Source organism: Staphylococcus sp. Mo2-1, from assembly GCF_046721385.1.
Taxonomy (GTDB): domain Bacteria; phylum Bacillota; class Bacilli; order Staphylococcales; family Staphylococcaceae; genus Staphylococcus; species Staphylococcus equorum_A.
The window spans coordinates 1-461,373 of sequence record NZ_JBEUUK010000001.1 but is presented as its reverse complement, the minus strand read 5'-3'; the positions used below and the strand labels follow the sequence as shown (position 1 = coordinate 461,373).

The 461,373-nt window shown below is 33.2% G+C and carries 341 protein-coding genes, 2 tRNA genes, 6 rRNA genes, 1 other RNA gene, 113 pseudogenes, 1 riboswitch and 1 other annotated feature (1 of these 465 only partly in view); of the genes and pseudogenes, 125 read left to right on the top strand and 338 right to left on the bottom strand.

Annotated elements, in window-relative coordinates; genetic code table 11:
- The 6 genes and pseudogenes from addA to ABLV95_RS02290 all read right to left on the bottom strand — a co-directional run.
- Window positions 1-2,251, bottom strand: a pseudogene (gene addA / locus ABLV95_RS02315) (helicase-exonuclease AddAB subunit AddA); it reaches 1,406 nt to the left of the window's first position.
- Window positions 2,248-5,716, bottom strand: a pseudogene (gene addB, locus ABLV95_RS02310) (helicase-exonuclease AddAB subunit AddB). The pseudogenes addA and addB overlap by 4 nt, the downstream one beginning before the upstream one ends.
- 296 nt (window positions 5,717-6,012) lie before the next feature.
- Window positions 6,013-6,588, bottom strand: a complete 576-nt coding sequence (lepB, locus tag ABLV95_RS02305) for a signal peptidase I (RefSeq protein ID WP_069818014.1) — start codon at window positions 6,586-6,588, stop codon at window positions 6,013-6,015.
- 18 nt (window positions 6,589-6,606) lie between these two features.
- A complete protein-coding gene (lepB, locus tag ABLV95_RS02300; protein ID WP_427705118.1) occupies window positions 6,607-7,125 on the bottom strand; it encodes a signal peptidase I in 519 nt (172 codons plus the stop codon).
- Window positions 7,126-7,129: 4 nt separating this feature from the next.
- Window positions 7,130-7,705 carry a TVP38/TMEM64 family protein gene (locus tag ABLV95_RS02295; protein ID WP_460876272.1) on the bottom strand — a complete coding sequence of 192 codons (576 nt, stop codon included), beginning with the start codon at window positions 7,703-7,705 and terminating at the stop codon, window positions 7,130-7,132.
- Window positions 7,706-7,978: 273 nt separating this feature from the next.
- The gene (locus ABLV95_RS02290) at window positions 7,979-9,310 is read right to left on the bottom strand and encodes a glucose-6-phosphate isomerase (RefSeq protein ID WP_069833045.1); all 1,332 of its coding nucleotides are present in this window, start codon (window positions 9,308-9,310) and stop codon (window positions 7,979-7,981) included.
- 342 nt (window positions 9,311-9,652) lie between these two features.
- On the opposite strand from ABLV95_RS02290, the gene ABLV95_RS02285 reads away from it, so the two are divergent.
- From ABLV95_RS02285 to ABLV95_RS02270, 4 genes and pseudogenes are all read left to right on the top strand, one after another.
- Entirely contained in the window at window positions 9,653-10,858 is a 1,206-nt protein-coding gene (locus ABLV95_RS02285; RefSeq protein ID WP_460876270.1) for an argininosuccinate synthase, read from the top strand.
- Window positions 10,848-12,221: an argininosuccinate lyase gene (gene argH, locus ABLV95_RS02280; protein ID WP_460872491.1), complete on the top strand. Its 1,374-nt coding sequence runs from the start codon at window positions 10,848-10,850 to the stop codon at window positions 12,219-12,221. Before ABLV95_RS02285 ends, argH begins: the two co-directional genes overlap by 11 nt.
- Window positions 12,222-12,556: 335 nt before the next feature.
- Window positions 12,557-13,548 (top strand): annotated as a pseudogene (locus tag ABLV95_RS02275) (glycerophosphodiester phosphodiesterase).
- A 131-nt stretch (window positions 13,549-13,679) separates the two neighbouring features.
- Window positions 13,680-14,060 carry a YbaN family protein gene (locus ABLV95_RS02270; RefSeq protein WP_460872490.1) on the top strand — a complete coding sequence of 127 codons (381 nt, stop codon included), beginning with the start codon at window positions 13,680-13,682 and terminating at the stop codon, window positions 14,058-14,060.
- A 510-nt stretch (window positions 14,061-14,570) separates the two neighbouring features.
- Here the strand turns inward: ABLV95_RS02270 and ABLV95_RS02265 are convergent.
- From ABLV95_RS02265 to ABLV95_RS02235, 7 genes and pseudogenes are all read right to left on the bottom strand, one after another.
- Window positions 14,571-15,113, bottom strand: a complete 543-nt coding sequence (locus ABLV95_RS02265) for a GNAT family N-acetyltransferase (protein WP_427705125.1) — start codon at window positions 15,111-15,113, stop codon at window positions 14,571-14,573.
- A 106-nt stretch (window positions 15,114-15,219) separates the two neighbouring features.
- Window positions 15,220-16,422, bottom strand: coding sequence for an MFS transporter (locus ABLV95_RS02260; protein ID WP_460872489.1), 1,203 nt, complete (start codon window positions 16,420-16,422; stop codon window positions 15,220-15,222).
- A gap of 602 nt (window positions 16,423-17,024) precedes the next feature.
- Window positions 17,025-18,270: pseudogene (locus tag ABLV95_RS02255) on the bottom strand (Glu/Leu/Phe/Val family dehydrogenase).
- Window positions 18,271-18,380: 110 nt separating this feature from the next.
- Complete coding sequence (locus ABLV95_RS02250) at window positions 18,381-19,571, bottom strand: ornithine--oxo-acid transaminase (protein WP_069833038.1); 1,191 nt, start codon at window positions 19,569-19,571, stop codon at window positions 18,381-18,383.
- A 577-nt stretch (window positions 19,572-20,148) separates the two neighbouring features.
- Window positions 20,149-21,283 (bottom strand): annotated as a pseudogene (locus tag ABLV95_RS02245) (NADH-dependent flavin oxidoreductase).
- A gap of 168 nt (window positions 21,284-21,451) precedes the next feature.
- Window positions 21,452-21,854 (bottom strand): annotated as a pseudogene (gene ygs, locus ABLV95_RS02240) (S1 domain-containing post-transcriptional regulator Ygs).
- 395 nt (window positions 21,855-22,249) lie between these two features.
- Window positions 22,250-22,852 (bottom strand): peptidylprolyl isomerase, encoded by a 603-nt coding sequence (locus ABLV95_RS02235; RefSeq protein WP_069833036.1) that lies wholly within the window; start codon window positions 22,850-22,852, stop codon window positions 22,250-22,252.
- 67 nt (window positions 22,853-22,919) lie between these two features.
- Between ABLV95_RS02235 and kapB the strand changes: the two genes are divergently transcribed.
- The 9 genes and pseudogenes from kapB (at window position 22,920) to ABLV95_RS02190 (ending at window position 30,542) form a co-directional block, all read left to right on the top strand.
- Complete coding sequence (gene kapB, locus ABLV95_RS02230; protein WP_069833035.1) at window positions 22,920-23,300, top strand: sporulation phosphorelay system protein KapB; 381 nt, start codon at window positions 22,920-22,922, stop codon at window positions 23,298-23,300.
- 126 nt (window positions 23,301-23,426) lie between these two features.
- Window positions 23,427-25,846: pseudogene (locus ABLV95_RS02225) on the top strand (Na+/H+ antiporter subunit A).
- Window positions 25,827-26,255: a Na(+)/H(+) antiporter subunit B gene (locus tag ABLV95_RS02220; RefSeq protein ID WP_141714378.1), complete on the top strand. Its 429-nt coding sequence runs from the start codon at window positions 25,827-25,829 to the stop codon at window positions 26,253-26,255. The pseudogene ABLV95_RS02225 and the gene ABLV95_RS02220 overlap by 20 nt, the downstream one beginning before the upstream one ends.
- The gene (gene mnhC1 / locus ABLV95_RS02215; RefSeq protein WP_057512733.1) at window positions 26,255-26,602 is read left to right on the top strand and encodes a Na+/H+ antiporter Mnh1 subunit C; all 348 of its coding nucleotides are present in this window, start codon (window positions 26,255-26,257) and stop codon (window positions 26,600-26,602) included. The genes ABLV95_RS02220 and mnhC1 overlap by 1 nt, the downstream gene beginning before the upstream one ends.
- Window positions 26,589-28,087, top strand: a pseudogene (locus ABLV95_RS02210) (Na+/H+ antiporter subunit D). Before mnhC1 ends, ABLV95_RS02210 begins: the two are co-directional and overlap by 14 nt.
- Before the next feature lies 1 nt (window position 28,088).
- On the top strand, window positions 28,089-28,568 hold the full coding sequence (locus ABLV95_RS02205; protein ID WP_069817996.1) for a Na+/H+ antiporter subunit E: 480 nt from the start codon (window positions 28,089-28,091) through the stop codon (window positions 28,566-28,568).
- On the top strand, window positions 28,568-28,861 hold the full coding sequence (locus ABLV95_RS02200) for a Na(+)/H(+) antiporter subunit F1 (RefSeq protein ID WP_427707066.1): 294 nt from the start codon (window positions 28,568-28,570) through the stop codon (window positions 28,859-28,861). The genes ABLV95_RS02205 and ABLV95_RS02200 overlap by 1 nt, the downstream gene beginning before the upstream one ends.
- Window positions 28,839-29,196, top strand: a pseudogene (locus ABLV95_RS02195) (Na+/H+ antiporter subunit G1). The gene ABLV95_RS02200 and the pseudogene ABLV95_RS02195 overlap by 23 nt, the downstream one beginning before the upstream one ends.
- A gap of 182 nt (window positions 29,197-29,378) precedes the next feature.
- A complete protein-coding gene (locus ABLV95_RS02190) occupies window positions 29,379-30,542 on the top strand; it encodes an NAD(P)-binding domain-containing protein (protein WP_460876267.1) in 1,164 nt (387 codons plus the stop codon).
- A 35-nt stretch (window positions 30,543-30,577) separates the two neighbouring features.
- Here the strand turns inward: ABLV95_RS02190 and ABLV95_RS02185 are convergent.
- The 6 genes and pseudogenes from ABLV95_RS02185 to ABLV95_RS02160 all read right to left on the bottom strand — a co-directional run bounded on the left by ABLV95_RS02185 (window position 30,578) and on the right by ABLV95_RS02160 (window position 36,270).
- A pseudogene (locus ABLV95_RS02185) lies at window positions 30,578-30,956 on the bottom strand (hotdog fold thioesterase).
- Window positions 30,949-32,305 (bottom strand): annotated as a pseudogene (locus ABLV95_RS02180) (Na+/H+ antiporter family protein). Before ABLV95_RS02180 ends, ABLV95_RS02185 begins: the two co-directional pseudogenes overlap by 8 nt.
- Window positions 32,306-32,547: 242 nt before the next feature.
- The gene (locus tag ABLV95_RS02175; protein ID WP_460876265.1) at window positions 32,548-34,026 is read right to left on the bottom strand and encodes a M17 family metallopeptidase; all 1,479 of its coding nucleotides are present in this window, start codon (window positions 34,024-34,026) and stop codon (window positions 32,548-32,550) included.
- Window positions 34,027-34,215: 189 nt separating this feature from the next.
- A complete protein-coding gene (locus tag ABLV95_RS02170; RefSeq protein WP_460876263.1) occupies window positions 34,216-35,424 on the bottom strand; it encodes an NAD(P)/FAD-dependent oxidoreductase in 1,209 nt (402 codons plus the stop codon).
- Window positions 35,425-35,660: 236 nt separating this feature from the next.
- Window positions 35,661-36,021: pseudogene (locus ABLV95_RS02165) on the bottom strand (HesB/IscA family protein).
- A gap of 12 nt (window positions 36,022-36,033) precedes the next feature.
- Window positions 36,034-36,270, bottom strand: a complete 237-nt coding sequence (locus ABLV95_RS02160) for a YuzB family protein (RefSeq protein WP_002512218.1) — start codon at window positions 36,268-36,270, stop codon at window positions 36,034-36,036.
- A 454-nt stretch (window positions 36,271-36,724) separates the two neighbouring features.
- Here ABLV95_RS02160 and ABLV95_RS02155 point away from each other — a divergent pair.
- Window positions 36,725-37,790, top strand: a pseudogene (locus tag ABLV95_RS02155) (NAD(P)/FAD-dependent oxidoreductase).
- Window positions 37,791-37,929: 139 nt separating this feature from the next.
- Here ABLV95_RS02155 and ABLV95_RS02150 read toward each other — a convergent pair.
- Window positions 37,930-38,242: pseudogene (locus tag ABLV95_RS02150) on the bottom strand (YuzD family protein).
- Between the two features lie 106 nt (window positions 38,243-38,348).
- On the opposite strand from ABLV95_RS02150, the gene ABLV95_RS02145 reads away from it, so the two are divergent.
- The gene (locus tag ABLV95_RS02145; RefSeq protein ID WP_002483816.1) at window positions 38,349-38,591 is read left to right on the top strand and encodes a NifU family protein; all 243 of its coding nucleotides are present in this window, start codon (window positions 38,349-38,351) and stop codon (window positions 38,589-38,591) included.
- A gap of 435 nt (window positions 38,592-39,026) precedes the next feature.
- On the opposite strand, the gene dltD is transcribed toward ABLV95_RS02145, so the two are convergent.
- From dltD to ABLV95_RS02105, 8 genes and pseudogenes are all read right to left on the bottom strand, one after another.
- Window positions 39,027-40,172, bottom strand: coding sequence for a D-alanyl-lipoteichoic acid biosynthesis protein DltD (gene dltD, locus ABLV95_RS02140; RefSeq protein ID WP_460876261.1), 1,146 nt, complete (start codon window positions 40,170-40,172; stop codon window positions 39,027-39,029).
- A complete protein-coding gene (dltC, locus tag ABLV95_RS02135) occupies window positions 40,169-40,405 on the bottom strand; it encodes a D-alanine--poly(phosphoribitol) ligase subunit 2 (RefSeq protein ID WP_057512747.1) in 237 nt (78 codons plus the stop codon). The genes dltD and dltC overlap by 4 nt, the downstream gene beginning before the upstream one ends.
- 18 nt (window positions 40,406-40,423) lie before the next feature.
- Window positions 40,424-41,638, bottom strand: a complete 1,215-nt coding sequence (gene dltB / locus ABLV95_RS02130) for a D-alanyl-lipoteichoic acid biosynthesis protein DltB (RefSeq protein WP_069833028.1) — start codon at window positions 41,636-41,638, stop codon at window positions 40,424-40,426.
- Window positions 41,638-43,099: pseudogene (dltA, locus tag ABLV95_RS02125) on the bottom strand (D-alanine--poly(phosphoribitol) ligase subunit DltA). Before dltA ends, dltB begins: the two are co-directional and overlap by 1 nt.
- Before the next feature lie 14 nt (window positions 43,100-43,113).
- Window positions 43,114-43,260 (bottom strand): teichoic acid D-Ala incorporation-associated protein DltX, encoded by a 147-nt coding sequence (locus tag ABLV95_RS02120; protein WP_069833026.1) that lies wholly within the window; start codon window positions 43,258-43,260, stop codon window positions 43,114-43,116.
- Between the two features lie 409 nt (window positions 43,261-43,669).
- The gene (locus tag ABLV95_RS02115) at window positions 43,670-44,629 is read right to left on the bottom strand and encodes a 2-hydroxyacid dehydrogenase (protein WP_069833025.1); all 960 of its coding nucleotides are present in this window, start codon (window positions 44,627-44,629) and stop codon (window positions 43,670-43,672) included.
- A gap of 10 nt (window positions 44,630-44,639) precedes the next feature.
- On the bottom strand, window positions 44,640-45,419 hold the full coding sequence (locus ABLV95_RS02110) for a TIGR01457 family HAD-type hydrolase (protein WP_069833024.1): 780 nt from the start codon (window positions 45,417-45,419) through the stop codon (window positions 44,640-44,642).
- Between the two features lie 6 nt (window positions 45,420-45,425).
- Complete coding sequence (locus ABLV95_RS02105) at window positions 45,426-45,857, bottom strand: DUF86 domain-containing protein (protein ID WP_069833023.1); 432 nt, start codon at window positions 45,855-45,857, stop codon at window positions 45,426-45,428.
- Between the two features lie 148 nt (window positions 45,858-46,005).
- Here ABLV95_RS02105 and ABLV95_RS02100 point away from each other — a divergent pair, with 148 nt between their 5' ends.
- Window positions 46,006-46,272 (top strand): DUF3055 domain-containing protein, encoded by a 267-nt coding sequence (locus ABLV95_RS02100; protein ID WP_002508165.1) that lies wholly within the window; start codon window positions 46,006-46,008, stop codon window positions 46,270-46,272.
- Between the two features lie 354 nt (window positions 46,273-46,626).
- Here the strand turns inward: ABLV95_RS02100 and ABLV95_RS02095 are convergent, their stop codons facing one another.
- From ABLV95_RS02095 to sufC, 12 genes and pseudogenes are all read right to left on the bottom strand, one after another.
- Window positions 46,627-47,010, bottom strand: coding sequence for a YutD family protein (locus ABLV95_RS02095; RefSeq protein ID WP_069833022.1), 384 nt, complete (start codon window positions 47,008-47,010; stop codon window positions 46,627-46,629).
- A 166-nt stretch (window positions 47,011-47,176) separates the two neighbouring features.
- The gene (gene lipA / locus ABLV95_RS02090) at window positions 47,177-48,106 is read right to left on the bottom strand and encodes a lipoyl synthase (protein ID WP_069833021.1); all 930 of its coding nucleotides are present in this window, start codon (window positions 48,104-48,106) and stop codon (window positions 47,177-47,179) included.
- Between the two features lie 81 nt (window positions 48,107-48,187).
- Window positions 48,188-49,507 (bottom strand): bifunctional metallophosphatase/5'-nucleotidase, encoded by a 1,320-nt coding sequence (locus ABLV95_RS02085; protein WP_460876257.1) that lies wholly within the window; start codon window positions 49,505-49,507, stop codon window positions 48,188-48,190.
- Between the two features lie 22 nt (window positions 49,508-49,529).
- A complete protein-coding gene (locus ABLV95_RS02080; protein ID WP_069833019.1) occupies window positions 49,530-50,354 on the bottom strand; it encodes a sulfite exporter TauE/SafE family protein in 825 nt (274 codons plus the stop codon).
- 10 nt (window positions 50,355-50,364) lie between these two features.
- On the bottom strand, window positions 50,365-51,213 hold the full coding sequence (locus ABLV95_RS02075) for a DUF72 domain-containing protein (RefSeq protein WP_460876255.1): 849 nt from the start codon (window positions 51,211-51,213) through the stop codon (window positions 50,365-50,367).
- Window positions 51,214-51,427: 214 nt separating this feature from the next.
- Window positions 51,428-52,495 (bottom strand): NAD(P)H-dependent flavin oxidoreductase, encoded by a 1,068-nt coding sequence (locus ABLV95_RS02070; protein ID WP_460872484.1) that lies wholly within the window; start codon window positions 52,493-52,495, stop codon window positions 51,428-51,430.
- A gap of 64 nt (window positions 52,496-52,559) precedes the next feature.
- The gene (locus tag ABLV95_RS02065; protein ID WP_460876253.1) at window positions 52,560-53,579 is read right to left on the bottom strand and encodes a hemolysin family protein; all 1,020 of its coding nucleotides are present in this window, start codon (window positions 53,577-53,579) and stop codon (window positions 52,560-52,562) included.
- A gap of 1,169 nt (window positions 53,580-54,748) precedes the next feature.
- Window positions 54,749-56,146, bottom strand: coding sequence for a Fe-S cluster assembly protein SufB (gene sufB, locus ABLV95_RS02060; RefSeq protein ID WP_460876251.1), 1,398 nt, complete (start codon window positions 56,144-56,146; stop codon window positions 54,749-54,751).
- A 176-nt stretch (window positions 56,147-56,322) separates the two neighbouring features.
- Window positions 56,323-56,772 (bottom strand): Fe-S cluster assembly sulfur transfer protein SufU, encoded by a 450-nt coding sequence (sufU, locus tag ABLV95_RS02055; protein WP_460872482.1) that lies wholly within the window; start codon window positions 56,770-56,772, stop codon window positions 56,323-56,325.
- Window positions 56,762-58,002 (bottom strand): annotated as a pseudogene (locus ABLV95_RS02050) (cysteine desulfurase). The gene sufU and the pseudogene ABLV95_RS02050 overlap by 11 nt, the downstream one beginning before the upstream one ends.
- 156 nt (window positions 58,003-58,158) lie before the next feature.
- Window positions 58,159-59,467 (bottom strand): annotated as a pseudogene (sufD, locus tag ABLV95_RS02045) (Fe-S cluster assembly protein SufD).
- Window positions 59,468-59,572: 105 nt separating this feature from the next.
- Complete coding sequence (gene sufC, locus ABLV95_RS02040) at window positions 59,573-60,331, bottom strand: Fe-S cluster assembly ATPase SufC (RefSeq protein WP_069817969.1); 759 nt, start codon at window positions 60,329-60,331, stop codon at window positions 59,573-59,575.
- 363 nt (window positions 60,332-60,694) lie between these two features.
- Between sufC and ABLV95_RS02035 the strand changes: the two genes are divergently transcribed.
- Together ABLV95_RS02035 and ABLV95_RS02030 are read left to right on the top strand one after the other, a co-directional pair.
- Window positions 60,695-61,540 carry a polyprenyl-phosphate transporter PopT gene (locus ABLV95_RS02035; protein WP_069817968.1) on the top strand — a complete coding sequence of 282 codons (846 nt, stop codon included), beginning with the start codon at window positions 60,695-60,697 and terminating at the stop codon, window positions 61,538-61,540.
- Between the two features lie 212 nt (window positions 61,541-61,752).
- A pseudogene (locus tag ABLV95_RS02030) lies at window positions 61,753-62,782 on the top strand (hemolysin family protein).
- 1,444 nt (window positions 62,783-64,226) lie between these two features.
- On the opposite strand, the pseudogene ABLV95_RS02025 reads toward ABLV95_RS02030, so the two are convergent.
- The 7 genes and pseudogenes from ABLV95_RS02025 to ABLV95_RS01995 form a co-directional block, all read right to left on the bottom strand.
- A pseudogene (locus tag ABLV95_RS02025) lies at window positions 64,227-65,044 on the bottom strand (MetQ/NlpA family ABC transporter substrate-binding protein).
- 24 nt (window positions 65,045-65,068) lie between these two features.
- Window positions 65,069-65,765: pseudogene (locus ABLV95_RS02020) on the bottom strand (methionine ABC transporter permease).
- Window positions 65,758-66,783, bottom strand: coding sequence for a methionine ABC transporter ATP-binding protein (locus tag ABLV95_RS02015; protein ID WP_460872480.1), 1,026 nt, complete (start codon window positions 66,781-66,783; stop codon window positions 65,758-65,760). The pseudogene ABLV95_RS02020 and the gene ABLV95_RS02015 overlap by 8 nt, the downstream one beginning before the upstream one ends.
- A gap of 85 nt (window positions 66,784-66,868) precedes the next feature.
- Window positions 66,869-66,976: riboswitch (SAM riboswitch) on the bottom strand.
- A gap of 55 nt (window positions 66,977-67,031) precedes the next feature.
- Entirely contained in the window at window positions 67,032-67,331 is a 300-nt protein-coding gene (locus ABLV95_RS02010) for a thioredoxin family protein (protein ID WP_021339857.1), read from the bottom strand.
- A complete protein-coding gene (locus ABLV95_RS02005; RefSeq protein WP_056935399.1) occupies window positions 67,328-67,720 on the bottom strand; it encodes a toprim domain-containing protein in 393 nt (130 codons plus the stop codon). The genes ABLV95_RS02010 and ABLV95_RS02005 overlap by 4 nt, the downstream gene beginning before the upstream one ends.
- A gap of 304 nt (window positions 67,721-68,024) precedes the next feature.
- Entirely contained in the window at window positions 68,025-68,405 is a 381-nt protein-coding gene (gene gcvH, locus ABLV95_RS02000; RefSeq protein WP_069833005.1) for a glycine cleavage system protein GcvH, read from the bottom strand.
- A 169-nt stretch (window positions 68,406-68,574) separates the two neighbouring features.
- Window positions 68,575-68,928: an arsenate reductase family protein gene (locus ABLV95_RS01995; RefSeq protein ID WP_069817961.1), complete on the bottom strand. Its 354-nt coding sequence runs from the start codon at window positions 68,926-68,928 to the stop codon at window positions 68,575-68,577.
- A gap of 143 nt (window positions 68,929-69,071) precedes the next feature.
- Here ABLV95_RS01995 and ABLV95_RS01990 point away from each other — a divergent pair, with 143 nt between their 5' ends.
- On the top strand, window positions 69,072-69,392 hold the full coding sequence (locus ABLV95_RS01990; RefSeq protein WP_460872479.1) for a thioredoxin family protein: 321 nt from the start codon (window positions 69,072-69,074) through the stop codon (window positions 69,390-69,392).
- 146 nt (window positions 69,393-69,538) lie between these two features.
- On the opposite strand, the pseudogene ABLV95_RS01985 reads toward ABLV95_RS01990, so the two are convergent.
- Both ABLV95_RS01985 and aroD read right to left on the bottom strand, forming a co-directional pair.
- A pseudogene (locus tag ABLV95_RS01985) lies at window positions 69,539-70,079 on the bottom strand (nitroreductase).
- A 66-nt stretch (window positions 70,080-70,145) separates the two neighbouring features.
- Entirely contained in the window at window positions 70,146-70,865 is a 720-nt protein-coding gene (gene aroD, locus ABLV95_RS01980; RefSeq protein ID WP_427705162.1) for a type I 3-dehydroquinate dehydratase, read from the bottom strand.
- Window positions 70,866-71,043: 178 nt separating this feature from the next.
- Here aroD and ABLV95_RS01975 point away from each other — a divergent pair.
- From ABLV95_RS01975 to ABLV95_RS01950, 6 genes and pseudogenes are all read left to right on the top strand, one after another.
- Window positions 71,044-71,470, top strand: a pseudogene (locus ABLV95_RS01975) (organic hydroperoxide resistance protein).
- 490 nt (window positions 71,471-71,960) lie between these two features.
- Entirely contained in the window at window positions 71,961-72,497 is a 537-nt protein-coding gene (locus ABLV95_RS01970) for a GNAT family N-acetyltransferase (protein WP_460872478.1), read from the top strand.
- A 221-nt stretch (window positions 72,498-72,718) separates the two neighbouring features.
- A complete protein-coding gene (locus ABLV95_RS01965) occupies window positions 72,719-72,985 on the top strand; it encodes a hypothetical protein (protein ID WP_069817957.1) in 267 nt (88 codons plus the stop codon).
- A gap of 186 nt (window positions 72,986-73,171) precedes the next feature.
- Window positions 73,172-74,469: pseudogene (locus tag ABLV95_RS01960) on the top strand (CitMHS family transporter).
- 446 nt (window positions 74,470-74,915) lie between these two features.
- Window positions 74,916-75,086: pseudogene (locus tag ABLV95_RS01955) on the top strand (IS5/IS1182 family transposase); the annotation flags it as partial.
- A 560-nt stretch (window positions 75,087-75,646) separates the two neighbouring features.
- The gene (locus tag ABLV95_RS01950; protein WP_427705165.1) at window positions 75,647-75,883 is read left to right on the top strand and encodes a hypothetical protein; all 237 of its coding nucleotides are present in this window, start codon (window positions 75,647-75,649) and stop codon (window positions 75,881-75,883) included.
- A 14-nt stretch (window positions 75,884-75,897) separates the two neighbouring features.
- On the opposite strand, the gene ABLV95_RS01945 is transcribed toward ABLV95_RS01950, so the two are convergent.
- The 4 genes from ABLV95_RS01945 to ABLV95_RS01930 all read right to left on the bottom strand — a co-directional run bounded on the left by ABLV95_RS01945 (window position 75,898) and on the right by ABLV95_RS01930 (window position 77,320).
- Window positions 75,898-76,113 (bottom strand): sterile alpha motif-like domain-containing protein, encoded by a 216-nt coding sequence (locus ABLV95_RS01945; RefSeq protein ID WP_069817955.1) that lies wholly within the window; start codon window positions 76,111-76,113, stop codon window positions 75,898-75,900.
- 427 nt (window positions 76,114-76,540) lie between these two features.
- Window positions 76,541-76,747: a TM2 domain-containing protein gene (locus ABLV95_RS01940; protein WP_460872477.1), complete on the bottom strand. Its 207-nt coding sequence runs from the start codon at window positions 76,745-76,747 to the stop codon at window positions 76,541-76,543.
- A 68-nt stretch (window positions 76,748-76,815) separates the two neighbouring features.
- Window positions 76,816-77,082 carry a hypothetical protein gene (locus tag ABLV95_RS01935; protein WP_460872476.1) on the bottom strand — a complete coding sequence of 89 codons (267 nt, stop codon included), beginning with the start codon at window positions 77,080-77,082 and terminating at the stop codon, window positions 76,816-76,818.
- 85 nt (window positions 77,083-77,167) lie between these two features.
- Window positions 77,168-77,320: a hypothetical protein gene (locus tag ABLV95_RS01930; protein WP_460872475.1), complete on the bottom strand. Its 153-nt coding sequence runs from the start codon at window positions 77,318-77,320 to the stop codon at window positions 77,168-77,170.
- A 285-nt stretch (window positions 77,321-77,605) separates the two neighbouring features.
- Here ABLV95_RS01930 and tsaT point away from each other — a divergent pair, with 285 nt between their 5' ends.
- The 6 genes from tsaT to vraX (ABLV95_RS01900) all read left to right on the top strand — a co-directional run bounded on the left by tsaT (window position 77,606) and on the right by vraX (ABLV95_RS01900) (window position 81,080).
- Window positions 77,606-77,788: a type II toxin-antitoxin system toxin TsaT gene (gene tsaT / locus ABLV95_RS01925; RefSeq protein WP_460876247.1), complete on the top strand. Its 183-nt coding sequence runs from the start codon at window positions 77,606-77,608 to the stop codon at window positions 77,786-77,788.
- A gap of 533 nt (window positions 77,789-78,321) precedes the next feature.
- Window positions 78,322-78,570, top strand: coding sequence for a hypothetical protein (locus ABLV95_RS01920; RefSeq protein ID WP_057512786.1), 249 nt, complete (start codon window positions 78,322-78,324; stop codon window positions 78,568-78,570).
- A gap of 144 nt (window positions 78,571-78,714) precedes the next feature.
- Entirely contained in the window at window positions 78,715-78,849 is a 135-nt protein-coding gene (locus ABLV95_RS01915) for a hypothetical protein (protein WP_256092404.1), read from the top strand.
- 581 nt (window positions 78,850-79,430) lie between these two features.
- Window positions 79,431-80,393, top strand: a complete 963-nt coding sequence (locus ABLV95_RS01910) for an arsenic resistance protein (RefSeq protein WP_069832999.1) — start codon at window positions 79,431-79,433, stop codon at window positions 80,391-80,393.
- 162 nt (window positions 80,394-80,555) lie between these two features.
- Window positions 80,556-80,690 (top strand): hypothetical protein, encoded by a 135-nt coding sequence (locus ABLV95_RS01905; RefSeq protein WP_256092403.1) that lies wholly within the window; start codon window positions 80,556-80,558, stop codon window positions 80,688-80,690.
- Window positions 80,691-80,903: 213 nt separating this feature from the next.
- The gene (gene vraX, locus ABLV95_RS01900; protein WP_176721528.1) at window positions 80,904-81,080 is read left to right on the top strand and encodes a C1q-binding complement inhibitor VraX; all 177 of its coding nucleotides are present in this window, start codon (window positions 80,904-80,906) and stop codon (window positions 81,078-81,080) included.
- A gap of 94 nt (window positions 81,081-81,174) precedes the next feature.
- On the opposite strand, the gene ABLV95_RS01895 is transcribed toward vraX (ABLV95_RS01900), so the two are convergent.
- The gene (locus ABLV95_RS01895) at window positions 81,175-81,405 is read right to left on the bottom strand and encodes a hypothetical protein (RefSeq protein ID WP_021339902.1); all 231 of its coding nucleotides are present in this window, start codon (window positions 81,403-81,405) and stop codon (window positions 81,175-81,177) included.
- Between the two features lie 666 nt (window positions 81,406-82,071).
- On the opposite strand from ABLV95_RS01895, the gene vraX (ABLV95_RS01890) reads away from it, so the two are divergent.
- Window positions 82,072-82,239, top strand: coding sequence for a C1q-binding complement inhibitor VraX (vraX, locus tag ABLV95_RS01890; protein WP_002508212.1), 168 nt, complete (start codon window positions 82,072-82,074; stop codon window positions 82,237-82,239).
- A gap of 281 nt (window positions 82,240-82,520) precedes the next feature.
- Here the strand turns inward: vraX (ABLV95_RS01890) and ABLV95_RS01885 are convergent, their stop codons facing one another.
- Window positions 82,521-82,958, bottom strand: a complete 438-nt coding sequence (locus ABLV95_RS01885) for a GNAT family N-acetyltransferase (protein WP_285322806.1) — start codon at window positions 82,956-82,958, stop codon at window positions 82,521-82,523.
- 89 nt (window positions 82,959-83,047) lie between these two features.
- A complete protein-coding gene (locus ABLV95_RS01880) occupies window positions 83,048-83,434 on the bottom strand; it encodes a VOC family protein (protein ID WP_427705167.1) in 387 nt (128 codons plus the stop codon).
- Between the two features lie 194 nt (window positions 83,435-83,628).
- Here ABLV95_RS01880 and ABLV95_RS01875 point away from each other — a divergent pair, with 194 nt between their 5' ends.
- Complete coding sequence (locus ABLV95_RS01875) at window positions 83,629-83,829, top strand: helix-turn-helix domain-containing protein (RefSeq protein ID WP_069833371.1); 201 nt, start codon at window positions 83,629-83,631, stop codon at window positions 83,827-83,829.
- A gap of 97 nt (window positions 83,830-83,926) precedes the next feature.
- Here the strand turns inward: ABLV95_RS01875 and ABLV95_RS01870 are convergent, their stop codons facing one another.
- The 5 genes from ABLV95_RS01870 to ABLV95_RS01850 form a co-directional block, all read right to left on the bottom strand.
- Entirely contained in the window at window positions 83,927-84,109 is a 183-nt protein-coding gene (locus ABLV95_RS01870; RefSeq protein WP_427705169.1) for a hypothetical protein, read from the bottom strand.
- 129 nt (window positions 84,110-84,238) lie between these two features.
- A complete protein-coding gene (locus ABLV95_RS01865) occupies window positions 84,239-85,048 on the bottom strand; it encodes an alpha/beta hydrolase (RefSeq protein WP_427705172.1) in 810 nt (269 codons plus the stop codon).
- A 267-nt stretch (window positions 85,049-85,315) separates the two neighbouring features.
- Window positions 85,316-85,810 carry a TspO/MBR family protein gene (locus ABLV95_RS01860; RefSeq protein WP_460872471.1) on the bottom strand — a complete coding sequence of 165 codons (495 nt, stop codon included), beginning with the start codon at window positions 85,808-85,810 and terminating at the stop codon, window positions 85,316-85,318.
- Window positions 85,811-85,821: 11 nt separating this feature from the next.
- On the bottom strand, window positions 85,822-86,199 hold the full coding sequence (locus ABLV95_RS01855; RefSeq protein ID WP_427705177.1) for a DUF1722 domain-containing protein: 378 nt from the start codon (window positions 86,197-86,199) through the stop codon (window positions 85,822-85,824).
- A complete protein-coding gene (locus ABLV95_RS01850; protein WP_427705180.1) occupies window positions 86,183-86,683 on the bottom strand; it encodes a pyrimidine dimer DNA glycosylase/endonuclease V in 501 nt (166 codons plus the stop codon). The genes ABLV95_RS01855 and ABLV95_RS01850 overlap by 17 nt, the downstream gene beginning before the upstream one ends.
- Before the next feature lie 279 nt (window positions 86,684-86,962).
- Between ABLV95_RS01850 and ABLV95_RS01845 the strand changes: the two genes are divergently transcribed.
- Window positions 86,963-87,235: a hypothetical protein gene (locus ABLV95_RS01845; protein WP_057512797.1), complete on the top strand. Its 273-nt coding sequence runs from the start codon at window positions 86,963-86,965 to the stop codon at window positions 87,233-87,235.
- A gap of 289 nt (window positions 87,236-87,524) precedes the next feature.
- Here ABLV95_RS01845 and ABLV95_RS01840 read toward each other — a convergent pair whose 3' ends face one another.
- Together ABLV95_RS01840 and ABLV95_RS01835 are read right to left on the bottom strand one after the other, a co-directional pair.
- The gene (locus ABLV95_RS01840; protein ID WP_460876244.1) at window positions 87,525-88,283 is read right to left on the bottom strand and encodes a GolD/DthD family dehydrogenase; all 759 of its coding nucleotides are present in this window, start codon (window positions 88,281-88,283) and stop codon (window positions 87,525-87,527) included.
- A 173-nt stretch (window positions 88,284-88,456) separates the two neighbouring features.
- Window positions 88,457-88,672, bottom strand: a complete 216-nt coding sequence (locus ABLV95_RS01835; RefSeq protein ID WP_460876242.1) for a cold-shock protein — start codon at window positions 88,670-88,672, stop codon at window positions 88,457-88,459.
- A 917-nt stretch (window positions 88,673-89,589) separates the two neighbouring features.
- Between ABLV95_RS01835 and ABLV95_RS01830 the strand changes: the two genes are divergently transcribed.
- Window positions 89,590-90,063 (top strand): DUF1648 domain-containing protein, encoded by a 474-nt coding sequence (locus tag ABLV95_RS01830; protein WP_427705182.1) that lies wholly within the window; start codon window positions 89,590-89,592, stop codon window positions 90,061-90,063.
- A 69-nt stretch (window positions 90,064-90,132) separates the two neighbouring features.
- On the opposite strand, the gene ABLV95_RS01825 is transcribed toward ABLV95_RS01830, so the two are convergent.
- From ABLV95_RS01825 to ABLV95_RS01800, 6 genes are all read right to left on the bottom strand, one after another.
- On the bottom strand, window positions 90,133-90,537 hold the full coding sequence (locus ABLV95_RS01825) for a hypothetical protein (protein ID WP_460872468.1): 405 nt from the start codon (window positions 90,535-90,537) through the stop codon (window positions 90,133-90,135).
- Window positions 90,538-90,669: 132 nt separating this feature from the next.
- Window positions 90,670-91,554: a PhzF family phenazine biosynthesis protein gene (locus ABLV95_RS01820; RefSeq protein WP_460876240.1), complete on the bottom strand. Its 885-nt coding sequence runs from the start codon at window positions 91,552-91,554 to the stop codon at window positions 90,670-90,672.
- A gap of 191 nt (window positions 91,555-91,745) precedes the next feature.
- Window positions 91,746-91,937: a hypothetical protein gene (locus ABLV95_RS01815; RefSeq protein WP_031266130.1), complete on the bottom strand. Its 192-nt coding sequence runs from the start codon at window positions 91,935-91,937 to the stop codon at window positions 91,746-91,748.
- A gap of 564 nt (window positions 91,938-92,501) precedes the next feature.
- Entirely contained in the window at window positions 92,502-92,717 is a 216-nt protein-coding gene (locus ABLV95_RS01810) for a hypothetical protein (protein WP_069833360.1), read from the bottom strand.
- A gap of 170 nt (window positions 92,718-92,887) precedes the next feature.
- Entirely contained in the window at window positions 92,888-93,298 is a 411-nt protein-coding gene (locus tag ABLV95_RS01805) for a CHAP domain-containing protein (protein WP_460876237.1), read from the bottom strand.
- Between the two features lie 524 nt (window positions 93,299-93,822).
- Window positions 93,823-94,341 (bottom strand): DNA topology modulation protein, encoded by a 519-nt coding sequence (locus tag ABLV95_RS01800; RefSeq protein ID WP_427705189.1) that lies wholly within the window; start codon window positions 94,339-94,341, stop codon window positions 93,823-93,825.
- Between the two features lie 290 nt (window positions 94,342-94,631).
- On the opposite strand from ABLV95_RS01800, the gene ABLV95_RS01795 reads away from it, so the two are divergent.
- The 3 genes from ABLV95_RS01795 to ABLV95_RS01785 all read left to right on the top strand — a co-directional run bounded on the left by ABLV95_RS01795 (window position 94,632) and on the right by ABLV95_RS01785 (window position 96,693).
- On the top strand, window positions 94,632-95,237 hold the full coding sequence (locus tag ABLV95_RS01795; protein WP_460876235.1) for a hypothetical protein: 606 nt from the start codon (window positions 94,632-94,634) through the stop codon (window positions 95,235-95,237).
- An 80-nt stretch (window positions 95,238-95,317) separates the two neighbouring features.
- On the top strand, window positions 95,318-95,872 hold the full coding sequence (locus ABLV95_RS01790) for an Ltp family lipoprotein (protein WP_427705194.1): 555 nt from the start codon (window positions 95,318-95,320) through the stop codon (window positions 95,870-95,872).
- A gap of 509 nt (window positions 95,873-96,381) precedes the next feature.
- A complete protein-coding gene (locus ABLV95_RS01785; protein WP_460872465.1) occupies window positions 96,382-96,693 on the top strand; it encodes a hypothetical protein in 312 nt (103 codons plus the stop codon).
- 165 nt (window positions 96,694-96,858) lie between these two features.
- Here the strand turns inward: ABLV95_RS01785 and ABLV95_RS01780 are convergent, their stop codons facing one another.
- The 3 genes from ABLV95_RS01780 to ABLV95_RS01770 form a co-directional block, all read right to left on the bottom strand.
- Window positions 96,859-97,584 carry a CPBP family intramembrane glutamic endopeptidase gene (locus ABLV95_RS01780; protein WP_427705197.1) on the bottom strand — a complete coding sequence of 242 codons (726 nt, stop codon included), beginning with the start codon at window positions 97,582-97,584 and terminating at the stop codon, window positions 96,859-96,861.
- 40 nt (window positions 97,585-97,624) lie between these two features.
- On the bottom strand, window positions 97,625-98,650 hold the full coding sequence (locus ABLV95_RS01775; RefSeq protein ID WP_460876233.1) for a DUF418 domain-containing protein: 1,026 nt from the start codon (window positions 98,648-98,650) through the stop codon (window positions 97,625-97,627).
- A 304-nt stretch (window positions 98,651-98,954) separates the two neighbouring features.
- Window positions 98,955-99,176, bottom strand: a complete 222-nt coding sequence (locus ABLV95_RS01770) for a hypothetical protein (RefSeq protein WP_021339885.1) — start codon at window positions 99,174-99,176, stop codon at window positions 98,955-98,957.
- Between the two features lie 283 nt (window positions 99,177-99,459).
- On the opposite strand from ABLV95_RS01770, the gene ABLV95_RS01765 reads away from it, so the two are divergent.
- Window positions 99,460-100,023, top strand: a complete 564-nt coding sequence (locus tag ABLV95_RS01765) for a hypothetical protein (RefSeq protein WP_460872463.1) — start codon at window positions 99,460-99,462, stop codon at window positions 100,021-100,023.
- 23 nt (window positions 100,024-100,046) lie between these two features.
- Window positions 100,047-100,454, top strand: a complete 408-nt coding sequence (locus tag ABLV95_RS01760; protein ID WP_427705204.1) for a hypothetical protein — start codon at window positions 100,047-100,049, stop codon at window positions 100,452-100,454.
- Between the two features lie 246 nt (window positions 100,455-100,700).
- On the opposite strand, the gene ABLV95_RS01755 is transcribed toward ABLV95_RS01760, so the two are convergent.
- The 4 genes from ABLV95_RS01755 to ABLV95_RS01740 form a co-directional block, all read right to left on the bottom strand.
- Window positions 100,701-100,919: a hypothetical protein gene (locus ABLV95_RS01755; RefSeq protein WP_427705207.1), complete on the bottom strand. Its 219-nt coding sequence runs from the start codon at window positions 100,917-100,919 to the stop codon at window positions 100,701-100,703.
- 452 nt (window positions 100,920-101,371) lie between these two features.
- Complete coding sequence (locus ABLV95_RS01750; protein ID WP_427705209.1) at window positions 101,372-102,196, bottom strand: hypothetical protein; 825 nt, start codon at window positions 102,194-102,196, stop codon at window positions 101,372-101,374.
- A 147-nt stretch (window positions 102,197-102,343) separates the two neighbouring features.
- Window positions 102,344-102,763, bottom strand: a complete 420-nt coding sequence (fosB, locus tag ABLV95_RS01745; protein WP_427705212.1) for a FosB/FosD family fosfomycin resistance bacillithiol transferase — start codon at window positions 102,761-102,763, stop codon at window positions 102,344-102,346.
- Window positions 102,764-102,788: 25 nt separating this feature from the next.
- On the bottom strand, window positions 102,789-103,190 hold the full coding sequence (locus tag ABLV95_RS01740) for a GNAT family N-acetyltransferase (protein WP_460872459.1): 402 nt from the start codon (window positions 103,188-103,190) through the stop codon (window positions 102,789-102,791).
- A 171-nt stretch (window positions 103,191-103,361) separates the two neighbouring features.
- On the opposite strand from ABLV95_RS01740, the gene ABLV95_RS01735 reads away from it, so the two are divergent.
- Together ABLV95_RS01735 and ABLV95_RS01730 are read left to right on the top strand one after the other, a co-directional pair.
- On the top strand, window positions 103,362-104,021 hold the full coding sequence (locus ABLV95_RS01735) for an HAD family hydrolase (RefSeq protein ID WP_460872458.1): 660 nt from the start codon (window positions 103,362-103,364) through the stop codon (window positions 104,019-104,021).
- A gap of 69 nt (window positions 104,022-104,090) precedes the next feature.
- Window positions 104,091-104,528 carry a GNAT family N-acetyltransferase gene (locus ABLV95_RS01730; RefSeq protein ID WP_427705220.1) on the top strand — a complete coding sequence of 146 codons (438 nt, stop codon included), beginning with the start codon at window positions 104,091-104,093 and terminating at the stop codon, window positions 104,526-104,528.
- Window positions 104,529-104,649: 121 nt separating this feature from the next.
- Here ABLV95_RS01730 and ssrA read toward each other — a convergent pair.
- The 12 genes and pseudogenes from ssrA to ABLV95_RS01670 all read right to left on the bottom strand — a co-directional run bounded on the left by ssrA (window position 104,650) and on the right by ABLV95_RS01670 (window position 117,319).
- Window positions 104,650-105,011: a transfer-messenger RNA gene (gene ssrA / locus ABLV95_RS01725) on the bottom strand.
- Between the two features lie 106 nt (window positions 105,012-105,117).
- Window positions 105,118-105,582 carry an SsrA-binding protein SmpB gene (smpB, locus tag ABLV95_RS01720; RefSeq protein WP_460876229.1) on the bottom strand — a complete coding sequence of 155 codons (465 nt, stop codon included), beginning with the start codon at window positions 105,580-105,582 and terminating at the stop codon, window positions 105,118-105,120.
- Window positions 105,583-105,604: 22 nt separating this feature from the next.
- Window positions 105,605-107,983 (bottom strand): ribonuclease R, encoded by a 2,379-nt coding sequence (gene rnr, locus ABLV95_RS01715; RefSeq protein WP_460876227.1) that lies wholly within the window; start codon window positions 107,981-107,983, stop codon window positions 105,605-105,607.
- Window positions 107,984-108,022: 39 nt separating this feature from the next.
- The gene (locus ABLV95_RS01710) at window positions 108,023-108,763 is read right to left on the bottom strand and encodes an alpha/beta hydrolase (RefSeq protein ID WP_460876225.1); all 741 of its coding nucleotides are present in this window, start codon (window positions 108,761-108,763) and stop codon (window positions 108,023-108,025) included.
- Window positions 108,764-108,882: 119 nt separating this feature from the next.
- The gene (gene secG / locus ABLV95_RS01705) at window positions 108,883-109,116 is read right to left on the bottom strand and encodes a preprotein translocase subunit SecG (RefSeq protein WP_002508249.1); all 234 of its coding nucleotides are present in this window, start codon (window positions 109,114-109,116) and stop codon (window positions 108,883-108,885) included.
- A 68-nt stretch (window positions 109,117-109,184) separates the two neighbouring features.
- Window positions 109,185-109,646, bottom strand: a complete 462-nt coding sequence (locus tag ABLV95_RS01700; protein ID WP_427705222.1) for a hypothetical protein — start codon at window positions 109,644-109,646, stop codon at window positions 109,185-109,187.
- Window positions 109,647-110,061: 415 nt separating this feature from the next.
- A complete protein-coding gene (eno, locus tag ABLV95_RS01695; protein WP_021339867.1) occupies window positions 110,062-111,366 on the bottom strand; it encodes a surface-displayed alpha-enolase in 1,305 nt (434 codons plus the stop codon).
- A gap of 192 nt (window positions 111,367-111,558) precedes the next feature.
- Window positions 111,559-113,077, bottom strand: a pseudogene (gene gpmI / locus ABLV95_RS01690) (2,3-bisphosphoglycerate-independent phosphoglycerate mutase).
- A gap of 1 nt (window position 113,078) precedes the next feature.
- Window positions 113,079-113,840: a triose-phosphate isomerase gene (tpiA, locus tag ABLV95_RS01685; RefSeq protein WP_460876222.1), complete on the bottom strand. Its 762-nt coding sequence runs from the start codon at window positions 113,838-113,840 to the stop codon at window positions 113,079-113,081.
- A 76-nt stretch (window positions 113,841-113,916) separates the two neighbouring features.
- Window positions 113,917-115,108 (bottom strand): annotated as a pseudogene (locus ABLV95_RS01680) (phosphoglycerate kinase).
- A gap of 131 nt (window positions 115,109-115,239) precedes the next feature.
- Window positions 115,240-116,249: pseudogene (gene gap / locus ABLV95_RS01675) on the bottom strand (type I glyceraldehyde-3-phosphate dehydrogenase).
- 53 nt (window positions 116,250-116,302) lie between these two features.
- A complete protein-coding gene (locus ABLV95_RS01670) occupies window positions 116,303-117,319 on the bottom strand; it encodes a sugar-binding transcriptional regulator (protein WP_460876220.1) in 1,017 nt (338 codons plus the stop codon).
- A gap of 379 nt (window positions 117,320-117,698) precedes the next feature.
- On the opposite strand from ABLV95_RS01670, the gene ABLV95_RS01665 reads away from it, so the two are divergent.
- Entirely contained in the window at window positions 117,699-117,932 is a 234-nt protein-coding gene (locus ABLV95_RS01665; protein WP_285324297.1) for a hypothetical protein, read from the top strand.
- A 352-nt stretch (window positions 117,933-118,284) separates the two neighbouring features.
- On the opposite strand, the gene ABLV95_RS01660 is transcribed toward ABLV95_RS01665, so the two are convergent.
- Window positions 118,285-118,905: a DUF4887 domain-containing protein gene (locus ABLV95_RS01660; RefSeq protein ID WP_427705233.1), complete on the bottom strand. Its 621-nt coding sequence runs from the start codon at window positions 118,903-118,905 to the stop codon at window positions 118,285-118,287.
- A 289-nt stretch (window positions 118,906-119,194) separates the two neighbouring features.
- Here ABLV95_RS01660 and ABLV95_RS01655 point away from each other — a divergent pair, with 289 nt between their 5' ends.
- Both ABLV95_RS01655 and ABLV95_RS01650 read left to right on the top strand, forming a co-directional pair.
- A complete protein-coding gene (locus ABLV95_RS01655; RefSeq protein WP_069817916.1) occupies window positions 119,195-119,383 on the top strand; it encodes a hypothetical protein in 189 nt (62 codons plus the stop codon).
- A 378-nt stretch (window positions 119,384-119,761) separates the two neighbouring features.
- Window positions 119,762-120,658, top strand: a complete 897-nt coding sequence (locus ABLV95_RS01650) for a TIGR01777 family oxidoreductase (RefSeq protein WP_069833343.1) — start codon at window positions 119,762-119,764, stop codon at window positions 120,656-120,658.
- A gap of 70 nt (window positions 120,659-120,728) precedes the next feature.
- On the opposite strand, the gene clpP is transcribed toward ABLV95_RS01650, so the two are convergent.
- Window positions 120,729-121,313: an ATP-dependent Clp endopeptidase proteolytic subunit ClpP gene (gene clpP, locus ABLV95_RS01645; RefSeq protein ID WP_069817914.1), complete on the bottom strand. Its 585-nt coding sequence runs from the start codon at window positions 121,311-121,313 to the stop codon at window positions 120,729-120,731.
- Window positions 121,314-121,465: 152 nt separating this feature from the next.
- Between clpP and ABLV95_RS01640 the strand changes: the two genes are divergently transcribed.
- Window positions 121,466-121,537, top strand: a tRNA-Arg gene (locus ABLV95_RS01640).
- Between the two features lie 216 nt (window positions 121,538-121,753).
- Here the strand turns inward: ABLV95_RS01640 and ABLV95_RS01635 are convergent.
- The 20 genes and pseudogenes from ABLV95_RS01635 to fakB1 all read right to left on the bottom strand — a co-directional run bounded on the left by ABLV95_RS01635 (window position 121,754) and on the right by fakB1 (window position 146,510).
- Window positions 121,754-122,599 carry a YitT family protein gene (locus ABLV95_RS01635; RefSeq protein ID WP_460876216.1) on the bottom strand — a complete coding sequence of 282 codons (846 nt, stop codon included), beginning with the start codon at window positions 122,597-122,599 and terminating at the stop codon, window positions 121,754-121,756.
- Between the two features lie 259 nt (window positions 122,600-122,858).
- Window positions 122,859-123,807 (bottom strand): annotated as a pseudogene (gene whiA / locus ABLV95_RS01630) (DNA-binding protein WhiA).
- Between the two features lie 44 nt (window positions 123,808-123,851).
- Complete coding sequence (locus ABLV95_RS01625) at window positions 123,852-124,850, bottom strand: gluconeogenesis factor YvcK family protein (RefSeq protein WP_460876214.1); 999 nt, start codon at window positions 124,848-124,850, stop codon at window positions 123,852-123,854.
- Complete coding sequence (gene rapZ, locus ABLV95_RS01620) at window positions 124,837-125,763, bottom strand: RNase adapter RapZ (RefSeq protein ID WP_460876211.1); 927 nt, start codon at window positions 125,761-125,763, stop codon at window positions 124,837-124,839. Before rapZ ends, ABLV95_RS01625 begins: the two co-directional genes overlap by 14 nt.
- Before the next feature lie 339 nt (window positions 125,764-126,102).
- A pseudogene (gene trxB, locus ABLV95_RS01615) lies at window positions 126,103-127,048 on the bottom strand (thioredoxin-disulfide reductase).
- Window positions 127,049-127,113: 65 nt separating this feature from the next.
- On the bottom strand, window positions 127,114-128,550 hold the full coding sequence (locus tag ABLV95_RS01610; RefSeq protein ID WP_069817908.1) for a tetratricopeptide repeat protein: 1,437 nt from the start codon (window positions 128,548-128,550) through the stop codon (window positions 127,114-127,116).
- A gap of 24 nt (window positions 128,551-128,574) precedes the next feature.
- A pseudogene (locus ABLV95_RS01605) lies at window positions 128,575-129,050 on the bottom strand (acyltransferase).
- Between the two features lie 9 nt (window positions 129,051-129,059).
- On the bottom strand, window positions 129,060-129,896 hold the full coding sequence (lgt, locus tag ABLV95_RS01600) for a prolipoprotein diacylglyceryl transferase (protein ID WP_069833338.1): 837 nt from the start codon (window positions 129,894-129,896) through the stop codon (window positions 129,060-129,062).
- 3 nt (window positions 129,897-129,899) lie between these two features.
- A pseudogene (gene hprK, locus ABLV95_RS01595) lies at window positions 129,900-130,836 on the bottom strand (HPr(Ser) kinase/phosphatase).
- Window positions 130,837-131,182: 346 nt separating this feature from the next.
- Entirely contained in the window at window positions 131,183-134,017 is a 2,835-nt protein-coding gene (gene uvrA / locus ABLV95_RS01590; protein WP_069817905.1) for an excinuclease ABC subunit UvrA, read from the bottom strand.
- A gap of 5 nt (window positions 134,018-134,022) precedes the next feature.
- Window positions 134,023-136,006, bottom strand: a pseudogene (uvrB, locus tag ABLV95_RS01585) (excinuclease ABC subunit UvrB).
- 326 nt (window positions 136,007-136,332) lie between these two features.
- Window positions 136,333-136,564: pseudogene (locus tag ABLV95_RS01580) on the bottom strand (CsbA family protein).
- 5 nt (window positions 136,565-136,569) lie between these two features.
- Entirely contained in the window at window positions 136,570-137,211 is a 642-nt protein-coding gene (locus ABLV95_RS01575; RefSeq protein WP_460876208.1) for a YfbR-like 5'-deoxynucleotidase, read from the bottom strand.
- Between the two features lie 396 nt (window positions 137,212-137,607).
- The gene (locus ABLV95_RS01570) at window positions 137,608-138,507 is read right to left on the bottom strand and encodes a CHAP domain-containing protein (protein ID WP_460876206.1); all 900 of its coding nucleotides are present in this window, start codon (window positions 138,505-138,507) and stop codon (window positions 137,608-137,610) included.
- A gap of 313 nt (window positions 138,508-138,820) precedes the next feature.
- Window positions 138,821-139,938, bottom strand: a pseudogene (gene prfB / locus ABLV95_RS01565) (peptide chain release factor 2).
- A 218-nt stretch (window positions 139,939-140,156) separates the two neighbouring features.
- A complete protein-coding gene (gene secA / locus ABLV95_RS01560) occupies window positions 140,157-142,688 on the bottom strand; it encodes a preprotein translocase subunit SecA (protein ID WP_427705247.1) in 2,532 nt (843 codons plus the stop codon).
- A 297-nt stretch (window positions 142,689-142,985) separates the two neighbouring features.
- On the bottom strand, window positions 142,986-143,552 hold the full coding sequence (hpf, locus tag ABLV95_RS01555; protein ID WP_069817900.1) for a ribosome hibernation-promoting factor, HPF/YfiA family: 567 nt from the start codon (window positions 143,550-143,552) through the stop codon (window positions 142,986-142,988).
- A gap of 66 nt (window positions 143,553-143,618) precedes the next feature.
- Window positions 143,619-144,290, bottom strand: a complete 672-nt coding sequence (locus ABLV95_RS01550; protein WP_069833333.1) for a ComF family protein — start codon at window positions 144,288-144,290, stop codon at window positions 143,619-143,621.
- Window positions 144,283-145,626, bottom strand: coding sequence for a DEAD/DEAH box helicase family protein (locus ABLV95_RS01545; RefSeq protein ID WP_427705250.1), 1,344 nt, complete (start codon window positions 145,624-145,626; stop codon window positions 144,283-144,285). Before ABLV95_RS01545 ends, ABLV95_RS01550 begins: the two co-directional genes overlap by 8 nt.
- Window positions 145,627-145,646: 20 nt before the next feature.
- Window positions 145,647-146,510: a fatty acid kinase binding subunit FakB1 gene (fakB1, locus tag ABLV95_RS01540; RefSeq protein WP_427705252.1), complete on the bottom strand. Its 864-nt coding sequence runs from the start codon at window positions 146,508-146,510 to the stop codon at window positions 145,647-145,649.
- A gap of 171 nt (window positions 146,511-146,681) precedes the next feature.
- Here fakB1 and ABLV95_RS01535 point away from each other — a divergent pair.
- Window positions 146,682-147,325 (top strand): annotated as a pseudogene (locus tag ABLV95_RS01535) (YigZ family protein).
- 67 nt (window positions 147,326-147,392) lie between these two features.
- Here the strand turns inward: ABLV95_RS01535 and ABLV95_RS01530 are convergent.
- Window positions 147,393-148,458: pseudogene (locus ABLV95_RS01530) on the bottom strand (glycosyltransferase family 4 protein).
- A 409-nt stretch (window positions 148,459-148,867) separates the two neighbouring features.
- Between ABLV95_RS01530 and gdpS the strand changes: the two are divergent.
- From gdpS to pepT, 4 genes and pseudogenes are all read left to right on the top strand, one after another.
- On the top strand, window positions 148,868-149,938 hold the full coding sequence (gene gdpS, locus ABLV95_RS01525) for a GGDEF domain-containing protein GdpS (protein WP_460876202.1): 1,071 nt from the start codon (window positions 148,868-148,870) through the stop codon (window positions 149,936-149,938).
- Window positions 149,939-150,337: 399 nt separating this feature from the next.
- Window positions 150,338-151,100: pseudogene (locus ABLV95_RS01520) on the top strand (threonine/serine exporter family protein).
- A 15-nt stretch (window positions 151,101-151,115) separates the two neighbouring features.
- Window positions 151,116-151,616, top strand: coding sequence for a threonine/serine exporter family protein (locus tag ABLV95_RS01515; RefSeq protein ID WP_002508286.1), 501 nt, complete (start codon window positions 151,116-151,118; stop codon window positions 151,614-151,616).
- Window positions 151,617-151,627: 11 nt separating this feature from the next.
- Window positions 151,628-152,861, top strand: a pseudogene (gene pepT, locus ABLV95_RS01510) (peptidase T).
- A gap of 165 nt (window positions 152,862-153,026) precedes the next feature.
- On the opposite strand, the pseudogene ABLV95_RS01505 reads toward pepT, so the two are convergent.
- The 3 genes and pseudogenes from ABLV95_RS01505 to ABLV95_RS01495 all read right to left on the bottom strand — a co-directional run bounded on the left by ABLV95_RS01505 (window position 153,027) and on the right by ABLV95_RS01495 (window position 155,877).
- Window positions 153,027-154,148: pseudogene (locus ABLV95_RS01505) on the bottom strand (glycerate kinase).
- Between the two features lie 362 nt (window positions 154,149-154,510).
- The gene (gene ytxJ / locus ABLV95_RS01500) at window positions 154,511-154,831 is read right to left on the bottom strand and encodes a bacillithiol system redox-active protein YtxJ (RefSeq protein ID WP_069817890.1); all 321 of its coding nucleotides are present in this window, start codon (window positions 154,829-154,831) and stop codon (window positions 154,511-154,513) included.
- Window positions 154,832-154,983: 152 nt separating this feature from the next.
- Window positions 154,984-155,877 carry an EMYY motif lipoprotein gene (locus ABLV95_RS01495; RefSeq protein WP_460872415.1) on the bottom strand — a complete coding sequence of 298 codons (894 nt, stop codon included), beginning with the start codon at window positions 155,875-155,877 and terminating at the stop codon, window positions 154,984-154,986.
- A 127-nt stretch (window positions 155,878-156,004) separates the two neighbouring features.
- On the opposite strand from ABLV95_RS01495, the gene ABLV95_RS01490 reads away from it, so the two are divergent.
- The 3 genes and pseudogenes from ABLV95_RS01490 to ABLV95_RS01480 all read left to right on the top strand — a co-directional run bounded on the left by ABLV95_RS01490 (window position 156,005) and on the right by ABLV95_RS01480 (window position 157,939).
- Window positions 156,005-156,541 (top strand): GrpB family protein, encoded by a 537-nt coding sequence (locus tag ABLV95_RS01490; protein ID WP_427705255.1) that lies wholly within the window; start codon window positions 156,005-156,007, stop codon window positions 156,539-156,541.
- Between the two features lie 147 nt (window positions 156,542-156,688).
- Window positions 156,689-157,613, top strand: a pseudogene (murB, locus tag ABLV95_RS01485) (UDP-N-acetylmuramate dehydrogenase).
- Window positions 157,614-157,624: 11 nt separating this feature from the next.
- Window positions 157,625-157,939, top strand: a complete 315-nt coding sequence (locus tag ABLV95_RS01480) for a CHY zinc finger protein (protein ID WP_069817886.1) — start codon at window positions 157,625-157,627, stop codon at window positions 157,937-157,939.
- A gap of 184 nt (window positions 157,940-158,123) precedes the next feature.
- On the opposite strand, the gene ABLV95_RS01475 is transcribed toward ABLV95_RS01480, so the two are convergent.
- From ABLV95_RS01475 to nrdI, 8 genes and pseudogenes are all read right to left on the bottom strand, one after another.
- Window positions 158,124-158,447, bottom strand: coding sequence for a PH domain-containing protein (locus tag ABLV95_RS01475; protein WP_427705257.1), 324 nt, complete (start codon window positions 158,445-158,447; stop codon window positions 158,124-158,126).
- Window positions 158,448-158,671: 224 nt separating this feature from the next.
- The gene (locus tag ABLV95_RS01470; protein WP_460876200.1) at window positions 158,672-159,718 is read right to left on the bottom strand and encodes a ferrated catecholamine ABC transporter substrate-binding lipoprotein SstD; all 1,047 of its coding nucleotides are present in this window, start codon (window positions 159,716-159,718) and stop codon (window positions 158,672-158,674) included.
- A gap of 105 nt (window positions 159,719-159,823) precedes the next feature.
- A pseudogene (locus ABLV95_RS01465) lies at window positions 159,824-160,623 on the bottom strand (ABC transporter ATP-binding protein).
- Window positions 160,620-161,579, bottom strand: coding sequence for an iron chelate uptake ABC transporter family permease subunit (locus tag ABLV95_RS01460; protein WP_460876198.1), 960 nt, complete (start codon window positions 161,577-161,579; stop codon window positions 160,620-160,622). Before ABLV95_RS01460 ends, ABLV95_RS01465 begins: the two are co-directional and overlap by 4 nt.
- Window positions 161,569-162,537, bottom strand: a complete 969-nt coding sequence (locus ABLV95_RS01455) for an ABC transporter permease (RefSeq protein ID WP_427705267.1) — start codon at window positions 162,535-162,537, stop codon at window positions 161,569-161,571. The genes ABLV95_RS01460 and ABLV95_RS01455 overlap by 11 nt, the downstream gene beginning before the upstream one ends.
- Window positions 162,538-162,867: 330 nt before the next feature.
- Complete coding sequence (gene nrdF, locus ABLV95_RS01450; protein WP_069817880.1) at window positions 162,868-163,836, bottom strand: class 1b ribonucleoside-diphosphate reductase subunit beta; 969 nt, start codon at window positions 163,834-163,836, stop codon at window positions 162,868-162,870.
- Between the two features lie 116 nt (window positions 163,837-163,952).
- Window positions 163,953-166,059: pseudogene (nrdE, locus tag ABLV95_RS01445) on the bottom strand (class 1b ribonucleoside-diphosphate reductase subunit alpha).
- Window positions 166,022-166,420: a class Ib ribonucleoside-diphosphate reductase assembly flavoprotein NrdI gene (gene nrdI / locus ABLV95_RS01440; RefSeq protein WP_069817878.1), complete on the bottom strand. Its 399-nt coding sequence runs from the start codon at window positions 166,418-166,420 to the stop codon at window positions 166,022-166,024. The pseudogene nrdE and the gene nrdI overlap by 38 nt, the downstream one beginning before the upstream one ends.
- A 710-nt stretch (window positions 166,421-167,130) precedes the next feature.
- Here nrdI and ABLV95_RS01435 point away from each other — a divergent pair.
- The 5 genes and pseudogenes from ABLV95_RS01435 (at window position 167,131) to ABLV95_RS01415 (ending at window position 173,237) form a co-directional block, all read left to right on the top strand.
- The gene (locus ABLV95_RS01435; RefSeq protein WP_069833320.1) at window positions 167,131-168,018 is read left to right on the top strand and encodes a DMT family transporter; all 888 of its coding nucleotides are present in this window, start codon (window positions 167,131-167,133) and stop codon (window positions 168,016-168,018) included.
- A 14-nt stretch (window positions 168,019-168,032) separates the two neighbouring features.
- Window positions 168,033-168,533, top strand: coding sequence for a preQ(1) synthase (gene queF / locus ABLV95_RS01430; RefSeq protein ID WP_002508304.1), 501 nt, complete (start codon window positions 168,033-168,035; stop codon window positions 168,531-168,533).
- Between the two features lie 289 nt (window positions 168,534-168,822).
- Window positions 168,823-170,339: pseudogene (locus ABLV95_RS01425) on the top strand (peptide MFS transporter).
- Window positions 170,340-170,708: 369 nt separating this feature from the next.
- Window positions 170,709-172,107: pseudogene (locus ABLV95_RS01420) on the top strand (peptide MFS transporter); the annotation flags it as partial.
- A gap of 182 nt (window positions 172,108-172,289) precedes the next feature.
- The gene (locus ABLV95_RS01415) at window positions 172,290-173,237 is read left to right on the top strand and encodes a diacylglycerol/lipid kinase family protein (RefSeq protein ID WP_081325331.1); all 948 of its coding nucleotides are present in this window, start codon (window positions 172,290-172,292) and stop codon (window positions 173,235-173,237) included.
- A 213-nt stretch (window positions 173,238-173,450) separates the two neighbouring features.
- On the opposite strand, the gene ABLV95_RS01410 is transcribed toward ABLV95_RS01415, so the two are convergent.
- The 6 genes and pseudogenes from ABLV95_RS01410 to ABLV95_RS01385 all read right to left on the bottom strand — a co-directional run bounded on the left by ABLV95_RS01410 (window position 173,451) and on the right by ABLV95_RS01385 (window position 181,963).
- Window positions 173,451-173,999, bottom strand: coding sequence for a 5' nucleotidase, NT5C type (locus ABLV95_RS01410; protein WP_069833315.1), 549 nt, complete (start codon window positions 173,997-173,999; stop codon window positions 173,451-173,453).
- A 269-nt stretch (window positions 174,000-174,268) separates the two neighbouring features.
- Window positions 174,269-175,324 (bottom strand): histidinol-phosphate transaminase, encoded by a 1,056-nt coding sequence (gene hisC / locus ABLV95_RS01405; RefSeq protein ID WP_069833314.1) that lies wholly within the window; start codon window positions 175,322-175,324, stop codon window positions 174,269-174,271.
- A 194-nt stretch (window positions 175,325-175,518) separates the two neighbouring features.
- The gene (locus ABLV95_RS01400) at window positions 175,519-177,033 is read right to left on the bottom strand and encodes an ABC transporter permease/substrate-binding protein (RefSeq protein ID WP_460876194.1); all 1,515 of its coding nucleotides are present in this window, start codon (window positions 177,031-177,033) and stop codon (window positions 175,519-175,521) included.
- Window positions 177,030-177,996: pseudogene (locus ABLV95_RS01395) on the bottom strand (ABC transporter ATP-binding protein). The gene ABLV95_RS01400 and the pseudogene ABLV95_RS01395 overlap by 4 nt, the downstream one beginning before the upstream one ends.
- A gap of 290 nt (window positions 177,997-178,286) precedes the next feature.
- Entirely contained in the window at window positions 178,287-180,065 is a 1,779-nt protein-coding gene (gene recQ / locus ABLV95_RS01390) for a DNA helicase RecQ (protein WP_069833311.1), read from the bottom strand.
- Window positions 180,066-180,078: 13 nt separating this feature from the next.
- Window positions 180,079-181,963: pseudogene (locus tag ABLV95_RS01385) on the bottom strand (ABC-F family ATP-binding cassette domain-containing protein).
- A gap of 128 nt (window positions 181,964-182,091) precedes the next feature.
- Here ABLV95_RS01385 and ABLV95_RS01380 point away from each other — a divergent pair.
- A pseudogene (locus tag ABLV95_RS01380) lies at window positions 182,092-182,911 on the top strand (ZIP family metal transporter).
- A gap of 192 nt (window positions 182,912-183,103) precedes the next feature.
- Here the strand turns inward: ABLV95_RS01380 and ltaS are convergent.
- The 7 genes from ltaS to ABLV95_RS01345 all read right to left on the bottom strand — a co-directional run bounded on the left by ltaS (window position 183,104) and on the right by ABLV95_RS01345 (window position 190,317).
- Window positions 183,104-185,047 (bottom strand): polyglycerol-phosphate lipoteichoic acid synthase LtaS, encoded by a 1,944-nt coding sequence (ltaS, locus tag ABLV95_RS01375; protein WP_069833308.1) that lies wholly within the window; start codon window positions 185,045-185,047, stop codon window positions 183,104-183,106.
- A 781-nt stretch (window positions 185,048-185,828) separates the two neighbouring features.
- Window positions 185,829-186,833 carry a 5-oxoprolinase subunit C family protein gene (locus ABLV95_RS01370; RefSeq protein ID WP_069815316.1) on the bottom strand — a complete coding sequence of 335 codons (1,005 nt, stop codon included), beginning with the start codon at window positions 186,831-186,833 and terminating at the stop codon, window positions 185,829-185,831.
- The gene (gene pxpB / locus ABLV95_RS01365) at window positions 186,821-187,528 is read right to left on the bottom strand and encodes a 5-oxoprolinase subunit PxpB (protein ID WP_069815315.1); all 708 of its coding nucleotides are present in this window, start codon (window positions 187,526-187,528) and stop codon (window positions 186,821-186,823) included. Before pxpB ends, ABLV95_RS01370 begins: the two co-directional genes overlap by 13 nt.
- Before the next feature lie 22 nt (window positions 187,529-187,550).
- Window positions 187,551-187,754 (bottom strand): hypothetical protein, encoded by a 204-nt coding sequence (locus ABLV95_RS01360; RefSeq protein WP_069815314.1) that lies wholly within the window; start codon window positions 187,752-187,754, stop codon window positions 187,551-187,553.
- A 235-nt stretch (window positions 187,755-187,989) separates the two neighbouring features.
- Complete coding sequence (locus ABLV95_RS01355) at window positions 187,990-188,598, bottom strand: aminotransferase class IV (protein WP_460876192.1); 609 nt, start codon at window positions 188,596-188,598, stop codon at window positions 187,990-187,992.
- A complete protein-coding gene (locus tag ABLV95_RS01350) occupies window positions 188,598-189,740 on the bottom strand; it encodes a chorismate-binding protein (RefSeq protein WP_069833306.1) in 1,143 nt (380 codons plus the stop codon). The genes ABLV95_RS01355 and ABLV95_RS01350 overlap by 1 nt, the downstream gene beginning before the upstream one ends.
- Window positions 189,724-190,317, bottom strand: a complete 594-nt coding sequence (locus ABLV95_RS01345; protein ID WP_069833305.1) for an anthranilate synthase component II — start codon at window positions 190,315-190,317, stop codon at window positions 189,724-189,726. Before ABLV95_RS01345 ends, ABLV95_RS01350 begins: the two co-directional genes overlap by 17 nt.
- 253 nt (window positions 190,318-190,570) lie before the next feature.
- Here ABLV95_RS01345 and queC point away from each other — a divergent pair, with 253 nt between their 5' ends.
- The 5 genes from queC (at window position 190,571) to ABLV95_RS01320 (ending at window position 193,526) form a co-directional block, all read left to right on the top strand.
- A complete protein-coding gene (gene queC / locus ABLV95_RS01340) occupies window positions 190,571-191,242 on the top strand; it encodes a 7-cyano-7-deazaguanine synthase QueC (RefSeq protein WP_069833304.1) in 672 nt (223 codons plus the stop codon).
- 1 nt (window position 191,243) lies between these two features.
- A complete protein-coding gene (queD, locus tag ABLV95_RS01335) occupies window positions 191,244-191,669 on the top strand; it encodes a 6-carboxytetrahydropterin synthase QueD (protein WP_069815303.1) in 426 nt (141 codons plus the stop codon).
- A complete protein-coding gene (gene queE / locus ABLV95_RS01330; RefSeq protein ID WP_069833303.1) occupies window positions 191,662-192,378 on the top strand; it encodes a 7-carboxy-7-deazaguanine synthase QueE in 717 nt (238 codons plus the stop codon). Before queD ends, queE begins: the two co-directional genes overlap by 8 nt.
- A 238-nt stretch (window positions 192,379-192,616) precedes the next feature.
- Window positions 192,617-193,210 carry a hypothetical protein gene (locus tag ABLV95_RS01325; protein ID WP_460876188.1) on the top strand — a complete coding sequence of 198 codons (594 nt, stop codon included), beginning with the start codon at window positions 192,617-192,619 and terminating at the stop codon, window positions 193,208-193,210.
- Window positions 193,211-193,274: 64 nt separating this feature from the next.
- A complete protein-coding gene (locus ABLV95_RS01320; RefSeq protein ID WP_069833301.1) occupies window positions 193,275-193,526 on the top strand; it encodes a GlsB/YeaQ/YmgE family stress response membrane protein in 252 nt (83 codons plus the stop codon).
- A 298-nt stretch (window positions 193,527-193,824) separates the two neighbouring features.
- Here the strand turns inward: ABLV95_RS01320 and ABLV95_RS01315 are convergent.
- The 11 genes and pseudogenes from ABLV95_RS01315 to norA form a co-directional block, all read right to left on the bottom strand.
- Window positions 193,825-194,890 (bottom strand): annotated as a pseudogene (locus ABLV95_RS01315) (glycosyltransferase family 2 protein).
- A gap of 596 nt (window positions 194,891-195,486) precedes the next feature.
- Window positions 195,487-196,327 (bottom strand): annotated as a pseudogene (locus ABLV95_RS01310) (aldo/keto reductase).
- Between the two features lie 233 nt (window positions 196,328-196,560).
- Window positions 196,561-197,910, bottom strand: a complete 1,350-nt coding sequence (locus tag ABLV95_RS01305; protein WP_285323633.1) for a hemolysin family protein — start codon at window positions 197,908-197,910, stop codon at window positions 196,561-196,563.
- Between the two features lie 303 nt (window positions 197,911-198,213).
- Window positions 198,214-199,371: an N-acetylglucosamine-6-phosphate deacetylase gene (gene nagA, locus ABLV95_RS01300; RefSeq protein ID WP_460876186.1), complete on the bottom strand. Its 1,158-nt coding sequence runs from the start codon at window positions 199,369-199,371 to the stop codon at window positions 198,214-198,216.
- 218 nt (window positions 199,372-199,589) lie between these two features.
- A pseudogene (locus ABLV95_RS01295) lies at window positions 199,590-201,516 on the bottom strand (fructose-specific PTS transporter subunit EIIC).
- Window positions 201,503-202,441, bottom strand: coding sequence for a 1-phosphofructokinase (gene pfkB, locus ABLV95_RS01290; protein ID WP_427705280.1), 939 nt, complete (start codon window positions 202,439-202,441; stop codon window positions 201,503-201,505). The pseudogene ABLV95_RS01295 and the gene pfkB overlap by 14 nt, the downstream one beginning before the upstream one ends.
- Window positions 202,438-203,196: a DeoR/GlpR family DNA-binding transcription regulator gene (locus ABLV95_RS01285; RefSeq protein ID WP_460876184.1), complete on the bottom strand. Its 759-nt coding sequence runs from the start codon at window positions 203,194-203,196 to the stop codon at window positions 202,438-202,440. Before ABLV95_RS01285 ends, pfkB begins: the two co-directional genes overlap by 4 nt.
- Before the next feature lie 226 nt (window positions 203,197-203,422).
- A complete protein-coding gene (ybaK, locus tag ABLV95_RS01280) occupies window positions 203,423-203,911 on the bottom strand; it encodes a Cys-tRNA(Pro) deacylase (RefSeq protein WP_069832677.1) in 489 nt (162 codons plus the stop codon).
- A gap of 82 nt (window positions 203,912-203,993) precedes the next feature.
- Window positions 203,994-204,876: pseudogene (galU, locus tag ABLV95_RS01275) on the bottom strand (UTP--glucose-1-phosphate uridylyltransferase GalU).
- 163 nt (window positions 204,877-205,039) lie between these two features.
- Window positions 205,040-205,781: pseudogene (locus tag ABLV95_RS01270) on the bottom strand (hypothetical protein).
- 244 nt (window positions 205,782-206,025) lie between these two features.
- Entirely contained in the window at window positions 206,026-207,186 is a 1,161-nt protein-coding gene (gene norA / locus ABLV95_RS01265; RefSeq protein ID WP_460876181.1) for a multidrug efflux MFS transporter NorA, read from the bottom strand.
- Between the two features lie 195 nt (window positions 207,187-207,381).
- Between norA and ABLV95_RS01260 the strand changes: the two genes are divergently transcribed.
- The 3 genes from ABLV95_RS01260 to ABLV95_RS01250 all read left to right on the top strand — a co-directional run bounded on the left by ABLV95_RS01260 (window position 207,382) and on the right by ABLV95_RS01250 (window position 209,107).
- Window positions 207,382-207,801, top strand: coding sequence for a PPC domain-containing DNA-binding protein (locus ABLV95_RS01260; protein ID WP_069832673.1), 420 nt, complete (start codon window positions 207,382-207,384; stop codon window positions 207,799-207,801).
- A 416-nt stretch (window positions 207,802-208,217) separates the two neighbouring features.
- Entirely contained in the window at window positions 208,218-208,835 is a 618-nt protein-coding gene (locus ABLV95_RS01255) for a DUF1361 domain-containing protein (RefSeq protein ID WP_069815278.1), read from the top strand.
- Window positions 208,832-209,107 carry a hypothetical protein gene (locus ABLV95_RS01250; protein WP_081325302.1) on the top strand — a complete coding sequence of 92 codons (276 nt, stop codon included), beginning with the start codon at window positions 208,832-208,834 and terminating at the stop codon, window positions 209,105-209,107. Before ABLV95_RS01255 ends, ABLV95_RS01250 begins: the two co-directional genes overlap by 4 nt.
- A gap of 338 nt (window positions 209,108-209,445) precedes the next feature.
- Here the strand turns inward: ABLV95_RS01250 and mdh are convergent.
- The 5 genes and pseudogenes from mdh to ABLV95_RS01225 form a co-directional block, all read right to left on the bottom strand.
- Window positions 209,446-210,382 (bottom strand): annotated as a pseudogene (gene mdh, locus ABLV95_RS01245) (malate dehydrogenase).
- A 116-nt stretch (window positions 210,383-210,498) separates the two neighbouring features.
- On the bottom strand, window positions 210,499-211,110 hold the full coding sequence (locus ABLV95_RS01240) for a DedA family protein (protein ID WP_069832670.1): 612 nt from the start codon (window positions 211,108-211,110) through the stop codon (window positions 210,499-210,501).
- A gap of 69 nt (window positions 211,111-211,179) precedes the next feature.
- Complete coding sequence (locus ABLV95_RS01235) at window positions 211,180-211,470, bottom strand: hypothetical protein (RefSeq protein WP_460872402.1); 291 nt, start codon at window positions 211,468-211,470, stop codon at window positions 211,180-211,182.
- A 25-nt stretch (window positions 211,471-211,495) separates the two neighbouring features.
- Window positions 211,496-212,405: pseudogene (locus tag ABLV95_RS01230) on the bottom strand (aldo/keto reductase family oxidoreductase).
- A 31-nt stretch (window positions 212,406-212,436) separates the two neighbouring features.
- Window positions 212,437-213,363 carry a CobW family GTP-binding protein gene (locus tag ABLV95_RS01225; RefSeq protein ID WP_285323620.1) on the bottom strand — a complete coding sequence of 309 codons (927 nt, stop codon included), beginning with the start codon at window positions 213,361-213,363 and terminating at the stop codon, window positions 212,437-212,439.
- Window positions 213,364-213,588: 225 nt separating this feature from the next.
- Between ABLV95_RS01225 and ABLV95_RS01220 the strand changes: the two genes are divergently transcribed.
- Window positions 213,589-214,032 (top strand): global transcriptional regulator MgrA, encoded by a 444-nt coding sequence (locus tag ABLV95_RS01220; RefSeq protein ID WP_069815266.1) that lies wholly within the window; start codon window positions 213,589-213,591, stop codon window positions 214,030-214,032.
- Between the two features lie 145 nt (window positions 214,033-214,177).
- Here the strand turns inward: ABLV95_RS01220 and cydC are convergent.
- A pseudogene (gene cydC, locus ABLV95_RS01215) lies at window positions 214,178-215,856 on the bottom strand (thiol reductant ABC exporter subunit CydC).
- Entirely contained in the window at window positions 215,853-217,484 is a 1,632-nt protein-coding gene (locus ABLV95_RS01210) for an ABC transporter ATP-binding protein/permease (protein ID WP_460872401.1), read from the bottom strand. The pseudogene cydC and the gene ABLV95_RS01210 overlap by 4 nt, the downstream one beginning before the upstream one ends.
- Before the next feature lie 265 nt (window positions 217,485-217,749).
- On the opposite strand from ABLV95_RS01210, the pseudogene ABLV95_RS01205 reads away from it, so the two are divergent.
- The 4 genes and pseudogenes from ABLV95_RS01205 (at window position 217,750) to ABLV95_RS01190 (ending at window position 220,696) form a co-directional block, all read left to right on the top strand.
- Window positions 217,750-218,626: pseudogene (locus ABLV95_RS01205) on the top strand (undecaprenyl-diphosphate phosphatase).
- 329 nt (window positions 218,627-218,955) lie between these two features.
- Window positions 218,956-219,657 (top strand): hypothetical protein, encoded by a 702-nt coding sequence (locus ABLV95_RS01200; protein ID WP_021339403.1) that lies wholly within the window; start codon window positions 218,956-218,958, stop codon window positions 219,655-219,657.
- A gap of 5 nt (window positions 219,658-219,662) precedes the next feature.
- Complete coding sequence (locus ABLV95_RS01195) at window positions 219,663-220,127, top strand: YaiI/YqxD family protein (RefSeq protein ID WP_069815257.1); 465 nt, start codon at window positions 219,663-219,665, stop codon at window positions 220,125-220,127.
- 2 nt (window positions 220,128-220,129) lie between these two features.
- Window positions 220,130-220,696: an LOG family protein gene (locus tag ABLV95_RS01190; protein ID WP_002508350.1), complete on the top strand. Its 567-nt coding sequence runs from the start codon at window positions 220,130-220,132 to the stop codon at window positions 220,694-220,696.
- Between the two features lie 142 nt (window positions 220,697-220,838).
- Here ABLV95_RS01190 and ABLV95_RS01185 read toward each other — a convergent pair whose 3' ends face one another.
- Entirely contained in the window at window positions 220,839-221,456 is a 618-nt protein-coding gene (locus ABLV95_RS01185; RefSeq protein ID WP_427705294.1) for a LysE/ArgO family amino acid transporter, read from the bottom strand.
- A 182-nt stretch (window positions 221,457-221,638) separates the two neighbouring features.
- Between ABLV95_RS01185 and ABLV95_RS01180 the strand changes: the two genes are divergently transcribed.
- Window positions 221,639-223,069, top strand: a complete 1,431-nt coding sequence (locus ABLV95_RS01180) for an aminotransferase-like domain-containing protein (protein ID WP_427707565.1) — start codon at window positions 221,639-221,641, stop codon at window positions 223,067-223,069.
- 168 nt (window positions 223,070-223,237) lie between these two features.
- Here ABLV95_RS01180 and ABLV95_RS01175 read toward each other — a convergent pair whose 3' ends face one another.
- From ABLV95_RS01175 to ABLV95_RS01160, 4 genes are all read right to left on the bottom strand, one after another.
- Window positions 223,238-223,804 (bottom strand): GNAT family N-acetyltransferase, encoded by a 567-nt coding sequence (locus ABLV95_RS01175; RefSeq protein WP_427705296.1) that lies wholly within the window; start codon window positions 223,802-223,804, stop codon window positions 223,238-223,240.
- Window positions 223,805-223,902: 98 nt separating this feature from the next.
- On the bottom strand, window positions 223,903-224,199 hold the full coding sequence (locus tag ABLV95_RS01170; RefSeq protein WP_069832662.1) for a hypothetical protein: 297 nt from the start codon (window positions 224,197-224,199) through the stop codon (window positions 223,903-223,905).
- 387 nt (window positions 224,200-224,586) lie between these two features.
- Complete coding sequence (locus ABLV95_RS01165; protein WP_460876178.1) at window positions 224,587-224,793, bottom strand: SA0632 family lipoprotein; 207 nt, start codon at window positions 224,791-224,793, stop codon at window positions 224,587-224,589.
- Between the two features lie 42 nt (window positions 224,794-224,835).
- The gene (locus ABLV95_RS01160; protein WP_427705299.1) at window positions 224,836-225,306 is read right to left on the bottom strand and encodes a GNAT family N-acetyltransferase; all 471 of its coding nucleotides are present in this window, start codon (window positions 225,304-225,306) and stop codon (window positions 224,836-224,838) included.
- Window positions 225,307-225,401: 95 nt separating this feature from the next.
- Here ABLV95_RS01160 and ABLV95_RS01155 point away from each other — a divergent pair, with 95 nt between their 5' ends.
- Window positions 225,402-226,085, top strand: coding sequence for a DUF1129 family protein (locus ABLV95_RS01155; RefSeq protein ID WP_069832660.1), 684 nt, complete (start codon window positions 225,402-225,404; stop codon window positions 226,083-226,085).
- Window positions 226,086-226,322: 237 nt separating this feature from the next.
- On the opposite strand, the gene ABLV95_RS01150 is transcribed toward ABLV95_RS01155, so the two are convergent.
- From ABLV95_RS01150 to ABLV95_RS01130, 5 genes and pseudogenes are all read right to left on the bottom strand, one after another.
- Complete coding sequence (locus tag ABLV95_RS01150) at window positions 226,323-227,483, bottom strand: MFS transporter (RefSeq protein ID WP_069832659.1); 1,161 nt, start codon at window positions 227,481-227,483, stop codon at window positions 226,323-226,325.
- A 265-nt stretch (window positions 227,484-227,748) separates the two neighbouring features.
- On the bottom strand, window positions 227,749-228,237 hold the full coding sequence (locus tag ABLV95_RS01145; RefSeq protein WP_069815247.1) for a DUF456 domain-containing protein: 489 nt from the start codon (window positions 228,235-228,237) through the stop codon (window positions 227,749-227,751).
- Between the two features lie 6 nt (window positions 228,238-228,243).
- Window positions 228,244-229,451, bottom strand: a pseudogene (locus tag ABLV95_RS01140) (sugar efflux transporter).
- A 95-nt stretch (window positions 229,452-229,546) separates the two neighbouring features.
- The gene (locus ABLV95_RS01135) at window positions 229,547-230,401 is read right to left on the bottom strand and encodes a LysR family transcriptional regulator (RefSeq protein WP_069815242.1); all 855 of its coding nucleotides are present in this window, start codon (window positions 230,399-230,401) and stop codon (window positions 229,547-229,549) included.
- Window positions 230,402-230,616: 215 nt separating this feature from the next.
- The gene (locus ABLV95_RS01130) at window positions 230,617-231,345 is read right to left on the bottom strand and encodes a ribonuclease FAU-1 family protein (protein ID WP_427705304.1); all 729 of its coding nucleotides are present in this window, start codon (window positions 231,343-231,345) and stop codon (window positions 230,617-230,619) included.
- A gap of 212 nt (window positions 231,346-231,557) precedes the next feature.
- Here ABLV95_RS01130 and ABLV95_RS01125 point away from each other — a divergent pair.
- Window positions 231,558-232,672 (top strand): annotated as a pseudogene (locus ABLV95_RS01125) (5-methyltetrahydropteroyltriglutamate--homocysteine S-methyltransferase).
- A gap of 112 nt (window positions 232,673-232,784) precedes the next feature.
- Here the strand turns inward: ABLV95_RS01125 and ABLV95_RS01120 are convergent.
- The 4 genes and pseudogenes from ABLV95_RS01120 to ABLV95_RS01105 all read right to left on the bottom strand — a co-directional run bounded on the left by ABLV95_RS01120 (window position 232,785) and on the right by ABLV95_RS01105 (window position 235,586).
- A pseudogene (locus tag ABLV95_RS01120) lies at window positions 232,785-233,286 on the bottom strand (cupin domain-containing protein).
- A 1-nt stretch (window position 233,287) separates the two neighbouring features.
- Window positions 233,288-234,004 (bottom strand): YebC/PmpR family DNA-binding transcriptional regulator, encoded by a 717-nt coding sequence (locus ABLV95_RS01115; RefSeq protein ID WP_069815234.1) that lies wholly within the window; start codon window positions 234,002-234,004, stop codon window positions 233,288-233,290.
- 230 nt (window positions 234,005-234,234) lie between these two features.
- Window positions 234,235-234,592 (bottom strand): annotated as a pseudogene (locus ABLV95_RS01110) (transcriptional regulator, SarA/Rot family).
- A gap of 334 nt (window positions 234,593-234,926) precedes the next feature.
- A complete protein-coding gene (locus ABLV95_RS01105; protein ID WP_069815232.1) occupies window positions 234,927-235,586 on the bottom strand; it encodes a Bax inhibitor-1/YccA family protein in 660 nt (219 codons plus the stop codon).
- Window positions 235,587-236,014: 428 nt separating this feature from the next.
- Between ABLV95_RS01105 and ABLV95_RS01100 the strand changes: the two genes are divergently transcribed.
- A complete protein-coding gene (locus ABLV95_RS01100; protein ID WP_069815230.1) occupies window positions 236,015-236,827 on the top strand; it encodes a LysM peptidoglycan-binding domain-containing protein in 813 nt (270 codons plus the stop codon).
- A gap of 326 nt (window positions 236,828-237,153) precedes the next feature.
- Here the strand turns inward: ABLV95_RS01100 and ABLV95_RS01095 are convergent, their stop codons facing one another.
- The 5 genes and pseudogenes from ABLV95_RS01095 to ABLV95_RS01075 all read right to left on the bottom strand — a co-directional run bounded on the left by ABLV95_RS01095 (window position 237,154) and on the right by ABLV95_RS01075 (window position 241,792).
- A complete protein-coding gene (locus ABLV95_RS01095; protein WP_460876174.1) occupies window positions 237,154-238,161 on the bottom strand; it encodes an anion permease in 1,008 nt (335 codons plus the stop codon).
- A 13-nt stretch (window positions 238,162-238,174) separates the two neighbouring features.
- Window positions 238,175-238,792, bottom strand: coding sequence for a DUF47 domain-containing protein (locus tag ABLV95_RS01090; RefSeq protein ID WP_002508370.1), 618 nt, complete (start codon window positions 238,790-238,792; stop codon window positions 238,175-238,177).
- Window positions 238,793-239,161: 369 nt separating this feature from the next.
- Complete coding sequence (locus ABLV95_RS01085) at window positions 239,162-240,190, bottom strand: sensor histidine kinase (protein ID WP_460876172.1); 1,029 nt, start codon at window positions 240,188-240,190, stop codon at window positions 239,162-239,164.
- A pseudogene (locus ABLV95_RS01080) lies at window positions 240,183-240,858 on the bottom strand (response regulator transcription factor). Before ABLV95_RS01080 ends, ABLV95_RS01085 begins: the two are co-directional and overlap by 8 nt.
- A gap of 16 nt (window positions 240,859-240,874) precedes the next feature.
- Complete coding sequence (locus ABLV95_RS01075) at window positions 240,875-241,792, bottom strand: 3-beta hydroxysteroid dehydrogenase (protein WP_460876170.1); 918 nt, start codon at window positions 241,790-241,792, stop codon at window positions 240,875-240,877.
- A gap of 121 nt (window positions 241,793-241,913) precedes the next feature.
- Here ABLV95_RS01075 and ABLV95_RS01070 point away from each other — a divergent pair.
- Window positions 241,914-242,421, top strand: a pseudogene (locus ABLV95_RS01070) (N-acetyltransferase family protein).
- Window positions 242,422-242,647: 226 nt separating this feature from the next.
- On the opposite strand, the gene ABLV95_RS01065 reads toward ABLV95_RS01070, so the two are convergent.
- The 12 genes and pseudogenes from ABLV95_RS01065 to ABLV95_RS01010 all read right to left on the bottom strand — a co-directional run bounded on the left by ABLV95_RS01065 (window position 242,648) and on the right by ABLV95_RS01010 (window position 256,304).
- Window positions 242,648-243,679, bottom strand: coding sequence for an alpha/beta hydrolase (locus tag ABLV95_RS01065; RefSeq protein WP_460876168.1), 1,032 nt, complete (start codon window positions 243,677-243,679; stop codon window positions 242,648-242,650).
- A gap of 272 nt (window positions 243,680-243,951) precedes the next feature.
- Window positions 243,952-245,020, bottom strand: a pseudogene (locus tag ABLV95_RS01060) (hypothetical protein).
- Between the two features lie 469 nt (window positions 245,021-245,489).
- Complete coding sequence (locus ABLV95_RS01055; RefSeq protein ID WP_002508377.1) at window positions 245,490-245,990, bottom strand: hypothetical protein; 501 nt, start codon at window positions 245,988-245,990, stop codon at window positions 245,490-245,492.
- Window positions 245,991-246,163: 173 nt separating this feature from the next.
- Window positions 246,164-246,527 (bottom strand): annotated as a pseudogene (dhaM, locus tag ABLV95_RS01050) (dihydroxyacetone kinase phosphoryl donor subunit DhaM).
- A 2-nt stretch (window positions 246,528-246,529) separates the two neighbouring features.
- On the bottom strand, window positions 246,530-247,105 hold the full coding sequence (dhaL, locus tag ABLV95_RS01045) for a dihydroxyacetone kinase subunit DhaL (RefSeq protein ID WP_069832650.1): 576 nt from the start codon (window positions 247,103-247,105) through the stop codon (window positions 246,530-246,532).
- A gap of 33 nt (window positions 247,106-247,138) precedes the next feature.
- Window positions 247,139-248,106 (bottom strand): annotated as a pseudogene (gene dhaK, locus ABLV95_RS01040) (dihydroxyacetone kinase subunit DhaK).
- Between the two features lie 164 nt (window positions 248,107-248,270).
- Window positions 248,271-249,288, bottom strand: a pseudogene (locus ABLV95_RS01035) (FecCD family ABC transporter permease).
- A pseudogene (locus ABLV95_RS01030) lies at window positions 249,285-250,288 on the bottom strand (FecCD family ABC transporter permease). The pseudogenes ABLV95_RS01035 and ABLV95_RS01030 overlap by 4 nt, the downstream one beginning before the upstream one ends.
- A gap of 9 nt (window positions 250,289-250,297) precedes the next feature.
- Window positions 250,298-251,102, bottom strand: a pseudogene (locus ABLV95_RS01025) (ABC transporter ATP-binding protein).
- A 459-nt stretch (window positions 251,103-251,561) separates the two neighbouring features.
- Window positions 251,562-252,398: a YitT family protein gene (locus tag ABLV95_RS01020; RefSeq protein ID WP_021339384.1), complete on the bottom strand. Its 837-nt coding sequence runs from the start codon at window positions 252,396-252,398 to the stop codon at window positions 251,562-251,564.
- 568 nt (window positions 252,399-252,966) lie between these two features.
- Complete coding sequence (locus ABLV95_RS01015) at window positions 252,967-254,196, bottom strand: NupC/NupG family nucleoside CNT transporter (RefSeq protein ID WP_021339383.1); 1,230 nt, start codon at window positions 254,194-254,196, stop codon at window positions 252,967-252,969.
- Between the two features lie 389 nt (window positions 254,197-254,585).
- A complete protein-coding gene (locus ABLV95_RS01010) occupies window positions 254,586-256,304 on the bottom strand; it encodes an ABC transporter ATP-binding protein (RefSeq protein ID WP_021339382.1) in 1,719 nt (572 codons plus the stop codon).
- Between the two features lie 240 nt (window positions 256,305-256,544).
- Between ABLV95_RS01010 and pbp4 the strand changes: the two are divergent.
- Window positions 256,545-257,838 (top strand): annotated as a pseudogene (pbp4, locus tag ABLV95_RS01005) (penicillin-binding protein PBP4).
- A gap of 230 nt (window positions 257,839-258,068) precedes the next feature.
- Here pbp4 and tagD read toward each other — a convergent pair.
- From tagD to ABLV95_RS00985, 4 genes and pseudogenes are all read right to left on the bottom strand, one after another.
- A complete protein-coding gene (tagD, locus tag ABLV95_RS01000) occupies window positions 258,069-258,467 on the bottom strand; it encodes a glycerol-3-phosphate cytidylyltransferase (RefSeq protein WP_021339380.1) in 399 nt (132 codons plus the stop codon).
- A gap of 92 nt (window positions 258,468-258,559) precedes the next feature.
- Window positions 258,560-259,618, bottom strand: a complete 1,059-nt coding sequence (locus tag ABLV95_RS00995; protein ID WP_460872393.1) for a glycosyltransferase family 2 protein — start codon at window positions 259,616-259,618, stop codon at window positions 258,560-258,562.
- A pseudogene (tarB, locus tag ABLV95_RS00990) lies at window positions 259,615-260,706 on the bottom strand (teichoic acid glycerol-phosphate primase TarB). The gene ABLV95_RS00995 and the pseudogene tarB overlap by 4 nt, the downstream one beginning before the upstream one ends.
- 152 nt (window positions 260,707-260,858) lie before the next feature.
- The gene (locus ABLV95_RS00985) at window positions 260,859-261,659 is read right to left on the bottom strand and encodes an ABC transporter permease (RefSeq protein WP_069832640.1); all 801 of its coding nucleotides are present in this window, start codon (window positions 261,657-261,659) and stop codon (window positions 260,859-260,861) included.
- A 395-nt stretch (window positions 261,660-262,054) separates the two neighbouring features.
- Here ABLV95_RS00985 and tagH point away from each other — a divergent pair, with 395 nt between their 5' ends.
- The gene (gene tagH, locus ABLV95_RS00980; protein ID WP_069832639.1) at window positions 262,055-262,849 is read left to right on the top strand and encodes a teichoic acids export ABC transporter ATP-binding subunit TagH; all 795 of its coding nucleotides are present in this window, start codon (window positions 262,055-262,057) and stop codon (window positions 262,847-262,849) included.
- A gap of 78 nt (window positions 262,850-262,927) precedes the next feature.
- On the opposite strand, the gene tarA is transcribed toward tagH, so the two are convergent.
- Window positions 262,928-263,674 carry an N-acetylglucosaminyldiphosphoundecaprenol N-acetyl-beta-D-mannosaminyltransferase TarA gene (tarA, locus tag ABLV95_RS00975; protein WP_427705321.1) on the bottom strand — a complete coding sequence of 249 codons (747 nt, stop codon included), beginning with the start codon at window positions 263,672-263,674 and terminating at the stop codon, window positions 262,928-262,930.
- 242 nt (window positions 263,675-263,916) lie between these two features.
- On the opposite strand from tarA, the gene ABLV95_RS00970 reads away from it, so the two are divergent.
- Complete coding sequence (locus tag ABLV95_RS00970) at window positions 263,917-264,666, top strand: M50 family metallopeptidase (RefSeq protein ID WP_277575867.1); 750 nt, start codon at window positions 263,917-263,919, stop codon at window positions 264,664-264,666.
- A gap of 147 nt (window positions 264,667-264,813) precedes the next feature.
- Here the strand turns inward: ABLV95_RS00970 and ABLV95_RS00965 are convergent, their stop codons facing one another.
- On the bottom strand, window positions 264,814-265,458 hold the full coding sequence (locus tag ABLV95_RS00965) for a metal-dependent transcriptional regulator (RefSeq protein WP_460872392.1): 645 nt from the start codon (window positions 265,456-265,458) through the stop codon (window positions 264,814-264,816).
- A gap of 120 nt (window positions 265,459-265,578) precedes the next feature.
- Here ABLV95_RS00965 and ABLV95_RS00960 point away from each other — a divergent pair, with 120 nt between their 5' ends.
- The 3 genes and pseudogenes from ABLV95_RS00960 (at window position 265,579) to mntC (ending at window position 268,101) form a co-directional block, all read left to right on the top strand.
- Window positions 265,579-266,301 carry a metal ABC transporter ATP-binding protein gene (locus ABLV95_RS00960; RefSeq protein ID WP_069832636.1) on the top strand — a complete coding sequence of 241 codons (723 nt, stop codon included), beginning with the start codon at window positions 265,579-265,581 and terminating at the stop codon, window positions 266,299-266,301.
- 23 nt (window positions 266,302-266,324) lie between these two features.
- Window positions 266,325-267,163 (top strand): annotated as a pseudogene (locus ABLV95_RS00955) (metal ABC transporter permease).
- Window positions 267,160-268,101 carry a manganese ABC transporter substrate-binding lipoprotein MntC gene (mntC, locus tag ABLV95_RS00950; RefSeq protein WP_427705324.1) on the top strand — a complete coding sequence of 314 codons (942 nt, stop codon included), beginning with the start codon at window positions 267,160-267,162 and terminating at the stop codon, window positions 268,099-268,101. The pseudogene ABLV95_RS00955 and the gene mntC overlap by 4 nt, the downstream one beginning before the upstream one ends.
- Before the next feature lie 447 nt (window positions 268,102-268,548).
- On the opposite strand, the gene ABLV95_RS00945 is transcribed toward mntC, so the two are convergent.
- The 10 genes and pseudogenes from ABLV95_RS00945 to ABLV95_RS00900 all read right to left on the bottom strand — a co-directional run bounded on the left by ABLV95_RS00945 (window position 268,549) and on the right by ABLV95_RS00900 (window position 277,814).
- On the bottom strand, window positions 268,549-268,617 hold the full coding sequence (locus ABLV95_RS00945) for a hypothetical protein (RefSeq protein ID WP_460872865.1): 69 nt from the start codon (window positions 268,615-268,617) through the stop codon (window positions 268,549-268,551).
- A 222-nt stretch (window positions 268,618-268,839) separates the two neighbouring features.
- Complete coding sequence (locus ABLV95_RS00940) at window positions 268,840-270,891, bottom strand: cation:proton antiporter (protein WP_460872391.1); 2,052 nt, start codon at window positions 270,889-270,891, stop codon at window positions 268,840-268,842.
- 495 nt (window positions 270,892-271,386) lie between these two features.
- Window positions 271,387-271,834: pseudogene (locus ABLV95_RS00935) on the bottom strand (Na+/H+ antiporter subunit G).
- Window positions 271,809-272,110: pseudogene (gene mnhF2 / locus ABLV95_RS00930) on the bottom strand (Na+/H+ antiporter Mnh2 subunit F). Before mnhF2 ends, ABLV95_RS00935 begins: the two co-directional pseudogenes overlap by 26 nt.
- On the bottom strand, window positions 272,107-272,589 hold the full coding sequence (gene mnhE2 / locus ABLV95_RS00925) for a Na+/H+ antiporter Mnh2 subunit E (protein WP_069815169.1): 483 nt from the start codon (window positions 272,587-272,589) through the stop codon (window positions 272,107-272,109). Before mnhE2 ends, mnhF2 begins: the two are co-directional and overlap by 4 nt.
- Window positions 272,589-274,091: pseudogene (mnhD2, locus tag ABLV95_RS00920) on the bottom strand (Na+/H+ antiporter Mnh2 subunit D). The gene mnhE2 and the pseudogene mnhD2 overlap by 1 nt, the downstream one beginning before the upstream one ends.
- A complete protein-coding gene (gene mnhC2, locus ABLV95_RS00915; RefSeq protein WP_002508404.1) occupies window positions 274,084-274,434 on the bottom strand; it encodes a Na+/H+ antiporter Mnh2 subunit C in 351 nt (116 codons plus the stop codon). Before mnhC2 ends, mnhD2 begins: the two are co-directional and overlap by 8 nt.
- Entirely contained in the window at window positions 274,431-274,856 is a 426-nt protein-coding gene (gene mnhB2 / locus ABLV95_RS00910; protein ID WP_002508405.1) for a Na+/H+ antiporter Mnh2 subunit B, read from the bottom strand. Before mnhB2 ends, mnhC2 begins: the two co-directional genes overlap by 4 nt.
- Window positions 274,843-277,239 carry a DUF4040 family protein gene (locus ABLV95_RS00905; protein WP_460876165.1) on the bottom strand — a complete coding sequence of 799 codons (2,397 nt, stop codon included), beginning with the start codon at window positions 277,237-277,239 and terminating at the stop codon, window positions 274,843-274,845. Before ABLV95_RS00905 ends, mnhB2 begins: the two co-directional genes overlap by 14 nt.
- 23 nt (window positions 277,240-277,262) lie before the next feature.
- On the bottom strand, window positions 277,263-277,814 hold the full coding sequence (locus ABLV95_RS00900) for a tyrosine-type recombinase/integrase (RefSeq protein WP_427705332.1): 552 nt from the start codon (window positions 277,812-277,814) through the stop codon (window positions 277,263-277,265).
- Window positions 277,815-277,962: 148 nt separating this feature from the next.
- On the opposite strand from ABLV95_RS00900, the gene ABLV95_RS00895 reads away from it, so the two are divergent.
- Window positions 277,963-278,169 carry a sigS mRNA-stabilizing protein SroA gene (locus tag ABLV95_RS00895; RefSeq protein WP_069815161.1) on the top strand — a complete coding sequence of 69 codons (207 nt, stop codon included), beginning with the start codon at window positions 277,963-277,965 and terminating at the stop codon, window positions 278,167-278,169.
- Between the two features lie 16 nt (window positions 278,170-278,185).
- A complete protein-coding gene (locus tag ABLV95_RS00890; RefSeq protein WP_069815340.1) occupies window positions 278,186-278,404 on the top strand; it encodes a DUF2922 domain-containing protein in 219 nt (72 codons plus the stop codon).
- A 140-nt stretch (window positions 278,405-278,544) separates the two neighbouring features.
- On the opposite strand, the gene ABLV95_RS00885 is transcribed toward ABLV95_RS00890, so the two are convergent.
- Window positions 278,545-278,778, bottom strand: a complete 234-nt coding sequence (locus ABLV95_RS00885; protein WP_069815159.1) for a hypothetical protein — start codon at window positions 278,776-278,778, stop codon at window positions 278,545-278,547.
- A 231-nt stretch (window positions 278,779-279,009) separates the two neighbouring features.
- Between ABLV95_RS00885 and ABLV95_RS00880 the strand changes: the two genes are divergently transcribed.
- The 3 genes from ABLV95_RS00880 (at window position 279,010) to sarA (ending at window position 281,732) form a co-directional block, all read left to right on the top strand.
- On the top strand, window positions 279,010-279,939 hold the full coding sequence (locus ABLV95_RS00880; RefSeq protein ID WP_460876162.1) for a DMT family transporter: 930 nt from the start codon (window positions 279,010-279,012) through the stop codon (window positions 279,937-279,939).
- Between the two features lie 118 nt (window positions 279,940-280,057).
- A complete protein-coding gene (locus ABLV95_RS00875; RefSeq protein ID WP_427707556.1) occupies window positions 280,058-280,996 on the top strand; it encodes an efflux RND transporter periplasmic adaptor subunit in 939 nt (312 codons plus the stop codon).
- A 361-nt stretch (window positions 280,997-281,357) separates the two neighbouring features.
- Complete coding sequence (gene sarA / locus ABLV95_RS00870; protein ID WP_057512962.1) at window positions 281,358-281,732, top strand: global transcriptional regulator SarA; 375 nt, start codon at window positions 281,358-281,360, stop codon at window positions 281,730-281,732.
- A gap of 280 nt (window positions 281,733-282,012) precedes the next feature.
- On the opposite strand, the pseudogene ABLV95_RS00865 reads toward sarA, so the two are convergent.
- The 21 genes and pseudogenes from ABLV95_RS00865 to ABLV95_RS00765 all read right to left on the bottom strand — a co-directional run bounded on the left by ABLV95_RS00865 (window position 282,013) and on the right by ABLV95_RS00765 (window position 301,579).
- Window positions 282,013-282,826, bottom strand: a pseudogene (locus ABLV95_RS00865) (alpha/beta fold hydrolase).
- Between the two features lie 207 nt (window positions 282,827-283,033).
- Window positions 283,034-283,745: pseudogene (locus ABLV95_RS00860) on the bottom strand (hypothetical protein).
- Window positions 283,746-283,895: 150 nt separating this feature from the next.
- On the bottom strand, window positions 283,896-284,402 hold the full coding sequence (locus ABLV95_RS00855) for an SA0570 family protein (protein WP_460872386.1): 507 nt from the start codon (window positions 284,400-284,402) through the stop codon (window positions 283,896-283,898).
- A 132-nt stretch (window positions 284,403-284,534) separates the two neighbouring features.
- Window positions 284,535-285,332, bottom strand: coding sequence for an alpha/beta fold hydrolase (locus tag ABLV95_RS00850; protein ID WP_427705339.1), 798 nt, complete (start codon window positions 285,330-285,332; stop codon window positions 284,535-284,537).
- 3 nt (window positions 285,333-285,335) lie between these two features.
- Window positions 285,336-286,034 (bottom strand): HAD family hydrolase, encoded by a 699-nt coding sequence (locus ABLV95_RS00845; protein ID WP_069832626.1) that lies wholly within the window; start codon window positions 286,032-286,034, stop codon window positions 285,336-285,338.
- A gap of 74 nt (window positions 286,035-286,108) precedes the next feature.
- Window positions 286,109-287,059, bottom strand: a complete 951-nt coding sequence (locus ABLV95_RS00840; protein WP_427705342.1) for a FecCD family ABC transporter permease — start codon at window positions 287,057-287,059, stop codon at window positions 286,109-286,111.
- Between the two features lie 141 nt (window positions 287,060-287,200).
- Entirely contained in the window at window positions 287,201-288,085 is an 885-nt protein-coding gene (locus ABLV95_RS00835; protein ID WP_069832624.1) for an ABC transporter substrate-binding protein, read from the bottom strand.
- A gap of 204 nt (window positions 288,086-288,289) precedes the next feature.
- Window positions 288,290-289,060 (bottom strand): MerR family transcriptional regulator, encoded by a 771-nt coding sequence (locus ABLV95_RS00830; RefSeq protein ID WP_460876159.1) that lies wholly within the window; start codon window positions 289,058-289,060, stop codon window positions 288,290-288,292.
- A gap of 48 nt (window positions 289,061-289,108) precedes the next feature.
- Window positions 289,109-289,756: an endonuclease III domain-containing protein gene (locus ABLV95_RS00825; RefSeq protein WP_427705347.1), complete on the bottom strand. Its 648-nt coding sequence runs from the start codon at window positions 289,754-289,756 to the stop codon at window positions 289,109-289,111.
- Window positions 289,757-289,921: 165 nt separating this feature from the next.
- Window positions 289,922-291,590: pseudogene (argS, locus tag ABLV95_RS00820) on the bottom strand (arginine--tRNA ligase).
- Entirely contained in the window at window positions 291,590-292,003 is a 414-nt protein-coding gene (locus ABLV95_RS00815; RefSeq protein WP_069832620.1) for a YwiB family protein, read from the bottom strand. Before ABLV95_RS00815 ends, argS begins: the two are co-directional and overlap by 1 nt.
- Window positions 292,004-292,292: 289 nt before the next feature.
- A complete protein-coding gene (locus ABLV95_RS00810) occupies window positions 292,293-292,805 on the bottom strand; it encodes a YwhD family protein (RefSeq protein ID WP_460872381.1) in 513 nt (170 codons plus the stop codon).
- A gap of 158 nt (window positions 292,806-292,963) precedes the next feature.
- A complete protein-coding gene (locus ABLV95_RS00805; protein WP_176721520.1) occupies window positions 292,964-294,280 on the bottom strand; it encodes an HD domain-containing protein in 1,317 nt (438 codons plus the stop codon).
- A gap of 17 nt (window positions 294,281-294,297) precedes the next feature.
- Window positions 294,298-294,777, bottom strand: coding sequence for a GNAT family N-acetyltransferase (locus ABLV95_RS00800; RefSeq protein ID WP_069815129.1), 480 nt, complete (start codon window positions 294,775-294,777; stop codon window positions 294,298-294,300).
- Window positions 294,778-294,912: 135 nt separating this feature from the next.
- On the bottom strand, window positions 294,913-295,455 hold the full coding sequence (locus tag ABLV95_RS00795) for a flavodoxin family protein (RefSeq protein WP_069815127.1): 543 nt from the start codon (window positions 295,453-295,455) through the stop codon (window positions 294,913-294,915).
- Between the two features lie 262 nt (window positions 295,456-295,717).
- Window positions 295,718-296,653: an aldo/keto reductase gene (locus tag ABLV95_RS00790; protein WP_427705349.1), complete on the bottom strand. Its 936-nt coding sequence runs from the start codon at window positions 296,651-296,653 to the stop codon at window positions 295,718-295,720.
- A 453-nt stretch (window positions 296,654-297,106) separates the two neighbouring features.
- On the bottom strand, window positions 297,107-297,448 hold the full coding sequence (locus ABLV95_RS00785) for a YuzB family protein (protein ID WP_002508430.1): 342 nt from the start codon (window positions 297,446-297,448) through the stop codon (window positions 297,107-297,109).
- Window positions 297,449-297,694: 246 nt separating this feature from the next.
- A complete protein-coding gene (locus ABLV95_RS00780; RefSeq protein ID WP_427705351.1) occupies window positions 297,695-298,663 on the bottom strand; it encodes a sugar phosphate isomerase/epimerase family protein in 969 nt (322 codons plus the stop codon).
- A 43-nt stretch (window positions 298,664-298,706) separates the two neighbouring features.
- The gene (locus tag ABLV95_RS00775; protein ID WP_460876155.1) at window positions 298,707-299,741 is read right to left on the bottom strand and encodes a Gfo/Idh/MocA family protein; all 1,035 of its coding nucleotides are present in this window, start codon (window positions 299,739-299,741) and stop codon (window positions 298,707-298,709) included.
- Between the two features lie 19 nt (window positions 299,742-299,760).
- A pseudogene (locus ABLV95_RS00770) lies at window positions 299,761-300,478 on the bottom strand (ThuA domain-containing protein).
- An 18-nt stretch (window positions 300,479-300,496) separates the two neighbouring features.
- On the bottom strand, window positions 300,497-301,579 hold the full coding sequence (locus ABLV95_RS00765; RefSeq protein ID WP_427705357.1) for a Gfo/Idh/MocA family protein: 1,083 nt from the start codon (window positions 301,577-301,579) through the stop codon (window positions 300,497-300,499).
- A gap of 229 nt (window positions 301,580-301,808) precedes the next feature.
- Between ABLV95_RS00765 and ABLV95_RS00760 the strand changes: the two genes are divergently transcribed.
- Complete coding sequence (locus ABLV95_RS00760; RefSeq protein WP_427705360.1) at window positions 301,809-302,558, top strand: MurR/RpiR family transcriptional regulator; 750 nt, start codon at window positions 301,809-301,811, stop codon at window positions 302,556-302,558.
- Between the two features lie 67 nt (window positions 302,559-302,625).
- On the opposite strand, the gene ABLV95_RS00755 is transcribed toward ABLV95_RS00760, so the two are convergent.
- From ABLV95_RS00755 to pta, 6 genes and pseudogenes are all read right to left on the bottom strand, one after another.
- Complete coding sequence (locus tag ABLV95_RS00755) at window positions 302,626-304,230, bottom strand: alpha-glucoside-specific PTS transporter subunit IIBC (RefSeq protein WP_460876153.1); 1,605 nt, start codon at window positions 304,228-304,230, stop codon at window positions 302,626-302,628.
- 314 nt (window positions 304,231-304,544) lie between these two features.
- Window positions 304,545-305,622: pseudogene (locus ABLV95_RS00750) on the bottom strand (phosphomevalonate kinase).
- Between the two features lie 12 nt (window positions 305,623-305,634).
- Window positions 305,635-306,618 carry a diphosphomevalonate decarboxylase gene (mvaD, locus tag ABLV95_RS00745; protein WP_069815338.1) on the bottom strand — a complete coding sequence of 328 codons (984 nt, stop codon included), beginning with the start codon at window positions 306,616-306,618 and terminating at the stop codon, window positions 305,635-305,637.
- 5 nt (window positions 306,619-306,623) lie between these two features.
- Window positions 306,624-307,548 (bottom strand): annotated as a pseudogene (gene mvk / locus ABLV95_RS00740) (mevalonate kinase).
- Window positions 307,549-308,145: 597 nt separating this feature from the next.
- Window positions 308,146-308,982 (bottom strand): lipoate--protein ligase family protein, encoded by an 837-nt coding sequence (locus ABLV95_RS00735; protein ID WP_427705364.1) that lies wholly within the window; start codon window positions 308,980-308,982, stop codon window positions 308,146-308,148.
- Window positions 308,982-309,969, bottom strand: a pseudogene (gene pta, locus ABLV95_RS00730) (phosphate acetyltransferase). The gene ABLV95_RS00735 and the pseudogene pta overlap by 1 nt, the downstream one beginning before the upstream one ends.
- 171 nt (window positions 309,970-310,140) lie before the next feature.
- Between pta and hemQ the strand changes: the two are divergent.
- The 3 genes from hemQ (at window position 310,141) to ABLV95_RS00715 (ending at window position 312,664) form a co-directional block, all read left to right on the top strand.
- On the top strand, window positions 310,141-310,890 hold the full coding sequence (gene hemQ, locus ABLV95_RS00725) for a hydrogen peroxide-dependent heme synthase (RefSeq protein ID WP_002508442.1): 750 nt from the start codon (window positions 310,141-310,143) through the stop codon (window positions 310,888-310,890).
- A 515-nt stretch (window positions 310,891-311,405) separates the two neighbouring features.
- Window positions 311,406-312,173: a threonine/serine exporter family protein gene (locus tag ABLV95_RS00720; protein WP_427707072.1), complete on the top strand. Its 768-nt coding sequence runs from the start codon at window positions 311,406-311,408 to the stop codon at window positions 312,171-312,173.
- Window positions 312,174-312,184: 11 nt separating this feature from the next.
- Window positions 312,185-312,664: a threonine/serine exporter family protein gene (locus ABLV95_RS00715; protein ID WP_460872378.1), complete on the top strand. Its 480-nt coding sequence runs from the start codon at window positions 312,185-312,187 to the stop codon at window positions 312,662-312,664.
- A gap of 209 nt (window positions 312,665-312,873) precedes the next feature.
- Here ABLV95_RS00715 and ABLV95_RS00710 read toward each other — a convergent pair.
- The 4 genes and pseudogenes from ABLV95_RS00710 to ABLV95_RS00695 form a co-directional block, all read right to left on the bottom strand.
- Window positions 312,874-314,363 (bottom strand): annotated as a pseudogene (locus ABLV95_RS00710) (APC family permease).
- Window positions 314,364-314,426: 63 nt separating this feature from the next.
- Window positions 314,427-314,789 carry a DUF423 domain-containing protein gene (locus tag ABLV95_RS00705; RefSeq protein ID WP_427707074.1) on the bottom strand — a complete coding sequence of 121 codons (363 nt, stop codon included), beginning with the start codon at window positions 314,787-314,789 and terminating at the stop codon, window positions 314,427-314,429.
- Between the two features lie 24 nt (window positions 314,790-314,813).
- The gene (locus ABLV95_RS00700; RefSeq protein WP_460876149.1) at window positions 314,814-315,203 is read right to left on the bottom strand and encodes a DUF5327 family protein; all 390 of its coding nucleotides are present in this window, start codon (window positions 315,201-315,203) and stop codon (window positions 314,814-314,816) included.
- Between the two features lie 2 nt (window positions 315,204-315,205).
- Window positions 315,206-315,862, bottom strand: a complete 657-nt coding sequence (locus ABLV95_RS00695) for a uracil-DNA glycosylase (protein WP_069832606.1) — start codon at window positions 315,860-315,862, stop codon at window positions 315,206-315,208.
- A gap of 581 nt (window positions 315,863-316,443) precedes the next feature.
- Here ABLV95_RS00695 and thiD point away from each other — a divergent pair.
- Window positions 316,444-317,275, top strand: a pseudogene (gene thiD / locus ABLV95_RS00690) (bifunctional hydroxymethylpyrimidine kinase/phosphomethylpyrimidine kinase).
- 124 nt (window positions 317,276-317,399) lie between these two features.
- Here the strand turns inward: thiD and ABLV95_RS00685 are convergent.
- Window positions 317,400-318,137, bottom strand: a complete 738-nt coding sequence (locus tag ABLV95_RS00685; RefSeq protein WP_460872376.1) for an SDR family NAD(P)-dependent oxidoreductase — start codon at window positions 318,135-318,137, stop codon at window positions 317,400-317,402.
- 114 nt (window positions 318,138-318,251) lie between these two features.
- Here ABLV95_RS00685 and ABLV95_RS00680 point away from each other — a divergent pair, with 114 nt between their 5' ends.
- Window positions 318,252-319,148, top strand: coding sequence for a LysR family transcriptional regulator (locus ABLV95_RS00680; protein ID WP_460872375.1), 897 nt, complete (start codon window positions 318,252-318,254; stop codon window positions 319,146-319,148).
- 130 nt (window positions 319,149-319,278) lie between these two features.
- Window positions 319,279-319,449 (top strand): C1q-binding complement inhibitor VraX, encoded by a 171-nt coding sequence (gene vraX, locus ABLV95_RS00675; RefSeq protein ID WP_002508451.1) that lies wholly within the window; start codon window positions 319,279-319,281, stop codon window positions 319,447-319,449.
- A 262-nt stretch (window positions 319,450-319,711) separates the two neighbouring features.
- On the opposite strand, the gene ABLV95_RS00670 is transcribed toward vraX (ABLV95_RS00675), so the two are convergent.
- The 7 genes and pseudogenes from ABLV95_RS00670 to ABLV95_RS00640 all read right to left on the bottom strand — a co-directional run bounded on the left by ABLV95_RS00670 (window position 319,712) and on the right by ABLV95_RS00640 (window position 326,610).
- Window positions 319,712-320,152, bottom strand: coding sequence for an ASCH domain-containing protein (locus ABLV95_RS00670; protein ID WP_460876147.1), 441 nt, complete (start codon window positions 320,150-320,152; stop codon window positions 319,712-319,714).
- 143 nt (window positions 320,153-320,295) lie between these two features.
- The gene (locus tag ABLV95_RS00665; RefSeq protein WP_460876145.1) at window positions 320,296-321,708 is read right to left on the bottom strand and encodes an MFS transporter; all 1,413 of its coding nucleotides are present in this window, start codon (window positions 321,706-321,708) and stop codon (window positions 320,296-320,298) included.
- A 172-nt stretch (window positions 321,709-321,880) separates the two neighbouring features.
- A complete protein-coding gene (locus tag ABLV95_RS00660) occupies window positions 321,881-322,144 on the bottom strand; it encodes a hypothetical protein (protein ID WP_427705377.1) in 264 nt (87 codons plus the stop codon).
- 1 nt (window position 322,145) lies between these two features.
- Window positions 322,146-322,508 carry a hypothetical protein gene (locus ABLV95_RS00655; RefSeq protein WP_427705379.1) on the bottom strand — a complete coding sequence of 121 codons (363 nt, stop codon included), beginning with the start codon at window positions 322,506-322,508 and terminating at the stop codon, window positions 322,146-322,148.
- A pseudogene (locus ABLV95_RS00650) lies at window positions 322,480-323,622 on the bottom strand (thiolase family protein). The gene ABLV95_RS00655 and the pseudogene ABLV95_RS00650 overlap by 29 nt, the downstream one beginning before the upstream one ends.
- Window positions 323,622-324,983, bottom strand: coding sequence for an AMP-binding protein (locus ABLV95_RS00645; RefSeq protein WP_427705381.1), 1,362 nt, complete (start codon window positions 324,981-324,983; stop codon window positions 323,622-323,624). Before ABLV95_RS00645 ends, ABLV95_RS00650 begins: the two are co-directional and overlap by 1 nt.
- 279 nt (window positions 324,984-325,262) lie before the next feature.
- A pseudogene (locus ABLV95_RS00640) lies at window positions 325,263-326,610 on the bottom strand (alanine/glycine:cation symporter family protein).
- Between the two features lie 440 nt (window positions 326,611-327,050).
- On the opposite strand from ABLV95_RS00640, the gene ABLV95_RS00635 reads away from it, so the two are divergent.
- Window positions 327,051-327,179, top strand: a complete 129-nt coding sequence (locus ABLV95_RS00635; protein ID WP_256092374.1) for a hypothetical protein — start codon at window positions 327,051-327,053, stop codon at window positions 327,177-327,179.
- Window positions 327,180-327,263: 84 nt separating this feature from the next.
- Here ABLV95_RS00635 and hxlB read toward each other — a convergent pair whose 3' ends face one another.
- Entirely contained in the window at window positions 327,264-327,812 is a 549-nt protein-coding gene (gene hxlB, locus ABLV95_RS00630; protein WP_002508460.1) for a 6-phospho-3-hexuloisomerase, read from the bottom strand.
- Window position 327,813: 1 nt separating this feature from the next.
- Entirely contained in the window at window positions 327,814-328,446 is a 633-nt protein-coding gene (gene hxlA / locus ABLV95_RS00625; RefSeq protein WP_460876142.1) for a 3-hexulose-6-phosphate synthase, read from the bottom strand.
- Between the two features lie 559 nt (window positions 328,447-329,005).
- Between hxlA and ABLV95_RS00620 the strand changes: the two are divergent.
- The 5 genes and pseudogenes from ABLV95_RS00620 (at window position 329,006) to ABLV95_RS00600 (ending at window position 332,433) form a co-directional block, all read left to right on the top strand.
- A pseudogene (locus ABLV95_RS00620) lies at window positions 329,006-329,366 on the top strand (YojF family protein).
- 12 nt (window positions 329,367-329,378) lie between these two features.
- Window positions 329,379-330,044: a bacillithiol biosynthesis deacetylase BshB2 gene (bshB2, locus tag ABLV95_RS00615; protein ID WP_069816988.1), complete on the top strand. Its 666-nt coding sequence runs from the start codon at window positions 329,379-329,381 to the stop codon at window positions 330,042-330,044.
- A 14-nt stretch (window positions 330,045-330,058) separates the two neighbouring features.
- Complete coding sequence (gene folE2, locus ABLV95_RS00610; RefSeq protein ID WP_427705386.1) at window positions 330,059-330,937, top strand: GTP cyclohydrolase FolE2; 879 nt, start codon at window positions 330,059-330,061, stop codon at window positions 330,935-330,937.
- Window positions 330,938-331,544: 607 nt separating this feature from the next.
- Window positions 331,545-332,084: a hypothetical protein gene (locus ABLV95_RS00605; RefSeq protein ID WP_460872371.1), complete on the top strand. Its 540-nt coding sequence runs from the start codon at window positions 331,545-331,547 to the stop codon at window positions 332,082-332,084.
- Between the two features lie 4 nt (window positions 332,085-332,088).
- Window positions 332,089-332,433, top strand: a complete 345-nt coding sequence (locus ABLV95_RS00600; protein WP_460872370.1) for a transcriptional regulator, SarA/Rot family — start codon at window positions 332,089-332,091, stop codon at window positions 332,431-332,433.
- 73 nt (window positions 332,434-332,506) lie between these two features.
- Here ABLV95_RS00600 and ABLV95_RS00595 read toward each other — a convergent pair whose 3' ends face one another.
- The 3 genes from ABLV95_RS00595 to tadA all read right to left on the bottom strand — a co-directional run bounded on the left by ABLV95_RS00595 (window position 332,507) and on the right by tadA (window position 334,556).
- The gene (locus ABLV95_RS00595) at window positions 332,507-333,073 is read right to left on the bottom strand and encodes an NADPH-dependent FMN reductase (RefSeq protein ID WP_069816979.1); all 567 of its coding nucleotides are present in this window, start codon (window positions 333,071-333,073) and stop codon (window positions 332,507-332,509) included.
- Window positions 333,074-333,091: 18 nt separating this feature from the next.
- A complete protein-coding gene (locus tag ABLV95_RS00590) occupies window positions 333,092-333,964 on the bottom strand; it encodes a Cof-type HAD-IIB family hydrolase (RefSeq protein ID WP_069832594.1) in 873 nt (290 codons plus the stop codon).
- A gap of 100 nt (window positions 333,965-334,064) precedes the next feature.
- Complete coding sequence (tadA, locus tag ABLV95_RS00585) at window positions 334,065-334,556, bottom strand: tRNA adenosine(34) deaminase TadA (RefSeq protein WP_460876139.1); 492 nt, start codon at window positions 334,554-334,556, stop codon at window positions 334,065-334,067.
- Window positions 334,557-334,618: 62 nt separating this feature from the next.
- Here tadA and ABLV95_RS00580 point away from each other — a divergent pair, with 62 nt between their 5' ends.
- Together ABLV95_RS00580 and ABLV95_RS00575 are read left to right on the top strand one after the other, a co-directional pair.
- Window positions 334,619-335,236, top strand: coding sequence for a deoxynucleoside kinase (locus ABLV95_RS00580; protein WP_069816973.1), 618 nt, complete (start codon window positions 334,619-334,621; stop codon window positions 335,234-335,236).
- Window positions 335,229-335,891, top strand: coding sequence for a deoxynucleoside kinase (locus ABLV95_RS00575; RefSeq protein ID WP_021339560.1), 663 nt, complete (start codon window positions 335,229-335,231; stop codon window positions 335,889-335,891). Before ABLV95_RS00580 ends, ABLV95_RS00575 begins: the two co-directional genes overlap by 8 nt.
- Before the next feature lie 265 nt (window positions 335,892-336,156).
- On the opposite strand, the pseudogene ABLV95_RS00570 reads toward ABLV95_RS00575, so the two are convergent.
- Together ABLV95_RS00570 and ABLV95_RS00565 are read right to left on the bottom strand one after the other, a co-directional pair.
- Window positions 336,157-336,547, bottom strand: a pseudogene (locus ABLV95_RS00570) (hypothetical protein).
- A 74-nt stretch (window positions 336,548-336,621) separates the two neighbouring features.
- Window positions 336,622-337,321, bottom strand: a pseudogene (locus tag ABLV95_RS00565) (HAD family hydrolase).
- A 220-nt stretch (window positions 337,322-337,541) separates the two neighbouring features.
- Here ABLV95_RS00565 and ABLV95_RS00560 point away from each other — a divergent pair.
- Window positions 337,542-337,757 carry a hypothetical protein gene (locus tag ABLV95_RS00560; protein WP_427705397.1) on the top strand — a complete coding sequence of 72 codons (216 nt, stop codon included), beginning with the start codon at window positions 337,542-337,544 and terminating at the stop codon, window positions 337,755-337,757.
- Between the two features lie 156 nt (window positions 337,758-337,913).
- Here ABLV95_RS00560 and ABLV95_RS00555 read toward each other — a convergent pair whose 3' ends face one another.
- Window positions 337,914-338,612 carry an AAA family ATPase gene (locus ABLV95_RS00555; protein WP_427707077.1) on the bottom strand — a complete coding sequence of 233 codons (699 nt, stop codon included), beginning with the start codon at window positions 338,610-338,612 and terminating at the stop codon, window positions 337,914-337,916.
- Window positions 338,613-339,743: 1,131 nt separating this feature from the next.
- On the opposite strand from ABLV95_RS00555, the pseudogene ABLV95_RS00550 reads away from it, so the two are divergent.
- Window positions 339,744-339,884 (top strand): annotated as a pseudogene (locus ABLV95_RS00550) (IS110 family transposase); the annotation flags it as partial.
- Window positions 339,885-340,095: 211 nt separating this feature from the next.
- On the opposite strand, the gene ABLV95_RS00545 reads toward ABLV95_RS00550, so the two are convergent.
- Window positions 340,096-340,863: an SDR family NAD(P)-dependent oxidoreductase gene (locus tag ABLV95_RS00545; RefSeq protein ID WP_427705399.1), complete on the bottom strand. Its 768-nt coding sequence runs from the start codon at window positions 340,861-340,863 to the stop codon at window positions 340,096-340,098.
- Between the two features lie 169 nt (window positions 340,864-341,032).
- Here ABLV95_RS00545 and ABLV95_RS00540 point away from each other — a divergent pair, with 169 nt between their 5' ends.
- On the top strand, window positions 341,033-341,404 hold the full coding sequence (locus ABLV95_RS00540) for a MerR family transcriptional regulator (protein WP_427705401.1): 372 nt from the start codon (window positions 341,033-341,035) through the stop codon (window positions 341,402-341,404).
- 222 nt (window positions 341,405-341,626) lie between these two features.
- Here the strand turns inward: ABLV95_RS00540 and ABLV95_RS00535 are convergent, their stop codons facing one another.
- Together ABLV95_RS00535 and ABLV95_RS00530 are read right to left on the bottom strand one after the other, a co-directional pair.
- Window positions 341,627-342,364 (bottom strand): NADPH-dependent F420 reductase, encoded by a 738-nt coding sequence (locus ABLV95_RS00535; protein ID WP_427705404.1) that lies wholly within the window; start codon window positions 342,362-342,364, stop codon window positions 341,627-341,629.
- Window positions 342,365-342,501: 137 nt separating this feature from the next.
- Window positions 342,502-343,353: a nitronate monooxygenase gene (locus tag ABLV95_RS00530; RefSeq protein ID WP_460876136.1), complete on the bottom strand. Its 852-nt coding sequence runs from the start codon at window positions 343,351-343,353 to the stop codon at window positions 342,502-342,504.
- A 125-nt stretch (window positions 343,354-343,478) separates the two neighbouring features.
- Between ABLV95_RS00530 and ABLV95_RS00525 the strand changes: the two genes are divergently transcribed.
- On the top strand, window positions 343,479-343,832 hold the full coding sequence (locus ABLV95_RS00525; RefSeq protein ID WP_069816957.1) for a winged helix-turn-helix transcriptional regulator: 354 nt from the start codon (window positions 343,479-343,481) through the stop codon (window positions 343,830-343,832).
- A 240-nt stretch (window positions 343,833-344,072) separates the two neighbouring features.
- On the top strand, window positions 344,073-344,387 hold the full coding sequence (locus ABLV95_RS00520) for an antibiotic biosynthesis monooxygenase family protein (RefSeq protein WP_427705406.1): 315 nt from the start codon (window positions 344,073-344,075) through the stop codon (window positions 344,385-344,387).
- 172 nt (window positions 344,388-344,559) lie between these two features.
- Here the strand turns inward: ABLV95_RS00520 and ABLV95_RS00515 are convergent.
- Window positions 344,560-345,322 (bottom strand): annotated as a pseudogene (locus ABLV95_RS00515) (MBL fold metallo-hydrolase).
- 115 nt (window positions 345,323-345,437) lie between these two features.
- Between ABLV95_RS00515 and ABLV95_RS00510 the strand changes: the two are divergent.
- Entirely contained in the window at window positions 345,438-345,845 is a 408-nt protein-coding gene (locus tag ABLV95_RS00510) for an Lrp/AsnC family transcriptional regulator (protein WP_285323515.1), read from the top strand.
- Between the two features lie 249 nt (window positions 345,846-346,094).
- Here ABLV95_RS00510 and ABLV95_RS00505 read toward each other — a convergent pair whose 3' ends face one another.
- Window positions 346,095-347,204, bottom strand: coding sequence for a DHA2 family efflux MFS transporter permease subunit (locus ABLV95_RS00505; RefSeq protein WP_460876727.1), 1,110 nt, complete (start codon window positions 347,202-347,204; stop codon window positions 346,095-346,097).
- A 25-nt stretch (window positions 347,205-347,229) separates the two neighbouring features.
- Complete coding sequence (locus ABLV95_RS00500) at window positions 347,230-347,532, bottom strand: MFS transporter (protein WP_460876133.1); 303 nt, start codon at window positions 347,530-347,532, stop codon at window positions 347,230-347,232.
- A 191-nt stretch (window positions 347,533-347,723) separates the two neighbouring features.
- On the opposite strand from ABLV95_RS00500, the gene ABLV95_RS00495 reads away from it, so the two are divergent.
- The 3 genes from ABLV95_RS00495 to ABLV95_RS00485 all read left to right on the top strand — a co-directional run bounded on the left by ABLV95_RS00495 (window position 347,724) and on the right by ABLV95_RS00485 (window position 351,229).
- Complete coding sequence (locus tag ABLV95_RS00495) at window positions 347,724-348,263, top strand: TetR/AcrR family transcriptional regulator (protein ID WP_285323514.1); 540 nt, start codon at window positions 347,724-347,726, stop codon at window positions 348,261-348,263.
- Between the two features lie 370 nt (window positions 348,264-348,633).
- Complete coding sequence (locus tag ABLV95_RS00490) at window positions 348,634-350,286, top strand: PEP-utilizing enzyme (protein WP_427705412.1); 1,653 nt, start codon at window positions 348,634-348,636, stop codon at window positions 350,284-350,286.
- Between the two features lie 64 nt (window positions 350,287-350,350).
- A complete protein-coding gene (locus ABLV95_RS00485; protein WP_427705414.1) occupies window positions 350,351-351,229 on the top strand; it encodes a PEP/pyruvate-binding domain-containing protein in 879 nt (292 codons plus the stop codon).
- A gap of 206 nt (window positions 351,230-351,435) precedes the next feature.
- Here the strand turns inward: ABLV95_RS00485 and ABLV95_RS00480 are convergent, their stop codons facing one another.
- The 7 genes and pseudogenes from ABLV95_RS00480 to ABLV95_RS00450 form a co-directional block, all read right to left on the bottom strand.
- A complete protein-coding gene (locus ABLV95_RS00480) occupies window positions 351,436-352,002 on the bottom strand; it encodes an SGNH/GDSL hydrolase family protein (RefSeq protein WP_460876130.1) in 567 nt (188 codons plus the stop codon).
- Window positions 351,986-352,177 (bottom strand): hypothetical protein, encoded by a 192-nt coding sequence (locus ABLV95_RS00475; protein WP_460876128.1) that lies wholly within the window; start codon window positions 352,175-352,177, stop codon window positions 351,986-351,988. The genes ABLV95_RS00480 and ABLV95_RS00475 overlap by 17 nt, the downstream gene beginning before the upstream one ends.
- A gap of 165 nt (window positions 352,178-352,342) precedes the next feature.
- Complete coding sequence (locus ABLV95_RS00470) at window positions 352,343-353,323, bottom strand: ketoacyl-ACP synthase III (protein WP_460876126.1); 981 nt, start codon at window positions 353,321-353,323, stop codon at window positions 352,343-352,345.
- Between the two features lie 256 nt (window positions 353,324-353,579).
- Complete coding sequence (locus tag ABLV95_RS00465) at window positions 353,580-354,563, bottom strand: aldo/keto reductase (RefSeq protein WP_427705419.1); 984 nt, start codon at window positions 354,561-354,563, stop codon at window positions 353,580-353,582.
- Window positions 354,564-354,722: 159 nt separating this feature from the next.
- Window positions 354,723-355,485 (bottom strand): annotated as a pseudogene (locus tag ABLV95_RS00460) (SDR family oxidoreductase).
- A 249-nt stretch (window positions 355,486-355,734) separates the two neighbouring features.
- Window positions 355,735-356,811, bottom strand: coding sequence for a branched-chain amino acid aminotransferase (locus ABLV95_RS00455; RefSeq protein WP_460876124.1), 1,077 nt, complete (start codon window positions 356,809-356,811; stop codon window positions 355,735-355,737).
- Window positions 356,812-357,203: 392 nt separating this feature from the next.
- Window positions 357,204-358,160 carry an NAD-dependent epimerase/dehydratase family protein gene (locus ABLV95_RS00450; RefSeq protein WP_460876122.1) on the bottom strand — a complete coding sequence of 319 codons (957 nt, stop codon included), beginning with the start codon at window positions 358,158-358,160 and terminating at the stop codon, window positions 357,204-357,206.
- A 524-nt stretch (window positions 358,161-358,684) separates the two neighbouring features.
- Between ABLV95_RS00450 and ABLV95_RS00445 the strand changes: the two genes are divergently transcribed.
- The gene (locus ABLV95_RS00445; protein ID WP_046465040.1) at window positions 358,685-358,921 is read left to right on the top strand and encodes a hypothetical protein; all 237 of its coding nucleotides are present in this window, start codon (window positions 358,685-358,687) and stop codon (window positions 358,919-358,921) included.
- Between the two features lie 103 nt (window positions 358,922-359,024).
- Here the strand turns inward: ABLV95_RS00445 and ABLV95_RS00440 are convergent, their stop codons facing one another.
- Entirely contained in the window at window positions 359,025-359,510 is a 486-nt protein-coding gene (locus tag ABLV95_RS00440) for an SRPBCC domain-containing protein (RefSeq protein ID WP_069832574.1), read from the bottom strand.
- Window positions 359,511-359,929: 419 nt separating this feature from the next.
- Here ABLV95_RS00440 and ABLV95_RS00435 point away from each other — a divergent pair.
- Window positions 359,930-360,938 (top strand): annotated as a pseudogene (locus ABLV95_RS00435) (fatty acid desaturase).
- A gap of 87 nt (window positions 360,939-361,025) precedes the next feature.
- Here the strand turns inward: ABLV95_RS00435 and mmuM are convergent.
- Together mmuM and ABLV95_RS00425 are read right to left on the bottom strand one after the other, a co-directional pair.
- Window positions 361,026-361,928 carry a homocysteine S-methyltransferase gene (mmuM, locus tag ABLV95_RS00430; RefSeq protein ID WP_460876119.1) on the bottom strand — a complete coding sequence of 301 codons (903 nt, stop codon included), beginning with the start codon at window positions 361,926-361,928 and terminating at the stop codon, window positions 361,026-361,028.
- Window positions 361,929-363,267 (bottom strand): annotated as a pseudogene (locus ABLV95_RS00425) (amino acid permease).
- 284 nt (window positions 363,268-363,551) lie between these two features.
- Between ABLV95_RS00425 and ABLV95_RS00420 the strand changes: the two are divergent.
- From ABLV95_RS00420 to ABLV95_RS00410, 3 genes and pseudogenes are all read left to right on the top strand, one after another.
- A complete protein-coding gene (locus tag ABLV95_RS00420) occupies window positions 363,552-364,796 on the top strand; it encodes a Glu/Leu/Phe/Val family dehydrogenase (RefSeq protein ID WP_460876117.1) in 1,245 nt (414 codons plus the stop codon).
- A gap of 278 nt (window positions 364,797-365,074) precedes the next feature.
- On the top strand, window positions 365,075-366,019 hold the full coding sequence (locus tag ABLV95_RS00415; RefSeq protein ID WP_427705435.1) for an agmatinase family protein: 945 nt from the start codon (window positions 365,075-365,077) through the stop codon (window positions 366,017-366,019).
- A gap of 16 nt (window positions 366,020-366,035) precedes the next feature.
- Window positions 366,036-367,260: pseudogene (locus ABLV95_RS00410) on the top strand (Nramp family divalent metal transporter).
- A gap of 80 nt (window positions 367,261-367,340) precedes the next feature.
- Here the strand turns inward: ABLV95_RS00410 and ABLV95_RS00405 are convergent.
- The 11 genes and pseudogenes from ABLV95_RS00405 to eda form a co-directional block, all read right to left on the bottom strand.
- Window positions 367,341-368,970, bottom strand: a pseudogene (locus ABLV95_RS00405) (ribulokinase).
- A gap of 156 nt (window positions 368,971-369,126) precedes the next feature.
- The gene (locus ABLV95_RS00400; protein WP_081325295.1) at window positions 369,127-370,848 is read right to left on the bottom strand and encodes an ABC transporter ATP-binding protein; all 1,722 of its coding nucleotides are present in this window, start codon (window positions 370,846-370,848) and stop codon (window positions 369,127-369,129) included.
- Between the two features lie 242 nt (window positions 370,849-371,090).
- Window positions 371,091-371,912 carry an SDR family oxidoreductase gene (locus tag ABLV95_RS00395; protein WP_069817766.1) on the bottom strand — a complete coding sequence of 274 codons (822 nt, stop codon included), beginning with the start codon at window positions 371,910-371,912 and terminating at the stop codon, window positions 371,091-371,093.
- A complete protein-coding gene (gene uxuA / locus ABLV95_RS00390; protein ID WP_427705441.1) occupies window positions 371,912-372,943 on the bottom strand; it encodes a mannonate dehydratase in 1,032 nt (343 codons plus the stop codon). The genes ABLV95_RS00395 and uxuA overlap by 1 nt, the downstream gene beginning before the upstream one ends.
- A gap of 2 nt (window positions 372,944-372,945) precedes the next feature.
- The gene (locus ABLV95_RS00385; RefSeq protein ID WP_460876114.1) at window positions 372,946-373,236 is read right to left on the bottom strand and encodes a glucuronate isomerase; all 291 of its coding nucleotides are present in this window, start codon (window positions 373,234-373,236) and stop codon (window positions 372,946-372,948) included.
- The gene (uxaC, locus tag ABLV95_RS00380; RefSeq protein WP_460876112.1) at window positions 373,217-374,353 is read right to left on the bottom strand and encodes a glucuronate isomerase; all 1,137 of its coding nucleotides are present in this window, start codon (window positions 374,351-374,353) and stop codon (window positions 373,217-373,219) included. Before uxaC ends, ABLV95_RS00385 begins: the two co-directional genes overlap by 20 nt.
- Window positions 374,354-374,368: 15 nt before the next feature.
- A pseudogene (locus tag ABLV95_RS00375) lies at window positions 374,369-375,665 on the bottom strand (TRAP transporter large permease).
- On the bottom strand, window positions 375,662-376,171 hold the full coding sequence (locus ABLV95_RS00370) for a TRAP transporter small permease (protein WP_427705443.1): 510 nt from the start codon (window positions 376,169-376,171) through the stop codon (window positions 375,662-375,664). Before ABLV95_RS00370 ends, ABLV95_RS00375 begins: the two are co-directional and overlap by 4 nt.
- On the bottom strand, window positions 376,146-377,183 hold the full coding sequence (locus ABLV95_RS00365) for a TRAP transporter substrate-binding protein (RefSeq protein ID WP_460876109.1): 1,038 nt from the start codon (window positions 377,181-377,183) through the stop codon (window positions 376,146-376,148). Before ABLV95_RS00365 ends, ABLV95_RS00370 begins: the two co-directional genes overlap by 26 nt.
- 29 nt (window positions 377,184-377,212) lie before the next feature.
- A complete protein-coding gene (locus ABLV95_RS00360) occupies window positions 377,213-378,184 on the bottom strand; it encodes a sugar kinase (RefSeq protein ID WP_427705445.1) in 972 nt (323 codons plus the stop codon).
- Window positions 378,135-378,804 (bottom strand): annotated as a pseudogene (gene eda, locus ABLV95_RS00355) (bifunctional 4-hydroxy-2-oxoglutarate aldolase/2-dehydro-3-deoxy-phosphogluconate aldolase). Before eda ends, ABLV95_RS00360 begins: the two are co-directional and overlap by 50 nt.
- Before the next feature lie 147 nt (window positions 378,805-378,951).
- On the opposite strand from eda, the pseudogene ABLV95_RS00350 reads away from it, so the two are divergent.
- Window positions 378,952-379,897 (top strand): annotated as a pseudogene (locus ABLV95_RS00350) (LacI family DNA-binding transcriptional regulator).
- An 833-nt stretch (window positions 379,898-380,730) separates the two neighbouring features.
- Here ABLV95_RS00350 and cidR read toward each other — a convergent pair.
- The 4 genes and pseudogenes from cidR to isaB all read right to left on the bottom strand — a co-directional run bounded on the left by cidR (window position 380,731) and on the right by isaB (window position 383,287).
- Window positions 380,731-381,607: pseudogene (gene cidR, locus ABLV95_RS00345) on the bottom strand (cidABC operon transcriptional activator CidR).
- Between the two features lie 62 nt (window positions 381,608-381,669).
- Window positions 381,670-382,008 (bottom strand): serine hydrolase, encoded by a 339-nt coding sequence (locus tag ABLV95_RS00340; protein ID WP_460876106.1) that lies wholly within the window; start codon window positions 382,006-382,008, stop codon window positions 381,670-381,672.
- Complete coding sequence (locus ABLV95_RS00335) at window positions 381,932-382,495, bottom strand: serine hydrolase (protein ID WP_460876104.1); 564 nt, start codon at window positions 382,493-382,495, stop codon at window positions 381,932-381,934. The genes ABLV95_RS00340 and ABLV95_RS00335 overlap by 77 nt, the downstream gene beginning before the upstream one ends.
- A gap of 195 nt (window positions 382,496-382,690) precedes the next feature.
- Window positions 382,691-383,287, bottom strand: a complete 597-nt coding sequence (gene isaB, locus ABLV95_RS00330) for an immunodominant staphylococcal antigen IsaB family protein (RefSeq protein ID WP_460876102.1) — start codon at window positions 383,285-383,287, stop codon at window positions 382,691-382,693.
- A 223-nt stretch (window positions 383,288-383,510) separates the two neighbouring features.
- Between isaB and ABLV95_RS00325 the strand changes: the two genes are divergently transcribed.
- Complete coding sequence (locus ABLV95_RS00325) at window positions 383,511-383,816, top strand: monooxygenase (protein WP_107510448.1); 306 nt, start codon at window positions 383,511-383,513, stop codon at window positions 383,814-383,816.
- A gap of 108 nt (window positions 383,817-383,924) precedes the next feature.
- Here the strand turns inward: ABLV95_RS00325 and ABLV95_RS00320 are convergent.
- The 11 genes and pseudogenes from ABLV95_RS00320 to ABLV95_RS00270 all read right to left on the bottom strand — a co-directional run bounded on the left by ABLV95_RS00320 (window position 383,925) and on the right by ABLV95_RS00270 (window position 398,165).
- A pseudogene (locus tag ABLV95_RS00320) lies at window positions 383,925-384,765 on the bottom strand (sialate O-acetylesterase).
- Between the two features lie 83 nt (window positions 384,766-384,848).
- Window positions 384,849-386,114, bottom strand: a complete 1,266-nt coding sequence (gtfB, locus tag ABLV95_RS00315) for an accessory Sec system glycosylation chaperone GtfB (protein WP_460876100.1) — start codon at window positions 386,112-386,114, stop codon at window positions 384,849-384,851.
- A 53-nt stretch (window positions 386,115-386,167) separates the two neighbouring features.
- Window positions 386,168-387,673 carry an accessory Sec system glycosyltransferase GtfA gene (gene gtfA / locus ABLV95_RS00310; protein ID WP_427705453.1) on the bottom strand — a complete coding sequence of 502 codons (1,506 nt, stop codon included), beginning with the start codon at window positions 387,671-387,673 and terminating at the stop codon, window positions 386,168-386,170.
- 30 nt (window positions 387,674-387,703) lie between these two features.
- Window positions 387,704-387,892: a hypothetical protein gene (locus tag ABLV95_RS00305; RefSeq protein ID WP_069821032.1), complete on the bottom strand. Its 189-nt coding sequence runs from the start codon at window positions 387,890-387,892 to the stop codon at window positions 387,704-387,706.
- 358 nt (window positions 387,893-388,250) lie between these two features.
- Window positions 388,251-388,784, bottom strand: coding sequence for a TetR/AcrR family transcriptional regulator (locus tag ABLV95_RS00300; protein ID WP_460876097.1), 534 nt, complete (start codon window positions 388,782-388,784; stop codon window positions 388,251-388,253).
- A 428-nt stretch (window positions 388,785-389,212) separates the two neighbouring features.
- Window positions 389,213-391,768, bottom strand: coding sequence for a fibrinogen-binding adhesin SdrG C-terminal domain-containing protein (locus ABLV95_RS00295; protein ID WP_460876094.1), 2,556 nt, complete (start codon window positions 391,766-391,768; stop codon window positions 389,213-389,215).
- A 61-nt stretch (window positions 391,769-391,829) separates the two neighbouring features.
- A complete protein-coding gene (locus ABLV95_RS00290; RefSeq protein ID WP_460876092.1) occupies window positions 391,830-392,129 on the bottom strand; it encodes a hypothetical protein in 300 nt (99 codons plus the stop codon).
- A gap of 169 nt (window positions 392,130-392,298) precedes the next feature.
- Complete coding sequence (locus ABLV95_RS00285) at window positions 392,299-392,919, bottom strand: YSIRK-type signal peptide-containing protein (protein WP_460876090.1); 621 nt, start codon at window positions 392,917-392,919, stop codon at window positions 392,299-392,301.
- Window positions 392,920-393,562: 643 nt separating this feature from the next.
- Window positions 393,563-394,430: pseudogene (galU, locus tag ABLV95_RS00280) on the bottom strand (UTP--glucose-1-phosphate uridylyltransferase GalU).
- Between the two features lie 30 nt (window positions 394,431-394,460).
- On the bottom strand, window positions 394,461-395,699 hold the full coding sequence (locus ABLV95_RS00275) for a DUF6270 domain-containing protein (protein WP_069821232.1): 1,239 nt from the start codon (window positions 395,697-395,699) through the stop codon (window positions 394,461-394,463).
- A gap of 18 nt (window positions 395,700-395,717) precedes the next feature.
- Entirely contained in the window at window positions 395,718-398,165 is a 2,448-nt protein-coding gene (locus ABLV95_RS00270) for a CDP-glycerol glycerophosphotransferase family protein (RefSeq protein WP_460876087.1), read from the bottom strand.
- Window positions 398,166-398,345: 180 nt separating this feature from the next.
- Here ABLV95_RS00270 and ABLV95_RS00265 point away from each other — a divergent pair, with 180 nt between their 5' ends.
- Window positions 398,346-401,240: a CDP-glycerol glycerophosphotransferase family protein gene (locus tag ABLV95_RS00265; protein ID WP_427705458.1), complete on the top strand. Its 2,895-nt coding sequence runs from the start codon at window positions 398,346-398,348 to the stop codon at window positions 401,238-401,240.
- Between the two features lie 149 nt (window positions 401,241-401,389).
- Here ABLV95_RS00265 and ABLV95_RS00260 read toward each other — a convergent pair whose 3' ends face one another.
- The 10 genes and pseudogenes from ABLV95_RS00260 to ABLV95_RS00215 form a co-directional block, all read right to left on the bottom strand.
- A complete protein-coding gene (locus ABLV95_RS00260; RefSeq protein ID WP_460876084.1) occupies window positions 401,390-401,785 on the bottom strand; it encodes an XcbB/CpsF family capsular polysaccharide biosynthesis protein in 396 nt (131 codons plus the stop codon).
- A gap of 200 nt (window positions 401,786-401,985) precedes the next feature.
- On the bottom strand, window positions 401,986-402,396 hold the full coding sequence (locus tag ABLV95_RS00255) for a hypothetical protein (protein ID WP_460876082.1): 411 nt from the start codon (window positions 402,394-402,396) through the stop codon (window positions 401,986-401,988).
- Window positions 402,397-402,478: 82 nt separating this feature from the next.
- Window positions 402,479-403,441, bottom strand: coding sequence for an ornithine cyclodeaminase family protein (locus ABLV95_RS00250; protein WP_069821066.1), 963 nt, complete (start codon window positions 403,439-403,441; stop codon window positions 402,479-402,481).
- A gap of 9 nt (window positions 403,442-403,450) precedes the next feature.
- Complete coding sequence (locus ABLV95_RS00245; RefSeq protein ID WP_460876079.1) at window positions 403,451-403,870, bottom strand: hypothetical protein; 420 nt, start codon at window positions 403,868-403,870, stop codon at window positions 403,451-403,453.
- A 108-nt stretch (window positions 403,871-403,978) separates the two neighbouring features.
- Window positions 403,979-404,755, bottom strand: a complete 777-nt coding sequence (locus ABLV95_RS00240) for a 3-hydroxybutyrate dehydrogenase (RefSeq protein WP_069821068.1) — start codon at window positions 404,753-404,755, stop codon at window positions 403,979-403,981.
- Between the two features lie 9 nt (window positions 404,756-404,764).
- Window positions 404,765-405,413: pseudogene (locus ABLV95_RS00235) on the bottom strand (3-oxoacid CoA-transferase subunit B).
- On the bottom strand, window positions 405,406-406,110 hold the full coding sequence (locus ABLV95_RS00230; protein WP_460876077.1) for a CoA transferase subunit A: 705 nt from the start codon (window positions 406,108-406,110) through the stop codon (window positions 405,406-405,408). The pseudogene ABLV95_RS00235 and the gene ABLV95_RS00230 overlap by 8 nt, the downstream one beginning before the upstream one ends.
- A gap of 188 nt (window positions 406,111-406,298) precedes the next feature.
- Entirely contained in the window at window positions 406,299-406,805 is a 507-nt protein-coding gene (locus ABLV95_RS00225; protein ID WP_056935259.1) for a GNAT family N-acetyltransferase, read from the bottom strand.
- A 25-nt stretch (window positions 406,806-406,830) separates the two neighbouring features.
- Window positions 406,831-407,403: a GNAT family N-acetyltransferase gene (locus tag ABLV95_RS00220; RefSeq protein WP_064783197.1), complete on the bottom strand. Its 573-nt coding sequence runs from the start codon at window positions 407,401-407,403 to the stop codon at window positions 406,831-406,833.
- Between the two features lie 71 nt (window positions 407,404-407,474).
- Entirely contained in the window at window positions 407,475-410,369 is a 2,895-nt protein-coding gene (locus ABLV95_RS00215; RefSeq protein ID WP_460876074.1) for a glycosyltransferase, read from the bottom strand.
- Between the two features lie 422 nt (window positions 410,370-410,791).
- Between ABLV95_RS00215 and ABLV95_RS00210 the strand changes: the two genes are divergently transcribed.
- Window positions 410,792-411,235 (top strand): hypothetical protein, encoded by a 444-nt coding sequence (locus ABLV95_RS00210; protein ID WP_427705464.1) that lies wholly within the window; start codon window positions 410,792-410,794, stop codon window positions 411,233-411,235.
- Between the two features lie 219 nt (window positions 411,236-411,454).
- Here the strand turns inward: ABLV95_RS00210 and ABLV95_RS00205 are convergent, their stop codons facing one another.
- Window positions 411,455-412,645 (bottom strand): glycine C-acetyltransferase, encoded by a 1,191-nt coding sequence (locus ABLV95_RS00205; protein WP_460876071.1) that lies wholly within the window; start codon window positions 412,643-412,645, stop codon window positions 411,455-411,457.
- A gap of 191 nt (window positions 412,646-412,836) precedes the next feature.
- On the opposite strand from ABLV95_RS00205, the gene ABLV95_RS00200 reads away from it, so the two are divergent.
- The gene (locus ABLV95_RS00200; RefSeq protein WP_460876069.1) at window positions 412,837-414,018 is read left to right on the top strand and encodes a M20 family metallopeptidase; all 1,182 of its coding nucleotides are present in this window, start codon (window positions 412,837-412,839) and stop codon (window positions 414,016-414,018) included.
- A gap of 593 nt (window positions 414,019-414,611) precedes the next feature.
- On the opposite strand, the pseudogene tuf reads toward ABLV95_RS00200, so the two are convergent.
- The 28 genes and pseudogenes from tuf to ABLV95_RS00060 all read right to left on the bottom strand — a co-directional run bounded on the left by tuf (window position 414,612) and on the right by ABLV95_RS00060 (window position 446,082).
- Window positions 414,612-415,800 (bottom strand): annotated as a pseudogene (tuf, locus tag ABLV95_RS00195) (elongation factor Tu).
- Between the two features lie 222 nt (window positions 415,801-416,022).
- Window positions 416,023-418,115: pseudogene (fusA, locus tag ABLV95_RS00190) on the bottom strand (elongation factor G).
- A gap of 119 nt (window positions 418,116-418,234) precedes the next feature.
- Window positions 418,235-418,705 carry a 30S ribosomal protein S7 gene (rpsG, locus tag ABLV95_RS00185; protein ID WP_002508565.1) on the bottom strand — a complete coding sequence of 157 codons (471 nt, stop codon included), beginning with the start codon at window positions 418,703-418,705 and terminating at the stop codon, window positions 418,235-418,237.
- Window positions 418,706-418,775: 70 nt separating this feature from the next.
- A pseudogene (gene rpsL / locus ABLV95_RS00180) lies at window positions 418,776-419,190 on the bottom strand (30S ribosomal protein S12).
- A gap of 95 nt (window positions 419,191-419,285) precedes the next feature.
- Window positions 419,286-419,540, bottom strand: a complete 255-nt coding sequence (locus tag ABLV95_RS00175) for a ribosomal L7Ae/L30e/S12e/Gadd45 family protein (protein ID WP_002508567.1) — start codon at window positions 419,538-419,540, stop codon at window positions 419,286-419,288.
- 159 nt (window positions 419,541-419,699) lie between these two features.
- Window positions 419,700-423,297, bottom strand: a pseudogene (gene rpoC / locus ABLV95_RS00170) (DNA-directed RNA polymerase subunit beta').
- Window positions 423,298-423,465: 168 nt separating this feature from the next.
- Window positions 423,466-427,021: pseudogene (rpoB, locus tag ABLV95_RS00165) on the bottom strand (DNA-directed RNA polymerase subunit beta).
- Between the two features lie 199 nt (window positions 427,022-427,220).
- Window positions 427,221-427,830 (bottom strand): annotated as a pseudogene (locus ABLV95_RS00160) (class I SAM-dependent methyltransferase).
- 259 nt (window positions 427,831-428,089) lie between these two features.
- Window positions 428,090-428,460: pseudogene (rplL, locus tag ABLV95_RS00155) on the bottom strand (50S ribosomal protein L7/L12).
- A gap of 40 nt (window positions 428,461-428,500) precedes the next feature.
- On the bottom strand, window positions 428,501-429,010 hold the full coding sequence (gene rplJ / locus ABLV95_RS00150; protein ID WP_460876066.1) for a 50S ribosomal protein L10: 510 nt from the start codon (window positions 429,008-429,010) through the stop codon (window positions 428,501-428,503).
- 62 nt (window positions 429,011-429,072) lie between these two features.
- Window positions 429,073-429,220: a sequence feature (ribosomal protein L10 leader region), on the bottom strand.
- Window positions 429,221-429,305: 85 nt separating this feature from the next.
- Window positions 429,306-430,001: a 50S ribosomal protein L1 gene (gene rplA, locus ABLV95_RS00145; protein WP_460876064.1), complete on the bottom strand. Its 696-nt coding sequence runs from the start codon at window positions 429,999-430,001 to the stop codon at window positions 429,306-429,308.
- 230 nt (window positions 430,002-430,231) lie between these two features.
- Complete coding sequence (gene rplK, locus ABLV95_RS00140; RefSeq protein ID WP_002508574.1) at window positions 430,232-430,654, bottom strand: 50S ribosomal protein L11; 423 nt, start codon at window positions 430,652-430,654, stop codon at window positions 430,232-430,234.
- Between the two features lie 335 nt (window positions 430,655-430,989).
- A complete protein-coding gene (gene nusG / locus ABLV95_RS00135; RefSeq protein ID WP_002508575.1) occupies window positions 430,990-431,538 on the bottom strand; it encodes a transcription termination/antitermination protein NusG in 549 nt (182 codons plus the stop codon).
- Between the two features lie 14 nt (window positions 431,539-431,552).
- A complete protein-coding gene (gene secE, locus ABLV95_RS00130) occupies window positions 431,553-431,732 on the bottom strand; it encodes a preprotein translocase subunit SecE (protein ID WP_069833287.1) in 180 nt (59 codons plus the stop codon).
- A 130-nt stretch (window positions 431,733-431,862) separates the two neighbouring features.
- A complete protein-coding gene (rpmG, locus tag ABLV95_RS00125; RefSeq protein WP_002508576.1) occupies window positions 431,863-432,006 on the bottom strand; it encodes a 50S ribosomal protein L33 in 144 nt (47 codons plus the stop codon).
- Window positions 432,007-432,143: 137 nt separating this feature from the next.
- On the bottom strand, window positions 432,144-432,713 hold the full coding sequence (locus ABLV95_RS00120; protein WP_460876060.1) for a sigma-70 family RNA polymerase sigma factor: 570 nt from the start codon (window positions 432,711-432,713) through the stop codon (window positions 432,144-432,146).
- A gap of 72 nt (window positions 432,714-432,785) precedes the next feature.
- Window positions 432,786-433,310, bottom strand: coding sequence for an NYN domain-containing protein (locus ABLV95_RS00115; protein WP_069833289.1), 525 nt, complete (start codon window positions 433,308-433,310; stop codon window positions 432,786-432,788).
- Window positions 433,307-434,057 (bottom strand): annotated as a pseudogene (gene rlmB / locus ABLV95_RS00110) (23S rRNA (guanosine(2251)-2'-O)-methyltransferase RlmB). The gene ABLV95_RS00115 and the pseudogene rlmB overlap by 4 nt, the downstream one beginning before the upstream one ends.
- Window positions 434,058-434,064: 7 nt before the next feature.
- A complete protein-coding gene (locus ABLV95_RS00105; RefSeq protein ID WP_069817716.1) occupies window positions 434,065-434,451 on the bottom strand; it encodes a Mini-ribonuclease 3 in 387 nt (128 codons plus the stop codon).
- A gap of 1 nt (window position 434,452) precedes the next feature.
- Window positions 434,453-435,853 (bottom strand): cysteine--tRNA ligase, encoded by a 1,401-nt coding sequence (cysS, locus tag ABLV95_RS00100; RefSeq protein ID WP_460876057.1) that lies wholly within the window; start codon window positions 435,851-435,853, stop codon window positions 434,453-434,455.
- Window positions 435,837-436,478 carry a serine O-acetyltransferase gene (gene cysE / locus ABLV95_RS00095; RefSeq protein ID WP_069833298.1) on the bottom strand — a complete coding sequence of 214 codons (642 nt, stop codon included), beginning with the start codon at window positions 436,476-436,478 and terminating at the stop codon, window positions 435,837-435,839. The genes cysS and cysE overlap by 17 nt, the downstream gene beginning before the upstream one ends.
- Window positions 436,479-436,820: 342 nt before the next feature.
- On the bottom strand, window positions 436,821-438,281 hold the full coding sequence (gltX, locus tag ABLV95_RS00090; protein WP_460876055.1) for a glutamate--tRNA ligase: 1,461 nt from the start codon (window positions 438,279-438,281) through the stop codon (window positions 436,821-436,823).
- 437 nt (window positions 438,282-438,718) lie between these two features.
- A pseudogene (locus ABLV95_RS00085) lies at window positions 438,719-439,778 on the bottom strand (PIN/TRAM domain-containing protein).
- Between the two features lie 72 nt (window positions 439,779-439,850).
- Entirely contained in the window at window positions 439,851-441,227 is a 1,377-nt protein-coding gene (radA, locus tag ABLV95_RS00080) for a DNA repair protein RadA (protein WP_460876053.1), read from the bottom strand.
- Window positions 441,228-441,574: 347 nt separating this feature from the next.
- Window positions 441,575-444,038 (bottom strand): annotated as a pseudogene (locus tag ABLV95_RS00075) (ATP-dependent Clp protease ATP-binding subunit).
- Window positions 444,039-444,049: 11 nt separating this feature from the next.
- Entirely contained in the window at window positions 444,050-445,060 is a 1,011-nt protein-coding gene (locus ABLV95_RS00070) for a protein arginine kinase (protein WP_460876724.1), read from the bottom strand.
- Window positions 445,053-445,604 carry a UvrB/UvrC motif-containing protein gene (locus ABLV95_RS00065; protein WP_427705474.1) on the bottom strand — a complete coding sequence of 184 codons (552 nt, stop codon included), beginning with the start codon at window positions 445,602-445,604 and terminating at the stop codon, window positions 445,053-445,055. The genes ABLV95_RS00070 and ABLV95_RS00065 overlap by 8 nt, the downstream gene beginning before the upstream one ends.
- A gap of 16 nt (window positions 445,605-445,620) precedes the next feature.
- Window positions 445,621-446,082, bottom strand: coding sequence for a CtsR family transcriptional regulator (locus ABLV95_RS00060; protein ID WP_002508589.1), 462 nt, complete (start codon window positions 446,080-446,082; stop codon window positions 445,621-445,623).
- A 155-nt stretch (window positions 446,083-446,237) separates the two neighbouring features.
- On the opposite strand from ABLV95_RS00060, the gene ABLV95_RS00055 reads away from it, so the two are divergent.
- Window positions 446,238-447,452, top strand: a complete 1,215-nt coding sequence (locus ABLV95_RS00055; RefSeq protein ID WP_460876050.1) for a NupC/NupG family nucleoside CNT transporter — start codon at window positions 446,238-446,240, stop codon at window positions 447,450-447,452.
- A 51-nt stretch (window positions 447,453-447,503) separates the two neighbouring features.
- Here the strand turns inward: ABLV95_RS00055 and pdxT are convergent.
- Both pdxT and pdxS read right to left on the bottom strand, forming a co-directional pair.
- Window positions 447,504-448,080: pseudogene (gene pdxT / locus ABLV95_RS00050) on the bottom strand (pyridoxal 5'-phosphate synthase glutaminase subunit PdxT).
- 1 nt (window position 448,081) lies between these two features.
- A complete protein-coding gene (gene pdxS, locus ABLV95_RS00045) occupies window positions 448,082-448,969 on the bottom strand; it encodes a pyridoxal 5'-phosphate synthase lyase subunit PdxS (RefSeq protein ID WP_069833295.1) in 888 nt (295 codons plus the stop codon).
- Between the two features lie 100 nt (window positions 448,970-449,069).
- Here pdxS and ABLV95_RS00040 point away from each other — a divergent pair, with 100 nt between their 5' ends.
- Window positions 449,070-450,443, top strand: coding sequence for a PLP-dependent aminotransferase family protein (locus tag ABLV95_RS00040; protein WP_460876048.1), 1,374 nt, complete (start codon window positions 449,070-449,072; stop codon window positions 450,441-450,443).
- Between the two features lie 538 nt (window positions 450,444-450,981).
- Here ABLV95_RS00040 and rrf (ABLV95_RS00035) read toward each other — a convergent pair.
- The 7 genes from rrf (ABLV95_RS00035) to ABLV95_RS00005 all read right to left on the bottom strand — a co-directional run bounded on the left by rrf (ABLV95_RS00035) (window position 450,982) and on the right by ABLV95_RS00005 (window position 461,243).
- Window positions 450,982-451,096: ribosomal RNA gene (gene rrf, locus ABLV95_RS00035) — 5S ribosomal RNA — on the bottom strand.
- 81 nt (window positions 451,097-451,177) lie between these two features.
- A 23S ribosomal RNA gene (locus tag ABLV95_RS00030) occupies window positions 451,178-454,101 on the bottom strand.
- 195 nt (window positions 454,102-454,296) lie between these two features.
- A tRNA-Ile gene (locus ABLV95_RS00025) sits at window positions 454,297-454,373 on the bottom strand.
- A 103-nt stretch (window positions 454,374-454,476) separates the two neighbouring features.
- Window positions 454,477-456,030: ribosomal RNA gene (locus ABLV95_RS00020) — 16S ribosomal RNA — on the bottom strand.
- A gap of 250 nt (window positions 456,031-456,280) precedes the next feature.
- Window positions 456,281-456,395: ribosomal RNA gene (rrf, locus tag ABLV95_RS00015) — 5S ribosomal RNA — on the bottom strand.
- Window positions 456,396-456,476: 81 nt separating this feature from the next.
- Window positions 456,477-459,401 (bottom strand): 23S ribosomal RNA (locus tag ABLV95_RS00010).
- A 289-nt stretch (window positions 459,402-459,690) separates the two neighbouring features.
- Window positions 459,691-461,243: ribosomal RNA gene (locus ABLV95_RS00005) — 16S ribosomal RNA — on the bottom strand.
- The 16S, 23S and 5S rRNA genes sit together here with 1 tRNA gene alongside, the layout of an rRNA operon.
- Between the last annotated feature and the right edge of the window lie 130 nt (window positions 461,244-461,373).

Sequence of the window (461,373 nt, the reverse complement as noted above, 5' to 3'; positions counted from 1 at the left end):
AACGTATAAATTGATATAAACCACGGAAACTGGAATTCTCAAATTCTACTGCTTTATTAAATAACCCATATAAATTGGCGCGACGCCCTTTGCCTCCAACAATTCCACTAAAATATTGAATCACATAATGATCATTATAAAACTTATCAATCAGCTGATAAACTGGATGACTTTGGCTATAATGTTGATACATCTCTATATCTTTTAGAAACGCATTTAATTTTTTTACCAATTTTTTATTTGCAACATCATTTGCCATATAATTTTTAATTGATTGATAAAAATAATCATCATTAGGACTAAATACGCGAATATTTGATAATTCATCTTCAGTGAATTGATAAATCACAGAACGCATTAATCCTACTAAATAGATATCTTGTAATGGATTATCAACTGTTCTTAAAAATGATAATATCAACCGTATTTCTACTTGTTCAAAATACCCTTCCTTACTATTCACATGGAACGGTATATTGTGGTCTTTAAACGCCTGTTGAATCTTACGCGCCTGGCCATATGAACGTTCAAGTATCACGATGTCTTTATAGCTTGGTTTACGATATTGCTCTAATTTCATATCATATATTTCATGTTTAGCCATTATTTTTTCAACTTGCTGAACGATATACTCAGCTTCTTGTTCTGCACCGTTTAAATCAGACTCAGCATCTTCTACCAACATATTCATCTGAACATCATGAGGCTTATCATCGTAAGGGGCGCCATAATACAATTGTGCCGCATCGTCATATACAATTTCCCCTACTGCTTGATCCATCATATGTTTGAATAAATAATTAGTCGTTGTCAGTACTTCTTCTCTTGAACGGAAGTTTTGTGATAAATCAATTCTCATACCATTTTCTAAGCCATCTAATGAAAAACGATTATATTTTCCTATAAATAAACTTGGATCTGCCTGTCTAAATTTATAGATAGACTGTTTCACGTCACCGACCATGAATAAGTTGCCATCTGATTCATTACCTCGTTTAATACACGATAATATTTTCTCTTGAACTCTGTTCGTATCTTGATATTCGTCAACAAGAATTTCTTCAAATTGTTGGCGGTACATGTCCGCAATTTCTGAAGGCGTACCGTCATTATTCATTAATACACGCAACGCAAAATGTTCATAATCAGAAAAATCCAAGAGATTTCTACTTCTTTTTTCGAATTAAATTGCTTTATTACATCTGCTGTCACTTGTGTTAGATATGATACTCTCGGTGCTAAGCGTTGCATATCATGTTTCAATTCTTCAGCTTCACGTGAAAAATAATCTTCCTGAACTTTTGAGACCAATGCTTTATATTGATCATAGTGTTTTTTACCATCATCATATGCATCAAGCATCATCTCATTCGCTTCTTTAATCTTCTTGTTCTTAGCTGGAAAACGCGCTTCAAATTGGTGTTCAGCAATGACTTGCGTATTCAATTGACCGCCTTCCATCGCTTGATTTAAAAATTGTCGTTCCTTCTCTAATACAGCTACTTGTTTATCTACTTCTTCTAGCATCATGAATAAATCATAACTTTTATTCAACGCTTCTAATGCTGAATTCATAAAAATCATTGCTAAATCATTCAGTAATTGTAGTAAATCATCTTGTTGCTCCGCATCATAATAAGGGGTAGCTAAATTTTGCAACCAAGTTATGGGATTTGGATTCGCCACGCTAAAATAAAACATTTGTTTAATCGTATTTCGTAGTTGATCATCATTTCGATCAGATGATAACTGTTCTGTTAAATCTACGAAACTTGGATCTAACACATCATAATGACTTTCCAATACTTCATCAATCGTCTGTTCAAGCAGTAAAATATTTTCCGCTTCACTGCTTGTTCTAAAGTTAGGATCAATATCCAAAACATCGTAATGATGTTGTATTAATTTCAAACAAAAACTATGGAGTGTAGAAATTTGTGCTTGATGAATTTTGATACGCTGATTTTTCAAATGTGCATTATCAGGTGATGCTATGGATGCTTCTTGAATACGTTGATCTACACGATGTTTCATTTCACGTGCACTTGCGTTTGTAAAAGTCACTACAAGTAAGCGATCAACATCTATTTCATCTTTGATAATTCGCTGAATAATACGCTCAACTAAAACAGCTGTTTTTCCTGATCCTGCGAGCCGCGACTACAAGTACATCTTGTCCTTTGGCATAAATACTTTTCCATTGGTTATCAGTCCATCTTGTATCAGCTGGCTTTGCTGAGATTTGACTCATAATTCATCTTCCTCGCTTTCTAACTCGACATTTTGCACTGCTTCTAACGGATTAATCGACTCATCTACAGTACGATAACGTTTGCTATCAATCGCACCATCTACATGACATACAGATTTATAATTACAAAATTCACAAGGCAACGTTTGATTATATTTCATCGGTGCAACTTCTGTATGGCCATCCATAATACTGGATGCAGTTTCAATAAAGTTCTTTTTATTATGCTTTATTAATTTATAAATTGTTTCTTCATCAGCAACTTTACTGTTACTTTTAATTCCTCCGTCTTTTTTCAATCCAAGTGGTACAATATCAGAATTATAACTTGGTTCTAATCTTGTATCAAAAGCGTCTAATACAGAGTCATCACTATTTAATAACCCACTTAATTTAAATGAATTTATAAACTCTGTATCTCGTTTATCTTCGTTTAATTGGTTCCACGCCAATTTAATACGCGGTTCATGTACATGAAAATATAAAAGCCCTCCTGGTTTAGTCATCTCTGTTAAACCTAGACGTGATTTATTTTGTAACACGATATCCATATACGTCATCATCTGCATTTGCATACCATAATAAACTTTAGTTAAATCCAGTGTTCCACCATATTTTGAAGACTTATAATCAATAATATTCACAAAACTTTGGTTACCATGCTGATATGTATCAATACGGTCAATTTGTCCACGAATGTTGATTGGAACACCTTGTGTTGTCTTCAATGGCTCAGCTAACAATTCACTATTATCACGTGGCTTTCTTCTAAACCCTGCTTCAAAACGTTGTGGCGTGAATTTTGTATGACTGCCTTGATATTTGAGCGCAGTCAATGTTGTCTCAACTATAGCACCGATACGTTGTGATAAATAACGGTAGTAAGCCGTTGAATTCAACAAGTTAAATTGAACTTCAGGTAGTATTTCAGATAAAGCCTCTACTGTTAATTTATGAATTTGCTTCGTGTTTAAGTTTTTAAAATCACCATTCACTTTTTCTGAAATGAATTTCAACACTTGATGGAAAATATCGCCTAATTCAAAATTTTCAAGTTTGTATTTTGTACGTTCGTTAAGTCGTAAGCCATGTGATGCGAAATGTTTAAATGGACAGGCCTGATACCCTTCAAATCTGGATACACTTGCATTAATCGTCTTACCATATAAATCTGTAGACAATGATTCACTTAATTGTACTGTTTCATTATCATACGTTAATGCCGACAATAAATAACTCAAACCATCGTTTAAGTTATCATCGTCTCTCATCACTTGATATGTGTCTAACCATGTGTCAGCGACAATTTCATCATCTAACCATGCTTTTAATGATTCAAATAATGCAATTTTAGTTTGATGTGGATGTTCCATTAATGACAATGGGTTAGCTTGGTGTTGATGATGAATATTTTCAATGTCTAAATTTGTGTATAACTGTTGAATTTGATTTAAAAATGGGCTCGGTTCTTTTTCATCTCCACTTGTGCTCATCAAAGAATAAGAAAATGTTACAGCTGCACGGCTTCTTGTCATAGCAATGTAGCACACAAATGCTTCATCCATTTGTAATATATCTGCCGTTGGACTCAATTCTATCGTTGACTGTTCTTGGAAGTATTTCTTTTCATCGTCTGTAATCAAACTCGATGATGAAACGGTTTGTGGCATGACCCCATCATTTACACCGACAAGGTATACATGCACTTTGTTATCAACTTTAGCTAAATCCATTGTCCCTATGCTCACTTGATCAATCGTTTGTGGTATCATCACAAATTCTAATTGCTCTAATCCAATATCAAACAATTCTAAAAAACGTGTCTGAGTCATAGTCTGTTCGCCAAAAACAGTAACTAAATCGTCCAATGTTTGAATAAAACCATTCCATATCTGGTCAATTTCTTCTGCTTTTTTATGTTCACCCTCAACATCTAATGTGTCTCGCTCTGTCATCAATTGACTTGGTAAATCAAATGCTTCTATCGCTTCATAAAAAGCTGTCGCAAATTCAATTGCAGTTGTAGCAGTATTCATTTTTTCTTCAAACATCATCACTTTATCAATAACATCTGTTTTCATTTGAATTACACGTTCAAACGTTTCACGTTCTTCATCAGTTAATGGTTGGCGTTTTAAGCCCATTTTCCTAAATTGTTCAACATGGAAGTATTTTTCATCAATCCAACGTTTGCCATAGATACCCCGTTCAAGTACAAAGTTTTCTAAAATATCAATAAGATAATGACTATCTTTAAACTTTTTAGATAGTATATTTGTCTTAAATAGACGCATGAGTGGATCAAAATTCCAATTCGTTTGTATAACTTCAATGAGTGAGCGTATCATTTCCATAATAGGGTGATGCGTCATAGATTCTTTAATGTCTATATTGTATGGAATATCGTATTGCGGCAAAATCGATTCCATTAAATATGCATAAGATTCATCTCTATATAAAATTGCGATATCTTGAAAACGTCGACCTTGTTCGCGGTTTTCTCTCAATATACGACGCGCTACTTCATTAATTTCTTCACGCATTACAGAGGCCTCTAGAATTTCAATATTACCTTGTACCTGGATTGGCTCGAATTGCAATGCATTAAAGTTATGCTCTAAATGTGTTAAATCATTATTGTTAAAACGCTTTGTTTCGTTAAAATGTTTAGTATTCACCTTAATATTTAAGTCATTAGCGATGTCTTCAATATGCGTTAAAGATTCAGATGGTTTTCTAAATAAACTAAACGTATCTTTGTCTCCATCTGTAGTTAACACCACGGTAACCTTTTTCGCATAACTTACTAAGCTTCGAATAATTTGATATTCTAACGTCGAAAAGTTATGAAAACCATCGATATATATTTCAGCTCGCTTCAACCACTCAGATTGATCCATCATCGTTATAAAGCGTTGAAGAGAATCCTCAGTTGATACATATTCACCATTTATTCTATCTTCTAAATGTTTATAAATGAGCGCAATGTCCTGCAATTTATGTTTCGTGCGTGTTTGTAAGTGATTTGCAGCTATATATTCCTCTAATTGTTCTGGAGAAACTGCATATTTTTTAAAATCTTGTATTTGTTCATAAAGTTTTTCACTAAAACCATAGTATTTAACTTGAGAGCGATAAAGTTTCAACTCTGTTTGATGTTGTTGGATGATATCATAAATCATCATCTCTGTACCTGCTTTTGATAACTGTTGTTCCATCAAGCCACCGACTTCTTGAAACACGCGGTAACTCAAACGTTCAAAGTGTAGCACTTCTGTTCTAAGACTACCACTTAGTTCAGGATCGTTTACAAATGCTTGTTCGAGTTGAAAAGTATTTTGCGTAGGAGCAATTAATACAATGGGATCACCTAGTGGATCTTGTTTCATTTTACTTTTAATTTCTTCAATGATTTCATGTGACTTCCCTGTTCCTCGCTCTTCCAATATAAGCATTTAATTCCATGGCAAACTTCCACTCCTTTGATTCACATTTTAACATAGAAAAGCTTGTACATTGTGAATCTTTCACCTGATTTCTCCAACTCTGTTAAGTATGTGAACCAGTTGTTTATAAAAACAAAATGAACCTTCATATGTATTTTCAAATTCCCTAATCATCTCTGATTTAAATTACCACTACACCGATGAATGAAACTTATTTAATGTCATAGATTTTTATATAAAAAAAGTGCTAATCCATTAAATTAACAGATTAGCACTTTTTTATTATATTAGGTATCTATGCCTTAAATTCGGTTATTATTTATTTTGATCTGTATCAGGATCAAAACCAAATTTCATTTCATTAAGTGGCCAGAAACTAAATGATACTTTACCAACGACTTGATCTTCATCTATTAAACCAAATGAACGGCTATCTTTACTTACTTCACGATTATCACCGAGCACAAGTAGCTTGTCTTCAGGAATTTTATTTTTTCCATCTACTTGGTTTAAATCTTTTGTTTCAAAGCTACCTGTAATATATTCATATTGTTTATTTTTTTTGTTTGAATCTAAATATGGTTCTTCTACTTCTTTACCATTTACAAACAATTTATCTTTTTTATATTCAACGTTATCGCCTGAAGTACCGATAACGCGTTTAACATAGTCGCTTTCTTTATTTGCATGAAAGACAATGACGTTACCATTTTTTATATCGCCAAATTTATAACCAAACAAATTGACCATGACACGTTCGCCGTCTTTTAGCGTAGGATCCATGGAATCACCTTTAACAGTATATGGTTTTGCCACAAAATTTACAATTAGTAATACTAACGCTACTGCAACGACAATCGACACAATCCATTCCAATATCTCTTTTTTCAATTTTTACACCTCGTCTATTTAATTAAAGTTCACTGTGAATTTTTCAAATGGAAAATATCTCAAACTCACATTTCCAATAATATCTTCTTTCTGTATAAATCCAGTCGTTCTAGAATCTTGTTTATTTTCACGATTATCATTGAGTACAAAATAAGCATTCGGGGGAATGATATCTCCTTCAGATTGCTTAATATTTCTAAGTGATAAATCATTTATACTACTGCTCGCATAAGGCTCATCAACTGTCCTGTCATCTCTATATAACGTCCCGTTCTTATACGCAATAGATTGCCCAGGTTTGCCGATAATTCTACTAAATTGAATTTCATCGCCTTCACGATACATTATAATATCATTATTATCTAATAAGTTAAATGTAGTTTTAATCTTATTTACAATAATTCGATCATCTTGTTTAAGGTTTGGTGCCATCTTATCATCCTTTATGACAGCACCTGTAATTACAAACGCTTGTATCAATAGTACAATAATAATCGCAAATATTATGGAAATCAAATGTTTTAATATAAATCGCACGCTGTCACTCCTCTGAAGAATGCATAAAATGTTTCTCTATTTTTCGTCCTACAAACCATACTATTAAAATGACGATGATGATAGTTATCAATCTTATAGGACTTGTGAATAAGGTTGTAATATCATTCCCCAACCAACCTACAAGCCCAATCATAACGAATTTTGAAGCTATAAGAACGGTCAAATAGGCATGTGCTTTAATATGCGATAAACTTGCGACAATATTGACTAGTGCACTTGGTGTAAATGGAAAACACATTAAAATAAAAATTGGAAGGACACCTTTTCTATCAATGAAATGTATCAATCTCTGAACAGATGTACGTTGTTGTATTTTCTTCATATAACGTGTATGCGTAAGCCTTCTAAAAAATAGGAACACAATATAACTACCACCTACTGTGCCTATCCAAGCCAATAAAGTTCCGATGATAAAACCGTAAGCATTCACGTTAACAATGACAAATACAATGATTGGCAAAATAGGAATAAAGGCTTCAATAAATGGCAGTAAAAAACCTACAATATATCCTAAGTTTCCGAATAAATCAAACCAATATTGTACTTGTTCTTCTGTCATCTAACCCATCTCCATCATTTCTATTGATTATAATTATAAGTGTAACATCCTGTTTTTAAAACTATAAAGTACTAGATTTAATATAAATCAGTCTCAAGAACGAAAAAAGCATCATGTCAGAGACTTATAGTATTGATGACCATGATATGCTTGAAAAATTATAGCTAATTATTATACATTTTAGCGTTATAAATATAGAAAAGACCCATTCCAAATTTATCTTTGGAATGGGTCTTTCATTAAAGCATCGTTTTAATGCAATAATTTATTGTATTATAAACGTTTTTCTAATTCTGCTTTTTTATCTTCAAATCCAGGTTTACCTAATAAAGCAAACATATTTTGTTTGTATGCTTCAACGCCTGGTTGATTGAATGGATTCACGCCTAATTGGTAACCACTCATTGTACAAGCCAATTCGAAGAAGTATACGATATAACCAAATGTTTCTTCATCTAAACGAGGAATATCAACAACAATATTTGGAACGCCACCATCTGTATGCGCTAATAGTGTACCTTCAAAAGCTTTTGTATTCACTTCATCTATTGTTTTACCCGCTAAGTAATTTAATCCATCTAAATTATCATTATCTTCTTCTATAGTAATGTTTTGTTTTGGATTATTTACTTTTACTACTGTTTCAAATAAGAAACGACGTCCTTCTTGAACATATTGGCCAAGAGAATGTAAATCCGTTGTATAGTTTGCACTTGAAGGGTAAATACCTTTGAAGTCTTTACCTTCAGATTCGCCAAATAATTGTTTCCACCATTCATTGAAATATTGCATTGAAGGGTCGTAGTTGATTAACATTTCAGTGTCATAACCTTTTGCATATAAAACGTTACGGATTGTTGCATATTGATAAGCAATATTGTCTTCTATGTTTTCTGATGACAATTCTTTACGTGCTTTAGCCGCACCTTCCATCATTGCTTTAATATCAATTCCAGCAACCGCAATTGGTAATAAGCCCACTGCAGTTAATACTGAATAACGGCCACCAATATCATCAGGCACAACAAATGTTTCATAGCCTTCGTTTGTAGCTAATTCTTTTAATGCACCTTTTTCTTTATCTGTAGTTGCAAAAATACGTTTTTTCGCTTCATCTTTGCCATATTTATTTTCAAGTAATTGTTTAAACAATCTAAATGCAACTGCTGGTTCAGTTGTTGTACCAGATTTTGAAATTACATTGACTGAGAAATCTTTTCCATCTAAATAATCAATTAACTCTTGTGTATATGTTGAAGATAAATGATTACCTACAAAGACGATTTCTGGATACTCATCACTATTTCTAAATGAAGAAGTTAACATTTCAATAGCCGCACGTGCACCTAAATATGAACCGCCGATGCCAATTACTACAAATACATCTGTATTCTCTTTAACACGTTTAGAAGCTTCTAAAATACGTGAAAACTCTTCTTTATCATAATCAACAGGAAGGTCTATCCAACCTAAGAAATCACTACCAGCGCCTGTTCCTTCATGAATTGTTTTATGAATTGATTTAACGATATCTTTTTGTTGTTGTAGTTCGTGTTCTCCAAAAAATTCTAAAGTTTTACCATAATCTAATTGAATATGAGTCATTTGATATTGCCTCCAGTGTTTTTAGTTTCAATATAATATTACTAAGTTTATTTTGACTATTCAAACAACTAGCCTATAATCAGTCATAAATTATGACAATTTTGCTAATTATCTTTAGCGCTCCAATTTTTTTATTCATTATTATATACATATAGATAAAACCCTTTAATTAATGTTTTTCCAATATTCATAACATAAATGCTTCCTTTTATGAATAAGATCTTCTGAATGTTTTTGCATATTTATGTATAAAAGTGGTTTTATTTTCATTGGACATCTGCTATACTATTCAATATCAAATAAAAAAACAAATTTTAAAAATATCAATTAGAGGTGGAAATTATGAAAGAGAAAATAGTATTAGCATATTCAGGCGGTTTAGATACAAGTGTTGCAGTAAAATGGTTATTAGATAAAGGTTACGACGTTGTAGCTTGTTGTTTAGACGTAGGTGAAGGTAAGGATTTAGACATCGTTCATCAAAAAGCATTAGATATGGGTGCAAGTGAATGTCACATTATTGATGCTACTGAAGAATTCAGTCAAGATTTCGTATCATATGCAATTAAAGGTAATTTAATGTATGAAGGTACTTATCCATTAGTATCTGCATTATCAAGACCACTAATTTCAAAAAAATTAGTAGAAATTGCTAGCAAAACAAATGCAGTTGGTATTGCACATGGTTGTACTGGTAAAGGGAATGACCAAGTTCGTTTTGAAGTAGCAATTAAAGCTTTAGATCCAGAACTAAAAGTATTTGCTCCAGTTAGAGAATGGGCTTGGAGTCGTGAAGAAGAAATAGATTATGCAATTAAACATAATATTCCGGTACCAATTCAACATGATTCTCCTTATTCAATTGACCAAAACCTATGGGGTAGAAGTAACGAATGTGGTATCCTCGAGGATCCATACGCTACACCACCAGAAGATGCATATGACTTAACTAACGCATTAGAAAACACACCTGATGATTCAGATGAAATTGTACTTTCATTTGAGCAAGGTATCCCTACTGCTTTAGACGGTCAATCATATAAATTAAGTGAACTCATTTTATATTTAAATAAATTAGTCGGTAAACATGGTATTGGTAGAATTGACCATGTAGAAAATAGACTTGTAGGTATTAAATCAAGAGAAGTCTATGAAACACCTGCAGCAGAAGTAATTGTAAAAGCGCACAAAGCACTTGAAACAATTACCCTTACAAAAGATGTAGCACATTTCAAACCTGTAATCGAAAAACAATTCTCAGAACAAATTTATAATGGTTTATGGTTCTCTCCATTAACAGATAGCTTAAAAGTATTCGTCGATAGTACGCAACAATATGTTACAGGTGATGTACGTATTAAATTATACAAAGGTAATGCAATCGTTAATGGCAGAAAATCACCACATACACTATATAATGAAAAATTAGCTACTTATACAAAAGAAGACGCGTTTAATCAAGAATCAGCAGTTGGCTTCATCGATATCTTTGGCCTACCTACTAAAGTAAATTCTATGTTACATGGTGGATATAACGATGAGCAGTAAAGCTTGGGGTGGTAGATTTAGTGAACAACCAGAAGCATGGGTCGATGAATTCAATGCTTCTATCCACTTTGACAAAGCATTAATTGAATACGATGTCCAAGGTAGTATTGCCCACGCAACGATGTTAGCCAAACAAGGTATTATTTCTGATTCAGACTGCGAACAAATTATAGATGGTTTAAACGCTATTTTAGCTGATTATGAACAAGGTAATTTAAACTTAGATGTCTCTTTAGAAGATATTCACTTAAATATCGAGCATGAATTAATTAAACGTATCGGTGATGCGGGCGGTAGATTACACACTGGCCGTAGTAGAAATGATCAAGTTGCTACTGATATGCATTTATATACAAAAGAAGAAGTTAACTACTTAATTGAATCCATCACTGCTTTCCAACAAACAATTGTAAAAGTTGCCGAAGCACATGTCGATACCATCATGCCAGGTTATACGCATTTGCAAAGAGCACAACCAATATCGTTTGCACATCATATATTGACGTATTATTGGATGTTAGAAAGAGATAAATCACGTTTCCAAGATAGCTTGAAGCGTATCGATATCTCCCCTCTTGGTGCAGTTGCATTAAGTGGCACGACTTATCCTATTGATCGTCATGAAACGCAAGCTTTATTAAACTTTAGCGCACTTTATGAAAATAGTATGGATGCTGTAAGTGATAGAGATTACATTGTTGAAACGTTACACAACATTTCATTAACTATGGTTCACCTTTCTCGTTTTGCTGAAGAAATCATTTTTTGGTCATCAGCAGAAGCAAATTTCATAACTTTATCTGACGCATTTTCAACTGGTTCTTCCATCATGCCGCAGAAGAAAAATCCTGATATGGCAGAATTAATTAGAGGTAAAGTTGGACGTACGACAGGTAATCTTATGAGCATGCTTATGACACTTAAAGGTTTACCGTTAGCATACAATAAAGATATGCAAGAAGATAAAGAAGGACTCTTTGATGCTGTGCATACACTTAAAGGTTCCCTACGTATCTTCGAAGGCATGATCGATACAATGACGGTGAATGTGGATCACTTACAAGAAACTGTCTACAATGATTTCTCAAATGCAACAGAACTTGCAGATTACTTAGTCAACAAAGGTGTGCCTTTTAGAAATGCACATGAAATCGTTGGTAAAATTGTGCTTTGGTCTATACAACATAACGTTTATTTATTAGACGTTCCGTTAGAAGAATATCAAAACGCACATGCCAGTATCGAAGCGGATATTTATGATTACTTAAAACCTGAAAACTGTGTAAGTCGTAGAATCAGTTATGGTTCAACGGGACAAGAAGCAGTAAAACAACAAATCAATATAATAAAGCAACAACATTAACAAAAAGAACTGGAAATCGTGCTTAAATAAGCGGTTTTCCAGTTCTTTTTTATTACATATTTTTAAGTCGTTATAAACACCGGTGTAGTGCTCTATGACGCAATGACAGTATTACTAGTTAATAACATTCTAATAAGGAGAAACGCTTCTGAGAAACAACTTGTATAAGCTCTACAAGGTACAGTAACATGCTTCTATTTGTAATTTTTTATTATAAATTGTAATTATACGTTAAACATTATTTAGTTTGAATAAATATGTTGTAAATCCTATTCTTATTTCTGATTTTATTTTGTACTATGAGATTACAGTTCAGATTAAGGAGTGACAACATTATGAAACACGTCAGTAAATTTATCATTTCAAGTATTGCGGTAACATCATTATTGAGTCTTGGTGCATCTCCAGACATTCAAGCCAGTGGTAAAGGCAGCCAGATGGAAAATCAGAATGCTTCTCATTCACAACAAAGCCCTCAATCAAACGGTATAAATAATAAGCAGAACGAATTACATAATTTAACAGGTGAAAAATTCACAACAATCGCTCACAGAGGCGCAAGTGGTTATGCACCAGAGCATACACTAGCGAGCTTATGATAAGAGCCATAATGCTATAGGCGCATCATATATAGAAATTGATTTACAAATGACTAAAGATGGTCACCTCGTCGCAATGCACGATGAAACTGTTGATAGAACTACAAATGGTACAGGTAGAGTCGATCAATATACACTTGAAGAACTGAAAAAATTAGATGCGAGGCAGTAAATTTAATGCGACAAATCCTCAATATGCAAATTCAAATTATGAAGGTGTCCAAGTGCCGACATTAGATGAGATTTTCCAACGCTATGGTTCAGATGCCAATTATTATATTGAAACTAAATCGCCCGATGTTTACCCTGGCATGGAGGAAAAACTTCTAGACACATTAAATAAACACAATTTACTTAATAGTGAATCCCTTGAAAATGGACATGTTATGCTTCAATCCTTTTCACAAGAAAGCTTATTAAAGCTACAAAACCTAAACCCTAATATCCCTCTTGTACGTTTATTAGATAAGGGTGAATTACCTAGTATGACACAACAAGACTTTAATGCGATCAAACAGTATGCAGTTGGTGTAGGTCCCGAACATACAGATTTAACAAAACAAAATGTGCATAACCTCAAAAAAGCAGGTCTTTTAGTGCATCCGTTTACTGTTAATGAAAAAGCAGATATGCAACGACTAAATGATTATGGCGTACATGGCGTCTTTACAAATTATCCTGATTTATATAAGCAAGTAATTAATGAAAATGAAGCACAAGTAAAATAAAACTTTTTATTAACAATAACAAATGCCTATATTAACAACCATAATAAAAACCATCCTGTAAAATGTTATGTTATTTACTATAGTGATGAATTAGTTTATTATTGATAATAGCTATCAATAGGAGTGTTTTTTTGAAATATTTTTTAATTATTATTGGTGTGTTATTTACAGTCATTGGTTTTGTCGGCGTTTTATTACCATTATTACCAACTACACCATTTTTATTAGTTGCAGTACTTTGTTTTTCTAAAAGCTCTGATAAATTTGAAAAATGGTTAGTACAAACAAAAGTTTATGTGAATTATGTTGAAAGTTTTAAAGAAAACAAAGGCTATACTTTGAAGGATAAGTTCAAACTTTTGTTGAGCCTTTATATAGTTATCGGCTTTTCAATTTTCATGATAGACCACCCTTATATAAGATTGGGTTTGTTAATAATGGTAACGTTGCAGACGATAGTTTTATTTACTTTTGTGAAAACATTACCAGCAAATTTTTATGACAAAGAATAATTTGCTTGGTAAAAATATCAGTGTTGAAGAAAATATCATTATATAATAACCATCCCATTACTGGATATATGGTTTAACTATTGAATTTATTAAAATCATTTACTTAAAAAGTTAGTTTTTAAATTAACTTTTTAGTGTGTGCCGACGAAGCCTGTGACTTTGTTGGCATTTTTTTGTGTACGCTTTTCCTGTGTAGGACATCCTCAACCTGTGGTATTCGGCTAGTGCTTTATTAACGAGTAAGGAACCTGTACAATAAACTGCCCTTTCTCAAAAGAAAATAAATTAATATATGTACTGTATCAACAAATAGAGATACCCTGAATTTTCAAAAAGAATTAAGTAATAATTTTCATAGATATAGAGTGTTTCGAGGATATAATATCTATAAAAAAACAAATCAAAAGCTTTTCTAGCAATTGATTTGTCTGTTTTTTAAAACATTAGTTTAAAATCTAAGTTTTTTATTTGTGAGCTTCGGTAACTATAATCTTCTGAAAAATTTAGTTTTTAATTGTTATATTCAGATTTAAGCAAGCTAAATACATAACTATCAACGAATTTTCCATTCAATTTTTCATCTTCTCTTAAAATGCCTTCTTGTTTAAACCCTAATTTCCGAGGAATTTTTTGACTTTTAATATTTTTAGTCGCTGTTTGTATTTCAATTCTGTTCAAATTTATTTCATTGAAACAGTAATCAATTAAAAATTTTGTGCATTTTGTCATTATTCCTAAATTTTCGTAATTTTGATCAATATAATAGCCTATAGATGTTTTTTCATTCAACCAATTTATATAATGTAATCCGATGACACCAATCAATTGTTCGTTGTACCAAATGCCACAGTGAAACCCATCATTTTCTATAAACTGATTTAACCCAGATTTTATAAATTGCTTAGTATCTTCACTCGTTTTCGTGAATTTTACAAAGGGAAGCCATTCATTTAGATAGTCTCTTGAATTATCAACTATATTAAAAAGTGCTTGAGTATCTCTTTCTTCTAAAATTTTAAGGCTTAAATTGTCATTAATCTTTGTTTTAAACATAGAATCCCTCCTTTTAAAATCATATAAGTGTGTTTATGTTTTGATATTTTATTTAGGTGTAAAACAAATAATAAATGTATTTTCCTTTTCATTTATTATAGATTACTCAAATATCCTTTCTATTTATAATCAGAATAATCGAAGATATAAATAGTAGTGTTGCGACTAAGATAAATGTGAATCTCACACCAAATAAGTCGGTCAAATTACCTAAAATCAGAGAGGAAACCCCGAAAATTGCAGTTATTAAAGCGTCTTTTGCTGAGTAAATATTAGGTAAAAGTCTATGAACCACACTCTTCTGTATCAAGGTCTCTTGAGCAACATCCTTAATTTGATTTACCAAACCAAATAATAAGGATAATACTAATGCCATCCACGGAGTTGACGTTAAACCAAACATTAGAGTTGTTAAACTAGCTAAGAAAGCTCCAACTAAAATAACTTTACTGGAAAGTCGATCTACTAAATGTGACCATTTCAAACTTAAAAATCCACCTATCATTAATCCAGAGAAGAAAGTCGCGTTTATATACCCCCACCATTGTTCTCCAGTTTGCAGAGCTTGATCTACATACACGTACATAATTGCGACTACCCATACCACATTTGCAATAGATTCAAAAAATTCTACAATACTAATAGTACGTAAAGTGGGTGTTTGCCAAATAGTTACCCATCCTTTTTTTAATACTTCCCAATTTGATAGTTTTATTGATTGTTCATCGCTCACTATATTTTTATCAATACTAGGAATTAAAAACATCATAAAAGTTGATGTTACAAACAAGAAAAATGTAAACCAAAGAACGTTTACTCCCCCTATAATAGCAACAAGCATTCCTCCAACTGCCCATCCTCCTAAACGAATTGTTTGATCAAGAATAGCAAGAAAACTATTAGCTTTCACCAGAGCATTTTGTTCGACTAATATTGGAATAAAAGCATTTCTCGCTGGATTTGCCCATCCGTCTAAAAAGGAAATGGTAATTACAAAGAAAAAAATTAAAAAAGATGTGTTAAAAGAAGAAAAAACTTCTATATAACCTATAAGTATAATTGTAGCTATTGTTTTACCCAATTGGGAATAAGCTAAAAGTACCTTCAACCTGACTCGTTCAATAATTAAAGGAGCGACGATGCCACTTACAAACCTTGATGCCGTTATAAAAAAAGGTACAAAAGCCATATAAGTTACAGAGCCTGTTAATTCGTATATTATTGCTATTAAACCCACCATATAAAAAACGTCTCCGCTATTTGCGAGAGATTGACCAATCCATAAAAAACGAAACGATGATTTATTCATCAGATATTACTCCTTGAATTAATTTATTATTTAATTTTTGTTTTAAATTAAAGATAATCTTACATCGGCTCGTCATCCTTTTCTTTATATGGTTTATAAGGTGGAGTTTATTATTTAGCGATTAATATTCTTTTTTACAATAGCATAACTAAAAAAGTTAGACAAGTCTGATAATTCAGAAAATAAATACCATAGCGCTATAAATTAAATCAATATTAATAACAACTATAAGCTTAATATATATTCCATGTGTAACATACAAAAAACTTCAAGGTTTTCACTTTTTAAATGTCTACTTTGAAGAGAATATAAAGTACAATAAGTGATTATTCATTAACCGAAAGATGAGTAAAGTTTCTACTAGTACTCACAGCCTTAGAAAATGGGCAATCGAATATCAAGAAATAGATTATTAAATCATATATACTAACCAAAAAATGTCGACAAACTCATAAGACTCTGTCGACATTTCAAAAGGAAGTTTCTCTTAAAAAATAACTTGTAATAAATAGAAAGTACCCACTATTAAAAATTAATAGTGGGTACTTTTTATTGTATCTAAATCAATAACTATTCAAACCATTTATACTCTATTCTACGTTTTATGCCCAACCACGGTAACGTGCTGCCTCTGCAGTACGTTTAATACCAACGATAAACGCAGCTAAACGCATATCAATTTTTCTATTTTGTGATAATTCATAAATTGTATCAAAAGCAGTTATAAGTTTTTCACGTAATTTAGTGTTTACTTCTTCTTCTGTCCAATAATAACCTTGATTATTTTGTACCCATTCGAAGTATGAAACAGTTACGCCACCAACACTTGCTAATACATCAGGAACAAGTAGAATGCCACGTTCAGTTAAGATACGTGTTGTCTGCTGGTGTAGTTGGACCATTAGCAGCCTCAACCACGATATCAGCTTTAATATCTGCCGCATTATCTTCAGTAATTTGATTTGTAATTGCTGCCGGAATCAGCACATCACAATCAAGTTCGAACAATTCTTTATTTGAAATTGTTTCTTCAAATAAATTAGTTACTGTTCCAAAACTATCTCTTCTGTCTAATAGATAGTCAATATCTAAACCTTCTGGATCATGTAATGCACCATAAGCGTCTGAGATACCAACAATTTTCGCACCCATGTCGTACAAGAATTTCGCTAAGAAACTACCTGCGTTACCGAAACCTTGAATTACCATACGTGCACCTTTTAAATCTAGTCCTCTTCTTTGTGCAGCTTGTTCAATAGCAATTACTACACCTAAAGCTGTTGAACGATCACGGCCTTGTGAACCGCCTAAAACAATTGGTTTACCAGTAATGAAACCTGGTGAATTGAATTTGTCTAATGAACTATATTCATCCATCATCCATGCCATAATTTGAGAGTTTGTAAATACGTCTGGTGCTGGAATATCTTTAGTTGGTCCAACGAATTGAGAAATTGAGCGCACATACCCACGAGATAGACGTTCTACTTCATGAATGCTCATTTGTCTTGGATCACAAATGATTCCACCTTTACCTCCGCCGTACGGTAAATCCACTATGCCACATTTCAATGTCATCCACATTGATAGGGCCTTAACTTCTTCTTCATCAACATCTGGATGGAAACGAACTCCACCTTTTGTTGGTCCAACAGCATCATTATGCTGTGCACGATAACCAGTAAATGTTTTAACAGTACCATCATCCATACGGACAGGAATTCGAACTTCAAGGAATCTTAAAGGTTCCTTTACTAAATCATACATACCATCGTCAAATCCCAGTTTATGCAATGCTTCTTTAATAATTTGTTGCGTAGAAGTAACTAAATTATTATTCTCAGTCATGATTCATTTCGCCTCTTTTTCGTAACTAATGATTTCGCTTTCATGATAATTGTAACATAACATTTTGCTTTTTAAAGAGTTTTCAAAACTTATATTTTTTTACTATAAATTTACTCGAAAACGCTTCTCACTTTGTCTAATGCAAAGTCTAATTCTTCTTTTGAAATAATAAGTGGTGGTGCAAAACGGATCACAGTGTCATGTGTTTCTTTACATAATAAACCTTTTTCTTTTAATGATTCACAATAAGGTCTCGCATCTTCATTTAATTCAATTCCGATAAATAAACCACGACCACGAACCTCTTTAATTGCAGGATGATCTATTTTTTGTAGTTCAGATTTGAAATAATTCCCTAATTCTAATGAGCGACCAGGTAAATCTTCATCGATAATAACATCTAATGCAGCATTTGAAACTGCACAAGCTAATGGATTACCACCAAATGTAGAACCGTGAGATCCAGGTGTAAACACGCCTAATACTTCTTCATCTGCTAATACAACTGAAATTGGTAATACGCCGCCGCCTAATGCTTTACCTAAAATGTATACGTCTGGTTTAACGTCATCCCAGTCTGTTGCAAATAATTTACCTGAGCGACCTAAACCAGCTTGAATTTCATCGGCAATAAACAAGACATTGTGTTCATCACATAATTCTCTGATTGCTTTTAAGTAACCTTCTGGTGGAACATTGATTCCAGCTTCCCCTTGGATTGGTTCAATTAAAATTGCAGCAGTATTTTCATTGATAGCGCCTTTAACAGCTTCAATATCTCCAAAATCAACTTTATTAAATCCTTCTAATAATGGACCATATCCACGTTGATATTCAGGTTCTGATGATAATGATACTGGTGCCATAGTACGACCATGGAAGTTACCATTGAATGCAATTACTTCTGCTTTATCTGGTTCAATATTTTTAACATCGTAAGCCCAACGACGTGCAGCTTTTAATGCAGTTTCAACCGCTTCAGCTCCTGTGTTCATTGGCAATGCTTTTTCTTTACCTGAAAGTTTACAAATTTTTTCATACCATTCGCCTAGATTATCACTATGGAATGCACGAGACACTAAAGTAACTTTATCTGCCTGGTCTTTCAATGCTTGAATAATCTTTGGATGTCTGTGACCTTGGTTTACAGCTGAATACGCAGATAGCATATCCATATATTTGTTACCTTCTGGATCTTTAACCCAAACACCTTCTGCTTCCGATATGACGATTGGAAGTGGCACATAGTTTTGTGCTCCGTAATGATTTGTTACTTCTATGATTTCTTTTGATCTTGACATGATATCTCCCCTTTGAAATATTTTAAGAGTCTTTTTAAACTCTAAAACGATACTTGTTCATAGCATAACGTATTTAGAGTTCAACTGAAACCATTTTCTAAAACTGCTCCCTTGATGCTACTTATAAGCCGATACATCAACATAAATCAAGCTTTAACATATCTATAAACAACTCAATTTCTATGTAAGCCCTTACATATATAATGACATAATTCACTACGTTTATACAAGATAATTTTGTCTGATTTAAAAAATAAAATATCCTTTATTATTTTTACATAAAATTGTATATTCAATCATCAATTCATGCATTATAGCAAAGGATGAATTAATAATTATACACTGTTATTTACTCGTAATTATATATAATTACGAGTGAATAATACCTAGCACAATATCTACTAATCTAACAATTCCATAATAATTATTATTAATCTATAACTTTTTTAGATTTTTTTCGTTTTATTTCATCTAATAACTGCTATTCTTTTGTTTTTATTTGTAAATAAAAAAAGTAGTATAACTATCACAATATTTTAAAATAATTGTGATAATACACTACTTGTTAAACTATACGCTATTTATTATCTGTTCTTGGAAGTGGATAGAATCCTTTATTAAACTGTTCCCATAATTTTGGTGGCAGATGATGCTTATCTTTTCTATTTGGATCAAAGTGAGAAATAATTTGATCTTCTTCGCCATTTTTAATTTTACTAACAAAATTGTGATCTAATAAGATTTCTCTGCCTAAAGCTACAAGTTCTACATTTGTTGATTCAATCGCTTCAATTGCTTGTTCCGCTGTAAAGATTGAACCAATACCAACAAGTGGCATACGACCATTAATCCATTGTAGTAATAATTTGATACGTTCTTGACCTTTATATTGTCCTTCACGTGTTTTCGAATGAATATCCATCAATGAAACGTGTAAATAGTCTAATGGTTTTTCACTTAAATGGTTTACTAACGTTTCTGTAATTTCCATGCTTATTCCTGGTGACTCTGCTTCTTCAGGGGAAAATCTATATCCAACGATAAAATCTTTATTCCCGTGACGTTTAACTGTTTCTGTCACTTCATCAACAACTGCATTCGCGAATTTATAAGGATCTTCGCCCCATTCATCATTACGACGGTTGTAATAAGGTGAGACAAATTGATGGATTAAATAGTGGTTAGCGCCGTGAATTTCTACGCCATCGAAGCCAGCTTCAATCACTCTTCGTGTCGCTTCACCAAACGCTTTAATTGCTTCTTCTATTTCTTCAACAGTAATTTCGCGTGCATGGTGTTCTTCCTGTTCTCCAAAACTTTTTAATGAAATGGGACTAGGTGCAACAACATCTCCATTAGGCGTTAAATTAGGTAATGCTTGGGCACCACCATGATGAATTTGAACAATAGCTTTTGACCCATTTTTCTTCATTGCCTCAGCTAAACGTTTCAACCCTTCTAAGTTTGAATCATGTGCTACAGAAGGTTGTCCAGGAAATGCTTTTCCTAAATCTGTTACATTACTAGCGAGCAGAAATAGCTAATCCCACATCTTTTGAACGTTGTTCCATATATACTACTTCCTCATTTGAAATCGAGCCATCATCATTTGAAGATACATGTGTTAGCGGTGCTAAAACGAATCTATTATCTAATACAACTTTATTAGGTAATGTAAGCTTTTCGAATAACGGTTGAAATTTTTTATTCATTACAATTAATCCTCCTAAGTAAAATACCTTATCACTTTTTCCACACTATTTAAGTGCTTGTTTATTCTAACTATCTTAACTATAAAGATAAATGAATATGCTCACGCATGTAATTTTTGATTATCTCCTCTTCACAATAAAAAAATACTGACATTTCTTATCGAAATGTCAGTATCTTGTTAAAGATGTTTTTTCATCTTTAATCGCGTTTTTGGACTGTTTAATCCAAACCGGCAAGCGTTCTTTAATTGTTTGAAACCCATATTTTTCGGTTTCTTTAATTTCATCTAACACTGATTGCTTTTCCTTCTTACGTTCATAATTTTTAAAATAGTCATTATCTTTTAAAGAAAGATTCAGTTTACCTTCATCATCAATTGAAATCACTTTCGCTCTTACAATTTGTCCTTCTGATAAAAACTTTTTCAAATTATGGACGTAATCATCCATAATTTCGGATATGTGGATTAATCCCTCAAGCATTGTCCGGGGTTTCTACAAAAGCGCCATACGGTTGAATACCAGTCACACGAACTTTGATATGTTGACCTACTGTATAGTGATTATTCAACGTGATAACCCCTTATTTCGTTTTACTTAACACTATTATAATAGCATAAATTATAACTTGGTACTAACATTTAATAGAAAAATTTCACATTTTATAGATTTCATACAATAATTTAACAAAATAAAAATGTTAATCTTATATACATAGCAAGTTTCAACTCTCATTTCGCACTTGAAATTACTAGACTAGAACAATTTTTATACATAAGTATGGGTCTAGCTATTTTCACTACATTTAATTACATTGTTAATTTTTAAGCTAGTCTCAATAAAAAAAACAGGCTCAACTGCACACTCAACATAAATTCACTAAATTGGGTGTTCGATTGAACCTGTCTTACATATATTATATTTTACGTGCTACTTATAATTGCAATACTACCATTTTATATTCGCTTAATTTTGTTTTTCTTCGATATCAATTGAATCAATTTTAATATCATGTACTGGTTTATCTTGAGGACCTACTTTTGTATTTGCAATATCTTCTAATGTTGCTTTACCATCAATTAATTGACCGAAAACTGTATGTTTTTGATCTAACCAAGGTGTACCACCATTTTCACCATATGCTTTGACAATCGGTTCTGGCCAACCACCATCAGCTAATTGACTAAGCATTGATTCAGGTACTTCTGTCATTTGTACAATGAAGAATTGAGATCCATTTGTATTTGGACCAGAGTTTGCCATTGATAAAGCACCATATAAATTAAATGCTTCAAGTGAGAACTCATCTTCGAATGCACCACCATAAATACTTTCGCCACCCATACCAGTTGCTGTTGGATCGCCGCCTTGTACCATGAAGTCGTTAATTACACGGTGGAAAGTCACACCATTGTAATAACCATTTTTAGCATGTGTTACAAAGTTTTCTACTGTTTTTGGTGCCACGTCAGGTAACAATTTAAATGTCATATCGCCTTTATTCGTGTGTAATACCATTTTAATTTCGTTACCGTTTATTTCTGAATTTAACTGAGGATAGTTCGTCATTTTTATTCTCCATTTCATGTTAAGATGATATATGTATTCTAACACAAATGAAGGGATGTATTGAACTATGTTATATCGTTTTGCACATAAAACTGGAAGCTACGGTGTCATAATAAAGGAAGAAGATGAAAATCAAGTCTTAGTTCAAGTGGAACAAGTAATCAAACACCCAAAACAAGGTGATTTACATAGCCCAAGAGAAACTGAAAATGTATTTTTTCATGAGCGTAAAGCGTTAAGTCATTTTGAAAAACGCTATACAACTAAATCGCATCTTAAACCATTTACTGATGATGAATTGCCTTATGAGCAATCATTACAACAAGCAATCACTAAATTGGAGATTAAATTAAAAGATCAAGATACATTACATGCAAAGAAATCACTCGACAATTTACAGCAACTTAAGAAGGATTACGCAATTCAATATAAACAAAATTTTGAATAAAAATACTGCGTTTCTTCTTATTTAAATAAACATTTAATTCATGTGTTTCATGGGTTAGCCATGTTTTTCAGAATAGTCTAATTCATGTATAATAACCTTATACTATTTTTAAAGGAGGATAAAATAATGAGTTTGTTACATATAGCGGTTCTTCTACCGTTAATATTTGCACTCATTATTCCATTTGTATATCGGTTTCATAAACGAATACATTTAGGATGGTTTGTGTTACCTATCCCCGTCGTCTTATTTATATATTTCCTCTCATATATTTCAACAACCATGTCAGGAAATACCGTAATGCAGAGAGCAAACTGGATGCCTCATTTTGGTATGAATTTCGATTTATACGCGGATGGTCTAGGATTACTATTCAGTTTGTTAATCACTGGCATTGGTAGTTTAATTGTACTATATTCTATAAGTTATTTAAGTCGACAAGAGCAGTTAGGAAATTTTTATTGTTATCTGTTGCTCTTTATGGGTGCAATGTTAGGTGTTGTTTTATCTGATAATATTATTATGTTATATCTATTTTGGGAGTTAACTTCATTTTCTAGTTTTCTACTCATTTCATTTTGGCGTGACAAACAAGCATCTATTTACGGTGCTCAAAAATCAATGCTTGTCACTGTATTTGGTGGCTTATCACTTTTGGGTGGTCTTATTTTACTATCACTCGCAGGTGGCTCTACAAGTATTCAAGAACTTATTGGGAATGCATCTGAAATCCAAACAAGTCCGTATTTCATTTTATCAATGATATTTGTATTAATTGGAGCGATGACAAAATCTGCTCAAGTTCCATTTTACGTTTGGTTACCAGATGCAATGGAAGCGCCAACGCCGGTCAGTGCCTACTTACACTCAGCTACGATGGTTAAAGCGGGTCTTTACTTAGTAGCACGTATGACACCCATCTTTGCACTCTCACAGGGTTGGATTTGGACAGTAACTGCTGTCGGTTTAATCACTCTGTTTTGGGCGTCATTAAATGCTACAAAACAACAGGATTTAAAAGGTATATTAGCGTTTTCTACCGTTTCACAACTTGGTATGATTATGTCTATGTTAGGTATAGGTGCAGTAAGTTATCATTTTGAAGGTGCTGAAAGTCAACTTTATGTTGCTTGCGTTCACCGCTGCTGTGTTCCATCTCATTAATCACGCTACATTTAAAGGTGCGTTATTTATGATTGCTCGGTGCCATTGACCATAGTACAGGTACTCGTGATGTAAAAAAATTAGGTGGATTGCTAACAATAATGCCTATTTCTTTTACAATTACCATAATCACCTCACTCAGTATGGCAGGTGTGCCACCGTTTAACGGTTTCCTTTCTAAAGAGAAGTTCTTGGAAAGTATGATTGAGGTCACAAACGTTAACCTATTTAGTTTAAATACGCTTGGCTTATTAATTCCAATCGTAGCAATTATTGGTAGTATATTTACATTTGTATATTCTATAAGATTTATAGGCCAAATCTTCTTAGGTAGCCATAAATCAGATGCTTTACCGAAAAAAGCACATGAAGCTTCTATACTAATGTTGGTTTCACCAGCTATTTTAGCAATATTAGTTATTGTATTTGGGTTCTTCCCTTCTATATTAACGGGATCAATTATTGAGCCTGCTGTTAATTCAATCAGTCAAAGCACTGGAACGCATGCAGAATTCCATATGTTCCATGGTTTTACACCAGCATTTTTCTCTACCATTGGTATATATATTGTTGGTATATTACTGATTTTATCGTTTGGCTATTGGATTCGCTTATTACGCGCACATCCTACAAAACTTACAATCAATTACTGGTATGATAAGTTCGGTAACGATTCGCCAGGTTACTCAAGTAAGTTCACAAATGCTTATGTGACTGGTTTTACGCGTAACAACTTAGTAATTATATTTATTTCTTTAATTTTAATTACTTTAGCTACATTATTAGTAACACCATTTAGTATTAACTTTAAAGACGTGAGTGAAGTACGTCCATTTGAATTAATCATTGTAGTACTTATAATTACATCAGCTTCTATGATTATATTTGCACGTTCAAGACTGTTCAGTATCATTATGGCAAGTGCTGTAGGTTATTCTGTCGCTATCTTCTTCATATTCTTTGGCGCACCAGATTTAGCCCTTACACAATTTGTAGTTGAATCAATTTCTACAGCGTTATTCTTATTGTGTTTCTATCACTTACCAAACTTAAACAGACATAAAGAGACGCGTTCATTCAAACTTGTAAATGTTTTAGTTTCAGTTGGTGCAGGTGTGGTTGTTACTGTGCTTGGACTAATTACTTATGGTAATAGACACTTTGGTTCTATCGCTGAATTCTATAAAGAACATGTATATGATTTAGCACATGGCACTAATATGGTAAACGTCATACTTGTCGATTTCCGTGGTACCGATACTTTATTCGAAGCCTCTGTCCTCGGTATTGCGGGTTTGGGAGTTTATACAATGATTAAACTCCGTACAAATAATAAATCAAATGATGAAGGAGGTAAAAACGTTGAAAAGACAGAAGAATAATATCATCTTTCAATATTCAGCAGTTCTTATCTTCTTCCTCATCGTAATGTTTGGACTTTCATTATTTTTAGCAGGACATTACACGCCAGGTGGTGGCTTCGTAGGTGGCCTATTACTATCTAGTGCCCTAGTCATCATAGCTGTAGCTTTTGATATTAAAACTATGAGGAAAATCTTTCCTTGGGATTTCAAATTATTAATAGGTGTTGGTTTGCTATTTTGTATAGCAACACCTATGGCGAGTTGGTTTTATACTAAAAACTTCTTCACGCACACACCGTTTGAAATACCTTTAGGAATTTTACAACCGATGGAAATGCATACGGCAACGTTCTTTGACTTAGGCGTAATGTTTGCGGTTATCGGTACAGTAATGACTATAATTTTATCGATTGGAGAGAATGAGTAATGGAAATAGTGATGATTTTTGTTTGTGGTATTCTCACAGCAATGAGCGTCTATCTCATTCTTTCTAAGAGTTTGATACGCATCATTATTGGGACTACTTTGCAAACACATACAGCCAATTTATTTTTAATTACAATGGGTGGATTAAAAAAAGGAGAAGTACCGATTTATGAAAAAGGTATATCTTCCTATGTTGATCCAATTCCACAAGCGTTAATTTTAACAGCAATTGTAATTTCATTTTCTGTAACAGCGTTCTTCTTAGTACTAGCCTTTAGAAGTTATAAAGAATTAGGAACTGACAACGTAGAAAGTATGAAAGGAGTGCTAGATGATGATCGAGAGTAATCTCATTATTTCACTACTCGTCATACCAATGTTGACTATTATTGCACTTGTATTCATTGGTAAGCGCCCTATTATTAAACGATACGTTGCACTAAGTGGGACAGCTGTCACATTAATTTTTGCATTTATTAACTTAAACAACGTATTAAAGCATGGGATTATAACTTTAGAACTTGGTTCATGGGAAGCACCATATAGTATCGTATTAGTGCTCGATATATTTAGTATCCTTCTCGTGATTTCAAGTTTAATCGTAACAATGCTGATTATTTTATATTCTTATCAATCAGTGGGCATAGAACGTGAAACGTATTATTACTACTTCGCAGTAATGTTCATGCTAACAGGTGTCATAGGTTCATTTATCACGGGTGATATTTTCAACTTATTCGTATTCTTCGAAGTATTCTTACTGGCATCTTATATTCTATTAGTTATCGGTGGTACAAAAGTACAATTAAGTGAAACGATAAAATATGTACTTATAAATGTTACATCATCCGCATTCTTTGTTATTGCGGTAGCAATGCTCTACTCTGTAGTTGGTACGTTAAATTTAGCCGATATTGGTGAAAAATTAGGACAACTACCTGCTGCAGATACTGGGATTGTAAATATCATATTCATCATGTTTATCTTTGTATTTGCAACGAAAGCCGGCGTTTTTCCAATGTATATTTGGTTACCAGGTGCTTATTACGCCCCACCAATTGCAATCATTGCCTTTTTCGGTGCATTACTAACAAAAGTTGGTGTCTATGCAATTGCTAGAACATCAAGTCTTTTTATTCATGATACATCAAGCTTTCCGTTCTATATTATTCTTTTCTTAGCACTACTAACCATTATCTTTGGTTGTGTAGGTGCAGTCAGTTATTTTGATACTAAGAAAATTATTATCTACAATATAATGATTGCTGTCGGCGTTATTTTAGTCGGTGTAGCTATGATGAACCAAACTGGCATGATGGGCGCAATTTATTACACGTTACATGATATGTTAATTAAAGCAAGCACTATTTTTCTTAATTGGTGTTATGTACAAAATTACTAAAACCCATGATTTACGCAAATATAGTGGTCTCATTAAAGACTATCCAGTTTTAGGTTGGTCATTCTTTATTGCGGCACTTAGCTTAGTCGGCATACCGCCACTCAGTGGTTTTTATGGTAAATTTTATATTGTACAGGCTACCTTCGAAAAAGGTTTCTATTTGAGTGGTATTGTCATACTACTTTCAAGTCTTGTTGTACTTTATTCAGTCATTCGCATATTCTTACAAGGATTCTTTGGCGAATCAAAAGGATATAAAGTAAATCCTAAATTACAATATAAAGGGATACTGGCGATTGCTATGATCTCAGTTGCAATTTCAGTAGTTTTCGGATTATCTGCTGACTTTCTACATCCAATTATAAAAGATGCTTGCAGAGGCATTCTATAATCCTAGTGTTTATATTGATGGCGTATTGGGGGGAAAATAATATGGCAGTCCAAATATTAGTAAATTTACTTTTATCTGTTTTTTGGTTGTTTGTAACAGGGAGTTATACTTTTAATAACTTTATACTAGGCTACTTATTTGCCCTATTATTAGTATACCTAATGCGTGGTATTTTACCTGGAAGATTTTACATTATTACAGTTTATAAAATAGTTAAACTCTTCTTCGTTTTCATCATAGAATTAATAAAAGCCAACGTCGATGTGATACGCATTATTGTTAAGCCAAAGATAGACAATGAACCAGCATTTTTCACTTATAATACAGATTTGAAAACAGACTGGGAAATTGCGTTATTATCTAACTTAATTACCTTAACACCTGGTACAGTCGTGTTAGGCATAAGTGATGATCGTACTGAAATTTATATACATTGCATTGATTTTAGTACTAAAGAGGAAGAAGTGGAAGGTATTAAATCTTCCCTTGAAAAAGTCGTTAGAGAGGTAGGCGAAAAATGATGAACTATAATATAATTTTAATTATCGCATTAGTCATCGTAGCGTTGTCTATGCTAGGTATGCTTGTACGTGTAATCATAGGCCCTTCTCTAGCTGACCGTGTTGTTGCACTTGATGCAATTGGTATTCAACTTATGGCCATCGTCGCATTATTTAGTGTGTTCTTAGGTACTAAATATATGATGGTCGTTATTCTAATGATTGGTATTTTAGCTTTCTTAGGTACAGCAGTATTCGCGAAATATATGGATAAAGGTAAGGTGATTGAATATGATAACGACAATCGTCATTAGTATCGCACTTATTTTAATTATCCTTGGTTCACTTATTAGTGCACTTGCGACGATTGGCCTTTTACGTTTAGACGATGTCTATTCAAGAGCACATGCTCATTGGTAAAGCGACAACATTAGGAGCGATGTTATTAATTAGTGGCGTATTCTTGTTCTTTATTGGACGTGAGGGTTACGCAAGTATGCAATTACTTATCGGTATATTATTTATCTTAATCACCGGTCCACTATCAAGTCACCTTATTATTAAAGCTGCATATAATTTAGATACACCCGCTTCAAAACGAACAAAACGTAACGATTTAAAAGATGAGTTAAAAGATACAAAAATCTAATATAAATTGCTTTTCCTACATTATGAAACACTCAGCTATCATTAAATAGCTGAGTGTTTTTTATTCTTTATAGACGGAGACTAAGATATTTTGACCAGTATGTTTATTTCTATTTGTCATAAGTTAAATTTAATGATATATTAAATCGTAATCATTTCGTTTTAAAAGGAGTTTGAATGCTTATGACAACTTGGACAATTATCGGCGGTGGTTTACATGCGACTACAATAGCTATCAAATTAAGATCGAAGGGGTTAAAAAGTGACCATTTAAAAATCATAGACCCTCATCATAATCTCTGTGAACAATTCAATAATTATACTAAACGTATAGACATGCCCTATTTACGTTCTCCATGCGTACATCATGTCCATCCTAATCCATTTCATTTGAAACAATATGCTAAGAAAATGCACTATACAAACCCAGCCTATGGGCCATACAAACGACCAAATCGTGACATGTTTATGGATCATACACATGATCTTATTCATTATTTTGAATTAAACCAAAGTCATATACAAAGTTATGTCAATAAAATTGAAAAGGACGACAAGCAATGGTTAATACAATTAAGCAATAGTGAATGGATACATACAGATAATTTAATTATTGCTTTTGGCTGTAATCATGATACATACACGCCTGAACTATTTGCACAACACCCCGATATATCCCATGTGTTCGATGACGATGGATCTTATGATCCAGAAACCTCACATGTCGTTGGTAGTGGTATATCAGCTGCACATTTATGTTTAAGACTATTAAAAGAAAATAATACTAAAATTCACTTGTGGACGAATAAACCCATAGATGTACATGATTTTGATGCAGACCCAGGATGGCTCGGTCCTAAAAATATGACGTCTTTTAATGCGATTCAATCTTCTGAACAAAGATTTGATATTATTAAACGCGAGCGACATAGAGGGTCTATGCCTAAAGAACTCGAATTAAGGCTTAAAAAGTACATCAAACAAAACAGATTGAGTATACATGTCAATGAACTTACAAATATTCAACAGCATCACATTTGCACTGAAAATGATTGCTTACACTATGACCGCATTTTATTAGCTACAGGATTTAAAGAATCAATCATGCAACAGCCTATTATTAAGCAACTCACAGATCACTTCCAAGCACCTATAACATCGTGTGGCTTGCCATTTATCTCATCAATCTTAGAATGGTTACCTAACCTGTTTGTCACAGGCGGTTTAGCTGATTTAATGCTTGGTCCATTTGCGCGTAATATTATGGGTGGACGAGAAGTCGCACTTCGAATTGCAGAAGCTTATGATGAAATTGAAAGTAAAAGTAAAACAAAAAGAGCGATATAAAGTTATTTAACTTTATATCGCTCTTTTTATTTTTATTAACGTTTCAAAGGCTTTATAGCAATTGTTCCGCGCATAACACAAATTAATCTATCTGTATCGTCTTTAATATCTATATTCCATACCTGTGTTGTCTTACCTTCATGTATGATAGATGCCGTTGCGTAAATTGTGCCCTCTGTGGTAGAACCAATATGATTTGCATTCATTTCTAATCCTAGTGGTACATATTGATCCGTATCGATTAAATATGCTCGCACCCATAGAACAAGCTGTCTCTCCTAATGCTAAACTTGCGCCACCATGTAAATAGCCAAATGGTTGTTTAACTTGATCAGTTACTGGCATTGACATAATTAATAAACCCTGTGCTTCTTTTTCTATTTTCATGTTTAACGCTTCTAACATATTAGTCATTGCTTGTCACTCCATTTTCACTTAATAGCTTTATAGTACCATAGCAGACAATTGTACCGAAAATAATTAATGGTATATTGTAAAACATAAAGTTAGGAATACACGTATCTCTAATATGATCATGCTGACCATCAACATCTAAACCTGCAGTTGGGCCTAATGTTGAATCACTTGCTGGCGAACCAGAATCACCTAATGCACTTGCTGTACCAATTAAAGCTATAAGCGCCATCGTGCTTAATCCTAATGATTCACCTAAAGGAACAAATAATGTAGCTATAATAGGTATCGTAGCAAATGAGGAGCCAATGCCTAACGTGACAACTAATCCAATCAAATACATTACGATAATACTTATAAGTTTGTTATCTCCTATCACACCACTAATACCGTTCACTAATTTAGCAATATCTCCTGTTTCATTCATTACACCCGCAAAACCATTTGCAGATAAAATAACGACACCGATAAAGGACATAATTTGTATACCATCTACAAATTTTTTGTCTAATTCAGTCCATTTATATGCTCTAGAAATAAAGAATACTAGGACACCTGCTAATGCACCAAAGATCATTGAATCTGTAAACAATTGTACAAGGAATGTTGCAATGATTGAAACTACTGTAACTATAAGTATATAAGGTTTAATTTCAGTTTGAGTTGTATCTTTTACTTCATCACGCTGAATATATTTTCTTGGTTTTCTATAATAGTATATACCTGCAATCAAGCCGACAATATACCCTAGCGACGGGATGAGCATTGATTTCCATATCATACCCATTTCAATTGGGTGGCCTGCTTTTGAAAAACCACTTTGAATAATTTGATGGAAAATTTGACCAAAACCAAATGGCATAAGTACATAAGGAAAACATAAACCAAAGCCTATAATAATCGCTATTTGTCTTCTATCGATATTAAGTTCATTAAACAAACTAATGAGTGGTGGTATAACAATTGGAATAAATGCAATATGTACAGGAATTAAGTTCTGACTCATTATACTTATCGCTAATAATGCAACAATAATAATAATTTTCACTTTTATTCGTGACATTTTACTATTTTCAGCATGGATAGCATCTATAATTTTATTCACTAAATAATCGGTAATGCCACTATAAGAAATAAGTGCTCGCAAAACCACCTAACAAAGCATAACTAAGTGCTACTTCAGCACCATCTACTATATTTTTACCAAAGACGGACACAATTTCAGTGATATTCATTCCTGAAATTAAGCCACCTACGAGCGCACCAATAAATAAACTTATCACTACATTTAATCTACATAAACATAGGACAATCATCAGTACGACTGCTATAACTACTGCATTCATCACAAAGCATAACTCCTTTACCACGTTATCGAACTAAAGCATTACGAGATTTATAATATCAATATCTACTTCAATTGTCAATGACATTTACCCAAAGCGTTCTCATATTTTTCAACAAATTAATCATTCATCACCTGTCGTCAAATGATTGTTGAATGTTCTTTTCATATTATAAATAAAAAAATGGAAAACCCTATAAAATGATTTATGAGTTTTCCATTTTAATAATAACAAAAATATTTAAATTACTTTAATGTACGCAACCATTGAACAATGGTTGGTATTAAATAGCCTGTCGGTCCTTTTGGTCCTTTATGTGTGTTGCTATGAGTTGTTGCAGGGCTCGCAATGTCAAAATGTAAATGAGGTGTTTCACCTGCAAAATGATTAATAAATGTAGCAACAAACAAAGCTTTTCCATGACCATTCGTATGATTAACTAAATCTGCGACTTCACTTTTACGGATTAAACTTTGTTCTGTAGCAGTCATTGGTAATTCAAAAACATATTCGTCTACTAATTGTGCTTTAGCCAATATAGCCTCAAGTTGTTGTTCTGCATTATGTTTAAACACTGCGGCTTTATCTTCACCAAGTGCGGCTACAGCTGCGCCAGTTAAAGTTGCAAAATCAAGAATGACTTGCGGTTGAAATTGCTTTGCATAAAATACCGCATCTCCTAATACTAAGCGTCCTTCAGCATCCGTATTTAATACTTCAACAGATTCACCGCTTAACGCTGTATAAACATCGTCAGGTTTCATAGCTATTTCATTCACCATATTTTCAGCGGTCGCAATAACCCCTACAATATTTACTTTAAGTTCTAATTGACGTGCCGCTTCAATCATTGCAATCACATTCGCAGAACCACACATATCATACTTCATTGTTTGCATACCTATTTTAGGTTTAATAGAATAGCCACCAGAATCGTAAGTGATACCTTTACCTACAAGTGCGATAGGCTCAGCATCCGCATTGCCTCCATTATATGTAAGTGTAATAACTCTAGGGCCATGCTTTGAACCCTTACCAACTGCATGTATCAATCCAAATCCTTCACGTTGTACCGTATCGCTATCTTTAATATCGACAGCAACGTCTGTATCTTTAAAGTGGTTTTGAATGCATTCAGCATAATAACCTGGTGTTAATATATTAGGCGGTATATTACTATAATCGCGCGCTAAATTAATCGATGAACCAATAATTAATCCTTGCTTAACAAATGTGTGCACTGTTGAACTTTCTGTATGTATATCTAAGTCAAGTTGATAAGGCGGCATTTTATTCGTTTTATAACCATCAAATTGATACGTTGCTTGTTCACTTTGCTGCCCTAAAATTTCTGCAACCGTATCTATCGTGATTACCTGAGAGCCAAACGTATCAAATAAGAGCGAAGCCTGAGTAATTCTGTCTTTTTTTAAATATTGGAATAAGTTACCAAATACTTTTAAAAAATCACTATAGTTCGTTGTTTTTAAATTGCCTAAACCAACTGTGATGAGTTTTAATTTTTTACCATTTAATGAAAACAGTGTACTAGAAATTGTCCCAACATTTGTATTAATAATTTGATTACGTTTTAGTTCTTCTAATTTTTCAATTATATTTTCATCTTCTACAGTTAACTCGCTAATTTGATTCAAGTGTTCCGGCACACCAACTACTAAAGTTTTATTGTTAATATTAGTATTGCTTTGCATTGTTACTTCCATTGCGCATCCCTCTTTTTAAATTAAATTTTTAATGTGTCATTGTCTAACAATTATTTTATTAAAAATGATACTACAGTTTATATGGCTTAATGCTTTTTCATTTAATAAAAAGACCTATCTATTTACTAGACAGGTCTTTTTAAGTACAGAATCACATAGTGCATGCGCCTGTATTATTTAATTGATATATTAAAATTTACCTTTTTTAAATGCTAAGCCGACACCGCCAAGTTTGTATACTGCACGTGTATCGATAACTTTTTTCATGAATGCAGCTTTTTTACCTTGGATATCTTTACCGTAAACAACGCCTACACCATCATTAGAACCTAATGAACATACAGTACCACGATCAACATATTCAAATTCTTGAGTTGGTTGACCTTCTAAAATATTTTTAATATTTTTAGCAGTTTGTTCACCTTGTTGCATAGCAATTTGTGCAGTTGTTGGTAATGGACGTTCTTCACCAACTGGGATAAATGCAGAAACATCACCAATTGCAAAGACATCGTCATAACCTTCTATAGTTAAATCTTGTTTAGTAACGATGCGTCCACGTTTAACACCTTCAAATGATTCTTCCATTAATTTGCTACCACGAACACCAACAGCCCATACAACTGTATTAGCTTCCAATTGTTGCTCTTCATCGTTAACTTTTACTACGAAACCTTTTTCGTTAGTCGCAACGATTGGAGTACCAATTTTGAATTCTACGCCTCTATCTTCTAAGTAACTTACAGCATGGTTAACTAATTCATCAGAGAACATTGGTAACATTTTTGGAGCAGCTTCGACACAAGTTATTTTTACTTTGCCTTGTTCTACACCATATTTATTACATAATTCAGGGATGCGGTCAGTTAATTCACCTAAGAATTCCACACCAGTAAATCCTGCGCCACCAACAATAATAGCTAAATCCTTGTCATCTTTTTGTTTAGAAGATGCATAGTTAGCAAATTTGTCTTCGATATGACGAGATAATTTACGAGCAGTTAAAACGTTTTCAATTTGGAAAGCATGGTCTTTCATGCCTTTGATACCAAATGTTTCAGTTTCGAAACCTAATGATACAACTAAGATATCGTAATCAAAGATACCAGCGTCAGTTTCTACTTTTTTAGCATTGCGGTCGATTTTTGTAACTTCTGCTTTAACAAAGTTAACTTTGTCTTTGTTTACTACACTTTCAACTGGATATAGTAAATCTTCATAGCTAATCGTACCTGCTGAAGCTTCATGTAACCAAGTAGCTTCATAATGGTAATCATTTTTATTAATTAATGTAACTTCAGCTTCATCTGCTGAAATTTGCTTTTGTAATTTTGTAATAGTTTGTAAACCTGCATAACCCGCACCTAAAACTAATACTTTTTTACGATCTTGAGCCATTTCATTCACCTAAGCTTTCATAATTTTTTTGTTGCCATAGTCTTTTGCTATACCCTATATTTTAATTAGTAATTCACAAAAAAGACATTTTTTACCCAATACTAATTTTATAGTTTTTATAGCTTATTTTCAAGCGCTAATGCCCATATTGTTTATTATTTCACATAAACTTATAAAAGGCTATAGTTCACCTTGGATATTATGCGAACTATAGCCTTTAAATTTTAAAAATCAAATTAACAATCTTCTGGAGAACCAGCAACTTTGGCTGTTCTAAATGAACTACCACAACCGCAAGATGCAACTGCGTTTGGATTATCAATTTGGAAACCGCCACCCATAAGTGACTGTTTGAAATCAATTCTAGTACCATCTAATACAGGTTTGTCATATTTTTCTACAAGTATTTTCAAACCGTGGACTTCCAATACTTCATCGTTGTCACCTGGCTCTGCTTCAGCTGACATGCCATAAGTAAGGCCTGTACAACCGCCACCATTTATTTTAATTTTTAAATAACCATCTGCCATATCATTTTGTTGTAACATGTCTTTTACTTCATATGTCTGCTGCTTCAGTTATTTCAACTACTGCCATTATAATTACCTCCTAAAAAATCCATGTTTCTTCTATATGTGCGTAAATTTTTTGTAATAAGTCATCTGGCGATTCACCTTCAACGATATCACCATTCACTAGTGCGTACAACCCACTTGAACATAGTCCACAATTTTGTAGACATCCATATTCTAATACGTCTACTTCAGGGTCATTTTCAAGTTGATTATATACGTAGTCCCCGCCTTTCGCTAAATTCGAAATGCAGAACTCAATTATTGGATTCATAATACACCCTCTCATAAATTATCAGTTAAACAATTATAACAAATACTGGACATATTTGACTACATACTAGCTTATAATATCTACACTTTTAAACTGACTTATCGAACAGAATAAGCAGTTGATTATAGATATATAATAACTCTGTTAAACATATTTATTTATCAAATAGATCACGTCAAAACAAGCCGTTATTACTTAAGTTGATGAAATAATAAATTCTGTTTCAAATTAAATGTAATTACAAATAATAAAGTATCTACTTTATTTGTAGAAGTATTCAAAAAGGCTTATAATATATCTAAGTAAGCAGATTATAGAAAATTGGTATATCGATGAAAGACGAAATATGATTTAACCACATTATATTTAATAACTTACATTGACGAGTTTAATATAAAATACATCTCATTTTATCTTATTGCTCAATACAATTTTTACTAGAGGGGTATCACAAATGAAAAACTTAGTATTATTAGGTGGCGGTTATGGAAATATGCGTATTATGTCACATATTTTACCATCTGCACTTCCTGAAAATTATTCGGTCACATTAATTGACCGTATGCCTTACCACTGTTTAAAGCCAGAGTTTTATGAGTTGGCTGCTGGTACTAAATCTGATAAGGATGTTCGTATGAATTTTCCTGATTCTGATCGCATCAACAATGTTTTTGGCGAAATTAATGATATTGATTTAGAAGATCAAATTATTTCCGTTGGCAATACGAAAGTAGATTATGATGAATTAGTAATTGGTTTAGGCTGTGAAGATAAGTATCACAATGTTCCAGGTGCTGAAGAATACACACATAGTATTCAAACGCTATCTAAATCTCGTGAGACATTCCACCATTTAAGTGAATTACCAAATGGTGCCAAAGTAGGTATCGTTGGTGCTTGGATTAAGTGGTATCGAATTAGCAAGTGAATTACGTGAAAGTCGTGAAGATTTAAAAATCTACCTCTATGACAGAGGCGAACGTATTCTACGTCGTTTTCCTGAAAAGTTAAGTCAATATATTGAAAATTGGTTTAAGAAAAATGATGTAACTGTAGTACCAAACTCTGATATTAACCGAGTGGAACCAGGTCGTATCTATAATAATGATGTACCTGAAGAATTAGATTTAATCGTGTGGACAGCAGGTATTCAACCTGTTGAAGTAGTAAGAAACCTTCCAATAGACATTAGTAAAGGTGGCCGTGTTATTTTAAATCAATATCACCAAGTGCCTACCTATAAAAACGTCTATGTGGTAGGTGACTGTGCAGAATTACCACATGCACCAAGTGCACAGCTCGCTGAAGCACAAGGTGATCAAATTGCAGATGTTATGAAATTACAATGGCAAGGCAAAGCACTTCCAGAAAAAATGCCTGAAATTAAAGTTCAAGGTTTCCTTGGCTCACTTGGGGATAAAAAAGGTTTTGCTTATATAATGGACCGAACTGTTACCGGGCGCTTAGCTTCTATTTTAAAATCAGGCGTACTATGGTTATATAAATACCATAACGGTTAAATAGCCCTCTCTTCTCAATTTCACTATTAAGAAAAATAAATTTGGACAATAAAGCGCTTAAGACATTATAATTAAATGTCTCAAGCGCTTTATATTTTTTAAAAACGTAATATTAAATGAAAGACTAAACAGTAAATGATTAATGCGAATCCATAAATTTCGTGATATCTTTTAATTGAACATAACCATCTGATACATATGCTTCATTTATAGTAACTAATGGATAGAATAATTCATCTTCTTGAATGCGTTCAATGTACTGTTGATCATGATCTGTTAAGTTCTCAGTATCTTTTTCAATATCAATATATGTGAATTCAAACTGAATATCTGGATACTTCCTTTTTAACAATGGTTGTAACCAATCATAAGTATTGCGTGCTTGTTGGTGCATTAACACAACTTGCACAAACAATATCTGCACCATAAACGATTACACTAGCTTTATTCATTTTAACATTCCCCTTTTGTATCGATTGATAGATTTTTCCTTACATTTCTATTATAATAAAAAGATAAGTAGAATATGAAATAACTCACTTGAAAGGAGGCATTTCCATGCCAACTGAAAACGTAACAATGTTTGATCAAGTAGCAGAAGTAATTGAAAAACTGCGTCCCTTCTTACTACGTGATGGCGGTGACTGTTCACTCGTTGATGTAGAAGATGGTATTGTTAAACTACAATTACATGGCGCTTGTGGTACATGCCCTAGTTCAACAATCACTTTAAAAGCAGGTATTGAACGTGCTTTGCATGAAGAAGTACCAGGAGTAATCGAAGTAGAACAAGTATTCTAATTGATATATTCATATATAGATAACATCTAAAGATCAAGTTTCTTTCGAGCACTTTAATTAACTATTTCACTTTTGCAATGCGAATAGTTTCAAAGCATAGACAAGCTAAACGAATAACATCGTTTAGCTTTTTTGTTTTGCTAAAATTACAAGTGCTTTAATATAGATGTATGCTTTGTCATAATATCAATTTTCTGACTGATTATACAATATTACGGACTTTTTTCACCGTGACTCTCTAATAAATGCATCCTAAAAATAGTATAGGGAATACGAAATCAATTTCTGATTCGCATTCCCTATCTCATAATAACTATTTGTCTTTATAAATGGAGAAGTATTTTTTTAAAAACTTAATATAAATACATGCTCAGTTTAGACATCTAATCTACTGATTTATCAATTTGGTCGGAGACTTGTTAATAAAGCGCTAAATTATTCTTGTAAGTGTTGATTAATTCTTTCGCTTATATACACCCAGCCTTTCCGACCAATATGTACTGCATCACTTACAACATATGGTTCATAATCTTTATCTGACATATCATAAACTTCCCCGCCATGTTCTACAATTGTTTGATTGATTTTTTTATAGATACCTTGTCTTCTGTGTTTATCAATACCAATATAATCATACCACTTACCATTAGATGGTAAGATTATATATTCAACATCAGCACCGACTTCGTTGAGTGTATCTACTAACAATGCTAAATCATTAAACTCAGGCGAGTTAATATTGAACTCATAATCTCTATTTATTTTACGTTTATGGCTTTTTATTAAATCCCAATATTCATCTCTAATACCAAACTCATTTGATTTTGTTCGTGCTTCTCCATATTTTTCTGCTTGCTGTTGAATATCTTTCCATGACTGGCCTTCTTGAGTTACAGGTTTAACTTGCGATAATGGAGAGGAAGTTAACGGAAACATAGCTTTTATTAATTCAATTTTTTTAAATTGATTATCTTTGAAAGATGAAATATAAGCATCATTAACATTTTGGGGTTGTTGAGCTATTTTTTCCAAGTACGACTTATTTTCAGCATCTTTAAACTGTAACAACCTTTTAGCAAATCGTTGTTTAAGTTCAGGGCTTAAATTATTTTGTTTAAACAGTTGATTTAACTGCGCTTTAGAAATACGTGCTTTAAAATTTTCAGAGGTTAAACCATTATTAGTAAACCATTGTGGTGATACAATAAAGGCCATTTTTTTACCTTTAAGATTATCATATTGCGAACCAAGTTCTACTGCGTTAACTAAATCTGTTGAACCACCCGTTCCAATTAAAAATGGTTTGCCAGAAATATTTTTATCATTGTTTATTAATATAGTCGGGTTAAAAGGATCATCTTTTTCAAGTTCACTCGAACCGTAAATTGAATAATATGCATCAGATTCATACATTTTATCTTGAATTAACGTTCCTTTTAACACTTGATCTGATAATGATATACGTTGTGCTTCTAACGTTTTTGAATTGACCAATCCTGTAAACCAATTCACTGGTATAGCTAAGAAAATCCCAAACAATATAAGACTTACGATAATTGGTATAAATGGCTTTAATTTCATCTTAATTCTTCTAAAACCGCTACAATTTTATTTGGTGTTTCCCATTCGTCTCTATCAAAATCCATGATTGAAACCTCAATATCTAATTTGTTTTGTATTTCTAGTAAAAGCCCGACTGTTTGAAATGAGTCTATTATGCCTTCTTCAAATAACTCAACATCTGGATTCTCTTTAACAATACTATTTTCAGCTACTTCTTCTAATAAATCTAAAACTTGCTCTCTAAATTCCATGAAAATTCCTCCTATTTTTTAAAACAGTTTTCCTGAAAATATCAGAAAACCAAATGTCACAAAATGAAATGTGATAACGATACTTAACATTGTGGTAAATTGATTTTGCCATCGAGGTGGGTGGTTTTTCCGCCACTTTTCATAATAACCGTAGCCAATAAAGAGTGCCGCATGATACAAACCATATAAAATATAATGAAATTCAATACCATGCCACACACCCATGATTAAAAAGTTAAGTGAGAACGCAATATTCGACATCGTAAATTGGCTTTTCAATAATTTTTTCTTTGACATAAAGAATAAGGCCCTCATATATATACAATCTCTAAACCAAAACGATAAAGACATATGCCATCTATTCCAAAAATCCTTAATATTTTTAGCTTTAAAAGGTTGCTTAAAGTTTTGAGGCGTTTGTATGCCATACAAATAACTAAATGCAATTGCAAACAACGAATAGCCCGCAAAATCAAAAAACAAATATAAACTGTAGGCATACATATACAACCATTTTGCAGAAAATCTCGTAAAATCTAACATAAGTGGATTGATTGCATACATTTGGATTAAGTAAGCAATAATATATTTATACAAAAATCCTAGCATTATAAAATGAATTGCTTTAACTAATAGTTCACGATAACGCTCACTATTAGGTACCTTATTATCATCTTTTACAAATCGTTTATATCGATCAATAGGCCCTGATGAAATGGTTGGAAAGAATGAAATAAATTGTATGACTTTCCAACTTTTTATTTCTTTAATTGAGCCGTCACGTATTTCCATCAATAATTGAACACTTTTAAAAGTTACATATGAAATACCTAAAAATCCTATGAACTCTATTACTTTATTTTCGTGAAGTTTCAGCTGTGCAGTTCCAAACCAAGAACTTTGCATCACTTTCACAATAATTAACGGTAATATAGATAATGTGATTACCATAAAAAATTTGTTAAATGTATTATTTTTAGCTCTAGATTTCCAATAATACATAATAATTACGACTTGCCAAATCGTATAAAGCACAAAATTTATAACCTGAACACTTAAATAATCCAGTCCAAATAAATTGTGCTTTTCAGATGAGAAAATAAGTACAATCATTATCGCAGTACTCACACCATTATATATACGACTTCTTTTACCCATAAGACCAAGAATAATGACCGGTATTAATACTATAATTGCTATGAGAAAAAACATAAATGTGCCATATGGAATCATTACATTACATCCTCAGCAATCTTTTTACGATCTAATTTACCATTTACTGTTAGAGGCAATTTATCTTGGAATATAACTTTCCTTGGTATCATATATTCTGGTATATGCTGTTTTAATTCATATTTGATGCCATGAATTGCTTCTTGTTCATTTTCAACACGGTCCGCTTCATTTACTACGATTACCGCATTTAAATGTATGACTTTATTACCTTTGTATATTGGCACTACTATAGCTTCCTTGATACATGCTATTTGGCGTAATTGAAATTCTATTTCTTCTAATTCCATTCTGTAACCATTTAATTTAATTTGAAAATCTATGCGACCATTAATAAACCACTGGTCATCTCTTAATTCTGCCTTGTCACCAGTGTAGTATTGTTTTTTATTATTATTTATTTTAAAAACTTCATTAGAACGCGCCTCATCTTTGACGTATCCTTCGCTTACACACTTTCCAGAAATAACAAGCTCGCCTTTATCTGTAAGTGACAAAAATGTACCTGGTCTTGGCACTCCTACCGGTAAAGGATTATATTGCTTAATTACCGCTTCAGTAATCAATATGCTTGTAACAGCTACAGTTGCTTCTGTAGGACCATATGTGTTGTATATATAAGCAGATGGAAAACGCTGTAATAACATTTCGGCAGTTCTATGCGTCAAAATTTCACCACAAAAGAAAAATTCTTTTAAACTCGTGTATGTTGTCTCAGATAAATTAGGTAGCATTAAACACATCTCCATAAAGGATGGCGTTGAAACCCATATATTTATGTTTGAGTGCTCCAAGCATCTCATTTAATAGTTTAGGTTTATTAATCATCGTTTTATCTACTAAATTTAATGTGCCTGCGGTAGCGATACATGGATACACTGCCATTACTGATAAATCAAATGAAAATGGTGCTTGATTCAACCATTGTTGCTTATAACCTAATGCATTAAGGTCAACCATCCATTCAGTGAATTCATTTAAACTTTCGTAGCTTATTTGAACTCCTTTAGGCTCACCTGTTGAGCCAGATGTAAATATCGTATAAGCAATATCCTCACCTACCATTTTAGAATCAAATTGTTTCATGTTTAATGTACTTATTATCATACTGTGATCTATCACATCAATTTTCTTTATATTTATATCATTGTCAGTTGTATTGAATATAAATTGACCTTCTATTTTTTCAATAATGGACTGAATACGATCTTTAGGGATAGATGTATCGAGCGGTACATAACCACAACCTGCTTTAATACTTGCTATCATGCCGACAATCATAAATGGAGACATGTGGCCATATAAAATGAGCGGTCGCTTCGAATCTTTAATAATGTCAGCGAGTATATTTGAATATTGGTTTAATTCACGATACGTCAAACTTTCATTATTATGTTGAATTGCTTTATGATCAGGGTGATTTTGGGCATTTTCAATTAGTGAATGTATAATATCTTTCATGCTTCTCTCCTCTATTAAAATTCATTATAAATAAAGTTGTTATGAGTATCGCCAGTACCATATATGAGATACAACGCTATAAAAATAGCAAAATAAAGCAGCGTTATGAGCCAGGGTTTTAACTTATGAAATAATGAATCTTGTTCTATTTTTTTACTCATTGTTCACCTCTTCTGTTTCAATTCAGACTATACTATAATCAAATTATGTAATAAATAAAATTTTATTAACCTAAGCAATTTACATTGCGTTAACATTTTACTAATATATTATACATTTTTTACCACCGCTTGACAATTGAATAAACAAATTTATATATAACAAAAATGTTATATTGAATGACGCATAAAAAGAGAGGAATTAATTTTTATTAAATATTGATATAACAAAATGAGCCTCATTAAAAATTAATGTTCTGTTATTTTATGTATTTAAACTTACGAATGTTCATCGTTTATTAAAAATGAGTATTTATTACCTCATTTTTATAATCAATTCAAATTTGAGCAAAAAAACTGCTAACAAAGTCAATGACTTTGTTAGCAGTTCTGAAAAACATGTAATTTAATTTTATGAAATCGGTGTTTTAGCATTTTTATGACTTAACACTAAGCGTATATTATCGACGCAAAGTTGAATCATACGATTTCTCGTTACTACAGATGCACTACCAATATGCGGTAAGATGACTGCATTTTTCATTGATAACAATGGATGCGTCATTTCAATCGGTTCTTGACGTAAGACATCCAAGCCACATGCAGCAATTTCTCCATCTTGTAAAGCATTGACAAGTGCTTCCTCATCAACAACTGCACCTCGTCCAATGTTAATGAATATTGCATCATTTTTCATCTTTTTAAATGCATCAGTATCAAATTTATTTCTTGTATCTTCAGTAAGTGGTGCTGTACAAATAATAAAATCACTATGCTCAAGCAATGTATCAAACGGCACGTACAAAGCGCCTAACGCTTCTTCAGCGTCTTTATGTCGTGATCTATTGTGATACATAATATTTGCATTGAATCCTTTCAAGCGTCTCGCAAAGGCTTTACCGATATCACCCATGCCGTAGATACCCACCTTAGCATTATATAAATCTTTACCTGCCAAAAGATATGGTCCCCAACTTTGCCATTCACCCTTTTGTACGTATTGTTCCGCTTCAACAATGCGTCTTGCCACGGTCAACATCAAAGTGAAGCCCAGTTCTGCTGTTGTCTCAGTTAACACGCCAGGCGTATTCGTAACAACTATCCCTTTACTTTGTACAAGTTGCACATCTATATTATCAAAACCAACTGCCATATTTGCAATCACTTTCAAATGAGGCGCCGCTTCTATAACTTCTTCGTCAATTTTTTCACTTAAAGTTATAAGACAAGCAGTTGCATCCTTTAAAGAGTCCAAAAATTTATCTCTTGGCATTGGTGTATAAGATTCGTTCCAAACTTCTACATCCGCAAGTGTTTCTAATTGTTCTATAAATGACTTAGGTATTTTTCTACTAACGACTATTTTATTCATACAATCACCCCTACATTTTGAGTTCTTTGATCACTTCATTCAAATCTTTAAACGTATAAGTCGGCGGTATTTCTTTTAGTACGATTTGTTCCTTAGTTGTGACGCCAGTTTGTACATGTATCGTATCAATGCCCACATTAATTCCTGAAAGAATATCCGTATCATATAAATCTCCAACCATAGCTACTTCTGAGCGCTCTAAATCTAAAATTTCTAATGCTTTTTTCATAATAATAGGTTCAGGTTTACCGATAAATGTCGGTTGAACACCTGTAGATACTGTTACAACACTTGTAATAGCTCCGTTACCTGGTAAAAAGCCTCGTTCTTTAGGTATCGATACATCTTGATTCGTTGATATAAATTTTGCACCATTGCGTACGCCTAATGTTGCAGTGGTTAATTTTTCATAAGTCACTGCTTCATCTAATCCAATTACTACGTAATCAACAAACTCATCGTCTTTCAATATTAATCCATGACTAGTGAGTGCTTTTTCAAGGCCGCTACCACCTAACATATAAACAGTAGCACCTGGTGATGCTTCTGAAATGTATTCAGCAGTTGCAAGTGCTGAAGTAACTACTTCATCAGCCTTTGCATCTATACCCATTGTATGTAATTTAGAAGCTACTTCTTCTGGTTCTTTCGTAGAATTGTTCGTTACATATAAGTGTGGAATTTGTTGTTGGTTTAGATATTCTATAAATTGCGTTGCACCATCAATCGTTTCATTACCTTTATACATCGTGCCATCTAAATCAATAAGATAAGCTTTGTAATTTTTCATTAATACTTACTCTCCTTTTTTACCAAAAGCTGTAACTGGCACATCTTCACTTTTTAAAAAATGTATGACTTCTTCAATAAATTGTTGATAATAAGGCACTGCCTCATCAAAAAGTGGTATAAGACTGGCCGTATCAAGTTCATCATAATAGTGGACAAACTGCTTTCTTACATCGACCGTTTCATTGATGTGAACTTGTGTGTCTTTAGAAATCACTTTTTCTAATTCTAAAATATCGATAACATCTTTATAGTTACCTGGGTCTCTTAATATAAAGCCATCAATTACCATATTTCCAATATCTACAGCTGACTCTATAAACATTTGTGCAATACGTTCAAACGCATAGTGATTATCTTTATTTTGAGGATAATCTGTAATTAATTGTTGTAAATAATTTAACTTTGTATTCAATTTTTCTTTATTAACAAAATACATCATCGTCACCCCTATCACTCTAATCATACCATACCTTTGCAGTCGAATTCATTTATCGTTATACTGTGAATTAAGACTTTTTAACCATAGAAAATATATTAACTACTGCATTATATTATAAGTCACACGCTACGAGGAGTGTAATAAAATGATTGATATGTATCTATATGACGACGACGAATCAGCTCAAGTCCAATTTGTCGGTTTTGTAGGCGAACATAGTCGTTACGATTTGATGTTAGTCCAAACCAATCGCCATTTTGGTAAAACTATCGTATTAAATATGCAAACAAATAAATTTGGGATTATCGGCACAGATGATTTAGAAGAAGAAGGTTACATCTCGTACATACTTGGTGTTAATGAAGATGAAGGAAATGAAATCACCGAATATTTAAATGAAGTCATTCAATAGTTATTAACTGTTGGAAAAGTTCATCGTTCTTTTTATATCACTTTTTCATACGAAAGGCCTGATGAAACAATGCGAGCAAGAACTACAGTTCCAATCCGTATTCCTGAACATGAACAATCAACATATTTTAATATAGCGAAAGGGGAGTGGGACAGAAATCTAATTTTTCTAATAAAATTTCGTCGTCCCACCCCGGCACAGCTGACTAGAATTGAAAAAAGCTTGATATAAGCGCATTTTCAATTCAGTCAGCCACTGCCAATATAAAAAAAGGAGGCTAAGACATGTAATATGTCCCAGCCTCCTTTTTAAATTGGGAGTTTTAGGTTCTGCTCCCGTTTTATTAATCAATATTTATTTTTCTGTATCTTGAATACTTGGCTTAATCTTTACATCTTGCAATTTATTTTCTTCAAAATCAGGATCAGCCTCTTCAGTTTCATCTACATGTGCTTTAAGTTCCTGTTCCGGAATACGTCTCAAGATAAAATATGGGCAACCAAAATTACAGTATTCTAATAAATAATCCTGTATTGTCGAAAAACGTTTGCTCAACTCTGCCTTTTTGTTTTTATCAGTATAAAAACCTTTTAATCTTAATTGTTCGTAACCAAAGTCACCTACGATATAATCATACTTATCTAATATGTCAGAATAACGATTTGCGAATGTTTCCTCGTCAAAACATTCTCTATACTCTTCTATGATTTCAAAGTAGTGTTCATTCACTTTTATCATTTCATTCACCTAATCTAAGTATACTATCCATGCATTCAATGAACACCAAACTGCTATAGTCAGTCTCATGTGATGTATATATACTTTATATTTCTAATAAAGACTTAGTCCATAAAGTGAAGCTAAAATAAGCACACTTAACAAATGAACTAAGTCTTTTTCGCTATTAAATCTTTGTATCAGTACCCAATTTTTCTTCACCAATACGATGTCTTTCTTTTGCTGCTGCATTCACTTGCTCATCTGCATGATATGAACTTCTTACAAGCGGTCCAGCTTGGCAATGTTTGAAACCTTTATCCATCGCAATTTTTCTTAATTTACCAAATTCTAATGGTGTATAGTATTTTTCAACTTTTAAATGTTTACGTGAAGGTTGCAAATATTGACCTATTGTTAAGATATCTACATCATTTGCTCGTAAGTCATCCATTGTTTCATAGATTTCTTCATGTGTTTCACCTAAACCTACCATTAAACTTGATTTAGTCGGAATATCGGGTTGCAACTCTTTTGAGCGTCTTAAGAACTCTAACGTACGATCATACGTTGCTCTTGCACGAACTGTCGGCGTTAATCGGCGGACTGTCTCGATATTGTGATTTAAAATATCTGGTTTTGAAGCCATTAATGTTTCTAATGCTTCAAAATCTCCACCCATATCTGATGGCAAGATTTCTATTGAAGTAAACGGATTACGTTCACGTACCTTACGTACCGTCTCAGCATAAACATTTGAACCAGCGTCTCTTAAATCATCGCGTGCTACTGCTGTTATAACAACATGTTTTAAGTTCATTAATTCAACAGATTCAGCCACGCGTTCTGGCTCATCTAAATCTAACTCGTTAGGTAATCCTGTCTTAACTGCACAGAAACGACAAGCACGTGTACATACTGCACCTAAAATCATAAATGTAGCAGTACGACGTTCTCCCCAACATTCATGTATATTGGGACACTTTGCCTCTTCACAAACTGTATGCAAATTCTTTTCGCGCATCATTTTCTTCAGTCCAGTGTAGTTCTCATTAGTGTTTAGCTTTATTTTCAGCCAATCTGGTTTACGTAAAATTTCTTCGTTTTTAGTAGCCATATCCGCACAATCCTCCTGAGTTTGAAATCTGTAATCATTATAACGAAATTTTCAATAAATTTAAACGTATATTGTTAGTTTTTAAAATTCTAGTAATTTTTCCTTGAAGATATCTCTTAAAAATTCAGGCATTAAGTAATCTATAGCCTCATCTTTTAACATTGGGAAATAACGGCCGAATGTATACATATCAACCGTTCCTAGAATGTAAGTCGCTTCATCATCAATTTCTTCGCCGTTAATAAAGTAACGTGATTCAGACTCAATAAAACCTAAATTATATAATATATATCCACCAAATATATTACCTCTAAAGCCTAATCCTTGTGCATGCTCATGAATATACTCTTGTTTTTGGCTTTTTATTATAACGTTTTTCAATTCTTGACCACTTAATTTAACTCGTACTGCATTAATTGGATGAGGTAGCATCTGATGAATATCATATTCAGTGACTTGATCAGCAATGACACCTTTAACGATTAATCCAGCATTGATAATCGTACAGTCAGCATTCGTAAATTCAAATATACTTTCAGCAAGCATATACGATGTTTGTGTAATAACATTTGTTCTGCGTGGTAGCTCTATTTGTCGATCGATAATAGGATCACTTAAAAGCGCCTTACCTTCCGCTTCAAAATTTGTCTCAACTTCAGGCAAAGTTTCTACTGGATATATCGTAGCTTCTTTTTTAACGACTTGTTTGTTTTCAATTTCAAGGGTAACTTCACCTAAAAAATTACCGTATTTGCCTGCGACTGCCATTAATACACCATTATTCATTTCACCATTTTCAAAATAATGATGGGTATGACTACCTAAAATAAGGTCAATTTCAGGAATTTCTTGGCATAACTTTTCATCGAAGAAAACACCAACATGACTCATAATAATTAATAAATCATACTCGCCTTCATTTGCACTAATTTCATCTTTAATGGCTTCTAAAGGATTAGTTACTACCCAATCAAGTGCTCTATAAAAAGGCGTGAATGGTGCAGTAGCCGCAATAAATAAAATGCGTACACCATCTATCACTTTAATTAAAGATGGTGATAGATGATTCGGTAATTGTCCTTGTTCATCAAAAACATTTGCACAAGTCACTTCGAAGTTCGCATCATCATAAAGTGTATTTAAAGCTTCATGTGAAATTGTCATGCCTTCATTATTGCCAATCGTGGCAATATCACATTGTGCCTTATTTAACAATTCAACATTTTTTATACCCATCGTCGCCTCAGTAACTGGCGCAGATAAATCAACATGGTCGCCAATATCTAAATAGAGTGAGGGATGATTTAGTTTCGGTCTATCTTCGGCTAAATATTTTGAAATTCGTGCATATTCATGTAAATGACTATGTATATCATTTGTATGATAAATCGTTAGTTTCATCTATATTTCCCCTCCTCTTACTTTATAGGAATGATTTTATTATTAAGTATATACCCATAATTAACATAAATGTACGTAATAAAAAGACTACTGTATCTGATTTTATGGATTGATTCACTTTCACGCCTAGTTTAGCGCCAAAATAACTTGCAATAATTAGAACAATAGCATACGACCATGCTACATGGCCTTGTACAATGTGTCCTGCTGAACTCATTATACTTGTGAAAAATATCATCATCATACTTGTACCGACTGCCACATGGGGCGGGAACCTAAATACAATAAGCATTAATGGTGTCATTAATGCACCGCCACCAATGCCGAATAATCCAGTTAAAGTACCAATAAATAGCGTCGCAATAAATGCTACTAGCGGCGGTACACTATAATGATATTTTTTACCATTACCATCGACATAACTGCGCTCATATTTGGGTTTATCAAATATTTTAAATGGCTTAATCTTATTTCTTATAATAAGTAAGATGGCTACAATGATTAAGAATATACCGAAATATAAATTAAAGGATTCTAACGTTAAATAGCGACTTAGTAGTGCTCCAATTAAAGAACCAGGCAATAAGCCAAATAAAAATATTGATCCGTTCTTCACATCTACTTGCTTTGTTTTTAAATAACCTAACGTTGAAGTTAAACCCGTAACTATTAAAATAACGGAAGATGTTCCTATAGCGATTTGAGGCGTAATACCTTCTAATAGGTTATTCTCTACCCCAAGATATATTAATGTTGGCACGATAATGATACCGCCACCGATACCCACAATAGAGCCTAAAACTGCTGATAACCCTCCAATTAAAATCAATAATATAATTGTAAACATGTAATCTCTCCTAGAATAATTTTAATTGTTGCGGCGCTAACCCTTGATAATCTATGCCTAATATTTTTTGATAAGTTTTTGCATTTTGAGCAGCATGGCCACCAGAATTATTATTAAAAACAACATAAATGTTTTTAGCTTTGTGTTCTAATACTTTCACTTTATTTACTAAATCTTTTAATTCTTGTTCATTATAATCATATAGATACCTTACATCTCTCCACGCTTCATCGGTCATGTCTTTTTTAGTCCAGCCGTGAACATTTCTCCCATGATACCTAACAAATGCAGTTTCATGCGTAATGCGATTAACTAACGGAATCGAACCTTGACCTGCTTGCGGTTCATCACATACAGAATGAATTATTTGTTGTCGCGTTAAAAAAGCTAATGTTTCTTCTTTATACGCGTCATTAAACCATGATCGATTACGAAATTCTACACACATAGGAAATGCTTTGAGTTGCTCACGAATATAACGTATATATGTAATATTTTGAACTGTACAATCAAACCATGGTGGAAATTGCACTAATACCATAGCAAGTTTATTTTCGTCTTTTAATGGTTGTAACATCGCTTTAAATTGATCAAATAATGTTTGTCTGGTTTCTGCATAATCATGATAATCAGCATGTAAAGTTAATGCTTGATGTATCTTTACGACAAATTCAAAACGTTCAGGTGTTTCTCTTATCCATTTTCGTATATTTCTTTCAGGTTGAATTGCATAATAAGTAGCATCTAATTCTACTGTCGGGAAATGACTTGCATAGGTCACTAGTTTATCTGTCTTTCGTTGCAAGTCTTCATATAATGAATCATGATCGCCCCAACCTGTTAATCCAATATTTATCATAGTATCACCAATGTAATGATACCATATATGTTTTATTGGATTCACTTGATTAAATTTAATTTACTATAACTTTAAAAAGTAAGAGATTGCTATATAATACAGAGTTCACTTAGCCTATTTTACTCATTCCTATATTATAGAAAAACGATTGCTCATAATGTAAGGATACGAGCAATCGTATAGCGTGAGGCATCTATATTATTGATATAACAATTTAACTATTCAATAGTGCTTTTGATTCATTAATTATACGTTGAATTAACAACGTAGCGGAAACATTTTGAGCAAGTCGTGGACTTTGACCGCTCCATAAGTGTGTCCACTGTGCGTCGCCTTTTTGAGTCGCTTCTTTACGAATCGCACTCGTTAACTGGTTTTGAATTGGATAATCTGGTATATCATCGTCATATTCATCCATTTTATGGATAAAATCATTATCAATACCTCGAGCGAACTTTCCAGTGAATACATTAGTCACAACAGTATCTGTTTCTTTACTTTGTTGTATCATATTTTTATATAGTGATGATGCGCCACTTTCTTCAGTAGTTAAAAATGCAGTTCCCATTTGAACTGCTTCTGCACCTAAAACGATACTTGCAACAAGTCCACGACCATCCATAATACCGCCAGATGCAATAATTGGTATATCAATTGCATCAGCAATCTGAGGGACAAGTGACATCGTTCCAATTAATGGCGTCTGATTACTTCCAGTCACAGTAAACGAACCTCGATGACCCCCTGCTTCACTACCTTGTGCAATAATAGCATCTACCCCTGCACTTTCATTAGCAATCGCTTCATCTACAGAAGTTGCAGTACCCATAATGGTTATATCTCTTTCTTTTAATTTTGCAATCGTTGTTTGATCAGGTATACCGAAAGTAAAAGTAACCACCGGCACGCCTTTTTCAATAACAATATCAATCGCGTGATTAAATTGATGTGTTTCATCCATATTCAATACTGGCTCTTCAAGGTTAAACGCACGCCGATACGGTTTTAACCAAGCATTCATATGCTCTACCTTATCTGGAATATATAATTTCTGACTAGGTACAAACAAATTAACTGCATACGGTAAATCAGTCAGTTGTTGTACATAGGTAATTTCTTTTTCAAGTCTTTCAGGTGTGAAATAACCTGCACCGATACTTCCCAATCCTCCACTATTACTCACAGTTGCTACTAATTCAGGCGTTGTGTTACCTGCCATGCCTGCTTGCAAAATAGGAAATCTAATACCTAAAATCTCAGTAATTCTAGATGATAATTTCATTTAGCACGCCCCTTTTCAACACTTATGTTTAACTGCAAAATGAGTATGAAAGTATTGTAAAATGTTATTTCTTGTTGTATGCTTTCATTTGTTCTTCGATTTTTTCATTTTCTTCTTCATCCATTTCATCTTCGATTTCCATACCTAACATTTCTTCAATAAGATCTTCATAGGATACAATTCCATCTGTGCCACCGTATTCATCTAATACAATCGCCAAATGTTTACGCGATACAGTCATTTTTCTTAACACCCACTCAGCCCTATTATGCTCATTTACAAATAAAGCTTCAGAAGTATATTGTGACATATTGTTATCAGTCTCACGGCTCCATGCTAATAAATATTTCGAATGGAAAACACCTATAACATTATCTATATCTTCATCATACACAGGATAACGGGTATATGGGTTTGAAACAACTGTATCATATGCCTCTTTATAGGATACATCTGATGAAAATGCTGTGACATTTATTCGAGGTGTTGTATCAATATCTTTAATTTTTAATTTTTCAAAATCCATAACTCCTTGTATACGGTTACGTTCCATTTCATTAAAGGCACCTTCACTACCGGCAATCGAAACCATCTGTCTGATTTCCTCTTTTGAAAATCGTTGTTGGTCTTCGTTGCCTTTGGAAAGAAACTTATTTATTGCGTCAGTCATACCATTTAAAACTAACGTTATTGGTTTAAATATCATAATAAAGAATGAAATCGGTGTATAAACTAAACGTGAGATCCTATCAGGGTACGTTGCGGCAATCGATTTGGGGATGACTTCAGATATTACAATAATTGTTACTGTTGTCACTACTGTTGCAATACTAACACTTATGCCTAAATCTACAGCTAAAATCGTTATTAATGTAGGTAAAACAATATTTGCTATATTATTACCAATAAGAATGGTGGTAATAAATTGACTTGGTTTGGTTAATAATTTCGATATCTTTCCGGACTTTTTATCGCCCTGTTGTGCTTCCGTTTGCATCTTCATCTTATTCGCAGCTGTTAATGCGGTTTCGGCGCCTGAAAAGAAAAATGAAGCAAACAAAAGTATGATTATCGCTATAATCATATATGCATTACTCCTTTAGTAAAATTTATAATAAAAAAATTTATAAGTTGTACTTTAATTCCCTTCTTTCATAATTTATAAACGTTACAAAAGGATTAGTATTTTGAATCATCTAATTGTGAAGCATTAACTAAATTAAATTTTAAATAAGTTAATTAGCAAATATCATCCTTTAGTACTATTTCTTTTCATTTATATATTATGAATTTTATAGCTATGCTAGAATTAAACTAAGCGTGACACTTAGGTACGCTAAATTTGGGAAACTCTTCACAAACTCACTTTTATTAGTGAGTTTTTTAAGCTAACTCTACAAGGAATGTTTTATTTATGGGAAATTTAATGATGTATACGGCTTTTGCCTTTTTCTGTATATTATTCTTAATAATAATTTTCAGTATCCTATTTGATATTAGCAAACTCGGAAAATGGATTATTATTTGTACAGTAATGATACTGCTCTTATCAATTATCGTTTTGTACAGAACAGGTGCAGACCTGAGAAGAGAAAATATCAGTACACTCCAATACGGCACTATCTATACATAAAAACAAGTGCCCGACCAATTCATATGGTCGGGCACTTGTTTTCTTATCCTTCTTAAAATTCATCAAACCATCACTCTATGAACGGTGAAATATTTGAAATATACCTTAACTTTATTCTATTTTCCAAGAAAATATTTCACGAATAGTATGATCGATGTATACCTATGCTATAAACTTCCCTTGTATTTATTGAAATTTTGATAGCCCATAAAGTTGTTTCTTCATTAAAGGGGTGTTTTTTTATTAAGTACTATATGACATTAGTTTCTGCCTTTGCTACATTAGTCGCCTATTTCATACCTATATTATCTTTTAACAAAGTATTTAATGGCAACTTATATTTTTATAGCGGCTTTTTTATCATCATAATATTAATTATGATTAATATTATTTCAGCTATTAATGGTGATCGCGTTGTAAATAGCATACTGTGTTTATTAACATTGGTAGCACTACTTATTTTCATTTTTCCAATATGGAAAGTTTTAATTTTCTAAAATCATGCATAAAAAAGCACGAGATGATACGCATGCTTCGATAACATTTAAAGAATAAATGGTATTGAATTTGTATCTCTCGTGCTTTTATTTTATAAGAAATTGTTGAATCAGTAGCTATGATTAGCCAATTGATCCTTCCATTTCGAATTTGATTAAACGGTTCATTTCAACAGCATATTCCATTGGAAGTTCTTTTGTAAATGGTTCAATGAAGCCCATTACAATCATTTCAGTCGCTTCTTCTTCTGAAATACCACGACTCATTAAATAGAATAATTGTTCTTCTGAAACTTTAGATACTTTTGCTTCATGTTCTAACGAAATATTGTCATTAAATACTTCATTATATGGGATAGTATCTGAAGTAGATTCGTTATCTAAAATTAACGTATCACATTCAATGTTTGAACGTGCGCCTTTTGCTTTACGGCCAAAGTGCACGATACCACGATAAACAACTTTACCGCCATCTTTAGAAATAGATTTAGAAACAATTGTAGAAGATGTGTTTGGCGCTTTATGAATCATTTTCGCCCCAACATCTTGTACTTGTCCTTTACCGACAAATGCGATAGATAACGTACTACCTTTAGCACCTTCGCCTAAAAGTACACAGTTTGGATATTTCATAGTTAACTTAGAACCTAAGTTACCATCAACCCATTCCATATTACCATTCTCATATACTAAAGTACGTTTTGTAACTAAGTTATATACGTTGTTCGCCCAGTTTTGAATCGTTGTATAACGCACATGTGCGTCTTTGTGTACAATGATTTCAACAACAGCTGAGTGTAACGAGCTTGTTGAGTATACTGGTGCCGTACAACCTTCTACATAGTTCACAGATGCGCCTTCATCAGCAATGATTAAAGTACGCTCAAATTGACCCATGTTTTCAGAGTTAATACGGAAATAAGCTTGTAAAGGTGTATCTAGTTTAATGTTTTTTGGAACATAAATAAATGATCCACCTGACCAAACAGCTGAGTTTAACGCTGAGAATTTATTATCTGCAGCAGGTACTACTGTTGAGAAATACTGTCTGAATAAATCTTCGTTTTCTCTTAAAGCACTGTCTGTATCTTTAAAGATGATACCTTGGTCTTCAAGTTCTTTCTCCATGTTATGGTAAACAACTTCTGATTCATATTGTGCTGAAACACCAGCAAGATATTTTTGCTCAGCTTCAGGAATACCTAATTTATCAAACGTACGTTTAATTTCTTCAGGCACTTCATCCCATGAGCGTTCTGTATTTTCTGATGGTTTAACATAATAAGTGATATCATCAAAGTTTAATTCTGATAAATCCCCACCCCACTGTGGCATAGGCATTTTGTAGAATTGTTTCAATGATTTTAATCTATAATTAAGCATCCATTCAGGTTCACTTTTCATATTCGAAATTTCGCGGACAATATTTTCTGTCAAACCGCGTTCTGATCTAAAAATGGAAACATCTTCGTCGTGGAAACCATATTGATAATTCCCAACATCAGGTGCTTTTTTAGCCATTTAAATCACTCCTTTTATATATTAAAAACGACTTACGTGCAAGTTCATTTATTGTATTATTCTCTTTAACTGTCTGCTATAAGAATAATGATTTCATCTATATACATTCATGAAATTTCATGTTGTTCATACTAGTTTGAATGGGATTTTACACAATGTCAATGCTTCGACTCGAATTAGTCTTCTGCATTGCCTTCCTTTTCAACTGTACCCTTTTCTAAGGCTTTCCAAGCTAACGTGGCACATTTAATTCTTGCAGGAAATTGTGAAACACCTTGCGGCGCTTCAATATCCCCCATGTCTTCACTGATTTCATACTCTTCGCCAAGCATCATTTTCGAGAATTCTTGACTCATTTTCATGGCATCAGCTAAAGAATTGCCTTTAACCGCTTCGGTCATCATTGAGGCGCTAGACATTGAAATAGAACAGCCTTCTCCATCAAATTTAGCATCTTTGATAAAACCATCTTCTATATCAAACGTAAGATGAATACGATCCCCACACGTTGGATTGTTCATGTCTACTGTCATAGAGCCATTATCTAAAGTACCTTTATTTCTAGGGCTTTTGTAATGATCCATAATTACTGAACGATACAACTGATTTAAATTATTAAAATTCATATGAGAAAAACTCCTTCGTTTGTTTCAAGGCTTCAACTAATTGGTCAATATCTTCTGTCGTGTTATAAATATAAAAACTTGCACGGGCTGTAGAAGATTGTTTTAACCATTTCATTAGTGGTTGAGCACAGTGATGCCCCGCGCGAACAGCTACACCTTCAGTATCAACTGCAGTTGCAACGTCATGCGCATGAACATCAGTCATATTGAAAGTAATGATACCAAGCACGACGATCTTTTGCCGGACCATATATCTCGATACCTTCTATCTCTGACATTTTGTCATAAGCATACTGTGTTAATGTCGCTTCATGTTGATGAATTGCTTCGAATCCTAAATTTTGTAAATATTTTATAGCCTCTGCAAAGCCAATCGCTTGTGCAATAAGTGGTGTACCTGCTTCGAATTTTGTTGGCAAATCTGCCCATGATGCTTCATATTTATCAACAAAGTCTATCATATCTCCACCAAATTCAACTGGCTCCATGTTATTTAGCAATGTACGTTTACCATATAACACACCAATACCCGTTGGACCAAGCATTTTGTGACCACTAAAACTATAAAAATCAGCACCTAAGTCTTGCATATCTATATCCATATGAGGGGCAGCTTGCGCACCATCCACACTGATAATTGCACCATGTTCATGCGCAATTTCGGTAATAGCTTTGATATCATTTATAGTGCCCAATACGTTAGAAACATGAGCAATCGCAACTATTTTAGTTTTTTCATTAATAGTCGCTTTAACGTCCTCAATCGCTAATTCTCCATCTTCAGTTAAGGGAATAAATTTCAATTCTGCTTTTTTACGCTTCGCTAATTGCTGCCAAGGTACAATGTTGGCATGATGTTCCATTTCAGTAACAACAATTTCATCACCTTCAGAAACATTCGCATCGCCATAGCTATGTGCAACAATATTAATCGCCGCTGTCGTGCCACGTGTGAAGATAATTTCTTCAAAATATTTCGCATTTATAAAACGTCTTACCGTTTCACGTGCATTTTCATAGCCATCTGTTGCTAATGAACCGAGTGTATGAACACCACGATGTACATTAGAGTTATATCGTTTGTAGTAATCATCAATCGCATCAATCACTTGGATAGGCGTTTGACTTGTTGCTGTAGAGTCTAGATAAGCTAGTCTATTACCATGTACTTGCTTGCTCAAGAATTGGAAAATCTTTTACAATTTCACTAACATTTAATGATTCGGTCAATTTATCCACAGACCTTTCTTAATTAAAAATCTATAATCAGACCTTAGTAAAGTTAGGAAGACTCGTTTAATTCAAATTTAAAACGTACTTAATAAGAATCATTCGCTTTCCTAACACTTGAATTACTACTGTCCTTAACGTAATTAATTTCGTTAATTATTTATTAATTTTAAGTTCAATTACTTCACGTAATTTGCGTTTTACATCTTCAATCGGTAGTTCACGAACTACTGGATCTAAGAAACCGTGAATAACTAAACGTTCAGCTTCTCGACGTGAAATACCACGACTCATCAAGTAGTAAAGTTGTTCTGGATCTACACGGCCTACTGATGCTTGCATGTCCTGCTTCTACGTCATCTTCATCTATTAATAGAATTGGGTTCGCATCCCCACGTGCATTTTCAGAAAGCATAAGTACACGTGATTCTTGTTGCGCGTTTGATTTAGTACCGCCATGTTTAATGTAACCAATACCATTAAATATTGTTGAAGCACTTTCTAACATAACGCCATGTTTTAAAATATATCCATTTGTTTCTTTACCGTATTGTACGATTTTAGACGTTAAATTGATTTTTTGACTACCCGTACCAACGACAACAGATTTTAATTCACTTTCTGAGCGATCACCAATTAAATTAGTAGTATTATCGATAATTTGACTACCTTCATTCATTAGTCCTAATGCCCAGTTAATTGTTGCGTCTGTTTCTGTCATACCACGACGAATAATGTGACCAGTAAAGCCTTTGTCTAAATAATCTACTGAACCATAAGTGATTTTCGAGTTTGCACCAACACTTACTTCTGAAACGATGTTAAGTTGGTTACCTTCACCGCTTGCATTTGACAAGTAGTTTTCAACATACGTTACTTCTGCACTTTCTTCAGTAGTAATGATAACGTGATTATAGAAACTTGCATTAGCATCGTCATGTAAAACAACGTATTGAATTGGATGTTCAACCACTACGTTTTTAGGTACATATACAAACATACCACCATTAACAAGCGCTGTGTGTAATGCTGTTAATCTATGTTCATCAACAGTTACTGTGTCATTCATAAAATATTTTTTCACTAAATCAGGATGATTCTTCAACGCGTCTGATAATCCTTCAATGATTACGCCATCGTTTTTTGCAGAATCAGAAACCTTTGTAAAAGCAAGTGTATTATTATGTTGTATTACTAAGTTCTCAGTGTTTTCTACATCAATAATTTCTTTTACTTCTGCAGGTAGGTCTTCTATTGATTCATAAACATTACCTACTGTTTCATGTTGTTTAAATGAATCAAAATCCCATTTGTTAATTTTTGTTTTATCTGGTTTTGGCATTTCTAAAGTTTCAGTTAATTTCAACGCTTCTCTACGTAATTCAGTTAACCAAGAAGGTTCATTATGGGCTTGTGAATATTCAACAAGTTGAGCTTCAGAAATGTTCAAAGTTTCAGTCGTCATACTATTTTTTCCTCCCATTTGATGATTGTATGATTTAATTCATTGGTATAAATCAAAACCTTAAATCTTCATCTAAATTAATGTTTTCATATGATTTGAGACTTATTATTGAGCGTTGAACTCTTCTTTAACCCATTCATAGCCTTCTTCTTCTAAACGTTTTGCTAATTCCGGTCCACCTGAAGTAACTACTTTGCCCGCATACATAACATGTACATGGTCTGGAGTAATGTAGTTTAATAGACGTTGATAATGAGTGATAATTAATGCACCGAATTCTTCGCCACGCATTAAGTTGATACCTTTAGATACTACTTTTAGAGCATCGATATCTAAACCAGAGTCAATTTCATCTAAAATTGCGAATTTTGGTTCTAACATCATTAATTGAAGAATTTCATTACGTTTTTTCTCGCCGCCAGAGAATCCTTCATTTAAATAACGTTGTGCCATATCTTGATCGATATCTAAACGATCCATTTCTTTATCTAATTTTTTGATGAATTGCATCAAATTAATTTCATTACCTTCTCCACGTTTAACATTAATTGCTGAACGTAGAAAATCTGCAGTTGTTACACCAGTGATTTCTGATGGATATTGCATTGCTAAGAAAAGGCCTGCTTTTGCACGTTCGTCAACTTCTAGTTCTAATATGTTAACGCCGTCTAATAAAACTTCACCTTTCGTTACTTCGTAGCTAGGGTGTCCCATGATTGCTGATGATAATGTTGATTTACCAGTACCATTTGGTCCCATTACAACGTGTATTTCGTCTGTGTTAATTGTTAAGTTAACACCTTTAAGAATTTCTTTATCTTCAATAGACACATGTAGGTCCTTAATTTCTAATGTTGATGGCATACATATTCCCTCCGTATTATATGATATGTTTTTCTTATCTAGTTTATAATAATTTTAATCTACAGTCAAAAGACTGAGCCTTTGTTACATCTTCTAATTATAACGTAGTTATATTTGAATATAAACCTTTTCAGGAGCTAAATTAAAATCGTTATTAAAACACAATCATTTTCGATAGGGATTCTTAGGTTTTCGTAACTGATAATAATATCATCGTTGTTCTCAATGCCTATAATCTTTTTAAAAAAGAGTCAGTGTTCATTTATATGTGATAAACAATATTTTTTTACATTGATTTTAATATTCTCATGCTCACTTTTATGCTATTATCATTTATATATTTTCAATCCAAAGGAGACTATCATGTCAAAAATAAAATGGTCAAATATTAGTAAAGGGTTTGCTATGGGAACAACTGATTTAGTTCCAGGAGTGAGCGGAGGCACTATTGCCCTCTTACTTGGTATTTATGACGACTTTATTCGTTCTATCAGCGGTCTTTTTTCTAAACGCTTTTGGGAAAGTTTAAAATTTTTAATACCAATTGGTTTAGGAATGGTCCTAGCTATAGGCTTATTAAGCAAAGTTATCAATTACTTACTGAGTGAACACACAGTACCCACGATGTTCTTTTTTGTTGGTTTAATTGCGGGCATCATCCCATATTTATTAAATACTTCTCGCTTTAAACAAACTTTTAATATTAAACACTATTCACTTCTTGTGTTGGGCATCATTATAATTGTTGTCATTACTTTATTAAATAACGGCGACAAGCATGCGGGCGAAACACTAGAGCTTTCAACTGGTCTTTTCATTAAGTATTTTATTGCTGGTGCGTGTGCCTCTAGTGCTATGTTGCTTCCAGGTATATCAGGTTCATTTATGTTATTGGTGTTTGGAGTTTACGGTACAGTAATGTATGCACTCTCAGAATTTATTTCGCTAAACTTTAATGCCATTCCTGTATTAATTTCAGTTGGTTTAGGTGTTATTGCCGGTTTCTTATTTTCCAGTAAAATTATCCAACACTTACTGACTTACCATACTTACTTAACCTACGCATTAATTATTGGTTTCGTAGTAGGTTCACTATACGCGGTATTTCCTGGCCTCCCACATTCTATTTTAATATGGATTATTTCAATCATAACGTTGGTTTGTGGTTTTATTATTAGTTATAAATTAGGGCGCACTACAAAAGATTAAAATCAAATATATAAATTTTAAATGCCATCGATAATGCTCGATGGCATTTTTAAAGTCCGTTTTCCACAAATTTTCCGGCGGCACAAAAAATAAATTTAGTTTTTTTAAAATATGTAAATCTTGACAGTGGATAACTACACTCATTTTTTATATAATAAGCTTTCAATCTTTTTTAGATTGAATCAGAAAATATTGGAGGAATTAATTAATATTTGGGAACCCTTATTAGTTTAATCACGTTTATTATTTTATTAATACTTACTGCATTCTTTGTCGCTTCTGAGTTCGCAATAGTCAAAGTTCGAACATCGAGAATCCACTCGCTTGCAACAGGTAATAATAAAAATGCACTTTCAGCACAAAAGGTAGTAACACACTTAGATGAATACTTGGCTGCCTGTCAATTAGGTATAACAATTACCGCTCTAGGCATCGGTATGGTCGGCGAATCGACTTTTGAGTTTATGTTACACCCGCTTTTCAGTAGTTTAGGTTTATCAGATTCGATGATACATGTCTTCACTTTAATTGGCGCTTTCGTAATTGCAACCTATTTACACGTTGTAGTCGGCGAAATGGCACCTAAGACAGTTGCGATTCAAAAAGCCGAACAAATTACATTAATCATAGCTAAGCCAATGATCATGTTTTACAAATTATTTTATCCATTTATATATATACTTAATGGTTCAGCGCGATTAATTTTAAAGATGTTTGGTATGCAACCTCGCTAAAGAAAGTGAACTCTACCATTCCGAAGAAGAATTAAAATTATTGATTAAAGAAAGTCATGAAGGCGGAGAAATCTCTGAAAATGAATTAACGCATATCAATCGTGCATTTGCTTTTGATGAAATGACGATTAAAGATGGTTATATTGCTCTCGATAAAGTTTCAGTTATTGATATTAAAAGTGATGTAGATGAAACAAAAGCTTATATAAATAATGCGAATTACACAAGATTCCCTGTATTTAGAGATAAGCCAACTCAAATTGTTGGTTATCTACATGCTAAGGACTTTTTAAATGATGATTTAACGACCCTTGAAGATATTACAAATGATATTCTAAAAGTAAGTCTTAATACTAAATATCATCATGTACTAGAGCTGATGAAATCACATCAAATCCACATCGCACTTGTCGAAGATGAAAATCGTAATCCTATTGGTATGATTACCATGGAAAATATTTTAGAAAATATAGTTGGCGACATTAAAGATGAGCATGATTTAGTCTAAATATGTACTTTAATTAAAACAGTATTTCAAACGTAGACAAACCACCGACGAAGTTAAGCAACTTTGTCGGTGGTTTTTTGTAGTTCTTTAAGTACAATCTTATTATTTTATATCTCAGAAGCGTTCAGCTAAGACACGGTTACTGTCTTTCGTATTGAAGTATTCTGCAAGCACTATATTAGTCCCATCTGGTCAAGCGTCTTGTAAGAATCAAGATAAAAGACGAAAAAATAACCCGGAAGTATATGTCCCATTACTTTTAAATCATTTAATGATATAAAAGCATCCCATAACCTCCGAGCTATTAAATAAAATATCAACAGCGAAAGTGATATTTTAGTGATTCTATATATAATCAATACATAAACCTTCCATTATTATAGAAAGCTTACCATTAATTTGTTAGTTCTCCCATTGAAAATGAAACTGATTTTTTCTCAATCAATCTATTTCCATTCTTTTATTTTACTCACCTGAGATCACTATTTCAAATATATGAGATAAGTATGCATCGCATGTTTCAATTTTTTATTACAATTCGCTTTATAAATTCTTTACACAGCTATAGTTAGTTTCCACATTCTCTTGTGGTCGCTATATTATTTTTAAATCTGTCATTACTGTTTTCAAGTTAACCACAACAATATTTTATAGTTTTTTATTTATGCTTTATATTGTACGAACGTCAAAAGTACATACCCTTGCAATTATATATTTTGACAATCGAATATATAATTTATGATATCCTTAAGAAAAAAGGAGATTTATTATGGGTTTACTAGTCGCTATTGTATTAGGGATTATTTTCATACCTGTATACGCTTATTTTTGGGCTTTTATATTTCGTTGGGAAAATAATAGAAGAGTTAAGCGGAACAACTTTACCCCCATGACTGATAAACAGTATTATTTACTTTTAATCTTACATGGAATATTTGCTACATTTCTAGTTATCTTTGCAATATACATAAGTTACTTTAAATGATGTGTGCCCTATTTCATAATAATAATGTCCCCTACACTCATATTCTCATCTTTAATTTTTACTATCGAATTAATTAAAAAACAAGAAAGAGTCAAAGTGGAATGACAATTATTACCGAAATAGCAATTTTGTGTTAACGAATCACAAAGGCAATCCTATACAACTTAGACGCTTTTACATACTTTTAAGAACGACTGTTAAATATGTAAGGATTATAAAAGAAGTATCTTCACAAATATTAAGTCATAGCCATATCTTTAAAAAGTGTTATAGAACAATTATCTAAGAAAATGATGAACAAACTTGAACAAGTAAAACTTGGTTAATGCGTCCAAATTTGGGCGTATTTTTCATGCTTTATATTCGATAATTTGTACACACTACCCTTTTCAATTCTTACAACCATAAAAAAGAATCCTCAAACCGTTGTCGTTAAAGGATTCTTCATGAAATTTGATGTTATTTTGCTGGTACGACTGCACCATCGTATTCTTTGTTGATATAGTCTTTAATTTCTTTAGATTGGAGTACATCAACTAACGCTTTGATTTTCTCGTCATCTTTATGACCTTCTCTTACGCCAATTAAATTCGCATAAGGATTGTCTTTTGCTTTCTCTAGAACAATCGAATCATCTTTAGGGCTTAAATCTTGATCAATTGCAAAGTTTGAATTAATAATTACAGCATCAGCATCTTCGTTTTGATAAATTTTAGGTAGATACTCTGCAGATTGTTTATTATTAAATTTGATATCTTTTTTATTTTCTACAATATCATCAAACGTAGCGTCTTCTGTTTTAACGCCATCTTTTAATTTAATAAGTCCTTCATCTACGAAGAATTTTAAGAAACGTCCTTCTTCAGCTGGATTATTCGAAACGTATACTGTTGCGCCTTTTGGTAAATCTTTTAAACTTTTATGTTTTTTAGAGTATACTGCCATAGGCTCCAAGTGAACGTTTCCTGCTGATTCCACTTTATAGCCTTTGTCTTCCTTCTCTGTTTTTAAATATGGTGTATGTTGGAAGAAGTTCGCATCAATTTCACCTTTATCTAATAATTTATTCGGTGTTGTATAATCATTAATCGTTTTGATTTTTAATTTATAACCTTTATCTTCTAACAATGGTTCGGCTTTTTCTAATATTTCTGCGTGCGGTGCTTGGCGAAGCTCCGACTGTAATTGTCTTATCTTTTTCATCTCCGCCACCGCCACATGCTCGCTAATAAAAGTGCTAAAGCTGCTACAGAAACTAAACTTAATATTTTTTTCATATAATAAAGTCCCCTTTTAAAAATTTATCGTTTATCTATTTTATTTGTAGACCAGTCACCAATAAATTGAATGATAAATACAATAATTAGTATTAAAACTGTTGATACAAATATGACGTCATTTTGATTTCGTGTGAAGCCAGTTAAATACGCTAAGTTACCTAAACCACCTGCACCAATTACACCCGCAACTGCTGTTGATCCAACCAAAGCAATTGCAGTAACTGTAATACCAGATATTAAAGCCGGCATTGCTTCTGGTAAAAGGACTTTTTTTACTACTGTCCATGTATTTGCACCCATTGACCAAGCCGCTTCGATTACGCCTTTGTCGATTTCTTTAAATGCAATCTCTACTAATCTTGCATAGAACGGTGCGAGCACTAATGATCAATGCTGGTAAAGCCCCAGTTGGTCCACTGATTGTTCCTAATATTAAACTTGTGAATGGAATCAACAAGAGTATGAGAATAATGAATGGTATCGCTCTGAATAAGTTTACGATAAATGAAACTACACTATAAAAGACTCTTGCAACTGGTGATTTACTTTTAGCTGATAAGAAGAGTAAAACACCTAAAATCAGTCCTAAAACAAAAGCAAATGCTGTTGCTATTACAGTCATATAAATTGTTTCATATGTTGCTAACCAAACTTCGTCCCAACTGATATTTGGCATAGTAACCATCTCACGGAGTATGTCACCAAACGAATTACCCATGCTTTAACACCTCCACTGAAACGTGTTGCGCTTCTAAATCGTTTTTGAACTTTTCGAATTTTTCTGAATTTACTGTTGGTAAATGTACTACTAAAAAGCCGATTGAACCATCTTTCGTATGTTTAATATTAGCTTCCAATATATTTACATCAATATTATGCGTCTTAGTTATGTATGATACTAACGGCTCCGTAGTATTGCTTCCTGTAAAATTCAAGCGAACTACATAATCATTTTCCTTTAATGATATTAAATCTGTGATAGATTCATCAAAATCATCGTCTAAATCATCTTTCACAAAGCGTTTTGTTACTGCATGTTGTGGGTTTTCAAAGACAGTTGTAACCTCGCCTTGTTCAATTACACGGCCACTTTCCATAACAGCGACTTCATCGCGGATACGTCGAATGACATGCATTTCGTGTGTAATGATTACGATTGTTAAATTTCGTTCTTCTTTAATCTTTAATAATAATTCTAGAATTTCATCGGTCGTTTGAGGATCTAACGCACTTGTTGCTTCATCACAAAGCAATACAGTAGGTTCATTAGCTAATGCACGCGCAATACCGACACGTTGCTTTTGACCACCTGACAATTCCGATGGATATGCATTTTCTCTTCCTTTTAGTCCTACCAATTCCACTAATTCTAAAGCACGTTGCTTCGCTTCACGACGCGAAACACCAGCAATTTCTAGCGGGAATGTAATATTATTTAATACATTTCGTGACCACAGTAAATTAAAATGTTGAAAAATCATGCTCACTTTTTGACGTTTTTTTCTTAAATCTGATTTAGATAAATCACCAATCTTATCTCCATCAATAATTACGTCACCTGAAGTAGGTTGCTCGAGATTGTTCAAGAGTCTTACTAAAGTACTTTTCCCCGCTCCTGAAAAACCAACCACTCCAAAGATTGAGCCTGATTGAATGCTTAAATCAACATGATCTACAGCTAGTACGTCGTGTTTTTTTGTTTTGTACCTTTTGACTATTTGATTTAATTCAATCATCACACTTGCCTCCTTGTATTACACTATCAATTAAAAAATGCTTCCCCTTTTATGCAGTGAAGAAAAGAGAAAGCATTAATCGCTTCTCTCATCTCCCAAAGTTAATTATAACTTCATGTGAATTGGCACCATTTCTGATTCAGACGGTTGCCGGGCTTCAAAGGGCACATCCCTCCACCACTCTTGATAAGAGTATCATTTATTTAATTATTTTTAATCCTATCATCGCACTCATGTTTCGTCAATAACTATTTTAAATTTTCTAACAAATAAGGAACAGATTGAAATGCGTAAATTCTTTTCTGTTCTTTACCTTTAGACATCAGCATGAGCACAGGTACAGATTGTATTTCTTGCGCTTGGCTAAAATCAGGATGAAAATTCAAATCTATTTTCGTAATTGGTAGCTTCAAAATTTCATTTGCTATATCTAACATGCGTTCTGAAACTTTACAAGTTCCACACGTTGGTGTATAACCAAATATTAAATATTTTTCTTTTTCTTCATGTTCGTGCACATCTGCACGGTGTTCACTTGTTACATTCATGTTAATAAACTTACCCTTTCAGCTATATAATCTAATTTTGCTTTAGCTACTTTTTCTGCATCTTTTACAGAAAAACCATGTTTTCGCAGTACTCTGGATAAATATGGTTTAGGGCATCTAGCAACCTCACAATATTGTCTATCTATGCGTATATGTTTACTTTCACTGAGATATCGTTTGAACCATTTCCGTATCTTTTCACCTTCTTTATCTGAATCCACAAGAATATACACTTGTTTATCATATAAAGTTTCAACCATTTCATCGATTTTATCAATGCCCATAGTACCGTTCGTACATATGATATCAATTGGCTGATCAATAACTTGCTTTACCCGTTTCTTGTCTGACTTGCCTTCGACAATGATCACTTGGTTTAGTATCGTCATGACATCCACCCTCTAAATGTTGATAGTTGTTCAATCTACTTAGTTCTTCACAATACTTAGCGACTATAAACATAATTTACATATTCCTAATCTTATCTTATTATTGAAAATGATTTTTGTCATTTAAAGACATCTAATCAGATGATCTTTTTCTTATATAATATCTGTTCTTTAGTTCTACTAAGCTAGGCTCTACTATAGCTCACTTTATACATGTTTATTTTTGACAAAAAGCATATAAAATAAATATTCTTATTAAAAAAACCCCAAGATAATCAATATCATGGAGTTCGCACTTTATTTTTTATTCACCAATCATTTCTGAGTATTGCTCAGCAGATAATAATTCATCTAATTGACTTTGATCGCTTAATTCAACTTTTACCATCCATGCTTTATCGTATGGTGATTCATTTACGAATTCTGGGCTGTCTTCTAATTCTTCGTTAGACTCGACAACTTTCCCAGTAACAGGTGCGTAAAGTTCTGAAACTGTTTTTACCGATTCAACACTACCAAAAGTTTCACCTTCGTTAATGTCATCGTCGACTTCTGGTAATTCAACGAATACGATATCTCCTAATTCACCTTGAGCATATTCAGTTATACCAATTGTTACTGTATTGCCTTCAATTTTAACCCATTCATGTTCTTTAGAATATTTAAATTCACTCGGTACTGCCACAAGAATCCCCTCCTAAATGATTTTACATATTAATGATGCCATATGAAAAGCTTTCAAGCAACTATTTCTCGATAACATAATTCAATCAAATCTTTTTCATAGCAATAGATGAAGCGTTTACACAATCACTATTATAACCACTTATTTAATTATGAAATTAAAATTTATTTTATAACCAAGTTTCCTTATATTGGTCTTCTTTAAATCCAACTGTAACTTTATTTCCTGAAATAGCTAGTGGTCTTTTAACTAACATACCATTTGAAGCCAATAAATCTAACTTTTCATCATACGTTAAATCTTTCAACTTATCTTTCAATCCAAGCTCACGATATTTTGCGCCATGTGTGTTAAAGAGTTTGTTAACATCAATTTCTGTCGCTTCAATAATATCTTTAAACTCGTTTTTAGTAGGTGTATGTTGAACGATATCAATAGGTTCAAAACTAACACCATACTCCTGTAAGAACTTAGCGGCCTTCTTACAAGTTGTACAATTAGGATACTGGTAAAATTTTATCATTATGCTGTACCTCCTATGTCTAGTTAACACTAATATATCAAATTTCTACGTAAAACGCTCTTAATTTCAGGCTGATTTTTTTAATAATGGTTAATTGTCAGTTATAATAGGGCTAATAATATCTAAAACAAAGGAGTTATACTATGCAATCAATAAATACTACAGACAATTTTAAAGAAACAATACAAAGTGATAATCCTGTGATCGTTAAATTTGAAGCAGGTCGGTGTCCAGACTGTAAAGCTATGGATATGTGGATCGACCCAATTACTGAAAAATATAATGATTACCAATGGTTCACAGTAAACCGTGATGAATTAGAAGACGTAGCGTCTGACAATGATGTAATGGGTATTCCAAGCTTGTTAGTTTTCAAAAATGGAGAAAAATTAGCTCATTTACATTCAGCAAATGCAAAATCTCCAGAACAAGTTGAATCATTTTTAGCAGAAACATTCAAATAAATCATACAGTGTTGCAGATGATAATCTGAGACATACATTTCAAAGATAAATAAAGGCCGCATTGAATTCTAATTTCAATGCGGCCTTTATTTATCTCAACAGTCGTTTAAATGACTACTTACTTTACTGCAATTTTTATATGATAGTTAAAATTTATCAATTATATTATTAACGTGACGTTCTCTATGCGGTACTTCATCTTCTAAATCAGTTAGATACAAAAAGCCAACTAAGCTCTCATCATCTTTCACTCCAAATAACGCACGCATTTCAGGTTGAAATATATATGCTCGGCGTTTTCCAACAGGTACCAATACCAACTTCATGTAAAAGAAGCATTAAATTTTGAGTAAAAGCTCCAAATGCCATATAATTTTCTAAATTTTGTTTTTGTCTTGGATCTTCTTTTAAGACTAGCGCTAGCATGCCACCAAGATTTGTAGCTACATTATAATGATCTTCTTGTTTTTTCTTCAGATTAGGAAAAGCAATTTCTGTAAGTTGTTTACTCATATCTCCTAATCTATCTTTAGCAATATGAACAACTCTCCATGGCTCTCTCAAACCGTGATTAGGTGCATCAGTAGCTTGTCGAATAGCTTGATATAAAGCTGTATCATTTATCTTCATATCTCTTTTGAACACTTTAATACTACGACGTTGTGCTATTGCATCTTGCAGTTCCATATAATATCGCCCTTTCACTATTGATAATTATTTTCAATTATAAGATAGGTCACGATTATTTTCAAATTACTCATATAACTTTAATTGTTGTTTTAGCGCTTCAACATGAATTTGACCTGGCGCTTTAGGACTATCAAGACAGCCATACGTTACAGTGCCTCCAAATAACCCCTGTGCAGTTCTAGATATTAGACCTAATTTTGACATTGCAATGCCAATCACTTGTTGAGGAACTGAATCAGACGTTTCTGACATCGCACTTAATAAATTCAGCACATCTTGTTTACCAAGAGGCATTACTGCAACTTTTAAGTAATCTGGTCCAAGTTGGTGCATTTTAAAGTAAAGATGCTTTAAAGCTTCCAGTGCTGGTGTTTTTTTAAAGTCATGATAAGACAATACTACTTGGATTTGTTTGCTTTTAGATTGTGCAATTAAATCTATCAAAGGTTGTGCTGATTTCCCAGGTTCAAATTCAATATCAACTAAATCAACATGTGTTAAATTTATTATTTCAGCTAAGGCGTTCAAATATGCTTCATATGGTAACGTGCCCTCTCCACCTTGTGAAGAAGTACGATAAGTGACGAGTATCTTTTTCCCTAAATTTAAATTATAGATATTGTCTACTACTTTAGACACTTGGTTCACATCAAAATCCGCCCACTGATCTATTCTAAATTCAATGATTTCTATTGAATCTTGAAATTTGATTAAGTCTTCTATAGTAGATTGTGAAAGTTCTTTTTCTGGCGCTATCGTAACAGCTATATCAACTTCAGTCATTTTTAATACTTCCTTTATTTATTGTGATTAAAATAATTGTATAACAATTTTCAAAAATAAAACAATCAATATACATTAACTTATAAAATGACAGTATTAATCAAAGAGTGAATTTTATATGATTTAAAAATTATTCTACGGGTATACAGTAATAGTAAGTCATTAAGGAGGTAATAAAATGGCAGTAAATTATGAAACTAAAGCAACAAATACAGGTGGCCGTAACGGACACGTTCAAACAGATGATAAAGCAATTGATGTAGCGGTTATTCCACCAAGCACAAGCTGACGCTGAAAAAGGTACAAATCCTGAGCAATTATTCGCAGCAGGTTATGCTTCATGCTTTAACGGTGCATTCGATTTAATCTTAAAACAAAACAAAGTGAGAGATGCTGAACCAGAAGTAACTCTAACTGTGCGTTTAGAAGATGATCCAGATGCTGAAAGTCCTAAGCTAAGCGTTTCAATTGATGCTAAAGTTAAAAGCGTATTATCTCAAGAAGACGCTGAAAAATATTTACAAGACGCGCACGAATTTTGTCCATATTCAAAAGCTACACGTGGCAACATTGACGTTGATTTAAACGTAGAAGTTGTTGACTAGTATTTAATATATAAAATTTAACCCCTAGACTCTATCTCGAGTCTGGGGGTTATTTTGTGCTTTGATGTTTCTGCCCTCTTATTTCTTGATGTCTTTAGTATTCTCTGTCTGGGTATTTAATTGTCATCATCACTAAATTGAGTGAAAAAATAAACAACTAAAATTGCAAAAGAAACCAGGATAAGTGCTGTCAAAGAAACAATAATTATAATTAATGCCTCCAAAAGTCTTGCCTCCACTTTAGTATATACCACTATATTATATCATAATAGGTCAAATCAATTTCAATTCATTAAAATTCAAATTTAATTTACAGAGAAAATTTATAGTGATGAATTTATTAATCATAGGAATTTTAAGTTAATTATATTTTTGACATAAGTAAATGGAAAAGTTGCCCAATCATTTCTTTTACTATAGTATTATAAACAAAATGTCAGAATATTAATTATTTTATTATATACACTTTGTACAGTTTAGGAGGCATTCAATGACAGATATACGTTACTTAACAAGTGAAGATTCATCTATTTATCGTGCTTTTTTATTAAAGGGCATCCACAAAGAACTTGAAGTATTTGCATGGAAATTGCAAAATGAAAAATGCTTAATTGAATTAAATATAGAAAAATTACTTTCTTCACAAACATCTGATTATGCAGTGCTTGGTGCCTTTGAACAAGATGAATTAGTTGGTGCGACTACTTTAATTCACAGACAAAAATATAGCTTATCTCATAAAGCAATAATGGAAAACATGTGTGTCCAAGGTCATGACGATGATTCAAGAGATCACATTTCTAAATTATTAATGCGTCATATTTTCCAAATATGCCATGACAAAGAAATAGAAATCTTATTAACTTCACTCATTTCAAATAACATTAGTGGAAAAGTATTTTTCAGCAACCTCAATTTTGATACACTCTTTTTAGAAGAACATGCTAGAAAATATGAGAACTATTACGTCGATGAACATTGGTTAATATATTACTTTAAAGACAATGATTTAGAATTATTCAATTAAATTGTTGATACCTGTATATGAAATAATGTTATATTTATTTCATATTCACAATAGCTCGCTCTATGTAACAAAACCATCGAATTAAGGCAATTTTTCAAAAGTTTTCCTATAATGGCTTGCAATCAAAATCATTTAGAAATATTATTTTAATAAGTTATACTTACAATCAACATATGCACATTAATAGACTATCTTTCCAATTATAGAAAGGACTGAGCAAATTGAAATATGCTACTACATTACTATCTTTGTTCTTATCATTAATTACTTTAGCTACACCTTTACTAGCTGTTAACAAAGTGATCGAAGGTGATATGGCAATATTAGCAGGCGCTTTATTTATCTTAGGTGTTTTCTTATTTAACTTATACGCTTGTATACGTGGCGATCGTGTAGCTAATATCTTTGCTATGTTCGTATCCATCTTCGCATTCATTCTAATGAGTTATCCAATGTGGAAAACATATGTAATGGGCTTTATAGGTTAGCTTCCTTCTTATACATAACTTCATCTTTTTTCTATCAAGTGCATCTATTGATTAATTTAAATTGATCAATAGATGCACTTTTATTTTAAAATTAACTTTTCTAAAAAAGTTTATATAAGTTTCTATTTTTCATTTTACAAATCAAATGAAAGCGCTATAATTGGACAGATAGGGGGATTCAAAGATATGAATTTAGCTTTATTAGGTTTCATTATGATTATCGTTTTCTTGATATTAATCATGTCACGTAAAATGTCAGCATTAACAGCATTAATTGTTGTACCAACTGTTTTTGCTTTGATTGGCGGTTTCTACTCTGGTCTTGGCGAATATATGCTCAAAGGCATTGAAACAGTTGCACCAACAGGTATTATGCTCACGTTTGCCATTTTATATTTTGGAGTTATGATCGATGCTCGGGTTATTCGAACCTGTCATTAATCGAATTATTAAAGTAGTTAAAGGGGATCCAGTTAAAATTGCAATGGGTACTGTTGTCTTAGCTTCAATGGTCGCGTTAGATGGCGATGGCACTACTACATTTATTATAACTGTAACTGCAATGATGCCATTATATAAAAAAATTGGCATGAGCTTATATACACTTTCAACCTTAGCACTACTATCAATTGGCGTTATGAACATGTTACCTTGGGGTGGCCCGACAGCACGAGCAATTTCATCTTTACAGGTTACCACTGAGGAAGTTTTCATACCTATTATTCCTGCAATGATTGCAGGTATCGTTTTTGCTTTTGCCGTAGCATACATATTAGGTAAACGTGCAAAAAAATACATTACTTCTAATACAAATATTGATTTAGATGATGTAAGACCTACAGATACGAAAGAAGAGTCATTATTAAAAAGACCTAAAATGCTTATACCAAACGCAATTTTAACGATTTCATTAATTGTTTGCCTTGTTATTGGACTGATGCCGATTCCGGTTATGTTCATGCTTTGGTTCGGTGTTGCAATCGTACTCAATTATCCAAACCTAAGTATTCAAAATTCAGTAATTAAAAAACATGCTTGGTGATGTACTATCAGTAATCAGCCTTGTTTTTGCATCTGGTATCTTTACAGGTGTTATGGATGGGACACACATGGTTGATGAAATGGCAAATACATTAGTGCAAATTATTCCTGATGCTTTAGGAAATCACTTTGCTTTAATTACTGCCCTACTTAGCGGGCCATTCACTTACTTTATGGCTAATGATCCATTCTATTATGGCGTATTACCAATCCTTGCTGAATCAGCACAACAATTTGGTATATCTAAAGTAGATATGGCCAGAGCTTCAGTATTAGGACAACCGCTTCACGTATTAAGTCCATTGTATGCTGCCGGTTACTTACTGGTTGGTATGCTAGATATTGAATATGGACAAAACCAACGTATTGTTATCAAATGGGCAATAGGATCTAGTTTGTTTATGATTCTAGTCGCTTGTATTCTAGGTATTATACCTTGGTAGAATTATTTTTGGACGCGTATAACAACGTTTGAAATTAAAAGAGCTTGGGACATAAATATCCCATTCTCAAATTAAAAGCGAGCAATCTATTAGTTTCTAGTGGATTGCTGCTTTTCTATGTTAAAATCTTCCGATTTTGAAAGCGCATGCTTGCCTGGGGTATGGGAGTGGGACAGAAATCTAATTTTTCTAATAAGATTTCGTCGTCCCACCCCGGCAAAGATGACTAGAAGTGAAACAAGCTTAAGATTATGCGCGTTTTCACTTCAGTCATCTACTGCCAATATAGCAATAGAGTTGAGATATTATTTGTTTTACAGACTCATACTATTCCCCTAGGCGTCAGCTCTTTACAAAATCGGTACAATTATATAAATTTATACAAAATAATAAGACGCTTTCGTATAATAAAGTTAACCTAACATAACTTTAAAACGAAGTGTCTTATGTATAAAAATTACAATATGACTCAGCTAACACTACCAATGGAAACTGAAACTTTAATCCCTAACAATGATATCGCACATGCAGTTAATCAAATTATTAAAACAATTCCAGAAACAGAATTCTACGAATTCAATCACTTAAATGGTACATCCTCTTATCACCCTAAAATGTAGATAAACCAATTGCTATCAAAGCATTTGGTTTATTTTTATATTTTTTCGTTGATATAATCTTTGTAATTAATTCATTTACCTTCATTAGTATCTATATTGGCCTTTATATAAGTTCAATCAATGAATAATCTATCGTTTTGTTTTTGTTTAAAAATGGCAGTGATTTGGGCTGACTCCTGCGGGAAAGCACTAGTCGAAGACTACAGGCTGAGGCTGTGCCCGCGGAAAGCATGCACAAAAAGCTGCCCATAAAATCGTAAATTTTTTCAACGCTATGACTGAAAACACTCTTTTGAGTGCTTCCAGTTTTTTTATTTAGTAATATTTATATTTTTTGATTAACACACACTAAAAAGCGGGTATATAAAAAGAAAACGCATAACCCATTGCGTTACACGTCATCAAGCATTATTTATTTGAATTACTTGTTTATTAACTTTAAAATTATATGGCTACAAAATATGATTAAATTTCATTTATTTCACAATTATCGTTTCACCCATCTCATACATGGGTAAAACTTAATGTCGGATTTACAATATTAAGGAGTGTTATTTATGAATCAGCTCAAAGAGTGTAATTATATTAATCCTTCGAAAGTTTCACTTGATTGGGAATGCTTTGTCGTCAGTAAGACTGATATGGAATTAGATGGATTACCTAGAGAGCTTATTAATTCATGGATGGCTCAAAGTATACTTGAACCATACTCTATTAGAAATAATGAAATTAATTTTAAAACAAAAGATATTAAAGATGCCTTAAACAAACAAAACTGGTATTACGAAACATAGATTGCTAAATATATTTAGGCTATGCTTATATTATTAAGATATAAACTCAGCGCCCGTTTAGCAGAAGCTAACATTTCATGATCTATATAATTACTATAAAAATACGAGTTTAATTCATTATAGCCAGTTGCATCTTTAGGGAAGTTATTATCCCTTTTAATTTTGTGAGCGAGTTGTCCAAGTGGTGTATCGTCTTCTATAAAACTAATTACAAAATCATAAAATGTCATAAGCATTACCTCGATTTTATATATTTTTAATCGTTACATGATTTACCATATCTTACTTTTGTCTAATCATATCAAATATAAGATATTTGTCTACCACGATTCTTTTTATTATTTAAAAAATTAAAAAGAATTGTTGTTATAGCTATATTTAATTCGAAAATGTAAACTTTATAAAGTTTTTTTAATTTAAAGTAAACATTATAAACTGCCTACAAAACTGTGTATTTTGTAGGCGTTTTTTTAATTTAAACGATAAATAGCGACTTTTTATGATATGCCGTAACTTACAGTTAACACTGTTTTACGTCCAGTAAACTCATATATTTTCGAACGAAAAAATGGCTGTTAGATTTCCGTAGAATTCTAACAGCCATTTAAAAAGTCTAGGACATAAATACACGTCTCAGATTTATTATATTTATAATACCTATACTAAAACATTACCGTTCTGATCAGTCGGTTTCAATAACGTAAGGATAGCACCAATAATTGCTAATATTTGAGGAATACCTGTCCAACAAAATATTAAGTATAAAATCCCTACGCCTGTTTTTCTAGCGTAGAATTTATGAATACCAAAGCTACCTAGAAACACTGCTAATACAATGTAAATCACTTTATTTACTTCATTCATAGTTAAATCTCCTCGCTTATTTAATTTAATTTCATTATACATCAAACTACTTAATTAATTAAATAATATTAATTATGGTTATATAATAGTTCAAAATACGACCGCTCAATTGTCAAAATTTCACTATATTCATTTGGCATAATTTCATTACTTAACTCTATTAATTCAGTCAAAATATAGTCCATCAATTTAGCTTTTATTTTAGAATCATCAAAGTGTGCTTTCACTTGCTCAATCATTGTATTTTCTTCCATAAGTAATAATGCACGACCATATACTTTATCAACTTTGCCCCGTTGAAAAGTCGGCATTAAATAATCAATAACTTTATCCACATTGTCAAATTCATCAAAGGCTACTTGTATATGCGAACTAAGTTTACTCGCTATTTCTTTGATACGTTCATCTTCTTGTTTGTTATCAGTGCATTAGCTTATTTCGTATATAGTCTTTTTGTTTTATAATTTTGGCTTCAGTTTCATCATATTGTCGTTTATTATCAGAGAAATTCTTGGTCTTTAAACTATTAACTGCTTCTTTAGTTTCTTGTAAGTTCACATTCATGTTTTCCAATGTCTAACCACCCCTTTCAGAAAATCATTATTTAAATTGTATAGTATTATCTTTCCTAATTTTAACTTTTGAAACTTTTAATTAATCAAACGTTGTTCATCCATTTAATTGTGACTCAATATATTGTATATCAATATTTACACTATTGCTGTTAAGTATTTAGTGATAAACTGATAATGTTATAATAAAAAATTATATTTACTACATTTAAAATTACAAAAAGCAATTATATTATGTCTTAAATCATTGGCAATTTAACTTTTATATTAAAGGAGGTCTAGTGCTTTGAGTCTACATTTCATGATTATATTCTGGTTATCATTAGTTTTTCTAGTTTGTGGTATCGTGTTACTCATCACTTACAAAAACAAAAAGTCTCAGCAAGCTAAAGAATCATTACTTGGAGCAACATTTATGTTGATCCTTTTAGGTGTCGTCGGTATTTTATGCTCAATTATATTCAGTTAATCAAATTAAGTCCTAATCACAACGCGAATAATCCTTTAAAGATTATTTTATGTCGTGGTCAGGACTTTTTTAATTTCTCATAAAATTGTAAACCTAAATTACATGTACAATTACAAAACTAAATTTTTGAAATAAATCGGATGTAATCGTAATTAATCAGTAAGAAAATGATAAATTGTTAACATAGCAATTCCTAAAATAAAAAAGTATATAAAGCGTTTATACGCTCTCCTTTTCTCATGACGAACCTCTTCACTTGAATGGTTAACATTTTCGTGCAACCTCGTATTTATAAATAAAAATGGCATTGTTCCTAAAAATGCGAATACAAGACTTAATATTATTCCTATCAAAATATTCATAACATCACCTCTATTAAACAATTTCTTCAATATTCTTATTCCCTGTAATTAACATTTTAACTAAATGAGTCACATTTACTTTCAGTTGTGTTTAATACCATTTTCAGCAATATAGTTTATAATGTAAATTAAATAATAACTTTTGAAAAATAAAAATTAGGAGGGTTGATTTTGAAGTTAACATACTTACCTCAATGGGAGGTTATTAATCAAAGTCAGAAACAATTTGTAATACAGGAAGATGCCAATTCTATTTCACTAGTTAGTCCAATCAATGACTATGCAATGGGTATCTTAAGCCAAGTCCATTTTTCTATACAAAATGGTGAAGTGATTAGCACTACTGTAGAAAATAATAGTAAAAATCTAAAAATAGAAATTAATGAAACACAATCACAACTTAAAATCATCGACATTTAATTTTTAGGCCAAGCCCTTTCTACAATGTGTGTGAAATTTTATTTACAATATTGTAGAAAGGGTATTATATAAATAAGACAATTACGCATTAAAAATGTGTTGTGATATTTAAGTCGTTTTAATAAAGACGGGTGAGTGATAATTATGAAATTATTCAAAAATTTACTTTTACTAGTTACTGGGGCACTTATAGTACGAGCGTTATTATTAAGTGTAGACAACTCAACTGACGAAAAGGTCGAAAATAAAGTTAGCATACAAGATAAACAAAAATCTTAATATGTAAATTAACTGTACTCATAATCGCTATTGATTTAGCTTAGCGATTATGAGCTTTTTTATGTTAAAATTTAAACTTTTTACTTTAAAAACATAATAGTATTTTGGGAATAGGACAGAAATCTTTTTTTAGCAAGATTTCGTCGTATGAACCTGGCCCGGCAAAGCTGACTTTAAAATGAAATACAAGAGCTGAAGCGCTTTTTCAATTCAGTCAGCCACTACCAATTTAATAATTGAGGATGAGACATGTATTTTGTCTCATCCTCTGTTTGGAGATTAAAAATTAAAAAAACAACAAAACCCATAAGGCTTTGCTGACCATTTAAAAAACCCCTAATTAAAGGGGCTTTTGACTATAACGGGAGTTATGAATCTTCACATGTCAAAGGACACGTAGAAAACCCATCTCCGTTAAATTCTATCATGCCCTAAGACATGCCTTGGTTATTATATCAAAATAAAAGTTGCCAATACAAACAAAAACTTATTATATCGTCAAATGCGTATATTAAATTTCATAGCGCAAGACACATTAAGTTATAATTAATGTGTATTTATTTTCTAAAAGCGAGGTCATTATGCAACACTTTAAAAGTAAAATTGAACATTATCAAATTTATATATATTTTGTAGCACTTATACTGGGTATGTTAGCTGGTTTAACATCACAAATATTTTCTGTTTTTCTAGAGTCTGTGATCTCAATTTTTATTGGCATTTTAATGTTTAGCATGTTTTCACAAATTCCTTTTTTCAATATTCGCCAAAACCTTTTTAACATGAAATATATAATTGCCTTAATTTTATCTAACTTTATAATCATACCTATCTTTGTTTATGCCTTGATACAACTATTTGATGTTAGTTCTGCTCCAATATTAATTGGACTTTATCTTGTACTGTTAACACCGTGTATTGATTACGTTATCGTCTTCACTGCATTAGGCAAAGGAAATGCGCAGTATATGCTTATTTCTACACCTATATTATTTGTATTACAAATTATTCTACTGCCCCTTTATTTCACTATTTTTTTACATAATGAAATATTATCAATCATTGATATAGGACCATTTATTAATGCTTTTTTCACATTCATCATTATCCCATTAATACTGGCATTATTATTACAACTGCTCAGTAAAAAATCTAGCTCTATAAATCGCGTCTTAAATCTTACTGCATGGTTACCGGAACTCTTCATGTCACTTGTGCTTTTTTCAGTCGTAGGTTCACAAATAAACAAAATCACAAATGATTTAAATATTGTATTAAGTGTTGTACCCATTTATATCTGTTTTATGATTATTGCACCTATAATAGGCTTTTTTTGTGGAAAGTTATTTCGTTTAGATATTCCAAATATAAGAACATTAGCTTTCAGTTCTAGTACAAGAAACGCATTGGTGGTGTTACCCCTCGCTCTTTCCTTACCAGATCATTGGGTAACCATCACTACAACGGTCATTATTACTCAAACATTAACCGAACTCATCGGTGAACTTGTTTACATTAAAGTTCTTCCAAAGATTATAAAATAAACAGCTAAAATTGAAAATTTGTATCTCAAATCCCCTCATTTATATATTGAGCAATTCATTTTTTTGGTATAATTATTAATAATATTCTCAAATTAATCATATATATTCGTTTGTTCGGATTGTCTGTATGGTAAACTATCTAACAAAGAGGAGCTTGATGTTATGAAAAAAATTGCATTAGTCTTATTAGGTGTTGTTTCATTTGCACTATTAGTAAAATCTATATTAAGTACATCTACTGATTACGGAACAGATGAATATATTGTTGAAGAAGATAGAACAAACGATCAATTTTAATCATTGTTTAACACTGCAATTCTATCAAATCATTTTAGAAATAGATAAAGCTAGGCTGAGTTCATATACACATTGCTCAGTCTTTTTAAAATCCAATTATTTCCTATTTAATCGAAAATGCTTTAATATAACCATTAGGTAACATTTTACACTAGAAAGTTTTTGGTTTCCCCTTTCTTGCACTTTCGTATTTCTATTTGATGAGGTGATAAGATGCAAATTTTAAGAAAAGTATATGAAAATAAGGCACCTATTTATCATATAAAGACAAATTTAGGTCTATTAATTAAAGTCAAAACTGATGACACATCGAATAAAACGGAAATAACTCACTTATTAACTGCCGTTGCTAAAGATATGGATGAGAAATTAAAAAATAATATTGAATAATGGGTAAGCTATACACCACTCGTATTTATTCAAATAAAATACAGTCCAATAAATTGAATTTAATTCAACTTATTGGACTGTATCTTTATATATATTAATTCATAACAACTATAATAAAACCTACAAATAATATAAGCATAGATAATCTAGGTTTTTGCTTTCCTACTAATCCACTAAGTAAGACTAATGATAGCCCTACAATCAGTAATTGACCATTAAAAGTTGTAATACCCATGGCATCACCAACCATCATAATCACACCATAAACAATTATCAATGCTATAAATATGCTACAAACCAATGATAGTATATTGAGTAACTTCATCTTTTACATCCTTTTAATTTAAATGATACTATTAATATAACTTATCGCCATTATAAAAGAAATGGGAGTGGGACAGAAATCTAATTTTTCTAATAAAATTTCGTCGTCCCACCCCGGCACAGCTACTGTAAAATGGAATACAAGCGCTTCAGCGCTTGCATAAGAACTACTTGTCTTCATAAATGAAGTAGTAGTTCTTTAAAAGCTTGATATAAGCGCATTTTCAATTCAGTCAGCCACTGCCAATATAAAAAACTGAGGCTAAGACATGTGATATGTCCCAGCCTCGAAATCTCGAATCGAAAATATATTCCACACTAAAGTTTGGAGGACTTCTTGTGCTTAGTTATATTTACCCGCTTTTATATAATAAAAACCTAAATAACTAAATTTTGTAAATCGTTCTCAAATTATTTATTTAAACTTATAATTGATTTATCAATAAAGAATATAGCGATATATGTAAATATTAATAAATTTAAATAAAATTAATCATACTGTTGGAAATGAATCCAACAAAAAGTTATCCTATAGTTAAAGCATTAATAACTAGCAATTTATTTTATAAAAATAATTGCAAGTTATGATAACAACTCAATTCTTTATTTTTAACCATTATGTGTTACTAATTACATAGAATTGTTTCAGATAAAAAAGGGTGATGAAATGGAAGTACTACGTAAAGTTTATAAAGATGACGAGCCTATTTACCATGTCAAAACAGATAAAGGTTCTGTTATTAGAATTAAAGGTTCTGATGATTTAACGGACTCTGAAACTGAAGAATTATTAATGTTAGTTTCTCAAGATATTGATAAAATGAAAAAACAATAAATCAGGAGCTTAACAATATACATTTAATTTAGTGTGTATCGACTATAGACGTTCTCATAAACATTAAGGGGCTATCACATTTGTTTGAAAAGAACGGTTTTCTAAATGATTTTATTGTAAAGACGATGAGTTCAAATAGAACTAAATTACATCTGGGTAAAATCCTAGTTAAATTAAAAAAGTAGTTTCCATTTTGGAAGCTACTTTTTTTAAAATCTATCTAATCAGGTTTGTCTTAATTTAAAACGGTTCCAATGCACTTCGTTTATTAAACCTACTTATTATCTTGCTATCATTTCGAATGTAATATGAGGAATATTGTCTTCTAAATAAATATCAGAAACACCTTTAAAACCAAATGATTCATAAAATGATTTTAAATAGGCTTGTCCGGAAATGCTGATTAATGATCCATTATATTTTTCATTTATAATATCTATTGTTTTCTGCACAATATTACGTCCGTAGCCTCGCATTCTATAGTTTTGTGCCACTAGCACCCTTCCGAAGCTAATATGCGACTGGCGATCTACAATACGTGTGTATGCGGCAATGTGGTTTTCGTCCTTCAACATGATATGTAACGCTTCTTCATCGTCTTTATCTATTTCTTGGTATGCACATTTTTGCTCTACTACGAATACTTTTATTCTTTCTTCTAAAATATGTAATAGTTCAATATTTGATAGATCTTTTGTCCGTTTAACTACTAATTCCATAAAACACCTCCTATAATTCTTAGAAAATAAACTAAATTCATATTAACGATAATAGTTCAGTAGTTGGTTACAGTCTGTTCCTACGTATATTATTGTTCTATAAGCTGAATTAAGTTACCACAAGTATCATTTATAATCGCAAGTTTAGTGCCATCAACTTCCTTAGGCTCAGTATGAAATTCGACACCTAAATTAACTAAACGCTCATGTGATGCTTCCATATTTTCAACCCCAAACATAGTTACGGGTATACTAGCACTATATAAACCTTCTTGATAATTTTTAGCAATCTCACTCACATTAGGTTCTAACACTATTTCAACTGGATTATTAGAGTTATTTTCTTTTACGGTCAACCATTTAAATTCTCCACCCATTTCAATATCGTGTTTCAGTTCAAACCCTAATTTTTCTGTGTAAAATTGTTTTGCTTTATCTTGATTATCAACAAAAATACTCATAGCAATAATTTTCATATGAATCCACCTTATCTCTCTTTTTCGAATTTTATATTATTAATACATTTTAATGCTTCTCTTATTTAGCAAGCTAATTTGCATAATACCAGTATATGATAACGCCTTTATAAGTTCACTAATTTGAAAATAAGTAGTGTGTATACTACAATTATATACGGATTTTATTACAACTCGTTTGGGAGTGATTAATTGTGAAAGTACTAAATGAATTACGCGAAAAATATAATTTAAGTATCTCCAAATTAGTTATCAATTTAAATAATAACTATGACAAAGATTTTAGAATTTGCCAGATTTGGGATTGGGAAAATGGATACCGTAGTGTTTCAGAGAACGATGTTGCTATTCTCGCAGATTATTTTAATGTTTCTAAACAAACATTTAATGCATAATAATACTACGATATTAAACTAAGTACGCATTAAGGGACTGAAATTCATATAGTTGACTTAGTTATAATAAAGTGGAAAACGATAATCGTTTTCCACTTTATTTTTTAAATACAATCGTAATAAAATAATCTACGCCTTCTATACTATTCGTAACAGATGGTGTAACGCTCACAAGCTCCCAGTGTTGCTTATCATTAACTTCTTGTAGGAATTCGTTTACACGTTCATCGAAAGCTTCAAAACCCTCTTCATATTGCATGTGTAATGTTTTTATCATCATAAATAAATTTCCTCCATAATCATGACTTCTACCATCTATTGTAAAATGTTCAATAGTTCAAAACAAACATTTCATAATAGTTAATAAAGCATGAAACACTAATATCGATGTATACTTAAAATTCTAAAACTATTTTAGTTCATAATTTAGCCAATCTACAATTTCATTAAATATACTTTTGTTATAAGAAGATTCGTTAAATATTTCGTGTTGTAACCCGTCATAAATATGAATAGATTTATGCTCAGAGCCTATTTCATCATATAATTGAATTGAGTCCTTATAGCTAACTAAACCGTCTTCTTTACCATGTAAGATTAATATATTATCCTTGAACTGCTTTGCGTTATTTTTTAAATACTCAACACCATCAAGTATTGTATAAACGAGCCCCATGGATATTTTTTCAGCAATTAAATCATCTAATTTATACTTTTCAACAACTGTTTGGTCAGAACATAATCCATCACCTAATGCATTTTCTATATATTCATGTGGAGACATACTTCTATCTGGCTCACCAAATAATTTAATATTATAACGTGTTAACGCTCCCGAAGTGATTATCCCATCTACTGCATTTGGATATTGTGTGCCAAATAATGTCACTGTATATCCTCCCATACTATGGCCAACCAAATATAATTTGCCCTCAAAATTTGATTTCACGTAATTAATAACTGTTGATAGATCCTCCACTATTTCATTCATATTATTATAATACGTTTGAGGACCTTCCGAGCGTCCATGCCCACGTTGATCATATCGGATGACATTGAATCTATTTGAATTTAAATGCATTGTTAATTCATCATAGCGATCTAAATGTTCTCCTAAGCCATGTACTACAATAATATTTGCTTGTGCGTTTTCAACATCATTAATCTTAGTATAAATTCGGGTATTGTCTTGAGAATTTAAATATTTTATATAATTCATAAAATCCACCTTTTCATTTAAATTATTTCGCCTCAACAATTTTATTCTAACGGCTCTCTAAATCAAAATGACTATTTGGTTATTCACTTCCGTATGAGCATTAATATATTATATCTATACCCCTAATTTTCTAATATATTTTATATTAATAAAGATAAATATATTTAAATTTCAACCATGGTATCTCATCTTTCATGATATATAAAAGTATATGAATAAAAAATGCCAACAAAGTCAGAAACTTTGTTGACACTTTGAATTAAAATCTTATTTACAGAGACCATTTGAATACTCTGGGTTATCTTTATTTAGCAACCAATTGCCAGTATTTAAATAGGCGGCATAACTAGACCAAATAACATAAGGGAAAAGCAAGATACCTGAAATAGGTTTGTTTTTAAAAAATACAACAACGTTAGTCGTTACTGCTATTAATAAAATAAAACTCTCAATCAAGGCGATGCCCCTTACTTTCTTTTTAAAATACAGTAATGACCACAGAAAATTCAAACTAAGCTGAGTATAATGCGTAACAGTTGTCGCTTTGGTATTTGTTCCGTTACCTTTAACCAAATTATAAGCTACGCCCATACATAAATATAATATTGGCCAAACAATAGGAAACGCATATCGTGGTGGAGAATACGGTGGTTTTTCAAATTTACCATAATCTTTTGGCGCTTCTTTTGCAGTAATTTTACCTATAATATTGCCGCCCACAAAAGGTAATAATGTTCTCGTTAATATTTTTATCATTTCCATTATTATTTCTCCTATTTCAAATTTTTTATAATTGAAGATTGCTTTATATAATCAACGTTGTAAAAATCAGCCATACTTTTGAGAAATTCTAAAAGATAAGTTTCATCTATATTATGTTGTTGAAATTGATATTTCAAAGCTTTCTGGAATTCATTTTCTGATGAACTACGTATTTTTTTAAAATACCCCCACATATGATCATAAGCATTGATGATAGAACCTTCAGTTGGCTTTAGTGTTAAAGCATATGAAATCAAAGATGCTATATCTCCATATGTCGGATTTTCTTTCATTATTTCTCTAATATTATTGTAACTATTTTGATCGTGCCACAACACTTCATATTTATATCGACGCCATAACTGTTCAATTTTATAACGTTGTGCCATGTTTATCTGTCCCTTTTTTAATACCACATCTTGCCGGTATTTTATCTTCTTTCCATTTATTGAATAATAATATTTGATATAACTCAAATGCATCTTCTCCGTATACTTTACGATCACCAAAAACATAAAATGGAGGTAGCATTTCATGTGAAAAATATTTTTGATATTCTTCTTTATAAACAATTTCACTCAAACGCTCTATATCATTATTAAAATCAACAGAACGTTTTCCTCCACGGCGAATATGCTCTTCGTTCATACTTTCTAAAAGCTTAAAAGTATCTATAATGTATGGTTCTCCATTGTTATAAACATGAGCAACGATGGGATGATTAATATAATTGCTGTTTACATCAACAAGGTTTAACTTTGCTAAACATACTCTAATAATTTGATATAATTCTAATACTTGCTTTGATAGCCTTCTATTATCTAAAAAACGTGCACTTTTCTTATGGTCTGAGCTTATTCTGAAAATTTGCATATGCATCTTCCCTTACTTTTACAGATTATGAACTCTCTAACAAAGTCATTTTTTAAATCCCTACATACAGTATTCACTTTTAAATATTTATATGCAAACGAGAGCTATTTTCCCCAATTTAAATTACCTCTAAAATGAATTAAGCTTGAGTAAATAAAATGCTAAATTAAATGCTTTGTATATTTTTCTTAAATAATCGCTCTAAATTCGTCTAATATCAACCTTTGTCCAACTTTTAATTCACAGTTAATGATATGCTTATACAGGAGGCTGATATTAATGTCAAAATATATATTGTCGTATAATTTGAATTCTATTTCGTATGGTTATGAAAAATTACCTGCTAAATTAAATGCCTTAGGTAATGCTTTGTATATTTATAGAGGATTATGGCTTTTAAAAAGTGATCTAGATAGAAATGAAATATACGAAAGTATTAAAAATTCCTTTAATTCAAACGATGATTTTTTAATATTTAAATTCGAAGAAAGTCCATTAGGTATGTTGAGCGAACAAAAATACGATGAAATCTTACAAATACTTAATGACTAAACACATCCCAAATTACTGATGTGTTTTTTATTTACATAAATTTCATGTAATAATTATTGCTAGTAAATCATATTAATACGATTTTAAAGTGCATGCTTGCCTGGGATATGGCTCGAGCCTGTAGTCTTTCGCTCATATTATTCCCCTAGGCGTCAGCACTTTATAAAATCGCTACTATCCCAGTTATATACACAAAATAAGTAAATCCTATAAATATTAATTTATAGGATTTACTTATTATTATTCATTAATTATAAAATATCTTCATCTAAATATTTATTAACATCACTTATTTAATCGTATTACCACCATCTAATACAATGGTTTCTCCGGTCATAAAATTGGTCGCGTCACTTGCTAAAAATAAAGCGATTGTCGCTACTTCCTCAGGTTCACCAAATCTTCCTAAAGGGATACCGACTAAAGCGTCTTCTCTTGCCTTGCCTACCCATGCTTTATCAGACAATTCTGTTGCAACAATTGTTGGCGCAATAGCGTTAACGTTAATATTAAATTTTGCCCACTCAAATGCCAAGCTCTTAGTTAAATTAACAATTCCAGCTTTTGTTACTCCATAAGCAGTATGTTTATCTAATGCTATTAAAGCATTTTGGCTTGCCATATTAATAATTTTTCCACCTTCACCTTGTTCAATAAATACATTTCCAACTTTTTGAGCCATTTTGAATGAGGCAGTTAAATTTAAATCAATTTGTTTTTGCCAAATCTCGCTAGACATTGTTTCCGCTTTATCTAAAAGCGCAACACCTGCAGAATTTACCAATATATCAATACGGCCAAAAGTCTGCTTTGTTAAATCAATCGCATTATCTATATCTTGTTCATTTGTTATATCACATTGAATACCTAGAATGTGATCACCTTTCAATTCATTTACACTATCTTTTATATCTAATACTGCAACTTTAGCCCCTTTTTGTATGTAAAAATCGGAAATTGCTTTACCTATACCACTGTTACCCCCAGTAATAATAGCTACTTTATCTGTAATATTAAAATCTTTATCAAATCCTTTATAATTTTGCATAATATCCGCTCCTTTTACTATATATTAAGTATACTAGTTAAATTAAGCGCTTACAAAATAATCCTCTTATACTTTTCTAAATATTTATTATAATTTATTGTTATTAATTCTTTTAACTTTTAATTTTAAACGCAAAAAAACACCCACCCCGTAGGGTGAGTGTTAAAGATAATTTAATATTTTAAATTATGCTTTGTTAACGTTAGCGAAGCTTGTTTACCACGGTCGCCATCAACGATGTCGAATTCAACTGTTTCGCCTTCTTCTAATGATTTGTAACCTTCAGAATTGATAGCTGAGAAATGTACGAATACGTCGTCGTTATTTTCTACTTCGATGAAACCGAAACCTTTATCTGCATTGAACCATTTTACTGTACCTTTATTCATATGAAAACCTCCGTGTGCTTTAGCACATATATTTGTAACTTGTTATTAAAAAATCCAAAGGAGTAAAATTCAATGAATAAGACTACTTTTAAAATTTCCGAATTAAAAATTACTTGAGTACAAATATACTATGGATATAACGCTTTGTCAACATCTTCTATAAAAGTTTGTATTTCTACATTTTAATTAAACTATCAGGTTTTTGTAAATATAAAATTAAATTAGCTTTTATTACCTTTTTTACAACAAAATAACTTTATATGTAGTACAATTAGATATAATTAGTTATACATCGTTCAAAACAATTAAAAAGTCACAAAAAATTACGAACGCCTTCATTGTATAATAAATATAAATTCAATTTCCGAGGAGAAATTTATGCAAATTATTAATTATAATATCAATCTTGACCACGTCACTTACACTGTTGAAACTAAAAATGGTCATGTATTCACTCACAGTTTACCGAAAGATACTACTTCAAATAATATATATCGCTATTTAGAAATTTTATCAAGTAACGTAGATGGAGCTAACTCATAAATGGGCATATTAATCACTATTACTTTCATAATTAGTTTAATTCTATTGATCATTAGTTTATTTTCATTTTATGAATTTAATAATGAGCGCAAAGTCATCGACGAAAAAAACTTAGACAATAATCATGAGCTAGGTATTCAAAAGCAATCTAGAAAACTAGTATTTTTTGGTGCTATCTTATTTATTTTATCAGCCGTGTTTTTTGCACTTTCTATAATTTTATTATAAAATATAAATTAACAATAAACATTCCAAGCATTTATTTTAGAACATAAACACACCATTTGTTATAAAAGCATTTGGTTCTTTTTTATGAGCAATTTCTTTATAATGCGACGTTAATAGCGAATATTCCAATTTTGAAAGGACACATCATGATCAATAAAACCTTGAATTTCACTGGTTTAATTTTCATTATTTTACTTTTTTTATATACTTCTATTAATTACAATAGTTTGCCGGAGAGAGTACCTGTGCACTTTGATTTATATAGTAACCCAGATGCGTGGGGATACAAAAAAGAAATATTCATTCTTCCAATAATAATTTTAGCTTTATGGGTTTTCATGTATCTCTTATTTAAGTATTACGTAAAATTCGAAAATTTTAGATCCAGTTTTGAGAATAAAACAATATCCAAAGACGCTATAAATTTCAATAGAAGATTCATTACTATACTAAATTTCGAGTTATCCACGCTTCTATCTTTCATGGGTATTAAAGACGTATATAACGCTACTGGCGGAAATATTGATATAGGTATATTTCAATTTGTCATCATTTTAGTAGTCATTTTTTCTACAATTATTTTGTACCTCTACATGTGCTATAAACACAAATATTTCTAAAGTTTACTACTTATAGTAGAACACCACTTAAAAGAGTCATTCCTCGCCCTTTAAGTGGTGTTTATATTATTATATAAAATCTTTCTGAAATGCTATGAGGCATTGTTTTACAAAAATACAGTCTTTATCTTTAAAATAGATGGTCGCTTCATATTGGATAGGCAAATTATTTTTTAACGTTTTAACATTTTCTTTCATTAAATTTGTCTTGCCTCCATTAATCCTAATATCATCATTCAAACAATCTGGTGCTGTGAGGACACTTCGACCTATATCCCACGCACTAAGTAAATTATAGAATGATTCTGTATCTAAACTTTCTAGAAAATTTAGCCCTTCACTTTTCGTTTCAGGGTTTTTAATAAACAGTGCAATTATTTTATCTACGCTGTTTCTTCGTTTATCACCATTACTTGTTGCGGAAGCTTTCGAGAGTATTACTTTATAGGCGTTTATGACATTATTTAAATCCATAGCTATCAAACCTCTCTACATATCTCATTTAAATTAACTTTACTATATCCATATAGCAAATACAAAAGTATCCATTCACTATTTTTATAAAGTATAAATTTCTGCGCATACTTTTAAAAAAACGCTTAATCCCTAAAATGATATATCAATTTCTCCTACATAAACTGCATTGCCAGTTATTTCGATTTCGTTATTTTCTGCAACATTCACTATCATTTGGCCATCCTTCTTCATTTCTTGTCCTTGCTCTACAATAAGTTTCATAGAAGTATGATCCTCTTTTTTTATATACTTGGCAAAATACGCCCCCATGACACCTGAAGCAGTGCCAGTCACCGGATCTTCTATTGTTCCTGAAAAAGTTGAAGAAAAATGGCGGCCATGCATATCCGCTTCTTCATGATAACTTTCAAGGCAAAATGGATGTATAGATGCGTTTGGTATTTCATTTAAAATTGAAGAAAATACCTTATTATTTGGTTCCATTTTATTAAAAATATCAAGTGACTTTATAGGTATTAAAAGTGTCCATGCCCCAGTGCTACCGTACATTATGGGTAGCTCATCATCAAAATCCACTTCTTCAATGCCTATTGCCTTTGCTAAATCATATCGGGATCCTTCAAATTTTTCAAATTGTGGTAATGCTTGTTTCATTGTTATAAGTATTTCATTTTGCTCATTCGTTGTAATACGTATCGATAAGACCCCTACATTTGTTTCAATAGTTAGTTCTGTTTTATTTTCTAACCATCCGTTTGTCTTTAACGCATAAATTGTTGCCATTGTTGCGTGTCCACAAAGCTCCATCTCTTGTTTTGGTGAAAAATAGCGTATTCTAAAGTCTGCTTTATCAGATGCTATTGGAAAAGCTGTTTCATTAAAGCCTACTTTAAAAGCAACGTCTTGCATCTCCGTTTCTGTTAAGGTGTCTCCATTTATAACAACACCAACAGGATTACCTTTATTGGGCTTTTTACTAAAAGCATCATAGTGATACACTTTTATCGATTTCATCTATAATCCTCCACTTTTTCTATAACTTAATAGTTTTTATAAGCGTATCATGTATCCAAAAAACTGAAAATCAGAAAATGAAAAAACACTAGGTATTTATGGCTACCTAGCGTTTAACTTTATATCTATATTAATATTGCTTAAAGCAATGTATTTTAAATCATTTTTAGATATTAATAGCATTAACCACATTAAAAGAATGGAATTGTTTTACTCGCTTTCATAATATCTTTTGTAAAAAAGAATTGCCTACCTTCTCCAGTATATGCGGGGTTCAGTATCATGTTCGCTTTAGCGCTATATAACCATTCAGGATTAATGCCAGAATTTAGTATTTCTTGGAATTCTTGAAAATCTTTTTTCCAATTTAAATTTGGCTCCATATTTATCACCTCAAAGATATAATAGAACACTTGTTCTTGTTTGTAAACAAAAAAGAAGCCACTGTTACAACAGTTAACTTCTCCCTTATCACACTTAGATCCCAAGAACATAAATAGAGTATCAAGTTCAAACGTAGATACATGAAACCAAGTAAAATTTGTTTGATTCACTGGATTACGCTCTATTTATGTTCTTATCAATCTATTTAGTCTCCCTATTATGTCTTTTTTCATACAAGAAAGAAATGAAACTTCCAAAAAAACCTAATAGTGACATAATCACACTACCAAGCAGTTGATCTTTCCCTGTGCCTATAAGCATTAATAAGAAGATTAAAATCCCAATCAAGATGCTCATCCCAAGAGCCTTAACATATACCAACATTTAGAATACCTCACTAAATCCCCAAAATACCATACTAAACCATTCTATTATTTATATTTAGTATCGTAAACCACCTTTTTACACTTTTTAGATATAAAAATAAGGCTAACGCAACGTCGCGCCCGCCTTAAATTATAATCTGTTAACTTTTTATTAATTAAATAAGCATGAGTAATTGATTAAGTGCTATATGCATCGTCAATCCTTATAGAAGTAATCTTGTCTACATTTACATAACTATCACAATCTTTTAGATAAAAGTAATTATGCTTATGAATGCCTTTTTCAAATCTTTTAAGTGCTAATGCCTTATCAATTTTCCATATATTCTCTACATACTCACGGTAAACATTGCCATCGCTACATTCTATTATGAATACATATACTTCACTCATGTGTGGTCACCCTAATTAATATTTTATGATTCTCATACGTTAACTCTATTATCCACCTAATCAGTTATGGTTGCAACACAATGTGCAGCTATTTATTTATCAAGACCCTCTTTTCCACAATTTTGATTTACCATTCCAATAGTAAACAAACATATAAGTCATGAAGTAATTTATTGAGCATAATGAGGTCTTATAAACCACATTTCAGTTTCATAATCATGTACTACTCTGTGAGCTACTTCTGTTTTTTCAGCGCCACCGCCGTCCCAATTTTGATCTAATGATTCAAATTTATCACTAGCGCCATTATAATTACCTTCCGTAACGATTGCTGTGTGACCTGCACCACTGCCAAATTCATCATTGAATACAACGATATCTCCAGCTTGTGCTTGGAAGCCCTCATGATTTTTATATACCGTGGCTTCACCCTCAAAGTTATTTTTAGTTGGAATTTCTTTTGCATAGTCACCTTCTAATCCATGACCATACAAATAATCCCATTGCTCATTCACTAAATCAAAACATTGCCGACCATATTCATCATCATAATCCCATCCCTTACCTTCTAACGTGTTCATATGACTTATAGCTTCCTCTTGAGTTGCAGTCGTCGCAAGCAGAAGCAGTGTTCAAATGTGTAAGTCCTAATATGCTTAAAACACCTATAATAAAAAATGTAAAAATTTGTATGTAACGTTTAATTATAAATCGTCCCTTCTAAGTGTTATTTTACTGAATAAACTATACAAGCAATATTGTCATTAACTTGTAAGCTAAAGTGTAAAATAATTCAATCTTAGAATAATATATCATATGGTTTTTAATTGCCGATTACACTAATATTAATTCCATTTTAATTTTTTTGGTTAATCTGTAATATTCAAATTAATTTCATTATGAAGTTATCTCGATAGTCAAAAAAAGACCCCTTAATTTAGGCGTCTCAGAGTGTCCGACTTTGTCAGCGTTTTTTGTGTATGCTTTTAGCAATTACAAAAACTGCCTGTAGTCTGCGGCTAATACTTCATCAACTCGTTAGGTATCAGACTAAACCACTGCAATTTCTGTAATAATTTAAAAACAATCCATAGCAATTTTAGATTTAAATGCCGTTCTGTTCCACATTCATTCTAAATTGTTCAATTTCTTTAATACTGGTTAAAACAAATACGTTTTTATCGTTTTTATTTTCCTTAATTTTTTGTAATAAATATGGTTTTCTGTGCTTAGGAAAATTCCAAATATATTTTAAAAAAGTGAGATTGATTCTTTCTTTGCAATCTTTGCCCATATCAATTCTAGTCTTACCAATATTTTTAAACAATCTCTTAAAAACTCTATAAAAACAAATTTTTCTTGGCAAATCTAAAAGTATCACAGTATTTGCGGCATTTAATCTTTCATCTAAGATACCAGTATAACTTCCGTCAATAATCCATTTCTTTTTTTGCAATAATGTTTTTTGAATTACTTTTTGTTCATTAGAACTTGTCATAACCCAATTAGGTTTCCAAAATAATACGTCTAAATGATAAACAGGTATATCTAAAGCACGACCTAGTTGTCTTGATAACGTTGATTTTCCAGAACCCGAAGACCCGATAACCATTATTTTCTCCATATATTTACCACCTATCTATTTAAATGAGTTTCATTCACCATACAATAATTTAATTGCTTTCATTCCTACGCGTTACTCATATTCATTACAGTATGAGTCATGTGGTTTATTGATTAAATCATATGTAAAACGCTCAACTATTTAAATTTAACATTACCACTGATACATAAGTAGTGAAATACAAAAATGAAATTCAACAAATATTATCACTTAAAAAATATTTTAATTATCACAAACTCTTTTATATATAGTACAATCAAGTTAATTAATTATTTTTTGGGGGTCAATAAATGAAAAAAGTCTTATTTTTATTGTTATCAAGCTTTCTAATATTAGCCGCATGTGATAATGAACAGGAAAGTAAACTAGATGATAAAAAAGAAACAAAATCATCAGATAAAGAAAGTAAGAAAGATAAGCAGCCAAATGAAGTAAAGAAATCAGGTGATAAATCTAATGAAGTAGCAACACAAGATACAAGTACTGAGCAACCTACACAATCACAAGAGCAAGTAAAAAAGCAAGAACAGCAAAATACGCAGCAACCTGTGCAATCACAAGAAAAACTTAATACACAAGAACAGCAAAACAATAATTCCCCTGTTCTGTCACAAGAAACAAATAATAATAGAAATCAACCAAATGTACCAGTTGGTGATGCTATGTTTGGAGAATACAAAAATGATGGTACATATTGTACTGTTGGTGGGTGCTTAACTCCACAACAACAAAAAGAACAAGAAGAAGCAAATTATGAAGAAATGGAAAATCAAGGTTATTCTCGAGAAGAATATGACGCTATTCAAAGTAAAGGGGCACAGTTACAACAACAAAAGAATAATGGAGGAATATCTACTGAAGAATTTACAGACCAATATCTCGAGCTATACGATTAAATCTATTTCAAAATATCAAACTGAGTAATTGAATTTCCAACAATTTATAAAAAACAAAATTATAGAAGGAGCAATATATAATGCAAAAAAATAATAATGAACTAACTAACGATGAGTTGTTGGCAAGACAACAACAACAATTTGAAGAGTACAAAGAAAATCAGAAAAAAGGCAAGAAAAAGAAATGGTTCTGGGGATGTGGTGGTTGCTTAGTTTTGCTTATTTTAGTAGTACTTGGTGTCACTGCTTGTACAGCTAGTTTTTCTGGCTCTATAGATAATGGAACTAATAGCACAGAAGAATCTAATAACAATAAAGATAGCAATGCAACACGTCAACAAAAATCAGCTTTAAACAAAGCTAAAACATACTCTGATAGTATGAACATGTCTAAAGCTGGTATATATGATCAACTAACTTCAGAAGCAGGCGAACAATTCCCAGAAGAAGATGCTCAATATGCTATTGATAATTTAGAGGCTAACTATAAGGAAAACGCTTTACAGAAAGCCAAAGATTACGCTGACCAACAAAGTATGTCTAATGATGCAATCTTTGATCAACTTACATCTTCTTATGGTGAAAAATTCACTGAGGAAGAAGCACAATATGCTATTGATAATTTAGAAGAATAATATATTTTTATTTATACCAATATAAAAAAAGGGCTTCGCCATTGTGGTTAAGCCCTTTTGATATGAAGTTAAGAAATTATATATAAATAGCGTCATTAAACCTATTAATTCTCACTAACTGAATAAATTTTGAACACTTAAAACACATATTAATTTCGTTAACTAAATTTTTTTATTCAACCAATCTCTCAGAAACTATATTTCGCCTCAACTTAATAAAACACAGTTATACGTTAAATTAACAAAAGAATTAATCACTGAAAATAATAAATAGAAAGATTTATGTTATTAGAAAATTAACTAAAGAATTGTTTTCACTGGTATACTTAATGTTGATAGCACTATCAACTGACAAATAATATTCTAATAATCAATTAGTCCCAGATACTGAGTTATTCAATAACAATTCAGTTCATTATAAAATAAATGAATCATTCATCAGGTATTTAATTTACCCTATTATTGTTAGAATTATGTAGAACGTTGTTTCTTAAAAGAGGAGAATATTTATGAATTTAAACGAATTTCAAGCACATATAGAAGATAAATTACCAGCGTTAGATAGCTTTTACGACAGAGCTATCAACTTTCAACTAGAAAAGGATAAAAGACGTCCGCCGAAAAAACGTTGGTCAGAGGCAAAAATAGAAAGAGCAACAAATGCGATGTATAAAGATTTGATGAAAGGTATTTATGAAAAAATTAAATCTTTAGTTGAAGAAAGAGAGAAGAAACCGAATGATGTATGGATTGATTATTTAGAAAAATATGAGCTGTACGAACAAATAAACGAATCATTATACGAAATAGAATTTGATTAAAGAATCACAGTTCAACTTACTAGGGAGTGGGACAGAAATCTATTTTTTAACAAGATTTCGTCGTATGAACCAAGCCCCGGCTAAGCTGACTGTAAAATAATTGAGGCTGAGACATGTATTTTGTCTCAGCCTTTTTGCATAATGTTCATTCCCTATTAATTTTATTCAACTTCTTTTATTAAATTTAATGACTGTATATATAAATATTGGAATTAAAATAATAAATTCTAATGTTCCTATAACGAAAATGAGCACTTCAATGTTAGCACTAACTATTTCATTACTTAATATTAGAAAATCCCATAAACAGTGATATATAATAAGTGGTATAAAGCTCTTTAAATTTATTGAGAGACAAGCATACACTATTCCACCTAAAAATACCCCAATCATTTGGTTTATCACTTCACTTATTGATGCTCCGCCAAAAATATTAACTGCGTGAAATAAGGAAAACAATATCGCACTAACTAAAATAGCTGTTACTATTCCACCTTTTTGTAAAAATGTTTGCAACACTATACCTCTAAATACTACTTCTTCACTAACACCAACTAAAAGTGTTGTTACTAATATTAAAGAAACAATCGGTATTTTGCCGGTAAAATCTCCAATTATAAAAAATGCAACCAATGTAATGATGATCAAAATAATAAAAGGTAAAAACCAAAAAGAAAGCCGCATGTTAAATAATTTTTGTGTTGAGAAAAGCTTTTGATACATAAATATGGAAAGCACACTCATAATAATTTCAAAGTAAATCAATACTTTAACCATTTCAGAATTCTCATAATTATACCCAAAAATATAATGCATTGTTGACATAGCTAATGCCATAATTAACGTAATGATCAATACAAAAAGTAAAGCTTTCTTTCTTTTGTTTTTCATTTTATTCATCTCTCTCATTAGTGTGATTTTCAACTCCAGTCTATTTTTTTATCACGCTAAACCATTTCCAATAAGTTCCCATTCTCCATATATATTCCAATGGTCCATATTTAAAGTATTTCAGCCAAATACTTGTGAATAACAATTGTAAAATATAGATCACAATACAAATCCATAAAGTATCCATATAATCTACTTGATCACTATCCACACATAATATAACCAACCAAATTAATAAAGTTTGTCCTACATAATTTGTAAGCGCCATTCTTCCATATAATTGTAATGGGCTTAAGATTTTACCAAAGATTCGTACTTTTATAATTAATAATAATAGTGAGACATAAAATAATGCTATAAATGGACTATTAATAATTATTAAATGTTCATACATTTCTTTATTTTGAATATATTTATTAATCAATTCATTGTTCGAAGTATCTTCTAAAAATTTATATGTAGGAAATACATATGACTTGTTTAGCAAAATCCAACTTAATGCAGATATCACTCCAGAAATACTTGCTATTACAATTAACGCTTTAGTCTTAATGTTCTCAAAGATATTAAATTGACCTGTCGCAAGTCCTAATATGAAATATGGTATCGGTAATATTGTTTTACTACCTATATATATACAAATAACTAGCAATATTAAGCCAATGATTAAATTGATATATTTTTTGAAATAAAAACAAGGTATTAAGATTAAACCAATGATTGAATATAATAATAATGCTTCACCTGGTTGAAGCAATTGATGTAATAAACCAAAACACGCTAAGATTACTAATCTTCTTATAAATACGATATTACTATTTAATTGTTTTGCTTGAGCATTGCGAATAAATATATAAAATCCGACACCAAATAAAAATGAAAATATTGTAAAGAATTTACTTTCAACAAAAAAATCAATGAACTTTAAGTAACTAGCCTGATCATAGTTACTGGGTACTGGCAAAGCAAATATTGAAATTATATTAGTAAGAATTATTCCTAGTAAGGCAAAGCCTCTCATATAATCTAATTCTGAAATTCTATTGTATTTTACGCTATCGTTCATATTATCCTCCTAAATTAAATCATTATTTTTAAAGTTGACCTTCATGAAGCCAAAGATAATTTTAACAAAGGCGCGTATTAATACAACTTACATTATTGTCACACTTTATTTTATTAAATTTAAAAACACCTCACTTATGTAGCATCTAGCTTATTTTACTGACGTCACCGTACATTTAAAAACATATATTCTACAATATTAAATCAACACAAACTAAAAAAGGCTAAGCCACATTGGCTAAGCCTTTTAATATATCGTCCGCGGGTATTCATTAAATCATTTTCATACTTGTGTTAGATAACTACTAAAAAGTGACATTACCTTCAAATTTAAGTACAGTTTCTATTTTAACAACATGATTTAAATTAATTACTTTGTTTTTTGGTTTTGTCACAAACAATAAATTTTCGGATGATTTATCAACATCAATTTCCTTAGCTCGTTCTAATTTACCTGTTACCAATAATAAATCTATACTCACAACATTTTCTTCTTTCAATAAATCAGTCACTATATTTATATTCATTTTATAAATCTCCTTTTCAACATTATCTTCATTATACATCAAAATGTAATTTTTTACTTGATAATCAAACTTTATTATTAATTATACAATTTAATTGTTATATAATCGTATGACAATTAATGATTTTCACAGTAATTAAGGGTGCCAAATTGCAACAGAAATTAAAACTACCCCACTACACTTATAAAAATACTTAACTTAATCTTAACAATTTATTTTCACTATTAAATTTTAAGTGTAGTACAATTAAGTTATATAATTATTTTTTAAGGGGAATGTATAAATGAAGAAGATATTGTTTTTAATACTAACAAGCTTTTTAGTATTGGTCGCGTGTGGGAATGACGAAGAAAGTAAGTTAGATGACACAAAAGAAACCAAATCTGAAGATAAAGAAAGTAAAAAAGATGATAAAGAATCTGATGAAGAAAAAGATAAGTCAGATGAAAAACAAAAATCTGACGACAAATCATCTGAAGAAGTAGCAACACAAGATGAAAGTACTGAAGAAGCTCAATCGCAAGAACAAGTAAATACACAAGAGCAACAATCTACACAATCACAACAACAAACACAACAAGCACCTGTTCAGTCACAAGAACAAGCACAACAAACACCTGTGGCTGATGAACAATCGACTGCAAATACAGAAACGAATTCTAATGAATCATCGGAGAATCCATATTTAAATATGCCAAATCAAGAATGGAGAAATAATACAAGTAACGGCTTATCCTCTGGAGAAATGCAAACAAGAAATGAAATACTAAAAGGCAGTTATGAAGGCGAAGATGCTGACCAAATACTAGAAGCAATTAATCATTACGAACAGGAATATGGAAAATAAGCATTATATAGTAGAGATGTAGTATGAAAAAAATCTTGTTTTTATTATTAGCAAGTTTCTTAGTACTAGCTGAATGTGGTAATGAAGAAGAAAGTAAGAAAGATGATAAGGAAAAAGAATCAAACAAAGAAAAATCAGATGATGACTCTAATGAAGGAGTAGCGAAACCAGATAAAAATGCTAATCAACTCCAAGAACAAATTAATACGCAGGAACAGCAAAATACAAAACAATCTGTGCAATCGCAAGAACAACAAAGAAGAGAAATTGATTTAAACAGATTACCAGGTGGCGATTTCACTACTGAAGGCATGTCCAAAGATGCTCAAATTCAAATAGAAGAATTAACTAGACAAAAAGATTTTGAAAGATTACCACAAAAAGAGTACAACGATCAAGTATCTACAATTATGAATAGTGAAATGAATTGATTCAACTTATACTTAATACTCATAGACAAAAAAGGCTTAGCCACAATGGCTAAGCCTTTTGATATGGAGACGGCGGGAGTTCATTATACCGTTTATGTATACATTTAAAAATCGTTATAAGTATTGTCATATCAACGTTTACATTGTCTTACTAAGTTAGTGTAAAATGTTAAAATTGCAAAAACAACATAAATTTGTGCACTCTGAACATTTTCATTCCCGTATGCGTAAGTCTTTTATTTTCTATTAATTTTTAAAATGTAATTCACACGATTTACAATACAACTTATCTTTTGGTTCTTGGCCAAATTCTTTTTTTAAGTATGTAACTAATGTTATGATACCGATAAGAATTAAAAAAGCAGGTATTACACTCAAAGGTGCTTTTGTAATACTACCAGAAAAAAACCAACCTAGTATTGAAATGCCAGTAATAAAATACATGAATAGAAGTAAACATCCCATACAACTTGTTCCCCTAGAATTTATAACAACAGCTCCTGAATTACATCGCGGACATCTGCACCAACCCATTATTAAAAACCACCTTTTATATTTAATTTTATATCACATTTATTCTTTTTACAATATAATTTTTTCAACATTGCAAATTTCAAAATTGAAATCGTCTAGATTTGTAGACAACTGATACTTTAGTTCTCTATATAATTAGACGTCCAATCACCTGCCGTAACGTTTCGTTACATTAGCTTATGACCTCGTGTTTCACGCCCCTATTTTATGACTGAACGAATCATTCACCCTATATCACATCGCTCTTAAGAATTGCTCATAATTATCAAATATTCCACTCTGACATTCACTCTGTGTCAGCATCGAGAAATCAATTTACGTATAGTTTTTCGTTTGATGTTAGTTAGATAATATAGTTATACATTTATAAATTTGAATATTACTTAATTCTTATTTTTCATATTTTTAGCAATATCTATTAAATCTTTTTCTGTGAATCCTTCTTCTATATGTATACCTTCTACTTCAAAGGGATGTTCTGGATAATACCAATTAAATAACTCTGTACCTTTTATAAATGTAGGGCCTTCTACTTGCATAGCAGGGTAAAATTCATTTAATTTATTTAATAATACTGCTTCTAATCCATCTAAAGTTTTTCTTAAATCATCAGAAGATTTCAAGGCTTTATTAACATATTGAATGATTTTGTCATTATTATTTCTATGATTTTTTACATGTTTTAAAATTTGAATTTCTATAAAATCATTTAAAAAGTATAGCTCATTATATGATCCACCAATTAAAATAGTAGTATCTGTTTCTCCAAAATAAGAATATAGAACAGAAGTGTCTTTTTTTAATATATGAAGTCCTTCTTTTATTTCAAAATGCTTATTTATAAACTTAGCTAATTTAATATTTTCTATTTTACTATTCTTATTTTTCAAACTCTCTAAATCAAGCTTAATTTCATAAAGCATAGCAATAGATTTCATTAATGTTGAATAACTAAGCCTTGTAAATTTATCCACTAATTCTAACAACTCTTTTTTATCATTTAGCTCTTCTATATATTTTTGATTTTCAATTTCCATTTCTTTCTTACTTTTGTCGATATATATTTTATAATTAGTTTCAAAATTTTTAATTCGTTTATCTTCTTCTCTAGTTTTTCTTTTCCATACAAATAACCACATTATATTAATAATCGTTACTATACTACTAATAATTGCTATAACTGTGGCAATGAGTGTTATTAAATTCATAACTCAATCCTCCTAATCAATATATTTTTCTAAAGTTTATCAATTTGATAAATCTCTCAGTCTTGCTCTATGTTACATAGTAAAATGAATAAATGTATGGTTTTATTCATGCAAACCATCTTTTTTAAACTCTTATTTTAATTATAATTATATATAAAATTTCATATGCGGCTTTTCTTCTTTATAATAATCTAACCTATCTTGTAACGTACCTGTATGTAATTCTAACTTGTGGCCGTCTGGATCAGTAAAATATATTGATTGTTTATCTCTTACATCTCTATTACGTCCTTCTAATATATTAACATTGTTATCCTTTAACCATTGATACCATTCTTCAAATTCACTTTCATCAATTGTAAACGCCATATGTGTATATGAGTATTGAATTTCATTTCTAGGTATATCTTTTTCTTCATTCAAAGCTAACCACAGACCACCTAATGTGAAATACGCTGTTTTGCTACTCTCTACTAAAATTTCAGCTTTTAAAATGTCTTTATAGAAAACAATAGACTTACTAATATCTGCTACTGAATAAGTTACGTGGTTTATAGATTGAATCATTAAAAAATCCTTTCATATTATATAATCACTTCAATTTTTTCTCCATACGATAATTTGTAGTTTCGAAACCCATTTTATTATATAAAGATACAGCTCGTTTATTGTGTCCGAATACATGCAAAGCAATGCTTTCTACTCTTTTATTTTTGCAGTATTCTTCTATACATTCCATCGTTTTTGTACCTAAACCTTGCCCTCTATATGTATCTTTAATTTTAATATCATAAATAAAACATTTCTTTTTTTCTTTAACAGCAAATATATGGAGCCATAGGTATCCTATATCCACACTATTATTTATCACAGACAGTAAATATTGATTGCTTGTATTTAACCCCTCAGGCAGTAAATTTTCAAATTCTCTACGCGCTCTTTCAATTGACCCATCCTTCTCCCAATCACCACTTTTAACATGTTCTGCGAGCATATTCAATTATACTTTCCTCATAAAATACTTTGAAAGTTTGCTGATTCATGTTTTCTATGTAAAGACTCATATTTAATTCCCCCTTAATCTAATAAATACTTTGAATTATATGATATCATTGTTTCAATTGATCGAATATTCAAATAATAGAGGTTAGGGCGTATTAAATTTATGATAAAAGGAATTTTATTTGATTTAGATGGAACAATTTTAGATAGACCTTCTTCGTTAAATAAGTTTATGGATTATCAATATGACAAATTCATTAATTACCTAAACCATATTGATAAAAATACTTTCAAAAGTAAATTTATTGAGTTAGATCAAAATGGTTATGTTTGGAAGGATAAAGTTTATACACAATTAATAGATATCTTTAATATTAATCATATAACCGCTGACATTTTACTAGATGACTATATCAACAATTTCAGAAAACATTGTTTACCGTATCCAAATCTAAAAGAATTGTTAGATATACTCGTCTCAAAGAATTACAAAATAGGTATCATCACAAACGGAAAATATCCTTTCCAATACAATAATATTAAAGCATTAAAAATCGAACACTACATGGATGTCATTTTAATTTCTGAAAAGGAAAACATCAAAAAACCTGATCCTCTTATTTTTGAAAAAGCGACTAAAGAATTAGAAGTAGATTTATGTGAGTGTATTTTCATCGGTGATAGTTTTAAAAACGATTATGAAGCATCTAAGTTAGCAGGAATGCATAGTATATACAGATTAAATGGAGAAAATGATATTCATAATGTAACTGATAGTATTCAAAATTTGTATGAACTAACTGGTATTATTAAAAAATTCTAATAAGACCATATAAATTATTCGTTAATATTATATATTTATAATTAAAATACAATGAAAAGGTGGATACGTATGGAATTCAGAAAAATTCAAAGTGAAGATTATAATAATTGTGCTAAAAACTTGGTTTCAGCTTATAAGGGGCCCCCATGGTATAATGATTGGTCTGAAAAAGAAGCGTTACTTAGAATTGAAGCTACAATGAGCGGCTTTAATTCTAGAGGTTATGTCATTGAAGAAAATCATAAAATAATAGCCATGTGCATAGGTAGAATAGACTATTATTTTAGTGACATGAGCCAATTTTGCATAGACGAATTTCATGTCGTCCCTGAATTCCAAAACAATGGTATAGGTAAAAATTTAATGAATTCTGTCTCTAATTCACTCAAACTTAGTGGAATATATAAAATTTTTCTAATTACAGGTGGAGAACCAGCAGCAAAATTTTATACAAAAAATGGATTTATAAAAACAAACGAAGGAATCATGATGGAACTCGAATTATGATTAAAAAAACAGGTACAATTAGAATTAAAATAAACGATATCAATTACGTGCGGCAGTGAGATTTGAAATATGTATCAACTTAAATACAAAAAAGGCTTAGCCACAATGGCTAAGCCTTTTGATATGGAGACGGCGGGATTCGAACCCGCGTCCAGAGGTCCTGATACAGATCTTTCTACGTGTGTAGTCTATCATTGAGTTTCGCATAATGGTAAGTGATAGACGGCCATCATTATGCTAGTTTGATTAATCTCTTCTAGGCAGACTTCAAACGGCAGTGCCTAGCGTATCCTACTAAAGGTTGAATCGCGGTTAACAGCACATAGGAGATGCCGTTAGGCGATGCAGAGTGCTATTACGCAGCTACTGCGAAATTATTGTTTTCTTTGCCAGTTATTATAACTGTGTGTGTTAGTGACGGAGACAACCCTCCGACACGCTTAACCTGCTCATGGTACCCCTGTCGAATCCAAAAACGCCCCCTAAATAGTATAAAATGCACTTCCTGTCCACTTCACGCTTATCGCTCAGCTTTTTAGAAAGCACATATTATATTACCAAAGATCAGGGTCTTTGGCAATATATCCGCTTAATAACGGTCTTTCATCGCTCTATCCATGTCACGTTTTACTGCTTTATCTTTCAATGCTTGTCGCTTATCGTAATTTTTCTTACCACGTGCAACACCCGGCAATACTTTACAGTGTCCATGTTTTAAATAGAGTTTCAATGGCACAATCGAATAACCCACTTCTCTCGTACGCTCACCTAATTTTTCAATTTGACGTTTGTGCAATAAAAGTTTACGTGAACGGCGAGGATCATGGTTAAAGCGATTGCCTTCTTCATACGGGGCAATGTGCATATTATTAAGATACATTTCACCGCGATTAACTTGCGCATAACTATCCTTAAGATTGGCACTGCCACGACGAATTGACTTAATCTCAGTCCCTTGTAACACAATGCCCGCTTCAATCGTATCTTCAATGACGTAATCATGTCTGGCTTTACGATTTTCAGCTAGTGTTCCTGGTGATTTTTTCTTTGGCATTGAGTTTCACCTCTTTGTTGAGTTATTTTTTCTTCTTACGTGCTTTATTTTTCACATTTTTATCTTTATAAAATGGTTTGTGTTTTGTATTACCACTATTTGATTTATCGTTGTTACGTTGATTTTTACCTCGACGTTGTTTGTGTTTCGTTTTATCCTTGCTATCATCTTTAGATTTATCTGATGATTTACCACGAGGATTCGCTTGGATTGTCTTACCACGTGAAGGTCTTTGACTACGTTCATTTTTAGGTAATGGCATACCAACGATTTGGAAATCGATCATGCGCTCATCTACGTCTACGTTGATGACTTTAATTTGAACTGGGTCGCCTATACGGAATACTTTAGCCTGACGTTCACCAATCATTGCCATTTGACGTTCATCGAAATGGTAAAAATCGTCTGTCATATTCGAAACGTGTACCATGCCTTCAATCGTATTTGGTAATTCAACGAACATACCAAAATTAGCAACTGAACTTATAATACCTTCGAATTCTTCGCCAACATGTTGTACCATATATTCTGATTTTTTAAGTTCATCTGTATCACGCTCTGCTTCAATCGCTCTACGTTCTCTTTGAGATGTATGATCAGCAATTTCTGGTAACAGTGCTTCCCATTTTGACTTCTCTTTATTGTTCATAGATTGTTCTACAATATATTTACGTATTAATCTATGTACGATTAAATCAGGATATCTACGTATTGGTGACGTGAAATGTGTATAGTATTCAGCTGATAAGCCAAAGTGTCCTAAATTCACATCATCATAGCGTGCTTGTTGCATTGAACGTAACATCATTGTTGAGATAACCATTTGTTCTGGTTGGCCTTCAACTTCTTGTTGAATCTTTTGTAATGTTGAAGGATGGATTTCTTCTCCTGTACCTTGAATCATTAGTCCAAAATTCGTAATAAAATCAAAGAATTTACGTAAACGTTCTGATTTTGGTTGTTCGTGAACACGATATATGAATGGTACTTCTAAGTGATCGAAGTGTTCTGCTATCGTTTCATTTGTCGCAAGCATAAATGACTCGATTAAGCGTTCCCCTTCGCCACGTTTTCTCAATTCTACATCTGTTGGGATACCTTCTTCATTAACGATTACTTTTGCTTCACTAATATCGAAGTCGATTTCACCACGACGTCTTCTCATGTTAACTAAACGCTGTGATAGATCTTGTGCTAAGTCTAGCATTGGTGTGACTTCACTGAATTTTTCACGTGTGTCTGCATTTTGATCTGTAATAATTTCATTCACTTCATCATATGTCATACGATAATTTGAATGTATCACACTATCAAAAATCTCATGCTTAACGACTTCTCCACGTTCATTAAATTCCATGCGACAGCTCAATGTTAAGCGATCAACATCTGGGTTTAAAGAACAAATACCGTTACTTAAGCGGTGTGGAATCATAGGAATCACACGGTCAACTAAATAGACACTTGTAGCACGACTATATGCTTCTTCATCTAAGGCTGATCCTTCAGTGACATAATAACTAACGTCAGCGATACTGACTGTTAATTGTGTATGGCCGTTACTTAACTTTTTAATTCCAATTGCATCATCTAAATCTTTAGCATCTGCGCCATCAATCGTAATTGTAAGTTCATCACGTAAATCGTGACGACCTTCAGTTTGTGATGGTTCAATTTCATCCGGTACTGCTTCAGCTTCTGCTAAAACATTGTCTGGAAATTCAATTTCAATGCCATGTTGATAAATGATTGATAATATATCTACCCCTGGGTCGTTTTTATGGCCTAATATAGCCGAAACTTGTCCTTCGGGATTGTTTGTACCATCTGCGTACTTAGTGATCTGTACGAGTACTTTATGACCGTCTATAGCACCTAAGTTATGTCCTTTAGCGATAAAGATGTCTTGCATAATACGTTTATCATCTGGTAACACAAAACCAAAATGGCGTGCTTCGCTAAATGTACCAACCACTTGTGTGACTGAATGCGTTTCTATCGATTTCACTTCGCCCTCTAGCTTACCTTTGTGTTCACCCTTTGAATTTTGTACTTCTACTAGTACTGTATCACCGTCCATGGCTCTATTAATTTTTGTAGGTGGAATAAAGATATCATCCATTTCACCTTCTTCTGGACGTAAGAATGCAAAGCCTTTTTTATTCTGGCTTAGTTTACCCTTCACCAATTTTGATTGTTGGGATTTGTTAGATTCCTTGCGTTGATATCTATCTGTTTTTGTACGTTGAATTAAACCTGTTTGTTCTAATTCAACAAGCACCTTAATTAAGTCTCTAAATGAGTCGGCACTATTTAAACCTAATGCATCTTGAAAATCAGATACAGACATGGGTTCATAATCTGGTTGTTTAATAATTTCTTCAATGGATGGTTTTAAATTCATTATGCCCCTCCTTTCTCTTTTTAAATAATTCTATAATTTTTATTCAGACCAATCTAATGATTCTAAAAATTGGTATACATCTTCAAATACTAATTCTTTTTCTTTATCAATTGTAATGACATGTCCGGAATTCGCATACCATTTAATATCTTTTTCATCAGACTCGCTCTCATTGTATATAATGTTTGCAGAATCTGTATTGATCATTTGGTCTTGTTCTGCTTGAACGACCAATAATGGATCCATTACTTCGTCCACATGATCTCTTACATCTTGGATTTGTCCTTGAAGCTCTTTTAAAGTTTCAGTAGGTTGAAAAACGTCCATTTCTTTATTAATTGTGGTTTCGTCTTTACCTTGATACTTTTTAAAATTGCGGGCATATTCTAGTACACCATCAAACATAGACCCTTCCGTCTTAATGTACATAGGTGAACACATAGTTATAATACCCTTTACATCTCTGTTTAAGCTTAATTTTAATGCATAGCGACCACCAAGGGACAAACCAGCGACTACAATTTCATCGTATCCTTTTTCGACTAAAAAGTCATAACCGTCTAATGCTTCTTTAAACCATACAAAAGGACTGGATTTTAATATTTCTTCAGGGGGTGCGACATGTCCTTCATAATGAGGCGCATAAGATGTGTACCCTTTTTTCTGTAAGAATCGACCTAATTGTCTTACATCTGATGAATTCCCAGTGAAACCATGTAATAATAACACAGCTCGGTTGCCTTCTTCAAAAAAGAACGGCTCTGGAAGTTTGATTTGCATCGTGATTCAACCCTTTCGCTTATGCTTTGATTTCGAGTTAATTAATTTTTATAAATTTCTTTTTAGCATACAACATATCTATTATAAATAAAAAAGCCCGACTTTAACATTGTCGGACCTTATAAACCAAAATAACTTATGCCTAACATTAACAAGAAGAAAATGACAGACAATATAATTGTTAATCTATGCAAGAATAAATCGACACCGCGTTGCTTTTGTTTACCAAATAACTGTTCGGCGCCACCACTTATCGCACCTGATAGTCCATTACTTTTACCTTCTTGGAGTAATACAACAGTTACTAATGCAATACATACTAAAACTAAAATGATCATTACTACTGTATGCATGAAAATTGTCCTCCATTCATTATATACGAATCGCATTATACCACACGTTCGTCCTCTTTAGCAAACTACTATCTGTTGAACGTACTCTTACGTTTAATAGATACAGCTAACATATAAATCGCTAATACAAATGACATAATCAATACAACTGTTAATGGAATTAAATTAATTCCAGCTTTAACATCTAATATTGATCCATATACTGGACCGATATTAACTACATTATACAAGATTTGTGAGATGAATACAGCAAACATAAACCACCACAAGTAGGTATGTCTATTCCAGATGGCGATGATACCTGCTAAGTTAGCAAATATGTACATTACGCCTGTAAATTGAAAACTATTTTTAATTGTTCCAACAGCATTTTCCGATGGCTTTTGTTCACTGTTTAAAAGTAATTGTTTAATTACACTATCATCTAAAACAACAAATAAATGTACTGCATAAAGAATAGCGATGATTAATGAACTATAAGCAATCAGATGAGCCGTTTTTGTTTCTTTTGATTTAGGTTTTACATCCATATAAATTAAGGCTCCTTCTATGATTTACATCTTTAATTATATCAGTTTCATAGTGAAAGATGAACAATTTAAGCAAGTCTTACTATATAAATTATGTGACATAATTTATATAACCGTACAGTAAGGTAGTACTACAAATTCTGTGCGTCAGGATTACATATACCTTCATACCTCCAGTTAAGCGGATGTATTCATTAACTGCGCACCACTCAAGTGACCTCTTGGGATTACAATAGCAAAGCTATTGCATAAGAAGACCTAACCACTAAAGTGATCTCTTGAGGATTACAATAGCTAAAGCTATTGCATAAGTCCTACTAATCTCAATTTCATTGAGATAGTAGGACTTTAAAAAACACGCAAGCCATAAATGACTTGCGTGTTAGCGCGTGAACTCTTTAATTTTTAAGCGGTATTATTTAGATAAGTTATAGAAAGATTTAAGTCCGTCAAACTTAGCAGTTTCGTATAATTCATCTTCAATACGTAATAATTGGTTGTATTTAGCAATACGGTCTGTTCTTGATAATGAACCTGTTTTGATTTGACCAGCATTTGTTGCAACAGCGATATCAGAAATTGAAGTATCTTCTGTTTCACCTGAACGGTGAGAAATAACTGCTGTGTAACCAGCTTTTTGAGCCATTTCAATAGCTTCAAATGTTTCAGTTAAAGTACCGATTTGGTTAACTTTAATTAAGATTGAGTTACCGATACCTTTTTCGATACCTTCTTCTAATTTAACAGTGTTTGTAACGAATAAATCGTCACCTACTAATTGTACACGGTCACCGATACGTTCAGTTAATACTTTCCAACCGTCCCAGTCGTTTTCGTCCATACCGTCTTCAATAGAGATGATTGGATATTTGTTAACTAATTCTTCTAAGAAATCAACTTGTTCTTCAGCATTACGTTTTTTACCATTTTCGCCTTCGAATTTAGCGTAGTTATAAACGCCATCTTCAAAGAACTCAGAAGATGCACAGTCAAAGCCTAAGAATACATCTTTACCTGGTTCTAAACCAACTGCTTTAATCGCTTCTAAAATAGTCTCTACAGCGTCTTCAGTGCCTTCGAATTTAGGAGCGAATCCACCTTCGTCACCAACTGATGTTTCTAAACCACGGTTTTTAAGGATTGATTTTAAGTTGTGGAAAATTTCTGCACCCCAACGTAATGATTCTTTAAATGTTTCTGCTCCAACTGGTAATACCATGAACTCTTGGAATGCGATTGGTGCATCAGAGTGAGAACCACCATTAACAATGTTCATCATTGGAACTGGTAATTGTGTACCGTTGAATCCACCTAAATATTTGTAAAGTGGTTGGCCTAATAAATCAGCTGCTGCACGAGCTACTGCTAGTGATACACCAAGAATAGCGTTAGCACCTAATTTACCTTTGTTTTCAGTACCATCTAATTGGATCATCATTTTGTCGATAGATACTTGTTCTAATACTGAAAATTCACCTTCAACTAATTCTGGTGCAATAATTTCGTTTACATTTTCAACTGCTTTAATAACACCTTTACCTAAGTAACGGTCTTTATCACCATCACGTAATTCTACTGCTTCGTGTTCACCAGTAGAGGCACCTGATGGAACTAATGCGCGACCAAAAGCGCCACTCTCAGTTAATACTTCTACTTCAACTGTTGGGTTACCGCGTGAGTCTAAGACTTCGCGTGCGTAAACATCTGTAATAATTGGCATGTTTATAATCTCCTTTATAAATAAGTAGTTTAGAAATATTAAATTTCATCTTCATTATAGCTTTAAATACTATAAATACAAAGTAATTTAATTCTCTTGTGTTGTTTATAGATGCTATAAATTATCAGAATAAGAAACCCTTCTATCTAAATTTATAGCATCAATTTTCACTCTAAATTTTAATTCATTAAATTAATGATTGATTAATGATTCACCAGTCATATCTTCTGGCTGGTTTACATTGAGTAAATCTAATAATGTTGGTGCTAAGTCACCTAGACGACCTGTTTCACGTAATGTTACGCCTTCTTTAGTAACGATAACTGGAACTGGATTTGTCGTATGCGTAGTCATTGGTTTATCGTCATCTGTTAATACCATGTCTGAGTTACCATGGTCTGCAGTAACGATAGCGTGACCACGCATTTCTGTAATCTTATCAACCACTTCGCCTAGACATTCGTCTACAGCTTCTATTGCTTTAATTGTTGGCTCAAGCATACCACTGTGTCCAACCATGTCAGGGTTAGCAAAGTTTAATAAGATTAAATCTAAGTCGCCTTTATTTAATTCTTCAATCAATGCATCTTTAACTTCGTATGCACTCATTTCTGGTTTAAGATCGTAAGTTGCGACTTTTGGTGAGTCAATTAAACGACGACGTTCACCTTCAAATTCAGCATTACGACCACCACTCATGAAATAAGTGACATGCGGGAATTTTTCTGTTTCCGCAATACGCAATTGTTTCAAACCATTGTCTTGAACAACTTCACCGATAGTATTTGTTAAATCAACTTTTTCAAAAACGATTTCTGCTTTCACATTGTCGTTATATTTTGTAAACGTTGCATAAAATAAATCATCAATTTGTTCAACATCGAAACCTTCGAAAGCTTTGTCTGTAAAGATTTCAGAAAGTTGCCCTGCTCTGTCGGGACGGAAGTTATAAAAAATAACTGCGTCGCCATCATTCACACCGTCATTTTGATCTTTTACGATAAATGGTTCAACAAACTCGTCTGTTAAATCTTTCTCGTAGTTAGCTTCAACACCGGCTTTAGCTGATTCAAAAGTTTCACCTTTAAAATTACGGATTGCATTATAAGCTTTTTCTTCTCTATCCCAACGTTTATCACGATCCATTGCGTAATAACGGCCTGAAATAGATGCAAATTGGCCAATGCCAAGTTCATCGAATTTAGCTTGCGTTTCTTCGATATATTTTAGTGATGATTTTTGATCTACGTCACGTCCGTCTAAGAATGCGTGAACGTAGACTTTCTCAACACCTTGTTTTTTAGCTAATTCTAATAATGCGAACAAGTGTTTATAATGACTATGAACACCACCATCAGATAATAAGCCAAAGAGATGTAGCGCTGAATTATTGTCTTTAACGTGTTGAATTGCGTTGTTTAATACTTCATTATCAAAGAAATCACCGTCTTCGATAGATTTATTGATACGCGTTAAACTTTGATAAACTACACGTCCAAGCACCAATATTCATATGACCAACTTCTGAATTACCCATTTGACCTTCAGGAAGACCAACATCTAAACCACTTGCTTCGATTTGCGTTGTTGGATATTTACTGTAGTAACGGTCGAAATTAGGCTTATTAGCTAGTTTTACAGCATTACCATGTTCTGTTTCTCTGTTTGCAAAACCGTCTAAAATAATTAATGCAGTTGGTTGTTTCGCCATATTATTTTGCACCTTCTAACAATTGTACAAAATCATCCACTTTAAGTGATGCGCCGCCTACTAATGCGCCATCGATGTCTGATTGAGCCATGTATTCTTTAATGTTGTTAGGTTTAACACTACCACCATATTGAATACGAGTTGCATCTGCTACTGTTTGACTAGATAACTCAGCAACTGTTTCTCTTACAAATGCACACATTTCGTTAGCATCTTCAGAAGTTGATGATTTACCAGTACCGATAGCCCAGATTGGTTCATAAGCAATAACTACTTGTTGTAATTGATCTTCAGATAAACCTTCTACTGCTTTTTTCACTTGGTTGCCAACAACTTCGTTTGCTTTTCCACTTTCGCGTTCTTCATCAGTTTCGCCAACACAAATGATTGGTGTCATACCGTGGTTAAATACAGCATGTGCTTTTTTGTTAATGTCTTCGTCTGTTTCTTTGAAGATTTCACGACGTTCTGAATGTCCAATAACAACATATTTAACACCAAGGTCTGCTAATGCAACTGGAGAAGTTTCACCAGTAAATGCGCCATTATCTTCGAAGTAAGCATTTTGAGCACCGATTTGTAATCCTTGTGCTTTACCATCATTTACTAAAGTAACTAATGCGTCTAATTGAATTGCTGGCGCACAAATTACAGATTCTACTTCTTTAGTGTCTGGTAATGTTGGTAATGCATTAACGAAATCTTTAGCTTCTTGAACTGTTTTATTCATTTTCCAGTTACCTGCGATAATTGGTTTTCTCATTATATAACACTCCTATTAGTAATTTATGATTAATATTTAAAAGCTATAATCATGTCTTGTATGTTTAGTCGTGCAATTATTTGTTAGCAATTGCGATAACGCCTGGTAGCTCTTTACCTTCAAGATATTCTAATGAAGCGCCGCCACCAGTTGAAATGTGACTGAAGTCATCTGCATATCCTAATGAAATTGCTCGCTGCAGCTGAATCGCCACCACCGATAATTGTGTTAGCATCTTTTAGTTCAGCGATTGCTTCACAAATACCAATCGTACCTTTAGCAAAGTTACTTAATTCAAATACACCCATTGGTCCGTTCCATATAACTGTATGCGCACCTTGTAATTGTTCTTTGAATAATTCTACTGTTTTCGGTCCAATATCCATTGCTTCTTGATCAGCTGGGATATCATCAACAGATACTTCTGTGATTTCAGCGTCATTTGAGAATTCTTTAGCAATTTTGCAATCTACTGGTAAAACAATTTGATCGCTCGCACGGTCTAATAATTCTTTAGCAAAGTCGACTTTATCTTCTTCTAATAACGATAAACCAATTTCTTTACCTTGCGCTTTGAAGAATGTGTACGACATTCCGCCACCGATAAGTACTTTGTCAGCAATTTTCAATAAGTTCGTGATGACACCAATTTTGTCAGAAACTTTAGCGCCACCTAAAATTGCAACTACAGGTTTATCAGGGTTTTCAACTACGCCACCGATATATTTAATTTCTTTTTCCATTAAGAATCCTGCAACTGTTTCTAAATTAGATGCGATACCAACGTTAGACGCGTGCTCACGGTGAGCTGTACCGAAAGCATCATTTACGAATACATCGCCAAGTGATGCCCAGTATTTGCCTAAGTCAGAATCATTTTTAGATTCTTTTTTACCCTCAACGTCTTCAAAACGTGTATTTTCAACTAAAAGTACATCGCCTTCGTTAAGTGCTTTAACAGATTGTTCCAGCTTTTCGCCACGTGTTTCAGGTACAAACGCAACATCTTTACCTAATTTTTCTGTTAATGCTTCAGCAACTGGTTTTAAAGTTAATTCTGCTTTATCGCTTTCTTCTTTAACTTTACCTAGGTGAGAGAATAATACTACTTTTCCACCTTGTTCAATAATATGCTTGATTGTTGGTAAAGCTTGAACGATACGGTTATCATCAGTGATTTCGCCGTCTTTCATTGGTACGTTAAAATCTGCACGTACAAGTACAGTTTTACCTTTTAATTCTATGTCAGTTACAATTTTTTTAGCCATATAAGCTTCCTCCTCTGAATGGAACAATAAAGTAAAATAAGCGGAGAAGCGATGTGCTCCCCGCTTACTCCTAAGCTTATTGTTTAAATTTAACAACATCTAAGCTTGTTAAATTAATTTTTTAATCCGAATTATTTAGATTGGTCAGCTAAATATTCTAAAGTACGAACTAATTGTGAAGTGTAAGACATTTCGTTATCGTACCAAGCAGCTATTTTAACTAATTGGTGATCTCCAACTGTCATAACACGTGTTTGTGTTGCATCGAATAATGAACCGTAAGTCATACCGATTACGTCAGAAGAAACGATTTCGTCTTCAGTGTAACCAAATGATTCGTCTGAAGCATTTTTCATTGCTTGCGTTAACGTCTTCAACGCTTACGTCTTTTTCTAATACAACTGTAAGTTCAGTTAATGAACCAGTAGCAACTGGAACACGTTGAGCGCCACCGTCTAATTTACCATCGATTTCAGGGATTACTAAACCAATTGCTTTAGCGACACCTGTTGAGTTAGGGATGATGTTTTCAGCAGTCGCACGTGCACGACGTTTGTCGCCTTTTCTGTGTGGAGCATCTTGAGTACTTTGGTCACCAGTATATGCGTGAATAGTAGTCATGAAACCTTCAACTAAGCCGAAGTCATCATTTAAAACTTTAGCTACTGGAGCTAATGAGTTAGTAGTACATGAAGCACCTGAAACAACTGTTTCTGAACCATCTAATTCACTGTGGTTAGTGTTATAAACGATTGTTTTTAAGTCGCCTGTTGCTTGGTGCAGAGATTAATACTTTTTTAGCGCCAGCGTCAATGTGAGCTTCTGCTTTTTCTTTATCAGCGAAGAAACCAGTACATTCTAAAACAACATCGATGTCTAAGTCTTTCCAAGGTAATTTACTTGGTTCAGGTTCTGAGAATGATTTAACTTCTTGACCATTTACACGGAATCCGTCTTTTTCTACTTCAACTTCTCCTGTGAAGCGACCTTGTGTAGTGTCATATTTTAATAAATGAGCTAACATTTCGTCATCTGTTAAATCGTTAACTGCTACTACGTCAATACCTTCTACGTCTTGAATTCTTCTAAATGCTAAACGTCCAATTCTACCAAAACCATTAATTGCTACTTTAACTGCCATTATAATGGCCTCCTTTAAAATGATATTTAAAAAGTGTTTTTCACCTTTTATTACTATTGTTTTGCGATTACTCTTGCCGTGACTTCGTCTGTGATTAATACAGTGTTATTGGGTGCAATTGAAAGGTAAGCTTTAATAGCTTCTCCTTTTGATCTACCCCCAGCTACGGCAAAGATAAACTTCTTCGACTCAAGATCTTCTAACTGTAGTCCAATCGTTTTCACTTTATGGACAATGTCACCCTGATCATCGAAATAATATCCAAATGCTTCTCCCGAGGCATTGTGATGTTGAAGTTTCTCTATAACTTCACTAGGTGATTGACGTCTTCGCGCCATCTTCAGCGCATCACCAATGCCGTGGATTGTAATATTGGATTCTTTAATTTTCTCAAGTGAATGGATGACTGATGGTTCTAACATAAGCGTGTTATATGTTGTCTCACTTACATTATCTGGGACATACAATGTGGTATAATCACCGTTCGTTTGCTGCGCCATACTTGCGAGCAATCGTATTCGCTTGATATACAACATTTTCACCAAGCCCTCCACGCGCGGTACGAATAATACATTGTACGGTTGCTTGTGCATGGCTTCGCTAACATATGCCATTGTTGAACCACCAGTCACAGAAACTATTGCATGTTCGTAAAGAATATCTTCTACAAGTTGTCCCGCCTGACGTGACAACTCAACCTTAACTGTTTTATCAGCATCTGAATCGCCAGGTATGACGTAAACTTCTTTGATGTTGTACTGCTCTTTAATAACTTGCGCAAGATGATGATCATCTGAATAAATATTGAAATAGCTATTCAATTGACGAATTGTTGTTTCACCTTCTTCAGTTATTTCCATACCTGTCGGTTTAACTTTGATAAGTTCTTGTTTCTTCAATATATCTGTTTCAGAACGTAATACGCGTTCAGTCAAATCCATGTATTCACTTAAACTTCGTCTACCTACGGGTTGATGCTTGGAGATAGTAGTGAGTATTGAAAAACGACGATACATCTTTTCAACAATTTCTGGAACTAACTTTTGTTGAATTTTTATCAAGTCCTTCACTACTATCCACCTCCATTTCCATTTAAAGGGTCAAGTTCTAACCATAGATTGACTTTTTGCGTCCCTGGTGGGACAAAAAAATATAACCTCTTATAACAGCAATACTACTACTATATTTTTCAAATTGCAAGAGAAATACCTATCTATTAATTATTGACTATTGACCATTAAAATTTTAGTTACTTTTGTAACTGTCTACAATAATTTAATACCCGTTAAAAACATCAATTAATCATTCATACTTATTATTTTTTAATAGTACATATAATAATATAAACACATATTATTCACATTCTTGGGCTTTTACAAGCGTGAATGATTGAATGGTTGTCCTATTATCATTAAAATAGCTTTATAATACTATTTTGGAGGAAAAACTATGTCACAAAAAGATCAACCAGAGGTTATCGATCCGGATGACCAACGATATAAGAACCCAGATCATTTTAATAAGCATAGTCAAAAACCATACGCTGGTACACAACAACACCAGTCATATAACTATACGAAAAATGTCGGTTGTGGTTGTGGGCCATTCGGTTGTTTGAGTGGTTGCATCACTTTAATACTCTTGTCATCACTTCTTACTTTCTTATTAAACTTCTTATTTTAATTCAATCTGATTCATATTAGCTTTTACTTTATTTAAAATTATAAATGCCCTGCACTTCAAGTTAATTAAAATATAGTTTAAAAATAAAGTCTGTATTGGCCTTTATATGAGTTCGACTAATTACTAATGATAAATGATTGATTAATTTTAAAAAAATGACAGTAATTTGCTACGACTCCTACAGGAGATGCACCAACTAAAGTCTAAAGCTGTACTCATGTGGGACACGTGCATAAAAAATGCCAACAAAGTCGTAGTCTTTGTCGATAATATAAAAAGAAGCACTCGTTTGCACGAGTGCTTCTTTTTAATAAATTATGCACCTATATCTACTAAACAGTTATTAACAATATTAATCTTCTTCTGATGAATTTGAGTCATTGTTTTGTGATGATTTTTCTTGTGTGTCAGCTTGACTACTTCTTTCTTCTGTTGAAGGTTCAGGCGTTTGCTCTTCAGTTGAAGGTTCTGAAGTTCTTTCTTCTGTTGATGGCTCAGGTGTTTTTTCCTCTGTCGTACGCTCTTCGGTAGTACGTTCTTCAGTAGTACGTTCCTCTGTAGTTTGCTCTTCAGTAGAGCGTTCTTCAGTTGTTGCTTCTTTTGTTTTTTCAGGAGAGTCTTTTTCTTCTTCTGTTGTACGTTCAGCTGTTGCAGGTTGCTGAGTTTGCTGTTGAGTTTGTTGCGTCTCTTGTGTCTGTTGCGTAGTTGGAACTTGCTGAGTTTGTTGTTGAGTTTCTTGTGATTCTTCTGTCGATTTCTCTTTTTTCTTATCTTTTTCTTCTTTAGTCTTTTCTTTTTTCTTATCTTTTTCTTCTTGCTTTTGATCAGCTAAACGTTCATCGGCTTGTTTCGAATGATCTACAAAGGCAAAAATGGCAAAAACTAATCCACCTACTAATAACAAGACAATAATCGCGCTCACAATTTTTGCAAAAGTGCTCATTTTCTTGTTATTTTGATTATGCTTTGGCATAAGCTCCCCTCACTTCAATTTATATCATAACTTTTATATTTATTCTAAATGTACTTTCATTAACAAATGTATATTTTACACTATTTTTTATACTAATCAAACCGATTAACTATTTTTTAATATGGATGTTATCTTGATGTCATATCTATTGTAAAATACAAATATGTCTTAATATTTTATGTTTCAATTTAATATTAATCTAAACCAAACTATATTTACAATACTTTTATTTAATTTCAAATGATACTTTACATGTTTCACTATTATCATAACAGGATGTGAGCTAAATATGAATAAACATGATTTATTAAATGATTTAGAGCAGCAGGATCACCATAACAAAAAAGGCCTTCGCCAAATGATGGTTGAAAATGATAACTATGAACCAAAGCCCACTTCAAAAAAGCGTTATTTTTTCTTTAGTTTTATAATTTTCCTTCTATTAGTTATTTTCAGTCTAATTTTTCTTTTCATCTAATAGTAAAGCTGTAAAAATCTTATTGAGGATACATTTATATAAGCGCTATCTAAATAAAAAGATAGTTATAAATCTTTAATTACGTTAGCATATAAATATAGGCCTATACGATAATCGCATAGGCCACTACTAAAGGGAGTCAAAATTTTACCTTCGTTAGTATATTATGGGGTATACTCGAAATAATTAAGAGATGATTAATTAATATCGAAGGTACCCTTATTATAACGGCATCCTATATTATTTTAAATACTTCTTAAGATGACTAAATGACATATTCTTGAACAATTTTCGAAAGAATTATGTCAGAAAAGCAATTAGCTTGAGTCGTTTTTAATCATTACAGTCTAAAGCATTACTATTTTATGAGGTGATATAATGAAACACTATTTAATAACAGGCGGCACAGGTATGGTTGGTAGCCAACTCGTTGAAGCTATCAAGCAAAGTGATGCGCATATAACGATACTTACTAGACAAGACAAATCAACTTCACATCCCAAAATAACATACGTTAATTGGTCTAAAGCAAATTGGGAATCTCAAATTCCTGATATTGACATTGTTATTAACCTTGCGGGTGCAAGTTTAATGAAACGGTGGACAAAAGAACATAAACAAGCAATTATGTTGAGTCGCATACAGTCTACGCAAGCATTATTCGACTTGTTTAAAAATCGCAAACAAAAACCTTCAGTATTCTTCAATGCGAGTGCAGTTGGTTATTACAAACCAGATTACGATCGAACTTATACAGAATTATATCAATCACTCCCATTTGATTTCTTATCGGAAGTAGTTTACCAATGGGAACGTCGTGCACGTCAGTTTGAATCATTAGGCACACGTGTTGTAATTGGTAGATTTGGCATGATTCTTGCAGAAGATGGAGGCGCCTTACCTTTAATGAAACTACCATATGAATTTTACCTTGGTGGTAAACTCGGTTCAGGTAGACAATGGTATTCTTGGATTCATTTAGATGATTTAACAAGAGCAATTCTCTATACAATTAACCACGGAAATGCGCAAGGCGTTTTCAACTTTACAGCGCCTATTGTTGAACATCAAAATTTATTCGGCTATACACTGGCACGTGTCACACACCGCCCCCATTTCACTTGGGTGCCTGCATTAGCCTTAAGATTAGCTTTAGGTCAAATGTCTACAGTTGTATTAGACACACAAAAAGTAATTCCAAATAAATTACAGGCTATAGATTTTAAATTTAAATATCCAGATTTAAAAATAGCTTTAGAAGATTTAGTAAAATAATGAATAAAAAAAGACAAGCCACATAATGTGACTTGTCTTTTTTACTTAAGCTTTTATATTATTTTTAATATTATGCTTCAGGAACCATAACTTGGTCAACTAAACCGTATTCTTTAGCTTCTTCAGCTGATAAGAAATTATCACGATCTGTATCTTTTTCAATTTTTTCAATTGACTGACCAGTACGATCTGCTAAAATTTGGTTTAATTTTGAACGTGTTTTAAGAATATGATTCGCAGCAATTTCAATTTCTGTTGCTTGACCTTGCGCACCACCAAGTGGTTGGTGAATCATTACTTCAGCATTTGGTAAAGCAAAACGTTTACCTTTTGCTCCTGCTGCAAGTAGGAATGAACCCATTGAGGCAGCCATACCAATACAGATTGTTTGTACATCTGGTTTAATGTGTTGGATTGTATCATAAATTGCAAATCCAGCCGTCACACTTCCGCCCGGTGAATTGATATAAAGATAGATATCTTTTTCAGCATCTTGTGCTTGTAGGAATAATAATTGTGAAACTATAGAGTTTGCTACATTATCATCGATTTGTGAACCTAACATAATAATACGGTCTTTTAATAAACGTGAGTAAATGTCATATGCACGTTCCCCACGGTTTGTTGTTTCAATTACTGTAGGTATTAAATTCATTAATATTGCCTCCTCATTTCTAATTGATAAATTTATTTTAACTCAAAAGTCAAATATGGTCAAAAATTAAGCTCGAAATTTCACGAAACTTACATTATTCTTATTGACCGTTACTTCTAAGATTTGTACACTTGTATTACCGTGTTTTTTAACCCCTCGTAGTGTAATGGATAACACGTAAGATTCCGGTTCTTAAAATGGGGGTTCGATTCCCTTCGAGGGGACTTTCATAAGATTTTCTAAACATCACCCGATACCATAGGTTATTTATATATCTATGATGTCGGGGTTTTGTTTTTTATATTTAAAAACACTCAAACCATTAACCACTTTTATCATATACCCTTTTTCAATATATCTAGTAATCTATGTAGTTTATAATATGCTAAAAATCTATGCAAGACAATTGTTTCTCATTATTAAAACAAGACTTTATAGGTTTATTTTACATTTATAAAACTACTACCTAAAACATCTCTCACATCATGGATTACTAAAAAGGCATTTTCATCTTCTTCGTTAACAAGCTTTTTCACTCTTGTTACTTGAGATTGTGGCACTACCACGTATAGCATACGCGTCTCACTCTTAGCATAGCCACCTTTACCAGTTAATATCGTAGAACCTCTACCTGTAAAAGCATTAATTTTATCGCTAATTGTTTCGCTTTTACTTGATATAACAGTAACTGCTTTTTTAGGATTAAACCCTTCTATGATAAACGATGTCGCTCTTTCGGTTACGAATAGCATAATGATTGTAAATAACACATTTTGTAAAGGGAGTACCATTAAAAAAGATAGCACGACAAGCGCATCCAATACAAAGATGCCTTGTGATGTTTTAATTTCTGAATATTTATTAATTATCTTAGCTATGACTGAGGTGCCTCCGAGTGTACTACCCGTCGCAATAACTAAACCTCCGCCAATACCAATGATAGCCCCACCAAACACAGCGTTAATCACAAAATTATCCACACCTAGATTTATATTTTCAGTTAAATGTAAAAAAAGTGAGAGTGACGTATTTGCTATAACTGTATATACTGCAGTCGTTTTACTCAAAAATTTCCAACCAATTAATACAACAAGTGTATTGATAATTAATGAAGTCCACGCGTGCGACAATCCAAATGAATATAATAGTGCTAGGGATATACCAACAGTGCCCCCATCTCCTAAGTTAGATCCAAGTAAAAAACAATTGACACCTATTGCATTAATAAACGTGCCTATTATACAAAGGATAATATTTTTAGAATGCTTATTAAACAGTTTTGACATAAACTCACTCCTTCGACTCCAAGAACAATAGGTTTGAAGCATTGTTCTATTGCTATTACGCATCATAAATTGTATTAATTATATAAAAAAACACCTCTTTATAGAGGCGTTAATAGTCAAAATGAAATTATACAATTATTTTATAATAATTCTAGCACAACTATTTCACGTATGACTAGATTTATTTTTAATAATGCCCTAAAATTTCTCAAAGTCAGTATTGAAGGGTCCAAACTGAAATTTAAAACTGTAAAGCATATTATTTCAGTTCAATTGGTTCGCCGCTTCTCAACTTATCCGCCATTTCATTCAACTTTCTTAATCGATGATTCACACCAGATTTAGATATATTGCCAGAAGTCATCATTTCACCTAATTCTTTAAGTGACACTTCTTGATGTTCTACTCTTAGTCTTGCAATTTCACGTAATCTTTCAGGTAAATTATCTAGACCAATTTCTTGGTCAATTAAACGAATGCTTTCTACATGTTTCATAGAGGCACTTACTGTTTTGTTCAAATTAGCAGTTTCACAATTCACCAATCTGTTAACAGAGTTTCTCATATCACGTACAATACGGACATCTTCAAATTTCAATAGTGCTTGATATCCACCGATTAAACTTAAGAAATCAGAAATTTTTTCCGCTTCTTTTAAATAAGCAATACTACCTTTTTTTCGTTCGAGATGCTTGGCGTTCAAATCATATTTATTCATTAACTGCGTTATACCTTCAGAATGGTCTTCATATAATGAAAATATTTCTAAATGATAAGATGATGTTTCTGGATTGTTTACTGAGCCACCAGACAAGAAAAGCACCACGTAAATAACTTCTTCTCATTTCATCATCATGAATCAATGCTTCATCAATTTCGTGCGTAAAGACGCCACTTTTTAAAATACCTAATTCATCCAATATTTCTCTAGCACGTACTTTAATACGACAGATATAAATATTGTTCTTTTTTAATTTCATTTTCTTTCTCACAAGTAGTTCCACTTCAACATTAAAAACTTTTTTAATTAACGAATATATACGTCTTGCCGTAGTAGCATTTTCAGTTTGTACGTTAATAACAAATTGTTGGTTGGAAAGACTGAGTGCACCATTCATACGAATAAGCGCACTGAGCTCTGCTTTTGCATTCTCTTCATCTACTTCTATTCTAGTTAGTTCATTCTTCATCTCGGATGCAAAGCTCATAGATTAATCAGTCCCTTCTTTAACTAAATGATATCACTTAGTTATTATTCATCATTTTCTTTATCTCGCGTAAATTCAATCGTTTCAGTTTCTCGCATAGCTATTTCGTAAATCATTTTAGATAACACTTCAGTATTATGACGCACATAGTATTCTTCAGAAACTTCTACTAAATTAGGGTGTGTAAATACTTTAATATTTTGTTCTTCCATATGATTCATATTACATTTCACTGGTGATGCCCCATCTTCCCTATAACGCCTCAACACATCTTCAGTAAATGATTGGGTGCTACAAATAGAGTAACTGATAAAGTTCTGACCAACATGATCATGTATTGCGTTCACATGGTCGACTGCAGTATAACTATTTGTTTCACCTGGCTGTGTCATAACATTTGAAACATATAATTTAGGAACGTCTCCACCCGGCAGTGCATTAGAAATACCCTTCACGCATAGGTTAGAAATCACACTCGTATAAAGTGAGCCAGGGCCTAACACGATTAAATCTGCTTCTTCTATTGCTTCCACTGCTTCTTCCATTGGCTCAACATCTTCTGGTTCCAAAAATACACGTTTAATCTTTTTATTCTTTTTTGGAATATTAGATTCGCCATATACAATTTCTCCATCTTCCATTACTGCATTTAAACGTACGCTCGCATTAGTAGATGGAATAACACGACCTCTAATATTTAAAATTTCACTTAGTTCTTTCACTGCATGGCCGAAATCGTTATTGATGTTGGTTAATGCGGCGATGAGTAAGTTACCTAAAGAATGACCTTCGACTTGGTTTTCTTTAAAACGATATTGAAACAATTGCTCTATTGTTGATTCAGTTTCACTTAATGCCGAAATAACGTTTCGTATATCTCCTGGAGCAGGTATATCCATTTCGCTTCGTATTTTACCCGTACTACCACCATCATCAGCTACTGTGACAATCGTCGTAATATCAATCGGATAACCCTTTAAACCACGTGCTAAAACGGATAAACCCGTACCTCCACCTATAAGTACAAGTTTAATTCTTTTCATTTTTTTGTTTCACGCCACTTTCGACATGTGCATCCCTATGTTGCACATACACATTATAGTCAAAACTCTCTCTGAGTTCTGCTCCGATACGTTTGGCTAGTGCGACAGAACGATGTTGGCCACCAGTACACCCTATTGCAATAACAAGTTGAGATTTACCTTCTTTTTTATACCCTGGCACCATAAATTTCAATAAATCCATTAATTTTTCATAAAAAATATTTGTTTCTTTCCATTTCATTACATATTTATATACCGCTTCATCTTCACCAGTTAATGGTCTCAACTCATCAACGTAGTGCGGATTTGGTAAAAACCTTACATCAAATACAAGGTCCGCATCTATTTGTATACCATGTTTAAAACCGAAGCTAATGACATTAATATTAAATGTTTGGTAGTTACTTTGATTAAAATAATCCCCCACGCGTTTGCGTAATTCTTTCGGTGTCATTTGCGATGTATCAATCGTATAATTCGCTAAACTCTGAATTTCACTCAACAACTCACGTTCTTCTTCAATAGATTCAATTAATGAACGTTGACCTTTTTCATTTAAAGGATGTGCACGACGTGTTTCTTTATAACGAGAGATTAGTTTTTCATTCGAAGCTTCCAAGAACATTAAATCAACAATAACGTCTGAGTTACTCTTAATTTGATCCATCTCTTTAATTAAAGACTTAAAGAGTTCCTTACCTCTCAAATCAATAGCAATCGCTACTTTTTGTAAAGAAGGGTTCCCTTGCCCCATCAATTCTACAAACTTTGGTAACAGAATCGGTGGTAAATTATCTACACAGAAATATCCAATATCTTCTAAACTCTGGATGACCATAGATTTTCCGGCGCCTGACAAACCAGTTACAACCAACAATTCACTCTTTACTATTTCTTTTTCTTCTCGGCGCATCTCTTTACACCATCCATTGATTATTTTAATCGCAAAATTAGTTCTATGTTGTTAATAGTTTATTTATATTGGCATTTATACATTATATTTCATTTTTCTCAATATAAGTCTAACGAGTTAATATTATCACATTATATTTTACATGAAAAACGACTAAGGTAGTAGTTTTATCTATCGACACTATAAAGCTATAGCTGTTTCATTATGTAAAAAAGCTAGAATGTTATAACTTACTTATAGATCGTAAGTATGACATTCTAGCTATGACTGAATTTATCTATGATAATTTATAAAATCTTTTATAAATTATGACTTTACTTCATCAATGATTCAATTTATTTATGCTTCAATTGCATCGTTTAAATGTTCGATATATGCAATAGCACTTTGTGCTCGCAATACTTCCGTCGCCAGTTGCCGTTACAATTTGACGTAAACCTTTTTCACGTACGTCGCCTGCTGCATATATACCAGGTACACTTGTACTCATGTCTTCATTCGTTAAAATGTAGCCAACTTCATTAGTAATGCCTAAATCTTGGAAAGGTATTGTTAATGGTTTCATACCAATGTACACAAATACGCCATCACCATCTAGTGTTTGTTCTGTGCCATCTTTCGTTGATTCTAATGTTACTGAGCCTACTTTACCATCTTTATCATTAATTGTTTTCAAAGTGTGACTCCAAATAAAATCAATTTTATCGTTTTTAAATGCACGATCTTGTAAGATTTTTTGTGCACGTAATTCATCTCTACGGTGAACGATTGTTACGCTATCAGCAAATTTCGTAAGGAATGTTCCTTCTTCTACAGCTGAATCCCCGCCACCAATAACAAATAATTTTTTACCTTTAAAGAATGCACCATCACATACGGCACAATAACTTACACCACGGCCACCTAGTTCTTGTTCACCTGGTACACCAATTTTTTTGTATTCTGCACCTGTTGATATGATTACGGCACGAGCAGTAATTTCACTATTACCAAGGTTAATCACTTTATGCGTACCTTTATCTTCTATAGATTTGATATCGCCATATTGATATTTTGCACCAAATTTTTTCGCATGTTCAAACATTTTCGTTGATAAGTCTGGACCTGTTACCATTTCAAACCCTGGGAAGTTCTCAACTTCTTCTGTGTTTGCCATTTGTCCACCTGGCATACCACGTTCAATCATTACTGTGCTTAAATTAGCACGTGATGCATAAACTGCGGCAGTCATTCCTGCTGGTCCGGCACCTATAATTGCCACATCAAAATCCACTTGTTCAGCCATTTAAATTGCCTCCTGTTTAATAATTCATTATGCGCAGTATATATGATTTCTTGCATTTCTTAAACTTATATGCTCACTAAATAATCTATCGTTTTATTTAAACGGTAAGAAGATATATCAAACCATTCCATTACTTGTTGTTTTGTTATTTTACTATCAGCATTACGATAATACATATACACAAATGCCGCAATATATTCATTTACATTTGTTAAATCTACTTTTTCAGATATAATCGCTTCTGCTTGATCAATCCATACAATAAATAATTCTTCATTATTTTTCAATGATTTCACACCATACAACATCAATAAGCCTCTGTGAATGAAATCTAATTTGTTTAACTTTAAATCTTGAATAATATACGTAAGATATAGCTTTTCGTAATCTTCCATAGATTCTAAAACTGCCCAAATTTCTTGTGTCAAAAGCACTTCTCGCCCTTTTAACTGATTTAATAAGAAAATACCATATAGCCTGTGATGGCTATCGTCATGGAGTAACAATGGTAATACTTGTTCATCGAAATACATTTTACTCTCAGCAATAACCCAAGGTGCATAACCTACATCGACTTTAGTCATTTCTTGCAATTTCGACCAAAAATATTTACTTTCATCAATATTATTTAAATGGTAACTGTTATAACTTAACGCGTTATACATTTGGATGGAAAGGAATTTTCCTTTTCTATAAAGTGGTTGTAATATTTTTTGCGAAGCTTCATATTGTTTCAAGTAACATAAAACGATACCTAGTTTAAATGACTCATCATCATTCATCGGCATGACTTTACTTAAAATTTTTAAATAGCGTTGGTATTTTTCTTTATCATTCGTATTATAAAGTAATAAAGTATAATGACATAATGCATGTACATCCGTATTATCTTCACTAAGCAATCGCTCAAACATTTCTTTAGCAATGTCATATTCATTCATGTATAAATAACACATCGCAAGTAAATTACGCACTACGCGATGTTCTTGAATTTCATCATTTTGATTTAAGATAAATGTTCGTGCTTCAGGTAATCGTCCCTGAGAAAATAAGTATTGGAAAATAAGTTGTACTGCAAATAGCTGGCTTTCTGTCTCTATTTTTTCAGCTGAATTATAAGAAACTTCAAACATGTCTTCAAGTTCTTCTTTATAATCTTCATCTTTAGACATCGTGACATAATTTATACCAAATAAAAATGCTTTATTTGCTTCGTTTAATGTAATGTTTAATTGACTAAGCTGAAAATAACTTTCTTCTACTAACTCTTGTTGTGCAATATTTTCATAAAACAGATACTCCGCTTCACTACTCAGTCCTAAATTCACAAGACATTCCGCGTATTTTACTTTTACATCAAAATCTTGAGGTGACATTTCCAGCACTTTGCCATAATATTCTGCTGCCTTTTTATAATCTTGGTGCAGAAATTTTTGGTCTCCCAATTTTTTATAAAATTGACTATCTAATTTCATTGGTATTACTTTGCCGTTATGCGCCATCCATTATCACCTCCTAAATATTCATTAAGTTCTTATTTGCATGGGATTTCCATATGCTAATGCCGAATCCGGTATGTCTTTTGAAATAACAGTACCCGCTCCGACTTTAACATTTGCACCTATGCTTACACCTGGTAATATTGTAACATTCGCACCAATTAAAGTATTATCACCAATTTGGACATGTCCCGTTCGAAACTCATCAACTAGAAATTCATGAGTTAAAATTGTAGTATTATAGCCAATCACACAGTTTTTCCCTATAGAAATATACTCTGGGTATAATAAATCGGGAACCACTTTAAAAGCAAATGCTGTGTTTTCACCTATACTCATTTTCAATAAATTACAATACACCCAACGTTTCATTTTCACATGAGGCAAGTACCGCAAATTTCAATAATTATTGTTTGTTTAAATATTTTAAAGTATTTTATATAACGATACATATGCCAAAGTGGGTTATTGCCTTTAACTTTAACTTTTTTTAAATTACGCATGATATTTTATCACTTCACTTTTTGATTTGACCAAGTTAACGGACCAACATCTTTGTATCTTGGTGCGTTATATTTCACTCTTCTGATAATCATAATCACAATACCTACTATTATCAGTATAATAGACATTAACTGTGCTACTCGAATATCACTTGTTAACATCAAGCTATCTGTACGCATACCTTCTACGAAAAATCTGCCGATGGAATACCATATCAAATATAGACAGAAAGTATCGCCTATACGTAAATGTTTTCTAAGCAAGATCAGTATAACAAAGCCTAAAATGTCCCAAATAGATTCATATAAAAATGTTGGTTGATAGTATTTGCCGTTAATATACATATTATTAATAATAAAATCTGGAATATGTAAGTTTTCTAAGAATGTTCTTGAAACAGGACCACCATGCGCTTCATGATTCATAAAGTTGCCCCATCTTCCAATACCTTGACCTAAAATCATACTTGGTGCAATGACATCACCAATTTGAAAGGGATTAATATTTTTTTGTTTACAGATGATAATCCCTGTAACAAATCCACCTATTAAACCACCATGTATTGCAATACCACCATGCCATATCATCGGAATTTCAATTGGGTTTTGAATATAATATGGCCACTGGAAAATAACAAAATAAAGTCTCGCCACAATAAATCCAAATATTGCACTCCAAAAAATGATATCAACTAATGTATCTTTATCAAAGCCAATACGTTTCACACCTTCTTGAGCAATAAAATAACCCAAGAGTATCCCCACAGCGATAATAATGCCATACCAACGTACCGAAATAGGTCCAAGCTCAAGCGCAATTGGATTGATATAATTTAATGTCATCATTACCTATTTCTCCTCACTGTTGCTACCATTTCGTAATATTTCAGCATTTAAGCGATCATTAAACTCTTCTGCTGTATTGATGCCCATAATATTCAGACGGTAATTCATTGCCGCAACTTCAATAATAACCGCTACGTTACGTCCAGGTCGTACAGGAATTGTTTTTTTCGTAATTTCAGTATCTAAGATACGTAATTTTTCTTCATTTAAGCCGACTCGATCATATAATTTGTCTTTATGCCAGTTTTCTAAATGAATATTTAAACGCAATCTTTTTTCAGTTAAAATCGAACCAGCACCAAATAATGTCATTACATTAATGATACCTAAGCCCCTAATTTCTAATAAATGTTCTATTAACTTAGGTGCTCTCCCAATTAATTCGTCTTTACTGATTTCTCTAATTTCCACATTATCGTCTGCTACTAATCTATGACCACGTTTTATTAATTCTAATGCTGTTTCACTTTTACCAATTCCAGAATCACCAGTAATCAGTACACCTACACCATAAACATCGACAAGCACCCCATGTAGCGATGTTGTTCTAGCTAGTTCATGTTCTAAAAACGTAGTTAAACGACTCATTAATTGTGTAGTAGCAATCGTCGACGCAATTAATGGTGTGTCGAGTTCTTTTGTCTGCAGCGATAAGTTCCTCTGGAGGTTCTAAATCTCTCGTTACAATAATCGCCGGCGTGTCTGGACGACATAACTTTCTCATACGTCCTTTACGTTCTTCATCTGGTAATAAATTATAAAAAGATAATTCCGTAGTACCTAATAATTGAATACGGTCAGATGCATAGTGAGAAAAATAACCTGCCATTTCCAAACCTGGTCTTGAAATATCTGTATTTTTAATTTGTTTGTTTAAACCTGCTTCTCCAACAATGAGATCAAGTTCAAAGCGGTCTACTAAACTCTTTGTAGTTAACATAGTTCACCTCTATCAATATTTCTCTTACATTTGCAATATGATATTATCATATCAAAAAGAAATGATAATCCATATCAAAAAGTGTAGAAGATCGATAATTCAATACATATCTATAATATCTATCATTATATCAATTATAAACGATATCAGACACTAGTGACTGATTATATTTTCAATTTATTCATTTAATTTACTATAAATCATTTTTTGTATAGTTGTTGCTTTTAAATACAAAAATACCCCCTTCAAAGTTTGCACATTAAAGTACTTACTTTAAAGAGAGGCATTCATACTTTATGTAACCCACCTTTTTGGATAGCGTTACATTAGTAATTTTCATATATTTTTATTTTACTGTATCTCTTTCTAGCACAGGTTTTAAGTATTGTCCTGTGTAACTTTCTTTTACTTCTGCAATTTGTTCTGGCGTGCCGGTAGCTACAAGCGTACCGCCTCCGTCGCCACCTTCTGGACCTAAGTCAATAATATAATCTGCCATTTTAATAACATCTAAGTTATGCTCAATAATAACTACAGTATCACCATTTTCTACTAGTTTATTGAGTACTTTTAATAATCGCCCAATATCATCAACATGCAAACCAGTAGTAGGTTCATCTAGTATATAGATGGATCGACCCGTAGAACGTTTATGCAATTCAGAAGCCAGTTTAACACGTTGTGCTTCACCACCAGAAAGTGTCGTCGCTTGTTGACCCAATGTAACGTATCCTAGTCCAACATCAACTAATGTTTTCAATTTGCGATGAATTTTAGGTACTTTTTCAAAGAAATTAGTCGCTTCTTCAGCTGTCATTGCTAAAATATCTGCAATGTTTTTACCTTTATACGTGACCTCTAGCGTTTCTCTATTGTATCTAGAACCACCACAAATTTCACACGGCACATACACATCTGGTAAGAAATGCATTTCAATTTTTATAATACCGTCACCTCTACAAGCTTCACAACGACCACCTTTTACATTAAAGCTAAAGCGGCCTTTCGTATAACCTCTTACTTTAGATTCATTTGTTTGAGCGAAGATATCCCTAATATTATCGAATACGCCTGTATAAGTTGCTGGATTTGATCTCGGTGTTCTTCCAATAGGTGATTGATCAATATCGATTATACGTTCAAGTTGATCTATTCCTTGAATTTCGTCACAATCACCTGGTTTTACTTTTGATTTATTAATGTGTTTTGCTAATGATTTATACAGCACTTCATTAACTAACGTACTCTTACCTGAACCTGAGACACCTGTAACGACTGTCATTGTTGATAATGGAAAATCTACGTCAATATCTTTTAGGTTATTACTTCTTGCGCCTTTAACGCTTACTTTTCGGTCAGTTATTTCACGGCGTTCTTCAGGTACTTCTATCAGCTTTTTCCCACTTAAATATTGACCAGTGAGTGATTTTTTCTGATTCATTACTTGTTTAGGTGTTCCACTCGCGACAATTTCGCCACCATGTTCACCTGCACCTGGGCCTACATCAACCAAATAATCAGCCGCACGCATTGTATCTTCATCGTGTTCTACGACTATCAAAGTATTACCTAAGTCACGCATTTCTTTTAATGTGCTTATGAGTCGATCATTATCTCGTTGGTGAAGACCGATAGAAGGCTCATCTAACACGTAAAGTACACCTGACAGTCTAGAACCAATTTGTGTAGCAAGACGAATTCGTTGCGCTTCACCACCTGATAGCGATCCTGATGCACGATTAAGTGTTAAATATTCTAAACCGACGTTATATAAAAATTCTAAACGCGAGTTAATTTCTTTTAATATTTGATCTGCAATTTTTCTATCTTGTTCTGACAATTCGATATGTTCGTACATATGCAATGCATCTTTAATTGAATGTTCAACAACTTCTCCAATATTCTGACCAGAAACATATACAGATAGTGCTTCACGACTTAAACGTTTACCATTACAAGTTTCACAAGGTAGCTCTGTCATATATTTACTCATCATCTCTCTAACAAGTTCGGATGGTGAATCATGATAACGACGATTAATATTATTAAGCACACCTTCAAATTCCATTGTTCGTTTACGTGTTTGACCATTACGTTGCTTGAATGTGAACTCAATTTCTTTACCTTTAGAACCGTTTAAAATGATATCTTGTTGTCTATCTGTCAATTTTTTAAATGGTTTATCCATATTAATTTTATATACTTCACAAACACGATTTAATAATGTTGGATAAAAATCTGAACTTGAAGATTCCCAAGCTATGATCGCACCTTCATTTAAAGTTTTGTTAGTATCAGGAACCACTAAGTCTACATCTACCTTTAATTTTAATCCTAAACCATCACATGTTGGACATGCGCCAAATGGGCTGTTAAAACTGAACATACGTGGCTCTAACTCACCAATTGAAAAACCACATATCGGACAAGCATGGTTTTCTGAGAATTTTAATTCTTCTCCATCAATGATATCAACGATTAACGTACCTTCGGCAAGTCTAATCGCAGTTTCTATAGAATCAGCAAGACGTCCTTCAATACCTGCTTTAACTACCAAGCGATCTATTACCACTTCGATGGTATGGTTTTTATTTTTATCTAAATTTGGCACTTCGTTTACATCCATAATTTCGCCATCAACACGAACACGTACATAACCTTTTTTACTAATGTCGTCTATGAGTTTTTCTTGTGCACCTTTTCTGTGAGAAACCACAGGAGCCAATAATTGGATTTTAGAACGCTCTTCAAGTTGCATCACTTGGTCTACCATTTGTTGTACAGTTTGCGATTCTATTTCAATACCGTGATTAGGACAGAATGGTTTACCTATACGTGCGTAGAGTAACCGTATATAGTCGTATATTTCAGTTACCGTCGCTACAGTTGATCTTGGGTTCTTACTTGTCGTCTTTTGGTCAATTGATATCGCGGGTGATAAACCTTCAATTGTATCAACATCCGGTTTGTCCATTTGACCTAAAAATTGTCTTGCATAAGCACTTAATGACTCAACATATCTACGCTGTCCCTCAGCGTAAATTGTATCGAAGGCAAGTGAAGATTTTCCAGATCCAGAAAGTCCCGTCATTACGATGAGTTTATCTTTCGGTATTTCAATATCTACATCTTTTAAATTATGGGCGCGAGCCCCTTTTACTACAATGGATGGTTGTTTCATATGTGTCACCCTTCTGCTTTTAATTCAAACAACATGTCTCTAAGCTCTGTTGCTTTTTCGAAATCTAAATCTTTGGTTGCTTGTTTCATTTCTTTTTCTATATTTGCGATTGTTTTTTCGCGTTCTTTTTTCGTCATTTTCTTAGGTACTTCAGTTTGTTGTTGTTCATTCGTTTCATCATTCTCGACTGTGGCACTAATAACATCATGAATTTTCTTATTAATCGTCGTAGGCGTAATATTATGTTTTTCATTATACGCTTTTTGAATTGTACGACGTCGTTCTGTCTCATCAATGGCATAACGCATGGAATCGGTAATCTTGTCACCATACATAATAACTTCACCACGACTATTACGTGCTCGCACGTCCACTTGTTTGAACAAGTGATCTATGAGAACGTAAGAAACCTTCTTTATCCGCATCAAGAATAACAACAAGAGACACTTCTGGTATATCGATACCCTCTCTTAATAAGTTAATTCCAACAATGACATCATAAGTTCCCATACGTAAATCACGAATAATTTCTATACGCTCCAACGTTTTAATTTCTGAATGTAGGTAATTGACCTTAATGCCAGCTTCTTTCAAATAAGTCGTTAAATCTTCACTCATTTTTTTAGTTAATGTCGTAACTAGCACACGTTCATTACGTTCAATGCGCTCATGAATTTCACTTATTAAATCATCAATTTGATTTTCCGTTGGTCGCACTTCAATCTCAGGATCTAAAAGACCTGTCGGACGAATGATTTGTTGTACCATTTCATCTGTATGTTCTAACTCGAATGGACCAGGTGTAGCAGATACATAAACGAGTTGATTGGTTTTTTCTTCGAATTCTTCAAATTTTAAAGGTCTATTATCCAAAGCACTCGGCAAACGGAAACCATGATCTACAAGTACTTGTTTACGTGCACGGTCTCCATTATACATACCCCTAATCTGAGGTAATGTCACATGTGATTCATCAACCATCACAAGCCAATCATCGCCAAAATAGTCTAATAACGTATACGGCGTTGATCCCATTGGTCTTAACGTTAAATGAACAGAATAGTTCTCAATACCAGAACAGAAGCCCATTTCACGCATCATTTCTAAATCATAATTCGTACGTTGTTCTAGTCGTTGTGCCTCTAATAATTTATTTTCTGAGCGTAATTCTGTTAAACGTTCTTCTAATTCATTTTCAATTCTTTGTATCGCAGATTTCATTTTCTCTTCACGTGTTACGAAGTGGGAAGCTGGGAAAATCACAAAGTGATCACGCTCTCTTAAAACTTCACCCGTTAAATAATTCACTTCACGGATACGATCAATTTCATCACCGAAAAATTCTACACGAATACACATTTCTTCTCTCGAAGCCGGAAAAATTTCAACAACATCTCCTCTTACACGAAATGTACCGCGTCTAAAATCAATATCATTTCTCGAATATTGCACGTCTACTAATTTTTTTAAAAGTTCACTTCTATCCATTTCCATACCAGCTCGAACACTGACTACTAAATCTCGATATTCTTCTGGGTTACCTAAACCATATATACAGCTGACACTCGCAATAATAATGACATCGTCTCTTTCAAAAAGTGAACTTGTCGCTGAATGTCGTAATTGGTCAATTTCATCATTTATTGAAGCATCTTTTTCAATAAATGTATCAGTTGATGGTACATAAGCCTCTGGTTGATAGTAATCATAATAACTGACAAAGTATTCTACTCTATTTTCTGGAAAGAATTCTTTAAACTCACTATATAATTGCCCTGCTAATGTTTTATTATGCGCGATAATGAGTGTCGGTTTCCCTACTTGTTTAATAACATTACTCATAGTAAAGGTCTTACCTGTACCTGTCGCACCGAGTAAAGTTTGATGACGTTTGCCCTCATTAACGCCTTTAACGATTTTCTTTATCGCCTCTGGTTGATCACCTTGAGGTGTAAAATCAGATTGTAATTTAAATTGATGGTGTTCCATAGTGACACATGCCTCCTATATAATTTCTAACGATACGAACATACCTGATGTGTCTATGTTTAAAATGTATATACCACTGTTGCTGTGTGTCTGCATCAAGTTTGCAGATTCATATTCTCGTTACATATTTTAACAGATTTATAAATGAAAAAGCAAACATTTGTTCGCTTTTTATCTTCTTATATATAAAGAAAAACAAACATAGTTCTATCACCATGTTTGCCTAAGTTGTCTTTGTTTATCCTAAAATAAACTATATTGTTGAATTTATACAATTATAAAACGCTTATTTAACTATAGCAATTAAGTTGCTTAATACTCATTACTCAGTCATCTTCTTTTTTATGAAATTCTAATTGATCGATAATAAGGTAACCTGACTAGCAACGAGGCGACATCTATAAAAATGATCCATTCATTATGAAAAAAGCCTTTTTGAACGGATGCACCAATTATAATTAATGTTAAAATCGTTCCTACCCATTTACTTCGTGTTAGTACGCTGAAAAACACCACGAAAATACATGGAAAGAAGGATGCGAGCACATACCAAATCATTCACTTCACCCATTCCTATTATTTAAAATAGCCATTGTTGTTTCACGTAATTCTGATCTTGGAATGAATTTCTCCGTTAACATTTCAGGAATAATATTATCTATAAAATCTTGTACCGAACTTAGATGATCAAATTGCATAATTGTTTCTAAAGACATCTCATATATTTCAAAAAATAGTTGTTCAGGGTTACGCTTTTGTATTTCACCAAATGTTTCATATAATAAATCTATCTTGTCAGCTACAGAAAGTATCTGACCTTCTAATGAGTCATCTTTACCTTCTTGAAGTCTTTCTCGATATATATCTTGGTAAGCTTCTGGAATTTCTTCATTTATAAAATGGTCTACCATTTCTTCCTCGACTTGTGAGAAGAGTTTTTTTAATTCACCACTTGCATATTTAACTGGTGTTTTGATATCACCCGTAAAAATTTCAGCAAAATCGTGATTTAACGACTTTTCATATAAACTCTTCCAATCTACTTCATTACCATGGTATTCCTCTACTGTAGCCAAATATTGTGCAATTTTTGTCACCTTAAATGAATGCGCGACGACATTATGCTCAAAGTATTTAAATTTTCCCGGCAATCTAATTAATTTTTCTAAATCAGACAAGCGTTTAAAATATTGATGTACTCCCATGACATCGCCTCCTAGTTTGTTTAATGAATGATTATACTTAATTTTATAATATCATTCAACAATCAAAATGTCTTATCAATGTAATTGAATTTAACTAATTCAATTTATGAGGCGCCTAGGACATAAATTCATATCTCAGTCCCGTTGTTATTTTGGCAGAGTTGGCTAGGCATATACTACAAAATCTTATTAGAAAAATTATATTGCTGTCGCATTATTTTATTCATGACATTATTTAACCACAATGAACTATAAACATAGAACCACTCCAAAACATGATGGAGTGGTTCTATGTTGTACCATTTATTATATTAAGCAAAGCTCACCTCTAATATAAGCTCACTACCAAGCATCTTTTCTTTATGTATTCAGATGATATTGAAGTTATATGATTTGCTAATGAATATAATTATATTGATCAGTGTTGTGAATTGTTCTATAAGATTTTTGTCCTACACCTTGCCAATTCATTTCTGATACTACAATTGATCCATCTGGATTTTTACGTTCTACAACACCTACATGGCCATAGTTACCGGCATTACTTTGGAAAATCGCACCCACTTCAGGTGTACGGTTAACTTTGTAGCCACTATTACTCGCTGCCGAAGCCCAATTATTTGCGTTACCCCAAAGGTTACCTACTGATTTCCCTAATTGTTGACGACGATCAAATGCATAGTATGTACATTGTCCCCAATCATAATAATTACTACCATTTGAAGCTACCTGTGTTGGTTTATATTGATTAGAATACATTTGTGTACCTTCATTTTGATTATTTGCTACTTCTTTTTCTACGTAATCCCAAGTATGCTGTGTTGTCGGTACAAAGTTGTTTGATGTTACTGGAACATCATTATCTTCCCTTGTTTCATTCTGTACTTGCTGTTCGTTAAAAATACTTTGAAGTTGGTTGTTTAAATGTGCTGAACCCTTTTCAGATACTGCCACTAATTGTCCAGGATAAATAACTTCTCCTAGATTTGGGTTTAACTGATAAAGTTGTTCTAAATTAAGCTGATATTTAGCGACAATATTTAAAACCGTATCTCCTTGCTTTATTTCTACTATATCTTTGTCTGGAAGAACTAATTGCTCTCCTGCTTGTACAGTTACTTTGTCATTCAATTGATTTAATAACTGAATTTCATTTGTTGTTGTGGCAAATGCTTGCGCTATATCAGATAATTTAGCATCTTCTTTTACTGTGTGAATTTGGTCTGCTGATGCAATACCATTAAAACCAAAAAACAATGCTGTCGATGTTACAGAAAATGTTAATCCTTTCTTCATTACATGTTCAACCCTTTACTGTCTTGAATTTTAATCAATCATAATATAGCATAAATTTTCCCCTCTTTTGTGATTGTTATTATACTGTAATGCAATAGACAATTGAGACTAAATATGGGTCAACGCTATTAACTTAAATCACGTTCAAAGCCTTGATATTACAACCTTTTAAAGCATCTCTATATACATCAGCTCAATCTAACATGTAATATTTTAAATTGCATTTTACATATTTTTTTATTTTTTCTTTAAATTCAAAAAGATCTCGTCACTAGTTTAAATACTAATGACGAGATCTCTTATTATCATTTGCTTAACTTTCTGAATGATCCATTTGACTACGTAAGTATGCTTCTATAAATGGACTTATATCGCCGTCCATAACTGCATCTACTTTACCTGATTCTTCATTTGTTCTATGATCTTTAACCATTGCATAAGGATGAAAAACATAAGATCTTATTTGACTTCCCCAGCCAATTTCTTTTTGCTCACCACGAATTTCTGCCATTTCTTGCTCTTGTTCTTCAATTTTCAATTGATATAACTTGGCTTTCAATGTCTTCATTGCGGCTTCTCTGTTTTTAATTTGAGAACGCTCATTTTGGTTGTTTACTACAATGCCTGTAGGATGATGGGTAATTCTAATTGCTGATTCTGTTTTATTAATATGTTGACCACCTGCACCGGATGCTCTAAATGTATCAACATTAATATCATCTGGATTTATATCGATTTCAATTTCTGTATTATTGAATTGTGGTATAACATCACAAGAAGCGAATGAAGTATGTCTACGTCCAGACGAATCAAACGGTGAAATACGGACAAGTCGATGCACGCCTTTTTCAGCTTTCAAATAACCATAGGCATTATGACCTTTAACGATTAATGTAACGCTTTTAACGCCCGCTTCATCACCAGGTAGATAGTCTGCAATTTCAACTTTAAACCCTTTGTGTTCACAATAACGTTGATACATTCTTAAAAGCATATTTGTCCAATCTTGCGATTCCGTACCGCACTGCGCCAGGATGTAGTTCCATAATGGCATCGTTCGCATCGTATGGACCATCAAGTAATAATTGTAGTTCAAAATTATCTAAGTTTTCTTTAAAATCTAATACGTTCTGTTCTAAATCTGACTTCATATCTTCATCATCATCGTCTAATAATAATTCTCTTGTTGTTTCCATCTCTTCTATTTCAGATTCTAATCCTCGATATGCATTTACGATCGTTTTTAAAGCATTATTCTTATCGATAATTTCCTGTGCTTTATCTTGATCATCCCAAAAAGTAGGATCAGTCATCATTTCTTCGTATTCCTGAATATTTGTCTCTTTTTCTTCTAAGTCAAAGAGACCCCCTAAGCTGCTCTAATTTTTCATTATAATAATCTATATTACGTTTAATTTCTGATAGTTCCATCAATGCATCTCTCCTGTTATCGTACGATTGAAATACTACTATTAAATTATGTTATTTTATTCAATATATCTATTCTACAAAAGTTTGAGGCTTAATTACAACTCTGCCACTGTTTTTTATTTATTTAAACACGCTAACTTTAATTTTTGATAAATAAAAACCGGAAGTTGATATATGCTTTATCAAGACTTCCGGTTTTATTTAAAATCACTTTCAAATTACGCACCGTGGCAGTTTTTATATTTTTTTCCACTACCGCAAGGGCAAGGATCGTTTCTACCGATATGATCATCTTTAACATAAGGTGATGCTTTAGCTTTTTCTTTACCATCTTCTGCAGATACGTGTTCAGCTTTACCGAAATCTGTTGCTTTATCACGTTCTAAGTCATCTTCAACCGTTACTACAGATTTCAAGATATATTTGCTGACATCTTCTTCGATGTTTTGCATCATTGTATCGAAAAGTTGGTGACCTTCGTTTTGATAATCACGTAATGGATTTTGCTGGCCATAAGAACGCAAATGGATACCTTGACGTAATTGATCCATTGTATCTATATGATCTGTCCAATGTAAATCGATTGAACGAAGTAAAATCATACGTTCGAATTCATCAAATTGTGTACCAATTTTCTCTTTTTGATCTTTTAACGCGACTTCAACTTTTGACCAAACAATATCAATGATATCCTCTTGGTCCTTACCTTTGATAGCTTCTAGTTTTAAGTCACCTTCATTTAAGAATACATCATCAATATAGTTGATGAATGGCTCATAATCTAAATCTTCTTCATCTTCATTTATATAATAATGAACGCTTCTATCTATTGTAGAATGGAGCATTTCATTTACTAAATCTCCACTTTCATCATTATCAATAATACGGTTACGTTCACCATATATAATCTCACGTTGTTTACGTAATACATCGTCATATTCAAGTACACGTTTACGTGCATCAAAGTTATTACCTTCTACACGTTTTTGAGCAGATTCAACGGCACGGGACACCATTTTAGATTCTATTGGTGTAGAATCATCCATACCTAAACGATTCATCATACTTTGTAAACGTTCTGAACCAAAACGTACCATTAAATCATCCTGTAGGGATAAGTAGAAGCGACTGTCCCCTTTATCACCTTGTCGTCCAGCACGACCACGTAATTGGTCATCAATACGACGGGATTCATGTCGCTCTGTACCAATTACTGCAAGGCCGCCGATTTCTTCAACACCTGCGCCAAGTTTAATATCTGTACCTCTACCTGCCATGTTAGTAGCGATAGTAACCGCTCCACGTTGACCTGCATTAGCAACTATATCTGCTTCACGTTCGTGATTTTTAGCATTTAAAATGTCATGACGTACGCCATGTTTCTTCAATAAATTAGAAATATATTCACTGGTTTCAACTGCAACTGTACCCAATAGTACAGGTTGTCCAAGTTTATGTTTTTCAATAACATCATCAACAACTGCATCAAATTTACCTTTTTGACTAATGTATATTAAGTCTGGTTTATCCACACGTTGTATCGGTTTGTTAGTAGGTATTTGAGTTACAGTCATATTATAAATGTTTCTGAACTCTTCTTCTTCAGTTTTAGCTGTACCTGTCATACCAGAAAGTTTGTTGTACATTCTGAAATAGTTTTGGAATGTAATAGAAGCCATTGTTTTAGATTCGTTTTGAATCTTCACGCCTTCTTTTGCTTCTATGGCTTGGTGTAAGCCTTCTGAAAAGCGACGTCCTGGCATTGTACGACCAGTAAATTGATCAACAATTAAGACTTCACCATTATTCACCATGTAATCCACATCTCGTTGCAATGTTACATGTGCACGTAACGCAGTATTAATATGGCTAATAATATCCACATTATTCACATCATATAGATTATCAATCTTAAACATGCGTTCTGCTTTATCAATACCTTGTTCTGTTAATTGAACAGCTTTTGTTTTTTCATCGTAGTTATAGTCGTCTTCATTTTTCAACATTTTAGCAAAGACATTTGCTTGTGTATAAAGCGAAGTCGATTTCTCAGCTTCACCTGAAATAATTAGTGGCGTACGCGCTTCATCAATTAAAATTGAGTCAACTTCATCAATAATAGCAAAGTTCAATGGTCTCATAACACGTTCTTCTGCATAGTTCACCATATTATCACGTAAATAATCGAAGCCTAACTCATTGTTCGTACTATACGTAATATCACTTGCGTATGCTTCTCTCTTCTCATTTGTTGTCATACTGTTGACGTTTAATCCTACTGATAACCCTAGGAATTCATATAGTTCTGCCATTTCTTCGCTTTGTGTACTAGATAAATATTCGTTTACTGTAATAACATGCACACCGCGATCTAACAATGCGTTTAAATAAACTGGCATTGTTGCAGTTAACGTTTTACCTTCACCCGTTCTCATTTCAGAAATGTCGCCACCATGAATTGCAATACCACCCATGACCTGAACTTTATATGGAATCATATTGAACACACGTTTTGAACCTTCTCTTACGAGCGCAAAGGCTTCCGGTAAAATATCATCGAGCATTTTATATTGTTTTTTAATATCTTCTTCTGCTTGTAATTGTTTTTGAAATGCTTTTGTTTTCTCTCTAATTTCTTCATCAGTTAATATCGACGTATCCTCTTCTAACGCAAGGACTTTGTCGGCTAATTTACCAAGGCGTTTTATTTCTTTTTTATTGCCATCTGCAATCTTTGATAAAAAACCCATTTTGTTCGCTCCTTTAGCTTTTTAACTCTTCGCTTACAACAATTTATGATATCATTTATAAGCTTAAATTTACACTTATTAACTTTCCATTTAAACAGTTTTTTCGCTTGTTAATGCTATTTTTTATTTATTAGTAGTTTTCATTTTTTATTTTATTTCTTATTCACTTAAAATATACACAAGATCTTACCTAACTTTCAAATTATTTCATAGTAACACAACAAAAAATGAGCGTCCATGATTTAACTCAATCATGAACGCTACGGTTAGTTTAATATTGGACTTAATTAAAACAAATTATTCAGTTGTTTCAATCAAACCATATTTTCCATCTCTTCTTTTATAAACAATACTCGTACCATCAGTTTCACGATCTGTGAAAATAAAGAAATCATGTCCTAATAAATCCATTTGCAATACTGCTTCTTCTGAATCCATAGGTTTCAAACTGAAATTTTTTGAACGAATAATTTCGATATCACTTTCATTGTCATCATTTTGAATCTCTTCTGCTTCACTTTCTTGTGGCAATGATGCAAATGCTTCTTGTTCTCCACGACTTCTATTTTTACGATTTACACGCGTTTTGTACTTTCTAACTTGTCTTTCAAGTTTACCGTTAATCAAATCAATACCTGCGTATAAATCATCGTGGCGTTCTTCAGCTCTTAAAGTAACGTTTTTCAATGGAATAGTTACTTCGATTTTTGCTGCTGAATTTTGATACGTTTTTACTTTAACATGTGCGATTGCATTTGGCACATCATTAAAATATCTTTCTAATTTACCAATTTTCTCCTCAATATAGTTGCGAATCGCATCAGTAATAGTGAGGTTCTCCCCGTGAATTTCAAATCTGATCATAATAATCGACTCCTTTAAAACCTCTATATTGGTAATATTGCTTACTCTTATAATACCACGTTTCTCCTACCGTGCAAACGTAAACACATCGAATTTTCTGATTTTTCTAACAAAAAGTAATTCTGCAGCATTATGAACTGTTAAGCCTGTAGTATAAATGTCATCTACAAGTAAAATGTTTTTATTTTCTAAATCTATACTTTTTGCGATTTCAAATGGATTTTTTGATTGTGCCCTTAATTGTTTTCCTAAAAGTGATTGCTTTGGACGTATGCGCGTACGTAGTATTGGCTCATAATTCACACCCATTTTATCTAACACGGTCGCCACAGGATTAAATGTGCGCTCTTTATCTCTAACTATAGGAGATGGTATGGGCACAATATAATCATACGACATTTTAGGAAAATGAAGCTGTGTTGCTAATATTTCACAGATTGCGACATCTTTCTTAAATTTATATTGATGAATAAGAGTCTTCAACATACCTTTATATTGGTATTGGCAATATAACTGATTCATTAAATTATATTTTGTAGCTAAAAATAGACAATCTAAGCAATCCTCTTCATTTTCTTCTAAGTTCTTTAAACATCTGACACACCGATTAAGTGGTTTAATATTGAGCTCATTCCAATGTTCTATGCATGATTCACATAATTTAGATGCTTTTTTATAAAATGTGAAGGCGTTAAACGCTTCAGAAAACGTGTGATGACATTGAATACATCTAGCCATCTAACCATCCCCTGCTGTGCGCTAATGCGTTCATTTTTTTAATGTCCTTGCGTGCTTTAAGCATGTCCATGGTAATCCCCTCGTGTAAATATAATACTAATCCTGCCGGAGCTTCTAATTTACGTCCCACTCTTCCGGCAATTTGCACAAGTGCACTGCTTTCAAACATATGACTATTAAGCACAATAACGTCTAAGTTCGCCATAGTAAAGCCTCTTTCTAAAATTGTAGTGGTAAACATCACTTTATATTTACCTTTTCTTAAATCGCTCACTTTTTCAAAACGAAGTACATCCTCGCTATGTACATAGGCCAATGAAGTTATTTCTGTTTTATAACAATGGTACATTTGTTTCATAAGATGTATGTGATTAAAAAACACGAGCGTATACCGTCCTGTTTCAATTTGTTGTTTCAATCGATTCATAAGAAATCGTTGTATTTTGTGAAATTTTATTTTGTAATATTTAAACTGAGGAATTGGCAAAGGTTGCCTATGAAAACGGGCAGGCAATGTTACTATACCACCATCTTTCATTTTGCTAAGTAATGCAGTTGGTGGCGTCGCAGTCATATAAATGTGGCAATGATGTTCTTTTGATGCATGTGCGATGACATCAAAGAGTATTGGATCCATTGATAGCGGAAATGCATCCACTTCATCTACAATAATCAAGTCAAAATGATGCTTAAAGCGATATAATTGATGCACTGTAGCAATCACAAAGTGGCCATTATGACATTGTCTCTGACCTTGATAAAGTACATCTATTGCCTCATCTCGAAAAGCTGCTTTAATACGTAAACTCACTTCTATAACAACATCTACTCTTGGCGATACAACGGCAACATTATAGCCTGCGCTTCTCGCAAAGCTAATACCTTCAAAAATCATTTCTGTCTTACCAGCGCCTGTCACAGCATATAATAAAATAGATGTTAAATTTTTAACCGCTTCTAAAATTTGAATTGAAGCAAAGCGTTGTTGTTCTGATAATTCAAATGGTAAGTGATATACCCCTTGGGAAATCGCCGTATTTGTTTCAGTAATATAAACTTCATTAATATTATCCATTCTGCTCAAATTGATACAATTTCTGCAATACACAACTTCTTTATCTAATAATGTTGAAAAGTATTTGTAAAAATGACGTTTTTCTTGTGTATGACATTGTATACAATACCAACGCCCTTGTTTGTTTATCACACCAGTGGAAATGTGTCTGATTTTCTCATCAGTTAACATATCTTTTTCGGTAATTAGTTTTCCATAATGTTTTATCTTAGATGACCTCCAATAAAAAAAGACATGTATACCATTTTCTTGGCATGACATGTCTTTAAACAAGTTAATATTTATGATATACGTATGTTTCTCCCTGTAAATCCTAGTCCCATACCACCAGAACCTAAGTGCGCCGCAATAACAGGTCCTAACTTAGAGCGGTGAAGGTGATATTGCGGATATTTTTCTTGTAATTCTTTTTCCATCCATGCGGCATCTTCTGATTTATCACCCTCAATAATATATAAAGTTACTTCTTCATAATCTTTCACTTGAGCAGTAACTTTATTAATAATTTCATTGAGTGCTCGTTTTTTCGTGCGGACTTTTGCTTCTGGTACAATTTTGCCATCATCAAATGTTAACACAGGTTTCATTTTCAACATTGTACCTACCCATGCTTGAGCTCCAGTGATACGACCACTTTTCTGTAGATTTTTCAAATCATCTACCATTAAGATTGCACCCGTTACTTCTCGCATAGTTTCAAGCTCTTTAATAATATCTTGAGGTTCATATTCTTGTTCTATCATTTCAACTGCACGTAAGACGTAACCACCTTCTACCATTGCGGCTAATTTCGAATCAAATGTATGTACATTGATACCTTCTACCATTTTCCCTGCTTGCGTAGCTGTTTGATAACTGCCACTAATACCAGATGAAATAAAAACAGATATGACATCAGTATAGCCTTCTTCTTGAAGTTCTTTAAAATGTTTTATAAACTCTCCAATGGCAGGTTGACTCGTCGTGGGAATTGTATTTGAAGTTTCCATTCTTTTATAAAATGCATCCGTTGATATTGTTGCGTTTTCTACAAAATTTTCACCATTATCGAAAGTTACGCTTAGCGGCGCAATTCTTATATTATATTTTTCTATTAGCGTTTGAGATAGATAGCTCGTTGAATCCGTCAAGACAGCAATCTTCATCTTAATCCTCCTCAATTATACTCACAACTATGATACCCTATTTTAAGTAAAAAGAAAATTTATTTTTGTATTTAATCTATAATACAATACAGTGTATAATATGTGTAATTAATGAATTTTAAAAACATACATAAATGATTGTCTGACTATACAAAGATGAGGTGACGATAAATGGATGATGCAATAATCACAATTAAAAAAGAACATATAATTGAAAATATAATCAGTAAATCACGTTTTATAGCGCATATTAAACCTGTGGAATCTGAAGATGCTTGCTAAAGCTTTTATCGAGGCAGTGAAATCTGAACACCGAGAAGCAACACATAATTGTTCAGCATATACAGTTGGAGACCAAATGAATATCCAAAAAGCAAATGATGACGGTGAGCCAAGTGGTACAGCGGGAGTTCCTATGCTCGATATTTTAAAAAAATTAGAGATACATGATGCTTGCCGTAGTGGTCACACGCTACTTTGGTGGCATTAAATTAGGCGGTGGCGGATTAATCCGTGCATATAGTGGTGCAGTACGAGATGTAATTTATGATATTGGTAGAGTTGCTTTGCGTCCTGCTATACCTACAACGGTTACCATTGCTTATGATTTAACAGGTAAGTTTGAATATGAACTTGCGAGCACACCTTACTTATTACGTGAAACAAATTATACTGATAAAGTAAGTTATCACATTGATGTTGTTAAAACAGATTACACTCAATTTATAGATTTTTTAAATCGTAACACTTCAGGAAATTATGATTTAATAGAAAATGAAGTTGTACGCTTACCTTTCGATATTTCTACTTCTTAATTTTGAAATCCAAATTATACGTATCAGAGTATAAAATAAAGAGACTTCCATCATGGAAGCCTCTTTATTATTGATGTTCGTCGTCTTTGTTTCGTTGTTTGTTTTCAATTAATTTCATTAAAGGTCTGTAATCATCATCAATGAGACCAGTAAATTCTACAATAAGCTCAATCGTAACTAAAATAAGAATGAGCATCATGAGTACACCCCATGGTTGAGATAAATATAATATAATACTAGCAAGACTAAATAGTAATGCTATAGAATATATAAGTATTACGGTCTGGCGATGTGAATAACCTAATTCTAATAATTTATGATGTAAATGCGATTTATCTGCACGCATAATATGCTGACCTTTCTTCACACGACGTATCATCGCAAACAACGTATCGATAAACGGCACTGCTAAGATAACAATTGGGAAGAATAGTGAAATAAAAGTTATATTCTTAAATCCTAGTAATGATAGGAATCCTACAATAAATCCTACAAGTAATGCACCACTATCACCTAAAAAGATTTTAGCTGGATGGAAATTGAAGAATAAGAATCCTAAAAGCGCACCTATTAAGACACTGCAAATCATCATAATAAAAATATTTGCTTGTAATATTGCTATAAAGCCGATTGTCATTAAGGCAATCATTGATACACCAGATGCTAATCCATCTAATCCATCGATTAAGTTAATTGCATTAGTGATGGCTACAATCCAAATCACAGTGATAGGAATCCCAAATACACCAAAATGTATCGTAGGTCCAATTGGTAAGGAGATAAAATCAATCGTCACTCCGTAGTATACAACGACGAGTGCTCGCAATTACTTGGCCAATTAATTTTATAACTGGTTTCAAATCATAGATATCATCTACAAGTCCCACCAAATAGATTAATACTGATCCAATAACAAGCGGTTTAACTTCAGTTTCTATCGGATGTCCTAGCCATATTCCTAATAGAAACGCAAAAAGTATTACAGTTCCGCCTAATACAGAAACGGGTTTTGTATGTACTTTTCTAAAATTCGGCTTATCTACAATGCCTAGTTTATGAGAAACCTTTATAATTATTGGTGTTAGTATTAAACTGACAATCATTGAAAAAATGATTAATAATAATGTATACATCAGTTCACCTTCATTAATATAATTCTTGATTATTTCGAATTTCAAAGTCGTTACATTGAAAATAATTTTAACTTTAAACTGCAAATTTATATTATCTATAAAATGGTCTGTGATGTTGATGCAACTCTAACAAATTGCACATCCGCCATATCTAAATATTTATGCACTTAATACCATAATACCTCATACGCTTTTACTTATACAAATAGTAATGAGATAATTAACATCCTATAAACGAATTTGTTTTGATTTTTAATTATAAACTAAGTGATTTATATATAATCACTCAGACAAATATTTTAACATGAATATTAAGTGAATGTTATAAATTTCTATTTATATAGTGATGACAAAATGTAAGTTTTCACTTACAATAACTAAGTGTTTATTCAAAGGAGTGTAACGTTAAATGTTTGAAGCTATTATCTACAATATCTCTGTTATTGTGGCGGGAATTTACTTATTCCATCGCCTACAGTATTCAGAAAATAAAAACATGGTGTTTTCAAAAGAATACGTCACTATTTTAATGACGATAGTAGCACTTTTACTATCCGCCTATCCAGTGCCCCTATTCAATGAATACGCACTCTATTTATCATTCGTGCCTATTTTATTCTTAGGTAGATATACAAATATGGTATATACCGTTCTAGCCGCGATTATAGTATCTGTAGTCAATGTACTAATTGGTGACTTCACAATTATTATTGCTACGATTCTCATTGTTATAGCCATCGTGGTCGGCGCAGTTGGACCATTTTTAAAACAAAGCGACATTGTTTCATTACAAATCCTTAATGCAATTACATTAGTTATTTTGCTTATCTTATCACTTATCAGCCCTTATTATGAATTAACAGAGGTGTTGTTCTTAATACCACTATCCTTTATTTTAACGATTACTTCTTCTATCACATTTGTTGATATTTGGCATTTTTTCTCATTAGTTAATCGTTATGAAAATGAAGATAAACTGGACTATTTAACTGGCTTGGGTAATGTTAAAGAATTTGATAGACATTTAAATGAAACGACGCGTATCGCTGAAGAAAACAATGAAAGCTTAGGGTTATTACTCATTGATATAGATGGTTTCAAAGATGTAAATGATAAATTTTCACATAAATCTGGCGATGCCGTACTTAGACAAGTCGCACAACTATTAAAAAATTATGTGCCTCAACAATTTAGTATTTATCGGAATGGAGGCGAAGAATTTTCAATTGTCTTATACGATTATACTTTAGATCAATGTGTAAAACTCAGTGAAAATATTCGTGCGGGCGTAGAACAATCTACTTTCCATTTACCGAATAAAGAAGTTATCAAGTTATCTGTATCTATTGGTGTAGGTTACTTAACTCAAGAAGATTACAAATCTCAGCGTAAAGTATTCAAAATTGCGGATGACATGTCGCACATGGCAAAAAATGAAGGCCGTAATCAAGTCATGTTTAATCCAATTGTTAAATTATAAAAAGCACTTCAAATTTAAAACTGCTTAAACAGGGAGTGGGAAGTATAAAAGCAAAGTTCTAACTTTGTTTTCATATTCCCGCTCTCTTCTTTTTATGCTCATTTTCTGTAGTCACGTTTCAAATTGTGCAACTCCCCTCTCCATTTCAAAAAATAACTACGTCTAAAACCAGACACAGTCAACACTCAAAGAATCTATATGTTAAAATTGAAATCTAGATTGAAGCGCATGTTTCAATTTTATTTTTTAACTTAAAAACAACAATTACAAAATTATGTTTGTTACAATATATAATGGGAGTTTAAAAATTAATAACAGAGTATGAATTGTTATTGAAAGTTACTGTTGTACGCTGTAAACTTTCAATTGTTCTAATATTATTCTAGGAGGTGACCAACTATGTCAGATACAATCACTATCATTGATGAAGACAAAGTGATTGATGTCGTACTTATCGCGGGAAGAATTTTGCTAGAAAGTGGTGCTGAAACCTATCGTGTGGAAGATACAATGACACGAATCGCTGCCAACTATGGCTTAGATGATACATATAGCTTTGTAACTTCTACAGCAATTATTTTCTCCCTTAATGATCGTACGAACACGCGACTTGTACGCATTCGTGAGAGAACTACTGATTTAGAAAAAATCGCCTTAACCAATAGTTTATCGCGTAAAATTTCAAACAATCAATTAGATATAGATGAGGCAAAGTCAGAACTCATACATTTACATCATGCATCCTTACAATTTTCATCTATTACTAAATTCTTCGCAGCGACAATCGCATGTGGATTCTTCCTCATCATGTTTGGCGGCGGAATAAACGACTTCTTTTTCGCTATTATTGCTCGGAGCTGGTGCGTTTTTAACTTTTGATTTTGTACAACGCTATATTCAAATTAAATTCTTTTCAGAATTTCTTAGTGCTGTAGTTGTTATAACGGTCGCCGCCACATTCACCAAATTAGGTATGACAGAAAACCAAGACTTTATAACCATAGCCGGCGTCATGCCTCTTGTACCAGGAATATTAATTACGAATGCTATTCGTGATCTAATGGCCGGAGAATTGATCGCCGGTATGTCTCGTGGCGTTGAAGCGGCTCTCACAGCATTTGCAATTGGTGCCGGCGTTGCCATCGTTTTATTAATATTTTAAAAAAGGAGTGCTTATATGCTCATCGGATATTATGTTTTACAATTTATTGTCAGCTTTTTAGCTACAATGCTTTTTTCGATTATCTTTAATGCACCACGTCGCCTCCTTTTAGCTTGTGGTTTCGTTGGCGCAATGGGCTGGATCATCTTCAAACTTACTGTGGACTTAGATTTCGGTAAAGTAATGGCTTCATTTTTAGGAAGCTTTATTTTAGCAATTATGAGTCACGTAATGAGTAGACGTTACAAACGACCTGTTATTATCTTTATTGTTCCAGGGATTATCCCATTAGTACCAGGTGGTTTAGCATATGAAGCGACACGTTATTTAGTTAGTAATCAATATACACTCGCTACAAATACATTTCTTGAAGTCACTTTGATTTCAGGCGCGATTGCTTTTGGTATTCTATGTGCAGAAATCATCTATCATCTCAATACACGGATTAAACAACATTATGGTAGAATGAATGGTAAAACATATAAAAAATCTTACAATATGAACAATAGAGCTTAAGGGGTGTTTTTTTGAAAACTGATATAATTGATAGATTAACAAGATATGTAACAATAGATACACAATCTGATCCAGAGTCTAATACCACGCCTTCCACTGAGAAGCAATGGGATTTACTAAATTTGTTAAATGACGAGTTAACGGATTTAGGTTTAGAAACTGACATTGATGAACAAGGTTATTTATTCGCAACATTAGAAAGTAATGTTGACGAAGCTTTACCTACTGTTGGCTTTTTGGCACATGTTGATACTTCGCCTGATTTCAATGCATCAAATGTAAATCCACAAATCATAGAAAATTATGATGGCCAACCAATCAAATTAGGTGAAACAAGTCGTATATTGAGCCAAGATGTATTTCCTGCTATGAAATACGTAGAAGGTCATACGTTAATGGTCACAGATGGCACGTCACTATTAGGTGCTGATGACAAAGCTGGTGTCGTTGAAATCATGGAAGCAATTAAATATTTAACGGAACATCCAGAAGTCAAACATGGACCTATTCGTATTGCTTTTACGCCAGATGAAGAAATTGGTAAAGGCCCTCATGCCTTTGATGTTGAGCGTTTTAATGCTGATTTTGCCTACACTATGGATGGCAGTGAATTTGGCGAATTACAATATGAAAGCTTCAATGCTTGCAGAAGCAATCGTTACGTGTCACGGTGTCAATGTACATCCTGGTTCTGCTAAAAATGCAATGATTAACGCTATTCTCTTGGGGCAACAATTCAACTCATTATTACCACAAAATGAAGTGCCTGAAAGAACAGAAGATTACGAAGGTTTCTATCATTTAATGAAAATGAACGGTGATGTTGAAAAAACGACATTACACTATATTATTCGTGATCATGATAGAAATCATTTTGAATTACGCAAGAAACGTCTTGTTGAGATTAAAAATGACATTAATACGCATTATACTGATGCACCAATAGAAATAGAAATCAATGATCAATACTACAATATGGGGGAAAAAATCGAACCAAACCCACATGTAATTGATATACCAAAACGTGTATTTGAAAAGTTAGAAATCCCTGCTAATACAGCACCTATACGTGGTGGAACGGACGGGTCTCAACTTTCATATATGGGCCTACCAACCCCTAATATCTTTACAGGTTGTGCTAATTTCCATGGACCTTTTGAATATGCATCCATTGATGTTATGGAAAAAGCTGTAGATGTCATTGTCGGCATCGCACAAGAAGTCGTAAACACTTATACAAAGTAAATTAAGTTTGTAAATTGGATTTATAAATCCAAACTCAATAAAAAAGCGTAGACCCTCACTTTGAGGAATCTACGCTTTTTCTATTTCTCATATATTTATAATCATTAAGTGTGAACTTGCGGTCATTTATTTACCTTACGTTCAAAATTTTCACGACCTATCTACTTACACTTCAAATTGTGTTTTCAATAATTTAATTGCTTGTACGGTATAGTGTCTAATTTGAATACCCATCTTGAAATCTGTAAAACTTTCCGGCATTTCTATAAACGTATTAAATGTAGCAGTGACACCCATTGATTCAAACAAATCAAATTTGTCATCTGTCGCACATATGGCAATAGATGGTTTATTATGCTTCGTTGCTAACTCTGCAAGACGCACTGTTGTTGTTTCTAAAATTTGGTCTGCTTCATTTACACCTTCACCGAATATAATTAAATCCGCTTGTTGTATCAAATTATCTAAATGTGTAATTTGATCCACAAGTTCATGGCTTGTCATAATTTCGGCATCATAAAGTACATTTAAGGCTGCGAGCAATACCACCGCCCGCGCCACCTCTTTGAACAGGACCCATTGTCAGTTTTAACTCACTTTTGAAAATTTCACTTAAATACCACAGTAAATTGTCTATTTCAGCGAGCATCTTGACGTGTCATTCCATAGAGTTCATATGTTTGCATAATTTCACTATTTTTCCCATATAGTTTACTATCAAAATCAGACATTAATTGAAAACGTACATTTTTCAATTGTGGATGAATGTCAGAAATATCAATTTTACGTATATATTTCAACATCTTACTACCTTGACGTAAATCCACTTCTTGTGCTTCATCATCATAAAACTTAGCCCCAAGTGCTTGTAACATGCCCGCACCACCGTCAAAGCTACCTATACCACCTAAAGACATAATAATATGTTCTGCATCATTATCTAATGCATCTAACATAATTTCACCTAAACCATAACTTGTGCGCTCAATGATTGGCTTGTCCCCTTTTAAAAACAAGTTGCCTTCAATAATCGTCATATGGTTATCAGTAATGCCATAAACCGCTTCTACCTCATTCATATCTGCATCATGTGCTCGGCACTTTATATTTCGTACCTGACTGCCATAAAAAGACAGAATCCATAAGTTCATGACGCCCATTAAATAATGGCACTTGAACAATATCTGCTTTTTCTATTTGGCTCGCTACCGCTTCTTCTACATAACGATTGGCCTGATAGCTAGATATAATACCATTAAATTCATCCATCGCTACTAAAACTTTCATATTTGTCACCTCAAATTTTTTTGTTAATAATTGTTATTGTATGATGATTATACACAACTCAAAGAAAATCATCTTCCCTCTGTAGACTTATTTATTATAGTATACACGTAGACTTATATCCCTATGTGAGCATTTAAAACACGCTTACTTTGAAATTCAGCGTTCTAACTCATAATTAACGCTATAAACTATAAAGTTTAGCTCTATAAATTCGCTCACTATCAAATCGTAATCTATATTTCTCATTCAATTATTTATTATACATGCCATTAGGAATTTTTTCACATTAAAAGAAACGCTTGCTAATCTCTTGGTGTTGATAAAAGATTAACAAGCGTTTCTAAATGTAATTAAATTTGTTTTTATTCTTCAGCGTTTGCTAAAGAAGCGACATTAATTTTATCATGACTTGCATTCCAAATTGCTTGTCCCTCAACAAAATAAAATGCTTGTGGCGATTCGTGTTTCACTTCTGTTTGTTCTTCTATATAATTAGATAAATCTCTCTCTTGTTGTACGATTAAGTAGTAACCATCCATATCTCTTTCATATAAAAATTTGTTGAATTGGTCCATTGCATTTGCTGAAATCGGACATGTTTCACTATGTTTCAATACAAATGCATATTTGTTTTCTTTAATAATTTGCTTAAACTGGTCAATCGAACTCAGCTTTATAGCCATTCTATTCACCTCTAAAAATATTTAACACACCCTAAGTCTCACCAAGTGTGAAAGTTCCACGATATTCTCATATCATTGTTTCCAATTATACACAATTCTCTTTTTATTGTTAACAGTTTATTCAAATTCTTATAACTTAACTTATAAATTTATTAATTATAGTTATCATTCGCTTGTTGATATTGCTTATTAAAAGTAGCTTCGTACTGTTCTAGTTCTTCACCTTTTTGAGGTAAATTATTGTGATCTATTTTCGCTAATTGATCACTAATTTCAATAGTTTCTTCTCTTGTTTCATAATAATTTTGCAAGCTATAATACATCTCAATAGCATTTTTTCGAGCGTCATTCACATAGCCATCTGTTATTTCAGCTTTATTCAAGTCTCTAATTTGCTTAGTAATTAATGGCATAATTTGTTCTTTAATAGATTTTTTTATTTCATTTGAATCTGTAGAATCAGCCTCTGCTTCTGCAGTGTTTTTTAAGTCTTTATTGTTTTGTTCTAACTTATTTTTAAAATTAGTAACATCTGTACTATTACCAACAGTACTAGCTTTTTGTATATTGTCTTCAACTTGTGATCTATTTTTCTCAAATAGTTTTGTGTATTCTAAGATATCTTCATTTGCTTTAATCGATTGATTACACAAATCAACAAATGTTTTCAACTCATTGATTGCTGATTTTTTCTTTTTTACTGAATCTAAATAAGTAGATTTAAGTTCTTTTGTTTCATTTGAATCCGTTGGTAAATTTTTTGTTGCTGTTTCGTATTCTTCTAGTTTAGGAATCAATTTGCTGTTTAATTCATTTTGCAAATCATTAAATGCTTTCTTATTTTTATCTGTCATATCTGTCTTACTCAAATTATCTAGACTTTTTAATTGCATGTCATCCATAACATCTCTTAGTTCGGTTTCTTTATTTTTCACGTCATTTAACGAACTGTCAAAATCTTTAAATTCATTTTCTCCTTCATTGTTACAGGCAGAAAGTGAAATAGAAAAACAAACTACTAAAACAATGTATTGTATTTTTTTCATTTCTGAACTCCTTATCATTCCATATTATACAGAAACTTATTTAACTTGAAAATGATATATGATATATTGTTTCAGAATTTACAGTTTAACAGTTATATAATAACATTTAAAGGAGTGGTCAACCTATATGTATTCAAGCATACAATTATTTATAACTGAAGATAATAACGGGCATTTCACACAGCGATATAATCATCTCAGAAATGTTTTATTCAATTTATTGGATACACCTGTTAAATCAACGCATCACATCGGAGGTACAAGACATTTCATGTACCCTACTGAACCTATATTAGATATTTTAGTGGGGGTAAATAATTTACATGACGTGACTTCTTTAGACGAAAAACGTTTGAATTATGAAGGCTTTTATCGATTACACCATCCATATAAGAAAAAAGTAATCATGGCTCAATTTAATAATCTTATTGAGTTAAAACAAACGACACGACTACATATTATTCAAAAAGACACACCACTCTATACTGATTATTTAGAAATGGATGAGATTCTAGCTTCAAACAGCGTGATTGCTAAGCATTTTAGTAATAAAAAACAGTGCTTAGCAAGTCATAACGTGACAATTCGTGATTACGAAAATCACAAACAAATGTTATTTCAACAATTAACAAAACAAAAAGACCATAAGTCATTATTAAAATGATCTATGATGACTTATAAAATTTAATCAAAAGCATAAAATTTGAATAAAACTATAAAACCTTTAATAAATTGCTATACTATTTAGCAAAGACGGGTAATCATTGGTATAATAAACAAAATGAATTCAACAGGAAAGGATGTTCTAGACTTGCATAAAGATGACATCTTAAAAGAATTAGAAGCAATTGTTCCAAAAGAAATTATTAAAATAGACGAACCATTAAAACGTTATACATATACTGAAACTGGTGGTCAGGCTGACTACTATTTATCACCTACCCAAAATGAACACGTCCAATCTATCGTTCACTATGCATATACAAATGATATTCCAGTCACTTATTTAGGCAATGGATCGAATATTATCATTCGTGAAGGTGGTATTAGAGGTATTGTAATTAGCTTACTCTCACTAGATTATATAGACGTTTCAGATGATGCTATTATTTCTGGTAGTGGTGCGGCGATTATCGATGTATCTCGTACTGCTAGAGACTATGCGCTAACTGGCTTAGAGTTTGCTTGTGGTATTCCAGGATCAATCGGTGGCGCTGTTTTTATGAATGCTCGGTGCATATGGCGGCGAAGTCAAAGATTGTATAGACTATGCACTGTGTGTAAATGATAAAGGTGAACTCATCACATTAACGAATAAAGATTTAGAGTTAGATTATCGCAATAGTATCGTTCAAAAAGAACATTTAGTCGTTCTTGAAGCGACATTCACTTTAATGCCTGGTGACAAACAAGCTATCCAAGAAAAAATGGATGATTTAACGGAAAGAAGAGAATCCAAGCAACCTTTAGAATATCCATCATGTGGTAGTGTATTCCAGCGTCCTCCGGGCCACTTTGCCGGTAAATTGATTCAAGATGCTGAATTACAAGGTCATCGTATTGGTGGCGTCGAAGTGTCTAAGAAGCATGCTGGTTTTATGGTAAATGTTGATAACGGAAGCGCAACAGACTATGAAGATCTAATCCACTATGTTCAAAAAGTAGTAAAAGAGCAATTTGATGTTGAGCTACATCGAGAAGTTAGAATTATTGGCGAACATCCAAACGATAATTAGGAGAATTGATTATGATTAACATATATGGTTCTACTGTAGACAATGAAGCACGTTGCACGCATTATCCAACACCATTAGACATCATCGCAATTAAATTTAAATGTTGCGGTAAATACTATCCATGCTATAAATGTCATAATGAACATGAATCACATGCAATAAAAAGATGGGATTCTAGTGAATTTAATGAAAAAGCAATTTTATGTGGTGTATGTAGACATGAAATGACAATCAATGAATATATGATGATTGAAGCCTGTCCTAAGTGCGATGGCCACTTTAATAATCGTTGTAAATATCATTACCATCTTTATTTTTCTATATAAACTTCATGGCTTATGCTTAATAAAGCATTGAAGAAGGTACGCATCCGTTAATCTAATGGATGCGTACCTTTTTTATATTAAAAATAGACTTGTACCGATTTTCAAGTATTTGCTTGCACTGGGCAAACGAATATGAAATAGCTTTGCGACTTGGCACTATGTACTTTATTTTAAAATTCTCATACTATTTTATTTGTTCTTCTACAAATTGTACAAAGGCTTTTGCATCACCTTTTTGTATTTGCTTCATGGGCATTGGTCCAATATTAAAAGTAAAATTTATTTTTTCACAATCGTAACTAATTTGTTCTACTTCTTTATAAGCAATACTTCTGTAATAAAACTCCCCATTCATATCAACATTTAAAATAATACGTTCGTTGGTTGCAATAAAAGCACCTTCAAATTCTGAAGAACCTTGGACTGAATATTCTATTGTTCCTAATACACTTGGCCCCTTTTTCTCCGTTGGAAATAAATCACTTGGATTTACATTATCTAAAATCATGTACTTCACTCCCCTTTGCTTTATTTCATTTCATTATAGAAGTTTTAAAAATGAATTTTTACTTACTTGCTCAATCTATCTTTAACATAACAAAGAACATGTTGGGACTAAAGTTCCAAGCCACCCCAAACTATCTTCTTGAAACATAAAAAGTCGACAAAGCCATAAGGCTTTGTCGACTTTCTGAAAGGAATTGTATCCCCCACGATTATCCTTTTTAAATATTATTTTTTAAGTGCTTTTTCTACTTCTTCAATTTGTTTAATTGATGTAGTTGTAGAACCACTTGCGAAGTACCAAAGTTTTGGATCTAACTCATAAACTTTGTCTTCTTTTATAGCATCTACATTTTTGATAACGTCGTTACCTAAAGCTTGTTCAGCTGTTGACTTACCGGCAATTGCTTGTCCACGGTCCATAGCAAAGATGATATTAGGATTTTTTTCTGCTATATACTCATTCGTTACGTTTTGACCGTGTTTACTACTCTTAATATTTTCATCTGCAGCTGTGAAGCCCATTGTATCAAAAATCATTGCACCGAATCGTTCTCCAGCACCGTATGTTGATAATTCACCTTCGTTAACTAATAAGAATAATGCTTTTTCATCTTTTAAGTCTTTTGTTTTTTCTTTGATGCCAGCAATTTTATCATCTAATTTTTTAGTAAGTGATTTTGCTTCGTCTTCTTTTTGGTAAATTTTACCTAATGTTTCAGTATTTTTCTTCATTGAATTCACTTGGTCTTTGTCGTCAGCGCCAACATATACAACTTTTGCATCTGGTGTTGCTTTTTTGAATTCATCTAGATTTTTTTGATTTGCTGTACGCCCAGAAATATAAATTACATCTGGTTTAGCTTCTGCAACTTTATCGAAATTAACTTCTTTTAGGCTTCCTGTGTTTAAGTATTTTTCATCTTTAAAATCGCTTAAGAAATCAGGTAGTGACTTAGCACCTTCACCTTTAGGGAGTGCTTTAACTTTATCTTCAAGTCCTAATTCTTTCAATGTATCTAATGTACCATAATCAAAAACAACTGCTTTTTCAGGGTTTGTAGGCACTTCTACTGTTTCTTTAACCGTTTTAGCATCACTGCCATCACGTTTTTCCCCACTAGCCTTATAATTATTTTCAACTTTTACAGTTTTATTTGAACCTTCACTTTCTGATTTTGCATCAGATGATTTTTTATCCTCTGATCCACCATTACTACATGCTACTAATAAAAACATTAAACCTACAACTAATAATAAAGATAATTTTTTCATGTTTCTTACGCCTCCTGATTTTCCTAATGATGTATTCCTTTTATGCCCTTAAAAAGTATAACCACGTTACAGTTGCATCACTCCCTTCAAATGTTACGAATGGAATTACATTGAGTATGCGAGCTCTAAATCTTGAGTTGCTGTGAGCTCATCGAAATACACACAAATGCGTTGACCGCGGATTTCTTCAATTCTTACATCCATGTCATATAAAGCTTTTAATGTATCTGTTTGAATAACCTCATCTTTTGTACTTGCTTTGACAACTTCACCGTCTTTTAACGCGATAATATCGTCTGAATAACATGAAGCGAAGTTAATATCATGAATCACAACGATTACAGTTTTATTTAAATCTTTTGCAAGTTGTCGTAATGTTTGCATAATTTGAACTGAATGTTTCATATCAAGATTGTTCAATGGTTCATCTAATAAGATATAATCTGTATTTTGCGCAATTGTCATGGCTACATATGCACGTTGACGTTGCCCACCAGATAATGTTTTTATATAGCGATTTCTAATCTCTTTAAGATGTAGTAATTCCAACGCATATTCAACTTGTTCTTTATCTTCTTGTTTGAGATGACCTTTAGAGTATGGAAATCGTCCAAAATTGACTAATTGCTCTACTGTAATATTGAGCTCTGTATGATTAGATTGTTTGAGAATCGATAATTTTTTAGCTAATTCATTACTTTTATAATCACTAATTGCTTTACCTTCGATTTCTATAGAACCATCTTCAAAGTCCATTAGGCGTGTAATTGCGGCTAACAATGTACTTTTTCAGCGCCATTTGGTCCAATCATAGAAGTTAGACGTCCTTTATTTATATCAACATTAATATCTTTTAAAATTTCTTTATCTTGAATATTTTTATTAAGCCCTTGTACACGTATCAATTCGCATGTCTCCTTTTTATTAATAAGTAAATGAAGTAACTTCCACCTACTAAATCAATAATTATACTTACTTGCGTCGTTGCTTGGAATAAATTCTCTACTACACCTTGTGCTATGAATAGACTTAACCAACTCATTAAAATCGTTGTTGGTAATATGTATTTATGTTCATATGTCTTCATCAATTCATGTGCTAAGTTAACAGTTAATAATCCTAAAAATGTAATTGGACCAACGAGTGCTGTCGAAATAGATACAAGCACTGAAACGAGTATGAGTAATAATCTCGTTAACGTTTTATAAGATATACCTAAATTGATCGCCTGATCTTTTCCTAATAAAAGTACATCTAAATATGGTATGGCCCGCATCGTAATCAATATGAGAATAACTAATATGACACCACACAGTGTGACTAATTTAGTATTAGATGCGTCAAAGTTTGCAAACATCGAGCTTTGTACAGCCAAGAAATCTTCTGGATTTATAATTAATTCTAAAAATCCAGTAATACTTCTGAAAAAGGTACCGAGTATAACCCCTACGAGTAGGATGAAATAAACAGAAACATCGCCAATTCTGAAGATACCTTGGAATAAAAGTAATGAAAATACAATCATCACGATTAATGAAATTGCAAAGCTTAGATACAAGTTAGTCACAAATACAGACTGCACACCAAATGCAAACACGATTAGAACCTTCACAAACATGTATACAGAGTCAAGCCCCATAATTGAAGGTGTTAGTAACCGGTTACTTGTAATCGCTTGGAATATCACTACTGAAGCTGCGATTGCGGCTCCGACTAATATCATCAGTATCAGTTTTCTTAATCGGCTAGAAAATTGATATTGGAAAATATCAAAATCAATACCTATCACAAGGTAAAGACCTGCAGCTACCACTGTTACTGCAAATAAAATGGATAGTTTTGTTTTAGCGCTAATTTGCATAGTTATGTCGTCCTTTCATCAGCAAGATTATAAAAATAATAGTGCCAAAAACACCAATTGTTAATCCGATATTGATTTCATATGGATACACAACAATTCTGCCGATTATATCTGAAAACATTACAAAAATAGCACCTAGCATTGCTGTATGTGGCAATGCGTTTTTTAAATGATCTCCTCTGAATATAGAAACGATATTTGGAACAATTAAACCTAAAAAAGGAAGTGTTCCAACTGTTACAACTACTAAAGCAGTAATTGCCGCAGTAATAAATAAACCGACGTTAATTATTTTTTCATAATTAACACCTAGATTATTACTAAAATCTTTCCCCATTCCGGCAATCGTAAATTGATTCGCAAATATATATGTAAGTACTAATAAAGGAATGCTTAAGTATAATATTTCATATCTCCCGCTTGTAATAATGGCAAAATTCCCATTCATCCAGTTTCCGATACTTTGCACCGCATTCGTTCTTAAGGCAATAAATGTAGCGAAACTAGAAACGATACCACCGAGCATAATCCCTAAGAGTGGGATAAAAATGACATCAGTAAATCGAATAAATTGTACTAATTTCACAAACAGGAAGGTGCCACCAATGCTTAGCGTGACTGCAAATACTAATTTAATAATGATATTCGCTTCTGGAAATAGTATTAGCGATATTAAAATACCTAACTTAGCCCACTCCATCGTTCCCGCAGTTGTTGGACTTACAAATTTATTTTGCATCATTTGTTGCATAATTAATCCTGCAAGTGCCAACGTGCTTCCAGAAATTAATATACTTACCGTTCTCGGTATCCTACTAGATACAATAATGTTTATTTGCTCTTTAGATAAGTGGAATATGTCTGTAATTGAAACATTACTAACGCCAATAAATAGAGAAAGGATAGTTAATAATAATAAAATGATAAATAGGACAATACCATTAAGTAAGAATTTCATAATGAGGTAACCTAATCCTTTCGATGTACAATGAATTCATAAACACTATTGGTTTTGATAATCATTATCAATAGTTATATTAAAATTTTAACATTTTTGGCGGTAAATTCAATAGCAATAGGCCATTTTAGTGAAAGTATTCGTAAATTAATTGAAAAATAACCCTTAAAATTACTTTCAACAAATAAAAAGCCACTAGATTATCCCTTCGGAAAATCTAGCGAGCACTTAAAATAGGAAGCATTGTTCCTAGTATTATCTTGTAGCATCATGTAATTGATACAGTCTCAAACAGACTCAATCAAATTACATAACTGCAACAAATTGTTTTTAATCTTCAAATATAAAGTCTTCATCTTTTAATGCTTCAACATTCAACGCTAATGTATAACCATCGCCTTTAACTGAGAAAAAGTCATGATTTTTCGTTGAAGTATCTAATGCATTTTCAATAATTGGGTTAAATTCTTTTTCTTCAAAGTATGAATCAAAGCCTAAGTTAGCTAATGCTTTATTACCATTATATCTAACATAATTTAGTACATCTTCTGCTATACCTACTTCATCGTATAGTGAATGTGTGTACGCTACTTCGTTTTTATACAAGTCATCTAATAACTTATACATATCTTGATCTGCTTGTTGTTTTTCACTTTCTGACAGTTCATTACGCATACTTTGTGCATCCATACCTGTAAATACACCGTGGATAGATTCATCTAATAAGATTTTACGTATAATCTCACCTGACGTTGTCATTCTTCCTTGTCCTGCAAGGTAAAGTGGATAATAGAAACCAGAATAGAATAAGAATGTTTCTAAAAATACACTTGATACACGTGCCATATATTGATCATATACAGACGCATCTTTGCCCCAAAGTTTGTGGTAATTATTTACAATTTTATCTGATTTATATTTTAAATGCGGTTCTTCTAAAACCCATTTATCTAATAAATAGTTCGTTTCACTGGAAGGTAGTAACGTTGTAAAGATATGTGAATAACTTTTAGCATGGACTTGTTCCATCATACCCATAAATGAGTAGACTGCTTTTTTACGTAAATCCGTTGTGTGTAACATGATGAGTGGCATACCGTCATCTGCTTGATGTGTATCCAATCCTGTTAAACCTGCTAAAGCTTTTTTGAAGGCGTTCTTTTCTGCGTCAGATAAAGTCTTCCAACTTGCAATGTCTTTTGATACTTTAAATTCTGTTTCTACCCACATTTGTGAAATATTTTGTCGCCAAAACATATTTGTCATGTCTTCTTGCGTATTCCAATTGACTGCTTTCATTTAGATAAATTCCCCTATCCAGTAAAAATTTAATTAAGCAGTGATTTACAGCCTAATCTATATAAAAGACTAGGTCTGCTTGTAAAAACCACTTTGCTTATCCGTTACTTAAAATCCTATATCGAACAACTTGTACATTCTTCAACGCTTAACAGTTTATTTCTAGTATAATATAACGATTTTAATCCTTTGTGATGTGCATAAACATATAGTCGAGACAATTCACGTGTAGATATTTCTGAATTAACATAAAGGATTGTAGAAATACCTTGGTCCACGTGTGTTTGAATCGTTGAGATTAAATCGATTAATTTCATTTGATCTGTATTAAATGCTGATTTATAGTACCACATTGTTTCTGGTGATAAGAAAGGCATAGGATAAAATGTTTCAGCATTACCATAAGTACGACGTTCAATTTGGTCGACGATTGGCATAACAGAGCTTGTCGCATTTTGTACATAAGAAATACTTTGTGTTGGCGCAATCGCTAAACGATATGCATGGAATAAACCATTTGCTTCAACTTCTTTTTGCAATGCTTTCCAATCTTCTGGAGATGGTATCTCTAAACCATCAAATAATTTGCGTACTTTTTCAAATTTCGCTTCGAATGTTTGTGAAGTATAGAATTCAAAGTATTTACCATTGGCATAATCTGATTTATCAAAGTCTTTGTATGTTTCTTGTCTCTCTTTAGCAATTTCCATTGAACGTTCAATAGAATAATAATTCATCATCATAAAGAAGATGTTCGCAAAGTCTTTTGCTTCTTCAGACTCATAGCCAATTTTATTTTTCGCTAAATAACCATGTAAGTTCATTACACCCAAACCAACTGAATGTAGTTCACTATTTGCTTTTCTTACACCTGGCGCGTTTTGAATATCAGCTTCATCACTTACAACAGTTAATGCATCCATACCAGTGTGTACTGAATTCTTGAATTTACCTGATTCCATTACGTTAACAATATTTAATGAACCTAAGTTACAAGAGATGTCACGGTTAATTTCATCTTCTGTACCATAATCATTAATGATTGAAGTTTCTTGTAATTGGAAAATTTCAGTACATAAGTTACTCATTTTAATTTGGCCGATATTTGAGTTTGCATGAACTTTATTAGCGTTATCTTTAAACATTAAATAAGGATAACCAGATTGTAATTGTGTCTGAGCAATTGTATTTAACATGTCACGTGCATCTTTTTTCTTTTTATCAATATTTGGATTTGCGACAAGTTCATCGTAGTATGCATCAAGATCAATATCATCTAATGTCACACCATACTCTTTATAAATTGTATGTGGTGCAAACATATGAAAATCTTTACCTTCTTTTGCTAAATCAAAGAATTTAGACGGCACAATTAAACCTGTTGATATTGTAGATAAACGCAAATCTTCATCAGCGTTTACTTTTTTCGTATCTAAAAACTCTTCAACGTCATAGTGGAAGATATTTAAATATACTGCGCCGAGCACCTGGGCGTTGACCTAATTGGTCTGCGTAACTAAAGCCACCTTCTAGTGATTTTGCAACAGGTAATACACCTTTTGCTACACCCTTGATACCTTTGATTGCTTCACCACGCGCACGTAATTTAGACAAGTTAATCGCAACACCGCCACCAATTTTACTTAATTGTTTGGCTGTAGAATCTATAAAGTTGATAGAGTTTAAACTATCGTCTGCCTCAAGTAAGAAACAAGATACAAGTTCTCCACGACGCGCACGTCCAGCGTTTAAAAATGTTGGTGTTGCAGGTTGATAACGCTGTTCAACCATTGCAGAAATAAACTGTTTAGCTGTGGCTTTGTGTCCATTTGCTAAATATAATGCAACGATTGCTACGTCTTGCTTGTAGTCTTCTAAATATTGACTTTTGTCATTCGTTTTCAATGCATAATCTTTGTAAAATTTACTTGCGGACATGTAACTCGCAAAACTAAATGGAATGCTTTTAGCATATTCAGTAATTTCTTCTAGATCTTCTACTGAATATTTTGCAAATACATCAAAATAGAAATCATTATCAACGAGATAGTGAAGACGTTCAAGTTCAGTATCAAAATAAATCGTCTTATCCTGTATCTCTTCTAGATAGACTGTTAATGCTTCTTGGTCTTTTTCCAAATCAAAAAAGCCATTCTCTTTACGTTTGGTAACTTCGTTATTTAATTCAATATGATTGTATTTCTTCTCGTCCATAATCTTCATTGAAATGTCCCACCTTATCTTTAAATTCGCTTATATCGTTCGTTGTGCCATGTAATTCAAATTTCATTAATAATGGAACATGATATCGTTCCGAAATAGATCGTCCAGCTTTTGCAAAATTTTGACCCCAGTTTCGGTTTCCGCTAGCCGCAACAGCTTGTAATAAGTCGTGATTAATATCTAAAAATGACTGAACAGGTGGCGGTACTTCGCCAAACCCTATTGTTCCAGTGACCAATATGAAAGGCTCTTCCATTCTTTCAGAACAATTATTTTGTGTAATTTCCATTACATTGGTAAGTTCAGTTCGCTTTATGAATCTACGCACATTGCCAGAAAATGAAAAATATACAACCTTCATCGGATCACCTACTTTCTAAAATATATTTATCTTATTATGATAAAATCATGTATTGTATTTAAATGCTTAAAGGCACTTTGAAAAATCAAAATAATTTAGTTTCTCGAACTAACCACAATATATAGTAATTTCAATATCTATATGTAGTTATGTAAAAACTCAATAATTAAGTATTAATGCTTAATTTGTCATATTTAAGTGCCTAAAAAAGTGTGATTTTACATAAATTTTGATTTATTATAAATAAATTGACCACGTACTAAAACACTATATATTGTGTTTTGTCTTGGTCATCAATACTATATTATGTGTTTCATTATACATAACTCAGAAGATTATTAAAAGGCTTTTATTTATGACAAAATGTTGAATAATCAATAGAAATGGCACCAATTCAACCTTAAAGTGATGTTCACTAATTAAAAAATATTTTTTTGTGATTTTAAGGTTTGATTATTTGCTTTTCATAAAAATCTTACAACGCTTGATGTGTCGTCTTTTAAACAAAATCATTTTATACATTGTACAAAACACAATGTATAAGCACCATATATTTCATTCTTATAAGTAAAAAAATCCCCTTAATAAACAGAACATTTGTTCGTGTTTACATCTTAATATATTTCCCTTCAATTTTCAACTATATATACATCTTCAGAGCATATATGCTAATATGAATACGTTAAAAATTAAAAATTGAGGCGATACATGTGAATCCTAAAGTTAAAGGTATCATTGCTATCTTAGTTTCAGCAGTTGGCTTTAGTTTTATGACTGTGTTCTTCCGATTAGCCGGTGACTTGCCTGTATTTCAAAAGTCTCTTGCTCGAAATTTAGTAGCAATGTTTATACCGCTATATTTTATTTTAAAATATAAACAACCCTTATTTGGTAAATTAAGTAGCCAACCTTTATTGATTTCTCGTTCTACATTAGGTTTGATTGGTGTGTTGCTTAATATCTACGCTATCGATCATATGCTTTTAAGTGATGCAGATACATTAATGAAGCTTAATCCATTTTGGACGATACTACTAAGTATTATCTTCTTAAATGAAAAAGTACGTAATTACCAATTTGTAGCTATGATTGTGGCCATTTTTGGTATGTTATTTGTTGTTAAACCCGAATTCTCCTCCACTATGATTCCTGCTTTGGGCGGATTATTCTCTGGTATTTTTGCGGCAAGTGCTTATACGTGTGTCAGAGCATTAAGTACACGTGAAGCACCTTATACAATTGTCTTTTATTTTTCATTCTTTTCCATAATAGTATTGATACCTTTTACAGTGTTTACATTTGAACCCATGACTATGATGCAAGTTGTTTATTTAATCGGTGCAGGATTAGCTGCTGCTGCAGGACAAATTGGTATAACACTGGCCTATAGTTACGCGCCAGCTAAAGATATTTCAATATTTACGTATGCATCTATTATATTTACTGCGGCGTTTGGCTTTATCTTATTTGGTGAAACACCAGATTCATTTGCTATCTTAGGCTATATCATTATTATAGGTGCCAGTTACTATATGTTTGAAAAAGCACGTCGACAACCACTTACAATTCAAAAGGAAGAACAAAAACCTAAACGCTAAAGGAGCGATATGCAATGACTGAAGGACGCAATAAAGAAGAATTAGAAGATATTACATTATTAGGTAATCAAAACAATAAATATGATTTTGATTATAGACCTGATGTTTTAGAATCATTTGATAACAAACACCCAGGTCGTGATTATTTTGTGAAATTCAATTGTCCAGAATTCACATCATTATGCCCTATTACTGGCCAACCTGATTTCGCAACGATTTATATTTCTTATATTCCTAATATTAAAATGGTAGAATCTAAATCGTTAAAGCTTTATTTATTTAGTTTTAGAAACCATGGCGACTTCCATGAAGACTGTATGAACATTATAATGAATGATCTGATTGATCTAATGGACCCACATTATATTGAAGTTTGGGGCAAATTCACGCCGCGTGGTGGTATTTCAATAGATCCATATACAAACTATGGCCGTCCTGATTCTAAATATGAAAAAATGGCAGAACATCGTTTAATGAATCATGACCTTTATCCAGAGAAAATAGATAATAGATAATAAAATACGATTCTTTATCTTCACCTCACCTACAATGATTGAATTTTTGGGACATCAATATATATCTACATCATTAAACCATCGACTAAATCACATGATTTAGTCGATGGTTTTTTATATGCTTTCACGGGTATAAATCACTAAATTTTAATATGATATTCTCACCCTATTTCCATACTTTTTAAATGTATAGTGTAAAATTTACTTACATTTGAATAATTCAGGGACACACTTGTTTTTTTATGAAAACAGTATAGAATAAATCCAACCATTTAAGGGGAGGGAAATTATGAAAAAAGTAAATCATAGTCACGAAGAAATCATGAAAAGTATTCCAAACAAAGGTTTCTTCGGACATCCAAAAGGACTAAGCACACTATTCTTGACTGAGTTTTGGGAGAGATTCAGTTATTATGGTATGAAAGCCATATTAATTTTCTATCTATATTATAGTGTTGCTGACGGTGGCTTCGGGCTTAGCCAAGCAGTTGCTATGCAAATTGTTGCTATTTACGGAACTTTAATTTATATGTCTGGTCTTATCGGCGGGTGGATTGCAGATCGGATTACTGGAACGCAAGATGCCGTCTTCTATGGTGGGTTCCTCATCATGTTTGGACATATCCTTTTATCCATTCCGGGTAATTTAACAGCGGCAATGATAGCTTTACTTCTAATTATCGCAGGTACAGGGTTATTAAAACCAAATATCTCTACTACCGTTGGTGAATTATACGAACGCAATGATCCAAGACGTGATGCAGCATTTACGTTATTTTACATGGGAATTAATTTAGGGGCTTTGCTTTCACCTTTAATTACTGGGCAATTGCAAACTAGAATTGGTTTCCACGCTGGTTTTTTAGCAGCGAGCAATTGGAATGTTTTTTGGTCTAATCGTTTTTGCACTCAAACGTAAAAAGAATTTAGGTTTAGTTGGTCGCAATGTGCCAATACCGTTAACAAGACCAGAAATCAAAAAATTCGTACTTATTACTGTTGGCGTTATCGTTTTATTCTTAATATATTTATGGATCTTACATTTAAACAATGCTCTAACATTAGGTAACTTTAGTTTCTTAATTACATTGTTAGGTATTGTATTACCGGTATACATATTCCTTAATATGATATTAAGTAAAAATATAACAAAAGATGAACGTTCACGTGTTTATAGTTACGTACCTTTATATATCACTTCCGTGGCTTTCTGGATGATTCAAGAACAAGGTTCAACGATACTTGCAACATTTGCAGATAAAAAAACACAATTAGAAATGTCTGAATTAACAAACGGCTTAATTGATTTTTCAATACCTGCAGACATGGGCGCAGTCATTAAATCCAATTTTCATTGTGCTCTTAGCACCAATTTTTGCAACACTTTGGATGAAATTAGGAAAGTACAACCCGCCTACCGTACATAAATTTGCTATCGGCACGATTATCGCGGGCTTCTCCTATTTAATTATGATTATTCCATTAGCTACAGGCAACGCGTTAATCAATCCATTATGGCTTGTACTAAGTTTCTTATTGATTACGATTGGTGAACTTTGTATCTCACCAGTAGGTTTATCTACAACTACTAAATTAGCACCAATAACGTTCACTGCACGTATGATGAGCCTATGGATGCTAAGTAATGCAACTGCACAAGGGCTTAACGCTCAACTTGTTGTTGTCTATACAAAGATCAATCAAAGTGACTACTTTATGTACTCAGGTCTTATCGCTGTAATCATTGGTATTCTATTACTTATGATTTCACCAAAAGTAAGACGTGCTATGAAAGGCGTTTACTAAACAATCAAAACTAAATACGATTTAAAAAAGTAGTGTCACTTCATTGTGCCACTACTTTTTTGTGTACATTATCAACAAAGACTAATTTTACTAAATGTTAATGCTTTAAAATTAAAATCAAATAAAATAACTTGCAAAAAATAACTGAATTTTCCGAATATTGTTATTGTGAGAATATTATTGAAATTTAGTTTTATTAGGAGTAAAATCTATTTTATACATTTTTTTATTGGGAGCAAGAAAGGACGGGAATTTTTTATGCAAAATCAGGACAAAACCCAAGACCAAGCCATCCAATCCATTCCACAAAAAGGATTTTTTGGACATCCTAAAGGTCTAGGGGTTTTATTTTTCGTTGAATTTTGGGAGAGGTTTAGTTATTACGGGATGCGCGCGTTACTTATCTTTTATATGTATTTCGCGATCAAAGACGGCGGCCTCGGTATGGACAAGGGTACTGCACAGTCAGTCATGGCTGTTTATGGTGCTTTAATCTATATGACTTCAGTACTTGGAGGTTGGATATCTGATAGAATCACTGGTACGCGTTCAGCCACATTTTACGGTGGCGTACTAATCATCATTGGTCATGTATTCTTAAGTTTACCATTAGATATTGTCGGTTTATTCATATCCATGTTCTTTATTATCGTGGGTTCAGGTTTAATGAAACCAAGTATTTCTAATATTGTAGGTAGACTATATCCTGAAAATGATACACGTATGGATGCTTGGATTCGTTATTTTCTATATGTCTGTAAATTTAGGTGGACTACTTTCACCATTAATATTAGATCAATTCGTTAAATCGGGCGATTTCCATGCTGGCTTTTTAATAGTCGCAGTAGGTATGGCATTAGGTTTAATTTGGTATATGATCTTCAATAAGAAAAATATTGGCGATGTAGGAACGAAACCTACGAATCCTTTAAATCAAAGTGAGAAAAAGAAATACGGTCTAATATTTGCAGCTGCGGCCGTAGTTATTGCGGCGGTATTAATCATCACTGGATTAACTGGAACACTTTCATTTAACATTGTAAGTACTACTGTATTGATACTTGGGGTTGCGTTACCTATCATTTACTTTACAATTATGATTCGCAGTAAAGAAGTTACATCCGATGAACGTTCACGTGTCATTGCCTTTATTCCCCTATTTATTTTAGGTGTAGTTTTCTGGTCAATTCAAGAACAAGGTGCAAATGTGCTAAACATTTTCGCGCTTGAAAGTAGTGATATGTCATTAAATCTATTTGGATGGACAACAGATTTTGGACCAACTTGGTTCCAATCTATTAACCCTCTATTCATCGTATTACTTGCACCAGTAATTTCAATTATCTGGGCTAAAATGGCAAGACGTCAGCCAAGTTTAGCTACGAAATTTGTCTTAGGTGCATTTTTAGCAGGTGCTTCTTACATAATGATTGGCTTAATTGGCATTTCATCGGGTGGTGCAATGATAAGTGTAAACTGGATTATCTTGTCATATGTTATTTGCGTTATTGGTGAATTATGTTTATCACCTACTGGTAATAGTGCGGCAGTAAAACTTGCACCTAAAGCCTTCAACACGCAAATGATGAGTTTATGGTTACTAACAAACGCCTGTGCTCAAGCCATTAACGGTACTTTAGTCAAACTTATCGAACCACTTGGCTATAAAAATTATTTCCTATTCCTAGGAGTAATTGCAATTGTAGTCAGCCTAATCATCCTTGCCTTTGTACCAAAAATCGTCAAGGGTATGCGTGGTATTAAATAATAGTTTAATGATATAAAAGCATGCACAGTAGCTGTCTCATATCTAGTCAGCCCTATGAGAGCGGGAATACGAAATCAAATTTCAAATTTTGATTTCTCTCCCGTTCTCTTTTTTATTTATTTTTTTGAAAATCGGGTAAACTTAATAAGTAAATCAAAATTCTAAGAAATATGGTGAATAAATTGACTCAATCAAAATTTAAACACGGCGTATTATTTTACCATGAACACTCAGGTATAAAAGATATTTATAGAGGTCTCGGAGACGTTGCCTCATCACTTACAACATTTTGTAAGCATCTCTCTATCCAATTAAGTGAAAATGAAGGAGACATTATTACTTATTGTAAAAAAATAAAAGAACAAAGTTATAGTGATGATGTAGATATTATCTTTATTTTAGGTGGGGACGGTACGGTAAATGAACTCGTTAATGGCATGATGCAAAGTCAGTTAGATATTCCAATCGGTATTATACCTGGCGGGACTTTTAATGATTTTGTAAAAACATTAAATTTACACCCACGTCATAAAGTAGCAAGTGAACAACTTAAGGAAGCAGAACTAAGATCTTATGATGTTATGAAAGTAAATGATGAATATGCTTTAAACTTTGTAGGCATGGGGCTTATTGTACAAAATGCCGAGAACGTACAAGAAGGTAACAAAGATGTCTTTGGTAAATTAAGTTACGTTGGTTCTACAGTAAAAACTTTACTTAACCCAGAACACTTTGACTATAAACTAACTGTCGATGAGAAGGAAATTGAAGGTAATACCACAATGCTTGTAGTAGCGAATGGACCCTTCATAGGTGGTAGTCGTATACCTTTAACCGACTTATCTCCTAATGATGGTTATTTAAATACGTTTATCTTCACAGAAGAAAGAACAAGTGTCTTAAACGATGTGTTTAAACAACGTGACAGCATGAATTGGAATAATATGACGGATGGTATTAAACATGTATTAGCGAAGAAAATCACCATCGCTACGGACCCACAGATGAAAGTTGACATTGATGGTGAAGTTGACTTAAAAACGCCGCTTCAAATCGAAGTTGTGCCAAATGCTATTCAAATACTGACACTTCCAGAACATAAACAAGTGAACGATACTGAATCAGAGTAATTAAGCTTTAACACGATGATTTAAATTATAAACAATCACGTAGTTCCAAAAATCGTTATATTTTAAATAGAAAAGCATCAATCTATTAGTTTATAATAGATTGATGCTTTTAATTTGAGAATGGGATATTTCTGCCCCACTCCCTTCTTTTTAAACAAGCGTATTGTTGCTATATATTTGTATCTCAAACTCATATCTCAAACACTTGAAAGATTAAATATTGTACTCACTATCTCCTAGGAAATAATTCTCAACATCTTTCCAATTATTCACACGATCAAATCTGTCATCGTTGATATTGTGCGTTGCAGTATACATAATCGGCGTACCAGTAAAGATGCTTAACTGTCTAGGGTTATCATCGATTAAATAATCCGCTTTAACAATGTCTTTTCGACCACAAAATACAAAATGCTGAGGGTCTAAAAATGGGAAGAAGTGTCTTAACCAATCATATTTATCATGGAATGAAGTCGGTACATCCATTGCCGCAGTTGCAATATATACATCATAATGTTCAGTTAGTTTTTTAACGACATCTTGTGCATCATCCATAACTTGTAATCTTCTGAAAAAGCCAGGTTCCCTTAAAATTTCTGTTAGTAGACCATCATGCTCAGGCATTGCATGTCTCAACTTTATTCCATCTAACATTTCATATGTAATTCCTAAATCCGTACGTTTATTCACGTCTTCAAGCAATGCACCTACTGTATCGGCAAGTACCTCATCCATATCAATAGCAATCGATTTTCTCGTCATCTACTACTCTACTCCCTTTTCAATAGCTTCCATCTTTATTATATATAGGCAAAGTTCTATGTGACAAGTGACTACATATAACTCCTATTTTCACTTCTAAGTATAGCAAATAACGTTCAACTAAACCAAAATTGTACTTATAAATATAATTCAAATCATGTTTAATGCTATCTACATCATACTTCACAGCACCTTAATGAATCGTGTTATTATATTTAAAATTCCATACACATTTTAGTATCGTTGAACGTCAACATCATTCATTATGATTAAAAGTCAAAACTTTTAAGTACTTCGATCATTTTATCATTTTGCTCTGGAAAGCCTATTGTCACTCGAATACCTTTAGGAAATGCTCTTGTAATACAGCCAACATTTAAAAATGCTTCATATAAATCATGTGGTTTGTCTGTATTGATATAGACAAAGTTTGTTTGGCTTGGATAAAATTTATCACTTACAGCTAATTCAAAGAATTTGGCTCTCTCTTGCGCGTTACGTTCGCGAATAGATGCTAAGTATGCTTGGTCTTCTAATGCCGCCAACGCTGCATATTCAGATAAACGTCCTACATTAAAAGGTGGACGTATAATATTCCATTTTTCAATCGCTTCTTTAGCCGCAACTACATAACCAATACGCATACCTGCTAAACCATAGGCTTTAGAGAATGTACGTAATAAAAACGCATTTGTAAATTGTTCTTGTAAAGCTAATGTATCAGGGAAATCTTCCGCCGTTACAAATTCCACATAGGCTTCATCTATAATTACTGGAACATGACTTGGAACTCGTGTTAAGAAGTGTTGTAATTCTTCATGCGTAAAATAAGTGCCTGTGGGATTATTTGGATTACATAACCATACGAGTTTCGTATCATCGTCAATCTCTGCTAAAATACCTTCTAAATCAAAACATCCATCTTGCATAGGTACTTGAGCTACATTTGCAGCTTCTACGGTTGCATTATGATAATATTGTCCAAATGTCATTTCGCTTGTTACTATTTTATCTCCAGGAGTGAGTACCGCACGTGAAATCATTAAAATGACTTCGTCTAGGCCTGCCCCGAATAAAATGCGTGATGCATCAACATTTAAGTGCTTACTGATTGCTTCTTTGATTAATGGAGAACCGGTCTCAGGATAAAATTGCAATTCATCTAAATGTGCTTGAATCGCCTCGTTAACTTTTGGTGATGGACCATATAAATTTTCATTTGAAGCTAATTTATATAATTCACCTTCAATCCCGTAACTTTCTTTCAATGCTCTAGGCGATAAACCTGGTTCATATGCTGATAATTGTTCAATTTGCTTTTTCATTGTTGCTTCGGGCCTCCTTAAATTTACAGAAATTTCAAAACTTAATAACTATTATAAACCCAATAATAGCTTAAAATCAATGTGTCCTCATCAAACAGTTTGATTTGTAAACAGTAAAAAAACGAGTTCAGATAAATTAAGCGCGTGTTATTCCTATCGCTCATCATCCGAACCCGTAATAAAAGAGATAATGTTTAATCTATTAAATGATGCTTTTCTAGATATGCTTTTGCAACTTCATATGGGTCTTCTTTCTTCACAGTCACATCGTAGTTCATTTGTTGCATTTCTTCATCTGAAATTTTACCTGCTAATTTATTTAACGGTGCTTTAATTTCAGGATGTTCTTCTAAATAAGATGCTTTAAACATAGGCGCACCTTGATATGGCGGAAAGACATCTTTATCATCCTCTAGAACGACCATATCATATTGTTTTAATTCTGCATCTGTTGAATATGCATCTATTAAATTGATATCGCCACTTTCAATTGCTTGATAACGTAATTTAGGTTCCATCGTTTTAACATCCCCCAAATCAAGGTCATATGCTTTTTTCACAGCCGGATAGCCATCTTCACGATCATTAAATTCTAATGTAAAGCCAGGCTTGATTTTACCACTGACTTTATTTAAATCACCAATTGTTTTAATATCATACTCTTCTGCAAAGTCTCTTTTCACTGCTAAGGCATACGTATTATTGTATTCCATTGGTTTTAACATCGTCATATCAAATTTATTTTCTAAACTCGATTTAGCTTGCTCATATACTTTGTCTTCTTGCTTAGACTTTAAATCTTCTTTCGTTAATTCACCGAGCACTGTCCCTGTAAACTCGAGATAACCATCTATATCATCTGATTTTAGGGCGTTAAATAAGAAAGCTGTTTTACCCAATCCATCTTCAACTTCAACAGTATGATCCGTTTCTTCTTCAATTAAAATCTTATACATATTGGTAATCACTGAAGGCTCTGAACCAAGCTTACCTGCTAAGGTCACTTTATCTCCTTTTTGTGCTAACATCGGACCGACTATAAACAATAATAAGATCAGTACGATGGCACCTAATGCAATCAGTAACTTTTTGTATGACATTTTTTGCATAAAGCGTAAGGCTAAATCAAATAAAATTGCGAGCAAGGCCGCTGGAATGGCACCAATAAGTATTAATGACGTATCATTTCTATCGATACCTAATAATATAAGGTCACCTAAACCACCTGCACCAATTAAAGCTGCCAATGTTGCCGTACCAATGATTAATACCATAGCTGTGCGAATACCCGCCATAATTACCGGCATCGCAATTGGCAATTCTACTTTACTCAAACGGCGTCCTGGTTTCATACCTATACCTTTTGTCGCTTCTATTAACGAAGCATCAACTTCGTTAATACCCGTGTATGTATTTCTTAAAATAGGTAATAATGCATAGACCACTAAAGCAATCACTGCAGGTACCTTACCTATACCAAATAGTGGTATCATCAAACCGAGTAATGCAAGTGATGGTATCGTTTGAAGTATTGCGGCAATATTCATCACTACTTCAGAAAGTTTACGTGTTTTTGTAAGTAGAATGCCTAAGGGAACGCCAATTAATGTCGCTATTAATAAAGCAATAAAAGATATTTGCATATGTTCGAAAATGGTTGTTAATAATTGACCTTTGCGCTCTACAATAGTGTTAATGAATTCATTCATCCATTATGACCTCCTTTGCCTTCTGACAAAACTTTAAATATATCTTCTCGTTTTAGTACATGTTGTGTAGAAGTCGCTTCATCATCGACAATAATGCCTTCATGGTCAATTAAATGCTCATAAATATCACGTACAAAATAATCACTTTGAAGGACAGGATAACTTTCATGAGGCGTCTCTAATTTATTGTCCGGTAAATTACTAACCAGTTCAGATAATTTCATATCATTAACCGTGCGTTTTACTTTATCTCCCATAAACTGCTTCACAAAGTCGTTTTTAGGATTTTTAATAAAACCTTCTGGTGTATCAATTTGTTCAACTCGTCCCTCATTTAATAAACATATACGATCACCAAGTTTCATTGCTTCTTGAATATCATGCGTTACAAAAATAATCGTCTTTTTAATTTTTTGTTGTAATTCTATCAAATCATCTTGTAACTTTTCACGACTAATCGGATCTAGCGCACTGTATGGCTCATCCATTAATATCACTGGTGGATCGGCGGCTAATGCACGCACCACGCCTACACGTTGCTCGCTGTCCCCCTGACAACTCATCTGGTTTACGATTTTTATATAATTCAGGTTCTAAACCGACCATATCCAATAATTCATCCACACGTTGGTTAATATCTTTTTCTTTCCATTTTTTCATTTGTGGCACTTGTGCAATATTCTCTTTGATTGTCATATGTGGGAAAAGTGCGATTTGTTGCAATACATAACCAATATCCCAACGCATTTCATAAATAGAATAATCACTAATTGGTTTATCATTAAAATAAATATACCCTTCAGATAAAGAAATTAAGCGATTGATCATTTTTAAGGTCGTTGTTTTGCCACAACCTGAAGGCCCAATTAACACAAAAAATTCGCCTTTTTTTATATTAAAACTGATGTCATCGACTGCAGTTTTATCTCCATATTTTTTTACTACATTTTTAAATTCTATCACTTTGTCACCTTCACTTTACTGTCCTCTATTTTTAAAATTAGCTTAAATTCACATTTACCACAATTATTCCCTATTTTCATATAATTCATGTATTTATCAAGCAATTTTCAAAAGTTTTGTTTTACTTCAATAAAATCTTGTTATTACAAAAAAGCGAAGTTAACTCAAATCAAAAATATACCTATGATCTTTTTGTTACATAGTATATTAAAATTTGAAATTTAACTTCGCAGTTATGGTCATATTTATTTAAAGCAGAAAGTTATGTGGAGATACAAAACTTAAGTTAATTATATCTTTGCTTTATATGATTGAATGGTTTCTAAAAACATTGGACAGTAATGTTTTAATTTGTAACTACCTACGCCATCAATTAAAATCATATCTTGTTTTGATTCTGGCTTTCTTTTAGCAAATTCTTCTAGTGTAAAATCAGAGAATATACTTACTGGTGGAATGCTCAAGTCCTCACTTAGCTGTTTGCGTACAGCTATAAGTTCATCAAATAATGCACGATCCACACCTTCTACGGTATTGATATTAACTTTTTCTGTAGTTTTGCGTTTAAATGGTGTCGTAAATATAGCGACCTGATCACTCAATAAACTTTTCACGGAGTTATCACAAGTTAATATTTCATCATACTCATTTAAAAAGCCTTTAAATCTCAATTCATCAATAAGATGGCTTAAATCTGATGTAGTATAGTTTTTCATAATACCATGTGTTGACAATTCATTATAATCACAGTAGCGAATATAATCAGATTCTTCGCCTCTTAATACTTGTATAATGACGCTATAGCTTTCTTTTTGTTTCATACGTGCGATACAACTCACTATCATTTTTGCTTCATTAGTCATATCATACGTTTTATTTTCTCTTACACAATTACTACACTGTTCACATTCTTCAAGCTTTTCATTCGGCTCAAAATAATGTACGAGCGTTGCTTCTAAACACTTTTTAGTTTTTGTATAAAGTATCATCTTATTTAATTTTTCGCCCATCTTATCTTTATAATCATCATCTGCTTTCGACGAAGATATAAAATACTGATGTAAGCCGATATCACGTTCACTAAATAATAAAATACAATCACTATTTAAACCATCACGACCTGCGCGACCCGCTTCTTGATAGTACGATTCTAAATCGCCAGGCATATTATAATGAATAACAAATCTCACATTGGACTTATCGATACCCATACCAAAAGCATTCGTAGCTACAACTACGCGTACTCGATCGTAAACAAAATCATTTTGGGCAGCTTCACGCTCTTTGTTCGATAGTCCACCATGATAGGTTGTACTCTTAATATCATTAATCGCTAATGCTTCTTGTAATTCTTCAACTTGTTTTCGTGTTGAACAATAAATAATGCCGGATTCTTTTTGATATTTTTTAACATATTCCAACACAAATTTTTGTCGTTGATATGTAGGATTGACCTGAAAGATTAGATTTCGACGTTTTGTACTTGTTTTAATCTCGTCGTTTTTATTAATGTTCAAGCGATCCATAATGTCTTTTTGAACTTCAATTGTGGCCGTTGCAGTGAGCGCCACAATTGTAAAATCTTGTGGTAATGCAAATACCTTATGAATCACATCTCGATAACTCGGTCTAAAATCGTGGCCCCATTTAGAAATACAGTGTGCTTCATCAAAAGCAACTAGCGGTATATTTAATTGTTGCACCATTTGAACAAAATAAGCATTATCGAAACGTTCAGGTGCCACATATAGAAATTGAATTTCACCTTTTCTAAGTTGTGCCTCTATTTCTTTTTGTTGTTTCTGAGTTAAACTACTGTTTAAGTACGCCGCGCGTATACCCATGGCCTTTAATTGATCAACTTGGTCTTTCATTAGCGAAATTAATGGACTGATAACAATCGTCGTACCGCCCAACATTAATCCCGGCACTTGATAACAAATTGATTTTCCCCCGCCAGTAGGTAATACACCTAGCGCATTTTGATGATTCATTACTTTTGTTATAATTTCTTTTTGACCTGGACGAAATGTATCGTAGCCAAAATAATGCGATAATGTTGATTCCATGTTTAACAATCCCTCATTGTTCTTTTAGTTCTTCTAGTTCGCTCCATCTTGCCATATCATCTTCGTACGTCTGATTAAGACGTCGTTGTTCTTCATTTAATTCTTTGATTTTAGCATAATCTGAACTTGCCGCAACCATTTCTTCATCGATGGTTTCTAATCTTTGCTCAGTAGTTTCAATACGTTCAATAATCGTTTCATATTCTTGCTTTTCTTTAAAAGAGAGCCCTTTTTTCTTGTTCGCATTTTGTTTTACATGCGCTTGTTGTTTCTGTTGCTTTTGTTGTGCTTGAGCTTTATCTTGTTCTTTTTTATATGCTTCATAATCTTCAAATGTTCCTATGATACGTTCCATTTTTCCATCGTGAATATACCAATATTCTTGGGCTACTTTATTTAAGAAGTATCTATCATGACTTACTGTAATTACCGCACCACCAAATGTCTCAATATAATCTTCAAGTATTGTTAGCGTTTCAGTATCTAAGTCGTTTGTTGGCTCATCTAATAATAAGACATTCGGCTGATGGACCAATAATCTCAACAGATATAATCTTTTTTGTTCGCCACCTGATAATTTATATATTTTTTTACCATGTGTGGAACTTGGAAATAAGAAGCGTTCAAGTAGTTGTGTAATTGAAACTGACGTACCATCTTTTTCTTTTGCTACTTCACTTTCTTCTCTTAAATAATCAATCATTCTGACATCACGATCTAATCGCTCTTCACTTTGTTTAAAGTAAGCAACTTTTACAGTCTGCCCTATTTTCAGATTACCTTCGAAAGCTTGATCTTCTCCACTCAATATATTTAACAATGTTGTTTTACCAAGCACCATTAGGACCAACAATACCAATTTGCTGACCACTTTGAATAATTTGAGTGATATCTTCGAACAGCGTTTTCCCATTTATGCGTTTAGTTAAAGCATCGAATTCAAAAACTTGTTTACCCAATCTTGAATAAGCAAGATTTAAAGATGCTTTATCTTGTTGATGTTGATTTTTGACATCTTGTTCTAAATCGCTAAATCTATTTTTACGCGCTTGTTGTTTTGTAGTTCGTGCTTTTACACCCGCACGCATCCAAGCAAGTTCTTTTTTATATAATGACTGTTGCTTCGATTGTTGTTTTTGTTCGATGATTTCATTTTCCGCACGTTGTGCAATATAAGCTTCATAATTACCAGAATAAGTGCGTAATTTTCCACGATCTAATTCGATAATTCGTGAGGATACTTCATTTAAGAAATAGCGATCATGCGTTACAAATAATACAGTGTGTGGATATTGTTTCACATAATTGATTAACCAATTGATAGATTCAAAATCTAAGTGGTTGGTAGGCTCATCTAGAAGTAATAAGTCAGGTTGTTCAATAAGTGTCTTCGCAAGACCCACTCTTTTTTGTTGACCGCCTGAAAGTTCACTTACTTCTTTTGTTGTATCATGAATACCTAATTTAGAAAGTATCGTCTTGATTTCTGCACTATAGTCCCATGCTTGATTCGCATCCATCGCATCTTGTGCTTGCATCATTTTTTGTAAATCTGACTCACTCTGGGTCGTACTATATTGATTCAGTGCAGACTCATATGCACGTATAACTTGAAGTGTTTTAGTTTCTGAGGTCAATACTGCTTCAAAAACAGACATGTTTCGATCAAAATCTTGTTTTTGAGAAGAATAACGGACGCGATATGCATTGGGATGCGATATTTCCGCATCGTAATCTTCGTCTAGTCCTGCCATTACTTTTAACAAAGTACTCTTGCCAGTCCCATTTATACCAACGAGTCCTATTTTTTCTCCTTCAGAAATAGAGAGATGTAAATCATCGAAAATAGTCTTATCGGCATATGACTTATTTAAATGTTCAATTTTGTATGCTTCCATCATTCTACATCCTTTTTAATATCGAAATTTTTAAATATCGAAAATAGTAATTATATCTGTTAAACTTAATTTCAGTTCTATATATTATACACCTTTTTGAACTCAAATGATACAAAGGAGCAAAGCTTATGTCGGAATTTTTCCAAAACTTACCTCCTTACATCCAAGCATTAATAGCTGGTCTTATCACATGGCTACTTACTGCATTAGGAGCAAGCATCGGTATTTATTTTCAAAAGAGTTAACGATAAGTTATTAAACTCAATGCAAGGTTTTGTTGCGGGTATTATGATCGCCGCAAGTTTTTGGTCATTATTACAGCCAGCCATTGCTTATGGTGAAGGCACAGCATTCCCATGGTTGCCAGCTGCTATTGGTTTTTTATTGGGTGGATTATTTATTCGGGGATTAGATTTAGTTATTCCTCATATACATCCAAATACCAAAGACACCAAACAATTTCATGAAGGTGTGGGTACTAAAAAACTCAACAAAAATACATTACTTGTATTGGCAATTACGTTACACAATATTCCCGAAGGCCTTTCTATAGGTGTAGCTTTTGGTGGTATTGTTTCTGGTAATGGTCAAGCAACATTTTTAGGCGCTGTTGGATTAGCCATCGGTATCGGAATACAAAATATTCCTGAAGGTGCGGCGCTATCAATGCCAATACGCGCTGCAGGTGCATCAAGATGGAAAGCTTTTAATTATGGACAAGCATCAGCCATCGTCGAGCCTATATTTGCTGTAGTCGGCGCTGCTGCCGTGATAATGATCACTCCTATGTTGCCATATGCTTTAGCATTTGCTGCAGGTGCGATGATATTCGTTGTGGTTGAAGAACTTATACCAGATTCTCAGGCAAGTAACAATACAGACCTTGCAACGTTAAGTCTAATGTTAGGATTCACAATCATGATGATACTTGATGTCGCACTTGGATAAGGACTTAAATTTAGTATTAAAAATGGTTTAGACATAAACCAAATAAGTAAACAATAGCTATGGACGTTTGAAAAAGCCTCATAGCTATTTTTATGTCTTTATTTTATATACATATATACGCGAATTCATCTAAAGTGAATTTTAAAAAAGAGCCAACACACCTAGATTAGGTATGTTGGCTCTGTAATTTATCTATTCTTTTTGCTCTTTTGATTTTGGACCAGGCTTATATTCGTACTCAGAAGGTTTCACTTTTTCGAAATCTGGGTTGTCATAGAATCTCAATAAGTCACCATTAATCAAATCATCACTCATTTGTAGATCTTTTTCAGCCTGTTGTTTACGTTTCTCGAAATCTTCAGGTTTTTTTGTTACTGGTTCATTGTTTTTATTATTATAAATTCTACCATTAACATATTTATAATCTTTCGTTATAAAGTCACCATTTCTGAATGGTACTGTGTCGTTATGATCTTTCGATAACATGTCTGTCCCCATCATTAGGTAATTCTTAGTATCAATACCCATTAAATGAAGCAGTGTAGGCATAACGTCTGCTTGACCAGCGTAAGTTTCATCTACTGTGCCTTCTTTGCCTGGTATTTTCAACCAGAAACCAGTACGGTTTAAGTCAGTAAATTTAGCTGGTGTAATTTCTTCACCTAATAATTTTTCCATAGCTTTATTATGGTTTTCAGAAATACCATAGTGGTCACCGTAAATCATTATAACAGAATCATCATAAATACCTTTTTTCTTCAATTCATTAACAAATTCTTCTAGTGATTCATCTAAATATCTAGCTGTTTGAACATAGCCATCTACCGTTGAATCCCCAGTATTTGGTGATTCTATTGTTGCATCCTCTGGTGATACAGTGAATGGATAATGGTTTGTTAATGTAATTAAATGACTGTAGAATGGTTCTTTTTCTTTAGCTAAGTAATCTGCTGATTCTTCAAAGAATTCTTTATCTTTAAGACCTAGATTCTCAAGATTTTCTTCAGACATATCATAATATGTCGCATCATAGAATTTATCTATACCAAAGTGTCTATAAACTTGATCACGGTTCCAGAATGTTTTGTAATCACCATGCATTACATTAGATGTATAACCTTGTTTTTGATCAAGAATTGCCGGCAATGATTGGTAAGTGTTATCACCTTTCAATGAAAAGGCTGAACCTTGTGGTAAACCGAATAAACTATTATCCATTGTAAACTCTGAGTCTGATGTTTTACCTTGACCCGTTTGATGGAAGAAGTTTGGATAATATCTATAACCTGCATTCCCTGATGATAATTTATTTAAGAATGGTGTTACTTCTTCGCCATTTACTTTTTTATCAATTAAGAAAGTTTGGAAACTTTCTAAGTGTATTTTAATAACATTTTTCTTTTTACCTGCACCAAAATACTCTTGATTTGGTTCAACTCGTTTTTGCTTCGAATAATTTAACACTTTAGTTAAATCATCTTCATTTGCTAAAGCTTTTTGCTGATTGTTTTGAATTGTTTTCACACCATCATAGACAGTGAAATTATATGGTCCTAAATATTTAACTAAATATTTGTGATCAAATGTACGTGTTAATAATTCAGGACGATCTGATTCTGCAAAAGCTAGATTCAGGAAGAATAACGCAATTGCAGCTGCCATAACTACTGGCACAAACTTTTTACTGAATACACGTTTATCTAACCATTTTTGTTTAAATATCAAGATAAAAAGGTAAATGATTGTATCAATAAAGTATACAAAGTCATACCATTTGAATGAAGCTGTCACTGCGCCGCCCATTGATTCAACATTTCCAACTTGGTTCAATGTACTAAACGTTATGAAATCAGAGAAGAACCTGAAGTAAACAACGTTCGCGTATAGTAGGAAAGTTAAAATAAAGCCACCAATAAAGATAAACCAGAATGCTTTCTTTCCTTTAAAGAATAAGAAAATACTTAATACTAAAGCGATTAAACTGTATGGATTCATTAATAGGATTAGGTTTTGTACTAACCCTTTAACACCTAAAGAAAAATCAACATAATATGAAAAATACGTTTTAAATGCGACAGTGAGCACGGTCAGAATAAAAAACGCAAAAAGAGTTAATTTCTTTTTGTGTAGACTCATGTTTGTTTCCCCCGATATAGATTAATATAGGTTGGAAAATAATCCATACCTAGTAAAAAAATGGCAAAGTTACTGTGATCATATGTTGTTAGCGATATTAGTATCCCTAACTATACAAAGGTCGTTATTGGCAAAAGTTATCTTCTTTAGGTTATGTTCTTTAAAATCCTAAACAGCTGTGTATGTAATTTAAATTTCTATACACTAGAATTTTATTAGCTTGTTCAATTGTGAACTAAAGTTATAGTTTTAAAATTTTAAGTTTTATATTCTAATTAGAAACTTTTCATTTGTCTATATAGTGTAAATTGCGTAAACGTTTTCGTTTATCGATTAACGTCATCTTCACAATTTTTATCGTTTTGTAATGTTTCCGTAACAAAACGCATATAGTTCAATGTATAAATATAAAGCAATTCTGGTCAAATTTCAAGTAAAAACACACTTTCAAACGTAATTTAACGTTTTGCTCTTGTTTTGTTAAAGGCTTGTTAATGGGCTGTGAATATATCATTAAGAAATAATATGCTTTTTAATTATACGCTGTTTGTTTTTTATATTAATCAGACTAGAGTCGTATATGAAATGAATTTTTATTTTAATATTTTATGAAATAATAATACCGTTCTATAAAACATGTTACAAAAATTTTAAAAGTTATACCTCTATACGCACTATTAAAAAAAGCCGTAACCCTCACACAATTATCTTGAGGCGTTACAGCTTATCAGTAACCATTATATTATCCTTCAATTAGTAATATACATAGACCTTCTATTTTTTATTTCAACATCTCTAACTGCATTCTATATTCAATACCATGAAACAATTGGTTTAACCAATTTGTATATTTAATTAAATTCTTTTCTGCAGTTTCAATATCTATAAACTGGAATTTTAATTTTGTACCTTGATGCTTTTGCCCTAGCTTAGTTAAATGATAACTCGCAATTGTCCCAATTTGTGGGTAACTACCTATTGTGTAGTGGTCATTGAGTAAAATAATCGGTGTGCCATCTCTTTTAACTTGTATCGTGCCTATTTGTACAGATTGATGCGCCGGCATATCTTCATAAAAAGCCTTCACGGGTTGTCCTTCTACATACATCCCGACTCTATTCGCTTTACTCGTGACTTTATATTCCCCAAGCGTAAAGTGACTTAATGCTTCTTGTTCAAAGTCTTCTGTCCCTTTATTTTTAATGACATGAAAAACATCTGACATATAATTAAAGGAAAGTGCGTAACCATCAATGCCCCAGTCTGTTTGATGTTTTTCTTCTAGATTTTCAAACAATTTAAGGTGGCGTTCAGTGTAGTCACGTTTCATATTAATTTCGTCACCTTTTTGCAATTTACGTCCATGAAAACCGCCAATTTTCACTTTAAAGTCAGTTGAGGTTGAACCTAACCACTCATCTAATTCCAAACCACCACCGATTGCTAAATATACTCTAGATGTGCGATTTGTCTCTGTAAATACAAGTACGTCACCTTTTTCCATTAAGTACAACTTATTTGGTAATACTTTCATATGTTCTGTTTTAGCTTTAAAACTACCACCACTTAATGCAATCAATGTTGATTCAGTAAAGCGAATGCTCGACATTCTATTTGTCATCTCTAACGTAGCTTCACGTTTATCATTTGCAACGAGTCTGTTCGCTATTTCATGGGATAACGGATCTAGTGCGCCGCCAGGAATAACGCCGTTGTGCTCATAGCCTTTACGCCCAAAATCTTGGAAACTTGAGAATAATCCTTCACCTTCTATTATGATTGACATGGTTCAAAGCCTCCTAAATCCAGCGTTTCTTCTGTTATTGCGTTAAATGTAACGTTATCGCCTAATTTTAGCTTAGTAAAATCAGTTTCTTCTGGGTCAAATAAGCGAATGGGTGTGTAGCCAATGACTAACCAATCGCCATAGGTATCTATTGTAGTAATACCTGTCTTTTTCCCTTCTATAACGACAGAGCCTGCTGGAATAAACGTTTTTTTGCCACCTGTGTGATTAACAAACAGGCGCTTATCCATTCCGGTAAGATAAGGAAATCCAGGTGTAAAACCCATCATTGAGACAAAATACGTATGTTTAGTATGCAGCTTCACAAATTTTTCAAAATCTAATTTGTAATGCGTTAATAAAGCCGCTAAATCAGGACCAAATTCTCCCCCATAAATAACTGGAATTTCCATTGGCTCAATCTCTTGCGCTTCGTGTTTAATCTCTAATTGCACGGTTTGCATTAATGCATTCATATATAAAAATGGTGATTTAATATTGTAGTGTTTAATCATATCTCGCGCATCATAACAAATCATCATATCTGATTCAGTAGGTACAATTTCGGTTATAAAAGGATAGTCTTTTTCTAATAAATACGTTTTTAATGCTAATAAATCTTCTGTTAAATCCTTAGAGACTTCTTTTTCAATAGAAACTACAATTGCTTGGTCTCCCTGGCTATATATTTTCATAGGCTCACCTCTTATATTCTTACTAACGATAAAACACATTTAATCCTTGTACCAAATAACCCACAAGTGCTTTCACTAGAAAATAGACTACTACAAATTGAATCATGCAAGAGATTGTAATTACGAATCTTGCAATATAAATCTGTTGTTTTTTCAGCAAACGGTTTACATACCATTTTGAAAGCAAGGTTATTAAAATCATTGTCAGTATCCAAACCAATATCATCGTTATGCCTCACTCGCTGTTTATAATTTATTACGTAATTATTTAAGTGCACCCTTGTCTATAGTCTATTAGGATTACTTGTGTATCACTGGATTTAATACTATGATACGCCTTATCACGCGTATGCAAATCAAAGGCTAATTTGTCACAACTCTCATATTTTCACGTTGCCGTTTTCTATAATGGTCACCATCTCTGAATTCATGGCAAACCCAATGTTTATACTTTCTATATTCTATAGATAAATTTCAACCTCGGCAACCTCTCGCAAACTATTTATAAGAAAAACCTGTATCTGATTTTTCAATATTTTATCTTTAAAATCGTTTATATTGTAATTTTTTTGCGATAATTTCTCATCATCTATAAGTGATTGTCTCATACAGCCACGTAAGAAATCTTCATTATATAGAGGTGTATAATAGCATCCACCTTCTTTTATCATGAGATTTCCAATATCGAATTCTAATAATTTCCCATTAGAATCATATAACAGCACTAGGTCAGTCTGATGATTATGTGATAAATGTTTTCTAACGGTTGTTTTATTTATTAATTCGGGTTTATTTACATTATCTGCTAAAGGTACTAATTTTGCGGTAAATTTATTTTTATCAGATAATGTCGCAACAACATAATCTAGTGAACCATCTTGGTCTAATAATATTTTTATACGATACACACCTGTAGGATAGTCATTCATTAACATTTCGATTAACTGATTCCATTTCGCTTCATCCAAGTCAAATTTAAGTTGCTCAGCAGACTGTTTTATTCGTTTTTTGTGATAAGGCAAGCGCGGAAACTTACCTTCTTCCAAACGCATTGTTTCAAATAACTGCATTATAATCTCTCCAGTATTTTTGTTTTATCCTTAAATTCTTGTACTTCATCTTCAGGATTAGAGTCTATGGTAATACCTGCGCCTACACCATATATAGCTTGGTCATCTATATATTGAATCGTTCGAATAGGCACATTGAAAATAGACTTTCCGTCTGGCAACAGCAAGGCAACTGTACCACAATAACCATTTCTCGGAGTTTGCTCTAACTTTTTAATATATTTCATGGTATTGATTTTTGGTGCTCCTGTAATAGAACCGCACGGAAATAATGCTTTTAAAATGTGTATGAGTTTAGTCTCTTGAGGTAAAGTCCCTGTGACCATCGACGTCATTTGAAATACAGTGCTGTAGCGTTCTATATGAAATGGTTTATAGACTTTTACAGTTCCTGTCTCTGCGATACGACTAATATCATTTCGTAACAAGTCCACGATCATGACATTTTCCGCTTTATCTTTAGCTGAATACATTAACGTATGTAAATTTTGCTGGTCTTGCGTTTCAGAATGCCCTCTAGCTATAGTGCCTTTCATGGGTTTACTTAATAATACATCTTTCCGATTTTCAAACGGTCCACGTTGAAAAAATAATTCTGGTGAAAGTGAAGCTAACTGTACTTCATCTGTATCTATTAAAGCAGAATAAAAGCCATGATTTTGACGCTGTAACACTTCATATAATGTAGCAATCGGATAATGTATATCATCAGTCAAACGTGTCGTATAATTCACTTGATATGTATTACCTTCAATGATTGCAGATTGAACTGCTTTAATATGGGTGATTAATTGTGATTTATTTAATTGAAATTTAAAATCACATTTTGGTATGTATCGTTCTTTTTTGTCAGTTAATGTTATATCTTCCTTTTTGTCGAAAACATAAGCAGCTGCAAAAACATATTCATCCTTTATTTGTACTGTAGCCATCTGTTCATTGAAAAAAGGCGCCGCTTCATAGGGTAAATACAATGCTACATAACCACCTTGGCATTGATGCATTTCTGCAAATTGTATAACACTTCCTACTTCGTCTAAGTGATATGCGATTAATTTATCTTTACACTGCGTAAATTGGTATTCGTGGGTTTCATATTCTGATTCGTCTAATAAATAGCGATAATTAAATTGTATTTGCATGAGCACCCTCCACGATTTCTATAAATAATTTTATTTGTTCAATGCCACATTCACTCAGGATAGATTCAGGATGGTACTGTACACCATAAACAGGTAATGTTTGGTGTGCACATGCCATAATGATACCTTCTTGATTCGTTGCTGTGATTTTTAATGTTTTTGGAAATGTCTCAGTATCAGCAATCAAAGAATGATATCGCATAACATAAAATGTATCGGCTAAACCTTTAAAAATACCACTATTATCATGTTGAATTTGAGTTGTGTGACCATGAATCGGTTTATAACCTTTTATAATATCTCCACCAAAATAAGTCACTAATTGTTGAAATCCTAGACATACACCTAGAATTGGAATTTGTTCTAAAAAAACTTTTATAACCTCATTTAATATAGGATAATCATCAGGTGATCCTGGTCCTGGAGAAATAACGATAGCATCAGGAGAAATTTGCGTAATCTTCTCCATAGAAACTTCTTCAACATCTACCACATTAACTGATCCACTGAAACTTTGCTTAATATAGTCTACAATATTGTATGTAAATGAATCTTTATTATCAATGATTAGTATCATTTCATCACCTCTTTATGTATCTTTCACTATCTATTATACTCATTATCCCAAATCTCAACTTGATTTTACAGTTTAAATGTATTATTCTTATCACCGTATAAATGAATATAAAGAGGTTCCTAGCTGACACCCTCTATAAAAAACTAGACACGTAAACAACGTCTATCTTTTTTATAAGGATAGGCGTTTTTTTATGGTGTCATAGCGAAATTGAGTAAAAGCTAGTATGACATTATTAAGGAGTGCAAGATATATGACGCAACAATCTTTAAACAGTAATAAAGCCATCGTCGTTTTCAGTGGAGGACAAGATAGCACAACTTGCCTATTTTGGGCAAAGCAACATTATGACGATGTCGAATTAGTAACATTTGAATATGGTCAAAGACACGATACAGAAATTAAAGTAGCTAAGCAAATTGCTGAAGCACAAAATGTAAAACATCACATATTAGATATGTCTTTACTTTCTCAACTTACACCAAACGCATTAACACAGCATGATATGGATATTGAAGTTGGCGAAGACGGCGTGCCAAATACGTTTGTACCGGCCAGAAATCTTTTATTCTTATCATTTGCGGGTGCGCTCGCATATCAAACAAATGCGAAACATATTATTACTGGCGTTTGTGAAACTGATTTCTCTGGATACCCTGACTGTAGAGATAGTTTTATTAAATCAATGAATGTTACTTTATCGCTATCTATGGATAAAGATTTCGTTATACACACACCATTAATGTGGTTAGATAAAAAAGAAACTTGGGCACTAAGTGATGAACTTGGCGTACTAGACTATATTAGATACAATACGCTCACTTGCTACAATGGCATTGTTGGTGAAGGTTGTGGAGAATGTCCTGCTTGTGAATTAAGAGCACGAGGTTTAGACGCTTATCTAAAAGAAAAAGGAGCTGAATAACATGTTCCAACAAAATTACCCTAGCGTTCAACATCCTTACAGCTTTGAGCTTAATAAAGACTTCAACTTTTCTGCAGCCCATTATATTCCTAGTGAAGATGCTGGAAAATGTATGCGTACACATGGTCATACCTACTTCGTAAATTTAACAATTGGTGGCGATACATTAGATCATAATGGTTTTTTAGTGAATTTTAGTGACCTAAAAAAATTAGTTCATGACCAATTCGACCACCATTTACTCAATGATTTACCTCAATTCAAAGGTAAAAGTCCATCAACCGAAATCGTTGCACAGACAGTTTATGAAATGGTGCAAGCTTCATTAAATGAACGAGACAACCAGCCTAAATGTCTACAAGTTTATGTTAGAGAAACACCTACGAGTTATGTTGTCTATAGACCAAAGGAGTCCAAATATGAGTAAAATTCCTGTTTTAGAAATCTTCGGTCCAACAATTCAAGGTGAAGGCCGTGTGATTGGACGAAAAACGATGTTTGTTCGCACAGCCGGTTGCGATTATCGTTGTAGTTGGTGTGATTCTAGCTTCACTTGGGATGGTAGTGCCAAAGAAGATATACGCATGATGACCGCTGAAGAAATATACGACTCACTTTATGAAATTGCCGGTGAATCATTTAATCACGTCACAATTTCTGGAGGTAACCCTGCTCTGATTAAAGGCATTCAGGATTTAGTCGATCTTTTTGAAACTAAAAACATTTATAGCGCATTAGAAACACAGGGGAGTAAATTCCAACCTTGGATGACACAAATTGATGACTTAACTATTAGTCCGAAACCCCCAAGTTCAAAAATGAAACCTAATCTACCAATATTAGATGAAGTTATCAAAAATTGTATACCTGCTTCTTTAAATTTAAAAGTTGTAGTATTTGATGACCAGGATTACGATTTTGCTAAAATGATACACCATAGATACCCTACGATTCCTTTTTATTTACAAGTAGGTAATCCCTACCTAGATGGTGATTACGTCGAATCACATACCGAAAAGTTATTATCATTATATGAAACACTCGTCGACCGTGTCATGACAAGTAGTGATATGAATAATGTTTATGTCTTACCACAGCTACATACATTACTATGGAGTAACAAAAAAGGTGTTTAAATTGAGTATTTCGTCCGATACGTTGTATAATGCTTCTTATCCGTATAACGGTGTCTCTATTTTTAGTGACTTTAAATCGTTAGGATAACTATCACTGCTAATATATAAAAGGAAAAAAATTTGTTTCTATTTAACCTAATATTTTTATGTAAATTTAAATAATTAATTGTTATTAAATGATTAACGTAATATTAATTGGTATAATGTTGCAGTGAAGTATCTAGGTTAGGAGAGCAACATGCTAATAAATATAATTATAAATATAGTCGCGGTATTAATTATTCTCGGAATTGGTTTATATCGTCAGAATTTCAAACAACTTAAGTTTAGCTCTATACTCATTGCTTTATCTGTAAATGGTCTCATCAATTTATTTCTCGTCGGTGAATATGACTACATCGCATTTTATACAAGTGCGCAACTCATCATTTGGACCATATTACAATTGTATATAAATAGAAAAGTAACTGTATACGTTATAACAGACCAAAAATTCATTGCGGTTGTTCTTACTATTATAATGAGCACATCCTTAATACTTACTTATAGTACAAGTCATGATTCATTTTATATGTCTATTCCTTATTTAGCCCCAGCCATTTTTATCATAGGCGCTATCATGCTTTTTTATAGCACATTTCAACCAAAGGAAAAAGAACAACTTAAATTTATGAATCGTATTCGACGCCCTATCTTTATCGGTCAAATATTAATTATTGCATCGTCGTCAGTAATGACGCTATTAACGCCTTATTGGTATGCTTTTGTAATTATTCATTTATTGTTTATATCATTCTTATTATGGCAGAATATATTTTCTTCACATAAATGATTAACCTTTTATATTTTGTGGTATAGATTAGAAGTCGAACGAATAATAAAGGAGGCAAATCAATATGGGCTTTATACTTATGTTAATAGTCGGTGGTTTAATCGGTTGGATAGCTGGTGCTATCGTAGGTAAAGATATACCAGGTGGTATTTTAGGTAATATTATCGCCGGTATTGTAGGTTCAGCGCTAGGCTCTTGGTTACTTGGTGATTGGGGTTGGCATTTAGGTGGCATCGCGATATTCCCAGCACTTATCGGGACAATCATTCTAGTAGCAATTGTTTCATTTATTTTCGGTAAGTTACGTAAAAAATAAAAGCAAAAAGTAAAATTACTAATCTAAAACATTAATAATTTAAATCAAGGAAATAAACCAAATGCCTTTGTAGCATTTGGTTTATTTTTTTAGTTATGCAACACCTTGAGTCAATCTTTGTTCCTCAATTTTATTATTTAATTCCTATTGAAAATGGCATTGATTTGAATCAACTCCTGACGAATTAATAAAGTACTAGCCGAAGTCTAAAGGCTAAAGCTGTGCTCTCAGAAAAGCGCATACAAAAAAATGCCAACAAAGTCAGAAACTTTGTTGACACTCTATAACAACCTAAATTTTATCTGCTTTTAACAAGTTTTTTCTCTTCTTCGTCTTCTTTAACCTTACTTTCATAATTTTGATTATGTTGTTTGAAACGCTCATTCATATCTTCTTCAAAGCTACGCTCTACTTTTTGACTCGAGCAATTTAAGTTCGATGCCTGTACAATATATTTCGGGCGTTGTTTGACCTCGTAATAAATACGTCCAATATATTCTCCAACGATTCCAATTGAAATCATTTGTATACCACCTAGTAGTAATATCGCGAGCAATAGTGGAGAAATAACCTGGTGTTTCAATGCCATTAAACACAATGCCCGCAAAACTATAACCGATATACAACAAACTGATAAAGAACACAATAAAACCAAGATAAATCATTGCACGTAAGGGTTTGTTGTTAAAGGATATCAAGCCATCTATACCGTAATTTAATAATTTACCAAATGACCATTTAGATTCTCCGTCTTCTCTTTCTACGTTTTCGTAAGTAAACACTTTGGTGTTATATCCAATCCATTCATATAGCCCTTTTGAAAAGCGGTTGTATTCATCTAATTCAGTCAATGAATGCACTGCACGTTGACTCAGTAATCTGAAATCGCCAACACCATCTTCCAATTTAATATCCTCTACAAAATGATTAATCATTTTGTAATACAATTTTGTCATAAATTTTCTAGCTGGTTTTTCGTTCTTTCTGTCACGCTTCGCAACAACTTGATCATAACCGTCCATATAGCCAGCAATCATTTGGGGTATTAATTCAGGCGGGTGTTGTAAATCAGCGTCTATCATAATTGCTGCGTCACAGTCTTTACTATTTTGGAAACCTGCAATCATTGCAGATTCTTTTCCAAAATTACGACTAAACGAAATAAATTTCACATGGTCATCTTTAGTCGCTACATCTTGAATAAATTTTATTGTTTGATCTTTACTACCATCATCTACAAATAGTAAATCGTAGTCATATTGATGATATTGACTATCTTTTGATAATATTTCAGTCAAACGTTGATAAGTCTTTAATACTACTTCACCTTCATTATAACAGGGTACTATAACTCTTATTTGCATATTAAACACCTTCATTTCAATTACTTCAATTTCACTTTATCAATTTTTATCACTATATTGCTATACTAACCAATTAGATTTACACAATCTTTATATAGCCTTAATATTCATTGCTCAAACTTAACTTAGTCAACTTGTTTTTTAAAAATATCTAGTTATTTAGGTTAAATACATCTTAAAAAAACAGAGCAAAATGATTTAAGCGTTACAAAATAAGATAAAACCTTGAAATTTAAATGTGGTTACTAATATTGTTCGGTATTAAAATTATTAAAAGTTATAATTTGTAACTTTAGTCTATCAACTATTTGATGAATTTGGAAACAAAACCCTTTATTATCGCTACTAGAACTATTTGAAACCCTCTTGTTTTTATACATTTATAAACATATCGTTTGTTTTAAGTGCTGATAACTAATGCATAGTAAGGGCCAGAGACTACAAGTTCGAGCCTTATTATAAAAAATTAGACAAACATGCACTTAAAAAAATTTAAAAAGCTTAAATTAAAAGCACCAATCTATTAAAAAAACTAATAGATTGATGCTTTCTATTTAAGCTTGTAAGATTTACGTCCTAGGTTGTGTTATCAATTCTTATTTTAAACTACCTATACGTACTTTATCTGGATCATTTCCTTGACGGTCATCACAATTCAAACGATCTATCTCAGCGATGTCTGTCAATTCCAAATTAAAGTCGAAAATATCATAGTTTTCTTTAATGCGTGCTTGGTGTTTTTGATTTTGGAATAATTAAGCGATCATGTGACAAATGCCAACGTAATACAATTTGGGCTGGCGTTTTACCATAACGGCTTGCCATCTCTGTGATCAATTCATGTTCTAATAAACCTCTATTTCTCATCAGTGGCATCCATGCTGTCACAGCGATATCATGCTTATCACAAAAAGTTTGTAGTTCATGTTGATTGAAATATGGATGCACCTCTATTTGATTCACAGCAGGTACAATGTCAGTTTGCGACATTAATTTTTCTAAATGGTGCGCATTAAAGTTACAAACACCTATTGCACGAACTTTGCCCTCTTCATATAGTTTTTCCATGGCTTTATAAGTTTCAACAAATAAACCATCCGCTTCACATGGCCAGTGTATTAAAAATAAATCTAAATAATCAGTACCTAAGTTTTCTATTGATTTTGTGAAAAAATTGATTGTATTGTCATAACCTTGATAATCATTCCAAATTTTTGATGTAAGAAATAAATCTTCACGCGGTATCTCAGATTGTTTTAATGCATTACCTAATGCTATTTCATTTTTATAAAAATAAGCGGTATCAAATGCACGATAGCCCGCTTCTATGGCAGCTGTTACTGCGGGTTCCATTTCTTCATCTGTAATTTTATATACTCCAAGACCCACTCTCGGCATTGGATAACCATTATTTAAATAATACACGTCTTCTAACATGATTTAATCCCCCTTCAACTAAGTTGAAATTATTTTAAAGATATATCGTTATACTCTGTTCATTATAGCAATACATAATACTTGAATCACGCATATTTATTCCAATATCAACACTCCACTATTATGTTCATATAACGACAGTGATTAGAGCCGATTTATGTGAAAAAAGATACAAAAAAAGCTATCGACAAAATCAGAGACTTTATCGATAGCTTAAATGTATAAGACAATGATTAATCGTTATCTTCATCGTCTTCATTATTTTCAGGTGTCGGACGTGTTGCATTGTATTCAACTTCTAATAAAACAGTAATAATTTGATGGTTATCGACTTCAGACATGATCCAACGATCATATTCCGTATCGACATAATCGTTTTGTTGTAAGTTTGTATTATGTGCTTGCAACCAACCACCGATTGTATCAATGTCTTCAGAATCAGCAAATTCAATGCCGAGCTCATCATTTAAATCGTCTAATAATACACGACCACTAATTTGATATCTGCTGTCCGTTACTTTTACAACATCGTTTACTTCATCGTCATCAAATTCATCACGAATTTCACCAACGATTTCTTCTAAGATGTCTTCCATCGTTAAGATACCTGCCGTACCACCATATTCATCAATAATCAAACTGATATGAACATGTTCACGTTGCATACGTACTAACGCATCACTTATACGTGTCGTTTCAGAAATCATTGGTAAATCATGAACGTAATTACCTACTTTAATAGGTTTACCTGAAGCATATTCTGTTAAAAACTCTTTTACATTAAGAAAACCTTTCACATGATCTTTGTCCCCATCTTCTGTAATCGGGTAACGTGTGAATTGATGTTCTTTAATCGTGTCTAACAGTTCATTTACATTAAACGGTTCGTTCAATGTAGCCATTTGTGTACGTGGCACCATGATGTCTTTGGCTTGTCTCTCATCAAATGAGAAGATATTTTGCATATAAGCCAATTCTGTTTGGTTTATTTCTCCACCGTTATAACTATTGTTTATTATAATTTTTATTTCTTCTTCTGACATTGCATCGTTATTTGCATCAGGATCTACTCCGAACATACGTATAATCATTCTTGAAGAACCATTCATTAGCCAGATTAACGGTTTCATAACAGCGCCGAAGTAATACAATGGTCTAGCATATATCAACGCTACTTTCACAGTATGTTGAATGGCCAAAGTTTTTGGTGCCAATTCACCGAGTACTACGTGCAAGTAGGTCACAATGATAAATGCGACAATAAATGAAATTGTCGTTGTTAACGCTTCAGGTAAATTAACTGCTTCAAATAATGGATGCAATAATTTACTGAAGGTCGGTTCACCTAACCAACCTAATCCTAAAGATGTCACTGTAATACCCAATTGACATGCTGATAAGTAGTAGTCCAAGTTTTTAATCATTTTTTTCACTATACGTGCATTACCATTGCCTTCTGCTACGAGTTGTTCAATTTTTGTCGCGCGGACTTTCACTAATGAAAATTCCGATCCTACGAATACCGTTGTTAATGCTATTAAAAAAACAAATAATGCTAAATTTATTATGGTCACAGTTTCCAATTAGTTCCCTATTTCTAGGGATTCACCTCCAAATATCGTGTCACAATAGATGACCGTACATAAGATTCATTGCTATGTTGCATTTTCATGTTATATACTAAATCCTTCCCATTGGTGACACCTCCCGAAAAATACGCATTTCTTCTATTTTATCACAATCTTAAGTCATCATGTAAATTGTACGTATGAAATTTTATTTCTCTAACTTAACATTTAAACGCAAATTTTCAGTTGCGTCAACTTTTTGATTCAATTTACACTTTACATAATACATTTTAAAATGAGTTAAATTCCAGTTTGTTATTAAGAAAATTTGTGTATTGCGCCTGCTTTTATAGTAGTTTGAACTGTAATTTCATCATCTACAATAACGATGTCTGCGTCTTTCCCAACCTTCAAACTTCCTTTTTGCGATTCGATATTTAATGCAATTGCTTGATTTAAACTTGTTACACGCCATAAATTATTTAGTGTATCACCTGTGTATTGTATTAGATTTTTCAGCCCTTCATTCATTTTCAGTATGCTACCCGCAAGTGCGCCAGATGCTAACCGAGCTTCAGAACCTTTTACAATAACATTTTGGCCACCTAAATCATATTCACCATCTGGCATACCTTTCGCTCTCATTGCATCAGTAATTAAGAAAAAGCGTGTGTTTCCCTTTTGTTTATAAGCAATTTGTATCGCTGTAGGGTGTGAATGAATACCGTCCACGATAAGTTCAGTACTTAAGCTATCATTTGTCCACGCCGCACCAAAAACGCCTGGTTCTCTATGCTCGAATGGTGTTCCAACATTATATAAATGTGTCACATGTTTAGCCCCACGTGCTACCGCTTCATTTGTCTCATCAAAAGTTGCAACCGTATGCCCAATAGAGAAACGTATTTGATTATGTAACGCTTCTAATGTTTCATGAGCACCTTCAACCTCAGGTGCAAATGTAATCACTTTAATTTGGTTGTTCGCTGTTTTTTGAAATTGTTGTACTTTCTCTATAGACGGTCTTTGTACATAGGCTGGATTTTGCGCTCCTACTTTATGTTCAGAAATAAATGGTCCTTCCAAATGTATACCTACGATGTCAGCTGCTTTTAGAACGTCTTGTTGTTTCTGATATTCAATGATGTTTTCTAATGCTTTTGTAATATTATCATCCGACTGTGTCATTGTTGTTGCTAAGAAACTTGTCGTTCCTTCAGATAATAGTGATTCTGCTAAATGTTTCAACCCTTCATATGATGCATCCATTGCGTCTTCTCCATAACCACCATGCATATGGATATCTATAAAACCTGGTAAAACATGCTGACCTTGAGCATCATAAGTTGTTAACGCACCTTCATAATCCCCCTTGCCTATATCAGTAATTTTATCGTCCTTAACAATAATATATCCTCGCTCTATTAGTTCTGCTTCAGTATAAATTCTCCCATTTTCAATCACATATTCAGCCATTTTCTCTACCTTCTTTTCTTTGTTTTACGCTATGTGTCTATTTCAGCATTTCGTTTCCATTTTACCAAACTTAAGTCCTTTATTATATTCAAAAGTTTTTGAATTTCAGTATCACATATAAATAAAAACCAGCAGAAATACTCATTAACTTGTGAGCTTCTACTGGTTTTTCTATATTTATTCAATTTATAAAGCTTGATGCTTTAGTTAGCTATAACTTAAGAACTTTGTATTTCTTCTTCTGTCACTTTTGGTTTTAACAAACCATAAATGATTGCTCCTACGATAGATCCTATAATAATCGCAATGAGTGATTGTATCACGTGGCTGAAATCAGTACCTACTATAACAAAGATGCCGCCATGTGGTGCTTGAATTGAAGAACCTAGTCCTAACGCGATTGCACCTGCAACCCCTGAACCTACCATCATTGATGGAATGACTCTTAGTGGATCAGCTGCCGCAAATGGAATTGCACCTTCTGTAATGAAAGATAACCCCATTACATAGTTTGGTGCGATAGAGCCTTTTTGTTCTTTAGTGAATTTCTTGCGGAAAATTAACATCGCTGTTGCAATTGCGATTGGAGGTACCATACCACCAATCATCGTCGCTGTAATTGGTGCAACATTGCCTTCCGTTAACGCCGCAGTCGCAAATACGTATGCCGCTTTATTAAATGGTCCACCCATATCGATAGCCATCATTGCACCAATGACTAATCCTAAGAGCATAATATTCGTTCCTGATAAACCTTCTAAACCATTAAGTAGTAAATTATTCAACCACGACGCTGGAGGGTTTAATACATAAACCATTACTAAACCTGTGATTGTTACTGATAATACTGGGAAAATTAATGTAGGTTTCAAACCTTCTAATGATTGAGGTAAACCGCTTGAAAGTTTCTTAATACCTTGTGTTAAATAACCTGCTAAGAAACCTGCAAGAATACCTCCGATAAACCCTGCATCACCTGAAATGGCTAACATACCACCAACTAAACCAGCTGCAAAACCTGGTTTATCTGCAATACTACGCGCGATATAACCTGCGAGAATTGGGATAATTAACGCAAAGGCACTCTGATTACCAATATTCCATAATTGTTCAGCAAATGCATTATGCTCAGAACTATTTGGATCATACGAGTTTGGTCCAAATAAGTAGGCGATTGCCATTAAAATACCACCGGCAATAACAAGCGGTAACATATTGGAAACACCATTCATTAAGTGTTTATAAATTGTTTTACCAAAGCCTTGTTTTTCATTACTTCCAGACTGATTTGACGCTTTATGATTGCCTTTGGCTACAAATGGTTTACGAGAAGTGTCTTGTGCTATATTGATCAGTTCTTCAGGGCGTTTAATACCATCTGCAACTGGTACTTCCACAACATTTTTACCATCAAAACGGTCTGTTTCCACATTTACATCTGCTCGCAACAATAACACCAGTTGCGCGACGAATATCTTCATCAGTAATGTGATTTTTAATGCCGCCTGAACCATTCGTTTCAACTTTTATTTTTACGTTCATTTTTTCAGCTTGCTTTTTCAAAGCATCACGAGCCATGTAAGTATGTGCGATGCCTGTCGGACATGCTGTAACAGCTAAGATATAGGGGTCATCTGAATCTGTTGCTGTCGTTGTCGCGACTACTTCTGCTTCCTCTTCTTCAGTTGCTTCATCATCTGCTTTATCTATAATTTGAAGCACTTCTTGTGGAGAATTTGCATGAAGTAAATCTTCACGCACTTTTTCATCCATTAAAATACCTGATAGCTTAGCTAATGCATCTAAATGTGTTTGTGCTCCACCTTCTGGCGCCGCAATCATAAAGAATAAATGTGCAGGTTGCATATCCAAACTTTGATAATCAACACCTGTTTTGGATTTACCAAACGCAATCGCCGGTGTGTCTACTGCCGCTACTTTTGCATGAGGTATCGCGATGCCTTCACCAATACCTGTAGTACTTTGAGATTCACGGTTATGAATCGCTTCTTTAAAAGTTGTTACATCATTGAGTTTGCCAGCTTTATCAAGTCGCTTCACTAACTCATCAATAACACCGTTTTTCTCTGTTGAAGAAAGGTCCATTGCAATTGTATCTTTTGTTAATAACTCAGTTATTCTCATCTAATTCACTCCCACCTAATGTTGTAATCATCACTTGTGACTTAATATTTTCAATAGACGCTCTCGTTGCTAAGTCATCGTTAAATGCTGTTGCCGTCCCAGCCGATACAGCTTGTTTAAATGCTTCTTTAATAGATAAACCAGAATTCAGCCCCGCAACCATCCCCGCTACAGTACTATCACCTGATCCCACTGTATTTACTACTTGTCCATTTGGTACAAGTGCTTTATAACTTTGTTGCTCATCTACATATACAGCTCCATCTCCACCAAGAGAGATAATGACTGAAGTGGCACCCATTTTCAAAATTTCACGCCCATAGCTCATTACCTCTTTATCTGAAGTGATGGTCGTATCGAACATCACTTCTAATTCATCTTTATTTGGTTTGATAAATAATGGGTGATATTTTAAAACGGATTCAACGAGTTCTTTTTCAGCATCAACGACTAGTTTTGCGCCTGTATCTTGCGTAATTTCCGCAATTTGTTCGTATGCGTTAGCAGGTACACTTTTAGGAATACTACCCGCAACAATAACTGTGTCGTGTTCTGAAGTATCTCTGATTTGTGTTAATAAGGATTCAAATTGCACCTTAGTGATATTAGGTCCTGGTGCATTAATTTCAATTTCATTACCTGTTTTCAATTTGACATTAATACGTGTATCTTCACCGACATGTACAAAATCTGTATCAATTTCTGCTTGTTTTAATGTTTCTTCAATAAATCTACCTGGAAATCCACCTGTAAAACCTAACGCTGTAGATTGGACACCTAATGTTTTCAAGACCCTTGAAACGTTTATACCCTTACCACCTGCAAATTTATTTGTTTCAGTTGCTCTGTTTAACCCATTAAGCTCAAATTCATTTGAAAACATAATGTAATCAATAGAAGGATTAAAAGTTACTGTATAAATCATAATGTTCCTCCAATAAAATTATATTTTTCAGCATAATATTGAAAAGTCACGCCTTGCATCGCTTTTGCAGAAGTGACTAAGGCCACATTCTCTAGTAAAGGCACATGTGCGAAATATACTTTTTCATATTTAGCATGGTCTACTAATACATAAACTTGCGTTCCTAATTCCATAGCATGATGCTTTATGATTGCTTCTTGTTCATCTGGTGTAGTCAGTCCATATTTCATGTCAATGCCGTTCATACCGAGAAACACTTTATCAAAACGATAACGATTCAGCGTCTTCAATGCACTCGCACCTACTGTCGCAAATGTTGTTGCTTTAACTTCTCCACCAAGAATGAGTGTTCTAATACCTCGTTTTAGTAATTCTTCTACGTGCGTTAAACCATTTGTTACTACAATAATGTCATTTGCATTAATATATGGGATCATTTCTAAAGTTGTTGAACCCGCATCTAAAAACACACAATCGTCATCATCTATTTGGCTCGTTGCTAATCTCCCAATTTCTTGTTTTTCTCTTAGATTGGTACTTCTTTTATCAGCCAAATTAGGTTCTAATAAAGATGATTGATTTAGCTTTGCGCCGCCATGTATTCTTTTTAACTTTCCCATTTGTTGCAATTTTGATAAATCGCGACGAACTGTTGAGGCACTACTACCTGTTCGATCAATCAGTTCTTGTAGTGTTAAAAAGTCTTTTTGTGACAATTCAGCCAATATTAACTCGTGGCGTTTTTCCGTGATCATCGCTTCACCTCATCTCAACACTATTATAATGTTTCCGTTTTCATTTTTCAATCATTATTTACCAAAAACAATCAAAAACAATCAAAAATATGACACATTCTTTTCAAAATCTCTTCATTTAGCTATCTGCTTTAAAAATAAAATCAGTTTTCATTTATTTCATAAAACAAAAAAACCATAAAGCAGGAAATAATCCGTTACTTTATGGTCATTAGCTTAATGATATTTAATTATGTTCATCATGCGTCACTTTTTTAACTTTTGCTCGTGTTGTTTTAATTAAATGCGCTACATTTATTTTAATTTGTGTACCACGTGCTCCACCACTGACATAGATAGCCTCCAACTCTTCAACTTGTGTATCAATAATTGTTAGGAATTGCCGTTTCATACCAATCGGGGAACAGCCGCCACGGACGTAGCCAGTCACTTTTTTTAAATCATCAAGTGGCATTAAATGTAATTTCTTTTCATTAACTGCTTGCGCCGCTAACTTCATATCAAGAGAGGCATTTACAGGAATAATAAATACAAAGTGCGCATGCTTAGCATTTTCTAACACGAGTGTTTTATACACTTGTGCTACATCTACACCGACTTTTTCAGCTACAGTCTTTCCATCCATATGACTTTCTGATACCTCGTAAGTATTGACGCAATACTCAATTTTCAATCGATCGAGCATACGCATTGCATTTGTTTTAACTTCCTTCATTACAACACCTCATATCATATGTTGGTAATAGTTCACTAAGTTATAACTGATATCAATCATACTTTTATCTAAAATCTAATATTTATTTATCTAAGTCTAAGTTTTTTATAAAACGAGTTAATTCTTCATGCATAGATTCATCTTTCAAAGCAAATTCAATCGTAGTTTTCACAAAACCTAATTTTTCACCTACATCAAATCGATCGCCTTCAAAGTCGTAAGCATAAACTTGATCGTGTTTATTTAATCTTTCAATTGCATCCGTAAGTTGAATTTCTCCACCTGCACCTTTGCTTTGAGTTTTTAAATAATCGAAAATATCAGCTGTAAGAACATAGCGACCCATAATTGCCAAATTAGACGGTGCAGTGCCTTGTTTTGGTTTTTCAACGAATTGATTCACTTCATATTTTCTACCTAATTTTTCTAATGGATCGATGATACCATAGCGATGCGTTTGGTTTTTTTCTACTTCTTGTACTCCGATGACAGACTTTCCAGTTTCTTCATAAGCTTCTATCAATTGTTTAATCGCTGGATTATCAGATTCAACAATATCATCACCTAAAAGCACAGCAAATGGCTCATCACCTATAAATTGACGTGCGGAATAAATAGCATGACCTAAGCCTTTTTGCTCTTTTTGTCTTACATAAAATATATTGGCAAGTTCTGTAGAATATTTAACTTTTTCTAGTAAGTCCGTTTTTCCTTTGTCTTGTAAGATCATTTCTAATTCTTTTTGATTATCAAAATGGTCTTCAATTGCACGTTTATGTTTACCAGTAACTATAATGATATCTTCGATGCCTGCACGTGCTCGCTTCTTCGACTATGTATTGGATTGTAGGTTTGTCTAATATAGGCAACATTTCTTTTGGCATAGCCTTCGTAGCTGGTAAAAACCTTGTTCCTAAGCCAGCTGCAGGTATGATTGCTTTTTTATCTTTTTCAAAAATGCTCATCCTTTTCATTAAAATATTTTAACTCTGGTTTATATAGAACTCACTCATTTCAATTGATAATATTATCATAACATTGATACTTATTGCTTTATACTGATTTCATAACATAAAAAAGCCGCGCAACTTCAATTTAACATCAGTTTACGCGACTTTTATTCTACTTTTAATTTAACGATGGTTGACGGATTACGTCGCCCGCTTTGTTTACTACAACCTTATACTCTTTTCCTAACTTAGACTCATAAAAAGTATAAAACATACCTTCTTTAGACGTTTTAACTTTTTTGAGCACTGCATTCTCACCGAGCTCATCTTTAGCATACTTTTCAGCAATTACTTTGGATTCTTGAGGTGAAATACTAGGTGCATTAGAAGTTTGTTGGTCTTTCACACGATATGACTTATCAAAAATGTGCGCTTTATTATTTTTATCTACTGTAACCCTATAAAAAGTATTGGGTTGTTCTTTATTTTCAAAAGTAAAAATATAATAATAAGCCCCTTGGCATGTACGATCAATACCATAATCATTATATGCATTAGCAGCATTATTATCTTTATTCACAAGTGTTTGTGCTTCTTTTTGTGCATCGGAAAACTTTGGTAAATTAGCATTTCCAATTTCCTTGTTTTTTAGATTGTGTGTCGTTTTTTCAGCTATTGGTACATATGCTTCGGCATTATAAGGTTCTTCTTGTTCAACATCTCTCACTGTCTGCACTAATAGTATTATCACTGTTGTGATGGTCGTTACTTTTAGTTTCAGTTCGTTTATCATTGTCTGAACAACTAGAAATTGTTTCATGAACTTTTGCTAGTGCTTGCTGATTTGTAGCTATGAATAAAAGAAAACATAAACAACAAGCAAGAAGGAATGCCATGATTGATAAAATTAAATTTTTCAAGTTCATCCCCTTACTTACATTACTTTTTAATATTTCCTACATATTAGCATATTTTATTAACTCAAAACTTATATAGGCCACAATTTAAACCAATCGTAATCTCTGTAACATTAATATTACGCAATATGACTTTATTTAATCTTAATGTCATATTACGAGTGTTATATCGCACAAATTATATATATTAAAAAGAACGTACGTGTATAAGCCTACGTACGTTCTACTTTATTTATCATTTTTTAAGTTATGATCTTCTAAGGCTCGTTCTTATCATTTTTTCAACTAGAATAACAAACATACCAAGTATCATTACTACAACTGCCATATATAAAGGATATTCAAAGTTAACATCATATAACGTCCCGGCCACTAATGGTCCTATAAAATTCCCCATACTCGTAAAGGTGGAATTTAAACCGCCCGCAAAACCTTGTCGATCCCCTGCAATGTTAGAAAAATAATTCGTGATTGCAGGTCTAATCATATCAAAACCAATAAACACAATGAAGCTGATTAACATGATAGACCAATAACTATCCACAAATGTCAAAGCGAGTAATACAATTGCTGAATATATCAACGAATAATTGATAAATGTGAGTTCTTTAAAATGTTTCATGAATTTATCAAAGAAGAAGACTTGGAATACAGCACCTAGTATACCTCCACCAGTAATTGCAAATGAAATATCTAAAGGTGAATAATGTGCTTTATCTGCTGTATATAGCGGGAACAATGTTTCAAATGCTGATAAGCCAAAAGCAAGCACAAGGGTTAAGGTAATTGGTGTAAGAAAGACTTTCCAATCAATTTTAGTAAGTAATTCAGGTTGATACACTGTAAAACCATCTTGTGTTTCGTTTTTAGGATTTTTAAGCAAGATAATAGAAAGTACTAATGCTAAACAGCCACTGAAGCCTGCTACATAAAATGGTAGCCTATGAGAAAATTCAGCAAGAAATCCTCCTAGACCCGGTCCTAAAATAAAGCCTGAATTAATAATTGCTGACATATAACCAAAATTCTTAGCTTTATCTTTACCTATTGAAATATCTGCAATCATCCCAGTAACACCAGGCATAACCATACCAACACTGAACCCACCAAGAATTCTGGACACAATTAAGAGTGAGAAAGTATGACTAGCGGCAAACAAGAATTCTGATATAGCAAAGAGCCCTAACCCAATACAAATAATTAATTTTTTACCTAATTTATCTGCTAACGTCCCACCAAATGGCGAGATAACCATTTGGGCCAATGCAAAGACGGCAACAAGAACCCCTAAATCGCTACCTTTTAATCCTAAATCTTTCAAATAGACAGGAAGAACTGGAACAACTAAACCAATACCTAAAAAGACCAAGAAAATATTAAAATATAAAATTACAAATTGCTTATTCACGTTTCTCACTCCATTCGTTTATACCATTCATATCATGATATGTTCTTTTAATATATATATAATATTAGAGTATTTTATAACATTAATACATCAAAAGACAATAGAAAATTTTGTTCATCTAAACACTTTTATATAAACTATAAAAAAGAACTTGTATACTATAGTTGTAATCAATTTTAAGAATGGAGGTTTCACATGGTATATCAAGTTGACGGAAAGACAATTGTGCTTGTTTTAGAGCGAGGCGAAGACATTGTAGAATCAGTGACAGATATAGCTAAAGAGCAAGGCGGTAAATTCGGTACAGTAAGTGGCATCGGTGCTTGTGACGATGTAGAACTTAATTTTTATAACATAGACACGAAAACTTATGAGAAAAAATCCTTTAAAGAACCATTAGAATTAATTAGTCTTTTAGGTAATATTTCTCACATCGATGACAAACCATTTGCGCATTTACATGCAACCTTTGGGACTAATACTTACGCAACACTTAGCGGTCATTTAACGAAAGCGGTCGTTTCAGCTACAGCCGAAATTGTAATCACTATGACCGACTTAGATATTAACCGTAAACATGATGAAGCAATTGGCCTTAATTTATTAAATTTATAACTGTATACTGACCAGTGGATAGCACGCAGACCCGTTGCACTATCCACTCATTAAAGACTGATGAAAAGTTTCCACATATACGTGATTCATCAGTCTTTACTTCTTTCCTAGCTTAAATTATTTAACCTTTCATTTAATCATTCTTTTAAAATATGTAACAGCTACAATCATTCTCTATTTTATTCAACTGTAAATCATTTAGTTATTAACAATTCATCATTATCATTGATATTTACATTTAAAAAATGTATTATATAATCTCATATTCAAAAATACGAGTTAATTTTCCCCTTAGCTTTTTAATATTAAAAGTTGGGATTTTTATCGGCATTTTTTATTTTTCAATAAAATTACTATCCTTAGTAATTTTCACAATATATTTAAATGCTTTATTCAGAAAGAAAGTAGGTGTATTTATGAAGGCTCGTTATATCGCTAGAACGGTATTTCTAATATTAATGATCATTTCTATTTTCTTTAATGAGTATTATCAATTTATGACTTTAAATTTATTTCTAGCATATGTGCCATTTGAACTATGCTTACTCTTAAATCTATTTAAACCTGTACATAAATACGAATGGCCACTATTTATTATTTTTGCCCTTATTTTCTTATTTATGGTACCTAACACACTTTATATGGTTACAGATTTAATTCACTTAAATCAATTTACATTCAATTTCTATCAAGGTTTAATATTAGTAGAATGGGCATATTTCACTTTTCTAGTATCGGCAGTGTTACTTGCACTGTATCTATTAATTTTAATGTTTTTAGAAATGGAAAAATTCACGCCTCACCTCTGGTTAAATAGAACAATAATCATTGCAATGATGTTTTTAAACGGTTTAGGCATTTATATTGGACGTTTCTTGCGTTTACATTCAGTCTATCTTATTAATGAACCGCTTCGCATTATCAATGAAGTATGGTCAAATTTAAATCTTGAAGCAATAGGCTTTGTGCTGTTGCTTGTAGTATTACAAGGCTTACTAATTTTATTTGCGAAAGGAGTACGAAGTGCAAGATGACATTTAACATTATAATTTTGCTTATTGTGCTTATCGTATTCCAATTAATTATTGGGCATCTATTGCATGATATAGGATTTTCATATACACGCAGTATCATACTCATGTGTCTGCCTTTAGGTATTGGATTATTTTATCTACAATTATTTTATTATGAACGCCACTTTCCTAATTGGAACGTACCTAAAAAAATAAGATTAAGGCTAAAATACATGTATATACTAACGTTCTTTGAATATGTTGCTTTATACATCTGTATTTTTAGATTGTAATTAATTTGAATTTTGATTATAAATATAAGTAAACCTAGAATATAACTTTAAGTTGAATAAAGGGCTGTTAAGTTTCCATAACGGAAACTTAACAGCCCTCTTTTTGTATTGAAATAAAATGGAACATTAATACATAAATCAAAAGTTGTAATTTGACCTTAACTACTCGACCACAAGTCTGCCTAGAAAAAGAATACAAGAGCGAAATCGCTGAAGCTCTTGCATAAACGTATTTTCAATTGAGTCAGCCACTGCCAATTTAATAATTGAGACTGAAACATATATTTTGTCTCAGCCTCATAATTCTAATCATCTTTCCTAGTTTATTCCAATATTGTTTATTGTTTGAGTGATTGTTTTACTTCTGTAACTGCGTTTGCAGAAACTTGTAATTGTGCTTGTTCATCTTCAGATAATTGTAATTCTACGATACGCTCTATACCTTTAGATCCTAAAATCGTTGGTACACCTAAACATATATCAGAGAAACTGTATTCTCCCTCTAATAGTGCAATACTTGGTAATAAACGTTTCTGATCTTTTAAAATTGCTTCAACCATACTATAGACTGCGGATGCAGGTGCATAATACGCTGAACCATTTCCAAGTAATTCTACGATTTCTGCGCCACCTTTTCGCGTACGTTCTACAATTTGTGTAATTTGCGAATCGTTCAAAAGTTTCTTCAGAGGCACGCCGTTTACATTTGTTGATGCTATTAAAGGTAACATCGTATCTCCATGGCCACCCAATACCAATCCTCTGATATCTTTAACCGATACATTGAGTGCTTCTGCAATAAATGTTTGGTATCTAGCTGTATCTAAGACCCCCGACTGTCCGATTACACGTTCCTTTGGAAATCCAGAGGCTTGTAATACAGAATAAGTCATGGCATCTACAGGATTTGTAAGCACGATTATTTTACATTCAGGTGAATGTTTTACAATTTCTTTTGTTACATCATGCATCACAGCTTCGTTGATTTGAACTAAGTCATCACGACTCATACCAGGTTTGCGTGCCACACCGGCAGTGATGACAACTACATCAGAGTTGGCTGAATCAGCATAATCAATAGATCCTGTTACACTAACGTCGAAACCGTATATCGGACTACTTTCCAATATATCTAGTGCTTTTCCTTTCACAAGGCCTTCACTCTCCGGACGGTCTATGAGTACGACATCTGCGAGTTCTTGTTGGGCCACAATAAAAGCTAATGTTGCGCCAGTATTTCCAAGCACCTATAATCGAAACTTTTTGCTTTGTCATAATGCAATCCCCCTATATCGTCAATACATATTGTATGTTTATTATAACATCCAAATTATGTATCGCGCTATTTAAATCATAAGAACCTTAAATTTAATTTAGGGGTAATATCAATCTTATTTTTGCTTTCTTTGTCGTTTGAACCATTTCCAAATAACAAAAATAATTAAAATAGCTAAAATAATATAAATAATACGAGAATATATATCCATATAATAAACAATTGTGTGCCAATTACCACCTACAGCTTGGCCTAAATAAATTAATACTGCGTTCCAAATAATAGTACCTACCGTAGTAAATAGTATGAATAAGGGGATATTCATACGCGTTAAACCAGCAGGTATTGAAATTAAACTTCTCAATAAAGGAATAAAGCGACAGAAAAAGACTGTCCAATAACCATATTTTTCAAACCATTGAATTGTCTTATCTAAATCTTTCGTCTTTAAACGCAAAATCTTTCCATATTTATCTACAATACGGTACAAATTACGTTCACCAATCCAAGCGCCTATACCATATAACACAATTGCTCCGACTACAGAACCAATTGTCGAGGTAATTAAAACGCCAGTATAGCCTAAGCCAGATTGGGTAGTCATAAAACCACCGAATGTTAAAATGATTTCAGATGGAATTGGTGGAAATATATTTTCTAAAAAGATAAGTAGGCCTATGCCCCAATATCCATATTGCTCCATAAATTGTGTAATCCACTGTTCCATTTACTTCCTCCTATTTTGTTCGATAATACATGATATTTATTACTTTGGACGTTCATAAATTAAAATAAATTATTTGCCGCTGCATATAAATAAAGTGATGCTGACGAATAATGCCATAGATAAAACCGTTAATATTAATGATAATAATGCAGTACGCTTGTAATGTTTTATAAATGCTACAAATAATATACCCGCGTTATAAAAGAAAAACAGCCCAAATAGCGTCATCATTAAAGTTATATCAGGGAATGCTAAATTTAAAATTGCGATGACAAGTGCAAATCCTAAAAACGGGAAATTAATAAAATTACGTTGAAATTTAAGTTGATTTCTTTGATGTTGTTCGTTCTGTGTATTCATGAGTTTCGCTCCTTCAACATGTACTTTAAGGGATATCGTGGCCTAGGGAAGCTGTATAAATATCAAACCATTCTTGATCTGTAATTGTTACTTCTAAACCTTCGATTGCTTCGTCAATACGTTCTATTTTATGAGTACCTAATACAGGCATGATTGTTGTCTGGGTGTTTATTTAACCATGCCATGACAATGCCATTCACACTAGAATGATATTTTTGTGCCAAGGGTGAAATTACGGCCATAATTCGAACAGATTTTTCATCTTCTAAATCGAACAATTTACCGCCTGCCATAGGACTCCATGACATCATTTTAACATTATCTTTATACATATGATTCATCAAACCATTTTCAAGTACATCTATAGTATATGGCGAAATTTCTAATTGGTTTAATGTAATATGCAACTTATCAGAAACAAGATGTTTGCTCAATAAATCATATTCTGATTTATTAAAATTAGAAACACCAAATGATTTCACTTTCCCTTCATTAACCAACGCAGTGATTGCTTCAGTCACTTCTTGAGGATCCATTAATGGTGACGGTCTGTGAATAAGTAGTGAATCCAGATGATCTACTTGCAACTCTTGCAGAGAACGATCTACAGACGTTCGAATATGATGCTTACTATGATCATAACGGTGACCGTTTGCTCCATGTATACGTTCTGAAGGCAACACAATGCCACATTTAGTAACAATCTCCATTTGTTCACGTAATTGAGGAGATAATTTCAGTGCCTCTCCAAATATGCCTTCACATGAGTATCCACCATATATATCAGCATGATCCATAGTAGTAATACCACGTTCTACTAATTCATTGAGATAACGATTTAATTGTTGTGGCGTCCACTGCCAATCTTTTGCTCTCCAGAAACCTTGTATTACCTTTGAAAATGAAACATGTTGATTAATCTTTACTTTATCCATATTACCAACACCCCTTTTAGTATTTAAAAAATTAAGTGAATTGTAGCATGTCTAATTGGTTGCGTATGCGATTAACATCTATTTGTTCGCCAATAAGCACAATGGTTAAAGGCATGGATGCATCGATAACTTGATAGTCTGGCAAACCAAACGCATATTGAAATTCATATGTATCATTTGGCATATCACGAAACTTAACGTATCCCTTTAATCTTAAAACATTATCTGGCAACCGTAAAATAAATTGATAGAATAGTTGCCTATCTATTGGTCCAGTAAACTGATATTGCATACTATTAATCCCATGATGATGTGTATGTTGTTTCATATTTTGTCCTTCATTTTTTGTAACTGAAATTAATTGTTCCATATCTAAATTTGCATAACTCGTATAGAAGATCGGCGCATATGGATTAATTTCAAAAGTTTCATTTATACGTTCCCGCTCTACTTCATCAATCAAATCCATTTTATTGACTACAACTGTATGGCTCGCAGATAATTGTTCTTCCATCAATTGTGTTGTACTATGACTATATTGGGCTCTGGTCAAAAATCTTGGAGCGTCAACTAAGCCAATAACGACTGGTGGATTAACGTTTGCAATGATTTCAGGATCTTGACATGCCGCAATAATTTCGATTGGATGTGCTATACCTGTCGCTTCAATAATAATGTGGTGCATTGCACTTTTGTTTAGAAAATGTTTTAATTGTTTTATTAAATCTTGTTGCAAGTCACAACATACGCAACCATTTAATATTGACGCAACCTCAATATCATCGCCGATTGCACGGCTATCTACATCTAAATTGCCGTATTCATTTACGATGATACTCGGGTTTTCATCATTACTTAGTAAATATTTTACATAATTACTGAGAAAAGTAGTTTTTCCACTACCTAAAAAACCTGTTATGATTGTAATTGACGTTTTTGGATTTTTAATTTTTTTCATATAACCACTCATTTCTTAATACAAATGTCTGCATAAAAGTACAATTATTCGTATAATTAAACTTTTACTTGATAAAACTTTAGATTTCTTCTAAACTTTATACGTACACTACATTTTAGCATGGCACAGTGCAAAAGTGTTTTGAGGAAGTGTCACACACACATCATAAGACGGATTCAGGTCCGATACAGAAGAAAACGGATAGAATGTCTGGAGGAGAACTTTATGTCTGAACCACTTAATTTAAAAGAACAACTTTGTTTCAGTTTGTATAATGCTCAAAGACAAGTAAATCGCTATTACTCAAATAATGTCTTTAAGAAATACAAACTGACTTATCCACAGTTTTTAGTTTTAACAATCTTATGGGCTGATTCACCTGTCAATGTTAAGAAAGTCGTTACTGAATTGGCACTTGATACTGGTACTGTATCTCCATTACTTAAAAGAATGGAACAAGTTGACCTAATCAAACGCGAGCGTTCTGAAATCGATCAACGTGAAGTATTCATTCATTTAACTGATAAGAGCGAAGCAATTCGCCCTGAATTAGATACAGCTTGTCAAGATGTTGCAGTAGCATCTTCATTAAGCTCAGATGAATCTAAAGAACTAAATCGATTACTTTCAAAAGTAATCACTGCCTTCACAGAAGAAAAAGCAAAATAATTTTTCAATGGCAATGGTAAATATTAGATAGTTCTTCTATCAAAATTTATTCATTAAATATACTTGATTTATGATGAGAGCTCAAACACATTTGTGTTTGAGCTCCATTTTTTTTACTTATAAGCAAAATAATGTAACTTTTCGTTTATGAAACATTCATCTCAACCATTTGATATAAATAGCCTCTTGCTTTAATTAGAGATGGATAACTACCAGTTTCTACGATTTCCCCTTCACTCATAACTACAATTTTATCAAAATACGGTAGCAACCTTAAATCATGAGTTGCAACAACTAAGGTTTGAGCTTTGGCATGAATGCTATCCATTACGCTATCTGTATGATATATGTCGAGTGCTGTAGTAGGTTCATCCATAATCCAAATTGGTGCATCTCTTAATAATAATCTTGCAATTCCAAGTCTTTGTATTTCACCACCTGATAATGTATTACCAGATATGGTAATGTCTCTATCTAAATCGATATGACCCAAACCTAAATCAACTAAAATGTTGCGTAGCTCAGCATCATCTTTTTCAGTAAACAAGTTCTCTCTCACTGTGCCATCAAATAACTGTTGTGTTTGTAATAGGGCATTGATTTGACTATATTTTTCTTCATCTACGATATTTGTAATATCTTGATGATTTAATAATATCTCCCCTTTATCACTTTGATACAAACCTAACATGAGTTGCAATAACGAACTTTTACCGGATCCTGAAGGCCCAATAATAGCAACATGTTCGCCTTTATCAATGGATAATTGGATATCTTGTAATACATAACTTGCTTGGTTCCAATATTTGAAGTTGAGGTCTCGAACCTCGTACAACGGCTCGGTAGGTAAAACTTCTAAATGCATTGCTTCCTCGCCCTCGCTTCATAGGATGAGCAATCACTTCATTAATATCATGGAAAGCTTCGTCAGTATCCGCTTTAAAGTAAGCTACATTGCTCATAGGTATGGCCTGTTCAAAAAGTGTCAACATCATTAATACAATACTTGTTAAATAAACAACGTCTAATTCTTGATTTTGTACTTGAACCACACCTAAATACAGTGTGAAAAATAATGCAATCATCGAAACAATATTTAGACTATATTCGTATAACGATAAAAATCGTTGCTCTTTTGCTTGAGCCGCTTCATAGTCATTCAATTGATTAAGCACTTGTTTTTTGTAAAATTCTGTTCGACCAAAACGATCCAACTCTTCATAACCTTCTTTATAATCATAAAATCGGTTTAAAAAATCACCTTGAACGTCGTTAACTTGTCTTTTCAATATACGTGCACGCTTAGCACTTAACCATGGTATTACTACTAAGGTAGCAATCATACTAATACATATGATAATTGCATGTACATATGAGAAGTAAATCATTACGATTGTAGAAATGATTGCTGTAACGCCGATTACTACAGGTGGATAATAAACACGCAAGTATATATTTTGCAGTGCTTCAACTCTGCCAATCATTCGTGCGATTAAATCACTGGAATTAAATTTTCGATATACGTCGGGAACCACCGGAATTAAATGTTTAAAAAATTGAACCCTAACGTTTCTAAGCATTGTAAAAGTCGCTCTATGTGATAGCAATCTTTCAATATATCTGGCAATTGCTCTTATAAATCCAAATAATTTTACTGAAGCTATCAGAACCATTAATGCAAATAACGGAGCACCCAAGCGCACTTTGCGTTACCATATAACCACTTAAAAAGAACATGCTAAGTGCTACTAAACTTCCTAGAACACCCACAATAATCGAAAGTATCAAATCTCTATCTATTTTAAATTGAATATGTGGCTTCATGTTACGTCACCACCTTTATCATTGTTTCTTCTCTCTCGTGTATCTATCGATGTCAAATAGCCATTTTCAATATATATACGTCTATCAGCATTTTTAATAGTATTTTCTCTATGTGCAATCGTAATTACAGTTGTATCTACAAATTGTTGTGCAATTATATCTTGTATAATATTTTCTGTTTTCACATCTAAGCCAGTAGCAGGCTCATCAAAGATAAGTACGTCTGGTTGAATCATTAGTACTCGAGATAGTTCTACACGCCTCATTTGACCGCCTGAGAGCATCTCACCGCCCTCTCCAATCCATGTATCTAATCCATCCTTTAAAGATAGTACTTTTTCTTTTAAATCAACATCTTCTAATACTTTTAATATTTTGTTTTCATCTATAGATTGAAACATAGTAATATTATCGCGTATAGAAGCATTAAAGATATAGGGCATTTGACTTAAAAAGCCTAATTTCAAGTTAGCATTTTGATAAGTCACTTCACCTGACTGAGCATCGAAACGTTGTACAATAACCTGTGCTAGTGTAGATTTACCGGCACCACTTTTCCCGACGAGCGCAATTTGCTCTCCTCTAGAAATATTCAAATTAATATTATTTAAAGCATTTTGTTGTGCATCATCGTATTTAAAGCTAACATTCGCCAATTTAATTAATGCAGATTGTTGTGCATTAACACGTACTTCAGGTTTCAATGCTTTTTCTTGTTTATCTAATAATTCGAAAACCACATCGCTCGATCCTTCACTTTGCTTTCCAGTGTGGAACGATTGTCCCAAATCTTTAATAGCATTATAAAATTCAGGCGCTAATATGATTGCAATGGCAACTGTTTTAAAATCAATACTATTGAATAAAATCAATCCTAACCCAGCTTCTAAAGCTACAAGACCAATCCCAAGCATACTGATAAATTCAAGCATGAGCCCGGATAGAAAAGCACTTTTTAAAATACGCATAGTTAAATCTCTGAATGTCGTACTTTCTTCATATAATTCTTGTTCTGTCTGAGCTGTTCTATTAAAAAGTTTTAAAGTGATAAGTCCTTTAACTTTGTTTAAAAATTGCTGACTGAATTGGTTTAAATAGGTCATTTTATCTTTAGATTCATCACGTGTTTTTAATCCAAAAATAATATAAAAAAGAGGAATAAATGGTGCAGTGACTATCATAATTAAAGCCGTATTTAAATGAATAAAACACATAGCAACAATGATAAACAATGGAATCATCATTGATTTAAATACTTGTGGGAAATAACTATTAAAAAATGGAACAATTCCATCAATACTTTCAGTCAAGGTATTCATTTGAACCCCAATTGGCTCTTTTGACTGTTTTAAAATAAGTTGGCGTCGCAAATCATATTTCACTTTTGTAGACATGCGATTACCTATCATTTGATTTATTGTATTAAATGTTGCACGTGCGATTAAAATAAATAATGTAAACAGTAATAGTATTAACAAATTTTGGTTCGTTTCTAATAACATTGCATTTAAAATTTCTGCAATAGAAATATTCTGAACGACCACGGTAATAGCTAATAATGTACTGATTACAAACATGAACATTGGGTATATTTTATATTTAAATGCTAAATTTGTTAATCTTTTCACAATTATCACCTGCCACATATTATAAACTGATTCATTGAAAATTAAATGAATTCGCTCATTATTATTAGTACTTTTTTATGTTAATTTCATATTTCAGACATAATTAGAAATTTCTCTTTTTCAATGCTTGAATTCCTTTTATTATATTAATCTCAGTCTTTAGTCTAAAATTACATTTATATGTGGCGCGTTACATTTTTATTGTGCTATCATTATAAAATGAAAATCTATGAAATTTAATTAGTAATATGAAAGTAGGTAAATTATGTTAATACTTGAATTGATTAAAGGACTTATTCTAGGTATTGTTGAGGGGTTAACAGAGTTTGCACCTGTTTCTTCAACAGGTCACATGATCCTTATCGATGACATGTGGTTAAAATCAAGTGAATTTTTAGGATCAGAATCAGCTTTTACCTTTAAAATTGTAATACAACTTGGTTCTGTTTTTGCGGGTGCATGGGTATTCCGTGAACGTTATTTCGAAATGCTTCATATTGGTAAGTACAGAGCATCTTCTATCGATGGCGTTGGTCAAAAACCGAATCGCTTAAACTTACTACATATTATTGTCGGTATGATTCCTGCAGGTATCCTTGGGTTATTATTTGATGACGTTATTCAAAAATACTTATTCAGTGTACCAACTGTAATGATTGGATTGTTTATTGGCGCTATTTATATGATCATAGCCGATATTTATAGTAAAAAAGTTACAAACCCACAATCAGTTGACCAAATCAATTATGTTCAAGCATTTATAATTGGACTATCACAAGCAGTTGCAATGTGGCCTGGTTTCAGTAGATCTGGTTCTACAATATCTACGGGTGTATTAATGAAGATGGATCACAAATCAGCATCAGACTTCACTTTCATTATGGCTGTTCCTGTAATGCTAGCGACTAGTGGTTTATCACTTGTTAAAAACTTTGAATATATTCATTTAGACCATATTGGTTTTTATGCATTAGGCTTTATTGCTCGCCTTCGTTGTAGGTTTAATTGCAATTAAGACATTCTTGTACTTAATTAGTAAAGTTAAATTAATTCCTTTTGCTATATATAGAATTGTTTTAGTTATTATTATCGCTATCCTTTATTTCGGTTTCGGTATTGGACAAGGTATTACAGGCGAATAATATTTCAATGGACTCTATGTGCTTATGCATCAATATAACTCAATGTTTTGAAACAGTGAAACAGAAATCTAATTTTTCTAATAAAGTTTCGTTGTATAAACTCAGATTAATAAAGCTGACTAGCAAAAGAATGCAAGTGCTTTTTTAGTTCAGTTAGCTACTACCAAAATAATAATCGAGGCTAAGACACAAATTTGTCTTAGCCTCTTCTGTTTATTATCGCTATCATAAATGACGTATATCTTTCTGTACAGACTGTATTTAGCGTTTATTTTCGTGTATTATAGGGTAATGTGTAGATAGTATAAAAGTAAATGGAGGCAACGAGTATGGACAAAAAGCAATTAATCAAAACAATCATCACAGTAGCACCTGTGTTTTTAGTACCGCTAATCGTTGAACGCAAACGTATTAAGGATCATCCTGATGTGAAAAAAGCAAGTGACGCAACAGTTAGTGCTTCTAAAACAGTTGCAGATAAATCTGTACGCGTTAAAGATAACGTTGTAGAAAAATCTTCTCACGCAAAAGACTACGTTGCAGATAAAAAACATGACATGGATCAAAAACGTGAACTTAAACGTATCGCGAAAGAACATGATCCAGCCTATATTGAGAAAAAAGGCGAAAAATTAGAAAAAGAAAATCGCAAAGAAGCAGATAAAATGAACAAACTTCTGCAAAAAAATATAGACAAACGTCATAAAGAAGAAGAAAAAGCACGTCAAGATAATAAGAAACAACGTATCAAAGACATGAAAAAATCAAATAAACACATGGAAAAAGTTGGATTAACTCCAGGTAAACTTGATGATGAAACAGAGAAAAAAGGCGAAAAACTAGAAAAAGAAAATCGCAAAGAAGTAAGCAAGCTTGATAAATTACTGCAAAAGAATATAGACAAACGTCATAAAGAAGAAGAAAAAGTGCAAGAGAAAAACAAAAAAGCACGCTTATCTGAATTCAAAAAATATAAAGACTACGTGGCCAAAAGTGTTGTTAAACAAAACAAAGAAGAAAATGGTAAATAAGCCTAATGACACAAGTCATTATTGATGGAGATGCTTGTCCTGTAACCAATTCAGTAATTGAATTGACTGAAGGGACAGGCATTTTTGTTACCGTTGTTCGTAGCTTCAGTCACTTTTCTACAGTAGTACAACCAGACCACGTGAATATTATCTATGTAGACGATGGACCAGACGCTGTTGATTTTAGAATTGTAAAACTGGTACGCCCTAGTGACATTGTGATCACACAAGACTATGGCTTAGCCAGCTTACTTTTAAACAAGACGAAAATAGTTATGCATCATAAAGGTTACATCTACACGCAACAAAATATTGATACATTATTAGAGCAACGTCATGCGAGTGCTCAATTTAGACGAAGCGGCGGACGTACAAAAGGCCCCTCAGCTTTTACTGATCAAGATGTAGCTGAATTTGAAGCTATCTTTTCGTCTATCATAGCAAATCAGATGTCGAACAAGGAGGAATAAAAATGAAAAGTATTGCGGTGTATTGTGGTGCCAGTAAAGGAAACGATGAAACCTATATTACTGAAGCTTATCAGTTAGGTAAGTATATGGCTGAACAAGGTTATGAATTAATATTTGGTGCTGGTTCTGTAGGTATCATGGGCGCTATTCAAGACGGCGTATTAGATCATGGCGGTCGTGCTGTAGGCATCATGCCAAATATGTTAAATGAAAAAGAAATCACAAGTGGAAAATTAAGCGAGTTGATACTAGTAGATTCTATGCATGAAAGAAAAAATAAAATGGCTGAATTAGCTGATGCTTTTGTAATGGCTCCAGGTGGCGCAGGTTCATTAGAAGAATTTTTCGAAATGTATAGTTGGTCTCAAATCGGTATTCACGAGAAACCTATTGCCGTGTTCAATATCAATGGTTTTTTCGAGCCCTTACAAGCACTTTTAGATCACATGATTCAAGAAGGTTTCATAGATTCTAAATACAAAAACCTTGCTCCTTTGTGCAATACGAAAGAATCACTATTCGAAGCGATAAACAATTATAAACCACTTGGCATTAGAACTTATGATTAAATATATCGTATAAAAACATAACGTTGGGATATAAATCCTAAACTTCAATAAAAGGAGATAAGATTTCTCAAATCTTATCTCCTTTTATGTTATTATGCGCTTTCTAACAAAAAAGTTCGCACATTCATTTCACTACATCTTCCTATAGTAAAAGCGTTATTAATTGTTTTAGAATCATAGCCGCAACAATTAAAATGATAATAGCAGACGCTTTATTTAATATCAGAATGTATTTACCTGTTTTATCAACGTTACCTATCATTTTTCCAGAAATTGCTAAAAAGAAAAACCAAACCCATGATATAACTATAGTTGAAATAGTAAACACGACTTTATCCAAACCATCATAAATAGCCCCATTCGTTCCAATGACCCCAATCGTGTCCATAATTGCATGTGGGTTCAGTAACGATACAGAAATCGCAAAACCAACTTGCTTCTTCGCTGTCATTGGTCGATAACGCTTCACTTCATCTGGCCTTACTTTCCATAACGACCAAACCATATATAATAAAAAAACGAAACCTATACAATAAATAGTAACTTGCAATATGGGAAATGAGAGTAAAATAACCGATACACCCAACACTGCCAACACAATAAGAAATGTATCACACAGACCTGCTGTAATAATTACGGGTAACGACTTATATATACGCTTATGATTGGCACCTTGATTAAATACAAATACATTTTGCGCACCCAATGGTAAAATCAACCCCAGCGCTAGTAAAAAGCCGTGAGCTAATGGTTGAAACATGTTTATTCCTCATTTCTCAATTTTAAATTTACAAAATTAAACCAGACCAATTTCAAAATCTTTTTCCATTAAAAATATATGAATATAAGGTCTATAAGTACTATACTATAATAAATCCAAGGAAATCGGACCAACCAGAAGCTAATTAAAATACCAACCAGATTTTATATAGGAGCGTATATATGTTCAAACCCAAATACAAAAAAATCGTCGATGATATCATTTCAAAAATAAATAATGAGACATTTAAACGTGGTATGAAATTGCCATCGCAACGAGAAATGGCAAACTACTACGATGTAAACCGTTCAACTATTATACAAGCTTTAGATATTCTTCAAAGTTATGGTGTTATAGAAGGAAAAGAAAGAAGTGGACTTTATCTTTCAGACAACAAGTGGAACACTTACATAAATAACAATACAAATTGGCAAAAATATATTAGTAATAGTAGTTCAAAAAACAATCAATACTTTATACAAATGATTAACAAATTAGAGTTTGAATCTAATTTAACTCGCTTAAGCACTGGAGAACTTAGTCCAGATTTAATTCCAAATGAAAAATTCAAAGCAATTCTTTCTACAAGCGAAAAAGACTTACTTAATACAAACTATGAGCACCCACAAGGTAGTTTAAAATTAAGACAAGCGATATCAAACCATGTAAAAAAATCAGGCATAATATGTAATGAGGAGAATATTTGTATCACTTCCGGTGCTTTGCAAGGCCTGAAGTTAATTGCTGATGGCTTACTCGTCCCACAATCGAAAATCATTATAGAAACGCCATCATACATTAATTCTATACGTACTTGGCATAATATTAGAGCTGATATTAAACATATACCTATTTTTGAAATAAAAAGAAATATTAATAATATTTTTAATGCAACATCAGCATACAATAATAGTATTTTTTATTGTATTCCTACATTACATAATCCAACCACGCATTCATATACAATAGACGAAAAACAAAAATTAATCATTCAATGTAAAAAAGCTGGAATACCAATTGTAGAAGATGATGTATATGGCGATTTATATTTTGGTGATGAACGTCCACTTCCATTAAAGTCTTTTGAGGATAATGATAATATATTATATCTCAATAGTTTGTCGAAAACTGTGAGTCCTGGCCTGAGAATTGGTTGGATTATAGGAAAACCTTCAGTAGTACAACATTTAGCCGACTTAAAAATGCAAAATGATTATGGAGCAAGTTCACTTTCACAATTCGTTGCTACTGAATGGCTCAATACACCTTCTTATCATGAAAGACATTTAATCAAATTGAAGCACGCACTTTTAAAGAAAAGAGATGTGTTTTTACATTCATTGAACACGCACTTAATTGCTTTAGGCACTTGGAAAACACCAAAAGGTTCCTTTTATATATGGTTTAAATTAAATGTACCTATTGATATGAAAATATTGTTTGACGAAGCTATAAAACACAAAATTTTAATCAATCCCGGAGAAATATATGATACAAAATCCAAAGATTATATACGCTTTTCTTATTCATATATAGATGTTAACGATATAGATAAAGCATTAAAATCATTAAGTGAATTGATTCAATTTCAAACACCCACTGCTTTAAATTAAGTAATATTAAAAAAAGAAAATCTCATCACTAGGTTCAAAACTAATGATGAGATTTATTATTTTAAAAAAGTTGATGTATACCCTGAATTCATGTATATTCACAATTTTTCTCATTGAATCCACTAACATATTCAGATAAACTGCTTACTTCACATCGTATTAAACACCTTATCTTAAGCCTTCATCACCTAACATAGCTAAGTTTTTATAATATCTTACATGTCTATGAAGTGGATGATGTTTACTTAATTCTGGATGTTCAAAATAATCATAAATTTCCATCCCTATTTTTTCCATCACTTTGAGTGAAGGTTCATTACTTTCCGCAGTAAAAGCATATACCTCATTTAAACCTTGTTCCTTCGCATACTTCAATACCGCTTCTGCACCTTCAGTAGCTAAGCCATTGCCCCAAACTTCTGGAATGAGTCGCCAACCAATTTCATAAAATGGTAACTCTTCAAATGGAAATTCACTCTCTTCTGTCACATAATTCAAACCTATAAAACCTAACCACCCATTGGTTTCTTTAAGTTCTACAGCAAATAAACCAATGCCATCATCTAATATCATTTCATTCATTTTATTCATATCGTGTTCTGAACGTTGATAACTTAATAAACTCGGGAAATATCTACGAACTTGTTGATTCGCATTCATTTGTTGGAATGATAATAAGTCTTCCTCTTGCCAGTCTCGTAACCTTAAACGTTCAGTTTCAATATAAACTGTCATATGTTACACCTCTATACTGGAAATATAATTTTCTATACAAAAGTAACGCGTTATGAATCTTTTCATATCGCGCTACCATAATATTATTTATAATTTGATTATGCTCTTGTAATATAGCTAATTAATTCAAGATTAACAGCTACTTCTTTTAAGCGATTACGTTCACTTTTGGGTGCAGTAAATGTTGCATCAATAAAATCATTTTTATGGTTTAATTTATAAGTAGCAACAAACGTATCTGTATCAGATTCAAAGTTAGGTAAATGCGCAATCACGCGTTTGATTTCACCTGTTGAATCTTTTATTTCTCTACCTGTAATACTTTCTAATTCTCTACCTAATTCAGGTAAAGTAATTGAACGACCTTCTAATAAATTAAAATCTTGTTCATGCATAATGCTTACCCCTCTTTCTATATAGACGACTTATTAATCTACTTCATTCTTACATTTGTCCTATGAAGTGAATATTACTGAATAATAATCGACCTATATTCCAAAATTCATATTTTAAAAATTTATTTTGTATGTTTTATATTAATCTTTATTATGTTTAATGATACCCATTATACCAATTACTAAAACCATAATACAATGATTTCCTAGGAAATAAAGAAATATCATCTAAAATAGCATTAAATGTGATTTCTATATGTTATACAAATAATATTTTATTTTTCCGGAAATTCGTTCGTCAATTTTGTAACAAAGCCAATCATTTTTACTATAGATTACACATAAGAATAGTAATGAATAACGCCTTAAAATCGTATGCTTTATGTTTCAGACATTGATTTCTTTCTCTAAATTTTTCGACTGGTCTTGTAGTTTATCTTGTTCTTTTTCCAGTTTTTCTTTTTCTTTTTTCAAATCTTTATTCTTCTTCTCTAATTTATCAATATCTTTTTCTAAAGAAGCTTTTTCATCATCTTTCCCACAAGCGGTTAATGCAATCGTCGATGCTAATATGAGTGCTAAACACTTTTTCATATAAATACTCCTTTTTCATGCTATTATAATAAATTAATTTTATCATTTTTCTGTATTATCTTCATTATTTACCCTTAAATTTTTAGTCATTATGACTTTACTAACATGATAATCCATATTTAGATTTAATTGTTGCATCTGAATATTGTGGTTGGCCACTGTGCTTTCAATTTTTTGAGCGCCTTGTGCTCTTGCCCATGCTTCGACTTCATTTTTAAAACGCGTAGCAATCCCCTGTTTACGAAATGCTTCATTAACATGAAGCATTTCTATGATCACTTTATTATAATCATTTAAATAGCGTGCCCAAATAAAACCTATAAGTTGTTCTTTCTGTGTTTCAAGCCATACTATATCTGTATTATATTTCAATCCATGATTTATCATTTCTTCACGTAGTACAACAGATAAACGACTTTTCCGATAATCTTCATTTTGTTTTGCAAGCTCACTTTCATGTATGTCTGCGATTTTAGTAATATATTGTTTTTGTTTAAGTGTAAGTTTCTCCATATTTTCTCCTTTAAAAAGTAATGTTGATTTATAATGTTATATTCGTCATAATAATCCTTATCATTACATTCTATAAAAAGGACTGCGAAATTCAAATGAAATCTACTGACAAATTAATGCGAGAAAATAATGTAAAAGCTTTACGATTAAATAATACAGATAGAGATGCATTCGAAAATTACATGACATACGTCCGAGCGGATTTAAGTGTTAACCCTCACGATTCTGAAAAAATGTTAAATCGTATTTTAAATCAATTATTAGAAGCTGAAAAAGAAGGCATACTCGCCATGGATTTCTTTGAACATGATCCTAAGTCACATGCCAAAAAGGAACTCAAAAAATTACCAAACGAAACAGTTTTAAATATTTTCAAATACATTATTCAGCATATTTTCTTGTTATTTGGGATATTTTGTTTTCTTAAAGGATTTATTGGCTTTTTCATTGGTGCGAAACGATTATATTTATATTCATTTCCTCTTGTCGTGTTAGTGGGCATTTTTATCATTTTTCTATTTATATGGATGATATTCCGAACTGTGCAAATGCAATGTTTTACAAAGTCTCATTGGACATGGATATTAACGTATATCGTCATTTTATTACTATTATATGCAATATTTTATGTATTTTTCATTCCTCAATCATTTTTAGCATTTGGGCCTTATATATTAATTAGTAATTGGTCTTTTATTATAATCTCATTTGTCGTTATACCTATCGCTTTATTTATTGATCATCATTATACAAATAAAGATGCGAATACATCTTTATAATTTTGTTCTTTGAATAACAGCGGCTATTTCGTTATAATGCCTAGACTTTTAATAAAGTACTGTACTTACTACCACCTGATTTTCTACGTGCACCTAGCGTCCACCTTCAAAAGCGACATATTTTAAATAGAAAAGCACTAATCTATTATAAACTAATAGATTAGTGCTTTTCATTTGAGAATGAGATATTTATGTCCCAGTTCTCTTATTCATATTGTTACGTGATATGCGTTGCTATTAAGGCGCCATGCCTTCTTTTCTCTCCACAGCGATACTAATAAACAAGAATACCAGACCGATTGCAGTTAAGATTGGTGCAATTAAACTTAATGATGCTATCGGTAAATTCGTCACGACAACGCCACCAATAAAGGCACCTAGCGCATTACCTAAATTAAATGCAGATTGGTTTAATGTACTTGCAAGCGTAGGCGCATCTTTAGAAATAATCGTACTTTTAAATTGTAATGATGGACTCATACTAAAGCCGATTAAACCAAAGAAGAATATGCCTGCTACCATAAAGAAACCATTCATTTGTATAAAGTATAATAATAGGAAGTAAACGATAAAGATAGAAAAAATAATTTGTAATGCTTTATTTAAATTCCAATCCGCAAGTTTACCACCTACGACGTTACCTAATGTCACACCTACTCCAAAAATAATTAACAGATAAGAGATCAAGTTTTCTTGTACATTTGATACATCAGTCAATACTGTAGAAATATAAGTGAAGTATGCAAACACACTACTGAAACCAAATAATGTCACTGCTAATGTTAACCATAAACGTTTTTCTTTTAAAATTTGTAATTCTTTTTTCATTGATGATTTTATCGTGTCACGTTGCATAGGCACAAAAATAATAATACCTATAAGTGCTAATGTCCCTATAATAGAAATAATGATAAACGTCATCGGCCACCCAAAGTTTTGACCTATTAATGTCCCGAATGGTACACCTAAAATATTACTTAAACTTAATCCCATAAACATTAGTGCCATCGCACTTGCACGTTTCTCTGGCCGCACCATATTCGCGGCTAAAATAGAACCTATACCAAAGAATGAACCATGAGCCAACGATGTAATAATACGACTCGTCATCATAAAGCCATAACTCGTACTAAATGAAGCAGCAAAATTCCCTAATATAAAAATACCCATTAATGCGAGTAATAAATATTTTCTATTCCATTTAATCGTTAACATAACTATGATAGGCCCACCGATTGCAACACCTAATGCATAGCCAGTTATAAGTTGTCCTGCCTGACTTACAGTTACGTCAAAATCTCGTGCAATATTAGGTAATAACCCCATAATTACAAATTCTGTCATACCTATTGCAAACGCACCGATTGCAAGCATCCATATAGCAATTGGATATTTCATTTTGACTCCCTTCAAAACTCTTATTTTTTCACACATTTTGTGATTATACTAAAATTCAGTTGCCAAAAACAAGGGTATTGCTTGATTTCTTTCCATTTTTATAAATAATTCGCTTACATTTAATTTTAGCTGTATCCATTTAATAAATTGCATTACATCATCATACTACTAAGAACACAAAAAAAGTCAGCAATCATCAAATGAAAGTTAAAAGCGCTTAGAACACTTAATTACCCTTCTTATGACAATAGCTAACTCGCTAATTTTAATTAATTAGTAATGCGTCAATAAAGAACCACACGACCATGATAAACATGATAATCCCTTGCGCAACAGCACTCGCTAAAAATGCTACGATGGATCCAAAACTTGCTTTTAAAGCCTTTGAAAAGTTAGGTTCTTGTATCATTTCAACAACGAGTACCGCAATAAATGGAATAATAATAATTCCAAATGGTGGAAATACAAAGCAACCTACGATTACACCAATAAGTGCCGCATACTCGCTGAGCTTAGAACCACCAAATTTATTCACAAAATATTTATTCATGACGAAATCTGCTACCAGAATAAACACAGTGAATAAAATCATTGATACATAGAATATCCATGATAAATTACCATTATGAAATGCGAATTGATAAATTAAAAACCCTACCCATAATACAAGCACTGATGGAATAATAGGTTTAATTAAACCTACAAATGCTAAGACGAATGATGCGATAATTAATAGCCATAAAATTACTGTCATTTTTATCTACTCCATACTTTCTTCTGTGAATTTTTGATCTTTCGTAAAGTATATTAATATCATACCTAAAAAGATAGCTGTCGCCGATACAAAGAATACATTACCTAAACCTACCCAGTGACTCATAATTCCACCTAATAAGTTCCCACATAACTGACCTATCACCATCGCGTTAGCAAAAAGTGTAGATGCATATCCTGGAAAATCCGGTAAAATATCTTGGAAATAACTGATGCCTAAACCAAGTAATATTGCTAAGAAAATAGCTAAAAATACTTGTCCCACAAACATCATCACTAGACTTTCAAATACGCCAATACTAAAGTAAAATAGCCCACCAAATAGTCCACCTAACATCAGTAAAACACGTGTCGTGAGCTTAGCTGATAAAATACCTAACACGACCATAAATGGAACTTCTAAACCGGCACATAGACTGGCTAACCCGCCTACATATCCTTCAGCTTCATTCAAATATTTAGTGACAAACAACGGCATATTCAATGTATACATCCATTGGCCAATATGTAATAAAATAAAGGCTAAAAATGGAACTAATAATGCCTTGTCATGTAACATGTTAGGGGCTTTCGCCTCAACTTGATTCACATCAGTTGTTGTTTGTTTAGTTTTGATATCTTTAAAAAGAATACCTGTAACATCAGTGTAAATAAAATAATGGTAACAGTTCCAGTAAATAACCCTGCATAACCATTTACACCTAATAATAAAGCGCCGATTAACGGACCAAACAGGAATCCAAATGAAAACATGGAACGCAATACGGCATTCGCAAACTTCGCTCTATCTCTTGAAGCAGAAACATTGATAGACTCTCTAGCTGAAGCGTACATTTGAGGCATTGCGGGCGCGAAAAATCCTTGAAAAACAGCATACATAACAATAAATATCCATATTTCATGAATATAGAAGTAAATAGAAAAACTGACAGCACCCATTAACAGTGCTGTAATAATTATGACTTTCCTATTTATATTGTGTGTATCAGAAAAGCGTGCAACAATCGTGTTCATTATAAATTGACTGATTGTCGCTAATGCTAATAGCAGACCATATTGTGTAGAAGTCATACCCAAATCATTGGTCGCAAATAAAATAAGATAAGGTACAGTGATTGAGATTCCCATACCTAAAAGCATCATATTGACTACAAATAGTTTGTAATTCTTAATATGTAATAAAGCACTAAACATATAACAAACCTCTATTCTAATAAATTAGGTGTCAATTCTTGTATATTACTTAAATACGCAATGTATCAATGCTTATGTATTAGCTCTCATTGATGTTATTCAACATATTCCATCATTAAATTGATAAATGATTCTACTTGAGGCAATTGTAACATGCTAGAATCGTAACTTAAAAATGTAGAACGAATCAATGGTTTTTCATCTATATTTACACGTCTAAATTCAAACTGATCACGGTCTAGATGCTTCATCATGATTTCAGGTAAAATTGTTACACCGACACCATTCAACAACATTTCTTTACATGTAGCCACTTGATCAACAGTAATCATAGCATGATAATCTTGACCAATTTGACTCCCATACCATTCTTTAATTTGGTTAATATAAATGGGATCTGCTTGAAATTCAATAAATGGCATTTTATCAACATCCTCATATCGATTTTTAGGATTAATAAAATAATGCTCATCATTAAATAAGTGTGTGTTACTTAAGTTCATAATTTTATTCCCACGTATAATCATCACATGGTAATCTCTATGGTTTGCTTTAATTTGTTCACTCGAACCTACTTGAACTTGAATTTCTACATTAGGAAATTGGCGTGTAAATAAGTTTAATACTTGCGGTAATAAAGTTTGTCCTATTAATGAAGAACAACCGATTGAAATCGTACCATTGACTTCACCAATGTGCGCTTGCATTTTATCTAAAAACAAACGCTCTTTATTTAGCATATCTCTTGCATGCTCTATAATCATCGAACCTTCTGTTGTGGTAATCAATTGTTTCTTAGTACGTATAAAAACATTTACACCAAAAGCATTTTCAATTGATTTTAAACGTTGTGTTACTGCGGGTTGTGAAATATATAATATTTCTGCTGCTTTCCTTAGTGTTCTTGTTTCATCTAAAGTGGTTAACAAGCGATAATCGTCAATCTTCATATTATCCCCCTATATTTTAAAAAGCACTTTTAATCACTTCATTTATTGATTGTTATTCATTTTCTCAAAACATTTCATAGTATCATTTCAATCTTTAAATGATGTCTGTTCTTTATTCTTTATCATCTAGCAGTGTCACTATAACATGATTCACATCATACTCATACACCGATTCACCATGCATAGATCATCCAATTATATAAGTGCATATAAGCTTAATGTTCTGGCTCTGAGTCGCGATGCGTTGGATAATTTTGGTTGTAATTGTGACTTTGCTGATTGTGGTTTTCATTTTTAATATGCTTGTTTGGATGTTTATGATCGTGTGGCTTGTGTGGTTTATGTTTATATGGTTTATGTTTATGCTCATTATGTTTGGTTTTACCATGTAATGGGTGGTTGTGGTTTTTTGATTTTTGTTTAATCTTGTAATAACAATACATAATTTTATCTTTCATAGTTGAAAAATCAGCTTCAATTTTTATCATTAATTGATGCGCAATAATATAAGCTTCGTGATATTGTTTTTTAGTAATTTGTCCTTGGTCTAAAGCACGTTGTAAATCATCTTCATCTACAAGTTCATATTCCCCATTTGGCAATACAAGTACATCTAAACATAAATCTATTGTACGTGCATTTCCTTTTTGTGTAACATTCTTAATATTTATATCAAAGTAATATTCTAATGGGTTGCCCTTGTCATCTAGCATCACTGTAATGCTATATCGTTTTTTTTCGGGCAAGATTTGTAGCCATTGATAGTTATCATCCGCAACAATAATATTTTGACCCACCACTGTGACCTCTAATGGTTCTCGTACTTTTTTCATCGTCACCAAACCAATAATACCCTTGAACTTGTTGTTGTTTACTTTGACTTCTGTATACTCTTTGTCAATGATACGACGCCAGTGACGCTTATCAATATATTTTACTTTCACTGTCACCAACTCCTTGTCATTATTATATAAAACTGTTTACTTTATGTCATCTTATGGATTATACTGAACGTCTTCCAATTTTGTATCACGAATTTAATTATTATTATTGTACTATATTTCATAGTGTAAAAGCGAAATTGACAATTATAATAAAGTTTGATAGATTTTATCTATATTTTTCTGAAAATTCTATAAATAAAGGAGCTAGTAACATGGCAGTCATTCAAAGACCTTTTAGAGCCGATCATGTCGGTAGTTTATTAAGACCACAACGCCTAAAAGATGCACGTAAAGATTATCAAAATGAAGTCATCGATGCACAAGCATTACGAGATATCGAGGACGAAGAAATTGAGCACATCATAGAGAAACAACTAGAAGTAGGTTTACATAGCATCACTGATGGCGAATTCCGCAGAAGTCTGGTGGCATTTCGATTTCTTAGAAAATTTAGGTGGCGTCAAAGGCTATACATCTGATCGTGGTTTAGCATTTGAAGGTGTTGAGACAAGAAATCATAATGTTAAAGTTGAAAGTAAAGTCGCTTTTAACCCAAATCATCCACATTTTGAACACTTTAAATTTTTATATGACAAAGTTAACGGACGTGCAACAGCAAAAGTATCTATCCCAAGTCCAAACCAATTGTTCCATCCAAATATATTAAATGAAGACATTTATCCAGATATCGAAGCTTATGCACATGATGTGGCTCAGGCTTACCGTGAAAGTTTACTCAAATTTTATGAATTAGGCGCGCGTTACATTCAATTAGATGATGTTTATTGGGCTAACCTAACTTCTGGTTCTCAGAAAACACGTGGACGTGATCGTACTGAAGCAGACAAAGAAGCGAGCACGTCAACTTGCATATCGTGTTGTAAATGAAGCAGTCCAAGATTTACCAGAAGACCTACTTATTACTACACATATTTGTCGTGGTAATTATCAATCTACTTGGGCAATTTCAGGTGGTTACGAGCCAGTCGCACCTTATTTATTCAAAGAAAATTTAGGTGGTTTTTTCTTAGAATATGATGATGATCGTTCTGGTGATTTTGAGCCATTACGCTTCTTCCCTAAAGAAAATTCAGCAGCTGTATTAGGTCTTTTCACTTCAAAAACTGGTGACTTAGAAGATAAATCTGCCATCCTAGCACGTATTAAAGAAGCACAACAATATGTTGATTTAGATCAAATTTGTTTGAGTCCACAATGTGGCTTTGCTTCAACAGAAGAAGGCAATAAATTGACTGAAGATGAGCAATGGAACAAACTAGCTTACGTTGTAGAAATTGCAAATGAAGTCTTTGGAACAGCAAAATAAACTTACTTCACTAACCAGTACGAAGTATTAATATTAAAAATGAGAGGCCTATCAGATTCTAAAAATCTGATAGGCCTTTATTCATATACAGATGTTTTAAATTAGAAATTAACTAATTTCGAGCTATATCACTTTCGGATAAGGCATAACGTTCATGAACATCTTTTAAACTTGGAAATTGATTATTTAACCATTCTTTACTAAGTAGTTCAAAATGTTCAAATTCAAATGCAGGTTGGCACATGCAACCAACAAGTGCATAACCATTTTGACCTTCAATCGAAGACGCAAAAATCGTCCCTTTTGGAACCACGTATTGTAGAACATCACCTGTTTCAAGGTCTTTACCAATTGTCACACTTTGATAATGTCCATCCGGATCAATCATATGCACTGTTAGAGAATCCCCAGCGTGATAATACCATATTTCATCTGCATCAATACGATGAAAATGCGATATATTGTCATGTGTTAACAAGAAATAAATACTTGAATATGCTTGCTCTTTCATTTAGATAATTTGAATTAGCTTTGATAACCTCTTTATAATAGCCACCTTCTGGATGTGGCTGTAAATCTAATTGGTTAAGCCAATACTGAATATTTCCATCCATATTACTTCAAATCCACATTATGGAAAACATTTTGAACGTCTTCTAAATCTTCTAAAGCATCAACTAAGGTTTCAAACGCTTCTTGATCTTCTTCAGATAATTCTATATCTGATTGTGGCAACATCTCAAATTCAGCGACCTTAAATTCTTCAACACCTGTTTCACGTAGAGCATCTTGAACTTGAGCAAATTGATCTGGCTCAGCGTAAATAATAGTTAACCCATTTTCTTCAATAATGTCTCTCACATCGATATCTTTTTCCATCAATGCCTCTAAGGTATCATCTGCTGATTTGCCTTCAATACCAAACACAGCCGTATGATCAAACATATACGCAACTGACCCAGAAACACCCATATTACCGCCATTTTTACCAAAAGCCGCACGTACATCAGAAGCAGTTCTATTCACATTTTCTGTTAATGCGTCTACGATAATCATTGACCCATTTGGTCCAAAGCCTTCATATCTTAATTCATCGTAGTTTTCTTCACTTGCGCCCTTAGCTTTTTCTATCGCTCGATCAATAATATGATTCGGTACAGAATAAGTCTTAGCTCTTTCTAAAGTTAATCTTAGCGCCTGGTTTGATTCCGGATCTGGTTCACCTGATTTAGCCGCTACATAAATTTCTTTACCGAATTTAGCGTAAATTCGACTTGTATTTTTGTCCTTTTGAGCTTTTTTCTCTTTAATATTATTCCACTTACGTCCCATACTTTCATCACACTTTCTCGAAAAATATTTTTATTAACATGATATATTATACAATAATTTAGCTCTATTACATAGAACTACGTATATAAATGACAAATAACCACACCTTATATATTACATAATAAATAAGACTAGTCATACGCAACAGAATTTCATGTGTATCACTAGTCTTTTAAATCATCTCAAAATATGAATCAATAAAGGACATCTCATTACTTGATCCACATTTTTTATTCAGTATATGATTCAATTTCATCTAATAATGCCTTGTAATGTGCTTGCGTTTTTTTCGTTCATTAATAAGTATACTTTACGTTCATCTTCTGTTGAACGTATCTTACTTACTCTATCTTGATCAATCAAACGACGAATGGAAGCAAGCACTTTAGTTCTACTCAAATCCAATTCCGCAGTAGCAATTTTTAAAAATGGTCGCATCAACATATGCTTTTCACTACAATTTTGCTGAATGAGTTCTAAAACTGCTACATCATTGATTGTCAGTTTATATTTTTGTTCTATGTAATGCGTTAAACTTTTATATTCTTTATAAACATTTAAAAATTGCGCCTTTTTCTCTTCATTCATTGCTATCACACCTCCAATTGAAATTATGATGAATGTATCTAACACCTTGCGAAGTAACACTGTTTTATTTTTGTATTTTTTTATTTGAATCAATATACTTTTATCTTTACGTAATTTTGAATAAAATAATTAAATTTGTCAACACTTTTTTATTAATTTAACTAAATTATAATAAACACTAATTAGGTCACTTTTTTAAAATCGTCTCATCACTAAATATTCGCTGAATGTAAAAATACACCCTTAAAGTTAAATACTAAAATCAACTTTAAGGGTGTACTCATGTTAATTACTTAATTATCAAAAAGCAAATACTTTATCGATAGTTGCTTCTTTATTTTCTAAATTTATTCGCTAGTCTTAAAACATATTTTATAATGTGTAATAAATTGATGAATAAATTAAAGCCCATTTCTCTTGGTGAGTATTGCCCCCGTTTCATACGATTAAAATCGTATAATGTGTAAAGAAGGAACAATAATAGACCTACCACAGTAATAATCGTATGGAACAATGAATTTTGAATAAACATACCAATCAAACTTGCAACAATTAGCGCTATTAATGTTACAAATAAATATTTACCCATACTTGCGGCATTACCAATTACAAAAAAGCCTATAATGCCGAACACCATAAATCCTGCAATGGCAAGAATTACATTTTTATAGAATACTTCAGGTCCTAAATTTTGCATATATGTCGTAAATGTTGCGAATGATAGCAATCCTACTACAATTGCATATATGTGAGAAATGACTAAACCATATTTACGCGCTCTGTTAAAAATAACAGTGATAAGAACTAAACCAAGTAATACGAATGATAAAGGTCTTCTCCATTCCAATGGCAAGTATTGTCCGAAGTAACAACCAATGCCAAAAATAATCCAGTAATAGACAAAAAAGAGCCATACTTTTCCATAAGCATGAGACTTAGATTTATCTTTAGACTGTTGTTTATGCTTATTTATATGTTGTGCCGTTTCAGCCAATTGATTCACTCCTTAACTATAAAATAATATTTAAATACTTGAATATTATAATAACATCAATAACCTTCAATAAACGTAATACTTTAACTTTCACTATTTCAAACCATACCAAACATAATTCTTATAATTTTCCAAGTGTATTGAGCTAATCCTATCTATTTCTAACTACAAGCAACTTAATTGTTACAAATACGAAAAAACTAAATACCATTCTCTCTTTATAAAGTCTTATAAATCGCATAATAAGCGTCTTGAGGGACTTAACCCTTTTTGCACTCAAATATTAATAATATTACATCTTTATAACAACACACACAAAACATCTGATTTTTGATAGTATGGAACGTGAATTCAGATTAAAGAAACTATCACATATATTTAATACATATCTGCTTTTAGGGTATATAGGAATTGAAGGAGGAGTTCTTTTGAAAAAGTTAGCATTTGCAGTAACAGCTGCTTCAGGCGCTGCAGCGGTTATTTCTAATCATGAAGCCGATGCATCAACACAACACACAGTGAAATCTGGTGAGTCACTTTGGACAATTTCACAACAATACGGTGTTTCAGTAGATGAAATCAAACAAAGTAATGATATCAATAACAATATTGTATTTCCGGGACAAGTTATTGAAATTGGTGGAAGTGGTTCACAAGAGCAAGGCTCAAGTTCAAACTCTTCTTCACAATCATCTGGCGGCTCAACGCATACTGTAGAATCTGGTGAGTCATTAAACACAATTGCAAACAATTATGGTGTTTCAGTAGATGAGCTTATATCAGCAAACAATTTGAGTGGATACATAATCTATCCGAATCAAACATTAACAATTCCAGGGGCAACTGGTGGTTCTGGCGGTTCTGGTGGTACAACAACACCAAACCAAAATACAGGTAGTTCATCAGCAAGTGATGCTAATCTATACGATTGGGGTCAATGTACATGGCACGTATTTAATCGTAGAGCTGAGACTGGTAAACCAATTAGCACATATTGGTGGAATGCTGATCATTGGGCAAACAATGCAGCAGCAGATGGTTATACTGTAAATAATACACCAAGCGTTGGCTCAATTATGCAAAATTACGAAGGCCCTATTGGTCACGTAGCTTATGTAGAACAAGTTAATCCAGATGGTAGTATTTTAATTTCAGAAATGAATTATAATACTGCACCAGGGACAGTAGATTATCGTACAATCCCAGCTTCACAAGCTTCAAGCTATAATTATATTCATTAATGTATGAATTTCATATTGAATAAAAAAGCAGTTAGACTTCTATTTAGAATGCTAACTGCTTTTTTATTTGAACTATTTTAAACAAGATCACATACAACATCACTCATAAGCTCACTCAGTCGTCTTATGAGCTTGTAAATAGCTTTTACTGCCTACTTACTAACATATCTTATTAAATGCTTATAACAAAGTCACTGATGTCTATAAATAAAAGACCGAGGCTGGGACATAAAATACATGCTCAGCCTCGGTCTTATTTTGAGAATAGACAATCACGCCCAAACTCTTTTATACTTCAAACGCTAATCACGCTATAACATACCTAATTATAGGAAGATATTCATAACGAAATAAACAAGGGCAGCAACAATTGCAGAAATCGGCATTGTGATAACCCATGTAACAATCATACGTTGCGCAGTATTCCATTTCACGCCTTTAATACGATTAGATGAGCCTACACCTAGAATAGATGAAGAAACAACATGCGTCGTTGATAACGGAAAATGTAATGAAGATGCTACAAAGATTGTTAAAGCTGATGATAAATCTGCCGCAACACCATTAGCCGGACGAATTTTCATTATATTACCACCAACTGTTTTAATGATTTTCCAACCACCAACAGCTGTTCCTAACCCCATAGCAGTGGCACAGGCAATTTTAACCCACAATTGTGGTTCAACAGAACCACCTGGTTGTAAGTTAGCTACGATTAAAGCTAATGTAATAATACCCATTGATTTTTGAGCATCGTTGGTACCATGTGAAAATGATTGTAACGACGCTGTGAAAATTTGGAAGAATCTAAAGTTTCTATTTGATTTTGTTAAGTTTGCATTTTTAAATACGACTTTAACAATTGAATACATAATGAAACCTACACAAAAAGCAATTACTGGTGATATCAGTAATACAGCAATGATTTTTGTAAAACCTTCATAGTGTAATACGGCAAACGACCCTTGCGATGCGATAGCCGCACTCGCAATGGAACCAATTAACGCATGAGAAGATGAACTCGGTATACCATAAAACCAAGTAAGCAAGTTCCAAAAAATTGCTGCAATGATCGCTGATAACACCACAACAAGCCCATTTTCTAATTTAAATGGGTCTACAATATCTTTAGTTATTGTACCCGCAACTCCAGTAAAAGCTAATGCACCAATAAAGTTCATAACTGATGCTAATATAATAGCAGTTCTAGGCGTTAATGCACGGGTTGAAACAGCAGTAGCGACAGCATTGGCTGTATCATGAAAACCATTGATAAAGTCAAAGATAAGTGAAAAAATAACGATAGCTACTGTGATGATTAAAATATATTCCATTAGTTAGGACTCCTTAGCTATTTTTCATAATTATAGTTTCAAAGTTATTCGCTACAGCTTGACATTTATCTGCAATTTCTTCCATGCTTTCATAAATTTCTTTTATTTTAATAAGCGTTATTGGATCTGTTTCACTGTTAAAAATATGTTTGATTGATTGACGTAAAATGCCATCACAATTTGTTTCAAATTCTTTAATATTAATAGAATGAATACGCATATGCGATAATTTTTTATCAACAAGTAACCCAACAGCTAATTTCATTTCTGCAATAGCTTTTTGGATATTATCAACAAATTCAGCCATGTATTCATCTGTATATTCAATTGAATACATTTCAAACATCGCTGACGTTTCTTCTATTGCATCTAAAACATCATCAATTGCATTACATAATGAAAGGATATCCTCACGTTCAATTGGTGTGATGAAGGTTTGGTTTAAATCGGAAATCACTTGATGCATTAATTCGTCACCGTGTGATTCATATTTTTTAATATTGTCTGAATAAGCTTTCAGATCTAAGTGCGTATTAAAATCCATTTTCCCAAACTCAATTGCCGCTCGATCTAAGTTAAAGACCATTTCTTCAAGTTGCACCATGAACTTATCTTTTTTCTTGTTAAACATCCAAAAAATCCTCCATTTACAGCGACTGTTTCCAATCAGCTTCAATAAATTTAAAAAATCAAAACTCTTTTAAGACAAATTAAAATTGGCAAGATTAACAATTCACTCATCATCACTTAATGTGTCCTTACGTTCATGGAAATGAGTCTTTGCTTCTATACCGGTTAAAAAATCTCACAAATGTTGATTTGTCCTTATATGAAAATAGCACAAAATTTACAATTCCACAATTAAATTTACAATCTCTTAACATTTAAAATTTGTAGGAGCAAAAATTTTGTCCGAAATATATTTTTCTAAAATTTATTATAGTTCACATTTTAAATTTGCGAATTTCATAATTAAAAAGCAATGAAATCATAACAGATTTCATTGCTTTTCAGATAATCTTGCAACAAGTTCATTTTGATTAGGAAACATAAATGAAGCCTTGGTTCCAATTTGTTCTTCTGAAGTGATATCCACTCGGATTCCTAATTTGTCTTTAACGTTACCTACTAAATATAGACCAATGCCCGATGAAGTGGTCTCATTACGATAAGCAGTGGAAGTAAATCCTTTATCGTAAATTCTCGGCAAATCTTTCTTACTAATTCCTCTACCTTCATCTATAATTTCAAGTGTTACATGTTTATTAACTATATGAGCTTTAATGTGAATTGTACTATCTTCACTATATTTAATAGCATTAGATAAAATTTGTCTTATCATCATCCGACACCATTTTGTATCTGTATAGACATCATAGTCCGCTTCAAAATCAAGATCGTAATCAATGCCTTTAGATTGACTAATATACCTTGTGATTTGTATTTCTTCTATAATAAGACGTTTTAATGCTACATGTTCAAAATATAAATCATTATTTTGAAACTCTAATCTCGTTAAAAATAATTGTCTGTCTAACATTCCATTAATTCTCGACCACTCAAAAAGCAAGGCGTACTTTCGCTCTACATCTTGCTCTTTTTCGATCAGTAGCTTCATTGCTGTTACTGGTGTCTTAATATCATGCACGAAATCAGTTAATGACGCTTCAGTTGTTTGAATTTGTTTTTTCTGAGTTGTAACTAACATTTTCTGACTTGTAATTTGATTATACAAATAATTGACCATCTCTTGTTGAAATGGTGTATCGACAAGAGATTTATGCTTTAGTTCTTCAGGCTCGATGTTATTGTACAAATGTTTGAAAAATTTTACTTCCTTTATATATGTATATAACAAAAAAATAACTGAGATCCCTAAATTCAAAATAATAATATAAAAAATACTACTTACACTGATATCGTAATCTAAATATGCAATAAATAGAAAAATGAAATGTAATAATATGAGCCAAAGTATCCAATTTAATCGTGAGCGTAGAAAGATAAATAACCATTGAATGTTAGCCATGCGCCATATACCCTTTGCCTATTTTAGTTTCAATCGCATCATTCATATCAATATCAGCTAACTTTTTTCTTAAACGATTCACATTAACAGTTAACGTGTTATCACTTACAAATGCTTCATCATCCCACAATGCTGTAATCAAAGTATCTCTAGTAACGATTTGATTTTGCTTTTTCACTAGCATTTCTAAGATAATCATTTCAGTCTTAGATAAATAGATTTGAGCATCACCTTTACTAATGCTATCTTTAGATAAATCTAAAGTCGTTTCCTGCCAAGACAGTACACGCTTCTCATCAATACTGAATTGATAGACGCGTCTATATATAGCTTGTAGTTTTGCAATAAGTACACTCGTATTAAATGGTTTTTGGACATAATCATCTGCGCCTAATTCCATACTCATAACTTGGTCCATTGGGTTATCCCGTGAAGATAAGAATAGAATAGGTGTATTGGAGACCTCTCTAATTTTTCGAGTCCAATAGAAACCATCATACTTAGGCAATTTAACATCCATAATTACAATTGCAGGCATTCACTTCTTCAAATTTTGACATAACATCATTAAAATCACTGATGCCATGCACTTGAAAGTCCCATTGTTCTAATTCTTCACTCAGTTCTTTAAATAATGTCATATCATCTTCTACTAATAAAATGTCCACATGATCACCTTTTCAATTATTTAGTATATTTTATTTCTTCACCTGATTGTATACGACCATTGAAATGTTTTATACGACAATCTATTTCAAATCCTCTCATCATCAAATCTTGAAATGGCGATTGGAACAAGTAATACGCTGGCCAGATGAGTTTAGGAATATAATCATATAAATGGACGATTACAGTTTGTGTTCCTTCCGACTTTCGGAATTCTAACTTTCCTTGTTTCGTTAGATTCGGTTTTACTATCGATCCACCTACTAAATTTAATGTAATCATATCGCTTTCTGTTATCGTTTTATGAAGTACAAGTATTGGATTGCGTTTATCTTTGATATAGACAACAAAATTATCGCCTTCATTATAAGTATGTAACATCGTTCCTTTAGTTTTATTTAACCAATCAAAATAATATTCCACCATTTGATTTAAGGTCCAGTTCATTGGCAATTGTACATTAAGTGCACTTCGTACATCATCATACTTTGAAACTTGTAACTCGACTGCAACATGAGGTCGTGAAACTTTTACTTCTGTTTTTTCGACAGGCGTTCCATACGCCGACAATCGCTCTATTGACTCATTATCAAAGCGACTCCCACTAATATAAATGATTTTTTTAATTCCTTTTTTAGCTGTCGCACGTCCAAAATTATCAGCAGCAATTAAATTCATATCTCTAGCTGTTGCTTTGGTCAGCTTTGCTGAATGCTTGGTTGGATCTAAATAATAGATGGCCATATCCATACCTTCCATTGACTCAAGGACATCATTATAATTATAAATATCTTTTTTTAACCATGTCACTTCTTGAAACTCATCTTCTTTAGGATATTTCGACATCGTAAAAAGCGTCGCCTCATCTTTAATAGATTGTATTAAGTTTTTCCCTATATAGCCTGTTACACCTGCTAATAAAATATTAGGTTTCATAGTTATACTTCCTTTATTTTAATTTGTCTCTATTTAAATATCTCCTAGTAAAATCATGCTAATGATGTTAAGTTATACTATAACTGAGTAACAGCAAAATAGAAATGAGGAGTGGACACATATGGTTCATCAAATTCGTGAAATCGGTATCAATGATATAGATCCATTTGTAAAATTATTAACTACTATCTATGATGAATCTGAATATTTAATATATAATCCTGGTGAATATGCGCCATCTAACAGTGATGCCGTTTCAAACTTGGAACATTATATAACATCACCGTCCAATGCGATATATGTTGCCGAAAATAACGGAGAACTTGTTGGTTTTTCAATCGTAACAACTGAAAAGTTTGAACGTACACGTCATGAAGCACATTTTTCAATGGGTGTTATTAGACACTATCGCGAAAAAGGGCTTGGCCAATCACTTATTAATTCTATTGAAGCATGGTGTTTAAACCATAACATTCGCCGCATTGAAGTTTCTGTAGTCCCTGAAAACGAAACAGCGGTAGCTTTATTTAAAGTCTGCTGGATATCAAATTGACGGCGAACTTCGAGATAAACTTTATATCGATGGGCGTTATTTCAATAAATATATAATGTCTAAGTTATTACTTTAGTCTACCTCAATGTTTATATATTAAACGTTTCACTATTCTTGTTTAAGTATAAATTAATACATGGGAATGGAACAGCAATCCAATTTTGCTCATAACATTTCGTTGTATGAGCCCACGACTAGAACTAAAAACAGCTTATAGTTTCCATTACAGGAGATCTATAAGCTGTTTTTTTGAAATCTTTTATATAACTTTATTACGTCTAGTTGATTTTACTGTTTACTCATTAGTAAGGATTCAATTGAACACCCTCAGGATTTTTTGATTCGGGCTTCAATTCTCTCTCTACACCAGAAGCGCTTGTATTTCTACTTAAGAAACTCAATGTATCTTTCATATTTTGCTGTGACTCCGGTAATTGCATATGAAATTGGTATTGATGTCTCAAATTATGTGATCCATCATAAAATAGTTTATCAACTGGAACATCTTTTTCTTTTAGTTTTTTATAAAAATCAATGTTTTGACTATAAAATGGATCTGCATCCCCTACTGATAAAAATGTCGGTGGATAATCTTTTGTCACTTGGTTTATCGTAGACATTTCACTGATATATTTAAATTGTTGTTCCCAATCTCTCTTGCCAGTGTAACTTTCCATAAAGAGCTGGATTCTAGGAAACTCTGTTTCTTTCACCGTTTTCATATCATAAAAGCCACCAAAAAAGATTGTCGCTTTTATTTGTTCCGGTTCAAACTGTTGGTTAAACTCCATATCTTCTCGTAATGATTCATTTGTTTGGATAGCTGTAAATTGACTGGATAATTGGGCGCCCGCTGAGTCACCACCGAAAACAACTTGATCAAAATCTATAGGCAACTCATGTTTATTCTGTTTGATAAACTGAACTGCACGATCAATTTGTTTTAACTGTGTTGGGTATTTATAGTCAGGTGCAAGTGCGTAATTAATATTCACTACGATATAACCTTGTTCAGCAAATTTTGATAATAACGGATTTTTATATTGTTTATCTCCTGCGATAAATCCTCCACCATGTAACCAAAAAATGACAGGCAATTTATTATCTTGATCTAATTCAGTAGGCGTTAAAATATCTAAGCGACTATTGGGTATCCCACTGCTATAAGTTATATTAGTAAATGCATTTACATTTTCATTATTAATTTGTACTTTTTCTTTAAATTCTTGCGCATTTTGTCGGTCATATTGTTGCTTAAGTAATATTGCAATCACAATTGCAACGACAACAAAAACAACAATAGCGATAATTGTCCATTTATGTTTTTTCTTCATGCTCGACCTTCCCTTTCGCATGCATTGTATCATAATTAATAATTACGTAGTAGTATTTATTTGAACGATTATAATAGACTAAACTGCCTTCTTCTTTATTTTAAAAATCAAATTGAGCAACTAACGTTTATAATTATAAATTCATCTCTATATAGGTTCATATCATATTTCAAAACAATAAATGGTCGCTAGATATCCAATAGGATTCTAACAGCCATTTATTAAATCTAGGATTTATGTCCTAATTTTATTTATACTTTATTTCATCACGGTTACGCTATGTGATCTTTATTTTGATTTTTTCTTGAATAGTATTTAATAAGTACTGCAATAACTACAACTAAGCCAATTACACCCATGATTGGATATAAGAAGTTAATTAAGTCTGCGAAACCTACGAAACTTAATGCATAAGCTACGAGCACCATTGCAACTATAAACACATGATAATTTTTACTATATGGTTCTGTAAATCTTGCAGCAAACGAATACATTAAACCAAGAATTGTATTGTACATAACTGCTAACATAATAATAGATAATACTAAACCAATCCAAGGATGAATTTCATTTGCTAACGTTAGTGTTGGAATAGAAGCATCTTTAATTGTCGTATACTCTGATTGTAATGCAAAGTTAATTAGCGCTAGTAATATTGTATATACAACACCACCAAATAATGCACCCGCACCAGATATTTTACGTTTGGACGCGTCTCCACCAATCGCAACAATTGTACTAAAACCAACTGCGAATGCTAACCCACCATAAATAATACCGTAAAAGATACCTTTCCAAATACTCGCCTCTGGAACTGTTTGGTTCACTTCTGCAAAGGAAATATTTCCATTAAATAAGTAAAATACTGCAATGATAACAACTAAAATAATTAAGAATGGCGTTACCATACCTAACGCACGTACGATTTTGTTAAAGTCCATTAATAATGTAATGTAGATAACAATCACCATAATTAATGCACCTAACCACGTTGGTATGCCAAAACTTTCTTCAAACGTTGATCCTGCACCCGCAATCATCGTGACTGAGATACCAAATAAGAAGAAGATAAGTAAATAGTCAATTATCTTACTAAATACACCACCGAATAAATAATCTAAAGTGGATTCATGATTTTGCGCATCGAATGCAGTACCAATCTTAGCAACTTGTCGACCTGCAAATCCTAATATCAATCCTGATATAATAACTCCTAGATACGACCAAAGCCCATAAGGAGTAAAGAATTGCATTACTTCTTGTCCCGTTGAAAAGCCAAGCACCTACTACGATACCAACATAAGCGAAACCAATTTTTATAGCTTCTTTATTCAAGCCCATGTGATTTATAACCTCCTCTTAAGTTAACACATTGAGTTATTATAACGCACTGTCATTATTTTGCAACACGACAAATTTCAAATTCACACTATTAATTAATTTTTACACTAATCATCTAGTGAATTTACATACATTTAAAAATTCATTTTTATTTTTAAATATAAATAAAAACTCTGTATTATCAAGCTCACAACAGGTTGAGGCTTTTATTCTCTGTAATTTTATACATTTATTATGCACTTGTTATCTCTACTTAAAAACTATAAATTTTTTAAATTTTTTATTGCTTTCAAGTTAACCATATATCACAATATTTAAATTGTCACTGTATTTCTATAATTTTAGTGAAATTTTATTATGTATATGCAACCTAATAATGCTTTTTAGAAAAAATAAAATTAAAAACCGAAAACCTCAATTTAAAAAAGAGATTTTCGGTTGAATATGTTTTTATTGCTAAGCATGTTAATTAATGTGCATTTTTATAGCGATTTAGTTCATTAAAGTCTACAACGACATTATCCATACGTTTAGCCGTTTCTTTAAGCACATTACGCGCAACACTATTAGACGGATCTAATTTTAGTATTTGTCGAGACACATCAAATGCTTTTTTATCAGAAATGACTGGTTCAGGAACTGCATGTAACAATAACATTTGTAACAGACTTTTTACTTCTTTACTGTCCGTAAGTTTTATGGATGATTCTGCATGATAATAAGCTGAGTCCAATGCACCTTGTAATTCACTTAATGGATAAACTAATAATAGAAAAGCTAAATCATGCATTTCTGCAGTTTCTTCTACTTTCATCATATCTAAAATACATGTGTAAAACATGACACTTTCTACTTCATGTGCACTTGAAATGTACGCCTCTTCAAATTCCATAAAATCTGTCTGGGACATTAAACGTTTTACTGACTCGAATTCGCCGTTTAAGACATGCTTTTGTATTAAATCTTTCATGGCAATGTCCTCCTAGGTATCCAGATTTCTATAACAGTTAGGTTCTATTCTACCACAGACTATTTATATATTCATATAAAAATGAAACTTTTTGCCATATTAATTGAAGTCCTTATAATATATTAATTACCTAACCTTTACCAATAGTCTATCAACATCAATAAGTAAATTATTTATCCGAAATTGCGTTTCAAATCATCAACAATTTCTTCGATAGAACCGCCTACTGATAATTTAACAGCAGACTGTAAAACTACCTTCAACAATCGGTGCATCGACTTTTTCTACTTGATACTTACCTTCATACATTTCAATAGCTAAATCTAAGTTCATTTCTGCAGAACCAATATCATAGAAACAAAGTGCATCATCGTCTAAATCATTAATCATTTCTTGTATATGATCGTAAGATGTTCCAATTTTACCTTCAACGCCACCCTGTATTAATATTGGAACATCTCCTGCCATTTGTTCCAATAATGCTTTTGTACCGTTTGCAATATCTTCACTATGACTCACAATTACAATTTTCGTCATAATTATTCATCTCCAATCAATGCGTTTAATATATAAACACTACTCTGTGCACCAGGGTCAATGTGACCTTTTGATTCTTCTTTAAAATACGATGCTCTGCCTTTTGTAGCAACGATATCTTTTGTTTCGTCTGCGTATGTTTGTAGCACATCTGCATTTAAAGTTTCTCCTTGTTGTACCGCTTCGTTTGCGCGTTCTATGACGTCATACATTGTTTTCTCATTTAATTCAACTTTACCTCTTTGCTTAATTGCTTCAGAAAATGAATTCAATACTTCTTTTAAGTTTGTAGCATCTAACTCATCGCCAACAACTTGAGACATTTTCACAAAACTAAAACCATACAGTGGGCCTGAAGCACCACCGATATTAGACATCAATGTCATACCTGTAGACTTCAATAAATTTTGCATGGAACTATCATCTATTTTCTCTGGTAATGCTTTAAATCCTCTAACCATGTTCACTCCATGGTCACCATCGCCTATAGCTCGATCTAATTCTGTTAATAGCGCTTCTTTTTCTTCAAACACTTCTACTAAATTAAGTAATCTTTCCTTTAATTCACTTACATTCATTTATGTTCCACTCCTTATCGTATCTATGACTTATTAATTAAAGTAAGGACTTGCTGTAGACTCAGTTAAAGCTGTTAACACTTCTTCTGTATATGGGACTAATGTTAAAGATAAGCCTTGCATATCTAATGCAGTCATATAATCTCCCACAAACCAATGTACAACATCAATATGCTTTTCTTGGAAATTTTCTGCTACATATTTTGTCGCTATATTAAGTTCAGATAATGGTGTTGCACCCATACCATTCACCATAACGATAAGTTTTTCTGAGCTTACTTCTTCCATTAAAGCTTTAATTAATCGCTCGACAATTTGATCTACAGCTTCCACTTTTTCTCTAGATAATCCTTTTTCTCCATGGATGCCTACACCGATTTCCATTTCATCACTTTCAATATCAAATCCATATTGTCCAGTTGTCGGTACCATTGGCGCAGTTAAAGCCATACCTAATGTTTTTACACTTGGTAAAAATTGGTCTACTTTTTCTTTAATGTTAGTTAATGACTCACCCTGGTCTGCTAAATATCCAGCATATTTATGTGCTAATACTGTACCAGACAACGCCTCTTCTTTTATCATCATCGCTTACTGCAATATCATCCTTAACAATAACTGTTGCTACTTGTATGTCTTCCATCTCTGCCATTTCTTGTGCCATTTCAAAATTCATAACATCACCAAGCATAGTTTTTTACTACAAGTAATACACCATCTCCATTATCAACTGCTTTAATCGCACTTAGAATTTTATCAGGTGTTGGTGATGTGAATACTTCACCACAGACAGCGGCGTCGAGCATCCCTTCTGCTACATAACCAGCATGTGCAGGTTCGTGACCACTTCCACCACCAGAAACTAGAGCAACACCTTGCTTTTTCTTCTCTTTTCTTACAACAACAGTATCTGCAATGACTTCAATTTCATTATTCGTTATCGAAAGTCCGTCCAACATATCTGTTAAAAATTGTGTTTTATCTTTAATTAGTTTTTTCATAGAGATGACCTCCTAATTTGAATGTTCATTTATAGTATACCCTACACATGAATGCAAACGCTAACATATGAAAATTGATAATGATTTCTTTTGTAATTATTACCAAAAATATTAAAAAAAGAAGCTTGGACATGTACTTTTGTCCAAACTCCTTTTTTTAATATTTATATTGATTTTGATTTATACATTAAATATAAGAAATAAGGTGCACCAATGATTGCGACGACGATACCAGCTGGGATACCTGAAGGTTGTAATATCACTTGCCCCACCGTATCTGCTAACACGAGTAAAAATGCACCTATTAATATTGAAATAGGTAGAAAGAGTTGGTGTCTTGGACCAACAATCGATTTAGCGATATGTGGTCCTAACAAGCCAATAAAGCCAATTGAACCCGCTACTGAAACAGCAGTAGAAGATAATATAACTGCAACGAGTAATAATACAATACGTTCTCTTCCAATTTTTACGCCTACACCTTGAGCTATGTGTTGATGTGTATTTAATAAATTTAAAACATTAGACTTAAATAATAAAAATGGAATTAATATGAGAACCCATGGTAAAAACGCAATTACAAATGCCCATTCATCACCCCAAATATTACCCGCGAGCCAAGATGCAATAAACTCTGATTGATCTTCATCAAATGTGGACATCAAAGTCATTGAACCACCACTTAATGCAGTAGCCATGCCTACCCCTACAAGTACCATGCTTGAAGGGGTAATACCTTCACCTTTATTATAACTAAACGAGAAGATAATAAGTGCTGTTAAGATGCCACCAATCATGCTTATGATTGGTAGAACATAGACAAAGTTTCCGAGCATCTACATTCCCTATAACCATAAACAGCGCTATAGCAAAACCACTACCTGCGTTAATGCCTAATATACCTGGCTCAGCTAACGGATTCTTGGTAACACTCTGGATAATCGCGCCACTCATAGCTAATGCCGCTCCAGCTAAAATCGTAATAATCATCCGTGGCATTCTAAATTCCATTAATATCAATGTATCGGTATATGCGCCTTGACCAAATAAGGTCTTAAAGAACGTACCTACCGACATCTTATACTCACCTGAAGTCATACTCCACGCACAAGCGAGAAGCACAAGTATAATCAGAATCACCATTGTTAACCATTGTTTATATCTCAGTTTCGGATCTATCATGAGAAGCGACCTCCTCTTTTAACTAAATACAAGAAGTAAGGTACACCTATAAAGGAAATAATGGCTCCAACTGGCGCTTCACCTAACATACGGGCAACCGTATCAGCTACAAGCATCAACAAACCACCAACTAATGCTGTGAGTGGAATAACGCGGGCGTAGTCTGTACCGACTATATATCTCACAATATGTGGTACCATCAAGCCAACAAATGCAATTTGTCCTACCATAGCAACAGCTACACCAGCCATTACCATAGATAAAATTAAAGTGATAGCACGTGTAAACGCCACATTTTGCCCTAAGCCTTTAGCCAATGTTTCACCTAAATTTAAAATCGTTAATTGTTTACTCATACTCACCATAATGATAAGCGCCACCAAAATAAAAGGTGCTGCCCACATCAACTGATTCCAAGTTGTTCCAGATACACCGCCAGGCACTCCAAAATGTTAAACTTTGGTTCAATCTAAATAATAGCGCTACGCCTTGACTTAAGGCTGTTAGTAACGCACTAACTGCTGCTCCGGCCAATATAATTCGCATCGGGTTAAAACCATCGCTTCTTGATCTTCCTATCATTAAGACGAAAAAGCCACCTATGAGCGCACCAATAAAGCCTGCTAACATCAATATGATGAATGGTGCTGACGGATAAAATGCGAAGGTCAGTGCCGAGCATAAATGAAGCACCAGCATTTAGTCCAATTAAACTTGGATCCGCTAGACCATTTTTAGTAACCCCTTGAATTACAGCGCCTGAAGTTGCTAAGGCAACCCCTACTAAGATTGCTCCGAGATCCCTTGGAATACGTATTTCACTTATAATATTATGTTGTTGGTTTTTAGGATTATAATTGAACACTGCCTCGAATATAGTAGATATATGGATTTTTGCATCCCCATATAGAATCGACACAATTAAAGCAACTACTAATAATATAAACACTATTATAAATGTAGTTGTAAAATTCAACTTGCCCTTTTTCTTTGTGGTCATAATTAGCCTCTAAACTTCCGAATAACTTTTTCTACATAAATCGTACGTCACTAGCATAGGTTTCCCTGTTCTTGGATCTGTGCTAATTTCAACATCTATATTGAATACTTTTTCTAAAATTTCTTTAGTTAATACCTCTTCAGTCTCACCATTAGCAACAATATTTCCATTTTTCATAGTGATTAAATGGTCTGAAAATCGCACAGCTTGGTTAATATCATGTAAAACCATAACAATAGTACAACCTTGTTCTTTATTTAATTGCGTGATTAACTCTAAAATTTCTAATTGATGTGAAATATCTAAAAATGTCGTTGGTTCGTCTAAAAAGATAATATCTGTACGTTGCGCCAATGCCATAGCTATCCATACTCTTTGACGTTGACCTCCGCTTAAATCATTAATAGGACGTAGCCTAAATTCATATGTGCCTGTAACTGACAACGCCCAATCGATTTCTTTTTTATCTTCTGCTCGAAAGACGTCCAAATCCTTTTTGATGAGGGAAACGTCCATAGGATACTAATTCTCCCACTGTAAGGCCATCCGCAACTTCAGGAGATTGTGGTAAAATCGCAATTTTTTTAGCAATATCTTTGGTTGCTTGTGCGTGTAAGTTCTCACCATCTAATTTGATTACGCCACTTTTAATAGGTAATAATCTCGATAACGCTTTCAATAATGTGGATTTGCCACAACCATTCGGCCCTATAATTGATGTGATTTTACCGTCAGGTATATGGATATCTAAGTTTTCAACAATTACGTTCTCCCCATAACCAATAGTAACTTGTTCTCCTTCTAAGCGACTCATAAATTCCCTTCTTCCTATATAAATAAGCATAATGCACTATATATTTTTTTTACATTTAATTTGTCTCAATTCATCGTATATATCATTAGTTCAATTTAATAAATGATAATCATTATCACAGATGACATTATATCATTTTTTATATATTATGACTATTAAATCTCATCCTTTTCAACGCTCTTTTTGATTAATTTAATATACATTAAAAAGAGACAATATCCCTTTTATAATCTTATATAATGTTAAATTACGTTAAAAATAACTAGTTGTTTCACCATTAATATAATAACTTCAATATCCACCAGACAGCTATCTAGATAATCTAACAAAACCCATAAATTACAGGTTTAAGTTGTGACAGCAAAAGGCGTACTTAAAAAAACTGCCATGAGGTCAGGAGACTTCATGGCAGTATAAAAATCTTTATTTATATTTCAAGCACTTATATTTTAAAATAAGTTAATGTTCATCAATCAAGAAACCATTACCATAAACATCACGCACATCATGAATAACTAAAAAGGCTTCCTCATCTATATTTCTTATCAAACGCTTCGCCTTGGTAACTTGTGTTTTAGTAATTACAACATAAAGTATATCTTTATCTTGTTTAGTGAAATAACCTCTACCATTTAAAATAGTCAGTCCACGCCCAACTTGTTCATCAATGACTTTTGCTATTTCGTCAGGATTGCTTGAAATAATTGTCATTGCTTTCTTCGTATTTAGACCTTCTATTACATATTCCATTACTTTAGTACCAATATACAATGAAATAACTGTTACTAGCGCGCTAGAAATTGGAATTACTGTTAGTGAAATTGCTACTACAATTAAATCAAAGAATAGCAATGCATATGGTGTACTTATATCCAAATATTTATTAGCAATTCTTGCTAAAATCGTTGTTCCAGCTGTTGTACCACCAGCAAGTACAATAACACCGATACCCAAACCAACGCATAGACCACCAAATACCGCATTAACTAATATATTTCCAGTTTCAATTTGCCAACTTGCTGTTAATTCTAAAAATATCGATATTAATATTGTAGCCACAATCGTTAAATACATACTTCTTTTACTTAAAAATTTATAACCAATTGCAATAAGCACAGCATTAAATACAAAATTGGTAATACCAGGAGAAATATGAAAGGCATAGTATAGTACGATTGCTAAACCAGTCACTCCTCCTTCACCTAAATCAGCAGATATAATAAATGTATTTACCCCTGCCGAGAATGCAAATGATCCAAATAGGACTAATATTAAATCACGTACTGTTTTATTCACCTACACGACCCCCTTGTATTTGCTTCAATCAATTGAATGTTAGCAAAAAATGACCAATACCACAACATCCACCAGACATAAAAACACATGAAAATTATATTCAAAAAGCAATTATAAAGTGAATTATAAAATTAAGTTTTTCAATTTTTAAAAATTCTGAATTTTCGGTTTACTTTAGCGCATTCCTTTGCTATAATAAAATCTATCTTCTTATTGATAGCCAATAAGAAGCCATCTCCTTTGTGTTGTTTATAGTAACAAACAAAACAATTTTTGCTCGAGTATATTAATGGTACCTAGTCCTTACTATTAATATATAATTAATTCATTTCCCGTAAAAGCCAAGTAATGATGAATGTGTCTCCTCACTTCATTTACTTGGCTTTATTTTTATGTGAAATGTTTAACTATGAAGTATTTTCAAAAACGTAAAAACTACCCACAAAGTTTTATTGTCTATAATTTTAGAACATTGGTAAACCACTCGTTGTAAAAGCGTGCATAAAAAAATGCCAACAAAGTCTCCGACTTTGTTGGCATTCTGAAACTATATTTTATCTACAACTTCTTACCAAGCAAACAATCCTACAAACCCCGCAGTCATTAATGACACTAAAATACCCGCAAGTAATAACATTGGCACGTATTGAGATACGAAGTCTGATGTTTTTTTATCAACAATACCTTTTAAAGTACCTATGATCATACCGATTGTTGAGAAGTTCGCGAATGATATCAAGAATGTCGTAATAACAGCTCGTCTATGAGGAGAATAAGAATCTATTACATCTTTAATTTGCCCCATTACTACAAACTCATTCGTTACAATTTTCTTCGCCATTTGTTGTGCTACAATCCATGCTTCATCCCACGGTAAACCAAGCAGTAATGCGAATGGATACATGAATGCACCTAATATTTGATCTAAGCCAAAGCTTCCTTTAAGACCTGCCCAACCACCTATAATACCTGTTAGCAAGTTGATAAAGCGATCAATCAAATCAGAAAGTGCTACAAAACTGATAACGAATGCAACAATAATTAAAATTAATTTACCAGCATTTAAAACTGAATCTCCTAAGAATGAGAAGAATGGTTGACGCTCTATTTCATCATTGCGAATACTGTAAATAATATCTTCTTTTTCCTCTACAGATACAGGATTTAAAATTGAAGACACAATAATCGCATTAATGATATTTAATGGAATTGCCGTCAATACTAAATCTCCCGGCACCATAGACACATATGCACCTACAATCGCACCAGATACCGAACTCATCGACATCATTGCGACTGTTAGTACACGCGTTTCTTTCATTCGTTTCAATTGTTCATTTGATACTGCAAGTGCTTCAGTATTACCTAAAAACATCATTTCTATCCCAAAGAATGATTCGAATTTAGGTTGGCGCGTAATTTTAGCTAATACCCAGCCAATTGCACCAATTAATTTTGGTAATATATTGAAATACATCAAAATATCAAATAATGGAACAACTAATAATATAGGAAATAACGCACTTACTGCCATATCCATCGCGCCAGGTTCTACCCAACTCGCAAAAGCGAAGCCAGTCCCCGCATGGGCAGAATCAATTACCCAAGAAATTCCATTTGCTAAACCTTGTACAGCTGTTTTTCCCCAAGTAAAAGACATAAAGAACCAAGCTAAGAATAAATTTAAAACGACTAATATCCCAATCGATTTCCATTGGATATTTTTTTTGTTTCTAGAAAATAATACAGCAAGCCCTAAGAAAACAAATAATCCAATTATGTTAATCACTAAAAACATAATACACCCACCATTCCTTTTTAAATCGATGATAACAATGAACTTCTAAAAGTAACTTGTTGCTATGTATCGGAATAACTAAAGCAAACACATTAAATGATTGTCAAAGCAGATAATGGCACATTTATAACAATCTTTAATGTGTTTACTTTTATATTACTTATCCCTGTTTAGTTAATTCAGTTATTTATAAATTTAGTTATATACTTTTCAAGTCATCGTTTCTTAATAATGCACAATAATTATAGCATGTATGGACTTTATATAAAATAACAATTTTATAGTTCGATTATCACAGTGAGAAACATAATTTCAAACGGGAAATGTCCGAGTTTTCTTATGAAAGCGAATACATCAATGTGGTTTTCAAACGTGTTTTTCGCTTTTTACTATTTTGATAAATTTTGCGTGCGTACAAATTGTTGATATTTTTCGTGATTTTCCATTAATTCTTGATGGCTTCCTTTACCTGTAACTTCACCACCATCAATAAAGATAATTTGTTCTGCTTTTTTAATAGTAGAAAGTCTATGTGCAATAACAACTGTCGTACGATTTTCCATTAGTTCTTCTAATGCATCCTGAATTTTACGTTCACTTTCACTATCTAAATTGGCAGTAGCTTCATCTAGTAATAAAATATCTGGATTTTTAACAAAGCTTCGTGCAATATCTATACGTTGACGTTGTCCACCAGATAATTTCAAACCACGTTCGCCCACTATCGTATCGTAGCCATCATCAAATTGTTCGATAAACTCATGACAATTGGCTAACTGTGCATAATGGATTAGCTCATCCTCTGTCACTTCACGGTTGATACCGTACAAAATATTATCTTTAATCGTACCATTCATTAATGCGTTAGATTGCATCACGTAACCAATTTTCTCACGCCAATCTCCTAGCGAGATATCGTAAATAGATTTACCACCATATGTAATGTGACCCTCTTCAATTTCATACATACGTTCTATAATATTAAAGATTGTACTTTTACCTGACCCCGATGGCCCAACGAATGCTGTTACTTTGCTTGGTGGTATATCAAAAGAGACATTTGAAAGTATCGGTTTAACGCCATATTTAAAATCAACATTTGCAAATGTTAGGCTACCATCAATGATTTCGCTTCCTTGATTTGACTCCAGTGGTTCGGTAGGTTCTTCCATAATTTCATAAATACGGCTACTAGCACCTACTGCTCTTTTATAATCCGTCACTAAAGTAGATAAATTAACGAGTGGCGCAGAAAGTTGAATAACGTAGAAAATCATTGCAATTAATGTTCCAGCCGTAATCGCACCAGTAGAAATTCTAATCGCACCAAAACCTAAAATAATAGCTATCGTAAGTAACATGATCATTCCAGTTATAGGTTGTATGATAGCTGTAATTTTTGCTTGTTTTAAACCTAAAAAATAAATTTCTTTCAAATTTTTATGCGCATTATCCAATTCAAGCTTTTCAGTACTTGATATTTTAACTAAGCGCATTTCTGTTAATACGCGGCCAAGCAAACCACTAAAGTTAGCAATTTCTGATTGCGTTTTTTTAGATATATTTTGCATAATCTTACCTAAAGGTATCATGATAAGAATAAATAATGGGATTGTGATAAAAGTTAATAATGTCATTTTCCAATCCATTATAAAAAGCATAATTAACGAACCTATAATTGTTAATAAGGAAGGTAATAAATTGGGCAATTTACGCGAGATAAATTCATTTATTACTTTTGTATCATCTGTTAAACGACTCATTAATTGACCGCTTTCGTTTTGATCAAAGAATGGCATTTTCAAATGAATAATATGTCGCCATAGGACTGAGCGAATGGCATAAATAATCTTTTCACCAATCTTACTTAATAAATATAAGCCTAAACCACTCAGTAACGCATTTATGATAAATATAGCTATAAATGCGGCAATGAACATCCAGTTAATATCTTCAAAAGAAAATTCATCAACAAGTTTACCAGTGAAAAAAGGTACGGCTAGTCCTGTGATACTACCTAATGAAGAAATTGTTACAGCAATCACAATCAGCCCCACTGGCCAAGATAATTTTTTAAATAAGTAGAACAATGGATTCTCTTGCTTCATGTTTATTACCTCTTCTAAAATTATTTTGAAATTCAGTTACTATTTAATGAAAATGAGCAGTTCACCATAATAGTAATACAGATGTTACGCATACAACTCCACACAACAAGGTTTCATACAATCATTTATCTATAGCACAACAAGGCTAAAAACCATTGTTATAACATTTTATTATTGACCTAAATGTGCTAAGATATTTCTATTGCACTAAAACTGAATATATTAAGAGGGAATGTAATTATGAGAAAGTTAATTCTGACAATCATAACTGTACTCTTCGTTGGTACAATTATAACACCTTTTGCCGATGCAGAAACAGTAACACCTACTCAAGCGGCAAACCAATATGGTCAAAGTGTTTCCGAAGACTACCAACCAGAAGGTGCAGTTAATGTTGCACAAACAGGTCAAATTCTTTATCAGTATCAGATGGATAAAGATTGGTACCCTGCTTCAATGACCAAGCTGATGACAATGTACCTCACACTTGATGCAGTCAATAAAGGAAAGTTATCTTTAGATGATACTGTAGAAATTACAGAAGATCATTATCGAATGTCCACTTTACCAAAAATTAGTAACACGAAACTATATCCAGGTGAGACATACACTATCAAAGAATTACTTCAAATAACAGTCTCAAACTCTAGTAATGTCGCTGCACTTATTTTAGCAAAAGAAGTTTCTGGTAATGTTTCAGATTTTACAGACGCAATGAATGAAAAAGCAAAATCTCTAGGCATGAAAAACACTCATTTCGTTAACCCAACAGGCGCAGAAAACACTCTGTTAAAGGATTTTACGCCAGAGAAATATAAAGATCAACAGAGTTCTACATCAACAGCGAAAGATTTTGCTATTTTATCACAACGTGCAGTTCAAGACACACCAAAAATCCTACACTTTACAAAACAACTTGCACCTACACAACACGGCGTTACTTATTACACCTTCAACCATTCACTTGAAGGTGCTGATATGAGTTTAGAAGGTACTGACGGTTTGAAAACTGGTTCAAGCGACATCGCAGATTACAACCACACCATTACAACCGAACGTGATGGTTTTAGAATTAATCAAGCTATCATGGGAGCCGGCGATTATAAGTCGCTCGGTGGAGAGAAAGAACGTAATAAGATTGGGAACGCCTTAATGAATATGTCTTTTGATCAATATAAACGTGAAAAGATATTATCTAAAGGTGAACAAGAAATTAATGGCGATACGTATTATGTAGAAAAAGACCTTTATGATGTGTTACCAAAAGAGTTTGATAAAAATGATTACAAACTCGTGGTGGAAGATGGCAAAATACATGTTGATTATGATCGAGAATTTATTTCTGATAAATATGGTCCACCAACAGTAAGTGTGAAAAAACCACTCGTTCATAAAACAACTACAGTTGTCCAATCATCATGGGGTGACCATCCAATACTAACATTGCTTGGGTACGGTCTTAATCATTACTGCACTTGCAATTATTGTTTATCTCATTTTAGATAAATTCAGAAAAAAATCAAAACGTAAATAATTAGTCTTGCTCGTTGAATAGCACTGCTCCTATTCAATACATTTAACTTAAAACCACTTTCATTAAATTCGATTTAAAATGAATTTATATGGAAGTGGTTTTTTCAATATAAAAACCCAAGTCATCTCAATTTTGTGTAAACACAAAAACGAGATGACTTGGGTTAGTTAACTTTAATATTCAGTTTTAAAAAGTGATGCCTTCGACAAAAAATCTATATCAAACTCACTTTATTTTTCTGCGTCACCATAAAGCTCTTTTTTAATTTTAGTTGTTGAGATACCTTCTGTACGATTTAAGTAAATGACTTCACATTTCTCTTTCAAGAAATCAAATTCACCTTCCCAATCGTGGCCCATAACGAATGTATCTATTTCATAACGGTCAACATCGATTTCTTTTTGACCCCAACCGCCTTCAGGAATGACTAAATCAACGTAACGAATTGATTCTAACATCATTTTACGTTGTTCGTAATTGTAATATGATTTTTTATTTTTCACACGATTGAACTCATCCGTTGATAATGCTACAACTAAGTAATCGCCCATTTCTCTCGCTCTTCTCAATAATTCTATATGTCCGTAATGTAATAAATCATACGTACCATAAGTAATCACACGTTTCATAAGTATATCTCCCTTTACAGAATATTAATTTAAAATTTACATTTTTAAAAATTATAGCATATTGCTCAAAAGTTTACGAATTCTGTCATTTTTTAGCGTTTTAAATAATATTTTAATTTCATCTTTCCTCTTGATTTTGCACGCTTTGGCGACACTTCTACTTTAAAACGATAATAATTAGGTCTACCGATTCCAACACTTAATAGTGTTTCTCTCCATTGTTGATAAAGTGCTTTATTCCATTTTTTACTCCCTTGCTCAACTACTTTAATTATTCTAAACATAGCCTTACCAGAGTAATCTGTTTTTTGCATTTCGTTGATATATGTTGTTACAGTATCTAATAATTTTTTAGTAATCACATTATTCTTTTCGATATACGCTTGTAGTAAATAACTTACTATTAATTCATCCATTCGATAGCTATAATACGTTCTTTCATCTTTAGATGACAACAAGTCCATTACACGTGTTCTTACTTTTAAAGCATCTAACATGTAAGATTCAAACTGTTCTGCACGTTGATTTGTAACAGATCCTTCTATTTCATTGTATCCATATACAATATTAGGTAATAATTGAATTTTTTTCGCCTTTTTATATGCTGTTATAATAAAACAATGTTCTTCACAAAAAACAACGTCTTCATCAAATCTTAAATCAGCAAACTGTGCACTAAACATTTTCCCACCTGGACCAATTGACTGCATGATATCAGGGCATTGCGCTAACTCTACCTTCTCTAGCTTTTGAATTTCTTGATGCGTATATATTGGTTGCCACTCACCATGTTTACCTTTAGCGATTTGACCTAAAACGATATCCACATCTTCCGCTTTTTGATAAAAATCTGCCATAAAATCAATTCTACTCGTTAAAAATTCATCATCAGCATCTAAAAACATAAATACGTCACCAGTCATATGCGCAAGTCCTTTATTTCTACTTGCAGCTGCACCTTTGTTCTCCTGGTTAATTAGCGTAATATTTGGGTACTCTTTTTGTAATTGCTCTAGAACTGTTCTACTCTCATCGGTAGAGCCATCATTGATACAGATAATTTCATAATTTTGTTTCGTATCTACCGATGCAATCGCTCTACGAATTGTACTTGCCGCATTATATACAGGAATTATTATTGATATTTTCATAGTTTCACCATTTCCTCTATATAGTGAATGACTTGCGTTAAACTATCTTTAGCATTGTACTCATGCCAAGTTTCAAATAGTGGAGACCATACTATACTATTTTCTTGTAGTTTACGCACTAACTCATCTTCACTATAAGCTTTATATTGGGCGGGTATGTCATAATAAAATGAATTCAAACCGCGTTCCTTTTCATATTGCTTCTCATCGTATACATAAAATAATGTAGGTTTATCTAAAATACTTGCTTCAATTGCCAATGAACTATAATCACTTATAATCACATCTGCCATAATCATCAGAGATTGCAAGTTAATCGTTGTTTGATTATCGTTTGCTATAGAGGGATGTAATTTACTCAATAAAGTATAGTTCGGCAGTGCAGTTTCAAAATTCACTTTATCAATATTACGGTTAGATTGCTTATGTTCTCTATATGTCGGCACATATACTGCTACTTTTCCTTCTATACCATATTGTTTCTTAAGCTCTTGCTGTCTTTTTTCAACATTTAATAATGTATAAGGTACTAATCTTGGCAGGCCTGTTTTTAAAAACTGTTCGTCGGCGGCTTCAAATGCATCTTTAAAACAAGTGACCATAGGTTCTCCACCAACTAAATATTTATCTGTTGCTCGGTAAACCTTTTGATACTGATTGACCATTGGTTTATTCGATAAGTCCACTTGGTGATCTTGGAGCCCAAAGTTTTTAAGTGCACCAAGCAGCGTGCCACGTTTGAATCACTGTCTGATTCGTCTTTTTCTTGAAACCACCAAACATTAAATAATACGTATCAATTATTATCACCTTGGCAGTGCTTAATGCTTTAATATGTTGAAATACTTTTTTATTACCTGCAGGTAGAAATGTCACATTTTCAAATTGTTGTATATATTTTCTATTTTCTTCGTTACCTATTACTGTAATTTTATATAATTTTCTATTTAACGCTTCTACAATGGGCAATACATCTTCTGCAAATGTCATCATGACCACGATATGATTATTCTTCAGCTTTTTTTACTATAAATTAAATTTAATAAGCTAATGATAAACATATAAAGCTTTTTGATTATCTGTCTCACAAATTCCACCGCCAATTTAAATTTCGACTACTATTGTTTACATTATATCTGTCTTACACTAAAAATTATAGAAAAATCCTTTAACAACTATTTCAGTCATTAAAGGATTCATGGCTACTCAAATAATATGAGTTAGTATTTTAAATTTCAACTTACATAAAGTCTGCGAATTGATCTCTATAACGCATATGCATAATAGAACCTACTACAAATAAGAAGATAATAATAAACATGTTATAAAGCGTCAATTCCCAATGCGTAATAAAGTACCATTCTTTATGTAGCACTGCAGAACGATATGCTTCTGCAAGATAATATATAGGATTTAATTTCATTACATCTTTTACAATGCCTTCTGGTGGCACAATCAAAATAGAAGATGCAAAGAACACCATTCTCATCAATGCTTGAATCGCTTGTTGGGTATCTTTCACAAGTACACCAAGCGTTGAAGTAAATAATGCAATTGCTGTTGTAAGAATTAGTGCAAATGGCACGTATAAAAACAGCTGCAACGTATAAATCGTAGGATAATAACCTGCTAACATACAAAGTAAAATAACTACAACAAGTAACGCAAGATGTCCATAGAATCTACTCATTACAATATACGATGGGATAATCGACAGTGGAAAATTCATTTTTGCCACTTGATTATATTTAGTCGCTATTGATTTTGTACCTTCTAATATACCTTGGTTAACAAAGAACCACATGCTAATACCTACGAGCAACCAATAAATAAATGGCACGCCATCTACCGGGCCGTTATCTCGAATTCCTAAACCAAACACAAACCAATAAACCATAATTTGCATTGCTGGATTAATCAGTTCCCAGGCTGTGCCTAAATAGTTGTTTGTATTAGTGATTTTCATTTGGAACTGAGCCAATCTCTGAATAAGATAGAAATTTTTAAAATGCTCTCTAAAAACTACCCACACTGCATTCATTTTAATAAACCACACTTTCAATCGATTTACCTTATCACATTCCATTTGCGATGTTACACTTAAATTTAATATACGCTTTATTGTCTATCTTAACAACTTTCATTTACTATCGTAAATCAGAATAGCTAAAAAGTGCTATAAATGATATATTTTTGTATACTAAGTGATGAAACAACGTTAATGAAAAAATGAGATATAAGCTATCGTAACTTTATATTTTTCATTAATTTATCTTTATAGTTGATTTTATAACGTAAGTTCAGTAAAATTTAACAACTGTATAAAACTTCACTTCGTTAAATTGTACTCACTTACTTTACAATAGGTTTATAAATTTAACAACTAATATAATATATAATATAATAAGAGTAACTGTAAATAAGGAAGGTAAAATTATGAATGTATCGGTTGATATTAAAAATGTGACTAAAGAATATCGTATTTATCGTAATAACAAAGAACGCTTAAAGGATGTCCTTCTTCCTTTTCATGAAAATAAAACTTTTTATGCTTTAAATGACTTGTCTATAACGGCACACGAAGGTGATGTCATTGGTCTTGTTGGTATCAATGGTTCTGGAAAATCTACACTAAGTAATATGATTGGTGGATCATTATCTCCTACAAGTGGCGGTATCAAACGTGAAGGCGATGTAAGTGTGATTGCTATTAACGCAGGGTTAAATGGCCAACTCTCTGGTGTCGAAAACATCGAATTCAAAATGCTATGCATGGGCTTTACTAGAAAAGAAATCAAAGCATTGACACCTGAAATCATTGAATTCAGTGAACTTGGAGAATTTATTTATCAACCAGTTAAAAAATATTCGAGTGGTATGCGTGCAAAATTAGGCTTTTCTATCAATATCACTACTAATCCAGATATTTTAGTCATCGATGAAGCGTTATCTGTTGGTGACCAAACGTTCGCTCAAAAATGTTTAGATAAAATATTCGAATATAAAAAACAAGGCAAAACTATTTTCTTTGTAAGTCATAATATGAAACAAGTCCGTGATTTCTGCACTAAGATTGCTTGGATTGAAGCAGGTAAACTTAAAGAATTCGGTGAATTAGACGATGTATTACCTGAATATGAAAAATTCTTGAATGATTTTAAAAAACGTTCTAAAGCAGATCAAAAGAAATTTAGAAGTGATTTAGATAATTCTAGGTTTGTAGTTAAATAACACTAGAATTATTACTGGTTTCATGTTAAAAAATAAAAGCGTAAATTGCAGTGAATTTAAACTGCAGTTTACGCTTTTTTACTTCTTGCGCGTTTCTTTAATTACTTTAAATATAAATCGAGGTATTGATTTCATTCTTCCTAAGCGTTTCCAATCTATAATCACACGGTAAACCCACTCTAAATTCAAGCGTCTAAATAATGCGGGCGCTCTTTTCTTCGTGCCACTAAACACTTCTATCGAGCCACCTACGCCCATCAATACTGTTTGAGTAAATGTATTCATGTGTCGTTCAATCCAGTGTTCTTGTCTAGGATATCCCATTCCCACAAAAACATAATCAGGATTAAATGAGGTGATTTGTCTTAATACCATTTCATCTGTTAAATCAAAAAAACCATGATGAAAGTCAAAGTGAATGTTTGGATACTTTTGCGCTAAATTTTGTTGTGCTTTGATAACAATTTCATTCTTTGCACCTAGTAAAAACACTTTTTGATGATTGGCATTAGCGATTTTCAAGCATTCTTCCATTAGTTCAATGCCAGGCACTCGTTCTTTCAAGGGGGTTCTAAGTAACTTAGAAGCTTTTACAACGCCTGTGCCGTCCGGGATGACATAATTCGCACTATTAATTAAATTACGGTATGTAACATTGTCCGTAGCGTAATCCACTATTTCTGGATTTGCAGTAACAATAAATAAATTTTCTGGACTATTGGATAAGAAAAACTGCTTAACATTCTCTCGCATGTCCTCTAAAGTAACATTATCAAAATATACTGATAAGACGTTTACTTTATTTAATTTGTTGCTTTCCGTCATGGTTGGTGATCTCCTAACTCAAAATACATCAAATGTAATTTAACGTTTAATTATTATTGTAATATTAACACATTACGCGATTTACAGAAATTTTAAAACTGTTCTTACTTTCATTCTTATAATATACATCAAAAGTCTAAATGCTTTCTTGTCTAAATTACTTTATACTATAGATTATGCTATGACAACCTTACTTCTTTAATAAATATGAGGTTGTTGAAATATTAAATCGAGGTAATCATATGACAAAAATACATGAATTTTTCAGTTCAGCTATTCAACTCAATTTATATTGGGTTATGATTATAGCTCTGCTTTATATAATTATTCATAATTATCGTAATAAACCGATAAACCGAATTTTAGATATATATTTAAATTACATCCCTGTATTAACACATGAATTTGGACACATTTTATTCAATAAAATAAGTGGTGGGAAAGCCAAAGATTTAGTTATCGTTGCATCTCCTACTGAACGTGTTGCTACGTCGCAACAAGGATTCGCTGTGACACAATCAAAAAGTCGCTTCGGTCAATCTATCACTACATTCGGTGGTTATATCATGCCACCACTCATGTTATTTTTAGGTTTTTTAGCTATTGAATTTCAATACCCCAGTTTATTTATAAGTGCGTACTTAATTATATTTATTTATTTTTTAATACTGACTTCAAGAAAGATACTGCCAATCTTCATGGTTATTTTACTTATTGCATTACTCTATTTTTTGTTCCAAAGTGATAATCAATTGATGATGTTTTACATTGTAAGTCTTACATCTCACTTTATATTAGGTGTCTTATTAGGCGAAGTCTTGCAATCTTCAGTCACTATTTTTAAACTGACCTTCTCACAACAACCTGTGTCTTGGGATGGTAGTACTTTAAAAGAATTAACACATGTCCCTACTTTTATTTACAGCTTAATATGGATAGCGATTAATATCTTCACCATTTATCAATTATTTCATGGGTACTTTTTTACTTAATAACTTAGCTTGAGACTGGGACATATCACATGTCTCAGTCTTATTTTTATATTAGCAGGGGCTGACTGAATTGAAAATGCGCTTATTTCAAGCTTTAAAAAAACAAAAAAAGTGGTTGCTAAAAGCAATCCACTCCAGAAATATTATTTATTTTTCAGCGTAAATATGCGCCGCATTATCATAGCTTAAAATTGTCACGTTTTCGTCTTTTTGGACAATAATCACTTTATTTGTATCATCTTTATTAATGATTTTAATTTCCTCATCAATTAATATATCTTTGCTCGATAAATATATCAGTAATTCAGTACGATCACGAACACGTTTAATCGTTACCTTATCATCAGCCTCAAATGTAAGTAAATTCGTGGTATAAAGTTCTTTGTATTTACTATCACGTGGTATCACGCCGCCGTGAGGACAAGTGATTGGATAATCTAATAATTTATCCAATCGTTCTACAAACAAATTGGATACTTTATGCTCTAAAACTTCTGCTTCTTGATGTACTTCTTCCCAATTATATTTCAATATTTTTATTAAAAACAATTCAATTAAACGATGACGCTTAATAATATCCAGCGTGTATGTTAAACCTTTATCTGAAAGCCGCACACCTTTGTATGGTTTTGTTTCAACATACCCAGTTTTTTCTAAACGGTGAACCATTTCACTGACTGAAGGTGGTTTGATGTTTAAATATTGGGATAGTGTCTTATTTGAAACAAAAAAATGATCACCATTGTGCGTTAAAATCGCCTTTAAATAGTCTTCTTTTTCTTCAGTTAGCATTATCTCACCTCTCAACTCATTCACTTCATTGTATCACGAATCGACTTGACACGCTAAATCTTCATGGTATATTATAAAATAAATTAGGTTAGCCTAAAAATATTATTAAGGAGGTCTAATATGTTAAAGGTAGAAAATCTAAATCTAACTTTAGGGAATAAACATGTCTTAGAAGACATTGATTTAAACATACCTATAAAAGGCGAGATTATTGGCATAATGGGGCCAAATGGTGCTGGGAAATCATCTTTACTCAAATCTTTTATTGGGGAGTTTAAATCTACTGGGACTGCACGCTTAAACGATGATGATGTACATAATTCATTAAAATCTATCACCTATATTCCACAAAAAGCACATATTGACTTAGATTTTCCAATTGATGTCGAACATGTTGTTATATCAGGTGCATACAAAGATATTGGTTGGATTAAATGGGTGACGTCAGAAACTAAAAAACGGTTAAATCAATTGATGGAAACCTTGGAATTAGAAAATTTACGTCATCGTCAAATTTCACAATTAAGTGGTGGCCAGTTACAACGTGTACTTGTCGCACGTGCGCTAATGACGGAAAGTACGCTTTATTTGTTAGATGAGCCCTTTGTTGGTATTGATTTCCATAGTGAACAAATCATTATGACACAACTACAAAAATTGAAAAGTGAAGGTAAATTACTCTTAATTGTCCATCACGATTTATCAAAAACTGAAGAGTATTTTGATCGTGTCATACTTCTAAACAAAACAATTCGTTATTTTGGTGACAGTAGTACTGCAATGCTACCGGAGAATTTAAATAATACATTTTTAAATTCAACCACAAAAAATGAAGCGACTTAAAACAACAGAAAGGAGATAAATTTATTATGGAATTCATTCAACATTTACTCGATTATAAATTCTTAAGCAATGCCTTAATTATTTCAATCGTAGTTGGAATTGTATGTGGTACAGTTGGCTGTCTTATCGTCCTTAGAGGGCTTTCGCTAATGGGTGACGCGATGAGCCATGCTGTGTTACCTGGTGTAGCTCTATCTTTCTTATTCGGTATACCGATGTTTATCGGGGCACTCATTACAGGTATGATTGCCGAGCATATTCATTGGATTTATTACGAAAAACAGTAAAACCAAACCAGACGCCGCAATCGGTATCAGTTTTACAGCATTTTTAGCAATGGGTATTATTTTAATCAGTTTGATTAACAGTACCACTGACTTATACCACATATTATTTGGTAACTTGCTCGCTGTAACTCAATCAACATTTTGGTCAACAATTGTTGTTGGTGTGCTTGTTATGATATTAATCATACTATTTTACAGACCGTTAATGGTCTCAACATTTGATCCTGTATTTAGCCGAATGAGTGGTCTAAACACTACAATAACTCATTATTTTGTAATGCTGTTACTGTCTCTTGTAACTGTAGCCAGTATTCAAACTGTCGGTATTATTTTAGTTGTCGCGTTATTAATTACGCCAGCCTCAGCAAGCATTCTTAATTGCCAAAAAATTACATACAATGATGATTATATCAAGTCTGTTTAGTACAATCAGTGCGATTGTTGGTCTCTACTTTAGCTATCTTTATAATTTACCAAGTGGCGCAACAATTGTATTATGCGCATTCTTGATTTACGTCGTTACTTTTATATTAAGTAAATTTCAAATTTTTAATAAGAGAGGACAAACTATATGAAAAAAATAATAGCAATTGCACTTGTTTTCATCCTTTTTTTAAGTGCATGTAGCAATGGGAGCAATGAAAAAAATGAGAAAAATGATTCAGCTTCAAACGATAAATTAAAAATTGTTACGACAAATTCAATATTATACGATATGGTCAAAAACACTGCCGGTGATAATGTTGAAATACATAGTATTGTACCAATTGGCCAAGACCCTCATGAATATGAAGTTAAGCCAAAAGACATAAAAGCGTTAACTGATGCAGATATAATTTTTTATAACGGTTTAAACTTAGAAACAGGAAATGGTTGGTTTGAAAAAGCATTAAGTCAAGCCAATAAATCAACCAAAGATGATTCCGTAGTAAGACCTTCTGAAAACGTGGAACCTTTATATTTAGAAGGTGGCGAAGGTGATAAATCAAAACAAGATCCACATGCTTGGTTAAGTTTAGACAATGGTATTAAATATGTTGAAACGATCAAAGATACAATATTAAAACACGATAAAAAACATAATGATGAAATCAAAGCCCAAGGTGAAAAGTATCTTGGAGAACTAGAACAACTTAATAAAGAAAGTCATGATAAATTCAATGATATTCCTAAAGAGCAACGCGCAATGATTACAAGTGAAGGTGCTTTTAAATACTTCTCTAAACAATATGACATTAAACCTGGTTATATTTGGGAAATTAACACTGAAAAGCAAGGTACACCTGAGCAAATGAAACAAGCCGTTCAATTCGTAAAAGATAATAACTTGAAACATTTACTTGTTGAAACGAGCGTTGATAAGAAGAGTATGCAAAGTTTAAGTGAAGAAACGAAAAAAGACATCTTTGGCGAAGTATTTACTGATTCAATCGGTGAAAAAGGATCTAAAGGTGATTCTTATTACAATATGATGAAAGAAAATATCGAAACAGTACATGGCAGTATGGAATAAGTCGATAGGCTATTTAACCTTTTATAGGTGAATAGCCCCATGTCGTTCGTTACCCTCCTTATAACGTACGGCATGGTGGTATTCAAGCCTTAAAATCATCTCCTTAGCTCCATCAATGGTAGATTCCTCCCCCATTGATGGAGCTTTTTTTAGCGAAACTTCTTCCTAAAAGGAAGTTAGTTTCACTTATGCATGCGTCTTGACGCAGGCGTTCCTTAATCTTCCTGTTAAGATAGTGGCTCTTATGCATGCGTCTTGACGCGAGCGTTCCTTAATCTCCCTGTTAAGATAGTGGCTCTTATGCATAAAGACTTACTTTCCAATTCATTTGGGTTAGTAAGTCTTACGCATATGTGATCACTAAAATAGCTCAGGCCTTCCTTTAATCTCCTAAAAGGAAGTTAGTTTCGCTTATGTGTTCCCTTTACAAATGTATTACTCAATCGTTTATCTCATTGACTTTATTCCAAATAACCTTTGAATAAGTAATATATTCACTATAATTACAGGGTCTATTGATGGTCTTCCACTATTTAATTTACATATATTATTACTGTTTAAAAATGGCAGTAATTTGGGTCGACTCCTGCGAGAAAAGCACTAACCGAAGACTTCATGCTGAGGCTATTCCGCGGAATTTATGCACAAAAAAGTGCCGACAAAATCTTAGACTTTGTCGACACTCTAAAGTGACAGAATATATATTCTGTCACTTTTATGCTATTTAAAAATCATTCATTAGTCCGTTAAACTATCTACAATAATCATTTCATCATAATTTATTGCTTCACGTATTTTCAAAGCAGTAACTTCACTTACCTCTTCGTCTTCGACAAGTTGATTCAACACACGGCGTTGCTCTTTAAGTGCCGTTAATTTAATTTTTGTTATTGAATTCTCGTTTTTTGCATTAAAGAAATTAGATGGTGTTAAGTTATCTATACGTATAAGATAACTATCACAAATCATTCCTACTTCTAACTTATTATCTTCAGTTGTTTCTTTACCTAAACGACTTACAACACGGTAATGTACTGTACGTACAACATTAGAGATTTCTCGCAAGTTGTCGATGATTGATAATGAAGTAGTCGCATTGGTTTTAACTTTACGTTTAATTCTTCGTTTTAAAATCAAAGCTCTAAATTCAACCTTTATACGTTGAAGTAAAGAAGCTTGCTTATAGACTTGCGTACGTTCGGAATAACGCATATAGTTTTCTAGAACGTTAGAAGTTATATCTCCATTTTCTACTAAACTATTCAATGTACTATTTTCAACAGCAAATGCAATATTTTGTAGTCTTTGAAGTTCTTTCGTATTTTCATCTTCATTTTCCACAGTTTTTAAAAATGCTAATTTCTCATGATAATCCTTGATTACATTACCATATTGAAAACTAGATTCTACAGATGACATTTGATTTAAACTATCAATGACTTTTTCTAATATTAAAACACGTGCTCGCTTGAAACTCATTCCTTTTTGTTTCGGTTTTTCAGCATTTGGTGTAACTAATGGTAAGATAAATTGCGCAACAATCAAACTAATAATTACCATTCCAGATGCTATAAAAAGTAAATCATCCCTAAAAACAAAAGAATGATGATCCGCTAACACATACGGTAAAGTTAAGGCGATTGCTAACGAAATTGTGCCATGAACGCCGCACACCGTCATAATAAACGCATACATGCCACGTTTTGGAGGTGCTTCTGTCGGTTTCTTATTATCTTCATTATAAGAAATCATCTTTTGGAATGGACTGACTGGTAAGTAAAAGTAAGGATATAGTATGAACACCCACAAAAATCTAAATAAATATATCGCAAGTGCAATTAAACAAGTAACGACAATTAAGAAGATTAAATTATGTGGTTCATTTTCTATAATTCTTCCTACTACTTCAGGTATTAAATATCCCAAAATAGAAAATACAAAACCATTTAATGCATAGCCTAATATATTCCAAGTATGGTTATAACTCATTTGCAATCTCGTACGTGCTTGTGCAATACGGTCACGTTCAAAACCATGTACTAAACCTGCAACTACAGCGACGATGATTCCTGATGAATGAAACATTTCTGCCACTATATATGTCACAAACGGCGTAACAAGCTGTATAAATGTGAACATATTAATATTTTCAATACCACGTCTAGATAACGCCACTCTAAATCTTACTAAAGCTACCCCAATAAGAAGTCCAACAATAAAACCACCTATTGAAGAAATAAGAAATTGTTCAACAGCATGCGTCACTGAAAACGCACCTGTCACAAGTGTCGCTACAGCAATTTTAAAAGATATGATACCCGCAACATCATTTAAAAGTGATTCACCCTCTAAAATTGTCATAGATCCTTTCGGTAGCACTTTTCCATTTGTAATAGCTTGAACTGCAACGGCATCTGTAGGACATAATATAGCGACAAGCGCAAAAGCTGCAGCCATTGGTAATTCGGGCCAAATCCAATGAACAAAAAGCCCTACTACAATCACAGTAGTAATAACTAAACCTAATGCCATCATTAGCACCGGTTTAATATAGCGCCTTAAGTGGACACGCGAAACCTTAACCCCTTCTACAAAAAGTAATGGTGCAATTAATGCAACCATAAACAATTCTGAATCGAAATGAAGTTCAACAGGTACAGGTATCACATACACCAACATACCGAGTATAATTTGAATGAAGGCTAAAGGCACTTTCGGTATAAAAATGTGCACAAGTGAGCTAACGATAACCAGTGCTAAAAAAATGAGTATCGTTTCAAATATTTGCAAGGTTTCACCTCTTTTCAATTTAATTATTTTTCATAATTGTTGAGGTTGAAACAATAAATAATATCGTTTTTTAAATGAACATACTGTGTCTCAAACTCTTACACACTAATAACAAATAGTATAATCCCTATCACCTATTTGATTAATATTTTTTAAATTAACACAATTACAAATATATATTATTTTATCATTTTTTTACCCTTTGCTTAAACGTATTACACTTGAAAAGTTAAATTTTCTTTTTTATCTTCTAATATACAGTCTAATAAGCGATTAAATAGTGTTACATAATTTAATATTAAAATGACACTAAAATGCATATATAAAATGAGTATGATACATACGTACTCTAGATAATTAAAAAAATGATGAAAGCAGACTTATACCGATTATAAAAACAAAACACCAATCCATTAGAAAATAATAGATTGGTGTTTCAAAGTTGATAATGAGCTATTTATGTCTCACCCTTATCATTTTAAGCATTTATATATTTTAGTAATCCTGGTCTTTTTCATACGCATTACGTCTACGTTCTTCACGATTTTCTGCACGTTTTTTCAACATATCAAATGTATTATTTTCTTTAGAACTCAACAATATATTTGTTTGTCTTGGCGCATCACTTTTACGATACATGTAAGCCCCTGTGCGATAGGCGGCACGTGATATTAAGTGACCTCCGACTGGTGACGTTAAATTAATAAACACCAATGCCAAAATAAGTCGCACGCTTAAATAACCTTGTGAAGAAATAAAATAAATAATAACGCCTACAAGCGTCAGTAATACTGAAAGTGTAGAACTTTTAGTCGATGCATGACTTCGTAAAAATACATCTTGAAATTTAATTAAACCTATTGCACTTATTAATGCGATGATACTTCCTAAAAACATCATAAATGCTCGCTATTAAATTAACGATTTCGCTTGTTATTTGCATTGAAGACATGCCCCCTTCTATAAATCTAGAAATGGAAACGGTACTTACAAATGAAATGATAGCGATCAGTAGAATTGAATCAAGGAATGAGAATGTACCAAAGACGATGCTGAGCATACCTACCATAGACATAAGTATCGCACTTGCGGTATCAAAAGCAACTACCCTATCAGCAGTCGTTGGTCCTTTAATCAATCTAAATAAAGTTAATAATAATGCAATTCCAAACAAAATCAGTGCACTTGTAATGAAAAAATCAATAAGGGATTCTATCATTCTGCCACCTCCAATATGAGTCCTTCATATTGTCTAATACTTTTCAGCAATTTTTGCTTTTCTTTATCTGAGACATCAATTGCATGTATAAAGAACTTTTGTTTTTCTTTTGAAATTCTTATTACTGTTGAACCAGGCGTTATAATAATTAAAATTGTTAAAAAGCTAACTTCCCAATCACTACTTAATGTTGTTTCATAAGTTACTAAGCCGGGGTTTAAATCCTTAGTTTTGAATAAAATGTAATTAATTGTAGTCATGCTAGATGTGACTAACTGGTATAAATAAACAGCTAAAAATTTAATTGTTACCCAAACTTTTTTCAGATAAAATTGCTGTCCGAAAAAGCGATGTAAAATATAGATAACTAATAAGCCAATAAGGTAACCTGCGGAGAATGTTGATGCTTTAAAAGATTCTTCATCTTGAAAAAGCACCCATAAAAAAGCAATGACAATGTTAAGCAAGACTTGTTGCATTATTTATCCTCCTTCACTAAATGAGGGTTAACCATTTCTTCATATAGTCCATCATCCATATTTAAATGTGTCGCATTATCCGTCACTTTGAAAATCAATGGCGCCGCAAGTCCCATAGCTAGTATCACTGCTGTTAATATGCCAATGAGACCTTTACGATACGTAGGTATTTTTTTAAATGCTGTTTCTTCAGCTTTCTTCTCATTACCCAAATACATTGTGAAGAAGATTCTGAACAAGCTAAACATTGCAATTAAACTGGTAATTATCATTAAAGCTAAGCCAATATAATTACCGTTTTCTATAGCACCTTTAAAAATGAATACTTTACCAGGGAAACCACTAAATGGCGGTACGCCTCCGATTGCTAAGATCATAACTACAAAAGCTACGCCAAAGAATGGTTCTTGTTTGGCTAGACCATTTAGATTTCGATATTGTCTGTATCCAGTAATATAGACTAAGCTACCAATAATAAAGAATAGCAATGTCTTAACGACAATGTCATTAGCTAAATAGAAAATAGCGCCATTAACACCAGCGTAGGTATTTGATCCTAATCCTAATATGATAAATCCAATTGAAAGTATAACTTGATATGCTGCAATCTTTTTAATATCACGATAAGCGAGTACGCCAAATGCTCCAATCAGCATTGTTATACAAGCTAAAAATACTAGTAATGGATGCGTGATGCCTTCATGACCATCAAAAATCAATGTAAAGAAGCGGATTAATGCATAAGCCCCTACTTTAGTCATTAATGCTCGCAAACAGTGCTCGCAAGTTCTGTATTTAAAACTGCATAGGCTTTAGGTAGCCACATAAAGAGCACTAATGCAGCTTTAGCACCAAACGCAATTAAAAAGACCATAGACACAATTGTTATAGCACTTTTGTCATTCATCTCATTCAACCGCTGTGCTACAAGGGCAAAGTTTAACGTACCTGTCAGTTTATAAAGCAAACCAATACCTAGAAGTAACAACCATGAACCAAGTATATTAAGTACCACATAAATAATTGCCGCACGTAATTGCTCGATGGATTGTCCTAATGTGATAAGTACGAAAGATGCCAATAACATAACTTCAAACATGACATATATATTGAATAAGTCAGCTGTTAAGAATGAACCTATAACACCTACAGTTAAGAATAAGATGAAACTTGGTAGATAATAGCGTATTGCTCTTTTCTCTGTTCTACCAAAACCATAAGCCATAATTAACGTAACAACAAAACTGGATGTAGTAACCATCAATAAACTTAATGAATCACCAACAAATTGAATACCAAAAGGTGCTTCCCATCCTCCAAAATCTAAGGCAATAGGTTTGTTATACATCACATGAATTAATAAGAACAATGAAATAACTGTTGTAACAGCCATCGTTCCAATTGAAAACATTCGAGACAATCTACTGTTTGTACGGATGAAGACAAGGACTAATGCACAAACTGCTCGGAAGAAGTAACGGTAGAATTAATAAATTACTCATTAGCATCGTCGTCATCACCTCTCAATACATCGATTTCATCTTCTTTTGTTACACGATACGTTCTATATACAAGTACTAATAGAAAAGCTGTCATTGCAAAGCCAATTACAATCGCCGTTAAAACAATTGCCTGTAATAAAGGATCAACAAAGTTTTTACTACCTTCTCCAATCAAGGGTTCAACCATATTCTTGCCATATTGACCCATACTCATAATAATTAAATTGCCCGCATGCGTGTAAATAGAAATACCTATAACGATTCTTATTAAATTAACTGATAATATCATATACGTTCCTATAAATATTAAGAAGCCAATAACCATTAATAATATAAGATTCATGAACGACCACCACTTATAGATAACATAACCGTTACGACGACACCTACAACAGATAATACAATACCTGCTTCAAATAACGTTACGGTCGTTAAATGTACTTCACCCAATAAAGGTAATTGTACATATGCATCAGTTTGGTAAAGGAACGGTTTACCAAAAAACATAGGTACAACTGCAGTAGCAAATGAAACTAATGAACCTATAATCATTAATATTCTAAAATCTAAAGGCAAAGCGACTAACACTTGTTTAACATCGAAGGCCAAGAACATTAAAATAAATGCTGAGCTAAATACAAGACCACCAATAAAGCCGCCACCTGGATTATTATGACCTGCCAAAAACAGATAAAATCCAAAAGTTAACAATATAAAAACGACAATTTTGGTTACCGTTCGTAATACAACATCATTCTCTTTCATCTTGACCCCTCCGTTCTTTAAAGTTAAGTAATGTATAAATTCCTAAACCAACAATGATGAGCACCATACCTTCAAATAAAGTATCTAGTGCACGGAAGTCACCAAGAATGGAATTCACAATATTTTTTCCGCCTGCTAATTCATATGCATCATGGTAAAACGTCGAAATTGTAGGCATCGAGTCACTTTGTTGTGCAATAAACACGAGCATGACTACAATCACTGCCATCAAGAGCGATACAATAATTTTGACCGCTTCACGTTTTTTGTGAACTTTTGTACGCGGTACGTTAGGTAGTCTTGAAAAACTAACAATAAATAATATTGTTGTAATCGTTTCTACAACTAATTGAGTTAATGCTAAATCGGGTGCTTTCATTAATATAAAGAATATCGTTACACAATAACCGATAATTCCGTTTAAAATAACCATTGTTAAACGTTGACGTATAAATGTTAACGCAATACCTAGTACAAATACGACAATTAATGTAATTACTTCTAACGGGCCAAATTCACTCACATGAATTTGTTGCACTTTTGGAAATCTCGCTTGAATAACTCCATATACCACAACCATTATAAAAATAAGTAAAGTTAATGTGATGTAATGATTTAAACGGTTATTCATTAAGCTACGAATTCCATATCCTGAATAGTGTTCAAATTGTTTATATGACCCTAAGTATAAATCTGTAATTGATTTCACTTTTATCTTATCAGCATATTTTTTCCAATCAATTTTAAATGCCGCTGTGAAACCAACAATCATTACAATCAAACTTAAAATCAACGGTAAATTAAATCCGTGCCACTGCGATACATGTGGCGCTATTTTATCTACATTTTCTCCAATTGTGATACTTCGTAACGCTGGTAAAATAATATAATGTCCAAATATATTTGGAACAAAGAATATGACCGGTAACAAAATCATCATAATTGCAGAAGGTAGTGTGAACATAAATGGTTCGTGTGGATTTTTTATTGGTAAATCTGCTTTCTGATAATCTCCCCAGAAAACTTCCTTAATCATGTAAACTGCATAAATCAAAGTGAATATACTAGCTACAACACCTATCACTGCAATAATTATCGTAAGGAATATATTGAATTGGGGTAATTGGTGCGCGCTCACAAGTCCGTCAAAGAACATTTCCTTACTCAAGAAGCCATTTAAAAATGGAATACCCGCCATCGATAAGGCAGAAAGTAACATTATGATATGTGTAATAGGAAACACTTTTCTTAAACCTGATAAGCGACGAATATCTCTTGTGCCTGTTTCATGATCAATAATACCTACACCCATAAACAGTGCACCTTTAAATAAAGCATGATTCATTAAATGGAATAAAGCTGCGAACAGTATTAGACCATAAATTTTAGAAAGTTCGCCTGTCGGATGTTGCGCAAACCCTCCACCAAGTCCTACCATTGATACAATCATACCTAGTTGACTAATAGTAGAATAAGCTAATATTGCTTTCATATCGACTTGGCGTGTTGCATTGACTGCACCAAAAATCATTGTGATTAGACCAACGAACGTAACACAATAAATATAAAAATCACTTAAACCTAATACAGGTGTGAATCTAAAGAGCAAGAATATACCTGCTTTAACCATTGTTGCCGAATGTAGATAGGCACTTACGGGTGTTGGCGCGACCATCGCTTTCGGTAACCAGATGTGAAATGGAAATTGAGCTGACTTTGTAAATACCCCTATTAAGATGAGAATAATAATAGGTATAAACAAGTCACTTTGGGCAATTTTATCACTCTGTGCAATAATTGAAGTTATTGAATTCGTGCCAGTTACAGTATAAATCATAATGAAGCCTGCTAGTAATGCCAAACCACCAAAAACTGTAATCATAAATGATTGTATGGCCCCAAATTGACTATCACCTTTATTGTACCAATAGGCGATAAGCAAGAATGAGGATACACTTGTTAACTCCCAAAACACATACATCAGAATCGTATTATTAGCAGTAACGATACCTAGCATACTGAGCATAAATAGTAATAAATATACATAAAAACGTGGTAAATTATCATGTTCTTTAGATAGATATTGAGTTGCATAGTAAAATACGGCTAATCCAATGAGTGAAATTAATAAACTGAAGAATAAACTCAATCCATCTAATCTAAAATCAATATTGATATCTAAAAGTGTCAGCCATGGAATCTTAACCGTTACAAAATGTCCCGCCATCACTCGAGGTAATTGCCATAAAAAGTAAATCGAAGAAATAATCGGTGCAATTAAAGCAATTTGACCTGCAAATCGCTGCAATTTAGGATTTGTTAGTGTGAACAATACCGCTACCATGATTATAATCAAGGCACCCAGTAAATATATTAAGCTCATCATATCCCTCCTTTAATTATATTTTATAAATTTAAAGCTATTGTTGTTTTAGTAGTCTTTGCAGAAATACCTATGAATTTCATCGTTTCAAAAGTTGTTTGATGACCTAAATATTTTTGAATAATAGAAATAGATATACCAGATTGATAAGCATGATAAGCAAATGTCTTTCTTAACGTCGTCAAACCAATATGTAGCATGCCTAACTCTTCAGCTGCAGCATGGATAATACGATATGCTTGTTGTCTTGATAGACCTTTTAAAGTTCTATTTGATTGAAATAATAGCTCATCATTTTTCAGATCTTCTTCAGTAATAAAGATCATTAATTCATTCCTCAACGTGTCGGGTAATCTAATATGAATATTGGGAGCGTGGTCCTCTAGCCAATACAGCTTAATATCATCGTGTTCGTCTTTGACGTCTGACACACAAAGATTTAGTAGTTCGGAAAGTTTAACGCCAGTATGTATTGCAAACTTGAATAATAAATAATCTCGTTTCGACTTATTACTTAATACATCAAACATAGACTTTATCTCTTTTATATCCCTTATAGGGTCCACTTGATTCATATATTCACCTCTTAACAAATTGAATGTTTCTTATTTAATGATATATGATATTTATGTCACATGGAAGTATTTAAACCGAATTTCTCAAAAAAATTTTGACCATTTTAACATGTTTATTCGATATATATAGTGAAAGGAGGTTAAGCAAATGAATCAAATTAAACAGCTTGCAGTCACATTATCCCGTGTTTTGTACGATCAAGATGGAAAAGCTTTAAAGTTCAAGCGTCATTTCGCAAATTTAAATACAGAATCAACACCCGAACAAATAAAAAGCTTCAAATCTATTATTGAACAAATTACTGGAGAGCACTTTGACACTATAGAAGTTATTAAAACTGAAATAATTAATTAAGGAGGAGAATGACATGATGTCCCAAACATTAGAACTTATTTTCAATGATGCTGTGAATAAAACTATCAAATTGCAACTACCTAAGATTGAACATCCAGTAAATGAAAGTACAGTTAAAGATGGCATGAATAAATTAATCACGCTTGATATTTTGAGACCCAAAACAGGCATCCCCACAAAAGTATTTGGTGCCCAATTAATAGATAAGACAACCAACGTTCTATTTGAAAATTAGTTGATTCTCAATATAAAGCTATTGAGTTAGATGATTAACTAAAAAAGGCTTGAAACAAACGTTTCAGGCCTTCCTTTTATGCAGAAAATTGACTGTTTATACAGCACATTAGTTAACCACAATATTATTCAATTATACCATTAATTTCTAAAGGGTCTCAATCTAACCTTATCACCAAAAAATATCTTTTTCTTACCTAACTTCTTGCATATTGCATATTTATCATACACTTCAACAATTTGAGCTAAATTTTTATAAGATCTTCTTGGATTCAACACTTCTATAAATTGATTTTTCTTAATGCCATCATTACTTCCTGCTCCAACAAAAAAAGTTTCCTCATCTGTTAGTCGAATTATGGAAAGCTGTTTCAATATAATTAGTCACTCACTTCTTCAAAAGCTATTATTATTATAAAGTTATTATTACTTCATAGTTGTTAATCTTATTTCCCAAAAACCATTAACATACGTATTCTATTATATTTTCTGTGTTGTGTACATCATAATAAACTAAAAAGCTCATATTCTTTTAAATAATTTAAACATAGGAAAAACATAACCTTTCCTATATAATGTAATTATCCTAATAGAAAGCGTGATTTAATGTTCCTTTTATATATTATTGGGATTATCGCAGGTATGGTTGTACCATTCCAAACTTCAATCAACTCTAGACTAAGCCTTTATACAAAGTCTTCATTCTATGCGTCAACAATCTCATTTGCTACAGGTACAATCTTTTTAATTTTAATCAATCTTATAACGAATCCTCATGTCTTTACTGCACAATTTTACAGCAACCAATCTTTTAGTTACATATGGTTTGTCGGTGGTATGCTTGGTGTCATTTTCCTAACTGGAAACTTACTCCTTTTACCTCGTTTAGGTGCATCCCTTACTGTAGTGCTTACTGTAGTTGGTCAAATCATTATGGGTGTAACAATCGACACATTTGGCTGGTTTGGAGCTGATAAAGAAGCCTTTACAGTATTTAAAGTACTGGGTATTATCTTTTTAATTTTCGGTATCATTCTGATGAATTACGTTCGTAGAAACCCAAAAGATAAAAATCAAAATAATTCAATTTATATTTGGTTAATCATTGGATTTATATTTGGTTTCTGTCCACCTATTCAAACTGCTATTAATAGCGCATTGGGTCAACAAATAAATTCCTCTGTAATGGCTTCACTGATTTCATTCACAGTAGGTACAATCGTATTATTTATTTTGACTTTAATTTTTAATAGAAGTCTTAAACTTACTACTTTCACACCTAAAGAAGGACGTCTTAAGCCTATTTACTTTATCGGTGGTATCTTAGGTGTGATATTTGTGACCACGAATATTATTTTAATGCCTCACCTTGGCGCCGCATTGACTACAATTATTGTTATGCTAGGTCAAATGTTAATGGGTATTATCATAGATCATTTCGGTTTGCTGGGTACATATAAAAATAAAATCACTAAGAGAAAAGTTTTCGGTATTATTGCCATAATGATTGGTATCATTTTATTGAGATTATTTTAAAAAATTGTTCTCTCGAGTCATTTACTTTTAACATTTAGTAAATGACTTCTTTTTTTATAACAAAATCCCTGCTTTTCGCTGTATAATCAAATCATCAATACATCAAGAGGTGACATCATTGAAGAAAATCATTGTTTTATTTACTCTGTTGATAATACTTTGTAGTATCGGCGCCCTAAGTTTTTACTATTTCAAAATTAAAATAGTCACAAGTAAACCAGAACATCCTATTGATACTTTGAAAATAACCTATAATAAACCCTATACCTTTATAGGAAAGCAAGAACCTGCGCAACGATTTCCAGTTCATTATGAACCCCATAAAGGTTATATTAACGATTGGTTCGTTAAGTCACATGACAAAATAGAAAAAAACCAACCTCTATTTGAATATTACAATCCACGTATTGAGCAACAAATTAATAGTAAGCAAAAATACCTTGCACAATTAAAACAAAACAATAAATCTTCCACTCCCCTGATACAATCAGAAGTATTACGCTTACAAAATCAAATCTCACAACTCCAAGAACGACTTCGTATTAAAGTTTATGCTCCGGCGACTGGCATCGTCCATATTAATAAATCATGGCCTAATCTAACTAAATCTCCTGTTATGCAAATTTATGATCCTACTACAATAATCAAAGCTGAAATTGATGAATTCCTTATTGATAAGCTTCATTTAAAAGACAAAGTTTCTATTAAAGACAATAATCAGCAAACATTTGACGGTGAAGTGACTTATATTTCTAAATTCCCAATAGATATAGACCCATCAACTAAAAATTCCAAATATTTAATTGAGATAAATTCAAATTCTAACGCTGTTTTAGGTAAGCATTTCAAAGTAGAAATATCTAATCACATCATTGAAATTCCCAAAACAGCAATACATGATAAGCAATTTGTTTTCATACAAAGAAATAAAAAATTTATAAAACGGGTTATTAAAACACAAAATTCGGGTAATAACAAAGATGTACTAATTCTTGAAGGTTTAAATCAAGGAGATGTCATAGCTAGAAATGCTGATACAGTGCTGTCCGAAAATTAGACGTACACGTTATAAAAAGTTATCATTTTAAAATCCATTGAGATTATTTAGCCTTTTTATCATATGAAGGTAAATTGAAAAACAGAAAAATAAATTTTGATTAGCGTATTGGTATTTAAAGAATTGAATTAATAATAGAAATCATTAACGTAACGCTTAAACATGTTTTTGTTTACTTTCTATTTTTATTTAGTTATAATAAACTAAATAATAGTGGTTTTAATATATTTCACTTAAATATAATCGAGCCACAAATTATGACAAACACTTTGTATTTAACTTTGAATTAAGACAAATAATCATACAAAAAAATTATTAATATGTATATTTGATTGGGCATTTAGAATAGGGAGGAATTAGGATGGCTATCACCAAAATCAATGATTGCTTTGAATTATTAGCTATGGTCACATATGCTGACAAACTAAAAGGTATTATCAAAAAAGAATTTTCAGTAAGTTTCGAGGAGTTCGCTGTATTAACATACATTAGCGAGCATGAAAGTGAAGAATATTATTTAAAAGATATCATCAATCACTTGAATTACAAACAACCACAAGTTGTTAAAGCTGTTAAAAACTTATCTCAAGAAGATTATTTTGATAAGAAACGTAACGAACAAGATGAAAGAACTGTATTAATCTTAGTTAACACTAAACAACGTAAAAAAATAAATGAATTATTAACTCGCGTTAATAATCGTATTAAAGAAGCTAACGACGAAAAAGAAGTTTAAGTTACTTTAAATTTCTACAATCAAACAAGTTTCTATAATATATTCAACTTATTTTTAAAGGGATTTTCCAATATATTGGAAAATCCCTTTTTATATGTACTTGCCTTTTGCATGTTACCAACACATCTTCAAAATCTTCATTCCTTACAAATAGTAAAAATACCGTTGATAAAGTCCTGAGACATATATCAACAGTATTTCATAAAGAAATAAAAGCATTGCAGTATCTATACTATATAAAATAACAACGCGTATTTTAAAACGACTTTGCAAGAAGCATTTATACTAAATCATTCTTTTGATATTTCAAAGTGCTAATAAAATCTAAATACACTTCTACAAAATGCTCGGGTTCTTCAATATGCGGCGCATGACCGGATTGGTTAAATTCTAAAATAGTTAAAGTTTGAAACGCATGATCGTATCTATTCGTTGATTCCCCCATAAATAAAGGATCATATTTCCCATTAACTAGCAAAGTTGGTACATTAACATGTTTAATCTCAATATCTTTATTAAAAACTGGAAATCCCATTAAAGCTCTTGTCGCAACAAGCACTATCTTCGGCTGATTGTCTACTATAAATGAGCTGGTTTTGAAACCATTTTTTCGCTTTTTCCTGGTCTTTATACATATACGGTAATAGTAGAATAAGTGCTTCAGATTTATCAAAGCCTTCTATTTCGTCTTGATGTTCTATCATTAATTTATTTAACCCGTGTACACTATCTATCAGATTAGATGCAATTAAAGTTAATGATGCAACCATTGATTCATATTTATTAGTAAAATTTTTAGCTATTAAGCCACCCATATCATGTCCAATTAAATGTGCTACTTCAACATCTAATTTTTTCATTAATATTTTTAAATCTTCAACATGATCTTCTAAATTAAAGGAGTTCGGCTTGGAAGATTTACCATGCCCTCTCACATCATAAACAATAACATCAAATTTATTTTTCAATGCATCTTTCAAGTTATATAAAGAAGCCATATTGCTATCTAGTCCATGTATTAATATAACAGGAAAACCTTGACCCTCACGGATATATGCTATCTCGTTGTTACAACTTGTTTCGATTTTTATCATTATGGGCCACCTCCCTTTACAGAAGTAATATACCCTTATTTCATGTTTATTACGCTATTATTTTTGTTTTTGTCAGAATATATCGTTTATTAATTTATTATTTTTTTCTGTGCCAACTAACAAAAAACTCCCTTCAAGTTAACGAAGGATTTCAGTTAACGTCTTGAAGAGAGCTCTAAAAATATATTCACATATACTATTTTCACTTTAATTTCTAGATGAAATACGAATTGTGTAATAAATAATAACAATTAATAGCAAGAACCAAATAACGATGGATCCAATTTGAGCAATTTCAGGACTGCTAATCATAGCGTCTATTGTTTTTTGACAAAGTAGTAAACCAATACCAGTAAATTCTAATCTTCTAAAATAAAGACCTGCAATACTAAATATAATACCTACAAAAAAGACGGCTTGATGCCCATATACTGTCACTGCTACGATGCCTAAATTCATATTAAACGCGTGTGCAATAATGAGAATAAAGGACACTCCTGCCACTACTAATCCTATTATTCTTTCGACTTTATTACTATAAAGATAATTTTTCCAATCAATACGCAAATATATAAAAATCGAAATTGGTAAGATAATTAAACAATAAAAGATAGACAATCCTGTTGCTCGCTTGGAATGGCACAAATTGTTTATCATATAAATACGATAACAATATAAAATTAAGTATAAAAAACACAATAGGATTCAATTGTAATGTAAATAAATTACGTTGTATCGTCAAAATCACTTCAGCAGGTGATTTTTTTCTATATTCAATATAATCTTCATCTTTTTCTTCAGATTTCTGAAAATCTTTTTTCAATTTCACTTTAATATCATCTATTAAATTTGGAGAAAGACCTTTATGAGTGAAATAATCATTAATGTTTTCCACTAGTACTTTGTCGTTAACTCTCATGACAAGCTCCTTTAATAATATTTGAACTATAACTATTATAATTTAATTTATAATCTCATACTTACACTTATTTTAACAATAAAATAACCGACAAGTATATAGTTTCACACTTGCCGGTCAAATTATTCTTTTAAATGCTACAAGTAATACTTATTCACCAATATCTATACGATAAAGTTTGATGTTTTTATCACTTGGAGATGACGAACTGAATTGATATGAAGCTTCATCATCTTGCACATAACCAAAATTACCAGTTACGTTATTATAATGCTCACGTGCGACCGCATCTTTGCTGACTTCATTTTTAACTTCATCATAAGTTGGGCCATCAGTATCATTATAACTCATAGAAACACGAGTAATTTCGCCTTCATTTTTCTTACCGTCAGTAGTTACAATAAGTACACCATTCTCTTTTTTAAATTCATAATAATGTTCATTGTCATCAGGTCGATGAGAATAGACTGGTGTATTGTTATTTTTCAATACACTTTGAATAGACTCGCCTAGTGTTGCACCTTCTAATGTTGTATCTCCTTCTTGCAATGCCTTAACATTTTGGATAGAGTTACCTGAAGCCGCATCCACACTACCTGCACCAATTCCAGAAAACGCTAACCCTGAAACTAAAACTGCCGCAAATATTTTTTTCATAAGCACTCTCTCCTTCTATTTATAAGTTATTTTGTGCTCATCAACAGTGTACTATAAATATTACGTAATTAACAGGGATGTTACAAAAAGATTACATATTCATATCATTTCGTAATATAAATACAGGCTATACTATATTTTTGTTTTTTCATTTGTTTTAATAAAATCTCTTACAACGTCCAGGAATTTTTCTTTTTGTTCTATAAACGGATATAAACCTGATTTTTCGAACACTTCAAACGAAACATCTCCAATATAGTCGCCCACTTCTTTAGCTTCTACAACGGTTGTTCTTTCGCCATGCTGTCCGGCGATAATTAAAGTTGGTAAATGAATTTTTCCTAAATAATGCATAATATGATTATTGTTAAATGATTCCTTCACTGCCTGTAATTCAGCGTTCGTAGCAATTGCATTGGTATCGTCTACTTGTTTTAAAACTTTTTTAGCTGCGCGTTTTGAATAATATAAATGCTTGTCAAAAAACTTTTGTTGCGCTTCTTGTTCCCAATTACGTACTGTATCCGAATATTTGCGATACAAACGTTCTTCAGGTGTTATTTCGTTAAGTAGCGTTGGATTCACTAATGTCAGTGTCGTTGTCATCTCTGGATATTGAGCAACAAATGAGGCAGCAACTGAGCCGCCTAACTCATGACCAATTACTGCACATTCTGGAATATATAAATAATCTAATAACGCTTTAATATCTTCTGCATATGTTTTAAATTCAATATCATTTGGTTTATCTGAATAACCATGACCTCTTAAATCAATAAGCACAACTTGATGCGTTTTATTGAAAGCATTTTCAATCTCCTTGTATATAGATAAATTATCTAAGGCAGTGTGTATCATAACAATAGCATTGCCCTCACCACTTGTTCTGTAATTCAAAGCGACGCCATCTTTTGTTGTAAATAAATTCATTGATTATCTTCCTTTCTTCGCTATAGATAATATTGTTAATAATTCTTCAGTGCTCCTAATTGTAAAATCTATTTCTTCTGGTAATGGTTCTACTTCAACCTCATCATCTTCCTTAAACCAAACGCTGATCATTCCCATCGCTCTCGCGGGTGCAACATCATTCAATGGATCATCACCCACATACATCGTTTCTTCTGGTTTTGTCCCTAGTTGGGATAACATATCTTCAAATATCTTAGGATGTGGTTTACGGTAGCCTACTGTTTCAGATGTAGACAAATAATTAATCGCATCTTCTACACCTAAAGTATGCATTCGGAATTGTTTGATTTTCGACTTTCCATTTGCGATTACACCCGTGAGATAGCCATTACTTGTTAGCTTTTCAAGTGTATAAAGTGTGTCATAATAAGGAAATACATAACGATAAAAGTGCATTTCAAAATCATTAAATAGGTCTTTCCATGTTAAGCGATCAACGTGAAAATCTTTAATAATTGCTTTGTATAATTCTGGTTTATCATGATCTTCATCATCATCTAATTCTATAAATTTTTTCTTGAAATCTGCAAGTTGTATACGTACTAAATAGTCATGAAATCTTTCATACTGTTCTTCAATAAATTTTTCGCGAGATTTTTTTCGATCTAACAGTGTACCTTCTAAATCAAAGACGACCGCTTTTACTTGTGTTAAGTCCATCATCATTACCTCTTTAATTCAAACTTTTACTTTAATTCATGCTTAGCGACATATATTCATCTATTTATACTTCACTATTCATACATACGTGGTTGTGTAATCATGATATAGAATAATACTGGAATACCCAGTAAAGCCAGTATAATACTTGCAGGTACTTGGAATGGTTCTAAAACAACACTGCCCAACCAATCTGAAAGCACCATAATTGTACCACCAATAATCATATTAAGTATCATTTGTTGTCCTAAATCATAATGTCCACTGTGTCGCCGTACAAGTTGGGGTATAACCATACCAATAAAGCCAATAACACCAACATAAGCAACGATTACTGCAGTTGAAATTGAAGCAATCAACAGCACGCTATATGTCATACTTTGAACATTTAAACCTAATGATTTGGCCCGTAAATCGCCAAGTTGTAATATTTTAATTTTAGAAATCATGCTTAATAAAATAATAACACCAATGAGTAACACTGTGCCAATGTATACCACTTCGTTATATTCAGCTGAAGAGAATCCACCAAACATATAATTGACAATATTATTCATTTTATTTTGATTAAATATAATGAGTATATATAGAAAGGCGTTAAATAAAGCACCTATCATAATACCTGATAATATCAATGTTCTAATCGGATAACCTCTCGACATCGCCATCGTTAGAGCAAGGACTAAAACCAATGTAATAATACTAAATGCAACTGAAAAGATCGGTAACCATATAAATGACATGCCTAAGACGACAGCCAAGCCTGACCCAAATGTTGCACCACTCGCTAATCCTAATGTGAAACTATCCGCTAATGGATTATTCAATAATGTTTGAAACATATGGCCAGCAAGTGTCAAGCCAATACCCGCAAGCAAAGCTTGTAGTGTTCTTGGTATTCTAACTTGAAAGAGAATCGTTTGAGTCAATGCGTCACTGATGTCACCAATACTCCATAATAAACTTAGCAATATGCTAGCAATGAGTACTGTTAGCCATATTATGATTGATTTATAGTACTTCATTTTTTTGCCACGCTTTCAATGAAATCTTTCAATTATTACAATACCATCTGTTTAGGCTTAACACTACACCTCTCCAAATAAACAACTGGAATTTCATAAGTACAAGATTGTACGACTATATGGATAATGCGCGGATACCTATTATTTGTAAATGGCTTCTTTCAAAGCTTTTAGTCCATCATCAATACGTGGCCCTGGACGTGAAATTTGATCGCCATTCACAGCTTCAACATGATTGTGTTGCACTGCTTTTATGTCACTGAATCCGCCACGATGGTTCAACGCTTTTTGGTATTCGGCTTTAGAGATACCCATTGTCGAAATCATAACATCTGGATTTTTCTTAATAATTGCTTCTTTACTTACTTTTTGCCAACCCTCTAAATTCGAAAAACTATTCGTTGCGTTTAATTGGTTCAACATATCATCAAAAAATGTGTGTTTACCTGCTGTATATATTTCTGGTTCGGAAGAGACTTCCATAAACACCTTTTGTGGTTTAGCATCTTTCGGTACTGATGCTTTCACTTCTTTAATATTTTGTTTTGTCTCTTTAATGAGCGCATTAGCCTCATCCTCTTTACCAGTCACCTTACCAATTTGATTAAAGGTATTATACATTTCGGTAAGTGATTGTGCATCTTTCACATAGACTACTTTAACGCCACTATCTTTAAGCGTATTTAATATGTCACCACTTGTTGTTTTCTGTGATTCATGCGCTAAAATTAAATCTGGTTTTGCTTTTAATAAGGATTCTTTATTTAATTTCATTGCATCAAACTGTTGCTTATCTTTAACTTCTTTCGGATAGTCATCCACAGTCGAGACACCCACGATATTATTTCCTAATCCTAATTCATACAATATCTCAGTATTACTCGGCATCAATGATATAATTCTGTCGTAAGAACGTTTGTCCGAATTCTGTGCTTTCTCTTTAGATTGCTCTTCGTTTGTCCCACAAGCTGCTAATAAAAATACTAAAACAATAAAAAGATAAAAAATTTTATAAGGTCTTTTCACGTCGTAATCTCCTAGTTCATACTTTTCTTTATCATATCAAAATTTAGCTCAATTTTAATTATCAATGCTAATTTTTTTCTATAAATTCACATTTGAGTGTAAAACCAATAAAATGGTTGAGGCTGAGACATGTATTTATGTCCCAGCCTCGTCTAGTTAAGCATTTGTGTCATATGTTATAAACAAATTCAACGGCATACAAATTTAATTTGAATTATCTTCTTTATTAACAAATATACGCATTGTTTGAATCAAATAGTGATGGAAATCATCGTTACGATTTTTGTTAATATTTTTTATAAATCGTTCATCTTGCTCATACGTAAGTGCCATATATTCAATAAATTGGTTATCACAATTAGTCACTTGCATCGATAAAATACGTTTAAATGCTTCTATATTGTCAGTTGCTTGATTAGGTGTGATGCCCTCATTTTGCAACTGGTTCATTTTATCAAAAAAACCTTCAAGTTGTGTTTTAATTTTGTCATTATTCGATTGTTGCTGATGTTTATGCTTTCGAGCGTTACTTTGTTCAAATGCTTTATAATAATTAGAATCTTTATATTTGTTGTATGCTTCACGCTCATACTGACTGGTTAAATCAAATCCACTGAAGTCTTCTATATCTAGCGCTTCATGACTATGATTTTTAAAATGTTCATCTAATTTCTCCAAAATACGATTGAATTGATTACGTTTATCTAAAACAATTTCATAACGTGTACCGAGTATTTTATTCTTTTCATTGATAGTGCCTTCAAAATATTGTTTTATTTCTTCTAATGTTAATTCTAGCGCTCTTAAAAATAAAATATGCTGCAGTTTCGTTAGATTTTCCATGTTATATGACCTATAGCCTTGCTCATAAACTTGATTGGGTATTAACAGACCTATTTCATGGTAGTAATGCAATGTGCGCGTACTTACACCAGTAATATGTGCGATGTCTTTCGGACTAAATTGTTGTTTCAATTATCTCGCCTCCTATAACGCAGTATGTAGTATTACGTTACGTGAAGGTCAACCACTTGTTTCATTTTCAAAATAAGCATCTAAAAATGTATATTTTGAGTTTATTTTACCGTTAAAATAATTTTTGCCAAAATTATCTAGCAATGCGTGGAATTCGTTAGCATCTTGATTTGAAAAGTCATCTGGTAATTTAATATGTCGCTTTAATTGTTCGTAGCTGTCAGTTTGCGTATATCCTAATTTTCGATATAGTCTTCTAGAATAACTGTCTGCTATAAACTCAACACCTCCAAAGATATATACGATGAGTACATCAGCTGTCTCACTACCAATACCTTTAATTTCTAACAACGTCTTTCTCAAGTCTTGTTTATAACGATGATTAATCTCCTGATAATCAAAATCGTGGTGATCCAACCAAGTTAATAAAGAGAGTATGGTTTGTGCCTTGTTTTTATAAAACCCACTCGACCTAATTAATACTTGTAACGCTTCTAACTTTAAATTCAAGATGTGCTGTGGTTCTAGATGTGTTGCTTGCTTTAAAGATTCAATTGCATATGCTGCATTTCGCCAATTCGTATTCTGAACGAGAATCGCGCCCAACATAACTTCTATTTTTGATTCTGCAGGCCACCAACCCTGAGGACCCATATGCTCATATAATAGTTGATATAACGTTTTTGTATCCAACATCATATATCCACCTCTCTTCAATTTTAAGTTTTGTAATTGCTCGTAGTTCATTTATAAAAAAAGAGCGAGCAACGATTTGTTATTGGATGAGTTGTTACACTATCTGATCCATACAAATCTATTACTCACTCTCGTTAATCAAATCTTATCACTTTAGACTTTTACTTACATAGATTCTGGTGCATTAACACCGACTAAATCTAATGCATTATGCATTGTGATTTTGACTGCATTAATAAGTGCGATTAACGCTGTTGTCTTTTCAACATCATCTGTTAATACTTTTTCCGCATTATAGAATTTATGGAAGTGAGAAGCTAACTCTTGAATATAATTCGTAATTCTATGAGGTGCTCTTTGAACTGCTGAGCTTTCAATCATTGTTTCGAATTCGGCTACTTTTTTCAATAAATCGATTGCTTTTGCATTTGTGATATATGAATAATCCGCTTCTTTTGAAGGTTTAATGCCTCTTTCTTCAGCTTGTTTCAAAATCGAACAAATACGTGCATGTGCATACTGTGCATAATACACTGGATTGTCTTGAGATTCTTGTTTCGCAAGTTCCATATCAAAGTCAAAATGTGTATCCGGACTACGCATTGTTAAGAAATAACGCGCAAGCATCTACGCCAACTTCATCCATAATTTCACGTAACGTAATTGCATTACCTGTACGTTTACTCATTTTCACTTCTTGTCCATCTTGCATTAATCGAACCATTTGCATAATTTGGATTTCAAGGCGGTCATTTTCTACACCGAATGTTTCTAACGATGCTTTCAAACGGTTGATATAACCGTGATGGTCAGCGCCAAATAAGTTGATTAATACATCGTTGCCACGTTCAATTTTATCAAAATGATAAGCGATATCTGGCAAGAAGTACGTGTAGTTGCCGTCTTTCTTGATTAATACTCTATCTTTATCATCTTTGAAATCAGTCGTACGTAACCACGTTGCACCATCTTGTTCATACGTATAACCAAGTTCTGTCATTTTATCTAAAACTTTTTTAATTTCGCCTTTTTCGTATAAAGATGTTTCACTAAACCAACTGTCAAAGTGCGTATTGAAATCAGACAGGTCTGTTCTTAATTTTTCCATTTCATAATCGACACCGAGTTGTCTGAATGTTTTTATACGTTCGTCCTCTGAAAGGTCTTTTAACTCAGGTTGTTTATCAGCTAAATCTTTACCGATATTAATGATATCCTTGCCGTGGTATCCACCTTCTGGCATTTCAAAAGAATCATCACCAAGCGCTTCAAAATAACGTGCTTCAATGGAGCGCGCCAAATTCGTAATCTGATTACCAGCATCGTTGATATAGTATTCTCTTGTTACTTGATAGCCTGCTGCTTCTAAGATATTTGACAATGTATCTCCAACTGCTGCATTACGCGCATGTCCAATATGTAGATCACCTGTTGGATTTGCAGAAACATACTCTACTAAGATACTTTTACCATTAGCTTCTTCAGTATGGCCAAATTTGTCACCTTTATCCATTGCTTCAGAAATGATTGCAGTTAAGTACGAATTGTCTAAATAAAAATTAATAAATCCAGGTCCTGCGATAGCTACTTTTTCTACTTTAGCTTTTGTTGTATCTAAATTATCTACAATAGCTTGTGCGATTTCACGTGGATTACGTTTTGCTATTTTTGTTAAGACCATTGCAATATTTGTTGAATAGTCACCGTTACTTTTATCTTTAGGAATTTCTATTTTGATTTCTGGAATTTCAGTTGTATCAGCAAGTTGTGCTTGTTGAATACTGTTTTTAATTTCTTCAACCAACGTTTGTTTGACTTGATCAATTATGTTCATTATGGTGTCTCCTTATAAGTAATTTCATATTGATAAGATCCCATTTTCTCTTCATCTTGAATTAAATCATAATGTACTTTCAATTTGCCACCATCAGGCGTAACAAAATGTAAAATGGAATGTGTGCGTACTGTTAGTGGGATGCGTCCGCCACTAATTTCATATAAAGTAATCGTATCTTCACCTTCAACGAAATGAAGAATCATTTTAATTTCACCGTTGCGAATGATTTTGACACCTGACTCCTCAATTTTCACCGTCACATTTACAGTAACATCATTAATTTCTTCTTGATATCGGATAAATTCAGCATTGCGTTTTTGCCAAGATCCTTGTGTCTTTTGCGAAAATTTCTCTTTATTATCAAATTGTTTAACAATTTGTTTCGTCTGGATATTAACATTGTTTTCCAATGTGCGTTTCACCCTAATCTTTAAAATAATACAAACAATTATAGCATACTTGAAATAAGCAATACAGTTGCGAAAACAATTTTCAAAACGTTAATTTCATACTAACTGAAAATATAAAATTTCTTTTCACATGCCGAAGTCAGCAGTAATATAAAAATAGCTGATTAGATTTTACATGCAACACTTACAATTCAGTTGCTTTTACATAATAAAAACAGCCAGAATTCAAACAATTCGGCTGTCTACTTTATCTAAAACCAAAATGTCTTAGATGTTACTTACATTAAATTTACTTAGTGTCTAATGCGTCATGCAAAGCTTGTTCAGAATTATTCCACATCTCAATGTCATGTGCTTTCAGAAAATCTTTTAAAACTTGTTTGTTTTCTTCACCGATGTGTTCAATTTCTATTTGACGTTTCATAGATTTATCCATCATGTTGACATGTTCAGGCATGCTTTTATATCCTCTACGAATACTTTTGTTCACCATTAAATAACAGCCTGTAACACCTGCATAGTAGGGACCGTTTTCGCCTCGTTCAGTCGTAACCCGACACAACCAATACTCTTTAGCATCTTCACCTTCAACGACTTCTTTTTCTTTTATCCACTTAACACCTTTTTCGACACTTGCGCGCGCATGCATACCACCAATATCAATAAAGGCTTCCTTATTTTGAACATCGATAAAGACAGGCGCTACGTTATCTAAACTGATTGAACCGATATTCGTACCTTTATGTCCATCTAGTGGGTCATTCTTAATGATGTTAAATTTAAAACCTTTGCTTTCAGCCACTAGCAAACACCTCCCATAAAATAAGTTTCATAATTACTTGTAATATCTAAGCTCTATTTTAAAACCACAATACGCCTCATGTATACTTAAATGGTTTTTAAAAGTTGTATTCAATACGATCATTCCATTGCCAACACTTTACTCGTATTGGTTAATCGCTAATTTAATTCATTCAAAATACTGATAATCGCATTGCTTATATTTTCATCTTCAATTTCAGTAATAAACTCTTTAGGATAATATAATTTATAATCCTCTCTGTTTATACCAGTAATACTATGAATGATTAATGACTGACTACTAATTTCACGTATTTTACCATTACGGCGCAATAAATGAATAGGTTGTCTATCTGATCCTGGTCTATCATAATCGTATGGTAAATCCGAGAACGATTCGCTTACAAAATAATAATTTGGATCTATACCTGCTTGTATAAACAAATCGGTTAATTCTGTAATTGTAATAATCGAACCGTCAAACGGCATGTATTTAAATAAGTCGCGATTAATAAAACGACGAGATAAATCACTTAGAATCTCATCATCTTCTTTCACCCATGCTTTCAAATAATACAATACCACCGCTTCATCTAAATCTACGTATTGTTCAATTGTCATGGATTCTTCAAAGAACGGTATGAAATCTGTAGGATGCATCTTAAATGTATAGCCTTCCTCATATAACTGCTTCGCACGTTTCAAACAATTATTTAATAATACTTCCCCACCTCGACTTACTGGGTGGAAATAAATTTGCCAATACATTTGGTAACGGCTCATAATAAAGTTTTCTACTGCGTGCATACCACTTTCTTTAATAAGCACTTCATCTTTAGACGGGCGCATTAATCTTAAAATACGTTCCATATCAAACTGACCGTAGGATACTCCTGTAAAATAAGCATCACGTTGTAAATAATCCATTCTATCTGCATCAATTTGTGACGAAATCATAGAAATCACTAATTTATTCTCATGCGTTTTATTAATTACATCTGCAACCTGTTGTGGAAAATCATTTGAGACACGTTTCAATACTTCATTTACTTCAGTTGGTCCTGTAATAATCGCTTGTGTAAATGCTTCATGATCCGTGTTAAATATTTTTTCAAAACTATGTGAAAATGGCCCATGCCCTAAATCATGTAACAATGCGGCACATAATGCTAACGGTCTGTCATCATTATTCCACGCTTCACGACCATCAAATGAATCATCAATCAATCTCCGTACAATTTCATATACACCGAGCGAATGCCCAAATCTACTATGTTCTGCCGTATGGAATGATAAATATAAAGTGCCTAATTGTTTAATACGACGTAAGCGTTGAAATTCTTTCGTCTTGATTAAATCCCAAACCACTTGATCTCTGACATGAATGTACCTATGAATCGGGTCTTTAAAAACTTTTTCTTCAGGTAACTTTTGTGTAGCATAAGTTGTAAATGTCAATGTAGTCCTCCTGTTCATACCCTATACTTTGCAGATTATTTTAATGGCTTACGTAACAACGCTAAGTCCATTGCTTCACCGTACATTACATGTGTGTATGAGCGTACTTTTTCAAAACCTTTTTGTTGATAGAATGTCATAGCCTCATCATTTTTATTATCTACTTCTAAATAAACTTCATTATAATCATCTTTAAAATAGCGAATGCCTTCAGACAATAGATTAGAACCATAACCATGGTGTTGCCATGATGGACTCACATAATGTGCAGACAAGAATAATTCAGTACCATAAATAAATATAGCGAAACCAATAATATTTTCGTCTTCTTCAACTACTAAAAACAATTGATCTTCTAAACGTTTAAGTAAATGTTGTTCATTATATGAAGCAGCCAATAATTCATTTACTGTCTTAGCTGCGTAAATATTTAAATACGTATTATACCACGCTTTTGTTGCTACATCTCTGATGCTGACAACATCTTCTGCAGTTGCTTTTCTTACTTTATGCATGTTGCTCTCCCCCTATTTAGATAGGTAATAATAGCTACATTATAACATAATTTTAGTATTCAAAATACTTTATCTATCTAGATTAAAAATAGTTTGAACAACATAAATCATTTGCTCAAACTATCTTTTATATATTTACTTTTCGCCTAATGTTTGTTGCCATTCTTGTGCACGTTTTAATGCGTAAACGTCCTTTTCAATATCGCCTGGCTTTTCAGCAGTACCAATAATATAACCTGATAACGTTGCACCAATAAATTCCAAGCTATATTTCACTTGAGTGATACATGGTTTTCCTTTAACTTTCGGGAAATCGCCACCAACGATGATTAATCTAAAATCTTTTTTTGCCATTTCTTCTTTAAAATTTTTATAATTGGGATCCATTAATGTTTCAGACCAATGATCGAAAAATGCTTTTACTGATGCCGATAAACTATACCAATATACCGGCGAAGCAATAATAATCGTTTCACTCGCTAATACTTTATCAATAATCTCTTTATAATCATCATTATATGATTCTATTACTTTATTATCATGTCTTACATCTCTAACTGGATTTAATTGATATTGTGTTAAATCTATCCATTCGTAGTCGTATCCTGCTATGGCCGCCTTAGTTAAATGAGCAGTATTCCCCTCTGGTCGACTGCCCCCGAATAAAACTGTGATCATAATAATCTCCTTCTACTACTAAATTAATAATATATCTGTTGAGCTTTATAATTATACATTTCATTATTTAGGTAAACTTAATTAATAATCCTACACTAAATAATGTCATTATTAAACAGATAAATGAAAATACATTAATAAATTAAATTATTTGCTCAAAAATAGTACTTTTCCAACATACTATTTATGTATATTTTTAGGTTTAAAGTTTATAAATATAAAAAGTAGATAAACGCTACATGGTCCATCTACTGTAATATTATTATTCTATTGGAAATAATTGTTCTATTTTTTCTATTTCCTCGTTTGTTAATTTAAAATCAAGGGTTATTAAATTATCCACGACTTGGTTTGGTCGTTTGGCTCCTGGAATGATCACATCTAATGATGGTTTAGTAAGATAATATGCTAATACAACATGTACTACATCTACTCTATGATTATCAGCAATCACTCTGAGTTGATCTACTTTTTCTAAATTTTCTTGATATCTTTCACCTTGAAACTCTGGATTTTCGGCACGAAGATCATCAAATTTCGTGTTCTCTGTATATTTACCAGCTAAAAGACCTGATACTAATGGGAAATATGGAATAAATGTAATATCATTTTCTGAAGTATATTCTAGAATCGCTTCATTTTTACGATTCAATAAATTATATTCCATTTGAACGACATCCACGTAGCCATCTTTATTCGCTTCTTTCAATTGTTCTAAACTAAAGTTCGAAACACCAATGGCTTTGATTTTGCCTTCGTCTTTCAATTCTTTTAAAGCTGCAACCGCTTCATTTTTAGGTGTTGATTCATCTGGAAAATGAATATAATACAAATCAATATAGTCTAATTGTAGACGTTTTAAACTTTGTGCCACTTGTTCTTTTAAGAATTCTGGATCATTAGAGATTTGTACATTCCCATCTTCATCAAAATAATGTGCACCTTTCGTAGCTATCGCAAATTCTTCTCTAGTAAATTCTTTCACTGTCTCGCCAACAAGTTCTTCTGAACGTTCAGGTCCATAGATAAACGCCGTATCTAATAAATTAATATCATTTCTAATTGCTGTACGTACAGTTTCTTTCCCTTGTTCTTCATCTAAATTATTATAAAAGTTATGACCCCCTACTGCATTCGTTCCTAAAGCAATGGGTGATACTTTAACATCTGATTTACCTAATTGTACTTTTTCCGCCAAACTTCTTCAGCTCCTTATATTAAATATGAATCACGTATTTTAAAATACGATTTCTATATTTATGCTCGTTAGCCTCGCAATAATATTGAACAATCTTATGCACATCTTAATAAAAAGTTATCTAAACATCGATGTGCAAATAACCATTAAAATTTAATTGTTTCACTAACTTCATAATTTGTATTTACCCTTTTTAGCTCATTTTATGAGTAGTTTCATAAAGAAATTGTATTTTTAAATCATTTCATTACTTTTATCAACAAATGAACTAAATATAATACTATCTTTATAGAATTTATCATGATAATTCTAATATATTAAATAAATTGCTCGGACCAGAACAACATACATTTCCATAAAAAATAAAAAAACAGCAGTGAAACTTAAATTCCTAAGTCTCACCACTGCCGATCCACTTTCAAATAGTGTCACTATAAACACTACATCTATATGTTATTTCGCACTTTTTCGCTGTGCGAGTTTCTCTTTCAGTTTTCTATCTTGCTCTTCTTTACGGCGTTTACGCAGTTCATTACGCTGTCTCAAACGTTCTTCTTCTTCTGGATCTCTCGGTTTTTGTAACTGTTTCATTACTTTCTCCATGAGTTCTTCTTCTGTTAGTGCGGCGAGTGGGCGGTTATTAACAAATGCAAATGTTTTTCGTCTACCTGGCCCACAATAGGACTGACAGCCAATCTCTATTTCAGCTTCAGGGTCTAATTTCGTCAGCTTTTTTTCTAATGATTTACAATCCACACCCTGACAATCATCACAAATCAGAAACTTGTTTTGCAACTACACCCTCACCTTTCTAATAATATACAGACTCAAAAATTCAATACTGATTTAATATGTATATGTGCACGCATTCGCGATTTTTTTGTATTTACAACTCTAATTATTTTACTCTTTTTAGCGGAAATTTCAAGTTTTTAATTATACTGTTTGCCTATCATGACTTGATTCAAGTTGTCTTATAAATAAAAAAGTGAACTTAGTATATGCTTTTATATTCGCATACTAAGCTCACTTCATCGACTTTTAAGTCCACCATAAATCTGGTGCTGGATTTTCTATATTTACTGATTTCAAATTATTTACTGCTTTAGTAAAGCCTTCTTCAATCGACATAATCGGATCTTCATGTTCGATACTTACGACATAATCATAGCCATTGATTCTCAATGCGCTAATGATTTCTCCCCATACTTGTGGGTTATGACCATAGCCTACAGTTCTAAACGTCCAAGCACGCGTTTGTACATTGCCATAAGGTTGCATATCCGTTAAACCATACATATTTACATTTTCTTGATCAATGTATGTGTCTTTAGCATGAAAATGATGAATGGCATTTTCACGACCTAAAATTTTAATCGCTGCAACTGGATCGATACCTTGCCACCACAAATGACTAGGATCTAAGTTAGCACCAATCGCATCATTTGTTGCTGCTCTTAATTTCAACAACGTATAAGGTGTATGTACTAAAAAGCCTGCATGTAGTTCAATCGCAATTTTGACACCTTGTTCTTTTGCGTATTGTGCTGCTTTTTTCCAATAAGGAATTAGTTTTTCTTCCCATTGCCACTCTAATATTTCAGAATAGGCTGTCGGCCATGGCGTTACTGGCCAATTAGGATATTTTGCTGTTTCATCTGAGCCAGCTACGCCTGAAAAAGTATTAACCACTGGCACATTTAATAATGCCGCTAATTTTATTGTTTTAAACAAAGTATCATGTGCATCTTGTGCATGATCTTGATTTGGTGAAATTGGATTATTGTGACAGCTAAAAGCACTAATGCCTAAACCACGTTGATGTATTTGCTCTAAATATTCAGCTCTTTTACTTTCATCTTCTAATAATTCATCTAAAGGGCAAAATTGATTACCTGGATTACCTCCAGTACCTAATTCAATCATGTCAACACCCGCATCGGCTACATAGTCCAACATTTCTTCAAATTTTTTATCTTGAAATAATACTGAGAACACACCAATTTTCATAAATTAAACCCTCCTCAAAATTTTAAAACATTACAATCGAATACTATGTCCTTCTGTGCTTGCTTTGATATATTGCATCTATTAATATATTAATTTTTTGCGCTTGTTCAGGTTGCACGACTAACGCTTCATGGCCTAGACAACTGTTCACAAAATTAAGCGCTTGTCTCTGAGCCGCAATTTCTTCATCATGTGCCGCATCAGCTTGTTCTGTAAAAAATGTGCCAAACCTTGGTTGGTAAATTTCAAAAGGATATAAACTTAAGCCACCGTCTACCCCTGAAATGCTTATATGCTTTGTATCTTCTTTAATATTTGCTGACCAAGAACATTCAAATTGCATCGTTGAATGGTCTTCAAAAGTAATAAAGCTCGTGACATGATCATCTACATCAAACGTTTCATGATCAAATTCTCCCCAATCATTGATTTGATTCGGCGTTTTACTTAGTCTGTTATATGTTTTGCCAATCACTTCAACGGGTTCGACATCTTTTAATAACCACAATGACAAATCTAACAAGTGGCATCCATAATCAATTAGGCTGCCGCCACCTTGCAATGTTTTATTCGTAAACACACCCCAACCTGGTACTTTTCTCCTACGTAAAGCTTGTACACGTGTGACGAGTGCATCACCAACCACACCCTCATCTACAGCATTTTTTGCGGTAATTGCGGCATCCGTAAATCGATAGTGATAGCCTATTGCCAATAATTTGCCGGCACGCTTAGCAGCTTTAACCATCTGTTCGCTCTCTATTTGATTCATCGCCATTGGTTTCTCACAAAATACATGAACCCCTGATTCTAAAGCGGCAATACTGATTTCTGCATGAAATTTATTCGGCGTGCAAATAGCTACGGCATCAACCTTTTCAAACATAGCTTCATAACTTTCAAACACTTTACCAATTGTGAATCTATCCGCTACTGTTTCTGCTAGTGTTTGATTGACGTCTTGCACTGCCACAATTTCAGCAAGATGACTTAAATTTTGAAATGCTGGAATATGTCTACCTTGCGCAATACCGCCACAACCAATAATGCCGATTTTTAATTTTTCTACATTCTCCATAGTAACCAAACTCCCAACCCTATTTTTCTTTTATTTCCTCTAACGGTTGAGCATTGCCATACTGATGTTTCGGTGTATTGGTATTGCATGCCCATTTCACGCCATTTTTGATGACTTGTTGAATGTTGGCATTATAATATGTCGGATAACTTTCATGGCCTGGTCTAAAATAGAATATTTTGCCATTACCTCTTTTAAAAGTCGCTCCGCTTCTAAAGACCTCTCCGCCTTCAAACCAGCTAATAAATACTGTTTCATCTGGTGCTTGGGATATCAAAATGCTCTCCGTACATTTCTTCTTTCTCTAATTCAAAATATGAATCTAAGCCTTCAGTAATCGGATGTGTCGGATCAACTACCCATAATCGTTCTTTTTCATCTGCTTCTCTCCACTTAAGGTCACACGTAGTGCCCATTAAGTTTTTGAAAATTTTCGAGAAATGTCCAGAATGTAACACAACAAGACCCATGCCATCCAACACACGTTGTTTCACTTTTTCTACAATAATATCATCGACTTCATCATGTGCTTTATGCCCCCACCAAACTAACACGTCTGTATTCGCTAATACATCGTCTGTCAGACCATGTTCGGGTTCATCTAGTGTTGCCGTCTTAACTTGGTGTTCATGCTCTAGAAAAGACGCTAATGCTTTATGAATACCTTCAGGATAAACTTTTTTTACTTCAGCACTTTCTTGTTCATGACGAAATTCATTCCAAATTGTTATATTCAATAGTAAGCTCCCCTTTGATTAATGATTATTGAGATATACCGCTTTTCCTGTTTTTGCAGATTCATATATCGCTTCTAATATTTGAGTTACTACAAATGCTTCTTTAGGTTTTACGACTGGTTCAGTATCATGAATAATATTATCTATCCAAGCACGTGCTTCTTCTTCAGCTTCATCGATTTTTTCACTTTCATAAAAATCAACACCTGCATTATCTACTTCAATTTGAGATGTATATAAAGTGCCGAATGCTTCACCATGGACGCGTAAACCATCCTTCATATCCGCACCACCCTGCGTACCTGACAATGCACATTTCGCTTCGTCTACGTCTAAAGAATTGAGCGCCCAACTAGATTCTAAGATGATTGTTGCGCCATTACGCATCTTAATAAAGCCAAACGCTGAGTCTTCAACAGTAAATTCATCTGGATCCCACGGTCCCCATGCATTTGCCGCATTGTCTTGTTTTCCCAATTTATGAAAAGTAGATCCCATAACAGACTCTGGTTCGTAATTATCCATCATCCATAATGTTAAATCCAATGCATGTGTACCAATATCAATTAATGGTCCGCCGCCTTGTTTCTCTTCATCTAGGAACACACCCCACGTAGGAACTGCACGACGTCGAATTGCTTGCGCTTTACTATAATAAATATCTCCTAAGTCTCCACGTTGCGTCACTTTTCGTAAATGTTGACTGTCAGCTCTAAATCTATTTTGGTAACCAATTGTTAATTTTTTATTATTTCGCTCCGCCGCCTCGATCATTTCACGGGCTTCGTTTGAAGTTTTAGCCATTGGTTTCTCGCACATTACATGTTTCCCAGCATTTAATGCTGCAACTGTTATCTCCTTATGTGTATTATTAGGTGTACACACGTGTATTACTTCTATAGATTTATCTTCGAGTAATTGTTTGTAATCTTCATATATTGCCGCGTTTTCTATACCGTAAGTTGTCGCCGCAGATTCAGCTTTAGCTACGTCTATATCGCAAAAAGCGACCATAGTTGCTTCTGGGATTTTTTCTAAACTTGGTAAATGCTTACCATTAGCTATGCCACCGCATCCAATTATTCCAATTTTCACATTCATAGACTCATCCCTTTATATTAAATTTATTCAGTCTTTAAAAGTAACCGCTTACAAAAAGTCGTATTAAATTTAAGCTTTATTACATTTAAAAGGTTAATACTTAATTTCATATTAAAATACAATGTTAAAAATACCAATAAATTTGACGTATTTAGATTTTATATATTAACATTAGAATATATTTTCAAATTCCGGAAAATTTTCCAATGAATAGGTGGAATCCACACATATGGTACTTGATCATCTTATCAATAAATACTTTGAGCAATTAACTGAAAATGATTTACATATCATCAATATCATACGTCAAAACATGGATGACATGTCAGCTATGAAAATCCATGATTTAAGTAAACTCACGCATACTTCCATCTCAACGATTCATAGGCTCGTTAAAAAGATGGGCTTTGAAGGCTATAGCAACTTTAAGTTTTACTTGAAAATGGAAAACAACGCACAACCATCACATTTAGCAAGCACAGACCCGATTGTCGAAGATGTGCAAAGAACTGTAGAACACCTTCAAATGTTCGACTATAAACTTTTAAACCACTTATTAGAAGCTGCACCTTTCGTCTATATCTTCGGCACAGGCATGGCCCAACAAAATGTTGCCAGGGAAGCACAACGCCATATGCTTTCTATCTCTAAACGCTCTATTGTTGTTAATGATGAAAATGAATTGCGCTTAGCTATAGATCAAATGTCACCAGAAGATTTACTTTTCATCATTTCTTTATCGGGTGAAACTAAAAATTTAAAAGAACCTATTCAACTCATTAAATCACGTGAATTGCATTACGTCTCTATCACGACATTACATGACAACTATATTGCCAAAAATGCCGCCTTCAATATTTATGTTAACAGTGCACCAATGCAATTTTTTAATAATACGAAACATTACAGTTTTACTCCATATTATGTCGTTTTTGATTTTATCGCTAGAACATATCACAACTACAAAATTTCCAAATAATGATATAAATTATATGATGTAAAACAATGATACTGATTTGTTTTACATCATATTTAATTTTATAGTCTTATGCTTCGTGCTTAATAATTTGTTCTACCGCTTCTCTCACTTGTGGAACCGAAAGTCCTACGATGACTTGTACGTTTTTCCCGCTTTTCACGAGTCCATGCGCACCACCCACTGTTTTAAAATAGCCATCTTCTTCTACTTTTTCAGGGTCTTTAACGGTCACACGTAATCTTGTTGCACAATTTGTTATATCAGCAATATTTTCCGTGCCACCTAAGCCTTCTAAATAAATTGCAGCTTTTGTTTCATATTCGTTTTTATCACTCGTTTTTTTGTGTTTATTTTCCTTATAATCACGCTTCGTATAGAGCTTAGCATCTATCTCATCATCTTTCTCTCTACCTGGCATAGGTATATCCATTTTTAGGATAATAAATCTGAATAGATAATAATAAATGAATATGAATATAATGCCTATAATAAATTGAGCGACGTAAGTTCCCCAATGCGAACCAAACAACGGAATCCAATTGGTTGTTGCGATTTCAATAAAGCCACCACCTAAATTACCTACAAGACCAAACCCGTGCATAATGGTCACCATTGTTGCTCCGAGAATAGCGTGGATTAAAAATAGAAACGGCGCTATAAAGATAAACGTAAATTCTAGTGGCTCTGTGATACCTGCAAACACGGCTGTTAAAGTAGCGACTAATAATAATGCCCCAACTTCTTTCTTTTTATGTGCTTTTGCCGTTGAATATATCGCAAGTGCTATACCAATCGAGCCGAACATTTTAATATTACCTTGTAATAAAAATCCACCACCTGGAAAAATTTCTTTTAGTGGTTTTGTTGTTTGCGAATACTCAGTTAAATGAGAAATCCAATACGATTTAATACCACCATCGACTACTGCCGGTCCATATTCAAACGGCGTGTAGATGAAATGATGTAATCCTGTCGGAATTAAAATACGTTCTAAAAAGTGGAAAAGCCATACGCCAACGTAACTTGATGAAGCTAAAAACACTTGTAACGAAGCAATCCATCCTTGAACAATAGGCCATCCCCAACTTGTTAAAAATGCTAATGGAATCATAGCAAAGAATGCTATCATGACAACAAACGGCGAACCTTGGAATATTCCTAAAGACTCTGGCAATTTCTTATCATAATATCGATTATGTAACCAAATCGCGATGCCTGAGATGATGAGTGCACCGATAATATTTGTATCTAAGGTTTTAATACCCGCGAGTTCAGTAATACCTGTGACTTCTCCTGCATCGCCCTTAAAGTCCACACCAAAAGCAGGGCCCCATGTCGTTAATATGCTATTTATAAAATAATTAAACATCATATAAGTTACTACCGACGACATTACTGCATGGCCAGCTGACTTTTTAGCTAGTGATATAGGTAAGCCGATAACGAAAATAAGTTCTATATTTTCAAATACCGTCCACCCACCATTTTCAATTAATGACCATATTTGAAACCATAAACCATTAGGATCAGCCAGCTGACCCATAATCGCCTCGTTTTTAAACAGTGTAGCTATGCCAATAATAATCCCGAAAAATGGAAATAATAATACTGGAACAATCATTGCGCCACCAAATCTACGAATTGCATCTCCAAACTTACGTCCCAAATTCATAATAATCACCCTTCTATCATCGCATTATTATAAGCGCTTTCTTAAGATGATCGTATGCTTTAATCTCAATGAGTTCAATAACATTCGTACATTTAGACAATTCATTTCTACAACTGAATTTATTTCCATTAAGAGGTAAATTTTCCATTGCGTTATTTAGATGTGGTCAGATTAACGACAACGTATTATGCGTTGCTTATCAGTGTCTTAGATTTAGTTGCTAGATAGTTTACTTTTATTCAATTTCAGCAAAATAAAAAACAGTAGTGAGTGGGACATATATTTATGCCTCAGCTTCATACTGTTCATTTTCATTATTGACCGTGGTATATATTAAACTCCAAAGGTTTCACTTCATTTTCTAACCATTCATCGTAAATGCGTTGCTTATTAACACCTTTATTGATTATCGTTATGCCACAATCTCCACCACCCGCACCTGATGTTTTGGCAGCGCCGCCATATTTTTCAGCTACAGAACATAATACTTTTAAATGGGCAGTTTCAATATCAACTGTCGCTTCTTTATCCATAGATTGAATAATCTCACGGTTGATGCGAATCATTTGTTGCACGCCTTTAATATGATTCGTTTTAAAAGCATGTATCAACTTCTCAACACATAAATGAGAGCGTTCTAAAAATTTACCGTAAAAGGTAGGATCTGATTTCAAGCGTTTTACTTCACTCACTAAGTGGTGTGACGAAGCTGGTGACCCAGTCCAACCTATAAGCACTTCCATATTTTCTGGTGGCTGTAATGGTTCGATATGAAGGCCAGGCCAGTTTTTATTCAATACATCATTGACTGACGTATCTTCAATTTGCTGTGATACCCATTCATGATCAAACGTACTATAAGCTAACCAGACCAGTATAAACACTGACAGCAATATCACCACAAGAACTTAAGCTTTGTAATTTCATATTTGCAATAACTGCAAGTTTGTAAATATATAAATTAGATAAATGCATACCATAAAATTCATTCAAAGCTTTAACAACTGATACCAAGACAGCCGCACTAGAACCTAAACCATATTTATGCCCATTTGTATCGTCTAAATTACTATCAATTGTTAAATTGAAATGTTTTAAAGGCATATTATTACTTCTTACAAATTGTTCAAAGATTTCAATTGCTGTGATGACATACTTCAATTGTTTCGCGACATTTAAATCTGAAACTACAATTTTATCTTCACGTCTTTGAAATGTTACTGGTTCATGATGTAAGGTCTTAGAATGTATCGTACCCTGTGGTGCATTTGAATCTTCAATAGAAGCAGTTACAAATCGATCTACTGCGATTAATATTGATTTATAGCCAGGTTCGACAACTGCGTATTCACCTGCAATGTATAGCTTCCCTGGTGCTTTAACTTGAATCATTTTATCTCTTCCTTACTCAATAATTTCTACGCCTGTACGTGTAATGTCGCTCGCAATGATTTGGTCTTCTTTAAACGATTTATGTAATGCATCAACAACCGCTTGTTTATTTTTCTTTTCTACTAAAATTTTAACATTTGGACCAGCATCCATCGTAAAGTAACAAGGATGACCCGCCTTACGACATTGGTCTACGATGTCCATCACTAAATAACTGTCGTCGACCATATAAGTGAACGGCGGTTGTGCACCTAAGTTTGTTGCATGCATGCGCAAACCGTTGGCTTCAATCACTTCACCTAATTGTTTAAAGTCTTTTTGATTTATTGCATGCTTAACTGACGCTATGTCCTCATCCACATGGTCTAACCAATATTGATAAAAACGTGATGTATCACGTGTAAGTGACATACCGGCACGACTTGAAACTTTTTTCGATTTATTATTAATGACAACAAATATCATTGCTAACTCGTCTTCCCAATTATCTGCTTCAACAGGAAAACTATATGATGTCTCATCATCATACCCTTTTTCCCATTCTACAAAACCGCCATAGATACTTCTAGAAGCAGATCCTGACCCTCTACGAGCCAATCTAGATAACGCTTTGCCTGTTAACCCTAGATTCAAAGCCGCATCACAAGCTGCTGCTAATGCCGCATAGGCACTTGCTGAAGATGCTAACCCTGCTGCTGTAGGGACATAATTATCACTCTCAATATATGCAAACATTGAGGTTTGACTTAATTCGCGGAACACATCCATAAAACGGTGTATCTTAGCTGCTTCTGCGTCATTTACTGCTTGGCCATTCAAAATAAGCGTATCTTTAGTATAGCTCTCATCAAATGTCACTTTAGTTTCAGTATAAAAGCGATCTAATGTAACCGACAAACTATTATTCATCGGAATAATATAAGTTTCATCAGCTTTACCCCAATATTTTATGAGTGCAATATTTGTATGTGCACGTGCTTTACCACTATTAACCAACGTCATTAACCTCCTAAATATTCAATCCATGTATGATGTGCACCTAAGTTTTGCGCACTTTCAACAATTTTCTCAGCCACTTCTAAGGTTGAAGCAAGTACAATCATACTACCGCCACGACCGCCACCAGTTAATTTTCCAGCAATAGCGCCTTGTTGTTTACTTGCCTCAAGTAATGTTTCAATTTTATCATGGCTTACCGTTAATGTACGTAAGCTTTCTTGACACAAATTAAAGATAGAGGCTAATTTTTCGAAGTTATGATGCTCTATAGAGTCACTTGCTTCGTGTACAAGTTGACCAATATGTTTCACATGTTCTAAGTACTCATTATCTTCTTTACATAAATTATGTACATCTTCTACTGCTTGTTTTGTAGAGCCGAGTACACCTGTGTCAATAACAATCATGTAACCATTCAATTCTAATGGCTTTAATGTCGTCACGTTACCTTGCTTAAACCACACTGGCTTATTCGATACAATCGTTTGTGTATCAATGCCACTTGGTTTACCGTGTGCAATACGTTCCGCCCAATTGGCTTCTTCTATCAACACCTCATCAGATAATGGTTTATTGAGGTAGTCGAAACTTGCACGCACAAAAGCAACCGCCATTGCGAGCACTTGAGCCTAGCCCTCTAGATGGTGGTAAGTTTGTATCAATCGAAACTTTTATAGGTGTTTGGATTTCATATTTTTCTACAAAACGAGTTATTACTGCCTTTAAATGTTCAGGTGCATTAATTAACTCACCTTCATATACATCACTTTTAATACATGAAGAAAAAGGTTCTTCTATAGATTCTATTTTCGCTCTCACTTTCCCGGTCGTAAATGGAATCGCAATTGCTGGCTCGCCAAATGTAACAGCATGTTCACCAATTAATATTACTTTTCCATTTGCTTCCCCATATCCTTGTTGTGTCATATTCTCAATCACCTTTAGTATTTTCTTTAGTTTTATATTTTAAGTACGCTACACCTTACAGACCACACTGATTTTAGTCATTTCAGAACACCACAATGCATTCTGCTTAAATTTCCCAGGAAATTTCGTGTTCTAAGTCTCGTTGTTAGCGCATCTAATATGTCTTTTATTATTAATAATTTGAAAAGACTGCTCGTATTCTATATGAAAATACTCAACCTTAACTAATTTTACACACATTATTATACATTATCTCACAAATTTTATATTATGCCATACAACTCTAGACATAGATATTTGGTTTATTTTTAATTAAATAACAGAAAGTGTCTTCTCAAAAGTTAATACCTGCTACTAATTATAATCAATACTTTTCCATTATAAAACTCTATAGTCTTATATTCAAAAAGTTAACATGATTTTACGGAAATTTATTTAAATTAGTTAGTTTTAAACTACACTTTTCCTATATTACTTATTTACTTTCTATAATTCAACAATTAGAAAGATTTATGTCAATAATTTTTATATTAACTATAAAAAAGACCAGAGCCGTTACTTTAATAAAAAAGTATCGTTTCTGGTCTTAATAATTATTTACTCCATCGCTTGATTCATCTTAGCGTTACGTTCAATCATTTTTTCAAAGTAACCTTCATAGCGTTGCCATTCATCATTTGTTATAGGTTCCATGTTTAATTGTCCACCTAAATCTTTAAGGGCATATAACAATTTAAACATTACGTCTTGGACAGTGATTGTTTTACCTAATAGTGACTCTAACGACGCCATGCATTGTGGATCAATATTTGGATAAGTGAATTTTGTTTCTGCATCCTTTAATGCGCGTTTATAAAAAGATTTCATCATATCAGCACGTTCACTGCCATCACCTTCTACACAAAGATACACTTGTACAGCAATGCCACCACGTACCCGTCTTTGGGAAATACCCGCAAATTTTCGCCCATTAATACTTAAATCAAATTTCCCTGGACAATACGATCGTTCAATTTCATGTGTTTCAATCTCTACATCTTCATCTTCAAACATTTTCGAAACCAATAAATACATCACTGTAAAAGCTTCATCTATTGTAATGTCATGTTTACCTTTAAAGAGAAGAGAAATATTGAGTATACCTTGGTCTAGGACTACACCCAAACCACCTGAATTTCTAACAATCGCATTATAGCCACGTTCTTCAGTAAGATAACGAATGCCGTCTTGTAAAAAAGGTAGGCGTGAATCATGTATACCTAAAATGACTGTATGTTGGTGTATCCAAGTACGTACCACATTACATGATAAATCTTTGCCAACACTTTCAGAAAATGTATCATCGAATGCAAATGATTGCATAGGCGCTAACCCAGAAGAATGGTCAATATAACGCCAATCTATATCATTAAAATATTTACTTGCTAAATCCATTATTGTAATGTTTGCGCAGCAGTAATGATTGATAAGTTATACACGTCTTCTGTTGAACAACCACGAGATAAATCATTCACTGGAGAATTCAGTCCTTGTAGTACTGGACCTACTGCATCAAAACCGCCTAAACGTTGTGCAATTTTGTATCCAATATTACCCGCTTCTAAACTTGGGAAGATAAATACATTAGCATTACCTTGTATTTTTGCGTCTGGTGCTTTTTTCTTAGCAACTTCTGGTACGATTGCTGCGTCAAATTGGAATTCACCATCTACAACAACATCTTCAATATTGTCAGTTTCAATTTTCTCTTGAGCTAAATTCACTGCATTTGCTACTTTTTCAACATCGTCTGATTTTGCAGAGCCTTTTGTTGAAAAACTTAACATTGCTACACGCGGTGACATGTCAAAGCTTTTAGCAGTTTTTGCACTCTCTACTGCAATTTCAGCTAAGTCTTGTGCTTCAAGCGTTGGATTGATTGCGCAATCGCCGAAGATATATTGCTCTTCTCCTTTAATCATAAAGAAAACGCCAGATGTTTTTGAAACACCAGGTTTCGTTTTAATAATTTGTAATGCTTGGACGAACTGTATCGCCTGTAGAATGTGCTGCACCGCTGACTAGTCCTTCAGCTTTACCAGTATAAACAAGCATTGTACCAAAGTAGTTTACATTTTTTAGCATTTCTTGTGCTTGTTCTTCAGTCGCTTTACCTTTACGGCGTTCAACGAAAGCAGTTACTAATTCTTGTTTCAATTCACTTGTTTCTGGATCGATAATTTCAATGTTAGTAATATCTAATCCTTTATCGTTAGCTAAAGCCTTCACATTAGCTTCATTACCCAATACTACTGGTGTAACATATTCCGTATTTTGTAATTGTGTTGTTGCTGTTAATACGCGTTCATCTTCACCCTCAGGTAATACGATTCTCACATTTTTTCCTGAAAGTTTTTCTTGTAATACATCTAATAAAGACATAGGGGGCCTCCTCGAAATTTAAATCTATTTATTTACACTATATAGTATACGTTATTTTTTTATAGAATTCCATGTCACCAATTTGTAATCATTTACTTATGTTTTAACACTGCCTTTATGGTAGAATTTTATAGTGAAGACATAGAAATTTTCACAAAGGAGCGATTTACAATGCCACAAGTACCAGAAACGTTAGACGGTTGGTATAGTTTACATTTATTATATGCTATTGATTGGACTACTTTACGTTTAGTTCCAGAGGAAGAACGTCAATCTCTCGTGGAAGAATTACAATCGTTTTTAGATAAGCACGAAGAAGCACGTACAAATAATGCAGGAGATCATGCATTTTACAATATTAATGGTCAAAAAGCAGACCTTCTTTTATGGGTATTACGTCCAGAAATGAAAGATTTAAATGCTTTTGAAAATGAATTTAATAAATTGAAAATTACAGATTTCTTAATTCCAACATATTCTTATGTTTCTATCATAGAATTAGGTAATTATCTTGCAGGAAAATCTGATGAAGATCCATATGAAAATCCTCATATTAAACCAAGATTATTCCCTGAATTACCTCGTACTGAATATATCTGTTTCTATCCAATGGATAAACGTCGTGGTGAAACGTATAACTGGTATATGTTACCACTTGAAGATAGAAAGAAACTTATGCATGATCATGGCATGATTGGTCGCCAATATGCAGGTAAAATCAAACAATTCATCACTGGATCTGTTGGTTTTGACGATCACGAATGGGGCGTTACACTTTTTGCAGAAGACCCACTTCAATTCAAAAAAATTGTTTATGAAATGAGATTTGATGAAACGACTGCACGCTACGGCGACTTTGGTAGTTTCTTTGTAGGTAATATCATCACAAAAGATGTCTTACAAGATTTATTTTCATTATAAAATACAATAAACGATTCTATTCATATTAATGGAAACGTATAAGACTGTCGGCAAAGTATCCAACTTTGTCGGCATTTTTTTATGCATTCACCTATTTCGGTATTCGTTCTTACTCGCTCTGCTTTCACTATGGTGAAAGCTAGAGCGAGTAAAAAGGCACACTTGCCGTTGAACAAGTGTGCCTGAGTCTGTGTAGTGTGTTTGGGAGAACTTTAATCACTACTTAATTTAATATTAACTGTTAAATATTGTCGCTACTCAATATTTGTCTGAAACAGCTAACTAATATTATTTTAGCCTATTTGCGAAATTTGAAACATATTTAAATTACTTAAATTGTATAAAATGTTATATTTTAAAATTTATAAAGCGCATAAGTTACTTTCTGATTCCTCTAACAATTTTTATGAGTAAAGTGTTACAATAAAAATTATTAACTCAATAACTTATTCCTATGCTATGAATACAAAAACATAGCTTTAGTTAAATACTTCATTATTGGTGATTAAATGACAATATACAATCAAACAGTTGAAAGTTATGATGAAAGAATGGCGAAAGATGTCATTTTGCTCGCAGGACGCATTCTGTTGGAATCTGGTGCAGAAGGTTCCAGAGTTGAAGATACAATGACTCGGATTGCAACTACGTTAGGTTATCCAGAAAGCAATAGTTTCGTAACTAATACAGTCATTAACTTCATGTTACATAACGAATCTTATCCTAGGATCTTCAGGATTAAAACACGAGATACCAATCTTCATCGTATATCAAGAACAAATGGTATATCTAGGCAGCTTGCTTTAGGTGACATTTCACTTGAAGATGCCTTTCAAGAACTGCAAAAAATATATCATGAACAAAGCATTAACCATGATCTAATTTTCAAATTTATTGCTGCCGCTGTTATCGCAGCCAGTTTTTTATATCTTCAAGGTGGCATCTTAACAGATGTACTTACTGCTATTTTGGCTGGTTCCTTTGGCTTCATTGTTGTAGAAACGCTTCAACGAAAATTACACGCTCAATTCATTCCAGAATTTATGGGCGCAATTGTCATCGGTCTCATAACCGTTTCAGGACATTATTTAATACCCGGTGGTTCGATATCTACTATTATAATAGCTTCAGTAATGCCTATCGTTCCTGGTGTATTAATAACGAATGCCATTCAAGATTTATTCGCCGGTCACATGTTACTATTTACCACTAAATCACTAGAAGCCCTAGTGACTGCCTTTGGTATAGGCGCCGGTGTTGGTACTATACTCATTATTTTTTAGGAGCAATGTCTATGTTTTGGATTTTAAATTTAATATTTAGTTATACTGCTTCCCTTTTCTTTGGTGTGATATTTGATGTGCCAAAACGCCTATACAACACAGTTGGTATTGTAGGTGCATGTGGATGGATGTTTTATATTTTATTTTATGAAGGTTTTCATTTCCATACTATATATTCTAGTTTCTTTGGAAGTATTGCGTTAGGTATGCTAAGTCACATCATGGCTCGTTATAAAAAGGAACCCGTAATTATATTTATGGTTCCAGGTATTATCCCACTCGTACCTGGTGGTCTTGCATTCGATGCAACAAAAAGCTTGATTCTATTGGAATTTAGTAAAGCAATTAATACAATGTTAGAAGTGACTTTAATTGCTGGTGCTATCGCTTTAGGATTACTTTTTGCTGATCAAATATCAAAACTTATTGTCTCTGGTACGAAAATACGTAAAAAAGAATTTAACACGCATGATGCTAAAGCAAAAACCTGAGAAAAATCATTATTACAAATGATTTTTCTCAGGTTTTTTTGTTACTCGCTATTTTTATAATCAAAGATCTAATAATAAAAGCCCTCCAATATAAACACTTTTAATATGTCTGTATTGAAGGGCGTATATGCAATTATATAATCCAAGTTTAAATGTTAGGATTATATAATTTTACATGCAAAAAACATGATTATTATTCACAAAAACAACTAGTTGTTCGCTTTATCTGATTTATTTTTATTAATTAAATCTACTATTTCATCTTCTGATTGATTTAAAATAAGTTTACTTAGTCTGTCATTATCCATATTTTTCAGTTTTGGATAACGTACAACAAAGAAAATTAAACCAATAATTAACCAACCGCCTAATGCGATATAAGATGGTGTTGAAAGTGTCTGTTGGTGACCCAGGAACTAATAATAAGAGTAAGAACACAAATGAAACGATTGAACCTAATATCGCAAAAACTTTGTATACAGGTCCGTATGTGTTACTTGATTTATCAAAACTAAAGAGTCTTGCTTGCTGATAAACATGTAATAAAATAAGCAATTGATACACCTGTTGAAGACATATCAACAATCCACGTTAATGCAGTACGACCTAGCCACGGTGCAATTAATGTAACAGAAACTAAAAAGAAAATTGCAATATAAGGTGTCTTATATTTTTTATGCAATTTACTAAATACAGAAGGCATAATGCCTGAACGTCCCATTGAGAATAATAAACGGCTTGAACTCATCAAGAAACCATTTAAACCAGTGAATATTCCCATCATAATTGCAATTGCTAGCACTGCTAAACCAATATAACCAAAGGCTTCTTGTGTCACAGCACCTGTTAACCATAAATTACCATTTAAACTTGTTGATGAACTACTTAACCAACTTGTGTATAAAATCATTAATACATAAGTGAATGTCGTGGCAAGTAAACTATAAACGATTAATTTAAATGTTTTATTCGGCGCAAAATCAAATTCTTCTGCTGTTTGTGGAATATTGTCAAATCCAACATATGCCCATGGCGCTACCGCCACAATCATAATAATGGATGTAAACCAACCTTCTTTTTCATTAGTTAACGGTTGTAAATTTTCAAAAGAGAAGTTATTCCCGAAGAATGAACCGAAAAATAGTAATAAGATTGTTATAACCATTGCTACACAGAAATAAAATTGTAGAGATCCTGATACACTTGCACCTTTAATTGCTATAAACATAAAGACAATTAATAATAACGATGCGATAAGAATCTCAGTTATATATACATCCCATCCTGCAATAGTATATAACTTACCAGTTTCTAATATATCTGGTAGTAAGAACTTAATTAATAAACTAAATGCTGTTGCGTTTAAAGCTACAACACATATATATCCAAAAGTTAAAAACCAGGATGAGAAGAAACTGACGTACCTTCCAAATCCTAAAAAACTAAATGCAAATGCCCCACCTGAAACTGGAAAACGTTCAACTAAAGCACCATAACTTACTGCAATCAGTATCATTAATAATGCACCAATTACAATACCTATCGCTGCAGATATAGGACCTGATTGACCAATCCAGTCGCCAGGTAGTATAAATGCGCCCCAACCTATACATGAACCATAGGCTATAGCCCATACAAATTTTTCAGATAAGTTTTGTTTTAAATCTCCTCTATCTATTTCCTTATCATTTTGACTCATAAATAAAATTCACCTCATGGACTGTATTATACCCACAAGATGAATTCTATAACAATTAAAAATTTATAATTTAAATGTTCCGATAATTAGCATTAACCAACCTACTAGGAATAAAACCCCACCGATTGGCGTAATTGCGCCAAGAATACGAATTTGAGTTAATGACAAAATGTATAATGAACCACTGAAAAAGACGATACCGAAGAACATGAGCCAACCTGCCCAATTCACGTTAATTGAAGTTGTACCACTAATGATACCAAGCGCGAGTAAGCCTAAACCATGATACATTTGGTAAGTCGTTGCTTTTTCCCATACTGATAAATATTTTGCCGATAGTTTATTTTCTAAGCCATGTGCACCAAATGCGCCAGTTCCTACTGCCATCATTGTGTTCAATGCACCTAATATAATAAATACTTTCATCATGCTATTTACTTCCCTTCTTAATTAAAAATCAAATATTGAATCTCCATTACCTATTTCATCATCAGTAACCAACTTGTTAGATGTAAGTGACGTGTCAGAAACGCTATTTTGTGACGCGGGTTGTGATGTTTTACCACCCATCGCTCGAATCTCTTCCGCAGATACACCTTGTTTTTTAGAGGCTGGTTGCGATTTTGAATTACTATTACTTACTATAGTAGAAGTTTGGAATGAAGAAGAAACATCATACGTATTATCTTTATAACTTTTATGCTGGCTTGTCGACCCTGTAACAAGTGAAGTCAACGTGTGAATAGCATAAATATGCTTTTCAAATTCAGCATTATGCTTTGCTTCGTCCGTCGCTACTAATTCTTGCTCAATTAACTGTATGATCTTATCTTTTTCCATGTTTATGCCTCACCTTCACACCAATTTACTGGTGCTTTACCATTTTCTTGTAAATACGTATTTGCTTGAGAATATGGTTTTGAACCAAAGAAACCACGATAAGCAGATAAAGGACTTGGATGTGGAGACTTAATGATATGATGTTTCGACGTATCTATCAATTTGATTTTTTGTTGTGCGGGTTTTCCCCATAAAATAAACACAACATTTTCTAATTGTTCAGATACAGTTTGAATCACTTCATCTGTGAAAAGTTCCCAGCCAATTTCTTTATGTGAATGTGCCTCTCCTTGGCGGACAGTCAGAACGGTATTCAATAACAAAACACCTTCACGCGCCCAATCTTGTAAATGCGGCGTTGTTCTTTCACAACCTATGTCATCTTTAAGTTCTTTATACATATTACGCAATGAAGGTGGAAACTTAGCATCTGGTTGTACTGAGAAAGCTAAGCCATGTGCTTGATTCGGTCCGTGATATGGATCTTGACCTAATATGACAACTTTCACTTGTTCAAATGGTGTTAAATCAAATGCTTGGTAAACATTCTCTCTATCTGGATATACAATTTCTGTTGTATATTCTTTTTCTAAAAATTCGTGCATCGCACTAAAGTCATGTCGCGTAGTAATTTCATGAAAAACATCTGACCATTCCATATTCCCTCTCACCTCAGTTAGTATTTTAACATATTAGAACTACTTTCACGCGCAAGAAATTGTGCGCGTGAATAAGTAGTTCTTATGCATGTAAAGTAGTTCTTCTTGCGCTAGCAAGACTAGCACTACTTATGCAAGTGCATCGACACTTGTAAACCTTAAACCATCTCAGGTAATCCTTTTTAAAATCCTCGCGCAAGAAATTGTGCGCGTGAATAAGTAGTTCTTATGCATGTAAAGTAGTACTTCTTGCATTAGCAAGACTAGCACTACTTATGCAAGTGCCTTAGCACTTGTAAACATTTAAATCTGCTCAGGCGAACCATTATTTCTACTTTGTATCCACAAGAATAGAACCACTTATGCAAGTGCATCAGCACTTGTAAACCTTAAACCAGCTCAGGTAATCCTATAAGATATTTTAAATATTTTATAGTTAACCCTATTTCACTTCATCAAAATAAAATTAATCTACATTATACAAAGTAGTTAAATATTGCTCGCTATTTAAAAGGTCATTATTTAGAATACTCGATAAACGTGGTATGATATGTACAAAAGAAATTTAGGAGTGAAGATTCATGGCATTGAAAAAAACATTAACGATTGCAGGTTCAGACACAAGCGCGGGCGCAGGTATGCAAGCAGATTTAAAAACATTTCAAGAGTTAGAGACATACGGCATTGTTGCTCTGACATCAATCGTTACAATGGATAAAGCGACGTGGTCTCATGACGTAACGCCAATTCCATTTGATGTGTTTGAGAAACAATTAGAAACAGCAATCTCAATTCACCCAGATGCTGTGAAAACAGGTATGCTCGGTACACAAGAAATTATCAAACGTGCTTGGCGAAGCTTATGAAGAATCTGGCGCCGATTACTTTGTCGTCGATCCAGTGATGGTCTGTAAAGGGGAAAACGAAGTATTAAACCCTGGCAATACTGATGCAATGATTGAGCATTTATTACCTAAAGCAACTGTCGTAACACCAAATTTATTTGAAGCGGGGCAGCTTGCAAATCTAGGTACTTTAAAATCAATAAATGATATGAAAAAAGCTGCTGAAATCATTCATAAACAAGGTGCAAAGCATGTCATTATTAAAGGTGGTAAAGCTTTAGATCAAGATAAATCTTATGACCTTTACTATGATGGTAAACAATTCTACCAATTAACTACGGATATGTTCCAACAAAGCTATAATCATGGTGCAGGTTGTACTTTTGCGGCAGCAACTACTGCGTATTTAGCAAACGGCAAAACACCAAGAGAAGCAGTTATTGTCGCCAAAGCTTTTGTTGCTTCTGCAATTAAAAATGGTTGGAAGATGAATGACTTTGTAGGTCCAGTTGACCACGGTGCATATAACCGTGTTGAACATATTGATGTTGACGTTACAGAAGTTTAAAATCTTCATGAGGTTTTATAATATAAAAGAGCAACATCACATTAAACTGAAAAGTTTGTGATGCTTGCTCTTTTTATTTATAAATAAGTTCGATTTAGCTTAATTTTAAAAGTATTATTAAATGTTATTGAATTGTGAATCCACCATCTATAGGAACAACTACACCATTCATAAACTTAGCTTCATCTGATCCTAGAAATACTGTTAAATCTGCTACTTCTTCAATTTGACCGAAACGTTTCGCAGGTACGGAATCTTTCGGAATACTATCAGCCACATCTTTAATTAATGGCGTTTCAATAGTACCAGGCGCTATTGCATTGATTTTAATATTATATTTTGCATATTCTGAAGCGAGATGTTTTGTATACCCAATAACAGCATGTTTCGCAGTTGTATAAGCAGCGCCACCTTTACCGACAACTAACCCTGCTACTGAAGCTATATTAACAATAGCACCATTTTGTTTTTCAATCATATCTGGCAGTACTGCATTCGACAGTTGGAAAGTGCTTGTTAAATTAATATTTAATAAAAAATTCCATTTGTCTAAATCAGTATCTAAACTTGTTTGATATTTATCGAATATACCAGCATTATTGACTAAAATATCAATTGAACCAAAGACTTCTTTTGTTTTATCAACCATGTTATGAATATCTTCCGTTTTTGTGATATCTGCTTTAATTGCTAACGCTTGATATCCATTTTCAATAATTTCTTGCACAACTTCTTGAGCACCTTCGATATTCATATCTGCTACAACAACTTTCGCGCCTTCTTCTGCATATCTAAGCGCCTCCGCTCTTCCCATACCAGAAGCTGAACCTGTAATTAACGCAACTTTATCTTTTAATCTCATTTTATCGTATCTCCCTTTATTAATACTATAACTTTATGGTAACATTACCCATTAATAACTTATAATATTAATTTTTCATCATTCTATAACCTGAGGTTATGAAAGGAGCGAGTTATGGATTTTATAAATTTAAAATATTTTCAGATAGCCGCAAAAGCACGCACTTTTACTGAAGCCGCAAAGTCTCTAAATATTTCCCAGCCGGGTTTAAGTAAAGCCATTAAGCAATTAGAGTCAGAAATAGGCGTTATATTATTCAATAGAAATGGAAGAGAGGTTTATTTAAATAACTATGGGAAAACATTATTGAGCTTTGTAGATAAAGCATTTGTAGAATTAGATTCAGGTATCCATTTAATACAAGAAGATGCAGGTTTAGAGAACGGCAACATTAATTTTTCTGCTACCTTCCCTCATGTTTTCCCATTAATAATGACCGACTTTTTAGATGAATATCCAAACGTGCATATCACGCAAAAGCAATCATCTTCAAAAGAAATGGAAAATTTGATTTTACAAAATGAGATTGATTTTGGTATTTCCACTTCTCCTTTAAAATCTAACGATATACAATGGGTACCCTTAGCCATAGATGAAATTTACTTAACAGTACCGAAGACACATAGATTAGCTAATAGAAATTCTATTTCATTAACAGAGTTAGAATCCGAAAATTTCATTGGTTTATTACCTAGTTATGGTTTTCGAGAAATTACAGACGCCTTTTGCGAAGCAACAAATATTCAGCCCCAATATAAACTTGAATTAGAAGAATCAACTTCTATACTAAAGTTTGTCTCTTTAGGTTATGGTATTTCTTTTACTCCAAAAATTTCATTAATACATGATCAATCAGATGTCCTTGCAATACCAATTGATTTTCCCAAATGTGAAAGAAATATAGGCATCGTATATAAAGAACATCATTTCCTTTCTACTGCGGCTAAAAAATTCATTGATTATACAATTGATTGGTTTACAAATTATAGTGATTTTGATTTTAAAAAATAAATATTAAGAATTAGAAGTTTAAATAATATACGACATAAGACCGATACAAAGTTGATACTGAAGACTCATGTATTTTCCAAGGAAATCTATTAGTATATTAAGTGTAGAGAGAAAAGGAGGGAATCACAGCATGATTATCTACAAACAGGCTTTTGAAAATGGTAACCCAATATATGAAATTATCACTAAAACTTTCAAAACAATTTCTGTTAAATTTGATGAAAATTTCAGCATGAATGAATTATATAAGTTACTCTCTCTACTTGAAAGTGATGTTGATAATATGAAACTAACCTATTAATAACATTTACTTTACACCTAAGACTTTTCAAAATTTAGCTTTAAGAAGAATTCAGAAGAACATATATGCAATAACTCCCCTTTAGAAATTAGAAGTTTAAAAAGAATAAAGGCAACATAAGTTGTCCCCTTATGTTGCCTTTGAATAACACAACCCTATAAACACTCACCCTATGAGCGGTACACAGTTAGACAAAGATTGTCCCCTTTGTTGTGCTTGGAGAGAATACTCGAAGCAGTGCTAACTAATGTACCGCTCTTTTTTATACATACAATAACTTAAATTCTTCACACACCATGATTTCTGTTTCATCAAAAGGAATGCCTAATTCAGCATAATATGATTCGAAAAATTCGATATGTGCTTGGCGCCAATATGCCGGCGACTTATCTCCTTCACCCTCAAGATACGCATGTTCTTCAGTAACATCATTAAATGGGGTTTGGTAAACACGTGTAGTTTCAATGATACATTGCGGGTTTCCTTTTTCATTTAATACAACGCTGATATCACCGACTTGTGGTAACGCTTCTTCCTCTACTTTATAAGACGCTAATCCGCTTGTCGTCGCAGTTTTCATGCCCTTTTTCACTAAATCAGCTAGTTCATCTTCGTCGACACCAAAAGACCAAGCATCAAATTGCACACCTTTATATTCAGGAAATGCTTCGATAAAAGATCTCCAATATGTTTCTACTGTCATAGTTATCCTCCTAGTATACTTGTTACTTCACTTATTATTGTATCGTACTCTTTTAAATTAACACAAAAAAACAATCGACAAAGTTTCATCACCATGTCGATCATTTTTGACTCGAATAAACCGAATCTTTAAAATCATTTTTATTATACGCGTTTGTTTTTAGCCCACCACATTGCCTTTTCAGGATTTTCTGCATAATATTCATATTCTTCATCACTTTCAACATTAGGATAAGATCCCTTAAGTGATTTACCAGAAGTACTTACATGTAATAACGAAATGACGATAATACCAACAATACTCATCGCAGTTAAATAATAAGCAGGAGATAAAGGATCACCTGTCTTCGCTACAAGTGCAGAAGCAATTAATGGCGTTGTGCCACCAAATAAAGATACAGATACATTAAATGTTACTGCTAATGTTCTATATCTGATATGTGTATAAAACATCGTCGGTAATGATCCAGGCATTGTCGCTTCATATGTTGATAGGAAGAAGCCTAGAATAAAGATACCAACAATAACATAGATGATTGAAGTTGATTGGAAAAGTGAAAAGGCGAATATACTCAATACGGCTGTACCAATTAATCCAATTAAGAACACTTTTTTCTCGCCAATTTTATCAGCAATTCTGCCAAACATTAATGCTAATGGAATCATTACAGCCATTACAAGTGTAATTACTACTGAAACTGTTGTACTATCAAGTTTAATAATTTGCTGTAAATAAGAAGGCATGTATGAAGTCACCATGTAATTAGTACAATTAAAGAACGCTACCGCTACGAAACATACAATTATATCTTTATAATAATATCTAATAATAGTTAAGAAACCAATTGTATCTCTTTTTGATTTTGTTGCAATTTCATTTTCATAAACAGGTGATTCTTCTAATTTTCTTCTTAAATAGAAACCAAAAATACCTAAAAATAAGCCTAAGATAAATGGAATTCTCCAACCCCATGAAGCCATTTGATCATCATTTAAAAAGAAAAATAGTAAGCCTGTTATCACCGAGGCAACAATATAGCCCGATAATGTTCCTATTTCAAGTCCAGAACCAAGCGTATTTCGTTTTCTATCCGGAGAAGATTCTGCAACATACACCATAGCGCCCGCATACTCTCCACCTGTCGAAAATCCTTGTAACACTCTACCTAGCAATAGTAATATCGGGGCCCAAATACCGATTTGTTCATATGTAGGCAATAAGCCAATGAACAATGTCGAGAACGCCATCATAATAATGGTCGTTGTTAGTACTACTTTTCTACCGTATTTATCTCCAATAATGCCAAAGATAATACCGCCAACAGGTCGTAGTAGAAACGCAATTGCAAATGTTGCAAAAGTGAAAATCGTTTTGAGTTGATCATTTTCTACCGAACTGAAAAAGTTTTGTCCAAGTATTACCGCTAAATAAGAATATAACCCAAAATCGAACCATTCCATAGCGTTACCTATACCTGTGGCAAACACAGTTTTTTTAGCGGTTTTAGGATTAACTTTATTTATCTTACTTTCATCAAAATCTTTGTCATAATCCATGAATATTTCACTCCTTTTAACATGCTATATTATTATACGGAGTTAGTTTGTATTGTCAAATTGATATCTATTTATTACTTTTTGTTTTTAATAATTTTATGAAAATGATTATATTTATTTTTAATTAACAATACATAATAGCTTTTCTATATTCACAGATTAAATATCACTTTTATATTTTTACAATGACAATTTTCACATCACCACTTTGATTAGAAATAACTATTTTTTCGTTTGTTACAAGTTCAAAATTTAAAGATTCATTCATTTCAACTGATGCCACATATTTCACTTTGTACGCTACCCATGTTACTTTTTTATTCGTGAGTGCAAGTTGTACAATCAATTGACCTGGCACTATATTTTCATGCACTGGGTTTTGATCATTGATTAAACCTAAATATTCATTCACTTGTTCTGTTGTTATTTGTATCATGCTAAACCTGCTCCAAAAATGTTTGTTTAATAGTGATATAGTTTTCACTATTTTTATGTATTTCTAATTTAAAAATGTATTTCGTAAATGATTTTATTTTCTTCTTCTCAACAATACACATATACGCAAGATAAGTTTCATTCGTTTCAAGTGGTTTTGAATGGTTGATTTCTGTTTCTTTCAGCAAAATATTACGATTAGCATATTGTTGAAACAGCTGAAATTCTGGCCATAACTTAGCACAATATAAAGGAGGCACTTTGTTTAATGGACGTTGATTAAAGTATTGATTATAAGCCACGACTTCTTCTTCAATAAATATGATTTCTTGCTCTTCATGTCCATCTTTCAAACAATAATGCATTGCCCATGCCGCCTCCTATTCCCATTGTAGCAATTGTTCTTTGATATTCTTCCATGTAAAACAAGCGTGTCACTAAAGCCGCACCACTTGCGCCATAGGGATGACCTGTAGCGATCGCACCACCATAAACATTTAATTTCGCATCAGATAAACCCAACATTTCTTGGCTTGCTAACACCTGTGATGCAAAGGCCTCATTCAATTCGACAGCATCAATTTCATCAATAGTATAGTTGTTTTTTTCTAATAGTTTTTTCACTGCTCGGTGCTGGGCCAATGCCTAATACATTCGGATCTACGCCTACAGTTAAGCCATCAGTAAATGCTAACCCGCTATTATAACCACATGCTTTGGCAGTTTCTTTTTCCATAATCATTAATAACACTGCACCATCATTTTTCATACAACAATTTCCAGCAGTAACTGTGCCTTCAGGTAAGAGCGGCTTCAAACGATTCAGCGTCCGTTCCGTTAACTTAGGTTTAATACTTTCATCTTGTTGAAATGTTTCACCCTTAACTTGAAATGGCATTATTTCTCGGGAAATGATTTGACGTTCATATGCAGCCATCGTTTTTTGATGGCTCATCCATGCATAATAATCTTGTGCCGTTCTTGAAATGTTGTAAGTTTGAGCTACATTTTCAGCCGCTTCAATCATTGAAGGATCCTGTCCCTCCGGAGCAAATGATGCGCGTTCAAAAAACGTTGGTAATTGCGTATCATAAACAGATTGAGGTCGTTTTATTTTCCAAGGCGAACGGCTCGTACTTTCTACACCGCCTGCCATATAAATCGTACCGCGTCCGCTTGTATCATACGGCAAGCTTGTAATATCGCTTCTAAACCTGAGCCACATTGTCTATCGATAGTTACGCCCGGGATATGGTGATCTAGTTCAGCTTCGAGTAAGGACTTTCTCGCCAAATTACCTCCATTACCTACGACATTACCTAGAATAACGTCATCAATATCTGACATCACATGTGGCAATGTTTCTTTGAAATGTGTAAATAATGGTTTTATGAGGTGTTCTGGCTCTATGTGCTTAAGCTTTCCTCCATATTTGCCAAATGCTGTACGTTTTGCCGCAACAATCACTGCTTCTTTCATCATCTAAACTCTCCTCCTAAATAACGTTCCTTCATTTGTCTTCGAGCTATTTTCCCACTTTGTGTATAGTACATTTTATCTATTTTAATTAATTTAGATGGTATTTGATATCTCACCAAATGTGGTGACAAAAAACTTTTCAACGACTGATAAGACACATCCTGTGGGCCTGTATAAAGTAGTACTGCAATTTCCCCAAACTTCGAATGTGGTTCACTCACTATGCACACTTCATTAAAATATTCATAACCTTGGGCTACACTTTCAATTTCAGTTGGATAAACATTTCGACCACCAATAATCATGCGGTCACCCTGACGTCCGTGCAAATAGAGATATCCGTTATGATCAAGTGAAGCAAAATCACCAATTTCTAGCCATTTACTTCGTGACATATTCTGATTTGCATAACCACTAAACACCATATTACTTTGAATATGTAACACGCCTACACCTTGTTCATCTTGATGTGCCAAATGTATTTGCACATTTGGAAAAGGTAAACCAACAGAATGACATGGTGCTTCATTATTGTAGTTATAACTTATAAAGCTTGCTTCAGATGTTCCGAAGAACTCTATTAATAAAGTTTGTGGCATATATTGTTGTACTTTATTTCTTGTTTCCGGAGGTAACTTGTCACCTGTAGAAAAAATATAGCGCACTTGGTTTATTTTAAAGTTTTCAGTCAAACATGATGTTAACATTGTCGGTACTAAAAACATGGCAACTGTTTTAGATGCTTTTTCAATCGTTTGTAATAACGATTGCGCATCAAATTGACGTTGCCCTATAAACGTTCTCCCACTATATAGCGCATAGATACAAGCATATAAAGACAACGAATGAGACAAAGGACCAGGTGCAACGAGTATATTAACTGGCTCTTCTAAAAGCTTTTCGTTTTCTTTATAAGAATATAACCAAGATTTTTCATTGCGATAATAAGCTTTTGGTAAGCCTGTCGTTCCTGAAGTAAAACCAACATGTAATAAATCATTACGCCACTTCAATTGATTTTCTTTAATGTGTTTATTTATTACTTCTTTTTCCTCATTAATTACATAAGAAATCCCGTAATGATTTAGTAATGTGTCTATCTGTCCTTGTGACCATTGAAAATCTAGTATGCATGGAATACAATGCCTCTTTAGCAATGCACAATAATAGATAATTGTTTCCATAGGGTTTTTCATAACGAGTGCTACAAATTGATGACTAGGAATATCAGTTAAATCTGCAACCACTAATTCGATATTTATCTTTAACTGTTTATAACTACACTTTAAATCATCAAATTGCAACGCAAGATGTTGTGGTCGTTTTTGTGCATGTTGCTCAATCTTTTCTAATATTTCCATTTTCCTGTCACCCTTTAAAATGTAAACTTTAATACAATACATGTTAACATTAATTATAGTCGTTTACCTTTACAGAATCACGGATAAATTTTACTTATGGGGATTTAGAACATCTTTATCCCAATTTCCTTTAAAATTCGATAATATTTTCAATTCAAAACCCATTTACCTACTTAATTTTCCAATAATAAATTACTCAAACCCAACAATAGAGAAATCTGCATACAAAAACCCCCCACTCCATTTTGTAGTGAGAGGCTATCTATTTAATAGAACAACTTATTTATAATTTTTAAAGAAATCTATAGTTAATGATTTTACTTTCGGTGAAAGTATAAGTACTGCAATAACGTTAGGTATAAGTACAATTGCAAGTGCTAAATCTAATAAATCCCATAGTTGTGTGGTCGCACCCAAAGCACCTACGACTAATGATAATACATAAACGACTTTCATAATCCAAGCACCTGTTAATCCAAATAAGAACTCTGCCATTCTAGAGCCATAAAAAATTACGACAATGACTGTTGAAAACACGAAAAATAACATCGATATCGATACACTCATACTGCCGAATTCTCCAAAAGCATCTTCAAATGCTCTGGCTGTAAGCGCTGCAGATTGTGACTTTGCATCTTCTGATTTCCAGACACCAGAAACAAGCACAACAAATGCAGTCGTACTACACACGACAAGCGTATCAACTACAATTTCACTAACACTCCAAAAAGCCTGACGTACAGGATGATCCGTTTTTGCAGCTGCGTGGGCAATAGGTGACGTACCAAGACCTGCTTCATTAGAATATATTCCTCTAGCAAATCCCCAACGAATGGTAGTTGCAAGTGCTCGCACCGAATGTTCCCCCTAATGCCGCACTAGGGTTAAAAGCTTGTTCAACCACAAGCGCAATGATATGGGGCACTTGCGTAATATTCATTATAATAATAGTAAATCCTAATAAACAATATAAACCGACCATAATTGGTACAATCTTCTCAGCAATAGATGCAATACGCTTAATACCACCAAACACGACTAATGCCGCAAGTATAGCTAAAACGACGCCAGTTACGCCCATATGTATATCGAATGTATCATGCACAGTACTTGCAGCCGAATGACCTTGTACCATAATACTTGGTATAAGCTCAAGCATCAGCGCAAAAGCAAAGACAGTAGAAAAAATGGCTCCTAATTTTTTGTTTTTAAAACCTTTCTTCATATAATATGTAGGTCCACCAACAAATTCGCCTTTTTTATTTTTTTCACGATAATGTACACCGAGTACGTTTTCGCTGAATTTTAAAGCCATTCCTAGAAAAGCTATTACTATCATCCAAAAGACAGCACCTGGACCACCCATCATAATTGCAGTAGGCACCCCAACAATATTCGCAGCGCCTATTGTAGATGAAAGTGCAGAGGTCAGGGCTTGCCTCGGTGTGATTGTACCCTCACCTTTAGGCGTTTTATTGACTCTTCCAAATGTTTGTTTCATCATATAAAAGAAATGTCTAAACTGAATAAATTTCAAGTTTATTGTTAAATACAAACTTGCAACTAATAATAAAGTAACTAAAGGAAATCCCCAAAGCCAATCTGAAAAAGCAACGATTTTTTCCATTATATCTCCCCTTTAATAATGTATTAAAATCAAATTGTCATAGATTTACGTAAAAATAGTCTAAAGGTGACTAAACTATTTTTTTATAGTATCCCCTATTTGTTTTATTTCTAATCATTCGTTGCTATTTTAAAATACATTTATTGATTCTAATTAAGTTTCTTCTATGGTTTTTAAATTTATTATTATTAATATCAAAATAAATTGTAGTATCAAATTCTCATTATTATGCACTTTGTTATCAACCACCTGTTCAACATAGCTATGACAATGACGTTAAAGTTGAATTTGATTAACAATTGAACATCAGGGAAAGGGTAACATACAATAAATTTTTATCACGCATATTTATTGTTCATTTTTTAAAAACAGCGAGTCAAAAACGATTTTAGTGCCTTGTAATTAATATATAAAAACATTAAACAGTTAGGATGATTAAAATGAAAAAACTTTTAACTATTAATATTTTAGCTTCACTTGCAATAATCGCTTTTATAACATGCAAGCAATGTGTAGATATGACAAAAGAAAATAGTATGGAAGAGCATAATAGAGTTCATTTAGATTAATTTTAATATATAGAAATAAAAAGAGAGTGGAAACTAAAATTTAGTTTCCTCTCTCTTTTACTTTTATTAACACTTATATTTTGGTTATTCCAAATTTGCGTGGTTTTGTTGCATTGCTTCTTCATCAACTTTTAACTCAGTCATTAAATCTAAAACAATACTATCTAAAAACACTTGTGATGCTTGTTCAAATAGGCTACCTAAAGGCTGTGCTGATCCTTCAGCATCATATTTCGTCCCTGCCGGTAATTCAATAACTGCATTTGCAAGCTCACCTATCGCTGAAGCCGGATTTGTCGACAATAATACAACTTCTGCACCTACAGCTTTAGCTTTATCTGCTAATAATCTTAAATGCTCTGTCGAACCTGACCCAGAGATAATAACAAACAAGTCATTTTCAGTAATAGACGGCGTCGTAGACTCACCCACAACATGCGCGTATTTGCCTAATTGATTTAAACGCATTGCAAAACTATTTGCTACAAAGCCTGAACGACCTTTTCCTGCAACAAATATTTGATTCGCTTCAACCACTTGTGTTAAAAACGTTTTTGCTTCACTATCTTTCACGTGCGATAGTGTATGGTCTAATTCATCTAATATTAAGCGATAATTTGTAATTTCAGTCATATTATCTGCCTTCAATCGCATCTCTACATTGTTTAGCAGCTTCAACTGGATCGTCTGCATTAGCAATACCGCCACCAACAACAACTAAGTCTGGTTCTTCTGCTACAACTTCTTTAATTGTATCTGGTTTAATACCACCAATAACAGCTACTTTTGAATTAGAAATAACTGATTTAACTTTACGTAAACTTTCTAAAGGAGATTGACCTTCAGCTTGTAAGTCATAACCAGTATGCACAGCGATATAGTCTGCGCCTAAATCATCTAACTCTTTAGCACGTTTTTCTAAATCTTGTACTGCAATCATATCAACTAATAATTCTTTACCACTTTTATGTGCTTCTTCAACTGTCGCTTTAATTGATGCATCTTCTGCAACACCTAAAATTGTTACTACGTCTGCACCAAATTTAACTGCTTGGCTTACTTCGTAGTCTGCAGCATCCATAATTTTTAAATCTGCAAGTACTTTTACGCCTTCTATATTATCGTTTAAATGTTGAACCGCTGGTAAACCTTCATTAATAACGATTGGTGTACCAATTTCTACGATATCTACATAATCTTTAACTTTATTCGCAAGTTTTGCCGCGTCCTCTTTATTCAATAAATCAATTGCTAGTTGTAATTCCAAAATGATCATCCCTTCTTGAATTAAATTATAGAGCCATCGTTGTGACTTAACTTACTATATAATGTTGCACTTAAGCTATTTACCCTTAGTTTTATATATTAAACGCGTAAAATAACATGATAAATACTGTACATCCTCTACATAAAACGAAGATACCCGTTAATACCTATGTTAATTCTATGTTTTATTGTTAAAACTACAGTCATAATAAATTAATTATTATGCAAATTATATATAAATGTTATGACACTTATGCATTATACTTCTTTTATATATTTTTAACAGGAATTGGATTCCAGCCCTATTTCACTATTAAGTTGAGACTTTTTACTATAAATTGAGCAGAGTGATACATTTCTGCTGTGCTTTTTAGTAGAATGAAGAGATAATCAAAATATAAAATACAATTCTTAGATATAAAATTCACTTTTCTGGTAGAAAATGTATACGAGTCGGTTTACACTAAAGTATAGACTTATATCATCGAAATCTATTGTGTTAAGTAAATATAAATAATTGAATTTTGTAATGTTGGGTTTGGAAGCAAGGAGGCAAAATTTTGGAACAAATAAACATTGAGAAAGTACAAGCATTACTTTCTTCATATGAGCATAAACCTGTATACTTACATGTTGAAACAACAAATGGTGCATATGCTTGCTCACTTTGACCAACGTGTATTTAATGCGGGAACTTTTTTGAGAAATATTCAAGTAACTTACGAGCACGCTCAACTTAAAGGTGGCAACAAAGATCCTTTCCGTGTCGGTCTTAAATTGAAAGATAGCGGTTGGGTCTATGTCCAAGGATTAACACATTATGAAGTGAATGAGAATGGTGAGTTTCTTCTAGCAGGCTTTAACTATGAAGGTCAATTAGCTGCTGCTTTAGAAATTAGTACTCAACCGTTCAAAGCATAAGGAGGGCGTATCATGGCAGAGGAAAGCCAAGTATTAGTAATTTTTCCACATCCAGATGATGAATCGTTCTCATCTGCAGGCACATTAGCACGCTATATCGATAATGGAGTGCCAGTCACGTACGCATGTTTGACACTCGGACAAATGGGTCGCAATTTAGGCAATCCACCTTTTGCTACGCGTGAGACATTACCAGATATTCGTGAAAAAGAATTAGAAAAAGCAATGGAAGCAATAGGCATAACTGATTTACGTAAAATGGGCTTACGAGATAAAACTGTAGAGTTCGAACCACATGATGAAATGGATGCAATGGTTAAATCCCTCATTGATGAATTACAACCATCTGTCATCATTTCATTCTATCCACAGTTTGCTGTTCATCCTGACCATGAAGCTACTGCAGAAGCAGTCGTGAGAACGGTTGGTCGTATGCCAGAATCTGAAAGACCACGTTTACAGCTTGTAGCATTTAGTAATGACGCACATGAAAAATTAGGTGCACCAGACATTCTAAATGAGATCAGTGATTATAAAGAGGTTAAACTACGTACATTCGAAGCACATGCATCTCAAACAGGTCCATTCTTAGAGTCACTTGCAACACCTGACGTACCTGGAGAAGCACACAGTTTCTTAGAAGTAGAACCTTATTGGACTTATAACTTTGAATCTTAAGTGGAGGCAATAGCATGACAGAATTTGACTTATCTACTAGAGAAGGCAGATGGAAGCACTTTGGTTCTGTTGACCCTATCGAAGGTACGAAACCAACTGAAAAAGAAAATATGAAAGACTTACAAAGTACACATAAAGATTTCTTGTTTGAAATCGAAGAGGTAGGTATTAAAAACTTAGTTTACCCAGTACTTGTAGATCGTTTCCAAACTGCCGGAAACTTTAGTTTTTCAACAAGTTTAAATCAAGACGAAAAAGGCATTAATATGAGCCGTATATTAGAAAGTGTCGAAAAGCACTACAATAATGGCATTGAATTAAATTTTGACGCACTTTATCAATTATTACGTAGTTTACAAGTTAGCATGGCACAAAACGCCGCTGGTTTAGATGTCTCAGCTAAATGGTTCTTCGACCGTTATAGCCCAGTCACTCAAATCAAAGCTGTTGGTCATGCCGATGTAACTTATGGTTTAGCGATTGATAAAGATGATGTAACCCGTAAAGAGATTACAATCCAAGCCGCAGTGACTACACTTTGCCCTTGTTCAAAAGAAATTAGCGAGTACTCAGCACACAACCAACGTGGTATTATCACTGTAAAAGCTTTTCTAAATAAAGATGTTGATTTAATAGGTGATTATAAAGAAGTCATTTTAGATGCGATGGAAGCTAATGCAAGTTCTATGTTATACCCTATTCTAAAACGTCCTGATGAGAAAAGTGTTACAGAACACGCTTATGAAAATCCAAGATTTGTAGAAGACCTGATCCGTCTAATTGCTGCAGATTTAGTAGGTTTTGAGTGGCTTGATGGTTTTGAAATAGAATGTCGCAATGAAGAATCTATTCACCAACACGATGCTTTCGCTAAATTAAAATACCATAAATAGTTAAATACAATTTAACTCATACGCTTTATTTATTATAGGAGTACTAATATATATTTATTAGTACTCTTTTTTTGTTCAAAATTTGAATATCTCTAGTAAATGTTATTTCAATTTTTCTAGATTATCTATTTGACGTTATGTTTTTAATTATTAAAAAGTAAAATTTTAATGGTTACTATTAAATTATTTACTCTAAAATCTAAACTCACATATTAATTTTAAAATAATGTGTATCAAGAGTTAAATTTTGTTAATGTCCGACATACACTTTTCGTATTAAAATTATTATAGAGGAGATGCTCCTTAGTATATCGGTGTGGTGAAATAAATAATGGATTATGATTTAAAGATATATAATAATAAAACATCCAATTTTAAATGTTTACGTACTAACCATTTTTTTAATATCTATTTCGTTTTTGATGGAGCAATTACAATACTAAAAAATAACGATTTTCAACATTATCGTGCGGGAGATATATTTTATATTCATGATTATGAATGTATTAATGATATCAACTTTGAAGGCACGTTATTATGTCTATCTATAAATAATTACTATTATTATAAAATTTCGAATATGTACGCTCAAAATGAGAATAATATAATGGATAAAGATAGACCCGATTTAAAAATACTTTATAACGACGTTATTGCTTCTATTTTAAATCGATCAATTGCTTCAGATATAGAACGAAAATTATTATTTCTAATTGAAACCACCTATCTTAATACCATAGATACAACTCTCCGCTCTAAATCTGAGAGAAATTTTAAACATGTGTTGATTAGAGACGTTATTCAATATATTAGTCACAACTGTGAAAGAAAATTAAGTTGCCAGGATATTGCGCATCATTTTTTTGTGAATAACAGCTTTTTATCACGTGAATTTTCAGCACTTATGTGTTGTACCTTATCAAACTACATCATTGCTTCAAAAATTCACTTTTCAGCATGTGCTTTATTAAATGGCGATACTTTAGATTTTGTATGGAGAGCGTATCATTTCCATTCACTTAAAGATTATATTTATTATTTCCAAGCAATCAAAGGTATAAGTCCCTATGAATTTAATAACAAACAACCTGTTATAGAAGATGTTCAAAATCTCAAAAATAATACAACAAATAACTTAATGTGGTGATGACATGAATATGATAACTTACGAAGAAAAGAGAAGCTTAATTAAAAAAGTAATCAAACAAAATTTGAATCTTACATTTAATGAAATTGTTATATTGGATAAATTACTTTATATTAACAAAGAAAGCATTGAAGCGGTAGAACTCAAAAGACTGCTATATAGTCAAAACACACCGATTTCAATACAAATCAACAATCTCATTGAGCTGGGTTTATTAAAAAAATCTAGAGATGCATATGATGAGCGTCGCATTCATTTACATAATATCGACCTACCTAAGATAAAATCGATTCTAGAACAGTATCATACAATTGTAACTTCTATTTTAAATCCATCAACCCAACAATAGAACAAATAAAAAATAACTGTTAGGCTTCTATGTAGAAACTGAACAGTTATTTTTTATATTTTAATCATTCAACTTATTTTAAATGTTCATAAGGACTATTTTTAACAAAAGAAATGATTTGATCTACAAATAATCTAGCACGTAATTGGAATTCTTCATTATCTAAATATAATGTACCATCGTCTAATTTCTTATAATCTGTATCATGCGTAGCAATTTGTGTTGGCACTGCAATACCTAATAACGTACGTACAATTAAACGTAAATGTGATAATGGTTCTGAACTTACGATGCCGCCACTATTACCGATAAGACCTACAGGTTTCATTTTGAAATCATCCATAGTTAAGTGATCTAGAGCATTTTTCAAAATACCAGAGTATGAACCATGATAATTTGGAGATCCTAAGACGAAAAAGTCCGCTTCTCTCGCTTTAGATTGTAATGTACTTAAATTATTTTTATATGTTTCACTTGGACTAGAAGCACCTGAAACATCAAGTTGATGAATTGGATTTTCTGCTAGATCAAAAATGTCAACTTCAAAATCATGTTCTTCAAAATGTCCTTTTAAATATTGGGATAGCGCTGTTGTGTGTGAACCTAATTTCGCACTCCCTACAATGATTAAACCTTTCATAATACACTTCTCCTCATACTAATTTTCATTATTTTCTTTGAGCAATTTCATAATCGCTTTTCCGACGCCACTTTGCTCATTTGTGTCTGTAGAATACTTAGACACTGCTTTAACTTCAGGCGTTGCATTATCCATCGCTACAGAATAACCTACACGCTCTAGCATAGAAATATCATTCATGTTATCACCAATTGCCATAACACTTTCCATATCTATATTAAGACGCTCTGCAATCGTTGTTAACGCAATACCTTTTTGTGCATCTGAGTGTGTAATCTCAATATTACCTCTCGATGAAGAAGAAATTGCAAGACTTTCTGATTCTGCTAGTTTTTCACTTGCACGGTCAATTTTTTCTAAATCACTATCAAAAGCAAGGATTTTCATGACGATTTCTCCAGGCGTATCTTCAATCTTGTCATAATTATCTACAACTTTTAAAGTACCATTATCAATTCGTTTTTGAATACCAGCTTTGATTTTTTCTACGTCTGCTTTTTGACCAGCTCGTTCTGCAATGTCTATATATATTTCTAAATCGCGTTGAGGGTTTTCAGTGTAGATACCTAAGTTTGTATAAACTTGATAATAAATATCTTCTTTATCCATCTCTGTTGTAATTCTATTAATTAACTCACGATTTAATTTAGATGTACTCATGATATTAAAAGATTCATCTCTCACTTCTGCACCATTTAAACAAATGTAAGGCACTTTCAAATCTGTTTGATTCACTGGTGAATTCGCTTCATAAAAAGCACGACCCGTAGCAATAACTACTGTTATGCCTTGCGATTGCGCATATTGAATCGCTTTAATATTCTCTTCTGATATCTCATGTGCCGCATTTAATAATGTACCATCCATATCTGTTGCAATTAATTTTATCATTAATTTACCTCGTTTCCTTCTATGATCGATAACACAATCTTAATTACACACCATTCTCATTTGCCACAAATTTGTAACACACTCATATTCTACCAAATCTTTAGGGATTTGTATTATCGGCTGTTTGTATGAGTTTTTTATTTTTTCTTAAATTTTTAAAAAATGTTTTTAATAATTGACTACACGCTTCCTCTAATACACCTGTTTGAACCGTTGCCCGATGATTAAATCTTGATTCTTGTAACAGGTCCATGAGACTACCCGCACAGCCGCCCTTCGGATCTTTAGCTCCATAAATCACATACGGAATACGGCTCATTACAATCGTACCAAGACACATCACGCATGGCTCTAGCGTGACATAAAGTCGGCAGTTTTCTAAGCGCCAACTACCGACGACAGCAGCAGCTTTCTGAATTGCAAGATGCTCAGCGTGAGCAGTTGGGTCTTGTGATGATTCTCGTAAATTGTGTGCTCTTGCAATCACTTCATTATCTCGAACAATGACAGCACCAATAGGCACTTCACCAATGTCCCCTGCTTTTTTTGCTTCTTCAATCGCAATTTTCATATAATTTTGGTCAGTTGTCATGTGTCTTACACCTCACATATGGTACAATATTTATTGTCTATTTTAACATTGGAGCGGTAAATATGAAAAAACAATTTATTGCTGTTGAAGGCCCGATTGGTGTCGGAAAGTCTTCTTTAGCACACAAACTTAGTCAAACTTACAATTACTATGAAGAAAAAGAAATTGTAAATGAAAATCCTTTTTTATCAGATTTCTATGAAGATATTTCTAAATGGAGTTTCCAAACAGAAATGTTCTTTTTATGTAATCGTTACAAACAATTCCAAGATCTTGTTTCAAATGAAAGTGGTATCGTGAGTGATTATCACATTTATAAAAATAAAATTTTCGCACATAATACCTTAACGAGTGCCGAATATAGTAAATTCTCAAGAATTTATGATATTTTAACCGAAGATCTAGAAATGCCTAATATCATCATCTTCTTAGATGCAGAATTAGAAACTTTAAAAGCACGTATAGCACAACGTAATCGCAGTTTTGAACATCAAATTGAGGATAACTACCTACTTAATTTAAAGCGTGATTACAATGCCTATTACAATTCGTTAAAAGCTGACGGAGAACGCGTCATTCGTATTGACACGACACACCTTGATTTCGTTAAACATAATGATGATTATAATTATATTTTAGAATTAGTGAAACCACTGATTGGAGGACAAATGCATGAATAAATACGGTATCCCTCAAGATGCTGTGATTACTATCGCCGGTACTGTAGGCGTAGGAAAATCAACATTAACAAAAGCTTTAGCCGAACGCCTGAATTTTAGAACTTCATTTGAAAACGTGGACCATAATCCTTACCTCGATAAGTTTTACAACGACTTTGAGCGTTGGAGTTTCCACTTACAAATTTATTTCTTAGCTGAACGTTTTAAAGAACAAAAACGCATGTTTGAATATGGCGGTGGTTTCATCCAAGACCGTTCAATTTACGAAGATGTCGACATTTTCGCTAAAATGCATGAAGAACAAGGTACAATGAGCCCAGAAGACTTTGAAACATATTCTGAATTATTTAACGCCATGGTCATGACGCCTTATTTCCCTAAACCAGATGTATTGATTTATTTAGAATGTGATTACGATGAAGTCATTGATCGCATTAAACAACGTGGTCGTCAGATGGAAATGGAAACTGACCCAGAATATTGGCAAAAACTATTCAAACGTTACGACGACTGGATTAGCGAATTTAATGCATGTCCTGTTGTACGTGTGAACATTAATGAATATGATTTACATGAAGATCCAGACTCATTAAATCCAGTTATTGATAAGATTCGTCATATCATTGAAACACATCGTAAAGTGGATCAACGTTAATACAATTACCAATGGAGTGTCGACAAAGCATCTGACTTTGTTGGCATTTTTTTGTGCACATTTTCCTCGATTTCAGTTTCGGCTTTTCTATTTATTTCATACTAAAGCGATTATAGAGCAAGTCAATTAAATATTATACTCGCCAGAAGGTGGCCAAATTACTGCCATCATTTAAACACAAAATATCTAGAAGAAAAAACAGCTATAAAACAATGGAGTGGGACATTTATTATGTCTCACTCCTTTTCATTGCTATAACAATGTACTACTCAATATGTCTGCGGTAGATTATTTTTTCAATTTCGTCTTCTGTCACATACTTACTATAATAATGTTCATCTGTTTGATCTAATCCAAATGTACTCGCTTTATCTTGATCTTCTGTCCCAATATAAAGCTGTTGTTCTGTATCTTGATATAAATCAAAAACGGCACCTTCATATCTTGCTTCTTGAAATAATGCATAAAGCTCATCAACATCGTCTCTCGGGATATGTTTGAAGTATAATGTATGCGCTGATTGATTTGCTGTTTGTGCTTCAAAACCATGTTCCAATGCCTTTTCGTCTTCTGTAGCCAAGCACCAATTCGTTACCAACAATTTCAACTACTTTATAAGTTTCGCCTTTATAATCTGCGTATTTTCCATCAATCATTCAATCACCTCAATGTTTATATTAAAGAAAAAAGTCATAATATACGATACGTATATTATGACACAATTTGTGAACTACGCATATTGATTTAATATCCCGAGAACGTGATTCGCGTTATCTACAATATGGTCAGCTTTATTAAGTTCTTGTTCTAAGCCTACGCCTGTTAATACAGCGATTGTAAGGCCTAACTTAGCATTTACACCTGTTTGTATATCATTGGCAGTATCACCCACGATGATTACATCTTGTGGTGATACGTCGTAATTGTTAAACAAGGGATTAAGCACTTCTGGATTAGGCTTTTCAACTGCATTAGCTTCCGTAGATATGACTACATCAAAGAAATGGTCAAATTCAGTTGCTTCTAAAAATTGTTCTACACCTTTTTTAGAATCGCTTGTTACTATCCCCATTTTATAACCTTGATTTTGTAGCGTCTCCAATGTTTCATAAATGCCTTCTACCAGAACATTTTCTGGCACTCTATTATCAACAAGTGTTTGGCTCCTCTTTTGTGCCCACTTAGAAACGTCCTGACCAGCAATATCACATAACGCTTTGACCATTTCTTCTAAAGCACCTGATGCCATTATTGTGCCAGGTTGAATTTCTCCATCTACGATACCTAAATGCTTATATGCTCGCATCTATATCATGGATATCGACCTTATATGCTTCCATGAAATCGTCGACGAGTTGCAAGCCAATCTTCATCCAACTACCGTCAAAGTATATTAACGTACCATCTTTATCAAATAAAATCCATTTCATCGCTTGAACAGCTCCTATGTATTAACTTCATATTAAATTATATCGCACTTTATTTTAATATAAACACTTAAGGCTAAACAAATAATGAAACTGGGAGAATATTATTCTTAAATTCAATGTTTTGGAGAACCTTGAAAAAACATCCCTTTATGTTAATATTATTTAAAAGTTAAGTTAATTTTTTCTTGATATTTAATTTTTATAAAAAGGAAGATGATATATGGTATATCTATTCGTAATCATTGTAGTTGCAACGTTAATTGGCACGTTTTTTTTAAAGAGACAAAAGCCTACGTCTCCCAAAAGTTGGATCAAGGGCATTGGATTAATTATTCTTTCTATCATAATTGTAAATGGCTTTTATCATATAGATGAAATATTGAACGGTGCTAAGAAAGAGCAAGAAAATATTCAAAATAGACAAAACACAAAATAAAGGACATCACTGCAATAATTTCAGTGATGCCTAGTCTGTCTATAGCTCATATCTTTAAATAATTATCTTACATTGATTATAGGATAAGTTTATTGAGTTAAATATCCGTGAAACTGATAGTTAAAACATTCATTACCGATTATATCAAATTGACTTTCAATTTATTGTTCTTTCGAAAGCGATATCAGGGTTATTAGTTCCATTGATTTTTAGCCATTCATGAAAATCTCCTTGATACACAATACAACCATTATGAAGAAAGATAATGTTGGTTTTAATATGTTGTAAATCTTGTAATTGATGAGTTGATATTAAACATTGACGATTATGTCTAATTAAACTCTCTAATCTCTTCATTATTAATTTTCTTGATACTGGATCAACCCCGCTCGTCGGCTCATCAAATAAATATAGTTTTTTAGTTATTTTTGAGAATAATTGAAGGTATAGCCACTTCCTTTCTCCGACAGACATTTCACCCATATTTATATTCAACAAATGGTTATATTTTTCTTTCTCGTTTTCGCTCAAACTAGCTACAATCATTTCGTCAAAATTACCCACTACTTTTTTAGACAATAGTCCTTTTATTAAATTCTTCACATCTTTACCACTATTAGTAGGAGCAAAAAAAATATTTTGTGTCATATATAGTATTTCGTTTGTTTTGGGAAGATTGTTATCAAAATTTGAATTTAAACTTTTAGTAATACAATCCATTATAGTAGTTTTCCCCGAGCCATTTTCACCTACTAGCACATTCAACATTCCCGGTTTAATCTCAAAGCTCACTTTTTTTAAAGTCATTTCATTATTTTTTTTATATTTATAACTTAGATTTTCGACATAGTACATCACATTATCTACCTCTTTGTCTTTGAATTTATATCAATGTGTTTCATACAAATAATGCCTATAACTACATATAACGTATAGAATATTATAGGTACAATCGAAGAAATGAAATTAATAAAATTTGAGAATGTTAATAAATTAACTGCTATTTGTTGAAAAAAATATAGTGGGTTTAGCCATTCAAAACCCTTGAAATTATTTTGGGTGTTATTAGTCACATAAAATAATAGCAAAGTAAACATATTAACTATTGTTGATAGCGTATCTACTTTTACTGGTATGTACGATAAGACTATAAAAAACAAGGATAATGGAGCCACTATAATTATAAAAATCACAGGTTTAATAATTATACTAATTGTTAGTATGTTTAATAAAAAACCAAACACTATTGTAAATATAAGGATTGAAATCATCGATAACAAACACTGCGAAATTGCAATAGCAAGAATGAAAGGGTACTTTTTTCCAGTGATCATAACAAAAGTTTTCAATAGTCCTTCTTCTCGTATCCTAGAAATTTGCATGCCCACACCATTAAGGTATGTAATAGAAGCTATAAATGCCCAAAATGAAAAAATAAAAGTTTGCTTCTCTAAAATTGTATAGTTTGAAGGGCCATTAGGATAATAACTAATTAATGCTAAAATGATAGGTAGTATAATGGTCCATATCATTGTAATTTTATCGTTCAATAGCATTTTAAAATAAAACATTAGAAAAGACATTGTTTGATTCATCTTAGGTTTCTCCATTCTGAAAATTCCGACAACTTAATAATAAACATTCCCCTCTAATATTTCAACACTTATTTTTAATTAAAAACTAATTCTGCACAATTTAAAATTCCACTTTCTTATGTTAGATAAGTATCTAACATATAAAATATTATTCGTATATAAATTGTAAATTTATACACCCTTTTAAAAGACACTACCGTAAGTTATTAATATAAAAATTTAGATGTACAATCATTTTTAGCCCAAACATTCAAATTATTACTCAACAATTAAAATTTTCTATTTAATAGAAGGATAAGCTAGATAATGAAATGATTGATTTAGCAAGAGAATTTAATGCTTTCCAAAATATTATTTCTATCCTAGATACAAGGGAGTTAACAGAGGAGGTTATTATTATAAATTAAGAACGCGACCTAATGAGAACTCTCATAAGACTGCTTTCTTAGCTTGTATGAACCGTCTATTGAAAACAATTCATTATTTAGTTACTGAAAATGAAAAGTATGATTATCTTAAGTCACCATACTAAAATAATCATAAGTTTATACAAATAAATCATAAAGGCTATTTGGTTATGCCTTTTTTAATTACTAGTAATTAAAAAATTGTAGGAATGAAACTAGGACAATAAAACAGATTCACTGTAATTAATTCGATGTCCTTCAGAATGTCGAAAAAAATCTAATATTATTCTTACACTGAATCATTAAAATTTAAATCTTTGTAGATGGTCAATTTCATTAAAATTGTTGACTATTTTCCCATATCTTTTCAATTTTATCCTGACTGTAACGCTTAGATAATGGTACAATTTCCCCTTTTTCATTAAATAATTTTCCAGTCGTTCTAGAAAGTGAATTATCTAATGCTAGTTTTAATCCTATTTTTGGATTTGGTTCTGATACCATATTGAAAATATATGTCAAAATTCTACCAAATACTTTATATACAAAACGACCTATTAAAGATGTAGGCATAGCATAATTAGAATCAGTAACATAGCCAGGATGAAATATATTAGCCGTTACAGAAGTTCCCTCTAACTTTTGAGATAATGCTAGTGTGTATAATACTTTAGAGGTCAATGCTTGCCTAACCTTATTGCTTTTACTATTACGTATTTCATCAATAGAAGGTAATTTAACTAACCCTCGATTAACCAAAATGGGCAATCCACCTACTGTTAAAATACGCCCTTGTTCAGCATTTTTTAACAATGGTAATAATTTTTCTGTAAGCCAAAAATGCCCCAAATAATTTACTACATAATTTTTATTATAATTATTTTCTGTTAATTCTTCTTTTTTTATAAGCGCTCCGGCGGCATTAACTAAAACATCAATTTTTGATTCTTGTTTTACAATTGTTTTTGCAAATTCATCAATTTCTTTTTTATTTGTTAAATCAACTGAATGAAATGTTATATTAACATTCCTTGTTAATTTAATGATCTCATCTACCGCTTTTTCACCTTTATCTTTGTTTCTACCAATTAATAAAACGGTCATATTTTTTAGCTAAATCAATTGCTGTTTTTTTACCAACACCTGAAGTACCACCTGTAATTACTGCTATTTTTTCTAAATTCATTTTATTTCCCCCTCTTCTTTCTATTTTCATTTTTATAATTATTACTGTATACTATGGAGCCAACTCCATAGCAAGGGGGAATTAACATTGAACGCAAAATTTTATAAAACGAAAGAAATCGTTGAACATACAGGCTTTACGAAAGATACGCTCCGTTATTATGAAAAAATTGGTATTATTTCAAATATAGCACGAGACAAGAATAACTATCGTCAATATACTGAACAAAATCTTAATTGGTTGTTATTAGTAAAATATTTAAAAAAACTAGATATCGACTCAAACCAAATCATAGGTATGCAAAATTTAACTGTTGAAGAAAGTGAAAATTACATTAAACAATACCAACAAGAAATTAGAAATAAAATTCAAGAGTTATATGATATTGATGAGAAGCTTACCGCTAAGCTCAATTTTTTTAAGCAAGGTAATTTAACGATGATGAATTCAAACGAGTAATGTGTATGCATTTGTCTTCATAAATGAAGTTGTAGTGCTTTAAAGTCTATATATAAGCGCATTTTCAATTCAGTCAGCCACTGCCAATATAAAAAACTGAGGCTAAGACATATGATATGCCCCAGCCTCTTTAAACATTTTAAAATTAAAATACGTCTAGATTATAATTATTTTCTGTGCACTTTTGTTAAAAATAATCACGTTATAGCAAGCAACATTTACCTAAGGATTATAAACTTTTCTTCCGAGTTGAACTACTTTATCTGTTGAAAATTCATCTTTTGATAAGTTTTGAATCTCATTAATCATTTTCTCTCTTAAGAATGGTCTCTTCTCATTATCAGCGCGATCCAATGCTTGTTCTAATTCTTCTTTTGTTAATTCCGTACAATATGCGGGTGTGCCAGGTTGATGTCTCCAAGAATCTTTTAATGAGCCACTATCTACAGTATCAAAGCCTATTTCGCTAACTATATCCATAATAATTTCTTTATCTTTTTGATTATCACCTGCTATAGCCATAGCAATTCTATTTTCAGTATTTTCAGGAGCGCCTTTATCATCTAATGTCTCTTCTAATAAGTTATTAAATGCTTTAATAACTGGTTTTCCTAATTGTTGACTCACCCATACACTATCAGACATACCATTATCAAGTTCCTCAATATTTTTATCTCTAAGAATCGGAGCATAATTCGCAGTATCAACGATAATAACATCGTCATCAACTTGATTCATAAGATATTTCAAATCTGGTGTCGCAAGAAATGGAATTGCAATGATTAAAATATCTATATCTTTTATAACATCTTCTACTTCAACAGCTTGCCCTGAAAAGTTTTTGCTTTTTAATTTATCTATACTTCTTGCATCTGCTACTTTAACTTCATGACCATTATTCACTAATTTATGTGAAAGTACTGTTCCTATATTTCCAACGCCTATAATGCCAAAATTCATATTAATTCTCCTCCTAATAAACTATTTTTTATTTCAAATCTTGCATTAAATCATCAATAACTTCTTTTACACTTCGAATAGATTTGATAGGACTGATACCCGTACCCACAGAAACATAACCATTTTCTGTATCTCCTTCAACCATACCAAGTCTCATATTTCTTCCAAGCACCCATATGTTGCCCAAGTTCTTCATTTGTTGCGCCTTCTTTATCCATTACTTCTAACTCTTTTGCTAATTTACCCGGAAGCGAACGATAATAAGCTGGAAGTGTTCTGAAAAGAATTAAATCTTCAGCTTTTGAATCAACAATGTACTGTTTTACATTTTCAGCAGCTGGGTTTTCAAAAGTAGGAATAAGGACACTACCAACATATACGCCTTCTGCACCTAAACTAAAGGAAGCTCTGACACCCCTTACGTCACCAATGCCTCCAGCAGCAATTACTGGAATGTTAATTACATCAGCAATCATCGGTACAATCGAAAAAGTGCCAATCACTCGTTCTGGTACTGTTCCACCTTCATCAAACCCAGTAGCTACAAATACATCTGCACCCATTGCTTCAGCGGCTTTCGCATTTTCAGTTGTAGGCGTAATTGGTCGGAATATAATTTTCATATTATTATCTTTTAACTTAGTAAATATTTCTTCATCTAATAGTCCATTGATCAATACAACTGGCACTTTTTCTTCAATAAGCATATCAACGATATATGCAACGTAAGTAAGATCTTCACTTACCATAATTGTTGAGGCAAAAGGTTTATTTGTGAGTTGCTTAATTTTTTTAATTTCTTTTCTCATACGCTCTGTCGTTTCAACTGGCGAACGTGTCACTCTTGCATCACCAGCATTAGGTCCCATTATTCCTAATCCACCTGCTTCACTCACAGAGGCAATAAACTTAGGGTTTGTTAATGAATTCAAAGGTCCTTGAATAATCGGTTTTTCTATATTAAATATTTCAGTCACTCTGTTTTTCATTATGTTACTCCTTTTCAATAAATATCATATGTAGTATATTAATACGAATGGCATCATTATTGAAGTAGGCAATAAATAATGACATAGTATTAAAAAATGTACTATTGTGATATGGAGGTGTTTAGATGGTTAAAATATGTAATTATGGTTTTGACGAAAACGTTATAGAAGAACATCGAGACGTTTATGGTATCGCTTATACCCAGAATATTTTGTCAGGTCGTTATAAGAATTTAATTTTATGGTATTTAAAAGAAAGTGATTATAGATTTGGAGAGATAAAGAAATTTTTAACAAGTATTTCTCAAGGTTCTTTAACGAAACAACTTAAAGAATTGGAAAATGATGGTCTTATTAATAGAACCGTTTATGCAGAAGTTCCGCCTAAAGTTGTGTATAGTCTAACAAACAAAGGTAAAGCTCTTATGCCAATTATAGATATGATGGAAGCCTATGGAAGAGAATATGGAGAGTATTAACTTCAATTAATAAACATAGTACAAAGGCACCTCTTTTAAAAAGTGCTCTTAACATTTCAAATTTTGTTTCAAAAAGGAAAACGCTTATGAAAGAAGGACCCTCACCAATTATCTAAAAAACCAAACACTGACTTAATTTCGATTGTTTTAATCATAGAATATTAATTTAATGCATTTCATATGTTTTAACTTTTTATTTTTGCTAAAATTAATCAATATCGTTAAGGAGGAATGAAATACATGTTCATAGCACAAGCTAATTTTACAGCTTCTTTAGAAGATAGAGCGATTTTGGATAACAAAATCAGCCATGCTAAAGAAGATTTTTCAGGATATGAGGGTTTAATAGACGTGGAAATTTGGAAAAATGAAACAAAGTCTAAAATTTCATACTCTATTGTATCGAAATGGAATGAAAAAAAGAATTTTCAAGCATGGGTATCACGTCCGGCGCATGTTGAAGAACATAAAAATATGCACAAAGAAGAAAAAGAAAATACTAAACCTACAAGTATTGAAAAACAAATAAAACAATTTGAGTTACTAGATATATAAAATGTAATCTGTAAACATCAGAAAAACAACTGAGACACTTCTTTTAAAAAGAAGTGTCTCAGAGTGTCGACAAAGTTTCCAACTGTGTCGGCATTTTTTTGCACGCTTTTCTTAGGACCAAATTCCGTAGTATTCGTATAGTAATTACTTTTTTAGATTTAATTTTTATTATTTAAAAAGTATATTTATCTCCATCGTTTGGTACTTTAAGTTGTGATGAAAATTGGTTTTCTTTTGCGAATTGCTTTAAGTAATCTCTCGAAAGGTTCCAATGATTTACAGCTTCCATATGAATGACGATAATCTCAGAGGATGTCATTAACTTGGCAACTTCATAAATATCATTTTCATCCATAACCAATGAACCCCCCTCATTAAATTGATTATCTCCACCATTAACCACTATAATTTCAGGGCTATAAGTTTTTAAAGTTTTTCCAACTTCATCATACCAAACTGTATCTCCGAGCAATGTATAATGATTTTTCATTATCATGTTGGAATATCAAACCACAGACATTACCTGCACTTTTAACTATATCACCGCGACCGTGTTGACCTGGTGTTTTAATTACTTGGATATCTCCGAATTGATTTGTCTCTTTTAAAGCTTCAACATCTGTGAAACCAACATTTTTCACTTCTTCAGCATCTTCACTGTTCTGCGTGTAAATTTTAATATCTATTGGTAATATTTTTTGAGCTGCTTCATCGAAATGGTCTAAATGTAAATGTGTCAAAATGACTGCATCCACACCTGTAATGATTTCATTTACTGACATAGGTAATTCAACTAAAGGATTATTTTGATCATCTCTAGGTGCATTCGGAAATGGTGGAAATGAGCCTTTTTCTCCCAACATTGGATCTATTAAAAACTTTTTATCTGCATATTCAATAATAAGTGTCGCATTTCTTACATGAGTTATATTCATTACAATTCCTCCTTTATGTGATACTTTTATTCTATTAGTAAAGCCATGAATAATACATAACTTGGTGAAAAAGTTTTGCCGTATTTGCTTGATAAATGAAAAAGGAGTGACTTATATGGCTATCGATAATACTGATAAGATGATTATTAATGAACTTCAACAAAATGCTAAAATTACAATGAAAGATTTGGGTCAAAAAGTTAATTTAACTGGTCAAGCTGTGAACACACGAGTCTCTAAATTAGAAAGTGATGGTGTCATTCAGAACTATACAATTCAAGTGAACCAGGAAAGTTTAGATTGTGCTATTCATGCTTTTATACATATTTACATGAATAAAATATCGCACCAACCTTTTTTAACATTTGTCGATACAAAAGCCATTTATATACTACATAATTACAAAATAATAGGTGATGGTTGTTATTTGCTAGAATGCCGATTCCCTAATAATAAGCACCTGAATACATTTTTAGAAGATCTTAATGTTTTTGCTAACTATAAGATTTCTACTGTTCTTTAAAAAATAAACACAGAGTATAAATTGGAATTCAACAAATACCCTGAGTTAACAATTTTCTAATTGTTTCCTTATGCACTCTTTTTTAAATGTCAGTGATTTTGGCCGACTTCTGACTAGTTAATAAAATACCAACTATGCTCGCGTAAAGTCAGCACAAAAAAAGCGTCAACAAAGTTGAATACTTTGTTGACGCTTTGAGGGACACCTTATTGAAACAAAACGTCTCTTAATCAAGTTCATTTTATAAAATTAGTCTTCCTTTATAGCTTTACTTTCTTTAATCCAAAAGGATAGTACTAAACTGACAACAGCTACTACAATAATGGCAAAGTAAGCAATATTGATACCTTGAATATTTGCTAGAAGCATTAATTGTTCTTGAGGTTTAGATGTACTAGCATGATCGGTAATATAATTGTTTGAACCCATAGTCATAATTGTAACAAGCAATGAGGTGCCAATCGCGCCGACAATTTGTCTGATTGTATTCCATACTGCTGAAGCATGCGCGCTTAATTCTTTTGGTATTACATTTAAACCAGCAGTTTGAATTGGTGTTAAAAGTAAGGCCATGCCAATTCTTCTTCCAGTACTTGCCGCTAATAAATAATAGTAATTCGTGTCTTGTGACAAGTCCATAAAAGGTATTGTTGAGACAATAGTTATGATAACACCTACGATAGTAATCCATTTTGCGCCAAATAAATCATATAATTTACCTGCTATCGGACTCATCGCGACCATTAATACTGCACCAGGAAGCATGAAGACACCTGATTCCATAGCCGAATAGCCAAGTACATTTTGTAAATAGATAGGTAATAAAATCATATCGGCATACATAATAATCGTAACGCCTATATTAATAATATTCGTTAATGTAAATGTGCCGTATTTAAATACTTTTAGATCCAAGAATGGATTTGTAGCTTTCAATTGTCTTACAACAAATAGAATCAGTGAAATAATACCAACTACAAATGAAAACATCACGATATTACTTGTCCATCCCATTTCACCTGCGCTACTAAAGCCATATAATATAAGTGAAAATGCGATTGTTGATAATAACATACTCGTTAAATCAATTTTGTCTTTCTGTGTTTCAGTTACGTTTTCTAGGAAGAAATATCCTAATACAATAACGATAAGTGATACAGGTACTAAAATACCGAATAGTGAATGCCATGACAGTGCATCAATAACATAACCTGAAATAGTTGGTCCAATGGCTGGTGCAGATAATACTGCTAAAGAAACCATACCCATGACCGTACCGCGTTCAGACGGATGATATAAAATCATTACTACACTATACAAGAGCGGAATCATAATGCCTGCCCCTGAGGCCTGAACCATTCTTCCGACTAACAGAAATGTAAAATCAGTAGACATTGCTCGCTATCAATGAACCAAGTAAGAATAAAAACATTGCACTCGTAAATAATTGTTTCGTCGTAAATCGTTTCATTAAAAATGCAGTAATTGGTACCAACACGCCATTGACTAACATATAGGCGGTTGTTAACCACTGCGCTGTAGCCGCTGAAACATTTAAATCTTTCATGACTTCTGGCGTTGCTACACTCATTACAGTTTGATTAAAAGCTGTTAAAAATGTTCCCAAAATTAAAATAGTGATAATTATTTTTTTAGGAAATTTATTTACATTAATTTGATTACTCACTATTAAGACTCCTTCATTTTTAAATTACACTTTGTTGTTTAATTAACAATGAACTATTATAATAGAGTTCAAACGGATAAACAAATTACAAAATATCGTTTTTTGTTGTTTAACTTACCTTTTAAATCATTACGTTTATTAAAGTTTTAATAAAAGACAAAAATCAAAAAATTGTTTGAGGTGCTATATTTATGAAGAAACATGATTTAAGAATAGAAAGAACACGTTACATGCTTAAAAATGCATTAATTGATTTACTAGAAGAAAAAAATGTTGAAAGCATTACAATCAATATGTTAAGTGAGAAAGCAATGATTAATAGAGTTACTTTTTATTCACATTATAAAGATTTAACTGATATGTTAGAGAAACTAGCAATTGAAACAGTGAATACAGTTCGTGAAAATTTATCTGCATATGAAGATGACTCACACAATTGGAACAATCTCATTAATTTTTTAACACACGTACAGAAAGAGAGCCGTCTCTATAAATTGATTTTAGTTTCTAATAAATTACCAGGCTTTAGAAATGAAGTTTTAAATATCATTGAAACAAAAATATATAACGGTATAGAGCAAAGCAAAGATACCAAAAACAAAGATATAAAATTATGGTACGAATCTTCCGCTATCATTGGAACAATTGTATGTTGGTTAAAAGAAGATATGCCCTATACTCCTAAATATTTAGTTGAAAAAATATCAGAAATACATTTCAGTAAATTTTAAACTTCATGAGTCTGGGACATAAATGTCTCATTCTCAAATGGAAAGCTCAATCTATTATTTTTAATGGATTGAATATTAACTGTCTGATCTCTAGTCATCCTTGTGGAGGCGGGAATGTGCAATCAAAATTTGATTGCACATTCCCGCCTTTTCTTCTTTTTAAATCTTTTTAAAACTTTAAAAGTTATGACACTTAATAGACTTTATTTATTAAGTGTTGATTGAATAATATATTTTTACCTGTTAATATAATTTATACATTGTTAAATAACAAACACTTTGTAGTTTAAAGAGTGAGCAATTAACTTTTGCAAAACACTTTAAATCATGTTGTTACCAGAATGTATTTTTTATATTAGGAGGAATTTTTGTGAAAACTAAAGTGATAGATAACTATAAACAGCTGATGCAGTTAACAGATAATGATAAAAAAGAAGGGTATTGGGAACAAACTTCAATCCTCTCAGATACTATTAAGCCTTTATTTGCTTCATTTCTATATGAAGTCCAAGGTTCAATAAATCAATCTTTAGAACAATTCAAAGCGGCTGTTCCCGCTATTAAAACGAGATTTGAAAATAGTCATATTTATATGAAACGTGAGCCTATCGAATATGACATTAATGAACGACACAACCAATTTTTAAGTATTGTACAGCCTATATATCCAGAATTAAACACACGCTTTCAGAATGTGCTAGAAACCTTCTTTTTTCCATTTTTTGAAAAAATAGATTATATGTTGGAGCAAGAAGTTACCTTTGATAGTGCGCAAACAATGCTCGACTACGTCATGGACATGTATCCTAAATCATTTACTTACCAATCAGAAATCATGTTACCTCATCACCAACTACATAAAGATTTGGAAAAACTTTATGCACAAGCAACTGATGATAAAGATGTCACTATTATTTATGACATGCTCATTGGCGTGTGGAATAAATCATTAGAAATAGATAAAGCACTTTCCAAACTATCACAACAAGTGAAAGAAGATGAAGATCTTAAGTTAAAATTCCAAACTGTTAAACCCACAGAACTATTAAATCACTTACATGAGATACCATCAGGAAGAAAATTCGAAAAAGATTTTCAAAAGTTCTTAAGTAACTATGGTAATAAAACCGTAAGATCAAGAGTATTAACAGATCAAACTTGGTTTGAAAAACCTTCCATACCTTTAACGACAATTGCTAGTTATATCAGTAGTAATGTAAATGTAGAACAACGTTTCCAAAAAGCTATAGAAACAAGAGTGCACAAATACGAAGCAGTCTTATCTTCTATACCAGAAGGTACAACAAAAGAACAATTTAAAACACATTATCAATGGGCACTAGATGCATCCAATCTTGATGATGACCACCACTTTTATATGGATGAAATGCCAACAGCAAAGACACGTTTATTACTCTTGCATCTAAGTAATTTCTTAGTGAATCAACAGATAATCAATGAAACTGAAGATATTTTTTATTTATATTTAGATGAACTTCAAGAAGTTCTAAAACATCCCGAACCACTAACAGAAATGATTTCCGAAAGAAAATTAGAGTATCAACATAATATAAATGAACAAAGTCCTTCATATTATGGCACCCCACCTGCTCATAATGAAAAAAACCTAGATATTATTTCTGAAAGAGCTACTGGCGACGCTTCAAACAATGAAGAGACAAACACTTCTCCTTCTGGATATATTAAAGGGCTAGCTGGTTCTAAAGGTATATATACAGGTGCTGTAAAGATAATTAATAATGAAGATGAATTTAATAAACTTGAAGATGGTGATATTCTTGTAACACATATGACTACGCCAGCTTGGTCTGTTCTATTTTTAAGAGCAGGAGCCATTGTGACAAATGTTGGAGGCATACTATCTCATCCAGGGATTAATGCACGTGAATATCAAATACCCGCAGTACTTGGGACTAAAAATGCTACGAGTGAGTTGAAAGATGGAGATATCGTGACTGTTGAAGGCACAAATGGGTGCGTAAAAATTGATGAGAGAGTGTAAATTTTTTATTGCTAGCTACGCTTTATAAAAATTTAAATATATAAAACACAAAGAGGGTTAACATATGTATACTCAGACGTTCGACAACGCAGAAAATATAACAAATTCTATAGGATCAAAGGCACTTAATTTAGTTAAACTTAAGCAAGCAAATTGGCCAGTACCAAATGGTTTTATTATTTTACCAAATACTTTCCAACAATTTGTTGAGTTTAATAAAATATCGCTTCATGATAGTAATATTCGTCAAAAAATTATTGAAGGTGAGCTACCTGAAAATACTCACTGTGAAATTATAGATGCTTTCAATTTAATTAAGAAAAACTTCAATGCAGTTGCTGTACGTTCATCCTCTAGCGCTGAAGATTTAGACAATGCTTCATTTGCAGGACAATATGAAACATACCTAAATGTTCAAACTAAAGAAGATCTTATTCAGAAAATCAAATTATGTTGGGCCTCTATTTTTTCAGAACGCGTCCAAAGTTATCTTAATACAATGGCTGTTGATACAAATAACTTATCTATGAGTGTTGTGATACAAGGACTTCTCATTCCTGAAACGTCTGGCGTTATTTTTAGCCAAAATCCAATTACTGATAATTTAAATGAATGTATAATCAATGTGAGTTATGGGTTAGGAGAAAGTATCGTATCAGGTATGGTTACGCCTGATACTTTTATTGTAAATAAATCCACTTTTGAAATAGATAAACAACTTGGGTTAAAAGAAATAAAAATGCTTGCTAGTGAAGAAGGTATATCTGAAGTCGAAACCACTGAAACGGAAAAAAACACTTATTGTATTAATGATTACATTGCGCAAGAATTAGCAAAGTATACTCAAAAATTAGAATCATCCTTTGGTTACCCTGTTGATATAGAATTTGGTATCCAACAAGATGAAATTTATATTTTACAAGTTCGTCCAATTACTACTTGAAATTAAATTTTATATTCAAGTTACTATGGTTATTAGTCGTTCTGTCCACATAAAAGGCACTACAAGTTTATAAACTGATTGCTCCCTTCAAAGTAGACACTTAAAAAGTGAAAACTTTGGAGGGTGTTTTTTGTATCTCGTAAATTTTAAGTTGAAAAACATTAGAAAAAATAGCAAAAAATAATCTTTATTTTTAAAGGTGTCTCTTAATCATTTAATATATCATTAAGCTTTTCAGAGAATATTGGTGTATACAAATATCGATAACCCTTTTGCGTTGGGTGAGCATCGTCCGCCATCATCGTGTTGTCATCTTTAGCTAGTTTATTTATTCTCTTGTCTCCCCATACATTAATAATATGAATATCCCATTTATTTTTTATTTCTAATAGTTTGTTAATCAAAAATTCATAATAAGGGTCTTTATCACGTATACAAGTATAAAATATAATAGGACAATCCCAATTTTCTTTAACATACGAAATAATAAATTCGATGGCACCTATGGTTGTTTCCGTATCAAAATCATTAATACTATAAGATTCACTGATTGATCCTATAGGTTTGTTGAATCTTCCGTCATTTGTGGATAACTGACATACAAAGCCATCTAATATATTTTCTGTAGAAACCTTACTTTTTAATCTTTCTACATAACTTGAATTTTGTTTACCGACTAATGTCGTTCCTGATTGAGCTTCTTTAATTGTATCCACACCATATTCTTTATTTAAAAATTCTACAAATGAGTTTCCTTTAGATGCAAGCACCATAAGTAATTGAAGAACCTAAAAACAATATTCTTTTATTATTCAAATTACTGTTTTTATCTAAATAACTTTCATTTGGTTCAAATTCATCTTTGTTACCTTTAATAATATTCGGTGTATTTTTGATTAAAGAGATTAATGTGCCTGTCCCCTGCAAAATTGTTCTGAGTTTATTCATCTTTATGCCCCCTAGGCATCATGCAGTTTGTTTATTGAAAATTAATAATACAACTGTAAAATTATTTAAGTAAAAAATAAAAATTTAACTAGCTTGTTATTTTAATCTGGTGTTCCTAAGACGATAATGTTCTTTTTATATTTAAAAATTTTTTGAGAGGCGCTTCTAGATTGTCCATCTGATTAAAGTTGATGCGTAAGCTAAGCCACCACCAAATCCAACTAATAAAATTAAATCGCCTTTTTTCAATTTATTCTCTTTAACTGCTAAGTCTATAGATAGAGGAATCGTAGCAGATGACGTATTGCCATAGTATTTAAGGCTCATCAATGCTTTCTCTTTTTCTATACCAGATTTATCACAAATTGATTCTATCATTCTAGCGTTAGCACTATGTGGGGCAAACCAATCTAAATCTTCTTTATTGATATCTGCTTTATTTAGAGTCTCATCAATAATTTTTGGTACATGACCAACTGCCCATTTATAAACACCACGGCCATTTTGAACAATATAACCTGGATTTTCTAAATCCTCATCAAACATTGCATCAGACAATTCTGAGCAATATAAGTTATGTCCTTTATCACCATCTGATCCAGCACTACTTGCTATAAAACTAGTGTCGTCTTCACTATATTCTACTAAAAAAGCGCCTGCCCCATCACCAAATAATATACACGTATTACGATCTGTGTAGTCAGTAATTTTTGATAATGTTTCTGACCCAATAACCAATACTTTTTTATTTTGTCCGGAAGTAATGAGCCCATTCGCTATATTAAGTCCATATGCAAATCCAGCACACGCGACGTTAATATCCAGTGCACCCGCATTTTTCAAACCTAGTTTAGCTTGCACGTAAGATGCGACACTTGGCGTTTTATAATCTGGTGTTAATGTTGCATTTACAATCATATCTACATCTTTTAAATCTACTTGATATTTCTCTTGTAGATCAAGAATTGCTTTATAGCTGATATCACTTGTATACTCATCTTCATTTGTAATTCTTCTTTCTACAATACCAGTTCTTTGTTGTATCCATTCATCTGAAGTCTCTACAATTTTTTCAAAATCTTGATTATCCATGACTTTTTCTGGTACATATGAACCTTGTGCAGTTATTTTGGCAAGTGAACGCATCTAAACAAATCCTTTCATTGAATTTTTATTTAATTATAATATTTTATATTATTCATAATACTATTTTTATTTGTGAAATAAAATGATTTTACAATAAACTATTAGTGTAATTACATTTTTACATAAGCCATTTAATACAAAAAGGGAGTGGGGAAAGAAATCTAATTTTTCTAATAAGATTTCGTCGTCCCACCCCGGAAAGAATGACTAGAATAAGTGCATTTTCAATTCAGTCAGCCACTGCCAATTTAATTTATTAATAAGTACCCATGATAGAATCTTCGACTTTTTCTTTGTAAAAGTTTTTAATTTTTAGCTTTTCGTCCTCTGTGAAAGATTTAGTATCTAATGCCTCTAAATTTTGTTTCACTTGTGTCACATTTCTAAAACCTGGATTAATGCAAGATATTTCTTTAGCATCTAAAATCCATCTTAATGCCGCACTTGCCATAGAAGGTCGCCCTTCTTTAATCCATGTTAGTTGATCAGATAATTCTACCCCTTTTTGAAAACCTAGTCCTGAAAATGTTTCGCCTACATTAAAAGCTTCCCCATTTTCATTGAATTTACGATGATCATCTTCAGCAAATTGAGTTTTCGCTGTAAATTTTCCTGTCAACAATCCACTTGCAAGTGGCACTCTCGTAATGATACCTACACCTTGTTGGTAAGCTTTAGGAATTAATTCCTCTAATGGTTTTTGGCGGAACATATTAAAAATAACCTGCAAGCTTGCTACATTAGGATATTCTAAACATATTAAACCTTCTTCAACTGACTCAACACTCACCCCATAATGTCTTATGAGACCTTCTTCTTTTAATTGGTCTAATACTTTAAACACACTGCCTTCTTTTAAAATTTCAGTAGCAGGGCAATGGATTTGAAACAAATCTATTGTATTTCTGTTTAATCGACGCAGACTGTCTTCACAGTATGATTTTACCGTTTCATAACTATAATTTTGTGGGTCAGCAATATCTCCTTGTCGACAGAATTTTGTTGCAATATAAATTTCATCTTCTTTGCCTGCAGTCGCCTTGGCTAATAATTCTTCACTATGACCGTCTCCATAGACATCAGCTGTATCAAAGAAATTCACGCCTTGATTAATTGCATACTCTAAAGCACTTAATGCATCTTCATCATTTGTTTTACCCCAGGCACCACCTATTGCCCATGTACCAAAACTAACTTCACTGATCATCATGCCCGTATTACCTAACTCGCGATATTTCATAAAATTTTCCTCCCCTTAAAATTAAAAATAGCTTACCATTTCTATTTATATACTTAATTACATTTTTATATACTTCTATGTTTTACACATGTTCTTTACCCTTTATTCGCAAAAATAATAAACATTTACTGTTAATTTATATCTTTATATAAATTAAAGTTATATTGTATTTTTCAAAGTATGATACATTTCTTCTGTATAATCATCTAATGCTTCTTTTGACATTTGAAGGCGTTTTTTAGATGAGCCATATCCAATTTCATTCTTTCCTTGAACTAAACCATCAAAAATTTCATTAATAAAATCCACAGGATCCGCACCAGAAGTATGAATATTCTCCCCGCCTAAATCAGTATTTACTGCGGGAGGAATAACCTCATAAACACTTGTATTTGTGTTCGACAATTGATGTCTTAAACTAACTGTAAATGAATGTACTGCAGCTTTGGTCGCTGAATAGATTGGCGCAATTGCCATAGGTGAGAAAGCAAGTCCCGAAGAAACATTAATTATATTTGAATTTGTTGTTTTATCAGAAAAGTATTGGCTAAATAATGTTGAAAGTTGAACCGTTGCTTCAAAATTGGATTTTATTTCTGTATTTAAGTTCTCCCAATTCGTTGTAGCATTGGTTTTTAAAATATCAAAACGGTTTTGGATACCGAGCATTATTTACGAGTACGTTAATATCTGAATAATTTTGAATTACCCAATGATATAAATCCAAACGTTCTTCAGCACTAGATATATCACATTTCTTCGTTGTTATTTCTGGAAATTGTTCTTGAATACTTTTTAATTTTTCAGTATTACGTCCACATATAATAATTTTATTATCATTTTCATAAAACTTTTTAGTGAACTGAAGTCCTATACCAGAAGCACCACCAGTGATAAGTATTGTATTATTCTTTATATCCATTTTGCACACTCCTCTACATAAGTTTAATCAGTGTAGTCGTTTTTTAAGCATACGTCTAACAATAAAATTTGTTTAGGAAAATGCGAAATATCATATTCTATCGTATCTAAATGGAGACAAAAATAAGCTTTCCAAGTATGGCTGACACAAACATCATATATTGAAAATCAGACAAAACAATTTGAATGACTAGATATATAAAACATAAAAGGCGCTTCTTTTAAAAAAGAAGCGCCTTTTGGTTAGCTATTAATATCTTGGTACTACGACTCTCCAACCTTGTGGGTCTTCAAGTTTACCGCTTTGGATACCAGTGTAGTTGTTATATAAGTCTTGCGTGATTTTACCAGTTTCATTATTATTAATCACAATTTCAGTTTCGCCATATTTCAATTGGCCTACTGGAGAAATAACTGCCGCAGTGCCTGTACCGAATACTTCAGTTAATTCACCTTTATTATGTGATTCAATCAATTCATCAATCGATACACGACGTTCTTCAACTTCATAGCCTAAATTGCCAGCTAATTCAATGACTGTTTTACGTGTGATACCAGGTAAAATACTACCATTTAATTCTGGCGTTACAAGTTTGCCATTCTCTACGAAGAAGATGTTCATACTACCTACTTCTTCTACATATTTTTGCTCTACACCATCTAACCAAAGTACTTGGTCGTAACCTTGTGCAGAAGCATTTGTTTGTGCTAATAAACTTGCCGCATAGTTACCTGCAACTTTAGCGTGACCTACGCCACCGCGAACAGCACGTACATATTCATCTTCTACATAAATCTTAGTTGGGCTTAATGACTCGCCACCATAATAAGAACCTGATGGTGATAAAATGATAAGTAATTTATAAGAGTATGAAGGACGTACGCCTAATATGCCTTCAGTCGCGAAAACGTACGGGCGTATGTAAAGTGATTGACCTTCACCCTCAGGTACCCAGTCACGTTCGATATCTACTAATTGTTTTAGACCTTCTAAAACAACTTCTTCATCAACTTTCGGCATATCTAAACGTGATAAAGAGTCATTAATACGTTTAAAGTTCTCAGACGGACGGAATAAATCAACATCGCCATCATGTTTATATGCTTTTAAGCCTTCAAATACAGCTTGCCCATAATGAAGTGCTTGAGTCGCTGGAGAAAGTTCAATTGGACCATAAGGCACAATCTTTAAATCATGCCATCCTTGATCAATATCGTAGTCGAAACTTAACATATAATCTGTGAAGTATTTTCCAAAACCTAAACCACTTGGATCCGGTTTTTCTTTAAGTGTTTCTCGTTGTACAAATTCAATTTTTTCTGACATGATTTTTTCCTCCTAATGCTATTTCCTAAAGTATTACTTTAAATTATACCAATCCACAGGGCACTGTTCAATAATTTTCAAATAATTTCAAATATACTAAAAATGCACACGATTTATTTTTAAAAGTATTTTGTGATTAATAATATCTCAACTTGTCTATAAAACACCCGAATATCAACAATACCTATGCACATATTGATAAATGGTTTGTTATTTTTGGTTTTAAAAAAGGCAGAGATTTGAGCCAACCCTAACTCGTTAATAAAACACGAGCCAAATACTACAGGATGAAGCTGTGCCGTGGAAAACGTGCACAAAAAATGTCAACAAAGCCTGAGACTTTGTTGACACTCTGAGCCCCACTACTGTATGAATGAGGGCTTTAGGTTAGATTATCTTACTGTTTCTTTATCTTCGATAGCCTTTAACATCGTTTGAGTCATTTTAGTTAAATCATATTGCGGATTAAATCCCCATTCTGCGCGTGCACAGCTAACATCTATACTATTTGGCCAACTATTAGCGATAGACTGTCGTACTGGATCCACATCATATTCCAATTGGAACTCTGGATAAAATTCTTGAATCGCTTCTTTTACCATTTCTGGTTCAATACTCATTGCACTTAAATTATATGCATTACGATTAATTAATTTAACGCCGTCCGCTTCCATAAGTTGAATGATGGCATCTATTGCATCTTCCATATACATCATATCCATATATGTGCTTTTTTCGATAAAGCTAGTATAATGACCTTCTCTCACAGCTTTAAAATAAATATCTACCGCATAGTCTGTCGTACCGCCACCTGGTTCTTTTATATGGGAAACTAAACCTGGGAATCTTACACTGCGTGTGTCGACACCAAATTTGTTGAAATAATACTGACATAATAACTCGCCGACGACTTTATTCACTCCATACATAGATGTTGGTCGTTGAATCGTTACTTGCGGTGTATTTACTTTAGGTGTTGAAGGTCCAAATGCGCCAATTGAACTTGGTGTAAAGAATTGTAATTTGTATTCACGTGCTGTTTCTAAAGCGTTCATTAAACCACCCATATTTAAATCCCAAGCAAATAATGGATTCTTTTCAGCAACGCCTGACAATAACGCCGCCATATGCATCATTGTATCTGGCTTAAATGTCTCCACTAACTCAAACATACGCGCTTTATCAGTAACATCTAATATTTCAAACGGCCCATCTACAATCGCTGAATCTGTTTCTGGTTGTTTAATATCTGTAGCTAAAACATTATCATTTCCATATAACATTCTACATTTCACTACGAGTTCAGTTCCAATTTGTCCTAAAGCACCTGTAATCATAATTTTTTTCATATTTCTATCTCCCCTTGTGCATTACAGAAACTGTAATGTTTTCCTCGTGCGTACACAGTCCTTATTTCCAACTAAATTATACAATAAAAGCGCTTCATTGTATACATTGAGTGTACACTTTTTATATATTTTATTTTGTTAAATTTAAAAATGCGCTTATTTCAAGGTCGTAAAAGCGCATACCCTTTAGAATTAAATTATTTCAAATGTAAAAACCCCCTTGCTAACATTAATAGCGAGGGGGTTAGTGCATCAATGTACAAAACTTTTGCCAATATCGTTTTAATCACTTTAGCAATGAAAATAAAAGCGTCTTATAAACTATATTATTAGATTGAACGCACTGTATAATTGAGTTCCGTACATTAGCTATGCAAACATAGTATTTAGTATCTTGTTAATATAGATGCCTCGGTCCCTATACACCTTCACAAAATTTACTTCAATAACAAGTACTTTAATGTATATTTTGAACAATAACTGATATTATTAACAAATAAATATGCAGTGAGAGGGATGACATAATGACTTATTTAATCATTATTTTATTCGCTGTTTTAATCATGTCATTAGTTTTAAGTTATTTTTGTTTCAAAGAAAGTAAAGCTGAAATTGACCAAAGTAAACAAGCGAAACGTAGTGAAAACGAAAGAATAGGTGTAAAACAACAGTCACATAAAGTATTAACCTTAGGCATCGTGTTACTTGTTTTCAGTGTTCTCGTTTTAATAGGTATTATTTGGATTCTAATAGCAATGTAGGTTCATTTATCTAAACTTGAAATGATTTGAATATCCAAATATATTTAAAAGACGACCTTTTGTTTATAAGATCGTCTTTTTTGTATGCAATAAATAGCTCTTTTTACTTTTCATTTTCTAGCTTTAATTGCGCTTCAATAGTTTCATTCTTACTATCAAAATCATAATCTTGAGAATTTAGCGGTTTTCCTGTTTCTGCAATACTTTTTATACTTTCCATATGGAATTGCCAACCCGCAAAATCTAAGATGATGTGCGGAAATTCAAATGGTAAATATTCAATAAATGTAAGTTCCGTTTGCTGATTCTTTCTATTTAATTCAAACTTCACAGTACCAATGTCCCATGTAAAGCCAACAACCTTATTTTCTTCAAAATGTGTGATTGTCATTTCTAAATCATCTTCTTCCTCTAAATGAAAATACATTTTGCCATGCACTTCACGTGTTTCAAATGACAGTTGCGGAAACCATTGCTGTATGCCTTCAGTAGTACTCAGATAATTAAATATTGCTTCCTTATCTGCATCTATATTTATTTTCAATGTTTGATAAACTCCTTGTCCATCTTTTGAATACTGTGCTTCCATGTTTAAAGTTCCCCTCTCAATTTAAAAACCATTTAAGAAAACTGAAATTTGTAATCTTCCATGATAATTTATCTATGTTTATTTAATACATTTTACCCTTTTCCGTTATAAAATATTACTAATTTACATATATTTATTATATGTCTTAACAAAATTTAATATGGGTAAGAAAAACTGAAATGGCGCTATCCATGACCATTTAATTATCTGCAACAGCAAATTTAATTTACCTATGTTTTTCTCTTCAATCCCTTATTAGACGCATCTTTTGCGTTTTCAAATTTCTCATTATTTTAAATTTTTCAATTTTTTTGTATAAATGTTTGTAAATCGCTCTCTATTTATATACACTTAGTGAAATACTGGTGAGAGTATGTACTCTATTTTCAACTTATTCAGTAAAAGAAAGTTAGGTGTATATGGAAAAAGATAAGAAAAAGATGTTGAACAAAATGGTAAAACCTTTCGCAAAAACAAACTACACGAAAAGTACAATACAAATTATAAATACATTACTTCCCCTTATTGCAATTTTAGTAGTAAGTGGACTTTTATATAATGTGCATTGGTCATTAGCAATTATTAGTAGTATATTCGCATCAATATTTTTAATTAGAACTTTCATCATTTTTCACGATGCTTGTCATGGATCATATTTAAAAAAACAAAAGCACAATGATTTACTCGGAAACGTAACTGGTTTCCTTACACTCTTCCCTTATAGAAAATGGCGTAGAGAACATTTAATTCACCATGCTCGGTAGTGGTAATCTAGAAAAACGTGGTATCGGTGATATCTGGGTTATGACGGTAGAAGAATATACAGAAGCATCTAAATTCCAACGTTTAACGTATAGAATTTATCGTAATCCACTTGTCATGTTTGTATTAGGACCGTTTTTCTTAGTATTTATTTCTAATCGATTTAATTCAAAAGACGCTAAAAAGAAAGAACGCATCAACACTTGGATGAACAATATTTTATTATTAGTCGTATACGGTGGTCTAATTTATCTATTAGGCGTAGGTCATTTCTTTGCAGTATTTGCACCAATGATCTTCATTGTCGGCATGTTAGGTATTTGGTTGTTTTACATCCAACATACATTTGAAGATTCTTATTTCGAAGAAGCTTCTGAATGGGACTATGTAAAAGCGACCATCGATGGTAGTTCATACTATAAATTACCAAAAGTTCTACATTGGGTTACAGGAAACATAGGTTATCATCATGTACATCATTTGAATCCTAGAATTCCAAACTACTCTTTAGAGGAAACTCATGAAACTGTTACACCACTGCATCATGCAACATCTATTACGCTTAGAGAAAGTCTGACATCGTTAAAATTCAAATTATATGATAAAAGTCATAAACGCTTTATCACTTTCAAAGAATTTTCACTTAGAAATAAACAACCATCATAAACATTTAATATTCAAATAAACAATAAAGGAGAAATGCTTGTTAACCCAAGCACTTCTCCTTTTCTTATTTTGAAACTTTATTTTTGGTTAACTCATGCTATATTTAATCTTTTTAATGTCCTCTGGTGTTGTTTGACAACAGCCCCCTATAATTTGAACACCTTCCACTAACCACTTCGGAACTTGTTCAATAATTTCATCACTGTTAGCATTATTTTCCCATTCTTTGCTATCCGCATTATAATGAGAACCTCCATTAGGATATAGCGCAATTGTCTGACTCAAACTAGCTAATCCTTTGTCCAATGATCGATTGATTCCTTTAACTGAAGAACAATTAATACCAAAAATAGGAATAATAGATTGCTTATCTTTTATATAATCAATCAGCTGCTCAAAATCTGTTCCATCTGATAAATTTCCTGTGTCATCGACAGTTACAGAGAGCCAAAATGTTTGCTCCTCTGTATAACTCGGTATAATATTTTCTACAATTGCTTGAATCTCTTCAAAATTAGGAACAGTTTCAAACACAAAATCATTTATTCCTCTTGAAATCAAAGCGTTTATACGTTGTTCATGAAATTTAAAATAAGCTTCTTGGCTTATTTTATAATCCCCTGTATATTCAGAGCCATCGCTTAAATATGCACCATATGGACCTAAACTACCTACAACCACTTGATTATTATTTGTTGCATCCATAACTTGCTCTACCGCTACTGTAAAAAGGCCATCAATTTCCTCATCCCGCATCCCTATATCTTTAAATGTTTGGTAACTTGCTTGATATGTACTTGTTAAAATAATGTCGGCACCCGCATTTGTAAAACCTTGATGTGCTTGCTTTATTTTAGTTGGTTGATGTCTAAGTACTTCACTAGACCATAACGAAGAATTCAAATTACAACCAGCTTGTTCTAATGTAGTTGCTAGTCCGCCATCTAAGACAATTGGAGATTGTGTTTTTACTTTTTCTAACAGTCTCATCTATACTCCTCTTTTCTTATTAAATTTAATAAAGTAATAAATTAACGCAATCGCCGCAAATGGTAGCCCGAAATAAAGTGCAGGTGCTTGATTAGAATCAAAAAGCATTCCAACACAAGAAACTAAGCATAATATAAACCCAATAATTGGAATCGATTGATGTACTTTTAAGCTTTGGTCAATTTTTTTAGCATTAAAATATGCAATACAGATACTCATCCACACGATAACAACTGCTAAACCAGCAATTGAAACTAGAATTACATATAATGAATCTGCTACATACACGCTAGAAAGTAAAGCCAATAAGCCACCAATCATGCTAAATAATGTTGCATTCACTGGCATATGATGTTTATTTAGCTTTCCAAACCATTTAGGAAATACACCTTCATTCGATAAACTCCAAATCATTCTGCTCGCGAGCATATAATCCTGAATTAGCTGCAGATAACAAAGCTGTTATAATCACTAAATTCATAATGTCGCCCGCATAAGGGATTCCCATTTTCTGAAAAATAACAACAAATGGACTTTCTAATGACTTCCCTTGATAGCTCGGTATTAAAATAGAAATAATAACCATTGTACCTATAAAAAAGATAATAAGACGCCATAACGTTGCTCTAATCGCTTTTGGTATTACTTTTTCAGGATCCTCTGTTTCACCAGCGACAATGCCGATTAATTCAGTGCCACTAAATGCATAATTCACAGCTAGCATTGTTAAAAACACAGAACCAATACCATTAGGAAAAGTAGGATTTGTATATCTATGTGCAATTGTGTTTAAACCTTCATAACCATCGTAGTGAATAAATCCGATAATTACCAAAAGACCTAAAATAATAAATACGATAATCGCAATAACTTTCACTAAAGAAAAATAAAATTCAACTTCTGCATAAAAACGTGTCGATATAATGTTAAATAATAAAATTAATATAATTGCAATCGTAGCAAAAATATAAACCGGGGTTTCAGGCATCCATTTCTGCATCAAAATACCCACTGCTGTAAATTCAGAACCTAATGCTACGGTCCAAGTTAACCAATAAAACCATGCTACGATATATCCAACAGATGGATGAATGTAAAGACTTGCATATGTATGAAATCCACCTGTAACAGGATGTTTAATTGCTAATTGACCTAGACATAACATAACGAGATAAACTAAAATCGAACCAATTAAATAAGATAGTACCGTTCCAAATGGACCTGCTTGTTGCAAAGTATATCCAGAACTTAAAAATAACCCTGTTCCAATAACACCACCAAAGCTAAGTAACATAAGATGACGTTGTTTCATTGCACGTTTAAATGATGGTTGTTCCATTAATGTTCTCCTTATCTTCAAGTTCTACTCATTTTAAATATAATTATTCATTCTATTAATTTCTGAAAATTTAGTCAATGCATTTTTTCTCAATTCACTGTGCTTTCATACATTGCCTTTAATTATTCTTTAGTTTTTCAAAAGAATTTCACCTAATTATTCACTGAATTTTCAAACTTTTGTAAAAATTCAATCTCTAGTATTGATTTTCAGTCGTAAAGTCTATAACATTTATAGATAAGTAAGTATAAATATTATAAGTAATAGATAGAGGGGAAAATATAATGACAGAACATAACGACTTAGTGAAATCTACCCAAGAAATTACAAAAGAAGCATTACATAAATTAGGCTTTGACGATGGCATGTATGATTTAATCAAAGAACCTTTAAGAATACTGGAAGTCCGTATACCCGTCCGCATGGATGATGGCACTGTTAAAACTTTTACCGGTTACCGTGCGCAACATAATCATTCTGTTGGTCCTACCAAAGGTGGCGTACGTTTCCATCCTGATGTAAATAAAGAAGAAGTTAAGGCACTTGCAATGTGGATGACGATGAAATGTGGTATTACGAACTTACCATTTGGTGGCGGTAAAGGCGGCGTCATCTGTGACCCACGTCAAATGAGTAATCAAGAGCTTGAAAGCCTATCTCGTGGTTTTGTTAGAGCTATATCACAATTCGTAGGTCCTGCGAGTGATATCCCAGCACCAGATGTTTATACAAATCCACAAATCATGTCTTGGATGATGGATGAGTATAGTAAAATCAATCGCTCTAACGCTTTTGCATTCATCACTGGTAAGCCACTCTCTTTAGGTGGTTCAGAAGGTCGTAATCGTGCCACTGCGCTTGGTGCTGTGATTACTATTGAAGAAGCGACAAAACGTAGAAACATTGATATCAAGGGATCTCGTGTTGCGATTCAAGGTTTTGGTAATGCGGGTAGTTTCATTGCCAAAATTCTACATGATATGGGTGCAAAAATTGTAGCTATTTCTGAAAGTTATGGTGCTTTACACGATCCAAATGGTTTAGATGTCGACGAGCTTGTAGAGCTTAAAGAAAAACATGGCCGTGTTACGCACTTATTTGAGGACGTTATCCCAAATAAAGCATTATTTGAAGTCGACTGTGATATTCTTATTCCAGTTGCATTATCAAATCAAATTACTGAAGACAACGCACACAACATTAAAGCCAGTATCGTTGCAGAAGCGACGAACGGTCCTACGACAAAAGAAGCGACACGTATATTAACAGAACGCGGTGTCTTACTTATACCTGATGTACTTGCGAGTGTTGGTGGTGTAACTGTTTCTTACTTCGAGTGGGTACAAAATAATCAAGGTTATTATTGGTCTGAAGAAGAAATAAACAGTCTTCTCCGTGAAAAAATGGTAGAAGCATTCAATAAAATCTATGATTTAGCCGAAAGTAGAAAATTGGATATGCGTTTAGCTGCCTATGTTGTAGGTATCAAACGTACAGCTGAAGCTACACGTTTCCGTGGCTGGGCATAAATTTTCATAATATATCAATATGATAAACATTGTCTTTTCAAAAGCTACACCTTCATTGGTGTAGCTTTTTTATTATTATATTTATCTATACAGCTTTCAAAAAATCCTTCCTCCCTCTTTTTATCCACCCTTTCGACTTCATAATCTAATAAAAATTTATAAATAATCCTCTCATTCATATATATTTTCAATTATTAAATCAGTGAATTTTCTGATTTATTTGAAAAATAAAAAAATACTCTATATAATTATTTACAATAAAGGGGAGGATATAAATTATGAAAAATAACATTTATGGTAATACACCATGTTTTTTAAATAGTAAAAATTTAAATCAATCAAATACTTTAGATACAGATGTAATTGTATATGGGGTACCTTTTGAAGGCGAAAGCACTTGGGGAGATTATACAGGCGTAGAACTTGGTCCAAAGCAAATTAGACTGTCCTCTGCACGTTACAGTCAATATCTACCTGAATTAAACCACATTGATATTAGTGAACACTTATCTATGGGAGATGTCGGCGATGTGCCATTTGTCGCTCATGACAATAAAGAAAGCTATGACAACATTACAGATTTCACTAAAAAACTCTGGGAAAGTGAAAAATTCTTAGTTGGCTTTGGCGGCGAACACGGTGTCACTTATCCTATTCTTAAATCATTAACAGAAACTGGTAAAAAAGTAGGTATCATTCATTTAGATGCACATTATGATAATATGCCAGATTATGAAGGTGAAGCTTATGCCCGTAATACACCTTTCATGAGACTTTATGAAACAGAGGGTGTACGTAACGAAAGTATTATTCACACAGGGATTCACGGCCCAAGAAATCATCCTGCAACAGGACGTTACGCTGAAGAAGCTGGTGCAGTAACGATAACAATCAATGATATTCGTGAATCAAATAATATAAAACAGTTTGCCCGTGACATTTACGCTCAAGCAAGTGCCGATGTAGATGTCGTGTATTTAACAATATGTAGTGATGTTTTAGATTTTGCTTATAATCCAGGCGGACCTGTTGATGGCAATGGTTTAACGTCCTATGAATTATTAACGATGATCCACGAATTTGGTGCGCTCGGCCTATGTGGTATGGATTATGTAGAAGTTTATCCTATGAAAGATGCCAATCAGAATTCTGCCCATTTCGTTTCTACAGCAGTATTATATGTACTTGCTGGCCACGTCGCTTATTTAAATAAATTAAAATAATCTGAGGAGTGGTTAAATGTTTAAAAACGCGGGTAAGATTTTACGATCACTTGGCCCAGGGATGATTATCACTGCTTCATTTATTGGCCCTGGTACAGTAACAACCATGACTCAAGGTGGCGCAGGATTCGGCTATAGTTTACTATGGGCTGTTGCCTTTTCAATCATTGCCACAATCGTGTTACAAGAAATGATTATCCGTTTGTCTCTCGTTACACGTGAAGGGTTAGGAGAAGCAATTCAAGATTTATTCTCTAATAAAATCGGTAAGCTGATCATCGTGTGGTTCACACTCATTGCTGTAACCATTGGGTGTGCTGCCTATATTAGTGGTGACTTGATTGGAACCTCACTTGGTGCATCTTACTTACTTAATTTACCTGAAAATTGGGTTGCTCCAGTTATCGGCGTTATTATATTACTCATTGGATTATTTGGTAACTATAAATTTTTAGAAAAAGTTATGCTTGTACTTATGGTTATCATGGGCGCAATATTTATCACTACCATGATTGCTATCAAACCAGATGTTATGGGTATTTTAAAAGGTGCTTTCATTCCAACGATACCAGATGGATCTATTCTTACTGTTATTGCTCTAATCGGTACAACCGTTGTGCCATATAACTTTTTCATTCACTCAACAGCCGTGCACGAACGTTTTAATGGTGTTAAGGAATTGAAATTTGCACGTTGGGATACAATTATTTCTATTACTGTCGGCGGTGTGATTTCAGCTGCAATCTTAATTTCAGCTGCCACTTTAATTAAAGGTGAAGAAGTTACAAGTGTCATACAACTCGCAGGACCATTAGAACCTGTACTTGGTGATGCTCGCACCTATAGCAATTAGTATTGGTTTATTCGCTGCGGGTCTGTCATCAGCCATTGCTTCTCCAACGGGCGCTGCTGCAACAATTAGTAGTCTACTCGGTTGGAAAGGCGGCATGCAAAGCAAGAAGTATAAACTTGTCTTTGTTGTGATTATCATTATTGGAATTATCACTTCAGCACTTGGCTTTGAACCGCTTCAAGTCTTACTTATTGCGCAAGCATTAAATGGTATGATTTTACCTCTTGTTGCAATCCTTATCTTTATTATTATTAATAAGAAAAATTTAATGGGCCGCTTTACAAATACACTTTGGCTCAATATTATCGGAGGACTCGTTGTCTTAACTGTTTCCTTCTTAGGCATCTACAGTTTAATCGATGCCATAACAAGTTTCATTTCAGGCTAACTTTATAACAATAACCCAGAAGCAACGTATCATCACTGATATATTGTTTCTGGGTTATTTTAATTAAACATTTAATCTTCTTACATCAATTGTGCAACATCACGCATAATGCTCGCTTTTTTATAGCCATGTAGGTCATGCAATGATTGATATGCGTTAAATAACTTTTTATAGATTTCCACTTTATCTGCTTGAGGTTCAACAGTGTATAATACGGGTTCTTTCATTGCTTTGACCGCCTCACTAAAGTCCGTATGCGCTCCGCCACATATTGCACCTAAAATAGCCGCGCCAATTGCTGGTGCATATTCACTATCAATGACCGTCACACGTTTGTTCAGTACATTCGCATAGATATCCATGAGTAATGTATTCTTTTTAGGTATGCCACCACAAGCAAATACATGATCTACTTCCATATGCCATCCTTCATACTGTTGCATAATCATTTTAGTACCAAATGCAGTGGCCTCCATGTATGCACGATAAATTTCTTCATGTTTCGTATGTAATCCCATGCCAAATAAGCAACCTTTCAAATTACTATCACTGAGTACACTTCTATTGCCGTTGTGCCAATCTAGTGCAATAAGCCCACTTTCACCGGGATATAGCTTGCCTGCTTTTTCATTTAATAATTCAAAGATTGAAATGTCGCGTATCTTCGCTTCTTTGACATCATCATATGGCGACTGTTTCGCCACGTACTCAAATAAGTCTCCTACAGCAGTTTGGCCTGCCTCGTATGCATAAAGATCTGGAATAATAGCACCTTTAACTGAACCAGAAATACCAGGCACCTTATGTTGTTCTTTATTAAGCATTAAATGACATGTACTTGTACCCATAACCATAGTCATCTCTTTATCTCTTTCTGAACCTATCCCTAATAAACTTGCATGCGCATCAATGATAAACGGACTGACTTGTGTTTCTGGTGAAAGTCCTAGTTTTTCTGCCATTGTCTGGCTAACTTTACCTACAGTTTCACCAATATTAACGACTGGTGCTTCCACTTTCTCTTTTACAATTTTAGATAAATCATTATCTACTTTATCAAACAAATCATAATGGAACCCTGTGTCCGCTTCCCAAAATGATTTAAACCCTAAGCCACAATTTGATTTGACGTTTTGATCAGTGAGTCGATTGACAATCCAATCCCCCGCCTCCATGATATACGCACTCTCCGCTATCACTTCAGGTGCCTTATTGTTTACTTCCATAATCTTAGGTATCATCCACTCACTACTCACATTAAAGCCATAGTAGCCTAACCAACGATTTTTCTCTTCAAGCGCAGTCTTAAATAATACATCTGCCTCGTCTTGCGCACCATGATGCTTCCATAATTTGACGTAAGCGTGTGGATTATCTTTAAACCCTTGCTTATTATGAATGGGTTCCATATGTTCATCCACAAAAATCACTGTAGACGATGTGAAATCTATACCGATTCCGACAATGTCATTTGCAGCAATTTGTGCTTTCGCTAAAATAGGCTGGGATGCCTTCTTCAATGACTTCCCAATAATCATTCGCATTTTGTAATGCGTAACTTTGAGGTAGTTTTTGACCACCAAGTGCTCCTTCTATCGTGCCGTGCGAATACGTTTTAATAAATTGCTCTACAATTTCACCATTCTCAGTATTTATAAGAAAGGCTCTACCTGAACCTGTTCCAAAATCTATTCCTATACTGTAAGCCATACTTTAACCCTCCAGATCTTTCTATACAACAGAAAGCGCTTTCTTAAATCATAATTAAGATTCTACAAAAATACAAGGGAGCGGGACAGAAATCAAAATTTGATTTCGTCTTCCCGCCCCCTTTAATACTCACTATTATGATCACGCTCAAACATTTTAAAATGTTTCAACTTCATTAAACTGAGATAAATAAAGTTGTTTATAATGTCCATCTTGTTGCATCAATACTTCATGACTACCTTCTTCTAAGATTTCACCATCTTTGATAAAGATAATACGGTCTACGTCTTTAATCGTTGATAAACGATGCGCAATAATGAGCGATGTTCTATTTTCTGACAGTTTTTTAAATGCCAATTGAATTTTATTTTCTGTTTCTATATCTAACGCACTTGTAGCTTCATCTAAAATAATAATAGATGGGTCTTTTAAAAACATTCTAGCGATGGAAATACGCTGTTTCTGTCCACCAGATAATTTCGTCCCTCTTTCACCTACGAGTGTATCTAAACCAAAGGGTAAGTCTTTGATAAATGTTTCTAATTGCGCATTTCTAACTGCGTCCCATATTGCAGTTTCGTCAGCTTCTAAATGACCATATACAATGTTATCTCTTAAAGTACCAGAGAATAGGAATACATCTTGCTGTACGACACCAATTTCTGCACGTAGTGAGGCTAACTGAATCGATTTGATGCTTTGGCCATTAATTAAGATATCACCATCATCTACTTCATAAAATCTTGGCAATAGAGAACTGATTGTCGTTTTACCACTACCACTCGGTCCAACTAATGCAATCTTCTCACCATGCTGAATATCTAGATTCAGTTTTTTAAGAATCGGTGTTTCGCCATATCCAAATGTTACATCTTTATATTGAATCGTCTTAGGATCACTCGGCATTTCAACCGCATCTGGTGTATCCTGTATTTCTGGATTAATGCTTAATATTTCGCTAAAGTTTTTAAATCCTGCAATCGCTTTAGGAAATAGCTCTATAATCATATTAATTTGTTGTAATGGTTTAAAGAGTACATTCGTAATCATGATAAATGCAACGATACCACCATAAGATAAATCACCATGCAACACAAAATAACTTCCGACTACTAACACAATAATTAATGTCAGATTTTGGGCAATATGACTAATTGTAATATTCCAAGACATATAATTATATGCTTTTAATTTTGTAGCTCTAAAATTATCGTTTATATTTCTAAATTTCGTTTGCTCATGATTTTCATTAGTAAAAGCCTGTACAAGTCTTATGCCACCCACATTATCTGCGATTAATTCATTAAACCGTGACACATTGGTAAATAAATTCTTAAATGCACGAGACATTTTTTGGCTGAAAAATATAGCCAAGATAAAAACAATAGGCACCACACAAAATGTAATGAGTGCTAATTTCACATCAATCGTTAACATGATGGCAAATGCACCAATTAGGGTCATGATAGATAAAAATACATCTTCTGGGCCATGATGTGCGGCCTCACCAATATCCATCAAATCATTCGTCAGTCGACCAATAAGTTTTCCTGATTTTTGGTTATCAAAATACTTAAAATTCAATTTCTGAATATGACTATATAAATCATTACGCATATCACGCTCTATATTCGTACCTAACTTATGTCCCCAATATGTGACGATAAATTTAAGTACCGCTACAATTCCAAAGACAAATAACAAAGCAATTCCAAAAATCACTATGAGATTCCACTGATTTGAAGGTAACAAACGATCAATATATATACTTGTAATAAGTGGGAAAATTAATTCCAACAAACCTACAACAATTGCCGAACCAAAATCTAAGAAAAACAAACCTTTATATGGTTTGTAATAGCTAAAAAATGCTTTCACAACACCCCACCTATTCTATAATTCAATATTTTAATTATTCTTTACATATGCTTTATATTATGGATTAATTGATATAGATTATCAATGTCATTCAACTCATAATTGTGACATTTGTAAAAATAAATTTATAATACTCAAATATTTTTTATTTCTTCTCTTTTATCTTCATCTTATAGAACAACAAAAATAAACTCCTTAATCAGAATTGATTTAAGGAGTTTATTTTAAAATTTATAGCTTTTTTATACGCCTGAGTAAGATGAGAAGCCGCCATCTACAGGAACAACGATACCTGTAACGAAGCCACTTAATTCTTTATCCATCAACCAATAAAGCGTGCCTAGAATATCTTCTGGTACACCAAAACGATTCATTGGTGTTTGTGATAGAATTTTTGAAGCACGTTCTGAATAAGAACCATCTTCATTTCTAAGTAAAGCTTTATTTTGAGCTGTTTCAAAGAATCCAGGTGCAATTGCATTCACTCGGATGTGACCGGCAAAGTAAGTGCTCAACCATTGCGTAAAGTTACTTACAGACGCTTTTGCGCCACTGTATGCTGGGATCTTAGTCAGTGGTGTAAATGCGTTCATTGATGAAATATTAATAATTGTACCTGCCTCAGATGAGACGACATCTTTACCAAATACTTGGGATGGTAAAAATGTACCTGTGTAATTTAATTTAAATACTTTATCAATACCATCTTCTGTTAAATCAAAGAACGTTTTATCACCATTTTCATCATACATTTCATCATTTGTTGTGGCATTCGGGTTATTTCCACCTGCGCCATTAATCAGAATTGTAACTGCACCAAATGTATCGTTAAATCTTAGTTTCGCTTGCGTTAAAGCATCTTTATCTAACACGTTCGCCACTAGTGCTACTGTTTGTTTTCTTTCTTTATCAATTTCATCTTGTAATTCAACAATTTTATCTTCAGAACGTCCTAAAATACCTACGTTGGCACCTTTTTCTACAAGTCCTTTGACGAACGTTGATCCAATCACACCTGTTGCGCCAGTGATTACTACATTGACTCCTTCAAATTGTCTTGTCATCATTTGCTCACTCCTTCAATTAAACCGTTAATATAAGTTGCGCCTAATGCTCTGTCGAACAATCCGTAACCTGCTTTACCTGTTTCGCCCCAAATCATACGTCCATGATCTGGTCTGATTGTGCCTTTAAAGTTAACATCTTGCAGTGCTTCTACCACAGCTTTCATATCAACTGAGCCGTTTTTAGATAAATGACCTGTTTCCAAGAATGAATGTGAATCTAGTCGTTTCACGTTACGCATATGCACGAAATGGATATGCGCGCCAAACGTTCTAATCATGCTTGGTAAATCATTTTCTGCTAATGAACCTAAAGATCCAGTACAGAAACAAATACCATTATTTTTACTATCATTTATAGAAAGTAAACGTTCATAGCTATCTTTATTTTTAATGATACGTGGAATACCAAATATAGGCCATGGTGGATCATCCGGATGTATCGCCAGATCAATGTCATGTTCGATTGCAGTTGGTAATACACCATCTAAGAAGTACTTCAAGTTCTCCCACAATTGCTCATCTGATATTTCACGATAAGATGTAATTAAATGATTCATTTCTTCTCTCGAATAACTTTCGTCCCAACCTGGTAAGTTTAAATCGGTTGTTAATGGATCAATATCTTTTAACTGATCATGTTTATAAATCAACGTATTAGAACCATCAGATAATTCATAGTCTAATTGTGAACGTGTCCAATCAAAGACAGGCATAAAGTTATATGTCACTGTCTTAACACCATTTTCAGCTAAATTCACTAATGATGTCTTATAATTTTCAATCAGTTCATCACGTTTATCTGTACTTAATTTAATTTCTTCACTTACAGGTAAACTTTCAACAACTTCAAATTTCAATCCTGCCGCTTCGATTGTTTGTTTTAATTTTGCGATTCTTTCTGTTGTCCAAACCTCACCTACAGGTACATCATAAATTGCAGAAACGATATGCTTCATGTCCGGAATTTGTTTAATGTTCTCTAATGTAACTGGATCATCTTCACCGTACCAACGAAATGATAATTCCATCGTTATACCTCCTTAACGCCTTCTATTTTGAATAAATTCACTGCATTGTTATAGCAAATATCTTTTAACATTTGTTCAATTGTTGCATCTGATAAGGCAATCTCACCTTTTTCAATCTTGTCTCCTAAGAAATTACATAAAATTCTTCTGAAATACTCATGGCGTGTATAAGAAATCATGCTACGTGAATCTGTCAGCATACCTACAAATTTAGCTAATAAGCCGACGTTCGCATAATCTACTAAGTGCTGTTCCATGCCTTCTTTCGTGTCATTAAACCACCATGCGAGCACCTAATTGCACTTTATGCTCGCTGTTAGTAAAGTTACCTGCAGTAGCTTGAACCATAAGATGATCATTACCATTATTAGGATAAATAATCGTATCTGATAGGGCATTGTGTTGTTCAAGGTGATCTAGCATCGCGTTCAATGTTTTAGCGCTTAGTTGTTCACCTACACTATCGAACCCACTGTCAGTACCTGCGACTTCTAACATTTTCGAATTATTATTTCTAGTTGGTCCTAAATGGAATTGTACGACCCAATTTAATTCGTTATATACTTTACTAATTTCAGTTAGAATGTAACCCGCTAATTCGTATTGTTGCGTTTCGGAAACTGCTTCACCCTTCATCATGGACTCATAGATTGCCGTAGCTTCTTCTGTTGTCGCATACATTAATGGTGCTTTTTCAAAACTTTGGTCAGAACTTCTTGCACCTTGTCTATTAAAATAATGAACGCGTGTTTTAAGTGCTTCGATATAACTGTTTAAATCTTTAATTTCACCGTCAATCGTTTGATCAAGTCGCTTAATCTTGTCTTTAACTGTTGTTTCACTTAAGAATACGTAACTATCTGGTCTGAACGTAGGAATCACTTTAAATGTTACTTTTTTATCTTGATTTAATAATTTGTGATATTCCAAATCATCACATGGGTCATCCGTTGTACAAACTACAGAGACATTACTTTGTTTAATTAAGTTTTGAGGTGTATGTGATGATTTCGCTAATTTACGATTTAAAGATTTATATAGCTTTTTAACATTCACTTTATCTAAATCAGCTTCTTCGTTAAAATAGCGTTTTAATTCAAGTGAACACCAGTGATACATTGGGTTAACGATTGAATAAGGCAACATGTTCATAAATGCTTCAAATTTATCGAAATCATCTGCATCACCAGTAATTAATTCTTCTTCTATACCGTATGCTCTCATTAAGCGCCATTTGTAATGATCTCCGGCTAACCACAATTGCGTAATGTTTTCATAGTTTTTATTTTCATAAATTTCTTTTGGGTCTAAGTGACAGTGAAAATCATAAATTGGTAGATCTTTAACCTTTTGATATAACTTTACTGCTGTTTTATTATTTAATAAAAAATTGTCATTAATTAATGCCATGTTATTGCCCCTTTTCTATAATCCTAATAATTTAGGAAGGAATAATGAAATTTGCGGAATGAACGTTACGATTAACAATAAAATAATGAGTGCGATAAAGTAAGGCACTAAATATTTGAATACTGATTCCACACGAACACCGCCGACACTCGCACCAACAAATAATGCACTACCAACTGGTGGCGTGATATTACCAATACATAAATTAAATGCAATTAAGATACCAAAGTGAATTGGATCTAAACCTAAAACTTCTGAAATAGGTAAGAAGATCGGTGTGAAAATCAATACTGCTGGTGTTATATCCATAAATGTTCCGATGACTAATAAAATTACGTTCATCATCAGTAGTAAAATGATTGGATTATCTGTCATTGATAGAATGCCATTTGAAATGGCTTCAGGTAGTCCTGTATAACTCATTACGAGTGAAAATAGTGCAGAAGCTGTAATCAAGAACAGAATCATACCACTAATTTCTGCCGTTTCTTTGATGACGTTAGGTATTTGTTTGAGTGTCAGACTTTTATATATTAGTGATAACACTGTAGCGTATAACACTGCTACTGCCGCACCTTCTGTTGCTGTGAATATACCTGACACAATCCCGCCAATGACTACGATAATTAAAAATAGACTTGGCAAAGCATCTAATGTTAAAAATAATTTATCTTTCCAACTAATGCGTTCAGATACTCTGTAACCTTGTTTCTTCGCCATAACATAAGCCACGATCATACAAGCAACGCCCCATAAGATACCTGGTATATAGCCTGCGATAAATAGTGCTCGCTATTGAGGTGCCACCACTCACAAGTGAATACACAATCAATAGTGAACTTGGTGGAATCAATAAACCAGATGGCGCAGATGCTATATTTGCCGCTGCAGAGTATTCTTTTTTATAGCCTTGTTTTTCTTCCATTGGTCCCATGATGCGTCCCATTGCGGCCGCCGCGCCGACACTAGAACCAGAAATAGAACCAAATAGCATATTACCTACAATATTCGTATGTGCCAGTGAGCCAGGTAATCTACCTACTAACACTTTGGCAAAGTTCACTAATCTAAAGGCGATACCACCGTTATTCATAATAATACCTGCCAAGACGAATAACGGAATGGCAAGCATTGTAAAATCATCAATGCCCGTAACCATACGCTGTGCTGCCGTTATAATCGTTACATCGAATGGTAATATCATTAATAACGTTATGATAGAACTCAAAATAATAGCCAATGCGATAGGCAAGCCGAATATCAAGAAAGCGAAGAATGTGATGAACAATACTAAACCTGCTGCAAGTGTCATACACGCTCACCCCCGTCTTCTTGATTGGCTTCTTTAACTGCTTCAAGTTCTCCTTTATCTAACAAGTTATATATTGCGTAGAAAATGATAAAGACGCCCGAAACAGGTAATGCGCCGTACATCGCCGCCATAGATAAGCCAGTAGATGGTGCAATTTGTGACCATGTTAAATTCACAACTTCATAGCCACCCCAAATCATGAGTACGAGTGCTACGATAATGATTATGATGTCTGAAGCTTTTTCTATAATAAGTTGTATTTTTTCAGGAAATCTTTCTCGAATAAATAAAATGGCTATATGTTGTTTTACACCAAATACATAACTGGCACTGAGCAAACCAAACCAAATCAATAAGAATCTAACGATTTCTTCACTCATTGTACTTGGACTATTCAAGATAAAGCGTGTAGCAACTTGATAAACGGATAATATAACCATTACAAAAAGTGCAATACCGGCTAACGTGAGGAGGAGTTTATCAATGATCTTTTTTGCTTTCTTCATAAAGTCGCTCCTCCTTCTCGATTAGTTTATAATCATCTTTTGTATCTGGGTTCTCTTTAAATTCATCTTGTAGAGGCTGAGAAGCTTTTTTGAAAGAAGATTTATCTACGTTATGGAATTTCACACCCATGTCTTCTTTGGCTTTCTTTTTAGCCTCTTTCACTTCTTTATCCCAAATTACTTCATGTTTTTCAGTAGAATAAGCTGCTGCATCTTTCAACCATTTCTGCTGTTGTTTCGTTAAGTCATCATACGTATCTTTGTTCATAATCAAGATATCTGGAACAATTGCGTGTTCCGTATAATGATAATTTTTAGCAACTTCACCGTGGTTGTTTGTTGTGAGTGAAGTTTCATTATTCTCAGCTGCATCAATCACACCCGATTGTATCGCTGTATATACTTCACCGTAATCCATTGGTGTCGGTGTGCCACCTAATGACTTAATTAAATCAACACTCGTTTTGCTTGGTTGAACTCTTATTTTCATACCTTCTAAATCACTATTATCTTCAATTTTTTTATCTTTCGTGTATATATTACGCACGCCAGCGTCATAGTATGTGATCCCTAGAAACCCCTTATCTCCAGTGGATTTGAAAAACGCATCTTGTACTTCTTGTTTTTTCATAACATGACGATAATTCTCTTCTGATTCAAATAGATAAGGCATGTTAAACAATGAATATGTTGGAGAAAAGCTTTCCAATGCGGCCGATGACACTTTAGTCATTTGTATTGCATTGGTCTGCGTCATTTCAATTGCTTCACGTTCACTACCTAATTGACCATTCGGATAAATATTAACTTTAAGTTGACCATGAGATGTTTCTTCTAATCTTTCTTTAAAAATCTCAAGTGATTTATGAACCGGATGGCTCGTCGGTTGATTATGCGCTAACATAATTTCTTTTTGCTTCTCTTCCGCATTAACATAACTATGAGGAAGTGATAAAGCTAACATTCCCGCTATAAAGAATGCGCTTACAAATAGTGTTAAAAATTTTTCCATATATCTCTTATGCCCCTTTGTTTAAGGTTCTATCGACTAAGCCCACCGAAATGAGAGGATAAATTATGCACATCGCTTTCTTCTACACTTAATGCATCCTCGTTTGTCGTATGTTGTAAGACTGAACATTTCGTCGCAAAATCTATAGTCTCGTCTAATTGCCAATTACGAATCAGTCCATGTAAGACACCAGCCATAAATGCATCACCGGCTCCAATGCGATTCAATACCGTATATTGATAAGCTTGGCCTTCAATATAGCTTTGTTTCGATAACATAATACCTTGTAATGTACTTTGCTCAATATCTCTATTACTGGAAGCCATTAATGGCATCTCATATTGTGATTGAATCGTTTCAGCACATGTCTTCATATCATCTTCTTCAGAATTTGTCTCAAGTAAATGTGTCGCATCCTTTTTACCAAAGAAGAGTACGTCAACAAGTGGCAGTATCGACTTGATTACTGGTACGGCTTCTTCTTTAGACCACAAGTTACTTCTGAAATTAATATCAAATATGATTTTAACGCCTTGTTGCTTTAATTTAGTTAGTGCATCAACGATATGTTGTCGTACTGTTGTATTAACTGCCAATGTAATACCAGTCAATACAAAGTAATCACCACTTTGTATTGGTAAGTCATCGATGATGCTTGACCCATATTCTGCGAAAGTTGAATGTTCGCGATCATAGATAACTTTACCACTTCGAAAGTCAAAGCTCTCTTCCATATAATATGTGCCTATTCTACCGTCTTGCTGTTTCAAAAATGTTGTACCTACTTGTGTCTGATACAGCTTTTTCATAGCTAAATTGCCTAATGCATGTTGTGGTAATACCGTTAACATTTCAGTAGCGTGCCCAAATTGAGATAAGGTCACGAGCGCATTTAATTCTGCACCTCCAACATTAACACCAAAGGTATTGGCATCTTTCAGTTGTTTGTAATCAGGTGGAGTATAGCGTAGTAATACTTCTCCAAATCCAAATACCGTCATAGTTATACCTCTCTTTTAATTCAGAAATATATTGCACTAAAGCTTCTTGTCCTTGTTGTTGATAAATTTTTGTAATTTCACTGCCAATGCCTACTGCAAAACTACCTGCGTCTAACCATTCTTTTTGATTATCTTTACCCACGCCACCAGTTGGAACAATCTCAATTTGTGGTAATGGACCTTTGAAATCTTTGATAGATTTAGGTGAAAATTGTGTTGCTTGGGAATAGTTTCAATACTTTACAACCATAGCGTAACGATTCAACCATTTCTTTAACCGTCATGCATCCTGGAATATAAGGAACGTCATACAAGTTAGCGATTTTAGCTGTTTCCTTATCAAAAGATGGACTTACAATAAATTTAGCACCGTTTAAAATCGCTGTACGTGCCGATACACTATCAAGTACAGTACCTGCACCAATGAGCGCATCTTCTCTCTTAGATAATTCAGCAATAATTTCTATCGCATTTGGTGTCGTTAACGTTACTTCGATAATATTAAGCCCTTGTTCTATAATTAGATTCGAAATATCTAAAAACGTCTCTGGGTTGTCTGTACGCATTACTGCAATGTGTTGACCTTCTTGAATATACTTCATCGTATCTCTTGAATTCATCTTTACATCTCCTTATAAATTTCATCTTTTGTGTTTGACCTCTGAAAATAACAACGTTGTTATTAAGATTCAAAAAAATATTCTAACGCTTATCTCTATGGTATAATTAATTCTAACTTAAATCAATCTATTTCAAGGAGAACTTTTATGGCTGTTACTTTAAAAGACGTTGCCGAAGCCTGTGGTGTCAGTTATTCCACGGTCAGTAAAGCATTAAAAAATTCCCAACTCGTTAAACCAAAAACAAAACAAATGATTCAACAAAAAGCGCTTGAAATGAATTACATACCTAATCATTCGGCTCGAGCACTCGTTTCTAAAAGAAGTGGCACGATTGGATTAATCTGGCCTTCCGTAGATCGTGTTGCCGTGACCCATCTCATTTCAGAAATTAATAGAGCCATTAAATCACTCGGTTATGTCATGTTTGTTTCAATCGATGACGTTGCGGCCGCTTCAAAGAAATTTGTTGAATTTGGCTGTGATGGTATCGTTATCTTTGATGAAGGTGACAATTCAAACTTACCGCCTGAAATTTATAATAACGTACCGGTAGTCGCATATGGTGTAGATAGAGATATTCCCTACCCGATTATCAATGTCAATCATGCAGAAGCGATGATTATGGCCATTAATGCCTTATTAGAACAAGGTATTCAAACGATTGATTACATAGGCGATATTAATACAAATGACGCCCGTCAAATCGCTAAAAAAGATGCGATTACTGATTACTGCAATGCACAAAACATTACCTATCGTATTATCGATTCTAATGGATTGAACGCGATAGAAGCAGAAGCATCCGTGAAGCAACATTTAAAAACCGACACGCTTTCTCCTGGCGTGATTTGCGGAAGTTACGATATTACTGTAGGGACGATTAATGCCATTGGACCTGAGAATCAACCAATGATTTACTCTTACGATAATATTCCACAAATTAAAAAATTAGATTATCCTGTCAATGCTATCGGTGTTCCTACATCTGAAATCGCTCAACAAATCGTGACTACGTTAGATAAAGTTATTAAAAATGAACCAACCCATGCAAGCATATCATTTACATCCATCATTACAGAATAATATTTAATACATGCAAATTTCATTAAATTAACAAAGCGACCCTAGCTACATTGGACAGTGTAGTTAGGGTCGCTCTTGTTTGAGAGATATTTATCTAGAGGGTTATTACTTTTTAATATTACTTCAACTGAAGCATAAGCTTTCTTAAATATATGAAGGCATCTAACAAGTGATTTTTATAATCTAGAAATGCCATTACCAAATTGCATGGTGCCTGTCTTGTTGTCTGTTATACAACATCGCGTACACCTATCACTTTATAATGCAATGACATGCTACTTGCTAAAATACCGTTAATATAACGCGCGCTTTATATATTGCTTGCAAGTCACGTGTTACAACACATCTTGTTTGTACAGAAAAAAGTTAACCAATATTTAGAGAGATAGGGGTTGTTTTCAGTTTTTTAATGGGAGAACTGATGAATTTTATTGGTTTTAACTATAATTTCTAAAACACGCGACTGTGCAAGCATTGGTTAACATACGATACATTTGTATCTATATTACAAATGCATCACGTATCTAATCCTACTTTCATCTCTGATTAGTACGTTATGATTACCATCTTTATAAAATTTGAGGACTCCCTTAGTTATCTTCTGCCGTTATGAGTCCTGAGTTGAATTATCATTTATTATAAAAGCTATCATATATTGATTGTACGTGGATATTCATACATATTGAAAACTCAACTTATAATCATTTTGCAATGATCAGTTAATCAGTACTCATAACCCTCTACAACTTCTATTATATTACGCCTTTATCTATGATTAAAATACATAGTTGGAATATTTGACATTCCTTAGTGGAATACTTTAACTTTAATGACACTTTTTTATTTCAAATCCTTTAAAAAATTAATCCATTCATGCGTAACGTGATTCATATAACTTTCTTTCTTCCATATAACACCTAAATTCCACGCTACATCAAGCACCACTTATTTCAATGCCGACAACACCATCATTTAAGATATTGACGATACTTTCAGGTAATATACTCACGCCAATACCATCACGAATCATATTTTCTATAAAAGTAATTTGAGACATTTTAGCTACTGTTTTAGGATGAAATCCTACTTTTCTACAGCTTTCTATAATTTGATCTTTCAGGTAATAGTCATCATGAAACATAATAAAGCTCTCATCTTTCAAATCACCTAAATAGATAGATGATTGTTGGGCTAACTCAGAATTTTTATCAACGATAAGTAATAACTTCTCCTTATATAGAGGTACCGCATAATAGATATCCTCATCCACTGGTAAAGTTGTAATACCGACGTCAATTTCATCGTTGTTCAAATAAAATTCGACTGCTTTCCCGCCGCCTTCAATGACTTCATATGTCACATTAGGATATCGGGAATGAAACTGGTTTAAACTTTCCGTAAACAACCTGACATTCATAATTGCCGATATGCCGATGCGGATATGACCTCTTTCTAAATTCGTGACGTCGCCCATTTCTAATGATAAATCATCTAAGACTGCTAATGCTTCCACACACTTATCATAAAAAATCTGTCCTATATCCGTTAGAATAATATGTTTTTTTCTTCTATCAAACAAAGTAATGTCAAATTCGTTTTCAATGCTTTTAATATTTTTACTAATTGTAGACTGTGCGATATATAAATGTTCTGAAGCTTGTGTCATTCCACCATTTCTCACAACTTCTACAAAATATTTCATTTGTTTTATTTCCATATTCTGCTCCTCTGAATAGCCCTATCATTTTATTACCTTAGCGTAATTGTGCAATTGCTTCTTCAGCAAGCATCTGCGATCACTTTATCATCTGGCTGACCATCTTTATCATCTTGTTTTGTGTAAATTGCAAGAATGATTGGGTTTTTATGTTTATCTGGATAGATAAATGCCAAATCATTACGCGTAGCATATGTTAAGCCCTGACCACTTTTATCTCCGACGATATAGTTGTCTGATACACCCGCTTTAATTAAACTATCGCCTGTTTCATTTTCAATCATAACTTGTTTCAGTAAATCTAAATTTCCGTCACTTATTTGGTCACTTGTTAAAATTGTATTTAATGTCTGTGCTCGCAGCTCTAGGTGTTGTAGTATCGGCTGTACTATTTGGATCATAGAGATTTAACTCCGGTTCTAAGCGTTTTGGATTAGAAATATTGTCACCCAATTGCTTCAACTCATGTTTAAAGGCTTTAACGCCACCAAGTTCTTCCATTATTTTATTATTAGCCGTATTATCACTTTGTAACATAGATGCTTTAATTAAATCTTTAAGTGTCATCTGTTTGCCTATGTAATTTTCAGTTACAGGTGAATATTCTACAATATCTGCTTCATTAATTGTTATTTTTTTATTTAAATCTTTTTCTGAATGATTATTTAATAACACACCGCTCGCGATAGCTTTAAAAGTAGAAGCAAATGCAAAACGTTCATTCGCATTATGTTGAACTTTTTTACCATTCTCAGTATTAATGCCATATACTCCAACTGTTGTATTATTATCTTTTTCTATTTTATCAAATTCATTCGCCGATACCGTACCATTGCTCATCATGAAAAATAATGCACTAAACACTAAACCCCAAAAAACTTTTTTCATAAATATCCATCTCCCCTTAATTTAAATATAACCTTATACTTAAGCTAACTATAATTATTATATTACAAAAATACAATTATTTATAAATCCTAAATTTTTGCTTCTACAATAAAAACCCCTCATTGTCATAATCACTAACAATGAGGAGTGAACGAGTCATACTTTATAATAACTGTAACTCATTATTCTGTATGGCTATTGGCTTATAGTCATTTCCATTAAATTATCTTTTGTATCAAAGAACGCTGTGTAGCTACCTTCATTTGTTTTATATTTTACAAACGTGCCATCCTCGTTACCAAGTTTTCCTTCTTCAGTTATTTCATTAGAACTGTGTGCATCTTTAAACGTATCCTTTGAAACTGAATCTGGTTTAGTGAAGAAAGTTGTTTGAACAACTTCATCATCTTTATTAAATGATGCTGTTGTATCATAAATTGTTTCGTTATATTCAACTTTAGAGTCTGCTTTTGGATCTACTTTATAGCCATCGATTGAGACATTATCATATTTTAACGCTCTTACAAAGTTGTAATCTTGTGTAAATGAAGCATCATATGTTGTATAACCTTCGTAGTTATACCATGGTGTTTCAGCTTTTAATTCTACACCGCTCGCACTACTTTCAGTGTTGGCACCACTAGCTCCACCTTCACCGTGTCCCCATTTCTGTACTTGCTCTGTCTGCGCTTTTACTTCTTGATTATTACTCGTTATATACGTCGCGGAAGAACCTACGACAAGTGTTGATACTATGACTGTTGAAGATAGTAACTTTACTACTTTATTCATAATAAATCACTCCTATTTTGTAGTTTCCCTTTTGGCAAGTGTAATTATTCAGCTTCATCATACTCCAAATCATGTTAATTGCAAGGATTTTCTCTTTTATATATTAAAATTATTATCAGAATTAAATTAGATTTTTTAACTTAATCAGGAGAAATTTTAACAGTATACGAATTAAACATGTATAGTGAATATATGATTATGAAATTAGAAAGGATGATTTTTTATGGTACATATCTTACAAGTCGATTTTCCTTTAGATGGTCCGTTTGGAGATGAAATGGCACGACAATTCGAGGATTTAGCAAAATCGATTAATGATGAACCAGGATTTTTATGGAAAATTTGGACCGAGAACGAAACAGCAAAAGAAGCAGGTGGTATTTACGCCTTCGACAGTAAAGCGCATGCTGAAAGTTACTTAAATATGCATAGCGAACGACTCAACACTATGGGAGTTACGGAAATCAACGCCAAAATATTCACTATAAATGAAGGATTAACACAGATTACAAACGGTCGTGTTGAGTAGATTTTTGACAATAGCGTATTAAAAATACCCCAGCAATAGCATCACCTAAAAAGTGTGCGTATTGTTGGGGGATTTTGTGTAAACTTTAAAATTTCCTGGGTAATCACTTTAATACATCTTTGCCATTTCTTCTGTAAATGTTTGGTAAGTTATCTCATTCTTAGATAATCGTGCTACTAACATATACATTTGTTCATTCTTTGTATATTCTTTTTTATATAATAAATGATCCGCTTTCTTTTCATCTGGTAACGGGTCTTTAATGTTGTCACCTTGTGAAAATGCTGCATAATATCGCATACCGAATAAGCGCTGTGACTGGGCATCGATATGAATCTCATCAGGATTGGCTGTTAAACCTTGTGCCGTTACATAGAAACAGTTATCTTTTGCTTCTGCTACAGTTGTAATCACTTCATTAATTTGAGTGTATTCTGATGCACTTTGACCAAATGTCGCTTTGCCTAAGAAGTCTCCTAGCAAGCCCATTACGAATGGCAGTTGAGGTGCATTAAGCGCTTGTCTAAAATGATCCACAACTTGATTTAACTTAATTTCGTAGTCAAGATGCTTACCCTCTAAACTATCACTTTCACCTTGATGCCATAATATACCGATAAGTTCACTGCTTTCCATCGCAAATTCAGCTTCAGAAATCGCATGTCGTGTTAACACTTGATCCTCTGACCAATCATCAATCGTTGTACCACCATCTGCACACGGGATTAAGCCAATTGTTTCATCTGGATGATCATCTAACCACAATTTAGCAAACGATGCTCGCGGGGCCAATACCTGCAACAGAACGATCACTATGTATCGGCTCGTCCATCATTTGCCATCTACCATTTTTCAACACTTGAATGCGCTCATCTACGATTGGCTTCACGCTATCGATAAAGCCACGCCCGGCCATATTAGACTGCCCTATAAGTAAAATTGATTTCATATAAATTTCCCTTTCCGATTTTGGAATGTATGTACTATTAGTCATAAATATCATACCTTAAGTGTGAGTATTTATAAATTAATTTAATGATTCAATGATTTTATAAACTCATCTTTACTAATAGACCCAGCTTGTTGCAACTGTAATTGCAGTCGATCCTCTAAGTTTGATTTGTCTTCTATTACCTGTTTTAATGTATTACTTAAAGTTTCAGGGATTGCTTCATCAAATAGGTTGGCATCTGAAGTAACATCTTTATTATGGGCAGTTGTATTGTATCCTAATATTAATAAATTATAGTCAAATGCCGCACGAACTGCGTCTAGTATTTCAGAACCTTTATTTATATCTAAATAAATATCACATTGTTTATATAGAGAAATAAATTTTTCCCTTTTAGCATTTGGATATAAATTTACATTTGAATATTTATTCAAATGTAACAATTTCATAGACATTTCAGTTTTTGCCGCAACATGAAAGAATATATTGGGGTAATCTTGCACCATTTTTTCTAAATGCGGTAATTGATCAGAATTTGTTAATGTTAAAACCTTATTAGTATAATTATTGGATTTAACGAATTTATAAACATAACCAGATTGGAAGATTCGATTATGATATTTTTCATCAATTAAGTCTATTACATTTTGGTAAGCAGACTGACTTGGTATAATAATTTTATAAGATTTCTTCCCCTTTTCAAGCACATTTTCCATATGTTTAATAATATCATTTGTAATATCGCCTTGCCAAAAAATACTGTCGTTTCCTGAATTAGGCAATCCATTAAGGACTGTCGCAGGAACTAAAAATGAATTAATCAAAAAATCTTCAGTTTCAACTTGTGTAACATTAAGATAAAATTTAACAAACTGAATTTTAGAGTGGAAAAAGTATTCTTTATCATTCCAAAATAACATAATGTCATTTGTCACAAAATTCTCTACCATGAATTCTTCATTAGCATGGTTGAAATATCTTTTTAAAATTCTTCTTTGTGAATTCGCATCTAAAATTACTTGTGCATACTTCTTTCCTTGTTTATTGTAATAATCTATATATTGTGTATGTCCACGTTTATTCAACCATTCGACACGTTCAACAATTCTCTGTTTATAATTCTTTTTATAAATAATTCTTGCCTTAATTTCATCTGAGTTTTTGATGAATGCACCATTATTATTACCTTCTATCTTCCAAAATCTCGGTATTTTCACTTCATTAAAAAATAATGGGCGTGAGATTGTTTCATGGCTACCGGCGAAAAAGTTATACGGTGTTAGTACATCATCTGGTAAAAACCCATTCTCTTCTATAACAATTGTTTTTCTCTGTATACCAAGCATGTTTGAACGATTTAAACAGCACAATTGCTTTTTTATCAAAAACTCCAAATAAATTAATCATACAACACCTCGTTAATTAAGTTATTCCATTTTTGTATTACAACAGTTTGCGTGAATTTATCTGCGATTTTATAGGACACTTCGTGAAATTGGCTAATATCACTTTCAAAAAATCGAACAATATTATTAGCTATATGATTTATAATATCGTCTTCAGCTTGTTCATTTAAATCAATAGGTATTAAATAACCATTTTTTTGATTTCTGATAAATGTCGGGTTCCCATAATTAACATCAAATCCGATTATACCTAAACCTGAGCCTATCGCTTCCATTAAAGTTAAACCAAAGCCTTCACTCGTAGATCCTGATAGAAACAGCTCATAGTCTTTATACACTTGATTTAAATTCACATGTCCTTTTAATTTGATATAGTCCCATGCATTATTCGTTTTAATCAAATCTGTTAATATTTGTTTTTGACCGCCTTCTCCATATATATCAAATGTAATTTGAGGAACTGATTTTTTAGCCTTCAACACAGCTTTTACTAACCAATCAACATGCTTTTCATGAGCTAATCTTGAAGCTGTAATAATTGAATAAGATTTTCTTTGATTAGGTTTAATTAAAGTATTCAAGCTACCAACAGGAATAGTATATATCTTGGGAACTTTATGATAATATTTTTTAAATTGCTCAGTTAACAGCCTATTTTGAATATCAGTCGCTGTAATAAAGAAGTCAATTTCATTTTCATTCATAAAAACATATTCATAATGATTATTCCATAGAATATAAGTTGAATTTGTTGATGACTGATTATAATGCTCAGCATGGATGACTATGCCTAAGTGCGCTTCACCTTTGTTTTGAATAATTGTTTGTCCGACATTTTTAGAACGGTCAACTATTATTATATCTTTACTAGTTAACTCTAGATTCTCTAAGAAATACGCTATAAATTCTTGCTTTGTATATAAGACTTTATTTTCAAAAACAAACATACTTTCATCATCGTTCACATATTCATTATATGCTATCGAGCCGTCCTCATTATAAAACGATCTCATATAGAGTTTCGCAACATTATCCTCTGGAGCGAAGTGTTCTGACAGTACACGAACATATGTGAAATAATCTCTTTTAAGCAGCTTTCCATTTGAATAGTACTCCACTCTGTCGACAACTTCGTTATCTTCATATTTCAAATAACAGACTGCATAATTTTTGTTGTTATTATAATATAATCGTCTCGTTTTGCCACTATTTTCGATCTTTGTTACTTCAGAATGCAATTGTTCTATTATTTCATCTATTGTGACACTTGTAGATGCTATTTTCACATTTGTAAAATATTGATATAACCACACTATTTCCTCATCATAAAAACCAATATTTTCAGTTAAAGTTTGAATATTCTCTTTATCAATAAAATCTAAAAAAACAAACTTAACTTTTTGGCTACAACTTCTTAATAACTGAGCTCTGTAAAATTGTGCATATTCAACACCACTACTCGCCCACCCAATTCCTAAATTAATATTATAAATAGTCACCTTCGCACCTCATTATAATTTACCTTTATATTAAATAAATACTTTCATTAAATTTATTATTATTAAAAGAACTAAAATAAATGTGGAAATAAACTGAAGTGTTAAAAATTGCTTTTTCTCTTTTTTTGGTTCTTTTTCAACATCGTAATCACTTAATTCTTGTTCGATTTCTTGATTCATTCTATCTAAAACATTATTTCCTATTTCATTGTTACTCATATTGATACCTTCTTACTTTTTTATGATTAGTTAATTTATTTTCATTTTTTCAATTAGCTTGGAGTTTCACATTTTCTGACTAATTCAGTTGTGTTTATAACTTATATCGTTGTATTATTTTCAATCTTCAACATACGTTATTACGTAAATTTACTTTTTACCAATAACTGACTTTTGGTCAGTTACTAATAAAAATTGTAACTCTTAATAATTTCGATTCTATTGCCATTGAACATTCCATCATAGAATATATCTTGCATACTTTTTGAAGATGTAATATAAAACAAGGTTAATATAATAATTTTAGCTTATTTTTTAATCTTTTAATTATTCTTGGAAATGCTGATTTGAAATTCCGTTAATACCGTCTGTTATCATTGTTATATAAGACGCTAACACCTTGCCATTGCTCGCTACAATCATTTTCTAAAATGTCTTCTTTTATATAAAAATCAATAATACCTAAAATCATTTTTGCTTTAAAAACTGATACTTCTGATTCATCATTAAATAATTTCATAGCAATTATCTTTCTGAAAGGTTTATAACCTGTACGCACACCATTCATTACTGCACTTTCACTAGATGCTTCTATCAATCGATTTATCAACACGCTTTTTCCGACTGTAAAATTAATAAAAACATTAAATAAATCTCGAATGATTTCCTCTGTCTCCTTTTTATCATCCAAGTAGTTTATTTCGTATTCCATTGCATTTATCATTCTCATTCCAATAATATCTATTAATTGACCTTTATGTTCAAAATGGTAATAAAAAGTCCCTTTACCTAGTCCGACCTCTTTACAAATATCAGCAATTTTTAATGAATAATATCCTTTTTCAATCAATAATTTCTGGCCTGTTTCTATAATTAAATCTCTTGTTTCCAATTTTTTAATTTCCTTTCTATACAGATTTTATATAATAATATAATTTATTCAATAGTTTTATTTATAAGCAAAACATCAAAATTCTTTCTCTACGCAAAACAGTTATAAAACCAGAATTTATAGAGTATTTATATACTATACAACATAAAGTACAATTATAGAAATTTTAAAAAAACGATAATTATAACTATTAATCAAAAATTAAGGGATTAGAAACTCTTTTACCAACCATATTTATTTTCCATAATTTTGACATATTCAAAATAAATACTGCTATCCAAAATACTATTTTAAAAGCAAATATAAACTGCATTTTAACTTTACGCAATAAAAAGCCAATCTCATTTTCAAATTATGAGATCAGCTCATTATTAACCGAAACTGATCTAGCTACTTGGTATTTTATGATTAAATAAATTATTAGCTAATTAATTGGTTTCAGTATTTTTTCTTCTTCGTTTTCTTAACAGAGCCATTCCTAAGAGAGCAGTTACAACAGCAATCAAACCATTATTTTTATTATTGCTCCCAGTATCTGGTAATTCTTTGTCTTCCGTTTTTTTGTCATCTATCTCTTCATATGTTTTATTCTTATGTCTTTCATCATTTGATTCACTTTCACTTAATGACTCACTTTCACTAATTGACTCGCTCTCACTCAATGATTCACTTTCGCTTAATGACTCACTCTCACTTAACGATTCACTTTCGCTCAATGACTCACTTTCGCTGATTGATTCGCTCTCACTTAACGACTCACTTTCGCTGATTGATTCGCTCTCACTTAACGACTCACTTTCACTTAATGACTCACTTTCACTTATTGATTCACTTTCGCTTAATGACTCACTCTCACTCAATGACTCTGAGTCACTTATTGACGTACTTTCACTCAATGATTCGCTTTCGCTTATCGACTCGCTCTCGCTTAATGATTCACTCTCACTTAATGATTCACTCTCACTTAATGACTCACTTTCGCTAATTGATTCGCTCTCGCTTAATGACTCGCTCTCACTCAATGACTCACTCTCGCTTAATGACTCGCTTTCGCTTAATGACTCGCTTTCGCTTAATGACTCACTTTCACTTATTGATTCGCTCTCACTTAACGACTCACTTTCACTTAATGACTCACTTTCACTTAATGACTCACTTTCACTTAATGACTCACTTTCACTTATTGATTCACTTTCGCTGATTGACTCACTCTCACTCAATGACTCTGAATCACTTATTGACGTACTTTCACTCAATGATTCGCTTTCGCTGATCGACTCGCTCTCGCTTAATGACTCACTTTCGCTAATTGATTCACTCTCGCTCACTGACTCCGAGTCACTTATTGATTCACTTTCGCTGATTGATTCGCTCTCACTTAACGACTCACTTTCACTTATTGATTGGCTCTCACTTAACGACTCACTTTCACTTATTGATTGGCTCTCACTTAACGACTCACTTTCACTTATTGACTCACTTTCACTTATTGATTCGCTCTCGCTTAATGACTCGCTTTCGCTTAACGACTCACTTTCACTTATTGATTGGCTCTCACTTAACGACTCACTTTCACTTATTGACTCACTTTCACTTATTGATTCGCTCTCGCTTAATGACTCACTTTCACTTATTGATTCACTCTCGCTCACTGACTCTGAGTCACTTATTGACGTACTTTCACTCAATGATTCGCTTTCGCCGATTGACTCGCTCTCACTTAATGACTCACTTTCGCTAATTGATTCGCTCTCACTTAACGATTCGCTCTCACTCAATGATTCACTCTCACTTAACGACTCACTTTCACTTATTGATTCACTCTCGCTCACTGACTCTGAGTCACTTATTGACGTACTTTCACTCAATGATTCGCTTTCGCTGATCGACTCGCTCTCGCTTAATGACTCACTTTCGCTAATTGATTCACTCTCGCTTAATGACTCGCTTTCGCTTACTGACTCAGAGTCACTTATTGACGTACTTTCACTCAATGATTCACTTTCACTAATTGATTCTGATTCTTCTTCACCTTCGCCTTCTGCCGAATTGTCTGTTAATTTGATAAAATTATAGTAATTTACATAATTATAAACACCATATTGACTTGTAGAATACATATCTACTGACTGTATTAAATCTTTTTTAAGTGATTCATTTTCCATAGATACTACTTTAATTACATAAGAATGTCCAAATAAATTACCAAAATCAATTCCAACTGCATTAAGATATTCTGTGAATTTAAATTGATTAGTTACATCTATAAGATTTGCTTCATCATTGTAGTAACTGTCATTTAAAGTAACTCCATTTCTTACTTTATAAATTTTAATCTGCGTATTTCTATTTATTTGAGCTGAACTATCACCTAATTTATCTTTGTAACCTTTAATAAGAACTTTTGAATTATACGCTGTTTTTTTCTTAGGATTAATATAAATAGTTTGTTCATATTTTTTTGTTTCACTATTATAATGTGTAAATGCTGAGCCAATATTCGATGATGCTTGCTCTTCATAGCCACTATCATAGATAACACTTATATTTTGTGAAACAATTTTGTCACCAAATGTATAAGTAATTCTTTCATTTGAACTATTACGAACCGTATCTCTATCAATATACTGTGAAAGTTTTATATTACAGCTGATATTCTTTTTGTTATCTGCAAAATCAGTAAAAGTATATGTATACTCTTTTGTTTTTGGATTATACACACCTAAGGCAATGATATTACCATCCTTATCTTTAATTGTTGGTGCGCTTGTATTGCCATGATTTAAATCATCACTGATGGTATTATAAGAACCTTTAAATTTAAAATAATCACCTGATTTAATTGCTGTTTTAGTTTTAAAAGAAATGGTTAATTTAAAACTTTCAGCATCAATAGGTCTAATTTTATTATTTTTTACGCTTATTGTTGTATTTGTAAAATCCACTTGATTGGTTACATCATTACCAGTGATTTTAGAATTCAAAATTTTTCTTGGTTTTGTATTTGAATCAGCTCTTTCAGTAGATCTTGCCGTTGCGATTGGTTTAGTTTTCTCTTAGAATATTATATCTCAACGCAAGCGCTAAAATTTGTTTTTTCACTTCTTCTGATGATAAATCATAGATATTTTCTGGTAAATATTTATTAAGCTTCTTTTGATCATTTTTTTCAATGTTATTCTCTATATAAAAATCATTTACTATTTTTTCATTTCTTTTAGTATTTTGAGGAATTGTTGCTTTCTTTGGTTTTAGTTGCTCTACATTAAATTGTTTGTTTTTAAGCTCTTTAGTTAATCTATTTTCCTCATTTTCATTATTTCTTGTATTGGACTGTTTTTTCAAATTCGTTTCTTCGTTCTTCTCTGATATAATTTTATCATTATATTCTGGTTGTTCTTTTGGTACTTCATTCGGAATTTCATTTGCTGAGCGTTTATCTCTTACATCATTTTTTTCTACTGGTGCTTCTTCTTTTACTTCATTTTTTTCTACTGGTGCTCCTTCTCTTACTTCACTGTTTTCTGCTCGGTACTTCTTCTTTTACTTCACTGTTTTCTGTTGGTACTTCTTCTTTTACTTCACTGTTTTCTGTTGGTACTTCTTCTTTTACTTCACTGTTTTCTGTTGGTACTTCTTCTTTTACTTCACTGTTTTCTGTTGGTACTTCTTCTTTTACTTCACTGTTTTCTGTTGGTACTTCTTCTTTTACTTCACTGTTTTCTGTTGGTACTTCTTCTTTTACTTCACTGTTTTCTGTTGGTACTTCTTCTTTTACTTCACTGTTTTCTGTTGGTACTTCTTCTTTTACTTCACTGTTTTCTGTTGGTACTTCTTCTTTTACTTCGCTGTTTTCTACTTTTAATTCATTACTCATCATTTTTCGAGAAACATTAGCTACTTCACTTTCTCCACCATGCTTTAATTGAAGATTAGATTTACCTGTTTCACTAGTTTTATTAGCATTGTTGAATGATATTTCATTAGTAGTATTATTTTCCTCTGCGTCTGCTTCATGATTAACTATCCCAAAAATCAAAGTTGCTCCCAATAATATTGAAGTAGTACCCACACTCATTCTTCTTATTGAATATTTATTTTGCCTATTCGGTAAAAAATCGAACTTTTTCTTCATAAAATCCCACCTTAATATTTTATAAAATGATATTACCATAATACAAGACATTAATAAATATTTTTCATTATTTTTAGGTTATTTCATTGAACACCATATAGTTGCAATATTCTAATTAAACAGAATATTATTAGTATATATTATTCAATGTTTTATTTTACTAATCGAAATGATCATTTTGTCTTAATAATACAAAAAACCAAATGAGAAATCTTCTCTCATTTGGCTACAACTTATATTTAATTGATCATATAATAATGACCTACATAATCCTCTAATTAGAAAGTTTAAATTGTTCACATTATGGCTACATCCAAAGGTATAATTGATTGCTTATTATCTTAAGTCCACCACTTAATTGTACATTTGTTATAGTTACTTTATATATTTGATACAAAATAATACAAAAAGAATTTACTACTATTTTAAAAATAGAGTCATGTAAAGTATGTTTCGAAATAAAAAGTCGTTTAAAAATCATTAAAACATCAACCTTATATTGATAACTTACCAGAATCACATAGTATAGCTAACAGATCAATAGATAGGAGAGATCCAAATAACAGATGATAGACCTCATACTATCAACAAAGACCTAAATAACTTTAAACTGCCCTATTAGAATTATCATTTAATCATAATATCAAAGTTTTAGCCCTTTAATATACTCTTCAATTTCTGCTTTCATTCCACTGTCTTTCAAGGCAAATTCAATTGTTGTTTTAACAAATCCTATTTTTTCCCCTACATCATAACGTTCTCCTTCAAAATCATAAGAGTATACTTTATCATCTTTGTTTAAACGTTCAATAGCATCTGTAAGTTGAACTTCTCCGCCGCTACCAATTGTTTGGTTCTCTAGATAATCAAAAATACGTGGAGATAACACATACCTCCCCATAATCGCAAGATTAGATGGGGCACTACCCTGTTTCGGTTTTTCAACGAATTTTTCAACTTCATATAATGAATTTTCTTTTGATTTAGGGGAAATTATTCCATACCTATGAGTTTCACTGTCTTTAACAGTTTGCACACCTATAACAGACTTTTCCTTTTCTTCATAAATATCCATTAACTGTCGTATTGCTTGGAGTTTCTGACTCGACAATATCATCACCTAATAATACTGCGAATGGTTCATTTCCTATGAATTGTTTAGCCGTATAAATTGCATGACCTAATCCTTTTTGTTCTTTTTGTCTCACATAAAAAATATTTGCTAAATCTGTTGAATATTTAACTTTATCTAGTAACTCCAATTTATTTTTTTCAAACAAATTATCTTCTAATTCTTTTTGTATATCAAAATGATCCTCAATAGCACGTTTGTGTTTCCCTGTTACGATTATTATATCTTCTATTCCAGCCTTTGTCGCTTCTTCAACAATATATTGAATTGTTGGTTTATCGAGTATTGGTAGCATTTCTTTTGGCATCGCTTTAGTAGCTGGTAAAAACCTAGTTCCTAAACCAGCTGCTGGTATTATAGCTTTTTTCACCTTGTTCATTTTATTTCTCCTTTTTATAGTTTTTGTATTTTAATTAACATTAATATTGAAATCTTTATAAAATATATTTCCATTTCTAAAAAGTATAGGTACAATTTTCAAATAATTACCGTCCAAGATAATAGTTTCATATTCAATATCCATCCATTCATCAAGTTGGTATTCTTTTAGTTGCATATACATATATTGATTTGCATCATTTTGTTTATATTTACTCTTTTGATCAAAAGATCGAACAGCAAGAATTCTTTTATCATCTAATTTTATTTTTGAGTCTATATATAATTTGAATTTTATTTTTATCGTTGTAAAAGGTGAAATATCAACAGGAATACTTGCGCATTGTTGATACTGATTATTCAAATTCCCTTCACTTTTAATATTTAAAATTCCTTTATCAAGTATTTGAACCTTATTAATAATTTGCCAATCTTTTATCCCTAAATTTTTAGATACTTCTTTTTCATTATTTTTTCTTTCATCATAGTCGTTAAGTTCACTTTTTATGATAATTTCATCTAATTTGTTTTTAAAATCAATATAGTATTGTTTTTCAAAGTGTACATAATGACTTCCCCATATATGATCTGGATCTAATTTATAATTATTTCTTTGGTCAATAAATAATACTTTATAATTATTAATAATATACTTATTCATATGATCCCATATTTCATTAAGAAAATTCACATCTTTATCTATTCCAATTTCATCTTTTATAAAATTAGTTACATTCCCTATTTTAAAACTATCAACGAATTCAGATTGATGTAGTATCAAATTAGTGTTTGGTAAATTAGTTTTAATGAAATCAAAAAAGCTATCAATTGATTCTTTCCATATTTTATAATAACTCTTTAAATTATTCTCAAATGATAAGGTTTGTCCCTTCTCTATATTATTGTTGAAAATATTTGTTCTTGAAAAAAGCCATCTTTTATTAGTTAAATAACCACCATTTATATCTTTAACGATACCAAAAAATAAATCTCCATAAAAATCGATTAATATATATTCTGGTTGATTTTCAATCAACTCATTTAATATACTTTTATTCATTTCTGTTTGAATTTGGTTAATTGAAAAATCATCCATATTTTTATATTCTGCATGCTTTTTATCATACTCAATCGGCCTACTCATTAAAGATGGAAAGGTTATTTGAGATTGATAAGATAAAACCTCGTAATTGCTTTTCCAATTTGTTACATGTTTGCTATTAAAAACATCTCTTGTTATACAACTTCCAATAATACTTAACGTTATCATCTAAATTCTCCTTATAGATTATTTAATAATAACATTATTAAAATAATCTATAATGTCATTATTATATGCATTAAAATCAAAATTTTTAAAGGGTATTTGAGCATGAATAAACTTATACATACCTATGTATATGTCATCAATATTAGTATTAATAAGCGGCCCATTTTCATTGCTAATTATTGATTTGATTCCCGTAACATCAGTAGCAATTATCGGCTTACGTAAGACTCTTGCTTCTAATAGAACCATACACTGACCTTCATAAATTGAAGGCATTATAACACAATTAGCGTCATTCATAAGTTTGAATGGATCATCTATAAAACCTAATAATAATACTTTGTACTCTAACTTCAAATCTTTGATACAGCTAATCAATTCTTCAAGTAGTGGTCCTTCGCCAATTATATATAATTTTACATTTTTATCTGATTGAATTAATTTATTAAAAGCTACGATTAACGCTTTTTGATTTTTTTCAGGTGACAACCTTCCTAAATTAATAAATGTAGTTACTTTTTTCTCTATGCTAACATTACTTTTAGTTACAAAATCATAATATACTTTCTCATGCCCTTGTGAAGCCTTTTCTAAAACATTATCTCCATCAATTATATTACTCAAAGTAAACATTTTTTTATAATCGTCAATATATGTTGGATATAAAAACTTTTTATTAACACTAGTTGCACTTTCAGAAACTGATATAATTTTATGAAATTTATTTAGGACTTCAAATGATATTTTCAAATTTGATTGGTGCTTATACTTGTTATCAATTATTTTATAAAATTCTCTCTCCATATCATTATGAAGAAATACAATTTTATTATTAACATCGGAGAATCCAATTAAACTAGTATAAAATGAGTTGTATGCCGAATAATCAATTATAGTATCTACTTCTATTTCGCCAAAAGTTCGTTTGAATTCTCTATTAAAATTCTTTTTAATTTTAACTTTATCGACAATTTTACTTCTATAACCTCTACTGAAATACATTTTTTCATTAAACATATCAAGGGCACTACTATAGGGTTTTGAAAAATTATAAAATATTTTCACATTAGAATTAAGTTTACCAATATTAGTAACTTTATCTTTAAATAAACGTTCGTTCTCTAAAATTATTACTTCATATAAATTATAATCAATATTATTACTGAGATTTAATAGAGATTTAGTAATGCCATTATTGTAAAAACCTCCACCATAAATAACTATAGTTTTTTTATTATTTTTATATAGCTTATTTTCGTTTTTTTCACCCAATATAAAATCTATTGCTCTCTCAGTCGCTCTTCCATCATCTAAATAACAATAAAGTTGCAAGAAATTAATTCTTTGCTTAATATATGTATTTTTATATTGAGTTTCCTCGATTAATATTGTATTAATTAAATCTGAAAAATCAAACGACGCATGGCCAGGTAATTTTTTAATATCAATATATATACCTCGTTTTTCAATATATTGGTTATGATTAGGTAAATAAAAATACACTGGTCTGTTAAGTGGTAAATAGTCGAACATAATACTAGAATAATCTGTGATTAACATATCGACACAAACAAGTAATTCATTTGTTTCAAACCAACTTGGTATAAGTATTTCATTATTCACATACTTTCTAATATTTTCATATAAAAAATAATGAGTTTTAAGATAAACTTTATAATCTTCCCCTAAAGTTTCTTGTATTTTTGAAACCTCTTCACTAAGCTTTAATGCATATTCTTTACCGTCCTCCAAGTTTTCTTCCCAAGTAGGGGCATAAAGCACAATTTTCTTATCTTCTTCTAATTTATATTTCTTTTGTAGATTATTTCTATCTCTATTAATCGTTAAATCCATTCTTGCGTTTCCATAGATACCAATATCTGCATTTAATATACCATTTAAATCTAAGCTATTAACAAAAGTGTCGCTCGTGAATTTATTAGGAAATATTAATTTATCAGCAGCGACGATATTTCGTTGAATATTTTTATGGTTGTTTAAAAAATTAGATTCAATATCCTTTCCAAGTTTCTTTATTGGGGTCCCATGCCAAGTATTTACATATATTTGACTGTCCCTCTTTATAAAATAAGACATAAACGAAGTATCATTTATAAGATATTTAGATTTTGACAAAAGTTTAAAATATTTATAGCTTTCATATTTTACAAATTCCACATTTCTTTTATGTTCTTTTTCTATTTTTCTTCTTATAGGGTTATTTAAATCTTTTAGTACTATAAAATATTTGAAATCTAGATCTTTCTTCACCATGCTATTAAAAATAGAATAAATATTTCCTGTGAAATTTGATCCGTGATACGATTCAAATAAAATATATTTATCCCTAACCCTTATTTTTTCTCTCTTATTAATATAAAAAGCAATATTCCTCACTTTTTCATTTGTTAAATATAATCTAAAAATTTTATAAAAATATCTAACTATATATTTTACATTTATCAATAATATCACCTACATACATTTTATCATGTATAAAAAATATTTTATAGAATCATCTTACATTTAATTCAATATTTTAGTATAATGTTATAAGTCATAATATCATATTTATTATGTGGGTTTCATCAAAATATTATATGATTATTTTATTTAACATATTACAGTTAGTTTATGGGAGGATTTATGTTTAAATTCAGAAAGTTATTTAGGGAAAAAGTTTCATTAGAAAAAAGGGAGAAATTAAAAAAAGTCTTAAAATATAAAGGTTCTGTTCACTATTCTAAACCATATCTAAAAGGATTTTTAGAAGGTCAAAATGAGAAGATAAATAATAATGCTATATTGTTAGAAAGTCTACATGGAAAGAGTATCGATGGTCATATCTTTGCTATTGCTAAAGAACTAAATAATAGGAAAATCGATACTTATGTAGTAACAAAACATCCAGAAAAACTGAAAGTTCTTTTGCATAGTTATGAAATTAATAAGGTCAATATTATCGAACATCTATCTTACGATTATGGTTATTTACTTGCTACTTCCAAAGTACTAATTAATGACAACACTTTTTATCCATTCTTTTCAAAAAGAAACGATCAGAAATATTACAATTTTTGGCATGGTACACCGTTAAAAACTTTAGGAAAGCATATTGAAGGAGAATATATTCAATTTGGTAATATTTCACGTAACTTCATGATGGCAGATTCGTTATTTTTATCTAATGAATATACAATCGATAAACTTTTAAAAAGCTTAGATTTAGATAACGTTCTAAAATCCGATGTTTATTTGTCACCGTCTCCAAGAAATTCAAGTTTATTTAATAAAGACAGAGGCAATGAAATCAAACAGGGTTTAAACTTAGAGAATAAGAAAGTTTTTATTTATATGCCTACATGGAGAGGTAGTAAAAATGATAAAGATATCGATTTTAATGAATCTAACGTCTTAACAACTTTAGAACAAAATTTACCTGATAATATAATTGTATTTTATAAATTACATTCCATGGTTTCTAATAAATTTAAATTTTCAGGTCAAAAAATAAAACCTTTTCCAGAAGAATATGAATTATATGATTTTTTAAGTATGGTTGATGGCTTAATTACAGACTATTCTTCTATAATGTATGATTTTGCGACTCAAAATAAAAAGACTATTTTATTCACCTATGATATTGAGGAATACAGTAAATCCAGGGGTTTATATGAAGATCCAAGAAACTATCCATTTGAAATTGTTACGAATATCAACTCCTTAATGGAGTCAATAGTAGATAATACAGATGTTGATTATACTAATTTCATTAAGAAGTATGCACCATTAGATTCAATGGATGGTACTAAAAAAGTAGTAGACTTTTTGCTAAATGAAAATGAAAATGAGAGCATAATTAGATACCCTGTCTATAATAATAAGCCTAATGTCTATATGTTTGCGGGCCCGCTATGGGATACTGGTATAACAGCTGCTTTGAAAAATTTATTGCAAAATGTAAATCTAGAAAACAGAAATTATATAATATTATTTGAAAAAAACGCCTTAAATAGTAATAGTGTGGAAAATTTAAAATTATTACCTTCTAATGTGAAAATTTATCCTATCGAAGGAATTAGAATCTTATCTTCAGATGAAAAAGCATTGCACACTCAATATTCAATTGAAGGGAATTCTGCTGGATTCTCTGATAAGTTAAAAGATATCCAATACAGAGAAATCTCTAGAATTTTTGGTAATAACTTGCCTGAGTATTATATACATTATACTGGATTTGAAGCAAAATATTCAGAGTTAGTCGTATTTTTAAAAGATCTAGGGACTAATACTATGATTTATGTTCATACTGATATGTTTGAGGATTATAAAAACAAAAAGAATTATAATAAATTTTTAGTTTCAGATGCTTGGCAAAACGCCAATAATTTAGTTTTAGTTAACGATAATTTAAAAAAAGGGTTTTACAACCATTTTTCATACAATCTCAAAAATATTGTCGTGGCAAACAACTTCCTCGGATTAACAAGAATTAATGATTTAATGAATGAAAATTTTATGGATACTTTATTAAATGTTAGATTTCATTTTAGAACATTTGACACAACTCAATCTAACTTAGTACAATCATTGCCATTATTCTTTATAAATCAAGAGAGTATTAAAGATTCAGTGGTCCAGGATACTATAAATCAATTCAATAAATTACCTTTAGTTAAGTATGCTAATACAAAAGAAAAAAGACAGGTTTTAATTGAAAACGAAAATATTTTATATTTACTTTATGATCTGTATATAAAAAATGTATATACTTCTCATATCGAAGATGATTTTATAGATACTGTTCCTGATAAAATTGATAGAAGTAAATTGATTTTAAAATTATTAACAGAAGATATTAATAATGATTATTTATTAAGGAATACTGATATAGTTAGAGATTATATTAATTTTTATTCTTATGATTCTCAAACTGTTAATACTAATGATAATAGCAATAATTTAGATTTATTAAATTTACAACATTTCAAAAATACATTTGGTTTACGAAAATTACAGATCTTAAAAGAACTTGAGGATCCTAACATAAAAGTTTTCTTTAATATTGGACGCTTTGATCAACAAAAAGGACATGATCGACTAATTAAAGCATTTGAGAAAGTATATTCTGAAGATGAGAATACACGTTTATATATTTTATCTTCTTATGGTCCTATCAAAGATAAAACTCTTTCACAAATACACAACAGTAAAGCCAAAAATGCGATTACAGTTTTAGATCGGATGACTAATCCTTATTTGTTACTCAATAAAGTTGATGCTTTTGTATTATCTTCTTATTACGAAGGACTAGGTTTGGTAGTTTATGAAAGCATGTTTGTCGGAACTCCAGTCATATCAGTAGATTTAGATACAACAACTCAATTTTTAAATGATACAGATTTTATTAAAGTTGAAAATAGTGAAAATGGGATATTTATAGGTATGAAAAACTTTTTATCAGGAGAACGACCAACAACTAGATTTAATTTAGAAAAATATGAATACGATAGAATTAAAGAATTTGAAAATCTTTTTTAATTAAAATTTTATCCTCACATCAATTTTGATTAAACGTAAATATTTTTAAATTTGCCTTATTATCAAGTTTATTACAAAGAATATAAAAAGATGACTCTCATAGTTAAAGAGAGTCATCTTTTTATTTTTCATAACCTAAAATATAATCATTATATTCCAAAAATATTTTTATCAAATTGGTCTAATAACATATTTAAAATCATTAATTGCTCAGGCACACTATTTCTTGAAACATCTGGATGAATTTTAATATTATCATCTTTTAAATTTATAATACTAATATTTTCACCTGTAATCCTATTAGTTTGAGCAAAATATAGTGGCACATTCTCACTACAAATTATCACTTTTTTGCGCTTAGAACTATTTTCTAAGTTCTCATTAATACAAGGAACTAAATCATCTTTTCGAAGGTTTTTAAGAAAGCGCCTATCGTTATTTTCCAAATCCCCACCTATGTTTACAATTGGATCCACTGCCAGAGTTTTAAAGTCTAAAGCACTGCCGTGATAAATCGAACCAGACTCCTCCTTTTGAAACTCCATAAAAAACAATATTATCTTTTTTTATATTTAATTGTTGACTTAATTCAATTATAGCATCTCTAATATCTATTTCATAATTAGGATAATTAATAGTTTTAATATAATGAGATCCATGAGAAACGTTTAAGTCCATGATTCTCATTATATATACATTTTTCAGCAAATTTCTTTGTATACCATCAAAAAATTTGGGGAACATTCTATGCTTGGACTAAAGAACTATCATAATGTTCCTTATCTGGCATACTAGTAAAAATAACAATTAATTTTTTGGACGTTTTAGGATTTACTTTGCGTCCTTCTGGTTTTTCCAGAGTATAAAAAACACCATTTTTTCTATATAAATCTTTCCTCAAAAATATATCTTTGAAACTTTCTCTTTTATAAAATTTAGAAATATTATCTTTATGTTGATAAAGTATATAATCATTTGATAATAATTCTTTATATTTTAGATAAGCAGTTCTTTCTTTTCTAGCTTTTTTTATCAAATTCTCACTACTGCCGGTATTTATCCAAATCTTTACCTGACACTCAAATTTTATATCATCATATAGCCCATAAATCATAATTAACTTCGTCCCCAATAATAAAATATTTTTATTTTCCATATAAGAATATCATATTTTCAATACTGTTATACTTAATTTTTAAAATGAATCTAATTAATTTAATTTTTATCGACTATTTCATTTATTCGTTTTGTTGTTTCAATAGTTTTTGATAAAAGTAATTGGCTACTACGATATCAACGATGGCTACGCCTACGGATTTGAAAATTGTAATTTCATCTTCTGATAGTCTGCCTTCTAATTTTGCAGAAACAATGTTCCCGAGTTCTCCGTATAAACCATCTGCTTTAAATACACCTTCTGCTACCGGGTTGATTAAGTCTCCTGTTTCTTCCATGGCCGCTTCTACGGCTTCTACAACAACCTTGTCTGCATCTGCAATGGTTTGAGATGGTAATTCTTGCATATCTGGTTTAAAGGAACCGACAGCATTTAAGTGAACGCCTGGCGCTAAACGCTTATGAAATACTGGTTCTGATGCATTGGTAGCAGTTACGATGACATCCGCGTCTTCTAAGGCTTCGTCGACATTATCAAACACTGCTAAATCTAGATTTGGATATTCACTTTCTACTTCTTCAGCAAAGGTCACAGCTTTTTCATACTTGCGATTGTAAAACTGTATACGATCAATTTGCCTTACAGCAAGGACTGCTTTAATAAGACCTTCCGCTTGATCTCCTGTGCCTATGACACATAATGTTTTAGCGTCTTCACGTGCAAGGTATTTCGTAGCAACACCTGATATCGCACCTGTACGTATCTTCGTTAAATAAGAGCCTTCGAGTACTGCTAGTGTTTCACCCGTTTCATAATCAGATAAAATAACAGATCCCACGATGGTTTTCTTACCGACTTTAGTATTATTTGGTGCCACGGTCACTGTCTTCAGTCCGACAATCTTCAATTCATCTGACAATGCCGGCATCACGAGATAACGGTTATCCTCGTTAAAAGGTAACGAATAGCGCAAAGGTGTATCAGTCTTGCCCTCTGAATATGCACGTAAAGATTCCGCTACTGCTTCAACAATTTCTGACATATCTAATAATTGTGCTTGTTCTTCTGCGCTTATAAAAAGCATAAAACACCTCTATTTCATATCATTTGTTTCAAGAATGTCGGTTTTCTTTTCAAATTTATTCTCAAATAGTATTAAGAGTCCAAATAAAATAACGATTATCAATAATATAAGCCACGCCAAACTATTTTTTATAAATAAAAAGTCAAAAAAGATTGTCGCCATCAGTACATAACCAATCATATCTTTAACGTATAAAATCCAATAGTCAGCTTTCACACTAATAAATGTGTTTATATTGTCATCTTGTGTTTGTATATCATATAAAGTCACTTTCAATCTACGAATTACAATAAAAATCAATATTAAAATCATAACTGCAGTAAGCATTTTATTATACAAACTATTTTCTAGTATTTCTGACATTGCAAGACAAGCAATGGTAAAAATAATAGATACCCAACTTGTATCATTTGCGTCTGGACCTTTCATCAGTAATTCACCCTCAAGTCATCAATATATTAAGTTATCTATAACGTAACATATTTTTATTGAAAATTATCACTGAATTAAGATTAAATATTATTTATATTTTTTTAATTATTGAACAGTATAACCACCATCTATTAAAATCGCTTGTCCGGTGACACTTTTAGCGCTGTCGCTACACAAGAATAATGCATAATCTGCGATATCTTTAATATCTAATAAACGTTTTTGTGGAATCAACGGATATAATACATCTTCTAACACTTGCTCTACCTCGACGCCTCTATCTTTAGCTAAATCTACCATTTGATTACGTACGAGTGGCGTATCTATGTAACCAGGACAAATCGCATTGACTGTAATGCCTTCCGACGCCGTTTCCAAAGCTGAGACTTTTGTTAAACCGATAATGCCATGTTTAGCGCTGTTATACGCTGCTTTTCCGGCAAAACCAATCACGCCATTAATTGAAGCCATATTTAAAATACGACCAAATTGTTGTTCTTTCATAATCGGCAATGCATATTTTGTACCAATAAAACTGCCAGTTAGCATGATATCAATCATTTGTCTGAACTTGTCAGTTGGGAATGATTCGATACTTTCAACATGTTGTAAGCCTGCGTTATTAAATAAAATGTCTAAACGACCATACTTTGCTACCGTTACATCTATCATATTCTTAACTGCCGCTTCGTCAGTGACATCTACTTGAACTGGCATGCAATCGTAACCTTGGTCTTTCAAATCATGTGTTTCCTGAGCTAATTTTTCATTGTTTAAATCAGCTAACACGACTTTAGCTCCATTTTCTAAAAATACTCTCGCAATCCCTAAACCGATGCCACTTGCCGCACCTGTAATAATGACTACTTTATCTTTGACCATTCTACACACCTACTTCAAATTATTTTCAAATTGTGCTTCTGTATTGGCTTCAACTTCTTCCAAAGTAACATCATCTTGTAATTCAACAAGCTTCATCACTCCGTTTTCAAATTGAAATACTGCTAAATCTGTAATTAATGTATTGACGACGCCAAGCACCAGTGAGTGGTAATTCACATTGTGCTTTAATCTTAGATTCACCATGTTTATTCATGTGATCCATAATTACGACGACCTTTTGTGCGCCGACGACTAAATCCATCGCGCCACCCATACCTTTGACTAATTTACCTGGAATCATGTAATTGGCTAAATCTCCTGTTTGTGAGACTTCCATGCCACCAAGGATTGCTAAGTCGATATGTCCACCACGAATCATAGCGAAGGATTCCGCATTATCAAAATACGACGCACCTTTCGCGACAGTTACTGTTTCTTTACCTGCATTGATTAAATCAGGATCCACTTCGGCGTCTGTTGGATAAGGTCCGATACCTAGCAATCCATTTTCAGATTGGAAAAAGACATTCTCTACATGGTCATTGATTTCATTCGCCACAAGCGTAGGCATACCGATACCTAAATTAATTACCATATCGCTTTTAATTTCTTGTGCGGCACGTTGAATAATCTTCTTACGTTGTAATTGTTTATCCATGATTAGCCTCCTTTACAGTGCGTTTCTCAATGCGTTTTTCAAAATGCTTTCCTAAATAAATATAGTCGATGTAAACGCCTGACATATGTACTTCATCCGGATCAATTTCGCCAACTTCAACTAATTCTTCAACTTCAACGACAGTCGTTGTGGCGACCATTGCACATAATGGATTGAAATTACGCGCAGTTTTTTCAAAAACTAAGTTACCAAAGGTATCTGCTTTCTGTGCTTTTACAATACCTAAATCACCCTTAATCGCACGTTCCATGACATACGTTTCACCATCAAATTCACGCGTTTCTTTACCTTCAGCGATTAACGTACCGACACCTGTTTTCGTATAAAAAGCAGGTATACCCGCGCCACCTGAACGTAATTTCTCAGCTAATGTACCCTGTGGTGTTAATTCTACATCTAATTCACCATTAATTAATTGTTGTTCAAATATTTTATTTTCACCCACGTAGGAACTAATCATTTTATCAATTTGTTTTTTCTCTAATAAACGGCCTAAACCAAAATCATCTACACCACAGTTATTACTTACTACTGTTAAAGCTTTCGTACCCTTCATACGGATTGCTTCGATAGCATGTTCTGGTATGCCACATAACCCAAAGCCACCAGCAAGTACAGTCATGCCATCCTCTAATCCATCGAATGCTGTATGTATATCATTAATTACTTTCGACATAAATAAACCTCATTTCTATCTATTGTTTTAATACCTAGTACTAAAAACGATTATACTTGAAACTGCTAGTGAAGTCTTTTATTTATGTTTGCGGTTACATTAATTGTTAATTTAAAGCTTATAGTATTATAAATCAAAAAAAGTTGTCAGCACGTCGGCTGACAACTTTAAATCCCACATTTTTATTATTATGCTATCTCAATTTGGAAACGGCGTATTACTGTACCATCATCTAACGTGGATGGTTCGATTTCTTCGCCACCGTTGTGCTTAATTACTGCTACGGAAACTTCATTATCTTGATCACAAGTAATTAAAGCTTCTTGAACACCAATTCTTGATAAGTAGTCTAAAGATTTCTTCAACAACTTGTTGCCAAAACCTTTGCCACGGTATTTTTTGCGAATGCCGTAGCCAACATGGCCACCGACTTTTTTCAGTCTATCGTTTAAGTTATGACGAATATTGGCAGCACCGATGATTTCATCATCATCTATTAAAAACAATGTCGTATTATCTACAGTTTGATCGTGTGATTTGTTATCTGCTAATTCGTGAACTATTTCTTCAAAATTACTATATTTTGTAATATTTGTAATCTCGGGTACTACCTTTTCATCATGATCAATCCATTCTCTCATATAATCACAATATAATGCTTCGTCACCCATTGTTAATTCTCTAAATTCAACCATGTTGACACTCCTTCCTTTTAAGTTATTACTCATCTATGATTTCGTTGTGTGTATTTAAATAGTACACATAATGATCTGTCCATTCGCCATTCTCAAATATGAAACCTTTGCGCACACATTCAAATTGAAAGCCCACTTTTTCAATCAAACCAATTGAGGGCACATTATCTATATTGATATGTGCTTCAAGTCTGTGAAAATGCAGTGTATCTCGTGCTTGCTTAACTAATTCTGTCACTGCTTCATAAGCAAAGCCTTGATTCCAATACTGATTGTGAATAAAATAACCAATTTCAGCCCACTGAAAATTGTCGCGGCTCAAGTTCTTAATATCAAGCATGCCTAAATGATTCATCTCTTTATCAAAAATCCCAAAGATATATAAATCATCTGCTTCAATAGCTTGTTGTTGCCTTACTATAAGCGCCGCAAACCACGGTTCAGTCGATTCTGACATGTCTACTTGACCTTTATCATATTTAAATTGAGACGGCTTGCGGTTTACAAAACCACGCAACCATGTTTCGTAATCATTTTCTTCCAACGGTCTAATGATAAGGCGTTGTGTAGTAAAATGCAACCCTAAATTTTTCGTCATCTAAAATCCCCTTCATACCGCCATCTGTTATCTAAACTATAACATTTTTCACCATGAAAGCGTATCTTTCACTACGCTTTATACCTTAGTGCTTGTTCCGATATTAGCTCTATAGTTCGTTGTCTATTATTTTGATCATGATATTTGAAAAACATCGCACTTCTTCTTAAGTAAAACTTGCTCATTTTGAAGTTATTTTTTCTAACTTTAACAACTTCTTTTACTAATGAAGTTACATCATAAGTTACAGGACCAAACCCATTTTGTACATAGTTGAAATAGCCTGGAGTATAAACTGAATATGTATAAATTTCATCAATATCAAATTGATAATAAATGATTGGTTTTCTTAAATAAGCAATATCAAATGCGATAGACGATACATCTGTTATTAACAAGTTAGTGTTGCTAATGATATCTTTATAACTAAAGTGATTAGGGATGTTGATATATGTAATATGCTTAAAAAATTTCGAAAATCGGTCTTGCATTCTCGGATGTAAGCACAAATTAATTTTATTGTTTTTATGTTTGGCTATTTGTTGAATCTTAGGATGAGTTAAAAATGCATAAATGGATTTATAAAAATGACTTGCTACGAATTGTTTATCACTTACTTCAAGTAGATGAGGTCTCCAAGTAGGCATGACGGTTATCACTTGCTCAGTACTTTTTTTATTGTTACCTAATAAATCGAACCTAGATAATCCTGAAAGTATCACTTCTTGTTCACTAAAACCGTATTTTTCTATAATTTCTCTTTTCTCTGTTTCAGCACTTGTAATAAAATAATCTATTGGTTTGTTCCGTTTATGTAATAACGTAGATAAGTCATTCTGAATTACACCATGTTGTAAAAATATGAATTCAAAGTCTAAAAGCTCTCTGATAAATTTCCCATTGATGGCACCAAATGGATTAAACAGATATGCTTCTGAGTGTGATGTGAAAAGTTTGTTTGTTTTAAACATGAGTATATGGTGTCTTTTACTATTAAATGCGACAATCTTATCTCCATATTTTTCACGTAACTTTACAAAGTCTGGGCTAGAAGGATAAATAAGAAAATATGCTTTAACGTCAGGTTTGTTTTTTACCACAAAATCAAATAATGCTTCTGCGTTATCGCCTGCCTTATCTAATCTATCGACGAATAACCATACTTTGTCATTACTTCTTTTTTTATTAATAATGCCTATGATTTTATATATAGCTGACTTTCTCGTTTTTTTAGTTTTAAGTAGTCCAAGTATATTTTTCCATATAATAAACCGCTTCTTTTTGATATTGAGAATCTTCTTATTATCTTCAATTCTTAACGTTCTATTAGCATATTGTTTAAATGGAGTCCTCGTATTACTAAAATTCGTATGCCTTGTTTTACTGACTTGGTTAATCTTTTCTAAGTCGCTATGATTCACAAGATATTTTAATTCTATCTGCTTAATATCGTCATTTAAACTTATATCAAATCTGTAAAATTTATTATAACTGATGTTTTTATTCAAAAATTTTTGTGATGTTATTATCGATTCTTGAACAGGTCGAACAATTTCTTCTTTATTAATTATTGCTACTGGTATAACATCAATATTCATATTAATATTTGGTAAGCTATATCCGCATTTTAATAGTTTGTTTTTTTCATAAAGATATTCTGTCTTTAAATACATATCACTCACATTTTTAATAAAAATCTGGTTTGAATATATTTTATATTCTCCGTTTTCATGCTTTATATTTAAATTTGTCCCTTCATATTTCACTGATAAAATAGCGATTTGATACACAGCATTAATTTGCTTTAGATGGGCATTAGAGATTACGTCATCATCCATTCGTTTAAGTAACTGAATGATTTGGTTTGTATATTTTTCTAGTTGTTTACTGTTCAGAGTTGAAAGCGTAATATTTTGATAACTTAATCTATATTGTAAATCATATAAAATCATCATTTGTACGTACTTAGGAATATTATTGTCACGGTTGTCATTGATTAAGTAATTATGAAATTTTTCGATGGTTGGACTATAAAACGTTGGGTTAGATAATGCTTTATCTATAGCTGATGATTCGTCTCTTCTTTTTCTATACCAATAACAACCTTGCGTGTAACTCATTAAACCAATTTTAAAAGTTTGTTTAATGACATTGTAAACAAATTTAGCATCTTCACCATATTTTAATGAAGCATCAAAAGTTACACCTTTAATAGCTGACGTTCTAAAAAATACAGAAGCAACATTCATTTGAATATGATCATAATCTTGTTTTAAATCTACGACTTTATTTACTTTATTTTCATATTTAAAATTTAAGGGATGTTCTCCAACAATATTGTCAAAAAACCTTAACCTTGTAGAAATAACATTAAGCGTAGGATTCATTTCAAAATAATTATATACATGCTTTAAAGTTGTAAGTCCCCATTTGTCATCCGAATCAAGAAAGTTTACATATTTACCTCTTACATACTTTAACCCTGTATTTCTAGCGATAGAAACCCCTTCATTTTGTTTACTTATATAATAAATATTATTAGGATACCTATTTCTATATTTAGTTAATATAGCCTCTGAATTATCTGTCGATCCATCATTCACAAGAATAATCTGTATATCCTCTAAATTCATATTTTGTTTAATAATACTATCTAATGTTTCTTCAATGTATTGTTCTGTATTATATACAGGTATTACAATACTCATTTTAAAATCATATTTTTCATATAAAAGTTCATTTAAACTTATAATTTGAAAATCTTCAGTTTCAAATATAGCCAAGTCACTTAAATCTTTATATTTCAGTACGAGGTCAATACCATGACTGTTTTCAATATCAGCTTGTATCATAGATTTCATATGATAAGCTATAATAATTTTTTTATATTCATCTCTACAATGTGTTACGATTTCATCAACTTCATTCATTGATGAAAAACTACCATAAACCACTAATTTCTTCATATTTTAGCCGCTCCTGAAAATTCGACAATTGCTCCAATGTTTGATAATTGCACTTTAACAATTCATCATTAAGTAGAGCACAGTCTAATACAATATATTACAATTATATTAAGAAAAATATGTGTGGAGGTAAATATAAATTTATTAATATTTTTGTCTAAAAATCGACTCATTAATGCTAAAAGTATAGTTTTATTAATTATATTGAGAGTGATTCTTAAAAATTAATATTTAAAAGTACTTTTCTGTTATTAAAAAGACCATTAATCTATAGTGTAAAAATACCATTTTGTGGGTATATGAATAAGTGAAAGCATTGGATGAATTGTATTGTGCTTAGCCGTTTAGAATTACCTCTAGTAAAAAACACATCTCTTAACTATAAGATGACATGGGTTTGGTATCTTAAGGAGGTTGTTACTATGACTCATAATAGATCGAAAAAATTATTTCTGTTGTTTGGTGTACTGTCATGGTTATCAGTAATAATTTTATTCATTCTGCCAATCTTAGCACCCTATCAAAATTTTATTGAATCTGATACTGGTTTGGTGCTCGGTTGGATTATTGTACTACTTGCCTTTATCACTCTATTTTATGTGGCTATTGTCATACTAGATATATATAGCCCTATCGCAACACAAGTATTACAATTTGTACTGTTAACAGTAGTAATTATTTGTGCAGTACCGTCTATCACTGCGTTTATTCTGGCATCATTCGTTGTAGATATTAGTATAGTTGAAATATTTATTCCAATTGTACTTGTTATATTAGCAAGTATGCTTCATATCTTATGGTTCACAATTCCATTTATCCAAAATAAACAAGCACGTAAACGTTTAAAGTCTAAAGCAGGACTTTAAACAACAGTGAAAACCCTGCTCATTTTCACATAATTATGTTTAATAGCCATGTTGCTAAAAAGTATCATGGCTATTTTAGTTATGCACTATTTCTTCCCTTTTCTGGTCATAAAAAAACGGGAGTGAAAAAGAAATCAAAGTTTGATTTCATCTTCCAACTCCCATAATGGTTGAGTCTGAAACACGTGTTGATGTGTCAGACTCAAGTTTAAATCATTACTATTTAATTGTTCCTAGTTCTTTGCCTACTTTTTCATAAGCGGCTAGTGCTTGGTCTAACATTTCTTTCGTATGCGCAGCTGTTGGCATGTTACGCACACGTCCTGTGCCTTTAGGAACTGTTGGGAAGACAATAGACTTCACATAGATGCCTTCGTCTTTCAAACGACTACTGAACGCTTGTGTTTCCTTTTCATCGCCAATAATAACAGGTGTGATTGGTGTTTCTGAGTTACCAATATTAAATCCTAGATCTTTTAATCCAGCTTTTAAATAATTACCATTATCCCAAAGTTTATCGTGTAACTCTGTAGATGCCATTAATTTTTTCACTGATTCAGTGATTGCTTTCGTATCTCCAGGCGCTAATGATGTAGAGAATAAAAATGGTCTTGATTGTACTTTTAACCAATCAATTAATGATTGTGTTCCAGCTACATAACCACCTACAACACCAATCGCTTTTGATAACGTACCCATTTGGAAATCAATCTTGTCTTGTAAGCCAAAATGTTTTACTGTGCCCGCACCTTTACCCATCACGCCTGAACCATGTGCGTCATCAACATAAGTAATTAAGCCAAATTCTTCAGCGATTTCAACGATTTCTGGCAGTTTCGCAACATCACCGTCCATGCTGAATACACCATCAGTAATGTACATTACTTTATTATATTGACCCGATTCCACTGCTTCTTTTGCTTTTGCGCGTAAGTCTTCCATATCTGAGTGGTTTACACGAATAATTTTCGCTTTAGATAAACGACAGCCATCTATAATAGATGCGTGATTTAATTCATCTGAAAGTATCGCATCATGTTTATTCATAACAGCAGAAATTGCTGCCATATTACAGTTGAAACCTGATTGATACGCTACTGCTGCTTCTGTCCCTTTAAATTCAGCTAATTTTGCTTCTAATTCATCATGTAAATCTAATGTCCCATTAATCGAACGTACTGCACCCGCACCAACGCCATGTGTATCAATTGCATCTTTCGCGACTTGCTTTAAATCTTCATCTGTTGCTAGTCCTAAATAATTGTTTGAAGATAAGTTAACGTAATTCTTTCCCTTGATATTAATTTCAGGCCCATTCGCACCTTCAATTGTATCGATTTCATTGTATAAACCGTTATCCTTTAAATACTGAATATTTTCATCTAAAAAGCCATGTAGTGATTGTACCACTGCAAGTCCCCCTTTGGATTGTCTTTGTGTTTAAGTTAATCATAACCTATTTTTAAAATACATGGAAGTAGAATAATAATCAAAAAGAAAGCGTTTTCTACAATTGAATTTGTCCGTTAATAATTGGTGGTACAGTTAAGTTATTTTAAATGGTATACTGGATAAAAATGACTAAGGAAGAAGGGTTGAAGTTGTTTGATTGGTTTCAACTAGCGCAAGAAAAAGAAAGTAAAATGATACAAGTACGTCGTTACTTACATCAATATCCCGAATTATCGTTCGAAGAATACCATACTCATGATTATATTCAAAATCAATTGAGTCAATTGTCATGTGAAATACGTACACCCGTAGGTCGCAATGGTATCGTTGCGACTTTTAAAGGTCGTGGCGACGGTCCCACTGTAGCATTACGTGCAGACTTCGATGCACTACCTATAGATGAACTTACAGAAGTCGATTACAAATCTAAAAATCCTGGTGCCATGCACGCATGTGGTCATGATGGTCACACCGCAACTTTATTAGGCGTGGCTGAAATTATAGAGCATCATCTACAATTTTTAAATGGTAACGTGGTGCTCATCTTCCAATATGGCGAAGAAGTAATGCCAGGTGGCTCTCAAGAAATGATAGACGATGGTTGTTTACAAGACGTAGACAAAATATACGCTAACCATTTATGGAGCGGTTATCCTACAGGTACGATTTATTCACGTGTTGGTGCAATGATGGCTTCACCAGATGAATTCAACATTACAATTCAAGGTAAAGGCGGACATGGTGCCAAACCACACGAAACCATTGATCCTGTAGTTATCATGGCTGAATTTATTATGAGTGCACAAAAAATCGTTTCAAGAACGATTGACCCTGTCAAACAGGCAGTGATAAGTTTTGGTATGGTCCAAGCAGGATCTGCAGATAATATCATCCCTGACACTGCATTTTGTAAAGGCACTGTACGTACATTCGATACAGAAGTTCAAACTCATGTTATGACTAAAATGGATAAACTCTTACAAGGGCTTGCTGTGGCAAACGACATCACATACACAATGGATTACATTAAGGGCTATCTACCTGTCCACAACAATCCAAATAGCTATGAAGTTGTTAAAAAAGCAGCAAACGATATTAACTTAAGATTCAACGAGTCAGAATTAATGATGATTGGTGAAGACTTCTCTCATTACTTAAAAGTCCGTCCAGGTGCTTTATTCCTAACAGGATGCGGTAATCCAGAAAAAGATACAACACACCCACATCACAGTCCAAACTTCAATATTGATGAAAAAGCAATGAAATACACCGTTAGCCAATTCCTCAAAATTCTAGAACTCGAAAATGTGATTGTTAAAACCACTTCGTAATTTTATTACGTTAGTGGTTTTTATGCATGAGCTTTAGCTCAGGTAATCCCTTATCACTTAGGAATGAAATGAGTTAGTGGCGCTTATGCATGCGTGTCAACGCAGGCGTTCCTCTCCCACTTCGTAATTTTATTACGTTAGTGGTTTTTATGCATAAAGACTTACTTTCCAATTCATTTGGATTAGTAAGTCTTACGCATATGCTTCAGCATATGTGATCTACTACAACAGCTCAGACGTCCTATTATTACTTATATGAAATATTGACTATGTAATAACTTTTCTATCTACCTATATAAACAAGCACAATGTCATTTTGGCATTGTGCTTGTTTGTTTTCATTATTATTTTTATTTTCATTAATTCAATTATACTATTTGCTTAAAACTGCAGTTATTTGCTCCCACACCGCGGGAAGACTACAAGATGAAGACTACAAGCTAGAGCGATGTCCGCGTATATAATGATAAAAAGTGCTAAAGACAATTATATTAAGAAGCCCTAATCCCTTGTTGTAATAAGGGCTTCTATATAAAAAAAGAGCCTCCATAAAGGAGGCTCCTAAAATATCTATCAAAGATAGAAATTATTTATTATTTAATAATTGAAGTTACAACGCCTGATCCAACAGTACGTCCACCTTCACGGATAGAGAAACGAGTACCATCTTCGATAGCGATTGGTGAAATCAATTCAACTTGCATTTCAACGTTATCGCCAGGCATAACCATTTCAGTACCTTCTGGTAAAGTAACAACGCCTGTTACGTCAGTAGTACGGAAATAGAATTGCGGACGGTAGTTAGTGAAGAATGGAGTATGACGTCCACCTTCTTCTTTTGATAAAACATAAACGTCTGCTTTGAAGTTAGTATGCGGTGTAATAGTACCAGGCGCGGCTAAAACTTGTCCACGAGAGATGTCATCACGTGATACACCACGTAATAAAGCACCAATGTTGTCGCCAGCTTCAGCGTAGTCTAGTAATTTACGGAACATTTCAACACCTGTAACAGTTGTCTTAGTTGATTCCTCTTGCATACCGATGATTTCAATTTCAGCACCGACTTTGATTTGACCACGTTCAACACGGCCTGTAGCAACAGTACCACGACCAGTGATTGAGAATACGTCCTCAACTGGCATCATGAATGGTTTGTCAGAATCACGTTCTGGTGTTGGGATAAATTCATCAACAGCGTCCATTAATTCTAAAATTTTGTTTTCATATTCTTCAACGCCTTCAAGCGCTTTTAATGCTGAACCGGCGATTACAGGAACATCGTCGCCAGGGAAGTCATATTCGCTTAATAAGTCACGAACTTCCATTTCAACTAATTCTAGTAATTCTTCATCGTCAACCATGTCAACTTTGTTTAAGAATACAACTAATGCTTGGAACACCAACGTTACGTGATAACAAGATATGTTCACGAGTTTGAGGCATTGGACCATCAGCGACAGATACTACTAAGATACCGCCGTCCATTTGAGCAGCACCAGTGATCATGTTTTTCACATAGTCAGCGTGACCTGGGCAGTCAACGTGAGCATAGTGACGTTTTTCAGTTTGGTACTCAATGTGAGAAGTATTAATTGTAATACCACGTTCTTTTTCTTCTGGAGCGTTATCAATCATGTCATATGATTGAGCTACAGCGTCACCATTTTTTGCTAATACAGTTGCAATTGCGGCTGTTAAAGTAGTTTTACCATGGTCAACGTGTCCGATAGTACCAATATTGGCATGGGTTTTTGAGCGGTCGAATTTTTCTTTAGCCATTATAAAATCTCTCCTATTCGTTAGAAAATTAATTTTTAAAATTTATCTCTCATGACAGTTACTCACTGTCACGAGAAGAATATTTGTTACTTGTAATAAAGGACTATATAGTACCTTTATAATGCATTTCAGCTAAAAAATCAATTGATAAAACTGTAAGCTACATAATTAAGCTTTACATGTAATTAACAGCTAGACTGTTATCTTACAAAATAAATTTAATTACTCTGCTGAATTACCACTGTTTTTCTTGATAATTGCTTCAGCAACTGATTTTGGAACTTCTGCATAGTGGTCAAAGTACATAGTATACGTACCGCGACCTTGAGTGTTAGAACGTAATGATGTTGCATAACCGAACATTTCTGAAAGTGGTACAAAAGCGTTAACAACTTGTGCATTACCACGAGGTTCCATACCATCAACACGTCCACGACGAGATGTTACGTCACCCATGATGTCACCCATGTACTCTTCAGGCATTTCGATTGTTACTTTCATCATTGGTTCTAAGATAACTGGATCACATTTTTTAGCAGCTTCTTTAAGCGCTAATGATGCGGCAATTTTGAAGGCCATTTCTGATGAATCGACATCATGGTATGAACCGTCATATAATTTAGCTTTAACATCAATTAAAGGATAACCAGCTAATACACCGTTTTCCATTGAATCTTTAAGTCCTGCTTCAACTGATGGAATGTATTCACGAGGAACTACACCACCAACGATAGCGTTTTCGAATTCAAAACCGCCACCAGTTTCGTTAGGCGCGAATTCAATCTTAACGTCACCATATTGACCACGACCACCAGATTGACGAGCGAATTTACCTTGAACTTGAGCTGATTGCTTAAATGTTTCACGGTATGAAACCATTGGAGCACCAACGTTACATTCAACGTTAAATTCTTTCTTCATACGGTCTACTAAGATATCTAAGTGAAGTTCACCCATACCACCAATGATAACTTGTCCAGTTTCATCGTCTGTGTGTGCATGGAATGTTGGATCTTCTTCTTGTAACTTAACTAAAGCTGTAGTCATCTTGTCTTGGTCAGCTTTAGATTTTGGTTCAACAGATAAGTGAATAACAGGTTCTGGGAAATCCATAGATTCCAAGATAATGTCATTCTTCTCACCACATAAAGTATCACCAGTAGCAGTATCTTTAAGACCTACCGCAGCGAGCGATATCTCCTGAGTATACTGTGTCAAGCTCTTGACGAGAGTTAGCGTGCATTTGTAGTAAACGACCTACACGTTCACGTTTACCTTTCGTAGAGTTCTTAACGTATGAACCAGATGAAAGATGTCCTGAATAAACACGGAAGAATGTTAACTTACCAACATAAGGGTCAGTCATTACTTTGAACGCTAAAGCGGCGAACTCAGCATCGTCATCAGCTTTTGCGATAACTTCTTCTTCTGGCTCATCAGCACGGTGTCCAACAATTGGTTTAACGTCTAATGGTGATGGTAGGTAATCAATTACTGCGTCAAGCAATAACTGAACACCTTTGTTTTTGAACGCTGTACCAACAAGAACTGGATAAAATTCAATATCATTAGTTGCTTGGCGGATAGCATCTTTTAATTCAGCGACACTGATTGCTTCGTCAGCTAAATATTTTTCCATTAATTCATCATTACTTTCAGCTACTGCTTCAATTAATGCTGAACGAGCTTCGTCAGCTCTTTCTTTATGATCCTCAGGAATTTCAATTTCCTCAATTTCAGTTCCTTCGTTATTGTTATATTTGAAACATTTCATTTCAACTAAGTCAATGATTGCTTCAAATTGATCTTCAGCACCAATTGGTAATTGAATTGGTTGTGCATTAGCTTGTAAACGGTCATGAATAGTGCTAACTGCATATTCAAAGTTAGCTCCCATTTTGTCCATTTTGTTTACGAAGACAATACGAGGTACACTATAGTTTGTTGCTTGACGCCAAACTGTTTCAGTTTGCGGCTCAACACCTGATTGTGCATCAAGTACTGTTACTGCGCCATCAAGTACACGTAATGAACGTTCAACTTCAACAGTGAAGTCTACGTGTCCTGGTGTATCGATGATATTTACACGGTGATCAGCCCATTCTGCTGTTGTTGCGGCAGAAGTGATTGTGATACCACGATCTTGTTCCTGTTCCATCCAGTCCATTTGTGAAGCTCCTTCATGAGTTTCACCAATTTTGTGGATACGTCCAGTATAGTAAAGAATACGTTCTGTCGTAGTTGTTTTACCAAGCATCGATGTGAGCCATGATACCGATATTACGAGTTCTGTCTAAACTAAAATCTCTAGCCATGTATTTTTCTCCTTCCAGTATAACTGCGAATAAATACTATAAATATGGCGATGCCCTAAGCACACGCCTTAGATAGTAAACTATCAATGTGGAACATGCTCAGGGATAAAGCTACTATCCTACCAACGATAGTGAGCGAAGGCTTTGTTAGCTTCAGCCATTTTGTGAGTGTCTTCACGTTTCTTAACTGCGCCACCTGTATTGTTGGCTGCATCTAAGATTTCGTTAGCTAAACGCTCTTCCATAGTTTTTTCACCACGGTGACGCGAATAATTAACTAACCAACGAAGTCCTAAAGTCGTACGACGTTCTGGACGAACTTCAACTGGTACTTGATAGTTAGAACCACCTACACGGCGAGCTTTAACTTCTAATACTGGCATGATGTTGTCGATAGCTTCATCGAAAACTTCAACAGCTTCACGACCACTACGTTCTTGAACTAAGTCGAAAGCAGAATAAAGAATTCTTTGAGCTGTCCCACGTTTACCATCTAACATGATTTTGTTGATTAATTTTGTAACTAATTTTGAATTGTGGATTGGATCCGGTAATACGTCTCTTTTTGGTACTGATCCTTTACGAGGCATAATGTAAATCCTCCCTTCCTATTATAGTATAATTTTTAATTTTATAGCGAAAATTTACGCAATCTTAAACTTATTTTTTAGGTTTTTTAGCTCCGTATTTTGAACGACTCTTTCTACGTCCATCTACGCCTGAAGTATCAAGCGCACCACGTACAACGTGATAACGTACACCAGGTAAATCTTTTACACGTCCACCACGTACAAGTACAACACTGTGTTCTTGTAAGTTATGTCCGATACCAGGGATATACGCATTAATTTCGATACTGTTTGACAAACGTACACGGGCATATTTACGTAACGCGGAGTTAGGTTTTTTAGGAGCCATAGTACCTACACGAGTACAAACACCACGTTTTTGTGGAGAGTTTAAACTAGTGTATTTTTTCTTTTTGCTGTTAAAGTTTCTGTTCAAAGTCTGGTGAACCGTATGTTTTCGATTTGCTTTGTCTAGGTTTGCGTACCAATTGATTAATAGTTGGCATTGAATGTTTCCTCCTCTCATCATTTATAATCCCACACATCCAGGTGGTTCATTTCAAGGGCAAATAAAATTTAGTAAGAATAATTCTTACTAATCTCATTTTAATAACGCAACAATTGTTGCATTAACGTTAATACCTACATATTCTCCTAAAGCTTGTTTGCTTTTGAAAAATGAAACAGGTATCTGTTTATGATTGATTTGACTTAACACGCGAGTCAGTAAATGAACTTCAACGTCTTCAGCAATAATCAATGATGTAACTTGGTTCTTATCCAAAGCCTTAAGCGTTTGTTTAAGTCCAATAACATGATGTTGTTTGTTAAAGCGTGCAACTTTTTCATTAGACATTAAAATATCCTCCAAAGTTCTGCTTGCATCAACCTTAATAATAATAACATCTTAGCTACTGTTGAGTCAACTTTAAATACGATAAATTCTTCAAAAAACATAAAAAACAAGTGACCGAAATATAATATCTCGATCACCTTGTTTATTTAGTAAAAAGAATTACATCTTAGTTGTCTCTGATTCTTCTGTAACTTCTTTATTTGGTGCAACTGTGTCGTATTTAACATCTCTGTAACGTCTCATACCAGTACCAGCTGGAATTAATTTACCGATGATAACATTCTCTTTAAGACCAAGTAAGTTATCACGTTTACCTTTAATTGCGAGCATCTGTAAGTACACGTGTTGTTTCTTGGAACGAAGCTGCTGATAAGAAGCTTTCTGTTTCAAGAGACGCTTTCGTAATACCTAGTAAGACTGGTTTAGCTGTTGTTGGACGTTTACGTTCTTTAAATGCGTCACGGTTTGCATCAGTAAAGCTATGAATATCTACTAATGAACCTGGAAGTAATTTAGTATCTCCGGCTTCGATAATGCGTACTTTACGTAGCATTTGTCTAACCATAACTTCAACGTGTTTATCATCAATTTCCACACCTTGCATACGGTAAACTTTTTGAACTTCTTTTAATAGATAACTTTCTGTTGCATTTAAACCTGATACAGATAAGTAGTTCTTAGGCTCGATTGAACCTTCAGTTAGAACTTCACCACGTTCAACGCCTTGACCAACTTCAACTTTCAATCTTGAAGTACCTGAAGCTAAATATGATTTAGATTCGTTAGCACCTTTAATAACGATTTCTTGTTGACGGTCTTTCGCAATCTTGATGTCATCAACGACACCTTCGATTTCTGTAATCACGGCTTGACCTTTAGGATTACGTGCTTCGAAGATCTCTTGAATACGTGGAAGACCTTGCGTGATGTCACTACCTGCTACCCCACCTGTATGGAATGTACGCATTGTAAGCTGTGTACCTGGTTCACCAATTGATTGTGCGGCAATTGTACCAACTGCTTCACCAACTTCAACTTTTTCACCGGTAGCAAGGTTTTTACCGTAACATTTTTCACAAACACCATGACGTGTATTACATGTAAATGCTGAACGTATATACATTGATTCAATACCAGCGTCTGTAATTTGTTTAGCAATGTCTGCAGTAACTAATTGATCTGGTTGTACAATTACTTCATCAGTCTCTGGATGACGGACAGTTTCTTTAGAATAACGTCCTTCAATACGTTCGATGAATGGTTCGATCATTTCTGTACCTTCTTTGATATCAGAAACAAGTAGACCACGGTCAGTGCCACAATCTTCATCACGAACAATAACATCTTGAGCAACGTCAACAAGACGACGAGTAAGGTAACCTGAATCGGCTGTTTTAAGTGCTGTATCGGCAAGACCTTTACGCGCACCATGGGTAGAGATAAAGTACTCTAATACTGTTAAACCTTCACGGAATGAAGAAGTGATCGGTAATTCAATAATCTTACCTGATGGTGCGACCATAAGTCCACGCATACCTGCTAACTGTGTAAAGTTAGATGCGTTACCACGGGCACCAGAGTCACTCATCATAAAGATTGGGTTTGTTTTATCAAGTGAGCCCATTAATTTTTTCTGAATTTGGTCTTTTGCGTCAGTCCAAATTTCAACAACTGCGTTATAACGTTCAAATTCAGTGATTAAACCACGGTTAAATTGTTTAGTAATTCTCTCAACTAATTTTTCGTGTTCATCTAAAATTTCTTGCTTATCTGGTAATACTACGATATCAGATACACCAACAGTGATCCCTGCTTTAGTTGAAAACTTGAATCCTAAGTCTTTCATTCTGTCTAACATCATAGACGTATCTGTGATGCTGAAACGATTGAAGACTTCTGCAATAATATTTCCTAAGAAATTCTTATTGAATGGTTCAATTAATTCTTGATTATCGAAGTATTCTTTTAATCCGCCTTCTCCTAATTCAGTAGCAGATATGAAATATCTAGTCGGTGTTTTATTTTCTAAATTAGTTTGTGTTGGTTCATTAATATATGCAAATGAATCTGGAATGATTTCATTGAATATAACTTTACCAACTGAAGTTAACAAGAGTTTTTGGTTTTGTTCTTCAGTAAATGTTGGATTATTAAATGATTTAGCATGCACACCAATACGTGAATGTAAGTGTACGTAGCCATTAGCATAAGCTTTTAATACTTCATTTGTATCATTGAAAATCGCACCAGTATTCACTGATTCTTTACGCTCTAAAGTTAAGTAATAGTTACCTAGCACCATATCTTGTGAAGGTGTTACAACTGGTTTACCATCTTTAGGGTTTAAGATATTTTGTGTCGCAAGCATTAACATACGTGCTTCTGCTTGAGCTTCTTTAGATAATGGTACGTGAACAGCCATTTGGTCACCATCAAAGTCAGCGTTGTAAGCTGTTGTAGCAAGTGGATGTAGACGAATTGCACGACCTTCAACTAATGTAGGTTCAAATGCTTGAATACCTAATCTGTGAAGTGTTGGTGCACGGTTTAAAAGTACTGGGTGTTCTTTGATAACATCTTCCAATACGTCCCAAACTTCATCATCCATGCGTTCAATCTTACTTTTCGCATTTTTAATGTTTGTAGCAATTTCACGTTGAACTAATTCTTTCATGATGAAAGGTTTGAACAATTCTAATGCCATCTCTTTAGGTAGTCCACATTGATACATTTTCAAGCTAGGTCCAACTGCAATAACTGAACGACCTGAATAGTCAACACGTTTACCTAATAAGTTTTGACGGAAACGTCCTTGTTTACCTTTTAACATATGAGAAAGAGATTTTAATGGGCGGTTACCTGGTCCAGTAACTGGACGGCCACGACGACCATTATCGATAAGTGCATCAACAGCTTCTTGTAACATACGTTTTTCGTTTTGGACGATGATGCCTGGAGCACCTAAGTCTAATAAACGTTTCAAACGGTTGTTACGGTTGATAACACGACGATACAAATCATTAAGATCACTTGTAGCAAAACGTCCACCATCTAATTGAACCATTGGTCTGATTTCTGGTGGAATAATTGGAAGTACGTCTAACACCATCCATGCTGGATTATTACCAGAATGTCTGAATGATTCAACTACTTCTAAACGTTTAATTGCACGTGTAAGTCTTTGACCTGTTGCTGATTCTAACTCATCTCTTAGTTGTTTGAGTTCAGCGTCTAAGTCGATTTCTTGTAGTAATTCTTTGATACCTTCAGCACCCATCTTGGCGTTGAATTTACCTGGGAATTTATCATAGTAATCTCTGAATTCTGCTTCAGATAATAATGTCTTTTGCTCTAAACCAGTTGGACCTGGATTAACAACAACATAAGAAGCGAAGTAAATAACTTCTTCTAACGCTCTTGGTGACATATCTAATAAAAGACCCATACGACTTGGAATACCTTTGAAGTACCAAATGTGTGATACAGGCGCGACTAATTCAATATGGCCCATTCTTTCACGGCGCACTTTTGACTTAGTTACTTCTACTCCACATCTGTCACAAACCATACCTTTATAACGTACACGTTTGTATTTACCACAACTACATTCCCAGTCTTTCGAAGGTCCAAATATTCTCTCACAGAATAGACCATCTTTTTCTGGTTTTAAAGTACGATAGTTAATTGTTTCTGGCTTTTTAACCTCACCAAAAGACCATGAACGGATTTTTTCGGGTGAAGCAAGTCCTATTTTCATATAATGGAAATTATTTACATCAATCAAGGAGCCTACCTCCTTCAATTTAGATTAGCTGTGCAAATTGATTGATTGCTCTATATCAATAATGGAATAACCAAGATTAAGGCAAATACAAACATGTATTGTACCTTAACTTGGTGTATTCTTTTATAAACTTAAATGCAATTAGTCTGTAATTTCTTTCTGTGATTGTGGCGCTTCTTTTTGTTGAAGATCCACTTTACGTTCAACGACATCATCATCTTCAGTGTCTTGCATGTCAATTTCATTGTCATGCTCGTCCATAATCTTAACGTCTAACCCTAAACTTTGTAATTCTTTCATCAATACTCTGAATGATTCAGGAACACCTGGTTTAGTGATGTTTTCACCTTTAACAATAGCTTCATATGTTTTCACACGACCTACTGTATCATCGGATTTGTAAGTTAAGATTTCTTGAAGTGTATATGCGAGCACCGTATGCTTCAAGTGCCCATACTTCCATCTCACCGAAACGTTGTCCACCAAATTGTGCTTTACCACCAAGTGGTTGTTGCGTAACAAGTGAGTAAGGTCCAGTTGAACGTGCGTGTAATTTATCGTCAACCATGTGAGCAAGTTTCAGCATGTACATTACACCAACTGAAATTCTGTTATCAAATGGTTCACCTGTACGTCCGTCATATAATACCGTCTTACCGTCACGAGCCATACCAGCTTCTTCAATTGTTGACCATACATCGTCATCACTCGCACCATCAAATACTGGTGAAGCAACGTGAATACCTAAGTTTTTAGCAGCCATACCTAAGTGTAGCTCTAATACTTGTCCGATATTCATACGTGATGGAACACCAAGTGGGTTCAACATGATATCGATTGGCGTACCGTCTGGTAAATAAGGCATATCTTCTTCAGGAACAAGTTTAGAAATTACACCCTTGTTACCATGACGACCACACATTTTGTCACCAACGTGTATTTTACGTTTTTGAACGATATAAACACGAACTAATTGGTTAACACCTGGAGATAATGTGTCGTCTCCTTCTTCACGGTTAAAGACTTTAACATCTAGAACAATACCACCTGCACCATGAGGTACGCGTAATGATGTATCGCGAACTTCACGTGCTTTTTCACCGAAGATTGCATGTAGTAAACGTTCTTCTGCAGTTAATTCTGTTACACCTTTAGGCGTTACTTTACCGACTAAGATGTCACCATCATTAACTTCAGCACCTACGTATACAATACCGCGGTCATCTAAGTTTTTAAGTGCACTATCTGAAACGTTAGGAATATCACGAGTGATTTCTTCAGGTCCTAGTTTTGTATCACGTGCTTCAGATTCATACTCTTCAATATGAATAGAAGTGTATACGTCATCTTTAACTAGACGTTCACTCATGATTACAGCATCCTCATAGTTATAACCGTCCCAAGTCATGAAACCTACAACTAAGTTTCTACCTAATGCCATTTCACCAAGTTCCATTGAAGGACCGTCAGCTAAAATTTCGCCTTTAGTCACTACATCGCCAGTAGCAATGATAGGTCTTTGGTTATAACATGTACCAGTATTTGAACGTTTGAATTTTGATAATGGATAGCGATCTAATTCGCCTTCATATTCTTGGCCATCTTCTTCGATAAGTCGACGTACAAGAATTTCATTAGATTCAACGTGTTCAACACGGCCTTTATGTTTTGCAACAATTGCCGCACCAGAGTCACGTGCTGCCACGTGCTCCATACCAGTACCTACAAATGGTGATTCAGGATTCATCAATGGCACTGCTTGACGTTGCATGTTTGCACCCATCAATGCACGGTTAGAGTCATCATTTTCTAAGAAAGGAATACATGCTGTCGCGAGCAGAAACAACTTGCTTAGGTGAAACATCCATGTAATCCATTTTTTCTTTAGCCATAACTGTGTTATTACCACGGAAACGACAAACAACTTCGTCTTCTACGAAACGACCATTTTCATCTAATACAGAGTTTGCTTGAGCTACTACATAGCTGTCTTCTTCGTCAGCAGTTAAGTAGTCAATTTGATCTGTGATTGAATGTGTTTCAAGATCTACTTTACGGTAAGGTGTTTCAATGAAACCAAATTCATTCACACGCGCGTAACTAGAAAGTGAGTTGATAAGTCCGATATTCGGACCCTCTGGTGTTTCGATTGGACACATACGACCATAGTGAGAATAATGAACGTCACGTACTTCCATTTGAGCACGTTCACGTGTTAAACCGCCGGGTCCTAATGCTGATAAACGACGTTTATGTGTTAACTCAGCTAATGGATTGGCTTGGTCCATGAATTGTGATAATTGAGAACTACCAAAGAATTCTTTAATAGATGCAATAACAGGACGAATATTGATTAGTTGTTGAGGCGTAACAGAATCAGTGTCTTGGATAGACATTCTTTCACGTACAACACGTTCCATTCTTGATAAACCAATACGGAATTGATTTTGTAATAGTTCCCCTACTGAACGTAGACGACGATTACCTAAATGGTCAATATCATCTGTAAAGCCAATACCACTTAATAAGTTAAAGAAGTATGACATTGATGCAATAATATCTGCTTGGTGTAATACATTTCACTTCTGAATCAGGGAAAGCATTACCAATCACGGTAGTTGTACGTCCTTCTTCATCGTTCGGTACGTAAACTTTGATTGATTGAATCTCAACAGGTTCATCAATAACAGTACCTTCTAATTCAAAGACTTCACTATTTGCATTTGCTTCTAGTACATCCATAACTTCATCTAAATTACGACGATCTAAGACTGTACCTTCTTCAGCTACAATTTCACCTGTTTCAGTATTAACAATTGGTTCAGCTAATTTCTGATTGAATAAACGGTGTTTCAAGTGAAGTTTTTTATTCGCTTTGTAACGACCTACACTAGCTAAGTCATAGCGTTTCGGATCAAAGAAACGAGAATATAATAAGCTCTTAGCATTTTCAACTGTAGGCGGTTCGCCAGGGCGTAAGCGCTCATAAATTTCTAATAATGCTTGATCAGTATTTTCAGTACCATCTTTTTCTAAAGTATTACGTAGGTACTCGTTTTCACCTAAAAGATCAACGATTTCTTGATCAGTTGAGAAACCTAAAGCACGTAATAATACTGTTAATGGTAATTTTCTTGTTCTATCAATACGTACATAAACAACATCTTTCGCATCAGTTTCATATTCTAACCATGCACCACGGTTAGGAATAATTGTTGCATCGAAGTTTGTACGACCATTTTTATCTAGTTTTTCATTGAAGTATACGGATGGTGAACGAACTAATTGTGAAACGATTACACGTTCAAGCACCATTTATTACGAATGTACCTGTATCTGTCATTAATGGGAAATCGCCCATAAATACTTCTTGCTCTTTCACTTCGCCAGTTTCTTTGATGATTAGACGTACTTTTACACGTAGAGGTGCAGAATACGTTGTATCACGGTTTTTTGATTCTTCTAAATCATATTTCGGTTCTCCGAGTCTATAATCTACAAACTCTAAAGAAAGATTGCCTGTGAAATCTTCAATCGGAGAAATGTCTCTAAACATTTCTAATAAACCTTCTTCTAAGAACCACTCGTAAGACTCAGTCTGAATCTCAATTAAATTCGGTAATTCTAATACCTCTGAAATTCTCGCATAGTTTCTACGTTTACGATGTCTTCCATATTGGACAAATTGACCTGCCAAACAGATTCACCCCTCAAAAATTGCGTGTTTACTTTTACTAAATGAGCCAATATAATGAGATAAAAAGAAAACGGTAGCATACCAAATGACACCATTTTCCATTTTACCTCACATACATTGTTCATTTACACGTAAAAGTACACACTTATTGAACATAAATTTTTACATTCTATTACTATATCAGATTGATACTTTTAAATCAAGCTTTCGTGCTTCTTAAAATGTAGTAACCTTTGTCTTTTGCTAAGACTTCTACATTGTTAAAAGTGTCTTGTATTTTTTGCTTTGCTCGATGGCATGCCCTGCTTTTTTTGAATTACGACATAAAGCGCGCCACCTTGCTTTAATACCTTATATGCGTCTTCTAAAATGCTGTGAACGACTTTTTTTCCTGCTCTAATCGGTGGATTAGTCAGCATAAAATCATAAGCGTCAGCGTCTACCTGTGATAAACCATCACTTTCTTTGATTTCCACATTGTCTATACGGTTCTTTTTTCTGTTTTTTCTTGATAATGATAGTGCACGTTGATTAACATCAACCATCGTCACTTCATGATGCGGGGAAGTTTTTGCAATCATTAAACCGATAGGGCCATAACCACAACCAACATCCAAGATGCGTTTAGTAGGGCCAGGAGGATATGCTTTCAAAAAAGTTTTCACTAATAAATCGGAACCAAAGTCAATCTTCCCTTTTGAAAAGACGCCCGAATCCGTTACTAGCTCTAATTTACAGTTATCGTAGGAGTACGTAAAAAGCAACTCATCACTTTCTACTTCAGGATTTTCATCATAATAATGACTCATGACTACACCTCTTTTAATCTAATTATCCTTAGATTAATACTATACCCATTTCATAGGTCGCATCATGGTCTAGCCACTGTGCAAACCATAGATATAGATCAAATAAGATAAAACCCCGTTATACTAATAACGGGGTTTTCATTTCTCAAAGATTTCAGATAAAATACATTTCACTTAAAATCAGCGTACCGAAGTAGCGATGTATTAAGCTGCTTGTATCATCTTCAATATATAATTATTAACTGTTAGACAGCAAAAATTATTTGATTTCTACTGTAGCGCCGGCTTCTTCTAAAGTTGCTTTAAGTTCTTCAGCGTCTTCTTTAGCTAGTCCTTCTTTGATTACTTTAGGAGCATCGTCAACTAAACCTTTAGCGTCTTTTAATCCAAGACCAGTTGCTTCTTTAACTGCTTTAACAACTTTGATTTTAGATGATCCAGCTGAAGTTAATTCAACGTTGAATTCAGTTTGTTCAGCTTCAGCGTCGCCGCCACCTGCTGCGCCTCGCTGTCGCTACTGGAGCTCGCTGCAGTTACACCAAATTCTTCTTCAATTGCTTTTACTAAGTCGTTTAATTCTAAAACTGACATTTCTTTGATTGCTTCAATGATTTGTTCTTGATTAGCCATTTTAATATTCCTCCATTAATTGTTATTAGTTTATGCGCAATTATTCAGCGCTTTCTTCTTTTCCTTCTTTTTCTTCTCCAATTGCTTTAACCGCATAAGCGAAGTTGCGTACTGGAGCTTGTAATACTGATAAAAGCATAGAAACAAGACCGTCGTGTGATGGTAATGTACCAACAGTGTTAACTTGTTCTGCTGAGATAACATTGCCTTCCATAACACCTGTTTTAACTTCTAATGCTTTATGTTCTTTAGCGAATCCCGCGATAACTTTCGGCGGAGCAACTACATCTTCAGTTGAAGTTGCGATTGCAGTAGGACCTACTAAGAATTCATTTAAACCGTCAATACCAGCTTGTTCAGCCGCACGGCGAACCATAGTGTTTTTGTAAACTTTATACTCAACACCAGCTTCACGTAATTGCGAACGTAATTCAGTTACTTCAGCAACAGTTAGACCACGATAGTCAACGATAACTGTAGATACTGAGTTTTTAAGTTGTTCTGCAATGATATCAACTTGTTGTTGTTTTGCATCGATGATAGCAGACATTTAGACACCTCCATAGATTTAGTTTGGTGCTTTTTATCTTGAGTCACTGTCCTTACAAACATTACTCAATAAAAAAAGCACTTTCTACCCGTGGCAAAAAGTGCTTGAAAGATCTAAATTCTTCACGTTCAAGTCAATTTTAGCCTCGGCAGGATATAATTTTAAGTTATCACTAACTCCTACTGTCTTAGGTAAAATAATACATTAACCAATATAACTGGTTTCATGTGTTATGTCAATATTTATTTGAGGCTGAAAGCAATACTTTCAACCTCAAAATATTTTATGTTAATAATTATAGTTTAAAGCCTGATGTGTCAACTTTAACTCCAGGACCCATTGTTGTAGTTACAGCAACAGATTTGAAGTAAGTACCTTTAGCTGATGCAGGTTTTAATTTAGTTAAAACGTCTTGTAAAGTTCTGAAGTTTTCAACTAATTTTTCAGTATCAAATGATGTTTTACCAATTGATGCATGAACGATACCTGATTTTTCAGCACGGTATTCAACTTTACCAGCTTTGATTTCTTCAACTGCTTTAGTAACATCCATAGTTACTGTTCCAGTTTTAGGGTTTGGCATTAAACCTTTAGGTCCTAATACGCGACCAAGTTTACCAACTTCGCCCATCATGTCTGGTGTAGCTACTACTACGTCGAAGTCGAACCAACCTTGTTGGATTTTTTCTACGTATTCACCTTCACCAACGAAATCAGCACCTGTCGCTTCTGCTTCAGCTGCTTTTTCGCCTTTTGCGAATACTAATACACTTTGTGATTTACCAGTACCGTTTGGAAGCACTACTGCTCCACGGATTTGTTGATCATTTTTACGTGTATCAATACCTAAACGGAATGCTACTTCAACTGATGCGTCAAAGTTAGCAATGTTTGTTTCTTTAGCTAATGCAATCGCTTCTTCAACACTGTAGTGTTTTTCACGATCGATTTTGCTAGCTACTTCTTGATATCTTTTGCTTTTTTTAGCCATTTCATGTTCCTCCTTCAGTGGTTTTAGCGGAATTCCCTCCCACATTTACTTGTTTTCACAAGTTAAGAGCAGATAACAGAGAGGTTTAATTGTATTTTATCGTTGGAATGAACTTCCTTAATAAATGACATTTATTCCTCATATTACGACAATATTGAATGCTGTCATCATGTTTGTCTTTTCTGTCATCTGCTTCTATCGTCAATCTATGTTTTCATTACTCATTTTAATTATTGAACTGTAATACCCATACTACGAGCAGTACCTTCGATAATACGCATAGCTGCTTCTTCGTCTGCGGCGTTTAAATCTTGCATTTTTTGGTTTGCAATTTCACGTACTTGATCTTTAGTTACTGTTGCTACTTTGTTTTTATTAGGTTCGCCTGAACCTTTTTCAACGCCAGCAGCTTTTTTAAGTAGTACTGGAGCCGGTGGTGTTTTTGTAATAAATGTAAATGAACGATCTTCATAAACACTAATTTCTACCGGTATGATTAAACCTACGTCTTCTTGTGTACGTGCGTTGAATTCCTTACAGAATCCCATAATATTCACACCTGCTTGACCTAATGCCGGACCAACTGGTGGTGCTGGATTTGCTTTACCTGCAGGAATTTGTAATTTAACTACTTTTTCTACTTTTTTAGCCACGATGTGCACCTCCTTGATATCGTGATGTGGTCACAGGACTCAGTTTTGTCCTCCCACTCTTCTACATTTCGTGACGAAATGAACGCTCTATGAGCGCGACCACAGTATTATACCATTAACCCGTTTGATTACGCAATGGTAAAGTGTAACTTTTTTAAACAACATCTTATCACTTTAGTGATTAGATGTTGTTATGCATGAGCTTCAGCTCAGGTAATCCTTTTACTAAACCTTATCAATTTCATTGATTAGGTCTTCTTATGCATGTAAAGTGGCTCTTCTCGCTTTAGCGGGATTAGTGCCACTTATGCAAGTGCCTTAGCACTTGTAATCATTTATAGTTTTTCAACTTGATCAAATTCTACTTCTACTGGTGTTTCTCTACCAAACATGTCTACAAGAACAGTAAGTTTGAATTTATCAGCCTCAATTTCTTGAACTTCGCCAACTTGATTAGCAAATGGACCTGATTTAACTCTCACTTGTTCACCTAAATCCAATTGAACATCAATTGTTTTCTCTTTCATGCCCATTTGTTTAAGGATGAAACGTGCTTCATCTGGAAGTAATGGGTTAGGTTTAGATCCAGAACCAGCTGAACCAACAAATCCTGTTACACCAGGTGTATTTCTCACGATATACCATGATTCATCAGTCATCACTAATTCAACTAATACATAACCAGGGAATGTTTTTTTAGTTAATGTTTTGGCTTTACCATCTTTAACTTGTGTTTCTTCCTCTTCCGGTATAACAACTCTGAATATTTTTTCTGTCATATTCATAGATTCAACACGTTTTTCTAAATTCTTTTTAACTTTATTCTCATAACCAGAATAAGTATGCACAGCATACCAACGCTTTGCGTCAACTTCTTCAGACATGTCGTCACTCCTATCTATTTAATTAACTCTATAATTCTACCAATTCCTAAGTCTAAGGCATAGAAGAACACTAAGAAAAATACTACTGTACCTACAACAATGACTGTGTACTTAAATAATTCTTCTTTCGTCGGCCAACTTGTCTTTTCCATTTCTGATTTTACGCCTTGGAAGAAATTTTCTTTTTTAGCCATTAACAAGACCTCCGTATTATTTCGTTATTCCTTATTTGCTTATTCCATACAACAAATCAAGCAAATACAATACTCTCAACTTAGTTGGAAAGATATATTCACTCAACTGATTACTTAATATGTCATCTTATTATTTTGATTCCTTGTGCATCGTATGTGCATTACATCTCGGACAATGTTTTTTTAATGTCATTCTAGATGTAAGGTTACTTTGTTTCGGAACATTATAATTTCTACTGCCGCAGACTTCACAATTCAGTGGTACTTTTTTCATTAGACTTCACCTTACTCATTATAATACCAATCTACTATACAGAACTACTGAGTCAATTGTCAATTATCAACAATCCACTCAATCATGCTATTTTCGTGATACTGGCACGAGATATAGCTTGGTTTCAATACATATTTTCAATTTTCCAAACAACGTCTTATCTTTATTTTACAACGATGTATGGCATTGTAAACTACTTTGATGTTTAAATTTAAAATTTGTGCAATTTCCTGTGGTTTATAGTCTATTAAAATATAACTTATAATGCGTTGTTCTAAATCGGTCAGCCTTTTCAAGCACTGTTTTAATTGCGAAGATATTTCCCGTGCAATGATGTATCTGTCTATAGGTTGTTCAGATTTCGAATTATTATAAGCAACTATAAATTCATTCACAAGCATTTTCTGACGGCGTTGTGTATACATTTTTTTGCGTATATAATCATTTCTAACATTTTTTATAACGCAATTGACATAATGTTCTAAAGGCGTAGCTTCTGTAAAATCAAAACGGCTTAACACACCATACAATTTCAAAAGTACTTCTTGGCACAAATCTTCTTTGTCACTCGGATGAACTGAAAAATGATTTAATCTTTTATTAATCAATGGTGTGATTTCATCAATAATTTGCTCTACATCAGTTTCACTTTGTAATCGTCGCTTCGAATAGGTTGTACATTCATTGCTGTAAATTCTATCAAACATGTCCATTATCCTTTCCTTAAAGTAAGGATAGGATACAGAGTTTGCTATAAAAAAATCAAGAGTACGAAATAGTTATTTGTGATTATCTCCACGTCTTAATTTTTCAAATTCTTTAAGAATTTCATGAGAGAGCTCGATTCGTGTTCGTGGCTTTTGTTCGTTGAAGCCATCGAGCTTTTTAGATACAGAAACTTCATTCTCTCTTAAGTCTCTCCACATCTCTCTTGAAGAAATACGATAAGCTCCGGCACCGAATATTGCATGTTGTTCACTCATATCACTCGTAACAACCGTAATATGTCTTGTGTGTTTCTCATATAAATCATAGACGTAACGTTCTATATAACTGTCTGCCGTTTCTTTTTCTTTTGTGAATATCGTTTTAACCCCGTGGTACATATATTCTGAAGGTGGGCCGGATTGTTCATAAGCATCAAAAACGCAGACGACTTCATCAGCTATTACAGCATTGTAATTCGCTATAGCTGTAAGTAATTGATCGCGTGCTTCCTCGAGATTGTCCTTTGCTATACGACTTAAGTCCTGCGATTGTCCTATCATATTATAACCATCAATGATTAAATAACGATCCTTCATCTCTTATCTCCAATCTGATGACGTTTGCGGTAAACCTCATACATCATCAGACTTGCCGCTACAGACGCATTCAAACTATTAACATGACCGACCATAGGAATATTGATATAGAAGTCACATTTATCTTTTACTAAACGGCTCATACCTTGTCCTTCGCTTCCAATCACAATCGCTAAAGGCATAGCCGCATCCATTTCCCTATAATCCGTTGAATTCTCCGCTTCAGTACCAACAACCCAATAACCATTGTCTTTTAAAGCATCAATCGTATTCGCTAAGTTCGTCACACGAATCACAGGTATGTGCTCTATTGCACCTGTAGAGGCTTTAGCTACCGTTTGTGTTAATGCAACTGAACGTCTCTTAGGAATGATAACTGCATCCACACCTGAGGCATCAGCTGTTCTTAAAATCGATCCTAAATTATGTGGGTCTTCTAAACCATCTAGTATAAGTACTGTAGATAATTTGTCTTGTGCTTTTTGCTTAACCAAAAATTCGTCGAAATCAGCATATTCATATGGTGCAATATATGCTCGCAATCCCTTGATGAGGTGACTCTGACAATCCGTCTATTTTAGATTTCGGCACTGTTTGTACAATGATTTTTTGACTATTTGCCTTTTTTAAAATTTCATTTATTTGACCTTTTTTGATAGTATCTTGAATTAAAATCTTATTAATTGTATGTCCTGAGACAATCGCTTCTTTTACTGCATGGCGACCGACTATAACTATCTCTTCCACAGTACCACTACCTTTCATCTACATTTTTCACGATACATTCTAACAATGATGTTAAACGTTCATGTTCTTTTTCCAGGTATAAAAAGCCAATGATGGCTTCTAGCCCTGAACTTTTACGATACGTTTGTATATCTGTATTCTTCGCTTTAGTATAACTTTTAGCATTTCTACCACGACGAACAATATCTTGTTCACTTTCAGTAAACCAATTGTTTTCCATTAAAAACTCAAGTGTTTCTGCCTGACTCTTAGCAGATACATAGCGTTTTGCTTCTTGGTGTAACCGGTTAGGTTTAGCTTTCAATTTCAACACGATATATGCTCTTACGTGTTGATCTAAAACAGCATCGCCCATATATGCCAATGTCAAAGGATTCAATAATTTATTATCCATATTAGCCACGTTTAAATCTCACACCCTGCGCAGTATCTTCTAAAATAATATTTTGTGCTTTTAAGTCATCACGAATTTCGTCTGCACGCGCAAAGTCTTTATTTTGTCTCGCCTTGTTTCTTTCTTCTATTAACGCTTCGACTTGTTCATCTAAAAGCATGTCGCTCTCTTTACTTTTAAGTGGCACACCTAGCACGTCGCTGAAAACTTTATACACTTCTTTAAAACGTTCAATTACTGTTGTAGAAGTTGTATTTTCTAAGATGTATTTATTTGCTAGTTTTGCTAAATCATACCAAGCAGTAATTGCATTAGCTGTATTAAAATCATCATTCATAACTGTTTCAAATTGTTTTAAAATATCATCAATTGCTTCTATATATGCAGATTGATCGTCAATATTAGTCGCAATCGCTTCACGTTCTTCAATCGCTTGGTAGCTGTTACGCACACGCTCTAACCCACTCTTAGTCGCTTCAACAAGTTCAACATTATAATTAATCGGGCTTCTATAATGTACACTAATCATGAAGAAACGTAATACATCAGGGTCAATTTGTTTTATAATATCGTGAACAAGCACGAAATTGCCTAAGGATTTACTCATTTTTTCATTATCAATATTGATAAATCCATTATGCATCCAATAGTTAGCGAAAGGCGCATGGTTATGTGCTTCTGATTGTGCAATTTCATTCTCATGGTGAGGAAATTGTAAATCTGTGCCACCCGCGTGAATATCAATTGTTGCCCCTAGTTCATGATATGCCATTACAGAACATTCAATATGCCAACCTGGTCTGCCTTTACCAAATGGACTATCCCAGCTTATTTCTTCTGGTTTCGCTTGTTTCCATAATGTGAAATCCAGTGCATCTTCTTTTTGTTCACCTTGTTCTATGCGAGCGCCTACTTTCAAATCATTCAATGATTGATGACTTAATTTACCGTAGTCTTCAAATTTACGTGTTCTAAAGTATACATCGCCGCCACTTTCATAAGCATTGCCTTGATCTACAAGTTCTTTAATAAACTTAATAATATCGTCCATATGGTTCATAACACGTGGATTAGATGTTGCTTTTTTAACGTTTAGCGCACCTACATCTTCGTAAAAGGCATCGATATAACGATCCGCTATCGTTTCTACAGATTCACCTAATTCTTTAGAACGCTTAATTAATTTATCGTCAACGTCAGTAAAGTTCGACACATATACGACTTCGTATCCTTGATATTCGAAATATCTTCTTACCACATCGTAATTAATTGCGGGTCTTGCATTACCAATATGAATATAATTATATACTGTTGGTCCACAAACGTACATTTTAACCTTACCTGGTTCAATAGGCTCAAACGTCTCTTTCTGACGTGTTAACGTATTATATAATGTAATCATCTTGTATCTCTCCATTTCTTGTTTTCTCAAGTTGTTTCTCTAATTCTTTTAATTGTTCATAAACAGGATCTGGTAAGTTACGGTGGTCGAACGTTTTACCAGTACGTCTGCCATCTTGCTTAACAATATGACCTGGTATACCTACGACTGTTGAATAACTTGGTACAGAATTTAATACAACTGAGTTTGCTCCTATGTTCACATTTGAATCAATTTTAATATCGCCTAGTACTTTAGCACCTGCGGCTATTAATACATTATCCCCTATATCAGGGTGACGTTTACCTCGTTCTTTACCAGTACCGCCCAATGTAACGCCTTGATAAATCGTGACATTATTTCCTATATTACATGTTTCACCAATAACGACACCCATACCGTGGTCAATAAATAAACGTTTACCTATTTTGGCCCCTGGGTGTATTTCAATACCTGTGAAAAAACGCGCAACTTGCGAAATCAATCTTGCTAATATATATTTCTTCTTTTTATATAGCTCATGCGCGATCAAATGACTCCATACTGCATGTATGCCGGCATAAGAAGTGACAACTTCCAATGTAGTACGCGCGGCTGGGTCTTGTTCAAACACCATGTTCACATCATCTTTTATTCTTTTCAATATCTTAAACAAGGTTGCTACCTCCTTATTAAAAAAGCACCTCTAACAGACTTGTTAGAGGTGCTTTGCACGGTTCCACTCTTATTTTTAAATATAAGTTGATTATCTTAACCATAAGTAGGGTTAAAAATCTAAAAGCAACTTATCTTCACTCATTAAAGTTTATTTAGTTCATTAACACAAAGGTGCATTCAGCAATTTCAGTGATGTGCTCACAGCAACCGCACACTCTCTTTACACATTTCATCGCTTACTAATCCTCTGGCTATTTCAATTTTAATAATAGGTGGTTCGATGTAATTTTTCAAGTATTTCCACCTTGAGACAATATCATCGTACGCAACCTTATTTATTTAACGTATTTTTTAAACGTAATAACACTTTTTCTTTACCTAATACTTCAATTGTATTTGGTAATTCTGGTCCATGCATTTGTCCTGTTACAGCAACACGAATTGGCATGAATAGTTGTTTACCTTTAATACCAGTTTCTTTTTGAACTTCTTTGATTGTTTTTTTAATTTCTGCCGCTTCAAATGGTTCAAGTGCTTCTAATTTTCCATATAAGTGGTTCATTAGTTCTGGTACTTGTTCACCTTCGATGATTTCTTGTTCATCATCACCTAAAATTTGTTCGTCACGGAAGAATAGCTCAGATAAAGGAACGATTTCTCCGGCATAACTCATTTCTTTTTGATAAAGTGCAACAAGTTTACGACCCCATTCCAAATCTGCTTCGTTTGGATTTTCAGGAAGTAATTCTGCTTTGATAAGATGCGGTAAAGCTAATTCGAATACTGTTTCAGTATCTTTTTGTTTCATGTATTGGTTATTCACCCATGCTAATTTTTGCTTGTCGAAAAATGCAGGTGATTTAGATAAACGTTTTTCATCGAAGATTTTAATAAATTCTTCTTTAGAATAAACTTCTTCTTCACCTTCTGGCGACCAACCTAACAATGTAATAAAGTTAAATAATGCTTCTGGTAAATAACCTAAATCACGATATTGTTCGATGAATTGTAGGATTTGTCCGTCGCGTTTACTTAATTTTTTACGTTCTTCGTTAACAATAAGTGACATATGCGCGAATCTAGGCGCTTCCCAACCAAACGTTTCATAAATCATTAATTGTTTTGGTGTATTAGAAATATGATCATCGCCGCGAATAACATCTGAGATTTCCATATAGTGATCATCAATAGCTACTGCAAAATTGTAAGTAGGTACACCATCTTTTTTTACAATAACCCAGTCACCCATATTATCTGAATCAAATGAAATTTCACCTTTAACCATATCTTCAAAAGTGAACGTCGTGTCTTGAGGTACACGGAAACGAATAGCAGGTTGACGACCTTCTGCTTCGAATTGTTGACGTTCTTCTTCAGTTAAGTGTGCATGTTTTCCACCATAACGTGGCATTTCTCCACGTTTGATTTGTTGTTCACGTTCAGCTTCAAGTTCCTCTTCAGTCATATAACATTTATACGCTTTGTCTTCATCTAATAATTGCTGAATAAGCGGATTATAGATTTCTCCACGTTCTGATTGGCGATAAGGACCATAACCTTTATCTTTATCGACAGATTCATCCCAATCGATACCTAACCATTTTAAATTATCAAATTGTGAAGATTCGCCATCAGTTAGATTACGTTTACTGTCCGTATCTTCTATACGAATTACAAAATCTCCATCATAATGTTTAGCAAATAAATAGTTGAATAATGCAGTTCTTGCATTACCGATATGCAAATAACCTGTTGGACTTGGAGCATATCTAACTCTTACACGATCACTCATTATGTTCACTCCCGTTTTTAATATTAATTAGTAATGTTTTTGGCGTTTTATGTTTTATCACTTGTTACACTCACACATACACACATCAAAAAAACTGAACGTGTATCGACTTAACTTTATGTCGTTAACAATAATAATGACGCTCAGCCATTAATAAGTTTGTTATTCTACGCTTATTAATAATACCATAGCTTATAATTTTTAAAAGTATCACTATCCAAAAAACTGTGTACTTTCACACACTTGTAATTCCTTTATAGTAATACAATTTCGCTATCTATTGTAGCACTTTAAAGCTTAATATGAAATCACAGTGCTTAAATTCAAAGCGATGAGTACACAAATTTTATAAAAATAATATTCAAATATCAAAAAAGTTTCATGTGAAACTGTAACAATTTTAGCTACATTTCCATATAAAACCTTTAGCAATTTATTTAATTAATCTTTTTGGCAAAAATAATTCTTCCTGATGATGTTTGTAATAAACTGATTACTTCTAAATCAATATATTCACCGATGTGTTTTTTGGCATTATCTACAACGACCATTGTGCCATCATCTAAGTATCCGACTGCTTGACCTGATTCTTTACCCATTTTAGTAAGTAATAAGTTAAAACGGTCACCTTGATGTACTGAAGGTTTAATCGCTTCGGATAAATCATTAACATTTAGCGCTTGAATACCCTGTACATGGCATACTTTATTGAGGTTGAAATCTGTAGTAATAATATGTGCTCTATAGTGTTGTGCTAACTTAATTAACATTGCGTCAATATCACTATGAGACTTCGTCGGATGTATAATACGCGTTGGATGATCAGTATCATATAGTGAATTCAAAATATCTAATCCTCGTTGGCCCTTTTCACGTTTCACACTGTCGTTTGCATCGAGCAACAACTTGTAACTCATTGATGACACCTTGAGGTATGAGTATTTCGCCATCTATAAAACCACACTCTATAATATCTAAAATGCGACCATCTATGATTGCGCTTGTATCAATAATTTTTGGTACTGCGTTACGTGCGTTGATAGACATCGAGCGTGCCATATTTTCCGGGAAGAACAATAACATTTCATCACGTTTGCGTAAGCCAAATTGAAAACCGAAATAACCTAAAATAATTGTAACAATGATTGGCACAAAATGGTTCAACACATTATTACCTATTATTTGAAAAATAAATGATATCATAACAGAAATAACTAAACCGATCATCAGTCCAATTGTAGCAAACAAAATTTCTACAGCACTTTGACGCATTATTGTTTGTTCTAATTCTTTCAACGTTAATGTTGCTTTTTTAATAAACCAACCAAATATTAAGAAGAAAATAACAATACCAAGAAGTCCATTAAAATAATTATTCGTTAATAACATATACTTACTTAATCCAGTATCCACAGCAATTTCTGGAATAAGATATACGCCTAAACTAGCGCCTAAAATAATATAACACAAAATAACAATGATTCTTATTACGTTCAAGTTCTAACACCCCTTTCTCTAGAAAGTTATACAGATTAAATATTTTTTATCTGTATATTTTTGGAATTTAATTTAATGTTTTGTCAAAGCATATTTTAAGGCTTCATGAACACTTTTCACACCAATGACTTTAATATCACTAGGGAATTGCCATCCACCAATATTGGATTCTGGGATGATAATACGTTTAAATCCGAGTTTCTCTGCTTCCCGCACACGTTGTTCTATACGAGATACACGTCTCACTTCTCCAGTCAGGCCAACTTCTCCAATAAAGCAATCTAAACCATCTACCGTTAGATCTTTAAAGCTTGAAGCAGTTGCCACAATGATACCTAAATCAACAGCAGGTTCCGTTAATCTTACACCACCTGCAACTTTAATATACGCATCTTGTTGTTGAAGTAAATAATTTTCTTTTTTCTCCAATACTGCCATCAACAAACTCAAACGGTTGTGATCAATACCCGTTGCCATCCGTCTAGGATTATTAAAAGTAGTTGGCGTAACAAGGGCTTGAACCTCTATAAGTAATGGTCTCGTGCCTTCCATTGTAGAGACGATAGTCGAGCCAGGCACATTTGTCGAACGTTCCTCTAAAAACATCTCGGATGGGTTTTTAACACCTTTCAATCCGCTTTGTTTCATTTCAAAAATACCCATTTCATTTGTAGAACCAAAACGGTTTTTCACCGCTCTCAAAATACGATATGCATGGTGTTCGTCACCTTCGAAATAAAGTACTGTATCTACCATATGTTCTAGTAAACGTGGGCCTGCGATTTGTCCTTCTTTCGTTACATGTCCCACGATAAATGTTGCAATATTCATTTGTTTAGCGATGTTCATTAAACTTTGTGTACTTTCTCGTACTTGAGACACTGAGCCTGGTGCTGAACTAATTTCCGGATGAAATATCGTTTGGATTGAGTCAACTACAAGTAAATCAGGTTTTAATTGTTTTACTGTCTCGTGGATAACTTCTAAATCAGTTTCTGCAAATACATTGAGTTCGCTTGAATCTTCATCTAATCTTTCAGCTCTTAGCTTAGTTTGATTTAATGATTCTTCCCCTGTTATGTATAAGACATTATGTGATTGTGATAGTGCCGCACATATTTGTAATAGTAATGTTGATTTTCCTATACCAGGATCTCCACCAATCAATACGAGAGAACCATTGACGATACCTCCACCGAGCACACGATTAAATTCCTCTGACTTGGTTGTAACACGTGGTGTCGTCTCTTGTTTAATTTCGTTTAACTTCTGTACTTTTGAAACATTGTCGCGGTCACGACTGCGCACGCCATGTTTTGGACTTGCCGCCTTTTGCTCAACAATTTCTTCCATTTGGTTCCGACCACCACAATTCGGGCATTTACCCATCCATTTTGCGGACTGATAGCCACATGCCATACATTCAAAAACAACTTTCTTCTTGGCCACGATTGCACCTCCATCTTTCATTGAACAAATCTATTTTATACCTCAACCTGTTTAAAAACAAATTTTAATCTTATTTAACTTACTACAACCTTTACGGTTGGTTTTTTTACACTTGTGTATAATCATACTTTGATCTAGTTGCGTTTATATAAAAGTTGTTTTTATAAAATACCATGCATAGATATATACTGCCAATAATATTATAAATTTATCGAATGAAAATGATATTCTAGTTTTTTTAAGAATGCTTTAAATTTTCTATTATTAAACAAAAAGCGCCTCTCAAAGGCGAACGAGCACATTTGAGAGGCACTATAATCTATAAAAACTCACTTGTAGTGATTAACTTATGATTCTGTTGTTTCTTTATCTTTCTTTTTTTCTTTTCTATCTTGAATATTATATTTATATTCTTTACCGTCATGATCAATTTCGACTTTTTTACCTTCAATTTGGTTACCATCTAAAATTAATTCACTTAAATTATCTTCTACTGTTTTTTGAATTGCACGAATTAATGGTCTAGCACCATACTCTGGATCGTAGCCTTCTTCAGCAATTTTTTCTTTTGCCGCATCTGTAACTTCGATATTGATATCTTGTTCAGATAAACGATTTGTTAGTTTGTTAATCATCATTGTTACAATTTCTTTCAATTCTTCTTTAGAAAGTTTGTGGAATACAATAATGTCATCAACACGGTTTAAGAATTCTGGACGGAAAGCATTTTTCAATTCTTTCATCATTGTATTACGAATTGTTTCGTAATCTTGGCCTTCTGATGCGCCACCGAAACCTGCAAAGCGTTGATCTTGTAATTCTTGCGCACCAACGTTTGATGTCATAATAATTACTGTATTACGGAAATCTACACGACGTCCTTTTGTATCAGTAAGATGTCCATCATCAAGCACTTGTAATAAGATGTTAAATACATCTGGGTGTGCTTTTTCAATTTCATCAAATAAGATAACAGAATAAGGTTTACGTCTTACTTTTTCAGTCAATTGCCCACCATCATCATGACCTACATAACCTGGAGGCGCACCAACTAGACGACTGACTGCATGTTTTTCCATAAATTCACTCATATCCACACGAATCATTGCGTCATCTTCACCAAACATAGACTCTGCTAAAGCACGAGCTAATTCAGTTTTACCTACACCTGTAGGACCTAAGAAGATAAAGCTACCGATAGGACGTTTAGGATCTTTCAATCCAGCTCTCGCACGTCTAACCGCTTTACTGATAGACGTTACAGCAGCTTTTTGTCCAATCACTCTGTTATGAAGTGTATCTTCTAAGTTTAATAAACGGTCTGATTCTGTTTCATTAATTTTCGTTAATGGAATTCCAGTCCAACCGACGATAACTTCTCCGATATCTTCTTCTGATAAAGCAGTATTGTCGCCATTTTGCGCGTTCTTCCAATTATTATTAGCTTCTTCGTATTGTTTTTCTAATTTCGTTTGTTTATCACGAAGATTTGCTGCATTTTCGAATTCTTGTGAATGTACCGCAACATCTTTTTCATTTTTAACTTGCTCAATTTCTTGTTCTAATTCTTTCAAGTTCGGTGGTGTTGTATGACTTCTAAGTCTAACTTTAGAACTTGCTTCATCGATTAAGTCGATTGCTTTATCAGGTAAGAAACGATCTGAAATATAACGGTGACTTAAAGTAGCAGCTGAGATTACCGCTTCATCTGAAATATTAATACGGTGATGCGCTTCATAACGATCACGTAATCCTTTTAAGATTTCAATCGTATCTTCAACTGTTGGTTCGTCAACTTGAACTGGTTGGAAACGACGTTCAAGTGTCTGCATCTTTTTCAATGTTTTTACGATATTCATCTAATGTCGTTGCACCGATACATTGTAGTTCTCCTCGTGCAAGTGCAGGTTTCAAGATGTTTGATGCGTCAATAGCACCTTCAGCACCGCCTGCGCCTACTAATGTGTGTAATTCATCGATGAATAGTATAACGTCACCTGCTTGATGAATTTCTTCCATTACTTTTTTCAAGCGCTCTTCAAATTCGCCTCGATATTTCGTACCAGCTACAACTGTTCCCATATCAAGTGACATTACGCGTTTATTTTTAAGCGTTTCAGGTACTTCATTTTTAATAATCGCTTGAGCTAAGCCTTCTGCAATTGCAGTTTTACCAACACCTGGCTCACCAATGAGTACTGGGTTATTTTTAGTACGACGACTTAAAACTTCAATGACTCTTGTAATTTCTTTGTCTCTACCAATAACTGGATCTAGTGTGCCATCTTTTGCAATAACTGTTAAGTCACGTGCAAGGCTATCTAAAGTTGGTGTGTTATTAGATTTATTAGCTTGTGCATTTTTATTACTTAACTCTGGACTACCTAATGCTTTAACAACCTGTGCACGTGCTTTAGTTATATTTAAGTCTAAGTTTGCAAACACACGTGTCGCTACACCTTCATTTTCTCTAATTAAACCAAGTAAAATGTGTTCTGTTCCCACAAAATTATGGTGTAATTTTCTCGCTTCATCCATTGATAATTCAATGACTTTTTTCGCACGAGGTGTATAGTGTAAAGCGCCCATCTGTTCTTGACCATGGCCGATTAATTTTTCTACTTCTTCTACTACTTTTTCTTCAGTAATTTCAAATGATTCTAATACTTTAGCCGCAATACCTTCAGGTTCTTTCATCAAACCTAAAAGTAAATGTTCTGTTCCAATATTTGAATGATTTAAGCGAATTGCTTCTTCTTGAGCATGTGCTAATACACGCTGTGCACGTTCTGTCAGTCTACCAAATAGCATAGCATGACCTCCTAATTTATATGTTCTCTTAATATATCTGCTCTTTTTTCATTTACTACTCTGTCATCTTCATCATCTAATAAGAATGGCGATTGTATTGCTACCATTAACTCATTAAATTTGAAGTTTTCTAGTTCAATATAGCCTAAATCAATACCGAGTTTCACTTCACTTAATCTCAGTGATGCTTCCTCCATAGATATCAGTCTACTATATTTTAATATTCCTAACGAACGATATACTCGGTCCAATGTTTCAATGTGATTGTGACGGTTCATACGTTCGCGAATTTGCATTTCTTCATTAATAATTTGTTGTACAACTTCAGTTAAACTTTCAATGATTTCTTCTTCCGTTTTTCCCAAAGTCAGTTGATTTGAAATTTGATAAATATGACCATAAACTTGCGAACTTTCACCAAATATTCCTCTTATCGTAAAACCAAATCTGTTAATCGTTTGAGCGATGCGATTCATACGCTTCATAATTGTTAAACCTGGTAAATGTAGCATCACGCTCGCACGCATGCCAGTACCAATATTTGTCGGACAAGTTGTTAAATAACCTAAGGTTTCATCAAAACTTACATCCAACTCACTATCAAGTGTATCATCTATAGTAGAAGCATTCTCGTACAATGTTTGCAGTGATAAATCATTTCCCATAGCTTGAATTCGAATATGATCCTCTTCATTCACCATGATACTCAATGATTCATCCTCATTTAATAACACTGCTGAGGCAGGTTGTCTGATTAATTCAGGACTTATGAGATGTTTCGCAACGAGTTTATATTTGCTTTGCTGATCCATAGTATCTAAGCGCCGCATAAACAAGTTGGGAAGCGCATCCTGTACCTCATTAATCACTCTGTAACCATCCTGCTCTGACGGAAACATTAATGGATGGACATGATTTTCTAAGTTTCTAGCCAATCGGATTCTTGAAGACATCACGACAGGACTTTCTTCTTTATCGCGCATCCACTCACTCATGTATGCACTAATATCATTATCACTCATCATGTTTCACCTCGCCATCGTCATTCAGTGCTTTAATTTCGTCACGAACAATTGCGGCTTCTTCAAAATTCTGATCTTCAATAAGCTGATTTAAATATGAATTTTTTTCTTCAATTTGTTTTTTAAGCGCTAATTTTCTATGCGAAGATCGAGGTGTTTTTCCTGTGTGTTCAATTTGACCACCTTGCACACGACGCACAATGTCGACAATGTCATCTTTAAAAGTTGCATAGCAGTTTGCACAACCAAATTTACCAACATGTGCAATATCTTTTAACGTCATATGACAAGTAGGACATCTTTTTTCTTCTTTAAAAGCAATTTCATCAAAATCAATACCATGTTTAGCTGCTAAGTGCTGTAAAATTTGTTTTACAACAAATGCACCTTCAATATCATCTTGGGATTGTAACTGTTGGTTTTGTGTCCAAGGATTGCCACCCTGAGCACATGTCGAACAAACCCATTTTTCATTTACACCATCTTGTCCTTTTACTGCTAATTTAACTTCTGCTTCGTTTAAATGACAATTTTCGCATAGCACGACTAAACACCTCGCTTTAGTAATAATTTATTACAGGTAATAAACGTTTGATAATATTAGCCCGTATAATATCTCTCGATAATACATCCATTTTCAGTGTTTCTCTATCAATGACAGCATAAATCATTTTTGCTTCACGTTCATTGATATATTTTTTATCTAATAAACCATCTATGATGTAATACGCTTGTTGCTGAGAAATAGATGGTCCTATTAATTGAAGTAAGTGATTAATGTAACCTGTTTCGTCTTTATTTTCAATTTTGGTGATTCGGATGTACCCACCACCACCTCTTTTACTTTCAATCTCATAACCATGTTCATTTGTAAAACGTGTTTTAATTACATAATTCAGTTGAGAAGGCACGCAGTCAAAGCGCTGTGCAATATTTGCACGTTGAAGTTCTACAACGTCTTTATTGGTGTCTTCAAATAATTTCTTAATGTACTGTTCTATGATGTCAGACATATTGTGCATGATTATCACCTCTTTTGACCTTCTTTGACTATATTATATGACCAACTTTGACCTTTTTCAACCAATATGATTAAAAAATATTAGTTTATGGATGTAAGTGCTACCAGTTTTATTGTATTATAGATATTAAGAAAAAAATAAAAGGGATGAAAAATATGCATATTATTATCGGTTTAATTGGGATTGTAGTATTTATTGGGTTAGCCTTTCTTTTCAGTTCCGACAGAAAAAATATTCGTTGGCAATATGTTGGCTTACTACTTGTAATACAACTTGTCATGGCATTTATTTTGTTAAAAACAAAATTTGGGATTACAGTCATTGGTGGCATTTCAGTAGGCTTTAATTACTTATTAGCACAAGCAACAGAAGGTGTGAACTTTGTATTTGGTGGCATTCAATACATAGATCCAGAAAATCCGCCTTTCTTCTTTAACGTATTATTACCAATTGTTTTCATATCAGCATTAATTGGTATCTTACAATATACACGTATTTTACCTGTAATTATTAATGTCTTAGGTTTAGTAATATCTAAAATTAATGGTATGGGTCGTTTAGAATCATATAACGCTGTTGCAGCAGCTATTTTGGGACAATCAGAAGTTTTTATTTCATTAAAAAAAGAACTTGCTCACATTCCAAAACAACGTCTTTATACATTAACTGCTTCAGCAATGTCTACCGTTTCCGCATCAATTATTGGAGCTTACTTCACATTAATTGAACCACGCTTTGTTGTTACGGCAGTTGTCTTAAATCTCTTTGGCGGTTTCATTATTGCTTCTATCATCAACCCTTACAAAGTTGAACCAAAAGAAGATAAATTAATAGTTGAAGAAAGTGAAACAGGCAAACAATCCTTCTTCGAAATGTTAGGGGAATACATTTTAGATGGGTTTAAAGTAGCAATCATTGTTGGGGCAATGTTAATTGGTTATATCGCTATTATCGCTTTACTAAATGGCGTAGTTAGTGCGATTTTCACTGGTATTTCAGGTGGTAGCATTACTTGGGACTTCCAAACACTAATCGGTTTCGTATTTGCACCATTCGCATTCTTAGTGGGTGTGCCATGGCATGAAGCTGTACAAGCTGGTTCTATTATGGCAACGAAATTATTATCAAATGAATTTGTTGCAATGGAAAGTCTAAGTAAAGTTAAAGATATGAGTGAACATGCGAAAGGCGTTATCTCAGTATTCGTAGTATCATTCGCAAACTTTAGCTCTATCGGTATTATCTCTGGCGCGATTAAATCGCTTAACAACGAAAAAGGCGATGTAGTAGCACGATTTGGTCTAAAATTATTATTCGGTGCTACATTAGTTTCATTTATTTCTGCAGCCATTGCAGGATTCTTTATTTAAAAATTAATATTTAAAAGAGCGACAAGGTATCAATACCTTATCGCTCTTTTTTTATACTTTTTCAGTTACGGTCGGTTTAACTATTGATTCAATGAAATATTGTGTGACTCTGTAGTCATCTGTTAATTCAGGATGAAATGAAACGCCTAAATAACATCCTTGTTGAACAGCTACAATTTTATCACCAACTGTGCTAAGCACACTCGCTTCTCCATGCACACTTTCTATATGAGGTGCTCTAATAAATACGCCTTCAATATCTTTGGCAATTCCTTTCACATCTAACTCACTTTCAAAGCTATCAACTTGTCGGCCAAAAGAATTTCTTTGAACAGTGATATTCAGTTTATCTAAATAACCTGCTTCCCCAACAATGTTCGTTGCTAAGATAATTAAGCCGAGCACAAGTACCAAACATAGGTAATGTGGATTGTTGCAAAGCATCTTTGAATCCATAAAGATTCATTAAGCGACGTAGCGTAGTAGATTCTCCGCCTGGTATAATCAATCCATCGATGTCATCCAACTGTTCGACACGCTTAACTGCTACGCCTTCGTGACCACTTAGTGCAATATGACGTATATGTTCTCTCACTGCGCCTTGTAAGGCTAAAACACCAATTTTCATATTACCATCCACGCTCTTGCATACGATCTTCTAATGACAACTCATTGATATCTAAACCTTTCATTGCTGTGCCTAATTCTTTAGCTAAACGTCCAATTAGTTCATAGTCTTGGTAATGTGTAGTTGCTTGTACAATTGCTTTAGCAAATTTTTCTGGATCTTCTGATTTAAAAATACCCGATCCAACAAACACGCCGTCTGCACCTAATTCCATCATTAAAGCAGCATCTTGAGGCGTTGCTACCCCACCAGCTGCAAAATTAACTACTGGTAATTTACCATTTTCTTTAATAGATTTTAAAATCTCGTATGGTGCACCAATATTTTTAGCCTCAGTCATAATCTCATCGTCATGCATAACTGTTAAACGACTCACTTCTGAATTGACCTGGCGCATATGTCTTACTGCTTCTACGATATTTCCAGTACCTGGCTCACCTTTAGTACGTAACATTGCGGCGCCTTCACCAATACGACGTGCGGCTTCACCTAAATTACGGCAACCACATACAAATGGTACAGTAAATGTATCTTTACGTAGATGAAACTCTTCATCAGCTGGTGTTAATACTTCAGATTCATCGATATAGTCAACACCCATAGATTCTAATACACGAGCTTCAGTTATATGACCAATGCGGCCTTTTGCCATAACTGGAATAGAGACAGCATTCATAACCTCTTCTACAATTTTAGGGTTAGCCATTCGTGCAACGCCACCTGCTGCTCTAATATCAGAAGGCACGCGCTCTAATGCCATTACTGCAACAGCACCGGCATCCTCAGCTATCTTAGCTTGTTCTGCGTTTACAACGTCCATAATGACGCCACCTTTTTGCATTTCCGCCATTCCTCTTTTAACTCTTTCAGATCCAATTACTTTAGACATATTTATTTAACCCCTTTGCTTAGTTGATTAAATTCATTTTAAAAGATAAACTGGTATTTAAAAAGGGACAATTCTAGATTAATTTAGGAGGTCAGTTGAAATGACGAAAGAGCATTTATACATCAATCTGTACGAGAATCTAAAAAAACAAATCATAGAAGGCCAATATAAATCAGGTGATAAATTTCCTTCTAAACGAGCGTTAGGACAACATTTATCTGTAAGTAATACAACAATCGAACACGCTTATCAAATTCTATCGGATGAGGGGTACATATACGCCAAACCACGATCAGGTTATTTTGTATCTGATGTAGAAACCTTACCAATTATTACTAGAGATTTACACACATCAAACACAAATTACGAACAAAATAATAACAATCAGACTCAACAAACATATGAATTTGCCTTCAATTTATCAGAAATAGATGCAGAATATTTTCCTATGCAGCAATTTAGAAAATATGCGCGCGATACTTTTGAAGATGGTCAATTGAACTTGTCGCAACATACAAATCCCAAAGGAGAATGGACACTGCGCCAAGAAATAGCACATTACTTATTTAATAGTAGAGGCGTCGCATGTCATCCTCAACAAATTATTATTGGTTCTTCTACAGAACAACTTATTAATTTATTAACTGACATTTTGAATAAAGGACGCTTTTTAATTGAAAACCCTAGCTATCCACCAATCAAACAAGTTTTAGACAAAAAACAAATTACTTATCTCCAAGTTCCTGTGAATAATACAGGAATTGAGCTAGAGTATTTCAATGAATCTCATAATAATATCGCTTATGTTACACCTTCTCATCAATTTCCTACTGGATATGTGATGAATTTAAAAAAGCGTACCCAACTTATTCACTGGGCACAGCAATTTGAAAATAGATACATTATTGAAGATGATTATGATTCGGAATTCCGTTACTTTGGAAAGCCTATTCCCGCATTACAAAGTTTAGATACTAAAGATAAAGTCATATATATTAGTACATTCTCAAAATCTTTATTCCCAAGTTGCAGAGTTGCTTACCTAGTATTACCTAAAAAACTATTGGAATTATATAACTCACTAGAAAATAAAGAAGGTAATACAGTACCCGCACATATACAAAAAATGGTGGCAAGTTTTATGCAATCAGGTAGTTTTGAGAGGCATTTAAATAAAATGAGAAACGTTTATAGAGAGAAACTTAAGTTTATATTAGGTGCACTCAAACCCTATCAAGAACAATTAGAAATTGATGGTGCGTTAGCAGGTATGCACTTTACACTAACTGTAAAAAATGGTTTAACTATGAAACAATGTTTAAAAAATGCTGAAGAAAATAATTTAAAAATCATTCCTTTTAGTAAATATGATAAGTCACAACAATCTGTAAAATTCATTTTAGGTTTTGGGGGTATACCTTTTTCACAACTAGAGGACCACACCAATGCACTAATTCGTTCATTGACAATGTGAATAATAACTAATCTCTAAAAAGCATTACTTTCTTGCCCGCAAGATTAGTAGTGCTTATGCATGTAAAGTGTCACTTTTAATTTATAAAGAACCACTTTTTCGCTTGCGAAATTAGTAGTTCTTATACAAGAGCACCAGACTCTTGTAATCCTTAAATTATAACCATCTCTATTGGAACATTCTCACTTTTTTTGCGCATAAAAAAAAGAGACCTCTCGGTCTCGGGCTCATCGCATCTATAATACTGCCTGTAAAGCCTCACTTCTCAATTTATTGAGATTAGTGGGCCTTACACATGAGCTAAAACTCATGTATCTCTTTCCCTACTCTCTTACCGCTTGTAAGCTCGTTGCGTCTTTCACTCAGTTCGTCAGCTTCTAAAGAACTACTTCTCAAAATCATTGGGATTAGTAGTTCTTACACATGAGCTTCAGCTTATGTGGTCATATCTTAAACCAGTTGTTTTTGGAAGTTAAGCTCCTTTTGCGCATAAAAAAAGAGACCTCTCGGTCTCGGGCTCATCGCATCCTATAATGCTGCCTGGCAACGTCCTACTCTTGCGGAACGTAAGTCCGACTACCATCGGCGCTAAGGAGCTTAACTACTGTGTTCGGCATGGGAACAGGTGTGACCTCCTTGCCATTGTCACCAGACAATGAACTGTATAAAAAATTATACATTCAAAACTAGATAGTAAGTAAAATTTGATAATGCCAAACAAAACACTTTTAAATTTGATTAAGTCTTCGATCGATTAGTATTCGTCAGCTCCACATATCGCTATGCTTCCACCTCGAACCTATTAACCTCATCATCTTTGAGGGATCTTATAACCGAAGTTGGGAAATCTCATCTTGAGGGGGGCTTCATGCTTAGATGCTTTCAGCACTTATCCCGTCCATACATAGCTACCCGGCGATGCCGTTGGCACGACAACTGGTACACCAGAGGTATGTCCATCCCGGTCCTCTCGTACTAAGGACAGCTCCTCTCAAATTTCCTGCGCCCACGACGGATAGGGACCGAACTGTCTCACGACGTTCTGAACCCAGCTCGCGTACCGCTTTAATGGGCGAACAGCCCAACCCTTGGGACCGACTACAGCCCCAGGATGCGATGAGCCGACATCGAGGTGCCAAACCTCCCCGTCGATGTGAACTCTTGGGGGAGATAAGCCTGTTATCCCCGGGGTAGCTTTTATCCGTTGAGCGATGGCCCTTCCATGCGGAACCACCGGATCACTAAGTCCGTCTTTCGACCCTGCTCGACTTGTAAGTCTCGCAGTCAAGCTTCCTTATGCCTTTACACTCTATGAATGATTTCCAACCATTCTGAGGAAACCTTTGAGCGCCTCCGTTACTCTTTAGGAGGCGACCGCCCCAGTCAAACTGTCCATCTGACACTGTCTCCCACCATGATAAATGGTGCGGGTTAGAAATCCAACACAGCAAGGGTAGTATCCCACCAACGCCTCGACGTAAGCTGGCGCTCACGTTTCAAAGGCTCCTACCTATCCTGTACAAGTTGTACCGAATTTCAATATCAGACTACAGTAAAGCTCCACGGGGTCTTTCCGTCCTGTCGCGGGTAACCCGCATCTTCACAGGTACTATGATTTCACCGAGTCTCTCGTTGAGACAGTGCCCAAATCGTTACGCCTTTCGTGCGGGTCGGAACTTACCCGACAAGGAATTTCGCTACCTTAGGACCGTTATAGTTACGGCCGCCGTTTACTGGGGCTTCGATTCGTAGCTTCGCCGAAGCTAACCACTCCTCTTAACCTTCCGGCACCGGGCAGGCGTCAGCCCCTATACATCACCTTACGGTTTAGCAGAGACCTGTGTTTTTGATAAACAGTCGCTTGGGCCTATTCACTGCGGCTCTCCTGGGCGTTAACCCTAAAGAGCACCCCTTCTCCCGAAGTTACGGGGTCATTTTGCCGAGTTCCTTAACGAGAGTTCGCTCGCTCACCTTAGAATTCTCATCTTGACTACCTGTGTCGGTTTGCGGTACGGGCACCAAAATTCTAGCTAGAGGCTTTTCTTGGCAGTGTGAAATCAACGACTCGAGGAAACAATTTCCTCTCCCCATCACAACTTGACCTTAAGAGTGCCGGATTTGCCTAACACTCAGTCTCATTGCTTGGACGTACAATCCAATAGTACGCTTCGCCTATCCTACTGCGTCCCCCCATCGCTTAAAACGAAATTTGGTGGTACAGGAATATCAACCTGTTATCCATCGCCTACGCCTATCGGCCTCAGCTTAGGACCCGACTAACCCAGAGCGGACGAGCCTTCCTCTGGAAACCTTAGTCAATCGGTGGACGGGATTCTCACCCGTCTTTCGCTACTCACACCGGCATTCTCACTTCTAAGCGCTCCACATGTCCTTGCGATCATGCTTCAACGCCCTTAGAACGCTCTCCTACCACTGTCCTTACGGACAATCCACAGCTTCGGTAATATGTTTAGCCCCGGTACATTTTCGGCGCAGTGTCACTCGACTAGTGAGCTATTACGCACTCTTTAAATGATGGCTGCTTCTAAGCCAACATACTAGTTGTCTGGGCAACGCCACATCCTTTTCCACTTAACATATATTTTGGGACCTTAGCTGGTGGTCTGGGCTGTTTCCCTTTCGAACACGGACCTTATCACCCGCGTTCTAACTCCTAAGATAAAATTGATTGGCATTCGGAGTTTGTCTGAATTCGGTAACCCGATAAGGGCCCCTCGTCCAAACAGTGCTCTACCTCCAATAATCATTACTTAAGGCTAGCCCTAAAGCTATTTCGGAGAGAACCAGCTATCTCCAGGTTCGATTGGAATTTCTCCGCTACCCACAACTCATCCGCTCACTTTTCAACGTAAGTCGGTTCGGCCCTCCATTCAGTGTTACCTGAACTTCAGCCTGGTCATGGGTAGATCACCTGGTTTCGGGTCTACGACCAAATACTCAACGCCCTATTCAGACTCGCTTTCGCTACGGCTCCACATTAACTGCTTAACCTTGCATCAAATCGTAACTCGCCGGTTCATTCTACAAAAGGCACGCCATCACCCATTAACGGGCTCTGACTACTTGTAAGCACACGGTTTCAAGTTCTATTTCACTCCCCTTCCGGGGTACTTTTCACCTTTCCCTCACGGTACTGGTTCACTATCGGTCACTAGAGAGTATTTAGCCTTGGGAGATGGTCCTCCCGGATTCCGACGGAATTTCTCGTGTTCCGTCGTACTCAGGATCCACTCAAGAGTGAACAAACTTTCGACTACAGGATTATTACCTTCTTTGATTCATCTTTCCAGATGATTCGTCTAATTTGTTCTTTTGTAACTCCGTATAGAGTGTCCTACAACCCCAACAAGCAAGCTCGTTGGTTTGGGCTCTTCCCGTTTCGCTCGCCGCTACTCAGGGAATCGATTTTTCTTTCTCTTCCTGCGGGTACTAAGATGTTTCAGTTCCCCGCGTCTGCCTTCAGATATGCTATGTATTCACATATCGATAACACGACATAACTCGTGTTGGGTTTCCCCATTCGGAAATCTCTGGATCAAAGCTTACTTACAGCTCCCCAAAGCATATCGTCGTTAGTAACGTCCTTCGTAGGCTTCTAGTGCCAAGGCATCCACCGTGCGCCCTTAATAACTTAATCTTTTCGACCTTCAACACGAAAAAAATCGGTTGAAAACCTAAAATGTTATTAATCTGTGAGTGTTCTTTCGAACACTAGCGATTATTTCTATTTTTTTGAATTCAAGCTTTTTAAAACTCTAATTCACTCGGTTTTGCTTGGTAAAATCATAAATTTTACTTACATATCTAGTTTTCAATGTACAAAATAAAAAAATGGTGGGCCTAAGTGGACTCGAACCACCGACCTCACGCTTATCAGGCGTGCGCTCTAACCAGCTGAGCTATAGGCCCATTCATTTATAGAATACTCTAATGAGCATTCAAAACTGAATACAATATGTCAATGTTATTCTTTTTCATCTTCTCAAGGAAGATGTTCCGAATATATCCTTAGAAAGGAGGTGATCCGACCGCACCTTCCGATACGGCTACCTTGTTACGACTTCACCCCAATCATTTGTCCCACCTTCGACGGCTAGCTCCATAAATGGTTACTCCACCGGCTTCGGGTGTTACAAACTCTCGTGGTGTGACGGGCGGTGTGTACAAGACCCGGGAACGTATTCACCGTAGCATGCTGATCTACGATTACTAGCGATTCCGGCTTCATGTAGTCGAGTTGCAGACTACAATCCGAACTGAGAACAACTTTATGGGATTTGCATGACCTCGCGGTTTAGCTGCCCTTTGTATTGTCCATTGTAGCACGTGTGTAGCCCAAATCATAAGGGGCATGATGATTTGACGTCATCCCCACCTTCCTCCGGTTTGTCACCGGCAGTCAACCTAGAGTGCCCAACTAAATGCCGGCAACTAAGTTTAAGGGTTGCGCTCGTTGCGGGACTTAACCCAACATCTCACGACACGAGCTGACGACAACCATGCACCACCTGTCACTTTGTCCCCCGAAGGGGAAGGCTCTATCTCTAGAGTTTTCAAAGGATGTCAAGATTTGGTAAGGTTCTTCGCGTTGCTTCGAATTAAACCACATGCTCCACCGCTTGTGCGGGTCCCCGTCAATTCCTTTGAGTTTCAACCTTGCGGTCGTACTCCCCAGGCGGAGTGCTTAATGCGTTAGGCTGCAGCACTAAGGGGCGGAAACCCCCTAACACTTAGCACTCATCGTTTACGGCGTGGACTACCAGGGTATCTAATCCTGTTTGATCCCCACGCTTTCGCACATCAGCGTCAGTTACAGACCAGAAAGTCGCCTTCGCCACTGGTGTTCCTCCATATCTCTGCGCATTTCACCGCTACACATGGAATTCCACTTTCCTCTTCTGTACTCAAGTTTCCCAGTTTCCAATGACCCTCCACGGTTGAGCCGTGGGCTTTCACATCAGACTTAAGAAACCGCCTACGCGCGCTTTACGCCCAATAATTCCGGATAACGCTTGCCACCTACGTATTACCGCGGCTGCCGGCACGTAGTTAGCCGTGGCTTTCTGATTAGGTACCGTCAAGATGTGCACAGTTACTTACACATTTGTTCTTCCCTAATAACAGAGTTTTACGATCCGAAAACCTTCATCACTCACGCGGCGTTGCTCCGTCAGACTTTCGTCCATTGCGGAAGATTCCCTACTGCTGCCTCCCGTAGGAGTCTGGACCGTGTCTCAGTTCCAGTGTGGCCGATCACCCTCTCAGGTCGGCTACGTATCGTTGCCTTGGTAAGCCGTTACCTTACCAACTAGCTAATACGGCGCGGGTCCATCTATAAGTGATAGCAAAACCATCTTTTACTTTAGAACCATGCGGTTCCAAATGTTATCCGGCATTAGCTCCGGTTTCCCGAAGTTATTCCAGTCTTATAGGTAGGTTACCCACGTGTTACTCACCCGTCCGCCGCTAACTTCAAAGGAGCAAGCTCCTTATCCGTTCGCTCGACTTGCATGTATTAGGCACGCCGCCGGCGTTCATCCTGAGCCAGGATCAAACTCTCCATAAATGAATTATGATGTTTGATTAGCTCATAAAATACTAATTTGTGTGTTATCTCTAACACGTTTGAACCAACAATTTAATGTTGCGTTCGGAATTAACGTTGACATATTGCAATTCAGTTTTCAATGTTCATTTCTTAATCACAAGACTTAATTCTACAGGTTATGACTCATAAAGTCAAGAACTTTTTAAAATTAATTTTTGTTTTCTTTAATACTTCCATAAAAAAACGACCCAAAGGTCAAAATGGAATTGCCTGGCAACGTCCTACTCTTGCGGAACGTAAGTCCGACTACCATCGGCGCTAAGGAGCTTAACTACTGTGTTCGGCATGGGAACAGGTGTGACCTCCTTGCCATTGTCACCAGACAATGAACTGTATAAAAAATTATACATTCAAAACTAGATAGTAAGTAAAATTTGATAATGCCAAACAAAACACTTTTAAATTTGATTAAGTCTTCGATCGATTAGTATTCGTCAGCTCCACATATCGCTATGCTTCCACCTCGAACCTATTAACCTCATCATCTTTGAGGGATCTTATAACCGAAGTTGGGAAATCTCATCTTGAGGGGGGCTTCATGCTTAGATGCTTTCAGCACTTATCCCGTCCATACATAGCTACCCGGCGATGCCGTTGGCACGACAACTGGTACACCAGAGGTATGTCCATCCCGGTCCTCTCGTACTAAGGACAGCTCCTCTCAAATTTCCTGCGCCCACGACGGATAGGGACCGAACTGTCTCACGACGTTCTGAACCCAGCTCGCGTACCGCTTTAATGGGCGAACAGCCCAACCCTTGGGACCGACTACAGCCCCAGGATGCGATGAGCCGACATCGAGGTGCCAAACCTCCCCGTCGATGTGAACTCTTGGGGGAGATAAGCCTGTTATCCCCGGGGTAGCTTTTATCCGTTGAGCGATGGCCCTTCCATGCGGAACCACCGGATCACTAAGTCCGTCTTTCGACCCTGCTCGACTTGTAAGTCTCGCAGTCAAGCTTCCTTATGCCTTTACACTCTATGAATGATTTCCAACCATTCTGAGGAAACCTTTGAGCGCCTCCGTTACTCTTTAGGAGGCGACCGCCCCAGTCAAACTGTCCATCTGACACTGTCTCCCACCATGATAAATGGTGCGGGTTAGAAATCCAACACAGCAAGGGTAGTATCCCACCAACGCCTCGACGTAAGCTGGCGCTCACGTTTCAAAGGCTCCTACCTATCCTGTACAAGTTGTACCGAATTTCAATATCAGACTACAGTAAAGCTCCACGGGGTCTTTCCGTCCTGTCGCGGGTAACCCGCATCTTCACAGGTACTATGATTTCACCGAGTCTCTCGTTGAGACAGTGCCCAAATCGTTACGCCTTTCGTGCGGGTCGGAACTTACCCGACAAGGAATTTCGCTACCTTAGGACCGTTATAGTTACGGCCGCCGTTTACTGGGGCTTCGATTCGTAGCTTCGCCGAAGCTAACCACTCCTCTTAACCTTCCGAGCACCGGGCAGGCGTCAGCCCCTATACATCACCTTACGGTTTAGCAGAGACCTGTGTTTTTGATAAACAGTCGCTTGGGCCTATTCACTGCGGCTCTCCTGGGCGTTAACCCTAAAGAGCACCCCTTCTCCCGAAGTTACGGGGTCATTTTGCCGAGTTCCTTAACGAGAGTTCGCTCGCTCACCTTAGAATTCTCATCTTGACTACCTGTGTCGGTTTGCGGTACGGGCACCAAAATTCTAGCTAGAGGCTTTTCTTGGCAGTGTGAAATCAACGACTCGAGGAAACAATTTCCTCTCCCCATCACAACTTGACCTTAAGAGTGCCGGATTTGCCTAACACTCAGTCTCATTGCTTGGACGTACAATCCAATAGTACGCTTCGCCTATCCTACTGCGTCCCCCCATCGCTTAAAACGAAATTTGGTGGTACAGGAATATCAACCTGTTATCCATCGCCTACGCCTATCGGCCTCAGCTTAGGACCCGACTAACCCAGAGCGGACGAGCCTTCCTCTGGAAACCTTAGTCAATCGGTGGACGGGATTCTCACCCGTCTTTCGCTACTCACACCGGCATTCTCACTTCTAAGCGCTCCACATGTCCTTGCGATCATGCTTCAACGCCCTTAGAACGCTCTCCTACCACTGTCCTTACGGACAATCCACAGCTTCGGTAATATGTTTAGCCCCGGTACATTTTCGGCGCAGTGTCACTCGACTAGTGAGCTATTACGCACTCTTTAAATGATGGCTGCTTCTAAGCCAACATACTAGTTGTCTGGGCAACGCCACATCCTTTTCCACTTAACATATATTTTGGGACCTTAGCTGGTGGTCTGGGCTGTTTCCCTTTCGAACACGGACCTTATCACCCGCGTTCTAACTCCTAAGATAAAATTGATTGGCATTCGGAGTTTGTCTGAATTCGGTAACCCGATAAGGGCCCCTCGTCCAAACAGTGCTCTACCTCCAATAATCATTACTTAAGGCTAGCCCTAAAGCTATTTCGGAGAGAACCAGCTATCTCCAGGTTCGATTGGAATTTCTCCGCTACCCACAACTCATCCGCTCACTTTTCAACGTAAGTCGGTTCGGCCCTCCATTCAGTGTTACCTGAACTTCAGCCTGGTCATGGGTAGATCACCTGGTTTCGGGTCTACGACCAAATACTCAACGCCCTATTCAGACTCGCTTTCGCTACGGCTCCACATTAACTGCTTAACCTTGCATCAAATCGTAACTCGCCGGTTCATTCTACAAAAGGCACGCCATCACCCATTAACGGGCTCTGACTACTTGTAAGCACACGGTTTCAAGTTCTATTTCACTCCCCTTCCGGGGTACTTTTCACCTTTCCCTCACGGTACTGGTTCACTATCGGTCACTAGAGAGTATTTAGCCTTGGGAGATGGTCCTCCCGGATTCCGACGGAATTTCTCGTGTTCCGTCGTACTCAGGATCCACTCAAGAGTGAACAAACTTTCGACTACAGGATTATTACCTTCTTTGATTCATCTTTCCAGATGATTCGTCTAATTTGTTCTTTTGTAACTCCGTATAGAGTGTCCTACAACCCCAACAAGCAAGCTCGTTGGTTTGGGCTCTTCCCGTTTCGCTCGCCGCTACTCAGGGAATCGATTTTTCTTTCTCTTCCCGCGGGTACTAAGATGTTTCAGTTCCCCGCGTCTGCCTTCAGATATGCTATGTATTCACATATCGATAACACGACATAACTCGTGTTGGGTTTCCCCATTCGGAAATCTCTGGATCAAAGCTTACTTACAGCTCCCCAAAGCATATCGTCGTTAGTAACGTCCTTCGTAGGCTTCTAGTGCCAAGGCATCCACCGTGCGCCCTTAATAACTTAATCTTTTCGACCTTCAACACGAAAAAAATCGGTTGAAAACCTAAAATGTTATTAATCTGTGAGTGTTCTTTCGAACACTAGCGATTATTTCTATTTTTTTGAATTCAAGCTTTTTAAAACTCTAATTCACTCGGTTTTGCTTGGTAAAATCATAAATTTTACTTACATATCTAGTTTTCAATGTACAAAATAACGCAATGAATACTCGTAATGAGCATTCAAAACTGAATGCAATATGTCGATGTCATTCCTCTTCATCTTCTCAAGGAAGATGTTCCGAATATATCCTTAGAAAGGAGGTGATCCGACCGCACCTTCCGATACGGCTACCTTGTTACGACTTCACCCCAATCATTTGTCCCACCTTCGACGGCTAGCTCCATAAATGGTTACTCCACCGGCTTCGGGTGTTACAAACTCTCGTGGTGTGACGGGCGGTGTGTACAAGACCCGGGAACGTATTCACCGTAGCATGCTGATCTACGATTACTAGCGATTCCAGCTTCATGTAGTCGAGTTGCAGACTACAATCCGAACTGAGAACAACTTTATGGGATTTGCATGACCTCGCGGTTTAGCTGCCCTTTGTATTGTCCATTGTAGCACGTGTGTAGCCCAAATCATAAGGGGCATGATGATTTGACGTCATCCCCACCTTCCTCCGGTTTGTCACCGGCAGTCAACCTAGAGTGCCCAACTAAATGCTGGCAACTAAGTTTAAGGGTTGCGCTCGTTGCGGGACTTAACCCAACATCTCACGACACGAGCTGACGACAACCATGCACCACCTGTCACTTTGTCCCCCGAAGGGGAAGGCTCTATCTCTAGAGTTTTCAAAGGATGTCAAGATTTGGTAAGGTTCTTCGCGTTGCTTCGAATTAAACCACATGCTCCACCGCTTGTGCGGGTCCCCGTCAATTCCTTTGAGTTTCAACCTTGCGGTCGTACTCCCCAGGCGGAGTGCTTAATGCGTTAGCTGCAGCACTAAGGGGCGGAAACCCCCTAACACTTAGCACTCATCGTTTACGGCGTGGACTACCAGGGTATCTAATCCTGTTTGATCCCCACGCTTTCGCACATCAGCGTCAGTTACAGACCAGAAAGTCGCCTTCGCCACTGGTGTTCCTCCATATCTCTGCGCATTTCACCGCTACACATGGAATTCCACTTTCCTCTTCTGTACTCAAGTTTCCCAGTTTCCAATGACCCTCCACGGTTGAGCCGTGGGCTTTCACATCAGACTTAAGAAACCGCCTACGCGCGCTTTACGCCCAATAATTCCGGATAACGCTTGCCACCTACGTATTACCGCGGCTGCTGGCACGTAGTTAGCCGTGGCTTTCTGATTAGGTACCGTCAAGATGTGCACAGTTACTTACACATTTGTTCTTCCCTAATAACAGAGTTTTACGATCCGAAAACCTTCATCACTCACGCGGCGTTGCTCCGTCAGACTTTCGTCCATTGCGGAAGATTCCCTACTGCTGCCTCCCGTAGGAGTCTGGACCGTGTCTCAGTTCCAGTGTGGCCGATCACCCTCTCAGGTCGGCTACGTATCGTTGCCTTGGTAAGCCGTTACCTTACCAACTAGCTAATACGGCGCGGGTCCATCTATAAGTGATAGCAAAACCATCTTTTACTTTAGAACCATGCGGTTCCAAATGTTATCCGGCATTAGCTCCGGTTTCCCGAAGTTATTCCAGTCTTATAGGTAGGTTACCCACGTGTTACTCACCCGTCCGCCGCTAACTTCAAAGGAGCAAGCTCCTTATCCGTTCGCTCGACTTGCATGTATTAGGCACGCCGCCGGCGTTCATCCTGAGCCAGGATCAAACTCTCCATAAATGAATTATGATGTTTGATTAGCTCATAAAATACTAATTTGTGTGTTATCTCTAACACGTTTGAACCAACAATTTAATGTTGTGTTCGGAATTAACGTTGACATATTGCAATTCAGTTTTCAATGTTCATT

Bases quoted from the DNA above. Each gene is read 5' to 3' on its own strand.
- ABLV95_RS02295 (WP_460876272.1), bottom strand. From the start codon at position 7,705: ATGACAGAAGAACAAGTACAATATTGGTTTGATTTATTCGGAAACTTA.
- ABLV95_RS02290 (WP_069833045.1), bottom strand. From the start codon at position 9,310: ATGACTCATATTCAATTAGATTATGGTAAAACTTTAGAATTTTTTGGA.
- ABLV95_RS02285 (WP_460876270.1), top strand. From the start codon at position 9,653: ATGAAAGAGAAAATAGTATTAGCATATTCAGGCGGTTTAGATACAAGT.
- argH (WP_460872491.1), top strand. From the start codon at position 10,848: ATGAGCAGTAAAGCTTGGGGTGGTAGATTTAGTGAACAACCAGAAGCA.
- ABLV95_RS02265 (WP_427705125.1), bottom strand. From the start codon at position 15,113: ATGTTTAAAACAAAGATTAATGACAATTTAAGCCTTAAAATTTTAGAA.
- ABLV95_RS02260 (WP_460872489.1), bottom strand. From the start codon at position 16,422: ATGAATAAATCATCGTTTCGTTTTTTATGGATTGGTCAATCTCTCGCA.
- ABLV95_RS02250 (WP_069833038.1), bottom strand. From the start codon at position 19,571: ATGTCAAGATCAAAAGAAATCATAGAAGTAACAAATCATTACGGAGCA.
- ABLV95_RS02235 (WP_069833036.1), bottom strand. From the start codon at position 22,852: ATGACGAACTATCCTCAGTTAAATTCAGAAATAAACGGTAACGAAATT.
- kapB (WP_069833035.1), top strand. From the start codon at position 22,920: ATGTTATATCGTTTTGCACATAAAACTGGAAGCTACGGTGTCATAATA.
- mnhC1 (WP_057512733.1), top strand. From the start codon at position 26,255: ATGGAAATAGTGATGATTTTTGTTTGTGGTATTCTCACAGCAATGAGC.
- ABLV95_RS02205 (WP_069817996.1), top strand. From the start codon at position 28,089: ATGGCAGTCCAAATATTAGTAAATTTACTTTTATCTGTTTTTTGGTTG.
- ABLV95_RS02200 (WP_427707066.1), top strand. From the start codon at position 28,568: ATGAACTATAATATAATTTTAATTATCGCATTAGTCATCGTAGCGTTG.
- ABLV95_RS02190 (WP_460876267.1), top strand. From the start codon at position 29,379: ATGACAACTTGGACAATTATCGGCGGTGGTTTACATGCGACTACAATA.
- ABLV95_RS02175 (WP_460876265.1), bottom strand. From the start codon at position 34,026: ATGGAAGTAACAATGCAAAGCAATACTAATATTAACAATAAAACTTTA.
- ABLV95_RS02170 (WP_460876263.1), bottom strand. From the start codon at position 35,424: ATGGCTCAAGATCGTAAAAAAGTATTAGTTTTAGGTGCGGGTTATGCA.
- ABLV95_RS02160 (WP_002512218.1), bottom strand. From the start codon at position 36,270: ATGAATCCAATAATTGAGTTCTGCATTTCGAATTTAGCGAAAGGCGGG.
- ABLV95_RS02145 (WP_002483816.1), top strand. From the start codon at position 38,349: ATGCCAACTGAAAACGTAACAATGTTTGATCAAGTAGCAGAAGTAATT.
- dltD (WP_460876261.1), bottom strand. From the start codon at position 40,172: ATGAAATTAAAGCCATTTATACCAATTATCGTAAGTCTTATATTGTTT.
- dltC (WP_057512747.1), bottom strand. From the start codon at position 40,405: ATGGAATTTAGAGAGCAAGTTTTAGATTTATTAGAAGAAGTAGCTGAA.
- dltB (WP_069833028.1), bottom strand. From the start codon at position 41,638: ATGATTCCATATGGCACATTTATGTTTTTTCTCATAGCAATTATAGTA.
- ABLV95_RS02120 (WP_069833026.1), bottom strand. From the start codon at position 43,260: ATGAGTAAAAAAATAGAACAAGATTCATTATTTCATAAGTTAAAACCC.
- ABLV95_RS02115 (WP_069833025.1), bottom strand. From the start codon at position 44,629: ATGAATAAAATAGTCGTTAGTAGAAAAATACCTAAGTCATTTATAGAA.
- ABLV95_RS02110 (WP_069833024.1), bottom strand. From the start codon at position 45,419: ATGAAAAATTACAAAGCTTATCTTATTGATTTAGATGGCACGATGTAT.
- ABLV95_RS02105 (WP_069833023.1), bottom strand. From the start codon at position 45,857: ATGTATTTTGTTAATAAAGAAAAATTGAATACAAAGTTAAATTATTTA.
- ABLV95_RS02100 (WP_002508165.1), top strand. From the start codon at position 46,006: ATGATTGATATGTATCTATATGACGACGACGAATCAGCTCAAGTCCAA.
- ABLV95_RS02095 (WP_069833022.1), bottom strand. From the start codon at position 47,010: ATGATAAAAGTGAATGAACACTACTTTGAAATCATAGAAGAGTATAGA.
- lipA (WP_069833021.1), bottom strand. From the start codon at position 48,106: ATGGCTACTAAAAACGAAGAAATTTTACGTAAACCAGATTGGCTGAAA.
- ABLV95_RS02085 (WP_460876257.1), bottom strand. From the start codon at position 49,507: ATGAAACTAACGATTTATCATACAAATGATATACATAGTCATTTACAT.
- ABLV95_RS02080 (WP_069833019.1), bottom strand. From the start codon at position 50,354: ATGTTTACAATTATATTATTGATTTTAATTGGAGGGTTATCAGCAGTT.
- ABLV95_RS02075 (WP_460876255.1), bottom strand. From the start codon at position 51,213: ATGATAAATATTGGATTAACAGGTTGGGGCGATCATGATTCATTATAT.
- ABLV95_RS02070 (WP_460872484.1), bottom strand. From the start codon at position 52,495: ATGAAATTATCATCTAGAATTACTGAGATTTTAGGTATTAGATTTCCT.
- ABLV95_RS02065 (WP_460876253.1), bottom strand. From the start codon at position 53,579: ATGATTATAGCGATAATCATACTTTTGTTTGCTTCATTTTTCTTTTCA.
- sufB (WP_460876251.1), bottom strand. From the start codon at position 56,146: ATGGCTAAAAAAGCACCTGATGTTGGGAATTATCAATATGGTTTCCAC.
- sufU (WP_460872482.1), bottom strand. From the start codon at position 56,772: ATGAATTTTAATAATTTAAATCAGTTGTATCGTTCAGTAATTATGGAT.
- sufC (WP_069817969.1), bottom strand. From the start codon at position 60,331: ATGCCATCAACATTAGAAATTAAGGACCTACATGTGTCTATTGAAGAT.
- ABLV95_RS02035 (WP_069817968.1), top strand. From the start codon at position 60,695: ATGTCAAAAATAAAATGGTCAAATATTAGTAAAGGGTTTGCTATGGGA.
- ABLV95_RS02015 (WP_460872480.1), bottom strand. From the start codon at position 66,783: ATGATTGAATTAAATCAAATAGTCAAAAGGTACAAAACAAAAAAACAC.
- ABLV95_RS02010 (WP_021339857.1), bottom strand. From the start codon at position 67,331: ATGAATGTAACAAGTGAACACCGTGCAGATGTGCACGAACATGAAGAA.
- ABLV95_RS02005 (WP_056935399.1), bottom strand. From the start codon at position 67,720: ATGACGATACTAAACCAAGTGATCATTGTCGAAGGCAAGTCAGACAAG.
- ABLV95_RS01995 (WP_069817961.1), bottom strand. From the start codon at position 68,928: ATGATAAAATTTTACCAGTATCCTAATTGTACAACTTGTAAGAAGGCC.
- ABLV95_RS01990 (WP_460872479.1), top strand. From the start codon at position 69,072: ATGCAATCAATAAATACTACAGACAATTTTAAAGAAACAATACAAAGT.
- aroD (WP_427705162.1), bottom strand. From the start codon at position 70,865: ATGACTGAAGTTGATATAGCTGTTACGATAGCGCCAGAAAAAGAACTT.
- ABLV95_RS01970 (WP_460872478.1), top strand. From the start codon at position 71,961: ATGACAGATATACGTTACTTAACAAGTGAAGATTCATCTATTTATCGT.
- ABLV95_RS01950 (WP_427705165.1), top strand. From the start codon at position 75,647: ATGAATCAGCTCAAAGAGTGTAATTATATTAATCCTTCGAAAGTTTCA.
- ABLV95_RS01945 (WP_069817955.1), bottom strand. From the start codon at position 76,113: ATGACATTTTATGATTTTGTAATTAGTTTTATAGAAGACGATACACCA.
- ABLV95_RS01940 (WP_460872477.1), bottom strand. From the start codon at position 76,747: ATGAATGAAGTAAATAAAGTGATTTACATTGTATTAGCAGTGTTTCTA.
- ABLV95_RS01915 (WP_256092404.1), top strand. From the start codon at position 78,715: ATGAAATTATTCAAAAATTTACTTTTACTAGTTACTGGGGCACTTATA.
- ABLV95_RS01910 (WP_069832999.1), top strand. From the start codon at position 79,431: ATGCAACACTTTAAAAGTAAAATTGAACATTATCAAATTTATATATAT.
- ABLV95_RS01905 (WP_256092403.1), top strand. From the start codon at position 80,556: ATGAAAAAAATTGCATTAGTCTTATTAGGTGTTGTTTCATTTGCACTA.
- vraX (WP_176721528.1), top strand. From the start codon at position 80,904: ATGCAAATTTTAAGAAAAGTATATGAAAATAAGGCACCTATTTATCAT.
- ABLV95_RS01895 (WP_021339902.1), bottom strand. From the start codon at position 81,405: ATGAAGTTACTCAATATACTATCATTGGTTTGTAGCATATTTATAGCA.
- vraX (WP_002508212.1), top strand. From the start codon at position 82,072: ATGGAAGTACTACGTAAAGTTTATAAAGATGACGAGCCTATTTACCAT.
- ABLV95_RS01885 (WP_285322806.1), bottom strand. From the start codon at position 82,958: ATGGAATTAGTAGTTAAACGGACAAAAGATCTATCAAATATTGAACTA.
- ABLV95_RS01880 (WP_427705167.1), bottom strand. From the start codon at position 83,434: ATGAAAATTATTGCTATGAGTATTTTTGTTGATAATCAAGATAAAGCA.
- ABLV95_RS01870 (WP_427705169.1), bottom strand. From the start codon at position 84,109: ATGATGATAAAAACATTACACATGCAATATGAAGAGGGTTTTGAAGCT.
- ABLV95_RS01865 (WP_427705172.1), bottom strand. From the start codon at position 85,048: ATGAATTATATAAAATATTTAAATTCTCAAGACAATACCCGAATTTAT.
- ABLV95_RS01860 (WP_460872471.1), bottom strand. From the start codon at position 85,810: ATGGAAATGATAAAAATATTAACGAGAACATTATTACCTTTTGTGGGC.
- ABLV95_RS01855 (WP_427705177.1), bottom strand. From the start codon at position 86,199: ATGGCACAACGTTATAAAATTGAACAGTTATGGCGTCGATATAAATAT.
- ABLV95_RS01850 (WP_427705180.1), bottom strand. From the start codon at position 86,683: ATGCAAATTTTCAGAATAAGCTCAGACCATAAGAAAAGTGCACGTTTT.
- ABLV95_RS01845 (WP_057512797.1), top strand. From the start codon at position 86,963: ATGTCAAAATATATATTGTCGTATAATTTGAATTCTATTTCGTATGGT.
- ABLV95_RS01840 (WP_460876244.1), bottom strand. From the start codon at position 88,283: ATGCAAAATTATAAAGGATTTGATAAAGATTTTAATATTACAGATAAA.
- ABLV95_RS01835 (WP_460876242.1), bottom strand. From the start codon at position 88,672: ATGAATAAAGGTACAGTAAAATGGTTCAATGCAGATAAAGGTTTCGGT.
- ABLV95_RS01830 (WP_427705182.1), top strand. From the start codon at position 89,590: ATGATCAATAAAACCTTGAATTTCACTGGTTTAATTTTCATTATTTTA.
- ABLV95_RS01825 (WP_460872468.1), bottom strand. From the start codon at position 90,537: ATGGATTTAAATAATGTCATAAACGCCTATAAAGTAATACTCTCGAAA.
- ABLV95_RS01820 (WP_460876240.1), bottom strand. From the start codon at position 91,554: ATGAAATCGATAAAAGTGTATCACTATGATGCTTTTAGTAAAAAGCCC.
- ABLV95_RS01815 (WP_031266130.1), bottom strand. From the start codon at position 91,937: ATGGAGCCAAATTTAAATTGGAAAAAAGATTTTCAAGAATTCCAAGAA.
- ABLV95_RS01810 (WP_069833360.1), bottom strand. From the start codon at position 92,717: ATGAGTGAAGTATATGTATTCATAATAGAATGTAGCGATGGCAATGTT.
- ABLV95_RS01805 (WP_460876237.1), bottom strand. From the start codon at position 93,298: ATGAACACGTTAGAAGGTAAGGGATGGGATTATGATGATGAATATGGT.
- ABLV95_RS01800 (WP_427705189.1), bottom strand. From the start codon at position 94,341: ATGGAGAAAATAATGGTTATCGGGTCTTCGGGTTCTGGAAAATCAACG.
- ABLV95_RS01795 (WP_460876235.1), top strand. From the start codon at position 94,632: ATGAAAAAAGTCTTATTTTTATTGTTATCAAGCTTTCTAATATTAGCC.
- ABLV95_RS01790 (WP_427705194.1), top strand. From the start codon at position 95,318: ATGCAAAAAAATAATAATGAACTAACTAACGATGAGTTGTTGGCAAGA.
- ABLV95_RS01785 (WP_460872465.1), top strand. From the start codon at position 96,382: ATGAATTTAAACGAATTTCAAGCACATATAGAAGATAAATTACCAGCG.
- ABLV95_RS01780 (WP_427705197.1), bottom strand. From the start codon at position 97,584: ATGAAAAACAAAAGAAAGAAAGCTTTACTTTTTGTATTGATCATTACG.
- ABLV95_RS01775 (WP_460876233.1), bottom strand. From the start codon at position 98,650: ATGAACGATAGCGTAAAATACAATAGAATTTCAGAATTAGATTATATG.
- ABLV95_RS01770 (WP_021339885.1), bottom strand. From the start codon at position 99,176: ATGAATATAAATATAGTGACTGATTTATTGAAAGAAGAAAATGTTGTG.
- ABLV95_RS01765 (WP_460872463.1), top strand. From the start codon at position 99,460: ATGAAGAAGATATTGTTTTTAATACTAACAAGCTTTTTAGTATTGGTC.
- ABLV95_RS01760 (WP_427705204.1), top strand. From the start codon at position 100,047: ATGAAAAAAATCTTGTTTTTATTATTAGCAAGTTTCTTAGTACTAGCT.
- ABLV95_RS01755 (WP_427705207.1), bottom strand. From the start codon at position 100,919: ATGGGATGTTTACTTCTATTCATGTATTTTATTACTGGCATTTCAATA.
- ABLV95_RS01750 (WP_427705209.1), bottom strand. From the start codon at position 102,196: ATGAATTTAATAACACTCATTGCCACAGTTATAGCAATTATTAGTAGT.
- fosB (WP_427705212.1), bottom strand. From the start codon at position 102,763: ATGATTCAATCTATAAACCACGTAACTTATTCAGTAGCAGATATTAGT.
- ABLV95_RS01740 (WP_460872459.1), bottom strand. From the start codon at position 103,190: ATGCTCGCAGAACATGTTAAAAGTGGTGATTGGGAGAAGGATGGGTCA.
- ABLV95_RS01735 (WP_460872458.1), top strand. From the start codon at position 103,362: ATGATAAAAGGAATTTTATTTGATTTAGATGGAACAATTTTAGATAGA.
- ABLV95_RS01730 (WP_427705220.1), top strand. From the start codon at position 104,091: ATGGAATTCAGAAAAATTCAAAGTGAAGATTATAATAATTGTGCTAAA.
- smpB (WP_460876229.1), bottom strand. From the start codon at position 105,582: ATGCCAAAGAAAAAATCACCAGGAACACTAGCTGAAAATCGTAAAGCC.
- rnr (WP_460876227.1), bottom strand. From the start codon at position 107,983: ATGAATTTAAAACCATCCATTGAAGAAATTATTAAACAACCAGATTAT.
- ABLV95_RS01710 (WP_460876225.1), bottom strand. From the start codon at position 108,763: ATGCAAATCAAACTTCCAGAGCCGTTCTTTTTTGAAGAAGGCAACCGA.
- secG (WP_002508249.1), bottom strand. From the start codon at position 109,116: ATGCATACAGTAGTAATGATCATTTTAGTTTTAGTATGTATTGCATTA.
- ABLV95_RS01700 (WP_427705222.1), bottom strand. From the start codon at position 109,646: ATGGATGTAAAACCTAAATCAAAAGAAACAAAAACGGCTCATCTGATT.
- eno (WP_021339867.1), bottom strand. From the start codon at position 111,366: ATGCCAATTATTACAGATGTTTACGCACGCGAAGTCTTAGACTCACGC.
- tpiA (WP_460876222.1), bottom strand. From the start codon at position 113,840: ATGAGAAAACCAATTATCGCAGGTAACTGGAAAATGAATAAAACAGTT.
- ABLV95_RS01665 (WP_285324297.1), top strand. From the start codon at position 117,699: ATGTCACAAAAAGATCAACCAGAGGTTATCGATCCGGATGACCAACGA.
- ABLV95_RS01660 (WP_427705233.1), bottom strand. From the start codon at position 118,905: ATGCCAAAGCATAATCAAAATAACAAGAAAATGAGCACTTTTGCAAAA.
- ABLV95_RS01655 (WP_069817916.1), top strand. From the start codon at position 119,195: ATGAATAAACATGATTTATTAAATGATTTAGAGCAGCAGGATCACCAT.
- ABLV95_RS01650 (WP_069833343.1), top strand. From the start codon at position 119,762: ATGAAACACTATTTAATAACAGGCGGCACAGGTATGGTTGGTAGCCAA.
- clpP (WP_069817914.1), bottom strand. From the start codon at position 121,313: ATGAATTTAATACCTACAGTAATTGAAACAACAAACCGTGGGGAACGT.
- ABLV95_RS01635 (WP_460876216.1), bottom strand. From the start codon at position 122,599: ATGTCAAAACTGTTTAATAAGCATTCTAAAAATATTATCCTTTGTATA.
- ABLV95_RS01625 (WP_460876214.1), bottom strand. From the start codon at position 124,850: ATGAAAAGAATTAAACTTGTACTTATAGGTGGAGGTACGGGTTTATCC.
- rapZ (WP_460876211.1), bottom strand. From the start codon at position 125,763: ATGCGCCGAGAAGAAAAAGAAATAGTAAAGAGTGAATTGTTGGTTGTA.
- ABLV95_RS01610 (WP_069817908.1), bottom strand. From the start codon at position 128,550: ATGGCGCATAACGGCAAAGTAATACCAATGAAATTAGATAGTCAATTT.
- lgt (WP_069833338.1), bottom strand. From the start codon at position 129,896: ATGATGACATTAAATTATATCAATCCAATTGCGCTTGAGCTTGGACCT.
- uvrA (WP_069817905.1), bottom strand. From the start codon at position 134,017: ATGAAACAACCATCCATTGTAGTAAAAGGGGCTCGCGCCCATAATTTA.
- ABLV95_RS01575 (WP_460876208.1), bottom strand. From the start codon at position 137,211: ATGGGAGTACATCAATATTTTAAACGCTTGTCTGATTTAGAAAAATTA.
- ABLV95_RS01570 (WP_460876206.1), bottom strand. From the start codon at position 138,507: ATGAAGAAAGGATTAACATTTTCTGTAACATCGACAGCATTGTTTTTT.
- secA (WP_427705247.1), bottom strand. From the start codon at position 142,688: ATGGGTTTTTTATCAAAGATTGCAGATGGCAATAAAAAAGAAATAAAA.
- hpf (WP_069817900.1), bottom strand. From the start codon at position 143,552: ATGATCAGATTTGAAATTCACGGGGAGAACCTCACTATTACTGATGCG.
- ABLV95_RS01550 (WP_069833333.1), bottom strand. From the start codon at position 144,290: ATGGCTAGATGTATTCAATGTCATCACACGTTTTCTGAAGCGTTTAAC.
- ABLV95_RS01545 (WP_427705250.1), bottom strand. From the start codon at position 145,626: ATGTCATGCCAAGAAAATGGTATACATGTCTTTTTTTATTGGAGGTCA.
- fakB1 (WP_427705252.1), bottom strand. From the start codon at position 146,510: ATGAAGATTGCTGTCTTGACGGATTCAACGAGCTATCTATCTCAAACG.
- gdpS (WP_460876202.1), top strand. From the start codon at position 148,868: ATGTTTGAAGCTATTATCTACAATATCTCTGTTATTGTGGCGGGAATT.
- ABLV95_RS01515 (WP_002508286.1), top strand. From the start codon at position 151,116: ATGCTCATCGGATATTATGTTTTACAATTTATTGTCAGCTTTTTAGCT.
- ytxJ (WP_069817890.1), bottom strand. From the start codon at position 154,831: ATGGCTATAAAGCTGAGTTCGATTGACCAGTTTAAGCAAATTATTAAA.
- ABLV95_RS01495 (WP_460872415.1), bottom strand. From the start codon at position 155,877: ATGAAAAAAATACAATACATTGTTTTAGTAGTTTGTTTTTCTATTTCA.
- ABLV95_RS01490 (WP_427705255.1), top strand. From the start codon at position 156,005: ATGTATTCAAGCATACAATTATTTATAACTGAAGATAATAACGGGCAT.
- ABLV95_RS01480 (WP_069817886.1), top strand. From the start codon at position 157,625: ATGATTAACATATATGGTTCTACTGTAGACAATGAAGCACGTTGCACG.
- ABLV95_RS01475 (WP_427705257.1), bottom strand. From the start codon at position 158,447: ATGATTTTAGATAATGTAAATCCAAGTGATTTATTTCCAACGGAGAAA.
- ABLV95_RS01470 (WP_460876200.1), bottom strand. From the start codon at position 159,718: ATGAAAAAATTATCTTTATTATTAGTTGTAGGTTTAATGTTTTTATTA.
- ABLV95_RS01460 (WP_460876198.1), bottom strand. From the start codon at position 161,579: ATGCAAATTAGCGCTAAAACAAAACTATCCATTTTATTTGCAGTAACA.
- ABLV95_RS01455 (WP_427705267.1), bottom strand. From the start codon at position 162,537: ATGAAATTCTTACTTAATGGTATTGTCCTATTTATCATTTTATTATTA.
- nrdF (WP_069817880.1), bottom strand. From the start codon at position 163,836: ATGAAAGCAGTCAATTGGAATACGCAAGAAGACATGACAAATATGTTT.
- nrdI (WP_069817878.1), bottom strand. From the start codon at position 166,420: ATGAAGGTTGTATATTTTTCATTTTCTGGCAATGTGCGTAGATTCATA.
- queF (WP_002508304.1), top strand. From the start codon at position 168,033: ATGACTGAAGGACGCAATAAAGAAGAATTAGAAGATATTACATTATTA.
- ABLV95_RS01410 (WP_069833315.1), bottom strand. From the start codon at position 173,999: ATGACGAGAAAATCGATTGCTATTGATATGGATGAGGTACTTGCCGAT.
- hisC (WP_069833314.1), bottom strand. From the start codon at position 175,324: ATGAAAAAGCAAATTGAACAATTATCAGCATATGAACCAGGTTTATCG.
- ABLV95_RS01400 (WP_460876194.1), bottom strand. From the start codon at position 177,033: ATGAATGAATTCATTAACACTATTGTAGAGCGCAAAGGTCAATTATTA.
- recQ (WP_069833311.1), bottom strand. From the start codon at position 180,065: ATGGAATCAACATTATCGCATTATTTTGGCTACGATACATTTCGTCCA.
- ltaS (WP_069833308.1), bottom strand. From the start codon at position 185,047: ATGAGTCTACACAAAAAGAAATTAACTCTTTTTGCGTTTTTTATTCTG.
- ABLV95_RS01370 (WP_069815316.1), bottom strand. From the start codon at position 186,833: ATGTCAATCATAATAGAAGGTGAAGGATTATTCTCAAGTTTCCAAGAT.
- pxpB (WP_069815315.1), bottom strand. From the start codon at position 187,528: ATGAAAATATATAGCCAGGGAGACCAAGCAATTGTAGTTTCTATTGAA.
- ABLV95_RS01360 (WP_069815314.1), bottom strand. From the start codon at position 187,754: ATGATATTGGTTTGGATACTGACAATGATTTTAATAACCTTGCTTTCA.
- ABLV95_RS01355 (WP_460876192.1), bottom strand. From the start codon at position 188,598: ATGCAGTTATTTGAAACAATGCGTTTGGAAGAAGGTAAGTTTCCGCGC.
- ABLV95_RS01350 (WP_069833306.1), bottom strand. From the start codon at position 189,740: ATGCAAATACAATTTAATTATCGCTATTTATTAGACGAATCAGAATAT.
- ABLV95_RS01345 (WP_069833305.1), bottom strand. From the start codon at position 190,317: ATGATACTAATCATTGATAATAAAGATTCATTTACATACAATATTGTA.
- queC (WP_069833304.1), top strand. From the start codon at position 190,571: ATGACGCAACAATCTTTAAACAGTAATAAAGCCATCGTCGTTTTCAGT.
- queD (WP_069815303.1), top strand. From the start codon at position 191,244: ATGTTCCAACAAAATTACCCTAGCGTTCAACATCCTTACAGCTTTGAG.
- queE (WP_069833303.1), top strand. From the start codon at position 191,662: ATGAGTAAAATTCCTGTTTTAGAAATCTTCGGTCCAACAATTCAAGGT.
- ABLV95_RS01325 (WP_460876188.1), top strand. From the start codon at position 192,617: ATGCTAATAAATATAATTATAAATATAGTCGCGGTATTAATTATTCTC.
- ABLV95_RS01320 (WP_069833301.1), top strand. From the start codon at position 193,275: ATGGGCTTTATACTTATGTTAATAGTCGGTGGTTTAATCGGTTGGATA.
- nagA (WP_460876186.1), bottom strand. From the start codon at position 199,371: ATGGCTGAATATGTGATTGAAAATGGGAGAATTTATACTGAAGCAGAA.
- pfkB (WP_427705280.1), bottom strand. From the start codon at position 202,441: ATGATTTATACAGTAACTTTTAATCCTTCTATTGATTACATTATGTTT.
- ABLV95_RS01285 (WP_460876184.1), bottom strand. From the start codon at position 203,196: ATGATCACGGAAAAACGCCACGAGTTAATATTGGCTGAATTGTCACAA.
- ybaK (WP_069832677.1), bottom strand. From the start codon at position 203,911: ATGAAGGAAGTTAAAACAAATGCAATGCGTATGCTCGATCGATTGAAA.
- ABLV95_RS01260 (WP_069832673.1), top strand. From the start codon at position 207,382: ATGGTATATCAAGTTGACGGAAAGACAATTGTGCTTGTTTTAGAGCGA.
- ABLV95_RS01255 (WP_069815278.1), top strand. From the start codon at position 208,218: ATGAAGGCTCGTTATATCGCTAGAACGGTATTTCTAATATTAATGATC.
- ABLV95_RS01250 (WP_081325302.1), top strand. From the start codon at position 208,832: ATGACATTTAACATTATAATTTTGCTTATTGTGCTTATCGTATTCCAA.
- ABLV95_RS01240 (WP_069832670.1), bottom strand. From the start codon at position 211,110: ATGGAACAGTGGATTACACAATTTATGGAGCAATATGGATATTGGGGC.
- ABLV95_RS01235 (WP_460872402.1), bottom strand. From the start codon at position 211,470: ATGAATACACAGAACGAACAACATCAAAGAAATCAACTTAAATTTCAA.
- ABLV95_RS01225 (WP_285323620.1), bottom strand. From the start codon at position 213,363: ATGAAAAAAATTAAAAATCCAAAAACGTCAATTACAATCATAACAGGT.
- ABLV95_RS01220 (WP_069815266.1), top strand. From the start codon at position 213,589: ATGTCTGAACCACTTAATTTAAAAGAACAACTTTGTTTCAGTTTGTAT.
- ABLV95_RS01200 (WP_021339403.1), top strand. From the start codon at position 218,956: ATGGACAAAAAGCAATTAATCAAAACAATCATCACAGTAGCACCTGTG.
- ABLV95_RS01195 (WP_069815257.1), top strand. From the start codon at position 219,663: ATGACACAAGTCATTATTGATGGAGATGCTTGTCCTGTAACCAATTCA.
- ABLV95_RS01190 (WP_002508350.1), top strand. From the start codon at position 220,130: ATGAAAAGTATTGCGGTGTATTGTGGTGCCAGTAAAGGAAACGATGAA.
- ABLV95_RS01185 (WP_427705294.1), bottom strand. From the start codon at position 221,456: ATGTTTCAACCATTAGCTCACGGCTTTTTACTAGCGCTGGGGTTGATT.
- ABLV95_RS01180 (WP_427707565.1), top strand. From the start codon at position 221,639: ATGTTCAAACCCAAATACAAAAAAATCGTCGATGATATCATTTCAAAA.
- ABLV95_RS01175 (WP_427705296.1), bottom strand. From the start codon at position 223,804: ATGACAGTTTATATTGAAACTGAACGTTTAAGGTTACGAGACTGGCAA.
- ABLV95_RS01170 (WP_069832662.1), bottom strand. From the start codon at position 224,199: ATGCATGAACAAGATTTTAATTTATTAGAAGGTCGTTCAATTACTTTA.
- ABLV95_RS01165 (WP_460876178.1), bottom strand. From the start codon at position 224,793: ATGAAAAAGTGTTTAGCACTCATATTAGCATCGACGATTGCATTAACC.
- ABLV95_RS01160 (WP_427705299.1), bottom strand. From the start codon at position 225,306: ATGGAGAAACTTACACTTAAACAAAAACAATATATTACTAAAATCGCA.
- ABLV95_RS01155 (WP_069832660.1), top strand. From the start codon at position 225,402: ATGAAATCTACTGACAAATTAATGCGAGAAAATAATGTAAAAGCTTTA.
- ABLV95_RS01150 (WP_069832659.1), bottom strand. From the start codon at position 227,483: ATGAAATATCCAATTGCTATATGGATGCTTGCAATCGGTGCGTTTGCA.
- ABLV95_RS01145 (WP_069815247.1), bottom strand. From the start codon at position 228,237: ATGACAGTAATTTTATGGCTATTAATTATCGCATCATTCGTCTTAGCA.
- ABLV95_RS01135 (WP_069815242.1), bottom strand. From the start codon at position 230,401: ATGAAGATTGACGATTATCGCTTGTTAACCACTTTAGATGAAACAAGA.
- ABLV95_RS01115 (WP_069815234.1), bottom strand. From the start codon at position 234,004: ATGGGACGTAAGTGGAATAATATTAAAGAGAAAAAAGCTCAAAAGGAC.
- ABLV95_RS01095 (WP_460876174.1), bottom strand. From the start codon at position 238,161: ATGGAATATATTTTAATCATCACAGTAGCTATCGTTATTTTTTCACTT.
- ABLV95_RS01090 (WP_002508370.1), bottom strand. From the start codon at position 238,792: ATGTTTAACAAGAAAAAAGATAAGTTCATGGTGCAACTTGAAGAAATG.
- ABLV95_RS01085 (WP_460876172.1), bottom strand. From the start codon at position 240,190: ATGGCTAACATTCAATGGTTATTTATCTTTCTACGCTCACGATTAAAT.
- ABLV95_RS01075 (WP_460876170.1), bottom strand. From the start codon at position 241,792: ATGAAACCTAATATTTTATTAGCAGGTGTAACAGGCTATATAGGGAAA.
- ABLV95_RS01065 (WP_460876168.1), bottom strand. From the start codon at position 243,679: ATGAAGAAAAAACATAAATGGACAATTATCGCTATTGTTGTTTTTGTT.
- ABLV95_RS01055 (WP_002508377.1), bottom strand. From the start codon at position 245,990: ATGAAAGATTTAATACAAAAGCATGTCTTAAACGGCGAATTCGAGTCA.
- dhaL (WP_069832650.1), bottom strand. From the start codon at position 247,105: ATGAATGTAAGTGAATTAAAGGAAAGATTACTTAATTTAGTAGAAGTG.
- ABLV95_RS01015 (WP_021339383.1), bottom strand. From the start codon at position 254,196: ATGTTTTTAGTGATTAACATAATTGGATTATTTGTTTTCTTAGGGCTT.
- ABLV95_RS01010 (WP_021339382.1), bottom strand. From the start codon at position 256,304: ATGAAGCAAGAGAATCCATTGTTCTACTTATTTAAAAAATTATCTTGG.
- tagD (WP_021339380.1), bottom strand. From the start codon at position 258,467: ATGAAACGTGTGATTACTTATGGTACGTATGATTTATTACATTACGGA.
- ABLV95_RS00995 (WP_460872393.1), bottom strand. From the start codon at position 259,618: ATGAAAATATCAATAATAATTCCTGTATATAATGCGGCAAGTACAATT.
- ABLV95_RS00985 (WP_069832640.1), bottom strand. From the start codon at position 261,659: ATGAATGCAGTGTGGGTAGTTTTTAGAGAGCATTTTAAAAATTTCTAT.
- tagH (WP_069832639.1), top strand. From the start codon at position 262,055: ATGAATGTATCGGTTGATATTAAAAATGTGACTAAAGAATATCGTATT.
- tarA (WP_427705321.1), bottom strand. From the start codon at position 263,674: ATGACGGAAAGCAACAAATTAAATAAAGTAAACGTCTTATCAGTATAT.
- ABLV95_RS00970 (WP_277575867.1), top strand. From the start codon at position 263,917: ATGACAAAAATACATGAATTTTTCAGTTCAGCTATTCAACTCAATTTA.
- ABLV95_RS00965 (WP_460872392.1), bottom strand. From the start codon at position 265,458: ATGCTAACTGAAGAAAAAGAAGACTATTTAAAGGCGATTTTAACGCAC.
- ABLV95_RS00960 (WP_069832636.1), top strand. From the start codon at position 265,579: ATGTTAAAGGTAGAAAATCTAAATCTAACTTTAGGGAATAAACATGTC.
- mntC (WP_427705324.1), top strand. From the start codon at position 267,160: ATGAAAAAAATAATAGCAATTGCACTTGTTTTCATCCTTTTTTTAAGT.
- mnhE2 (WP_069815169.1), bottom strand. From the start codon at position 272,589: ATGCAACAAGTCTTGCTTAACATTGTCATTGCTTTTTTATGGGTGCTT.
- mnhC2 (WP_002508404.1), bottom strand. From the start codon at position 274,434: ATGAATCTTATATTATTAATGGTTATTGGCTTCTTAATATTTATAGGA.
- mnhB2 (WP_002508405.1), bottom strand. From the start codon at position 274,856: ATGAAAGAGAATGATGTTGTATTACGAACGGTAACCAAAATTGTCGTT.
- ABLV95_RS00905 (WP_460876165.1), bottom strand. From the start codon at position 277,239: ATGAGCTTAATATATTTACTGGGTGCCTTGATTATAATCATGGTAGCG.
- ABLV95_RS00900 (WP_427705332.1), bottom strand. From the start codon at position 277,814: ATGAATCAAGTGGACCCTATAAGGGATATAAAAGAGATAAAGTCTATG.
- ABLV95_RS00895 (WP_069815161.1), top strand. From the start codon at position 277,963: ATGAATCAAATTAAACAGCTTGCAGTCACATTATCCCGTGTTTTGTAC.
- ABLV95_RS00890 (WP_069815340.1), top strand. From the start codon at position 278,186: ATGTCCCAAACATTAGAACTTATTTTCAATGATGCTGTGAATAAAACT.
- ABLV95_RS00880 (WP_460876162.1), top strand. From the start codon at position 279,010: ATGTTCCTTTTATATATTATTGGGATTATCGCAGGTATGGTTGTACCA.
- sarA (WP_057512962.1), top strand. From the start codon at position 281,358: ATGGCTATCACCAAAATCAATGATTGCTTTGAATTATTAGCTATGGTC.
- ABLV95_RS00855 (WP_460872386.1), bottom strand. From the start codon at position 284,402: ATGAAAAAAATATTTGCGGCAGTTTTAGTTTCAGGGTTAGCGTTTTCT.
- ABLV95_RS00850 (WP_427705339.1), bottom strand. From the start codon at position 285,332: ATGAATTTATTTACAACAAAAGATGGCGTCGCTTTGAATTACAGAACA.
- ABLV95_RS00845 (WP_069832626.1), bottom strand. From the start codon at position 286,034: ATGGACTTAACACAAGTAAAAGCGGTCGTCTTTGATTTAGAAGGTACA.
- ABLV95_RS00840 (WP_427705342.1), bottom strand. From the start codon at position 287,059: ATGAAGTACTATAAATCAATCATAATATGGCTAACAGTACTCATTGCT.
- ABLV95_RS00825 (WP_427705347.1), bottom strand. From the start codon at position 289,756: ATGTTGGATACAAAAACGTTATATCAACTATTATATGAGCATATGGGT.
- ABLV95_RS00805 (WP_176721520.1), bottom strand. From the start codon at position 294,280: ATGAACAGGAGGACTACATTGACATTTACAACTTATGCTACACAAAAG.
- ABLV95_RS00800 (WP_069815129.1), bottom strand. From the start codon at position 294,777: ATGCATAAAGTAAGAAAAGCAACTGCAGAAGATGTTGTCAGCATCAGA.
- ABLV95_RS00795 (WP_069815127.1), bottom strand. From the start codon at position 295,455: ATGATCACAGTTTTATTCGGGGGCAGTCGACCAGAGGGGAATACTGCT.
- ABLV95_RS00780 (WP_427705351.1), bottom strand. From the start codon at position 298,663: ATGAAAATTGGTGTGTTCTCAGTATTATTTCAAGATAAAAAATTTGAA.
- ABLV95_RS00775 (WP_460876155.1), bottom strand. From the start codon at position 299,741: ATGGAGAATGTAGAAAAATTAAAAATCGGCATTATTGGTTGTGGCGGT.
- ABLV95_RS00765 (WP_427705357.1), bottom strand. From the start codon at position 301,579: ATGAATGTGAAAATTGGAATAATTGGATGCGGTGGCATAGCTAATGGT.
- ABLV95_RS00760 (WP_427705360.1), top strand. From the start codon at position 301,809: ATGGTACTTGATCATCTTATCAATAAATACTTTGAGCAATTAACTGAA.
- ABLV95_RS00755 (WP_460876153.1), bottom strand. From the start codon at position 304,230: ATGAATTTGGGACGTAAGTTTGGAGATGCAATTCGTAGATTTGGTGGC.
- ABLV95_RS00735 (WP_427705364.1), bottom strand. From the start codon at position 308,982: ATGGATTTAGCAAGTAAATATTTTAATGATATAGATTGGCGTTATATT.
- hemQ (WP_002508442.1), top strand. From the start codon at position 310,141: ATGCCACAAGTACCAGAAACGTTAGACGGTTGGTATAGTTTACATTTA.
- ABLV95_RS00715 (WP_460872378.1), top strand. From the start codon at position 312,185: ATGTTTTGGATTTTAAATTTAATATTTAGTTATACTGCTTCCCTTTTC.
- ABLV95_RS00705 (WP_427707074.1), bottom strand. From the start codon at position 314,789: ATGAAAGTATTTATTATATTAGGTGCATTGAACACAATGATGGCAGTA.
- ABLV95_RS00700 (WP_460876149.1), bottom strand. From the start codon at position 315,203: ATGGAAAAAGATAAGATCATACAGTTAATTGAGCAAGAATTAGTAGCG.
- ABLV95_RS00695 (WP_069832606.1), bottom strand. From the start codon at position 315,862: ATGGAATGGTCAGATGTTTTTCATGAAATTACTACGCGACATGACTTT.
- ABLV95_RS00685 (WP_460872376.1), bottom strand. From the start codon at position 318,137: ATGAGATTAAAAGATAAAGTTGCGTTAATTACAGGTTCAGCTTCTGGT.
- ABLV95_RS00680 (WP_460872375.1), top strand. From the start codon at position 318,252: ATGGATTTTATAAATTTAAAATATTTTCAGATAGCCGCAAAAGCACGC.
- vraX (WP_002508451.1), top strand. From the start codon at position 319,279: ATGATTATCTACAAACAGGCTTTTGAAAATGGTAACCCAATATATGAA.
- ABLV95_RS00670 (WP_460876147.1), bottom strand. From the start codon at position 320,152: ATGACAGTAGAAACATATTGGAGATCTTTTATCGAAGCATTTCCTGAA.
- ABLV95_RS00665 (WP_460876145.1), bottom strand. From the start codon at position 321,708: ATGGATTATGACAAAGATTTTGATGAAAGTAAGATAAATAAAGTTAAT.
- ABLV95_RS00660 (WP_427705377.1), bottom strand. From the start codon at position 322,144: ATGATACAAATAACAACAGAACAAGTGAATGAATATTTAGGTTTAATC.
- ABLV95_RS00655 (WP_427705379.1), bottom strand. From the start codon at position 322,508: ATGCATTATTGTTTGAAAGATGGACATGAAGAGCAAGAAATCATATTT.
- ABLV95_RS00645 (WP_427705381.1), bottom strand. From the start codon at position 324,983: ATGGAAATATTAGAAAAGATTGAGCAACATGCACAAAAACGACCACAA.
- ABLV95_RS00635 (WP_256092374.1), top strand. From the start codon at position 327,051: ATGAAAAAACTTTTAACTATTAATATTTTAGCTTCACTTGCAATAATC.
- hxlB (WP_002508460.1), bottom strand. From the start codon at position 327,812: ATGACTGAAATTACAAATTATCGCTTAATATTAGATGAATTAGACCAT.
- bshB2 (WP_069816988.1), top strand. From the start codon at position 329,379: ATGGCAGAGGAAAGCCAAGTATTAGTAATTTTTCCACATCCAGATGAT.
- folE2 (WP_427705386.1), top strand. From the start codon at position 330,059: ATGACAGAATTTGACTTATCTACTAGAGAAGGCAGATGGAAGCACTTT.
- ABLV95_RS00605 (WP_460872371.1), top strand. From the start codon at position 331,545: ATGGATAAAGATAGACCCGATTTAAAAATACTTTATAACGACGTTATT.
- ABLV95_RS00600 (WP_460872370.1), top strand. From the start codon at position 332,089: ATGAATATGATAACTTACGAAGAAAAGAGAAGCTTAATTAAAAAAGTA.
- ABLV95_RS00595 (WP_069816979.1), bottom strand. From the start codon at position 333,073: ATGAAAGGTTTAATCATTGTAGGGAGTGCGAAATTAGGTTCACACACA.
- ABLV95_RS00590 (WP_069832594.1), bottom strand. From the start codon at position 333,964: ATGATAAAATTAATTGCAACAGATATGGATGGTACATTATTAAATGCG.
- tadA (WP_460876139.1), bottom strand. From the start codon at position 334,556: ATGACAACTGACCAAAATTATATGAAAATTGCGATTGAAGAAGCAAAA.
- ABLV95_RS00580 (WP_069816973.1), top strand. From the start codon at position 334,619: ATGAAAAAACAATTTATTGCTGTTGAAGGCCCGATTGGTGTCGGAAAG.
- ABLV95_RS00575 (WP_021339560.1), top strand. From the start codon at position 335,229: ATGAATAAATACGGTATCCCTCAAGATGCTGTGATTACTATCGCCGGT.
- ABLV95_RS00560 (WP_427705397.1), top strand. From the start codon at position 337,542: ATGGTATATCTATTCGTAATCATTGTAGTTGCAACGTTAATTGGCACG.
- ABLV95_RS00555 (WP_427707077.1), bottom strand. From the start codon at position 338,612: ATGTACTATGTCGAAAATCTAAGTTATAAATATAAAAAAAATAATGAA.
- ABLV95_RS00545 (WP_427705399.1), bottom strand. From the start codon at position 340,863: ATGACCGTTTTATTAATTGGTAGAAACAAAGATAAAGGTGAAAAAGCG.
- ABLV95_RS00535 (WP_427705404.1), bottom strand. From the start codon at position 342,364: ATGAATTTTGGCATTATAGGCGTTGGAAATATAGGAACAGTACTTTCA.
- ABLV95_RS00530 (WP_460876136.1), bottom strand. From the start codon at position 343,353: ATGAAAAACAGAGTGACTGAAATATTTAATATAGAAAAACCGATTATT.
- ABLV95_RS00525 (WP_069816957.1), top strand. From the start codon at position 343,479: ATGGTTAAAATATGTAATTATGGTTTTGACGAAAACGTTATAGAAGAA.
- ABLV95_RS00520 (WP_427705406.1), top strand. From the start codon at position 344,073: ATGTTCATAGCACAAGCTAATTTTACAGCTTCTTTAGAAGATAGAGCG.
- ABLV95_RS00510 (WP_285323515.1), top strand. From the start codon at position 345,438: ATGGCTATCGATAATACTGATAAGATGATTATTAATGAACTTCAACAA.
- ABLV95_RS00505 (WP_460876727.1), bottom strand. From the start codon at position 347,204: ATGGTTCAGGCCTCAGGGGCAGGCATTATGATTCCGCTCTTGTATAGT.
- ABLV95_RS00495 (WP_285323514.1), top strand. From the start codon at position 347,724: ATGAAGAAACATGATTTAAGAATAGAAAGAACACGTTACATGCTTAAA.
- ABLV95_RS00485 (WP_427705414.1), top strand. From the start codon at position 350,351: ATGTATACTCAGACGTTCGACAACGCAGAAAATATAACAAATTCTATA.
- ABLV95_RS00480 (WP_460876130.1), bottom strand. From the start codon at position 352,002: ATGGTGCTTGCATCTAAAGGAAACTCATTTGTAGAATTTTTAAATAAA.
- ABLV95_RS00475 (WP_460876128.1), bottom strand. From the start codon at position 352,177: ATGAATAAACTCAGAACAATTTTGCAGGGGACAGGCACATTAATCTCT.
- ABLV95_RS00470 (WP_460876126.1), bottom strand. From the start codon at position 353,323: ATGCGTTCACTTGCCAAAATAACTGCACAAGGTTCATATGTACCAGAA.
- ABLV95_RS00465 (WP_427705419.1), bottom strand. From the start codon at position 354,563: ATGAAATATCGCGAGTTAGGTAATACGGGCATGATGATCAGTGAAGTT.
- ABLV95_RS00455 (WP_460876124.1), bottom strand. From the start codon at position 356,811: ATGTCAGAAAAAATTGAATTTGTACAACGAGAAACACTTAAAGAAAAA.
- ABLV95_RS00450 (WP_460876122.1), bottom strand. From the start codon at position 358,160: ATGAAAAAAATTATGATTACAGGTGCTTTAGGACAAATTGGAACTGAA.
- ABLV95_RS00445 (WP_046465040.1), top strand. From the start codon at position 358,685: ATGACTTATTTAATCATTATTTTATTCGCTGTTTTAATCATGTCATTA.
- ABLV95_RS00440 (WP_069832574.1), bottom strand. From the start codon at position 359,510: ATGGAAGCACAGTATTCAAAAGATGGACAAGGAGTTTATCAAACATTG.
- mmuM (WP_460876119.1), bottom strand. From the start codon at position 361,928: ATGAGACTGTTAGAAAAAGTAAAAACACAATCTCCAATTGTCTTAGAT.
- ABLV95_RS00420 (WP_460876117.1), top strand. From the start codon at position 363,552: ATGACAGAACATAACGACTTAGTGAAATCTACCCAAGAAATTACAAAA.
- ABLV95_RS00415 (WP_427705435.1), top strand. From the start codon at position 365,075: ATGAAAAATAACATTTATGGTAATACACCATGTTTTTTAAATAGTAAA.
- ABLV95_RS00395 (WP_069817766.1), bottom strand. From the start codon at position 371,912: ATGACAAGACAATTTGAAGGAGTCAATGTAGTAATCACTGGCGCAACA.
- uxuA (WP_427705441.1), bottom strand. From the start codon at position 372,943: ATGGAATTATCATTTCGTTGGTACGGTGAAGATGATCCAGTTACATTA.
- uxaC (WP_460876112.1), bottom strand. From the start codon at position 374,353: ATGGCATTAATTAATGACAATTTTTTATTAAATAATAAAACAGCAGTA.
- ABLV95_RS00370 (WP_427705443.1), bottom strand. From the start codon at position 376,171: ATGAAGAAAGCAAAAAAGATCATTGATAAACTCCTCCTCACGTTAGCC.
- ABLV95_RS00365 (WP_460876109.1), bottom strand. From the start codon at position 377,183: ATGGAAAAATTTTTAACACTATTTGTAAGCGCATTCTTTATAGCGGGA.
- ABLV95_RS00360 (WP_427705445.1), bottom strand. From the start codon at position 378,184: ATGACGGTATTTGGATTTGGAGAAGTATTACTACGCTATACTCCACCT.
- ABLV95_RS00340 (WP_460876106.1), bottom strand. From the start codon at position 382,008: ATGATCCAAATAGTACAGCCGATACTACAACACCTAGAGCTGCGAGCA.
- ABLV95_RS00335 (WP_460876104.1), bottom strand. From the start codon at position 382,495: ATGAAAAAAGTTTTTTGGGGTTTAGTGTTTAGTGCATTATTTTTCATG.
- isaB (WP_460876102.1), bottom strand. From the start codon at position 383,287: ATGAATAAAGTAGTAAAGTTACTATCTTCAACAGTCATAGTATCAACA.
- ABLV95_RS00325 (WP_107510448.1), top strand. From the start codon at position 383,511: ATGGTACATATCTTACAAGTCGATTTTCCTTTAGATGGTCCGTTTGGA.
- gtfB (WP_460876100.1), bottom strand. From the start codon at position 386,114: ATGCTTGGTATACAGAGAAAAACAATTGTTATAGAAGAGAATGGGTTT.
- ABLV95_RS00305 (WP_069821032.1), bottom strand. From the start codon at position 387,892: ATGAGTAACAATGAAATAGGAAATAATGTTTTAGATAGAATGAATCAA.
- ABLV95_RS00285 (WP_460876090.1), bottom strand. From the start codon at position 392,919: ATGAAGAAAAAGTTCGATTTTTTACCGAATAGGCAAAATAAATATTCA.
- ABLV95_RS00275 (WP_069821232.1), bottom strand. From the start codon at position 395,699: ATGATAACGTTAAGTATTATTGGAAGTTGTATAACAAGAGATGTTTTT.
- ABLV95_RS00265 (WP_427705458.1), top strand. From the start codon at position 398,346: ATGTTTAAATTCAGAAAGTTATTTAGGGAAAAAGTTTCATTAGAAAAA.
- ABLV95_RS00260 (WP_460876084.1), bottom strand. From the start codon at position 401,785: ATGGAGTTTCAAAAGGAGGAGTCTGGTTCGATTTATCACGGCAGTGCT.
- ABLV95_RS00255 (WP_460876082.1), bottom strand. From the start codon at position 402,396: ATGGAAAATAAAAATATTTTATTATTGGGGACGAAGTTAATTATGATT.
- ABLV95_RS00250 (WP_069821066.1), bottom strand. From the start codon at position 403,441: ATGCTTTTTATAAGCGCAGAAGAACAAGCACAATTATTAGATATGTCA.
- ABLV95_RS00245 (WP_460876079.1), bottom strand. From the start codon at position 403,870: ATGAAAGGTCCAGACGCAAATGATACAAGTTGGGTATCTATTATTTTT.
- ABLV95_RS00240 (WP_069821068.1), bottom strand. From the start codon at position 404,755: ATGGTCAAAGATAAAGTAGTCATTATTACAGGTGCGGCAAGTGGCATC.
- ABLV95_RS00230 (WP_460876077.1), bottom strand. From the start codon at position 406,110: ATGTCGAAAGTAATTAATGATATACATACAGCATTCGATGGATTAGAG.
- ABLV95_RS00225 (WP_056935259.1), bottom strand. From the start codon at position 406,805: ATGGTTGAATTTAGAGAATTAACAATGGGTGACGAAGCATTATATTGT.
- ABLV95_RS00220 (WP_064783197.1), bottom strand. From the start codon at position 407,403: ATGACGAAAAATTTAGGGTTGCATTTTACTACACAACGCCTTATCATT.
- ABLV95_RS00215 (WP_460876074.1), bottom strand. From the start codon at position 410,369: ATGAAGAAATTAGTGGTTTATGGTAGTTTTTCATCAATGAATGAAGTT.
- ABLV95_RS00210 (WP_427705464.1), top strand. From the start codon at position 410,792: ATGACTCATAATAGATCGAAAAAATTATTTCTGTTGTTTGGTGTACTG.
- rpsG (WP_002508565.1), bottom strand. From the start codon at position 418,705: ATGCCTCGTAAAGGATCAGTACCAAAAAGAGACGTATTACCGGATCCA.
- ABLV95_RS00175 (WP_002508567.1), bottom strand. From the start codon at position 419,540: ATGTCTAATGAAAAAGTTGCACGCTTTAACAAACAACATCATGTTATT.
- rplJ (WP_460876066.1), bottom strand. From the start codon at position 429,010: ATGTCTGCTATCATCGATGCAAAACAACAACAAGTTGATATCATTGCA.
- rplA (WP_460876064.1), bottom strand. From the start codon at position 430,001: ATGGCTAAAAAAAGCAAAAGATATCAAGAAGTAGCTAGCAAAATCGAT.
- nusG (WP_002508575.1), bottom strand. From the start codon at position 431,538: ATGTCTGAAGAAGTTGACGCAAAGCGTTGGTATGCTGTGCATACTTAT.
- secE (WP_069833287.1), bottom strand. From the start codon at position 431,732: ATGGCTAAAAAAGAAAATTTCTTCCAAGGCGTAAAATCAGAAATGGAA.
- rpmG (WP_002508576.1), bottom strand. From the start codon at position 432,006: ATGAAAAAAGTACCACTGAATTGTGAAGTCTGCGGCAGTAGAAATTAT.
- ABLV95_RS00120 (WP_460876060.1), bottom strand. From the start codon at position 432,713: ATGTTTGATAGAATTTACAGCAATGAATGTACAACCTATTCGAAGCGA.
- ABLV95_RS00115 (WP_069833289.1), bottom strand. From the start codon at position 433,310: ATGAAGGATCGTTATTTAATCATTGATGGTTATAATATGATAGGACAA.
- ABLV95_RS00105 (WP_069817716.1), bottom strand. From the start codon at position 434,451: ATGGATAATAAATTATTGAATCCTTTGACATTGGCATATATGGGCGAT.
- cysS (WP_460876057.1), bottom strand. From the start codon at position 435,853: ATGATTACATTATATAATACGTTAACACGTCAGAAAGAGACGTTTGAG.
- gltX (WP_460876055.1), bottom strand. From the start codon at position 438,281: ATGAGTGATCGTGTAAGAGTTAGATATGCTCCAAGTCCAACAGGTTAT.
- ABLV95_RS00070 (WP_460876724.1), bottom strand. From the start codon at position 445,060: ATGAGTGATAATGATATTAGTGCATACATGAGTGAGTGGATGCGCGAT.
- ABLV95_RS00060 (WP_002508589.1), bottom strand. From the start codon at position 446,082: ATGCACAATATGTCTGACATCATAGAACAGTACATTAAGAAATTATTT.
- ABLV95_RS00055 (WP_460876050.1), top strand. From the start codon at position 446,238: ATGCATATTATTATCGGTTTAATTGGGATTGTAGTATTTATTGGGTTA.
- pdxS (WP_069833295.1), bottom strand. From the start codon at position 448,969: ATGTCTAAAGTAATTGGATCTGAAAGAGTTAAAAGAGGAATGGCGGAA.
- ABLV95_RS00040 (WP_460876048.1), top strand. From the start codon at position 449,070: ATGACGAAAGAGCATTTATACATCAATCTGTACGAGAATCTAAAAAAA.